429 protein-coding genes, 6 tRNA genes and 2 pseudogenes (2 of these 437 only partly in view) are annotated in these 461,373 nt (G+C 36.2%); 165 read left to right on the plus strand and 272 right to left on the minus strand.

The features are described from left to right. Positions 1–76: the 3' portion of a helix-turn-helix transcriptional regulator gene (locus DYR29_RS05440; RefSeq protein ID WP_213279630.1), read on the plus strand. It extends 461 nt beyond the left edge of the window; only the last 76 of its 537 coding nucleotides appear in the window; the start codon falls outside the window, past its left edge; its stop codon occupies positions 74–76. A 483-nt stretch (positions 77–559) separates the two neighbouring features. On the opposite strand, the gene DYR29_RS05445 is transcribed toward DYR29_RS05440, so the two are convergent. From DYR29_RS05445 to DYR29_RS05595, 31 genes are all read right to left on the minus strand, one after another. Continuing rightward, complete coding sequence (locus DYR29_RS05445) at positions 560–1,726, minus strand: proline dehydrogenase family protein (RefSeq protein WP_213279631.1); 1,167 nt, start codon at positions 1,724–1,726, stop codon at positions 560–562. Positions 1,727–1,789: 63 nt separating this feature from the next. Then, positions 1,790–2,719, minus strand: coding sequence for a UbiA family prenyltransferase (locus DYR29_RS05450; RefSeq protein ID WP_213279632.1), 930 nt, complete (start codon positions 2,717–2,719; stop codon positions 1,790–1,792). Between the two features lie 10 nt (positions 2,720–2,729). Further along, entirely contained in the window at positions 2,730–3,656 is a 927-nt protein-coding gene (locus DYR29_RS05455; RefSeq protein WP_213279633.1) for a mevalonate kinase family protein, read from the minus strand. 134 nt (positions 3,657–3,790) lie between these two features. Then, positions 3,791–5,869, minus strand: coding sequence for a M12 family metallo-peptidase (locus tag DYR29_RS05460; RefSeq protein WP_249413623.1), 2,079 nt, complete (start codon positions 5,867–5,869; stop codon positions 3,791–3,793). A 261-nt stretch (positions 5,870–6,130) separates the two neighbouring features. Beyond that, entirely contained in the window at positions 6,131–7,621 is a 1,491-nt protein-coding gene (locus DYR29_RS05465; RefSeq protein ID WP_213279634.1) for an MFS transporter, read from the minus strand. A 488-nt stretch (positions 7,622–8,109) separates the two neighbouring features. Then, positions 8,110–9,288: an acetyl-CoA C-acyltransferase gene (locus tag DYR29_RS05470; RefSeq protein ID WP_213279635.1), complete on the minus strand. Its 1,179-nt coding sequence runs from the start codon at positions 9,286–9,288 to the stop codon at positions 8,110–8,112. Between the two features lie 58 nt (positions 9,289–9,346). Further along, the gene (locus DYR29_RS05475; RefSeq protein ID WP_213279636.1) at positions 9,347–9,757 is read right to left on the minus strand and encodes a hypothetical protein; all 411 of its coding nucleotides are present in this window, start codon (positions 9,755–9,757) and stop codon (positions 9,347–9,349) included. A gap of 2 nt (positions 9,758–9,759) precedes the next feature. Continuing rightward, entirely contained in the window at positions 9,760–10,164 is a 405-nt protein-coding gene (locus tag DYR29_RS05480; protein ID WP_142717992.1) for a hypothetical protein, read from the minus strand. 319 nt (positions 10,165–10,483) lie between these two features. Then, positions 10,484–11,866 carry a nucleoside permease gene (locus DYR29_RS05485; protein WP_213279637.1) on the minus strand — a complete coding sequence of 461 codons (1,383 nt, stop codon included), beginning with the start codon at positions 11,864–11,866 and terminating at the stop codon, positions 10,484–10,486. 21 nt (positions 11,867–11,887) lie between these two features. Further along, entirely contained in the window at positions 11,888–12,487 is a 600-nt protein-coding gene (locus tag DYR29_RS05490) for a bifunctional nuclease family protein (RefSeq protein ID WP_213279638.1), read from the minus strand. Between the two features lie 189 nt (positions 12,488–12,676). After that, a complete protein-coding gene (locus DYR29_RS05495; RefSeq protein ID WP_047425435.1) occupies positions 12,677–13,624 on the minus strand; it encodes an electron transfer flavoprotein subunit alpha/FixB family protein in 948 nt (315 codons plus the stop codon). Between the two features lie 85 nt (positions 13,625–13,709). Continuing rightward, positions 13,710–14,456 (minus strand): electron transfer flavoprotein subunit beta/FixA family protein, encoded by a 747-nt coding sequence (locus DYR29_RS05500; RefSeq protein WP_047425433.1) that lies wholly within the window; start codon positions 14,454–14,456, stop codon positions 13,710–13,712. Between the two features lie 200 nt (positions 14,457–14,656). Further along, positions 14,657–15,673 (minus strand): T9SS type A sorting domain-containing protein, encoded by a 1,017-nt coding sequence (locus DYR29_RS05505; protein ID WP_213279639.1) that lies wholly within the window; start codon positions 15,671–15,673, stop codon positions 14,657–14,659. Between the two features lie 227 nt (positions 15,674–15,900). Beyond that, positions 15,901–16,605, minus strand: a complete 705-nt coding sequence (locus DYR29_RS05510; RefSeq protein ID WP_213279640.1) for an SDR family oxidoreductase — start codon at positions 16,603–16,605, stop codon at positions 15,901–15,903. 80 nt (positions 16,606–16,685) lie between these two features. Continuing rightward, positions 16,686–17,609: a T9SS type A sorting domain-containing protein gene (locus DYR29_RS05515; RefSeq protein ID WP_213279641.1), complete on the minus strand. Its 924-nt coding sequence runs from the start codon at positions 17,607–17,609 to the stop codon at positions 16,686–16,688. A 211-nt stretch (positions 17,610–17,820) separates the two neighbouring features. Continuing rightward, positions 17,821–18,741: a T9SS type A sorting domain-containing protein gene (locus tag DYR29_RS05520; RefSeq protein ID WP_213279642.1), complete on the minus strand. Its 921-nt coding sequence runs from the start codon at positions 18,739–18,741 to the stop codon at positions 17,821–17,823. Between the two features lie 210 nt (positions 18,742–18,951). Next, entirely contained in the window at positions 18,952–20,331 is a 1,380-nt protein-coding gene (locus DYR29_RS05525) for a dipeptidase (RefSeq protein WP_213279643.1), read from the minus strand. A 157-nt stretch (positions 20,332–20,488) separates the two neighbouring features. Then, entirely contained in the window at positions 20,489–20,758 is a 270-nt protein-coding gene (locus DYR29_RS05530; RefSeq protein WP_047425552.1) for a hypothetical protein, read from the minus strand. A 136-nt stretch (positions 20,759–20,894) separates the two neighbouring features. Then, complete coding sequence (locus tag DYR29_RS05535; protein WP_213279644.1) at positions 20,895–22,043, minus strand: class I SAM-dependent methyltransferase; 1,149 nt, start codon at positions 22,041–22,043, stop codon at positions 20,895–20,897. Between the two features lie 164 nt (positions 22,044–22,207). Continuing rightward, positions 22,208–23,371: a methylmalonyl-CoA mutase family protein gene (locus DYR29_RS05540; protein WP_213279645.1), complete on the minus strand. Its 1,164-nt coding sequence runs from the start codon at positions 23,369–23,371 to the stop codon at positions 22,208–22,210. A gap of 103 nt (positions 23,372–23,474) precedes the next feature. After that, positions 23,475–23,831: an FtsB family cell division protein gene (locus DYR29_RS05545; RefSeq protein WP_213279646.1), complete on the minus strand. Its 357-nt coding sequence runs from the start codon at positions 23,829–23,831 to the stop codon at positions 23,475–23,477. 4 nt (positions 23,832–23,835) lie between these two features. Then, a complete protein-coding gene (gene udk / locus DYR29_RS05550) occupies positions 23,836–24,450 on the minus strand; it encodes a uridine kinase (protein WP_129057369.1) in 615 nt (204 codons plus the stop codon). A gap of 209 nt (positions 24,451–24,659) precedes the next feature. Next, the gene (locus DYR29_RS05555; protein ID WP_213279647.1) at positions 24,660–24,965 is read right to left on the minus strand and encodes an ATP-dependent Clp protease adaptor ClpS; all 306 of its coding nucleotides are present in this window, start codon (positions 24,963–24,965) and stop codon (positions 24,660–24,662) included. A 14-nt stretch (positions 24,966–24,979) separates the two neighbouring features. Beyond that, positions 24,980–26,338: a hemolysin family protein gene (locus DYR29_RS05560; RefSeq protein ID WP_213279648.1), complete on the minus strand. Its 1,359-nt coding sequence runs from the start codon at positions 26,336–26,338 to the stop codon at positions 24,980–24,982. 269 nt (positions 26,339–26,607) lie between these two features. Beyond that, positions 26,608–27,471: an ATP synthase F1 subunit gamma gene (gene atpG / locus DYR29_RS05565; protein WP_142718005.1), complete on the minus strand. Its 864-nt coding sequence runs from the start codon at positions 27,469–27,471 to the stop codon at positions 26,608–26,610. A 76-nt stretch (positions 27,472–27,547) separates the two neighbouring features. Then, positions 27,548–29,125 carry a F0F1 ATP synthase subunit alpha gene (gene atpA, locus DYR29_RS05570; protein ID WP_047425404.1) on the minus strand — a complete coding sequence of 526 codons (1,578 nt, stop codon included), beginning with the start codon at positions 29,123–29,125 and terminating at the stop codon, positions 27,548–27,550. A gap of 16 nt (positions 29,126–29,141) precedes the next feature. After that, entirely contained in the window at positions 29,142–29,681 is a 540-nt protein-coding gene (atpH, locus tag DYR29_RS05575; RefSeq protein ID WP_213279649.1) for an ATP synthase F1 subunit delta, read from the minus strand. Positions 29,682–29,683: 2 nt separating this feature from the next. After that, on the minus strand, positions 29,684–30,181 hold the full coding sequence (locus tag DYR29_RS05580) for a F0F1 ATP synthase subunit B (RefSeq protein WP_047374409.1): 498 nt from the start codon (positions 30,179–30,181) through the stop codon (positions 29,684–29,686). Positions 30,182–30,265: 84 nt separating this feature from the next. Beyond that, complete coding sequence (gene atpE, locus DYR29_RS05585) at positions 30,266–30,460, minus strand: ATP synthase F0 subunit C (RefSeq protein ID WP_002979108.1); 195 nt, start codon at positions 30,458–30,460, stop codon at positions 30,266–30,268. Positions 30,461–30,507: 47 nt separating this feature from the next. Continuing rightward, positions 30,508–31,605: a F0F1 ATP synthase subunit A gene (gene atpB, locus DYR29_RS05590; RefSeq protein ID WP_047425399.1), complete on the minus strand. Its 1,098-nt coding sequence runs from the start codon at positions 31,603–31,605 to the stop codon at positions 30,508–30,510. 59 nt (positions 31,606–31,664) lie between these two features. Continuing rightward, positions 31,665–32,036 (minus strand): hypothetical protein, encoded by a 372-nt coding sequence (locus DYR29_RS05595; RefSeq protein WP_047374405.1) that lies wholly within the window; start codon positions 32,034–32,036, stop codon positions 31,665–31,667. 157 nt (positions 32,037–32,193) lie between these two features. Between DYR29_RS05595 and ffh the strand changes: the two genes are divergently transcribed. Next, positions 32,194–33,555, plus strand: a complete 1,362-nt coding sequence (gene ffh, locus DYR29_RS05600) for a signal recognition particle protein (protein ID WP_047425397.1) — start codon at positions 32,194–32,196, stop codon at positions 33,553–33,555. A 69-nt stretch (positions 33,556–33,624) separates the two neighbouring features. Here the strand turns inward: ffh and DYR29_RS05605 are convergent, their stop codons facing one another. The 7 genes from DYR29_RS05605 to DYR29_RS05635 all read right to left on the minus strand — a co-directional run bounded on the left by DYR29_RS05605 (position 33,625) and on the right by DYR29_RS05635 (position 39,373). After that, a complete protein-coding gene (locus DYR29_RS05605; RefSeq protein ID WP_213279650.1) occupies positions 33,625–34,287 on the minus strand; it encodes a porin family protein in 663 nt (220 codons plus the stop codon). Positions 34,288–34,366: 79 nt separating this feature from the next. Then, positions 34,367–35,029, minus strand: coding sequence for an outer membrane beta-barrel protein (locus tag DYR29_RS05610; RefSeq protein ID WP_213279651.1), 663 nt, complete (start codon positions 35,027–35,029; stop codon positions 34,367–34,369). 73 nt (positions 35,030–35,102) lie between these two features. Continuing rightward, on the minus strand, positions 35,103–35,771 hold the full coding sequence (locus DYR29_RS05615; RefSeq protein ID WP_213279652.1) for an outer membrane beta-barrel protein: 669 nt from the start codon (positions 35,769–35,771) through the stop codon (positions 35,103–35,105). A gap of 451 nt (positions 35,772–36,222) precedes the next feature. Then, entirely contained in the window at positions 36,223–36,720 is a 498-nt protein-coding gene (locus tag DYR29_RS05620) for a hypothetical protein (protein WP_213279653.1), read from the minus strand. Between the two features lie 134 nt (positions 36,721–36,854). Further along, complete coding sequence (locus tag DYR29_RS05625; protein ID WP_213279654.1) at positions 36,855–37,517, minus strand: porin family protein; 663 nt, start codon at positions 37,515–37,517, stop codon at positions 36,855–36,857. A 118-nt stretch (positions 37,518–37,635) separates the two neighbouring features. Beyond that, complete coding sequence (locus DYR29_RS05630) at positions 37,636–38,313, minus strand: porin family protein (RefSeq protein ID WP_213279655.1); 678 nt, start codon at positions 38,311–38,313, stop codon at positions 37,636–37,638. A gap of 100 nt (positions 38,314–38,413) precedes the next feature. After that, on the minus strand, positions 38,414–39,373 hold the full coding sequence (locus DYR29_RS05635) for a PhoH family protein (protein WP_047425385.1): 960 nt from the start codon (positions 39,371–39,373) through the stop codon (positions 38,414–38,416). Between the two features lie 133 nt (positions 39,374–39,506). Here DYR29_RS05635 and DYR29_RS05640 point away from each other — a divergent pair, with 133 nt between their 5' ends. The 7 genes from DYR29_RS05640 (at position 39,507) to rplI (ending at position 45,483) form a co-directional block, all read left to right on the plus strand. Continuing rightward, complete coding sequence (locus DYR29_RS05640) at positions 39,507–40,334, plus strand: SAM hydrolase/SAM-dependent halogenase family protein (RefSeq protein WP_213279656.1); 828 nt, start codon at positions 39,507–39,509, stop codon at positions 40,332–40,334. 63 nt (positions 40,335–40,397) lie between these two features. Further along, positions 40,398–41,705 carry a dihydrolipoamide acetyltransferase family protein gene (locus DYR29_RS05645; protein WP_213279657.1) on the plus strand — a complete coding sequence of 436 codons (1,308 nt, stop codon included), beginning with the start codon at positions 40,398–40,400 and terminating at the stop codon, positions 41,703–41,705. A gap of 264 nt (positions 41,706–41,969) precedes the next feature. Next, complete coding sequence (locus DYR29_RS05650; protein WP_213279658.1) at positions 41,970–42,593, plus strand: hypothetical protein; 624 nt, start codon at positions 41,970–41,972, stop codon at positions 42,591–42,593. 42 nt (positions 42,594–42,635) lie between these two features. Then, positions 42,636–43,988, plus strand: a complete 1,353-nt coding sequence (locus DYR29_RS05655) for a chloride channel protein (RefSeq protein WP_213279659.1) — start codon at positions 42,636–42,638, stop codon at positions 43,986–43,988. Positions 43,989–44,192: 204 nt separating this feature from the next. Then, positions 44,193–44,534, plus strand: coding sequence for a 30S ribosomal protein S6 (rpsF, locus tag DYR29_RS05660; RefSeq protein WP_047425376.1), 342 nt, complete (start codon positions 44,193–44,195; stop codon positions 44,532–44,534). A 32-nt stretch (positions 44,535–44,566) separates the two neighbouring features. After that, entirely contained in the window at positions 44,567–44,869 is a 303-nt protein-coding gene (gene rpsR / locus DYR29_RS05665) for a 30S ribosomal protein S18 (RefSeq protein WP_002979091.1), read from the plus strand. A 110-nt stretch (positions 44,870–44,979) separates the two neighbouring features. Continuing rightward, positions 44,980–45,483, plus strand: a complete 504-nt coding sequence (gene rplI, locus DYR29_RS05670) for a 50S ribosomal protein L9 (RefSeq protein WP_047425374.1) — start codon at positions 44,980–44,982, stop codon at positions 45,481–45,483. A 275-nt stretch (positions 45,484–45,758) separates the two neighbouring features. On the opposite strand, the gene DYR29_RS05675 is transcribed toward rplI, so the two are convergent. Beyond that, on the minus strand, positions 45,759–46,562 hold the full coding sequence (locus DYR29_RS05675; RefSeq protein ID WP_213279660.1) for a helix-turn-helix domain-containing protein: 804 nt from the start codon (positions 46,560–46,562) through the stop codon (positions 45,759–45,761). 136 nt (positions 46,563–46,698) lie between these two features. Here DYR29_RS05675 and DYR29_RS05680 point away from each other — a divergent pair, with 136 nt between their 5' ends. From DYR29_RS05680 to DYR29_RS05690, 3 genes are all read left to right on the plus strand, one after another. Further along, complete coding sequence (locus DYR29_RS05680; RefSeq protein ID WP_249413624.1) at positions 46,699–48,033, plus strand: TolC family protein; 1,335 nt, start codon at positions 46,699–46,701, stop codon at positions 48,031–48,033. Between the two features lie 5 nt (positions 48,034–48,038). Then, complete coding sequence (locus tag DYR29_RS05685) at positions 48,039–49,085, plus strand: HlyD family secretion protein (RefSeq protein WP_213279661.1); 1,047 nt, start codon at positions 48,039–48,041, stop codon at positions 49,083–49,085. A 287-nt stretch (positions 49,086–49,372) separates the two neighbouring features. Then, complete coding sequence (locus DYR29_RS05690) at positions 49,373–50,935, plus strand: MFS transporter (protein ID WP_213279662.1); 1,563 nt, start codon at positions 49,373–49,375, stop codon at positions 50,933–50,935. A 2-nt stretch (positions 50,936–50,937) separates the two neighbouring features. Here the strand turns inward: DYR29_RS05690 and DYR29_RS05695 are convergent, their stop codons facing one another. After that, entirely contained in the window at positions 50,938–51,447 is a 510-nt protein-coding gene (locus DYR29_RS05695; protein ID WP_213279663.1) for a hypothetical protein, read from the minus strand. Positions 51,448–51,465: 18 nt separating this feature from the next. Continuing rightward, a complete protein-coding gene (locus tag DYR29_RS05700) occupies positions 51,466–53,145 on the minus strand; it encodes a hypothetical protein (protein ID WP_213279664.1) in 1,680 nt (559 codons plus the stop codon). A gap of 191 nt (positions 53,146–53,336) precedes the next feature. On the opposite strand from DYR29_RS05700, the gene DYR29_RS05705 reads away from it, so the two are divergent. Next, complete coding sequence (locus tag DYR29_RS05705; RefSeq protein WP_213279665.1) at positions 53,337–54,698, plus strand: aldehyde dehydrogenase; 1,362 nt, start codon at positions 53,337–53,339, stop codon at positions 54,696–54,698. A gap of 46 nt (positions 54,699–54,744) precedes the next feature. Here DYR29_RS05705 and DYR29_RS05710 read toward each other — a convergent pair whose 3' ends face one another. Beyond that, positions 54,745–55,317, minus strand: coding sequence for a thioredoxin family protein (locus DYR29_RS05710; protein ID WP_213279666.1), 573 nt, complete (start codon positions 55,315–55,317; stop codon positions 54,745–54,747). A gap of 81 nt (positions 55,318–55,398) precedes the next feature. Between DYR29_RS05710 and DYR29_RS05715 the strand changes: the two genes are divergently transcribed. The 3 genes from DYR29_RS05715 (at position 55,399) to DYR29_RS05725 (ending at position 57,955) form a co-directional block, all read left to right on the plus strand. Then, complete coding sequence (locus DYR29_RS05715) at positions 55,399–56,283, plus strand: lysophospholipid acyltransferase family protein (RefSeq protein ID WP_213279667.1); 885 nt, start codon at positions 55,399–55,401, stop codon at positions 56,281–56,283. Between the two features lie 6 nt (positions 56,284–56,289). Continuing rightward, positions 56,290–57,267, plus strand: a complete 978-nt coding sequence (locus DYR29_RS05720; RefSeq protein ID WP_213279668.1) for a glycosyltransferase family 2 protein — start codon at positions 56,290–56,292, stop codon at positions 57,265–57,267. 133 nt (positions 57,268–57,400) lie between these two features. Then, positions 57,401–57,955, plus strand: a complete 555-nt coding sequence (locus DYR29_RS05725) for a 3'-5' exonuclease (protein ID WP_142718024.1) — start codon at positions 57,401–57,403, stop codon at positions 57,953–57,955. Between the two features lie 80 nt (positions 57,956–58,035). Here the strand turns inward: DYR29_RS05725 and apaG are convergent, their stop codons facing one another. The 7 genes from apaG to glgB form a co-directional block, all read right to left on the minus strand. Continuing rightward, positions 58,036–58,425: a Co2+/Mg2+ efflux protein ApaG gene (gene apaG / locus DYR29_RS05730; protein WP_002979078.1), complete on the minus strand. Its 390-nt coding sequence runs from the start codon at positions 58,423–58,425 to the stop codon at positions 58,036–58,038. A gap of 79 nt (positions 58,426–58,504) precedes the next feature. Beyond that, positions 58,505–59,758 (minus strand): 2-oxoglutarate dehydrogenase complex dihydrolipoyllysine-residue succinyltransferase, encoded by a 1,254-nt coding sequence (odhB, locus tag DYR29_RS05735; RefSeq protein ID WP_213279669.1) that lies wholly within the window; start codon positions 59,756–59,758, stop codon positions 58,505–58,507. Between the two features lie 40 nt (positions 59,759–59,798). Beyond that, positions 59,799–62,615, minus strand: coding sequence for a 2-oxoglutarate dehydrogenase E1 component (locus DYR29_RS05740; protein ID WP_213279670.1), 2,817 nt, complete (start codon positions 62,613–62,615; stop codon positions 59,799–59,801). 125 nt (positions 62,616–62,740) lie between these two features. After that, positions 62,741–63,781, minus strand: a complete 1,041-nt coding sequence (locus tag DYR29_RS05745) for an SRPBCC domain-containing protein (protein ID WP_213279671.1) — start codon at positions 63,779–63,781, stop codon at positions 62,741–62,743. A gap of 243 nt (positions 63,782–64,024) precedes the next feature. Then, on the minus strand, positions 64,025–65,293 hold the full coding sequence (locus DYR29_RS05750) for a glucose-1-phosphate adenylyltransferase (RefSeq protein ID WP_047425348.1): 1,269 nt from the start codon (positions 65,291–65,293) through the stop codon (positions 64,025–64,027). Between the two features lie 86 nt (positions 65,294–65,379). Continuing rightward, a complete protein-coding gene (locus DYR29_RS05755; protein ID WP_213279672.1) occupies positions 65,380–66,786 on the minus strand; it encodes a glycogen synthase in 1,407 nt (468 codons plus the stop codon). Between the two features lie 3 nt (positions 66,787–66,789). After that, positions 66,790–68,736, minus strand: a complete 1,947-nt coding sequence (gene glgB / locus DYR29_RS05760; RefSeq protein ID WP_213279673.1) for a 1,4-alpha-glucan branching protein GlgB — start codon at positions 68,734–68,736, stop codon at positions 66,790–66,792. Between the two features lie 199 nt (positions 68,737–68,935). Between glgB and DYR29_RS05765 the strand changes: the two genes are divergently transcribed. From DYR29_RS05765 to DYR29_RS05810, 10 genes are all read left to right on the plus strand, one after another. Then, positions 68,936–70,057, plus strand: coding sequence for an alpha/beta hydrolase (locus DYR29_RS05765; protein WP_213279674.1), 1,122 nt, complete (start codon positions 68,936–68,938; stop codon positions 70,055–70,057). An 86-nt stretch (positions 70,058–70,143) separates the two neighbouring features. Next, positions 70,144–71,559, plus strand: a complete 1,416-nt coding sequence (locus tag DYR29_RS05770) for a leucyl aminopeptidase family protein (RefSeq protein WP_213279675.1) — start codon at positions 70,144–70,146, stop codon at positions 71,557–71,559. Between the two features lie 141 nt (positions 71,560–71,700). Beyond that, positions 71,701–72,915, plus strand: coding sequence for an ATP-grasp domain-containing protein (locus DYR29_RS05775; protein WP_213279676.1), 1,215 nt, complete (start codon positions 71,701–71,703; stop codon positions 72,913–72,915). Between the two features lie 3 nt (positions 72,916–72,918). Next, complete coding sequence (locus DYR29_RS05780) at positions 72,919–73,173, plus strand: hypothetical protein (RefSeq protein WP_213279677.1); 255 nt, start codon at positions 72,919–72,921, stop codon at positions 73,171–73,173. Between the two features lie 46 nt (positions 73,174–73,219). Then, positions 73,220–73,933: an alpha/beta hydrolase-fold protein gene (locus DYR29_RS05785; protein ID WP_213279678.1), complete on the plus strand. Its 714-nt coding sequence runs from the start codon at positions 73,220–73,222 to the stop codon at positions 73,931–73,933. Between the two features lie 55 nt (positions 73,934–73,988). Continuing rightward, positions 73,989–74,942 carry an ATP-grasp domain-containing protein gene (locus DYR29_RS05790; RefSeq protein ID WP_047425335.1) on the plus strand — a complete coding sequence of 318 codons (954 nt, stop codon included), beginning with the start codon at positions 73,989–73,991 and terminating at the stop codon, positions 74,940–74,942. A gap of 30 nt (positions 74,943–74,972) precedes the next feature. Beyond that, positions 74,973–76,094, plus strand: a complete 1,122-nt coding sequence (locus DYR29_RS05795) for a carboxylate-amine ligase (RefSeq protein ID WP_213279679.1) — start codon at positions 74,973–74,975, stop codon at positions 76,092–76,094. A gap of 33 nt (positions 76,095–76,127) precedes the next feature. Further along, the gene (locus DYR29_RS05800; protein ID WP_213279680.1) at positions 76,128–76,961 is read left to right on the plus strand and encodes a type 1 glutamine amidotransferase; all 834 of its coding nucleotides are present in this window, start codon (positions 76,128–76,130) and stop codon (positions 76,959–76,961) included. Positions 76,962–77,160: 199 nt separating this feature from the next. Further along, positions 77,161–78,339 carry a hypothetical protein gene (locus DYR29_RS05805; RefSeq protein WP_213279681.1) on the plus strand — a complete coding sequence of 393 codons (1,179 nt, stop codon included), beginning with the start codon at positions 77,161–77,163 and terminating at the stop codon, positions 78,337–78,339. 158 nt (positions 78,340–78,497) lie between these two features. Beyond that, complete coding sequence (locus tag DYR29_RS05810; RefSeq protein WP_213279682.1) at positions 78,498–78,821, plus strand: hypothetical protein; 324 nt, start codon at positions 78,498–78,500, stop codon at positions 78,819–78,821. Positions 78,822–78,859: 38 nt separating this feature from the next. Here DYR29_RS05810 and cphA read toward each other — a convergent pair whose 3' ends face one another. Next, a complete protein-coding gene (cphA, locus tag DYR29_RS05815; protein ID WP_213279683.1) occupies positions 78,860–81,490 on the minus strand; it encodes a cyanophycin synthetase in 2,631 nt (876 codons plus the stop codon). Positions 81,491–81,691: 201 nt separating this feature from the next. Between cphA and DYR29_RS05820 the strand changes: the two genes are divergently transcribed. From DYR29_RS05820 to DYR29_RS05830, 3 genes are all read left to right on the plus strand, one after another. Next, positions 81,692–82,579 (plus strand): cyanophycinase, encoded by an 888-nt coding sequence (locus DYR29_RS05820; RefSeq protein ID WP_047425547.1) that lies wholly within the window; start codon positions 81,692–81,694, stop codon positions 82,577–82,579. A 181-nt stretch (positions 82,580–82,760) separates the two neighbouring features. Then, positions 82,761–83,603, plus strand: a complete 843-nt coding sequence (locus DYR29_RS05825; RefSeq protein ID WP_213279684.1) for an isoaspartyl peptidase/L-asparaginase — start codon at positions 82,761–82,763, stop codon at positions 83,601–83,603. Positions 83,604–83,702: 99 nt separating this feature from the next. Continuing rightward, positions 83,703–83,939, plus strand: a complete 237-nt coding sequence (locus DYR29_RS05830; RefSeq protein WP_047425322.1) for a YtxH domain-containing protein — start codon at positions 83,703–83,705, stop codon at positions 83,937–83,939. A gap of 95 nt (positions 83,940–84,034) precedes the next feature. Here the strand turns inward: DYR29_RS05830 and DYR29_RS05835 are convergent, their stop codons facing one another. From DYR29_RS05835 to DYR29_RS05870, 8 genes are all read right to left on the minus strand, one after another. Continuing rightward, positions 84,035–84,826 carry a class I SAM-dependent methyltransferase gene (locus tag DYR29_RS05835; RefSeq protein WP_213279685.1) on the minus strand — a complete coding sequence of 264 codons (792 nt, stop codon included), beginning with the start codon at positions 84,824–84,826 and terminating at the stop codon, positions 84,035–84,037. A gap of 57 nt (positions 84,827–84,883) precedes the next feature. Then, on the minus strand, positions 84,884–85,420 hold the full coding sequence (locus tag DYR29_RS05840; protein WP_213279686.1) for a PH domain-containing protein: 537 nt from the start codon (positions 85,418–85,420) through the stop codon (positions 84,884–84,886). Between the two features lie 64 nt (positions 85,421–85,484). Continuing rightward, the gene (locus tag DYR29_RS05845) at positions 85,485–86,132 is read right to left on the minus strand and encodes a GNAT family N-acetyltransferase (RefSeq protein ID WP_213279687.1); all 648 of its coding nucleotides are present in this window, start codon (positions 86,130–86,132) and stop codon (positions 85,485–85,487) included. A gap of 17 nt (positions 86,133–86,149) precedes the next feature. Then, complete coding sequence (locus tag DYR29_RS05850) at positions 86,150–86,995, minus strand: PH domain-containing protein (RefSeq protein ID WP_213279688.1); 846 nt, start codon at positions 86,993–86,995, stop codon at positions 86,150–86,152. Positions 86,996–87,004: 9 nt separating this feature from the next. Continuing rightward, a complete protein-coding gene (locus DYR29_RS05855) occupies positions 87,005–87,862 on the minus strand; it encodes a PH domain-containing protein (RefSeq protein WP_213279689.1) in 858 nt (285 codons plus the stop codon). Between the two features lie 220 nt (positions 87,863–88,082). Continuing rightward, positions 88,083–89,432: a histidine--tRNA ligase gene (hisS, locus tag DYR29_RS05860; RefSeq protein WP_213279690.1), complete on the minus strand. Its 1,350-nt coding sequence runs from the start codon at positions 89,430–89,432 to the stop codon at positions 88,083–88,085. 124 nt (positions 89,433–89,556) lie between these two features. Further along, positions 89,557–90,012 (minus strand): HRDC domain-containing protein, encoded by a 456-nt coding sequence (locus tag DYR29_RS05865; RefSeq protein WP_249413625.1) that lies wholly within the window; start codon positions 90,010–90,012, stop codon positions 89,557–89,559. Positions 90,013–90,026: 14 nt separating this feature from the next. Next, positions 90,027–90,359 (minus strand): single-stranded DNA-binding protein, encoded by a 333-nt coding sequence (locus DYR29_RS05870; RefSeq protein WP_047425301.1) that lies wholly within the window; start codon positions 90,357–90,359, stop codon positions 90,027–90,029. Between the two features lie 349 nt (positions 90,360–90,708). Between DYR29_RS05870 and DYR29_RS05875 the strand changes: the two genes are divergently transcribed. Then, positions 90,709–91,083 (plus strand): helix-turn-helix domain-containing protein, encoded by a 375-nt coding sequence (locus tag DYR29_RS05875; protein WP_213279691.1) that lies wholly within the window; start codon positions 90,709–90,711, stop codon positions 91,081–91,083. Between the two features lie 171 nt (positions 91,084–91,254). Beyond that, a complete protein-coding gene (locus DYR29_RS05880; protein ID WP_213279692.1) occupies positions 91,255–91,980 on the plus strand; it encodes a polysaccharide lyase family 7 protein in 726 nt (241 codons plus the stop codon). Positions 91,981–92,095: 115 nt separating this feature from the next. On the opposite strand, the gene DYR29_RS05885 is transcribed toward DYR29_RS05880, so the two are convergent. Further along, positions 92,096–92,887: a hypothetical protein gene (locus tag DYR29_RS05885; RefSeq protein WP_213279693.1), complete on the minus strand. Its 792-nt coding sequence runs from the start codon at positions 92,885–92,887 to the stop codon at positions 92,096–92,098. A 424-nt stretch (positions 92,888–93,311) separates the two neighbouring features. Between DYR29_RS05885 and DYR29_RS05890 the strand changes: the two genes are divergently transcribed. The 14 genes from DYR29_RS05890 to DYR29_RS05950 all read left to right on the plus strand — a co-directional run bounded on the left by DYR29_RS05890 (position 93,312) and on the right by DYR29_RS05950 (position 102,378). Beyond that, on the plus strand, positions 93,312–94,217 hold the full coding sequence (locus tag DYR29_RS05890; RefSeq protein WP_213279694.1) for an arginase family protein: 906 nt from the start codon (positions 93,312–93,314) through the stop codon (positions 94,215–94,217). Continuing rightward, positions 94,218–94,820: an HPP family protein gene (locus tag DYR29_RS05895; RefSeq protein WP_213279695.1), complete on the plus strand. Its 603-nt coding sequence runs from the start codon at positions 94,218–94,220 to the stop codon at positions 94,818–94,820. It abuts the gene before it with no gap. Positions 94,821–94,824: 4 nt separating this feature from the next. Then, positions 94,825–95,169 (plus strand): hypothetical protein, encoded by a 345-nt coding sequence (locus DYR29_RS05900; RefSeq protein ID WP_047374313.1) that lies wholly within the window; start codon positions 94,825–94,827, stop codon positions 95,167–95,169. Positions 95,170–95,193: 24 nt separating this feature from the next. Continuing rightward, entirely contained in the window at positions 95,194–96,102 is a 909-nt protein-coding gene (locus DYR29_RS05905) for a TIGR01777 family oxidoreductase (RefSeq protein ID WP_213279696.1), read from the plus strand. Between the two features lie 4 nt (positions 96,103–96,106). Then, positions 96,107–96,697: a Crp/Fnr family transcriptional regulator gene (locus DYR29_RS05910; protein WP_213279697.1), complete on the plus strand. Its 591-nt coding sequence runs from the start codon at positions 96,107–96,109 to the stop codon at positions 96,695–96,697. 53 nt (positions 96,698–96,750) lie between these two features. Further along, positions 96,751–97,110: a DUF4406 domain-containing protein gene (locus DYR29_RS05915; RefSeq protein ID WP_213279698.1), complete on the plus strand. Its 360-nt coding sequence runs from the start codon at positions 96,751–96,753 to the stop codon at positions 97,108–97,110. Beyond that, positions 97,097–97,678, plus strand: coding sequence for a GDP-mannose pyrophosphatase NudK (gene nudK, locus DYR29_RS05920; protein WP_213279699.1), 582 nt, complete (start codon positions 97,097–97,099; stop codon positions 97,676–97,678). The genes DYR29_RS05915 and nudK overlap by 14 nt, the downstream gene beginning before the upstream one ends. A gap of 95 nt (positions 97,679–97,773) precedes the next feature. Further along, positions 97,774–97,968, plus strand: coding sequence for a hypothetical protein (locus DYR29_RS22780; protein WP_249413626.1), 195 nt, complete (start codon positions 97,774–97,776; stop codon positions 97,966–97,968). A gap of 41 nt (positions 97,969–98,009) precedes the next feature. Beyond that, a complete protein-coding gene (locus DYR29_RS22785; protein WP_249413627.1) occupies positions 98,010–98,150 on the plus strand; it encodes a hypothetical protein in 141 nt (46 codons plus the stop codon). A 68-nt stretch (positions 98,151–98,218) separates the two neighbouring features. After that, positions 98,219–98,677, plus strand: coding sequence for a DUF2750 domain-containing protein (locus DYR29_RS05930; protein WP_213279700.1), 459 nt, complete (start codon positions 98,219–98,221; stop codon positions 98,675–98,677). A 35-nt stretch (positions 98,678–98,712) separates the two neighbouring features. Continuing rightward, the gene (locus DYR29_RS05935; protein ID WP_213279701.1) at positions 98,713–99,393 is read left to right on the plus strand and encodes a DUF2306 domain-containing protein; all 681 of its coding nucleotides are present in this window, start codon (positions 98,713–98,715) and stop codon (positions 99,391–99,393) included. Between the two features lie 560 nt (positions 99,394–99,953). After that, on the plus strand, positions 99,954–100,709 hold the full coding sequence (locus DYR29_RS05940) for a hypothetical protein (protein ID WP_249413628.1): 756 nt from the start codon (positions 99,954–99,956) through the stop codon (positions 100,707–100,709). A 189-nt stretch (positions 100,710–100,898) separates the two neighbouring features. Then, positions 100,899–101,795: a retropepsin-like aspartic protease gene (locus DYR29_RS05945; protein ID WP_213279703.1), complete on the plus strand. Its 897-nt coding sequence runs from the start codon at positions 100,899–100,901 to the stop codon at positions 101,793–101,795. A gap of 136 nt (positions 101,796–101,931) precedes the next feature. Beyond that, complete coding sequence (locus DYR29_RS05950) at positions 101,932–102,378, plus strand: KTSC domain-containing protein (RefSeq protein WP_213279704.1); 447 nt, start codon at positions 101,932–101,934, stop codon at positions 102,376–102,378. 405 nt (positions 102,379–102,783) lie between these two features. Here DYR29_RS05950 and DYR29_RS05955 read toward each other — a convergent pair whose 3' ends face one another. From DYR29_RS05955 to DYR29_RS05970, 4 genes are all read right to left on the minus strand, one after another. Continuing rightward, positions 102,784–105,972 carry an efflux RND transporter permease subunit gene (locus tag DYR29_RS05955; RefSeq protein ID WP_213279705.1) on the minus strand — a complete coding sequence of 1,063 codons (3,189 nt, stop codon included), beginning with the start codon at positions 105,970–105,972 and terminating at the stop codon, positions 102,784–102,786. A gap of 7 nt (positions 105,973–105,979) precedes the next feature. Next, positions 105,980–107,041: an efflux RND transporter periplasmic adaptor subunit gene (locus tag DYR29_RS05960; protein WP_213279706.1), complete on the minus strand. Its 1,062-nt coding sequence runs from the start codon at positions 107,039–107,041 to the stop codon at positions 105,980–105,982. A gap of 9 nt (positions 107,042–107,050) precedes the next feature. Beyond that, positions 107,051–108,403, minus strand: coding sequence for a TolC family protein (locus tag DYR29_RS05965; protein ID WP_213279707.1), 1,353 nt, complete (start codon positions 108,401–108,403; stop codon positions 107,051–107,053). 89 nt (positions 108,404–108,492) lie between these two features. Beyond that, positions 108,493–109,086: a TetR/AcrR family transcriptional regulator gene (locus DYR29_RS05970; RefSeq protein WP_047425269.1), complete on the minus strand. Its 594-nt coding sequence runs from the start codon at positions 109,084–109,086 to the stop codon at positions 108,493–108,495. Between the two features lie 179 nt (positions 109,087–109,265). On the opposite strand from DYR29_RS05970, the gene DYR29_RS05975 reads away from it, so the two are divergent. After that, positions 109,266–113,174, plus strand: a complete 3,909-nt coding sequence (locus tag DYR29_RS05975; RefSeq protein ID WP_213279708.1) for a T9SS type B sorting domain-containing protein — start codon at positions 109,266–109,268, stop codon at positions 113,172–113,174. Between the two features lie 36 nt (positions 113,175–113,210). On the opposite strand, the gene DYR29_RS05980 is transcribed toward DYR29_RS05975, so the two are convergent. Further along, complete coding sequence (locus DYR29_RS05980) at positions 113,211–114,035, minus strand: CvfB family protein (protein WP_213279709.1); 825 nt, start codon at positions 114,033–114,035, stop codon at positions 113,211–113,213. A gap of 136 nt (positions 114,036–114,171) precedes the next feature. Here DYR29_RS05980 and DYR29_RS22790 point away from each other — a divergent pair, with 136 nt between their 5' ends. Further along, positions 114,172–114,396 (plus strand): hypothetical protein, encoded by a 225-nt coding sequence (locus DYR29_RS22790; RefSeq protein WP_249413629.1) that lies wholly within the window; start codon positions 114,172–114,174, stop codon positions 114,394–114,396. Positions 114,397–114,746: 350 nt separating this feature from the next. Here DYR29_RS22790 and lpdA read toward each other — a convergent pair whose 3' ends face one another. The 5 genes from lpdA to recQ form a co-directional block, all read right to left on the minus strand. Continuing rightward, positions 114,747–116,150: a dihydrolipoyl dehydrogenase gene (lpdA, locus tag DYR29_RS05990; RefSeq protein ID WP_047374277.1), complete on the minus strand. Its 1,404-nt coding sequence runs from the start codon at positions 116,148–116,150 to the stop codon at positions 114,747–114,749. Positions 116,151–116,280: 130 nt separating this feature from the next. Further along, the gene (locus DYR29_RS05995; RefSeq protein WP_213279710.1) at positions 116,281–116,667 is read right to left on the minus strand and encodes a cupin domain-containing protein; all 387 of its coding nucleotides are present in this window, start codon (positions 116,665–116,667) and stop codon (positions 116,281–116,283) included. Between the two features lie 48 nt (positions 116,668–116,715). Further along, positions 116,716–117,066 (minus strand): hypothetical protein, encoded by a 351-nt coding sequence (locus DYR29_RS06000; protein ID WP_213279711.1) that lies wholly within the window; start codon positions 117,064–117,066, stop codon positions 116,716–116,718. Between the two features lie 69 nt (positions 117,067–117,135). Then, positions 117,136–118,215, minus strand: a complete 1,080-nt coding sequence (locus tag DYR29_RS06005; RefSeq protein WP_213279712.1) for a glycosyltransferase — start codon at positions 118,213–118,215, stop codon at positions 117,136–117,138. A gap of 213 nt (positions 118,216–118,428) precedes the next feature. Next, positions 118,429–120,633, minus strand: a complete 2,205-nt coding sequence (gene recQ, locus DYR29_RS06010) for a DNA helicase RecQ (protein ID WP_213279713.1) — start codon at positions 120,631–120,633, stop codon at positions 118,429–118,431. Between the two features lie 158 nt (positions 120,634–120,791). Here recQ and DYR29_RS06015 point away from each other — a divergent pair, with 158 nt between their 5' ends. From DYR29_RS06015 to DYR29_RS06035, 5 genes are all read left to right on the plus strand, one after another. After that, positions 120,792–121,751: a KpsF/GutQ family sugar-phosphate isomerase gene (locus DYR29_RS06015; RefSeq protein WP_213279714.1), complete on the plus strand. Its 960-nt coding sequence runs from the start codon at positions 120,792–120,794 to the stop codon at positions 121,749–121,751. Between the two features lie 134 nt (positions 121,752–121,885). Next, positions 121,886–122,713 carry a twin-arginine translocase subunit TatC gene (tatC, locus tag DYR29_RS06020; protein ID WP_213279715.1) on the plus strand — a complete coding sequence of 276 codons (828 nt, stop codon included), beginning with the start codon at positions 121,886–121,888 and terminating at the stop codon, positions 122,711–122,713. A 226-nt stretch (positions 122,714–122,939) separates the two neighbouring features. Continuing rightward, on the plus strand, positions 122,940–125,900 hold the full coding sequence (locus DYR29_RS06025; protein WP_213279716.1) for a reprolysin-like metallopeptidase: 2,961 nt from the start codon (positions 122,940–122,942) through the stop codon (positions 125,898–125,900). Between the two features lie 137 nt (positions 125,901–126,037). Beyond that, positions 126,038–127,669 carry a M1 family metallopeptidase gene (locus DYR29_RS06030; RefSeq protein ID WP_213279717.1) on the plus strand — a complete coding sequence of 544 codons (1,632 nt, stop codon included), beginning with the start codon at positions 126,038–126,040 and terminating at the stop codon, positions 127,667–127,669. A 134-nt stretch (positions 127,670–127,803) separates the two neighbouring features. Further along, positions 127,804–129,660 (plus strand): PDZ domain-containing protein, encoded by a 1,857-nt coding sequence (locus DYR29_RS06035; protein WP_213279718.1) that lies wholly within the window; start codon positions 127,804–127,806, stop codon positions 129,658–129,660. Between the two features lie 136 nt (positions 129,661–129,796). Here the strand turns inward: DYR29_RS06035 and DYR29_RS06040 are convergent, their stop codons facing one another. The 4 genes from DYR29_RS06040 to pepE are packed head-to-tail and all read right to left on the minus strand — an operon-like array spanning position 129,797 to position 133,944. Beyond that, positions 129,797–130,966 carry a sensor histidine kinase gene (locus DYR29_RS06040; protein ID WP_249413630.1) on the minus strand — a complete coding sequence of 390 codons (1,170 nt, stop codon included), beginning with the start codon at positions 130,964–130,966 and terminating at the stop codon, positions 129,797–129,799. Positions 130,967–130,973: 7 nt separating this feature from the next. Then, entirely contained in the window at positions 130,974–132,347 is a 1,374-nt protein-coding gene (gene dacB / locus DYR29_RS06045) for a D-alanyl-D-alanine carboxypeptidase/D-alanyl-D-alanine endopeptidase (RefSeq protein ID WP_213279719.1), read from the minus strand. Positions 132,348–132,388: 41 nt separating this feature from the next. Further along, complete coding sequence (locus DYR29_RS06050) at positions 132,389–133,252, minus strand: hypothetical protein (RefSeq protein ID WP_213279720.1); 864 nt, start codon at positions 133,250–133,252, stop codon at positions 132,389–132,391. Next, on the minus strand, positions 133,252–133,944 hold the full coding sequence (pepE, locus tag DYR29_RS06055) for a dipeptidase PepE (RefSeq protein ID WP_213279721.1): 693 nt from the start codon (positions 133,942–133,944) through the stop codon (positions 133,252–133,254). The genes DYR29_RS06050 and pepE overlap by 1 nt, the downstream gene beginning before the upstream one ends. Before the next feature lie 189 nt (positions 133,945–134,133). Here pepE and DYR29_RS06060 point away from each other — a divergent pair, with 189 nt between their 5' ends. After that, on the plus strand, positions 134,134–134,676 hold the full coding sequence (locus DYR29_RS06060) for a tetratricopeptide repeat protein (RefSeq protein ID WP_047425221.1): 543 nt from the start codon (positions 134,134–134,136) through the stop codon (positions 134,674–134,676). Between the two features lie 171 nt (positions 134,677–134,847). On the opposite strand, the gene DYR29_RS06065 is transcribed toward DYR29_RS06060, so the two are convergent. After that, on the minus strand, positions 134,848–135,336 hold the full coding sequence (locus DYR29_RS06065) for a YdeI/OmpD-associated family protein (protein ID WP_213279722.1): 489 nt from the start codon (positions 135,334–135,336) through the stop codon (positions 134,848–134,850). A 277-nt stretch (positions 135,337–135,613) separates the two neighbouring features. Between DYR29_RS06065 and fsa the strand changes: the two genes are divergently transcribed. Then, positions 135,614–136,267 carry a fructose-6-phosphate aldolase gene (gene fsa, locus DYR29_RS06070; RefSeq protein WP_047374243.1) on the plus strand — a complete coding sequence of 218 codons (654 nt, stop codon included), beginning with the start codon at positions 135,614–135,616 and terminating at the stop codon, positions 136,265–136,267. A 126-nt stretch (positions 136,268–136,393) separates the two neighbouring features. On the opposite strand, the gene DYR29_RS06075 is transcribed toward fsa, so the two are convergent. From DYR29_RS06075 to DYR29_RS06090, 4 genes are all read right to left on the minus strand, one after another. Next, positions 136,394–136,960, minus strand: a complete 567-nt coding sequence (locus tag DYR29_RS06075) for a sugar O-acetyltransferase (protein ID WP_213279723.1) — start codon at positions 136,958–136,960, stop codon at positions 136,394–136,396. A gap of 87 nt (positions 136,961–137,047) precedes the next feature. Next, the gene (locus DYR29_RS06080; RefSeq protein ID WP_213279724.1) at positions 137,048–137,938 is read right to left on the minus strand and encodes a GLPGLI family protein; all 891 of its coding nucleotides are present in this window, start codon (positions 137,936–137,938) and stop codon (positions 137,048–137,050) included. A 66-nt stretch (positions 137,939–138,004) separates the two neighbouring features. Beyond that, entirely contained in the window at positions 138,005–139,927 is a 1,923-nt protein-coding gene (locus DYR29_RS06085) for a M56 family metallopeptidase (protein ID WP_213279725.1), read from the minus strand. A 5-nt stretch (positions 139,928–139,932) separates the two neighbouring features. After that, positions 139,933–140,298, minus strand: a complete 366-nt coding sequence (locus DYR29_RS06090; protein WP_047385363.1) for a BlaI/MecI/CopY family transcriptional regulator — start codon at positions 140,296–140,298, stop codon at positions 139,933–139,935. A gap of 335 nt (positions 140,299–140,633) precedes the next feature. On the opposite strand from DYR29_RS06090, the gene DYR29_RS06095 reads away from it, so the two are divergent. Next, positions 140,634–141,215, plus strand: a complete 582-nt coding sequence (locus tag DYR29_RS06095) for a hypothetical protein (protein WP_213279726.1) — start codon at positions 140,634–140,636, stop codon at positions 141,213–141,215. Between the two features lie 421 nt (positions 141,216–141,636). On the opposite strand, the gene DYR29_RS06100 is transcribed toward DYR29_RS06095, so the two are convergent. Then, positions 141,637–142,083, minus strand: coding sequence for a GNAT family N-acetyltransferase (locus DYR29_RS06100; RefSeq protein WP_213279727.1), 447 nt, complete (start codon positions 142,081–142,083; stop codon positions 141,637–141,639). Between the two features lie 171 nt (positions 142,084–142,254). Between DYR29_RS06100 and DYR29_RS06105 the strand changes: the two genes are divergently transcribed. From DYR29_RS06105 to DYR29_RS06120, 4 genes are all read left to right on the plus strand, one after another. Beyond that, a complete protein-coding gene (locus DYR29_RS06105) occupies positions 142,255–142,968 on the plus strand; it encodes a 2OG-Fe(II) oxygenase (RefSeq protein ID WP_213279728.1) in 714 nt (237 codons plus the stop codon). A 52-nt stretch (positions 142,969–143,020) separates the two neighbouring features. Then, the gene (locus tag DYR29_RS06110; protein ID WP_213279729.1) at positions 143,021–143,266 is read left to right on the plus strand and encodes an Ada metal-binding domain-containing protein; all 246 of its coding nucleotides are present in this window, start codon (positions 143,021–143,023) and stop codon (positions 143,264–143,266) included. 485 nt (positions 143,267–143,751) lie between these two features. Then, entirely contained in the window at positions 143,752–144,765 is a 1,014-nt protein-coding gene (locus tag DYR29_RS06115) for a terpene synthase family protein (RefSeq protein ID WP_213279730.1), read from the plus strand. A 32-nt stretch (positions 144,766–144,797) separates the two neighbouring features. Continuing rightward, positions 144,798–145,826, plus strand: coding sequence for a terpene synthase family protein (locus DYR29_RS06120; protein ID WP_213279731.1), 1,029 nt, complete (start codon positions 144,798–144,800; stop codon positions 145,824–145,826). A gap of 182 nt (positions 145,827–146,008) precedes the next feature. Here DYR29_RS06120 and DYR29_RS06125 read toward each other — a convergent pair. The 4 genes from DYR29_RS06125 to DYR29_RS06140 all read right to left on the minus strand — a co-directional run bounded on the left by DYR29_RS06125 (position 146,009) and on the right by DYR29_RS06140 (position 146,414). Further along, a tRNA-Met gene (locus DYR29_RS06125) sits at positions 146,009–146,081 on the minus strand. A 38-nt stretch (positions 146,082–146,119) separates the two neighbouring features. Continuing rightward, positions 146,120–146,192 (minus strand) — tRNA-Met (locus DYR29_RS06130). Positions 146,193–146,230: 38 nt separating this feature from the next. Continuing rightward, positions 146,231–146,303: transfer RNA gene (locus DYR29_RS06135), tRNA-Met, on the minus strand. Between the two features lie 38 nt (positions 146,304–146,341). Beyond that, positions 146,342–146,414 (minus strand) — tRNA-Met (locus tag DYR29_RS06140). A 101-nt stretch (positions 146,415–146,515) separates the two neighbouring features. On the opposite strand from DYR29_RS06140, the gene DYR29_RS06145 reads away from it, so the two are divergent. From DYR29_RS06145 to DYR29_RS06180, 8 genes are all read left to right on the plus strand, one after another. Then, positions 146,516–147,127 (plus strand): L-threonylcarbamoyladenylate synthase, encoded by a 612-nt coding sequence (locus DYR29_RS06145; RefSeq protein ID WP_047421778.1) that lies wholly within the window; start codon positions 146,516–146,518, stop codon positions 147,125–147,127. Between the two features lie 30 nt (positions 147,128–147,157). After that, positions 147,158–147,859, plus strand: a complete 702-nt coding sequence (locus DYR29_RS06150) for a CPBP family intramembrane glutamic endopeptidase (RefSeq protein WP_213279732.1) — start codon at positions 147,158–147,160, stop codon at positions 147,857–147,859. 4 nt (positions 147,860–147,863) lie between these two features. Then, positions 147,864–148,622 (plus strand): peroxide stress protein YaaA, encoded by a 759-nt coding sequence (yaaA, locus tag DYR29_RS06155; protein ID WP_213279733.1) that lies wholly within the window; start codon positions 147,864–147,866, stop codon positions 148,620–148,622. Next, complete coding sequence (gene prmC, locus DYR29_RS06160; protein WP_213279734.1) at positions 148,623–149,471, plus strand: peptide chain release factor N(5)-glutamine methyltransferase; 849 nt, start codon at positions 148,623–148,625, stop codon at positions 149,469–149,471. It abuts the gene before it with no gap. Between the two features lie 27 nt (positions 149,472–149,498). Continuing rightward, positions 149,499–150,521, plus strand: coding sequence for a serine hydrolase domain-containing protein (locus tag DYR29_RS06165; protein WP_213279735.1), 1,023 nt, complete (start codon positions 149,499–149,501; stop codon positions 150,519–150,521). A 5-nt stretch (positions 150,522–150,526) separates the two neighbouring features. Further along, positions 150,527–150,886, plus strand: coding sequence for a DUF4180 domain-containing protein (locus DYR29_RS06170; protein ID WP_213279736.1), 360 nt, complete (start codon positions 150,527–150,529; stop codon positions 150,884–150,886). Between the two features lie 544 nt (positions 150,887–151,430). Next, on the plus strand, positions 151,431–152,003 hold the full coding sequence (locus tag DYR29_RS06175) for a hypothetical protein (protein WP_213279737.1): 573 nt from the start codon (positions 151,431–151,433) through the stop codon (positions 152,001–152,003). A gap of 6 nt (positions 152,004–152,009) precedes the next feature. Further along, positions 152,010–153,542 (plus strand): lectin-like domain-containing protein, encoded by a 1,533-nt coding sequence (locus DYR29_RS06180; RefSeq protein ID WP_249413631.1) that lies wholly within the window; start codon positions 152,010–152,012, stop codon positions 153,540–153,542. A 52-nt stretch (positions 153,543–153,594) separates the two neighbouring features. Here the strand turns inward: DYR29_RS06180 and DYR29_RS06185 are convergent, their stop codons facing one another. From DYR29_RS06185 to DYR29_RS06220, 8 genes are all read right to left on the minus strand, one after another. Further along, positions 153,595–154,614, minus strand: coding sequence for an NAD-dependent epimerase/dehydratase family protein (locus DYR29_RS06185; RefSeq protein WP_249413632.1), 1,020 nt, complete (start codon positions 154,612–154,614; stop codon positions 153,595–153,597). Continuing rightward, positions 154,560–155,345 (minus strand): SDR family NAD(P)-dependent oxidoreductase, encoded by a 786-nt coding sequence (locus DYR29_RS06190; RefSeq protein WP_213279738.1) that lies wholly within the window; start codon positions 155,343–155,345, stop codon positions 154,560–154,562. Before DYR29_RS06190 ends, DYR29_RS06185 begins: the two co-directional genes overlap by 55 nt. A gap of 145 nt (positions 155,346–155,490) precedes the next feature. After that, positions 155,491–156,594 (minus strand): helix-turn-helix domain-containing protein, encoded by a 1,104-nt coding sequence (locus DYR29_RS06195; protein WP_213279739.1) that lies wholly within the window; start codon positions 156,592–156,594, stop codon positions 155,491–155,493. 32 nt (positions 156,595–156,626) lie between these two features. Next, positions 156,627–157,280, minus strand: a complete 654-nt coding sequence (locus DYR29_RS06200) for a rhomboid family intramembrane serine protease (protein WP_213279740.1) — start codon at positions 157,278–157,280, stop codon at positions 156,627–156,629. A 6-nt stretch (positions 157,281–157,286) separates the two neighbouring features. Next, complete coding sequence (locus tag DYR29_RS06205) at positions 157,287–159,872, minus strand: DNA gyrase/topoisomerase IV subunit A (RefSeq protein ID WP_213279741.1); 2,586 nt, start codon at positions 159,870–159,872, stop codon at positions 157,287–157,289. Further along, on the minus strand, positions 159,847–160,356 hold the full coding sequence (locus DYR29_RS06210; protein WP_213279742.1) for a hypothetical protein: 510 nt from the start codon (positions 160,354–160,356) through the stop codon (positions 159,847–159,849). The genes DYR29_RS06205 and DYR29_RS06210 overlap by 26 nt, the downstream gene beginning before the upstream one ends. A 97-nt stretch (positions 160,357–160,453) precedes the next feature. Continuing rightward, complete coding sequence (locus tag DYR29_RS06215; RefSeq protein ID WP_213279743.1) at positions 160,454–162,340, minus strand: DNA topoisomerase IV subunit B; 1,887 nt, start codon at positions 162,338–162,340, stop codon at positions 160,454–160,456. Positions 162,341–162,570: 230 nt separating this feature from the next. Further along, on the minus strand, positions 162,571–163,110 hold the full coding sequence (locus DYR29_RS06220; RefSeq protein ID WP_213279744.1) for a DUF2867 domain-containing protein: 540 nt from the start codon (positions 163,108–163,110) through the stop codon (positions 162,571–162,573). A 230-nt stretch (positions 163,111–163,340) separates the two neighbouring features. Here DYR29_RS06220 and DYR29_RS06225 point away from each other — a divergent pair, with 230 nt between their 5' ends. Then, complete coding sequence (locus DYR29_RS06225) at positions 163,341–164,495, plus strand: methionine aminotransferase (RefSeq protein WP_213279745.1); 1,155 nt, start codon at positions 163,341–163,343, stop codon at positions 164,493–164,495. A gap of 309 nt (positions 164,496–164,804) precedes the next feature. Beyond that, the gene (locus tag DYR29_RS06230) at positions 164,805–164,981 is read left to right on the plus strand and encodes a bacteriocin (RefSeq protein ID WP_213279746.1); all 177 of its coding nucleotides are present in this window, start codon (positions 164,805–164,807) and stop codon (positions 164,979–164,981) included. Positions 164,982–165,066: 85 nt separating this feature from the next. Here the strand turns inward: DYR29_RS06230 and DYR29_RS06235 are convergent, their stop codons facing one another. Continuing rightward, positions 165,067–165,831, minus strand: coding sequence for an SDR family NAD(P)-dependent oxidoreductase (locus DYR29_RS06235; RefSeq protein ID WP_213279747.1), 765 nt, complete (start codon positions 165,829–165,831; stop codon positions 165,067–165,069). A gap of 89 nt (positions 165,832–165,920) precedes the next feature. After that, positions 165,921–166,859, minus strand: a complete 939-nt coding sequence (locus DYR29_RS06240) for a helix-turn-helix domain-containing protein (protein WP_213279748.1) — start codon at positions 166,857–166,859, stop codon at positions 165,921–165,923. A gap of 141 nt (positions 166,860–167,000) precedes the next feature. On the opposite strand from DYR29_RS06240, the gene DYR29_RS06245 reads away from it, so the two are divergent. After that, positions 167,001–167,159, plus strand: a complete 159-nt coding sequence (locus DYR29_RS06245; RefSeq protein ID WP_213279749.1) for a hypothetical protein — start codon at positions 167,001–167,003, stop codon at positions 167,157–167,159. Positions 167,160–167,389: 230 nt separating this feature from the next. Here the strand turns inward: DYR29_RS06245 and ychF are convergent, their stop codons facing one another. From ychF to DYR29_RS06275, 6 genes are all read right to left on the minus strand, one after another. Beyond that, complete coding sequence (gene ychF / locus DYR29_RS06250) at positions 167,390–168,481, minus strand: redox-regulated ATPase YchF (protein ID WP_213279750.1); 1,092 nt, start codon at positions 168,479–168,481, stop codon at positions 167,390–167,392. 125 nt (positions 168,482–168,606) lie between these two features. Next, positions 168,607–170,565, minus strand: a complete 1,959-nt coding sequence (locus DYR29_RS06255) for an AAA family ATPase (protein ID WP_213279751.1) — start codon at positions 170,563–170,565, stop codon at positions 168,607–168,609. 97 nt (positions 170,566–170,662) lie between these two features. Then, positions 170,663–171,214 (minus strand): ferritin, encoded by a 552-nt coding sequence (locus DYR29_RS06260; RefSeq protein WP_213279752.1) that lies wholly within the window; start codon positions 171,212–171,214, stop codon positions 170,663–170,665. A 266-nt stretch (positions 171,215–171,480) separates the two neighbouring features. Beyond that, the gene (locus DYR29_RS06265; protein ID WP_213279753.1) at positions 171,481–173,097 is read right to left on the minus strand and encodes a glycoside hydrolase family 10 protein; all 1,617 of its coding nucleotides are present in this window, start codon (positions 173,095–173,097) and stop codon (positions 171,481–171,483) included. Positions 173,098–173,226: 129 nt separating this feature from the next. Then, the gene (gene typA, locus DYR29_RS06270; protein ID WP_213279754.1) at positions 173,227–175,032 is read right to left on the minus strand and encodes a translational GTPase TypA; all 1,806 of its coding nucleotides are present in this window, start codon (positions 175,030–175,032) and stop codon (positions 173,227–173,229) included. A 265-nt stretch (positions 175,033–175,297) separates the two neighbouring features. After that, the gene (locus tag DYR29_RS06275) at positions 175,298–175,549 is read right to left on the minus strand and encodes a DUF1294 domain-containing protein (RefSeq protein ID WP_213279755.1); all 252 of its coding nucleotides are present in this window, start codon (positions 175,547–175,549) and stop codon (positions 175,298–175,300) included. 135 nt (positions 175,550–175,684) lie between these two features. Between DYR29_RS06275 and DYR29_RS06280 the strand changes: the two genes are divergently transcribed. Beyond that, positions 175,685–176,041 (plus strand): hypothetical protein, encoded by a 357-nt coding sequence (locus DYR29_RS06280; RefSeq protein WP_213279756.1) that lies wholly within the window; start codon positions 175,685–175,687, stop codon positions 176,039–176,041. 87 nt (positions 176,042–176,128) lie between these two features. Here the strand turns inward: DYR29_RS06280 and DYR29_RS06285 are convergent, their stop codons facing one another. Beyond that, complete coding sequence (locus DYR29_RS06285) at positions 176,129–176,806, minus strand: YceI family protein (RefSeq protein WP_213279757.1); 678 nt, start codon at positions 176,804–176,806, stop codon at positions 176,129–176,131. 270 nt (positions 176,807–177,076) lie between these two features. Between DYR29_RS06285 and DYR29_RS06290 the strand changes: the two genes are divergently transcribed. Beyond that, positions 177,077–179,200: a Tex family protein gene (locus tag DYR29_RS06290; RefSeq protein ID WP_213279758.1), complete on the plus strand. Its 2,124-nt coding sequence runs from the start codon at positions 177,077–177,079 to the stop codon at positions 179,198–179,200. A gap of 42 nt (positions 179,201–179,242) precedes the next feature. Further along, positions 179,243–179,878 (plus strand): HAD family hydrolase, encoded by a 636-nt coding sequence (locus DYR29_RS06295; RefSeq protein WP_213279759.1) that lies wholly within the window; start codon positions 179,243–179,245, stop codon positions 179,876–179,878. A 147-nt stretch (positions 179,879–180,025) separates the two neighbouring features. Here the strand turns inward: DYR29_RS06295 and DYR29_RS06300 are convergent, their stop codons facing one another. Then, positions 180,026–181,612 carry a right-handed parallel beta-helix repeat-containing protein gene (locus tag DYR29_RS06300; protein ID WP_213279760.1) on the minus strand — a complete coding sequence of 529 codons (1,587 nt, stop codon included), beginning with the start codon at positions 181,610–181,612 and terminating at the stop codon, positions 180,026–180,028. Between the two features lie 127 nt (positions 181,613–181,739). On the opposite strand from DYR29_RS06300, the gene DYR29_RS06305 reads away from it, so the two are divergent. Then, positions 181,740–182,336, plus strand: coding sequence for an RDD family protein (locus DYR29_RS06305; RefSeq protein ID WP_213279761.1), 597 nt, complete (start codon positions 181,740–181,742; stop codon positions 182,334–182,336). Positions 182,337–182,371: 35 nt separating this feature from the next. Here the strand turns inward: DYR29_RS06305 and DYR29_RS06310 are convergent, their stop codons facing one another. The 3 genes from DYR29_RS06310 to DYR29_RS06320 form a co-directional block, all read right to left on the minus strand. Then, complete coding sequence (locus DYR29_RS06310; RefSeq protein WP_213279762.1) at positions 182,372–183,943, minus strand: M28 family peptidase; 1,572 nt, start codon at positions 183,941–183,943, stop codon at positions 182,372–182,374. Between the two features lie 324 nt (positions 183,944–184,267). Beyond that, complete coding sequence (locus DYR29_RS06315; RefSeq protein WP_047377485.1) at positions 184,268–184,444, minus strand: histone H1; 177 nt, start codon at positions 184,442–184,444, stop codon at positions 184,268–184,270. Positions 184,445–184,739: 295 nt separating this feature from the next. After that, positions 184,740–186,155, minus strand: coding sequence for a PLP-dependent aminotransferase family protein (locus DYR29_RS06320; RefSeq protein ID WP_213279763.1), 1,416 nt, complete (start codon positions 186,153–186,155; stop codon positions 184,740–184,742). A gap of 114 nt (positions 186,156–186,269) precedes the next feature. Between DYR29_RS06320 and DYR29_RS06325 the strand changes: the two genes are divergently transcribed. The 5 genes from DYR29_RS06325 (at position 186,270) to DYR29_RS06345 (ending at position 190,773) form a co-directional block, all read left to right on the plus strand. Further along, positions 186,270–186,785, plus strand: coding sequence for a hypothetical protein (locus DYR29_RS06325; RefSeq protein WP_213279764.1), 516 nt, complete (start codon positions 186,270–186,272; stop codon positions 186,783–186,785). Positions 186,786–186,898: 113 nt separating this feature from the next. Next, positions 186,899–187,813, plus strand: a complete 915-nt coding sequence (locus tag DYR29_RS06330; protein WP_213279765.1) for a helix-turn-helix domain-containing protein — start codon at positions 186,899–186,901, stop codon at positions 187,811–187,813. An 88-nt stretch (positions 187,814–187,901) separates the two neighbouring features. Beyond that, positions 187,902–189,107, plus strand: a complete 1,206-nt coding sequence (locus DYR29_RS06335; protein ID WP_213279766.1) for an MFS transporter — start codon at positions 187,902–187,904, stop codon at positions 189,105–189,107. 350 nt (positions 189,108–189,457) lie between these two features. Continuing rightward, entirely contained in the window at positions 189,458–189,934 is a 477-nt protein-coding gene (locus DYR29_RS06340) for a MarR family winged helix-turn-helix transcriptional regulator (protein ID WP_213279767.1), read from the plus strand. Continuing rightward, complete coding sequence (locus DYR29_RS06345) at positions 189,931–190,773, plus strand: universal stress protein (protein WP_213279768.1); 843 nt, start codon at positions 189,931–189,933, stop codon at positions 190,771–190,773. The genes DYR29_RS06340 and DYR29_RS06345 overlap by 4 nt, the downstream gene beginning before the upstream one ends. A gap of 25 nt (positions 190,774–190,798) precedes the next feature. Here DYR29_RS06345 and DYR29_RS06350 read toward each other — a convergent pair whose 3' ends face one another. Both DYR29_RS06350 and DYR29_RS06355 read right to left on the minus strand, forming a co-directional pair. After that, positions 190,799–191,395, minus strand: a complete 597-nt coding sequence (locus DYR29_RS06350) for a Crp/Fnr family transcriptional regulator (protein WP_213279769.1) — start codon at positions 191,393–191,395, stop codon at positions 190,799–190,801. Positions 191,396–191,494: 99 nt separating this feature from the next. Next, on the minus strand, positions 191,495–191,851 hold the full coding sequence (locus tag DYR29_RS06355) for a winged helix-turn-helix transcriptional regulator (protein WP_213279770.1): 357 nt from the start codon (positions 191,849–191,851) through the stop codon (positions 191,495–191,497). A gap of 117 nt (positions 191,852–191,968) precedes the next feature. On the opposite strand from DYR29_RS06355, the gene DYR29_RS06360 reads away from it, so the two are divergent. Next, on the plus strand, positions 191,969–192,571 hold the full coding sequence (locus tag DYR29_RS06360; RefSeq protein WP_213279771.1) for an FMN-dependent NADH-azoreductase: 603 nt from the start codon (positions 191,969–191,971) through the stop codon (positions 192,569–192,571). Positions 192,572–192,727: 156 nt separating this feature from the next. Continuing rightward, the gene (locus tag DYR29_RS06365; protein ID WP_213279772.1) at positions 192,728–193,144 is read left to right on the plus strand and encodes a RidA family protein; all 417 of its coding nucleotides are present in this window, start codon (positions 192,728–192,730) and stop codon (positions 193,142–193,144) included. Here the strand turns inward: DYR29_RS06365 and DYR29_RS06370 are convergent. From DYR29_RS06370 to gndA, 6 genes are all read right to left on the minus strand, one after another. Then, positions 193,141–194,442, minus strand: a complete 1,302-nt coding sequence (locus DYR29_RS06370; protein WP_213279773.1) for a M20 metallopeptidase family protein — start codon at positions 194,440–194,442, stop codon at positions 193,141–193,143. The two genes, DYR29_RS06365 and DYR29_RS06370, sit on opposite strands and share 4 nt — an antisense overlap. A 559-nt stretch (positions 194,443–195,001) precedes the next feature. After that, entirely contained in the window at positions 195,002–195,640 is a 639-nt protein-coding gene (locus DYR29_RS06375; RefSeq protein WP_213279774.1) for a TetR/AcrR family transcriptional regulator, read from the minus strand. A gap of 606 nt (positions 195,641–196,246) precedes the next feature. Then, complete coding sequence (locus DYR29_RS06380) at positions 196,247–196,885, minus strand: TetR/AcrR family transcriptional regulator (protein ID WP_213279775.1); 639 nt, start codon at positions 196,883–196,885, stop codon at positions 196,247–196,249. A gap of 680 nt (positions 196,886–197,565) precedes the next feature. Beyond that, on the minus strand, positions 197,566–198,276 hold the full coding sequence (gene pgl / locus DYR29_RS06385; protein WP_213279776.1) for a 6-phosphogluconolactonase: 711 nt from the start codon (positions 198,274–198,276) through the stop codon (positions 197,566–197,568). A 27-nt stretch (positions 198,277–198,303) separates the two neighbouring features. Continuing rightward, positions 198,304–199,785 carry a glucose-6-phosphate dehydrogenase gene (gene zwf, locus DYR29_RS06390; RefSeq protein ID WP_213279777.1) on the minus strand — a complete coding sequence of 494 codons (1,482 nt, stop codon included), beginning with the start codon at positions 199,783–199,785 and terminating at the stop codon, positions 198,304–198,306. Between the two features lie 11 nt (positions 199,786–199,796). Beyond that, positions 199,797–201,215 (minus strand): NADP-dependent phosphogluconate dehydrogenase, encoded by a 1,419-nt coding sequence (gene gndA / locus DYR29_RS06395; RefSeq protein ID WP_213279778.1) that lies wholly within the window; start codon positions 201,213–201,215, stop codon positions 199,797–199,799. 251 nt (positions 201,216–201,466) lie between these two features. On the opposite strand from gndA, the gene DYR29_RS06400 reads away from it, so the two are divergent. Continuing rightward, positions 201,467–201,826 (plus strand): hypothetical protein, encoded by a 360-nt coding sequence (locus DYR29_RS06400; protein ID WP_047377503.1) that lies wholly within the window; start codon positions 201,467–201,469, stop codon positions 201,824–201,826. 166 nt (positions 201,827–201,992) lie between these two features. Here the strand turns inward: DYR29_RS06400 and DYR29_RS06405 are convergent, their stop codons facing one another. Then, the gene (locus DYR29_RS06405) at positions 201,993–202,814 is read right to left on the minus strand and encodes a response regulator transcription factor (protein ID WP_213279779.1); all 822 of its coding nucleotides are present in this window, start codon (positions 202,812–202,814) and stop codon (positions 201,993–201,995) included. Between the two features lie 626 nt (positions 202,815–203,440). On the opposite strand from DYR29_RS06405, the gene DYR29_RS06410 reads away from it, so the two are divergent. Further along, entirely contained in the window at positions 203,441–206,263 is a 2,823-nt protein-coding gene (locus DYR29_RS06410; RefSeq protein WP_213279780.1) for a T9SS type B sorting domain-containing protein, read from the plus strand. A gap of 50 nt (positions 206,264–206,313) precedes the next feature. Further along, positions 206,314–206,751, plus strand: coding sequence for a hypothetical protein (locus DYR29_RS06415; RefSeq protein WP_213279781.1), 438 nt, complete (start codon positions 206,314–206,316; stop codon positions 206,749–206,751). An 85-nt stretch (positions 206,752–206,836) separates the two neighbouring features. Here DYR29_RS06415 and DYR29_RS06420 read toward each other — a convergent pair whose 3' ends face one another. Next, positions 206,837–208,273: a helix-turn-helix transcriptional regulator gene (locus tag DYR29_RS06420; RefSeq protein WP_213279782.1), complete on the minus strand. Its 1,437-nt coding sequence runs from the start codon at positions 208,271–208,273 to the stop codon at positions 206,837–206,839. A gap of 194 nt (positions 208,274–208,467) precedes the next feature. Here DYR29_RS06420 and DYR29_RS06425 point away from each other — a divergent pair, with 194 nt between their 5' ends. From DYR29_RS06425 to DYR29_RS06435, 3 genes are all read left to right on the plus strand, one after another. Next, positions 208,468–208,686, plus strand: coding sequence for a hypothetical protein (locus tag DYR29_RS06425; protein ID WP_213280674.1), 219 nt, complete (start codon positions 208,468–208,470; stop codon positions 208,684–208,686). After that, positions 208,668–208,808, plus strand: coding sequence for a hypothetical protein (locus DYR29_RS23015; RefSeq protein ID WP_425394633.1), 141 nt, complete (start codon positions 208,668–208,670; stop codon positions 208,806–208,808). The genes DYR29_RS06425 and DYR29_RS23015 overlap by 19 nt, the downstream gene beginning before the upstream one ends. Before the next feature lie 118 nt (positions 208,809–208,926). Continuing rightward, positions 208,927–210,162, plus strand: coding sequence for a PKD domain-containing protein (locus DYR29_RS06435; protein WP_213279784.1), 1,236 nt, complete (start codon positions 208,927–208,929; stop codon positions 210,160–210,162). Between the two features lie 56 nt (positions 210,163–210,218). Here DYR29_RS06435 and DYR29_RS06440 read toward each other — a convergent pair whose 3' ends face one another. The 3 genes from DYR29_RS06440 to DYR29_RS06450 form a co-directional block, all read right to left on the minus strand. Further along, on the minus strand, positions 210,219–211,292 hold the full coding sequence (locus DYR29_RS06440) for an alpha/beta hydrolase-fold protein (RefSeq protein ID WP_213279785.1): 1,074 nt from the start codon (positions 211,290–211,292) through the stop codon (positions 210,219–210,221). Between the two features lie 301 nt (positions 211,293–211,593). Continuing rightward, positions 211,594–212,760, minus strand: a complete 1,167-nt coding sequence (locus DYR29_RS06445) for an iron-containing alcohol dehydrogenase (RefSeq protein WP_213279786.1) — start codon at positions 212,758–212,760, stop codon at positions 211,594–211,596. A gap of 65 nt (positions 212,761–212,825) precedes the next feature. Next, positions 212,826–213,701, minus strand: a complete 876-nt coding sequence (locus DYR29_RS06450; protein ID WP_213279787.1) for an AraC family transcriptional regulator — start codon at positions 213,699–213,701, stop codon at positions 212,826–212,828. A 272-nt stretch (positions 213,702–213,973) separates the two neighbouring features. On the opposite strand from DYR29_RS06450, the gene DYR29_RS06455 reads away from it, so the two are divergent. The 4 genes from DYR29_RS06455 to DYR29_RS06470 all read left to right on the plus strand — a co-directional run bounded on the left by DYR29_RS06455 (position 213,974) and on the right by DYR29_RS06470 (position 217,521). Beyond that, positions 213,974–214,561, plus strand: a complete 588-nt coding sequence (locus tag DYR29_RS06455) for a TetR/AcrR family transcriptional regulator (protein ID WP_213279788.1) — start codon at positions 213,974–213,976, stop codon at positions 214,559–214,561. A gap of 95 nt (positions 214,562–214,656) precedes the next feature. Then, positions 214,657–215,463 carry an SDR family NAD(P)-dependent oxidoreductase gene (locus DYR29_RS06460; RefSeq protein WP_213279789.1) on the plus strand — a complete coding sequence of 269 codons (807 nt, stop codon included), beginning with the start codon at positions 214,657–214,659 and terminating at the stop codon, positions 215,461–215,463. 263 nt (positions 215,464–215,726) lie between these two features. Then, entirely contained in the window at positions 215,727–217,025 is a 1,299-nt protein-coding gene (locus DYR29_RS06465; RefSeq protein WP_213279790.1) for an epoxide hydrolase family protein, read from the plus strand. A gap of 37 nt (positions 217,026–217,062) precedes the next feature. Next, entirely contained in the window at positions 217,063–217,521 is a 459-nt protein-coding gene (locus DYR29_RS06470; protein WP_213279791.1) for an organic hydroperoxide resistance protein, read from the plus strand. A 427-nt stretch (positions 217,522–217,948) separates the two neighbouring features. On the opposite strand, the gene DYR29_RS06475 is transcribed toward DYR29_RS06470, so the two are convergent. The 4 genes from DYR29_RS06475 to DYR29_RS06490 form a co-directional block, all read right to left on the minus strand. Then, positions 217,949–218,281: a helix-turn-helix domain-containing protein gene (locus DYR29_RS06475; protein ID WP_213279792.1), complete on the minus strand. Its 333-nt coding sequence runs from the start codon at positions 218,279–218,281 to the stop codon at positions 217,949–217,951. Continuing rightward, the gene (locus DYR29_RS06480; RefSeq protein WP_213279793.1) at positions 218,257–218,676 is read right to left on the minus strand and encodes a transposase; all 420 of its coding nucleotides are present in this window, start codon (positions 218,674–218,676) and stop codon (positions 218,257–218,259) included. Before DYR29_RS06480 ends, DYR29_RS06475 begins: the two co-directional genes overlap by 25 nt. Positions 218,677–218,709: 33 nt before the next feature. Continuing rightward, entirely contained in the window at positions 218,710–219,180 is a 471-nt protein-coding gene (locus tag DYR29_RS06485) for a hypothetical protein (protein WP_213279794.1), read from the minus strand. A gap of 115 nt (positions 219,181–219,295) precedes the next feature. Next, positions 219,296–220,183 (minus strand): hypothetical protein, encoded by an 888-nt coding sequence (locus tag DYR29_RS06490; protein ID WP_213279795.1) that lies wholly within the window; start codon positions 220,181–220,183, stop codon positions 219,296–219,298. Positions 220,184–220,542: 359 nt separating this feature from the next. On the opposite strand from DYR29_RS06490, the gene DYR29_RS06495 reads away from it, so the two are divergent. Further along, on the plus strand, positions 220,543–223,533 hold the full coding sequence (locus DYR29_RS06495) for a ligand-binding sensor domain-containing protein (RefSeq protein WP_213279796.1): 2,991 nt from the start codon (positions 220,543–220,545) through the stop codon (positions 223,531–223,533). Continuing rightward, a complete protein-coding gene (locus DYR29_RS06500) occupies positions 223,526–224,164 on the plus strand; it encodes a response regulator (RefSeq protein ID WP_213279797.1) in 639 nt (212 codons plus the stop codon). The genes DYR29_RS06495 and DYR29_RS06500 overlap by 8 nt, the downstream gene beginning before the upstream one ends. Before the next feature lie 103 nt (positions 224,165–224,267). Here the strand turns inward: DYR29_RS06500 and DYR29_RS06505 are convergent, their stop codons facing one another. Together DYR29_RS06505 and DYR29_RS06510 are read right to left on the minus strand one after the other, a co-directional pair. After that, positions 224,268–224,789, minus strand: a complete 522-nt coding sequence (locus DYR29_RS06505; RefSeq protein WP_213279798.1) for an ankyrin repeat domain-containing protein — start codon at positions 224,787–224,789, stop codon at positions 224,268–224,270. A gap of 5 nt (positions 224,790–224,794) precedes the next feature. Beyond that, a complete protein-coding gene (locus DYR29_RS06510) occupies positions 224,795–226,318 on the minus strand; it encodes a catalase (protein ID WP_213279799.1) in 1,524 nt (507 codons plus the stop codon). A gap of 284 nt (positions 226,319–226,602) precedes the next feature. Here DYR29_RS06510 and DYR29_RS06515 point away from each other — a divergent pair, with 284 nt between their 5' ends. After that, positions 226,603–227,103: a TlpA family protein disulfide reductase gene (locus DYR29_RS06515; protein WP_213279800.1), complete on the plus strand. Its 501-nt coding sequence runs from the start codon at positions 226,603–226,605 to the stop codon at positions 227,101–227,103. Positions 227,104–227,605: 502 nt separating this feature from the next. On the opposite strand, the gene DYR29_RS06520 is transcribed toward DYR29_RS06515, so the two are convergent. The 4 genes from DYR29_RS06520 to msrB form a co-directional block, all read right to left on the minus strand. Next, the gene (locus DYR29_RS06520; RefSeq protein ID WP_213279801.1) at positions 227,606–228,421 is read right to left on the minus strand and encodes a ferritin-like domain-containing protein; all 816 of its coding nucleotides are present in this window, start codon (positions 228,419–228,421) and stop codon (positions 227,606–227,608) included. Positions 228,422–228,445: 24 nt separating this feature from the next. Further along, the gene (locus tag DYR29_RS06525) at positions 228,446–229,156 is read right to left on the minus strand and encodes a ferritin-like domain-containing protein (RefSeq protein ID WP_142718147.1); all 711 of its coding nucleotides are present in this window, start codon (positions 229,154–229,156) and stop codon (positions 228,446–228,448) included. Between the two features lie 82 nt (positions 229,157–229,238). Continuing rightward, the gene (locus tag DYR29_RS06530) at positions 229,239–229,808 is read right to left on the minus strand and encodes a fasciclin domain-containing protein (RefSeq protein ID WP_213279802.1); all 570 of its coding nucleotides are present in this window, start codon (positions 229,806–229,808) and stop codon (positions 229,239–229,241) included. Between the two features lie 116 nt (positions 229,809–229,924). Next, positions 229,925–230,440 carry a peptide-methionine (R)-S-oxide reductase MsrB gene (gene msrB, locus DYR29_RS06535; RefSeq protein WP_213279803.1) on the minus strand — a complete coding sequence of 172 codons (516 nt, stop codon included), beginning with the start codon at positions 230,438–230,440 and terminating at the stop codon, positions 229,925–229,927. A 90-nt stretch (positions 230,441–230,530) separates the two neighbouring features. Here msrB and DYR29_RS06540 point away from each other — a divergent pair, with 90 nt between their 5' ends. Beyond that, the gene (locus tag DYR29_RS06540; protein ID WP_249413633.1) at positions 230,531–231,100 is read left to right on the plus strand and encodes an RNA polymerase sigma factor; all 570 of its coding nucleotides are present in this window, start codon (positions 230,531–230,533) and stop codon (positions 231,098–231,100) included. A 6-nt stretch (positions 231,101–231,106) separates the two neighbouring features. Next, entirely contained in the window at positions 231,107–231,928 is an 822-nt protein-coding gene (locus DYR29_RS06545) for an anti-sigma factor (RefSeq protein WP_213279804.1), read from the plus strand. Between the two features lie 9 nt (positions 231,929–231,937). On the opposite strand, the gene DYR29_RS06550 is transcribed toward DYR29_RS06545, so the two are convergent. Beyond that, on the minus strand, positions 231,938–233,737 hold the full coding sequence (locus tag DYR29_RS06550) for a hypothetical protein (RefSeq protein ID WP_213279805.1): 1,800 nt from the start codon (positions 233,735–233,737) through the stop codon (positions 231,938–231,940). Positions 233,738–233,994: 257 nt separating this feature from the next. Here DYR29_RS06550 and DYR29_RS06555 point away from each other — a divergent pair, with 257 nt between their 5' ends. Both DYR29_RS06555 and DYR29_RS06560 read left to right on the plus strand, forming a co-directional pair. Next, positions 233,995–234,387 (plus strand): hypothetical protein, encoded by a 393-nt coding sequence (locus tag DYR29_RS06555; protein ID WP_213279806.1) that lies wholly within the window; start codon positions 233,995–233,997, stop codon positions 234,385–234,387. 186 nt (positions 234,388–234,573) lie between these two features. Continuing rightward, positions 234,574–235,059, plus strand: a complete 486-nt coding sequence (locus DYR29_RS06560) for a hypothetical protein (protein WP_213279807.1) — start codon at positions 234,574–234,576, stop codon at positions 235,057–235,059. 391 nt (positions 235,060–235,450) lie between these two features. Here the strand turns inward: DYR29_RS06560 and DYR29_RS06565 are convergent, their stop codons facing one another. The 9 genes from DYR29_RS06565 to DYR29_RS06605 form a co-directional block, all read right to left on the minus strand. Next, on the minus strand, positions 235,451–236,365 hold the full coding sequence (locus DYR29_RS06565) for a terpene synthase family protein (RefSeq protein WP_213279808.1): 915 nt from the start codon (positions 236,363–236,365) through the stop codon (positions 235,451–235,453). Positions 236,366–236,528: 163 nt separating this feature from the next. Next, positions 236,529–237,551, minus strand: coding sequence for a terpene synthase family protein (locus DYR29_RS06570; RefSeq protein ID WP_213279809.1), 1,023 nt, complete (start codon positions 237,549–237,551; stop codon positions 236,529–236,531). 356 nt (positions 237,552–237,907) lie between these two features. After that, entirely contained in the window at positions 237,908–238,372 is a 465-nt protein-coding gene (locus DYR29_RS06575) for a hypothetical protein (RefSeq protein ID WP_213279810.1), read from the minus strand. 16 nt (positions 238,373–238,388) lie between these two features. Further along, on the minus strand, positions 238,389–239,693 hold the full coding sequence (locus DYR29_RS06580; RefSeq protein ID WP_213279811.1) for an NAD(P)/FAD-dependent oxidoreductase: 1,305 nt from the start codon (positions 239,691–239,693) through the stop codon (positions 238,389–238,391). A 17-nt stretch (positions 239,694–239,710) separates the two neighbouring features. Then, positions 239,711–240,982 (minus strand): TolC family protein, encoded by a 1,272-nt coding sequence (locus tag DYR29_RS06585; protein WP_213279812.1) that lies wholly within the window; start codon positions 240,980–240,982, stop codon positions 239,711–239,713. A 103-nt stretch (positions 240,983–241,085) separates the two neighbouring features. Then, positions 241,086–244,226 (minus strand): efflux RND transporter permease subunit, encoded by a 3,141-nt coding sequence (locus tag DYR29_RS06590; protein ID WP_213279813.1) that lies wholly within the window; start codon positions 244,224–244,226, stop codon positions 241,086–241,088. Between the two features lie 21 nt (positions 244,227–244,247). Beyond that, a complete protein-coding gene (locus tag DYR29_RS06595) occupies positions 244,248–245,285 on the minus strand; it encodes an efflux RND transporter periplasmic adaptor subunit (protein ID WP_213279814.1) in 1,038 nt (345 codons plus the stop codon). Positions 245,286–245,442: 157 nt separating this feature from the next. After that, positions 245,443–246,339: a helix-turn-helix domain-containing protein gene (locus DYR29_RS06600; RefSeq protein ID WP_213279815.1), complete on the minus strand. Its 897-nt coding sequence runs from the start codon at positions 246,337–246,339 to the stop codon at positions 245,443–245,445. A 237-nt stretch (positions 246,340–246,576) separates the two neighbouring features. Then, the gene (locus DYR29_RS06605; RefSeq protein ID WP_213279816.1) at positions 246,577–248,286 is read right to left on the minus strand and encodes a hypothetical protein; all 1,710 of its coding nucleotides are present in this window, start codon (positions 248,284–248,286) and stop codon (positions 246,577–246,579) included. A 514-nt stretch (positions 248,287–248,800) separates the two neighbouring features. On the opposite strand from DYR29_RS06605, the gene DYR29_RS06610 reads away from it, so the two are divergent. From DYR29_RS06610 to DYR29_RS06640, 7 genes are all read left to right on the plus strand, one after another. Further along, on the plus strand, positions 248,801–249,631 hold the full coding sequence (locus tag DYR29_RS06610) for a helix-turn-helix domain-containing protein (protein WP_213279817.1): 831 nt from the start codon (positions 248,801–248,803) through the stop codon (positions 249,629–249,631). 55 nt (positions 249,632–249,686) lie between these two features. Continuing rightward, positions 249,687–250,052, plus strand: coding sequence for a hypothetical protein (locus tag DYR29_RS06615; protein ID WP_213279818.1), 366 nt, complete (start codon positions 249,687–249,689; stop codon positions 250,050–250,052). Between the two features lie 300 nt (positions 250,053–250,352). Further along, the gene (locus tag DYR29_RS06620; RefSeq protein ID WP_213279819.1) at positions 250,353–250,877 is read left to right on the plus strand and encodes a hypothetical protein; all 525 of its coding nucleotides are present in this window, start codon (positions 250,353–250,355) and stop codon (positions 250,875–250,877) included. An 85-nt stretch (positions 250,878–250,962) separates the two neighbouring features. Further along, on the plus strand, positions 250,963–251,766 hold the full coding sequence (locus DYR29_RS06625; RefSeq protein WP_213279820.1) for a fimbrial biogenesis chaperone: 804 nt from the start codon (positions 250,963–250,965) through the stop codon (positions 251,764–251,766). Next, the gene (locus DYR29_RS06630; protein ID WP_213279821.1) at positions 251,759–252,784 is read left to right on the plus strand and encodes a hypothetical protein; all 1,026 of its coding nucleotides are present in this window, start codon (positions 251,759–251,761) and stop codon (positions 252,782–252,784) included. The genes DYR29_RS06625 and DYR29_RS06630 overlap by 8 nt, the downstream gene beginning before the upstream one ends. 36 nt (positions 252,785–252,820) lie before the next feature. Further along, positions 252,821–255,589 (plus strand): hypothetical protein, encoded by a 2,769-nt coding sequence (locus DYR29_RS06635; RefSeq protein ID WP_213279822.1) that lies wholly within the window; start codon positions 252,821–252,823, stop codon positions 255,587–255,589. Between the two features lie 112 nt (positions 255,590–255,701). Continuing rightward, positions 255,702–255,935: a hypothetical protein gene (locus DYR29_RS06640; RefSeq protein WP_213279823.1), complete on the plus strand. Its 234-nt coding sequence runs from the start codon at positions 255,702–255,704 to the stop codon at positions 255,933–255,935. Between the two features lie 101 nt (positions 255,936–256,036). Here DYR29_RS06640 and DYR29_RS06645 read toward each other — a convergent pair. The 4 genes from DYR29_RS06645 to DYR29_RS06660 all read right to left on the minus strand — a co-directional run bounded on the left by DYR29_RS06645 (position 256,037) and on the right by DYR29_RS06660 (position 261,432). After that, positions 256,037–256,108, minus strand: a tRNA-Arg gene (locus DYR29_RS06645). A gap of 67 nt (positions 256,109–256,175) precedes the next feature. Further along, positions 256,176–257,939 (minus strand): TonB-dependent receptor, encoded by a 1,764-nt coding sequence (locus DYR29_RS06650; protein WP_213279824.1) that lies wholly within the window; start codon positions 257,937–257,939, stop codon positions 256,176–256,178. 34 nt (positions 257,940–257,973) lie between these two features. Then, entirely contained in the window at positions 257,974–258,465 is a 492-nt protein-coding gene (locus tag DYR29_RS06655; protein WP_213279825.1) for a hypothetical protein, read from the minus strand. Between the two features lie 3 nt (positions 258,466–258,468). Continuing rightward, positions 258,469–261,432, minus strand: a complete 2,964-nt coding sequence (locus DYR29_RS06660; RefSeq protein ID WP_213279826.1) for a tetratricopeptide repeat protein — start codon at positions 261,430–261,432, stop codon at positions 258,469–258,471. Between the two features lie 258 nt (positions 261,433–261,690). On the opposite strand from DYR29_RS06660, the gene DYR29_RS06665 reads away from it, so the two are divergent. The 3 genes from DYR29_RS06665 to DYR29_RS06675 all read left to right on the plus strand — a co-directional run bounded on the left by DYR29_RS06665 (position 261,691) and on the right by DYR29_RS06675 (position 266,208). Further along, positions 261,691–263,931, plus strand: coding sequence for a CocE/NonD family hydrolase (locus tag DYR29_RS06665; RefSeq protein WP_213279827.1), 2,241 nt, complete (start codon positions 261,691–261,693; stop codon positions 263,929–263,931). Positions 263,932–264,035: 104 nt separating this feature from the next. After that, the gene (locus DYR29_RS06670; protein ID WP_213279828.1) at positions 264,036–265,718 is read left to right on the plus strand and encodes an APC family permease; all 1,683 of its coding nucleotides are present in this window, start codon (positions 264,036–264,038) and stop codon (positions 265,716–265,718) included. 151 nt (positions 265,719–265,869) lie between these two features. Further along, complete coding sequence (locus DYR29_RS06675; RefSeq protein ID WP_213279829.1) at positions 265,870–266,208, plus strand: DUF962 domain-containing protein; 339 nt, start codon at positions 265,870–265,872, stop codon at positions 266,206–266,208. A gap of 285 nt (positions 266,209–266,493) precedes the next feature. Here the strand turns inward: DYR29_RS06675 and DYR29_RS06680 are convergent, their stop codons facing one another. The 3 genes from DYR29_RS06680 to DYR29_RS06690 form a co-directional block, all read right to left on the minus strand. After that, positions 266,494–266,958 (minus strand): hypothetical protein, encoded by a 465-nt coding sequence (locus DYR29_RS06680; RefSeq protein ID WP_213279830.1) that lies wholly within the window; start codon positions 266,956–266,958, stop codon positions 266,494–266,496. Positions 266,959–266,982: 24 nt separating this feature from the next. Then, entirely contained in the window at positions 266,983–267,438 is a 456-nt protein-coding gene (locus DYR29_RS06685) for a lipocalin family protein (RefSeq protein ID WP_213279831.1), read from the minus strand. 122 nt (positions 267,439–267,560) lie between these two features. Further along, entirely contained in the window at positions 267,561–269,582 is a 2,022-nt protein-coding gene (locus DYR29_RS06690) for a hypothetical protein (protein ID WP_213279832.1), read from the minus strand. A gap of 149 nt (positions 269,583–269,731) precedes the next feature. Between DYR29_RS06690 and DYR29_RS22795 the strand changes: the two genes are divergently transcribed. After that, positions 269,732–270,346: a DUF4377 domain-containing protein gene (locus tag DYR29_RS22795; protein WP_249413634.1), complete on the plus strand. Its 615-nt coding sequence runs from the start codon at positions 269,732–269,734 to the stop codon at positions 270,344–270,346. A 155-nt stretch (positions 270,347–270,501) separates the two neighbouring features. Here DYR29_RS22795 and DYR29_RS06705 read toward each other — a convergent pair whose 3' ends face one another. Beyond that, positions 270,502–271,440, minus strand: a complete 939-nt coding sequence (locus DYR29_RS06705; RefSeq protein WP_213279833.1) for an SPFH domain-containing protein — start codon at positions 271,438–271,440, stop codon at positions 270,502–270,504. A gap of 193 nt (positions 271,441–271,633) precedes the next feature. On the opposite strand from DYR29_RS06705, the gene DYR29_RS06710 reads away from it, so the two are divergent. From DYR29_RS06710 to DYR29_RS06735, 6 genes are all read left to right on the plus strand, one after another. After that, entirely contained in the window at positions 271,634–272,206 is a 573-nt protein-coding gene (locus tag DYR29_RS06710; RefSeq protein WP_213279834.1) for a Crp/Fnr family transcriptional regulator, read from the plus strand. Positions 272,207–272,311: 105 nt separating this feature from the next. After that, on the plus strand, positions 272,312–272,845 hold the full coding sequence (locus DYR29_RS06715; RefSeq protein ID WP_213279835.1) for a YceI family protein: 534 nt from the start codon (positions 272,312–272,314) through the stop codon (positions 272,843–272,845). 39 nt (positions 272,846–272,884) lie between these two features. Next, positions 272,885–273,103 carry a tautomerase family protein gene (locus DYR29_RS06720; RefSeq protein ID WP_047421685.1) on the plus strand — a complete coding sequence of 73 codons (219 nt, stop codon included), beginning with the start codon at positions 272,885–272,887 and terminating at the stop codon, positions 273,101–273,103. A 7-nt stretch (positions 273,104–273,110) separates the two neighbouring features. Next, positions 273,111–273,845, plus strand: coding sequence for an SDR family NAD(P)-dependent oxidoreductase (locus DYR29_RS06725; RefSeq protein WP_213279836.1), 735 nt, complete (start codon positions 273,111–273,113; stop codon positions 273,843–273,845). Beyond that, positions 273,842–274,294 carry a nuclear transport factor 2 family protein gene (locus tag DYR29_RS06730; RefSeq protein ID WP_213279837.1) on the plus strand — a complete coding sequence of 151 codons (453 nt, stop codon included), beginning with the start codon at positions 273,842–273,844 and terminating at the stop codon, positions 274,292–274,294. Before DYR29_RS06725 ends, DYR29_RS06730 begins: the two co-directional genes overlap by 4 nt. A gap of 30 nt (positions 274,295–274,324) precedes the next feature. After that, positions 274,325–275,401: an NAD(P)H-dependent flavin oxidoreductase gene (locus DYR29_RS06735; protein WP_213279838.1), complete on the plus strand. Its 1,077-nt coding sequence runs from the start codon at positions 274,325–274,327 to the stop codon at positions 275,399–275,401. 3 nt (positions 275,402–275,404) lie between these two features. Here the strand turns inward: DYR29_RS06735 and DYR29_RS06740 are convergent, their stop codons facing one another. Further along, a complete protein-coding gene (locus DYR29_RS06740; protein WP_213280591.1) occupies positions 275,405–276,760 on the minus strand; it encodes a deoxyguanosinetriphosphate triphosphohydrolase in 1,356 nt (451 codons plus the stop codon). Positions 276,761–276,964: 204 nt separating this feature from the next. Here DYR29_RS06740 and DYR29_RS06745 point away from each other — a divergent pair, with 204 nt between their 5' ends. After that, complete coding sequence (locus DYR29_RS06745) at positions 276,965–277,594, plus strand: class I SAM-dependent methyltransferase (protein WP_213279839.1); 630 nt, start codon at positions 276,965–276,967, stop codon at positions 277,592–277,594. A 91-nt stretch (positions 277,595–277,685) separates the two neighbouring features. Beyond that, positions 277,686–278,420, plus strand: coding sequence for a DNA-formamidopyrimidine glycosylase family protein (locus tag DYR29_RS06750; RefSeq protein WP_213279840.1), 735 nt, complete (start codon positions 277,686–277,688; stop codon positions 278,418–278,420). A gap of 259 nt (positions 278,421–278,679) precedes the next feature. Here the strand turns inward: DYR29_RS06750 and DYR29_RS06755 are convergent, their stop codons facing one another. Both DYR29_RS06755 and DYR29_RS06760 read right to left on the minus strand, forming a co-directional pair. Beyond that, positions 278,680–279,402 carry a LytR/AlgR family response regulator transcription factor gene (locus DYR29_RS06755; RefSeq protein WP_213279841.1) on the minus strand — a complete coding sequence of 241 codons (723 nt, stop codon included), beginning with the start codon at positions 279,400–279,402 and terminating at the stop codon, positions 278,680–278,682. Then, positions 279,402–280,478 carry a sensor histidine kinase gene (locus DYR29_RS06760; RefSeq protein WP_213279842.1) on the minus strand — a complete coding sequence of 359 codons (1,077 nt, stop codon included), beginning with the start codon at positions 280,476–280,478 and terminating at the stop codon, positions 279,402–279,404. Before DYR29_RS06760 ends, DYR29_RS06755 begins: the two co-directional genes overlap by 1 nt. A gap of 194 nt (positions 280,479–280,672) precedes the next feature. Between DYR29_RS06760 and DYR29_RS06765 the strand changes: the two genes are divergently transcribed. From DYR29_RS06765 to DYR29_RS06775, 3 genes are all read left to right on the plus strand, one after another. Beyond that, entirely contained in the window at positions 280,673–281,101 is a 429-nt protein-coding gene (locus DYR29_RS06765) for a hypothetical protein (RefSeq protein ID WP_213279843.1), read from the plus strand. Positions 281,102–281,108: 7 nt separating this feature from the next. Further along, positions 281,109–282,080 (plus strand): DUF6268 family outer membrane beta-barrel protein, encoded by a 972-nt coding sequence (locus DYR29_RS06770; RefSeq protein WP_213279844.1) that lies wholly within the window; start codon positions 281,109–281,111, stop codon positions 282,078–282,080. Between the two features lie 264 nt (positions 282,081–282,344). Next, a complete protein-coding gene (locus tag DYR29_RS06775; RefSeq protein ID WP_213279845.1) occupies positions 282,345–283,001 on the plus strand; it encodes a glycosyltransferase family 32 protein in 657 nt (218 codons plus the stop codon). Here the strand turns inward: DYR29_RS06775 and DYR29_RS06780 are convergent. Next, entirely contained in the window at positions 282,998–283,333 is a 336-nt protein-coding gene (locus DYR29_RS06780) for a DMT family transporter (protein WP_047385461.1), read from the minus strand. The genes DYR29_RS06775 and DYR29_RS06780 overlap by 4 nt on opposite strands. Positions 283,334–284,491: 1,158 nt before the next feature. Here DYR29_RS06780 and DYR29_RS06785 point away from each other — a divergent pair. Genes DYR29_RS06785 through DYR29_RS06795 form a run of 3 tightly spaced genes read left to right on the plus strand, consistent with a single transcriptional unit; the run spans position 284,492 to position 286,383 of the window. Next, positions 284,492–285,211, plus strand: a complete 720-nt coding sequence (locus tag DYR29_RS06785; RefSeq protein ID WP_213279846.1) for an AAA family ATPase — start codon at positions 284,492–284,494, stop codon at positions 285,209–285,211. Further along, positions 285,208–285,954, plus strand: a complete 747-nt coding sequence (locus tag DYR29_RS06790) for a YggS family pyridoxal phosphate-dependent enzyme (RefSeq protein ID WP_213279847.1) — start codon at positions 285,208–285,210, stop codon at positions 285,952–285,954. Before DYR29_RS06785 ends, DYR29_RS06790 begins: the two co-directional genes overlap by 4 nt. Positions 285,955–285,960: 6 nt before the next feature. Next, a complete protein-coding gene (locus tag DYR29_RS06795) occupies positions 285,961–286,383 on the plus strand; it encodes a hypothetical protein (protein WP_213279848.1) in 423 nt (140 codons plus the stop codon). Between the two features lie 475 nt (positions 286,384–286,858). Here DYR29_RS06795 and gcvP read toward each other — a convergent pair whose 3' ends face one another. The 29 genes and pseudogenes from gcvP to tpx (DYR29_RS06940) form a co-directional block, all read right to left on the minus strand. Next, positions 286,859–289,717 carry an aminomethyl-transferring glycine dehydrogenase gene (gene gcvP, locus DYR29_RS06800; RefSeq protein ID WP_213279849.1) on the minus strand — a complete coding sequence of 953 codons (2,859 nt, stop codon included), beginning with the start codon at positions 289,715–289,717 and terminating at the stop codon, positions 286,859–286,861. Positions 289,718–290,354: 637 nt separating this feature from the next. Next, positions 290,355–291,002 (minus strand): J domain-containing protein, encoded by a 648-nt coding sequence (locus DYR29_RS06805; RefSeq protein WP_213279850.1) that lies wholly within the window; start codon positions 291,000–291,002, stop codon positions 290,355–290,357. Positions 291,003–291,379: 377 nt separating this feature from the next. Next, on the minus strand, positions 291,380–292,024 hold the full coding sequence (locus DYR29_RS06810; protein WP_213279851.1) for an alpha/beta hydrolase: 645 nt from the start codon (positions 292,022–292,024) through the stop codon (positions 291,380–291,382). Positions 292,025–292,160: 136 nt separating this feature from the next. Continuing rightward, positions 292,161–292,421, minus strand: coding sequence for a hypothetical protein (locus tag DYR29_RS06815; protein ID WP_213279852.1), 261 nt, complete (start codon positions 292,419–292,421; stop codon positions 292,161–292,163). Positions 292,422–292,512: 91 nt separating this feature from the next. Further along, on the minus strand, positions 292,513–292,845 hold the full coding sequence (locus DYR29_RS06820; protein ID WP_213279853.1) for a hypothetical protein: 333 nt from the start codon (positions 292,843–292,845) through the stop codon (positions 292,513–292,515). Between the two features lie 11 nt (positions 292,846–292,856). Then, a complete protein-coding gene (locus DYR29_RS06825) occupies positions 292,857–293,411 on the minus strand; it encodes an RNA polymerase sigma factor (RefSeq protein WP_228451546.1) in 555 nt (184 codons plus the stop codon). 790 nt (positions 293,412–294,201) lie between these two features. Further along, a complete protein-coding gene (locus DYR29_RS06830) occupies positions 294,202–296,205 on the minus strand; it encodes a S9 family peptidase (RefSeq protein ID WP_213279854.1) in 2,004 nt (667 codons plus the stop codon). A 174-nt stretch (positions 296,206–296,379) separates the two neighbouring features. Beyond that, the gene (locus DYR29_RS06835; protein WP_213279855.1) at positions 296,380–296,838 is read right to left on the minus strand and encodes a DoxX family protein; all 459 of its coding nucleotides are present in this window, start codon (positions 296,836–296,838) and stop codon (positions 296,380–296,382) included. A 99-nt stretch (positions 296,839–296,937) separates the two neighbouring features. Beyond that, positions 296,938–297,396 (minus strand): SRPBCC family protein, encoded by a 459-nt coding sequence (locus DYR29_RS06840; RefSeq protein ID WP_213279856.1) that lies wholly within the window; start codon positions 297,394–297,396, stop codon positions 296,938–296,940. Positions 297,397–297,466: 70 nt separating this feature from the next. After that, positions 297,467–297,895, minus strand: coding sequence for an SRPBCC domain-containing protein (locus tag DYR29_RS06845; RefSeq protein ID WP_213279857.1), 429 nt, complete (start codon positions 297,893–297,895; stop codon positions 297,467–297,469). A 123-nt stretch (positions 297,896–298,018) separates the two neighbouring features. Further along, a complete protein-coding gene (locus DYR29_RS06850; RefSeq protein WP_213279858.1) occupies positions 298,019–298,852 on the minus strand; it encodes an SDR family oxidoreductase in 834 nt (277 codons plus the stop codon). Positions 298,853–298,899: 47 nt separating this feature from the next. After that, positions 298,900–299,766, minus strand: a complete 867-nt coding sequence (locus DYR29_RS06855; RefSeq protein WP_213279859.1) for a VOC family protein — start codon at positions 299,764–299,766, stop codon at positions 298,900–298,902. A gap of 160 nt (positions 299,767–299,926) precedes the next feature. Further along, positions 299,927–300,166, minus strand: a complete 240-nt coding sequence (locus DYR29_RS06860) for a hypothetical protein (RefSeq protein WP_228451547.1) — start codon at positions 300,164–300,166, stop codon at positions 299,927–299,929. A 35-nt stretch (positions 300,167–300,201) separates the two neighbouring features. Next, the gene (locus DYR29_RS06865) at positions 300,202–300,615 is read right to left on the minus strand and encodes an SRPBCC family protein (RefSeq protein ID WP_047421660.1); all 414 of its coding nucleotides are present in this window, start codon (positions 300,613–300,615) and stop codon (positions 300,202–300,204) included. A gap of 79 nt (positions 300,616–300,694) precedes the next feature. Beyond that, positions 300,695–301,126: a VOC family protein gene (locus DYR29_RS06870; RefSeq protein WP_034697309.1), complete on the minus strand. Its 432-nt coding sequence runs from the start codon at positions 301,124–301,126 to the stop codon at positions 300,695–300,697. 147 nt (positions 301,127–301,273) lie between these two features. Further along, entirely contained in the window at positions 301,274–302,050 is a 777-nt protein-coding gene (locus DYR29_RS06875) for an alpha/beta fold hydrolase (protein ID WP_213279860.1), read from the minus strand. Between the two features lie 2 nt (positions 302,051–302,052). After that, positions 302,053–302,553 carry a DinB family protein gene (locus DYR29_RS06880; protein ID WP_249413636.1) on the minus strand — a complete coding sequence of 167 codons (501 nt, stop codon included), beginning with the start codon at positions 302,551–302,553 and terminating at the stop codon, positions 302,053–302,055. A gap of 282 nt (positions 302,554–302,835) precedes the next feature. Beyond that, positions 302,836–303,297: a hypothetical protein gene (locus DYR29_RS06885; RefSeq protein WP_213279862.1), complete on the minus strand. Its 462-nt coding sequence runs from the start codon at positions 303,295–303,297 to the stop codon at positions 302,836–302,838. A gap of 31 nt (positions 303,298–303,328) precedes the next feature. Beyond that, a complete protein-coding gene (locus DYR29_RS06890) occupies positions 303,329–303,739 on the minus strand; it encodes a VOC family protein (RefSeq protein ID WP_213279863.1) in 411 nt (136 codons plus the stop codon). A gap of 95 nt (positions 303,740–303,834) precedes the next feature. Further along, positions 303,835–304,242, minus strand: a complete 408-nt coding sequence (locus DYR29_RS06895; protein WP_213279864.1) for a VOC family protein — start codon at positions 304,240–304,242, stop codon at positions 303,835–303,837. Positions 304,243–304,319: 77 nt separating this feature from the next. Then, complete coding sequence (locus tag DYR29_RS06900) at positions 304,320–304,910, minus strand: Crp/Fnr family transcriptional regulator (protein WP_052186321.1); 591 nt, start codon at positions 304,908–304,910, stop codon at positions 304,320–304,322. A gap of 274 nt (positions 304,911–305,184) precedes the next feature. After that, positions 305,185–306,395: pseudogene (locus DYR29_RS23020) on the minus strand (DUF763 domain-containing protein). A gap of 74 nt (positions 306,396–306,469) precedes the next feature. Then, positions 306,470–307,600 (minus strand): FAD-dependent oxidoreductase, encoded by a 1,131-nt coding sequence (locus DYR29_RS06910; RefSeq protein ID WP_213279865.1) that lies wholly within the window; start codon positions 307,598–307,600, stop codon positions 306,470–306,472. 48 nt (positions 307,601–307,648) lie between these two features. After that, positions 307,649–308,482 carry a helix-turn-helix domain-containing protein gene (locus DYR29_RS06915; RefSeq protein WP_213279866.1) on the minus strand — a complete coding sequence of 278 codons (834 nt, stop codon included), beginning with the start codon at positions 308,480–308,482 and terminating at the stop codon, positions 307,649–307,651. Between the two features lie 28 nt (positions 308,483–308,510). Then, positions 308,511–308,840 (minus strand): glyoxalase superfamily protein, encoded by a 330-nt coding sequence (locus DYR29_RS06920; RefSeq protein ID WP_342213467.1) that lies wholly within the window; start codon positions 308,838–308,840, stop codon positions 308,511–308,513. Positions 308,841–308,925: 85 nt separating this feature from the next. After that, positions 308,926–309,273, minus strand: coding sequence for a VOC family protein (locus tag DYR29_RS06925; protein ID WP_213279867.1), 348 nt, complete (start codon positions 309,271–309,273; stop codon positions 308,926–308,928). An 86-nt stretch (positions 309,274–309,359) separates the two neighbouring features. Then, on the minus strand, positions 309,360–310,049 hold the full coding sequence (locus tag DYR29_RS06930; RefSeq protein WP_142718215.1) for an alpha/beta hydrolase: 690 nt from the start codon (positions 310,047–310,049) through the stop codon (positions 309,360–309,362). A 68-nt stretch (positions 310,050–310,117) separates the two neighbouring features. Continuing rightward, positions 310,118–310,690 carry a Crp/Fnr family transcriptional regulator gene (locus tag DYR29_RS06935; RefSeq protein WP_249413639.1) on the minus strand — a complete coding sequence of 191 codons (573 nt, stop codon included), beginning with the start codon at positions 310,688–310,690 and terminating at the stop codon, positions 310,118–310,120. Positions 310,691–310,774: 84 nt separating this feature from the next. Next, entirely contained in the window at positions 310,775–311,275 is a 501-nt protein-coding gene (tpx, locus tag DYR29_RS06940; RefSeq protein ID WP_213279869.1) for a thiol peroxidase, read from the minus strand. A gap of 357 nt (positions 311,276–311,632) precedes the next feature. On the opposite strand from tpx (DYR29_RS06940), the gene DYR29_RS06945 reads away from it, so the two are divergent. Both DYR29_RS06945 and DYR29_RS06950 read left to right on the plus strand, forming a co-directional pair. Beyond that, positions 311,633–313,852: an NADP-dependent isocitrate dehydrogenase gene (locus DYR29_RS06945; protein WP_213279870.1), complete on the plus strand. Its 2,220-nt coding sequence runs from the start codon at positions 311,633–311,635 to the stop codon at positions 313,850–313,852. A 6-nt stretch (positions 313,853–313,858) separates the two neighbouring features. Next, a complete protein-coding gene (locus DYR29_RS06950; RefSeq protein WP_213279871.1) occupies positions 313,859–315,166 on the plus strand; it encodes a hypothetical protein in 1,308 nt (435 codons plus the stop codon). A 36-nt stretch (positions 315,167–315,202) separates the two neighbouring features. Here DYR29_RS06950 and DYR29_RS06955 read toward each other — a convergent pair whose 3' ends face one another. Beyond that, on the minus strand, positions 315,203–315,541 hold the full coding sequence (locus DYR29_RS06955) for a winged helix-turn-helix transcriptional regulator (RefSeq protein ID WP_213279872.1): 339 nt from the start codon (positions 315,539–315,541) through the stop codon (positions 315,203–315,205). A 100-nt stretch (positions 315,542–315,641) separates the two neighbouring features. Here DYR29_RS06955 and DYR29_RS06960 point away from each other — a divergent pair, with 100 nt between their 5' ends. The 7 genes from DYR29_RS06960 to DYR29_RS06990 all read left to right on the plus strand — a co-directional run bounded on the left by DYR29_RS06960 (position 315,642) and on the right by DYR29_RS06990 (position 321,422). Further along, complete coding sequence (locus tag DYR29_RS06960; RefSeq protein ID WP_213279873.1) at positions 315,642–316,388, plus strand: SDR family oxidoreductase; 747 nt, start codon at positions 315,642–315,644, stop codon at positions 316,386–316,388. Between the two features lie 171 nt (positions 316,389–316,559). Further along, a complete protein-coding gene (locus DYR29_RS06965; protein WP_213279874.1) occupies positions 316,560–317,540 on the plus strand; it encodes a heme-binding domain-containing protein in 981 nt (326 codons plus the stop codon). Continuing rightward, positions 317,537–317,980 carry a hypothetical protein gene (locus DYR29_RS06970; RefSeq protein ID WP_213279875.1) on the plus strand — a complete coding sequence of 148 codons (444 nt, stop codon included), beginning with the start codon at positions 317,537–317,539 and terminating at the stop codon, positions 317,978–317,980. Before DYR29_RS06965 ends, DYR29_RS06970 begins: the two co-directional genes overlap by 4 nt. Before the next feature lie 148 nt (positions 317,981–318,128). Continuing rightward, on the plus strand, positions 318,129–319,142 hold the full coding sequence (locus tag DYR29_RS06975; RefSeq protein WP_213279876.1) for a sensor histidine kinase: 1,014 nt from the start codon (positions 318,129–318,131) through the stop codon (positions 319,140–319,142). Further along, positions 319,123–319,887, plus strand: a complete 765-nt coding sequence (locus DYR29_RS06980) for a LytR/AlgR family response regulator transcription factor (protein WP_213279877.1) — start codon at positions 319,123–319,125, stop codon at positions 319,885–319,887. The genes DYR29_RS06975 and DYR29_RS06980 overlap by 20 nt, the downstream gene beginning before the upstream one ends. Before the next feature lie 323 nt (positions 319,888–320,210). Next, a complete protein-coding gene (locus tag DYR29_RS06985; RefSeq protein WP_213279878.1) occupies positions 320,211–320,984 on the plus strand; it encodes a DUF1223 domain-containing protein in 774 nt (257 codons plus the stop codon). A 45-nt stretch (positions 320,985–321,029) separates the two neighbouring features. After that, the gene (locus DYR29_RS06990; RefSeq protein WP_213279879.1) at positions 321,030–321,422 is read left to right on the plus strand and encodes a DoxX family protein; all 393 of its coding nucleotides are present in this window, start codon (positions 321,030–321,032) and stop codon (positions 321,420–321,422) included. A 298-nt stretch (positions 321,423–321,720) separates the two neighbouring features. Here the strand turns inward: DYR29_RS06990 and DYR29_RS06995 are convergent, their stop codons facing one another. The 4 genes from DYR29_RS06995 to DYR29_RS07010 all read right to left on the minus strand — a co-directional run bounded on the left by DYR29_RS06995 (position 321,721) and on the right by DYR29_RS07010 (position 325,376). Further along, positions 321,721–322,713 carry an MBL fold metallo-hydrolase gene (locus DYR29_RS06995; protein ID WP_213279880.1) on the minus strand — a complete coding sequence of 331 codons (993 nt, stop codon included), beginning with the start codon at positions 322,711–322,713 and terminating at the stop codon, positions 321,721–321,723. 100 nt (positions 322,714–322,813) lie between these two features. Further along, the gene (locus DYR29_RS07000) at positions 322,814–323,815 is read right to left on the minus strand and encodes an aldo/keto reductase (protein ID WP_213279881.1); all 1,002 of its coding nucleotides are present in this window, start codon (positions 323,813–323,815) and stop codon (positions 322,814–322,816) included. An 86-nt stretch (positions 323,816–323,901) separates the two neighbouring features. Continuing rightward, the gene (locus DYR29_RS07005; protein ID WP_213279882.1) at positions 323,902–324,807 is read right to left on the minus strand and encodes a helix-turn-helix domain-containing protein; all 906 of its coding nucleotides are present in this window, start codon (positions 324,805–324,807) and stop codon (positions 323,902–323,904) included. 110 nt (positions 324,808–324,917) lie between these two features. Then, complete coding sequence (locus DYR29_RS07010; protein WP_047421866.1) at positions 324,918–325,376, minus strand: hypothetical protein; 459 nt, start codon at positions 325,374–325,376, stop codon at positions 324,918–324,920. Between the two features lie 572 nt (positions 325,377–325,948). Here DYR29_RS07010 and DYR29_RS07015 point away from each other — a divergent pair. Next, on the plus strand, positions 325,949–326,236 hold the full coding sequence (locus DYR29_RS07015; RefSeq protein ID WP_047385514.1) for a GNAT family N-acetyltransferase: 288 nt from the start codon (positions 325,949–325,951) through the stop codon (positions 326,234–326,236). On the opposite strand, the gene DYR29_RS07020 is transcribed toward DYR29_RS07015, so the two are convergent. Further along, positions 326,237–327,403, minus strand: a complete 1,167-nt coding sequence (locus DYR29_RS07020) for an MBL fold metallo-hydrolase (protein WP_249413640.1) — start codon at positions 327,401–327,403, stop codon at positions 326,237–326,239. Between the two features lie 104 nt (positions 327,404–327,507). On the opposite strand from DYR29_RS07020, the gene DYR29_RS07025 reads away from it, so the two are divergent. Beyond that, positions 327,508–329,046 carry a S41 family peptidase gene (locus tag DYR29_RS07025; RefSeq protein ID WP_213279883.1) on the plus strand — a complete coding sequence of 513 codons (1,539 nt, stop codon included), beginning with the start codon at positions 327,508–327,510 and terminating at the stop codon, positions 329,044–329,046. Positions 329,047–329,089: 43 nt separating this feature from the next. On the opposite strand, the gene DYR29_RS07030 is transcribed toward DYR29_RS07025, so the two are convergent. The 5 genes from DYR29_RS07030 to DYR29_RS07050 form a co-directional block, all read right to left on the minus strand. Further along, on the minus strand, positions 329,090–329,680 hold the full coding sequence (locus DYR29_RS07030) for a hypothetical protein (RefSeq protein WP_047385521.1): 591 nt from the start codon (positions 329,678–329,680) through the stop codon (positions 329,090–329,092). A gap of 13 nt (positions 329,681–329,693) precedes the next feature. After that, positions 329,694–330,203 (minus strand): RNA polymerase sigma factor, encoded by a 510-nt coding sequence (locus DYR29_RS07035; RefSeq protein WP_213279884.1) that lies wholly within the window; start codon positions 330,201–330,203, stop codon positions 329,694–329,696. Positions 330,204–330,315: 112 nt separating this feature from the next. Further along, on the minus strand, positions 330,316–331,131 hold the full coding sequence (locus DYR29_RS07040) for a hypothetical protein (RefSeq protein ID WP_213279885.1): 816 nt from the start codon (positions 331,129–331,131) through the stop codon (positions 330,316–330,318). Between the two features lie 11 nt (positions 331,132–331,142). Beyond that, positions 331,143–331,652: an RNA polymerase sigma factor gene (locus DYR29_RS07045; protein WP_213279886.1), complete on the minus strand. Its 510-nt coding sequence runs from the start codon at positions 331,650–331,652 to the stop codon at positions 331,143–331,145. A 147-nt stretch (positions 331,653–331,799) separates the two neighbouring features. Next, a complete protein-coding gene (locus tag DYR29_RS07050) occupies positions 331,800–333,428 on the minus strand; it encodes an NADP-dependent glyceraldehyde-3-phosphate dehydrogenase (protein ID WP_213279887.1) in 1,629 nt (542 codons plus the stop codon). Between the two features lie 292 nt (positions 333,429–333,720). Between DYR29_RS07050 and tpx (DYR29_RS07055) the strand changes: the two genes are divergently transcribed. Beyond that, positions 333,721–334,290: a thiol peroxidase gene (tpx, locus tag DYR29_RS07055; protein WP_185114221.1), complete on the plus strand. Its 570-nt coding sequence runs from the start codon at positions 333,721–333,723 to the stop codon at positions 334,288–334,290. Positions 334,291–335,239: 949 nt separating this feature from the next. Here tpx (DYR29_RS07055) and DYR29_RS07060 read toward each other — a convergent pair. The 3 genes from DYR29_RS07060 to DYR29_RS07070 form a co-directional block, all read right to left on the minus strand. Continuing rightward, positions 335,240–336,001 carry an MBL fold metallo-hydrolase gene (locus tag DYR29_RS07060; RefSeq protein WP_213279888.1) on the minus strand — a complete coding sequence of 254 codons (762 nt, stop codon included), beginning with the start codon at positions 335,999–336,001 and terminating at the stop codon, positions 335,240–335,242. A gap of 242 nt (positions 336,002–336,243) precedes the next feature. Further along, entirely contained in the window at positions 336,244–336,786 is a 543-nt protein-coding gene (locus tag DYR29_RS07065; protein WP_213279889.1) for a Crp/Fnr family transcriptional regulator, read from the minus strand. Positions 336,787–336,802: 16 nt separating this feature from the next. Then, positions 336,803–338,788, minus strand: coding sequence for a urocanate hydratase (locus DYR29_RS07070; RefSeq protein ID WP_213279890.1), 1,986 nt, complete (start codon positions 338,786–338,788; stop codon positions 336,803–336,805). Positions 338,789–339,073: 285 nt separating this feature from the next. On the opposite strand from DYR29_RS07070, the gene DYR29_RS07075 reads away from it, so the two are divergent. Further along, a complete protein-coding gene (locus DYR29_RS07075) occupies positions 339,074–339,511 on the plus strand; it encodes an endonuclease domain-containing protein (protein ID WP_213279891.1) in 438 nt (145 codons plus the stop codon). A 115-nt stretch (positions 339,512–339,626) separates the two neighbouring features. Here DYR29_RS07075 and DYR29_RS07080 read toward each other — a convergent pair whose 3' ends face one another. From DYR29_RS07080 to DYR29_RS07090, 3 genes are all read right to left on the minus strand, one after another. Then, positions 339,627–339,920, minus strand: coding sequence for a hypothetical protein (locus DYR29_RS07080; protein WP_047421624.1), 294 nt, complete (start codon positions 339,918–339,920; stop codon positions 339,627–339,629). A 49-nt stretch (positions 339,921–339,969) separates the two neighbouring features. Continuing rightward, complete coding sequence (locus DYR29_RS07085; protein WP_213279892.1) at positions 339,970–340,956, minus strand: 2-hydroxyacid dehydrogenase; 987 nt, start codon at positions 340,954–340,956, stop codon at positions 339,970–339,972. Between the two features lie 362 nt (positions 340,957–341,318). Next, entirely contained in the window at positions 341,319–341,969 is a 651-nt protein-coding gene (locus DYR29_RS07090; protein WP_213279893.1) for a protein-L-isoaspartate(D-aspartate) O-methyltransferase, read from the minus strand. A 116-nt stretch (positions 341,970–342,085) separates the two neighbouring features. Here DYR29_RS07090 and DYR29_RS07095 point away from each other — a divergent pair, with 116 nt between their 5' ends. The 6 genes from DYR29_RS07095 (at position 342,086) to DYR29_RS07120 (ending at position 347,811) form a co-directional block, all read left to right on the plus strand. Continuing rightward, positions 342,086–343,048 (plus strand): Gfo/Idh/MocA family protein, encoded by a 963-nt coding sequence (locus DYR29_RS07095; protein ID WP_047421619.1) that lies wholly within the window; start codon positions 342,086–342,088, stop codon positions 343,046–343,048. Positions 343,049–343,501: 453 nt separating this feature from the next. Then, on the plus strand, positions 343,502–345,232 hold the full coding sequence (locus DYR29_RS07100) for a cellulase family glycosylhydrolase (protein WP_213279894.1): 1,731 nt from the start codon (positions 343,502–343,504) through the stop codon (positions 345,230–345,232). A 65-nt stretch (positions 345,233–345,297) separates the two neighbouring features. Then, positions 345,298–346,176 carry a CGA/CIA family class A beta-lactamase gene (gene bla-A, locus DYR29_RS07105; protein ID WP_213279895.1) on the plus strand — a complete coding sequence of 293 codons (879 nt, stop codon included), beginning with the start codon at positions 345,298–345,300 and terminating at the stop codon, positions 346,174–346,176. Between the two features lie 32 nt (positions 346,177–346,208). Next, complete coding sequence (locus DYR29_RS07110; protein WP_213279896.1) at positions 346,209–346,619, plus strand: hypothetical protein; 411 nt, start codon at positions 346,209–346,211, stop codon at positions 346,617–346,619. Positions 346,620–346,628: 9 nt separating this feature from the next. Beyond that, positions 346,629–347,519 (plus strand): 3-hydroxybutyryl-CoA dehydrogenase, encoded by an 891-nt coding sequence (locus DYR29_RS07115; RefSeq protein WP_213280593.1) that lies wholly within the window; start codon positions 346,629–346,631, stop codon positions 347,517–347,519. Between the two features lie 52 nt (positions 347,520–347,571). Beyond that, complete coding sequence (locus DYR29_RS07120; protein WP_002977986.1) at positions 347,572–347,811, plus strand: hypothetical protein; 240 nt, start codon at positions 347,572–347,574, stop codon at positions 347,809–347,811. Positions 347,812–347,862: 51 nt separating this feature from the next. On the opposite strand, the gene DYR29_RS07125 is transcribed toward DYR29_RS07120, so the two are convergent. The 7 genes from DYR29_RS07125 to dnaN form a co-directional block, all read right to left on the minus strand. Continuing rightward, positions 347,863–348,273 (minus strand): META domain-containing protein, encoded by a 411-nt coding sequence (locus DYR29_RS07125; RefSeq protein WP_213279897.1) that lies wholly within the window; start codon positions 348,271–348,273, stop codon positions 347,863–347,865. A 504-nt stretch (positions 348,274–348,777) separates the two neighbouring features. Next, positions 348,778–351,180 (minus strand): phenylalanine--tRNA ligase subunit beta, encoded by a 2,403-nt coding sequence (pheT, locus tag DYR29_RS07130; protein ID WP_213279898.1) that lies wholly within the window; start codon positions 351,178–351,180, stop codon positions 348,778–348,780. Positions 351,181–351,387: 207 nt separating this feature from the next. After that, a complete protein-coding gene (locus DYR29_RS07135; RefSeq protein WP_213279899.1) occupies positions 351,388–352,005 on the minus strand; it encodes a DUF417 family protein in 618 nt (205 codons plus the stop codon). Between the two features lie 64 nt (positions 352,006–352,069). Next, positions 352,070–352,900 carry an AraC family transcriptional regulator gene (locus DYR29_RS07140; protein ID WP_213279900.1) on the minus strand — a complete coding sequence of 277 codons (831 nt, stop codon included), beginning with the start codon at positions 352,898–352,900 and terminating at the stop codon, positions 352,070–352,072. A gap of 62 nt (positions 352,901–352,962) precedes the next feature. Then, entirely contained in the window at positions 352,963–353,352 is a 390-nt protein-coding gene (locus DYR29_RS22810; RefSeq protein WP_249413641.1) for a M23 family metallopeptidase, read from the minus strand. 24 nt (positions 353,353–353,376) lie between these two features. Continuing rightward, on the minus strand, positions 353,377–353,796 hold the full coding sequence (locus tag DYR29_RS22815) for a hypothetical protein (RefSeq protein WP_249413642.1): 420 nt from the start codon (positions 353,794–353,796) through the stop codon (positions 353,377–353,379). Between the two features lie 203 nt (positions 353,797–353,999). Next, positions 354,000–355,130 (minus strand): DNA polymerase III subunit beta, encoded by a 1,131-nt coding sequence (gene dnaN, locus DYR29_RS07150; RefSeq protein WP_034699704.1) that lies wholly within the window; start codon positions 355,128–355,130, stop codon positions 354,000–354,002. A gap of 333 nt (positions 355,131–355,463) precedes the next feature. Here dnaN and DYR29_RS07155 point away from each other — a divergent pair, with 333 nt between their 5' ends. Next, positions 355,464–355,850, plus strand: coding sequence for a diacylglycerol kinase family protein (locus DYR29_RS07155; RefSeq protein ID WP_213279901.1), 387 nt, complete (start codon positions 355,464–355,466; stop codon positions 355,848–355,850). A gap of 105 nt (positions 355,851–355,955) precedes the next feature. Here DYR29_RS07155 and DYR29_RS07160 read toward each other — a convergent pair whose 3' ends face one another. From DYR29_RS07160 to DYR29_RS07260, 21 genes are all read right to left on the minus strand, one after another. Next, the gene (locus DYR29_RS07160) at positions 355,956–356,414 is read right to left on the minus strand and encodes a GyrI-like domain-containing protein (RefSeq protein WP_213279902.1); all 459 of its coding nucleotides are present in this window, start codon (positions 356,412–356,414) and stop codon (positions 355,956–355,958) included. 339 nt (positions 356,415–356,753) lie between these two features. After that, the gene (locus DYR29_RS07165; protein ID WP_213279903.1) at positions 356,754–357,086 is read right to left on the minus strand and encodes a gamma-glutamylcyclotransferase family protein; all 333 of its coding nucleotides are present in this window, start codon (positions 357,084–357,086) and stop codon (positions 356,754–356,756) included. Further along, complete coding sequence (locus DYR29_RS07170) at positions 357,086–357,715, minus strand: SGNH/GDSL hydrolase family protein (RefSeq protein ID WP_213279904.1); 630 nt, start codon at positions 357,713–357,715, stop codon at positions 357,086–357,088. The genes DYR29_RS07165 and DYR29_RS07170 overlap by 1 nt, the downstream gene beginning before the upstream one ends. Positions 357,716–358,061: 346 nt before the next feature. Continuing rightward, positions 358,062–358,475: a ribonuclease inhibitor gene (locus tag DYR29_RS07175; RefSeq protein WP_213279905.1), complete on the minus strand. Its 414-nt coding sequence runs from the start codon at positions 358,473–358,475 to the stop codon at positions 358,062–358,064. Continuing rightward, positions 358,456–362,151, minus strand: a complete 3,696-nt coding sequence (locus DYR29_RS07180) for a phosphoribosylformylglycinamidine synthase (RefSeq protein ID WP_213279906.1) — start codon at positions 362,149–362,151, stop codon at positions 358,456–358,458. Before DYR29_RS07180 ends, DYR29_RS07175 begins: the two co-directional genes overlap by 20 nt. Positions 362,152–362,177: 26 nt before the next feature. Beyond that, the gene (locus DYR29_RS07185; RefSeq protein ID WP_213279907.1) at positions 362,178–363,209 is read right to left on the minus strand and encodes a PDDEXK nuclease domain-containing protein; all 1,032 of its coding nucleotides are present in this window, start codon (positions 363,207–363,209) and stop codon (positions 362,178–362,180) included. Positions 363,210–363,381: 172 nt separating this feature from the next. Next, complete coding sequence (locus DYR29_RS07190) at positions 363,382–364,809, minus strand: serine hydrolase (protein WP_213279908.1); 1,428 nt, start codon at positions 364,807–364,809, stop codon at positions 363,382–363,384. Positions 364,810–364,826: 17 nt separating this feature from the next. Beyond that, positions 364,827–365,798 carry a WG repeat-containing protein gene (locus DYR29_RS07195; RefSeq protein ID WP_249413643.1) on the minus strand — a complete coding sequence of 324 codons (972 nt, stop codon included), beginning with the start codon at positions 365,796–365,798 and terminating at the stop codon, positions 364,827–364,829. Between the two features lie 51 nt (positions 365,799–365,849). After that, entirely contained in the window at positions 365,850–367,277 is a 1,428-nt protein-coding gene (purB, locus tag DYR29_RS07200) for an adenylosuccinate lyase (RefSeq protein ID WP_213279910.1), read from the minus strand. 1,270 nt (positions 367,278–368,547) lie between these two features. Next, complete coding sequence (locus DYR29_RS07205; protein WP_156120973.1) at positions 368,548–368,688, minus strand: bacteriocin-like protein; 141 nt, start codon at positions 368,686–368,688, stop codon at positions 368,548–368,550. Positions 368,689–368,948: 260 nt separating this feature from the next. Next, positions 368,949–369,344, minus strand: coding sequence for a hypothetical protein (locus DYR29_RS07210; protein WP_213279911.1), 396 nt, complete (start codon positions 369,342–369,344; stop codon positions 368,949–368,951). Next, on the minus strand, positions 369,341–372,766 hold the full coding sequence (locus DYR29_RS07215; protein WP_213279912.1) for a DUF6443 domain-containing protein: 3,426 nt from the start codon (positions 372,764–372,766) through the stop codon (positions 369,341–369,343). Before DYR29_RS07215 ends, DYR29_RS07210 begins: the two co-directional genes overlap by 4 nt. A gap of 5 nt (positions 372,767–372,771) precedes the next feature. Then, entirely contained in the window at positions 372,772–375,618 is a 2,847-nt protein-coding gene (locus tag DYR29_RS07220) for an RHS repeat protein (protein WP_213279913.1), read from the minus strand. A gap of 5 nt (positions 375,619–375,623) precedes the next feature. Then, positions 375,624–377,252, minus strand: coding sequence for a T9SS type A sorting domain-containing protein (locus tag DYR29_RS07225; protein ID WP_213279914.1), 1,629 nt, complete (start codon positions 377,250–377,252; stop codon positions 375,624–375,626). Between the two features lie 267 nt (positions 377,253–377,519). After that, entirely contained in the window at positions 377,520–377,930 is a 411-nt protein-coding gene (locus DYR29_RS07230) for a hypothetical protein (RefSeq protein ID WP_213279915.1), read from the minus strand. Between the two features lie 117 nt (positions 377,931–378,047). Further along, positions 378,048–378,446, minus strand: a complete 399-nt coding sequence (locus tag DYR29_RS07235) for a hypothetical protein (protein WP_213279916.1) — start codon at positions 378,444–378,446, stop codon at positions 378,048–378,050. Between the two features lie 94 nt (positions 378,447–378,540). Next, the gene (bglX, locus tag DYR29_RS07240) at positions 378,541–380,868 is read right to left on the minus strand and encodes a beta-glucosidase BglX (RefSeq protein ID WP_213279917.1); all 2,328 of its coding nucleotides are present in this window, start codon (positions 380,866–380,868) and stop codon (positions 378,541–378,543) included. A gap of 79 nt (positions 380,869–380,947) precedes the next feature. Then, the gene (locus DYR29_RS07245) at positions 380,948–381,655 is read right to left on the minus strand and encodes a prolyl oligopeptidase family serine peptidase (RefSeq protein ID WP_213279918.1); all 708 of its coding nucleotides are present in this window, start codon (positions 381,653–381,655) and stop codon (positions 380,948–380,950) included. Between the two features lie 41 nt (positions 381,656–381,696). Continuing rightward, positions 381,697–383,088, minus strand: coding sequence for a glucoamylase family protein (locus DYR29_RS07250; protein ID WP_213279919.1), 1,392 nt, complete (start codon positions 383,086–383,088; stop codon positions 381,697–381,699). A 75-nt stretch (positions 383,089–383,163) separates the two neighbouring features. Beyond that, a complete protein-coding gene (locus DYR29_RS07255; protein ID WP_213279920.1) occupies positions 383,164–384,582 on the minus strand; it encodes a RagB/SusD family nutrient uptake outer membrane protein in 1,419 nt (472 codons plus the stop codon). A gap of 10 nt (positions 384,583–384,592) precedes the next feature. Beyond that, complete coding sequence (locus DYR29_RS07260; protein WP_213279921.1) at positions 384,593–387,409, minus strand: SusC/RagA family TonB-linked outer membrane protein; 2,817 nt, start codon at positions 387,407–387,409, stop codon at positions 384,593–384,595. Between the two features lie 366 nt (positions 387,410–387,775). Here DYR29_RS07260 and DYR29_RS07265 point away from each other — a divergent pair, with 366 nt between their 5' ends. The 3 genes from DYR29_RS07265 to DYR29_RS07275 all read left to right on the plus strand — a co-directional run bounded on the left by DYR29_RS07265 (position 387,776) and on the right by DYR29_RS07275 (position 389,321). Then, positions 387,776–388,447 (plus strand): DUF4197 family protein, encoded by a 672-nt coding sequence (locus tag DYR29_RS07265; RefSeq protein WP_047421596.1) that lies wholly within the window; start codon positions 387,776–387,778, stop codon positions 388,445–388,447. A 40-nt stretch (positions 388,448–388,487) separates the two neighbouring features. After that, positions 388,488–388,793: a DUF493 family protein gene (locus DYR29_RS07270; protein ID WP_047378055.1), complete on the plus strand. Its 306-nt coding sequence runs from the start codon at positions 388,488–388,490 to the stop codon at positions 388,791–388,793. Positions 388,794–388,856: 63 nt separating this feature from the next. After that, positions 388,857–389,321 carry a hypothetical protein gene (locus DYR29_RS07275; RefSeq protein WP_213279922.1) on the plus strand — a complete coding sequence of 155 codons (465 nt, stop codon included), beginning with the start codon at positions 388,857–388,859 and terminating at the stop codon, positions 389,319–389,321. A 49-nt stretch (positions 389,322–389,370) separates the two neighbouring features. Here DYR29_RS07275 and DYR29_RS07280 read toward each other — a convergent pair whose 3' ends face one another. The 20 genes from DYR29_RS07280 to DYR29_RS07375 form a co-directional block, all read right to left on the minus strand. Continuing rightward, positions 389,371–389,721 (minus strand): ArsC/Spx/MgsR family protein, encoded by a 351-nt coding sequence (locus DYR29_RS07280; RefSeq protein ID WP_047421593.1) that lies wholly within the window; start codon positions 389,719–389,721, stop codon positions 389,371–389,373. Between the two features lie 87 nt (positions 389,722–389,808). Continuing rightward, complete coding sequence (locus DYR29_RS07285; protein ID WP_002977952.1) at positions 389,809–390,423, minus strand: deoxynucleoside kinase; 615 nt, start codon at positions 390,421–390,423, stop codon at positions 389,809–389,811. A gap of 24 nt (positions 390,424–390,447) precedes the next feature. Continuing rightward, positions 390,448–391,410 (minus strand): hypothetical protein, encoded by a 963-nt coding sequence (locus DYR29_RS07290; protein WP_249413644.1) that lies wholly within the window; start codon positions 391,408–391,410, stop codon positions 390,448–390,450. A gap of 92 nt (positions 391,411–391,502) precedes the next feature. After that, entirely contained in the window at positions 391,503–392,525 is a 1,023-nt protein-coding gene (locus DYR29_RS07295; protein ID WP_142719817.1) for a glutaminyl-peptide cyclotransferase, read from the minus strand. Between the two features lie 35 nt (positions 392,526–392,560). Beyond that, complete coding sequence (locus DYR29_RS07300; RefSeq protein WP_213279923.1) at positions 392,561–392,944, minus strand: VOC family protein; 384 nt, start codon at positions 392,942–392,944, stop codon at positions 392,561–392,563. Continuing rightward, on the minus strand, positions 392,941–393,447 hold the full coding sequence (locus DYR29_RS07305) for a GNAT family N-acetyltransferase (protein ID WP_213279924.1): 507 nt from the start codon (positions 393,445–393,447) through the stop codon (positions 392,941–392,943). The genes DYR29_RS07300 and DYR29_RS07305 overlap by 4 nt, the downstream gene beginning before the upstream one ends. 3 nt (positions 393,448–393,450) lie before the next feature. Continuing rightward, the gene (locus DYR29_RS07310) at positions 393,451–393,876 is read right to left on the minus strand and encodes an SRPBCC family protein (RefSeq protein ID WP_213279925.1); all 426 of its coding nucleotides are present in this window, start codon (positions 393,874–393,876) and stop codon (positions 393,451–393,453) included. Between the two features lie 11 nt (positions 393,877–393,887). Next, positions 393,888–394,520, minus strand: coding sequence for a hypothetical protein (locus tag DYR29_RS07315; RefSeq protein WP_213279926.1), 633 nt, complete (start codon positions 394,518–394,520; stop codon positions 393,888–393,890). Positions 394,521–394,536: 16 nt separating this feature from the next. Then, positions 394,537–396,150, minus strand: coding sequence for a Na+/H+ antiporter (locus DYR29_RS07320; RefSeq protein WP_213279927.1), 1,614 nt, complete (start codon positions 396,148–396,150; stop codon positions 394,537–394,539). 86 nt (positions 396,151–396,236) lie between these two features. Next, a complete protein-coding gene (locus tag DYR29_RS07325) occupies positions 396,237–397,241 on the minus strand; it encodes a bestrophin family protein (protein ID WP_213279928.1) in 1,005 nt (334 codons plus the stop codon). A gap of 76 nt (positions 397,242–397,317) precedes the next feature. Further along, positions 397,318–397,995 carry a DUF2490 domain-containing protein gene (locus tag DYR29_RS07330; protein ID WP_213279929.1) on the minus strand — a complete coding sequence of 226 codons (678 nt, stop codon included), beginning with the start codon at positions 397,993–397,995 and terminating at the stop codon, positions 397,318–397,320. Between the two features lie 191 nt (positions 397,996–398,186). Beyond that, positions 398,187–398,636 carry a VOC family protein gene (locus tag DYR29_RS07335; RefSeq protein ID WP_213279930.1) on the minus strand — a complete coding sequence of 150 codons (450 nt, stop codon included), beginning with the start codon at positions 398,634–398,636 and terminating at the stop codon, positions 398,187–398,189. Positions 398,637–398,693: 57 nt separating this feature from the next. Beyond that, the gene (locus tag DYR29_RS07340) at positions 398,694–399,065 is read right to left on the minus strand and encodes a VOC family protein (protein ID WP_213279931.1); all 372 of its coding nucleotides are present in this window, start codon (positions 399,063–399,065) and stop codon (positions 398,694–398,696) included. Positions 399,066–399,130: 65 nt separating this feature from the next. After that, positions 399,131–399,601 (minus strand): hypothetical protein, encoded by a 471-nt coding sequence (locus tag DYR29_RS07345; protein ID WP_213279932.1) that lies wholly within the window; start codon positions 399,599–399,601, stop codon positions 399,131–399,133. A 10-nt stretch (positions 399,602–399,611) separates the two neighbouring features. After that, positions 399,612–400,067: a DUF1569 domain-containing protein gene (locus DYR29_RS07350; RefSeq protein WP_149832696.1), complete on the minus strand. Its 456-nt coding sequence runs from the start codon at positions 400,065–400,067 to the stop codon at positions 399,612–399,614. 326 nt (positions 400,068–400,393) lie between these two features. Further along, entirely contained in the window at positions 400,394–401,602 is a 1,209-nt protein-coding gene (locus DYR29_RS07355; protein ID WP_213279933.1) for an ABC transporter permease, read from the minus strand. Between the two features lie 61 nt (positions 401,603–401,663). Continuing rightward, positions 401,664–402,620, minus strand: coding sequence for an HlyD family secretion protein (locus DYR29_RS07360; RefSeq protein WP_213279934.1), 957 nt, complete (start codon positions 402,618–402,620; stop codon positions 401,664–401,666). A gap of 11 nt (positions 402,621–402,631) precedes the next feature. Then, on the minus strand, positions 402,632–404,050 hold the full coding sequence (locus DYR29_RS07365; protein WP_213279935.1) for a TolC family protein: 1,419 nt from the start codon (positions 404,048–404,050) through the stop codon (positions 402,632–402,634). A 758-nt stretch (positions 404,051–404,808) separates the two neighbouring features. Continuing rightward, the gene (gene eco / locus DYR29_RS07370) at positions 404,809–405,297 is read right to left on the minus strand and encodes a serine protease inhibitor ecotin (protein ID WP_213279936.1); all 489 of its coding nucleotides are present in this window, start codon (positions 405,295–405,297) and stop codon (positions 404,809–404,811) included. A gap of 146 nt (positions 405,298–405,443) precedes the next feature. After that, positions 405,444–411,359 carry an alpha-2-macroglobulin family protein gene (locus DYR29_RS07375; RefSeq protein ID WP_213279937.1) on the minus strand — a complete coding sequence of 1,972 codons (5,916 nt, stop codon included), beginning with the start codon at positions 411,357–411,359 and terminating at the stop codon, positions 405,444–405,446. Positions 411,360–411,377: 18 nt separating this feature from the next. Here DYR29_RS07375 and DYR29_RS07380 point away from each other — a divergent pair, with 18 nt between their 5' ends. The 3 genes from DYR29_RS07380 to DYR29_RS07390 all read left to right on the plus strand — a co-directional run bounded on the left by DYR29_RS07380 (position 411,378) and on the right by DYR29_RS07390 (position 413,662). Beyond that, positions 411,378–412,133 (plus strand): hypothetical protein, encoded by a 756-nt coding sequence (locus tag DYR29_RS07380; protein WP_213279938.1) that lies wholly within the window; start codon positions 411,378–411,380, stop codon positions 412,131–412,133. Between the two features lie 3 nt (positions 412,134–412,136). After that, complete coding sequence (gene recF / locus DYR29_RS07385) at positions 412,137–413,216, plus strand: DNA replication/repair protein RecF (protein WP_047421575.1); 1,080 nt, start codon at positions 412,137–412,139, stop codon at positions 413,214–413,216. A 152-nt stretch (positions 413,217–413,368) separates the two neighbouring features. After that, the gene (locus DYR29_RS07390) at positions 413,369–413,662 is read left to right on the plus strand and encodes a hypothetical protein (RefSeq protein ID WP_213279939.1); all 294 of its coding nucleotides are present in this window, start codon (positions 413,369–413,371) and stop codon (positions 413,660–413,662) included. A gap of 58 nt (positions 413,663–413,720) precedes the next feature. On the opposite strand, the gene DYR29_RS07395 is transcribed toward DYR29_RS07390, so the two are convergent. From DYR29_RS07395 to DYR29_RS07405, 3 genes are read right to left on the minus strand one after another with little or no spacing between them, the layout of a single operon-like run. After that, positions 413,721–415,751: a recombinase gene (locus DYR29_RS07395; protein ID WP_213279940.1), complete on the minus strand. Its 2,031-nt coding sequence runs from the start codon at positions 415,749–415,751 to the stop codon at positions 413,721–413,723. A 13-nt stretch (positions 415,752–415,764) separates the two neighbouring features. Further along, positions 415,765–416,409 (minus strand): monofunctional biosynthetic peptidoglycan transglycosylase, encoded by a 645-nt coding sequence (mtgA, locus tag DYR29_RS07400; RefSeq protein ID WP_213279941.1) that lies wholly within the window; start codon positions 416,407–416,409, stop codon positions 415,765–415,767. A gap of 43 nt (positions 416,410–416,452) precedes the next feature. Continuing rightward, positions 416,453–417,499, minus strand: a complete 1,047-nt coding sequence (locus tag DYR29_RS07405; RefSeq protein WP_249413645.1) for an ABC transporter substrate-binding protein — start codon at positions 417,497–417,499, stop codon at positions 416,453–416,455. Between the two features lie 59 nt (positions 417,500–417,558). Between DYR29_RS07405 and DYR29_RS07410 the strand changes: the two genes are divergently transcribed. The 3 genes and pseudogenes from DYR29_RS07410 to DYR29_RS07420 all read left to right on the plus strand — a co-directional run bounded on the left by DYR29_RS07410 (position 417,559) and on the right by DYR29_RS07420 (position 418,370). Beyond that, positions 417,559–417,632 (plus strand) — tRNA-Arg (locus DYR29_RS07410). 230 nt (positions 417,633–417,862) lie between these two features. Then, positions 417,863–418,168, plus strand: a pseudogene (locus tag DYR29_RS07415) (transposase); the annotation flags it as partial. Between the two features lie 34 nt (positions 418,169–418,202). Further along, positions 418,203–418,370 (plus strand): winged helix-turn-helix transcriptional regulator, encoded by a 168-nt coding sequence (locus tag DYR29_RS07420; RefSeq protein WP_249413646.1) that lies wholly within the window; start codon positions 418,203–418,205, stop codon positions 418,368–418,370. 206 nt (positions 418,371–418,576) lie between these two features. Here the strand turns inward: DYR29_RS07420 and DYR29_RS07425 are convergent, their stop codons facing one another. The 3 genes from DYR29_RS07425 to DYR29_RS07435 form a co-directional block, all read right to left on the minus strand. After that, on the minus strand, positions 418,577–419,329 hold the full coding sequence (locus tag DYR29_RS07425; RefSeq protein WP_056015209.1) for an SDR family oxidoreductase: 753 nt from the start codon (positions 419,327–419,329) through the stop codon (positions 418,577–418,579). 29 nt (positions 419,330–419,358) lie between these two features. Then, the gene (locus tag DYR29_RS07430; protein WP_213279942.1) at positions 419,359–419,784 is read right to left on the minus strand and encodes a YybH family protein; all 426 of its coding nucleotides are present in this window, start codon (positions 419,782–419,784) and stop codon (positions 419,359–419,361) included. Positions 419,785–419,896: 112 nt separating this feature from the next. Further along, on the minus strand, positions 419,897–420,772 hold the full coding sequence (locus tag DYR29_RS07435; protein WP_056015211.1) for an AraC family transcriptional regulator: 876 nt from the start codon (positions 420,770–420,772) through the stop codon (positions 419,897–419,899). Positions 420,773–421,135: 363 nt separating this feature from the next. Between DYR29_RS07435 and DYR29_RS07440 the strand changes: the two genes are divergently transcribed. After that, a complete protein-coding gene (locus tag DYR29_RS07440) occupies positions 421,136–422,437 on the plus strand; it encodes a chloride channel protein (RefSeq protein WP_062672582.1) in 1,302 nt (433 codons plus the stop codon). 360 nt (positions 422,438–422,797) lie between these two features. Here DYR29_RS07440 and DYR29_RS07445 read toward each other — a convergent pair whose 3' ends face one another. The 7 genes from DYR29_RS07445 to DYR29_RS07475 all read right to left on the minus strand — a co-directional run bounded on the left by DYR29_RS07445 (position 422,798) and on the right by DYR29_RS07475 (position 429,665). Continuing rightward, on the minus strand, positions 422,798–423,556 hold the full coding sequence (locus tag DYR29_RS07445; protein ID WP_213279943.1) for an SDR family NAD(P)-dependent oxidoreductase: 759 nt from the start codon (positions 423,554–423,556) through the stop codon (positions 422,798–422,800). Positions 423,557–423,819: 263 nt separating this feature from the next. After that, positions 423,820–425,136: an NtaA/DmoA family FMN-dependent monooxygenase gene (locus DYR29_RS07450; protein ID WP_213279944.1), complete on the minus strand. Its 1,317-nt coding sequence runs from the start codon at positions 425,134–425,136 to the stop codon at positions 423,820–423,822. A gap of 213 nt (positions 425,137–425,349) precedes the next feature. Continuing rightward, positions 425,350–426,246: a helix-turn-helix domain-containing protein gene (locus DYR29_RS07455; RefSeq protein ID WP_056015215.1), complete on the minus strand. Its 897-nt coding sequence runs from the start codon at positions 426,244–426,246 to the stop codon at positions 425,350–425,352. A 64-nt stretch (positions 426,247–426,310) separates the two neighbouring features. Next, positions 426,311–427,129, minus strand: coding sequence for an SDR family NAD(P)-dependent oxidoreductase (locus DYR29_RS07460; protein ID WP_056015216.1), 819 nt, complete (start codon positions 427,127–427,129; stop codon positions 426,311–426,313). Positions 427,130–427,315: 186 nt separating this feature from the next. Next, entirely contained in the window at positions 427,316–428,071 is a 756-nt protein-coding gene (locus tag DYR29_RS07465) for an NADPH-dependent F420 reductase (RefSeq protein ID WP_213279945.1), read from the minus strand. Positions 428,072–428,097: 26 nt separating this feature from the next. Beyond that, a complete protein-coding gene (locus DYR29_RS07470) occupies positions 428,098–428,901 on the minus strand; it encodes an NADPH-dependent F420 reductase (protein WP_213279946.1) in 804 nt (267 codons plus the stop codon). Positions 428,902–428,921: 20 nt separating this feature from the next. After that, entirely contained in the window at positions 428,922–429,665 is a 744-nt protein-coding gene (locus DYR29_RS07475; protein WP_056015219.1) for a glucose 1-dehydrogenase, read from the minus strand. 516 nt (positions 429,666–430,181) lie between these two features. Between DYR29_RS07475 and DYR29_RS07480 the strand changes: the two genes are divergently transcribed. Both DYR29_RS07480 and DYR29_RS07485 read left to right on the plus strand, forming a co-directional pair. Further along, positions 430,182–431,204 carry an LLM class flavin-dependent oxidoreductase gene (locus DYR29_RS07480; protein WP_425394617.1) on the plus strand — a complete coding sequence of 341 codons (1,023 nt, stop codon included), beginning with the start codon at positions 430,182–430,184 and terminating at the stop codon, positions 431,202–431,204. Between the two features lie 31 nt (positions 431,205–431,235). Then, positions 431,236–431,580: a winged helix-turn-helix transcriptional regulator gene (locus DYR29_RS07485; protein WP_056015221.1), complete on the plus strand. Its 345-nt coding sequence runs from the start codon at positions 431,236–431,238 to the stop codon at positions 431,578–431,580. Positions 431,581–431,737: 157 nt separating this feature from the next. Here DYR29_RS07485 and DYR29_RS07490 read toward each other — a convergent pair whose 3' ends face one another. After that, positions 431,738–432,139 (minus strand): hypothetical protein, encoded by a 402-nt coding sequence (locus DYR29_RS07490; protein ID WP_213279947.1) that lies wholly within the window; start codon positions 432,137–432,139, stop codon positions 431,738–431,740. 181 nt (positions 432,140–432,320) lie between these two features. After that, positions 432,321–433,289 carry a GlxA family transcriptional regulator gene (locus DYR29_RS07495; RefSeq protein WP_213279948.1) on the minus strand — a complete coding sequence of 323 codons (969 nt, stop codon included), beginning with the start codon at positions 433,287–433,289 and terminating at the stop codon, positions 432,321–432,323. A 133-nt stretch (positions 433,290–433,422) separates the two neighbouring features. On the opposite strand from DYR29_RS07495, the gene DYR29_RS07500 reads away from it, so the two are divergent. Genes DYR29_RS07500 through DYR29_RS07510 form a run of 3 tightly spaced genes read left to right on the plus strand, consistent with a single transcriptional unit; the run spans position 433,423 to position 434,793 of the window. After that, on the plus strand, positions 433,423–433,851 hold the full coding sequence (locus tag DYR29_RS07500) for an SRPBCC family protein (RefSeq protein WP_213279949.1): 429 nt from the start codon (positions 433,423–433,425) through the stop codon (positions 433,849–433,851). 10 nt (positions 433,852–433,861) lie between these two features. Beyond that, on the plus strand, positions 433,862–434,287 hold the full coding sequence (locus tag DYR29_RS07505; RefSeq protein ID WP_213279950.1) for a DoxX family protein: 426 nt from the start codon (positions 433,862–433,864) through the stop codon (positions 434,285–434,287). 56 nt (positions 434,288–434,343) lie between these two features. Then, positions 434,344–434,793, plus strand: a complete 450-nt coding sequence (locus DYR29_RS07510; protein WP_213279951.1) for an SRPBCC family protein — start codon at positions 434,344–434,346, stop codon at positions 434,791–434,793. A 257-nt stretch (positions 434,794–435,050) separates the two neighbouring features. Here the strand turns inward: DYR29_RS07510 and DYR29_RS07515 are convergent, their stop codons facing one another. The 5 genes from DYR29_RS07515 to DYR29_RS07535 all read right to left on the minus strand — a co-directional run bounded on the left by DYR29_RS07515 (position 435,051) and on the right by DYR29_RS07535 (position 444,471). After that, the gene (locus DYR29_RS07515) at positions 435,051–437,513 is read right to left on the minus strand and encodes a glycoside hydrolase family 3 N-terminal domain-containing protein (RefSeq protein ID WP_213279952.1); all 2,463 of its coding nucleotides are present in this window, start codon (positions 437,511–437,513) and stop codon (positions 435,051–435,053) included. 130 nt (positions 437,514–437,643) lie between these two features. Continuing rightward, on the minus strand, positions 437,644–438,522 hold the full coding sequence (locus tag DYR29_RS07520) for an alpha/beta hydrolase (RefSeq protein ID WP_213279953.1): 879 nt from the start codon (positions 438,520–438,522) through the stop codon (positions 437,644–437,646). A gap of 11 nt (positions 438,523–438,533) precedes the next feature. After that, positions 438,534–439,700, minus strand: a complete 1,167-nt coding sequence (locus DYR29_RS07525; RefSeq protein ID WP_213279954.1) for an esterase — start codon at positions 439,698–439,700, stop codon at positions 438,534–438,536. A 246-nt stretch (positions 439,701–439,946) separates the two neighbouring features. Then, positions 439,947–442,238 (minus strand): glycoside hydrolase family 3 protein, encoded by a 2,292-nt coding sequence (locus DYR29_RS07530; protein WP_213279955.1) that lies wholly within the window; start codon positions 442,236–442,238, stop codon positions 439,947–439,949. A gap of 10 nt (positions 442,239–442,248) precedes the next feature. Continuing rightward, positions 442,249–444,471 (minus strand): TonB-dependent receptor, encoded by a 2,223-nt coding sequence (locus tag DYR29_RS07535; protein ID WP_249413647.1) that lies wholly within the window; start codon positions 444,469–444,471, stop codon positions 442,249–442,251. Between the two features lie 398 nt (positions 444,472–444,869). Here DYR29_RS07535 and DYR29_RS07540 point away from each other — a divergent pair, with 398 nt between their 5' ends. Then, positions 444,870–445,619: an NUDIX hydrolase gene (locus DYR29_RS07540; protein WP_213279957.1), complete on the plus strand. Its 750-nt coding sequence runs from the start codon at positions 444,870–444,872 to the stop codon at positions 445,617–445,619. 91 nt (positions 445,620–445,710) lie between these two features. Here DYR29_RS07540 and DYR29_RS07545 read toward each other — a convergent pair whose 3' ends face one another. Continuing rightward, positions 445,711–446,079 carry a winged helix-turn-helix transcriptional regulator gene (locus tag DYR29_RS07545; protein ID WP_213279958.1) on the minus strand — a complete coding sequence of 123 codons (369 nt, stop codon included), beginning with the start codon at positions 446,077–446,079 and terminating at the stop codon, positions 445,711–445,713. A 123-nt stretch (positions 446,080–446,202) separates the two neighbouring features. Between DYR29_RS07545 and DYR29_RS07550 the strand changes: the two genes are divergently transcribed. Together DYR29_RS07550 and DYR29_RS07555 are read left to right on the plus strand one after the other, a co-directional pair. Continuing rightward, positions 446,203–446,997 (plus strand): SDR family oxidoreductase, encoded by a 795-nt coding sequence (locus tag DYR29_RS07550; RefSeq protein WP_213279959.1) that lies wholly within the window; start codon positions 446,203–446,205, stop codon positions 446,995–446,997. A 19-nt stretch (positions 446,998–447,016) separates the two neighbouring features. Further along, complete coding sequence (locus DYR29_RS07555) at positions 447,017–447,334, plus strand: nuclear transport factor 2 family protein (protein ID WP_213279960.1); 318 nt, start codon at positions 447,017–447,019, stop codon at positions 447,332–447,334. Between the two features lie 118 nt (positions 447,335–447,452). Here the strand turns inward: DYR29_RS07555 and DYR29_RS07560 are convergent, their stop codons facing one another. The 5 genes from DYR29_RS07560 to DYR29_RS07580 all read right to left on the minus strand — a co-directional run bounded on the left by DYR29_RS07560 (position 447,453) and on the right by DYR29_RS07580 (position 455,446). Then, entirely contained in the window at positions 447,453–449,201 is a 1,749-nt protein-coding gene (locus DYR29_RS07560; protein ID WP_213279961.1) for a CocE/NonD family hydrolase, read from the minus strand. Between the two features lie 316 nt (positions 449,202–449,517). Further along, positions 449,518–450,036, minus strand: a complete 519-nt coding sequence (locus tag DYR29_RS07565; protein WP_213279962.1) for a DUF2911 domain-containing protein — start codon at positions 450,034–450,036, stop codon at positions 449,518–449,520. A 35-nt stretch (positions 450,037–450,071) separates the two neighbouring features. Beyond that, positions 450,072–451,763 carry a sodium:solute symporter gene (locus DYR29_RS07570; protein ID WP_213279963.1) on the minus strand — a complete coding sequence of 564 codons (1,692 nt, stop codon included), beginning with the start codon at positions 451,761–451,763 and terminating at the stop codon, positions 450,072–450,074. A 100-nt stretch (positions 451,764–451,863) separates the two neighbouring features. Then, positions 451,864–454,368 (minus strand): PIG-L family deacetylase, encoded by a 2,505-nt coding sequence (locus DYR29_RS07575; RefSeq protein WP_213279964.1) that lies wholly within the window; start codon positions 454,366–454,368, stop codon positions 451,864–451,866. 406 nt (positions 454,369–454,774) lie between these two features. Continuing rightward, positions 454,775–455,446 (minus strand): hypothetical protein, encoded by a 672-nt coding sequence (locus DYR29_RS07580; RefSeq protein ID WP_213279965.1) that lies wholly within the window; start codon positions 455,444–455,446, stop codon positions 454,775–454,777. 149 nt (positions 455,447–455,595) lie between these two features. Here DYR29_RS07580 and DYR29_RS07585 point away from each other — a divergent pair, with 149 nt between their 5' ends. Further along, positions 455,596–456,108 (plus strand): AAA family ATPase, encoded by a 513-nt coding sequence (locus DYR29_RS07585; RefSeq protein WP_213279966.1) that lies wholly within the window; start codon positions 455,596–455,598, stop codon positions 456,106–456,108. Between the two features lie 74 nt (positions 456,109–456,182). On the opposite strand, the gene DYR29_RS07590 is transcribed toward DYR29_RS07585, so the two are convergent. Continuing rightward, the gene (locus DYR29_RS07590; protein WP_213279967.1) at positions 456,183–456,728 is read right to left on the minus strand and encodes a hypothetical protein; all 546 of its coding nucleotides are present in this window, start codon (positions 456,726–456,728) and stop codon (positions 456,183–456,185) included. Positions 456,729–456,820: 92 nt separating this feature from the next. Between DYR29_RS07590 and DYR29_RS07595 the strand changes: the two genes are divergently transcribed. From DYR29_RS07595 to DYR29_RS07600, 3 genes are all read left to right on the plus strand, one after another. After that, positions 456,821–457,129 (plus strand): helix-turn-helix domain-containing protein, encoded by a 309-nt coding sequence (locus DYR29_RS07595; protein WP_213279968.1) that lies wholly within the window; start codon positions 456,821–456,823, stop codon positions 457,127–457,129. A gap of 171 nt (positions 457,130–457,300) precedes the next feature. Further along, positions 457,301–457,432, plus strand: coding sequence for a hypothetical protein (locus tag DYR29_RS22915; RefSeq protein WP_274608425.1), 132 nt, complete (start codon positions 457,301–457,303; stop codon positions 457,430–457,432). A 283-nt stretch (positions 457,433–457,715) separates the two neighbouring features. Next, positions 457,716–458,618 carry a hypothetical protein gene (locus tag DYR29_RS07600; RefSeq protein ID WP_213279969.1) on the plus strand — a complete coding sequence of 301 codons (903 nt, stop codon included), beginning with the start codon at positions 457,716–457,718 and terminating at the stop codon, positions 458,616–458,618. 396 nt (positions 458,619–459,014) lie between these two features. Here DYR29_RS07600 and DYR29_RS07605 read toward each other — a convergent pair whose 3' ends face one another. Together DYR29_RS07605 and DYR29_RS07610 are read right to left on the minus strand one after the other, a co-directional pair. Continuing rightward, entirely contained in the window at positions 459,015–459,791 is a 777-nt protein-coding gene (locus tag DYR29_RS07605; protein ID WP_213279970.1) for an SDR family NAD(P)-dependent oxidoreductase, read from the minus strand. Between the two features lie 12 nt (positions 459,792–459,803). Next, positions 459,804–461,373: the 3' portion of an efflux RND transporter permease subunit gene (locus tag DYR29_RS07610; RefSeq protein ID WP_213279971.1), read on the minus strand. It continues 1,496 nt past the right edge of the window; the window shows 1,570 of its 3,066 coding nt (coding positions 1,497–3,066); its start codon lies off the right edge, out of view; its stop codon occupies positions 459,804–459,806.

A 461,373-nucleotide genomic window follows, 5' to 3' on the forward strand; every position in this document is an offset into this window, starting at 1 on the left:
TGGTAATCAGACTAATAAGATAAAACGTATTGTTTTGTTCTATGAAAACGGAAAATTTGAGAGTTTTGAGCCTTAAAAATAAAAACCTGATCAAAGAAAATGATCAGGTTAAAAAATATTTGAAGAAGAAAACTAAAGCTATTGCTTTATTTTTTTTTGAATTGGATGGGATCTCCAGCTGATGGAATTTTTATCTTATGATGATTATCTATCCCACAATATGTTTTTATAATTTCGGCTGTTTATTAGGGTAATACTTTGCTTATGTATTTGGAGAAATTTTATCACAGGACAGTATCCTGATGGTAAATGAAAATATTTTCATGCATTGGTTTTTTATGGCTCTATCAAATATAAAAATTTAAAATCAAATCAGCAATGAAAATAATATTATTTTAACATATAATTAATGTAAGTAATAATTACGTCGATTATTATTAATTTGATTCAAATTCAAAAATATGATCCTCAGGAACAGCTTAGCTTCTGTATTGAAGTTGATTGCAATAAAAAAGGCCCGCAAATCTGCAGGCCTGGCAGGTATAGTAAAACAATATTATTATTTCTTTCTTCTTTCCAGTTCTTTTTTGATAAGTCCCAGCTCTCTTCCGGTTTGTCCGGCTACAGAAGTGTTTTCTCTGGCTCTTCTCGTCAGATATGGTACAACATCCTTCACAGGTCCATATGGAAGATATTTAGCCACATTATAGCCTTTATCAGATAAATAGAAGGTAATATTATCACTCATTCCGTAAAGCTGCCCGAAATAAACATGTGGATTGTCAGTGTCCAAAGATTTTGCTTTCATTTTATTCATAATCAGTTCTGAAGAGATTTCGTTATGGGTTCCAAAGAAGGCAGAAACTTTATCCAGATGATTCATAACAAAATCGATTCCTGCATTGTAATTCTTATCTGAAGCATCTTTGCTTGGCTGGATAGGATCTGCATATCCTTTTTCTGCTGCTCTGGCTCTTTCTTTTTCCATGTAAGCACCACGAACAATTTTGTACCCGATGAAGTAATTTTTCTCTCTTGCTCTCTGAAGATTAGCTTCCATATATTCCAGTCTTCCTGTTCTGTACATCTGGATGGTATTCCAAACGATAGGCTTTTGCTGGTTATACTTCTCCATCATTTCTTCGCAAAGGTGGTCTGCTGCATCCTGCATCCAGGTTTCTTCAGCATCTACCATTACTTTTTTATCATTTTCGTGGCAAAGACTGCATACCTCATCAAACCTCTTTACCACCCTTTCCCATTCTTCTTTCTGGCTGGTAGTAAGCTCCGCTCCTTTTCCAACGGCTTCATAAAGATCAATTCTTCCGAAAGCCGTAGGTTTGAATACGATAAAAGGAATGGCCGGATTTCCCACTGAGAATCTAACAATATCCTTAATTTCTTTGCAAACCGCATCAAAAGTTTCTTCATCTTCCTTCCCTTCAATAGAGTAATCGAAAATACTTCCAACTCCTCTTTTGAACAGCTGTTTCACAGCTTTCATACTTTCTTCACGGGTTTCACCACCACAGAATTGCTCAAATAAGGTATTTTTTACAATTCCGTTAACGAAAGGAAAATTGTTGTGTACTGTAAAATTCAGGATAGATGTTCCAAGGCTTGTAAGAGCGGGCTGTTCAATCATTTTAAACATCCAGTAAGCCTTTCTCAATTGTGCATCAGACTTGTCTGCAAATGCAACTTTAGTATCATTAAAAATGGGCATTCCTATTTATTAAATTTAGTTATGCAAAGGTAATAATAACCTCAGTTTATTTAAAGATTTTTTTTATAATTTATGCTCTATCCCGTTTAAAAGCATTGCAATAATTCCTACGAAAACCCAGAACCGTAATATATTCAAAGTAAAGAAGTTACTTCTCCGGGAATCATTAATAAGAAGATAAATACATAATATCATGATAAAAAGTCCTCCGGCAAAATAATAGGCCATGAATCCGGTAACCCCTGTTTTGGTAATAAGTTTCATAGAAACGGCCATGGTAACCATGAGTAAAGACGTAAGGATAAGTTTTGTATTTCTGCTTTTAAAATAATTAGGAATTGTAGTATATCCAAATGTTTTGTCCACACTTTTGGTAAGGGTATCTTTCACAATATCAATGCAAAGTAAGATAAGGAAAAGAAAGACCGCCATCAGGAATACTTTTTTTGAAAAAGTTTCGTAGTACACCATCATTCCAAAGAACGGATATAAGGTAAGGCTGACGAAGGTAAGATTGTTTACAATGAGTATTCTGCTCAATTTGTGGCTGTAAAACCACATAAAGAACTGATAAACAACAAAAAAAACAAAAACATTATGGGAAATCATCCAGGCCACTCCCAAAGAAATAGCGCTGAGTGCGAGGTAGGCGTATAGAAAATATTTCTGCTTGATAAAGCTCTGAACCCTTGTTCTGAAAGGTTTTACAATGTGGTCCTTTTCCAGATCATAAAACTGATTGATGATGCCACCAGCGAGAATGGTTAGAACCGTACAGAAAATAATACCATGTACTTTGAAATCAAACACAAATTTTCTGAAAGATTCATCCTGATTGAACAGGAAAAAAGTTGAAACATAAAGGGCAAATGTCAACAGAGCTGCTACAAAAAAACGAGCTCCGAGCATAAAGCCCACGAATTGTGAAAATCTGTACAGTAAAGATTTTGATACGTAATTTTTAGATTGGAAAGTTTCTTTTTCAGAATTCATTCCAACCTGTTTAAAATCTGTAAATCACTTCTTTTTGGAAGCCTTCAAGCATTTTTTCTGCTTTTGCATAGTCTTTAGTAAATCCTAAGATATAGCCGCCTCCACCGCTTCCGCAGAGTTTAAGATAATAAGCGTTAGAATCCAGACCTTTTTTCCAGATATTAAAAATACTTTCAGGAATCATTGGACGGAAATGTTCATACGCCCAGTGAGAAAGTTTTTTCAGGTTTCTGAAGAAAGGATTCATATCTTTTTTAAGGAAAGATTCAATACATGCGTTGTTGTAACGGATAAATTCTTCTTTCAGGGTTTTGCGGAAACCTTCAGTCTTCATTTTTTCAAAGAAAATCTGAATCATAGGACCTGTTTCCCCTGTTATCCCGGAATCAATAAGGAAAATAGCTCCTTTCCCTTTTTCTCCTTCCGGAATATTTACCCTGTCTAAATTTTCTTTATTTTCGATAAGAATTGGCAGGTTCATGTAACAGATCAAAGGATCCATTCCTGAACTTTTCCCGTGGAAATAGCTTTCCATTTCACCGAAAACAGCTTTTAATTTTTTAAGATTATCTTTTGAGATATTCTCAGGATTGAGTTTGCTGATTGAATATTTTTCAAAAATAGCTGCAACCAAAGCTCCGGAACTTCCCACTCCATATCCCTGAGGAATATTGGAATCAAAGAAAAGTCCGTTAGAAATATCATTTTTGAAGCTCCCGATATCCAACTTAAAATCGTCGGAAAGATCAAGTGCTGTAAGAAATTCAGAATATTTCTGCAGATGCCTGTTGGAATTCAGTTCAAATTCTGAACTCAAATCTGAAAATTTCAAAGTTCCTTTATAGAAGCTGTAAGGTACTACAAGCCCCTGGGAATCTTCAATCATTCCGTATTCTCCAAACAGGATTATTTTTGCATAAAATAAAGGGTTGGTCATATTGACAATAAATCTTTTTGCAAAGTTAAAAATTATTCCGCTGAATATAAGCAAAACTCAGGCCGAATTTTTTCTATATAAATATACGAAAAAAGCCTGATAATATCAGGCTTTTACAAAGTTTTATTTAAAAATTACTGTTTGATCAGTTTTTTATTAATGGTCTGCTTCTCTGTTTCTACAGTAATCACATAGTTTCCTGTCTGAATTGAGGAAAGGTTTATTTCCTGTTTATTCCCTTTTAAAGAAGAATCGGAAGCAACCAGCCTTCCTGCTTCATCATAGATTTTATATCCTTTTAATCTTTCTTTTGAAGAGAGAGTTATCATGTTTTTGGCTGGATTCGGATAAATATCTATTGAATTATTTTTGATATTGATATCTTCTACTGCTAAAACATTGCAAGAGAAATTCGCATTCCAGCCGTTTCCTGTAACGCCTCCATCTGAAACAAATCTTACTGTTATAGCACCTGAAGGATCTGTTGATGTAAACGGACCGGGTACAGTACTTCCACTCAGATTATTTCCATTGGCGAATAATGGTGAAGCCGTAGAAGGGCCATTATACACATACATAAAATCATAGCCTTGTTCAAGATCGAATGTTGTAAATGTCATTGTCATAGATGAGCCCGGAGTAGGATAAAATGTTTTTATAAGGTCTTCATTATCTTTATACTGCCCCGTGGAACCTCCTGTATCTAAAAACTGAGTTCCATCACACCATGCTCCGTCAGTCAGGAAAAGTTTTGATAACTGGAATGCATTTGGTCCGCTGCAATCTGTTCCTACACTTAGTCTGTAATAAGATGCCGGTTGTAGATTTGAAAAATTAAAAGACTGTGTATTAACATTTCCTGAAGATACTGCTGCTCCGTTTGCTGTTGTCAGCTTATATTTCCATGCTGTTGAAAGAACGTCTGTAAAAGTGGCATTTGCAGAAGTCTGTGTGATATTGTTAATGTTAAAATTCGTGATGGATGTAGGGCAAGATGCGGTACAGTTAGTGCCAAGACATCCTTTTGAATCTATTATATTTCTGATCAATGTTCCAGGCTGTACACCAAAACCATTCGCAAAATTAATCCCTACGCTGCTTACCAAATGGCAGTAACTCATAATAGTTCCTCCGCCTGCAGCAGGAAGTGCAGCCGTACAACCTTCGTTATTTCCTGAAGCAGGCCCACAGCCATCAATAGCTGTATTATTTCCGTTCCAGAAGCATGAGTGAGTATGGGGTGAACCTAAATTATGCCCAAGTTCATGCGTCATAGCTTCTATATTCCATGAATAGGTTGGCACATTTTGATAGGTGAAATTCGTACCACAATAAGAATATCTGTAATCAGTACATAATGAATTTACATAGGCGATACTTGTTGTAGCAGGGTTTCTTAATAATTGAGCCACATCACCGTTAAAAGAGGTTCTGGTGGTTCTAAACTGGCTCAAAATTGTGCTTGGTGAGCCTGCATAGGGATCAGTGGTTGTCCAAACAAAAACTTCGCTTAAAGCCACATTAATATTCTCATTTGCATACAGTGTTGAAACATTATTATGCATAGCAGTTACCCAATTGGTTGTAGTGGTGGTATTGCTTCCATTTTGGGTATATGGACCGAAACCTGCTTCATAGTATATTCTTACGCAGTTGTCTGTTTTCTTTTTGCTGGTATTATTAGGGTTGAAAACCGGTCTCTGAACCTGATTTTCTTTCAATCCGTCTACATCACAGGCAAATGGATTAGAGCCTGTTAATTTAGAATCTGAATAGCTTACAAAATCTTCAGAATTTTTAGCTTTCCCTACCACTATATTTCCTAATTCAAGGGTAGAAGCAACTCCTACAATATCGTTATTGAAGAAACTAAAAGCCACGATAGAAGCATTATCCCCTTTCACAATTCCCTGATAATACACACCTGGTGTATACTGTACTTCTATCCCTTTATCTGTAACTACTTTAAAATCGTTGGTTAAGATCTGATGTCTGTACATTTCAACAGTGATCTGTCTGCCGCCATCAAAGGGAAAAGAGATTTCAAGAAAATCAGGTTTATCTCGGATTAATCTTTTTAGTTCTGCAGGCTTCAAAGACATCACGGTAATATCTGTTGCTGCTTTTTTGTATTCAGCTATTTTATCTGCAGATTTATCTGTATCAAATAAGGCATAGGTTTTAAGTTCTGATTTCCGATTGTGAAATTCCAAAACTTTTTGAGCAACGGGCTTTAAATTTTGAGAAAAACAAAGAATAAAACATTGCAAAAAACAAATTAATAGAAACTTTTTCATGATTTTGATAATTTTTTCATTTTCACAAATAAACAAAAAATATCAACACATAGTGAAAAAACATAGCCGTATTCTAGTATTAATGGTAATTCTATAAATAAATCAAATCAATTAATCAAATAAATGTTTTTTATTCTTTAAAATAAAAAAAGACGTTAAAAATAACGTCTTCCAATTTTATAAAGTTTCTCTGTCGGTTCTCATTTTAACCTTCAGGAATCGTATTAAAATTAATCCTGCTGCAAAGAATAACGTCATGGACAATGCCGCGATACGCATATTATTAAAATGCTCAATCAATGTTGCAAAGATGAATGTCCCGATGATGATGGCAATTTTCTCCAATACGTCATAGAAACTGAAATACGTTGTATTTTCCATTGAGTTTTCAGGAAGCAGTTTTGAGTATGTAGATCTGGACATCGCCTGAAGACCTCCCATTACCAAACCTACTACTGCAGCAACTCCATAAAACTGGTATTCTACTGTAGGGTTTTCCTTATTCAGGAAATAAGCCCATAAACAAGCTATAATCCATAGTATGATGGCAATTGAAATAACATTTTTGTTCCCGATTCTCTTAGATAGTCTTGAGAAAATAACAGCTCCGATAATGGCTTCGATCTGAATGACCAAAAGGGTTCCGATCAGCTTATCCTGTGCCAGGTTAATTTCACTTTTCCCAAATAAAGTAGCCATAAGGAAAATCGTCTGCATTCCTACACTATAAAAGAAGAAACTTGACAGGAAGAATTTCAGGTTTTTATCTTTGAAAAGCTCTCCTCCTACTTTAAACAGTTCATGGAAACTTTCTTTTGCAATGTCCTTGTAGAAACTCAGGTTATCTTTTAATACTTCAAAAAAACCTCCCTGCTCTTTATGTTTTTTGAAGATATTCTTGTAGTTCAATAATACAAGATCTTTAGGAAGTTTATCTTTCACATCCCCAAACTGAGGAAGGTGTTTGAACGTATACTGAGAGAAACCAAACCACCAGGCTCCCGTCAATAAGAAGCTGATTCTTGTAAATAATAACTGCTGTGCTGCTCCTTTAGCAAAAACCTGAATAAGGACTAAACAGATCACCACTAAAACGACAGAACCGATATATCCGTAAACATATCCTCTTGCAGAAAGTGCATCCTGCCTGTCCGGTGTGGCAATATCCGGAAGAAAGGAGTTATAAAACACCAGACTTCCCCAAAAACCTACACTGGCGGTAATGCTGAAGAGAAGCCCAAGAAATACATTATGCATTCCTGTAAACATCGCTAATCCCATACATGATGTTGCTCCCAGGTAGCAGAAAAACTGCAGGAATGATTTTTTGTTTCCGATTGTATCCGCTAATGAAGATAAAAACGGAGACAGTAATACTACAATAAAGAATGATATTGTAAGTGAATATCCGTATACAGCATCCGGCTGATATCCTTCTCCAAAAATTTTGATTGTATGTCTTACCGGGACATCAATCCATGTTTTGGTTTCTGCTACATATTCCTTTTTCTCATACGCTGTAGTAAGAATAGAGTAATAAATGGGGAAAATAGTAGAGGTAATCACCAGGGAATACACGGAGTTTGCCCAGTCATATACAGCCCAGGCTTTCATAATCTTCGGATTATTCTTTATGTTTTTAGGCTGTCGATTCTCAGTTTCAGACATTTCAAATATATATTAGTAGCACAAAAATAAAAAAACCATTAACAAATGGATAAGTTTTTAAAAAAATTATCCATTTGTTAATGGTAATATATTCTTAAACAGAATATTAGATATTGATAAATGTATTTTGTTGTTGGGTTACTATTCTTTTTATGGTGCCAGTTATGAACAAATCTGCCGAAATCAGCATATTTATATCCTGTGGATCTTCATCATATCTTCATAAAGACTATTTAATCTGGTTTTACAGACATATCATAAGGTTATGTAAGCCCTCTTTATCAGTCCGAAACACTTCTATCAAGGTTCTGAACACCTCTGCATATGTCATCGATACTGTCTGTAGAGTTATATAACCGGAAATTTTACTATAATAACCTAAAGAGCATGGTAAATAACCGTAAGAAAACACTTTGTAACCAAAAAAGCGGGGTTATAAAACCCCGCTTTTTGACTTTGAAACCATATATTATGGCTTTATCTGTGTATTAGATATTTTCAATAACGATAGCAGAAGCTCCGCCACCTCCGTTACAGATTGCTGCTGCACCGTATTTAGCATTATTTTGCTTCAATACGTTAATCAATGTAACGATGATTCTTGAACCTGAACTTCCCAGTGGGTGTCCTAATGCTACAGCTCCTCCGTTTACGTTTACTTTAGCAGCATCCAATCCTAAGATTTTGTTGTTAGCCAATCCTACTACTGAAAAAGCTTCGTTGAATTCGAAGAAATCAATATCAGAAACTTCTAATCCTGCTTTTTTAAGAGCAATAGGTAATGCTTTTGCAGGAGCAGTTGTAAAGTTTTCAGGCTCATGTGCTGCATCAGCGTAAGAAACGATTTTTGCAAGAGGCTTCAAACCAAGTTCTTCCATTTTTTCTTTGGAAACCAGGATCAATGCAGAAGCACCGTCATTCAAAGTAGATGCATTAGCTGCGGTTACTGTTCCTTCTTCTTTTTTGAATACGGTAGGAAGAGTTGAAATTCTGTCGAAGTTTACTGCTTTGTATTCTTCATCTTCAGCAAAAATTACAGGCTCTCCTTTTCTCTGAGGAATAGAAACCGGTACAACTTCTTCAGTGAATTTCCCTTCGCTCCAAGCTTTTGCAGATCTTTTGTAAGATTCTACAGCGAAGTTATCCTGATCTTCTCTTGTGATATTATAGTCTGCCGCACATTTTTCTGCACATACTCCCATATGCACTTTGTTGTATACGTCTGTAAGACCGTCAAGCACCATCCCATCAAGCATTTTGATATCGCCTAATTTTGTAGCTACTCTTGCATTGTAATAGTGAGGAACTAAAGACATATTTTCCATACCTCCGGCAACAATTACGTCTGCATCACCAGCTTTGATTGCCTGAGCAGCCATTGTTACAGCTTTCATTCCTGAAGCACAAACTTTATTAACTGTAGTAGAAGGTGTATTGATTGAAAGACCTGCTCCTAAAGCTACCTGACGAGCCGGTGCCTGGCCTTCTCCTGCCTGCAGAACATTCCCCATATAAATTTCCTGAACAGCATTAGGATCTAAACCAATTTTATCCAGTGCTCCTTTTACAGCAATTGCTCCCAGTTTTGTAGCCGGAACTGTTGACAAGCTTCCCATAAAACTCCCCATAGGTGTTCTTACTGCGGAAACGATGAATACTTCTTTCATGTATATAATTTTTATTTTTAGCTAAATGGAACAAAGATTCCATTTTATTAGGTTGAATTTATTTCACTTTTACATAAACCACATCAAACTGAGTTCCTTCAATTTTGGTATTAACTTTCAGAAGGTTATCCTGAGTTGCTATAATTTTATTATTGAATACATCTCCTACCTGTACGGGATTATCTTTATCAGATTTCTCCATAATGATTGCTTTGTAGTTGCAGTCATCCACAAAAACCAATGTTGATTTGATATAGTCTTTTCCATTATTGAAATATTCAGTCTGAACATTATCTTTAATGGTCATATGCCATATTCCTTCCGGGTAATTGGGTCTTACAAATTTACCTTCTTTTATATTGGCACATTTAGGCGGATTATCCGGTTTCTTCTGATTTGCAGTCTGCGCATTAATCTGTGTAGCTGCCACCAGCAAAATTCCTGCGGAAAATATTTTTAAGAAGTTCATCTTTATAGTTGTGTTCGATTATTTACTTTTTTGCTTCCTCCTGCAAAAACCAAAAGGAAAGCTCCTAAAAATTCTACAGCCCAGCCCCATTTCAGCTTAACGATTCCGGCAAAAGTTTCCTGCCATGATTTGAATGGTAAAAAGCTAAAGTATTGCAAAGACTGCATCTTTACAGCGAATAAGGTAAATGCAAATAAAAGGATAAGCAGAATACCAAAAAATCTTACGATTTTTACGCTGTTATTGACAATTCCAAAAACTGCACATGCAGCAAATATCCAACATGCAATAGCCAGATAATGATCAAGTTTCCAATAGTTCCAGTTCCCAATGACAGGTACATGCACCAAGGGTAAAAAACTACCTGCTACGACTAGCAGTAATCCTAATAACTGAATATTTTTCATATTTACTAAAGTGCCAAAATACAAAAAAAAACACACTTTTAAATAATGTGTTTTAAAAATAGGATTTCTTTACCCGAACACTTGTTAGTTATAAAAAAGTCTCAATATTATTATTTATTATACAAAGAAAAAGGTTATTTATTATTAAATTAAAAATTAAAATTTACGATCTTTATCCCGATCTGAAGTCCATATTTTTTCTTCAGCAAAGCATTGTCATTGAAAGCGGGTGTAAAGTCTTCCGGAAAGCAACATTCTTAAGATATTAAATTGCATTTTTTTAAAATGCAATTTAATATCTTAAGAATGTTAATTTTAATTAATGCTTTACTGATGAAACATCTTCCGGGTTGTGTTTATGTTTAAACAATACAGCAAAGAATATAGCCAGCACCAGTGAATAAATGGCAAATGAAAGCCATATCTGCTGCCAGTCTTTTACCATTACCACAGATGAAAGAGTTCCGTCTGAATTAACCGCCGCATTGAAACTATTTTTCAGAATTTCAAGGAAAGTAGGATTATCAGGTGTAGTTTCCAGATAAGTGGATAAATCTGAAGCGGTTGTAAATTTGTGGGTAAAGAATTTATCAATAGCCCAGCCTGCAATATAACTTCCAAAAACAGCTCCGAAACCGTTGGTCATCATCATAAATAACCCCTGAGCTGAAGAACGTATTTTTTTATCTGTAGTTGTTTCTACAAAAAGTGATCCTGAAATATTAAAGAAATCAAATGCCATTCCGTATACAATACATGAAAGGATGATCAGAGAAAGTCCAAATCCGTCCGGAACACCATAGGCAAAGAACCCGAATCTTAAAACCCAAGCCAGCATAGACATCAGCATTACTTTTTTAATTCCGAATTTCTTCAGAAAGAAAGGAATCGCCAGAATAAACAAAGTTTCTGACACCTGAGAAATAGACATGATAATAGTAGATCTCTGTACTACAAATGAGTCCGCGTATTTAGGAAAATGTGCAAATTCACTTAAGAAAACATCTCCATACGCATTGGTAAGCTGAAGTGCAGCTCCTAAAAGCATTGAAAATAAAAAGAACAAAGCCATTTTATAATTTCCAAAAAGCTTGAATGCATTCAATCCTAATTGTTCAGACAGCGGCGAATTTTTATCAATCAGCTTTTGTGGCGGACATTTTGGTAAAGTAAGAGCATAAATTCCTAAGAATATAGCTACAGCACCTCCAATATAAAACTGCCCTTCCGTAGCTTTATTTCCACTAAGGTTAGTGATCCACATGGCTACAATAAAACCAATGGTACCCCATACACGAATAGGCGGAAAATCTTTCACGACATCCATGTTGTTATTTTTCAGGATCGTATAAGAAATAGAGTTCGCCAATGCAATGGTAGGCATATAAAAACACATCGCCACAAGCATCACCGAAAAGAAAGAATTCGGGTCTGCAGAATGAGGCAACACGAAAAGAATAACCCCATAAAGGATGTGTAATACTGAAAATATACGCTCCGCATTGACCCAGCGGTCAGCAATAATTCCAGTAATGGTTGGCATAAAGATGGAAGCAATTCCCATGGTTCCGAACACAGCTCCAAACTGAGTCCCTTCCCAATGTTTTGTGCCAAACCAGAAGTTTGCCATCGTAATCAGCCATGCTCCCCAAACAAAAAATTGGAGGAAACTGAGGATGGTCAGTCGTAATTTTAAATTCATAGTTTATATAAAAAGTATCTCTTAGTCAATTGTCTTTTTCCTTCTCTTGATTTCTTCCTGGATTTCAAGAGCAGTATCATAGTCTTCTTCTTTAACGGCATCCTCCAGTAATTTCTGAAGTTCTTCCATAGAAAGAGATTTTAAGTTGTCTTCTGTCTGTACAGTTTCTGAGAAAGACTGGTCTTCTTTGGCAACATCTTCCAGTTCTAATAAAATCCCGGCTTCATTCAGAACCTGCTGTGTGGTAAATATAGGTGCATCAAATCTTACCGCCATTGCAACAGCGTCGGAAGTTCTGGCATCGAGGATTAGTTCTTCATCATTCACTTTATTTCTAAAGTTAATATTGGAGAAGAATACACCATCTACGATCTGATAAATGATCACAGAGATCAGTTCATAGTTGGCAGAGACTATAAATTTTGTGAATAAATCATGAGTAAGAGGACGCGGTGGATGAATATCTTTTTCCAGTCCGAGTGAGATAGACTGGGCTTCGAAATTTCCTATAACAACAGGTAATTTTATGTGTGTTTCTTCATGCTCCAGTAACAATGCGTACGCCCCTGATTGTGTCTGGCTGTACGATATTCCGCGAATAATTAGCTGCTTATAATCCATAGCTACAAATATAGATTAATTTTTCATTGTGATTTTACTTTTTTACGCAAAAATAAAAGCCCGGAAAGCCGAGCTTTTATCTGTATTGTTGATGATTGTCAAACGTCAATAGTGAATTTTGCTTCGCAAGTGGATTATTTAATTAAAAATTGACGAGCAAAGCGAATTGACTATTCACAATTCACTTTCTTATCCTTTTATTGCTTTAATTTTCTCTGTTAATGCAGGAATAATCTGGAAAGCATCTCCTACTACTCCGTAATCAGCAGACTTGAAGAATGGTGCTTCAGGATCACTGTTGATTACTACTATAGTTTTTGAAGAGTTTACTCCGGCAAGGTGCTGAATTGCCCCTGAAATCCCTACAGCAATGTAAAGATTCGGAGAAATTGCCTTACCTGTTTGTCCTACGTGCTCTGTGTGAGGTCTCCATCCGATATCAGAAACTGGTTTAGAACATGCTGTAGCTGCTCCTAAAACGTTTGCTAAATCTTCAATCATTCCCCAGTTTTCAGGTCCTTTCATCCCTCTACCGGCAGAAACAACAACTTCAGCTTCTTTAAGGTCTAATTTACCTGAACTCTGCTCGTGAGAAATCACTTTAGTATCTTCATTAGCTACTGAGAGATTTTTCACTTCTTCTGAACCTGATACTGCATTTTCTTTAACACCGAAAGCGTTTTGAGAAACCGTAACGATTACTCCGTTTCCTTCAGCTTTTGCATGCATAAAACCTTTTCCGGAGAATGCTCTTCTCTTTACCTGGAAAGGAGAAAGGCTTTCAGGAGCTTCCAAAGCATTAGTAATTAAAGAATAGTTCTTCATTACAGAAAGCATCGGAGCAATTGAAGAAGCATCAGTTGTGTGAGGGAAAACGATGATGTTTCCGTCAGCTACTTCACTTACAGCCTGTGCGAATGCTTTTGCTGAGAAATTTTTAAGACCTTCGTCTTTGATATTTATAACGTTTGATGCTCCATATTTGTATAATAAATCTGAAGAATCTGTTGGGTTTACAGAGATTGCCGTAACGGTATCTCCTGCTTTATCAGCAATAGCTTTAGCGTAAGAAACTGCTTCAAAAGCTGCTTTTTTGTAAACTCCGTTTATATTTTCTGCGTATACGAATACTGCCATTTGAAATTTGTTTAGGGTTTAATGTTTAAGATTCAGGATTGCCCAATGCGTCGTCTGAATCTTTTTACTTTTTACTTGGTTCTTATTAAATTACTTTAGCTTCTTCGTGAAGTAATCTTACCAATTCATCCAGGTTGTCAGGAGAAACCATTTTCACAGCTGCTCTTGGTGGAACGCTGTCATAAGATACTCCCTGAACTTTTACCTCTGAAGAAGCAGGCTCTACTACCTGTAGAGGTTTTGTTCTTGCAGACATAATTCCTCTCATATTCGGGATGATAAGGTCTTTTTCATCTACCAATCCTTTCTGACCAGCAATGATAGCCGGTAATTTTACAGAAATAGTTTCTTTTCCTCCTTCAATTTCTCTTACTGCAGTAGCTTCGCTTCCGTTTACATCTAATCCTACTGAAGCGTTTACGAAAGGTTGGTTCAATAGCTGAGCCACCATTCCCGGAACAGATCCTCCGTTATAATCGATAGATTCTTTTCCGCAAAGAATAAGATCATATCCTCCGTTTTGAGCTACAGCTGCAATTTCTTTTGCTGTAGAATAGCTGTCTTTAGGATCAAGATTTACTCTTACTGCATCATTGGCACCAATTGCTAATGCTTTTCTGATTACAGGTTCTGTACCAGCATCTCCTACGTTGATTACTGTTACTGTTGCTCCCTGAGATTCCTGAAGTTTAACCGCTTTTGTCAATGCAAATTCGTCTAGCGGGTTGATTACCCACTGAATTCCGTTTTTGTCGAAAGCAGATTTATCTGCTGTAAAGTTAATTTTGGAAGTAGTATCCGGAACACTACTAATACAAACTAATATTTTCATGTGTACTATTTTATTTTTTCCCTTTAATGCATCAACCCATGATGATTTCTGCAGAGATTTTGTTTGAATTAATTTTTGCTAATATAAGCAAAAAATATATTATGCATGCATAATATATATTGATTTGTTATTCAGAGCATTAAAATTAACAAAACGCCCTATTACAGAGCGTTTTCGTGTTATCAGAAGTAAGATTCAGATTATTTTTTTATGATTTTTTTAGAAAATTTGTTTCCCTTTATTTCAACGTTGACAGTATAAATTCCCGGGGTAAGATTGCGGATATCTATTTTGTTGTGATCTAACTGAACCTGCATTTTTCTTCCTGCCATATTGGTAACTTCAACTTGAGTGACTGGTGCTTCTGATTGTATATTCAGGAATTCAGTTGCAGGATTCGGGTAGACTGAAATCATGTTTTTTTCTGCAACCGCTTCTTTAGTTCCCAATGTTGCAGCATTTGTAGCTGTTACCGTATAATCATCAAAAGAAGTAATATTGGCTACGGTATTTCCTGCGCCGGCTACTGAAACGAAATCCATTTCGAAAGGATCTACGCCTGCCGCTGCAGGAGTATGCGTTGATGCAGGGCTATAATTGCCGCCACCAGGGGTTGTCCATGTAACTACTCCTGTCGTTTTATTGAATGTACAGCTCAAAGTAATCCATGTATTGGGTGGATATGTAGTCGTAGCAGGCTCCAGGTAAAATAAGTAATTCCCGGTTACTCCTGATGATATTTTGGTGTAGTATGCGATTCCGACAATTCGCTGTGTATTGTATTCATATCCGGCTCCGAGTAGTGTTTTATGAGTTGTTCCATCATAAATCAGTACAGTTCCCCGTCCTACACCTCCTGTAGAACTTCCTGTATAAAGATTAAAACTCAGTTTAAGAATATCATTTCCGGAGGTTCTTCCTGCCCAGGCTGTTACCAGTCCATTTTTCCACATATATTTTGTCACCGGACCACCAGCACTTCCTGTAAACTGTAAAGATTTTCCATGGGAAGCATCTATATTTACAATCTGTGCTTCCGAATTGGATCCTCCTGCAAAATCTGTATAAAACCCGCCTTGTCCGGGAGTAGCTGCAGTAATGTCTGTTCCCACATTTCCTACAGTATACGTATTAAAGTTGTCACTTTCCAGGGTCTGGGCATTCAATGTTTGAAATAAAATCAACAAAAATGCATTAATTGATAGAAAATTTTTCATATTTTTATTTTAATTCGAAACCAAACTTACTTCAGTTTAAAAATAAAATCAATACCAGTTATTAGGTAGATTTTAACTACTATTTATTAGTGATTAAATGAAGAAAGAACGGTTTCTGCTTATAAGACAACAAAAGCTTTAAAGAGTTGTCTGTGAAATAAAAACATCTATCAATTAATGTATTCTTATTGAATCAGTTATCTTAAAAAGTTATTGAGGGTCAAACATTATGATGGTTTAGTAGCCCTAAACTCTATTTTACTTGGCAAAACTCTTGGATTCATCTTTAAAATATCCAATATAAGGTTCCCCATATCTTCAGGCTGAATTTTCCAACTGTCTTTTTCTGACGGAATGTTTCCATTAAAATGAGTGGCCACCGACCCCGGCATAATTACCGTAGACTTGATATTATATTTCCTTAAATCAATCATTGCAGCCTGTGTGAAACCCACCACTCCGAATTTTGAGGCATTGTATCCTGTTCCGTTTTCAAAAAAGTTGGCACCTGCGAGACTTGAGATGGTAATATAATATCCTTCTGTCTTTTTTAATTCTTCTACAGAAGCTTTTAAAGTATAGAAAACACCTGTAAGATTGGTTTCGATCATATCATTCCACTCTTCCGCGGTGAGTTCGTCTACAGGCTTAAAAATCCCTAATCCTGCATTAGCAATGATATAATCCAGTCTTCCGAACTTTTCAACGGTATATTTTACCGCTTCCTGCTCGCTTTCCAGGCTTCTTACGTCAGAAACAATCCCCAAAACATCTTCTGAGTATTGTTTAAGTTCTTCTTCCGCCTTCATGACATCTTCTCTTTTTCTTCCTGAAAATGCTACTGATATTCCATTTTCAAGTAGAATTTTAGCAATTCCGAAACCAATACCTTTGGTTCCTCCTGTTATATAAGCTGTTTTATTTTCTGCCATTGTTTCCCGAATTTTAATTCTCTAAAATAACAAAAACGCTCCAATTGGAGCGTTTTACTGATACTAAGATTTATCAGAAATTATTTTTTTATAAATTTCTCTGTGAAGTTTTTCCCCTCCGTCTCTACATTCAGTAAATAGGCTCCGGAAGATAGGTTTCTTACATTCACCTGATCACCGTTCAATGTTACCTCTATTCTTTTTCCTGACATATCATATACTTCAACATGTTTTATCTTATTAGGAGTTGTAATTTTTATCACATCAGTAGCAGGATTTGGATAAATGGATAGCTTCACATCGTTTTTAACGGCATCTCTTGTAGACAGTGATGCTTCATTATTGATTTTGATGTTATCGATATAGGCAGAACCTCCATAATTATCATGCACAAAATCCATTCTGTTAATATTATTGTTACTGAATGGCTGTCCTGTGTAGATAAGAGCATCATTCACGAAATATTGGATACCTGTAGCAGTAGACACTATTTTCACTCTGTACCATGTGTTGGCATTCCAGGTCTGGTTAGTATCTACTAAATTATTGGACCCGGCTGTTGCAATTAAAATTTTCCCGTCGTAAGAAAAGTCAATATAAGTAACAATTCCTCCAGCACCAGTTGTACTCACTGTTCTGAACACAAAATCTGAGCTTGATGAATTTTTTTGGGTAAGTCTTACATCAAATGACTGTGTAAAGCTATTATAGGTTAATGGTGTTGCAAAAGTATAAAATCCACCCATAACAGGACTTTGCTGTGGACCATAAGGCAGGTCTGGAGTTATTTTAAAGCTATTTGAACCCTGGCTTGCCATTTCAGCTGATACCAATTGACTTGTCAAATATACTGGCGGTACAGCTCCATTATTGGTAGTCACCCAACCTTGCTGCCCATTAATGTTTCCTGCTGTATATCCTTCACTGGCTTCAAAAGAGATGGTCTGCTGGGCAAAAGATGATATGGAAATCAACGAAATTGCGAAAATGTAAAGTTTCTTCATGATATTTTTTAGTTTTGAGCAAATATATGTATTTTAATCAAAAAGGCAAAATCAACGAATATTTTAAACACAATCAATAATTTAACATAATATATTTCAACTAAAACAAATAAAGATATTAAACCTAAAGAAAAGTAACATTTCAAAAAAATCATCCATAAATATGACAACAGACTTAAAAGATTACAGGTTTTGGAAATCAATGAATAATTTATCTGATGAGTACTTTTTCTGTAAAATTCTTTTTTTCAGTTGTGATATTAACCATATATACACCTGAAGGCAGCCCTTTTACATCCATTTTACTACTGTTTGTTTCGGTTTTTATTATCCTTCCTGATTTGTCATAGATCTCAATCTTTTTTACTGTACCGGGAAAATTAATATGTATAAAATCACTTGCAGGATTAGGATAAACTGATACTTCTTTTGCAGTAAACCCAGAATCTTGAATCCCTAAAACCAATAGTTCACTATTCACTTTAATATTATCAATATAGGCTGTTCCCAACGCATTATTATGCACAAAACGCAGCTGATCTATATTCACTGAACTTGCGGCAGTACCAGTGTAAATAAGAATATTATTAAGGTAATATCTGACATCTGTGGCAGTTCCTACGACTTTTATTCTATACCAGATATTAGGCAGCCAGTTTGAAGATATTGGAATCAAATCCTGTATACCGGATACTGTATTAAGGATCTTGAACAGTCCGGTTTTATCAAAATCCAATCTCACTACAAACTGATCATCAACACTATTTACTCCCTGAAAACCAAAGTCAGAGCCATTGAGCTGCGACATATTGATATCAAATGATACGGAGAAATTGTTGTAAGCAAGAGGAGCCGGCAGGTTATAAAAACCTCCGATAATAGGATCAGACTGGGTTCCGTAGGTGGTTTCTTTGACAATTTTGAGGGAACTGCTTCCATCGCTGGCTTTATCTGCACTGATGCTTTGATGGATTACATTTGCAGGAACTCCTCCTGTGGGAGTGCTGATCCATCCTGCCTGGCCATGGATATTTCCAAGGTTGAATCCTTCATTGGACTCAAAGGATACAGTCTGCTGTGCAAAAATACACACTGATGATAGTAAAAATGCAATTGAGTAGTATTTTTTCATAGTAAATCAAGTTTTGTATTAAAAATATAAACTTTCCACGAATAGTGAAATAACTTATTGCAAATAAAAAATAACCCTTTTATTCTCAGTGAATTTAATTTTTAAAGCTATTAAAAATATCTTTCCAGACAGATAAAACAGCTCAATTCTGAGCAAAAAAATAAGGTATCTCTTTTCAGAAACACCTTACCTTATCTTATTTTCATTGAATTACTTTGAATAATTTTCAAAGAACAACGGAATACTTTCAATTCCTTTATAGAAATTAAATAATCCATAATGCTCGTTTGGAGAGTGGATCGCATCAGAATCCAACCCGAAGCCCATCAATACGGACTTAGCTCCTAAAACCTGCTCAAACATCGCTGTAATAGGAATACTACCTCCTCCTCTGTATGGAAGAACTTCTTTCCCAAATGCAGATTCCATCGCCTGTTTTGCCGCTGCAAATTCTTTGGTATTGGTTGGTAAAACATAAGGCATTCCTCCATGGTGAGGCGTTACTTTAATTTTTACAGTATCCGGAGCGATTTTTTCAAAATATTTCGTGAATTTTTCCGTGATTTCCTGAGGAGTCTGGTAAGGAACCAAACGCATTGAAATTTTAGCAAAAGCCTTAGAAGGAATAACAGTTTTTGCACCTTCTCCTGTATAGCCACCCCAGATTCCGTTGCAGTCTAAAGTAGGACGGATAGATGTTCTTTCTAAAGTTGTATATCCTTTTTCTCCTTCTATATTGCTTAATCCAATTGATTTTTTGAATTCTTCAGGATTGTCTTTCAATTTGTTCATATCAGCTCTGTCTGCATCTGAAACCGTTTCTACGTTGTCATAGAATCCGTCAATTGTAATATGACCGTTTTCATCAATCAGATTAGCAATCATTCTTGAAAGAACGTGAATAGGGTTTGGAACCGCCCCACCGTAAAGACCTGAGTGCAAATCTCTGTTTGGACCCTCCACTTCTACTTCTACATAGCTTAAACCTCTTAATCCTGTTGTAACCGTTGGTTGTTCGTTGCTGTAAATATGAGTATCGGAAATTAAGATACAGTCGCAAGCTAATTTCTCTTTATTTTCATTTACCCAGTCTCCTAAGCTTACAGAACCCACTTCTTCTTCTCCTTCTAAAATAAATTTAACGTTACAAGGAAGAGCATTGGTTTTCATCATAGCTTCAAAAGCTTTCAGGTGCATGAAGAACTGTCCTTTATCATCCGCAGAACCTCTTGCAAAAATAGCTCCTTCAGGATGTAGTTCCGTTTTTTCAATATAAGGTTCAAAAGGTGGTTTTGTCCATAGTTCCAATGGATCTGCCGGCTGAACATCATAATGTCCATATACCAATACTGTAGGTAAACTTTTATCTAAAATTTTCTCTCCGAAAACAATTGGATAACCTTTAGTCTGGCAAACTTCAACATTATCAGCTCCTGCATTTTTAAGGTGTGCCGCCACAACATCTGCACATTTCAAAACGTCATCTTTATACGCCGGATCTGCAGAAATAGAAGGAATTCTCAATAACTCAAATAATTCATCCACGAAACGTTGTTTGTTTTCGTTAATGTAATTTAATGTCTCTTGCATTGTAAAAATTTATTTTGTTAAAATTAAAAAAAATGCCCGGCAGGGACAAACAAAAACGCAGGATTTTCCCAACCTTATGCTAATGAGCTTTATAGCCCTCTTTTTTAATAAAAAATGCCCTGCAAAAACAGGGCACTTGTATATTTTGTACTTCTAATTAGTGTTCAGCTTTTGGAGCCTTTTCAGCTTCAGCAGGTTTTGCAGCAGCAGTACTGTCTGTTTTAGGAGCTTCAGCTTCTGGTTTTGCTGCAACTTCTTCTTTATGTTCTGCAGCAGCTGCATGTCCGTGACCCTCTCCCTGTGCAGCATCAGAATATCTTTCTACTCCTTCTTCCAGTTTCAAAGTCCCTTTATTTCCACCAGCTGATACTTTCTTACAACTTACCGCTACTGTTGCAATTGCTAAACATATAACTAATTTTTTCATATGTAAAATTATTTTTTTAAGATCATATGAAACCGCACTGTTTTAGTCTATTCTGATGTATCCAAACATCGGCGATTTCATGTTTAAATTTTTGATTGCCCAAAAGTAAGAAATCCTGCTTTTTTCGGCAACATTTTTATACTGATTTTAATATTATTTTCCCTTTTTTGGATTGTGTAAAAATAAGGTAATGATCTCCCCCGTCTTTCAAGCCATATTTTTTCTTGATTTCTTCAGGTTTTAAAGGATAATTTTTTGAAATAATATTAAACTGTTCTTTTTTCTTAATATTTTTAGAGTCAACCGGTTTCATTTCCAGAATTCTCCCGGGAAAGTCTTGCTTTTTTTCACCTGAGGTATAAAAATGGCTGTTAGGATGAAGTTTTTTCAATCCGAATTTTTGCGAAATTAAATTAAAGATTCCGGCTTTCAAAATAGAGTTATTAGGGATGTAAATGTATTTTTCAGGCTCAGAATATTCTGATTCTGCCCTTTCTTCTTCTCCAAATATGAAGGTGAAGCCAGATTCTCCACTCTCAAGGTTCACACAATTGCAGATAATCTCACCTGCATTTTCATTGGATAAAATAATAACAACTTCTTTTACATCATTTTTAAGGGCAATAATTTCTATCCTTAAAATACCCGGCAGTACTGACACAAGATACTTAAGATCAATAAGTGGAGAGAGTTTAATGACTACCTGATCAGAAATAGACAGCAATTTTCCTTGAATTTCAAGAATATCAGGAGAAAGGTCTTCTAAAAGAAAAACTTTGTTTTTTTGCTGATCTCTTCTGGCCGGATCAAGATAAATGGTATCAAAATGTTCCTGATTCTCGTTCAGGAAATCTTCAAGCTTTCTGTTGATAAAATTTGCCTGGCGTCCCAAAGTATTCCAATTATGGGCTACAATTTCCAAAAGCTCTGTATTCTGCTCTACCAAAGTGATATGCTCAAAGTTTTGAGACAGATAATAGGCATCAATACCAAAACCGCTCGTAAGATCGATAAATTGATTCCCTTTCATCATTTCGGACTTATAAAGGGCAGTTTTTTCAGATGATGACTGCTCCAGATTAAGCTGTGGCGGGAAAATGATACCTTCTTTCAAAAGAAAAGGAAATTTTCTTTCTGCAACCTGTTTTCCTTTGATCTGCTGTACAATTTCCTGCATAGAAACTTCCGGAAAAGGTGATTTTTTCAGAAGTAATGCATGTAAATCTGCATTCAGATTTGCATTGATATAGTTTTGAATGTCTTTGTTTATTAATTTATTTTCCACAGATTGCACCACTTTTTACATTCATTGGGTTAAAATGCTTCGACTCCGCTCAGCATGACAACGCTAATACTAAGTACTTAATTTATAATGAAAAAATTAAGTAGTATATTTAACAGTGTCATACTAAGCGGAGCCGAAATATCTCAGTTTATTTTAAAGAGGTCTTATTCAAACATTTCAGCCCAACGGACGGCTTTTATTTCATTTTCGTTATATAGATCTCCGATAGACTTTTTAACGTCTAATTTAGGGTATAAATTCACTCCAATCAGCTTTATTTTCCCTTCTTCAATCCATTGTTGTTCTTCAATAGCGTGATCATAGATCTTCTTCTGAATAACGCCTTGTTTTAACAATTCAAGATACCCTCCTGCGTCTTCAGTTTCAACAAATAATGCCCAGGATTTTTCTGCAAACTGCTTCGTAATATCTTCAATATAATAACTTCCGTTTGCTGCATCTTCAAATACATTGATGATACTCTCGTAAGCCAGCACAATCTGTTGTTTGAAGGAAATTTCTTCCGAATTATCCGTACTTCTGCTGACAAGATAATTATTGGTAAAAACAGCGTCTGCCCCTCCGATCATGGCGGAAGCAAGTTCTAATGTAGAACGGATCAGGTTATTTTCATTGTCAGAAACGGCCTTATTTCTCATTGAAGTTTCTGCAAAGATGTATGGAACTTCGTCCATTCCATATTCTTTGGAAAACTGGTTGAAAACGATTTTAAAGGCTCTCAGTTTTGCCATTTCAAAGAAATAATTTCCTCCCACTGCTATTCTGAAGATCAGTTTATTCAAAATTTCTGCACCATAAGCTTCTACCAGCTCCTTAGTTTTTGCGAGCGCAATACCAAGCTGTTGATAAATAGCTGCTCCGGCATTCTGATGCAGTGAAATATCAACACAGATATTTCTTTTAAAGTCTTTAGCCAGTAATTCTTTAGCCAGCTGATCGTCTATATTTCCTTCTTTTTCATTAAAAATGTCAATCAGTGAAAAATACTGGTCTTCTTCTTTAGGACTTATATGTCCTGCAAGTTCTTTGTTGTTGACAAAAAGAGTCTTCTGATTAAGATTTTCAACATTATGATCAAGGATAAATGCAAATACTTCTTCTTCTAAACTTTCATGGTATTTTGCTACCAAATGGGTACTTTCTTCAACTCTGGGCAGATTTACCAAAGGCTTCTGAACCTCTGTGTAAAAAGGCTTCACCTCTATTCCTTCCAAATTCGGCTTTTCTAAAATAGGGTAAATATCCTCTGTCTTAAGTTGTTTTTTGACTAAATTTTCCCAGTTTGAAAATATATCTGTATTTGACATTAGTTTTTTTATTTGTGAATGGTCAATGGTGAATTCTGCTTCGCAAGTGAATTTTAAAAACTAAAAATTCATTCATCATTAACGTAATTCTATTCAACTTTTATTACTTTTTAGCAACTTTTGTACTGTCCACCACCAGAATGAAGATCTCTTCATTTGGTTTTTTCATAAAATAATTTTCTCTTGCGTATTTTTCTTTCTCTGATTTGTTGTTCATCAGTTTTTTATAAAAAGCATCATTTTTTTCGTATTCTTTTTTGTAAAAGTCCAGCTGCTCTTCATATTTTCTGATCTCACCATTGAGTTCATTAATTACAAGAAATGACGTTTTATCGAAAAAAACCATCCATACCAAAAACAGACAAATCGTAATGGTATACTTGTTCAAAACATATTTCTGTATAAGTTTGAATGTTTCAGATTTCGGCTGAATGTCTTTGATAAGGTTGTTTTCTTCCATTTTTTTAATGTTTTTTCAACGAGTTTTTAATAACGGTAGTTAAAAAATCAATCGCTACGGAATTCTGCTTCATATTAGGGATAATAAGATCGGCATCATTTTTAGATGGTTCTATGAATTCCTGGTGCATTGGTTTCAATGTAGTCTGATAACGGTGTAAAACTTCGCTCAGATCTCTCCCCCTTTCCTGGGTATCTCTCCTGATCCTCCTGATCAGTCTTTCGTCAGAATCTGCATGAACGAATACTTTCAAATCAAATTCTTTCAGTAATTCTTTGTTGGTAAGAACCAGAATTCCTTCTACTACCAATACGTTTTTAGGTTCTACAGTCACATGATCTCCTGTTCTGGAATGAGTAACAAAGCTGTAAATGGGCTGTTCAATAGGCTCATTATTTTTCAAAGCTTTTACATGTTTTATCAGTAGGTCAAAGTCTATTGATTTCGGGTGGTCATAATTAAGAGCTTCTCTTTCTGTCAATGTAAGACCTTGGTTGTCGTGATAATAATTATCCTGAGAAAGGATATTCATTCCCTCAATATCAAGCTGCTGAAGTATCTTGTCAACAACTGTAGTTTTGCCGGATCCTGTACCACCGGCAATTCCTATTACAAGCATTATTTTTTTGTTTCTTTATAGTTGGTACAAATATACTATTTTAGATAAAATATGACAATGTAAGAGTATTGAGAAATTAAAAGATTAAAGTATTTAAAGGTTATAAGATTTTTCTGAAACCTGCTACTTCTTGCCATTTATTGCTATTCCTCAACTTTCCCATTCGGATTCAATAAAAAAAACCGGCAATAAACTTGCCGGTTTTTATTTTATACGATTTCGCTTGTTAATTCGCGCGAAATTAATTTTTCATGCATAGGCTTTAAAACATCCATTGAGCCTGTTTTTACGCTACATTTGCCCTTGTAGTGAACAAGGATTGTACATTGCTCAGCCTGCTCCAGTGTATGTTTGCATATTTCGATCAGACAGTCTATGACATAATCAAATGTATGAACATCGTCGTTATGCAGTACCAGTTTATAGACTTCATCCGTATCATCCAGAACGAGAACTTCTTCCTCATACTGCCGTTTTGGGTCTTCGTAATCTTTTATACTGTTATAAAAATTCATTCTAACTGTTTGTTTTAAACTTCTCCAATTTTATCTGCCAAATGATCTATAGCATTAGGTTCTTCATAGACCAATTCTACAAGTTCCACACTTTTATTATTCATTTTCAGAATTTTAAAGTGATAATCTTCAAGATCAAACTCCTGGTTTTCTTCCGGAATGTCTTCCAACTCATAAAGAATGAATCCGGCTAATGAATTGTACTCACTTTCCTCTGAAAGCGGAAGTTTTTTAGGCAGGAATTCATTGATTTCATCTAAAGGCTGTGTAGCCTGTACCCAATAGGTATTATCCGATATTTTATCAACGATTTTTTCTTCATCGTCTTCTTCATCCTGAATTTCCCCTACCAGTTCTTCCAGAATATCTTCTAATGTAATAATTCCTTCAGTTCCACCAAACTCGTCGATAACGACAGCAATATGTTGCTTTTTAAGCTGGAACGTTTTCAGTAAGTCCGAAACTTTTTTACTTTCTACGACGAAAAAGGCATCCCGCATTAAATCTTTAAGATCTTCATGATCCAGATTTCCTTTTCTTTTGACAAATTCTCTGATGATTTCTTTTGTATAGAAAATCCCGATAATATTATCAATAGAGTCGATGTATACAGGAATACGGGAATATCCGCTGTCCATAATCTTATTGATGATATCATTCACATCTTCTTCAAAATCGATAGAAGTAATATTTTGTCTTGGAACCATGATCTGCTTAGCAGAATGATCGGTAAAATCAAATGCATTTTTGATGATCTCATAGTTCTCTTCTTCAATCTCTCCGCTGTCAGCACTTTGTTTTACCAAAAGCTGAAGTTCTTCTGTAGAGTGAATTTCCTGTTCGGAAGCCGGGTGAATTTTAACCAATCTAAGAAAACCATTTGACATTGAGTTCATCAACCAGATAAACGGTTTAAAAATCGTGTAAAAAACTCTTAGCGGAACAGCAGTTGCCATTGTAGTTGCTTCAGATTTTCTGATCGCAATAGATTTTGGGATAAGCTCACCAAATACAATGTGCATGATTGTAATCAATACAAAACTGGTCACTACTGAAATTGTAGTAATTGTTGTCTGAGTAAGATCAATACTCAAAGAGGTGAAAATATTTTCAACAATATGATGCAGGGCACTTTCTCCTACCCAACCAAGGGCAAGGGACGCCAATGTAATTCCTAATTGTGTAGCGGAAAGATATTCATCAAGATGCTTGATGATATGTTCTGCCTGTTTAGCCATAGAATTACCTTCTGCGGCTTTTAACTGAATTTGTGAATAACGAACTTTAACAATTGAAAATTCTGCGGCTACGAAGAAGCCATTTAGTAAAACAAGAAATAAGGCCAGCAAAAGCCTGACTATGTCCGAGTCCATTTAGAGATTGTATATATTTTATTAAGTACAAAGATATGTAAAATAAAAATAACCTGAATCCGGGATAGATTTTTTTGATTGAGGATTTTTTGAAAGAAAATATGACCCGATACAACACCGTTGATTTTCAATAAAAAAAATAATTGAGGGGATTCTTCCATTCATCTATAAAAAGAAGATTTTTGGGCATCAAACAACAGTTTCAGCATGATATAAACAAAAAAGCACCGATAATTTCGGTGCTTTTAATTGTATCTTAAAATAATTCTTTATGAATTTTTCAAAGCTTCTGCTCCGGAAACAATTTCCAAAATTTCGTTGGTAATTGCAGCCTGTCTTGCTTTGTTGTAGAAGATCTTCAGATCATTTCTCAACGCCTCTGCATTGTCTGTAGCTTTGTGCATTGCAGTCATTCTCGCTCCGTGCTCAGATGCTACTGAATCCAGGATTGATTTGAAAACCTGAGTTTTGATCGATTTTGGAATCAAATTATCCAGGATCTCAGCTCTGTTAGGTTCAAAGATATAATCTGTTTCAACCTGCGGCTCAGTGTTTTCAGGCATTGAAATCGGAAGAAGTTTTTCTGTAGTTACTTCCTGAGTTGCCGCATTCACGAATTTGTTATAAATAACATATACTTCGTCAAATTTACCTTCTCTGAAACTTGTCATTACACCTTCAGTGATATGAGCAACTGTATCAAAGTTAAGGTTATCATAAACAGAACTTCCGTTAGTATATACTGAACGGTTTCTTCTTACAGCATCATATACTTTTTTACCTATTGGTAAAACTTCAATCTCGTATTGAGAATTGTTCTGAAACTGAAGGTTAAGCTCTTTCACAATTGAAGAGTTAAAAGCTCCCGCAAGACCTCTGTTTGAAGTAACAGCGATGAAAAGTATTCTTTTAACCTCCCTTTTCTGAGCATATACAGAAATCTGATCAGGATCTGAGCTAGAATTTACATTCTGGATAAGCTCCTGTAATTTTTCAGAATAAGGTCTTAACATTACGATTGCATCCTGTGCTTTTTTAAGTTTCGCTGCGGAAACCATTTTCATAGCACGTGTAATCTGCATCGTAGATGAAATTGACGTAATTCTGCCTCGTATTTCTTTTAAGTTTGCCATTAATTTGGGTTCAAAGTTTAAGGTCTAAAGTTTAAGGCTTAAAACTCTATATTTTAAACCTTAAACATTGAATTTTTTAGTTGTATTTAGAAGCTAAATCGTTAGCTGCCTGCTTAAGAACTGCTGTAATATCATTATCGATTTTACCTGCTTTAATAGCTGCCATTGTATCAGGGTGCTTAGATCTCAGGAATGCGATATACTCTACCTGGAATTCTTTTACTTTTCTGATAGGAACATTTCTTAGCAAGTTCTCAGTTCCAGCGTAGATCATTGCAACCTGGCTGTCTACCGGAAGTGGAGAGTTTACCGGCTGCTTAAGAAGCTCTACGTTTCTTTCACCTTTAGAGATAACTGCTAAAGTAGAAGCATCAAGGTCAGAACCGAACTTAGCAAACGCTTCTAGTTCTTTATATTGCGCCTGGTCTAATTTCAAAGTACCAGATACTTTTTTCATTGATTTGATCTGAGCGTTACCACCTACTCTGGATACAGAGATACCTACGTTGATCGCAGGACGAACCCCTGAGTTGAATAGATCAGACTCCAAGAAGATCTGTCCGTCCGTAATAGAGATTACGTTGGTAGGGATGTACGCAGAAACGTCACCAGCCTGAGTTTCAATAATTGGAAGTGCCGTTAATGAACCACCACCTTTTACAATTGGCTTAAGAGATTCTGGCAAATCGTTCATTTGCTTAGCAATGTTATCATCAGCGATTACTTTTGCTGCTCTTTCCAATAGTCTTGAGTGAAGGTAGAAAACGTCTCCAGGATAAGCTTCACGGCCCGGTGGTCTTCTTAATAGTAGAGAAAGCTCACGGTAAGCAACAGCTTGTTTAGATAAGTCATCATAAACGATCAATGCTGGTCTACCTGTATCTCTGAAGAATTCACCGATAGCAGCACCTGCCATCGCAGAATATACCTGCATTGGAACTGGATCTGATGCGTTAGCCGCAACGATTACAGTATAAGCTAAAGCTCCTTTATCAGAAAGAGTTTTAACGATTTGTGCTACAGTAGAAGCTTTCTGACCGATAGCAACATATATACAATATACTGGCTGCCCAGCATCAAAGAATTCTTTTTGGTTGATGATCGTATCGATCGCAACAGTAGTTTTACCTGTCTGTCTGTCACCAATGATAAGCTCTCTCTGTCCTCTTCCTACAGGGATCATAGAGTCAATAGCAACGATACCTGACTGTAAAGGCTCAGTTACCGGCTGTCTGAAGATAACTCCAGGAGCTTTTCTTTCCAATGGCATTTCGTATAAATCCCCAGTAATAGGACCTTTACCATCGATAGGGTTACCAAGAGTATCTACTACTCTTCCTAACATACCTTCTCCTACTTTAATAGAAGAGATTCTGTTTGTTCTTCTTACTGTATCACCTTCTTTTACTAATTTACTTTCACCAAGTAGAGCAACACCTACGTTGTCTTCTTCAAGGTTAAGTACAATACCTTCTACATCACTAGAAAATTTCACCAACTCTCCGTATTGTACGTTTTCTAACCCGTATACACGAGCAATACCATCACCGATGGTTAAAACTGTACCTACTTCCTCAACGTTTGATTGAGTATCGAAGTTGGCCAATTGCTGTTTTAAGATCGCAGATACTTCTGCCGGATTTATTTCTGCCATTGTATGGTTGTTTTTCTTAATTTAATTGGAAATCTTTTTTAACTTGGTTCAATTTTGTCTTCACAGACGCGTCTACCTGCTGGTCACCTACTCTTAGAACATATCCTCCAAGAATTTCAGGCTTTACATTTACTTTCAGATCAAAGTTTGAATCAGCGTTTACAAGATTGGTAGATCTTAAAATCTGATCAAGGTTCTCTTTTGAAAGCGGAGTTGCTGTAGTAAGTGTTATTCTCTGTACACCACTAAGGTCTTCTACCTTGTTGATAAATTCCTGAGCGATATTTTTCAATTGGTTTTCACGTCCGTGTTTAATCACCAACTTGATTAAATTCTGAGAAGAAACAGATAAACCTTTGAAAATTTCGCTTGCTACTTCTATTTTCTTTTTAGAATCGATGTAAGGAGTCATAAAAAATTTATTTAAGTCCGCAGACTCTTTCATGATCTTTACTACATCTTTCATTTCAGAAAATACAGTAGCCGTTTGACCTGACTCATTTGTGAAATCAAGTAAACCTTGTGCGTATCTTTTAGCTACTTTAGATGTAAGCATTCTTAGTTAAGGTTTGATTTGTTTAAATAATTTTGAACTAATTCGTTTTGAGCTTCGCTGTTGTCTAATTTTTGTTTCAGGATAGACTCAGCAATGTTTACAGATAAAGTACCAATTTGAGTTTTGATGTCTGCCATAGCAGCATTTTTCTCAGCATTGATAGTCTGTTTAGCCGCTTCGATCATTCTGTCTCCTTCAGTTTTAGCAACATCTTTAGCTTCCCCTACGATTCTGTCTTTAATTTCTCTAGCTTCTTTAAGGATAGCGTCTCTTTCGATTTTAGCTTCACGAATGATTCTTTCGTTATCTTCTTTTAAAGTTTCCATTTCTTTTCTAGCTAATTTAGCTTGATTAAGGGCGTCAACAATAGAGGTTTCTCTGTCATTGATAGACTTTAAAATAGGTTTCCAAGCGAATTTACCTAACAAAAATAATAATGCTAGAAAAATAACAGACTGGATAATAAATAATCCTGACGAAAACTGATGAATTAATTCCATTATATAAATGTATAAATAATTATTACTTTTTTTTAAAGAACCATTACCTGTAACCAACCGTCACAGATAATGGTCTGATTTTAATTAGTTTACTGCGAATAGAGCAGCAAACGCAACACCTTCTACAAGTGCAGCTGCGATAAGCATAGCTGTTTGGATTTTTCCAGATTGCTCAGGTTGTCTAGCGATAGCTTCAAGAGCAGCAGCTCCGATTTTACCAAGACCGATACCTACACCTAGTACTACGATACCAGCACCTACAATTTTAGGGATTTCCATAATATATAATTTTAAAAAATTTGTTTTACTTTAATTTATAATTTCAATTAGTGAGCTGCATGATGTTCGTGCTCGTGCTCTTCTACTGCCATTCCGATAAACAGAGCTGATAACATTGTAAAGATATAAGCCTGTAGGAATGCTACCAATACCTCTAGTAAGTAAATTACCAATGTAAGGAACGGGAATGCAACACCTGCGATAAAATTCTTAAATACGTAGATCAATCCGATCAAACTCATTACTACGATGTGACCTGCAGTCATGTTTGCAAAAAGTCGGATCATCAAAGCAAATGGTTTAGTGATTGTTCCTAATAGTTCGATAGGAAGCATGATCAGTTTCATTGGAACTGGTACTCCCGGCATCCAGAAGATGTGTTTCCAGTAATCTTTGTTAGCTGAGAATGTTGTAATCAGATAAGTAAGGATTGCAAGGAAGAATGTCATTGTAATATTACCTGTAACATTGATTCCGAAAGGCATTAATCCTAAAACGTTAAGGAAAAGAATAAAGAAGAATACCGTTAATAAATAACCCATAAATCTTTTATACTTATGTCCGATGTTTGGAATAGCAACTTCATCTCTTACGAAAATGATTAACGGCTCTAAAAATCTTGCAGCACCTGTAGGAACCACTGATTTTTTATAAGACTTAGCCATACCACCGAATAACACTAACATAAAGATTGATACTAATAAAATAATCAGTACACTTTTCGTAATTGAAAGATCTAATGGCTTTTCGTTAGTTGGATGACCATCTTCACCAAGTGTTAAAGTTCCTGCTGCATCAGTTTTATAGATTTTCTCGTGGTGTAACACATAAAAAGAACCGTCTACTTCAGTAGGCTCTCCGTGCATGAACCCTTCTTTGTTACTCATAAAAGAGTGAAAACCGTTGTCATATACAATAACAGGAAGAGGGAAACCAATGTGATGACCTTCTTTATCAACCATCAATGTGAAATCATGTGCATCCAACAAGTGATGATCGATGAACTCTTTGTTTTCTTTGCTTACTTTGTCTTTCTCTGAAAGCTCTTGAGCAGGAGCTGCCCCAGCAGTAGCCTCACCGTGCTGTGCAGACACTAAGTTTAATACAAAAATACTGTAGAATAAAACTGCGAATTTCTTAAACATTGATAGGTTTTTTTCGTTGTGCAAAAATATGATATTTTTTCTAGTTTCAATAAATTATTTTACTGTTTTTTATCATGATTAATCAGCTTGATCGCATAGTATGTAAGCAGGGCTGTCAGGACAAAATAAGGTATAATAAAATGGAATTTATAGCCTGGAATCACTTCAAAGTTCAGTTTTTTTCTGATTAAGTACATTAAACCGAATTTTAAAAGAATCAAACCAATGACAGACAATCCTAAAAATTCCGGCGCTACTCTATTGATTAAGATAATAAGAGTGATCATCATCATAAACATGACGCTTAAAAAAAGATAAAATTTAATGATCACAATTTCATCCAGGTGAAAAACAAATTTCCAAAGGGAAAAGTGCACCAGGAACGTCAGAAAGAATAAAATGACAACAAGAATATTGGGATTGATTTTCATTCTAAATTTTAATTGACCGCAAAAATAGACTTTTTCTATTGTATTATGATAAGATTTGATATATATCATTTTTTCTTATCTATATAATATTACGTCCCGGACACTTTAGATATCCCAAAAATTCCTTATTTTTGCAAACCTATAATTTACAATCAATATGTTTAATAGTTTACAGGATAAATTAGACAAGGCTTTACATAATATTTCCGGTAGAGGAAAAATTACCGAAATCAATGTAGCGGAAACCGTAAAGGAGATCCGTAGAGCATTGGTAGATGCCGACGTTAACTATAAAGTTGCAAAAGATCTTACTAAAAGAGTTCAGGATAAGGCATTAGGAGAGAACGTTCTTACTTCGCTTACACCTGGACAACTTATGACGAAAATCGTTCATGATGAATTGGTAGACCTTATGGGAGGTTCTCAGGAAGGAATCAATCTTTCAGGAAAGCCATCTGTAATCCTTATTGCAGGTCTTCAGGGTTCTGGTAAGACTACATTCTCAGGGAAGCTTGCTAATTATTTACAAACAAAAAGAAATAAAAAACCTTTATTGGTAGCATGTGACGTTTACCGTCCTGCTGCAATTGACCAGCTAAAAGTTTTAGGTGGGCAAATCGGGGTTCCTGTTTTCACAGAAGAAGGTTCCACAAATCCTTCTACGATTGCTGAAAACGCAATTAATTTTGCAAAATCAAACGGTCATGATGTTGTGATCGTGGATACGGCAGGTCGTTTGGCAATTGATGAGCAGATGATGAACGAGATTAAATCTGTTCATTACTTCATTAAACCCAATGAAACGCTATTCGTTGTTGACTCAATGACAGGTCAGGATGCTGTGAATACGGCAAAAGCATTCAACGATGCTTTGAATTTTGACGGAGTCGTTTTGACTAAATTAGATGGTGATACCCGTGGTGGAGCCGCTTTAACGATTCGTTCTGTTGTTGAAAAACCAATCAAGTTCATCTCTACAGGAGAAAAAATGGAAGCTCTGGATCTTTTCTACCCGGAAAGAATGGCAGACAGAATTCTGGGAATGGGAGACGTTGTTTCCTTAGTAGAAAGAGCTCAGGAGCAGTTTGATGAAGAAGAAGCTAAAAAACTTCACAAAAAAATCGCTAAAAACGAATTCGGTTTTGATGATTTCCTAAAACAGATCAACCAGATCAAGAAAATGGGTAACATGAAAGACTTGATGGGAATGATTCCTGGGGTTGGAAAAGCGATCAAGGATGTAGAGATCAGTGATGATGCATTTAAACACATTGAAGCAATCATCTACTCTATGACGCCTGAAGAAAGAAGAAGACCTTCTATCATCAACACCCAGAGAAAAGGAAGAATTGCCAAAGGTGCCGGAAGAAAGATCGAAGATGTAAATCAATTGATGAAACAATTCGAGCAAATGGGTAAAATGATGAAGATGATGCAAGGCCCTCAAGGAAAGCAGATGATGCAGATGATGAGCAAAATGCCAAACATGCCTGGAATGGGTGGAATGTTTGGAAAATAAGAAAGACAAAATTATTCATAAAAAAACTCTCAGAAATTCTGAGAGTTTTTTGTTTTTATAACGATCTGTTTATTTAAACTTATATCCTAATCCTAGCTGGAAGAAATTCATTTTCAGTTTTTCACCATCTACTGGATTTTTGATCATATTGGTAAGACCAAAGCTGTAACGGGCATCTATAAACAATCCTTTATACACTTTGTAATCCGCTCCAAAGAACAATCCGAAATCTGTAGATTTTAAAGAGTCATCCAAAAATTTTTCTACATATCTCTCTCCTTCTCTGATTCCGGCAGGATTTGTCATCACTGCATTAGGACCGCTCATTTCAAATTTCACTTTGTTATTGGTCTTAAAACTCACATATGGACCTGCATAAATTCCCAGTTCAGGTGTTGCATAATATCTTGCAGATAAAGGAATTACAATTCTATTCAGGTTCATCTTTTCAGTTACTGTAATGCCAGGTAATGCAACCTCTGCCTTTCCTCCAAGATTAGCATATTCCAGCTCTCCCTGAATAGCAAACTTATTATTGAATTTATGCTCAACCAAACCACCGATATAAAATCCTGACTTCGATTTTAAACTTCCTTCAATTCCTCCAAACTCAACATCATTTTCATTAGAATTCAGTTTTGACAAAGCATACCCTGCTTTTACTCCGAATGTAGTTTGTGCATTTAAGCCTGCAAATAAAGCGATTGCAGATACTAATAAGATTTTTTTCATGATTATATTATATTTAATTAGTTTAAGACTAAAAACAGTCCAAAGAAACCTCTCTGAACTGTTTATATATATCTATTTTTTATTTTGCAAATACATATTTAACTCCAAAAGTCACGGAAGTTAAACTGATGCCGAATTTGTAATCATCAGCTCTTCTGGCACCGTCAATATCTCTTTTGTAAGTATTGTATCCGAATTCACCTATTGTTGCTTCAATTGACCAGTTCTTCGTTATGAAATAATCCAGACCTGGTTTGATATTCACTCCAATATTGGTATAGTTATTTTCTCTATTTAAAGCAGCTGTAAGCAAAGGATCTGCATCGTTAATATTACTGTTTGCATTCATTTTTTCCTTACCGAACTCCAATGGAACCTGTAACTGTCCGAAGATGTATAATTTATCAGATAAAGTCCAGTATTTTCTCACGAATGGAGCTACTACAAAAGCATTATCTGTATCTTTAATTTCCATTACATTGCTAATCGCTGCATTCCCCACTTTGTATTTTGTAATAGCACTTTTATAGCCTACACTAAGTCCCACGGCTAAGTTAGTAGTAACGAAATACCCCGCTGTAGGAAGGATTCTGATCACATCATCCTTTCTTGTAGTGTTGAATTCGTCCTTTTCACTGTGATAATATCCTACCTGTCCTGAAAGATAAGAAGTTCCTTTTGCAATCTGTGCGTTAGATAAACCGAAAAGCGCAACAGCGCCCATCAATACAATTTTTTTCATGATTATTATATTAGTTTGTATAGAAAAAAGCCCTAAGAGTTTCTCAGGGCTTTCTTGTTATATGCTTTGTTTATTACTTTGCAAATACATATTTAACTCCGAAAGTTACAGAAGATAAATTCAATCCGAAGTTATAGTTGTTTGTAGCATCACCATCTTTTGGCTTGTAGTTGCTATAACCGAACTCACCGATAGTAGCTTCGATAGACCAGTTCTTGTTTAAGAAATAATCTAAACCTGGCTTCACAGTAACACCAATTTTAGTGTATTTAGCTTCAGTAGAAGTAGAGTTAGAAGAAACAGTAGTTCCTGAACCTGTTGTAGTTGTAGCTACAGAGTTGTTTTCAGTTTCAGTTTTTCCAAACTGCATTGGCACTGCTAATTGTCCGAAGAAATATAGCTTGTCAGATAAAGTCCAGTATTTTCTTACAAATGGAGCAACAACAAAAGCTGGAGTTTTAACTATTTTTTCGTTTACGACTGTAGTGTTTCCTAAAGTTGTAGTAGTAGACACAGTGTTCTTTTCAGTTTGGTAACCAACTCCTAATCCGATTGCCAAGTTAGTGTTTACGAAATATCCAACTGTAGGTAATACGTTGAAGTTTTCTGTTTTAATGTTTCCGTTGTTAGTTTCTACTTGAGAATAACCAACAGATCCTGATAAATATGTAGTTCCTTTAGCAATCTGAGCGTTTGATAAACCAAAAAGTGCAACAGCACCCGCTAATAATATTTTTTTCATTTTAAAAAATTTTAATACTTTCTGAGGGCAAATTTACAGTGGTCCCCACTAATATTAAAATTTGTTAATGTGATTAATATCATTGTTAAAATTTAGGGTTTTATAATAATAAATCCTACTTATGAGAATACGTTGAGTTTTTCACAATATTATGAATAAAAAAACTACATTTTATTAACGAGAGGAGAATATGTTTACTTTTTTGAATTTTCATATTTTTTCTAAAACCCCATGAATTCTGGAAAAACGCTAAAATACATTAACCTAAAATACTAATTTTTAAGTTATTAACTCTTAAAATTTAAACAAAAGTTTATAATTTAAGGTTATTTTGTCTTTCCCTAATCGCTGTAGGACCTTTATTTCAAAAATTTCTGATAAAAGAGTCTGCTTATAGTATATCAAAAAAACTCCAGCCTTCGGCCGGAGTTCAGGTATTTTTCAACTGTCTTTATTTGATAAAGAAATTAAATCCTAAGTTTACAGCGCCTACACTCCAGTTGTCTCTGTACCAGCCATAATCACGTCTGTTACTGATAGACTGATATCCGATGTACAACTCTCCTTTAGACATCTGGTATCCAAATTTAGGCTGTGCATAGAAACCACCGTCTACCCCATCCTTTGTAGAAATACCATATCCAAGGTCTAATCCTACAAAGATAGGAGCTCCTTTAAATTTATATTTCCCGGAAACAGCTACAGGCACAAATCCGAAATCATCAAAGTGATCTTTTCCGAAGAAGTGAGAATATCCTGTGGTTACCCCAAGGTCAAAACCTTTAGCAATATTCCACATATAAGCTGCATCCACTCCTAATGTAAATGAAGATACATCACTTGCATCAGATACAGGAACACCAATATGTCCACCAAGTTTAAAACCTTCCTGCGCTTGAGCAGCACCTCCTAAAAGTGCAAAAGCACCTAGTAATAATAGTTTTTTCATTTTTTTAGTAGCTTTGAATTATTCTGCAAAAGTAATAATTATTTTCATTATTTAGAATAAACTGCCCTGCAACGAAAAAAAGCGGGATAAAATTATCCCGCTGTATATCATGATCTGATACTAAAATTTTAGAATTAGTTTCCTCCGAATTTGAAACCTACACCCACCTGAGCAAAGCTATTCTTTACAGTACCTCCGCTGTTGTCATTAGATAGGTTTGATACTCCTAAGCTGTATCTTGCATCAAAGAAAAGTCCGTTTTCCAACATATATTCAACGCCTAAGAACGGAGCAAGGTTTAATGATTTGATATCTTTTTTAATATCTACATCACCACCTTCACCTTCCACTTCCACATCAAGGAAATCTGAACCAATTACAGACTTTTGTTTAGCCGTAAGAATGATTCCCACGTTAAGACCTGCAGCTACAGAGAAATTTTCTGTAATGAAGTATTTTGCAGAAACCGGAACTAAAAGAGTTCCAAAAGTCACTTTTGTTGATTCACCAAAATACATCCCTCCGGCATTTACTCCATCAATCTTTTCTTTAGCTCCAAGTGGCGAATACAAAACCTCCCCCTGAACAGCAAAGTTATCATTGAATTTGTACTCAGCCATCCCACCGATATAAAAGGTATATTTAGGAGACATTTTTCTTCCATCAAGATCATCCTGCTTATCATCCAGTTTAATCGTTGACATTGCGAAACCAGCTTTTGGACCAAAACGAAATTCTTGTGCGTTTGCAGAAATTCCCATAACAGCGACCGCTGCAATAAGTAGAAGTTTTTTCATTGTTAATTAGTTTTTAAATTTTAATAAGTGGCAAAAATAGTCTTTTTTTTCAAATATGAAAATTATACCGTTTTTTATTACTGGAATTAAGAAAAATATGATATTTAATTCTTTAAACTTAAAAACTTAATTTATTAAATTTAAAACCTATCCCAATCTGAAGTGAGCTGCTTTTAAGCATATTATAACCTTCTCCATTACTGTTTTTTGCAATATCAGATACTCCGAAGATATAACGTCCGTCAATAAATATTTTTTTATTCAAATGAAATTCTACTCCCAAGAAAGGATTTATTTCAAAGGATTTTATTTTTTTCTTAATATCCTCAGCCTCTCTCAATAAGTTTAGATATAATTCAAATCCGTATTTACCACTGGTTTTGTATTTACTTTCTGCTGCTACAACAAAAGCCATATTGGCACCTGCATTAATATTAAATTTTTCATTAAAATAATATTTAGCCATTAAAGGAACATTTAGTTTTCCAAGAGAAATAGCATTTATAATAGTATAATCATGAAATTCATCTTCCTGGTAATCCCAACTATTTCTTCCGCCGGCTCTCGCAAATCCCAACTCGGTCTGTAAAGCAAAATTCTGATTTAATTTATGTTCGAGGAAGATAGCAACATGTGCTGTTATCATTCCTTTAGATGAAAAATCGAAATCAGAATCGGCATAGTCCGTCTTTAAAGTAGAACGTCCAATGCCGGCTCTGATCCCGACTGTATTTTTTTGAGCACTTAAGCTTATTCCTATTAAAGAAATTAATGTGAACGATAAAAGTTTTTTCATGGTTAAGTTTAAAATTCCTTACGAATATATTCCCAATTTTTCAGGATTGATCGGATATATTTTAAATTTCACCTAAATGTAACTTTCTGGCAACAAAAAATTAATCGTTTCTCAGTCTTTTCTCTTCATCATTATAAGCAAGAATAATCTTTCTTACAACAGGGTGTCTTACCACATCCTCTTCTGTAAGATGTACAAACCCGATTTCTTTTACTCCGCTTAGAATCCTCATAGCTTCTTTCAGCCCGGATTGTTGTTTTGGTGGCAAATCGACCTGGGTAGGATCTCCTGTGATAATAAATTTCGCATTCATTCCCATTCTGGTTAAAAACATCTTCATCTGAGAGTGGGTCGTATTCTGGGCTTCATCTAAAATTACAAAAGCATCATCCAGTGTTCTTCCTCTCATGAAAGCCAATGGCGCCACTTCAATCACTTTTTTCTCAATAAAACCTTCCAGTTTTTCATGAGGAATCATATCTCGAAGTGCATCATATAAAGGTTGTAAATAGGGATCCAGTTTTTCTTTAAGATCTCCCGGCAAGAATCCAAGACTTTCTCCCGCTTCTACAGCCGGCCTTGTTAGAATGATTCTTTTCACTTCTTTATCTCTTAAAGCTCTTGCTGCCAGCGCTACACTGGTATACGTTTTTCCGGTTCCGGCAGGACCAATGGCGAAAACCATATCCTTTTTCTCCGTTTCTTTTACCAGCTTTTTAAGATTGGTTGTTTTAGCCTTAATGACTTTTCCGTTTACTCCTTTTACAATAATATCCTGATCGAAAACCAGTTGTTTCTCGTTTTCGTCTTTAATATTCAATATATTTTCAACGTCTTTCAGCCCAATTGAATTGTTTTTAGAAATAAAACCGACAATATCATTCAGTTTTTGCTTCAGTATGTCTAATGCTTCCTGATTACCCATCGCAAAGATATAATGATCTCTTCCTGTGATTTTAATGGTTGGAAAGCTTGATTTTATTAAGTTGAAATATTGGTTATTAACTCCATAGAAGATTTTCGCATCGATATCTTCCAAATCATATGTTAATTCAAACATGCAGTATTTTTATTTTTAGATTTTAAAATTAAAGCTTTTTTTCAAATTTATATCAAATTCTTTTCAACAATCTTTCGGGCTTTCTTTTTATTTTAAATAACTTTGCAATACTACACTATTCTATAAATTGCTCATGTCAATTATTACCCTTACTTCGGATTTCGGAAATTTAGATTACAGAGTTGCCGCTGTGAAAGGCAAAATTCTGTCTCTAAACCCTGAGGTTAATATTGTTGATATAACCCACGATATCCAGGCATTTAACCTTATACAGACTTCGTATATTGTAAGAAATGCTTATAAATATTTTCCAAAAGGAAGCATACACATTATTTCCGTAGACAGTTTTTACAACAGATCTAGAAAAAATATTATTTACAAAGCCGACGGATCCTACTTTTTGGCGGCAGATAACGGCCTCTTAAGTCTTATATTTTTTGATATCAAACCGGAAGCGATCTATGAACTCACCCTGAACAATCGTTTTGATGACATCATCAACTTTACCTCTACAGACATTTTTGTGCCTGCAGCAGTACATCTTGCCAATGGCGGACTTCCTGAGGTAATAGGACGAAAAATACATTCGGCCAAGCAACTGATGTTCCCAAGAGCGGTTTATAATGAATCGGAAGGCATGATTATCGGTGAAGTGACCTATATTGATAATTTCGGAAATATAATCTCAAATATCAACAAAGATTTTTTCGAAAATATCAGCAAAGGCTATGATAATTTTACCATAAAATTCAGAAATTTAAGTCTTTCAAGGATATTTTCCAGCCATACGGAGGTTGTTTCAGACTGGGAAAGGGAAACAGAATTCCACGGGCAGTCTGCTGCTATTTTCAATGATAGTCAATTATTGGAGCTTACCATCTACAAAGGAAGTAAGAAAAACGGCGCCAAAAGCCTGTTTGGACTGAATGTAGGCGAAAATATTTATATTGAATTCAGCTAAGATTATATATTTCATAAAAAAACCGATTTTTTTTATATATTTGTCAAAATCTAAAAATCAAAAATGGCAGAATACAAATTATTGCTTCCTTCCATGGGAGAAGGTGTTATGGAAGCGACAATTATCACTTGGTTATTCAATGAAGGTGATAACGTAAAGGAGGATGACTCCGTAGTAGAAATTGCAACAGATAAAGTAGATTCAGACGTTCCGACACCAGTTTCGGGGAAAATCGTAAAAATTTTAAAGCAAAAAGATGAAGTTGCAAAAGTAGGCGAAGCCATTGCTATTTTAGAAATTGAAGGAGAAGGCGCAGCTTCAGAAGAAGTAAAAACTGAAACTCCGGCGGCTACTCCGGATGCTGACACTTTAAAAGCGATTGAAGAGCCTTTACAAGCAACAATTGCTTCAAACGTAGAATTCTCAGGGGATCTTTATTTATCTCCACTCGTAAAATCTATCGCACAACAGGAAAACATTTCTGAAACTGAACTGAAGTCTATCAAAGGAAGCGGTTTGGAAGGAAGAATTACAAAAGAAGATATATTAGGATATGTCGCCAACAGAGGAGACCAGCCAGTTCAGCAGGCGGCTCCGGTACAGGCAGCAACCACTCCGAAACCAGCAGCATCTGCTCCGGCAGCTACAGTTCCGGTAAGTGCAGGTGATGAGATCATTCCAATGGACAGAATGAGAAAGATCATCGCTGAAAACATGGTAAAAGCAAAACAAATTGCTCCACACGTTACTTCTTTCATCGAAACAGACGTTACCAACGTTGTAAAATGGAGAAATAAAAACAAAGCAGTATTTGAAAAACGCGAAGGTGAAAAACTGACTTTCATGCCGATTTTCGTAAAAGCTGTAGTGAAAGCAATCCAGGATTTCCCAATGATCAATGTTTCTATCAATGGTGAAAACATCATCAAAAAGAAAAACATCAACATTGGTATGGCTACTGCCCTTCCGGACGGAAACCTTATTGTTCCTGTTATCAAGAATGCTGACCAGCTATCACTTTCAGGTCTTGCAAAAGCAATCAACGACCTGGCTTACAGAGCAAGAAACAAGAAATTAAGACCTGAAGATACTCAGGGTGCAACTTATACTATTTCAAACGTAGGAAGCTTCGGAAACCTTATGGGAACTCCTATCATTCCTCAGCCTCAGGTAGCTATTTTAGCCATCGGAGCTATCGTTAAAAAGCCTGCAGTTCTTGAAACAGCTGATGGTGATGTAATCGCAATCAGAAACCTAATGTTCATGTCTCACTCTTATGACCACAGAGTAGTAGACGGTTCTCTAGGTGGAATGATGCTGAAGCATGTTCACGACTACCTTGAAAACTGGGATCTGAATACAGAAATATAAGTAATGAATAATCAGCAATAGGTAATTTTTGCTGATTTTAAATATTAAACCTTCGATTTTAATCGGAGGTTTTTTTTGTTTCTAGTAGTCAAACTTAATAAAATATCAAAAGATTAAACAATAGAAAACAAAAATAACGAATATTCAATATAAAGCGCTTTTATTTGTAAAATAATCAATAAAATAATTACAATTCTATATTATCACAACTCACTTGGAAATTAGATTTATTAGCATTATTTTTAAACAAATAAATATTCAATAATGGATCTGGATTACAGAAAGTATGACATGACAAAATTTTCTGCCTTCACTGAGCAGGATGAAAAGCTCATTACTGAAGTTTACGATCAGCTTTCTATGGATTATGATATTTCAGTGATTGATATTGAAGATTCTCCTTATGAGCAATTCAGCTCACATGATATGTATCCATTATTCATCCCTCAAATCTGTTACTGGGTAAAAGACAGAAATAGCAACAGTTCATTCTACCTTTTTATTGTCAGTAAAGTTGGAATTACATCAAGAGGAGGTCGTTTAGGCCGTAAATTTGACACCATTCAACTTTGGGGATTAAAAAAACTTGAAGAAGATTTTGGATATATTTCCATTAACAAGAAAAGATTGATGGATAAGATTGCAGGAATCTTCAGTAGTTTTAATATCAATTTTAAAGATCATGATTTTAAAGATTTCTATGTTTTAGGAAGTGATCAATTTAAAGCCATGAATTTTTTAACTCCAAAGAGAAAAGAAACAATAAAAGCCTTTCCAAATGAAAATTTTAAACTTGAAGTCAGAAATACTATTTTGAGTTTCGGCATACCTGACATCCTTACGATGGAAAGCGCTAAAATAATCTCAAAGTTTTTAGACGACATATAAAATCTGTAAAATTCACCTACTTTTACACCTCTAAATTAACAAATGCTGAAAATTTTCGCTCTTATAAAAAAATCCGTCAAAAACTCTTTTGACAATATCCGGAACGAACAGCTGAAGCACAACCTTCTTCAGGCTATTCCTTTTTGGATAGGATCTGTTATTACAGGTTTTTTTGCCGTAATGTATGCACAGATATTTGCCTGGGGTGAACATCTTATGAATTTTATCTTTGACTGGCATGCATGGATGATTTTCATTATTGCTCCCATAGGATTTGTGCTTTCCTGGTGGCTGGTGAAAGAATTTGCTCCCAATGCCAAAGGAAGCGGTATTCCACAGGTAATGGCTGCAGTAGAGCTCGCCAATCCCAAAGAACACCGGAAGATCAGAAATCTTCTGAGTATTAAGATCATTTTTTTCAAAATTTTATCATCAGTCATTCTGGTAATCGGAGGAGGTGCGGTAGGACGTGAAGGACCAACCATTCAGATTGCAGGTTCTGTTTTCAGAAAAGTCAACGAGTATCTTCCTGAATGGTGGCCGAAGATTTCCAAGAAAAACATGATTATGACAGGAGCCGCAGCCGGACTTGCCGCAGCTTTCAACACTCCGCTGGGAGGAATTGTTTTTGCAGTTGAAGAACTTTCCAAAACCCATATCAATTATTTTAAAACCGCTCTATTTACGGCTGTCATTATTGCAGGTTTAACGGCCCAGACTTTGGCAGGATCTTATTTATACCTGGGATATCCGAAGACCAATGATGTTTCATTAATGGTAATGTTTCCCATTGTACTTGTTGCTGCAGTTGCGGGTATTCTCGCCAGTCAGCTTTCTGTTGCTATGCTCAAAATCAACAGCTGGAAAAAGAACAAATTAAAAACGGATAAGGCTAATGTGATATTCCTGATTATTTGTGCTTTAATTATTGCTTCAATCGCTTATTTCATCAACAGGGAAATTCTTGGTTCTGGGAAAGAGATTATGGAGCGTGTCCTTTTTACAAAGGATAAACATGAAGATTGGTACGTTCCGGTTCTAAGGATGCTTGGCCCTGCCCTTTCTTTTACTTCTGGTGGCGCGGGTGGAATTTTTGCTCCTGCTCTCACTGCCGGGGCGAGTATAGGCTCTGTTATTTCAGGTGCTATTCATTTAACCCCCAACGAAACCAACGTTGTTGTTCTGGCCGGAATGGTGGCTTTTCTCACAGGAATTACCCGTGCTCCGTTTACTTCAGCAATTATTGTTTTGGAGATGACTGACAGACATTCCTTGATTTTCCATCTGATGCTGGCAGGAATGGTTTCTTCTATTGCCTCTATTTTAGTAAGCAGACATTCGTTGTATGATGTGTTGAAGGTAAATTTTCTTACGGAATTAAGGCAAAAAGATTAGTCAGGATTTTTCAATTGAAAGTTGACTGCCTGTAAAATATGTTATTGAAATCAGCTTTTAAATATAATATGAAGCAATGTCCAAAAACATTAAACTTTAAACTCCCAACCCTGAACACTCAACTATTTCACGAATCTTCTTGCATATAAGAAATATATTCTCTACTTTTGCACCTCGAAATAATTAACAAATTCATTTAACATTATGAACAATTACGAAACTGTTTTCATTTTAACTCCCGTTCTATCTGAGGCACAGGTAGAGGAAGCAGTGAACAAGTATGTAGATCTTATCAAAGAAAAGAACTGCGAAATCGTTGCTAAAGAAAACTGGGGATTAAAAAAATTAGCTTATCCTATCCAATTGAAAAAGAACGGGTTCTATACTCTAATCGAATTCAAAGGAGAAGGTAGTGTAGTAGCTGATCTAGAATTAGCATTCAAGCGTGACGAGAGAGTAATCCGTTACCTTACTACGAAACTTGACAAACATGCTGTTGAGTACGCTGTAACTAGAAGAACTAAAGTAAAAGCAGCTAAAGCTTAATTATTAACCCTATTTTTTAAAAAAGACAAGACATGGCAATAGATGAAATGGCTAAACAAGCCTCAGCTGGAGGAGAATCAGAAGTAAAATTCCTTACTCCGCTTGATATCAATACAAAATCTGAAAAGAAATATTGTAGATTCAAAAAATACGGAATTAAGCACGTTGATTACAAAGATGCTGATTTCTTATTACAATTTGTAAACGAGCAAGGTAAAATCTTACCAAGAAGATACACTGGAACTTCTTTAAAATACCAAAGAAAAGTTTCTGCTGCTATCAAAAGAGCAAGACACCTTGCATTACTACCATACGTAGCTGACTTATTGAAATAAGACAAAAAATAAATAAAAGAAGAGGGCAACCTCTTCTTTTGTTGCTGAATAAATAATTAATTCTAACTTGATTTTAGATCACTCTAAAATCTAAAAAAAGGACAACAACAATGGATATCATCCTAAAACAAGACGTAGAAAACTTAGGACTTGAGTTTGATACAGTAAGCGTAAAGCCAGGTTATGCTAGAAACTTCTTAATTCCTCAAGGAATTGCTCTTTTAGCTACCCCTAAAAACAAAGCAGCTCTAGAAGCTACTTTAGAAGCTAGAAAAGAAGAAGAAGCTAAATTAATCGCTGCTGCTAACGCTGTAGTAGATCAATTGAAGAAAACTTCTATCACTATCCCTGCAAAAGTAGGTTCTGGTGATAAATTATTCGGATCTATCAACAATGCTGATCTATCTGCTGCTTTAGAAAAAGCTGGAGTTTCTGTAGAGAAGAAATACATCAAAATCCCAGGGAACACTATTAAGAGAACTGGTAAAGTAACAGCAAACATCAGATTACACAGAAACGTTGAGTACAATTTCGAATTCGATATCGTATCTGACGCTCCAGTTGTAGCTGCTCCTGCTGCTAAAAAGGAAGAAGTTAAATCTGAAGAAGCTTAATTTAAGCAACTGAGATTTTCTCACCATACAAACCACTTCATTTATTTGAGGTGGTTTTTTGTTTGTAAACATGGAACATGTAGATTATTGATTAGCCTGATTCTTAACTACCCCGTCTTTTTGCTTTGCAAAAATCCACCCCTTCATAGAAGGGGAATTCAGGGAATCCTGATTTATATTATTCCTGATATGCCTGTATTTAAACTCAGATAGCAGCAATTCGTACCACAAATCCCGAATCTCGCATCGCGAAACCCTCAAACAACTTTCACTCATTACTTATCCCCTCTCAGTTTCTGCTGATATTCCGTAGGAGCAATCCCAATTACTTTTTTGAAAATATTACTGAAAGACGACAGGCTATTGTACCCTACCATCATCGCTATTTCATACATATTGTATTTTCCTTCCAGCATCAGTTCAAGGGAACGGGTAATCCGTAACGCCCGTAGAAAACGGACGTAATTCATCCCCAGAATCTCTTTAAATTTCCTCGAAAGGGTTCTGGTACTCATCCCAAATTCTTTTGCCGTAGATTCTATGCTAAGAGGCTTCTCAAGATTCGCATGAATGTATCTTGCAATCTTGAGCAATGTTTCATCTTTTGGGAAAGGATGCTGTATCGGGAATGCCAGATGTTTATTCTTTTTTTCCTGTAAAACTCCTTTAAGAGCTTTGAGAAAATAATATTTAGAGCCATCATTTTTTGTAATTTTCCCATCCCAGTCTTTGGTGTGAAAAATCATCTCCCGAAGCAAGTTATTGACGGAATAAATATTAATTTCATCAAAAAAGCCATTTTCATTTTCTTCTTTTTTAAAATAAAAGTTATATAAATCAACTTTCGGGCTGGTAGAAAAAATGTAGTGAGGTGTCCCGGCCGGAATCCACATAAAGCATCTTGCAGGAAGATACCAATGTTTCTGATCGGTAAAAACATGCACAATACCTCCTTCTGCATACACTAATTGTGCAGAACTGTGATAATGAATCTCTGTGGTTACATTTCCTGTGAGGACGTGATAGACATAAAACTCAGCGTCTTCCTCTTCTACTGCTTCAAAATGGCTGTCATTCATGAAATAAAGATAAGAAGAATTTTCAAATTGGCGTAAATGAGCAAATCTTTTTCTGTTTTCACAAATCAGGTACTATGCCTGTCGTCGTAACTTTGCTGCATCAAAATCATTTTAGCAAAAATCCTTTAATTAATTTATGAATATCATATTTAACGCATGCCGGTATCTGTGCATCGCGTTGTGCTTATTATTGAGCAGCTTTTTACATTCACAGATGATCGACTACCAGAACCTAAGCTTACAGCAAGCTCTAGAGATTGGTTTGAAAAACAATAAAAACATACAGATAAGTCATCTAAAACAGGAAATGTCCGCTACCAAAGAGAAAGATCTCAAAATGGAAAAGCTTCCGGACATTGAATTTCATACCAGCTATACGCAGGTTACCAATTTGTATCAGCACCAGAATGGCGTATTTAACAAAGCAACAAAGTATGATGTCATCAATGGCATGTATGATTTTACCTTATCTGCTTCAATTCCGGTGTATATGGGTGGCAAAATAAAAAATACGGAAAAGAAAGCAGCTATTGACACTGAAATTTCAGCTTTAAAAACGCATCTGGATGAGAGACAACTTACCATGGAAATCATTACGGCTTTTCTGCAGATCCATCATTTAAAGGAACAGCAGAGTCTCATTAATGATAAAATGAAGGAAGATTCTGTCAATATCAAACAGGTAAAAGCTCTTAAAGCCAACGGTGTTGTAACCGTGAATGAAGTATTGAGAACCTCACTGCAGCTTTCCAATCATAAAATGAACTGGACAGAGCTGGATAACGATATTCAGATTGCAGAGCATAAGCTGAAAACAATTCTTTCTCTTCCGGAAGCTCAGGAAATGCATGTGAATACGGAAGATCTTATTTCGGACAATGCAGCAATTCCTTATGTTGATGAATTGACTGAAACGGCTTTAAATAAAAATGAATCCGTTGAAATCAGCCACAAAAATCTTTCACTGAAAGAGCTGGATCAAAAAATCACCAAAGCGAATTATTTACCCAAAATTACAGCAGGTGGAGAATATTTTTTAAAATATCCGAATATGATGTTCTTTCCACCTGAACCTTATGCCTATCGCTTGGGAATGGTTGGGGTAAATCTTACCTATCCTATTGAAAGCCTGTACAAGAATAAGTATAAAATGCAGGAAGCGAGGGAAAATATTGATCTTGCCAAGCTTCAGATTGAGGAGAATGAAGAAAAAATCAGACACAACGTGTACGAAGCCTACAAAAAGTTTGAGGAAACAGACCAGAAAGTAAAAATTGCTGAAGAAGCGATTAATCAGGCAAAAGAAAACTATCGCATTGTAAGAACAAAATACGCGAACAAACTAAGTCTTATCACTGAACTGATAGATGCCGATAATACTTATCTGGAGGCAGAATCCAACCTTATTTCCGTAAAAATAAACAGACAACTTAAATATTACCAACTCCAATATACGATTGGAAACTTATAAAAACTATGGCACAGAAACAACTGACACAAAAGGAAAAAAGAATCAACAAGTCCATTACTCTACTGGCCTGGATCCTGATCATCAGCGGAATTACAGGAATGGTCAGTTTTTATCTTTTTTCAAGGAAGAATGTCACGACCAACGATGCACAGATCGAACAATATATCACGCCTGTATCCAGCAAGGTTTCCGGGTTTATCAAAACAATAAAGTTTAATGAAAATCAGTTTGTCCATAAAGGTGATACTCTAATCATCATAGACAACAGAGAGTTTGTGAATCAGGTACAAATGGCAGAAGCCAATCTTCACGCCAATACAGCAACCATCAGCACTATTGAAAGCGGTGTCAATACCAAAGAAAGCGACACAAAGATCGTTGATGCCAAAATTGCTTCTGCAAGAATTGATATCTGGAGAACAGAACAGGATTATAAAAGATATAAAAACTTACTGAACGAAGATGCTGCTACCGAACAGGAATTTGAGAATGTAAAGGCTTCTTACGAACAGTCAAAAGCCAATCTTCTGGCATTGGAACAGCAAAAAAATGCAGTAAGAGCCGGAGCCAGTGAACAGCAGACAAAGGTGGCTCCTGTTAAAAGCCAGATTCAACAGAGTTCTGCGAATCTGAACAATGCGAAACTTTATCTTTCTTATACAGTGATTACCGCTCCTTATGACGGATGGGTCGGAAAAAAGACCATTCAGGAAGGTCAGCTGATTAAGGAAGGTCAGGCTTTAGTACAGATCGTCAGCAAAGAAAAATGGATCATTGCCAATTACAAAGAAACACAGCTTGGACAGATTGATCAGAACCAGGAAGTCATCATTACTGCAGATGCGTATCCCGATGTGGAATTTAAAGGAAAAATACTTTCCGTTTCTCCTGCGTCAGGCTCCCAGTTTTCTTTGGTAAAACCAGATAATGCCACCGGAAACTTTGTGAAAATTGAACAGAGATTTCCTGTGAAAATTATTCTTGATAACAATAAAAACAACGAAAAACTGCTTTCCGGAATGAATGTTCTGGTGAGCGCGAAGAAGATATGAGTTTGAGTGTGGGAGGATTTTAGAGTTTTAGAGTTTTAGAGTTTTAGAGTTCAAAATTACCTTCCAATCAATACATTTTCAGACTTTACAATTAAATTATTTTTTTAGCGAAAAGACAGGACTGCAAAATAGCGAATCTGCAAATTTTTTCTTACGCATATTTGCCATTTTACCTTTTACTTTTACACCTTGCTCTTTTGTCTTTTCGCATTTTTTAACTCAGCACAGCTGCGAAATTTCTTATCTGCCTTTTCAGCATTCTTCGTTTAATGCTTTCAAAAAAAATTATGCAACACAATACAGTTTATCATAAATGGGTACCACAATGGCTGAAACTGCCGCTTCTTATACTGGCATTGTTTCCCCACCTGATGTTGTTGTCGCTTTTACACTCAAACAGCGCCTTCACATCTTCTTTTATGGATGTCGACTCTGATGACATTCAGTATTTAATGATTTTGATGTATGGGACATTTGTGGTTACCCTTTTAGTTTTACAGCGGTTTATGGCGTATTTCAGCGTCAAATATTATGTTTTGCTGATGGCCTCCGTTTCTGTTATTATTCTTTACGTTTTATCGGTTACCCACGACTATCATGTTATTCTGGTGATCAGGTTTTTAGAAGGAATTTTCGGACTGCTGGAAGGGGCTATTTTCCTTCCTCTGATTATTGCTGAATTAAAGACGAAACACGCTAAGGTCTTAGCTTACCTTTTCATGTATACCATCATGCTCACCGGAGGGACAATAACCACTTCCCTGTTGAAGTCAAGCATTGAGAATTATGATTTCCAGCATATGATCCTGATGATGGTTTATTTCCATGTATTTGTACTGATCATCGGTATTGCTCTGTTCAACAGAAACAGATTCTTTCCTAAGAAACCTTTATACCAATTGGATATTACCAGCTGGTTTTTACTTTGGGTATGTCTGCAGGCTGGCGGCTATGCCATTATCTACGGTAAAAGACTGATGTGGTTAGAATCCGATACCATTATCATGTGTCTGTTTATATTCCTGCTTTCAGGAGGATTATTTATGCTTAAACAAAGAAATTCCAAAAGACCGTTATTTCATTTTGAAGTTTTCAGCTCAAAAAATGTGATCGCCGGAATGATCCTGTTTTTCATTTTTTATCTTATCCGATCCGGACTGAATAATGTATACAGTATTATGGCTACCGTATGGAAATGGCCCTGGGATTATATTGTCAATATCCAATACTGGAACGTAGCAGGAACTCTTCTTGGTATATTATTATCAGGAATCTGCCTGGTTCGGGGAGTTTCCTCAAGAATTGTTTTCTTTACCGGATTTCTGTTGCTTGCAGTAGATTGTGCATGGTTTACGTATACTTTTTATCCGGACACTACCCTTTCCACGATTTGTCCTCCCTTATTTTTACAGGGAGTTGCCCAGGGATTATTATTTACTCCGCTTGTTTTCTTTTTGATTTCAGGAACTCCGGAAGAATATGTTGCCAATGCTACAGCTTTAGGAACAACAACCCGTTTCTGGACAACAGCTATCGGCTATGCTCTTATGCAGAATCTCATGCTGTTTTTAACCTTAAAACATTCTGATACACTCAGCGCCAATTTTACAGACACCAATCCCGTTTTCTACAGTCAGTGGACTCAGCTTTTCGGGGCCAATATTTCAAAACTGTCAGTAAATGATTCTTTATCCATGACAGCAGGAGCGTTTAAGACTAAAATTACAGCACAATCCATTCTACTCTCAAATATGGAAATTTTTACGGGACTGTTCTGGCTGGCACTTATTACAGCAATTGGTCTGCTCCTCTACCATCCTGTAAAAATAGCTGTAAGAAACATCATGTAGCATTATTCTCCCCAAAAAGACCACACAGTTCCGTTGAAAACAGCAAGCTGTTTTTTTTGGGTATCATAAACTATCATTCCGGCGGCAGGAGAAATAATATTGAGATGGGGAAAAGCTACTTTCGGTAAAACCATGGCCTTCGTGCTGTCTTCAAGAACCAGAATTCCGTTTACAGATGATGATGTTCCTATGGAAACTTTTGCGTTGATATTATCGGGTAAATTATCCTGCAAACTTGTATCAGCAGTGCCCGTTGCATCTACGGAGAGGTCTTTCCAAAGGTTGTTCTGATAGACTTTTACCTTCATATCTGAGGTATCAAATACCAATGTTCCGTTCACCACATTCTGAATTCCGGAGGTGTCTGCTACCCAAGGGAGAACGAGACCGCGGTTTTCGTTTCCAAATTCAACGGATGATGATGCGGATTCTAAGGTTGTTTTTCCCAAAGCAATTTGAGCATCAAGGCTTGCGGAAACTGCTATTATAAGGATTGAGGCTATTTTTTTCATAAGTATTCAGGTTTTCTGTTAATCCGGGCAGGTCTGGGTATTAAAGCACTTCCAGCCTGTGACAGTTCCATCAATATTGACCTGCAGGCAGTTTTGCGTCACATTATAAACAATCATTCCTTCCTTAAGATCGGCCTGGGGAATTGCCGCCAGCTGAGCATCCGTAAGCCTGTTAAGAACAAACCCTTTATTCTTAGACTCCAATACAGCCCACGCTCCTTTTCTTATCCCAGGCCAGTTGTTTCCACCGCTATCTGCCCTGCTCAATGAAGTGATTCCAAAATTTGCAGAAAGCACTGTTCCCGAAGTTACTGCGGGTTTATAACACGGTATAACCCCTTGGATCGTAACCGTAACTGTTGCTGTATCACAGTTTGACGGAGAAGCAGTCTGACAAATCTGATACACCAAAGTGTAAGTGCCCGGAGGTGTTCCCGAAGCCGCAAGAATATGTCCATCAGCTGTATTCAGTGATATATTGGGGTTTAAGGTGGATATCTGAGATAAAATGACATTGGAGAGGCTAGCCTGTGTTCCGCCATATGTTTCAAAATCGTTATCTAAAACAATTCCTGCAGAAGACCCTCCGGCCAGAATTGTATAGGCATCATCTACCGCCATTGGTGGCAGATCTCCGTTAATCGCAGGACAAAATCCAGGATTGATGATCAAAGGCGCACTACAGCTGTTTGTGGAAGCGCAGTCATAGGTAACATTCGGCAGGAAACTCGGATTACTGTTCATAAACACCGTACTTTGATCAGACACACCTGTAGTCCTTCTGAAATCGAGATTTGGGCCAATCACCACATTTCCTGCCTGAATTGCGTTCTGCAATACAACATAACCTTTTTTGGCAGAAGAAGACGGCCCCTGAATAGCAGCATTTCCTCCCTGAAAATGATTCAATGACAATTCTCCCTCATTATAAATAACAGCATCTGCAGGCGCATTATTCATATTTCCAGTGGAGGTAAAAAGTCCGAAATTGTAAATTTCACTGCTGCTTCCTGATAAATTAATATCTCCTCCCGCCGAAAAGATTCCGGTATTAATAATCTTGCCCCCATTAATATTAAACCCACTCTGAGATATAATTGTACCACAATTCACATATACACTCTGTTCGGTATTTCCATAATTCCCACTGAGTGATATCAGCCCGCCTCCTTCATTTTTGAACAAGGTAGTTGCAGAGCTGCTCATATTGAGGTTTCCATTAATATTCAGATTTCCGTAATTATCAATCGTATTGGAGGTATTATCACCTATCTGTAAAACACCGAGGTCTATAGTGCCCTCATTAACAATTGTATTCATCTGGCCATTTACTGTCAGATTTCCGTTTCCTCCTCCTACTGCTATATTTCCTGTATTGTAAACATGTATATCAAGATCAGCAATACTTGTCAGCGTCTGGTTAAAATTAAGAGTTCCGTGTACTTCAAAGCTAAGCGGAGCGTTGGTAACCCCGCTTATGTTATTCTGAAACTGTACGGTAACACCAGAAGCTACACAAATCTTAGAGTTTATCCCAAAAGTAGGATTATTGAAAGTCATATCCGAAGTAAAGCACACGGTAGTATTATCCGGAAAATGATAATTAGGGTCTGTAGGGTCTTGAATGCCACAGCCTGTACATTGTGCATAACTGAAATAACAAAAAAATAATGGGAACAGACAGAATAATTTTTTCATTATCAAATTTTAAGTAAAATAAAACTACAATATTTTTTATCACCAACCAATGAATTTAATAAAAGTTGATATTCTATTCATTAAAATATAATCATATCTAATTTTTAATTAAATTAATATTTCATTATTATTAATAATTTTCCAGTCAATACGATTCAGAAAATATGAACGTTTAATATAAAAGCCACCCCATGGAAATTGAAAATATTTTATTGAAGCAACGGGATTTTTTTAAAACACAACAAACCAAAAGCCTTGCTTTCCGGAAAATGTATCTTGAAAAGCTTAAAAATCTTATTATTTCTAATGAGAATATGCTGTATGAAGCAATTAACAAGGATTTTGGAAAATCAAAGTTTGATACTTTCACCACCGAGTTATCTTTCATTCTGAATGATATTAATTACTATATCAAAAACTTAAAATCTCTTTCAAAACCGAAAAAAGTAATGACCAATCTTGTCAATCAGCTCGGAAAAAGTAAAGTTTATGCTGATCCTCTTGGTTGTGTTCTGGTAATCGGAGCCTGGAATTATCCTTATCAACTATCACTTTCTCCCATTATTGTGGCAATGGCTGCCGGGAACTGCTGTATTCTTAAACCCAGTGAAATAGCTGACAATACGATGAAAGCGATGGCATCCATTATCAATAAAAATTTCCCGCCTGAATATTTATATGTTTATGAAGGAGGTATTGAAGAAACAACTTCTCTCTTACAATTAAGATTTGACAAAATATTTTTTACAGGGAGTACAAAGGTCGGAAAGATTGTTTATAAAGCGGCAGCAGAGCATCTTACCCCCGTAACCCTTGAACTGGGCGGAAAATCTCCGGCTATCGTCACCAAAAATGCCAATCTTGAAATAGCTGCAAAAAGAATTGTGTGGGGAAAATTCCTCAATGCCGGACAAACCTGCGTAGCTCCCGATTACTTGCTGGTGGAAGAAACCATTCAGGAGCAGTTTTTGGAAATGCTTAGAAAATATATTAAAGAATTCAAATACGATCAGGATTCTGAACAATATACAAGAATTATTAACCAGAGAAATTTTCAGCGCCTGATACATCTTATCAATAAAGAAAAAATTTATTCGGGAGGAAATTTTGATGAAGAAAAACTCTATATCGAACCCACTATTCTGAATCATATAGACTGGAATAATGACATTATGCAGGAAGAAATTTTTGGACCTCTACTTCCGGTCATCAGTTTTCAAAATTACAATGCTGCGTTGAATTCCATTTTAGAACTTGAAAAACCACTGGCAGCTTATCTTTTTACCAATGATTCAGAGGAAAAAGAAAACTTTACCCGGAAACTTTCTTTTGGAGGTGGCTGCATCAATGATACAGTGATGCATTTAAGTAATGACCATCTGCCATTTGGAGGTGTGGGAAGCTCAGGAATAGGAAATTACCACGGAAAATATGGCTTTGAAACCTTCTCGCATCAAAAAGCCGTTCTTGAAAAAACCACTTGGGGTGAACCGAACATCAAATATCCACCTTATTCAGAGAAAAAATTAAGCTGGATCAAGAAATTAATGTAACACTCATAGAAATAAAAACTGCCTCATTTCTGAAGCAGTTTTTATTTTATCCTTTTTTAGGAGCCCAGGTAGTAAAGAACTCTTTTACTTTTTCTTTGCTGTACCCTTTTCCTTCTTCTAAAACATCACTTTGCTGAACCTTGATCATTTTCCCGTCTTTATCTAAAATAATAAAAACCGGATAACCAAATTTCTCTCCCGGATTCCCATACTGGGCAAAAACCTTTTCATTCTTATTGTCCGGAGAAAAGTTCAGGTGATAATAGACATAGTTCTTATCTACTATTTCCTTCAATTCAGGAGTAGTCTGTACATAATTATTAAAACGAAGGCACCAGATACACCAGTTTCCACCAGCCTGGATCATTACATTCTTACCTTCTTTCTTAGCCTGAGCTACCAATTTTTTAATATCTGCCTCTGCATCCGCTTTTGGGTCATAGGGCTTGGGAAGCTTAGCTTTTTCTTCAGCTGCTTTTTTCTTTGCTTCTAGCTCTTTCTGTTCAGTAGGCACTATAAGAGCTGTTTTTTCCTTTCCTGTATCTGGAGAGTTCTTTACTTCCTGTGAAAAAGCAAATGCACTTAATCCCACAGAAGCAAAAATTATCAATTTTTTCATAATATAAAAGTAAAAAAAATACTACATATCCCTCTGCAAAAATAGAACCATAATTTTATTATCACTAAATTTGCGTGTTTTATGAATTTCTTAATCAAAATATTATACTTAGTCTCTAAGCTTCCGCTTAAAATATTATATATTTTTTCGGATGTCATCTTCTTCCTGAATTATTATCTGGTAGGATACAGAAAAGAGGTAATCACCCAAAATCTGAGAAAATCCTTCCCTGATAAATCGGAAGAAGAAATTAAAGAGATCCGAAAAAAATTCTACCTTAATTTTTCAGATTATCTGGTAGAAACCATCAAATCTTTCAGCATTTCTGAGACAGAGGCCAGGGTGAGAATGCAGCACATCAATCAGGAACTGTTTCATGAAGCTAAGAAGGAAGGTAAAAATATTATCCTTCTGGCAGGGCATGTCTTCAACTGGGAATGGATCAATGCATTGGCAAAGATTGTTCCCCAGGCACATTGCCACCCTGTATATAGAAAAGTAAATAATGATTTCTGGGAAAATCAGATGAAAAAGGTCCGAAACAAATTCGGAAATGAAGCATTGGAAGCCAATGAAGTAATCCTGAATATTTTCAGATCCAGAAATAACGGCGATTCTGCTTATATGTTCGTAGCTGATCAGACCCCTCACCACGCACATGTCACCTATGGATTAGAATTTTTGAATCAGCGTACTCCCGCTTTTATAGGATATGATAAGCTTGCCACAAGGATGGATCTTGTCTTTATCTATTGTGAAATGAAGAAGGTGAAACGCGGTTATTATCAGGTAAATTATCACAGAATCTATCCTGATGGCGAAAAGTTTACGGAAAATGAAGTCGTAAGAAAGTTCCATAAATTACTGGAAAATACATTACACAAAAATCCGGACAACTACCTTTGGTCACACAGAAAATGGAAATATCAGGACTCGATCAAAAATTTTGATTCCGAAAAAAAATAGATTGACATGCAGAAAAAACTGGCAGTTGCCATCTTAAACTGGAACGGGAAAAATTGGCTTGAAAAATTTCTTCCGGGTGTGGTTCAATTTTCTCAGAATGCAGATATTTTTGTTATTGACAATCTTTCTACGGATGATTCTATTGAATTTCTGCAAAAGAATTTTCCTACAGTAAAAGTTATTAAGAACAATAAAAACTATGGATTTGCAGGTGGTTATAATGAAGGATTGAAAGCTATCCCGAATGAATATTACTGCCTTCTCAATTCTGATGTAGAAGTTACCGAAAACTGGATAGAACCTGCTTTGGAAATATTGGAAAAAAATCCTTCCATTTCAGCTGTACAACCTAAAATCTTATCTTACCATCATAGAAACTATTTCGAATTTGCGGGAGCTGCCGGCGGATTGATAGACAATCTTGGATATCCTTATTGCAGAGGAAGGGTTTTTGATGATCTGGAAGAAGATAAAGGCCAGTATAATGATGAAACAGAAATTTTCTGGGCATCAGGGTGCTGTTTTTTCATCCGTTCAAAAGACTTCTGGGATCAGAATGGTTTTGATGCAAGATTTTTTGCGCATCAGGAAGAAATCGACCTTTGCTGGAGACTCATTAATTCCGGGAAAAAGATTTATTATACCGGAAAAGCCAGTGTCTATCATGTAGGTGGCGGGACACTTAACAAACAAAGTGCACAAAAAACTTTTTTAAACATCAGGAATAACCTTTCTATGATGCTTAAGAATCTTCCCTTTCCTCAATTGATCTGGCTGATATTTTTCAGATTATGTCTGGATAGTGTTGCCGGAATCTATTTCGGATTAAAGCATGGCTTTCCGCACCTTTGGGCTGTTGTAAGAGCTCATTTTGGTTTCTATGGACAGCTTCCGGGAACATGGAAACTTCGTAAGAAAAATCAAAAGAAAGAGTTCTACCAATCAAAATGGTTGATTTTCAGACATTTTTTGGGAGGCAGGTAGCAGGTGGCAGATTATAGGCTGCAGGGATTAGGGAAAACCAATTTTTCTTAGATAAGCCTAAAACTTTAAACCTAAAACATTAAACTAAAAACCTGGAAACTAGAGAATCAGCAATTAATTTAATTACAAAACAATGGATTTCTGCGCAATAGATTTTGAAACAGCCACTCACGAGAAAAGTTCAGCTTGTGAAATGGGAATATGTGTGGTACAGGACTCTAAAATTGTTGAAACAAAGACCTGGCTGATCAAACCTCCAAGTTTTCCTTATTTCAATAAATTCAATATTGCGGTACATGGGATTCAACCGGAAGATGTGAAGGATGCACCTACTTTTGATGAGATATGGTATGAAGCTCAGGATATGATGTACGGAAGCCTAATGATTGCTCATAATGCAGGATTTGACGCTTCTGTTTTGAGAGGTTGTCTGCAGCATTACGGAATGTTTACTCCCCAGCTCAACTATCTGTGCAGCATACAGCTTGCAAAGAAGTCATGGAACTACCTTCCAAAGTATGGTTTGAAACCATTGGCGGAATATCATAAAATTGATTTCACCCACCACAGAGCAGGGGCAGATGCTGAAGTATGTGCAAAGATCTCTCTATTGGCTTTTGAGAAACTCTTCCTCACCAGTAATGATGAAGTAAATGAATATTTGAAAGCGAAAATCAAAAAGCTTTAATAGAACAGAGTATTGAACCCGGGTTCTTATTCTGCAGTCTATTAATCATTACTATTGTACTTTTAGGGTACAAAAAAGTTTTAATTACTCAACACTTCTGATAACAGATTGAATTTCGGAATATCAATTTCGAAAGTCTCCTGTGTTTCCATGTTTTTCACCAGATATTTTCCACTCATATTACCTACGCCAGAACGAAGCATTACATTGGAAAAATAAGCGAAATTTTCACTTGTTCCTATTTCAGGAGTCAGGCCGATTACGCCATCTCCTATAATCTCTGTGTATCCAAATCCGACATCAAAGATCAACCATTTTCTTTTCAATACTTTGATAGGAAAGCTTCCGTCATTTTCTATCGTGATATTGTATTTAAAAACGTAACGGTTTTCGGATGGATAACTGTTCTTACTATCATATTCAGGTATTACTGAAACTTTGATATTGGAAGTCATTTTTGAAAACATCATTGTAGCATTTTCTTAATAAATACAAAAATCTCGCCTTTTTAAGGCGAGATTGTATATTTATATTATAATTTCATTAAAACTATAATCCAAGGCCTTTTCTTTCGTCACCTCCCATTAGTATTTCAACAGGATTGTCGATACCTTCTTTTACCGCTACAAGGAATCCTACAGACTCTTTTCCGTCGATAATTCTGTGGTCATAAGACATTGCAACGTACATCATTGGTCTGATTACTACCTGTCCGTCAACAGCAACCGGTCTCTGGATAATGTTGTGCATTCCTAAGATTGCAGATTGTGGAGGGTTGATGATTGGTGTAGACATCATAGATCCGAAAGTACCACCGTTTGTAATCGTGAAAGTACCACCAGTCATTTCATCAACAGTAATTTTACCGTCTCTTACTTTGATTGCAAGATCTTTAATGTTTGCTTCAACAGTACTGAAAGTCATGTTTTCTGCATTTCTCAATACAGGAACCATTAATCCTTTAGGACCTGAAACTGCAATTGAAATATCGCAGAAATCGTAGTTTACTTTGAAGTCTCCGTCAATAGATGCATTAACATCCGGGTACATTTGTAATGCTCTCGTAACTGCTTTTGTGAAGAAAGACATGAAACCAAGTCCAACTCCGTGTTTTTGAGCAAATTCTTCTTTATATTGCTTTCTTAATCTGAAGATTTCAGACATGTCAACTTCATTAAAAGTCGTTAACATAGCTGTTTCATTCTTCACAGAAACTAATCTCTGAGCGATTTTTCTTCTTAGAACTGAAAGTTTAGTTGTTGTTGTTGTTCTAGCCCCTGTTGCAGTAAGAGGGCTTCCTCCCAATGCAGGAACAGCCGCCAATTCAGCATCAGTCTTAGTAATTCTTCCGTCTCTTCCTGTTCCTGAAACCTGAGCAGCATCCATTCCTTTTTCGTCAAGGATTTTCTTAGCAGCCGGAGATGGAGCTCCTGTTGCATAAGTTTGTGGAGCAGCTACCGGAGCAGCAGGTTTTGGAGCTTCTTGTTTCGCAGGCTCAGCAGCTTTCGGAGCTTCTTCCTGTTTTGGAGCTTCAGCAGCAGGTGCAGCACCTTCTGGTTTTTTAGCATCCATATCAATTAAACAAACTACCTGACCTACCTGTACTACATCACCTTCTTCTGCCTTTAAAGTGATAATACCACTTTGTTCTGCCGGCAATTCAAGAGTTGCTTTATCTGAATCCACTTCGGCGATAGGTTGATCTTTTTCTACATAATCACCATCTTTTACAAGCCAAGTTGCAATTTCAACTTCTGTAATTGATTCGCCCGGTGAAGGAACTTTCATTTCTAAAACTGACATATCGAGTATTTTTTATTTTTTAATTGATTATTATTTAAAATTAAGCTGTAACTGGTCTTTTTGCAGGAGCATCATCTCTGTCGAAAACTCTATTGATCACTGCATTCTGGTTTTTCTCAAACATTTTGTGGCTACCCGGAGCAGGAGCACCGCTTGGTACCGGAGCAACTACCTGGATTCCTGTATCTCTGAAGTTTCTCAGGATATAAGACCAAGCTCCCATGTTTTCAGGTTCTTCCTGAGCCCAAACCAATTGTTTTTTGTTTTCGTATTTGTTGAAGATCGCTTCAATACCATCCGTCTGAAGCGGATATAACTGCTCGAATCTTACCAATGCAATATTTTCACAGTTAAGTTCTTCTTTCTTCGCCAATAATTCAAAGTACAGTTTACCTGAACAAAGAACTAGTTTTTCAACTTTTTTAGGATCTGCAGTTGGATCGTCCAAAATAGGCTGGAATACACCGTTTGCAAAATCTTCAATTGGAGAAACTACTTTAGGATGTCTCAGTAAAGATTTAGGGCTCATTACGATCAATGGTTTTCTGAATCCCCATTTCAGCTGTCTTCTCAATAAGTGGAAGTAGTTGGCAGGTGAAGTAATATTAGCCACTACCATGTTTTCATTAGCACAAAGGGTAAGGAATCTCTCCAATCTTGCTGAAGAGTGCTCTGCTCCCTGTCCTTCTGAACCGTGAGGTAATAACATCACCAATCCGTTCTGGATTTTCCATTTTTCTTCTGCTGCTGCAAGATACTGGTCAACGATGATCTGAGCACCGTTCACGAAATCTCCGAACTGAGCTTCCCAGATTGTCAATGTATTTGGAGAAGCCATTGCATATCCGTAATCGAAACCTAAAACTCCATATTCTGAAAGGTGAGAGTTGAATACATCAAATCTGCTTTCTGATACGTGTCTTAACGGGATATATTCTTCTTCTGTATCTTCTGTTTTTACTACTGCATGTCTGTGAGAGAATGTACCTCTTTCCACATCTTCTCCTGAGATTCTTACGTTGTGACCTTCCACAAGTAGTGTTGCATAAGCTAACCACTCTCCTAATGCCCAGTCTAATGAATTACCTTCAATCGCCTTGATACGGTTTTCGAAAAGTCTTGTAATTTTATTGATGAATTTTTTATCCGCAGGAAGTGTTGACATTTTCAGCGCTAATTCTTTTAGCTTTGCTGCATCATATTTTGTATCAACCGGCAACTGAACTGCACCTCTCTTTCCGATTGGGTAGTTAGTCCAGTCTTCAGCCATGAACAGATCCATTACGTTCTTTTCAATTTCTTTTGAAGCATCAAAATCTTTATCTAAAAGAGCTTTGAATTCCGTTTCCATTTTAGCAATTACATCATTGGAAGTAACGCTGTCTTTAAGTAATTTATCTTTATAAATTTCTCTTGGGTTCGGGTGTTTTGAAATTGTTTTATATAAGTTAGGCTGAGTGAATCTTGGTTCATCACCTTCATTGTGCCCGTATTTTCTATATCCTAAAAGGTCAATATAAACATCTTTTCCGAATTTCGCTCTGAAATCAGCAGCAAAATGGATAGCGTGAACTACAGCTTCTGCATCATCAGCATTCACGTGCATTACAGGAGATTCTGTAACTTTTGCGATGTCTGTACAGTATGTTGAAGATCTTGCATCCATATAGTTGGTTGTAAATGAAACCTGGTTATTTACAACGATATGAACAGTACCTCCTGTTCTGTATCCTTCCAAAGTCATCATCTGAGCCACTTCGTAAGCAATACCCTGACCAGCAATAGCACCATCACCGTGGATGATGATTGGCAATACTTTAGAATAATCTTTGTATTTGTCATCTACTTTTGCACGGCAGATACCTTCTACCAAAGCAGCTACTGTCTCCAGGTGAGACGGGTTCGGAGTAAGGTTGATACATACTTCTTCTCCTGAAGCTGTTTTGATCTTTTTAGATGATCCTAAGTGATATTTAACATCACCTGAGAATACATCTTCCTCAAATTCTTTTCCTTCAAATTCTGAGAAGATCTGCTTGTAAGATTTTCCGAAAATATTGGTCAGTACATTCAGTCTACCTCTGTGAGCCATTCCTAATACCACTTCGTCTACTCCTAACTGAGAAGATCTTGAGATCAACTGATCTAAAGCCGGGATTAAGGTTTCACCTCCTTCTAATGAGAATCTTTTTTGTCCTACAAATTTTGTGTGAAGGTAGTTTTCAAAAGCAACCGCCTGATTTAATTTTAATAAAATTTCTGTTTTTTCGTTTGCAGAAAGATTTGGGTGGTTTTCATTTACCTGAAGCCATCTTTTAATAAAATCTTTTTCTTCAACGTTGTTGATGTGCATATACTCTACTCCGATAGAATCACAGTAGATGTTTTCAAGGTGCTTGATAAGGTCTGCCAAAGTAGCAGGCTCTTTCATTCCTGTTTCAACAGCACAGTTGAATTTTGTATTTAAATCTTCTTTAGAAAGACCAAAGTTCTCGATATCTAAAGTAGGCGTGTAATGTCTTCTTTCTCTAACTGGGTTAGTCTTCGTAAAAAGGTGCCCTCTTGTTCTGTAAGCCTCAATAAGGTTTACTACTTTAAATTCTTTCTTGATATGCTCAGGAACCTCTCCGTTTGATACTGCCTGAGAAATCTGTTGTTGTACTGCCGGGGCAGCGTTGGCCGGAGCCTGAATAAACTGGGTGTTATCGTCATCTCCATAGTTCTCTAAAGCAAAATCGAAGCCTTGAAAGAAAGCTTTCCATGATGGTTCTAGGGAGTCTGGGAATTTTAAGTACTGTTGGTATAAATCCTCAATTAACTGAGAATGAGCTGCGTTTAGGAATGAAAATCTGTCCATTATTACAGTTTATCTATTTATTAAAATTTATTTGTAGAATTAATCTTCAAATTTAATAAAAAAAACCGAGTTAGAACAGTCTCAAACCGTTAAAAAAACTTAAGAAAAAAATAAATAAAAAAAAATCACTTATACACTGATAATGAGAGCTTCATGTTCACATCCTGTCCTTCCATCGGACGTTCAATAAAGGTCTGACGGATATCTCCGAAGCGCATCTCGTCTTTTTTGGCTTTCTGAATCAGCTGCTGAATTGCCCGAATTCGCCCCTCATAGTTCCCTTTGTAGTAAATGACATAGTTTTGAGATGGATTTACGGATCTAAAATTGAAATTATTGTCTGATACTCCAATTTTCTTAGAAAGCGGAATTCCCAGGAAATAAGAAACTTCTTTATCCTTATAATTGTCCGCATCAGTGATCAGGATAGGATATCCGAATTCATCATCTCTTTTTCCCATATCCATCGTCACAAAGTTATAAGCTTTGTTATAATTCATCACGATATTTTTATAGAGCGCATCCTTTTTATTTGATGTACTTACATTGATCCCAAGCAGCAATTTGTCTTCTTCATTTTCCACCATCAGACTATCGTATTTGATGGCTGCCATCTGGTTATCTTTTTCGACTTTATTTCCTAAAGAATTTTTAAGATTCGTCATGCTTTTGTTGATATTTTCAGCAAACCGGTCTTCAGTCCAGAAGTTTTCTACTCTTTTCCAGACAGACAGTTTAGGTGTATGTACGTACCAAATGATTTTTGTTTTTTCTGCAGAAACAGGCTTAAATTTAACATCAACCAGCGTTGGATTTTCATTTTCATCCTCAAAAAGCTGATATTTCAAAGTCTTATTAAGGTTCTCATACCGGATGAACATTTCTCCATCGGTATTATTTTTAGGATCCACATAACTGATAGCACTTCCCTGTCCTTCGTAAGGCGTATAATAATCGATATCGATAGATTGTGAACTGGTAAAAAAATTATTCCATCTTGTAAAATTCTGAAGATTATTAAACTGGGCAAAAACCTTATCTACCGGATAATCAATTTCTTTTTCAATGGTAAAGTTTTTACTTTCGTCTACAAAATAGTACATGGAAGCAGCATAAGCTCCCCCCAACAAAACAATGATAAAAGTTAATATCTTAAAAATACGCATCGCACAAAAATAATACAAATAAAAAGAGTGAACAATATGCTGATCACTCTGATTGTATGTTTAACAATAATTAACCTGGTTATGGCTGGAAGCTGGATGAGGGAAGCTGGAAGTTTCTATTCAGCAGATATTGCAATATAGACTTCTGATTGAAAACACTCCTGCTTGCCAAATAATCCTATAAGATCTGGTTATTCCACGACTTCAATAACTTCCATCTTCCAGGATCCTGCTTCCTTTCTATTATCCAATATGTGTTCCCGGAGTAATGACAGCGCCTTTCTTCACTACCACAATACCATCCTGTACGGAATAGGTTCCATAATCGCCATCCGGGATATGTTTTCCTCCAATGATTTTAACATTGTCACCGATGTAACAGTTCTTATCCAGGATTGCTTTTTCTATATAACAGTACTTACCGATTCCCATATTAGGGCGGCCAGCTCTGTCATTCAATACAATTTCTGTGGTATTCTGATAAAAATCGGCTCCCATCACATAGGAATTTACGATTGTGCTTCCTTTATCAATTCTTGTTCTGTTTCCGATCACGGAATTTTCAATTTTATCGGCCATAATAATACATCCGTCCCCAAAAACTGCCTTACTTACATAAGAACCATTGATTTTTGACGGTGGAAGCATCCTAGCTCTTGTATAAATGGGCGAAGAAGAGAAAAGGTTAAACTGCGGCAGATCCAGACAAAGATCAAGATTGGCTTCGTAGAAAGATTCTATAGTTCCTATATCCGTCCAGTATCCTTCATACTGGTAGCTTAATGTCTTGTATTTACCAATAGAACTTGGAATGATGTCTTTCCCGAAATCATCACCAGCCCCTTCGTCAAACATCTTTTTAAGGATTGTCTTGGTGAAGATATAGATTCCCATAGAAGCAAGAAACTCTTTTCCCGTATTCTTGTTTTCTGCTGAAACTTCAGATTTCATACCTTCCAGCATATCATAATCAGGCTTTTCATAAAAAGACGTAATATTTCCTTCATCGTCAGATTTTAAGATTCCAAAACCGGTGGCATCTTTTGCATTGACCGGAATGGTAGCAATGGTAAGGTCACCTCCGTTTTCAATGTGAAAATCCAGCATTTCTCTGAAATCCATCTGATACAGCTGATCTCCTGAAAGAATAAGGATATAGTCATAATCATACTTTTCAAGGTGTTTCATCGACTGTCGTACAGCATCTGCTGTTCCCTGATACCAGCTTTCATTTTCTACATTCTGTTCAGCTGCCAGAATATCAACAAAGCCTTTGCTGAAAATATCAAAGTGATAAGAGTTTTTAATATGTGAATTGAGGGAAGCGGAATTAAACTGCGTTAAAACCAGAATCTTATTTAATCCTGAATTCAGGCAGTTTGAAATAGGAATATCTACCAACCTGTATTTTCCTGCAATCGGAACAGCTGGTTTTGATCTGGAATACGTTAACGGGAATAATCTTGTTCCTCTGCCTCCTCCTAAAACAATAGAGATTACATTTCGATTCATAAATATCTTGCGTTTTATTTTATTAAGTTTACTGTTCTGTTCTTAGTGTTTACTGCTACTTTAAAGCACTCTTTGTTTTTCTCATATCAGCTATTATATAAAGCTATGTATTTTTCTGCAGATTTCTCCCATGCAAAATCAAAATTCATGTTGGCATGAATAAGATCTTCCATCACCCCTTTCTGGTTATAAATGCCCAGCGCCCTGTTCATAGCATGTACAATATCATCTACGCCCGGATAAGTAAAGTTCAGTCCAGCACCTCCGGTTGAGATATCTTCTACAGTATCTCTTAGCCCTCCCGTATATCTTACTACAGGGACCGTGCCATATCTCATGGAATACATTTGATTCAAACCGCAGGGCTCTACTCTTGAAGGCATCAGAAGGAAATCTGCGGATGCGTAGATCTTATGGGAAAGATGTTCTTTATAACCAAGATCCAACGCAAAATTGGTATAGGTATAATCGTATTCCTTCAGCTTATTCTCAATATAGGTATTTCCGGAACCGAGAATCATAATATTTAAAGCTCCGTAACTTTGTTTAATACTTTTCCATACTACATCCGGCAAAAGATCAGCTCCTTTTTCCGTGGCAAATCTTCCAATAAAAGCAAATAAAGGAAGTTCAGGTTTCAATCCATATTCTTTGCAGAGTTGTTCTTTATTTTTCTTCTTCTGGGCAACTGCGTTTTTAATGTTAAAATTAAAGTCCAGCATCGGGTCGGTTTCCGGGTTCCAGACTTCAGTATCAATACCATTGATAATTCCGTATGCCTTTCCGAATTCCTGACGAACAAGGCTTTCCAATCCGCGGAAGCTTATAAAAAGTTCTTCCAGATACCCTTCGGAAACAGTGGTAAAGGCATCGGCACATTTAATCATACTGGCCAGAGGGTTTATGAATCCGTTCCAATCCATCAATCCCCATTTATAAGAATCAAAAGACGGCATATAATGTGCCATTCCCCAGCCCATCATTCCCTGATATTCTCCGTTGTGGATGGTTCCTATTGTTTTTACTCCTTTTAAGAATTGAAATTCCAGGCAGTGTTCTACCATAAAAGGGACCAATCCGGTGTGATAATCATGACAGTGTAAAACATCAGGACGGATTTCCATAGCACACAGCCAGTGTAACAACCCATGCTGGAAGGCCATAAACTGGAAACTTTCATCCTGATAACCATACGGATTGTCTCTGTCTAATAATCCGGGAATTCTCACCATGTACAGCTCAAATCCCAATGCGTTTGTCTTTTCTTTCAATACCTGAACCTGCAGCATATTGGTTCCCTGATGAATAAACCCATCAAAAACCAGTTCAAATTCATGATCATATATAAAAGGTTTGTTATACCATGGCATTACTACTTTGGCATCTATTCCTTTTATTTTATTCTGATATTTTGGCAGCGCTCCTACTACATCCGCAAGACCACCTACTTTTGCTACAGGATAACATTCTGTACTTAAATGATAAATAACCATTCTTTATCTCTTGTGTTTAATTCTGTGTAATTTATACTTTTTATCTTTCTTCTGTCTTAAAATAATTCCGGCCAATGGTGGTAATTTTACAGTCATTGATTTCGGATATCCCCGCCATTCTTCATTTTTCTCTTCCAGTATTTCGGGTTCTACTCCGCTTCCGCTGTATTTTTCATCATCGGAATTTAAAACGACTTCCCAATGAGTTCCTGCCGGAATCCCGATTTTATAATCCAGTACTTTTGGAGCAAGATTTAAGGCTACCATAGCAACATCATCTTTTTTCTTTCCTTTTCTAAGGTATACATATACTGAGTTTTCCAAATCATCTGCTTCTACCCATTCAAAACCGTGTTTATCAAACTGATTTTCATAAAAAGCGGAGTCTGAGGCGTACAGGTGATTCAGTTCTTTAACGATTTCCTGCATTCCTTTATGAACAGGATATTTCAGCAAATGCCAGTCGAGACTTCTGGTAAAGTTCCATTCGCTGGTCTGCCCGAATTCATCCCCCATAAAAAGCAGTTTGGCTCCCGGATGAGTATACATGTATACATATAAGGTCCGGAGGTTTGCAAACTTCTGCCATTCATCCCCTTTCATTTTATAGATGAGACTTGCTTTTCCGTGTACCACTTCATCGTGGGACAAAGGCATCATATAATTTTCATTGTACATGTACATCGAAGCAAATGTCAGTTTATGGTGATGGAACTTCCGATTAGCAAAATCTTCTTTGAAATAATCTAACGTATCATGCATCCAGCCCATCATCCATTTCATTCCAAAGCCAACACCTCCGTCATGAACAGGTTTTGTAAGCATGGGGAAATCTGAGCTTTCTTCCGCAATGGTCATAATATTATTCCCGAATTCCTTGTATACAGCTGTATTGAACTCCTGCAGAAAAGTTTTAGCTTCCAGATTCACATTGGTTCCATAGATATTAGGTTCCCATTCACCCTCATTTCTTGAATAATCAAGATGAAGCATTGAAGTTACAGCATCTACACGCAATCCGTCAGCATGGTAGCGGTCCAGCCAGAACATGGCATTGGAGATCAGAAAAGATTTCACTTCGTTTCTTCCGTAATTGAAAATATGGGACTTCCAATCGGGATGAAAACCTTTTCTCGGATCTTCATGTTCATAAAGATATGACCCGTCGAAACGGTGAAGACCATTAGCATCTCCCGGAAAATGAGAAGGAACCCAATCCAGGATAACGCCTATATTATTTTGATGAAGTTCATCAATAAGAAACATCAGATCCTGTGGTGAACCGAAGCGTGAAGTCGCCGCATAAAAACCGGTAATCTGATATCCCCAGCTTGGATCATACGGATACTCCATCACAGGCATGAATTCTACGTGAGTAAAACCCATTTCCCTGATATAAGGCACAAGCTTTTTGGCAATATCCCGGTAATTCAGAAAGCGGTCAGGATAATCCCCGTCTCTTACCCACGAACCCAGATGCAGTTCATATACGGATATAGGAGCTTCCAGTCTGTTTTTTTCCCAGCGCTTATCCATCCATTCCTGATCATTCCATTCATACCATGTAGTAGAAACCAGAGAAGCAGCCTGAATATTTTGTTCCCAGCTCAATGCATATGGATCACTTTTTTCCAGAATTTCACCACCCTGGGTTTCAATAGCATATTTGTATAATGTTCCCCAGGTTAAGCCATCAATAAATCCTTCCCAAATTCCAGACCCATCCCATCTCGGAAACAGAATATGATCTTTATGATTCCAGTTATTAAAATTTCCGATAACGGAAACTTTCTTTGCATTCGGCGCCCATACTGAAAAGTACACTCCCTTTACACCCTCTTTTTCTGCAGAATGTGCTCCAAATTTACCATACAGCTTATAATGTCTACCTTCTTTAAAAAGGTACACATCATGATCGGTGAAAAGCGTATAGGTTTTAACAGAATTCATCAAGACCGGTTTGTATTTATATTTTCTTTGAAACTACGAAAAATACTGACAATAGCGATGAATTATTCATCAAATAATTGTCAACTTCATTTCGGTTTTCGTCTATCTATCAAATATATCATTTTTTAACTCAAATTTTTATGATTTCAAAACAATCTTTTTTTATACATTTAACATTAATATTTATTAAACACACACGATGAGGTTTGAACTTTATACTGAAGAAAAAGATGACAGACCGGTATTTATCACCGGAAATTTTAACGGCTGGAATCCCAAAGATTACAATTTTCAGCTTAAACAAACTGATCCTTCCCACTATTTTATAGAAATTGATGATCAGACTCTTCCAGAAGAAATTGACTACAAATTCACAAAAGGAGGCTGGGAAAATGTGGAGCTGGACCAATATGGAAATATCACGCCCAACCGAAAAGTAAAAAAATCCATTGGCAAAACTTCCGATACTATTGAAAAATGGAGATTAAACTGGGGTCCGTTCAAGGAAGAATATTATCCCATTGCTGAAGTGATTTCCGAAAATTTTTATATCCCGCAGCTTGACCGCCACCGTAAAGTCTGGGCACTGCTTCCCTACGATTATCATACAACGGATAAGCGATATCCTGTTTTATACCTTCAGGACGCTCAGAACCTCTTCAATGAAGGTAGCGGCTTCGGAAACTGGGAAATTGACAAGAAACTCTCTATCCTAGCAGAATATGGGCGTGGTGACCTTATCATTATTGCCATAGAACATGGAAGCGAGGAAAGGATTAAAGAATATATTTTCGATAATGATCATGTCGCCAACGGTTCTGAGGGGAAAAAATATATCCGTTTTATTGCAGATACTTTAAAGCCTTTTGTAGATGAAAATTACAGAACAAAAAAAGACCGTGACAATACCGGAATCGGGGGCAGTTCATTAGGGGCACTCATCAGCATTTACAGTGGATTTCTTTATCCTGAGGTCTATTCTAAATTATTGATATTCTCTCCTTCTCTTTGGGTTGAGCCTAATAATAACTTTCCAATGATGAATTTCCGGGTTCCTTTTAAAACAAAAATTTATCTTTATGGAGGCGGTCAGGAAGGGTCTAAAATGGTTAAAAGAATTCATATTTTTGAAGAATATCTGAAGAGATGGGAAGAAAAAAAGCTGTTTGATTTTGAGTTTAAGACCAATATCAATCCCGAAGGCACTCATAATGAATTTTACTGGTCACAGGAGTTTCCAAGGGCTATTGAATGGCTGTTCTATGACAACACAGAAAATCCTGTAGAAGTAAAACCACAACAACAAAGCATTAAAAACTAAATCTATAAACCGTTGCAGAAAATTCAGGCAATCAGGAACAAATGAAGGTAGCGGTAGAATGAATTTAGACAATATAACATCTATTTATGAAACTAATCAATAAAAAAAACAAAAATTACACCCAAGTCTTCCACCTGTTTACAGAGGAAGAATGGACAAAATCCAGTAAAAATTTCAACAAAAATATTTCAACTTTTTTTACGGGAAAGAAATATGAAGTTTTCATCAATGCTCATGAAGAAGGAGTTACCTATTTCATTGGATTAGGAAAATCCACATTACAAAATTTTGAAATCCAGCAGGTGGCAGTCAAATTCTCACAGACACAGAAAGAAAAACTGCAGGCAGTGCCTACGCTTGCTCTGGCAGATTTTATGAATGAAAAACAATTTGAAGAATTTACAAAAGGATTATTGATTGGGACTTACAACTACCCTTTTGAGAAAAAACATGCTTTCTGGAATGTAAAATTTGAATTACATTTTGAGAATTTAAGTCAGAAAAAACTAGATCATATCAGCCAGAAAGCGGAAGCATTGGTAAACGGACAAACTGCCTGCCAGGACTGGCTCAACAAACCGGCCAATCTTAAAAAACCGGATATCTTAAGTGCATATCTTAAAAATCTGGCCAAAAAATATGAATTAAAATACACGGTTTTCAACAGGAAAAAATGTGAAGAGCTTGGATTGGGTGCTTATCTTTCAGTCAATCAGGGAAGTGCTTACGATGCAGCATTCACTATTTTAGAATATAAAACTACGGTTAAAAATGCCAAAACTTTCGGACTGGTTGGAAAATGTGTATTGTTTGATACCGGAGGAATATCCATAAAAAGCTCTGCCAATCTTCATTATATGAAATCTGATATGGGCGGTGCTACAGCTGTTTTGGGAACGTTAATTTATGCTGCAGAAATGCATCTTCCTGTGAACATTATTGCTGTTCTTCCTATCACAGACAATGCTGTTTCTGAAAAAGCCCTGCTTCCAAGTGATGTGATCACAGCATACAACGGAAAAACCATTGAAGTACTTGATACCGATGCCGAAGGCCGTTTGATCCTTGCAGACGGATTATCTTATCTTTCTAAAAACTACAAAACAGATTTTCTGATTGATCTGGCTACTCTCACAGGGAGTTCTGTAAGAATGTTTGGTGACACCTGTGCTGCGATGTTTTCCAATAATGAAGAATTGAAAAACAGCCTGATCAAAACAGGAGATCAAACCAATCAGAGAGTGTGGAATCTTCCTTTATGGGATGTCTGGAAAGACGATATTCAGTCTGATGTAGCCGATATGAAAAACATCTCTCTGAAGCCTGTAGGAGACTGCATTATTGCCGCAAAATTTTTAGAGCAATTCACTGAAAATCATCCTAGTTGGGCTCATTTGGATATTGCCGGAGTAGCATTTGGAAACGTAGGATATGCCAAGGAGAAAGCAGCAACAGGATTTGGGGTTCAACTCCTCGTGAATTTAATTGAAAATTATCATTAAAAATTAGTTTTTTACAAAAAAACTCTGTATAATTGATTAGTGGATTTTCAAAACCGCACGATATTACATTTTATGATATTGATAAAACAACAAATAAATGCTTTTATTTTTGAAAATTCACTAAATCTTAAAAAACATTATATGGAGAAGAAAACTATTGTATGTATTTCGTGCTATTATAAAGGCTACGATTTTATGGACGAAATGAAGAATCTCGGCAATAAAATCATCTTAGTAACCTCTGAAAACCTTAAAGAAAAAAACTGGCCCTGGCATGCAATTGATGAGGTATTTTACATGCCGGAACTCAAGCCGTCCGTATGGAATCTGGAGCATCTGATCCAGGGATTTTCCCACCTGATGAAAACCAGAAAAGTAGATGCTGTAGTGGCATTGGATGATTATGATGTAGAAAAAGCAGCATTAATCAGGGAGACATTCCGTATTCCGGGAATGGGACAGACCACCCACCGATATTTCAGGGATAAACTGGCTATGCGGCAGAAAGCAAAAGATTCAGAGATCAGCGTTCCTGAATTTACAGCTGTATTCAATGATAATGAAGTCAACGAGTTTACAGACCGCGTTCCTGCACCATGGGTATTGAAACCCCGCTCTGAAGCTTCAGCATCAGGAATCAAGAAAATAACCTCCAAAGAACAGCTTTATGAGGCATTAGAAACACTGGGAGAAGAACGTCATCTTTTTTTACTGGAAAGCTTTAAACCCGGAGACGTTTACCATGTGGACAGCCTTACTTTTAATAAAAAAATTGTATTCACTTCCGCCTCAAAATACCTCGCTCCTCCTATGCAGGTTTCCCATGAAGGCGGAGTATTCCGGTCCAAGACTTTAGGCCGGTATTCCGAAGAGTTCAAAGCACTTGAGGAAATTAATGCCAAAGTACTTTCCAATTTCGGATTGATCAATGGGGCTACCCATACAGAATTTATCCGTGGAAAAGAAGATGGCAAATGGTATTTCCTTGAAACCTCATCAAGGGTTGGCGGTGCTCATATCCCGGATCTGGTAGAAGCTTCAAGCGGTATCAATATCTGGAGAGAATGGGCTAAAATTGAAGATGCTCTCCTGAGAGGCAGTGATTACAGTGTTTCACCACCCACAGGATATTACTCAGGGCTGATTGTAGCGCTGATTAAAGATAAAGAACCTGATTACAGCAGTTTTGAATGTGAAGAAGTTGTAAAGTTTCTTCCGATAGATTATCATGTCGGGATTGTTTACAAATCCGGTGACGCCTCCGTGGTACAGGAGAGACTGGACTCTGCAGCAGAAATGATTCACGCAGATATGCTGAATATTCTCCCTCCCAAAAGCAATAAGCTCAGTTCATAAATCATGAAGCCTGAGATTCAAAATGTTATTAAATTCATAATATACAGTCTGCCAGAAGATTCCATCGGAAAATGTAATTTAGAGAACATCAATCCCGGAAAATGTCAAAGCCAGGCTTATTATCAGTTTGTAAATTCAACTCATTCGAATAGGCCTGGATCAAAATGGGTTTTTAAAGAAAATATTATTCTGGAGCATCCAAAATCAGAAACAATTGTACCGGATATTTTAGAAAAAAGATCAACTGGGAGGAATTGAATTTATCAACTTAATATAGCACAGTATTAAAATTAAACAAAGAAAAATGCCTCATATAGAACATACAGAGTATTATTCAAATATATTGGGAATCAGCCTCAAGATAGAAGTGACCGGACATTACGGTCATCCTATCATTATGTTTCCTACTTCTCAGGGACAATATACCCAGAATCATGATTTCCACCTTAACGGAAGCATCAATTGGTTTATAGAACAGGGAAAAGTAAAGCTTTACAATGTTCAGACCATCGACAGCTGGAGCTTTTATGATGATAAAATATCTCCCCAGCAAAGAATAAGAAACTATGAACGATATGTACAGTTTCTGATCCAGGAATTCGTTCCCTATATCCAGAAACTCCATAAAACCCATCGCATAGCAGTGGCCGGAGCCAGTTTTGGAGGATATCACGCTGCCAATTTTGCATTCAGATTTCCTGATGTGGTTTCTCATCTGTTCTGCCTTTCCGGAGCGTTCAGTATAAGAAATTTTATGGACGGCTATTCTGATGAAACGGTTTACTTTAACTGTCCGAGGGAATTTGTAAGAAATGACGAAGCCTGGAAATATAAACACATGCATATTGTGCTCAGCACTTCTGATCAGGATATCTGTAAAGATAAAAATGTTGAAATGGCCGAAATTTTAAGACTGAAAGGAATAGACTTCTGGTATGACGAAAGAAAATGGATAGGTCACGACTGGCCGCTGTGGAGAATGGTCTTCCCAACCTTCATAGGAAACTTTTTCTCTTAAAAACAATAGAAAGACAAATAGAAAAAAATATACACCCATCTTAAAAACAAAAATTATGACAAAAAAAGTAGGAATTCTTTTCGGTATGGAAGACACGTTTCCCTGGGCATTTATAGACAAAGTGAATGAACTGGGAGGTGGAGAAATCATAGCTGAACCCGTTACTATCGACAAATTAGAACAGGGTGCAGACTATGGTTATGCGGTAATCATCGACAGAATTTCGCAGGACGTTCCCTTTTACAGAGCTTACCTGAAAAATGCCGCACTTAATGGCACTTATGTAATCAACAATCCATTCTGGTGGAGTGCTGATGAAAAATTTTTCAATAATGCCCTGATGTCTAAACTTGGTATCCCTCTTCCTAAGACTGTTCTGCTTCCGTCACACGAAAGACCGGACAATACTTCTGAAACTTCATTCAGAAATCTGAAATTTCCACATGACTGGGAATATATCTTTAATTATGTAGGATTTCCGGCATACATGAAGCCTCACGACGGCGGTGGCTGGAAAAATGTTTACAGAGTGGAAAATCCGGATGACCTTTGGAACAAATTAGGTGAAACAGAACAGCTGGTGATGATGGTACAGGAAGAAATAATCTTTGATGATTATTACAGAGTTTACTGTCTGGGCAGAAAATATGTTCACATCATGCCTTACGAACCAAGAAACGCACCTCATCTGAGATATGCTACTACGCACCAGACAGAAGGTAAAGAACTTGAAAAACTGCTGAAAACCATCCATGATTATACCATTACCATGAATGAGGCGTTGGGATATGACTTCAACACGGTAGAATTTGCCGTAAGAGATGGTATTCCTTATGCAATTGACTTCTGCAACCCGGCTCCGGATGCGGACAGAAATTCTGTAGGAGAAGAAAATTTTGCATGGATTATAGAACACGCAGCAAAGCTGGCTGTAGAAAAAGCTAAAGAATATGTTCCAGGGAAACCTAATATTACCTGGGGAACCTTTGTGAAAGATTCCATTAAATAACATTCAAAAAGAATTAAAAAACACAAGAAAATGCATCATCAGTTTACTATTGGAATTGAAGAAGAATATCAGATCATCGATGTCGAAAGCAGAGATCTGGTTTCTCACGTTTCAAAAATCATTGAAGGCGGCAAGGCGGTTTTAAGTGAAAATTTAAAGCACGAAATGCACGAATCCATGATTGAAATGGAAACAGGAATCTGCCAGAATATTCAGGAAGCAAGAGCAGAATTGACGAATTTAAGACGTCATCTTATCAATATTGCCCACGAGCAGGGACTGCGTGTTTCCGGAGGAGGCACCCATCCTTTTTCACATTGGTCAGAAAACAATATCACCCAGGGAGAAAGATACATCAAAATCGTGGATGATATGGGAGATGTAGCCCGTGAAAATCTTATTTTTGGTCTGCACGTCCACATTGGAATTCCTAATCGTGAAGAAGGGGTGAGAATTCAGAATGTAATGCGTTACTTTCTTCCTCATGTGTATGCCCTTTCTACCAATTCACCATTCTGGATCGGAAGATATACAGGCTTTAAATCGTACAGACAGGAAATCTTCGTGAAATTCCCGAGAACCGGTATTCCAAGTTATTTCAACTCTCTGGCAGAATTCGACAGCTATGTAGATCTTCTGGTAAAAACGGGAACTATCGACAATGCCAAGAAAATCTGGTGGGATTTACGGGTACATCCGTTCTACCCTACGATTGAATTCAGAATCTGTGATATGCCGCTAAGAATTGACGAAACAGTATGTCTTGCAGCTATCATGCAAAGTCTTGTTGCTAAAATCTATAAACTTCACCAGCAGAATCTGAGTTTCAGAAGCTACAGAAGACTCCTGTTGAACGAAAATAAATGGCGCGCCTCCAAAAGTGGTATTGAAGCCCATCTGATCGATTTTGGAAAAGAAGAATCTGTTCCATATCCTCATTTATTAAAGGAACTTCTGGAGTTTATTGATGATGTGGTAGATGATCTGGGATGCCGTCACGAAGTGGAATATGCCTGGAAAATTCTTGAAAACGGAACCGGCGCAGACAGGCAGCTTCAGATCTTTAAAGAAACAGGTGATCTCACGAAAGTCGTTGATTATATGATCTCTGAAACGGAGTATGGCATAACACATGGTGAACCTGCTTCATAATTTTTTTGGTAACTTTACAAAAAATATGATGTAATGAAAGATATTCGAATTGCTCTGCTGGACATGAACAACAATCATGTAAATCAAGGTTTTAGAAACATTAAAGAAATTTCTGAAACATTTCAGCAGAACTCTGAAGAAAATGTAGTAATCAAGACATTTGATGTGAGGTTTAAAGATGAAATGCCGGAAATCGGAGATTTTGATATTTTCATTTCTTCAGGCGGTCCGGGAAACCCACATCGTGAAGGCTTTGCCTGGGAAGACAGATTTGCTAATTTTTTAAACTCTGTTTTTGAGCATAATAAACAAAAAGAAGATAAAAAATACCTTTTCCTGATCTGCCATTCATTTCAGTTGGCAAGTATTCACTGGAATCTGGGTAATATCTGCAAAAGAAAGTCTTATTCCTTTGGAGTAATGCCTGTTCATAAAACAGATGAAGGTAAAGAGGAATTCCTGTTCAAAAATCTTCAGGATCCTTTTTATGCAGTAGATTCCAGAGCTTATCAGTTTATTGAGCCGGATCATGACCGTTTTGAAGAACTTGGAATGACTGTTATGGCCATTGAAAAATTCCGTCCTCATATCAATCTGGAAAGAGCGGTAATGGCCGTTCGTTTTTCGGAAGAAATATTCGGAACACAGTTTCACCCTGAAGCCAATCCTGAATCTTTGATCGAAAATCTGAAAGATGAAAAAAACAGAGAAGCCATGATCGAAAATTTCGGTATGGAAAAATATCTTGAAACGATTGACAGAATAGACGATGAAGATAAAATCATTCTGACCAGACATCAGATCCTTCCGAGATTTCTTCAGTTTGCAAAAAAAAACATTTTGAAAGAAGCTGAATCTTTGGCTTAAAAGGCTGGAAGCTGGAAGAAGGATGCCGGAAGTTATTATCGGTTAAGATTATTGATTATTGATTATTCTTTTATTTATAAACGAATAATTTAAATTTCAGAATTAAAAACTTCCCTCTCCCAGCTTCCAACTTCCAGCAGCTTACTATAACAATCGGGCAGCAACGCTCGATTTTTTTAACATCACAAAGAAAAAAAATATGATTCCAAAATACAGAAAACAGTACAATCAGGAGTTTTCGGATGAAAAGTATAATCAATTAAAAAATATACTGGCAGAAAAAGGAGGTACTGCACCTACTTTCAGGGTTTCAGAAAGCCCTATTTTTTTGACCAAAGAGTTTGAAAGTAAACTTATCGATGCCAGCGAAAGTATCATCAGCCAGATCAAGGCTATGCCCACAGAAGTACTTCAGAAAGCCATACCTGACAACTGCAGGGTTCCCAATGATACGGACCAGCCTCATTTTTTCACCATAGATTTCGGAGTCTGCAAAAGTGAAAATGGAGAAATAGAACCTCAACTGATAGAACTTCAGGCGTTTCCTTCTTTATATGCTTTTCAGAAAGTGTATGAGGAAACCTACTGCGAAGTCTACCCTTTTCTTTCGGAAATCAGAAATCCTATGACTCATGAAACCTTTAAAAATTATTTGAAGGAACTGATTGTAGGTGATGAAAATCCTGAAAATGTAATCCTCCTTGAAATATTCCCGGAAAAACAGAAAACAGCGATTGATTTTGCTTTAACAGAAAAATTATTGGGAATAAAAACCGTATGTCTGACGAAAGTAAAAAAAGAAGGCAAGAAACTGTATTATGAAAATAATGGAAAGCTTACCGAAATCAAGAGAATTTACAACCGTGTTATATTTGATGAACTGGACAGCATCCCAGATCTTACTACAGAGTTTGATTTCCGTGAAGAGGTGGACGTCAAATGGATTACTCATCCAAACTGGTTCTTTAAAATCTCAAAATTCCTTTTACCATTATTAAAACATCAGTTTGTTCCAAAAAGCTATTTCCTTCATGAATTTCCGGAAAATGAAAACCTTGAAGACTTTGTATTGAAACCTTTATTTTCATTTGCAGGGAGTGGAGTTAATTTGAATCCTACAAAAGAAGTTACAGACTCTATTCAGGATAAAGAAAACTATATTTTGCAGAGAAAAGTATACTATGAACCAATTTTTGAAGATATCAACGGAGAATTTTCAAAAGCAGAGATCCGTTTGTTGTATATTTGGCGGGAAAATGACGAACGCCCTATCCTATTGGAAAATTTGGGAAGAATGACCAAAGCTGCGATGGTAAATGTGGATTTCAATAAAAAAGATGCCATCTGGATTGGAAGTTCGAATGCTTTTTTTGGATAAATAATTTATAAAACTAATAATACATGGAAGAAAAGTCAACAGCTTTTGCAGAATTTGACAATAACATTTTAACGCGAAGAAGAAATCTATTACCCACCTAGATTAAAGTTTTCTTATGGATATTTTTAATCGGAGGCGCATTATCTGCTATTTTTTTAATGGCAGGCTCACTGATGACTCATATCTCTTTATCGATATACGGAATAAGTGCTAACCATCCCTATTCAATGACAGGACTTTTGATCTGCTTTTTGTTTTTGTTTAAAGGTATTGTTGCGTATGGACTTTGGTTTGAGCAAAAATGGGCAGTACAGGCTGCAATAGTTGATGCTATTATAGGAATTGCTATTTGCCTCATTATGATGGCCATTATCCCATTTGTCAATCCAACAATCAGTTTTACACTCAGATTAGAACTCATTCCTTTGTATTTTTATCTTAAAAAAATGCAGAGTATAAAGAAAACCTGGGAAAGCTTATAAAAAAACAAAACCTCCGAAATTCCGGAGGTTTATTTTTTTTAAATATTCTTATCGTCTTCCAACAGCTCCTTGGCCTGATATTCCTGAACCAGGTCAATAGCATTAGAAATAACATCACTTAAGGCAGTGATAAATGTTCCTTCTTCTGCCATTCCCATCGCATGTTTTAATGCTTCAATTTCTTTAGGAATAATCTCATAACTTACATCTCTGCCCGCCGAGTTAATCCCGTCAATAATCAACCCGTTGATTTCCTCTTCGGTTCTTCCGCGAAGGTGCTTCTCATTTCGGATGATAATATAGTCAAACATTCTCCCGGCAATCTTTCCACACTCTCTAATATCATTATCTCTTCTGTCTCCAACACCGGAAATAATTCCGATTTTCTTTGTTGACTCAACATTTTTCAGATAATCTTCAATAGCTTCGTATCCTGAAGGATTATGAGCGAAATCGATTAGTACTTTAAAGTTTTTGAATTTAAAGACATTCAATCTTCCCGGTGTAAGCTGAGCACTTGGAATAAATGTTCTTAAAGAATTGGAAATATCTTCAATTCCGAACCCATAAAGATAACTTGCCAAACTGGCTGCCAACACATTTTCAATCATGAACCGGGCTTTCCCTTCCATAGTGATCGGGAAATCTTTGGCTTTTCCTATTCTGATTTTCCAGTCTCCTTTTTTAATGGTTACAAAACCCTCTTCATACACGCAGGTGATTTTTCCTTCTTTGGCAAATTTTACGATATGCGGGTTGTTTTCATCCATACTGAAAATGGCCACATTGGAATCAAGATCATTCACGATCTTCATGGAATATTGATTATCCGCGTTCAGCACGCTCCAGCCATTTTTTTTAACACTATCGAGGACGACACGTTTTACTTTGGTAAGATCCTTCAAACTGTGAATGTCATTCATTCCCAGATGATCTTCCTCAATATTGGTCAAAACTCCGATATCACATTGTGAAAAACCAAGCCCGGAACGTAAAATTCCTCCTCTAGCAGTTTCCAGCACTGCAAATTCTACCGTTGGATCTTTTAAGATAAATTCTGCTGAAAGCGGTCCTGTAGTATCGCCTTTTGACAACATTGTATTTTGAATGTAAATTCCATCCGAAGTCGTGAACCCCACTCTGTAACCGTTACTTTTTACAATATGGGAAATAAGTCTTGTAGTCGTAGTTTTCCCATTGGTTCCCGTCACTGCAATAATTGGAATGGTAAAAGGTTTTCCTTGCGGATAAAGCATATCTACAACTGGTGCAGCCACATTTCTTGGAAGCCCTTCGCTTGGCGCCAGGTGCATTCTGAATCCCGGAGCAGCATTCACTTCAATAATAGCTCCGCCACTTTCTTTTAAAGGCTGGGTCAAATTCTCCGCCATCACATCAATACCACAGACATCCAATCCTATAATTTTAGAGATTCTTTCTGCCATTGTGATGTTTTCCGGGTGTACCATATCTGTTACATCAATGGATGTTCCTCCGGTGGAAAGATTCGCTGTTGATTTCAGGTAGACCACTTCTCCTCTTTGAGGAATGGTTTCCAACGTATATTGAAGCTTTTCAAGAAGTTCCAATGTATCTTTATCTACTTCAATCTCAGTAAGGACATTTTCATGGCCATAACCTCTTCTCGGGTCTTTATTTTCTTTTTCAATAAGCTGTTGAAGATTCAGTTCGCCGTCTCCTACAACATGGGCAGGCACTCTTCTTGCTGCCGCCACCATCTTATTATTAATGACCAAAATACGGAAATCATATCCTGTGATATATTTCTCAACAATTACTTTTCTTGAATATTTCTGAGCATGTTCAAGACCTACCTTAGCAGCATCCCAGTCGTTGACATTAATGGAAGAACCTTTTCCGTGATTTCCATCCAAAGGCTTTAAAACAATCGGATACCCAATTTTTCTGATCACAGTATTTAATCCTTCTTCGTCTGCAACCAAATCACCAATCGGTACCGGAATCGCTGCATCATGAAGCATTCTTTTGGTTAATTCTTTATTACATGCGATATCAACGGCAATAGAACTTGTTTTTCCGGTAATCGTAGCCTGAAATCTTTGCTGATTTACCCCGTAGCCCAATTGCACCAGAGAATTTGTTCCCAGTCTGATCCAGGGTATTCTTCGGGAAGCAGCTTCTTCTACAATACTTCCTGTAGAAGGCCCAAGGCGGACACGCTCTCTGATTTCTTTTAATCTATGAATACAGGCATTTAAATCATAATCCTTGCCTTCTACCAGGGCTTCTGCAATTTTTACAGATTCTTCTGCGGCAAAGATCCCTGCATTTTCTTCGATATAATTAAATACTACGTTATATACTCCCGGAGTTTTTGTCTCCCGGGTTCTTCCAAACCCTACATCCATTCCTGCAAGGGTCTGTATTTCCAAAGCGATATGCTCAATGACATGCCCCATCCAGGTTCCTGTTTCCACTCTATGGAAAAAGCCTCCTTCCACTCCTTCTGAACATCGGTGGGTAATCAATGAGGGTATTAATTTTTCAATCCTTTCCCGGAAACCTTCTATTTTATTGGTAGGATAATCCTCCATTTCTTCTAAGTCTAACCTCATCTGTATCAGCTTCTTTCTTCTGATGCTCCAGATATTTGGACCTCTTAGTGCCTGAATCTTTTCGATTTTCATAGTCTATTGGCATTTTAACAGTTAACAATAACTCCTTTCATAGCCAAAGATAATGTAAAACCCTAAACGAAACTATACCAGAATTAAAGATTTGTTAAAAAAGAATTAATTTTAATTAACATTCCTAAAACATTAAAAATCAACTAAAGATGGCACGAAATTAGCGAATGAATGTGAATTATTTTTTAATTTTGTACAATGATGAAACCTGTTGGAAAATTAATAGTTATCGGAGGCGCTGTAAACAAAGGCAGTTTTGCTGAGACCGATTATGATCAGAATATTGAAAAAAATCTTAATTTTTTTGAGCGTGGGATCTTAAGAAAGATCATCAACGAATCAAAGCTTAAGGAAAACTCTGTCATTGAAATTGTTACAACCGCCTCTCAAATCCCTCAGATTGTAGGCACTGAATATAAAAAAGCATTTGAATTCCTTGGTGCTAAAAATGTAAACGTTCTCGACATCCATAATCGTGAAGAAGCCAATTCTGATGCAATGGTGGCAAGAGCCAATGCTGCCGATGTGATGATGTTCACCGGAGGAGACCAGCTGAGACTGACTTCTATTCTTGGAGGAACAAGATTTCATGATACGATTTTATTAAAATACCAGGAGCAGGATTTTATTTATTCCGGAACTTCTGCGGGAGCTGCAGCAGCATCTGAAAATATGATCTACCAGGGAAGCAGTTCTGAAGCATTGTTGAAAGGAGAAATTAAAACTACACAAGGATTAGGTTTGATTGATAATGTCATCATTGATACACACTTTGTGCAGCGTGGCAGAATCGGACGTCTTTTCCAGGCTGTAGTCAACAATCCGAGAACGCTGGGAATAGGACTAGGAGAAGATACCGGACTCTTCATCCATAATGATGTAATGACCGCTGTAGGTTCTGGTCTTGTCATTCTGGTAGACGGAAGATTTATTAAAGATACCAACCTTACCAATATCAATCTTGGAGAACCTATTTCTATTGATAATTTAACGGTACATGTCATGTCTATGAATGATCATTATGATCTTACCACAAAGACATTAACGATTGAGAATTCTCAGTTTAATCCGATACCGCAGGATAAGTAGTACGGGTTGCGGGGTTTTGAGATTCGGTTTTCAAAAGACAATAAGCTCGAAATCCCGGAACACGAAACTCGTACAGGATATGAATAAATTTCTTATCTTTTCTTCCTATTTAATGACCGGGGCCTTGTAATAATTGACAGCAATATACCCGAAGCCACGGAACACGAAACCCTTATCTATTATGAAAATCATTATCCACGGAGGTTTTTTCTCAGAAAGCGATCAAAGCCATGAAGTAAAAACCGCAAAACAGGATTCTTTAAAAGACATTGCCCAAAAAGCATTTGAATATCTTACAACCCATTCAGCTTTTGATACCGTTGCTTATGTCGTTTCATTGCTCGAAGACGATCCGTTATACAATGCGGGAATCGGTTCTCAGATCCAGAGTGATGGTATTATCCGTATGAGTGCTGCTATTATGAATGGAGAAACTCAAAAGCTAAGCGGAGTTATCAATATCCAGGATGTAAAGAACCCTATTTTCGTTGCCAAAGCTCTTATTGAAGAGGATGACCGCGTTTTGGGAGGTTACGGTGCAAAAATCTACGCTACGGAACATGGTTTTGAGAATTTTTCAACAGAAATTCCTCAGAGAAGAAGTGAATATGAAGCCAAATTGGCTAACGGAGGCAAAGGAACGGTAGGTTGTGTAGCGATTGATCAGGAAGGAAAGCTTGCTGTTGCAACCTCTACAGGTGGAAAAGGTTTTGAGATCCCTGGAAGAATTTCAGATTCTGCCACCGTGGCTGGAAATTATGCCAATGCCTTCTGTGCTGTAAGCTGTACCGGTGTGGGGGAAGATATTGTGAGCAATGCTACTGCCACAAAAATTGTAACGAGGGTTACAGATGGGATGAGCCTTGAGCAGGCTTTCAGCAAGACATTTGATGAACTAAAAACCATTGATGGATTCGCAGGAGCTATTGCCATTGATAAAGACGGAAATCTTTACCATCAGGATTCTTATCCTACTATGGTTTTCGCCAGTTTTGATGGCAAAAATTTTGAAGTCTTCTCTTAATTTTAACATTTTTTTATAAGTCGATTTATTTTTTTGGCACGTATTTTACATTATTAGTAATAACAAATTTTAATATTAATACATAAAAAAATAGAAATCATGGGAAACAAAACAAAAGGTATATTAGCTTTATTAGGTTTAGGTGCATTAGCTTATTGGAAATATAAGAATTCAAGCCCTGAAGATCAACAGGCCGTAAAAGACAAAATCAATACTGCAAAAGACAATCTTAACAAATGGGGAAATGACCTTAAAACAAAAGCCAATGACGTTGCTTCCCAGGTTCAGAATAAAGTGGACGAAGTAAAGACAAAAGCTGAAGATTCTCTAAGCTAGACAAAAGCAGTTTTTTTTAACATTCATATATAGGAAAAGTCATCGTAATCAATATTACGATGACTTTTTATTTTAGAAAAATTCCAATTCAATTTCTATTTTTTCTGTGCTGCCAAAGCAAAAACCAATGGTATTTTATTTCCAAACTGTGGAATTCTCCATTTCCCTTTTTCAAATTCATCTACATGTCTGAAGCAAGGATATGGCGACCAGTCAAATTCCTGAAAAGTGTCCAGTTTTAAATCTTTTTTAACCAGATTATCGAGAACTTCTGATAAAGAGTGATTCCACATGACATATTCCTGTACGATGGGTGCAGACTGGTCTGCATAAGTTCCTTCATAAGTCTCTACTATCGGCTTTTCATTAAAATAGTTGTAAGCCACTTTTGTAAAATCATCATCAAACATCCAGACAACCGGATGAAACTCTGCCATAATAAATTGTCCGTCAGGTTTTAAAAAATGACTGATAACACCCGCCCATTTTTCAAGATCAGGAAGCCAGCCTATTGTGCCATAACTTGTATACACGATATCAAATTTCTGATCCAGCACATTGGGCAGATCGTATACGTCTGAACAGATAAATTCTGTATCTGTACCACATTTCTGAGCAAGATCTTTGGCTGCATCAATAGCTTGGTCAGAAAGATCTATTCCGGTCACTTTTGCCCCCATTCTTGACAGCGAAATAGAATCCTGTCCAAAATGACACTGCAAATGCAGAATACTTTTTCCTTTTATATCTCTCAGAAGATCTAGTTCTATTGAATTGAGTGAAGTTCTTCCTTTCAGAAATTCATCTACAAAATAAAAATCCGACTTCAGGTGCGGTTCCACCTTAGCATTCCATGATTTTTTATTTATTTCTAAGTAATTTTCCATTGTTCTAGTTTAAAATAGTGTTATTTCTGCTTTTTATTAAAGCTTCTTACGTACTGATTATAATTTATCCATGAGCTTTTTCTTTTGATCAAGAAATTCTTCCTCACTTAAAACTCCGGATTCTTTTAATCTTCCCAATTGTTCGAGCTGGTCTAAAACACTGGGTTCAGGTTTATTCTGAATGGATTCTTCAGGACGGGACATAAAATCTCTTACCTTTTCACAAAAAAGCTCAGCATGATACCTTCCTACTCCATTTATCTCTACGATGTCATCAGTAACCTGAATATCTATGGAAGCCAGCAATACTGCCGTTTCATATTGTATTGAGCTTATTTTGCTGTAGGAAAAGTCCTCTACTTTCAATCCGTACATGAATTCTTTATCTACAAAGATCAATCTTCTGTCCGTAGCTACCAGAATGATATGATGATTGTTTGTTTTGTTTCTGCCTTCAACGAGATAGACAATTTTTTCGTCTGCTGAAAGAATATCCGGCAGCGCATGAATTTCTTTTCTGGCAAATATGGTAGGACTGATATCCAACTTTTTAAGTTCCTCTCTTATCTCGTCAAGTCTTGATTTCTCACTCATAGTAACAGTTTATTAGCCTAAATTACTACTTATTGGTGATTAAATATTTAATTTGGCTAAAATATTACGTTTCGGACGGAATTACGATAGAAGTGTGCAGGCAATACATTTTCCAACCTAACGTTTCATACAACCGCTTTCCTTCTTCTGTTGCTACTAAAAGGTTATTTGAAAATCCCTTTGATAAAGCGATCTTCTCAAGTTCTTTCAATAAAAAAGAAGCGAGCCCTTTTCTTTGATGATTTTTCTCGGTAATAATCCTGTCATATATAGCAGTATCATTGACAAGGGAAACACGGCCTATAGAAGCCTGTTCGCCATTCTCTGCTACAATCCTGACAACAAAAGTGGTGTTATAGTTAGAAAATTCTAATTGATATCCTTCTGCAAGGCTGATTTCCGGGAAGTTCATCGGGTGAAAACAGGTCATCATATATCCTTGTGGCTGCAGTTTCCATCTTTCCGGGATTTTCTCTATAAATGCTTCAGGAGAAGTAGATACTTTGAGATAAATCCAGGGTTCATCAATTGAATCTGCAAGTTGGAAAAAATCATCATTAAGTTCAGGAAATACAAAACGTTCTTTTTGTTTTTCATCTCCTACCATCACATGGAATCCGGATTTATACTGTACAGGAAAAGGCACTTCTCTTGATAAACACCATCCTTTTAGCCAGTTTTCTACTATTTCTGCCGATACTTTGTCCTTCATGATTTGGTATTAAAAGTTTATTTCAATTGCTCCAGCAGCTTTTTTTTCTGTTCTGCAAATTCGGAATCGGTCAAAATTCCGTTTTCTCTCAGTTTTCCTAATTTCTCAAGCTGATTAAAAATTTCTTCTGATGAAACTGAAATACTTTTGCCTGCAGTATCAATTTGTTTCGGAGGCTGTTCATTAGGATTATTATAAATGGCTTTTATAGTATCATAGAACTTTTCAGCATCTTCCTTATCCATATAGCATTCAAATTCAACTACTCTTTCGTCCAAATGCAGTTTAATGATGGGAGATCTCGAATGTGTCACAAAGCTTACCGACTTTATGGTCTCATTAAGGTAATCATTAATCTTTGCTGCACCAAACATTCCTTTTGATACAGAAATCATCCTTTTTGGGGTTGCCACCAATACTCCAGCATCTAATGTATTGACAAACTGAGCATCTGTAATGGCAATTATCTGTTCCTCCTCAGAAATCAGATAAGGAAGTTCTTTGATTTCTCCTTTGGTGAACATCGAAAGATTGGCATTCAGCTTTTCCAGTTCAAATTTTATTTTGCGGTGTCTCCGTTTGTAAACTTCTTTTGAAATTTGGGTTGAATCAGAATCTATCGTTACAGGAAGAATTTCGTTTGCCACTGTTGGCAGAACAGGTTCTGCTTTCTCTGTTTTCAGCATTTCATTAATATCATCAATACTGAATTTATTAAGATTGTACAGCAATTCTTCATTGATATTGCTCGTTTCATTCAAACATTTATTGCATAAAACGTTGCCATCTGAAAGCGTATTAGCACCCAAAAGCGTATCCATAGAGGTTAATTCTGTTTTACACAATGCACAGTTATTACTCATCTCTTCTTTTTATAATTTATCAAGTAATTTTTTCTTTTGTTCGGCAAATTCAGCCTCTGTAAGCACTCCACTCTCTCTGAGTTTACCCAGTTTTTCTAGATGCTCAAAGATAGATCCGGAATCTCCTTTATCCGTAGAATATACATTTTCCTGAACCAAATCAGGAATCGTTTGGGAAAATGCCTGCAATGGACTTGAATTCCTTCTCTCATTTTCATAATAGTTTGTACTTCTTTTGACATTGGAAAATGCCCTTCCATCATTTTTATTGTGCAGTTTAAACTGTGCATCACCTCTATAAGTATTGATTTTCAGAATTGAATACAAGAGATTTTCAATATGATCAATGGACGAGATATCCTGAAGCGGAAATTCATTTTTTACAACGCCGCCCAGAAATTTTTTATCAATGAAAACTACCCTTTTCTGTGTTGAAAATATAATTCCTTCCCTGTTACTTTGAAGGTCAATTCCTTCTGCAATAGCCAGCAGTTTTTCATCTTTGTCCAGAATATTTGCCAATTCTTTCACCTCTTCATTGGCAAGAACACTCAGTCTTGCATTCAGAGCAACAATCTGATCTTTTATTTCATCCAGCCTAGTTGGTGCATCATATTCGTAATGGTTATTTGCTGTATATTGGGATCCTCCGGCACTCTGGCTTGCATCAATTTTACTTTTCAGAATCATTCCTGTAATTTCTGCAAAATAAAACTGATCAAGATTATGAATAAGGTCTCTGTTGATAGTAACGGCTTTAGTAAAACATCCTGCACACAAATAACCACCGTCAGCAAGTTTATTTTTGCCTACAGACATATCCGTTGTCGTTAGTGTTGTTCCGCACAATGCGCAAATAGTGTTCATCTGGTTTTATGTTTAATAGTTTTAATGAATACAGAGCATTATTTTCCCCTGTCTATATACTTTGATCCAAATTACAAATTCTGAATCGATTGTAAGGATCAAAAATATTCAAATCTTAACATCAATCAAAAAAAACAACCACAAAAAAGCTTTTGTGGTTGTTTTTCTTTTACATAACCTAAAAATCAATTGATAAATTTATTGGGTAGTATTGGCCATATTATCCTAAGAATTCTTCCAGAGAAACCGTTTTCTTTTCTCCTGCTTCAAGATCTTTATAGGTAACTGTATTATTTTTAATTTCTTCTTCACCCAGGAAAACCACATTTTTGATACCTTTCTTTTCTGCGTAAGTAAACTGCTTATTAATCTTTGCATTTTCAGGGTATAATTCTGCTGAAATTCCTTTTGCTCTTAGCTGCATGATCAATTTTAAAGCTTCTATTGTTTCTTCTCCTCCAGAATTAGCAAACAAATATTCGATTTTGGATGATGCTTCTTCAGGGAAAAGATTAAGTTCTTCCATTACCAGATAGATTCTGTCTAATCCGAATGAAATTCCTATTCCCGGAATATTTTTAACTCCAAAAACTTCTGTAAGGTTATCATATCTTCCACCGCCGCCGATGGATCCCATAGCAACCTCATCTGCTTTCACTTCAAAGATAGCCCCTGTATAATAATCCAATCCTCTTGCCAGGGTAATATTGAATACAAGATTTTGCATATCAACACCAAGGCTCAGAGACTGTGTAAGAACATATTCAAGTTCTTCTACTCCTTTCAGGCCGATTTCATTTCCTGCAAATTTTTCTTTCAGCTGAAGAAGGTTTTCCAATGCATCGTCAGACTGGATGAATAAGAAATCCAGCTTATCAATAGATTCCTGAGAAATTTCTCTTTCCAGTAATTCTTTTACAACACCTTCTTTACCAATTTTATCCAGCTTATCTAGTGCTACCGTGAAGTCAATCAGCTTATCTGTAATTCCTGCATATTCTGCCAATCCTGAAAGAATTTTTCTGTTGTTCATATGAATGGTTACAGGAACTTTCAGATCAGCAAATGATTTTAAATACAACTGAACCAGCTCTACCTCCTGTAATAAGCTTTCACTTCCTACCACATCCGCATCACACTGATAAAACTCTCTGTATCTTCCTTTTTGAGGTCTGTCTGCTCTCCAAACCGGCTGGATTTGGGAACGTTTGAATGGAAATGTAAGTTTCCCATGATTCATAGCCACAAATCTTGCAAAGGGTACAGTAAGGTCATAACGAAGAGCTTTTTCTGAAATTTGAGAAACAAGTTTCTGATGGTTTTTATGATCCCAGTCTTCCTGATTAACATCAGAAGTATAATCTCCCGAATTTAAAATCTTAAAAATCAAACGGTCTCCTTCTTCTCCGTATTTCCCCGTAAGTGTAGAAAGATTTTCAAAGCTTGGAGTTTCCAATGGCTGAAACCCGAATAATTCAAAATTATTCTGTAAAATATTGATGATATATTTTCTTCTGGAAACTTCCTGTGCCGTAAAATCTCTCGTCCCTTTTGCTAAACTTGGCTTCATTTTTTGTATGTCATTTTGATAAATGCAAAAGTACGGAATTGCATGGACTTTACACAGCATAAAAAGCTGAAGAAAGAATCTTCCCCAGCTTTTTTGCTGTTGTGTTATCAATTATTCTGAAAAATCAAACGCTTTCAAGAATCTCAAGGATCTCTTCACCATAATTTTCAATCTTATGCTTTCCAAACCCTTTGATCTCCAGCAATTCTTCTTTTCTGGCAGGCTTATACTTGGCTACAGATATCAGCTCTTTATTGCTGGCGATGAAATAAGTGGGAAGATTCTGTTCCCGGGCTTTTTCTGACCGCCAAAACTTCAGTGCATCCAGTATCTTTTCTTCATCAGTATTCAGGAAATCATTCTCTGCAGAATATTTAACTGCTTTTGGTTCTTTAACTGTATTTTTTGTCAGTTTCAGATCTTCAAAATACAATATTACAGACCAATACCGTTCTTCGCTTACAAAAGCTGTTTCTACTTTCATAATCTCATGGGCTTCCAGAAAATCATCCAGCATTTTCTGATCTCTGTACAGAAATTCTTCCGGAAGTCTTATTTTAAAAACTTTTACTTTCATCATTTGTGTTTTTAGAATTATTTTCCTCCTAATAATAAGATCTCATCCACACGAATTTCTGTGACATACCGCTTCACCCCATCTTTATCATCATATGATCTGTAGGTAAGCTTGCCCTCTACGGCAATTTCTTTTCCCTTAGAAACATATTTCTCAAAAATTTCAGCCGTTTTCCCAAAAGCAATAAGATTGTGCCATTGCGTTTCTTCTACTTTTTCTCCTTTGGCATTGGTGTAATGATCACTTGTTGCTAAGGATACACTTGCTTTTACATTTCCATTATCGAAGTTTACCATTTCAACTTCTTTTCCTGTGTAACCAATTAATGTTACTTTGTTTCTTAGTGACATAACTTTTAGATTTTAAAGATTAATAATTCAGATAAGAGACGTTCACTGTTTTTCTCAAATCTCTGTTGCAAAGATTGCGATGTTATCAATCCTCAGTCGGTTATAAACTATTTAAATCCGTTTGTAGTCGTTTGAAAACGGATAATAAAATAAATAGAATTCAGTTTAAAACAACAATTATTAAGCTTAAAAAACACTAATCATCACTTTTAAAGTAAAAATTGAATGATAAAAAACTGTATCCTAAAATATTTTCTCCTTCAAAAAACATTGAAAAATAGATGTATTACCAAGGATTTTTTTTCTATTTAATTTAATTTTTTTTTGCAAATTTGTAAAAATGTCTGATATGCAAAAAGAAAAACTCCGTACAGTAAGAAAGATGAAAGGCTTCACCCAGCAACAAATGGCTGAGGTAATCCCAACTGACGTTTCCAACTATAGCAGAAAAGAAAGTGGTGCTGTATTTATAACACAGACAGAATGGTCCAAACTTGCCAAATTTTTAGAGGTTCCTGTTGAGGAAATTTATGAAGAAGAGGAAGCTAAAATTATTATTGAAAACCCTGTTTTTAATGACAGTCCTGGAGCAAACATTGGAAACAGTACTTCTTCCGGTAACAATATTGGATATATTAATAATGAGTTAAGCATAGAAATTATAAAAACAATGCAGGAATATATTGGTCTGCTGAAAGAGGAAATCGAAAGACTGAAAAAATAAAAATTATTGCTAAAAATATATTGAGGTCAGAATGGGTTATTACTTATTCTGACTTTCTTTTTTCAGACATCTGGTAAAGTAATTTTTAATATTTTCTTAATTATTTATCCGGAATATTATTCAACAAAAGTTCTAAATTCGTTTAGATTATTCCGGCATAATTTCCTTTGTATGAAAGATCATTTTAAAACTCTCGCAGCATACACCGTATTTTTATTTTTTCCCGTGCTCTCTTCAGCACAGAAAAATACTTATGCAAAAGTTCCTCACCAATTTGATCTCAGTAGATTTGATCTGCAGCTGCCTATTCCTAAAAATAATTCCATTGCGATTATTAAAGGATCTGATATTGAACAATTCTCCTCCGATAACTTTTATTTTTCTCCTCAGGATAGCAGCATACGTTTCTTTTGTTCTTCTAATGGCAAAACGACTCAAGGTTCACATTTTCCACGAACAGAATTGCGCCAGATCAAAGAATGGAATTTTGAAAATCAGCATAGTTTACGTGTAAAAATGGCTGTTTTGCAGCAACCTGGAACCGGGAAAATTATTATTGGGCAGATTCATGGGCATTCCAAAGGCACCGAAGCTTTAAAAATCTGGTGGAATAATGGTGAAATTCAGGCTGGCTTCAAAAAAGAAGTTAATGATAAAGAAGAAAGAATTACGCTCCTGAAAAATGTTTCTTTAGGTCAAACATTTGATTACAGTATTCAACAAAACAATACTGATGTCTTAGTGACGGTAAACCAGCAGACTGTTTCTTTTCATTTTGGTGACAGCTGGAAGACAGAATCTGTTTATTTCAAGGCAGGAAATTATCTGCAGGACAACAACCAATCTCCTGTAACTTCTGGCCTGACTGCTATTTACGATATCAGAATATCAGAATAAAAAAGGCACTCAAGCAACTATTGAGTACCTTTCATTTAATCATGTAACTTAGAATTGGAATTTCATGAGTTTCTCATTCAATGATCAGTTGGTTAATAAGCTTTAAATAATGAGATTAATCTTTGGCTTGAGAAATCCTTGTTATACTATCAATAGTGGCATCCAATGAGGTGTCAGATTTTATTTTAATGAGATATCCGCTTCCTATCGATAAAGGGTCTGCAACACTCACCAGATAAAAAACAAGATTTCCGGATGTTACCCCATTGGGTGCAACGGCGGTCTGATCTATGGAGAATGTTGAAGGAGGAACCGGGTTGGAGAGGTTTACTGTCACAAATGCAACGGAACCGTTATTCTTATTGGTATAGCTTACAATGACTCTCCACATGTGAATCTGACCTGCAATAGGATTTTCCAGAAACCGCCCTGTGGCAGGATCATATATATCCCCAGGCACCGGATTGATAATATTTTCCGGCCATGTGGTGGTAGGAGGTGCAGCAAAGTCTGTCACAATATTCATTGGAGTTTGGTAAACAATGTTTTGATAAGTCATTAAAGGAACTCCTCCTGAAGATTTGAATGCAAATGAGGGTTTCACTCCTGCCCCGCTATTGAGCTTAACAACTCCTTCATTAGCGGTTGTTAAGGTTTGCGAAGAAATTACTGTACTCCATTGGGTTCCATTATAATACCTTAAAGTCTTGTTCGTGGAATCATAGATAATCATTCCTGCTGTGGGTGTGGTTACATTGGCCGGAGGATTGGCATTTCTCGTTAACACAACTGCTGAATTTGCTGAGGTAACGTCTAGAACACCTTGTGGGGAAGTTGTATTTATCCCTACCTGTGCAATTGAGAAAGAAGAGCATAAAATACTCATCAATAAATTGGATTTTTTCATGGTTTGCTTTTTTGAATGTTGATATCAAATTTACAAAAAAACACCATTAAGTGAAATAAAAATTTAATTTATTTACTGAAAACAAGCTAGTTATACATAATAATAAAACTTTATGAATAAAAATTTCATTTAAAAAATTGATAAAATACTACTTTTTTCAAACAAAAGGGAATTAAATAAAATACAGTCTTAGAATTCAATTTCAAGAATAAATTAGGTGATTTTATAAAACATATTGCTATAACAAACAGAGATTAATAAAATCAGTTTAGTCTTTTTCAGCTTTCCAAAGCATAATTTATTGTATTTCATAGTTAATTAAACATTTGATTCTAAGAAAAAGTTTGTTTTAGTAAAATAACTGTCTGTCTCACGGTTATCCATTTACAAACGGATAATTCCGTATCTTTGTGAAAATTCATCTATGAAAAGGAACATCAATATTTTTGAGTTTCCTCTCAATTTGGGACTTACAAAAAAGGAACATGAGACGGAACCCGGGGTTCGAAAACTTCCGGACTGGCTCAGGAAATTTGATTTTCATCGTAGAATTGCTCCTAAAAAAGTTTTCAGACTTGATGCTCCGGAATATTCCATGGATTTTGATGAGGAATCTAATGTAAGAAATGCAGATCTCATTATTGAATACGCCAAAAAACAGACTGAATATATTCTTAAGAATTACGAAAAAAATACATTCAATATTATCCTGGGCGGTGACTGCAGCATTCTGATTGGAAATGCTGTCGCCTTGAAAAAACTGGGAAACTTCGGACTCTTTTATCTTGACGGCCACACAGATTTTATCCCACCGGAACTTTCAGAAACCGGAGGTGCTGCAGGAATGGATCTCGCCATCATTACCGGAACCGGACACGAGAAACTGACCAATATTGATGGTTTAAAGCCCTATTTATCTGAAGAAAATATTTTCTGCTGCGGAAATGCAGAAACAGATGATGAAGAATATGTTAATCAAATTATCAATTCCAATATTCATTATTATGATCTTTACCGTCTCAGAGAGAATGGCTTCAGAAAAACCGCTGAAAACTTTCTGAAAATGGTGAATGATAAAGATCTGGACGGTTTTTTCATTCATTTTGACGTGGATATTCTGAAAGATGAGATAATGTCGGCCGTAGACAGCAGAATGGAAGACGGAATCAGCTATGATGACCTCAGGGAAATGCTAGAACCTTTATTTGATAGTCCATTGTGCTTTGGGATAGAGATTACTATTTTAGATCCTGATTATGATGAAAACGGAACGTATACCCAGCCATTTGTAGAGAATTTAATTCAAATTATAAAAAATAAAGAAGAGTAAATGAAGAAGAGTATAAGAAGAACATTCAGAGTTTCCAAATATGTGATTTATAAAGAAACGCTTGTTGATTACAAAGAACATTTCTGGTCATTTTTGGGTGCATTTTTCGGGATTGGAATCATTGCATTTATCCAGTCTCATTCGTTAGCGGAAACTGAGAATATATTCCTGATTGGTTCTTTTGGGGCTTCAAGTGTTCTTATTTATGGAGCCATACAGAGTCCGCTGGCACAGCCCAGAAACCTTGTAGGCGGACATGTGTTGTCTGCATTAGTAGGGGTTACAGTCTATCAGTTTGTTCCGCATATTATCTGGCTTTCGGCTCCTTTGGCAGTAGCTTTTTCTATTGTATTGATGCAGTATACCAAAACGCTGCATCCACCAGGTGGTGCTACAGCTTTGATTGCTGTAAGTTCTACCGGGAAAATTCCGGAATTGGGATATTGGTATGTCATCTCCCCTGTTCTTTCCGGATGTATCATTCTGCTGTTGGTAGCTTTATTTTTTAATAATATTACTCCTAACAGAAGCTATCCTACCCACAGCAGATTCATGAGGCTGTTAAGAAAAAGACATGCACATCCCCACAAAATAAAAAAATAAAAAGATGAATTGTCTGGAATGTGGCGAGAAAATCATCGGGAGGTCTGATAAAAAGTTTTGCAACGATGCCTGCCGGAACGCCTATAACAATAAGCAAAATAAGGATTCTAACAACCTGATGCGGAATGTGAACAACAAACTCCGCAAAAACTACCGAATCCTGATGGAAATTAATACTGACGGTAAAACAAAAGTGGCCAGGTCCAGACTGGATGGCTTAGGTTTTGATTTTGATTATTTCACCAACCTGAAAGTTTATAAAAACGGTTCTGAATACAAGTTTATTTATGATTACGGCTATAAACTTCTGGAAGATGATTTTGTACTGATTGTAAAGAATCAGGCATAACCCACACACCTTAAATAAAGTATTATGAAAGAAATTGTTCTGATCACCGGAGCCAGTGGTATGATCGCCAAAGAACTGGCCAAAAAGATAGGCAAAGAATATGAAATCAGATTTCTGACCCGAAAAAAAGAACATGATCATGAATATGAATGGGATATCAGAAAAGGAAATATAGATGAAGCTGCTCTGGAGAATGTTTCTCATATCATTCATCTTGCGGGTGCCAATATTTCAGAAAAACGCTGGACACCGGAAAGAAAGAGAGAACTGATCTCGAGCCGTGTTGATTCAGCAGAATTACTTCGAAATGCTTTAAGAAAAAATAAAATAAAGCTTAAGTCATTTATTTCAGCTTCAGGAATTAATTTTTACGGTACTGAAACTTCGGAAAAGATTTATAATGAAAATGATCCTCCCGGGAATGATTTTCTAAGTGAAGTTGTGGTTTTATGGGAACGTGCTGCAGACGATTTTAAAGAACAGGATCTGGCAGAAAGAGTGGTCAAAATACGAACTGCTGTTGTACTCTCCGAAAAAGATGGAGCTTTAAAGAAAATGATTCCTCCCATTCAATATTATATTGGATCACCTTTAGGAAACGGCCAACAATATATGCCATGGATTCATGTTGAAGATATTTGTTCTGTTTATGAGCTTGCTTTAAAAAATCCAGCAATGGACGGAGCTTATAATGCTGTTTCTCCACAACATATTACTAATAAAGATCTCACAAAAAAGATTGCCAAAGTACTTGAAAAACCTTTATTCATGCCCAATGTTCCGGGATTTGTCTTGAAGTTAATCTTCGGAGAGCTGGCTACGGCTATACTGGAAGGTTCCAGAGCTTCTTCACAGAAGCTTCAGGATGCAGGCTTTCACTTTAAGTTTCCGGATCTGAATGAGGCTTTAGAAGATCTATTAAAGAAGCAATAACAGAATGGGGGAAGAACTTTTAATTCTAAAAAATATTTCCAGGCATATTTCACTTACCAATCAGGAGAAATCTTATTTTCTCTCTCTATTAAAGGAAAAAAAGGTTGTTAAGAAAGAATTGATTTTACAACAGCAACAAGCCTGTAAAGAGATCAATTTTGTTCAGACAGGAATTTTGAGGGCTTTTCATATGGATACCACGGGAAAAGAATCTACGATCATGTTTGCGGTTTCTGACTGGTGGATCACTGATATGTATTGTTTCATCAATCAGAAACCCGCCATGCTGAATATTGAAGCATTGGAAGACAGCTCTATTTTGCAACTTCAAAAAGATCATCTGGATGACCTTTATCACAAGATCCCGAAATTTGAACGGTTTTTCCGTATCATGATGCAGAACGCTTACATCAGAGAACAGCTCCGAACGATTGAAAATCTTTCTTTACCGGCAGAAGAACGCTATTATAACTTTTTACAGAAATATCCTGAAGCGGTAAAACGTATCAGACAAAAACAAATTGCTTCTTATTTAGGGATCACTCCTGAATTTTTAAGCCTTATAAAATCCAAACAAAAAAACAGTTTCTCTTAAGCTATATTATTTTTTTTACTCTGAAAGTTCTGTTACTTTACTCAAAAAAAATTATGTTTATACTTATTGCAGGCCCTTACCGCAGTGGAACGAATGATGATCCGCAGCTTATTCAGCAGAATCTTTACAATCTTGAATCTGTTGCTCTTCCTATTTTCAGAAAGGGACACATCCCAATTATCGGAGAATGGGTTGCATTGCCATTGATCAACCTTGCCGGATCTACCCAAATAGGTGATGAAGCATGGCAGGAAATACAATATCCCGTAGCTCATGCCCTACTTGAAAAATGTGATGCAGTGCTGCGTATAGAAGGTGCATCAAAGGGAGCTGATGAAGATGTAAGAATAGCCAAAGAAAGAGGTCTTACCATTTATTATACCATAGAAGATATTCCTTATGCAAAATCCTGATATAACCATCCTTCACACAGAGGTCCTTTCAGACAACTGGTATACTTTAAACAAAGTCACCTACTCTGTTTTGAAAAAGGATGGAACCACAGAAACTCAGAGCAGAGAAGCTTACGACCGCGGAAACGGAGCGGTTATTCTCCTTTACAATCAACTTTCAAACACGGTTATTCTGACCAGACAATTCCGGCTGCCCACTTATATCAACGGAAATGAGACAGGAATGCTTATTGAAGCCTGTGCAGGACTTTTGGATAATGATAATCCGGAAGATTGTATAAAACGGGAAACTGAAGAAGAAACCGGGTATAAAATCTCCAGAGTTGAAAAGATATTTGAAGCTTATATGTCGCCGGGATCTGTTACGGAAATCCTTCACTTCTTTATCGCAGAATATTCAAATGAAATGAAAATTACAGACGGCGGCGGATTGGAAGAGGAAGGTGAAAATATAGAAGTTCTGGAACTTTCTTTTGAGGAAGCTCTGAAAATGATTGATACAGGAGAAATCAAAGATGCGAAAACGATTATGCTTTTGCAGCATTTACGAATCAAAGGAATTATGTAGATCAAGATATAAATTGATGATTGATTAATGATGTGTAAAAGCCTGTATATTAAATAAAAATATTAACTTATCACTCTTATTTTAAATTACTAACCATGATTGAACATGTCAAGCTTGCGATTAATCCTAAATTTCAGGATTGGGTTCTTTTTGAAAATAGTACTTATATTATTTTTGACGACATCAGCACTGTCCAGGACGTAAAAGAGGAAGCAATAAAATTAATGAAAGAATTCGGTCCGGTATATTCTGGCGGGCCAGCGCAGGGGATTTTAATATTATACATTTAAATCTAACAGAAGGCTGGCTGGTTTCCGGACATGGGTACGGTATGTATACGTATGTACATCCGTCAGAACTGGATAGTGAATCTCCAAACGATCTTGAAATAGGACTATATGGAAGATCCAAAAGAGATTCAGATGGTCAGAATCCCGAAATAATACATATCAACAGTGGTGAAACTTCATAGGCATCTACTTACTATCCACTGATACAACCAATTCATCATTCATACCTAATAATTCATAATTAAATAAAATGCTTCAAGACCATATTACGGTTCTGAACCGCCATAAAGAGTTTATAAAAAAAATTACAGATACAGAAATCGTATACGCTTTACAAAACGACAAAGGCTATGCTACCTCCTACTCCAGCGAAGCAGAATACGAAGATGGTGAACCGGTCCAGATGATCTGCTTCTGGTCTGAGGCTGCAAGAGCAAAATCATGTATAGAAAATGAATGGAATTATTATGAGCCCTCTCCTGTCTCTCTTACCGAATTTGTAGAAAACTGGTGCCTGGGCATGAATAGTGATGGATTATTGGTGGGGACAAATTTCGACAGTCATATGTTTGGCTATGAAGCTGAGCCTTTAGAATTGATTCTTGATATTATAGAAGAACTTAGAAATTCCGGAAAATCTCTGGAATTGAGAAAGTTTGAGAGTCTTGATGATATGGAGAAACAGATCAGGGAAGTTTTGGAAGATTAAAACAATCCTCGAGAGTTTATCTGTTAAATCCATAAATGATGAAGGTATTGGGAACAAAAATTATTAAAGTAATCGCTTTATTTTCAGTTTTAATTTTCAGTATTCTCATGCTGAAAACAATTTCCCAATATACTTCTTTTGATAAAAATATCGGATTTCTGGCCTTTAAGCAGCAGGTAGTCGGTAATCCATATTGGATGGCTTTTTTCTACATTCATATTTTTTCTATTACGTTTTGTCTTCTGGCCGGTCTTACGCAATTTTCAAATCGGTTTTTATCTGAAAACAGAGATCTTCATAGGATCATTGGGAAAATATATGTTTACAATATTCTGATCATCAATGTTCCGGCATGCTTTGTACTGGGACTTTTTTCAAATGGCGGTCTTATCGGGATTACAGGATTTCTGATTCAGGATGTTCTCTGGTCCTATTTCACCATTGTGGCTATACTTTCTATTAAAAAAGGAAATATCAACAAGCATAGAAATTATATGATTTTGAGCTATGCGGTGACTACAACAGCCATTACTTTCAGAATCGTTAAGCATCTGCTATATAATGAAACACAGCATGATTATCAACTTTTTTATGGACTGAATGTTTGGGCTGCCCTTTTGATCAACCTGACCATTGCTTATGTAATTCTCAAAAAAGATCGTTTATTAACGGGAAAAATCCAGACTGGAAAGGAAAATATAGATACCGACAAATGATACCAGAAAAAAAGATGCAATAAATATTAAGGTGTTAAAAAGAACTTCATACTTATTATTTTTTGTCCATTTGTTGAAAAAACGCATTATAAGATAAGCGATTCCTCCAAAAACAACGATAATAAAAAGAAGAAAAAAATAATATATCATGGTTTCGTGTTAATTCATGTAAAGCTATTATTTTAAATCTGAAAAAGCAATCATCACAATCACGAAAAGGAACTATCAATAATCTGATCTTTGAATTTTCATTCTAAACCTATTGAGTTTGAACTGAAATCCACATAGAAGTTTGTCGAAGTCCATGCAAATTACCAGCAATATCAACTTCCATAATTTTTATTTATATTCTCTGTATACCTTACTGTGAAAGGCTTTCTATATAAATTACATGGATAATATAAGAGCAAAATGAAACCTGCAGTATAAAATCCATATAAAATTTGCAAAATCAATTGAGAAAATCTATTTAATCCTTTATATTTTGAATTTAAAGCGTTAATTTTGCACTGAAATTCAGAAAATTCGGATTCTTTCAACAGGTTATGTACATGAAAAAAATGATGATCGGGCTTGCTTTGGCCTTATCCATTACTATTTGGAGTCAAAAAACTCCTGCAAAAGCAACCAATCTGACACCTTACAGCTATCAGACTTTCAATTGTGATAATAAGGGGTATTTTGATTCGGCTAAATACAAAAAAGAAGAAATAGACGGAGTCAATAAGCTTTTGTACCAGTTCAATGGAGTTGTATTTGATACCCGACCTGTTTTTAAACTTTCCCAGCTTGAAGAAATCCGCCAAAACAGAGAAGCATATTTACAGGAACTGGAGAAACAGTATGAAGAAAAGAAAAAGGAACTGTACAGCCTTAAAGTCATTGATCTTCCAAGATGGAAAAAATTAATGGAAGAAACCATTGATTCTTTTGAAAATGAATATCAGCTGAATAAAGAAGAAATCCTGGCTTATTCTGATCCTTCCACGCTTAGAAACAGTAAATATTACAACACCTGCAGAGAACAGATTGACGCCATATCCTCTCCGGACCGAGAAAAAATGTTTATTGCATGGAAAAATTATACTGAGCTTAAGAGTAAAAATAATGCTGATCCGAAAAGCGTTATGGCAAGATTTGATGCCAAAATGAATGATCCGCAGAAAGAAGACTATGCGCTGATAGACCTTATTGGTCTTGGCTTTCATAACTGTGCCAACAGCAGTTTCAGACAGAAACGTGAAGATGAGGTAACTTCTTACAAGGATTTTGACAAGATCTTTACAAAGCTGAAAAGAACCTGTGATGAACCATAATGTTGATTCAGAAATCAAAAAAATTTATTTATTAAAATATAATGACAGTACTCAGATTGGGTACTGTTTTTTTATTGGCAGATATTTTATAGAGAATGGTTAAGAAACGGTTAAGGGAGCGTTAATAACCTGTTATTTCTTTGTACAAGCGACGATTACAATTATTTTCGTTCATATAAAACTAATTCCATGAAACTCATTGTTATTATTCTGATCTTGTTATTTTCTATAACAGTATCAGCTCAAAAGAAACCTGTTATCCTACCCTTTTCTCTGGAAAACAATTCCGTTTATGTGTACTGCAAAGTCAATACAACAGACAGCATAAAGTTCATGTTTGATACAGGTGCCGATGGTTCTGTCATCAATATCAATGCAAAGAAAAAAGTACCGCTTACCATTGATGGAAAGTCTGAAAATAAGGGCTCAAACGGGGTAAACACAGTCGATTACAGCAGCCATAATACGGTGCAGTTTGGAAGCATTCAGAAAAATGATATCCGGTTTACTCTTATTCCTTATGGTTCCGCAGATTTTGACGGAGTTTTCGGAACAGATCTGATGAAAGGAAAAGTTATTGAAATTGATTATCATAAAAATGAAATCCGTTTTTATGAAGAAAATGACCTCTCCATGGACCTAACAGGATATGAGAAAATAAAGCTTCATACGATCGACAACTACCCTGCCGTAGAAAGCAGTATGATAGTAAATGGTAAAGAATATTCAGGGTTTTTCGGACTTGACAGCGGAGCGGATGATGTGCTTACCATAGCTTCTCCTTTTGCTAAAAGTAATGGGTTGATAAAAGTTATGAAAACCATCGGCAAGGCTACAGCAAGAGGTTCTGATGGTTCTGTCTATGAAATGCCTGTAGTTCTTTGTCCAACTATAAAATTTGTCCAAAAATATCTTTATGACCTACCGATTACTCTTTCCGGCTCTACAGAAGGCATTGATGCTACGGAAAAAATGGCGGGATTTTTTGGTAATCAGTTTTTAAAAAAATTCAATACTGTGATTGATTTTAAGAACGGGTTTATTTATTTTAAGTTAAATAAAAACCTGTACTCGGAATTTAATTAGCTGTAAAAGTTAACTATACAAATTAATCATTATCATCCAACTCTTTAAAATTTTCCAAATAAATTAATAATGAATAAGTTATGGTTTTTTGAATTTAATTGCTTAATTTTGCACCCCGAAAATAAGGGTTAGAGATATGAAAAAAATTGGTGAACACAGAACACTTCTTGGAGTAGATAAAAATGTTACTTTAAAAGAATTAAAGACCATTTACAGAAATGTGATGAAAGATACACATCCTGATAAATTCATTAATGATGAAGCCGGAAAAATTGAAGCTGAAGAAAAAAGCAAGTCTGTAATTGAGGCGTATCACTTTTTGGTAAGCATTAATTCTGAAACACAGGATAAATACAAGGAAGAATATACAGAAACCATTACGAAATCTAACATCCAGGATTTTTATCTTGAAAAATCGATTTTAACGGTTCAGCACCTGAACGGAAATATGTATGAGTATATGGGAGTTCCAAGAAATACTTATATCAAAATGGTTAATGCTGATTCACCAAGCCGTTTTGCAAGGAGACACATCTATGGAAACTTTATCTACAGAAAGTCCGGAGAGGCTATGGCAGATTAATTTTTTTCGTTACAATATAGGAGAGCTTTCAGTTTTACTGGAAGCTTTTTTTATGGTTCGGCTAAAGCCAGCTCTTATTGATGTCTTATAGTACAACTAGTGTCATTCTGAACGAAATAAAATACAGTGAAGAATCTCATGGGTTTAACTATAAATGAGATTCTTCCTTCGTCAGAATGACAAAATCAATAATTTAACTGTAAAACAACCTCTTTTTCTTAGTAATAGCATTTAACAGAAAGATTTCCATGACGTTTTGATTAATCATCAATAGAAATGGGCCTTCCCATTTACCCTAATAAGTTCCTTCCAACGCCCATAACCTATCAAAACATAATCAACTATATCAACGAAAAAGCCGTATCATTTTTGATGCGGCTTTTAGGTTAATTAAAGGTTTAATTTTTATTTATCTAAATGTTTCGGAGTAAATCCGTCTTCATTCAGCTCTCTGTGTACATAATCCGCTTTCATTTCAGCTTCGTAGTCTACTTTGTTATCTTTACCCATTCTTCGTAGAACAGAGTCAAATAGAGAGTATACTACCGGTACAATGATCAGGGTAAGGAATAGAGACGATGTCAAACCACCGATTACTACCCATGCAAGACCTTTATTCATCTCAGCTCCGGCACCTGTTGCCAATGCGATCGGTAACATACCAAAAATCATCGCAATTGTGGTCATCAGGATCGGACGAAGACGAGCGTGGTTGGCTTGTACCAAGGCGTCATGCGTATTAGCTCCTGCTGCCTTTCTGGCATTCGTAAAGTCTACGATAAGGATCGCATTCTTCGCTACCAGACCAATCAACATGATCATCCCTAACATGGTGAAAATGTTCAGTGAGTTGGCAGTTAATGCAAGAATTACCATTACTCCGATCATCGCTAACGGGATTGAGAACAATACCACGAAAGGATATACGAAACTGTCATATAGTGAAACCATTACCAGATATACCAATACGATAGCTGCTAATAAAGCAATACCCAACGTACCGAAACCTTCCTGCTGGTTCTCCATATCTCCACTCCAGATGTAATCTACTCCAATAGGTTTTTTGTTGCTGTTCATGAATTGGTTTGCCCACTCATTAGCTACGTCTCCTACCGGTCTACCTACTGCTTTTGCTCTTACTTTTACAGAAGGAGATTTATCTCTACGTTCAAGTAAGCTTGGTCCTGAACCCATTTTTACTTCAGCAAACTGGCTTAAACGAACCTGCTGTCCCTGAGGGTTTGTAAACATAAGGTTTTTAACATCATCAATGGATTGTCTGTTGACATCTCCAAAACGGATATTAATATCATATTCATATTCTCCGGCTCTGAATTTTCCATCTGTATTTCCGTTAAATGCAGTCTGCATCGTCTGTCCTACACTTGAAAGATTTAACCCAAGAGAAGACATTTTATCTCTGTCGATACTTACCTGAACTTCCGGGCTACCAGTATCTGTAGATAATTCAGCATCTACAGCTCCAGGAACTTTTTTCAATAGTTCCAGAATTCTTGTTGCTTCTTTTACAGCGGTTTCGTTATCAGGTCCTGTTACTACCATTTCAATAGGAGCATTTTCAGCACCCATGATACCAATCGGAGCTGTTTTAAATTCAACTCCTGTGAATTTCTCTTCTAACTGTCTTTTTATTTTCGCAGCTTTGATGTTGGTACTTTCAGAACGTTCAGACTTATCTGTTAAGTTTACCTGAACCTCAGACTGGTAAGTCGTTGCCTGAGCTCCACCAAAACCTGTAGACTGCTGTCCAACGGTTGTAATAAGGTCTACAACATCTTTATCATTTCTTAAAAACTTCTCAACCTCTAGTGTTAATTGGTTTGTTTTTTCAACGGTTGCATCTTTTGACAACTCCATTTGTACCAGGAACTGACCACGGTCAATCGGCGGGAAGAATTCACCTCCAATGAATCCGAATGCTACCAGCATGAATGAACTGATTAAGACAATGAATGTGATCACTACTGTTGAAATTCTTCTTAATGTCGTTTTCAGACACCATTCAAGGATTCCAGTGATCCAGTGTGTAAACTTGTCAATTAATCCTTCAAACCAAAGAATGAATTTCTCAAACCAGTTTTTACCTGTTAAATGTTCCAGTTTACCGAATCTTGATGATAACCAAGGAATGATGGTAAATGAAGCCAGCAATGACAATAAGGTTGCGATAACTACGGTGACGCAGAACTGAGCAAGAATGTTCGCTACAAGACCTGAACTCATCGCAATCGGTAAGAATACCACCACAATTACCAATGTAATCGCAGCAACGGTAAATCCGATCTCTGAAGCTCCGTCATAAGCTGCTCTGATCTTACTTTTACCCATCTCCATGTGACGGTAAATGTTTTCCAGTACTACGATCGCGTCATCCACCAGGATACCTACCACAAGCGACAGTCCCAGTAAACTCATAAGGTTCAAGGTATACCCCATTAAGTTCATTCCGATGAACGCTGCCACCAATGAAGCCGGGATAGAAACCATTACGATAAATGCGTTTCTGATACTGTGAAGGAATAATAGCATCACAATCGCCACAAGGATAATCGCTAAGAATAAGTCGAAAATAACGTGGTTGGCCGATTCAAGGGTAAATTCTGTAGTATCGTTTACGATTTTTACTTTTACCCCCTGAACTTTGTATGCTTCTTCTACTGTTTTAATGGTTTTCTGAATACTTTCAGATACTGCAACCGCGTTGGCATCAGATTGTTTTTTAACCTGCATCAAAATGGTTGGGAACTGGTTAAATCTCGCTACTTTTTCAACATCTTTCTGAGAGTCAAAAACTGTTGCGATATCAGACAAACGTACCTGAGCTCCGTTTTTATTGGAAACTACAAGGTTGTTCATTTCCTCAGTGGACTTATATTTTCCTGAAAGTCTGATCGTAGATTTTGTAGTTCTCGTTTTCAAACTTCCTGTTGGGAAATCAAGGTTTGATGAAAGAATTGCCTGTTGTACGTCTCCAATTGAAAGTCCGTATCCCTGCAGTTTTTTCTCATCAAGATTTACCTGAATTTCTCTTTCCTGTCCACCCACAAGATCTACTTGTGCTACACCATTTACACGGGAGAAAATAGGTTCAATCTTTTTATCTAGTAAGTCATAAAGGTCTTTGCTGTTCAGCTTATCAGATGAAATACTCATCGTGATAATCGGTAAGTCATCTAATGAGAACTTATTCAGCGAAGGCGCTTTTACATCTTCCGGAAGGTCTGCAAGAATGGCATTTACCTTTCTTTGGGCATCGTTCAAAGCATAGTCTACATCGGCCCCATCGTTCAGCTGAACCATGATAACGGATAAACTTTCGTATGAAGAAGATTCTACCTTTTTAACGTTTTCCAGGGAACCTACGGCATCTTCAATCTTTCGGGTCACGGATGTTTCCACCTCTGCAGGGGAAGCTCCGGGATACACCGTAGATATTGTTACCATGTTGGTTTCAAACTTCGGAATCAATTCGTATCCCATGAGTGTATAACTCAGGATACCTCCCAACGTCAGAATTGTAAATAATACAATTACCAGCGAGGGTCTTTTAATGGATATTTCTGCTAACTTCATCGATCTGCTACTTTATAATATTCACTTTAGATCCATTATCCAGGTTAATCTGTCCGCTAGTTACTACCTGCTCTCCTCCATTCAATCCGCTTAATACCTGAACTTTATCGCCGTAAACTTTTCCGATGGTTACTTTAATCAATTTGGCAACTCCATTCTGAACAACAAACAATTGTCCTGAGCTTACTCCGTTTACAAACGCTTCTGCAGGAACTGTAAGCATATTCTGCGTTTCTGCACCATTATTTGTACTGAATTTAGCGGTTGCATACATACCTGCTTTCAGGTTTCCTCTGTTCTGAACTTCAATTTCAACAGGGAAATTCAAAGAAGCATCACTTTTAGGAGCGATAAAGGTAATTCTGCCTACGAAAGAATCTTCAGGTAAAACGTTTACTTTAATCGGAACTTCCTGACCTAACTGGATTTTCCCGATCTGGCTTTCATCTACTAAAACAGAAAGTTTTAAGCTGTTGATATTAACGATTTCAAACATAGATGTTCCTACCGAAACAACTGTTCCAGGTTCTACCAGCTTTTTATTGATTGTTCCGCTAATACCTGCACGGATACTTGTGTCATTGACTCTTACTCCCTGAGCTTTTACAGCTGCCTGAGCATTTTTCAGCTGAAGTCTTGAATTATCAACCTGTTGTTTTGTAACACCTCCCGTTTTAAAGGCATTTTCATAACGCTGATTGTCGATAATAGCATTTTGCAAATTATTCTGAGCCTGTGTAACATCCACTTCGATAGCATCTCTCTTGATAGTTGCCAAAACCTGACCTGCACTTACTCTTGAACCTTCTTTTACCAGAACGCTTACAATACGTCCTGCAATTTCAGAAGACTGGTTCATTTCCTGCTTAGGAATGAATGTTCCGTTAGCTGAATAGTCTGTATCAATATTTTCTCTTGTAACGGTTACAATATTAACGTTGATTTTATCTACCTGCTTGGCAACTTCTTTTACTTCTTTAGTCTGCTTTTCTTTGTTCCCGGCAATCTTGTAAGCGGCTAGACCTACAAGTACAGCTGCTACGATGATATATATTAAAGTTTTTTTCATTTTAGTTTATTATAAGTTTTGTAGTGTGTTTAGTTCACCCTTAGCTTTTATAAGCTTGATCTCTGCCTGTTTGTAATCCAGCAATGCATTAGAATAGTTCTGTTTTGCCTGTGTCAGAGCATTTTCAGAATCCAGTACCTCCGTAAGGGTTGCTAACCCGTATTGATAATTTGACTGGGTATTTTTCTGAACTCTTTCTGCCAATCCTACATTATCTTTCATGCTTTCGATATTAATCAATGCATTTTCCATATTGGTGACTGCATTTTTATAATCTAAACTTAAGTTCAGCTGAGTGTTTTCAATGTCAACATCAAGACTCTGAATATCAATTTCTGCCTGATTGATCTTCGCTTTTGTAGCTCCTCCTGTGAAAATAGGAATATTTACATTCAAACCAATTGCTGAATAATCACTCCAAAGAACGCCTTTACTAAGACCATTTGTCAGCGGGAATTTTGCTCCGTTTGCTCCCCATCCGTAGTTCGCAGTAAGATTTACTGATGGATAAAGATAAGCTTCCGTCGCTTTTTTATTGAAAACCAAAAGTTCCCTGTTCTTATTTAAAACTTTAATCTCTGTACGATTATTAAGATTTACGCTGCTCGCAATCAGCTCAGGCTTTGGTTCAATCTCTTTTTCTTCAAGCTCGATGTCTGTAGAGATAGGGACTCCCATATAAAACTTCAGCGCATTTTTTGAAAGTTCAACAGAGTTGATTAAAGTCTGTTTATTGGAACCAATATTCGTAAGCTGAACATTTGTTCTGTCTAAATCGATTGATTTTGCCAAACCGTTATCCACCAGACTTTTAATAACATTTCTTACTTTTTCAGTGTTGGCATAGCTGGCAGTTACCGTTTTAAGATTTTCCTCCTGTACAAACACCTGATAATAAGCTGTTGCTACATTTTCAATAATCTGTTCATTGGTCAACTGAGCATTCAGCACATAAAATTCTCTTGTTGATTTTGCAGCTTTAAGCCCTGTAAATACTCTTTGATCAAAAATCGCCTGCTGAAGTTGTACAGAAGCTGTTGAACCCCAAGGCTGCCCAAACTGAGCTCTGATTTTCTCCCCTCCGAATTCCAGCAAAGATTCCTGGATAATCGGGTTATAGGTTAAACCCGCCGTCGCACTGACCTGCGGAAGAGCACCAGCTCTGGCCTCATCAATCTTATATTCGGCTTTTTTTATCTGTAAAGCAGCTTTTTTTGCTTCTGCCTTATTCTGAAGTGCCTGTTTTATTGCTTCCTGCAGGGAAACCTGCTGCTGGGCAGACATCAATGTAGAGCCGAAAATCATAAATGCTGAAGCTATCCCAATTTTTAGCTTTGTAGCAGTTATACGTTTTCTATTCATAATTTTATACTTCGTTTATTTTTTTATTTAATTTTCAGTCATTATTTATTTCTAAATGACGAACCATTTTCAGAAATACTTTAGTTTTTTTAGTTTTTGAACAACATATTGATAATAATCTCTTTTCGTTCAGAAATAATCTTATCATATTCTTCATCATTGATTAATAAATTTTCCATAAATAATGGTCTTATGGCACTTGGGAATACCAACAACGAAACCATATTCAGAATAAACTGAACCGGAGCCATTTTTTCTATATTTCCCAATTCCATTTCTTTTTCGATATCACTATACATTTCGTTCAGGATATCTTCCTCAATTTCTCTGTGATGGCAGGTTCCTTTATTGATCTGTGACACGATATACGTTTCCAGATACGGATACTGAAGACTCGTAGAAAGACTGCTTTCTATGAATTTGCTCATCTTCTCTTTAAAAGGAAGAGCAGAATTCTGAATGATCTTCGATTTTTCCTGTTCTACTCTTTGAGCCTCATCAAAGATGATCTGGATAAGCTTATCCCTTGAACGAAAATAGTAATTAATAAGGGTCCTGTTCACTCCTGCTTCATCTGCAATCTCCTGCGTAGTAGCATCAAATTTTCCTTTCACAAAGAACAAATTCTTCGCTGTCTCCTTGATCAATTCCTGTGTTTGGTCTTTTTTTGCTTGATTTGACATTTTTGTTAAACAAATTTGTGCAAATTTATAGTAAAATTTATTTTTGACAAAATTGTTAAATAAAAAAATTAAACATAATTGTCATGACATCCATCATGTTTCTGTATTAAAGTTTGCGATTAGTTAATGTTTAATGAGAAAGCTATTTTTATATCTTTGCCGCAAAAATTAATAACCTGATGAAGAAAATTCTTTCGCTGTTTGCGGTTTTGAGCACAGTACTTCTATTTTCACAGAAAAAAAAACCTGAAAACAACTCTTACTATTTTTATGAAAACAAGGGCCAAATTATTGATCAGGACGGAAAAGAAAATAAGGATGTCAAATATCTTTTCCATTCTAATGGTCTGAATGTACAGCTGCGTTCTAATGGATTTTCTTATGATATTTACGAAATAAAAAAAACAATAAATCCTGATTTTTCAAAAAAAATAGAAAACACACTTCCAACTCCAAAACAGTATGATACCAATGAATACATCTATGAAAAGTTGATTCACAGAGTAGATATTGAACTTGTTAATTCTAATAAAGCAACCATTACTGCAGAGGGAAAGTCTCAAGATTACGACAATTACTATAACCTGCCTAATAACCTAAAAGGTATTAGTAATGTTCACCGCTATCAAAAAATCCGCTACAAAAACATATATCCTCATATAGATTTAGTATTCTTTAAGCCTAATGATACTTTAAAACCTATCGAGTATAATTTCATCATCAATCCGGGTGGAAAAATTTCAGATATTAAAATGAAATTTAATGGCACTCCTACCTTGATAAAAGGTGGAAAACTGACCATGAATGTACGTTTTGGGCAAATCTATGAAAACATTCCTAACAGCTGGATTACGGGAAATTCAAAAACAAGTATTGATGTTTCTTTTAAAGATCTTGGTGATCAGACTTTTGGATTCAATGCCCCTGTTAATTCTTCTGATAAAACGATTATTATAGATCCTGTACCAACAAGAATATGGGGAAGCTATGCCGGAGGATATGGAGAAGATTATGGCAGAATCAAAACGGACTCCGAAAGCACTGGATATTTATATGGAGCAACCAACAGTACTACTAATTTTGCTACTTCCGGAACCTATCAGCAAAACGTTGCTGGTGGGTTTGATGCATTCCTGATGAAGCTCACCAAAAATGGCCAGAAACTTTGGGGAACTTATTACGGCTTTGGAATGACTGATGTATTTGCAGATGTCGATTTTGATGAAAACTTTAATATTTATGCTGGTGGAACCGTTCAAAGAGGGCAATACAATGAAAATATTGTTTTAGTAAAATTTAATAATAACGGGAGTTTCGCTTTTCAAAAAGAATTTGTTTCAAGCAGACAAAACAAACTTTATACTGTTTCTTATAATCAAAATCATATCTATATTGGTGGTGATTCTTTTAGCTCTGACTTCCCTACAGTCAATGCAATGCAACCCGTAAAGTCAACGCCTATAGGATATACAGATGGTATTTTAGCATCTTTAAATTCAACGACCGGGAATGTTGATTGGGCAACATATTTTGGACGAAGCGATGGTTCTACTTCTATTTTTCAGATTCTCTCCTCGAACTTTGATCTTGAAATAATTGGAGCAACACAATCCTCAACAATTCCTATGGTTAATGCTTTCCAGCCTTTAAAAGGAGGCGAGTCAGACGGAATATATCTGAAAATTTCAAAATCAGGAAATAATATTCTCAAATCAAGCTATTATGGAAACACCGGATCAGAACAAATATGGAAAGCGGGAATTGTAAATAATACTTTAATTCTTCCAGGAAGATATACTACAACCGCTTTTCCTTTGGGACAGCCTGGAATATGGCGGGTAAACTTAACCAATAATACTATTACAAAAAATTATTTCGATTTTACAGGTTCTTTTCAATTATTAGCATATCCAGACACTTCCGGAAACGTTTTTTTTACAGGACTACATTCAAGTGGCCAACCGGACATCTCTACTCCCGGAGCTTATATGGGTATGCCAGCAATGTACATTTCTACATTTTTAATTAAATACAGTCAAAATGATATAAAAGAATGGGGCACTTACTATACAGGAAATGGTGCTACACAACAAGGCGAAGTTACAAAAGACAATGATGGAGCTATTTATTTAACTGGAATGTCTAGTGGAAATACTGCTGGCATTGCAACACCCGGAACATTCCAGCAGTTACCTGGAGGTGGAAATGATATTTTTATAGCTAAATTCCAAGATTGCACCTCTTCTGCTGTTGTTACTTCTAATTCTCCCGTATGTCCCAATGGTACAATCCAACTCAACGCTACCGGAGGAACAACATATAACTGGAGCGGGCCAAATGGCTTCACATCCAATCAACAAAATCCTGTTATTTCAAATGCTGTTGCTGCTCATGCTGGAATATATACATGTCAGGTTTCAGGATCGGGAGCCTGTGATGGAACTTTTACCGTAACCGTTGTCGTGGGTGATAATACCCCTCCTGTTCCTAATGTTGCCGCTCTATCAGACATTACAGGTGACTGTCATACAACAATTACGATTGCTCCTACTGCTACCGATAACTGTACCGGAACAATTACTGCAACCACCACAGATCCGCTATCTTACTCAATCCCTGGAAACTATATTATTCATTGGACTTATAACGATGGAAACGGAAATACTGCAACTCAAAATCAGAATGTAATTGTATCATCACCTGCTCTTCCAACAACTACAAATACTCAACAAACCTTCTGTGCAACGAACAATCCAAAGATTTCTGACCTTCAGATTACAGGTCAGAATATCAAATGGTATGATGCTGCAGGAAATATTTTACCAACAACGACTGCTCTTATCAATGGACAAACTTATTATGCTTCTCAGACCATTAATGGTTGTGAAAGTAATAAAACAGCGGTTCAGGTAACAGTAAATACAACTCCTAAACCGACTGCAAATAGTAATCAGGATTTCTGTGCTTCTGCAAATCCTACACTGGAAAAGCTTGTGGTATCAGGAACAGCTCTTAAGTTCTATAATGCTGCAGGAAATGTAATCCCAATGTCAACTCTTCTGGCAAACGGACAAATCTATTATGTAACACAAACTTTAAATAACTGTGAATCTGAAAAACTGGCAATAACAGTAACCTTATCCACCGATAATGTACCCGCAAAAGATATTACACAGGTACAATGTAATACTACTACAGCCAATTCAATGACTGTCAACCTTCATTCTTATGAAGCCAGTATTATTAATAACCCTGCTGGTTATATTTTCACCTACACTGATAATGCAGGAAATCCTATTGCCAATCCTTCAGCTTATGTGTTAAATATCGGAACAACGCTTATTCATGTAAAAGTAGCGACTCCTGACGGATGTTTTAAAGTAGTCAGATTAAACCTTACTTTAAATCCTAAGCCTTTTGTTCAGCTTCCTGATAAGCTTGATTTTTGTGAAGGAAAGTCTGTTATTCTGGATGCAGGATTAGGATTTAAATCTTATGAATGGAATACCGGTGCAACTACACAAACAATCACCGTAACGACTCCAGGAACGTACACCGTGAAAGTAACCAATGTCTTCGGATGTGAAAATACAAGTGCTACCCAGGTGAGCTACTCTGTTTTGGCTCATATTGTTTCCGTGAATATTACAAACAATACTGCCACAGTTATTCTTTCTCAGAGTGGAAATTATGAGTTTTCTTTAAACAATTTCACATGGCAGGATTCCAATATCTTCACTAATTTGAATATGGGAGAGTATACTGTATATGTAAGAACAAAATCCGGATGTATCATCGGGCAGAAGAATTTCTCAATATTCAATATTCCCAATGCCATCAGTCCTAATGGTGACGGAATCAATGATACGTGGAGAATTGCAGGATTGGAAAATTATCCGGGAACAGAAGTTTATTTATATGATAGAAAAGGAGTGATAATCTATAAAGAGATCATTAAAAAGAAACCTTTCCAATGGGACGGAAAATATGAATCACATTCCATCTCAACAGGAAACTACTGGTATACCATAAAAGTTTCTGACGGAAGGATCTATAACGGATGGCTTCTGATCAAAAACAGAGAGTAACAAAAAACGAGCAGAAATTTCTGCTCGTTTTTTTATTTATAATAATTTGATCTTATCTTCCAGAATATCGATGATCTTGTCCTTATAAAGTCCTCCGATTGCTTTCTTAAAATTCTTCTTACTCATCTGAAGTACATCCTTGATTTCTTCCGGAGAAGATTTATCTGACACATACAAAAGTCCGTAATTTTCTTCCAGGCTATTAAGAATCTTCTGCTTGAACTCATCGATATTTTCAAAACCATCCGGCTGTAGGGAAACATCTATTTTCCCGTCTTCACGAATCATTTTAATATATCCTTTTTCTTCAGACAGCGGATACAGTTTTTTGAAAACATCGGAAGCATATATCAAACCTATGTATTTTTTATTGATAACCACGTTCCAGCCCAGTTCACTTTCGTTCATCATAAGCAGATCTACTTTGTCTCCTTTCAGAAATGGCAGATCATCATACTGAGGGTTTCTTTTGAACTTTGTTGTCCCTGTAATCAGCTCCATATCTTCGTCTACATAGATATAAACCAGATATCTTTTACCTTCGATAATTTTGGTTTTCTGTTGTTTGTAAGGGATAAATAAATCTTTAATGATTCCCCAATCCATAAACGCTCCGCTAGGAAGACTCTGTACGCAGCTCATCACCGCAAATTCACCTACTTCAGCTAATGGAATTTCAGTAGTTGCCTTTAATTTATCGTCATCCTGGTATACAAAAACTTCAACCTCATCGCCTGTTTCTTTTTCATCCTGAATAAAGATTTTAGGCAGAAAAGCTTTTTCTCCGGATTCGTCTACAAGGATCCATCCTGAATTAATTTGTTCTGAAATTGTTAAAGTTTGAGTTTTTCCGAGTTGCATTGATGATAAAATTAGCTGACAAAGGTACGGAAATTTGAAGATGCCAACCTAGTCAATCCCGTTATAATCTTTTGATACCTCATCTTCACCTTTCATAAAGCTTGTGAAACCTGTATATTTGAATAAAAAACGAAACATGAAAAAATATTTTATCCTGCCTCTGATTCTTTCCGCTATCTTTTCAAAAGCTCAGTTATTGGAGAAAACAGCATTGAATGTTTCTTACCGATATACGGGAAGAAATGTTCTGCAGGCAGGATTAGAATATAGATTCGGAAATAGCTATGATGGTTCCATTATCCTGGCCCTTCTTTACTTTATACCCATGTTAATGATACGGATAAACTTATTCCGGAGATAAATATCAATCTTCTCCGCGCCGGCTTTTTGATTGGAGTATCCGGCAATCCCTATTCATTGGAACCAAGAATAGGAGTCTCATTATTTAATGCAATATTTCTCAATACCGGATATGCCTTTCCCATTCATAGAGAAAAATATTTTAAAGGAATGACCTTTGGAATACAGTTAAATATTGCACCGAAACATTCAAAGTTTTACGATAATCTGAAAATAATGTAAAACCGTTATTATTTAAATTATTAATAGATGAAATCTTAAAAACTTAACTCGATTTTTATACAAAAAAAAGGAGAAACCGAATTGATTTCTCCTTTTTATATTTAAATGATTAAATCTTTTAATCAATTATTACATATGGATTGGTCTTTTCCCTGTAGCATCCAATGCAGCTTCTTTAATTGCTTCTGCATACGTTGGGTGAGCATGAGAACTTCTTGCGATATCTTCAGCACTTGCACGGAATTCCATAGCAATTACCCCTTCAGCAATAAGGTCAGCAGCTCTTGCTCCGATGATGTGCATTCCTAAAACCTCATCTGTTTTTTCGTCTGCAATAATCTTCACAAGACCATCAACATCACCACTTGCACGGCTTCTACCTAATGCTCTCATTGGGAAAGATCCTACTTTGTAAGCTACCCCTTCTTCTTTCAGCTGCTCTTCAGTTTTACCAACTCCTGCAACTTCCGGCCAAGTATAAACAACACCAGGAATCAGGTTATAGTTGATGTGAGGCTTTTGTCCTGCTAATGTTTCAGCAACAAAAACTCCCTCTTCTTCAGCTTTGTGAGCAAGCATCGCACCTTTGATAACGTCACCGATTGCATAGATATTAGCTACGTTAGTTTGCAGGTGGTCGTTTACTTTTACTCTTCCTCTTTCGTCAAGTTCTACCCCTGCTTTTTCAAGTCCAAGACCGTCTGTATAAGGTTTTCTACCTACAGAAACTAAACAGTAATCTCCTTCTACTACTACTTCCTCTCCTTTTTTATCTTTAGCGGTGATCTTTACAGTATCTCCGTTTCTTTCAACCGCAGAAACCGCAGTAGAAAGCATAAACTTCATTCCTTGTTTTTTAAGAACTTTAGTCAATTCTTTGCTTAAAGCTCCATCCATTCCAGGGATGATTTTATCCATAAATTCTACAACTGTTACCTGAGCTCCTAATCTTAGGTATACAGAACCCAGTTCCAGACCGATTACTCCTCCTCCGATAACTACTAAATGTTTAGGAATTTCTTTAAGGTTTAAAGCTTCCGTAGAAGTAATCACTCTTTCTTTGTCTAAAGAGATGAAAGGCAATGCAGATGGTTTAGAACCTGTTGCAATGATTGTATATTTAGATTCGATAGTTTCAGAAGAACCATCGTTTTTTGTCACTTTAATCTGAGTAGCAGATTCAAAGCTTCCTACGCCTTCAAAAACAGTAATTTTGTTTTTGTTCATCAGGTAGCTGATTCCATCTGTATTTTGCTTGATCACTTCGTTTTTACGTTCGATCATTCTTGCAATATCCGCTTGCGGCTCATTGATGATAATTCCGTGACCTGCAAAATTGTGTTTTGCATTTTCGAAATGTTCAGAGCTGTCAAGAAGCGCTTTTGACGGAATACATCCAACGTTAAGACAAGTTCCGCCTAAAGTTGAATATTTTTCAATAATTGCTGTTTTGAAACCTAACTGTGCTGCACGGATAGCAGCAACATAACCACCGGGACCAGAACCTATTACGGTAACATCGAATTGACTCATGTTATTCTATGAATTTGTTTATTATTATCTATCTTAATTCTCACAAATTTACATATAAATTACCAAGCACCAAAGTGAGTTTTATCAATTTTAAAAATGATAATTATATGCTTTAGTTTTATGAAAAATGTTATTTTATGAATTTTATATTTTCCTCATTTCCCTCCTTCAGATAAATGGCTGTAAAGATCAGCGGTTTTTCTGCTGAGGCATTATCAAAATGGAGAATTGTAGTATTTTTAGGCTCATAAAAAGCATCACCTTCACGAAGAAGAACACTTTCCTGACCTTCTATCTGAAAAACAGCTTTACCAGACTTTATGATTCCTACTACAGGGCATGGATGCACATGTTGGGGAGCGGCCAGTCCTGCGGCCATTGTTATTTCTTGAATTTCCGCCGATTTGACACTTTGATCAATAGCTGTTTTCAATAATTCTTTTCTGGAAATGGTCTTCTGCTGAGCTATCATTGCAATAGAATTCAGCATTAAAATAACAATTATAAATGGTTTCATCAATCTGATATTTAATGGAACTACTTTTTCTTAAACCAGCAGAAAATATTACAAACTTACATTCAACTTTCCTTGTCCAAACTCCCCTGTACTTTCAAAAAAAGAACCACCATATACATACCATTCCAGGCTTTCCAGATACTCTACTGCATTTTCCGGAGTGATTTGAGGGCGGTCTTTTTTCGAAACAATTCCTTTATACCATCTTCCTGATTTGGAATAATGCTCATATTCCACAAAATAATGAATCCATATTCTCTGGCACAATTTGCACTGTTGAATAGAAACTTCTCCATATCTTCCGTTCGTATGATCTATACCTAATTCTGAACTTCTGAATTCAGTATAATTAAAATCAGGTTTTTCACAGGCACATCCTAATTTTTGGATTTTACTCATTGACATTTATTTTATCAGATCCCAAATCTAAGAAAATTAAAGCCCATAAGACAAATCGCAGGGGCAATATTACTTCATTAAATCCAGCAATACCTTTTCATATTTATCCAGGATAATATTCTTTGAAAACCTTGATTTAATAGAGTTTCTTATAGCATCTCTATTGTAATTATTCTGCAGCACTTTTACAATCTGTTGGGCAAAACCATCGTAGTTTTCAATATTGGCAACTTCTCCGTTTACATTATGCTGGATAATTTCATTAATTCCCCCGGGACAGTTGTTGGCCAGTGAATAAGTTCCGCAGGCACCTGCTTCAAGAAGAACATTCGGGAATCCTTCGTATCTTGAAGAAAGTACAAATAGATCTGCATATTTCAGGTATTGATAGGGATTATCCTGTCTGCCATGAAAGATCACTTTTTTTAACCCTAAGAGTTCTTTGGTCTGGTATAAGAGCTCCTTATCTTTTCCATCACCCAGAATGTGAAGCATAATGTTTTCATTCTTCAGTCTGGAAAAAACCTTCAACAGGTTATCAAAGCCTTTTCTGGATGATAAGTTGCCGATAGCCACTACATTTTTATAATTGTATTTAAAGCATTCCGGTTTTAAAGACAGGGCCATTTTATCTTCAATAAAATCAAAGTCTACAGGATTATTGATCTTGACAATCTTTTTCTTTTTAATATTGAAATTATCAACAAGATCTTTCATCATATCATCACTCTGAGCAATGATTTTCTGATAGTTATTGTAAAAATTATAGAAAAATTTAATCTCCTTACGGGTTACATGCTGGGTCACTACATTAGTTTCCCGGGCAATGAATTTAGTTCTTGGAAAAAGTTTGATAAACAGGGATAAGTAAGCATTTACCTCTCCGAAACCTGAGAAAACAATATCAGGCTTTCTTCTGTAAATTTCTCCTAAAATAGGCTTTAAAGAATGTCTTATTCTTTCGGTATTGATATCGATAATTTCGACATCCTTTTTGAGAAAATTCAAATATCCGCCTTGTTTACGTAACAGCAAAATCTTGGGATCAAACCGATCTCTGGAGAGATGATTCGCTATAGTAGTAACAATCCTTTCCGCTCCCCCGGTTTCCAAGTCCGGCAGAATAAATATGACAGATATCTTTTTCATCAGTGTAAAGTTACTAAAAAGTTTGGTTATCTTTCAAGAGTTGGAAGGATGAAAATTGTTGTTTTGGTGCTTATTAACAGAAATTAACTAAGCTTTAAAAGCTGATTGTATATTGCAGTTTACTACTGGCTTTACTCGATATAAAAATAAGCAAGCTCTTCTACCGAAAAGCTTGCTTTATTTAATTTATATTCTAAAAAATATATTATTTTTCTAATTCGCTACGTCACTGATAAATTTAATTCTCAGCATTCTTACTTCTTCATCAGACAATTCATCTCCGAATTCATCCAGCAACACTTTCATGCTGTCACTTTCAGATTCGTTCATGAACTCCATAAATCCGTCTACGATGTCTTCGTCAAAATTGTCTTCAATATAATAGTCGATATTCAGCTTTGTACCTTGATATACAATTCTTTCCATTTCTTTCAGAAGTTCATCCATAGAAAGGTTTTTAGCTCTTGCAATATCTTCCAGATCAATCTTTTTATCAGTGCTCTGGATAATGAAAACTTTATGGCTCGATTTATTGGCCACCTGTTTCAATACCATATCCTGAGTACGTTCTATATTATTGTCTTCTACATATGTTTTGATGTAATCAGCGAATTCTTTACCATACTTTTTAGCTTTTCCTTCGCCTACTCCATAGATTTTGGTAATTTCATCCACTGTAATCGGATACTGAACGGTCATATCCTCCAAACTCGGATCCATAAACACGGTGTAAGGTGGAATACCATGTTTTTTGGCAACTTTCTTTCTAAGTTCTTTCAACAGATTAAAAAGGTTCTGATCCATACCTCCGCCGGCCTGCTGCTGTACCTGATCACTCTCAGCTTTTGCCTGGGTAAGGTCAAATTCTCTGTCTTCAGCAATTAAAAACACGTCTTTAGAAGTACCATTCAGTACTGTTTTCCCTTTTTCTGTAATCTTTAAGACCCCGTAAGTTTCAATATCTTTTTGTAAAAAGTTCTGAACAGTGGCCTGTCTCAGGATTGTTTTCCAATAATTATCTTTTTCTTCTTTTCCAAAGCCAAAATGAGCGCTTTGCTCAAGCTTATAAGATTTTGTCACTGCAGTTTCTTTCCCTGCGATAACGGAAATCAAATCTTTGGATTTGAACTTTTCTCCTGTATCACTGATGAGTTTTAGCGATTTTTTTAAATCTTCGGTAGCATCTTTTACTTTTGGCGGATTGGATGAGTTGTCACACATATTAGCTCCGTCTCCATTTACAGGATCGAAACTTTCTCCAAAATAATACAGGATATATTGTCTTCTGCTCATTGAAGTTTCAGCATAGCCTACCACTTCATTTAAAAGCTGTAATCCGATTTCTCTTTCTGAAACGGGTTTTTGAGCCAGGAATTTTTCCAGTTTTTCAATATCTTTAGGATCATAGAATGCCAAACAGTGGCCTTCTCCTCCATCTCTTCCTGCTCTTCCTGTTTCCTGATAGTAGCTTTCCAATGATTTTGGGAAGTCATAGTGAATCACAAAACGTACATCCGGTTTATCAATTCCCATCCCAAAAGCAATGGTTGCAACAATCACATCCACTTCTTCCATCAGGAATTTATCCTGGTTGGCCACTCTCACCTTCTGGTCAAGACCTGCGTGGTAAGGAAGTGCATTGATTCCGTTTACCTGCAGAAGCTGGGCAAATTCTTCAACTTTTCTTCGGCTTAGGCAGTATACAATTCCTGATTTTCCTTTATGCTGATTGATAAACTTAACGATTTCCTTATCTATATTGATTTTAGGACATACTTCGTAATATAGATTGGGACGGTTGAAACTTTCTTTGAACACCAAAGCATTAGTCATTCCTAAAGTTTTCTGGATATCATCCTGAACCTTAGGAGTTGCAGTAGCCGTTAAAGCAATCACCGGTACATTGGCGATTCTGTCTATAATCTGTTTCAGGTTCCTGTATTCCGGTCTGAAATCATGTCCCCACTCTGAAATACAGTGAGCCTCGTCGATAGCAAAGAAAGAAATTTTCACATCTTTCAAAAAATCCAGGTAATCATCTTTTATTAATGATTCAGGAGCTACATACAGAAGTTTGGTTTTTCCGCTTTTGATATCGTCAAAAACCTGCTTGGTCTGCGTTTTGTTTAATGAGGAATTCAATACATGTGCTACCCCATCATCAGATGAAAGGCCGTTCACTGCATCTACCTGATTCTTCATCAACGCTATCAAGGGCGAAACGACAATTGCCGTACCTTCCGAAATAAGTGCCGGAAGCTGATAACATAATGATTTCCCACCACCTGTAGGCATTAAAACAAATATATCCTTCCCATTCAATAGGTTGTCTATGATTTGTTCCTGCTGGCCCTTAAATGTAGAAAACCCAAAATACTTTTTCAATTCGCCTGATAAATTGGCTTTTTTTGCGCTCATCTAATTTTCTATTGCTAAATTTGCATCACACCCAAAGTTATAAAAATTCTGCTTAAAATAAAAGCGAACGAATTTATAAAAAATAAAATTTATATTAAATATTCTTTTTAAAATATAACGTTTTTGAAGAACTTTTTTGTATACATTATCATCATAAAATGGATAGAACCAACATTATATCAATTGCAAAAACTACTTTAGAAATAGAGATTTCTGAACTCGAAAAATTAAAAAACAGAATTGATGACCAATTTGCGCAGGCAGTAGAGATCATCAATTCGGCAAAAGGAAAGCTTATTGTCGTAGGAATTGGGAAATCAGCCCATGTAGGAAATAAAATTGTAGCTACCTTAAACTCAACCGGAACCCCTTCACAGTTCCTGCATGCTTCAGAGGCTATTCATGGAGATCTAGGAGTGATTCAGAAACAGGATGTTGTTTTATGCATCTCAAATTCCGGAAATTCTCCTGAAATCGCCAATCTGGTTCCTTATTTAAAAGATTATTCTTCTGCTTTAATCGGAATGACAGGAAATAAAAAGAGTAAACTGGCTGAGTTTTCTGACGTTATTTTAGATACTCACGTTGATGTAGAAGCCTGTCCGAATAAACTGGCTCCTACCAGTTCTACTACAATTCAGATGGCTTTGGGAGATGCGTTGGCAGTTGCCTTAATGGAACTGAATGATTTCAAAGCTAATGATTTTGCCAAATTCCATCCGGGAGGAAGCTTAGGTAAAAACCTGACTTCAAAAGTGGAACAGTTTCTTTCTTCTCAAAAACCCCAGGTTTCAGAAGATTCATCCATAAGAGATGTCATTATTTCGATCAGTGCATCAAGCCACGGTATTACAGTGGTCACTAACTCAGATCAGATCATTGGTGTCATCACAGACGGAGATTTGAGGAGGATGCTGATGAAAGGAGAAGATATTAGCAAGGTATTGGCTAAAGATATTATGTCTTCCCATCCAAGAACTATTGAGAAGGATGCGTTGGCCAAAGAAGCCATGAAAACGCTGAAAGAAAACAATATCGGCCAGCTTATTGTAACGGAAAACGGAAAGTATTTCGGGATTATAGATCTGCATAAACTGCTGGACGAGGGAATTAATTAGAAGATAGAAATTCAGAAGTTAGAGATTAATAAATAAAAGATATTTTGCAGATTAAAAGTAAAATTTAACTAATAACCTGCAGACTCTTACTTCTGTCATTTTTTTTATAAATTTGCGCTTTAAAATTTTATTCTGTGAGTGATAGTAAAGACATGTCCTTTCTTGGGCATATAGGAGAATTAAGAGGGCATCTGATCCGTTCGATTATTGCTATCATAATTGCGGCATTTGTCGTTGGTTTCAATATCAACTGGATTATGGACCATATCTTTTTTGGGCCTACCCGAAATGATTTCCCGACCTTTAGAATTGTCAATCATTTTTCAAGAATGATTTTGGGGGAAGACAGTATTCATCTTCCAAAAGATTTCCCTGTCCGTGTACAGAGATTGTATCAGCAGTTCAATGTAATGATGGCTGTTTCTATTTTTGGAGGAATGGTAGCGGCGTTTCCTTATATTGTATGGGAATTGTGGCGTTTTATCGGGCCGGCTTTACATCCGAAAGAGAGAAAGAATTCTATTTATATTATTAATGCAGTATGGATGCTTTTCATGACCGGAGTATTATGCGGTTATTTTTTAATCCTTCCGTTTGCCGTTAATTTTGGGGTTATTTTTAAAATTTCAGACATTATTGTTCCGCTGTATGACTTAAGTGATTATACCACTTTATTTTTACAGGTCGTGTTGGGTATGGGGGTTATTTTCCTTTTCCCGATTCTGATCTATTTCCTTACCAGCATCGGAATTCTTACGCCTACGTTCATGAAAACTTACCGCCGCCACGCTATAGTTTTGATTATGGTGGTAGCTGCAATCATTACACCTGCAGATGTTTTGAGCATGATAATGGCTGCTTTACCATTGCTAATTCTATATGAATTCAGTATTATCATGTGTACCTATACTTATAAGAAGGTACAGAAAAGCAACGGAAATCTTCCGGCAGTACAGAAATAACAGTATTTTTACTAATAAAAACCTAAGCGCTACTATTCACCCGAATGGTAGCGCTTATTTTATATAAAAATATTAACCTTAATTATACTTATTCTTAATTTAATTTAAAACAACGATAAAATTTAACTAATAATATAAAGTTGGGGATAATTAACACCGTATTATCAATATTTTTTTAAAAAAAATACACTATCTTTAAAAAATTCAATTACAATCAATAAAAAATATGAAAAAGAAAATTATTTTTGTGTGTGCATTAGCTTTAAGCCTAAGCGGGTTACAGGCACAACGATGGGAGCCGGTCTCGGAAAAAATTACACCGGTAAGAAAAGAAGTAAAGGTAGAATATGCCTATAAGTTTGATCTTTCGGCATTGAGAGAACAGCTTAAGAATGCTCCTGAAGCAGGAAAGGGAGGAAATCCTGTTACTGTTTCTATTCCAACAGCAGATGGAAGAATTGAAAGATTTTCAGTGTACAGCTCGCCTGTAGTAGAAAAGTCTATGGCAGACAGATATGAATTGGGAGCCTATTCCGGTATCGGATTGGATAATCCTCATAAACAAATCAGGTTCAGTACTGCACCTAACGATTTCCAATCTATGACATTCGACTCTGATACAGGGAAATACGAATTCATAGAGCCCATCAACAAAGAAAAAGATGTATTCGGAGTCTTTTTCAAATCTAACAAATCTCATGAAGATCCTTTTGAATGCAGAACTGCTGAGCCTGAGAAGGCAAAGAAAGAAATGAATAAGCTTCTTAAATCAAAAAATGTCTTAAACGGGCTCGGTAATGTTAATAAAAGTAATGAACAAAAATACAGAACCTATAGAATCGCAATCTCCGTAAACGGTGAATACACACAACTCGCCGGAGGTGTTCCCGGAGCAGCAGCCCGTATTAATGCTACAATGAACCGTGTAAATGGTGTTTTTGAAAAAGATTTTGGAATCCATATGATTGTACAGGATCTTCCACAGCTTATATTCGCAGATCCTGCGACGGACCCATATTCTAATGTAATCGTAAATCCTAATGGCAGCTACAGCGCTCCGGGTGCATGGAATCTGCAACTTCAGCAAACTCTTTCCAATACCGCTGGTGTAGGTAACGCTGCATATGATATAGGACATTTCTTTGGCCACAGAGGTGGTGGTGGAAGTGCCGGAGATGTAGGAAATGTCTGCAGAAATCCTGCAAGCAATAATGATGCGACTTCTAAAGGTGCGGGAATCACATCACCGTCTACTCCGGATCAGCCTTTCGGAGATAATTATGATATAGATTTTGTAGCTCATGAAATTGGTCACCAGTTCGGTGCTGCGCATACAATGTCTATTGCTTTGCACGGTGCCCACATGGAGCCGGGATCGGGATCTACTATTATGGGATATGCCGGTATTACCAACTATAATGTTCAGATGCATTCTGATGCTTATTTTCATACTAAAAATATTGAAGAAGTAGGAGCCTATGTGAATGGTCAGGATTGTGGTACTATTACACCAGTAGCCAATACACCTCCTTCGATACAGCCATTGGCTAATAAAATGATTCCTAAAGGAACTGCTTTTGTACTGACAGCTTCTGCTGCAGATGCACAAAATGATCCAATGACTTACACATGGGAACAGTATGATCTGGCTACTTCGGCTTTTGGACCAGTAAATGCAACCAGAAATAATGGTGCGAATTTCAGATCTCTAATGCCTACAAACTCACCTACCCGTTATTTCCCTAAATTGGCAAATGTTCTTAATGGTACGCTTACCAGCGCTGTAGATTGGGAAACAGTATCTAACATACCAAGAACTATGAATTTCAAGGTAACGGTAAGAGACAATAACCCGAATGCTGCACAACAACAGACCCAAAGCAGTCTGATGAAAGTGGATATAGGAAATGAAGGACCATTTAAAGTAACTTCAACTACGGTTTACAATAATACACCTGGAGCTGTTACCTGGGATGTCGTAAATACTAATAATGCGCCGTATAATGTACAGAACGTTAAGTTAGATTATACTACAGACAATGGAACGACATGGACGGTAATTACTCCCTCCACACCTAATGACGGAGCCGAGCCGTTTTCGTTCTCTTCTTTGGCAACGGGTGCCAGTGTAAAGATAAGAGTAAGCGCCATTGATAATGTATTCTACGCAGTTGGAAATGCCACAGTTTCCGCATCTGCAAGTGCCTGTACAACATCTGCTCCGGCAGGAATTACCGTAACGGGTATTACAAGAACTTCAGCATCTGTAACCTGGACAGCGTTAGTAGGAGCAACATATTCTGTAATGTACAGAAAAGTAGGAACGGCAACATGGACTACGGTTCCCGTTTCAACAAACTCTTATAACATTTCAGGACTTACAGAAGCAACTCAATATGAAGTTCAGATCGCCAATGTGTGCGGATCTTCAGTCGGTTCTTATTCCGCTTCAACGAATTTCACAACGGCATCATTTACTAAATGTTCTATAACCGGAACAAATGCAGCTGACGAGTATATTTCCAATGTGACGGTAACTCCTTCAGGAATGAACCCTGTCTCAAACAGCAGTGCTAACACACCATACACAGACTACACTACGGATCCTACAAAACTGATCACCCTTATGGCTGGATCTTCAGGTAACAATGTAAGTATCACCAAAGCATGGACAAGTTCACAATATAATGATGGGGTAACAGCATGGATAGATTTCAATAAAGACGGAGTATTCTCTTCATCTGAAGTAATCTACACCAGCGCACCTAGCACAGCAACTCCTGTTTCAGGTTCATTCTCAGTACCTGCAGATGCTTATACCGGAGGAAACGTGATCATGAGAGTGGTATTGGGATATGAAAGCCAGCCAAGCAGCGGATGCAGCAATCAGCAATATGGTGAGGTAGAGGATTATCCGGTACTTATCCAACAGCAGCTTTCTACCAGTGAGACCGTAAAAGATAAGAGCTCCATTCAGATCTACCCTAACCCGGCAAGTGATGTATTAAATGTAACTCAGATTTCATCTAAAGCTCAGTTTATCATTACCAATATGGCAGGTCAGAAAGTAATGAACGGTCAGATAAATGATAATAAAATCCAGGTTTCAAAATTAAGTACTGGAGCTTATATTATTTCAATTGAAGATAAAGGAACCACAACAAACCTTAAATTCATCAAAAAATAAAAATCTAATAAATTTTTACAGCCCGGCATTGACCGGGCTTTTTTTATGCCTTGCCAAAATCTATATTTTATTGCATTTCCGGTATGTGCTATTGATTTAATTTTATACTTTTGAAAAGATTATTAATAAAAGTTTAAATGAAAAAGTTGTCATATACCCTGTTATTTGCCTCAGGACTTGTTTTCGGACAGTTCTTTGAAAAAGGTAAGGTTTTCACCAAACAGGATACTTTAAAGGGCTCCAATACTGAATTCAGGAATTTTTGGGACGTCAAAAAATATGATCTTTCCGTAGAACCGGATTTTGAGCAGAAAAGCATTAAAGGAAATAATATAATCAGCTTTGAGATAATCAAAGATGTTACGAACCCTGTTTTCCAGATCGACCTTCAACAGCCGATGAAAGCTGATAAAGTGGAAGGAAGTTTTCCTATTGCCAATTATAAGCAGGACGGAGACTTCATTTTCATTACTACGAATAAAAAATTCAAAAAAGGCGAAAAATATACCATCAACGTTACGTATTCCGGAAAACCTACAATTGCTAAAAACGCCCCTTGGGACGGCGGATGGGTTTTCACTAAAGATGAAAAAGGAAATCCGTGGATGACTGCTGCCGACGAGGGAATAGGAGCTTCCATATGGCTCCCTACCAAAGATATCTGGAGCGATGAACCTGATAACGGAATCATTATGAAAATTATAACTCCTAATGATCTGGTAGGTGTAGGGAATGGCAGATTGACTGATAAAAAAACAACCGGTAGTAAAACTACTTATACCTGGGAGGTTAAAAATCCTATCAACGCCTACTCCATTATCCCGAGTATAGGAAAATATGTAAATTTTAAAGATGTATTTGAGGGTGAAAAAGGAAAGCTGGACCTTGATTATTGGGTTATTGACTATAATCTGGATAAGGCAAAAAAACAGTTTCAACAGGTAAAACCTATGCTCTCAGCGTTTGAATACTGGTTTGGTCCGTATCCGTTTTATGAAGATTCATACAAGCTTGTAGAGTCACCTCATCTTGGTATGGAGCATCAGAGTAATGTAGCCTATGGAAACAAATATCAGAACGGCTATCTGGGAAGAGATCTTTCAGGGACAGGCGTTGGATTAAAATGGGATTTCATTATTATTCATGAAAGCGGCCACGAATGGTTCGCCAATAATATTACAGCAAAAGACCAGGCTGATATGTGGATCCATGAAAGTTTCACCAACTATTCCGAGACTCTTTTTACGGAAAAATATATGGACAAAAAATCTGCTGAAATCTATGTGCAGGGGATCAGGAAAGGGATAGACAATGACGTTCCTATTATCGGCCAATATGGAGTAAGAAATGAAGGCAGCGGAGATATGTATCCGAAGGGTGCCAACATGATTCATACAATAAGACAGGTGATTAACAATGATGATAAGTTCAGACAGATTTTAAGAGGTTTGAATAAAGATTTTTATCATCAGACGGTTACCACCCAGCAGATTGAAAATTATATTTCATCAAAATCCGGAATTGATTTCTCAAGTGTTTTTGATCAATACCTGAGAACGATAAAAATACCAACTCTTGAATACACTCAAAATGGTGATACTTTAAAGTTCCGTTATACAGATGTGGTAAAAAACCTGAAATTACCTATAATCATCAATGGTGATCAGACTATAAACCCTACGGAAGAATGGCAGACTGTAAAGCTTAAAAAGAATGGTCCGGTTGAATTAAACCCCAACTATTATATCAATTATTACAATAATAAATAAAGGAGAAAGGCGAATTTGCAGACCAGCAGATTTGCCTTTTCACTTTTTACATTAAAAACTTTAAGAAAAGTTTAATACTTCTTTAGTAACAAAATGACAAAAAGAGCAACTATTTAACTATTAATGTAAATCTAATGAGAAAAACAGTACTTAGTCTCGGTATTTTCGCTTCTTTTTTAGCAAATGCTCAGTCTATAAAAACAACCATTGATCTTGTCAATGTAAAAGATGATAAAGTAGCCGTTACCATGGAATTTCCGAAAATGAAATCCGGGGATATAAAATTCCATTTCCCAAAAACAGTTCCGGGTACTTATTCTGTAGATGACTATGGAAGATTCATCGAAGGGATCAAATTTTACGATAATAAAGGAAAAGAACTTACTTTCACTAAAGTAAATGACAATACCTATTCATTAAAAAATGCGCAGGGTCTTTCCAAAATCTCTTATCTTGTGAATGACAGTTTTGATGATGAATTAGATACATCAAAGCATAAAGCAGTATTTTCTCCGTCAGGAACAGATATTGAAGCGGGGAAGGTATATATGATCAATACTCACGGATTTATCGGATATATTGATAATATGCAGGATGTTCCTTATCAGTTGATCATTCAGAAACCAACAGATTTCTACGGAACAACAGCATTGGTAGACCAGGATAAGTCTGATGCTACAGATACCTATACTCTTGCGAACTATGCTAAGGTAACAGATTCTCCGCTTATGTATACAAAACCGGATTACATCACCTTCAATGCAGGAGGAATGGATCTGGTACTGGGAGTATATTCTCCAACAGGAAAATATAAAGCTGCCGATTTCAAAGAAAATCTGGAAAAAATGGTGGTTGCCCAGAAGAAATTTCTGGGTGATATGAATACCAATAAAAAGTATGCAATCATGCTTTATCTTTCAGGAGGTGACGGACCTAGTGTGAAAGGTTTCGGAGCACTGGAACACCACGAATCTACAAGTGTGGTACTTCCGGAAGCAATGCCGAAAGATGCTATTGACAATACCATTACAGATGTGGTTTCCCACGAGTTTTTCCATACTGTAAACCCTCTTAAAACGCATTCTGAAGAGATTCACTATTTTGATTATGCAGACCCGAAAATGTCTCAGCATTTGTGGATGTATGAAGGTGGAACGGAATATTTTGCCAACTTATTCCAGATCCAGGAAGGTTTGATCAATAAAGATCAGTTCCTTCAAAGAATTGGTGAGAAGATTGCCAACTCCAAGAGCTATGATGATACGATGCCATTTACGGTAATGAGTAAAAATGTATTGGTTGAGCCTTACAAAGATCAGTACAGAAATGTGTATGAAAAAGGAGCTCTTTTGGCAATGTGTCTTGATATTGAGCTTAGAAAACTTTCCAACGGAGAGATGGGATATCGTGATATGATCAGGAAACTGTCTCAAAGATTTGGAGAAAACAAGCCTTTCAAAGATGATAAGCTGATTGACGAGCTGGTAACAGTAACCGGATATCCTCAGGTAAAAGATTTCTATAATAAATATATTGCAGGAAACCAGCCGACTCCTTATGCAGAATATCTGAAAATGGTTGGGATAGACATCCAAAAGCAGGAAAGTCATCCTCTTTTCTGGTTTATCAAAGACCCGAACCAAACAGGTTTTGATGAGAAGACCAATGCTTTTGCTTTTGATGATCATTCTGCTTTATCTCCGTTTGCGAAAAGTATCGGATTTAAAATCACAGACCAGGTACTTGCTCTGGATGGAAAAACGGTAGACATCAAAAAAGTACAGGACTTTATTGGCTATACGAGAACCATCAAAGACGGACAGGACGTTACGGTAACTATTTTAAGGGATAATGCCGGTAAGAAAGAGAAAATGACCCTGAAAGGAAAGGCTATTCTGGATAAAATGATCATTGAAACTCCTACATTCAAGGCGAATCCGACTCCGGAAGAACTGAAACTACAGACCCAATGGCTCACCGGTAAAAAATAATAAGAAAAGCGGGGAAGTTTCCCCGCTTTTTGCTTTCTTCAAGTTGAGCTTTTATACAAGTCTAATATTACTGGTACAAACCTAACAGGTTTTGAAAACCTGTTAGGTTTCCCATTTGCCTTAATTTCAAAGAGAATCAGTCCCCCTTTCTGATAGTTATTCTAAAGGTACTTCCCTTCCCTACTTCAGTCTGAGAAATCTTGATATCTCCGTTATGGTATTCATGAATTACTCTTCTTGCCAATGACAATCCCAATCCCCAGCCTCTTTTTTTAGTAGAATACCCGGGATTGAAAGCATTTCTTGCCTGCTGCTTTGTCATTCCGCTTCCATTGTCTTTTACTTCAATCAGAATATTTTTATTTCTTTCAAAAATGGACATTGTAATAGCTCCTTCCCCTTTCATAGCATCTACAGCATTTTTCACCAGATTTTCAATCACCCAGCTCATCAGAATTTTATTGTGGGGAACCAACACAGTATAGGTAGGAAGATTCAATGTAAAATTGATTTTTTTCGAGATTCTGGTTTTCAGATAATCATAATTCTCCTGAATGGTTTCATTGAAATTCCTGTCATTCAGTTCAGGAACAGAACCAATCTTTGAGAATCGTTCTGAGATCGTTCTGAGTCTTTCAATGTCTTTTTCTATCTCGTGTACTCCTTCCGATTCAGGATTATCCAACTTCATAATCTCCATCCAACCAATCATGGAAGATAATGGTGTTCCGATCTGATGAGCTGTTTCTTTAGCCAGACCTGCCCAGAGATAACCCTCATCCGTCTTTTTGATCGTCCTGAAAAACCAGAATGAAAAACCGAAATATAACAAAATAAACAGTCCTAAAATATAAGGCGAATACCGAAGATTATTAAGCATACGCGAGTTGTCATAGTATACAAACTGGTTATTTCCATCCGGGACTTTGATCTCAATAGGATCATAATTCTTTTCCATATTCCTGATCAGGTCCTGAAGTTTCTCAGGATTCTTTATGGTAGCTTCAGGGATATTTCTGTAATATCCGAGATCGAGAATAGGATTTTTGTACTTATCGGTTACAATAAACGGAATGGTATTGTTGATATTAAGGATATCCGGCAGCAGATCCAGAACATCCGTATCCGGAGTCTTTACTTCCTGCTGTATTCTTATCGCTTTGGAAAGAAGACTGATCCTTTTGATCTCCTCTTTTCTGAGAAAATTAATGAGCGATGTTGAAGCCACTACAATAGCAATCACCAAAGTAGTCATGACAACAAAAATGATCCAGTTATTCAGTCTGGTAAGTATGGATTTTCTCAAAGTTATTTTATTTTAAAACATTCAGAATTTTCTGCAGTTCTACATTTCCACTTCCCTGGTAGTTATTAATGATAATCGAAAACACATATTTTTTACCATCTTTTGCCGTGTGATATCCGGCAAAAGATTTAGTATCTCTCATCGTTCCGCTTTTCATCTTCATTCCATTCTCCTGAACCGGGAAACCATCATAGTACGCTTCAAACCATGATTGCTTTTTAGCATATAAAAGTGCCTGTACTTCTGCTTTTGCTGCTACATAATTCTGTGGTGAAAGTCCGCTTCCGTCTGCAAAATTGATCATATTAGGATTGATTCCTTTTGATTTCCAGAATTCTTTCAGATAAGAAACTCCGCTTTTAAAACTTGAATTTCCTTTTTTCTCTTTTCCTAAGGTTTTAATCAGTGTTTCTCCATACAGATTGATACTTTTCCTTAGAAACCAATAAACAATTTTATCCAGAGTCGGAGATTGGTAAGTTAAAAGAATATTGTTTTTAGGAGCTTCCAATGCCTTCTTTCCTTCTATTTCAAGCTGAGAATTCGTTACTGTTTTTCCTGAAATCTCAATTCCGGATTCTTTCAGCCATTGTTTTACTTCTGCTGCCAGCTGTAAGGGCGGATTAGGAGTAGAACCGGAAACTGTCACTGTTTTTCCTGCCGGAAGCATCCCGTTAATAAGTGCTACATCAGAATGAGGTGCCGTAAAAATAAGACTCTGGTCAGAACTTCCTCCGGCTTTCAGATCATTCAGCCATTTCACTCCCTCCAAGGGATAAGAAAAGCTTTTAAAATCTGTTCCGTTAATATTGATATCAAACTGGTTTTCTTTCCAGTTGATTCCCCATACACCGGCTCCGTAATAATTTCCAAGGTCATCCCAGGGCCAGCCTCCGGGAATCGTCTGATGGTCAAAATAAGAATCATCAATCACCAGATCTCCTGATATTTTTGTAATTCCTGAGTTTTTAATGGCCTCAATCAGTTTCTTTTTAAAATTTTCAGGTTTATAGGCATCATATCTCCAGCTTCCTAATGTAGGATCACCATTGGAAGTAATGAAAAGGTTTCCATTCAGTGTTCCTCCGGATATATTCCCGGAATAACTTGATGTGGTTGTAAAAGTATAATTTTTGCCTAACGTTTCCAGTGCGGCACCAGCGGTAAAAATTTTCTGTGTAGAAGCAGTAGAAAGTCCTTTACTTCCCTGATATTCATATATAAAGTTGCCATTTTCATCCGAAACATAAAATGATAGGCTGGAAGAAACCGCTCCTGAAGAATCCATGAGATCCTTGGTTACTTTATCCAGTTTCTGAGCAATATTCTGCGCGGCAACCATCTGTACAGAGAGTGTGAGAACAGCAAGTGTTTTTTTCATTACATTGTTATTTGGATCTGAATAATTCTAATCAAATATAGTTAAAATAAAAGCTTTTCATACTCCCTGAGATCATCAGAGCTGAAAAGAATCTGATGGTCAGGCGATTTTTCAAATGACCGATCATGGGTGAAATATTTCTCGTAATCATCTTCATCTATAAAAATATCCATCTGGCATTCTTTTATATAGTTTGATTTTTCTCCGTAATCTTCTATAAAATATCCGGATTCATTCCATTGTTCATGATGACAGCGCAGACAGTTTTTTTGATGTACTGCTTTATGGCCGCATATCTCACAATCCTGCAAGCTTTGGAATAATGTTGAAATTTCACTTCGTCTGTCTTCCGGGAAAAGCGAGAGAGGAATTGTTTTTAAAAGCAGATAATAATTAGGTTCCTGCCATGAAAAATAAAACGTTTCTTCTGGATTGCCAAACGATTTTGTATGAATCCACATTCTTTGAAGATCATATTCCAGATCGGCTTTTACGATATTTTTAATATTCAGAAGGGTTTTATGATCTCTTCTGACGTTCTGTTGGGTATCGATTTCAATAATAGGCTGCTGTTCAAGAAAATGATTCAGGCATAATGTTGTCTGCCATGAGCCCATGGTTCTCATTTTACCTTCACTGCCACAGATTTCACAAGTCTTTACCGACAATTCTGAATATTTGTCTTTGATAATTGTAAGCTTGTTATTAAGTGTTTCATCTTCAGAATACGTGTAGCACCTCAACCCACCGAATTTTTCCTTTCCAAAAACACGGTGTTCCATATTCCAGCCTGCAATGGCAAATTCAAAGAGCAGTTTCCGGATCAGTTGCTCCCATCCGGTACTGTTTACTGAAAAATTGGTCAGATTACGCTCTATAAAAAGGCTGATCTCTTCTTTATTCATTAAAGTCTGCTTCCTGCTTCTATTTCGTAAGGTTCTTTACCTTTCTCAAAAATTCTTGTCAGCTCGCTTCCTTCTACTGTAATGGAATCTGCTGTTCTTCTGATCCAGTTTCCTTCTCTAAGGCCTACTACTTTGATATCATTTTGGGTAAGGAATTCCTGAATACGGGTTTCTCTGGTTTCTCCATTATGTTTCAAATCCGGGTTAGGATCAAGATAATGCGGGTTAATATTGAAAGGAACCAGTCCCATACAGTCAAAACTTGGCGGATATACAATCGGCATATCATTCGTGGTTTTCATATTCTGGCCTCCGATATTGCTTCCTGCGCTGCATCCAAGATATGCTTTTCCTCCTGAAACATTTTCTTTTAAGACAGACATCAATCCTTCTTCATGTAATGTTTTAACCAATAAAAAGGTATTTCCACCTCCGGTAAAGTATCCCTTTGCCTGATTCAGGGCTTCTTTTTTATCTTCAAATTCATGAAGGCCTTTTACTTTTATGTTGATTGTTTCAAAGAAAGAACGTGCTTTTGCGGTATAGTCGTCATGGGAAATTCCGCCTGGCCTTGCGAAAGGAATAAACACGATTTCGTCAATTCCATTATAGAGTTGGATTAATTCTTCTCTTAAGTATTCCAGATATTCTCCGCCAAAAAGGGTGGATGTTGAAGCTAATATGATATTCATATGACGAAATTATATGTATTAATAAAAAAATGAATGACAAAGATAGCTTCAAACATTAACGAATCAAAAATTAAACTAAAAAAAACACGTTTCCCGTTAATATTTTCTAAAAAAACTTAAAGCTTCTAAAATTTAAGATTTTGTGGAATTATTATTGAATTTTAGATTTTGAATTTAAAATATAAGATTATGAAAATGAGTACAATTAATAGTAGAAACCTATTTTTAGGTTTGATACTGGCAGGAAGTGTAAGTCTTGTAAACGCGCAAACGACTCAACCGGAAACTTCGGCAGCAACGAGTCAAACAACTAATCCAACGATTGATGGTCTTAAAAAACAGATTGAGGCCAATCCAAAGGATACAGAATCTTTAGCAAAATTAGCAGCAGCTTACCAGGAAGCTTCAGACTGGCCGAATGCCATTGATACCTGGAAGAAAATCTCTGCTTTATTACCGGACTGGGCTCCATCTTATTATAGTCAGGCTTATGCCTATCAATCTGCAAAAGATGATGCCAATGCAAAACTGGCTTATGAAAAGTATATTGCAACCGTAAAACCGGAAGAAGTAGAGCAAAATAAGAAAAATCTGGCGTATGCCTATTTCTATATTGCCTTTGCAGAACAGCAAACAGATCCTAATAAGGCAAAAGAGCACATTGCCAAATCTTTACAGTATGATCCTAGCAATCAGGACGCTGTGAAGCTTAGCAAAGCTTTAAATTCTTAATAGAATGAAAATGCCGGAAAGTTTTTCCGGTATTTTTTGTTTGTGTCTAGCTTTAATGTACGCAAAGGTTTATTTTATTTACCGTTTATTTTTAGGGAATAAAGAGATGCGACATTGTCGTTGAAGAAGCTTTATGGAATATGTGCACTTTATATTCTCCACTTCCAACTCTTATTCAATCATTTTTCCAAAAAAATCTGTTTCACCGTGTAAATGGCGGATGATTTTCTCGATATTCCGCTGGATACTGGCTTCGGTTTTTAAATTGTTGATATAACGAACAAGTTCAAGTCGTCTTGAAGGAATCAGATTTTCAAAATTTTCTGTTGCCAGAGGACTTTCCTTAATTGCTTTTTCCAAATGAGGATGAATAGAAATACTTCTGTCAGAATCATCATATTCCAATACTACTTCAATGACTTCTCCGATTCTCTTTGGGGAGTTTTTCAGCATGGTCAGGTTCACATACAGTCTCCATTCACCCAGATATTTCATGAGGTTTTGTTTAAACTCCTGTCCGTTTACTGTTCCTTTCACGGGAATCGGGCTTTTATTCTTTCCTGACTCCTCAAAAATCCTGTCCAGAATCTCTTCCGGAACAAATACAAAAGGATTAATCCCTATGATTTCCAATGTGGCTGTGAAACTGTTGTTTTTCATAGATAACAAATTTTGACTGATCAGGCTGGAAGCAATAAGCAATAAGCAAAAATAACCATTTGGCTTAAGATCAGAATAAATTATTTTTTTACTTTGTATAATTCCTTCCATTCTCAAACCCGAAACTCTCAAACCCGAAACTCTCAAACCCTCCAACTCTATGTATACCCAAAATCCCGAACCTCGTAACTCGAAATCCCCAACCCCGTAACTCAAAATTCATACCTCAGAACCCAATTAATTCCCTATCTTTGTATCAATAAATCTATTTAACAAAATGAAATTTTTTATTGACACAGCTAATTTAGAGCAAATCAAGGAAGCTAGAGATCTTGGAATTTTGGATGGTGTAACGACCAACCCTTCATTAATGGCTAAGGAAGGAATTCAAGGTGCTGAAGCAATCAAAAACCACTACAAAACGATCTGCGAACTTGTAGACGGAGATATTTCTGCGGAAGTTCTTTCTACAACGTATGAAGAAATGATTAAGGAAGGAGACGAATTGGCTGCTATTCACCCAAATATCGTTGTAAAGATTCCAATGATCAAAGACGGAATCAAAGCTTTAAAATATTTTTCTGATAAAGGAATCAAGACTAACTGTACATTGATCTTCTCTGCAGGACAGGCTCTTTTGGCAGCAAAAGCAGGAGCTACTTATGTATCTCCATTCTTAGGAAGATTAGATGATATTTCTACAGACGGTCTGAACCTAATCCAGGAAATCAGATTGATTTTCGATAACTATATGTTCGAAACTGAAATCTTAGCAGCTTCTATCCGTCACTCAATGCACATCATCGACTGTGCTAAAATTGGAGCAGATGTTATCACTTCACCACTTCCTCCGATCTTGAGCTTATTGAAGCACCCATTAACAGACAGCGGATTGGCTCAGTTCATTGCAGATTCTCAGAAATTAGCATAATAACTGATTCTTATTCAGATATAAAAAACCCGGAATGATCTTCCGGGGTTTTATTTTATAATGATTATTTTATTTCAGCAGATCCAGCTCAAGAATATTATTTTTCTTTTTCAGATCAATAGTTTTTTAATTCTGTTCTGTAATTTTTTTAACGACTTTACAGGGATTTCCCACGGCAACTACATCATCCGGAATATCTTTCGTGACAACACTTCCCGCACCAATCACTGAGTTATTTCCAATAGAAACTCCGGGAAGCACAACAACATTTCCGCCCAGCCAAACATTATCTCCCACTTTAATAGGATGTGCATATTCAAGACCTTCATTTCTTTGTTTAGCATCAAGCGGATGACCTGCTGTATAAAAGCTGCAATTGGGTCCTATAAATACATTATCACCAAACTCTACTTTGGCACAATCTAAGATAACAAGGTTATGATTGGCATAGAAATTCTCTCCTGCTTTTATATTGTATCCGTAATCACACCAGAAATTAGGCTCTATGCAGATATTTTCTTTTATGCTTCCGATTATTCTCCCGAGCAGTTCATACCTTCTTTCTGTATCTGAGTTTTTCAATCCATTATATTCCTGACACAGATCTTTGCAGGCAACACGTTCCTGAATCAGTTCTTTATCGTAGTTAGCATTGTATAAAAGTCCTGCTGCACATTTTTCCTTTTCTGTCATGATGTGGAATTTTAAGTCCTGAGATAAAGATAAAAAAAAACAGTAAGATTATGATAACCTTACTGTTTTTATTCCAATATAAACCGCTTATTTATAAAGCTCCGGTTCTATTTTATTGTTATTTTTTAATTGGTCTTCTTTTGCTCTTTTTTCGATATTTCTGTACATTTCATTGACATCAATATTTTTCCCGTCCTGATTTTTCATCTGTACCACAGCTCCAGCCGGAAGAGTACTCATGGTTTGTTTCATATCTTTTGTAGGATCTGTAAGATAATCTTTCCAGGCTTTTTTAAATTGTTTTTTGTTGATCTCTATTTCCTTCCCTCCTATGCCAATTGTAGTAAGCCCCGGTATTTGAACATCTTCTTCTGATGCAGCCTCCGTTTTCTTATTACCTATTAAAGTCATGATATGGGATCCTGTTTTATCTTCAACTTTAACGATAAGTCCCGGCAGTCCATAGAATTTATAGGGACCGTCCTGGAATGGGATATCGGTAGAAAACCATGCAGTCCAGCTTCTTCCTCCAAAATTTGTGGTTGCCTTTTGCGTATTATACTCTCCGATTTTTTGTTTTTCAGGAAGGATTTTCCATTCAGGTTTTTGGTCTTCCGGCATTTTATACGTTGTATTTCCAATATTTTCAGAGAACGAAACACTATAATCCGGGTACTTTTTTGTAACCGTTGAATAAGTTGTTCCCGGCTTCATATTTCTCTTGATATTGATGCTTCCCCCGAAGCCTCCTTTCATCTGCTTGGCGATATCAGCTTTCATGGTTGAATCAGCAACAAACTTTTCGCGGCTGTAGTATTTGGAACCATTTTTATCAATATCCAAAAGCATAACATCGCTTTTCACTTCTGCTCTATTGGTAGAGTCAGAGATATATTTGTAGTCATAAAAGAATCTGTTCACCTGTGCGTTCACAACTACACTCAAAAATGCCAGTAAAATGAAATAACTTTTTTTCATAGTTTATGTATTATTCAGATCGTAAAAAAGCTCTGCCAATTGAATACTGACAAAGCTTTTGGAACTTTATTTCTTTGTCTCAATTCTTACTTCTCCATTCTTTACTTCTCCATTCTTCTGAGTGTTAACCATTACTTTTGAAATATTAGCAGAACTCAAAGCGTTAACATCATCTTTAGATACTTCTCTTCCATCAATGTAATACTTGTATTTATGATCATCATTACCGTTAATGCTAAACTTTTTCACACCATTCATGGCAATGTTTCCGTTACCGTCTTTTTTGATGAAATCAGCATGCATTACCATCACATTAGGAGCAGAAGTTGTCATGGTAAAGTTACCAGCTCTGAAACTTTGTGCTGCTTTTTCAGCTTCTATACGTATTTTTTCGCTCTCTTTTCTTATCCTATCCCCTTCTATTCTGGCTTTTTCTCCTTTGATAAGAAATACAGCACTTTCAGCTCTTGCTCTGTCTCCTTCTAAGCGGGCTTTTTCACCCTCTATTCTGGCCTTCTCTCCTTCCACTCTGGCTTTTGCAGCTTCTTTCATGGCTTTTTTTGCTTCTGCCATTGCCTTACGTACTTCCTCTTTTTCTTTAGGGCCCAGATCCTTATAGTAAACGGTATTATTATTTTTAAAATAAACTACTTTCGGAGCTTTTGGAGACTGAGGTTCAGCTGGTTCACTAGGTGGTGCGGGAGGAACGATGTGGCTTACGGCTTTTTCAGCCGCTCTTCCCGCTTTTTTAGCCGCTCTTTCTATTTTACGAAGTGCTTTTTTATCAAGAGGATCCATATTTTCAAGTTCCTTCATCTGATTTTTCCATTCAGCAGAATTGAAATATTCATCAACTTCAACTTTGGAAGCCATCTCTCCTATCTCTGATGCCAGATTACTTATTTCTTCAATTTTATCACTGAAGGCATCACTTTCCGGATCCAATCCATCCAGCTCTTTCTCTTTTTCTTTTATCTTTTTTTCAAGCTCGGTCAATTTTGTATGATCTTCCGGTGATACAGATTTTAATCCTGTAATATTTCCCTGAACAGATTTTTCAGGTCTTACTGTATCTTTTTTGATTTCTGAAACTGCTTTTTTTATAGAAAGATTGGTTTCTTCAATTTCTCTGTTCTTTGCATTTACCAGATAAGCAAAAGCTACAGTAAATAACACCGGCAATGCAAGAATTCTTCGCGCATATCCGAACTTGGTTTTTGGTTTTTGTAACATTTTAAGTCTTTTTTTAAGGTTTGAACTTAGAAACGGACTGGCAGCAGGCAACTGTGTTCCGGAAAAGTGGCTTGCTAAAAGCATCTGCGCAAATGCTTTGGTGTCCGATTGCTGTACGGCTTTTTTATCAGCCAGGTACTCGTGGATGAGATTAATTTCTTTTTTGATGATATGAAAAAACGGATTGAACCAGAAAACAGAAGTAATAATCTCGATAAAAATCTTATCAAAGGAATGTTTCTGCTCAATATGTACCATCTCATGCTTTAAAATCTGTTTTCCTATATCAGAATGCAGTGTGATTGCATTCTTCCAGAAAAGGTTCTTAAAGTATGAAAACGGGGCTTCGCTAAGATCTGTACGGTAAAAGTTGATCCCGTCAAAACTTTCTTTCTGAAACTCTTTTTTAAACTGCTGGATTTTGAAAATCCCATAGATCAGCTTCCCTAAAAAATAGAAAGAAACCAGTCCCAGAGCTGAAAAAATAATGTTAAAATAAAGGTTACCATTGTCTATGTTTTTATGTGTGTTAAAATTCTGAATCTTGTCAAGAAGCATATACATATCATTATTTACCTCTATCGTAAAATCGTCTACTCTGATGAGTGGCAGCAGCAGTGATATCACGATTGCAGCCAACAGATAAAATCTGTTATAATGATGGAATGTCTTGTCTTTTAAAGACAACTGATAGTACAAGAATGTTACACCCGAACATAAAATTGTTTTCCCAAAGTATAAAAGTATTGCTTCCATAGGTACTAGTCTTTATTTTTGAGTTCATCCAATAGCATCTCAAGATCTTCTACAGTCATTTCGTTTTTTTCTACCAGAAACGAAACGGCACTTTTGTAGGAGCCTTTAAAATAGTTTTTCACAAGACTTTTCATGGTCTTTCCGGAATACTGTTCTTTTGAAACAAGCGGAAAATACTCATGCTGTCTTCCGTGTACACGATAGTCTACGAATTCTTTGTCTTTCAATACTTTTAAAATGGTAGAGACCGTATTGGTATGCGGTTTTGGATCCGGAAAAAGATCAAGAACATCCTTTAGGAATCCTTTTTCTATTTTCCATAAATACTGCATTACCTGCTCTTCTGCTTTTGTTAAAGTCTGAATTTTCATATCCTGTTCATTTATCAATTATCGTGATATAAAGTCATCCAATTCTATATCACTAAGAAATTAGTTATACAAATGTAGAAATAAAAATGAACCAAACAACTATTTTTTTAGTGATAGAAATAAGATTTAATTTAACTAATTGAAAATCAATTTAATAAAATTAACTGAAATATATTAATTTTTTAAAGGAGTGAAATTTTCACCTGTTTAATCCACAGAAAAAGAGTGATTTCAGGGATAAATTCTTAAAACTTGTTAAATTTTATTAAATAAAATTAAAATGAATTTGTTTTAACCGGGAAATTATATTTATTTTAGTGCTTTAAAAATTTCTCATGAAAAGATATAATTTATTGATTGTACTATTACTGCTTATTTTTAACGTTACTACAGCACAAAAGAAGGGTTCTCCTGCTGCTGATCTCAGCATATTAAAGGATACAAAATCCAAAATCGAAGCTACCGTTCCATTAGTTATCCAGCATCTTCAGACCATTGCTACAAAAGAAGGGGATAATAACATTGTGAATAACGGGAAGATTGCTGTGGGTAAAGAATATGGTATTGTAGAATCTGAGTGGTTTTTATACAGAAACAATATGAAAAACTGTATCCTGAACAACTCTTCCAAAAAGGCAAAGAAATGTATGGAATACCATAACAATATGTTTAGAGGTACAATGATCAATTATAATAATTATATTACCAACCTTACAAGAAAAAACGGATATCTTGGAGTTGAAGGTGATACAAAATTTGATTTCAAACCTGCTGATATCGCTACAAAATTAAGCGAAGCTTACTTCAATGCCAACGATGCTGCAGGAAGAATGAAAGCGGATCAGAAAAGAGAATTTTTGGGACAGACCATGTCTGATGAGAACAAACTTACTCCTTACGCTCAATTGGCTCAATAATATCTAAGTCTATTTAAAAATAAAAAAAGAGAACTGCAATTGCAGTTCTTTTTTTTTATAAAAGCAAAAAATCTCCGCCGGAAAAAGCAGTTTTGTGGTACTAATCATAAAACTTGGGGAAAAAGTAGAAAATTCGGCAGAGATTTTTTTGCATACACTCTACAGATCAACTGTCCTACCCATGATCTGTAAGAGCTTTACAAAAATAGGATTATGCCTTCTACCGGCGACAGAATGCCTTGTAGAATTAAATGTTCAGAATTGTAGAACTAATACTACTAAAAAGGAAAAATGGAAGTGGGAAAAATTTACACCCGAAAATAACATCATTTAATATATTATCTAAAGCTTTATTCCCCTGCGGCAGATTTTCCTTTCCCACTTTCGATTTTCACCTAAAAACTATTCTCCGCTCTGATATCTATTTCCACCAATGGTAGTAATTGTGCGCCCCGTCATATTCAAATCCGCAACGCGGATATAATGTATTTCCGATATCATTTGTTTTTTCTGTTTCAAGCATCAGTCCACATGCTCCTGTTTCTTCACACCATTGTTTACTACGGTCAATTAATGCTACAGAAAGGCCTTTTCCTCTGTAATCCGGATGAACGAACAAATCACTCAACAGCCATTGCTTCTGTAATTTGGTATAATGAAATAACTTGTAAAGCTGTACAAATCCTACGGCTTTTCCTTCAGCCATCACAAGAAAGATATCCGACTCACTGTTTAAAAACCGTTCTTTGAGAAAAACTTTTCCTTTTTCAACATCTGATTCCTGTCTGTAAAAAACACGGTAAAGATTGAATAATTCTGCCGTTTCATCAAGATCTTCAAGACTGGCTTTTTTAATCATGTAATTCATCGTTATTTATTTTTATTAACAGGACAAAAATAGCCTTAAACAGGACCATTATTATCGTCCAGATTAATAATTAAACTGATGGTCCAGGAGATTCATCTAAAGACAATACCGCACGTTTCGGATTTTCTTATTCCGGACAACTTCAGATTTTTGCAGTATAAAATCAAACCAATGAAAGATATTATTCATAAAATTAAAAATACAGACTGGCAGCAACTTACGGAAACAATGCATGAAAATGGATATGCAGTAATTTCCAATCTACTATCAGATCAGGAATGTGAAATAGTAAAGTCAAATTATCACAATCCCGATCTTTATCGTAAAACAGTGATTATGGCAAGACACCGTTTCGGTCTTGGTGAGTATAAATATTTTGATTATCCGCTTCCTGAAATTATTCAGTCCATACGAACGGCCATATATCCGTATCTGGCTCCTATTGCCAATTCATGGTTTAAAGCGCTACATATTGATACTCAATTTCCTTTAGATCATCAGGAATTTTTGCAGCAATGTCATACTAATGGCCAGCAGAAAGCTACTATTTTAATTTTGAAATATAAAGAAGGAGGTTTTAATACTTTACACCAGGATTTATATGGCGATGTGTACTTTCCTATTCAAATCGTGTTAATGCTCAGCGAACCTGACAAAGATTTTGCGGGTGGTGAATTTGTACTTACCCAACAGATCCCGAGAGCTCAGTCAAAAGCTATTGTTTTAAAACCTAAAAAAGGAGATGTACTCATTTTCACGACTCAGTTTAAGCCCGAAAAAGGGACCAAAGGCTATTACAGAGTCAACATGAAACATGGAATAAGTGAAGTTAAGGAAGGCAGCCGCTATGCTTTGGGAATTATTTTCCATGATGCAATCAGCTAATTTGAGCTGCTGCTGCTAACTGTATTAAATTTCAACTTTAAAATCAATTATAATGTTCTCACATTCTCAAATATCAGCCAAAAGTCTGAGAAGTAAAATTCATAGCAGAGAAGTTTGTTTTGGAGGAAATAAAAAGCTTAAAATTTACGGACTACTCCAATGTAAGTCAGGCAAAAGAATGAAAAGAGAAAACAGGGTATTTTTTGCAACGCTGCAGGAAGCATTACAACATAATTTTCGCCCTTGCGGACGTTGCATGAAAGAACAGTATAAAAGATGGAAAAGTAATTCCTCCTGAATAATATCAGATTACTAAAACTGTACAAAATCTCAACATATTATTTGAAGATTTATTACCATTCATCACATTTCATTCAAAATTGGAATGTGATGAATGTGCTTATTTTATATCCGCTATGCTAACAGATTAATATTAATCAGAGGTATCTTATTCTTAATTATTTCAATAAGACATCCCTCTACTCCTTTATCGATGAAATCATTAAACACCTATAATTGATTCTAAATTTTCATATAGTTTTTTATTTTTTTGTTTTCTTAAGGGTTCTGTCATCAAAAAAAGAGAAAAAAAACACAAAAAATATTCAAAATAAATTGAGATATCTTCAATTTCATAATATAATTCAATACCTCCCTACTCTTCATTTACTATTACCACTATCATATCAGAATACACTCAATAAAATATCAATATTATGTGAAATAAATAAATATTATGTTAAATAAAATTATATATTAGTATCAATACCAAAACTTAATACCATGCACAATGAAAATTTTAACACCCTTGAACTCCTTCACAAGCAATTCAGGTATCCTTTCCCAACACTGAAAAACCCGAATGCAGAACAACTGCAGGAGATCACTGAGAATCAATGGATAGACGGTGATTATCTATGGCTTTATGAGCAGAATCCTAATCTTCGCAAAAAGTATAAAAAAACTAAAACGGCTCATATTGCAGCTCAATGGTTTCCTACTGCACCACCTGAACGGTTCAAACCGATTTGCAGACTAATGCTTTGGACCTTGTACAATGATGATCTTTATGAGGAAAGCAAACCCGAAGACATTGAATATGTACATATTCAATCCGTTGCAATATTAAATGGCGAGATAAGTGCTGAAGACTCACGAATACCGTTAGGGAAAATGTTAGCTTCTTTAAGACAGGAATTACTACAATTTATCCCAGAAGAATCAATTTTTCGCTTTACACAAATGATAAGCAGATATTTCACAGGATTGGAAACGGAATTAAAATACAAGAAACACAAAGTTTATCCCAGTGTGACTGAATGTATTGCTCTTCGTGAGAACTCTATTTGTCTCTATCCTTTTCTACAGCTTACAGAAATAGAAACGGGAATCACTTTACCTCCGGAAATACATGAGCACCCCGTAATCATTCGTTTACAAACATTGGCCTGTCATCTGGTTACTTTTTTTAATGAAGTACAGTCTGTCCTGAAAGACGAGGCAACCGACAGTATTTATTACAATATCGTAAAGGTTATTCAACATGAACATCAAATGTCACTGAAGGAGGCCTGCCTTGAAGATTTACGGCTTCACAATGAAGACCTGAAGGAATTCTTAGAATTACAAGCTTCTCTTCCCGATTTTGGAATATGGCATGATGCAGTAGTAAACTGGGTACATTATATGGGTATGGTACTTAGTGGTTGGAAAAACATATCTACAAAACTGGATCGTTACAATGCGATGGAGTTTCCGGAGGCAAGAGAATTGAAAGAAAAACTAAATCAGCTATAATAGTATCAATAATTTTATTAAAAGTCAAATCCATGAGAGAAGAATTAATAGTGCCTCAATGCCATTACCCATGGTCAACAGTCAATAGTCCTATTGCCAATGCCTTTGATGAGGAAGAAAAAAAATGGTATGATAATGATTATACTTTTATTTCTGAAGAAGGAATAAAAAGATGCAAACCTCAGTTCTTATCCAGAGTAGCTACTTATATGAACCCAACTTGTGACAGCATAGAACGGATGCGCCCCTGTGCCAGACTCATGATCTATATCACAATTTTTGATGATTTTTTTGGACTGACACCTGCAAAAGAGCTAAAAATAATGGCTGACCGAGTCTATGAAGTCATGATGGGTGATGAGCCTCGCCCTGACGAAATCGGAATTTTGCGACAAATGGCACAGGCAAGAAAAGAATGGATTACAAATGGAATGCCTCAATTCTGGATAGATCGTGTTTCTATCAATTTTTATGAATTTATCATGTATGGAATGGCAGAAGAGATCCCTTTCAAACAATCTGAAACCAGAAGCTATCCTCTACTTCCGCATTATCTTAGTTTTCGGAAATATTCAATCGGAATGTGGCCATACGGTGACCTGATAGATCCTGCCACTAATTTTGCACTGCCTGTTCATATTTACAACCATCCTATTATACAACGGTGCAGAGAACTGCTGTCCTTAATTATTGTGATTCAGAATGATTTCGCCTCTCTAAAAAAAGAACTCGAAATAGAAACTGAAAGTCTGAATATTATATTTATTCTCCGTCACCAGTATAAACTATCTTATCAGGAAGCCTGCACAGAAGCCATGAAATTACATGATGCATATGGTCAGGAGTTGAATGATCTACATCAATCTCTTCCTGATTTTGGAGAGTTTCAAGAAGCCGCATATGATCACATCTATCACATTAAATTACAGATAAGTGGCTGTGCAAATTGGTATTATAATTCTGGTACCAACCGATATGAACCTAAAGGATTTATTGTACCACAGTATGGTAGAGAAGGGGATGATATTCTTATTCCACACAGTATTTTTGTACAAAAATAGATCTGAAATGATCTGATTTCTCTTTGCTGTTAATAGAACTATGGCTAACTGAAATTAAGGCACTATAAAAACTCTCTTAAGAAGATCGTTTTTATAATTGTGCAAGTTCATGGAAAGAGTATATCAACAGACTTCCCCAAAATAAAAAAGAGAAGCAATACTACATTGCTTCTCTCGTTTAGTAGCGGGAACCGGACTCGAACCGATGACCTTCGGGTTATGAGCCCGACGAGCTACCTACTGCTCCATCCCGCGGTGTATTTTTAGAGTGCCTACCGAAAGCACTTGCTTAGTAGCGGGAACCGGACTCGAACCGATGACCTTCGGGTTATGAGCCCGACGAGCTACCTACTGCTCCATCCCGCGGTGTATTTTTAGAGTGTCTACCGAAAACACTTGCTTAGTAGCGGGAACCGGACTCGAACCGATGACCTTCGGGTTATGAGCCCGACGAGCTACCTACTGCTCCATCCCGCGGTGTATTTTTAGAGTGCCTACCGAAAGCACTTACTTAGTAGCGGGAACCGGACTCGAACCGATGACCTTCGGGTTATGAGCCCGACGAGCTACCTACTGCTCCATCCCGCGATATTGGATTGCAAAGGTACGAATATTTTTTACAAATCCTAATTTTTCTTTTAAATAAAGGACTTTTATGAAAACTATTTTATTATTTGTATCTTTGTTTTATGGCAAAAATATTAAAAATTTACCCAGACAACCCACAGGAAAATCTTGTGAATGAGGTTATTAAAACTTTAAATAATGGCGGGCTGATTATCTATCCTTCTGATACGATATATGCTTTAGGCTGTAATATTTTTGATATAAAAGCCATGGAAAAACTGGCTCAGCTCAAAAAGATGAAGCTTGAGAAGTCGAAATTCTCCATTATCTGTAATGATCTCAGCCATCTTTCCGATTTTACAAGACCTATTGACACCTCAATTTTCAGATTTCTGAAAAGTCATCTTCCCGGACCTTTCACTTTTATCCTTGAAGCGAACAAAAATTTGCCCTTAGCATATAAAGGTCATAAAACAATTGGTATCCGTGTTCCGGATCATCCGATCCCGCAGCTGATCGTTGAAAAACTGGGACACCCTATTGCTTCCACTTCTATTAAGGATGATGACGAAATCATTGAATATTCTACCGATCCTGAACTGATTGCCGAGAAATATGATCATCTGGTAGATATCGTTATTGATTCAGGATATGGAGACAACGTGGCTTCCACTATTGTAGACCTTACTTCCGGAGAACCGGAGATTATCCGTCAGGGAAAAGGAATTATTTAATTCAAATGTAAGGTTTAGGGTTATTGGATTATGGGGTTTAATGGGAAATATTCTATAGGAATTTTACTCACTTTTGTGCTTTTGGTTGCAGCAATGCTTTATTCTTTCCCGGTTATCGCTATGATTACAGGAATAAGAGGAATTACTGCAGACAGCTTTTTTCTCAGCAGAATTGTGATCTGGGCCGTTTTGATCATTGTATTTCTGTACAATAGGGTCATTGAAAAAGATTCATTCTTATTAAAAAAAGAATCTTCCTATTCTATCTTATTTTATATTAAAGCAGTTCTGAGCCTTTACTTGATCTGCATTATTGGCGGAGCAGCTCTGAATGCAATAATACAGTTTTTTATCCCTGAAAAAATAAGTGATAAGCTTATTAACCTTGTCCCTGTTTTTAAGAACAATTATTTGTTAATCATTTTCATGTGCCTTACCGCTGCTATTGCAGAAGAATTCCTGATGCGGGGTTATATACAGCCAAGGATTGAAAAAATCTATAATAATCCGACTGCCGGAGTGATTATTTCATCCGTTTTATTTGGAATTCTGCACAGCACATATGGTACTCTAGGTCAGGTTCTCGGACCTTTCTTTATTGGACTTGTTTTTGCCCTGTTTTATAAACACTATTCAAATATTAAAATTCTGATCATCTGCCATTTTATGATTGACTTTATCTCTCTGATGGCCCTGAATTTTATTAATATTAAACATTTATCTGTATTTTAACATTATGAAAATTATAACATCTCCTGCTAAATTAATGAATGTAGAAAACTCAACAGATCTGTTGAAATCTTCTACTCCAAAATTCATTGAAGAAGCAGCATTTATACAGTCTTATTTAAAAGAAAAATCACCAAAATATCTTTCCGAACTGATGGAAATATCGCCCAAACTGGCTGATGAAAACTGGGAAAGAAATCAAAAATGGAAATCAAAACCTACTGCAAAAGAATCTGCTCCGGCTATGTTTGCTTTTACAGGGGAGGTTTACAGAGGGCTGGATGCCAAGACCCTGGATAAAAATGCAGTAGACTATCTGCAGAAAAACTACAGAATGCTTTCCGGGCTGTATGGTCTGCTGAAACCTTCTGATAAAGTAATGCTTTACAGACTTGAAATGGGTCGTCCTTTTGAGTTTGAACAATACAAAAACCTGTATGAGTTCTGGAGAGAAAAGATTACGGAGCAATTGAATTCTGAAATGAAAAAAGGAGAAATTCTTCTTCATCTTGCCAGCAATGAATATGGAAAAGTAGTTGACAGAAAAAAGCTGAACCATAAAGTAATCGATTTCGATTTTTATGAATTAAAAGAGGGAAAACTGAAAACCATCGTTGTATACACCAAGCACGCAAGAGGTCTTGTGGTAAGATTTTGTGCTGAAACAAATGCCAAAACTCTGGAAGATGTAAAAGCTTTCAATTATGAGGGGTACAGAATTGATGAAGAGAAGTCTACAGATACTAAACTGGTTTTTACAAGATAAATGACAATTTCAGCATTTAAAAAATATTTCAAAACAGAACTTTCCGGTCTTTATACTGAATCGGAAAGTGTTTTTTTATCCTCCCTGTTCATTCATCAGATTGTAGGTTTCGATCATTTTCAGCAAAGAAGATTTTCTGAGCAGGAACTTCTGATAGACGATGAAGAAAAGCTTTCTCATTTAGTTTCAGAACTTAAAACAGGAAGACCTTATCAGCAGATTCTGGGAGAAACTGAGTTTTATGGAATGAAGTTCTTTGTGGATGAAAATGTACTGATTCCCCGCCCTGAAACGGAAGAACTGCTTGAGATTGCTATCAGAGAGACTCAACGTTTAAAGTTTAATGTTCAAAGTTTAAAAATTCTAGATATCGGAACCGGAAGTGGAGTGATTCCTTTGGTTTTAAAGAAACATTTTCCTGAAGCTGTAGTTTCATCAATAGATTTTTCTGAAAAAGCATTGCAGACTGCTAAAAAAAATGCAGATTATCATCAACTGGAAATACAATTCATCCATGCTGATTATCTGAATTTTGAGCCGGTGGAAAGTTTTGATATTATTATTTCCAATCCTCCATATATAGGTATTGAGGAAGAAATTGAAATTTCAGACTCTGTGAAAGAATTTGAGCCTAAAATGGCCCTTTTCTCTCCTACTTCTGATGCTTTGATTTTCTATAAAAAGATAGCGGAAGATGCTAAAAAGTACCTGAATGAAGACGGACTTTTATTCCTGGAAATTAATCAGAAATTAGGACCGGAAACCCTGGAACTGTATCAATATTTTTCTAACGCTCAATTATTAAAGGATTTATCTGAAAATGACAGGTTTATTTATGGAAGGAAATAAGTAATTTTGCTTCCAGACATTTAACCTATGAAAACTTTACTATGGAATGCCTTCATTGGTATTTTTCTGATTCTGCAACTCACCTCCTGCAAACAGCAGCCTCAGGATGTTGTGAATGCGTATTATAAGAAAGGAGAATTCAATGGTTCTGTTCTGATCGTGAAAAATGGCAAAGTGGTATGTGATACTGCTTTGGGATTTCGTAATATTGAAAAAGAGCTCCGATCAGATAAAAATACTTCTTTTTATATTGCCTCTCTCAGCAAACCTTTTACTGCTGCAGCGATTATGATTCTACAGCAAAAAGGTTTATTGAAGCTGGATGATAAGGCATCTCAGTTCATTGAACTTCCTGAATATGCTAAGAATATCACGATCAGGCAGCTTTTGCATCATACATCGGGAATCAGTGACTATGAGAATTTGTTTTCGAAAAAAGGTTTGACCAACAAGGATGTGATGGACTGGCTGTTTAGCCTTAAAAATCTTGATTTCATTCCTGACAGTAAGTTTAAATACAGCAACAGCGGATATATTATTCTTTCTCAGATTATCGAAAAGGTATCCGGAAAATCTTATCATACTTTGATCAATGAACAGATCATCACGCCTTTGAAGATGAACGATACGTATGTGTATGAACCTTCCACGATTATTCAAAATAAAGCATTGGGATATAATCAACAGAAGAAACCTGATGATTATTCCATCTTAACAACCGGTGACGGCGGAATTTATTCTACTCCTGAAGATCTGTATAAATTTGATCAGACCTTGAGGAATTATACTTTGATCAGTAAAGAAAATACAGCGCTTATGTACACTCCTGCAAAACTCTCCGGCGGCCAGGTTTCAAATTACGGGTTTGCCTGGTTTATAGAACATGAAAGGGGTGAAAAAACCGCAATGCATACAGGGGGGCTCAATGGTTTCAAAGCTTTATTCTGGAGAGATCTGGAGCACAACAGCTGTATTATAGCACTTACCAATCAGGGAGATGCATTCCCTTTGGGTAACTTTTTAAATGATATTAAAAAAACTATTCAATAAATAAAATGATTATTCAATCTCACGAAATTAATACGATAAAAATTGCAGAAGTTATTTCTGATAATATAATCATCCAATCTGCACAGGACGGGCTGGATCTTATGGGAAATATCTATTATCAGGGTTTTGATAAAGTTATCCTTTATGAAAAAAACATCACTCCTGAATTCTTCGATTTAAAAACAAAAATTGCGGGTGAAATTCTTCAAAAATTCTCAAACTATCGTATCGGACTGGCTATTGTAGGTAATTTCGATCAATATGAGAGTAAAAGCCTGAAAGACTTTATTTTTGAAAGCAATAAAACAAAACAGGTGAATTTCCTCAAATCATTGGCGGAAGCGTTAGATAGTTTATCACAATAAATTCTTTTCAGACAATTCGCACAAAACATACCACCTATCGCATTTTTAAGGATCAGGATTTTTTATAAAACCAGATATTACAAAGGATGCTGAAATTTGAAGTTAAAAATAATCTACTTATTTTACCATATTAGTAAAAATTTAAATCAATAGTCAATAATTTAACTAACAAATAAAGTTAAATTAAATTTAATCTCCTGAAAACCAAATATTAAGTAGTTTATTCGTATATTTGCAAAAACACAAGGATTATGAATTTTACTATTCTAAAGGCTTATATTGTATAAATAGGGCTACTTAAACTCAATTCTCTTTTTTGACTCTTTCAGATAAGACATAGATGTTTCTATGACACATTCTTGTTGTATCTGTTCCTTTGGAAACTAAGGTCTCCTCATACTATTGTATGGGTATAATTCATTGACTTAAATGAATGAAGGCGTATTGATTTCCAATATGAATTAAGCTGGCAGGAAAGTATCTTTCATAAAAACACAACACAAAAAAACATATAATACACAGATAAAAAATTATTAAAGACATCATGATTAAAAAATTATTTCTACCAATCGTTTTAGTAAGTTCTTTTTCTTATGCCCAGATAGGGATTAACACACCCACGCCTGATGGAAGTGCAATTCTGGATGTGTACAGTCAAAATAAAGGGATGCTTATTCCAAGACTTACTACTGCAAAAAGAGATGCGATTTCTAATCCGGCCAACTCACTTCTTATTTATGATACGGATAAAAAATGTTTAAGCCAGAATATTGGAACACCTACCAAACCGGATTGGTTATGTATCAGTAATAATGCTGTAAAAATGTTTTACATGCCTAGTGTTTCTTTTGATACTTCTACCACTGCAACTGGCAGAACTAAAGATTTATATACTTTGTATAAAACTCAGTTCGGATCTCCAAAGGCAAAGAGCACCAGCGCTCCCGCATCTATTCCTTTTTTCCCGTCAAGCAAAGACCTTTACTATTATGTGACAGATGCTGATCCTAATGTATTCAGCAATATTTCTATTTCTGATGACGGGGTAATGACCTATGATGTAAAAGCAGCTGCTACAGACTGCTCTTTTATTAATATTGTTTTTGTTGTTAAATAATGAGTTATGATAAAAAATACTCGAATTAACAGACACAAAAGACTTTTGTTTATTTTCTCATCGCTTATTTTCTCCCAAGGTATTCAGGCACAGAACCAACAGGGAACCGGATATCCGTATTTTGTTAACTTTACTCAGGGGTTACAGCCTCAGGAAGCTTATAAAGTAGCAACCAGCGGAGTTCAGAATGATGCCACCTTTACCACAGACGGATTGCGGCTTACGCGAAGTGTGAATAACATTTCCGGAGGGATTATACTCGCTGATAAAATATTCAATAGTGACCAGGGAATTAAGTTTGAATTTGAATTTGCTATTTATGGAGGAAATACTAACGGAGGAGATGGAATTTCTATATTCCTGGTTGATGGGTCTATTCCTAAAAACCAACTTAATCTAGGATACTTTGGAGGAGGATTAGGCTATAGTTTTGTACGTGGAGGTGAGTCTACAGAAGGACTGAGAGGTGCCTATCTGGGAATAGGACTGGATGAATTCGGAAACTTCAAAACAAGCTTTAACCAAGGTGAAAGAGTCAGAAACGGAATTTTTGGCGTAACCTTAGCTGACGGACGAAGTAATGTTTCTTTAAGAGGTAAACGTGGAAATCAATATCTTTCGTCATCGGAACCAGCTGGATACAATGGATATCCGTTACTTTACAGCACAGCAACCAATGCATCGCCTTCCAGCAGCAACCGATCTGCTTATCTGGATACCCAGACAGGAAAGTTTATTGGCATAAAAAACACGAATCTTCAGCAGTTCAGCATTGAAAGCGGCGGAACCACTATTCCTCAGAATGAAAATGACATCAGATTCCGTAAAGCCTATGTTACATTGATTCCCAATCCTGCCGGAGGTTACAACATAACCCTGGAAATACAACACGGAACTGTGAAAGAAACAGTAATTGATAATTATTACTATCCAACATCCTTAAAGTATACAGAGACTACAATATCCAACAGTACGGTAAGAAATCTGGACACTTCACCTCCTGCTACTTTCAGAATTGGTTTTGCTGCTTCTACCGGAGCCGCTAAAAATATACATTTATTGAAAAATTTAGGAGTAACCAGACCTTATGCAGCGGAGGTAACAGATGATCTGTTTGCAGGATGTCCGGGCATAAAATCTACGTATTCTCCTTTACTTAATGATGCGGCATACAGCGGTCAGAATCCGCGAACGCTTTCTTATAATAATCTGGATTTTAATTCATTCCGTTTTTTAGACATCAATGGCAGTGTAATTCCGAATATTGTAAATGGCACCTATACAAGTAATGAAGGTACATGGGTATATTCTTACTCTACAGGAAGACTTTCTTTCAAGCCTGCAACCGGATTTACCGGAACTGCGCAAATAAAATATGATATTAAAGGTGGAGGAAGCGATGGAACTGAAGCCCCTTACAATCTTGAAGAATACAGATCAATGCCCGCGTTGATACAAGTGAATATTTCAAGTTCAAACAACTGCAGCAAAGCCTGTGTGATTTCTAATAAAAATGTCACTCAGAAAATAACAAGATAATTTGAAAAACCAGCTTCTAAAAAGCTGGTTTTTTATTTACAGTATTGAATTACTATTTATTATTTTGATCAAAATACTGAATCGCATCTTCAATCGCTTTATCCACAGGCTGGTAATGAAGTCCTAATTCATTTACCGATTTCTGATTAGAATAATAATTACAAATCTGCAGTGCTTTCATATTGGAAGTACTGAGATTTGTTTTTATCTTTAATTTTCTTAACACCTCTCCTATTAATCCCAGGAAACTCAACAGTCCATTGGGAATGGCTATCATGACCGGATTTTGGTGGGTAATTCTATTTATTTTCTTAAAAAATTCATTATAGCTTAAGTTTTCGTTGGCTAAAAGATATTTTTCACCATTCCTTCCCTTTTCAATCGCATTTAATACTCCGTTGGCTGCGTCTTCTGCATGTACAAAGTTTTTCCCTCCTTTCGGGTAGAAAACAAGTTTCTTTTTCCAGGCCCAGAAGATGATTTTCCCGGAACTCGGTTTGCTGTCATAGGCTCCGATCATAAAAGTAGGATTTACAATAACTACTTCTGTATTTTTACGGTTCTTTAAAAGGTACTCTTCAGCTTCCAGCTTACTTTGAGCGTACATCGAATGGGTAAAAGGATAAAGCTGCGGTGCCTGTTCATTTCCCCGGAACGCTGTATTTCCATATCCTAAAGTATTTGCTGTGCTTACAAACAAAAACTTTTTTACATTCATTGATTCTGCATGGGTAAACAGATTTACGGTTGTTTCAAAATTCACTTTTCTATATTCATCATAGCTTATGAGATTCTGACGTGTTTCCGCAGCAATATGAATGATAAGATCAATTTCTTTGAGCAATAATGAAAGATCAGAGGAAAGGTCAACTTCCACCAGTTTCAGATTTTCGTTCTCTCCACCCAGCCAGCTGCTTTTCTTGCGCACCAGAGCAATAACAGAATAACCATTTTGTAATAATTTAATAATAACATTAGTTCCCAGAAGCCCTGTCGCTCCGGTTACACACACTTTTTTCATGCTTCGATCTCTCTTTTTATAGCCTGGGTCATCAACGGGAGTTTGATCCATATGGGTAAAATTTTCATCATCAGCCAGCTGATTGGGTTCACCATAATTACGGAATCTTTTTTAAATAATTGGCGAATACAGTATGATGCTACTTTATCAGGATTTAAAAGGGTCAGTTTTCCAATAAAACCTTGTCTTTCTATCCTTTTACAGACATCTGTATTGGTTTTCATAGCACCTGGATTCACCACGCTTACAAAAACATTGGTATCTTTCAGTTCTTCATGCAGCCCTCTTGAAAATGAATGGATAAAGCTTTTGGAAGCAGGATATACGGTTTTAAAACCAATGGGAGAAAAAGCGGCCATACTGGAAACATTCAAAATATAGGCTTTTGGCTGTTTTAAAAGGTTAGGAAGTAACTGATGGGTGATCAATGAAGTTGCCGTTACATTGACCTGCAGAATGGTATTGATATAATCCGGAGTGGCTTCTGTGAATTTTTTAGTTCCTCCAAGTCCTGCATTGTTAATGAGGATATGAATATCAAAAGAACGGTTAAGCCATTCTGTAAGTTTCATGACATTGTCATTAACAGAGAGATCTGTCTCGTAATAATGAACTTTTATATTATACAGCTCCTTCAGTTCCTTGGAAAATTCTTTAAGATTCTGATCCGGAAGACTGACCAGAATGACATTGATCTTTTTCTTTGCCAGGTGTTCAGCGAATGATTTGCCAAGCCCCTGACTTGCTCCTGTGACAACAGCATATGACTCTTTGGTATCCATATGTTTAAATTTTATGGTACAAAGCTATCGTGAAAAGAGGGTTTGAATGTTCCGGGTTATCAGACCGAACTGATTTTCAATCAAAAAAACAAAAACATGCAAATGCATAAAAGTCAATGCTTTAAATAAATAAAAAAATAAAACTTTATAAACCTGAACTTATTTTTTTGAATTCGGAAGGGGTCTGTCCGGTCACTTTTTTAAAGGTAGTATTAAAAGATGTTTTGGAATTGAATCCCGACTCGTAAGCAATCCCGAGAATTGATAATTTACTATTTGATTCTTTCAGAAGTTTTTGGGCATATTCTACTCTGAATTCGTTCACATATTGGAAAAAATTCTTCCCAAAACCTGTATTGATAACATACGACAGGTGATGGGTAGAAACGGACAGCATTTCAGCCAGTTTGATCAGGTTAAGTTCACTGTCAAGATAAGGTTTCTCTGTTTCCATCAGTCCTTCAAGTGAGGTTTTGATCTTCACTAATTCTTCATCAGAGATTAGTTTTCTCTTTATTTCTTCTGAGCCGGAATCTTCACTGATAGAGATCAGCTCTTCTCTCTGTTTTTCTTCTAAAGGATAGATTTCCCTCTGTTTCAGGGAATAATATCCCACCCAGTAGATCACAAATAAAAAGACAGTATTGATAAAGAAATTCAGTGATTTGGGATCATAGAAGAGATTGTAGATCACATAGATGATATTCACGATAAGAAGTACCAGAATAATATATTCAAGCCAATTCAGATTGATTCCTTCGGTATTGGAAGAAAACTGCTGGATCTTGCGCTGGTGCTTTCTGATGGTAATATAAGAAAGTCCGGTATAGAACAATGCCTGAATCAGAATCAGAATAACACTCAGGTATTCAAACGGGACAGCGTATCCTAATTTGATCAATATCAGACACAACAGAAAAGCTACCGGAAGTAATAAAAACTTCAGATCAGTGATTTTGAAGGTAAAAGAAGGATTGGTAAAGAACAGCACACTAAAGTAAAAAACAATAGGTGTAAAAAACTGAATAAACCTTACCCAAAACAGAGAATGAAATTCAACCGTAGTTCCTGTGATGAGAAACAAAACCTCATCCAGCCAGAAGGTAGACCACAGAAACAGAAATATCCCAAACCAGAAATTGGCTTTACGGTTTACTTTCAAAGGATTGGCCAGCTTCAGCAGAGAAAGCAAAACCAATGAACCATAGATAAGTATCACGATGAAACTGTTTAACTCTGATGTGTTCATTGGTTTTGATATTTTAATTAAAAATAGTCTTTTTATCCTATTCGTTTCCTTACAAAAATTTCATATGCCAGATAAATTAACGGAAGCGACATAATTCCTATATAAATTCCGTTTTGCACGGCATGTTCTGGAGCATTTATCACAGCATATATTAATCCCAGAAAAGCTCCTCCCAAATGAGCAGCGTGCCCGATATTATCATATGCTCTCGGATTCAGCATCATATACACAGAATAACCAAAATAGACCAGCCCGAAAATATATCCGGGAATACCGATCGGAATAAAGAAAAGATAGATTTTGAGATCAGGAATCAATGCTATGGAAGCAAAAAGGATTCCTGAAACGCCACCACTCGCTCCAACAGCAGAATACCAGGGTTGCTTTTGATAAATGTATAATGATAGGAAGTTGCCCAGCAATATAGCTCCCAGATATACAATGATAAATCCTATATTCCCGAAACCCTGAATAACAATAGGCGCAAAGAAATATAATGTAAGCATATTGAATACCAAATGCATGATATCAGCATGTAAAAATCCTGATGAAAGCAAACGAATATATTCTTTTTTATGAAGAATAGCGCCAACACTAAATTTATATTTTTCAGTAATGGCAGGATTATTAAAAGCTATGAAGCTTATAATAGCCGTAATTGCAATAAATAATATTAAAATATTCATTTTTTTTTAATTTTCAGGTTCGTCACCTTGAAACAGATCACCAATAACTCCTCCGTCTTCATCTGCATCACCTATAGATTCAGGTTCTTCATAGACTTCAGGTTCTTCTTCTACGGGTTCAGGAATGGTAATATTGATTGCTTTTACTTTAAACTTTGTAAACTGATTTCCGATTGCTTTTATTCCTTTTACGGCAATAAATTCATCAATGTTGATCGTTTCAACTTCACGTTCTTTCCCTTTATCTTTTGCGAAAATGATTTCTGCAGTGGCGTCATTGGCAACGATTACATTTTCAATGAATGATTTCGGGTGTTCGGATGGCATGAAAGTCTGAACGTTAACCGTATTTTCCAGTAAGAATCTCTTGATGAAATAAATATCTTTTTCTCCATCATAGTAAATACAGGTAATAGGCTGTGCAGGTCTCCATTTTTCCAATACCAGATATTCATCATCAAAACGGTTACCAAGATCAAAGGACACCAGTTTAACTTCTCCGTTTGTGTTGATGGTCAAAATCTTGTCATCTCCTTTAAAGCTTCCCAGTAATGTTCCTCTTGCATCGGCATTCAGTCTTCTTACGGTATCGTCAAACCAGATCTTTCTAGGTGCCAGGGTAGAAACTCCTTCTTCCTTCATATCTACCTTCTTTACCGCATATTTTGTTACCAGATTTCCCTTGGAATCACGCCCTTTGATGGCAAGTTCGGAGAAATTGATCTCCATTTTGTTCTTTCTGATTCTTGGATTTGGTTTTAAAAGCACAGTTACGGTTTCTGCTTCACCATTAGGGTTTGCTGAAAAATACAGTGTTTCGGAACCTTTTTTATCTGAAGCTAACGGATAATCTGTATTTCTTGTCACTCCGGTTACAGAGAAACGTTTCATATAATATGGCCCTTCTCTTCCTTCGCGGTAGATCATATTATACACTGTTCTTTTATCGTTTTTCTTCCAGATAGCAACATGCAGGATATCTTTACCAACAAACGTTTTTGCCTCTACTTTTACCACTTTCATGCTTCCGTCTTTTCTGAAAATGATGATATCATCAATGTCAGAACAGTCGAAGAGATACTGGTCTTTCTTCAGGGATGTTCCGATAAAGCCTTCTTCAAAATTAGCATAGAACTTTTCATTAGCCACGGCAACTTTTGTAGCATCAATGGTATCAAAAATTCTAAGTTCTGTCTTTCTCTGCTTGTCTTTACCGTACTTTTTCTGAATATTTAAGTAATAATCGATGGCATAAGCGATCAGATTGGCCAGATGGTGTTTTACCTGTTCTATTTTGCCTTCCAGCGATGCAATATTTTCTTTAAATTTATCTAAATCGAATCTTGAAATTCTCTTGATTCGGATTTCGGTCAGTTTTAGAATATCTTCTTCTGTGACAGCTCTTAAAAGGTGTTTGGTATGTGGTTTTAATCCTGCATCAATAGTCTTTAGCACATCTTCCCAGGTTTTCACCTCTTCGATATCGTGGTAGATTCTATTTTCAATAAAAATTCTTTCCAGTGAAGAGAAATGCCAGCTTTCCTGAAGTTCGTGAAGTTCAATTTCAAGTTCTTTCTTCAATAATGACACCGTATGATCTGTATTCATTTTCAGAATATCGGAAACATTCATGAACATAGGTTTGTCACCTACAATCACACAGGCATTCGGAGAAATTGTCACCTGGCAGTCTGTGAATGCATACAAAGCGTCAATTGTCTTATCCGGAGAAACATCATTATGAATATGGATCAGGATTTCTACTTTGTCTGAAGTATTGTCCTCAATCTTTTTAATTTTGATCTTCCCTTTCTCATTGGCTTTTAAAATCGAATCAATAAGATCAGTGGTCGTTTTCGAGTAAGGAAGTTCGGAAATCACCAATGTATGCTTATCCGTTTGGGTAATTTTGGCTCTGGCTCTTACTTTTCCTCCTCTGTGGCCGTCATTGTATTCTGAAACATCCAGATAACCGGCTGTTAAAAAGTCCGGATACAGCTCAAATCTCTTTCCTTTCAGGTAAGCTACCGATGCATTGATAAGCTCATTGAAATTATGCGGAAGTATTTTTGTGGAAAGTCCTACCCCAATACCTTCTACTCCCTGTGCAAGAAGCAAAGGAAATTTTACCGGCAGGTCGACAGGTTCATTATTTCTTCCGTCGTAGGATTTGGTCCATTCTGTCGTTTTAGGATTAAAGACTACCTCCAATGCGAAAGGGGTCAGTCTTGCTTCAATATACCTTGCAGCAGCTGCAGAGTCTCCTGTATAAATATTCCCCCAGTTTCCCTGAGTATCTATCAGTAATTCCTTCTGCCCTATCTGCACCATGGCATCTGTAATGGAAGCATCTCCATGTGGGTGATACTTCATGGTATTTCCCACGATGTTCGCTACTTTATTGTAACGGCCATCTTCCAGTTCCCGCATAGAGTGCATAATTCTTCGCTGAACGGGTTTCAAACCATCATACACCGAAGGGATAGCTCTGTCCAAAATTACATAGGAAGCATAATCCAGAAACCAGTCTTTGTACAGACCGGAAACCTTCTTTAAACTTTCACCCTCATGCGAATATTCTTCTGTCGTCATCTGTTTTTTTGTCTTTTTTCTCTTTATTAGCTTTTACTACTTTGTTCAGAGAGAGTTTTAAATCGTTTACTTCTTTTCTGTTCAAATAAGAAATGTGATACTTCAGTATAGTAGATCCGTTATTCTTACTTGAAACAGTGATGTATAATCTTTTGATAAATAAAATACTGACTACATCATATTTTATCAGCTTATATTTTGGAAATTCATCGTGAAGAGGCTTCTCTAAAAAAGGAATAATATTCCTGTTTTTAAAGTTCAGAGCTTCTCCATCGCTGTCATATTCAAAAATCTGCCGTCCGCAAATATAAAAGATGATCAGCATTATAATAGGAACAATAATCAGTAAATAACTTTCATCATCCAGCGCATTAAATCTATATTTATTAGCGATAAATGCAATTACTCCAAGTACCATTATCATAAGAAGAAGGGTGCTTAAAAAGTTATAAACTGATGCTTTATTACGGTTACTTAGTCTCATTTGATTTCTTTGTTGTAAGTTTCCTAATTTCTTACTTCAAAATGTGTTTTTTTAAGCCTCAGCATTGTTGTCAAGGAAAGTTTTTAATATATAATTTTTAGTTTTCTACTTCATCCAGAATTTCTTTTTTAGCAATATCAGTATCATCCTCCACAACCAGGTTTTCCAGAATAAAAGTCTGTCTGTCCGGAGTATTTTTTCCCATATAAAACTCCAGAAGCTGTTCAATGGTCTGGTCTTTTCCTAACACTACAGGTTCCAATCTGATATCCTGACCTATAAAGTGCTTGAATTCATCCGGAGAAATTTCTCCTAATCCTTTAAATCGTGTGATTTCAGGATTTTTCCCCAGATCATTTAATGCTTTTACTCTTTCAGCTTCAGAATAACAGTATCTTGTTTCTTTCTTGTTTCTTACTCTGAATAAAGGAGTCTGAAGAATATAAAGGTGCCCGTTTTTAATCAGATCAGGGAAGAATTGCAGGAAGAATGTAATCATCAGCAAACGAATGTGCATTCCATCCACATCGGCATCGGTTGCAATAATCACCTGGTTGTATCTCAGGTCTTCCAGACTTTCTTCAATATTTAAGGCAGCCTGCAGAAGGTTAAATTCTTCATTTTCATATACCACTTTCTTGGTAAGACCATAGCAGTTCAATGGTTTACCTTTCAGTGAGAATACAGCTTGCGTTTCCACATCTCTGGATTTTGTGATAGATCCTGATGCAGAATCTCCCTCGGTAATGAAGATCTGAGTATCTCCTTTTCTTTCGGCTTTCTGATCGTTATAATGCTGTCTGCAGTCACGAAGTTTTTTGTTGTGAAGAGATACTTTTTTAGCTCTTTCCCTAGCCAGTTTCTGAATTCCGGAAAGTTCTTTTCTTTCTCTCTCGGAAATTAGTATTTTTCTTTGGACCGCCTCCGCAATTTCCGGGTTCTTATGTAAAAAGTTGTCCAGTTTGCTTTTTAGGAAATCAATAATGAATGTTCTTACGGTAGGACCATTCGGCCCCATATCATTAGATCCTAATTTTGTTTTGGTCTGGGATTCGAAAACCGGTTCTTCTACATTGATTGAGATAGCGGCAATGATAGACTTTCTGATATCAGAAGCTTCAAAATTCTTATTAAAAAACTCACGGATCGTCTTCACATAAGCTTCACGGAATGCATTAAGGTGAGTTCCACCCTGTGTGGTATTCTGTCCGTTTACGAATGAGAAATAGGTTTCCATCTGAGATTTGTCAGTATGAGTGATAGCCACTTCAATATCATCATCTTTCAAATGAACGATAGGATAAAGTGTCTCACTTTCCAGTTCTTCTTCAAGGAGATCTTTAAGACCGTTTTCAGAAAAATAGGTTTCTCCGTTGAAAAGAATTTTCAATCCCGGATTCAGGTATGCATAATTGCGGAGCATTCTTTCGATATACTCTTTTCTGTATTTGAAATGCAGGAATATATCCCCATCAGGAATGAAAGAAATTTCAGTACCATTTCTGTCTGAAGTATCCTTTTCTTCAAAGTTTTCTTTGATAAGTCCCTGGGAGAATTCTGCAGCTTTCATTTTTCCGTCGCGGAAAGAACGTACTCTGAAATACTCAGAGAGTGCATTTACCGCTTTGGTACCTACCCCATTTAACCCTACAGATTTTTTAAACGCCTTACTGTCGTATTTACCTCCGGTGTTCATTTTGGAAACAGCATCTACTACTTTTCCCAATGGGATTCCACGTCCAAAGTCACGAATTGTAACTTTACCGTCATCTACTTTTATTTCGATTCTTTTCCCTGATTTCATCCTGAACTCATCAATAGAGTTATCCAGGATTTCTTTAAGCAGAATATAAATACCATCATCGGCGGAAGACCCATCTCCAAGCTTCCCGATGTACATGCCGGGGCGCAGACGGATGTGTTCCTGCCAATCGAGGGTTCTGATATTATCTTCTGAATAGGTTGGATTTATTTCTTGTGACATATATGATTTCAGCAAACATACAAAAATACGAAATTGTATAAAATTATCCGAATTTTAAAAGTCATTTTTTCCTAACTTTTATTGTTCAATGAGAAGAATAGTCATTGATTTTTAAGCCTTTTAAATTTGTTGATAGACAAAAGCAAACAAAATTCATTATAACTCTGAAAATTTTCATTAATATATTTAAAACTATAGAACTTTTACTTTTGCATTCGTAGATGGATATTTTATTTTTTATTTTCCAGCTGCCCGATCATATTTTTCAGCATAGCAGGCACAATTAACTTATGAAAAGGACGAACAGGAAGAAAATATAATACACCCAGCCAATTATGGAACTTTACCGTAGTGGATATGGTAAGAGATTTTTCATCAAAATGATTTTTATTTTCATCAAATAAAAGGGAAACTCTGAAATCCAGATGCTTATCATTTTCCCCGATAACAATTTCATTATCCGTTTTATCAAACACTGTAAAAATACCCATGCGCTCTCCCACTTCACATTTAAAATCCTGTTCCAACTGCTGCTTTTCTGTTTCAGATCCTGTTTTCAGTCCAAATAATCCTACTATTTTATTTCTGAAAGCAAACATTTTCTTTCCCCATTTCGGTCCACTTGTAAAGAATACATTTCCGATTTCTGTAATATCAATATTCCGGCTGCCATGTTTCAATTCTCCTTCAAAACTATCAACATAATCAAAATCTTTTTTTCCCTGGGATAAAACTGATTTTTCCGGAAACTCCGTCTTCTTAATCTTCATTGTTATTGGTTTTTAATAGTTGTGTGTCTAACAAATGTAGGTATCTTTCTATAGATTTAAAAGAAAAAAAATCAAACATATGTTTAAAATCATATTTCCTCATTAAATTCATCATTCAAACCATTAACTTCCTCAACATCAGCCTTCAACCTAGCTCTATTTAATTTTTATTTTTATAAGTGAAGTCTGTTTTAAATATTTCATTAAATTCGATCAACAAAACTGTTTTTATGATACAACTTCCTTTATCAAAACTTTCCAATGTAGGAACTACTATTTTCAGTCAGATGACTCAACTTGCCAACGAAAATGAAGCGATCAATCTTTCTCAGGGATTTCCGGATTTCATGCCTGACCTGGAGCTATTGAATCATGTAGATCATTTTATTAAAAAAGGCTTTAACCAATATGCTCCATTAGGTGGAATGGTTGGTCTGAAGGAAGAAATTGCCAGAAAAATTGAGAACAGCCATCAGGCAACCTATCATCCCGATTCGGAAATAACAATTACTGCAGGGGGAACTCAGGCGATTTTCACTGCCATTGCTTCTTTTATCAAAAAGGAGGATGAAGTGATTATTTTTGAACCGGCCTATGACTGTTATGAACCTACTGTAGAACTTTTCGGAGGGATTGTAAAACGTTTTGAAATGAAAGCTCCTGATTATAACATCGACTGGACTGCTGTAAAAAATCTTGTCAGTGACAAAACCAGAATGATTATCCTGAATAATCCCAACAACCCATCCGGAAAAATACTGACAGAAAATGATATACAGGAGCTTATTCAACTGGTAAAAGGGACTTCTATTCTTATTTTAAGTGATGAAGTGTATGAAAATATTGTTTTTGACGGAAAGCAGCATTTAAGCATTTGTAAATATCCGGAATTGAAAGAAAGGAGTCTTCTTGTTGCTTCTTTCGGGAAACTCTTTCACGTTACCGGCTGGAAAGTAGGATATTGTGCAGCTCCCAAAATCTTAACGGATGAGTTCAGAAAAGTACACCAGTTCAATGTTTTCTGTGTCAACACTCCTATTCAGCTTGCATTGGCAGAGTACATGAAAAATGATGAACATTATACCCAACTGAATCAGTTTTTTCAGGAAAAAAGAGATTTTCTGAGAAAAGGTCTTGAAGGAACATCTTTTGAGCTGCTGAATTGTGAGGGAACTTATTTTCAGGCAGTAAAGTATGATAAGATTTCGGATAAAAATGATTTCGATTTCGCATCTGAACTGACAATCAATCACAAGGTGGCGAGTGTTCCTTTTTCTTCGTTCTATAAAAATAAACTGAATGAGAATGTCATCAGGTTATGTTTTGCAAAAAAACAGGAAACATTGGAGAAAGCTATTGAGAATTTATCAAGAGTATCATCATAATTTTTTGTGCTTTTGTGAGATCTTAGAGACAAGACCTTTACTCCAACTGTCATTGCGAGCAAAGCGAAGCAATCTCATTAAAATTAATGAATTTTGTATTGGAAAACCCTAAGACGCGAAGAAATTTTATAAGCAAACGTTTTAAGGCGCAAAGATTTTATCTCCGATGAATTGTATTGTTCTAAAATGACATAGATATTTCAGAGGTCATTTTTGGACGATGAGTTTATATTTTTCTTTAAAAGGTGACTTATAATCATTGATTTTCATATATTTATGAAATAACTAATCCATTAAATAATTAAAATCATGAAAAAAGGAATCATCTCACAAGGTAAAAAATTAAACAAAAAAGAATTAAGTACAATCAATGGAGGATTCGGTAATGTAAGATGCACCAATTCTTCAGGGTATTGCGTATACATCGGCCCTGGATGCAGTGAGCTCAAATGCCAGCTGCCGGAACCTCTTGAAGCTGTTGAGTAATTCAGCTTCAAAGAAATGATAAAATAATACCACGGGCGGCTCAAGATGAGCCGCCCGTGGTATTATAATGATGATCTATCAGATATTATAAAAACATTCCTCCTGAAACTTCAATTCTTTGTCCGTTGATCCATCCTGCATCTTCTGTACACAAGAATGCTACCACACCACCGATATCATCGGGAAGTCCTACTCTTCCTAAGGCTGTAGCACCCGCTACTGCAGCATTGATCTCTTCATTATCTCTTACTCTTCCTCCCCCAAAGTCTGTTTCAATAGCTCCCGGAGCCACAACATTAGCTTTGATTTTTCTTGATCCTAATTCTTTGGCCATATATTTTGTAAGCATTTCTACTCCAGCTTTTATAGATCCATAAACAGAAGATCCCGGTGTTGCAAATCTTGCCAATCCTGAAGATATATTGATAATTCCTCCCCCATCATTCATGAATGGCAAAAATTTTTGAGTCAGGAAAAATACTCCTTTGAAATGGATGTCTACCACATCATCCAATTGCTCTTCTGTAACTTCCGTAATCGGTGAATATAAAGCTGTTCCTGCATTATTGATCAGGTAATCAATATGAGCACTTCCTGTATTTTCCTGCAAGTGTTCTGTAACGTCTTTTACAAAAGCGTCAAAACTTTTAATGTCTTTTGTATCCAGCTGGAAAGCAGCGGCATTTCGTCCCATTGCTTTTATTTCATTCACAACAGCTTCAGCCTCTTCCTTGTTGCTTCTGTAAGTAATAATAACGTCTAATCCTTTTTGAGCAATCTTTAGTGCTGAGTTCTTTCCCAATCCACGGCTTCCTCCGGTTACCAGTGCGATATTTGTTTTTGTGTTCATTTTATTTTGATTATTTTGATGGTACAAAGTTGAGACATTTCCCGGCTGAAGCATTTGCTTGAATCAATCTGAAATTTGCAAAATTCAAATCAGGAACGAAATTCTAATGGGGTAAAGGAAGTTTTCCTTTTAAAGAAATTAGAAAAATGGGCAATTTCTTCGAAACCTAAGGCATAGGATATTTCTGAAACGTTCCATCTGGTCTGCTTTAAGAGTATTTTTGCTTCCTGGGTGATTCGGTCAGAAATAAATTCCGTAGTCGTTTTTCCAGTGCTTTCTTTTAATCTTTTGTTTAAATAATTGACATGAACCGCCAATCTGTCAGCATAATCTTTCGCGGTTTTCAACTGCAGTCTCTGGTCCCAGGATTCAATGGGAAACTGTCTTTCCAACAGTTCTATAAACAGAGAAACCACTCTCATAGAAGCATCATTTGATGCGGATATTTTGGTAGCCGGCTGTAGTTTCTGCCCATAATGAATCAATTCCAGAACATAGTTTCTGATCAGATCATATTTAAAAACATAATCTGAATCTATCTCTTTTTTTATTTTTTTAAAAAGGCTTTCTATCTCTTCTGCAAGTTCATCGTCAATTTCGAATACAGGTACCCCGCCAGGTTGAAAAATAGGAAGATCTTCAAGGTTATAATAGGATTTATCTTTAATGAAAAAGTCTTCTGTAAATACACAGAAACTCCCCGACTGATCAGGATCTTCAGGGACCCAATGATAGGGAACTTTTGGGGTAGCAAATAATAAAGCGTTCTGTTTTATTGAGATTACTTTGTCAGCATATTCTGCCCTGTTTCGTCCTCTTATAAAACTTATTTTATAGTATTTCCTTCTGTTATAGGGCATTTCGGAAGTAGCCTTTGCCCTTTCGAGCGTCTGAGCAATATCGAAAACATTAAAGTGCCCGATATCTTTATGAAGTCCTTTGGGAAAAATACTTTCGAGATCTTTGCCTAATTTGGCGGCCATCTCTCTGTAAAAATCTTCGAGTGAGGTATGTGCTACTTTTTCCATGACAGATGATTTGTAAAATTCAAATATACGAAGTTCTACCTATTAAAAATTTCAAATTAAACCATGTTTTTTCCATATATCGTGATATAATTCATTTATTTTTCTTACATTCGTTAAACTAACCTACTAAAAATCAAAACTATGAAAAATCAAAACTTAACTAACGGAAAAAAATTGAACAAAAAACAATTAAGAGTAGTTACCGGAGGAAAAGAAATGTGTCTTCTTCCAGACCTTACTTGTAAGAAGTTTTCTTTTGCCTGTGCAGAAATTCAATGCCAACCAGGTATTGAATTGTAATACTTATAAAAGACAATATTATAATAACGAATCGCTTCCCTACAAGGAAGCGATTTTTATTTTAAAATAAATTCATAATATGCAGAATAACCATTTTTTAACCACTTATAAAGATTTTGAACAGGAAAAAAAAGAACTTCAAAATATAGAATTCTCATCATGAAAGTTTAGCAAAAACGCTTCCAAATACATGGAAGCGTTTTTTATTATAAACGAACTTTAATATTTTCTTATACATTGAATCTGAAGTGCATGATGTCACCATCCTGTACTATGTATTCTTTACCTTCTACAGACAGTTTTCCGGCTTCTTTGATCTTTACTTCAGAACCATAATGGATATAATCATTATATTTGATTACTTCTGCACGGATAAATCCTTTCTCAAAGTCAGTGTGGATTACTCCTGCAGCCTGTGGAGCCGTCCATCCCTGCCCGATAGTCCACGCTCTTACTTCTTTCACTCCAGCTGTAAAATATGTCTGAAGTTTCAACAGGTCATAAGCTTTTCTGATCAAACGATTAACTCCAGGTTCTGTAAGTCCTAACTCATCAAGGAAAATTTCTCTCTCTTCAAAAGTTTCAAGCTCATTGATATCAGCTTCTATCTGTGCGGCTAATACAACTACTTCTGCACCTTCATTCTTAGCCATCTCTTCAATCTTACCAATCCAGTCATTTCCGTTTTTGATAGAGTTTTCATCTACGTTGCAAACGTAAAGTACAGGCTTATTGGTCAGCAACTGAACTTCCCCAATAATTGATTTTGTAAAATCATCTACAGCAAATTCTCTTGCATTTTTACCATCCTCAAGGAATTTCTGTAAGTTCTGAAGGGTTTCGTAAGTAAGAATATCTTCTTTCTTCCCTGACTTGATGAATTTTTTAGCTTTTTCAACTGCTTTCCCTACTGTTTCAAGGTCTTTCAATTGCAGCTCGATATCAATAATTTCTTTATCTCTTAAAGGATCTACTGAACCTTCTACGTGAACGATATTTCCATTATCAAAGCATCTTAAAACGTGAATAATTGCTTCACATTCACGGATATTAGCCAAGAACTGGTTCCCCAATCCTTCTCCTTTGCTGGCTCCTTTTACAAGACCTGCAATATCAACAATCTCAACTACCGCTGGTAAAACTCTCTCAGGTTTTACGATTTTCTCCAGTTCAAACAATCTCTGATCCGGTACAGAAACCGTTCCAAGGTTCGGTTCAATAGTACAGAAAGGATAGTTTGCTGATTGAGCTTTTGCATTACTCAAACAGTTAAAAAGAGTTGATTTACCTACATTCGGCAGGCCTACGATTCCACATTTCATATTGTAAAATTCAAAGTTTAAGGTTTAGGGGTAACCCAAGGTTTCTCCAACTTTAAACATTGAACTCTGAACCTTGAATTACGAGTGTGCAAAGATAGTGAAGTTTAATCGTAATAAAAAATGATTTACCTATAATTAGATTTTTGAATAAAATCATATAGATTCTGTACTATAGAAACTAGTTTAGGATTTGTCCTAAAATCATCCCAAGTTATTAATCCTTGTTCAGTTAATTCTAAAACTTTAAAGCTTACTTCAGATTTATTCATTAAAGTTCCTTCTGTTTTATCCCAAATTTTATTCAATTCAGGCACGTTTGCTTTAATATTGTTTAATAATTTTCCAATATACGCTGTTTTATAAGCTTCCATTTTTTTTCTTTTTAGAGATATTGAAATTTCTGCCTGCACTCTTTCAAAATCTTCTTCTGTTTTCACTTTTCTCTTATCACAAAAGTTAATTAAAACTTTATCCCAAACGCTAAATGGTAATAAGTTCTCTATTTCTCTATAGTCCTTAGTTGTCTGATATTTAAAATTATTATTTTCTTTTTTTATTTCTTCGTAAATAGCATGTTTTTCATTTTTATATGGCCCATCATAATCAGAGATTAAGAATATTTTATTATTAATTGAAAAAGCATTTATTTTTTCTTTTAATTCTATTTCATTAAAATTATAATGATCAATATTACTGCCAGCATATTCAATGAATGCAAACTCAATATCTTCCTTAGGGTATATTTTATTTGAATTAGCTTTACAATATGCTTTTAAAAATGCTTTTAAATAGTTTCTGTCAGAAATTCCCTCAACCCATATAGAACAATTGGCTAGAAATACAGAAGAATTAGTTACTCCAAGGTATTGTAAGGCAGAATTATCTCCATGATTAACATTCTTTACAATAAATTTATCTTTGTTTACTTTATTAAATAGAAAAATAGAAATATCATCTTTTTCAATTGTCAAATCTAAGAAATGGTTTGAATGTGTAGAAATGAAATACGTTATCTCCTTTTCTTTTAGAAATTTATTATTTGTAATCTGTTCTAAAAATAGCCTTTGCATTCCAGGATGCAAGTTAATCTCAGGTTCATCAATAAAAATAACACTTTTATTATCACAAGTGTAAATCTTGTACATTAAAATAAATAAGGCTTGAATGCCATCACCCAATTCATGCAAATCTTTACTTTCCTCTTCAATAAAAACATTTATTATTTCAGAATCATCTTTCCCATTGTGTTTATCATAAATATTAAATTTCGCAACAATTTCAACACGTTTACTCTGGAAGAAATTTTGAGATAAAAATTCTTCAAATTTTTCAAATCCCTCTCTTTTATCTTTTATATCATTTCTTACATTCACAATCTGATAATACAAATCCATTCCAGTAAAAATTTCGATCTTTTCATCATTTAAATTATAACTTTTTACAATTGTTTCTTTTAAAATATCAGTTGAGATTTTTGAAAAGCTTTTGTCGGTTTTCTTTTGAAAAATAGAATGAGCCGTTCTAAGTGTTGGAATAAATATTTTTTTCTTTTCTTCAAAAAAATCCTGATGTAGCATTTTTTTTATTTGCATTAACAAAAAACTAATTCTTTCTTTATCCTCTCCTTGCAATTGGATAAAGCCATTACTTCCAAAATAATTAAGAGAAAGTCTATGAGAGTTTTCTGTTAAAAGCTTAAAAATATTTAAGTTAAAATCAACCACACTTAACATATCAATCTGTAAATCAGAGTAACTTAAGATTTTAAACACTACTTCACCTCGGTCATTTTGATATGAATTAAAAAGTACATTATTATGACTATTAACACCACCAAATTTTTTAGTAGTAATTAATTCATTAAATTCTTTAAGATATTCTTTTAATAAAGATTTATATTCATAAAGAATAGTATTAGAATCTAGAAAAGTTCTTATAAGTCTACTTTTACCACTGTTATTAGCACCAGTAAATATATTAATTAAAGAAAGATCATATAGCTTTACTAACTCGTCTTCATTTTCATTATAATATGAATAGAAAGCATTAGCATTAGGAAAAATTAAATCAAATTTATCACTCATATTTATTAGTTTATTCAAAAATAGATAAAGTTGGTCTACAAAAAAAATCTGCCAATATTCTGACAGATTTTCTAAAGGTTTAGATTCACCGGCTGTTTTATGGATTATCCCCCGTAGCATTCTGAGCCAGCGGAACATCATTCGGTGCTTCCTGTAAAGTTTTATCTAAAGTAAATAAAGACTCATCAGTAGCTCTGTCACCACCAGCGATTTTTAATTTATCAATTAAGTTTTGAGCTAATGTTTCTTCTTCAATCTGTTCCTGTACAAACCACTGCATAAAATTCCATGTTGCCCAGTCTTTTTCTTCCATGGAAAGATCTACAATTCTGTAAATAGCAGTTGTATTTTCAACTTCATGTTTAAAAACGCCATCAAAACAGGCTGTAAGGCTGTCCGGATCTGCCGGAGGAGCTGGAATAGCATCTACTTTTGGCTTTCCGCCTCTGTTTAAAATGTATTCCATGAATTTGATTGAATGATTTCGCTCTTCCTGAGCATGACGGTAAAGAAAGTTGGCAATTCCCTGATAGCCTTTATCATCGGCCCAAATTCCATAAGATAAAAAAACATGAGATGCATGAATCTCCTTATTCATCTGGTCACTAAGTGCTTTTTCCATGTTAGTGGAAAGTCTGTTAGTATTCATAATATTATATTTTGGTGATTATGGGATGAATCATGCAAAAATGATTCCGATGCAATTTATGTTTTAAACATAATCATTTATTTGCGTTTTTTATTTAATTGAAAATCACTATTTTAATGTGATAATTTATAGTTATTCTAAAATAAAAACCCAACTCTATTGGAGAGCTGGGTTTTAAACTTATAATTGAGATTGCTTCACCTTTTGCAATGACTAATACTAGATGGAAGTTTGCAAATTAGCCTTTTTGCTTTTTATAAAAAAATCTATTTAATTTTTCTGGCGATATAGTCACTTTCATTTCCTAATCTGTCAATAGCTTTTATGGCAACTGCGCTCAGCTTTTTACCGTCTTTAAATCTAGGAAGGTCTTTTGAAAGGGTATCCAGTGTTAAAATTTCGGTTTGCCATATTCCATTATATTGAGTAAAAAGAACCCATTGGAAGACATCAGCAGCATTTTTTGTACTCCAGCTGGTCTGTACGAAACTTCCGTTGTCTGCAATAAACAATGTAGGAGTCTGCAATGGAACAGCTTTTATCCATGGAGATTTTGGTACTAATGCTTTTTCACTGTACGGTCCGTTTTTCAAAGCAGGCAGCATATTCGGATTTTTAGTAAGTCCGGCAATGCTCCAGTGAATTTCTCCGGCATCATTTTTCAGGATATTTCTGGAGATTGCAATCTGGTTTTTAATTTCTGTTGGACGGTCTGATACTTTAACCTCAACAGTGTTCAATCCCGGCCATAAGTGACGGTTCATTGTGTTTTCAGATTGCCACCAGCTTAACAACGCTTCAAAACTTTGCCCTTTGGAATCAATTGGCCAGTAAAGCTGTGGTGAAAAGTAATCTACCCAGCCTTTATTTAACCATAATTTAGCATCTGCATATAGCTCGTCAAATTGTGAAGATCCTACTACTCCTGCAGGGTATCCGGGTTTCCAGATTCCGAATGGGCTGATTCCGAATCTTACGTTATTTTTTTCAGCATGGATCTCTTTATAAATACGCTCTACAAATTTGTTAACGTTATCCCTTCTCCAGTCTGCTCTGGATAGCGTACCACCACTGCTTACATAAGCATTCCATGTTGCATTATCTGGAAAATCGGCTCCTCTGTTATAGGTTGCGTAAGGATAGAAATAATCATCAAAATGCACGGCATCAATGTCATATCTTTTCACAATGTCCTTTACTACATTGGATACATGGCCTTGTGTTTTCGGATTGGCGGGATCAAACCAGTACATTCCGTTTTTTAATCTTAAAACAATATCGGACAGTTTATTAGCCATTGATAGATTATTCACGGCACCGCCGTTGGTATGGTGTGCACGGTAAGGGTTTAACCAGACATGCAGTTCCAAGCCTCTTTTATGGGCTTCTTCTATCCAAAACTGGAGTGGATCATAGTTCGGAAAAGGAGCCTTTCCTGTTTCGCCGGTCAGAAAGTAAGACCAGGGTTCAATATTACTTGTATAGAGGGCATCTGCGGAAGGTCTGATCTGAAAAATAGCAGCATTAAAATTGTTATCTCTCAACATATCAAGCATACTGATTGCTTCTGCTTTCTGCTGTTCTACCGTAAGATCATTTCTTGAAGGCCAGTTGATATTGGCTACACTCGCGATCCATGCTCCACGGAACTCTCTTTTGATTTCCGGAAGATTCGTCCTGAAATTTTCTTCAGTTGAAACTGTAGTTCCTGTAGCAGGTTTTGTTGTTACAACAGGTACTTTTGGCGGGGTTGTATTGTTGGTTGGTTTTGTCGGATTCTTCGTTGAAGGTGTTTTTACAACATTGTTCTGAACGGAACATGAGGTAGTGTAAGATGCAAAAACGCCCAATAAAACGATAAGTTTTAATTTATTCATTCTCATAGTCACAAAACTACTTTAAAATTTATTTTTACTTTCAGAGATTATTATGCCAAAATAAGCATTTTAATGGGTTGACATAGAAAAAAAGCCCCGAAAATCGAGGCTTTATTATATTTTAAGAATTTCGGATTATGCTTTCGCTCCTCTTTCTACTCTTTTTCTTTCTTCTTCTGAAAGGATTTTCTTTCTCATTCTGATGAAGTTTGGAGTTACCTCAATAGCTTCATCTCCCTGGATATATTCCATACATTCTTCAAGAGAGAATAAGATTTTCGGAGCAACACCAGTATCTTTATCTTTTCCAGAAGCTCTCATGTTGTTCAACTGTTTTGCTTCTACGATGTTTACTACCAAATCTCCCGGCTTGTTTTGCTCACCGATGATCATTCCTGTGTAGATTTCCTCACCCGGATCAACGAAGAACTTACCTCTATCCTGTAATTTAGCAATAGAATATTCTGTAGCCGGACCTGTAGTTTTGCTGATCAGAACACCATTGTTTCTTCCAGGAATATTTCCTTTGAAAGGCTTATATTCTGTAAAACGGTGTGCCATAATAGCTTCCCCTGCAGTAGCTGTCAGCATCTGAGAACGTAGTCCGATCAAACCTCTTGAAGGAATTTCAAACTCCATGTGCTGCATTTCACCTTTAGTTTCCATGATGTGAAGGTCACCTTTTCTCTGAGTCGCCAAATCGATTACTCTTGAAGCAAATTCTTCAGGAACGTCAACAACTAAAGATTCATAAGGCTCACATTTTTCACCATCAATTTCTTTGAAGATAACCTGTGGCTGACCAATTGTCATTTCATATCCTTCTCTTCTCATTGTTTCGATCAAAACTGATAAGTGAAGAATACCTCTACCGAAAACAAGGAATGTGTTAGCATCGTCTGTCTGCTGAACTCTTAATGCCAAGTTCTTTTCTAATTCTTTTGTTAATCTTTCTTTCAGGTGATTAGAAGTAACATATTTACCATCTTTACCGAAGAAAGGCGAATTGTTGATAGAGAACGTCATGTTCAGCGTAGGCTCGTCAATAGCAGTTCTTTCCAATGGTTCAGGGTTTTCCAGATCAACGAATGAATCACCAATCTGGAAAGCATCAAAACCTACTACAGCACAGATATCCCCTGCTTTTACTTCAGTTACTTTTTTCTTTCCTAATCCTTCGAAAACGTAAAGTTCTTTTACTTTTCCTTTTACAATTTTACCTTCTGCCTGAGCAAGGCCAATCCACTGAGATTCTTTGATCTCACCTCTTGTCACTTTTCCGATTGCAATTCTTCCTAAGAAAGAAGAGAAGTCAAGAGAAGTAATCTGCATTTGAAGATTTCCTTCTGTTACTTTCGGTTCAGGAACATATTGTAAAATACCATCTAATAGTGGTAAAATGTCTTCAGTCTGCTCTAATGAAGTGTTGAACCAACCTTGTTTTGAAGATCCGTAGAATGTAGGGAAATCCAATTGCTCTTCTGTAGCTTCAAGGTTGAAGAACAAGTCAAATACCTTATCATGAACTTCGTCAGGACGGCAGTTTGGCTTATCAACTTTATTGATCACCACTAATGGTCTCAATCCTAATTCCAATGCTTTCTGTAGTACGAATCTTGTTTGTGGCATTGGTCCTTCGAACGCATCTACCAACAAAATAACTCCATCAGCCATTTTCAATACTCTTTCTACTTCTCCACCAAAATCGGCGTGACCAGGAGTATCAATTACGTTAATTTTTGTGTCTTTATAAGTAACAGAAATATTCTTGGATAAGATAGTGATCCCTCTTTCTCTTTCAAGATCGTTGTTATCCATAATTAACTCCCCACTCTCCTGATTTTCTCTGAAAATGTTGGTAGCGTGAATGATCTTGTCAACCAAAGTCGTCTTTCCGTGGTCAACGTGTGCGATAATCGCAATATTTCTAATGTTTTGCATAAAAGATTTTTACGGGTGCAAAAGTAGTGATTTTTAATGAAAAAATATTTACTTATGCAAATATTTAATATTATGTTTAAAATACTTATTTACAAGACAATAAAAAAAGAGTGTTAAAAAACTCTGTTTAAATTATCTATATGCGTACCATTTCCACACATGAATCTATTACAAGTGGTTCTTATCAAATTCAGATTCCTCCTAATGATTATTTATTTGTCATTAGCAAATTTAACATAAAAAAAACAAATCAACTTTCTTTATATCAATATCTTATCAATCGGTAAAAAAGTACCAGATCAATTAAAACCACAATAAAAAATTTCACAAGAAATGATTTTTTGGAAACTTTATGATTGAAGATAATCATTCCGGAAGCAGCTCCTACAACGCCTATAAGAGAAATTCCTAAAAGCGTATTTTCTGAAATTCTCCATTGCTGTTTTCTGGCTTGCCATTTATCAAAACCAAAGACACCAAATGTAATCAGATTAGCGATCAATAGAAAAGGAATCATTTTAAAATTAATTTAAAGCAAAAATAAAGTTTAATTTATATATAAGAAGAAACGGAAATTTAAATTCAATACAAAACGAGATTTGTACTGCAGTCAGAATTATTTAATTTTGCCCTCTGTTAAAATAACAAATCAATGACAGTACATGATCTTGAAGGAAGCTATGCTATTGAAGGAAGTAATCAGGAAGAATCATCCCAGGCTTCTTATCATGGTATATTAACCTTATCTATTGATGAAAATAACCGTATTATTGCTCAGTGGGTTATTGGTGATCATCTGCAACATGGTACAGGGTTTTATAAAGACCATATTTTAGTGATCAACTTCAACTATGAGGGTGAAGATCATAAAATCTATAAAGGAGTTGCAGTATACCGTTGTCTAAGTAAGGATATACTGGATGGTTTCTGGTCTGAAAAACATGGTAATCCGTTGTATCTCGGAAGTGAATATTGTGTAAGGATTCAGAATTTAAGGATTTTGAATTGATTTTGTCACCAGGTCAAATAAAGTTTATAAAAATAAAAAGGGCTGCCTTTATCAAGACAGCCCAGTAGTTATTACAATTTCAATAACTTATTTTTTAGCTTTTACATCGATAGCAATCTCGATATCTTTGCTGATCATCCATTCTGCCGGATCTGCTTCTGAAGTCCCGAATTTAAGTCCCCAATCTGCTCTGTTTACTGTAAATTTAGCCTGAATAGCAGCTGAATTATCTGCTACATCTACTTTAGCAGGGAAAGTAACATTCATTGTTTTTCCTGATAATGTAAGGTTTCCGCTTACTGTTTTATTAGCTCCTGCTACAGCATCTTTTGGTGCTTCTTTCAGATCTGTAACGCTTGTAATTTTAAAATCTGAAGTTGGGTTTTTCGCTGTATCAAAGAAGTCAGCGCTTTTCAAGTGAGTTTCAAGTTCTGCAGGTTTTTTATCTTTTTCTGTAACTGAAGCCGGATCTACTTTGATAGAGTTCATATCAATAACAAAGTTTCCTGCTGAAACCTGACCAGCATCAACACTAAGGTCTCCAGACTTTATAGTAAGTGTTCCCCAACGTGGAGCCATACCTCCTTTGTGGGTAGCTTTCCAGTTTACTACTGAACCTACTGTATCTACTGCCAGTGTTTCACCTTTGCTCTCTGCTACGGCTTGTTCCTGAGTGGTAGCTGCAGTATCTGCCGTTTTTCCTTTATCACATGATGCTAAAAGCAATCCTACTCCTACTAATGCAATTACGCTAATTTTTTTCATATTGAACTGTTTAAAAAGTTTGTTGAAATTTTGTTGTTTTCGGGTACAAAAATAGAAAAACCTATTCGGAGGTACCTTATCATACATCAAGAAATACAATATTTATATTATTTTTAGTTGACACCTCTGTTCTATATTGTGAATCATAACTGATCGGGTAATTCTGATTCTTTACTGTTTCATTACATTTTGTAGTAATCAGGCTTTTTTATAGTTGTATTTCTATTTTTTCATCCCAAAACCCTATTTTAGCTATCCGAAAACAGAACAATGACGACCATAGAATTTATACAGAAGCAGCTCAATATTTCTGAGAAGAGCATCAACAATACTTTACAATTATTAGCAGAAGACTGCACCATTCCTTTTATTTCCCGTTACCGAAAAGATAAAACCGGAAATCTAGATGAAATACAGATTGAACAGATCTCAAAGATCAGCAAACAGTTCGAAGATATTGTCAAGAGAAAAGAATCTATCTTAAAATCTATAGAAGAACAAAACGCTCTAAGTCCTGAGCTTCAACAGAGAATTGAAGAAAGCTTTGATATTCAGGAGCTGGAAGATCTATATCTGCCTTTCAAAAAACGTAAAAAAACAAAAGCTGATACCGCCAAGGAAAAAGGATTGGAACCTTTAGCAAGGATCATTATGAGTCAGAAAAATAATGACATCCTGTTTCTGGCTTCAAAGTATCTGAACGATGACGTTTCATCTGAAGAGGAAGCATTACAGGGTGCAAGAGACATCATGGCAGAATGGATCAATGAAAATATGTATGTCCGCAAGAATCTCCGCAGACTGTTTCAGCGTAAGGCAGTTATTACCTCCAAGGTTGTAAAAGCTAAAAAAGATGAGGAAGATGCCCAAAAATTCTCCCAATATTTTGAATGGGAAGAAAGCCTTAGCAGAACTCCTTCTCACAGGCTTTTGGCTATGTTACGAGCAGAAGCGGAAGGCTTTGTAAAAACAAATGTAGGAATAGATAAGGAAGAAGCCATTGATTTTATTGAAAAAGCCATTATCAAATCTAATAATGAAAGCTCAGACCAAATTGCGCTGGCCATAAAAGACAGTTATAAAAGGCTTCTTGAACCTGCCATCTCCAATGAAGCGCTACAGGAAGCCAAAGAAAAAGCAGACAAAAAAGCGATTGAAATATTCTCTGAAAATTTAAGCCAGCTTTTGCTTGCTCCTCCTTTGGGAGAGAAAAGAATCCTAGCAATAGATCCGGGATACAGAAGCGGGTGCAAAGTGGTATGTCTGGATGAAAAAGGAGACTTATTACACAATGAAACTCTTTACCCTCATGCTCCGCAGAATGAAAGCGGAATGGCTATGAAAAAGATCCGTTCTATGGTAAATGCTTATAATATTGAAGCCATCTCTATTGGGAACGGAACAGCAAGCCGTGAAACAGAATTTTTCATCAAAAAGATTGCTTTCGATAAGCCGCTGCAGGTTTTTGTAGTTTCGGAAGCCGGAGCTTCAGTGTATTCTGCCAGTAAAATTGCGAGAGAAGAGTTCCCAACGTATGATGTAACGGTGCGTGGAGCAGTTTCTATCGGAAGAAGACTCTCTGATCCGTTAGCAGAATTGGTAAAGATTGATGCCAAATCTATTGGAGTTGGCCAATACCAACACGATGTAGATCAGACCCAACTGAAAAATGAACTGGATTCTACGGTGATGAAATGCGTAAATTCTGTGGGAATTAATTTAAATACAGCCAGTAAATCGCTTCTAAGCTATGTTTCCGGAATCGGCGAAAAAATGGCGGAAAACATTGTGAATTACCGTGCTGAAAACGGAGCATTTGAAGATAGAAAACAGCTTAAAAAAGTGCCAAGACTTGGAGAAAAAGCATTCCAACAGGCAGCCGCATTTGTAAGAATTGCGAATGGTAAAAACCCACTGGATAATTCCGCTGTACATCCGGAAGCTTATGGAATTGTAGAAAAAATAGCCAAAGATTTAGGCATTAAAACCAATGAGTTGATCGCCAATAAAGAGAAAATAGCTCTGGTAAAACCGGAAAGTTATATCACAGATGAGATCGGGATCTTAGGAATCAAAGATATTTTAAAAGAGCTGGAAAAACCGGGACTGGATCCGAGAAAGGCTGCCAAAGTATTTGAATTTGATCCTACCGTTAAAAGCATTAAAGACTTAAAAGCAGGCATGATTCTTCCGGGAATTGTCAATAATATTACTGCGTTTGGATGTTTTGTGGATCTTGGAATCAAAGAAAGCGGATTGGTTCATATTTCTCAGCTGAAAGATGGGTTTGTATCAGATGTAAATGAAGTGGTAAAGCTTCACCAGCATGTTCGTGTAAAGGTAACGGAAGTAGATGAAGCACGAAAAAGAGTACAGCTGAGTATGATTTTGTAATTTTTTAATTATAGATTAAATATAAACCATAAAATATTTATTTTGAACACAAAGAATTTAATTTTCGATCTTGACGGAACATTATGGGATTCCAGAGCGACCATCATTAAAATATGGAATGAAGTACTGGGCAGACATCAGTTAATCCAAAGAGAACTTAAGCCTGAAGATATGAATCAATATATGGGATTATTGGCTCATGATATTATAAAAGATATTATTCCGGGGATTTCAGACCTGCAGGCTCAGGAACTTCTTTCTGAAATTGTAGCCGAAGAAAATAAAATACTGCACATACAGGGTGGAATTTTATATGAGGGTGTAGAAGAAACTTTAAAGAATCTTGCCAACACCCACTCTCTTTTCATTGTAAGCAATTGCCAGGACGGTTATATAGAATCATTTTTAGACTATTATCAGTTCAATGATCTGTTTGTTGATTTTGAATCTCATGGACGAACTCAAAAACCAAAATCTGAAAATATACAGCTCCTCATGGAAAGAAATCAGCTATCCATCGAAGATTCTGTTTATATTGGTGACACTCAAACTGATTATAATTCAGCAGGTTCTACGGGATTACCGTTTATTTTCTGTAAATACGGATTTGGAAAATTGAATAATGCAGAGCATAAACCTTCGGTTTCAAAATTTCATGAACTTAAAAAGTTTATTTAGATAAAGGGATAATTATCATGGATGATGTTTTTAGCAACGTGAAAGTTAGACGCTGGAAAAATAATATTTGACTAAAAATAGAAATCCGTCTCACAATACATTTTGTGAGACGAATTCTTTTTCGTCTAAAATAATTAGATTTTAAAATTATGATTCCTGTACAGGAACTGTCAATAAATTTTTGTAATTATTATTAAGAAGTCTCAATTTTACAGTAGTGTTTAAAAATCTGTATGGAGTAATGGCCTTTAATACTGTATTCCCTACAATTTCATATGTTTCCTGAAAAGTCTGCTGTTCAGGATTTTTTTCTGAAACATCTATGAATTCTACAAAAATACCATATTTCATATCGATTCCGTTTCCTATCAACTTATTGTTTCTTAACGAGATCTCTTTGTTTTTCGTCCCACGTAGAGTAATCCCCGTTAATAAATCCTCCAAACCAGAATTTCTCATTCCTGGATTTTCAACAGTATTAAAGTTGGCAGACAACAGATAATTATACGCTTCAATTATAATTCCGTTTTCCTGTGTTGTTTTAATGTTATTATGATATACTTCCACTCCTTTCGTATGCGATATATAGATTCCGGCAAAGGCTATGTCATTCACCACATTATTGGAAATAACACCCAGGTCTACAAATCTTATATTAATTCCGTGCTGACCTGCATTTCTGACCACATTTCCAGAAACAACTACATTTTTTGCATAAAGCAAAGGAATCCCCGGGCTTGTATTATTGATCAAAATACCATCTCCGCCTGCGCCTGTATTTTCAACAATATTATTAGAGATCACAACATTATTGCTTACATAGTTTGCATGATCACTGTTTTGAAGTTTAATACCTATTTTAAGGGTATTCCGTACTCTGTTTCCGATTACTGTAAGATTTGAAATCCCTGAATCAAGATACATTCCATGCTCCAGAATAGTATTTGCAATATCATTATCTGAAATACTAATGAAATTAGAATTTTCAGTGATATAAATTCCCTGTGATGAATTTTCAAAATAATTTTTAAAAATGGTAATATTTTTACCCCCTACAACAATACCCATATTATCCTTTCTATAACCGGATTCCTGCGTTGCCCAGCTGTAGTCAAATGAATTTTTAACCTTATTGAATCTGAAAATCAGGTGTTCCATTTCACCTAATCCTGAAACTGGAGAGTAAGTAAAATTTTTAAACACATTTTTCTCAATAATAAGATTTTTTGCACCATAACAAAGAATTCCTACATTTCTGGAACTGGCATTCACAACATAATCAATCCCTTCTCCCTCAAAAGTAAATCCTGTAATAGAAATATTTTCCTTTTGTTCACAGTTAAAAATTTCTGCTTTGGCTGCATTTTGTTTTATAGTACATTTATTGGACAGAACTTTTTGATTATTCTGAAGGTAAAGCGTTCCATTAATTTCAATTGACACTTCATCAAAAAAAGTATTATATCCCAAGGCAAGAGCTTTGTTAATACGTTCCGTAACCATTGATGCTGTGATGCCTGCTTCTTTAATATTCCACCACAATACATTGATATATCCTAACCATTGTCTTTCATAAAAATCATTATCCTTTTTTCTGTAAATAACTCCATCTTCAACAGCAGCACCAATTTTTTTATAAACAACAGCCTCGTGAGTATAATTGTCTATCAACTGCACAACATCTTCGTTAGGATAGCTATTACTGGATGTGAAAAAAGCATTTGCGTAAATCATAATTTTTTGTTTTTTGGTTTAAATTAAATAGTAAAATATTCTTTCATTAACTTTACTGTACAAATATAACCGACCACTGCGACAGAACTTGACGTGTTTTATCAAGCTTCTATTTTATTTTTGAATGATGGAAAAAACTAAAACTACAAGAACACAATTGAAAATATCAACACTTAAAATAAAGAAGATAATTCACAGACCTACCCGATCCTTTGATGAATGGGGAAACAGAATCTATAAAGAATTTGAATATGAGCTCCCTTATAATCCTACTCATAAAGGAAATGAAACAGAACGTCTTTTTGCCAAGGTGATTGATATGATTCCGTTTTTCATGGTATTCATCTTCATATTCCATTTACCTGCTATTCTTGGTATTATATTTTCTATTCCCTGTGTGATTATTTCCGGAACCTTTTGTGAGTGGTATTTCGGAACTACCTTAGGTAAGAAAATTTTTAAGCTTAAAATCCTCGATGACAATGGAAATCAACCAAGTTTTATCAAATCATTGCAAAGAAATATTTTAGTTCTGACTAACTTCTGTCCAATTTTTACAGAGTATACCTCAAAAACAGTTGCAATGGGAACACAAACTGGTACAAAGATGAATTTCAGTATGCATCTAAATAATAAGATCTGCAAAACTTATATCGTGAAAGAAAGTAAATTAATAGAAATCAAAGAACTATTAGCACAGGAAAATAAAAAGGCTGTCCATTGAGACAGCCTTTTTACTCTTTATATAATAGAAAACTTTTACTTATAATCCTTAGAACTTCTTCTAGGCTCTTTTACTTCCGGCCATTTTACCGTTTCCCCTTTCTCATCCTGAGGCATTGCTCTCTTTTCTCTGTTCGTGAATTCCGGGTCTTCAGAAGCCATATAAGCTAATGCTGCCGTTAAGATCACATTGTTTTTCACCTCATCAAAAACAATTTTGTCATAGGTATCTTTTGTCGTGTGCCATGTATATCCAAAATACCCCCAGTTCAGAGAACCTAAAGAAAATCCTGGTACTCCGGCTGCCACAAATGAAGCATGATCAGAACCGCCACCGCCAGGCATTCCAGGGAAATCAGTTTTAATGTGGCTTTTTACAGCTTTTGGAACACCGTCAAGCCATTTTCCGATATAATCATAAGCTTTTACAAACCCCTGACCACTGATATTCACAACACGGCCAGTTCCGTTATCCTGATTAAAAGCAGCCTGCACTCCTTTTATAATCTCAGGATTATCCATCACAAAACCTCTGGAACCGTTTAATCCCTGCTCTTCACTTCCCCAAAGTCCTATAACGATAGTTCTTTTGTTATTAGGATAATATTTTTTCAGGATTCGCATGGTTTCCAGCATTGTGATTGTCCCCGTTCCGTTATCCGTAGCGCCCTGAGCTCCGTCCCATGAATCAAGGTGAGCTGAAAGAATCACATATTCATCCGGTTTTTCCTTTCCTTTGATCATGCCAATAGTATTGAAACTTTTGGCTTCAGGAAGTATTTTAGACTGGGCATCAATTCTTATTTTAGGAAGCGTTCCTTTTTCTGCCATTCTGTAAAGCATTCCATAATCTTCCACATCAATATCAATCATGGGAATTTTGGTTGTTTTTGCTCCGAAAATTCTGTTAGCTCCCATAATTCCGGTCCAGTTGGAAATGGCAATTCCAGCCGCTCCTGCTTTTTCCAGAGCCTCTGGAAGACTGTTGTTATCATATCCGATATTCTTCACATAAGCAGTGAAATCTTTAGCAGCCTGCTCTTTTTCTGCTTTAAGCTTCTCATACAGCTCAGGAGTAGCAAATTCTTTGATCTGCTCATCAGAACGTCCGATTTTCTGGTACTGTGCCATCAGCACTATTTTCCCTTTTGCAGAAGGAAGCCATTGATCAAACTCTGCTTTGGAAGATACTTTTGGAAGAATTACTACTTCTGCCTCAATTGCTTTTTTAGTAGCAGGACTCCATGCAAGCTGTGTAGCTGCCAGAGATTTTACACGCGGAAACGTCATATCCACATGAGTAGTCCCTCTCTGCCATCCTTTCCAGGTTCCAAACTGCTGAAGATTGGCATCTACTCCCCATGAACGAAGTTTACCTGCGCTCCATTCATTAGCGGCAAGCATTTCGGGAGTTCCTACAAGACGCGGTCCGATACCGTCCAACAGCTCATATGCTAGGTTTTCCAGTTGGGAATTATTATTTACTTCATCTACAAAACTTTTTACGATAGGGTTGAGCTTTTCTTTTGGGTCAACCTTCACCTGAGCCCAGGAAAACTGAGCAGCCAGCACTACTGCAGGCACTGCAAAAAATCTATTTATCCTCATAATATATATTGATTGGTTTAAAGATAAAGGAAATTGAGGAGATGGTGAAAAATTAAGCCTAGAAAAGAGGGTTTACAGTAATATTATCAATATTTCCACATGAAAATAATAACAAAAATCCGCTAATAACTATAATTTATAAAAAAGTATCAATATGAAAGTTTAGATTACCATAATGATGTAGTATAAAGAAAATAACACTTGATTATATTGAATTACCCTAAAACAAGCCAAAACGGAAGGTTTTCGCCCTATTTCAGATCCTAAAATATATGAATTAAGGGAGATAAAAAAAGCCGGCTTCAAAAGCCGGCTAAAAGTAAATTATTTTTTAGCTTCTTCTACAGAAACTTTTCTGAAGTCTTTGAACAATTTGCTTAGTTCTAAAGCTGCTTTACGAGCTCTTGTACCAGCAGCCTTGTTTCCTTTTTCTGCTTGTTGGTTTGCCTCAGTTGTGAACGCTTCAAATTCTGCGTTGATTTTTTCAATTAGTTCTTTCATTTATTTAAAAATTTAGGCTGCAAATATAGGTTTTATGGTGATTCCAGCCTAATTGTGTTGAAAAAAAATAGTGGATTTAATTATTTTTTTTGAGTCTTTCCACAATTCAATTTCATTTTTAAAATAAAATCGAAATATTACCGGAAATCAGCCATCTGTTTGAATCTGAAATGCTTTATACATCAAGATATCAATAACCCCTTAAGAATCAACACGAATTGAAAAAAAACGAAGGCTTTATTTGAAACTCATCTGATCTCAACCTTTCCATAATAACTTCATTGTTATTAATAATTTAAAACATTAATTCCTGAGCTTTATTTCCTGCTTTCTGTAACAAAATAATGCTTTCAGAAGTAATCCGCTCTGCAAAAACAATCCGGAAATGAAATTGATATTTATCTGTAAAAGAAAAGGTGTCTCCGGGAGTAAATAAAACCTTCCGCTTTTCACAATACTCATAGAATCTTTTCATATCAACATTCTCCGGAAGCTGTCCCCAAATACTATATCCACCCTGAGGCCTGTGAAAATAAGAACCTTCGGGAAAAGAATTTCTTAAAGCATCCAATACCTGAACAGCCTGCTGGTTGAGCTTTTTCCGAAATGAATGCAAATGTCTTTCATAGCTGTTTCCCTGCAACAGTTTTAAAACCAATTCCTGATAAACAGGAGAAACCGACCGGCCTAAAGAAAACCTTACTCTTTCGGATTTTGCATAAAAATTACCTGCATAAAGCCAGCCTAAACGGATTCCCGGCGCCAATGTTTTTGAAAATGATGAATAGGTCATGACCAATCCTTTGGTATCAAAACTTTTTATACATCGGGGCCTTTGTTCATTGAAATAGAGATCGGAATACATATCATTTTCAATGATATACACCTGATGTTGTTCTGCAATACTCAACAATACTGCTTTAACCTCATCACTCATGAGTACACCTGTAGGATTATGAAAATTCGGAGTTACAACCAAGGCTCGAATATCGTTTTCAGCGCAGACTGTTCTGAAATATCCCGTATCAAAACCACTTCTGTAATGAACAGGAATTTCGATTACTTTAAGATCGAGATTAGTGATAACCTCCAATACAGAGAATACACAAGGGCTTTCAACAGCGATCACATCTCCGGCTTTTGTAACCGATTTCAAAGCGATCGTGAGTGCTTGTAATGCACCGTCAGTAATGATTATTTCATCAGGGTTTAAAGTACAGCCGTAAGTTCCCATTTGTTTTGCAATCTGTTTCCTTAATGTCTCCAGACCATTTAACGGGTAATACCTGAGCAATGCTGCTCCTTTTTCACGAATCACTTCCTGCATCGTTTTGAGGATGAGTTTCTGCGGAATCAGCAAATCTCCGGGCACAGCAGTATTGAAAGAACTGGATTCTGAGGTCCTTTTGGAAGTCAGCATCATATTCTTCATAAATTTGGCATCTCTTACTACGACAGGCAGTTTTGTTCTGATTTCCGGAATATTCTCTTCCTGAATTTCTGCAACAAAATATCCAGATCTCGGATGGCTCTTAATCAAACCTTTAATCATAAGATATTCAAATCCGCTTTGTACAGAACTTGTACTGAGTTTGTATTTTTCTTTAATTTCACGAACGGACGGAAGTCTGTCTTTTTCCTGCAAAACTCCACTGCGGATCTGTTTCTCTATTACTGCTGTAAAAATTTCGTATTTATAAGATTTTGCCATAATACACTGTACCGAACAAATTTATAAAATTATCTTTCTGTACCGATTATATTTTAGCAAACTGTATCCTTTTTAAATTGATTAATCTTATAATTTTGAATAAAAAAAGATCCCATGGATATCATTTCAAAATTTACAGTAGGTTCTGAAGAGGGAATTTCTGATCTTATAGCCATTATTGATTCGTCCGTTTACGCCTTACACAAAGAGTTTGTTACAGAAGATGAGATTAAAAAATATATTCATAATGAAATAGATCCGAGAAAAATGATCAATGACCTTAATGATCTCTCCAACCAACTGATCATGACGTATGCAGGTCAGAAACCTGTCGGATACAGTATTATCAAAAGCGGTTCTCTTCATCCTGGCATACCGGAGGGGAAAAGAGCAACAGAAATCAGTTTTGTAATTCTCTCAGAGTTTGATTTTCCTGAAACAAGGCAGTCACTTTGGAAAAAGTGCAGATCAGCAGTGAGCTTCACGGATATTGTATGGACAAATATGCTGGATCATGATCCTCTTTCGGAGTTTTTAAAAGAATCTGGTTTTGTATCTGCTATCAGTTCAAAAGCCGGCCCATTCCTGCTTCCGTCACATATTTTAGAATTGGAGATTAATAAAGGTTAGTAAACCAAAGAAATATTATTGAGAGGAGCTATCATTCCCATTTTTTTATTTCACTTAAAATTATTTTGAGTGAGCAGTGGTTTTATTATCTTTGATTTTTATAATTTTTACTTATGAGCGATCAACTGGAAACTATAGAGGATTATTACAAACGCATCCGTAAGAACCAAATCAAAATGTTTGATTCTGAGGATTTTGAAATGGGTAAATCTCATTTCAATATTTCGATGCGAAAATACTGCAGTTTTAAGAGTCCTTACAACCGCCGTGATTATTATAAAATCAGTTTTATCATTGGAAAAGGGACCATTCATTATGGCACCCATCAGCTGTATATTGACCGGCCGGCATTATTCTTTCCTTCTCCAAGCATTCCCTACTCATGGGAGTGCGAAAGTGATTTACAGGAAGGATATTTCTGTCTATTCAACCAGGAATTTTTTAACGGAAATTCAGAATTTAATCTGTTTAAAAAGACTTCAATGTTCAAAGAATGGAGCAAGCCTGTCGTTTTCCTGACAGAGGAGCAGACTCAGCTGGCTACTCTTTATTTTGATCAGATTTACAGAATGAATAATTCTGGCTATCCCTTCCGTTGCAGCAGTATCAAAAGTAATCTTGCATCCGTCATGCATCTGGCAATGGAAAACCGTGTGGAAGACATCAATCCTAATGAACTTCCTGCAAATGTGCGTTTATACAGATTATTTGATGAACTGCTCAACAAACAGTTTCCCCTGGACTCCCCGGCCTATCCGCTTGCATTAAAAACTCCTTCGGATTTTGCCGAACACCTTAATGTACATGTGAATCATTTGAATTCTTCAGTAAAATCTGTCACCCATCTCACAACAACACAAATCATTAAAGAAAAAATGTTTGAAGAGTCTAAAAATCTTCTGAAGTATACCAATTGGGACATTGCTCAGATCGGTTATACGTTAGGTTTTGATCAGCCTGCTCATTTCAATAATTTCTTTAAAAAACATGCCCGGACTTCACCATTAAAATTTAAGAATTTAGCTTAATATTTGATTTTTGTAATTTTTACTTTGTCTTTTAAAATTCACTTTTCTATTTCTTGACTTATTTTTGCATTGTAAAAAATGAATGAACATGTTGAGAGAAGCATCTGAAAAAAGAATCAGATTAATTACCATTATGGCTTTCGTGTCTATCCCGCTTTCGGGGTTTGTCACGGATATATATTTACCGTCGTTCCCTTCCATGGCCAAAGAAATGATGGTTTCAGAAAAAGATATCCAGATCACTCTGACCTCATATCTTCTTAGCTACGGAATTTCGCAGTTATTTGTGGGAGGAATTCTGGACAGTATCGGCCGCTACCGTCCCAAACTGATCGCATTGTTTATGTTGATCCTGACCAGTATTTTAATTACAATGACCAACAGTATTTTGCTGATCTGTCTGCTTCGTATTCTTCAGGGAGCCGCTGTTTCAGTACTTGTAGTGGCTACGCGGGCTATTTTTGTAGATATTTATGATTCTGAGAAAGTGAAGCACTATTTGAGTTACTTCACAATTGTATGGTCGTGTGGGCCTATCCTGGCACCTTTTCTGGGTGGTTATCTTGAGAAAATCTTTAACTGGCATGCTAATTTTTATTTCCTAGCTCTATACGCCGGATTCCTTTTCCTGTTTGAATGGTTCTTTAGTGGCGAGAGTCTTCCTCAGAAAAAGAAACTTGACCTGTCAGAAAACATCAGCCTATACAAAATGATGCTTAAGAACAGGATTTTCATGCTGGGAATTTTCATATTAGGACTGAGCTACTCTATCGTTATGCTATTCAATATTACCGGGCCGTTTATTATTGAAAACACATTCCATTTCACTCCGGTTATTATTGGATACTGTACATTGATCCTTGGTTTTTCCTGGATGATCGGCGGTTTCATTGGGAAACGCAGGCTGACTCTTGATTTCAAGCCAAGAATTCTACAGCCTATCCTTTTACAGCTGATTCTGATTGCAGGATTGATTATCACCAGCTATTTCGCAGAAAGCCTTTTCATTATGATTCCTTTTGCTTTTTTGATTCATATCTGTTCCGGAATTTTATTTACCTCATTCTTTACGACAAGTATGCTTTACTTTCCTAAAAATGCAGGAACTGCCGGAGGACTGATGGGAGGATTGGTCTATGTAATCACTTCTGTGACAAGCTTTATCATTTCGGTAAGCGGAAATGTAAGTGAGCAAAAAGATCTGTCCTGGCGTTATCTGATCATTGCCTGTCTGCTTTTAGGGATTATCCTTATTATGCATCAGGCCGTAAAAAAAGAAAAAGCAGAGAACTAGTCTCTGCTTTTTTATTATTTTATACTTTAAAGATATTTTTTCAGAAAAATCCAGCCATAATTCAGGAACTAGATGACACTACTTCTTAAACTCTGTAGAAGTTGCAAGATCTTTATTCCATTCATCAAGATCAGTATTTTATTTCGAAAGTCCTATAGTTCTGAATTTTATAGATATCAGGCATCAAAATTTGTTTCTGCAAAATCGTTTTCAATTTATTGATCATCTATCTCATACTATTTCACATTCAATTAGTTTTAATTAAAACTAATTTCACGTATATTTGTTAAGGTAACGGTGCTTATTTTTTTTAAAGCATTCCTTTGCCCACCATATCATTTTTATACAACATGCGTGAAAAACAGAATAATATATCAGAACTGGCTCTGGAGCTTGGCCTGGCAATGAGTGAAATGAAAAGCCGGCTTCGACAGAAGATTCAGACCAGGATTAATGAATATGATCCGGATCTTTCTTTTGAACTGATTGAGATTCTGGGACTGCTTTCACGCAATAATGGTATTAACCAGCAGGAAATAGGAAATAAAGTAAGTAAAGACAAATCAAGCATTACTTACCTCATCAACAATCTTGTAAAACGGGATTTTGTTGAACGGATCGCTGATAAAAAAGACAGGAGAAACAAGCAGATCTTTTTGACTCCTAAAGGTAAACAGATCGTTGAAACCGTTTATCCATGGGCATTGGATCTTTACAAAAAGGCGGTTGGTAATATTGATATTGAGGAGATCAGCAAAGCTTTGCTCTTAGTAAAAAAAATGACAGCAAACCTGGAAAAAACAGGATCAAAATATGATACATTATGAGAACAATCCTTGTACCCATTGATTTTACATCAACTACGGAAAATGCAGTAAGAGTAGCCGCAGACTGGGCAAAAACCTACGAATATCAAAATATTATCTTACTAAAAACAGCAGGAGAATCTGAATTTGATTATCTGCATATTGCAGAAGGGCATTCATTTGTCAACGAAGAAAGTGTCAACAATCTGTTGCAGAGAACAGAATTATTATTCGATCAGTTAACAGACATCATAACAGAAAAATCACCTGAAATAAAAGTTTCCAGGATATTAAGTGATTGGGCGCTTACCAGAAGCATCAATGAGCTTTTAAAAAATCAACCATCTGTAGAACTGATTATTTTGGGAAGTGACGATCAAACCTCTACCACTGAGAGCTTTGTTTCCGACAATATCATTAGCATTGCAAGAACGAGTCCTGTGAAAACCTTAATTGTTCCTAACAGCTATCACTACTCTCCTATCAAAAATATATTTATTCCTTGTGATATAAAGGGAATTAAGAGACTGGAAAGATTGTTTCATCACAAATCTGTTATCCATAAACAGGATGTACGTCTGATGTTTTTGAATATCAATACCCGTGAGAAAGAGGATGAGGACAAAAAAAGAGAGCTGGAAGAGTATATTCGTGAACATCTGACAGAAATCCCAAGCAGCATTCATTATTCTCATGATGAAAATGTCATTAAGGGCATTCTCACCTTTGCAACCTCTAATAAAGCGGATCTTATTATTGCTTTGCCAGGCCAGCACAGCTTCCTCTATTACCTGGCAAGCAGAAGTATTTCTGAAGGAATTTACCAGAACACCCAACAACCGGTATTGATTTTAAAATAATAAATTATAAAGTGAATGTTGAACGCTAATAATAAATTTTGGCGCTTTCAATCTTGACAAGCTTCAGTTCCTGCATTTTTTTAACATATCTGATTACAGTCTCTACCCGAAGCCCGGTAAGAGTAGCGATCTGTTGTCTGGTATAGGGAATAAGAAACGAATAGGCTTCCTCAAATCCAAAATATTTTTTAAGATGATCAAAAAGCTTCATAAGCTTGACTATAGGATCGGAAATCGCCAGAAAACTGGAAATCATGTACCTGAAATGCAGTCTGTCGGCTGTATATTTATTAATCTCGAGCATTAGTTCAGGTTTTTCCAAGAGCATCTGCAGAAACTTAGTCCTGGAAATCTTAATAATCTCGCAGCTGGTAACTGCAATAGCATTGATGGCATAATGATGATTGGTAAATAAATAGCTTTCACCAATGCAGTGACCATCAAAAGGAAGCCCGTGAACAAATTCTTTTCCGTCTTCTAAAAAAGTATTCAGTTTCACAGTACCATGCCTGATCTGGAAATAATATTTAGCCGCCGTTCCTTCTTTAAAAATAGAATCTGCCGCATCATATTTTTCCAGAATGGCTCCCCGGGAAAATAATAGGTCTTCACATATGATCATCTTGCATTATTTTTGAGTAAAAATACTTAAAGTATATGCTATATTGCAACTTATCAAATACCACAAAACACTGTATTTACTGATATCAACACTCGTTTATTAAGCTGTAATTTTCTTTTTATGTTTTGCTCCCCATTCAGCAAGCGCTGCAATAACGTCTTTCAGTGACTCACTGTATTCTGTATGAATATATTCTACCAAGACCGGTTTCTGATCAGTAAGAACGGTTCTTTCAACTAAATGGTTGACCTCCAGTTTTTTCAATTCACTGGAAAGGACTCTTGCTGAAATCCCATTAATCGTTCGCTGCAACTCGTTGAACCGTGTATGTCCGCCCAAAATAGCAATCATTACCCGGATGGTCCACCTGCCTCCTAAAACGTACAAAGCATCCTCAGTAGCAGACAGATGCGTGCTACATTGCGGCCTTGAATACACTATTTTTTCTTCTTCCATTGTCTTTGTTTTATCTGATTACTAACCTAAATGTTATTACTAACCTTTTGGTAACTACTATCTTTTAATTAGTAAATATAGATAATTTTGAAACATCAATTTTAAAAAAAATAAAAAATGAAACGAGTACTTCATATTATCTCCAGCCCAAGAAGCGAATCATCAATCAGTAAAAAACTGGGAAATGCTGTTGTGGAAAAAATCACGGCAAAATATCCTGACAGTGTTTTTAAAAAACGTGATCTGGCCAACCCGCTTTTTCCTCATTTAGAAGAAGCCCATATCAATGCTTTTTTCACTCCGGAGGAAAACCGTACGCCAGAACAGCTGGAAACTGTAAAACTTTCAGATACGGTAATTGCTGAACTGCATGAGTCTGATATTATCATTATTGAAGCTCCATTGTATAATTTCAGTATCACGTCTACCCTTAAATCATGGCTTGATCATATTGCAAGAGCGGGAAAAACGTTCAGCTACAGCGAAAACGGTCCTGAAGGCCTGGTAAAAAACAAGAAAGTATACCTTGCTTTTTCAAGTGGCGGTGTATATTCTGAAGGGGAAAGACAGGCGTATGATTTTGTAGTTCCTTATCTAAAACAAACTCTCGGATTTATGGGAATGACAGATATTTCTGTGGTCCGTGCTGAAGGTCTTTCTGTTCCGGTGATTCAGGAAACAGCTCTGCAAAAAGGGATTGAGAGTATTGTTGTTGAGTAAAAATTTAAAAGTGCTGCTCCTCTGGAGCAGCATTTTTTATATCGATTTTCAAATAGATAAAGAATGTTTACATCATAAAAACAACAATTCCCTCAACATATGTAAAAGCTTTTCTTGTTTTTATCTCTCATTTTTACATCATTAAAAAGAAAGATTATGGAAAATAATAAACAACACCAACTGGTCAATCCTGCAGCATTATTTAATCCGGAGCCTTATGGTTTTTCACACAGCATTTCTGTGCAATCTCCTTTCCAGATGTGTTTTATATCCGGACAGAGCGGCGGTGTAGGAGAAAATCACGTATTGGCTGATGATTTTAAAACGCAGGTTCAGGATGCTTTGAAAAATTTAAAAGTCGTTTTACAGAGCCACTCTATGACGTTTGAGAATGTTGTTAAAATCACGCTTCTTATCATTGATCATAATCATGAGAAACTTGAAATTTGGGCAGAAGAAGCTAAAAAAGTATGGAACCCATCATTTTTACCAACAAGCACGCTCATTCCTGTGAGCCAGCTGGCATTACCTGGAATGTTGTTTGAGATTGACGCAATTGCGGTGAAAAATTAGTTTCTGTTAAGACGTTCAATAAGTAATGATGAAAAGCTTTTCACACCCGTTCTGATGCTCTCTTCATCCACCTGAAAATTAGGAGAATGATTCATGGCAATCACTCCTTTTTCGAAATTGGAACCTCCCAGGAAAAAGTAAACGCCTGGTATTTTCTGTTGAAAAAAAGAGAAATCATCATTGAAAAACGGAACCTGTCCATAATCTTTGGCAACCGTATTTTTTCCATAAAGATTCTGAAGGATTTCCGTGGCTGATATTGTCAGCTTTTCATCATTCATAACCGTTGGATTTCCCTGTATAAATGAAACGGAAAGAAGTTTGTCTTTATACCCGCTGTCTTCTATAATTTTCTGAACTACCGGAATTATTTTATCTAAATTAGAAGAATTCGTTTCATACAGATAGGTTTCTAGAAAGGACTCATTATTTTTAGAGTAGGTCGTAAATTTTCCATCCGTGAACAGATAATCTTTAAAAATAGTATCAGGATTTGTCAATCCGATTTTAGGATCAACTATAGATTGTAATTCCCATGGCTTTGTTCCGGGCTGAATACGGGACAAAAAATCACTGATCCTTTTCGTTAGCCCTTTTGTTTCTACTTCAGATAATCCATTTTTTAACTGAACTCTTATTCTCTTCTGATAGGCAAACATTTCATTAGGCTTCACCATAATCTGCCCTACAGGTATTGCCGTCACATGCAATCCATATATTTCATCAGGATTGATTATAGAAAGCAAGCCTTTGTTCAGCATTTCTTTTGCCCCTTTGAATGTTTCTTCTTCAGGTTGAAATATGAAATAGACTGTTCCTTTTAAAGATTTTTTATGTTTTGAAAGTACTTCAGCTATTCCTAATCCAACCGCCATATGGATATCATGACCGCAGCCATGCTGAATGCCTTTTATTTTCGATCTGAAAGTTTCAGGATCAGGATAATCGTTGGGTAATGCATCCATATCTGATCGCCAAGCTATTTTTTTACCATTCTGATCTCCTTTCAGAATTCCTATAACGCTGTAACCATACCCATCTGTCTTAACTTCCAATCCGAGATCAAGCAGATATTGCTTAATTTTTTCCTGAGTTTGCTTTTCATGACCTGCCAATTCCGGATTTTCATGAAACTCTCTTCTGATAGTAACCAATTTATCAAATATCCGGTCTGTTTCAAGCTGAACAGATTGATGAATATTTTTGAAAGATTGAGTATCTGCCTTCTTCTTGTTCGATCCTTGTGCAGACAATGTCAGAGAAATTAAACATAATACGCTAAAAGCAAGTTTTTTCATGGTTATAATTAATAAGTTTACCAGGTATATTTCAATAAACAAATGTAGACTATCTTTTATTACATTCTAGAGCAATATATTCCCTGGTGTCTAAAGGTAAGATTATTTCGTATTTAAGTTAAGAGAATAATTACATCTTTCACAATTTCAGTATTTATTTTCACAAATGAAACTTCCAATACGTTTTTAAGGTAATAAATCCTCTTGTTTTGTACGGCCTGATCTGAGACTTAGAGATACATTAAGAGGTCAGAAGGCCAGCAATTATGTACATGTAAGAATGTCTTCCAAGATGAAAACCGGAGCACATGGAGGAGTTTTAAATGTTCGGTTTGTCAACCGTTTGTTCCGACAGTTGAAGTGGATATGTGGATTGAAACAATTATTGAAGACGGGAAAGAGATTCTTCAATTACAATACGAGCAAATTGTATTTTTGAATTTGATTTCGGAAATGATGGAGGAACTACAAGCTGGCCTTACTATGAAGGATAGGATCTTCATCAACAGTATACAAAAAAGAGGCAATAATCTGCCTCTTTTTTTATGTTTTTAGGATATTAAAGATTATCGTAAGTCTGATCCACCATAAAAGATATTGCTTTTTTGATTTTTTCACGCCCTTCAGGAGTATTGGTATCTATCCCGCAGAAAATACTGCCATTCAGAGAAGAGAACATATTCAGGTAATAAAGCCCTGAAACCATAATCGCCATGATAGAACGATAGGTATCCATTTTATCTTTGAAATGGGATTCCATCAATAATTTGAAGATATATTCTCCATTTTCTTCCTGGGTATCAATCAGTTTTTTCAATGATTTTCTGGGTTCAGAAATGGTCCACAACAATAGTTTTTGAGCCTCTTTGTTGGTATATACATAATCAAATTGTGAAAGCAGCATATGCTGAATAAATTCTCTTCCTCCATCTTCCAGATTCGGTTTCATTTTTTCTACTTCTTCACTGGTTACCTTTACCCAAAAATCCTGTGTACGAAGATATTCGTCCATCAGACCATCCATACCGCCAAAATAAGTGTAGATCATTTTCTTATCTACTCCGGCGGTTGCAGCGATATCATTGATCTTCAATCCTGCATATCCCTTCGTTTTCAGAATTTTTCCAACTGCATCTAAAAACTTTTTCTTACTGCGTTCCTTATTTCTAATACTCCCTGATGCTGACTTTCTTTCCATGACTAAACATTCAATATACAAGTTTAAGAAAATTTTTTATCATTTTAGACACCTATAGGTGTCTAATTTCAACTATTTATATATATTTGCACTAACTAAAACTATTGATTATACATTTGGTTTCCTCAGTTTAAAATATTTCAAACATAAACGACTGAGTAAAAGACATAACCGAATAACATCATTTTTGACTTGTTCTTTTCAATTACTTAAATGCATGTCTTTAGTTTGAAAGGATTTTCTGCTTTTATTTTATGATTAAACTGCAATATCAGCATTATTCAAAGAGTAATTTCATTTTATTATTAAAATTAATGTACTGAAATTCAAAACATTAAATCAAATCAAGATTTTTTTTATTATTTTAAACACTTTGTAGTGTCTTATTTTATATATTTGTACAAACTAAAACCATCTATATATTTTAAAACACTTTTAGGTTGAAAAATAAGACAATTCAGACTGTTTTATTTAGGTTCCCTTACTTTAAGACAATTTCGAACGCGAAACAACTAAGGTAGAAACACAACAACACAATTGACCATTAGAAATTTCTAATGGTTTTGTTTTTTACCGGAATAATCTCCGAATCTATTACAACTAATATTACAGATGCTCATAGGTTTGATTCAATAAAAATGAGATTGCCTTTTTTATTCTTTCACGCCCTTTAGATGTGTCAATGTCTATACCACAAAAAATACTTCCGTTCATAGCAGCATACATATTTAGATAATAAAGCCCGGAAACCAGGATAGCCATTATTGAACGTACTTCTTCAGCATGTTCTTTGAAATGAGGATCTACCAGGAATTTAAAAATATGTTCTCCGTTTTCTTCCTGGGTATTGGTAAGTTTTCTTAGCGATTTTCTGGGTTCTGAAATGCGCCATAGAAGTAGTTTTTGCACTTCTTTGCTCTTGTAAACATAGTCAAATTGAGACAGAAGCATTTTTTCGATGAAAGACTGTCCTCCGTCCTCCGGTTTTGATTTTATTTTGTCTACTTCATCAATGGCCACTTTACTCCAGTAGTCCTGAGACCGGATATATTCATCTATAAGCCCGTCTATCCCGCCAAAATAATTATAGATCATCTTTTTATCTACGCCGGCTGTAGCAGCAATATCGGTCACTTTCAAAGCAGTATGCCCTTTTGTTCTAAGTATTTTTCCAACCGCGTCCAAAAACTTTTTTTTACTGCGTTCTGTGTTCCGGATACTTCCTGCTGCCGACTTTCTTTCCATGATAAACTTTTCAATCGTACAAGTTTATGATTTTTTTTTCATTTTAGACACTTTTTAGTGTCTAAATGTATATATTTGCATCAACTAATAACCATTTTATATAAAACGAAAAATCAGAGTTGTGAGATTGAGAGAGATCAGATTGTATCGTTAGTTCCCTCAGTTTGAATGTTTTTAATTCCATAACTGAGGGAAAACATTACTTACAGCACCATTTTTTGGTGCTGTTTTTATTTGAAAGAGGTAAATTCCTTCATTTATCAGTCAAAATTACTATTCTGTTTGATTTTTTTTAAATTTCATTTATGGCTTTAAATGCCTTCTATCAATTGGTTTTCCCTGATTCAATTAAACACTGAATAAAAATAATTTAATTTTTTTTTCATTTTAGACACTCACAAGTGTCTTATTTTGTATATTTGCTTCAAACTAATAACCATTTTACATAGAAACACTATTGAGTTGGAAAAAATTAAAAAGTTTCGAACACAAGCAACTAAGGTAAAAACACTAAATGAAACAGTATCATTAGCTCTTTAATGATGCTGTTTTTAAATTTAAAGTTCAGATTTTTGATTTTGAAGTACAGAAAATTGTATATACCGGTTTCGGTATAGAATAGTTGATATGAAGAGAGACTGTCATGGGACAGTCTCTTATTTTTAAAGGTTAGAATTTTGCTATCCTTTTGCTTTTTCATCTGTAAAAAAATGATATCCATCCTTTTTCTCAATGAGCTGTAATGGATATAATGAAGGATTATACTCACCGTTCAGCACTTCATTCAATGCATGTTTCTTCGATTCACCAAATGCTATTACCAGAATATTTTCAGCATTATTGATTACAGGTGCAGTTAAAGTAATCCTGAACATTTCCTGAGATTTCAGATAGTAGGCAGAAACCCACTTTTCTTTTTCATTTAAAACCTCCTCACCAGGAAATAGAGAAGCGGTATGACCGTCGTCTCCCATCCCTAAAAGGATAAAATCAAAAACACCATCATTGCCAAGCATGCTTCTGATCTGCTCTTCGTAAGTCTTTGCATAATCCTCAGGAGTTTTACCTTCAACATACATAGGAAAAATATGGCTCATATCAACAGGAACATGGCTGAGAAGAGCTTCATCCGTCATTCTGAAGTTGCTCTTATCATCATCTAAAGGAACCCATCTTTCATCTACCCAAAAAAAGTAAACTTTATTCCATTCAATCTGTTCTGCATATTTTTGGGTCGCCAATAGTTTAAAAATAGCTTTGGGAGAAGATCCTCCACTCAACGCAACTACAAAACGGTCATTCTTCAGAATAGCTTTTTTTGAGAGATCAACAAACGCATCCGCAGCCTCTGTGTACAGTTTTTCCAGATCGTCAAATACTGTAATATTCATTTTTTGTCTGTTTAAATTTTATATTGTTTATACCCAGTTGTGTCCTTGTCTTTCCACCAAAGCATTAACGTCTTCGGGCCCCCAGCTTCCTGCTTTATAATTAGGGAATGATAAATCTTTATTATTTTCCCAGGCTTCCTGTATTGTTGTAACAACATCCCATGCTTCTTCCACCTGATCAGAACGCATAAATAAAGTAAGATCTCCTAAAAGAGCATCCTGTAATAGCGTTTCATAGGCTTCCGGGGTATCTTCCTGGCAGGCAAAATTATCAAAAATCATTTCTGCAGGCTTCAAATCCAAGGTCAGTCCCGGCTTTTTCGTCATAAACTGCAATCTGATATCCATCATCGGCTGAATATTAATAATCAACCTGTTAGCAGACAAAAGGTGCGGACTGTCTGAGAATGTGGAATGAGGAAGCGGTTTAAACTGAATAGTAATATAAGAATGCTTTTCTTTCATTTTCTTTCCGGTACGAACATAGAAAGGTACATCCTGCCATCTTTCATTATCAAGATAGAATTTTATTGCAGCAAAGGTCTCTGTATTGGAATCCCCCGCAATGCCGTCCTCCTGGCGGTATCCTTTTACTTCAACACCGTTTATTGTTGCTTTTCCATACTGGCCTCTTACCGCATAATGATCAACCTGATCGGGTGATATTCTACGGATTGATTTCAGTACATCTACTTTACGATCCCTGATCTCACCAGACTGCAATGAAGCCGGCGGTTCCATAGCGACCATACACAGGATCTGCAGCAGGTGATTCTGAATCATATCCCTCAATGCTCCTGTCTGTTCATAAAAAGCACCTCTTGTCTCCACTCCTACTTCTTCTGCTACGGTAATCTGTACTGATTCTATATATTTGTGATCCCATAAAGGTTCAAAAATTGAATTTCCAAATCTGAATGCCAGTATATTCTGTACCGTTTCCTTTCCAAGATAATGATCAATACGATAGATCTGTTCTTCTTCAAATGTTTTTGCCAGAAGACTGTTCAGCTCAATCGCCGACTGTTTATTATGACCAAAAGGCTTTTCAATAATAATACGGTCTTTTTTCGGATCGGCAGCTAATGCTGTCGTTTTGATATGATTGGAAATGGTAGAAATGAAATTAGGCCCTATTGACAGATAAAATAACCTGTTGGCCCTCATTCCGTAAACAGCATCGAAATCCTGCAATTTCTGCTGCAAATTCTGATAAGAACTTTCTTCATCCAATTGATGCTGGAAATAAGTAATATGAGCCTGAAAACCAGCCCAGTCTTCGGAAGTTATCTTTTTTCTGGAGAAACTCTCCAGGTTTTCTTTGATATAATTTCTAAAGAGTTCATCTGTATTTTCGGCTCTTCCCAATGCCACAATATTGAAGCCTTTGGGCATTCTGCCGTCGATGTATAAGTTATAAAATGCCGGAAAAAGTTTTCTTTTTGCCAGATCTCCTGTAGCACCAAAAATAACGATAGTTGTTGGCTGCAAGATTCTATTTTGATTCATTTTTCCGAGTTTTAATTGTTTGCTGTTTGCCAAGAAGTATGGAATACTCCTTCCCTGTCAGTACGCTGATAGGTATGAGCTCCGAAATAATCACGCTGAGCCTGGATCAGATTCACAGGAAGAGATTCTGTAGTGTAAGCATCAAAATATCCTAAAGCGGTTTGGATACCCAAACTTGAAATACCGTTTGCAGCAGCATATCCGGCAGTTTTTCTTAAAGATTTTATTTTTGATTTTACCAATTCAGAAATATCGTGATCAAGTAGAATATTAGAAAGATCAGGATTTTGAGTATAGGCAGAATAGAATTTTTCCAGTAATACGGAACGAATGATACATCCTCCTCTCCAGATTTTCACAACATCTTTCAGTGGAATTTCAAAACCGTATTCCGTGGACGCTTTTACCAGTAAAGACAAACCTTGTGCATAGCTGATTAATGTTGAAAGAAAAAGAGCATCACCCACTTCCTTGATAAACAATTCTGTATTTTCCGGCTTTGTGATTTCTTTTTCAGCATATATTTTAGAAGCCTGAACTCTCTCATCCTTATAGGCGGATAAAATTCTTGACGTTACCGCAATATCAATGGTAGGAATAGAAACACCGATTTCCATAGCCTGCTCAGAAGTCCATTTTCCGGTTCCTTTCGCTCCTGCTTTATCTAAAATCTGATCAACAAGATAATTTTCCGTGAATGAATCCTTTTGGGTAAAAATATCTCTGGTAATTTCAATAAGGAATGAATTCATTTCTCCGTTATTCCAGTCTCTGAAAACTTCATAGAGCTGTTCGTTATTCAGACCGGCTCCTCTTTTAAGCAGATCATAAGCTTCACTGATAAGCTGCATAATGGCATATTCAATACCGTTGTGCACCATTTTCACATAGTTTCCGGCAGATCCTTTCCCCATATACGCTGTACATGCTTCGTTGTCTACTTTTGCAGCAATAGCTTCAAGCATAGGCTTAAGAAGTTTGAAAGCTTCCAGATCACCTCCAGGCATTATACTGGGACCTCTTCTGGCTCCTTTTTCTCCTCCTGAAACTCCCATTCCCATAAAATGCAGTTTTTTTGATGCCAGATCAGCAACACGCCTGTTGGTATCTTCAAAATAAGAATTCCCTGCATCAATTACGATATCACCTTCATTCAGAAGCGGGGTAATGTTTTCCAGCACTGCATCTACAGGTTTTCCTGCAGGAACCATAAGAATAATTTTTCTTGGAACTTCTAAGGCAGATACAAAATCTTCTAAAGAGCCTGTACCTTTTACTTTCATTTCTGAAGTGGCACCGTTCTCTAATTCTTTTACTTTCTCCTGATCAAGATCAAATCCTGCGATTGAAAATCCGTTGTCAGCAATATTGTAAAGAAGATTCCGCCCCATCACTCCAAGGCCAACTATCCCATAACTATATCTTTCCATTATATTGGTATTAATATGAATTTTTAATTACAGAGAATAAAATTACGTAAATGCCTATAAGGAAAAAAATAAAGGACGAAAAAAATTCATAAGACTTCCGTTTTTTCCTCATTTATAAGCTACTAATATTCACATTTTCATACAGTTTTCTTTTTATAGAATAAAATTCAATCATTATTATGGTAATCATCTATTAAAACAGTCTGTTTTTTGGTATAATTAAACTTATATTTGCCAAAATTTATAAAGTAATGAACTATAAACTTGAACTCAACACTCAGGAACCTAATTCTAAAATCGTTTTTAATACCATCAAATTTGATTCGTTCAAGATTAATATAGTTGAAAGATATATCGGGTCAATGAAGGCTCGTCCTACATTATGTGAAGTTTTATTTAAGGTAAGAACTTTGGATGATGTAATTATCAACAGAAGAGATGGTAATATAAGAGTAAAGATTAAAGGTGATGATTTCGAAACGTATCAGAAATTATCCAGAGACCTGAATTCTTATGAGTATAAAAACAAATTGATCAACAGAAAAGAGGTAGAAGAGAATTATGTTCATTTCATCCTGAGTTTAGTGATCACAAATTATCAGCTTAATTAAACTGTTTTTGGGGATTGTCTCTTTATGTTTGTGGAGAGACAATTTTCAAAAATATAATGCATAGGAAGCAGAGATTTTTATTATTCTGAAAACTGCAAAATTACCCGGAAAAGAATATTTGTTTTTCAGCACTTTCTGCCTGAAATACTTTTAGGCGAAATAAGGTTTAAATTAAATTATTCGTTATTACGTAGGATATTGCTTCGATAATATTCTTCACGCCAATTCTTTCAAATAATTTACTTCTGTGAAATTTTATGGTGCTGGGTGACACATACAATTGTTCTGCAATTTCTTCTATTTTTAATCCCTGAAGATAAAGTCTTATAATTTCAATTTCCCTTGTTTTTAAGGTGATTTTACATTCTTCCGTCCATTTTCCTGTAAAGAGATTATATTTCCAATACGTTTCTGAGGTATTGGATATGATCCGGATATTTCCTGCAGTCCGATTAAGGGAATAGGATACTACACAGGCTATTTTAGAAATTTCTCCATTATTATTAAGTTCTATAGGTGTAATTCTTTGATTGACAAGCACATCTATGCTATTTTCATTTTTAAGATGAAAATCATAAGTCATGGTGTGTACCTTTTTCTCTTCAGGTGAAAGGCATTCAAAGAATTTAAGGCCAGTAGTTCTCACTCTCCGTAGTATTTCAAGATCTTCTTTCTTGGCATATTTCCAAAAAAAATTATAACCCATTTTTTCAATCTCAGCAGCCCGAAAGCCCGAGAAAAGAAGAGGATTCTCTGAAATAAATACTAGTTTTCTGGTATTAAAATCTTCAATATAAACAGAGCCCACACTGGTTCCCAATACTGCTTTGAGCACATTAAAATATTCGTTTGTACTCTCTTTTTCAAAAATTGTTGCACCAGACGTGTTCCTGGGATACAATAAATTTATTTTATCACTCATATTCTTGACATAATAATAAGGGTGAAAAACTATTTTTCTATTGATTACTTTTGCAAACATATTCATAATTAAATTAAATAAAAAAAACCATCAAAAACTAATTATAATTAAACGTAAGTTTGCAAAACATTTATTTCAATAACAAAAAAAACATTAAATTAACTAATTTTATTACATTTTTCACATTTAAAAAGAAATTTTTATGTATTATGCACGTAAAGAAACAGGATTAAGTTTAAAAAATTAAAAAAAAAAATTTATTATTAAAAGAAAATTTTGAATATTCTCTTTACTAAAGCACTTCAACAAAAGATCATTTTAAATTAATTCATTAAACTTTGATTTAAAAACTATACGAAAGTATAGCCATTTTATATTTTAATTAAATTATTTTTACCCTACCATAAAATAGAGATTAATCTAAGAAACATATAAGAATGAAAAAATCCAGACGTATTATAACTACTTAACTAACGAACATATATGTGGACGTTTTATAGTAAACCAACACAAATATGCCTTTGAAGCCATTTCATCTATTTTATATCCTGTTATTTTTCTGTTAATCTATTGATTATTTTTTTCATAGAAATAACACATGGAAACATATAATTCACAAAAAATTAATAACGGAATCATAATCATTTTTTAAAAAAGAATTCGTAATTTTTAGAATCAAAATTCAGCAATGCATGAAAAGATTTATATTTAGTTTATTGTTCCTGATATTGGGTATCTTTATCTCTGCTCAAAGAGATACAGACCACTGGATTGCACCTTATTACGCCTCTGTAAATTATACCCAGGCATTATATCTTTCTACCGATTCTATAACTCCTTTTGTTGTTACAATTAACAGTAATAACGTCCCGATTGGTAATGTAACCATCAGCAAAGGAGCTCCTCAGACTTTTGTTGTACCCGTTGGCAATATAGCCGCAAATGTTAAATCAGATGCTTTTACTACTATCAACAAAGGTTTATATGTACAAGGAACAAAGCCATTCTATTGTTCATTAAGAATGGTAAGCAATACCACACACGCTGAAATTATAACAAGTAAAGGAAAAGCCGGGATTGGCAAAGAATTTTATGTAGCCGGAACTCCTACTACCGCATCATCAACCATATATAACTTCACTGCCGGTATATTGGCAACAGAAAACAATACAGTTATCACTACTACTTGGAACGGAAATGTAACATTTTTTGGAGGAATACCGGCAACCCACTCACAAACAATTACTCTTAACAAAGGACAATCTTTTATTTTTGCAGGAGGTCCGGGAGTGGGAGGTCAAAACCTATCGGCTTTTATTGGAGCTAAAATTGTTTCTGATAAACCAATTACCCTTACCAATGGAAATGTCAATGGAAATTTTGGAAGTAACACCAGTATGGGGTCAGATGCGATTCTTGATCAATCGGTACCTACAGAAAGACTCGGAAGTACTTTTGCTATGGTAAGAACCAGATCTACCAATGCCGATTTGGAAGGAGGTATCATTATAGGCACAGAAAACAACACCCAAATATTTATCAATGGTTCCAACACTCCTATTGCAACCATCAACAGTGGGGAATTTTATAGAGTTTCAGGAAGCAACTATGTTCAGCAGGGAACTTCCGGACACTTTAATATGTTTATTACAACTTCAAAAAATGTATATTTATATCAGTTGGTTTCTGTAAATAACAGCAGTGCAACCTGTGGTTTCAACTACATCCCGCCATTAAACTGCTTTCTGCCCCGAAAAATTGAAGAAATCGGGAAGATCAATGAAATGCCAACGGGACCGGGAGTAACAAGCACTGTCCCAACCGGAGCAATTGTAAAACTGAATATTTTAACGGAAACCGGAGCTAATGTAACTGTAAACGGAAATACACCTACAGCTGCAGAAGGACCTTTTGCATTGACAGGAAATAGCAGTTGGGTGACCTATGCCATCCCATCTATCACCGGAAATATAACAGTGGTTTCTGATAAAGCTGTAACAGCAGGTATTAATGGTGGTTACAGCACATCCGGATACGGAGGTTATTTTGCCGGTTTCTCTTCTATCCCTCTAATTTCAAAAAAAACAGGGGATTGTATTCCGGGTATTGTACTGGAAGTCAATGATAGCTACGACACCTACCAATGGTTCCTGAACGGAAACCCTATTAACGGAGCCAATACCAATACTTATACTCCGTTGATTTCTGGGAATTATACAGTGAAAATTGCAGTAAGCACTTGCCCTCCGGCAACTACCCCGGTTTATAAAGTATATACATGTCTTGTGGAATCTACAAAAGCGATTACTGTTTGTGAAGGACAACAGGCTATCGTACCAGAATTTACCAATTCTACCCAAACTTATGTTCCAAGTACGGTGACTATCATTACTCCTCCGGCAAACGGTACAGCTACCATTGATGCCGCAGGAGTGATTAATTATGTTCCCAATTTCGGCTATCTGGGTACCGATACTATAGTTTATAAGTTTTGTGGAAACGATCCGGATTTTACTGATTGTGAGCAAATAACTGTAACATTAAAAGTTTCTGAAAGCCCAATCGTCAAAGATGCAGCTTTAAGGTCATGCTTCCAACCGTCTAATCCTGTGCTTGGAGTATTTAATTTAACAACAGCAGGAGTTAATGTACAACCAGGAACGATTAAGCATTATTATCCGTCTCCTACCGATGCGCATAATGGGACAAATGAAATTCTGAATCCAGCCAATTACATTGCTCCTAACGGTGTGGTTTACATCAAGGTAAGTAATACCGACGGATGTTACAAAATTGCAGAAGTAACCCTTACTGTTATTCCTCCTACCTACTCAGAAGTATTAAAGGATAAAATTATCTGTATGGAAAATACGACAACATTAGATGCGGGACCAGGCTACACTTCTTACGAATGGAGTACGGGAGCAACAACACAGTCTATCAAGAATGTAGGGGTTGGAACCTATTGGGTAGATCTTAAAACCAGAGAATGTACCACCAGACAAACAGTAAAGATATACGCTTCTGAAAATCCTGTTATTTCAGATATTAACATCAACAATAATACGGTTACTTTAAACGTAATTGCAGGAACAGCACCTTATCAGTATTCTATGGACAATATCAACTGGCAGGATGAAAATATATTTACCAATATATCTCGTGGAAGCCATACTTTCTATGTAAGGGATTCATACAAATGTGTTCCTCTGCAGGTAGAGATTACGGTTCCTAATCTAATCAATATTATCACTCCTAACGGTGACGGAATTAATGACGTCCTTGATTATTCTGCTCTGGCAAATAAAAATAATTTCACATTCAGCATCTATGACAGATATGGAAGTAAGCTTCATGTAGGAAGTAAATTAAACGGATTTAAATGGGACGGAGCTATGGATGGTAAAAAAGTACCTACCGGAACTTACTGGTTTGATATGGGCTGGAATGAGAACAACACAAAACAAACTCCAATAAAATACACGGGATGGGTTGTAGTAAAAAACAGGAATTAGTTCCAACCTTGCACAGTAAATCATTGGATATTTAAACCTCTATTTTTATTATGAAAAAGTTATTATATATATTCTTAATCATCACTTCAGGCTTACTTTGGAGCCAGAAAAACAGCAATGTACAATTTGCGGTTTACAATGATGCCATCGGAACTGCCAGCATGTTCGATCTTTACAAAAGCAGTATTGAAAAAGTAAACGTTTATAAAACCAAGACCAGCCTGCCCTCTCATTTAAAGAAATTCGATTATCTTGCGGATAATGGCTTAATAGAGATCAGGTTTAAAAAAAATGAAGGTTATCCTGATAGTTTGTCGTTGGAAATGCTGAATGAGCAGAGCAATCTTCCTAAAGACAGTCCTGTGTTTATTGAAGGATATCAGTTTAATGACACCGCTACCAGAATCTACAGTGAAATGATCGCCAATATTGAACTTTCAGATTTTAATGGACAAAAATGTATCCATATTTCCACGATAAGAAATTAATGACTGTATTGACAGGGTATTAATATAAAAAGCAAGAGACTATTTCTAAATGAAATAGTCTCTTTTATTTTGATATCTATATTCTTTATTTCAATAATCTGGAAAACCAAACATAAATATCCATATCACCGGGAATATTCAGTTTTTTCCTGATATTATATTTTTTGGTCTGTACAGTCCTCACTGAGATAAATGTATAGTCTGCAATTTCTTTGGTAGAAAAATTCAGATAGATGTAAGCACAGAATCTTATTTCCGATATTTTTAAAGGAGAAACTTTTAACAGCTCTTCTGAAAAACGGGGACAATATTCATGGAAACGGGTCATAAACTCAGGATTGTTTTCTTTGGCAAGCTGTATCACTTCCTTAAAGATACTCTCCTGTACCGGTAACTGATGAGGTACATCAATTTTGTCCAGGTTTTTACTTTTATGTTTTCTATAGTAATACAGAAAAAGCAAGATAAAGAGAATACATGCCGCAATACTTATGGATAAGATGAAAAAGAGTCCTTTTGTTTCGTTCTTTATATTAGTATTTTCTAGTTCATTCTGTTTGTCTACATTATCATTCAGCGTTTGATTTTGTTCCCGGTTTACGGCCTCTATTTCCACCAGCCAGTTAGAATAGTAGCCAATACTATCTTTCTGACCAATACTCTTATATAAAGCATTAAGCTCATCTCCCACTGCAATTTGATAATTCTCACTTTTAAAATAATTTTTCGCGATATTTTTGGAAATCCATAAATAGTGTTGTGCCTGTTCAACATTCTTAACCTCTCTAAAATATCTCCCCGCAAACAGAGAAGTAACATATTTCAAACCAATATCATCTACTTTTTTTTCATTCCGAATGGCTTCTTCAATATAGATCCTGGCAGAATCCAATTTATTAAGGTCAGTATATATTCCTCCCAGATACGCAGAGGTCTTGTAACTATTACATAACCTGTTTTTATCTATCCGGTAGCGGTTACCTTTATTTTCTCTGTAGATTTTTGAAAATGTATAAGCAATTTTGCTATACTTCAATGAGAGTTCCTTATCGGTCTCACGATATTTATCGGCATACTGCCTGTTGATCAGATAAATGAAATAAGCATTGTCCGTCTTCATTGCTTTATCATAGATTTCATCCAATTGCTTATAAGCAGCAACCCTTTCACCTAATTTCTGGTATAGAAAAGATTTTTGCATATGAAGATAAAAGATAACTTCAAAGTCAGTATCTGAATTGATGAGATTTTCTTTTTCTACTTGATTGATATAATAAAAAGACTTCTTTGTATCATTCATTTTATCATAGATATTGGCAATCTTAAGATACCCTAATGCGACACAATCATTGTATGAGTCTTTTTTGCAAACCTTAATAAGACTGTCAATCTTTTCTATTTCTTTGGGTCCGGCAATCGAGAAGTCTATATCAAACAGAACATTCTTCAATTCTTCTTCTGTATGTTGTGAATAGAAAAAGGAAGAAATTAAAAAGAATAAAACAGTTAGTTTTTTCATCATAACACGATCAAATAAAAATGCAATATTAATACTACATCACTGCCACATCAGCCGGAACACATACGTATCACATACACAATATACCGAAACAGCAAGAGAACATCACTTATAATACAAAATTAGCAATTACTTTTGAATACCCGAATATTATATTCATTCTCTAAAATCCATTGTTAGATACCTAATTTTTAAAAATGAGAAAAATTCTATTATCATTATTTTTGATATCAGGCTTCTGTCTTTCCAATGCCCAAAATTGGGAACCGGCTTCACAGAAAGTATCTGAAATCCGAAGAGAGGTGAAAAACCTGAAAGGTAAAGCTGATTACAAAATCTACAGTGCAGGTAGGAAGTGGACGGCGAGAGAATCAATATTACTTCGCTCATCAAAGGAATGTATGTCATCACCATAAAGGATGATAAGACGACTTATAATACAAAATTAATCAAGAATGTAATTAGTGTACCGTGTACCTACGGAAGATTATTACTGTCTGCGGGTACTTTTTACAAGAATTACCATTCAAAAAGATAAAATGTATATCATCTATATTTTTTAAAAAAATTTTTAATCATCGTTTGTATTGTGTACCTGCAAAATAAGTGGTTTTCTGCAGGTACCTTTTTTAAAATTACATTTAAAAAAATAAAATATGATAAAAAAACTACTCTTTTTAATATGTATCGGATTCTCAGTCTTATCTTTCTCCCAATCCGATGAGGTTCTGTTTATAGGAAACAGTGTTACTTATTTTAATGACATGCCGGAAATTTTTAAAAACATTGCTGCTTCAAAAGGAAAAAATCTTTCCATAACAACGCATACTCCGGGAGGAACCGGTTTTGTGAATCACGTAGATGATCCGTCGCTGTATCAGAAAATAAGATCTAAAAATTATAAGTATGTCATCATGCAGCCCGGAACTGCGGAATCTGCCGGTCATTCCTATCCTGTTGCCATTACAGCTGAGCGTGGACGCAAGATCAGGGATTCTATCCGAAAATATAGTCCGTGTTCTAAAATATTTCTTTATGAAATTCCCTATGGAGTTCCTTCTGCCAATGAATACAACACCTATTTTACTTTTCAGCAAAAAATAAAGGACTCCATTACTAAGATGTCTAATCTAATGCAGGTGGAAATAGTTCCCGCCGGTGAATCTGCAAGGAATTATTACAATTCTTCCCCAGATCTTGCCCTTCACGGATCATACAATGACATTCATCCGGGACCGAAAGGAAGTTATCTTGTGGCAGCTTCTATGTATTCAGCAATTTTCCAGGATCATGTTTTTCCATCCGCTTTTTATAACGGATTACCACAGAACACGGCCGAAAATTTTCAGAATATTGCAGATCAGGTTTTTTTCAATAATCCTGTACAGTGGAACAGCAATGCATTCCATCTTCATGCAGATTTTACCGCAGTAATCAATGGAACAACGGTAAACTTCACCAATCAATCTGCCAATCAGACTTCTGTATTATGGAATTTCGGAGACGGCCATACAGACCCTTCCCTGAACCCTGTTCATCAGTATATTTCTCCGGGAAATTACACGGTTACCCTTACCGTCAATAAAAATTCCTGCTCAGAAACCTTTACGAAAATAATCAGTATTGCTTCTCTCGGAACGATGAATTCTAACATAAAGCCTGAGCTTACATTTTATCCCAATCCTGTTACAGATTTTTGTTATATCAGTAGTAAAGAAAAAATGAAAGACGTTATTATTTGTGATATGGCACAAAGAAAAATCGCCGATTGGAAAAACCGTCATGTTCATGATATGAAAATAGATTTTTCAGGTTACAGTAAAGGAGCTTACGTAATCAGTATTCTTTATGAAAATAAGCAGAAAGAAAGCATTAAGATTATGATTAAATAACTAAAAAAGAGCAGAAACATCAAAAGTTTCTGCTTTTAATGCAAAGTCCGGGAAGATTATTTCCTTTTCAATTCCTGCAAAATCTTCACAGCATTATCGTTTTGTGGATTTAACTGAACTGACTTTTCATAATTTTCAATAGCCAGCCTATTGTTACCGCTTTTCATATAAGCTTCTCCTAAACTATCATATGCGTTAGCAGACTTGGGATTTTCCTTCACATTTTCTGTGAAAATTTCTATTGCATGTTGAAAATCCCCATTATTTAACCTTTGGTATCCTGAATCATTGATAAAATCTTCATCAGGAACAATAGTATATCCAAATTCCCTGGAAAGAAAATCATAATGTGTTTTAATATCAGAAAATGATCGTATTGCAGAGGAATCTCTTGGATTAATAAACCATTTTGAATAGATAAACCTAAGCCCGTCATACATACTTTGGTATCCAACTGAAAAATGATCTTCATTCATGTAGGTTTTAAAATCCCATTTTAAAGACTTTGGCGCATATTTTTTTAGCTGCTTATGCAAAGTATTTACAGGTTCTCTCCCATCGGGCTCATTGCCTATAGAAAGCTGCAGATAGCTGACTTTGTTATTGTTATTTTTATTCAATGCATCAGGAAACTGTTTTAGTATTTCTGAATTTCCATCGTATATTGCAGGACTTATAATGATATATGACTGAAAAAGCTCAGGGTCTTCTTTTTTACAGTAAAGCGCAAACAAACCTCCCAGTGAGTGACCTTCCAGAATATAATAGGGAGCAACCCGAAAATTATTCTTTATCAACGGAATAGCTTCCGTTTTCAGAAAGTTCAGAAATTTTTTTGCGCCTCCGGTAGTACTCAGGCTATTGTCGACTTTGCCATGAAATGTAACCGAATGTATAGGAGTAAAATCTCTTACCCGATCTGTATTTACAATTCCTACCACAATTGATTTAGGAATTCTGTAGCGGTCAGAAAGAAACTTTTCCAGTTCGCTTACATAAGCAAAATTCAGGTCCGGATCCAACAGATAAATCACTGGATATACCCGATCACTTTCAGTATAATCGGACGGAAGATTAATCCATAATGTCCTGTCTTCATTTAGTATTTCAGAATGAATAATCTTTTTCAATTGTGTTCTTACAGGAAGATTCTCCTGTGCACTTAACAATTGAATCTGAATCAGGCCGCATATTGTTATAAGAAAAATTCTACTTATTATAAGCACTTTCAAGTTCATGGTTCCTGGATTTACTCAATTACAATATCATATTGATTAACAATATAATAAAACTAATATACGGCAAATTACTCACAAGTAAGCAGTGATATTTTCTTCTAACATTAAATAAAAAAGAGAACTCAAATTGAGCTCTCTTTTCACTATATCCTTACTACCACTAGGGTATTACAATATTATTGAATGATAAAGACTATCCTGCAACAACTTCTTCTGTATACACAACACCTTCATAACAAGCATTGTAAATAGCTTTCAATTCTTCCAAAACAGGAACTCTCGGGTTGAAGCCTGTACAAGGATCTGCCAAAGCATTGGCTGCAATATAATCAAGGTTTTTATCCCAATCTTCTCTTGAAATTCCGAAATCTTTGATCGCTGACTGATTGTTGACTTCGGAACGTAATGTTTCAATAGCCTGAGCCAGTTCTTCAGTAGTTTCTTTCCCGATTACTGTCGCCAGATCCGGATAGCGTTCTGTAGCCAGAGCATTGTAACGGATCACATTCGGAAGAAAAATAGCGTTTGAAGCTCCATGAGGTATTCCATACAAGGCTCCTACTTGATGAGACAAAGAGTGTACAATTCCCAGCCATGCATTGTTGAAAGCTAAACCAGCCATAAATGATGCGTCATGCATATTCTGACGGGCCTGAATATTTCCCGGATTTTCTACTGCTTCTTTTAAATTATCAAAAACAATCTCTAAACCACCTTTGGACAGGGCATCAGCAATATTATTATCAATATTTGAAACATAAGCTTCCACACAGTGTGTTAAAGCATCCAGTCCTGTATTGGACGTCACATGCGCTGGCATTGAAGCACAGATTTCTCCATCGATAATTGCAATATCCGGTGTCAATTCGTAAGAAACAACAGGATATTTTACTCCTTTCTCTCTGTCAGTAATTACCGCAAGACCTGTAGTTTCAGTTCCCGTTCCACTTGTAGAAGGAATCGCAATAAACTTGGCTTTATTTCTCAGAACCGGTACTGTGAAAGGCTTGATCAAAGCATCAAATTCCACCTCAGGATATTCGTAAAACACCCACATGATTTTTGCTGCATCAATTGCTGAACATCCTCCTAAACCGATAATCCAGTCAGGCTGAAACGTATTCATTACCTCCGCACCTTTCAGACATGTTGCTGAGGAAGGATCTTCTTCTACCCCTTCAAAAATCTGTGTTTCGATTCCTGCTTCATTAAGATACGCTACCGCTTTGTCAAGAGTTCCGCTTTTTCTCATGGAACTTCCACCCGTTACAATAACTGCTTTTTTACCTTGGATATTTTTCAATTCGTCAAGGCTTCCCGCACCATGGAAGACTTCGCCTGCAATAAATAATTTGCTCATTTTCTTATCTGATTTAATGAGACAAAATTAGACTAGTCATCACAAGCCCTGTTATACAAACGGGACTATGCGTTATACATTTGCGCCAGTTCCTGCTGAAGTTCAGTGGGAGTTTCTTTAAGTTTTGCTTTTACAAATTTATTGAGCGCAGAAGGAGAATTAAAACCAAGATCAAAAGCAATTTCTTTATGGGAAAGATCTGAAAACATCAGCTGCCTTTTAATTTCCGTCAAAATCCGGTTGTGTATTGCCTGAATGGCGGTCTCTCCGCAATGTTTTTTAGTAATAGAGTTTAACTTTTTGGTTGTAATAGCCAGTTTTTCTGCATAATACTGAACCGTTCTGTATTGTTTGTAATGCTCATTCAACAGCTTTTTAAACTTCACATACATAGGTTGGTCCGTTGTTTTTTCATGCAAAACCGGATGTAAGCCGTGAATGGACTCAATAAACCCAAGAAGGATAATTTTGATATAAAACCTGGCCTGTTCTTTCTTTATCAGGGTTGGTTGTTCATAAATTTCTTTAATGATTGAAGTGTTTCGTAAGCTTTGTTCAAAATCCTCACGGGAAAGTATCGTGCAGTTGAGATGTGTAGAAAGATTGACATTATAGGTACTCAGTTCATTCTTCAGAATATCGGAACAAAACAGTATTTCCTCAAACAGAATAATCTTCCCGATCAGATCTTCACTTGAATCGGCAACACAATGTACCTGTTCAGGAAATATCACAGAGATTTTCCCTGCTTGTATCCAATGAACCTTATCTTCAATATAAACCTGAAGTTTTCCCTGTTCTACAATGAAAATGCAAAAGTGATCCTTTTTGTGGGGTTTTGCATAGTGATCCAAATGATCTTTATTCAAATCAAAAACCCGGAAAGACAGATTTTTATCTTCCTGCTTCTGAATATTTTTTTTGATCTCCAGTTTCTTCATAATTCCTTTTACCAGAGCAAATTTATAATTAAAAAAAAGAATATAAACCATTATCTGCAATGGTATCTCTCTGAATAAACTGGCATCTCAGGTTTTATCGTAAGAACAATGTCATTGAATTTTCACATGAAATTTACTTTTGACTGCCAAGTTTTTAATTGTATTTATAGCATTGATTTACAGTATTTTAAAATTAAAATATTAAAAAAAATAAAAATGTATTGTTTTTATGACCAATCGGTCATATATTTGCATCGTTATTTAGTCTCATTATGGCAAAAGGAGAAGAAACCAGACAGTTCATTATAGAAAAAGCAGCACCTATTTTTAATACAAAAGGGATTGCCGCTACTTCTATGAGTGATATTATGGAAGCGACGAAGTTGTCTAAAGGCAGTATGTATGTTCATTTTGAAAATAAGGACGTTCTTGCCTGTGCTGCCGTTGAGCATAATATGAAGCTATTAAGTGACAGACTTCAAAGAGTTTTGAGCGGTCATAAAACTGCTGAAGCGCAATTATTAGCTTATATCGATTTTTTCAGTGATCCTAATCATCCACCCGTTGCAGGAGGTTGTCCTCTATTAAATTTTGGAACGGAGGCTGATGACACCAATCCTATAGTCAAAGAAAAGGTAAACCGTGCGATTAAACAGGGTCAGGAATTGCTTTCCGGTATTATCAAGAAGGGAATTGCCAATAAAGAATTCAGAGCAGACTGGAACCCGTCTGATTTTGCAACTGTTTTGTTTGCAATGCTTGAAGGAGGTCATCTGATCTCCAGAATGTCTGGCAACAATGACAGAATGAAGGTTATTGGAAACAGTCTGAAAAAAATGATAGAGGAAAACAAAGTGTAATTTTTTTACCAAAAATATGACCGATCGGTCATTTAAATTAAATAGAAAGCTTTAGAAAAAAGTATAATCATAACAATTAATTAAAAAACAAAACAATGTCAAAAACAGTTTTAATTACAGGAGCATCAAAAGGTTTCGGAAAAGCGTGGGCAGAAGCATTTTTAGCACAAGGATACAATGTGGCAGCAACAGCCAGAAACGTTGAAACCCTTAATGATTTAAAAGAAAAGTATGGAGATTCTGTATTGCCTTTAACTTTAGATGTAGACAAGCGTGAAGAATCTTTGGCTGTAGCTCAGAAAGTACAACAGCACTTTGGCAGCATTGATATCCTGATCAATAATGCAGGATATGCATTAACGGGTGCTATTGAAGAAACGAATGAGCAGGAAGCAAGAGCACAGTTCGAAACGAATTTCTTTGGAACGCTGTGGCTTACACAGGCAGTACTTCCTATCATGAGAGATCAGAAAAGCGGTCATATCATTCAGGTATCTTCTATTCTGGGATTAGCCACTTTACCAACGATGGGACTATACAATGCGTCTAAATTTGCATTAGAAGGGTTAAGCGAAACGTTAGCTACGGAAGTGAAAGAATTCGGAATTCATGTAACTTTGGTAGAACCTAATGGCTATGCTTCCAATATCTGGCACACAGGAATTAATACTCAAAGCAATCCTGTTTACGATGGTCTTAAAAAAGCCTTTTCGGAAGCTGAGACCTCTTTCGGAAGTGTAGAAGCTACTGCACCGGCGCTTATTAAATTAGCGGAAACTGAAAACCCTCCATTGCGCTTATTGCTTGGGAAAGTAGCTCTTCCTTTTGTAAAACAGAATTATGAACAGCGATTAAAAGTCTGGGAAGAATGGAATGAAGTATCCGTAGAAGCTCACGGATAATTTTTCAAAAGAATACAACCATAAAATAAGCTCCGTTTTTATAAGAACGGAGCTTATTTTTATCCTTTTTTGGATTGAAAACCCCAATTAATTTACTCAGATTTACTTTTCCATATCTCATTTTCCTGTTCACCATCTGTAATGTCTATTTCGCTGCAAAATATGACTGCTTGAACAAATTCCCCGTTTACCAGCCGCTTTTCAGGACCTAATTTTGTCTCATCAAAAAGAAAAACAGATTTAAAATTTAAAAAAATAAAGCAATGAAAACAACAATTTCAACCATCCTGTTAGCAGCAACTTTTATTCTAAGTACTCCTTCAATTTTGAAAGCGCAAGCTAATAATCTCCAGACGGCTTCGTCAAAATCTGACACCAGTATCCGTCCTTTTCACATTAATATTCCACAGTATCAACTGGATGACCTAAAAAGAAGAATTTCGGAGACCCGTTTTCCTGATAAAGAAACGGTAAAAGATGCTTCTCAGGGAATTCAGCTCGCTCAGTTACAGGAACTGATTACCTATTGGGGCAACGGTTATGACTGGCGAAAAGTGGAAAATAAGCTGAATGCCCTTCCGCAATTTGTAACAAAGATTGACGGTCTTGATATTCAGTTTATTCATGTACGTTCAAAAGAGCCTAATGCGATGCCTGTGATCCTTACTCATGGCTGGCCGGGTTCTCCGTTAGAATTTATTGATGCCATAGGTCCTCTGACCGATCCGGTACAATATGGTGGAAAATCAAGTGATGCTTTTGATGTGATCATCCCAGCGATTCCTGGATATGGTTTTTCAGAAATCCCTACTGAATTAGGCTGGAATCCAGATCGTGTTGCCCGCGCCTGGGACGTACTGATGAAAAGACTTGGTTACAAAAAATATGTTTCTGAAGGTGGAGACCACGGTTCTGTAGTATCTGATGCTTTGGCGAAACAAGCGCCTTCTGGTCTTTTGGGTATTCACCTTACCATGCCGGCCACTATTCCTGCTGAACTTGCAAAGCCTATTAATGCAGGTGATCCTGCTCCTGCCGGACTTTCCGCTCCAGAAGCAAAGGCGTATAATGCGATGAGTACTTTCTTCGGAAGAAATGCAGCGTATGGAGGAATGATGGTAACACGTCCACAGACGACAGGATATTTACTTTCCGATTCTCCGGGTGCTCTAGCGGCATTCCTTTACGAGAAGATCGCTGAATGGAGTGAAAGTGACCTGCATCCTGAAAATGTAATCGGCCGTGATGCAATTCTGGATGATATTACGCTTTACTGGCTTACCAACACAGGAGCATCGTCTTCGCGTTTCTATTGGGAAAACAATAAAAATAACTTCAGCGCTGATGCACAGAAAACAAAAGATATTAAAGTTCCTGTAGCGATCTCTGTATTTCCTCACGAGATTTATCAGGCTCCGGAAAGCTGGTCAAAACGTGCCTACCCAACATTATACTATTATCATAAAGCCCCAAAAGGAGGGCATTTTGCCGCCTGGGAGCAACCTCAGGTCTTTACGGAAGAACTTAGAGCAGCTTTCAAAGATTTAAGAAAAAAACTTTAGTCAAATCAACAATATTGTTCAATCTAATAATAAAAATATGGAACTAAATACCATTCAGGAAGTAGAAAACACAACAGTAGTAAACATTAATAAAGTGTTGTATTCCGGTAACGTTGTAGTAACCGGAGGACGTAACGGAGAGGCTAAAAGCAGTGACGAAAAACTGAACATTGAGTTGACGTCTCCCGGTGCGAAAGGAAACGGAACGAATCCGGAACAGTTATTAGCAGCAGGATGGTCGGCATGTTTTATCGGAGCTATGCATCTGGGTGCTGTTAAGATGGGAGTTACTCTTCCCTCAGACCTGTCTGTCAACACTTCAATAGATCTGGCGACTAATGATGACGGATTTTTTCTGCAGGCTCATTTACAGATCATTTTACCGGGTCTTCCCGTAGATGAAGCCAGAAGAGTTGTGGAAACAGCACATGCTACATGTCCTTATTCAAAAGCAACCCGTGGAAATATCAATGTGAAGATAGATGTTGTGGTGTAGTTATCAGAATGTTCTTATAACGTTTTGATTGAAGATCTTCCTTGCTTTTTGGTAAGGAAGGCTTTTTATTTTTAATGAAAAGGAAGATATTCAAAACACAAATGAAATACCTAGAAAGAAATGATCTCTCCAGATATTTCATCCTTAGTCTTTAGAACCGATAATAATTAAATGCAATCAGGGATTTAATTTTAATCTTTAGTGTGTCTCCAAAGGTCTGATAATTAAGAAAAAAGACAAAACAGATTTTGTAAATATTCTAAGCTTATTATGTAAAAAGAAATCTCAGGTATTGTAGATAAAATACTACTCAATATTACCATAAAAAAGAGCATATCTGCAATAAGATATACTCTAAAACTTAGAAAAAAACAAAATTATAAACAACATTGCTTTAGTGGGAATGTGTTCTTCTCTTTATATTAAATTATATTAAAAATGTACGTTTCCATTTGGTCACCGTATTTCTGCTCAGCTTAAAGTGACTGGCCAATTGGGTGTTATTTAATCTGTGTGCTTTTTGATAGTCGAGGATTTCGAAAATAGCCTGTTTATCATAGGATTTGAATTTCTGGCTTTCGGATGATCCATCAAAAAAAATAATATTATTAATTTTCAGTACATCGGATACAGACAAAGTGTCCTTCGATAAAAACCCTTTGACAAATTTTCTTTTATCAGGACATTTTGCTTCTATAAAATCATGGTAAATCTGTTTATAATTGGGTCCTATATTTATGATCTGTATTTGCTTATCCATTTATTGAGCGTTGATTTTGGAATTCTGTATTGATTCATAATTTCTGAAGTTGTCATCTGCTTATTCTCCAGAAGTTCCAGCATAAAATCTATAATCTCTTTGGTGTATAAATTTTTCCTGAATTGAGGCAGCTGGGACTGTTTCTTTCTTTTATTGGGACTGGAAGCCGGAGCGTATAAAATCAAGTGATTGGAGTACAGCCGGAAAAAATCATATTCAAGCAGTTTACACCATTTTAAAAGTATATCTGCACCTACAGACTTCTGAGAATACATTTCTGTAACTTCCTTTTCTGTTTTCTGCAGAAATTTGCAGATTCTGTTTATTTCTACTTCTTCTTCTTTTACTCTTTTACACAGCAGATCTCCGATATGAATATCTTTTAAATTTTCCATCCTATATTAATTTATTTACTGTTCAAAACACCATTATCTCCTGTCGGAAATAAGCTCATCATCTTTCATGGTCATATTTTTCGTGATATCTTTGAAAAGTAAATTCACCTGATTTTCATTACAAAAGGTAATATCAATATCCGTTCTTAAAACCTTTCCTGAAGAACCCGAGAACAGAATAACCAGGTATTTTTTTAAAATGCCTTCCTTGATTTCAATATTTAAGATTTTCCTGTGTGGCATTTCAAAACGAGGTTTTTTACATCTTGAAAGCCATTGATAACTTTTTATGGAAAGGATCTCTCCTGAGTTTTCATATTCGAAGACAAACCTGTTTTTTAGTTTCCCGTATAGCAATACCAAAAGAGTAATAAAAACAAACAATATTGAAAGTAAATAATAATCAAAGAACCTAAGCACAATAATGGTTCCTAAGAGTAACACAAATACCGTCAGCTGAAAAATCATATGATTCATTACTTTTTTCTTATTGCTTATTTTCATTGAACTCTCAAATTGTGAAGATTGCTATGTTAATATATTGCTTTTTATAAAAAATAATCTGAATTCAAATGGCGGAATATTGCTACTCCGCTCATTCTAAAATGTAATTAAAAATTTAATTCTTGTAAAAACTATATCCTGTAGACTGTACTCCCCAGTTCTGTAAGAAAGAAGCATCTGTAATAGTAGCACGTGAAGACAGGTTTTCAATTCCGTATAGCAATTCTACTTTGTACTCAGAATCCGGATCAATACTAATCCCTGTTCCGTCCCCTACACTGTAATTGGCATATAGAAAATATCTAAAATTGGCATTCGTGGCACCCCCGATAGCATATGGATTACCTGCACTATCTAAATTAGCAGCATCAAAGAAATACGGTGAAATCTGTGATGTCTGCATCACTACGGTTACTGTATTTTGTTCTGTCCAATCATTCACTCCAGGCCCTGTTTTTTTATAGAGTCTTGCATACGCTCTGCTATTGAACATTACAGGAACTTTAATCTTTCCTGTTCCGCCTTCAATGGAAGTTTGGGAAAACGGACCTAAATCAGCGTAATTCATCTCAAACCATAATCCCCAGGATACAGTACCTCTTCGTATAGAGCTTGCAGGAAATTTCAACCCGATTGTAGAATTGGGAACTACCCAGCAATTATTGGCGTCAATCTGAGGAGAACCTCCGTTTTGTGCATTATTTCTTATCGAAGTCAAAGCTACATTCCTGGAATCATTTTGTCTGATATTACTATCCAAATTATATACAATAAAATCATTGGGATTTACCGGCTTGAATATTCCTATATTTCCGTTTGCATCAGCAACTACAGGAGTTCCTCCCGGAATGATAGGTAATGTCCGGGTACGCAACTCTCCGTTGATATCTAATGTTTTTGTAGGAGAAGTCGTATTGATTCCTACATTTCCGGTTTGTCCGGACACGGTAATGGATAGTCCAAGCATTACCATTGCTAAGGATGTAATTTTTCTATTTTTCATAACCTTTGGTTTATTTTTTCTGACATTCATTTGCTTATTGACTACCTGAATTTTAACAGAGGAGATCTGAGTCTCCCCTGTATAAACTACCCTGAAATTTTACTTAAAATACGTGGGAACATATTTAACATTCATTGCTGAATCAGGTAATAAATTGTTGGGACAAAGATCAGATAACCCATACGGATGGTAAAATAATTATTGTAAAAATAGATGGTCATGATTGTAATTTTAAATTTAATAGTGTGTAGTTTAAAAATGACATTGTATACTTTTGCTGGCCGTTAATTTTTCCTAACTTTATAATAATAATTCACTATATCTATTAAAAAAACACACATAATTATCAATACACAATGATGTCTTATAAAATCCCTCTTTTTATTCTATTATTCTGTATACCACTCTGTTATAGCCAGCAGATAGCCTCTGTTTGGTATGATACAGACAACGGACTTCCGCAGAACAGTGTAAAGGATATTACTAAAGATAAATATGGATTTATCTGGCTGAGTACAGAGAACGGACTTGTGCGTTATGACGGATATAATTTTGTAACCTTTAATCATCTTAATCTTAAGAATAACAGGTTTACCTTCTTTTTTGGAAATGCTGAAAAAGATTCTATTTATAACTTAACGGCTTACAGTGAAAACACTATTTTGCTTTCCAAAAGAAATATAACTGTACTTCAAAAACAAACCAACTGTATCCGAAAAGTTTTGAGTGAAAGCAGGGCACATTCCATCTTTGTAAAAAACAGAGTATTGGACGAAGTTGAACATAGAAAATACTTTATTTATTTAGACAGAAACAACTACTATCACCTTGCCAATGATGGTACAATTCAGTATAAACACGAAAATATAACTCCCGTCAAAGGCCTGCAAAAGAACTATATATTGGATACTTTCTGTTTTGGACAGAACATTTTTATCACTTCAAGGACATTAAAAAAGATCATCAAAATATCCTCCAGAAAAGTAACTTACCTGGACGCACCTGATGTTTTTTTTCAAAAGAACGCCAAAATATACTGGAGCCAGATCAACAATCAGTCTTTTATCATTCATGACCGCATATTGTATAAGGTTCTATATGATCAAAATGCCATCAATGTAAAGAAAATTGCGGTTTATGATCTGAATAAAAACTCCTTGTCCTCCATTTATCATGATGAGATCAATAATAAGCTCTATCTTGGAACCTTATCGGACGGCTTGAATGTCATTAAATTCAATAACTTTCATGTAGTCAACAAATTGGAAAAGTCTTATGATAATATTTTTTATTCCCCGCTTCCTTTCGGAAAAGACAAAGTAATCACCTCATCAGGGGACGTTTACAATGAAAATGGTTTGCTAAAACAATATCATTTCAATACTACCAGCAGGTATTTTTTATTGTATGATAACAACAAAAACATCATCGTACAAAAGGACAAATCTCTGCTGCGCTATCTCAATGACACCGATTACTCTAAAAAAGAACAGCAGGATTTCGGGAAAACGGTATCTTATGTATGGAATATCAAAGATTATTATGCAGTGGTATTTCACCAGCCTTCGTTAAGATCTGAACTTGTTTTTTATAAGGATGCCAGCTTTAAAAAGTCCTTTCTGCAATTTTCCATCTCCAATATTGTGACCTCCGTGCAGGAATATGGTCATAATAAATGGCTGGTAGGAACCAGAGATGCCTTATATTCCATAGAAGCCCCCTCTTTTACACCAAAAAAAATATCTTCAAAACCTTTGAATGTAAGGGAAATTGTAAAAACAAATGATGGTAATTTTTGGATTATGACCCAGGGAAACGGCATTTTTCTTTACAAAAACAAGGAATTAATAAAAATGCCTGACGACAAAGATGGCTATCTTTTATTTTCGCACACAATTCTGGAAGATAAAAAAGGATTTTTCTGGATTAGTACCAATAACGGGCTATTCCAGGTGCTGAAAAACAACCTTCTGAATTATTCCAGGGATAGAAAATCTTCGGTGTACTATTACAGGTACAGCAAGGAAGATGGTTTCAATACGAATGAATTCAACGGAGGATGCTCTCCCAGCGCTGCAGTGCTGCAAAACGGAAGCTTTGTGCTGCCTTCGATAAAGGGACTCGTGTTTTTTGATCCCAACAAAATCAGAAGTTATTATCCGAAGAACTTCTTTATGGAACGGGTCGTATTTTATGATTCCAAAAGCAGCATAAAAGAGAATACCATCAGTCTGGAAAACAATTTTTATAAAGCTTTGATATTGGTAGATGTACCCTATTATGCCAACCGCGTAAACCTTGTCATTGAAGCCAGGCTGAAAGGTTCTAAAAATGAAAAATGGGAGAAAGTAAGCAGCGACGGGAAATATTACATCACGAATCTCGATCCCGGAAAATACCAGCTTATCGTAAGGGTATTAGCTTCTCCAAAAGGAAAATACATTTATAAAACATTAAATATTGATGTAAAATATTTATTCTATCAAACATTGCTTTTTAAGTTTTTCATCATTTTAATTCTATCACTCATCTTATTAAAATTGGTCAAACTACGGATAAGAAGACAGGAATTAAAAAAAAGAGAACTGGAAAAAATCATTGAAATAAGAACCCAGAAATTATTAAAAACAGTTTCTAAATTGGAATATACAAAGGAACAGCTCCGAAAAGAAAGTGTTCAGCAGAAAAAATTACTGGAAACGATAAGCCATGACATTATCACTCCTATCAAATACCTGTCTATTGCGGCAAAGAAATTGTATGAAACAGATGAACACGATCATTATATACAAAAAAAGCATTTTGAAAGCTTTTATAAATCTTCCATAGAGTTCTACAACTTTGTAAAAACCCTGAAGGAATACGCTGAGATTTATAACATTTCCGAAAAAAAGGAAACTTATAATATTTACGAAGTTATTGAATCCAAAAAGACTCTTTTTGAAGGAGCTGCCAGAGAACAAAGGACGCAGATTATTAACAATGTTAAAAACCCTACTTACTCCCAGATCAATCAGAATGTAGTAGCAGTTATTATTCATAATCTAATAGATAATGCGATAAAAAATACAACAAACGGAACCATAGAACTGTCCACCATTGAAGATGACAGCATCTTTTTTCTGGAAGTAAGAGATACAGGAAAAGGAATGAGTCCGGAACAGATGAAGTATTATGAAAAGCTTCAGAATAATATTGAAAATGAAAAACTCATTTTACAAAAGTACAGTCTGGGGCTGCATCTTATTCTGCAATTACTCATGATGATCAACGGTAAAATAGACTTTAAAAACAATATCCCCCATGGAACAATAGTATCAATTAAAATAAAAAAACAAAAATATGGATAGAAAAATTATTATTGCGGATGATCATTTTGTGGTGAGATTGGGAACCACCCTTATTTTGGAATCCCACTACAAAGATGTGAAGATTTCTTACGCGGAATCTTATACAGATCTGACAGATCAGTTACTCATTGAGAAATTCGACTTATTGATCCTGGATATCAATATGCCGGAGAGTAAGTATCTGAGCATGATTGGTGAAGTAAAAAAAATACAGCCGGATCTTAAGATTCTTGTGTTTTCCGTGTATGACAATGATATTGCAGTACAGTATATCATTGAAGGGGCCGACGGATATATTAATAAATTATGTGATGAAAATAATATCCTGGAAGCTGTGGAAAGCATTTTTGAAACCGGAACTTATTATTCCCCGGATATTGTAAAAAAACTGGTTTCTTCCGCTAAAAAAGACACTCCTGTCAACCCGATAGAAGCTTTATCCGAAAGAGAAAAAGAAATATTTGATTTACTGATAAAAGGTTACGGCAATATTGAAATCTCGAATGAACTGAACCTGCACCTTTCCACAGTAAGCACCTACAAAGCAAGGGTCTACAAAAAACTGAACATCAAAAACACAGTAGATCTTGTACGGTTAGGAGACAAAAACCAGGCACACAAATACAAATAATCACGGACATTTTAATAAACACTAAGATGTAATACCAAAATAAAATCCCCATCATCAGGTTGATGATGGGGATTTTTTATTTTTAATCAGCAGATCAAAATTATTATTTAATTGCTGATTCTCCCTGAAGCAATTTCACGGCTTCATCATTATTCTGCATTAGAGCATGCTGCAGAGCGGTGTTTCCTCTGTTATCCTTTATACTCTTATCAGCTCCTTTTTCTAAGAGCACTTTCAGGATTTCTGTTCTGCCAAAAACTGTGGCATAGATCAGAGCTGTTGCACCATTGTAATTTCTGGCATTTATATCCGCTTTAAAGGAAATGAGTAATGAAACCATTTCTTTGTATCCTTTAAAAGCAGCACCCATTAATGCTGTGTTACCGCTTTGATCCTGTAAATCAGGATTAGCTCCGTTCTCAAGCAGCCACTGAGCCGCTTTGTAATGGTTATGATATACAGCTAAAATTAAGGGAGTATAGCCTTCTGTGTTTTTAGAATCAATATCTTTTTTATATTGAGACAGGGCTTCTGCATTGCCTGTCTTTGCATACGAAAAGATGTCTTGTGCGTTCATTCTGTCAATCGCAAAAAACAGAATGACAGCGGAAATAAGATATTTCATTATTCTTATTTTGAAGATAATAAAGATTCCAGCTGCTGGCGGTCCATTTTAACATATTGTGCCAAACGTTTTCCATATTCTGAATCTGCCTGATAGAAGTAAGAGATCATTTTAGCCACTACCTTTTTATTGGTAACGCTGTTCAAAGCATCTCCAAGGTTTTTAATCAGGTTATCCTGATCCTTTTTAGAGAAAGACCTGTACAGTTCTCCGGCCTGTTTAAAGTTATTTTCCTTATCTATTTTCGCCTGTACCGATGATGTACCTGCAGGAAAAACAGTCTGAGAATATTTGAATTTTTTGTTATCGGTCACTTCCGGTTTACCTGCTGAAGGCTGATAATTGACTTCACCACTTTGAGGTCTCACAGACATGTACCCGTTTTGATTATATGTTGTCACTTCATTCTTTGATGCATTAACCGGCAATTGCTGAAAATTTCCTCCGATCCTGTGTCTCTGCGTGTCAAAATAAGAGAACAACCTTCCCTGTAGCAGTTTATCTTCTGACGGTTCTATTCCCGGCACAAGAGTTCCCGGAGAAAAAGCAGCCTGCTCTACCTGCTGAAAATAGTTCATCGGATTCTGATTAAGAGTCATGGTTCCTGCTTTCACCGATTTTGCAATAGATTCCGGCCAAATTTTGGTCACATCTACCGGATTGAAATCAAGCTTTTCAAAGTCCTCTTTCTTCAGCATCTGTACGTACAAATCCCACTTCGGAAAATTTTTGTTCTGGATAGCATTGTACAAATCTCTCGTAGCATGTTCTATCTGTGTAGATTGAATTTTATTGGCTTCTTCCTGGGTAAGATTTTTTTCACCTTGCTGAGGAACCCATTTATACTTCACATATGTTAATTCTCCTTTGGCATTGACCCATTTGAAGGCATGTACTCCATTTCCCTGCATTTCCCTGTAGTTGGCAGGAATTCCGTAATCTGAAAATAACCAGGTCAGCATGTGTGTAGCTTCCGGAATATTAACCATAAAATCAAAAACTCTGTTATTATCAGAAGCGTTATTGGTAACCGGAGAGGGTTTAAAAGCATGAACCATATCAGGGAATTTCATGGCATCCCTGATGAAGAATACTGGTAGATTATTACCCACTAAATCATAATTTCCCTGATCAGTATAAAATTTAACCGCGAACCCTCTTGGATCTCTGAAGGTTTCCGGAGATCCCTGCTGATGTACCACTGTAGAAAACCTTACCAATACGGGCGTTTTCTTTCCTGCCTTTGATAAAAAATCAGCCACGGTAACCTCTGAAAAATCAGCATCTGCAACAAATTCACCAATAGCCCCAGCTCCTCTTGCATGCACTACCCTTTCAGGAATTCTTTCTCTGTCAAAAGCTGCCAACTTCTCAATTAAATGAATATCTTCCAGTAAAACCGGTCCGTTATTTCCTGCTGTTTTAGAATTCTGGTTATCTCCTACAGGGCTTCCCGTATTAGTTGTCAGTTGTTGAGAATACAGTGTAGACGTGATAAGAATCCCGGCTAAAAGCACATTTTTTTTCATAATTTTCTTATTTATTGTGGGGCAAATATAGACCGTTGATCTCCTGAAACCTTCTCAATAAATTCAATTCTGAAAATTTACAAAATCTATTAAATCAAACAAAATCAATAGATTTAATCTACTTTATTATAAAAAAAATAAGACTTATAAAATGATAATTAGATCTGATCTGTGACAATTTAATTTGCTGTTCCTGTAGTTTAATATCTACAACTTTGATTATTTATCAGATTAAAGAATTACCTAGTTTTGCAAAAAAACAAATGATAAAAAAAATAATACTAATGGTAATTATCCCAGCAGCAGCTATTTTTCTGGGATTAAAATTCATCAAAATAAGTACTGTTGATCCTCCTATAGTCAATCAGCTTAAAACAAAATTCTCCGGAAATATTGCAGACAGCCCTTTCCAAAAAGAATATCTGAATAAAGACGGAATCGTTGTGTTGAATGTTTGGGCCACATGGTGTAAACCCTGTATCCAGGAAATTCCTACTTTCAAAAAGATAAGTAAAGAGCATCCAAACATAAAGTTTGTTTTTTTATCTATTGATGAAGACCCTGAAAAATTAAAAACTTTTCTCGCTAAGAATACAATAAATGATATTACCCTTCAGAATATGGAATATATGGATGCCATCAAAACCTTTTTAGGTGGAAATGGTCTGTTGGGATATAGTGCCATCCCATTAACTTTTATCATAAAAGACGGAAAAGTAATTGATAAAAATGTAGGCAGCATAGATTACACGGAGTTTACCACTCAACTGAAAGAACTACAATAAAACTCATCATTTAATCTAAAAATATAACATTCATATTAACTAACCGCTGGAAACCTGAGGATTACGGATGTTGAACAGCGGTTATATAAGATAGGTGTACAGCTTATCTTTTTTAAGATCCCATCCACAATTAAAAATATCTTATTTTTTTTGAGATGCTTCCGGGCGGCAAATATTGAGACTTTTCATAATTTTTTTTAAAAAAATAGAAAAAAATAATTCAAAATAATGGGACTTTGAATCTTTTTTCAATACATTTGCGGCTTGATTATCTCATTAATTTGAGTTTCATGGTTATTAGTTTTTATCCCCAGGACTTACTGGGGATTTTTTATTTAAACCAATGCCTGCCCAACTCTGCTCCAGCAGCGCTCCAAAGACCTGATTAAGGAAAACCAATTTCTCACATTAAACCATTCATTTGCAATCTGATAGAATATAAAAAAATCCATTTCCGGAAAATTCCGGAAATGGACACCACTTATCATCATCCAAATCACAACTAAACTATGAACAGGGAAGCAATAGTTTGTGCATCGCTGCCACTTAATATTTCATCATAAGCCGCAGAACCGGCTGCCACTCCAAATAGAGTTCCTGTATTATAACCTGCCTGGTTTACATTGTCTTCTCCGGCATACACAGGATTGGTTGCGGATGGCATACTTCCTCCGTCTGCAAGCTCAATCCACCCTTTATTGGCTCTCATTCTTCTTACCTGTGAAGCATGTCTGGCTTCAACAGAGTGAATCTGTAATGCTGCCTGAAGCACTACTTTATTGGACATTACATTTCCCGCCTGCCCTTTATAAGCTCTTACTCCCGTATCTTCAAAAGCCTGGGCAAGAATAAGAAACTGGCTATAATCTGTAAAAGGTGAAAAATTTCCGCTGGCTGTAAAGTCAAAGGTTGGTTTATTTCCCGGCGTTGTTCCCAGAGAAGTCAGTGTACTTTTCAGAAAGCTGACATGAGCTGATTCGTGTTTTGAGATCTGCATAAAAACAGTTCTGTCTCCGGTGGGAATCAATCCTGGTGTGGATAATCCTATACTGTAGTATTCATTTTCAAGATATTCCAGAACCAATGCCAGTTGTAAGGCATCGGTCAGGGTACTTTTTAAAGCATAACCGGTTAAATTCGTTTTCGTAGTTTCCGCTTTGGCAGAAGTGGCCATTAAAGTTCCCAATCCAAGCGGTATAGCTGCAGTAGCTGCCTTTTTCCCGAATAATGACATATTCGTAATGGTCTCCAGTCTTGAAGCTTCTGTAGTGAAAAATTTATCATGAGAAAGCTTATCCAGTAATCTAAGAATATTCATAATGTAATTTTTTAAGGTGAATGATTAGTTAATGCCTCTTTCCTTCCAGGTAAAAGGTGTTTTGATAAACGCTCCGGCAGCCATTACGATATCTTTAGGCTCTTTTGCCAGGTCAAGTCCGTTGGCATCTATCACATCATCTCCTGAAAAATCAGCAGATCCCGGATTGATTAAATTTCTGATGGCAGAAGCATGTCTGGCTTCCACCGAAACTATTTTACCGGCAATCACCAGATAAGCAGGATTGGAAATATATTTTCCGGCTCCATTATAAGCTGCCACACCAGTGTCTTCCAGTGCTTTTGCTGTAGCTAAAACTGAATTACGGTCGTTAAAATTCACATTAGGATACTGGAATTCAAGCTTAGGAAGCACATGGTCTGTAGCACCGCTGATGGCTGCTTTAAAGAAATCCCTGTGAATGACTTCATGATGGTAGAGGTCTGTAAAAACCTGTTTTTCAATACTGGAAATTCCTGTATAGAAATTGTTTACCACTTTGGTATAGAAGTCAGCTTCCAGCTGTTCGAGTGCATAGGCGTAATTTAATACTCCTACATCACCTGTTCCCAAATCATATTTGGATTCCTCCATGATCTGAAAATCATCATTGTCATCACAGCCAATTATAGTAAGGCCTGCGATGGCTAATCCTACTCCACTTAATTTTAAAAAGTTTCGTCTGCTGGTATCAAGGGTAGCACCCTGATTAGAAACCTGAATTGTCTTTTTCATACTATTAATTTTTTTAGTGTTCGGATAAATAAAAAGAAAGAAAACAGCATACTGAATATGCTGTTGGAAATCTTACAATTTGTTATGGCATTAAAACCGTATCTATTACATGAATTACTCCGTTAGACTGGTTCACGTCTGCAATAGTCACTTTAGCACTATTCCCTTTTGCATCTTTTATGTAAAGGTCTTTTCCTTTAGTCCAGAAAGTAAGTTCTTCTCCCTGCACCGTTTTCATCATGCTTTTTCCGTTACCGGCTTTTACAGCAGCCCAGATTTCTTTTGCACTGTATTTTCCCGGCAAAACATGGTAAGTCAAAATGCTGGTAAGCGTAGCTTTGTTTTCAGGTTTTACAAGATTTTCCACTGTTCCTTTCGGAAGTTTTGCAAAGGCAGCATCTGTGGGTGCCAATACAGTAAAGGGTCCTGCTCCCTGTAATGTTTCTACCAGGCCGGCAGCTTTCACTGCAGCAACCAGGGTTTTGTGATCTTTGGAGTTGACTGCGTTTTCAATAATGTTTTTGGATGGATACATCGGTGCTCCTCCCACCATTACTGTTTTTTCTTTCATCGTTTGTGCTGTTACCTTCCCGCTAAAAGCAAATGATAAAACGACCATTGCCAAGACTGTGATTTTCGATTGTGTGTTCATTGCGTTATTTTTTAATTAATTATAAATAATTGTGTGTTTAATGTCATTTACGAGGTTGGTTTTATTTTAGATTGAAAAAAGCAAAATTTATTTTCAACTTACTGCAAATCAGTTTATTATTTTTTAATTGGAATAAATTCAAGACATACAGAGTTCATACAGAACCGTTTTCCTGTAGGTTTCGGGCCATCATCAAAGACGTGTCCCAGATGAGAATCGCATCTTCCGCACAGTACTTCTGTACGTTCCATGTGATAAGAGGTATCTTTTCTGTATTTAACGCTGTTTTTACGGATAGGCTGATAAAAAGACGGCCATCCGCAGGTGGTAGCAAATTTTGAAGTTGAAATAAAAAGAGGATTCCCACATACTGCACAATAGTAAGTTCCTTTTTCATCAAATTCATAATACTTTCCGGTAAAAGCGGTTTCTGTAGCTCCCTCTCTGGCCACCTGATAGAGTTCGGGTTTTAAAATCTTTTTCCATTCATTATTGCTTACTTTCAGTATGTTTTGTGCAGTGTGTGAGTAATATGGATTTTTACTTTTAAAAAGAGTGCTTTGTGCGTGATAAGTCCCGAAAGATAAGGCAATGCAAAAAGCAAGTATTGTTTTTGAAAATTGTGTTTTCATATTGACTATTTTTAAATTATTTTCTTATTATCATGTACGAAATAAAAGTTGTTGTAGATTTTGTTGGGAATTTGTTTTATTTTATTACATTTGACTAGAAAAATAAACGCTATTAAAACAACCTATTCGGAAGAGGAACTTATCGTTTTATTAAAAGAAAAAAACGAAACCGGTTTTCATTATCTGTATGACCACTATTCCGGTGCGCTGTACGGAATCATTCTCCGGATCGTTCAGTCTAAAGAATACACTGAAGAAGTGATTCAGGATGTTTTTGTTAAAATATGGAACTCTATCCATCAGTACGACGCTTCCAAAGGGAGGTTTTATACCTGGATCATCAATATTGCAAGGAATACGGCTATTGATTATTTAAAATCCAAAGGATTCCAGAACGAGCTTAAAAACCAACCACTTCCGGATTTCGTATATAATACTACAGAACTTTCAACGGTTAATAATTCCTCTGATTATATTGGATTTACCAATGTGCTTGAAGGGCTGGAAACGGACAAGCAGGAACTTATAAATCTTGCTTATTATCAAGGATATACCCAGCATGAAATCTCCGAAAAGCTGAAGATACCGCTGGGAACCGTGAAAACGAAAATGCGTAATGCACTGATGAAATTAAGAGATTTGCTAAAAGATTATCAATAAAATAAATTGAACACAAAAGAATACATATCATCCGGAATTATAGAATCTTATATTCTAGGCCATGCTTCTCCTGAGGAAGCGGGGATTTTGGAGTGTGTGATGAAGAATAATGCTGAAGTAAAAGCTGCTTTTGAAGAAGCACAAAAAACTTTGGAACATCTTGCTACCGCTCAGGCTGTAACACCTCCAAGTGATTTGAAATCTAAGATCTGGAATAAAATTCAGCAGGAACAGACTGTTGAAGAGGTAATTCCTTCTGTTTCTACAAATATTCCTGAAACAAAAGATCACAGAGAAGCTACAGAAAGAGTAATTATTAAGGAAAATACACAATGGAAAACGTATGCAATAGCGGCTTCTGTATTATTCCTGATCAGTGTTGCCGGAAATTTGTTTATGGTGAATACACAGTCATCTGATAAAAAGGAAATGGCTTTGCTGGCTGCAGAAAAGCAAGCTCAGGATCAGGCAATGGAAAAAATGAACCGTAAAATTGATATGTTCTCCAATCCTGATATGCAGATGGTAATGCTGAATGGGGTTGAAAAGCATACGGATTCTAAAGCAATGGTCTTCTGGGATAAGAAAACAAAAGAAGTCTATCTGAATGCGGAAAAACTTCCTAAAGCTCCTGCAGGAATGCAATATCAGCTTTGGGCTATCGAAGACGGACAACCTGTAAGTGCAGGAATGTATACCGAAGATAAGGACAGCAGAATTGCACTGGCCAATATTCCCAATGCTCAGGCTTTTGCCATTACCCTTGAAAAAGAAGGCGGAAGTAAAGTGCCTACCATGGAGAATATGTTTGTAATGGGTAAAATTTAAAATACTTCATCAATTCCCAAAGTTTACAAAATGAGGAACATCTGTTGCAAAATTATTCATTGGTAACAGATTATTTCTATTACTGTTAAAATCAAAAACCGAGTTATTATCAAACGGAACCCGTGGGTAATACATGAAAGAAATCTGAATTCTGTTGAAAACCAGGTACGGATTATTAATCAATACCCCAATCCCAATTTTTGTATTTGCTTTTGTTTTCAATAGTCTATCATCAGGCATTCCCAGCCATCCCACTGCAGTGGTTAAGTAAGGACTGAAGTGGAAATTCTTCCAAGTTTTATTAATAAACAATTGAAGCTGATATCTTAAAACCAGTTTTTTAGTCCCGATATAATCTGAATTGTAAACAGGAAACTCATCTGTGGAAGAAAGATTGATCCTGTCTTTATAAGAATAATTATGCTGTGGATTTCCTAAGGCAATCGTCGGAGAAAAGAAGTGTCTTACTTTGGCAAATTTCCAATCCATAAGATTCGTAAAGTATGTTCCATCCACACGGAAAGACTCGCGATTTTGGCTGTCTTCATTAAAAAACCTTCCAAACTGTCCTTTCACAGTAAAGTACCCCAATTTTGTAAAGGTACCATAAGAAGCAGAAATTCCCATATACGGGTTCACTTCTTTATTTCTAGATAAGCCTCCCGCAATAATGTTCACCGAATTACCATACGCAACATCTTCCGGCAAATCATATTGAAAAATATTTCTCTGAACCGAAAAGTTTCTGTGGATAAACCCAACAGACATCAGAAAACTGTTGTATGAACTAAAATATTTATACTGGTCTATCCCCGGACTGTCTTTATACTGATAATTCTGAAATCGTCCTATTATCGCAATATTACTGGATACTCTTTCGCTGGGATCCGCTGAAACGGGAATCTGATAACCACCCCACAAATCCTGGCTGTACACTTTGATCTGAACTTCCGGAAATGCAGTATCGGTTTCTGTGGGAAGTAAAACCTTCCGCTTAAAATATTCAAATGTAAAACCACCCGCCCATCTCGTTAAAGGTGAGAAAAAGTCTCTTCTTAAGCTGAAATTAATTCTTTCATTTTTTGAAAAATCCCTTTCCCCAAGAAGCTGGGCATTGATATATGTCCCTAAAAGGTTATAGGTTGTATAGCTTCCCAAAAGATAATCCTGCTTTTCTTTGGAATCGTTTCTGTAAAGGAAATCAAGGGTATGGCCTAATCCCAGTACATTTTCTTCGGTAACTCCGAGACCGATTTTACTTCCGGAATAGCTGATTCTCGGTTTCAGACTCCAGGAATCCAGAACTTTTACCACAACATCAATAGAATCTTTGCTGGAAGTACTGTCGGAAACACTGATATTCACCCTGTTGACAAATGGCATTGCTCTAAGCAAACGCTCGGATTCATAAAGTTTCTGGGCATTATATTCTTCCCCTTCTTCAAAAAGTAAATAATTATTAACGGTAGAATTTCTTGTATTGGCATGAAGATGATCTGCCACCCAATCATACCATCTGGCTTTTTCTTTAGTATCTTTAGAGCCGTATCCAAAAGGATCAATGGTTTCGATCCTGATTTTTCTGATGTACTTTTTGTTGTAAGCTTCCTGCGACAGTTTTTCTGTCCTGGATTTCACGGAAGTAGAATCCGGCTCTCTACGAAATATAAGGCGGTGAATGAATTTGGTAACCTTTCTCTTATCCGAAAATTCTTCTATTTTGTAATACAGCGAGTCTTTCTTCTCCTGTGCATGTAAAAAGAAAAAACCACTTAAAAAGAAAATCAGAGTTACAGCGATTCTAGTCATTAGTCATCAAAATTCAGTTCAGTTTGTAGTATCAATTTATACGCCAACAGGTCTTTAAAACAGGCAAAAATTAAGATTTTTATTTAATATTTAAATCTAAGTCAAGATTATCATTTCAATTTTTCAATTAAAATTGATGAATATAATTCAGCACTGAAAATTTTTTCCTTTTTTTGAATCGTATCAGCCTTAGCACATGTTACGGAATACCGTAATTGTATAGACGATAAAATGATTTTATTTGCAAAAAAAAATTTATGAAAAAAATACTATTAATTCTATTCTGTAGTCTTTATTGTTTTATCTATTCACAAGAAACCCCAAAGTATGTTTATGCAGAAATTGTTGGAACCTCTAAATTTTTGAGTAAAAAAGTAACTGTAGAAATCGATTACGGTCAGGCAACAAGCTTTTGGGAAAGCAATAGAATGAAAAATCAAGATGGATCTAATAAAGAATTCAACTCTATGGTTGATGCTATGAATTATATGGGATCTTTGGGATGGGATTTTGAGCAAGCATATGTGGTAACAATCGGCCAGCAAAATGTCTACCATTGGCTAATGAGAAAAGAGTATGCTGAGCTTGATGCCGATATTAAAGAAGAGTTAAAAAAATCTTTTCCTACAAAACGTGACCTAAAAAATTAAGTTTGAAATAATCGCTAACAAGCACCAAAATACAATAACGAAAAGCCTCTCAAAGAGAATGCTAAAACCAAGATCGTTTTATTTGTGTCCAGGATGTCGGCTGAAAAGCTAACTTAAATCATGAAAACAAAAGGATTTTAATACATTTTTTTTGTTATTTTTACTCATTATAAATAAAAATAAGATATGAGAAAAGTTATATTCTCGGGAATAGCGGTTATTGGAGGTTTCCTAACAACAAGTGCACAGTGTAAACCGGTAGCAACCCTTGCAGAAAATTTTGACAGCTGGAAAGATATTAATAAATGCTGGACTGCCCAGCCAGGAAAAGCCATGTTGTATGCGAGTGATAAAAGAGTTATTTTTTACTCAATGAACAACCCGGGAGAAAATATGTATCTGGTAACTCCGGAAATAAAAGCCGGAACCTATACCCTTTCTGTTGATCTTTCAGATAACGGAGGGGAAACAACATTAGAACTTTTCTCAATAAACAGTCCTTCTGATGCAAAATCTTATGTTTCCATCACTAAGCCCTCAAAGATAACAGGAGATAAAAAAACATATACCATTTCTTTGAAAAAAGACTCACACCTGGGGCTGAAAGTTCTACTGAATGGGGTACATCAGGCTGTTTATATGGATAATCTATCTTTAACTCCAAAGAAATAAACCGGTATTATCACGAATTATTTAACTTTTGTTTCCGCTCTACAAAATCTTCAGATTTAAATTAGAATACAAAGGTTAGATGAACAAAAAAAGAAGCTGCCTCCAACATTTGACAATAGGAGGCAGCCTCTAAAAGTGATTGCTGAAGTAAATTCAAACGCGTTACTAAACACAGATGAACAGAATTGGTGTAATTTGTTCCTTAATGAAGGTTATTGCGTAATTATTCCGTATTCTGGTTTAGGAAATTCACCTGGAGTTTTTGTATCTGGTGGAATTGCCTTATGATACCATGCTGCCAATCCTGAGATAATCATGGGCAGGGATATTGTAAAACAGGAACTTCTTGTTTCATCTTTAAAATTTAAAAGTTATTTTAAATTAATATTATTTACAGACTTTTATTTGCTGCATGATCTTCAGGCCAGGCAAAACCGACTCCTCCATGCTTATATCTGTTTGTTTCCAGATAAAAAGTGTTAACTCCCTGCAGCCCAACACCGGCATAATAAACAAACTTGTCAACGTGTTCCTGATATTCACCGAATTCCCGATATTCTTTATGCAAGCCATTCAGACTGGCAAGTTCTTCATTATGAATACGCAAAGCCTCTGCACAAGCATCTTCCAAAGAAAGATGATACTCCTGCTGCAATACAAAAACCAGATTAAAGACCTCTGTTCCTTTCGCCATTTCTTTTGGCAGGGAGTGAAGATCATTTTGCCAGGCAACTACCAGAGTCATATGGGAAATCATTTTTTGTACTACTATATGCTCAAATATGTGTTCCGGCAGGACAAGCCCTGATTCAATCTCACCAAAGATCAGATAAGGACGCATCAGAACAGAATATTCTCTAATGGTTTTGTAAAGATTCAGTGATGGTGGGCGATGGGCTATTTTGTATGGATACTCCAATTCTATTCCGTATCTGAAAGATTGATAAAAATAGTAAACAAACCGTTCAAACCATAAATCTGGCATCAAAGCACGAAATTCATCCCGGATCATGGCCATATGATGATAGAGAGCATTTTCCTCTGGCATGGCGTGAGCGCCCCTGAGAATATCTGTACAGCGGATTCTTAGCTTCTGGATCTCTTCAAGGGACGAATGCTCCACCTGGTCATCGAGAGCAACATATTGAAGCATGAATCTATTGCATGGAATAGCCTGCTCATAAGTTAAGTGCGGCCACATACGTGCTGTACACATATGAAGTTCCATTTTTTTATAAATTTTCCGTTGTTTTTCTGTCAGAAAAGTATAATCATTATCAATCCAGCCATCCATATCTTTCCCCATTTGTTCGGCATGTGGATTTATAAGATCGGGCCATGGGTAACATCCCCGTGGTAAGTAATCTGCACTATTAAATTGTTCTGGTGTCATTTTATCTGTATTTTAAAATTATTGTACTTAAATAAACATCATCTGTTTAATGAAATGTCATAGTACTTGTTCAATTTTATTGAAATTGGTTGTGTCCCAATGTTTCTTTTAATTCAGAAACACTTGGAAAGTCTGTTTTGTTATAACGGTCAAGCTTAGTGGATATATTTTTCCAGCCGCTCAGTACCATACTCATATAGTGTACCCAATTGACCACAGCCTCATGCCACACACCAAAGTCAGGAAGTGAGGACTGGAGGGTTACAAATTCTTTCAGATCTTCATTATGGAGGCGCAGATCTTCCAGGCAGGCTTCCTCTAGTGAGACCCTGCGCTCATTCTGGATAACCTTCACAATGTTATAATAGATACTATCCGTAGCTTCATCTTTTACGACTGACTGAACTTCATTGAAAAAAGTTACCAGATGACAGGCAAGTGCCTGAAGACGACGGATCACCGGATGGTCATGAATTTCCGGAGGCAGCGTAATACCGGTTTCAACCTCAGTAAGCTGCAGGAAAGGATACAGGCAGATTGAATCTTCCCTTAAGACAATGCACTCCTCTGTTGTAGGGAATATCTTATTCTTTTTGTATTCCTGTTCTTTTTTAAGGCCGTTAAAATATCTGCTGATCATCCGTGTGAAACGATGCATTGATTCCTCAGGGATAAACTGAAGCAATTCCTGTCTTAATGAGCCCAGCATAGAAGCCAAAGGTATCGTAGACTGAGAAGCAGAGATTCCACCATTCAATATAGCAATTGATTGAGCATGCACATCATCAATATCATCAGGCTTACTTTCTTCATACAGATCATCATTGTAGAGTGTCCAAAGCATCAGCCTGCAGATAGGCCGGAAACGTTCAGCAGAAGCAGTAGGAAACCATTGAGCAGCAATGTGGGCCGTTTTGGTTTTTTTGTACTTTTTACGCAGATCAGGATTATTCTGATACAGCCACATATATTCCCCATCAATCCATTGATTTTCGGTGATGTCCTGCAACTGATCTGCATGAGGATTCTTTAAGGTTGGGAACGGATACCTGAACTTCGTACGAAGAAGCTCAAGAGGGTTAAAATTTTCATTACTCATGATTGTATGTTTTAATGGTTTTTACCTTTTACAGTATAATAGTTTTATTAAAATATATGGTACTTCATAAAGAAAGCAACCCTACTTTAAAAACATATCATACTAAATCCCAATAAGATACATTCATGAACAAGGAAATAAATGTACAAATTAATTTTATTAAATCATATAGAATTTTACCAGATGGCTTAACAAATCATAACCAATTGAAAATCAATAAAATAAAAACAAATTCCAATGATAACTCAAATTCATAATACAGATTACCAGACATTTAACGTTAAAAAAAATGAAGATTGTTGATCCGTTTTATCTACAATAATGAAATTACTCATCACCTTTTATAGTGTAAACAACTAAATAGCAGGGCTATCAATCAAATTGCTTTTATATTTCCTGATCTTCGTCTCATCAATCAGCATTTTAATATCTTCAGGAAAATTTTTTGCGATAGCCCTACCATAAATCAAATACCAGAAAGGAGATAAAATACCATGCATAGAAAGGGTAACAATAATTTCCACATCATCTTCCAGTTTTACATGATAATAAGAAATAAACAAATTGCTTAATGGAAATACCAGCAGATAAACCATTTTTTTCCCCATGTCATCTTTGTTAAAAACAACCATACCAGATTGTGGAAGTATTTTGCTTCTGTTCTTCATGTTAATTCCATTTCCGGAGGAAAAGCAACCATCTTTTGAGGAATATTCTATATTGAAATCCCAATGATCCCACTTCCCTATTTCCATGATAAGCTGCCACATGTCATCAAGGGAAATTTTATTGGAAAATGATGAATACACGTTATCATCCATTTGCATTGATTTTTGTTTAAAATATAATTTCTGCCTGCCGCGAACTTATTTTTCGGGATGGCCGGATAATAAGCCTCAGCGGCTGATCTTTTGTAAAATAGGCTACACTCCAGTTGTAAAAGGTCTTAAGACGGTTTCTGTAATTGATGAGTGACATCAGATGCACAAATATCCATAAGAACCATGCGGTAAATCCTTTAAAATGTCTGTCTGAAGGTAAATCTGCAACGGCTTTATTCCTTCCTATAATCGCCATTGATCCTTTATCATTGTAGGTGAAAGGAATTCCGGGTAATCCAAGAGTCATTCTTTTAAAATTTTCTCCAAGGTTTTTCGCTTGCTGTATAGCAGGCTGGGCCATTTGAGGATGCCCGCCAGGAAAGTTTTGATCCTGCTGATATAAACAGATATCACCAATAGCATAAACTTCATTTAAACCCGTTACAGCATTCAGTTCATTTACCAAAAGTCTGTTTCCTCTTCCGTATGACGTTTTGGGAATTCCTTCGATTATACTTCCTTGTACTCCTGCTGCCCAGATCAGGTTCTTACTTGATATTGAAGTTCCGTCTTTTAATTTAACTTCTTCTCCGTCAAAATCTGTTATCTGTGCATTTAACTTAATTTTTACGCCTAATTTTTCCAGCGATTGATAAGTATAGGTTTGGGATTTTTCACTCATAGGAGCAAGAAGTGATTTTCCGCCATCAACCAGATAAATGTCCTGAAGCTTTTCAAATTGCTTTAATTCCGGGTATTCTTTTTTAAACAAAAACTGCCTTACTTCTGCCAGCATTCCTGCAATTTCCACTCCTGTTGGTCCACCACCGGCAACCACTATGGATAACATTCTTTTTTGCTCTTCTTCATCTTTTAATTTTACTGCATTTTCCAATCTTTGAAGGATAATATTTCTCATATTAAGAGCATCATCTAAGGTTTTCATGGGGATTGCATTTTTTTCAATATTTTCCATTCCAAAATAATTGACCACGGTTCCAGTAGCAAAAACCAGATAGTCATAGCTAAGCTCACCATTGGATAAGAGAATCTTCTTTTCATCTGAAATCAATTCCCGGAATTCTCCCATCCAGAAACTAAAGTTATGGTATACGCTAAACAGTTTTCTAAAAGGAAAGCTTATACTGGAAGGCTCCAGAACCGAAGTGGCAACCTGATAAATCAAAGGAGGGAAGAAGTTATAATTATTCTTATCCACCAGTGTTATATGATAATCGGGATGATTGGCAAGAGATCTGATGAGATTGATCCCTGCAAATCCACCACCAATGATTACGATATGTTTACTTCTTTTCGTCATGTAAAATTTCTTTTCAATTAATACTCTCCTATTGCTTTTTTATAAGCGGCTTCATTGATCCTGTATTCTGTCTGTGCATCAATAATATCAGTATTCGCCTGCTGCCAGAGAACCTGAGCTTTTAAAACTTCTTCTCCGATAACCGTACCTGCATCAAAACGATCCTGATTCAGCCTTAGGTTTTCTTCTGCCTGTTTTTTTGATTTTTCTGCCAATTCAATTTTTTTCACAGATTGATTGAGGGACAACCATGCGCTTTGTGCCTCCAGTTCAAGCATTTCTTTGGTTTCTTCCAATTCGTTTTTCTGCGCCTGGGTTTTATAATATTGTTCTTTTACTTTCTGTTTTCTGGCTCCCCAGTCGTAGATAGGAACGTTTACAGAAAGAACTCCCACAAAACCTTTTACATGATCTTTTCCGTTGACCGGGTTGGCATGTTTACCCAATCCGGCAAAACCATATCCTGAGAGCGCAACTGTCGGTTTACGGTCTCCTTCCAGTAGCTTTTCCTGAATCTCATTCACCGATACTGATTTTGATAAAATTGAGACTTCCGGTCTCTTTTCAATTGAATTTTTAATATCAGCCTGACCAACCAAACCAAAATTACCATCAAGGGTATTGTCTATATCAAAATCCGGGTCTGTACTTCCGATAAGCTGGGCAAGATTTAATTTAGCCAGCGTTAATCCGTCATTGGCCTTGGTAAGATTAAGCTCAGCTTCATTAAGCTGGACTTCCACCTTCAACAGATCGTTTTTATACGTAAGGCCGGCATCATATACATTTTTCAGGTCTTTTCTCAATGAGTTCAGCAGGCGGATGTATTCTTTTGCCAGCGCTACTTTATTTTTCACATTAATAATCTGCCAGTAAGCGGTTTCAGCCTTTAGCAATACCTCATCTTCCGTAAGGTTTTTCTGATCTTTCTGAATATCCACTAAAACAGATCTCAATGCATTTGCATTTTTAACTTTTCCACCTGCATACAATACCTGAGTAACCGATAATGAGGCATTTCCCATTACTTCAGGAAAAAAAGCAGTGAGAGGTTCTGTAAAATAAGTTCCCATAACACTTCCTTCCAGCGTAGGTTTATTGGCAGCCTCTGCAGCAGCTTTTGCAGCCAACGCTGATTCTATATTATTCTGTGCTTTTTTAAGCTTTTTATTGTTTTGAATAACTAAAGATTTGATTTCTTCTAATCTTAGTTTTCTTTCTTGTGCCTTTACTGCTATAATTTGTCCAGAAACTATCAGAAAGACGAGCAAGATTTTTTTTATATTCATTGGTTTAAATTTAATTTTGAAAATCTGCCCCACACCTGTTGTATCCGGCTATTTTCCAACAGGAAATGAGGCAGACTGAAAATAAAAGGAATCTTTAAAGCATTTAATGAGCCGGCTTTGGTTTATACAGAATTTCATCTTCTCCGGGCTGATCTTCCGGAGCTTCTTCTTCTACTAAGGGAGCCTTAAGCAGTTTATAATACATGACCGGCACTACAAAAAGAGTCAGGATCATTGAGAATATCAATCCGAAGGCTAAAACACTTCCTAACGGTGCCCACATCGGAGATTTGCTGATAATCATGGGTACCACTCCCACTGCTGCGGCTGCTGAAGTAAGGAAAATAGGACGCATTCTTCTTTTTGCGGCGGCAATAGCTGCTGCTTTGTGCCTGTATCCATGTTCCCTGATCAGTTCGTCAGCGTAGTCAACCAGAATGATTCCATTACGTACCACAATCCCTATCAGACTGATAATTCCCATAAATCCGGTCATTCCTAAAGGGTTTCCTGTAATGTATAATCCGAAGAAGGCTCCGAACAGACTCAAAAGGAATGTACATAAGATGATCAATGATTTCCCAAGACTTCTGAACTGGAATAAAAGGGTCAAAAAGATCAGTATCAGACTGACACTTAACGACAAGCCCATTCCCGGTGCATTTTCTTCACTTGATTCCGCATCTCCTCCGTATTGAAGGGTTGTTCCTTCCGGAAGCTGTAAGGCATCAATTTTGGGCTGTATATTTTTTAAGATTCTTGAAGGTTTTATTCCCATTTGAGCTTCTGAATAAACACTCAATAACTTTAGCCCGTTTCTTCTGATCAAAAGACCTGTATGCCATTCCGGTTCCAGGGAAGCGACTTCTTTGATTGGGATTTTAGTTCCATAGACAGAGGTGATGTGTAAATTCTGAACAGCATCCAGATCTCTTCTGCTGATAGAGTCATATCTTACAAAAATATCAACAGGTTTGTCTCCTTCCCACATGGTGGATACGGAATATCCTTTCAATCCTGCTCCTAACGTCTGGGTAATCATTTGACTTGTGATCCCCAATCTATTGGCCTTTACATCGTCAATATTCAGTTTTACTCCCATATAATCAGACTCATTACTCAACCTTACATAGTTCGTCCCTTCTGCCTCTTCAAGAATTTTCTTTACATGAAGAGCCGTTCTTTTCTGGTCAGCTTCATTATCACTTATAATCCTTATGTCAATCGGAGCGCCTTCCTGAAAACTCAGTTGTTTTAATTTAACAGCTCCATCCGGTACGAAATTTTTGAGTTTTACCAGATATTCTTTTACCATCTCATCGGCTTCTTTACTTCCGGAAGTCGTGATGAAAACCTGTGCAAAATATTTTTTGGGAGTTTCAGGAGCATATGACGTATGGAATCTTGGAGAACTCATTCCTACAAAGCTTGTCATATTAACAACCCTTTTATCTTTCTTCAGAAGTTCTTCCAGCTTCTTTACCTGTGCTTCTGTTTTATCCAGTGAAGAACCGTTAGGCATCCAGACCTCCATATTAAACTGATTTCTTTCACTGATTGGGAAAAACTCACTGTCTACCTTATTTCCTGCTAAAAAGAATGCCGAAAGAACAGATAAAACACCTATAGCCATCGTTACTTTAGGCCATTTGAATGCCTTCTCCACTCCTTTATCAAAGATGGTTTGAAGATGATCCAAAAGGCTTTTCTTTAAAGGCCTGTCACTCATTTTATGCTTCAATCCCTTTTTAATAAAAATATAGCATGTATAAGGAGTGAAAAGAAGGGCAATAAACATAGAGGTTAATAATGCAATTGCTACTGTCAAAGGCAGCGAAACCATAAAATCTTTGGCAATTCCTTCCATAAAGAAAGCCAATGGCGCAAAGGCGAAAATAATAGCCATTGTTGCCGAGAAGATAGGAATAGAAAGCTGTTGCGCAGCCTGCCAGGCCGCAGTCCATGGCGTTACTCCTTCGTCAAGTTTTTCTATATAATTATCTACCACTACAATGGCATTATCCACCACCATTCCAAGGACAATAATCAATGCAGCCAATGTTACCTGATGAAGCTCCAGGCCTACAATCTGCATGATCCCAAATGTAATGATGATTGAAATGGGGGCGGCAGCAGAAGCCACCGCAGCAACCCTGAACGGCAGCAGAAGCATAACTACAAGAACCACAGAACCAATTGCCATCCCAAATTCCACCATAAAATGGCTGATGCTTTCTCCTACAACTTCCGGCTGATTAACAATGGTATTCATCTTAATATCAGGAGGAAAAGCTTTCTGTATTTCAGCAATCCTCTCATCAACCTCTTTCCCGAAAGCTACAATATTGTTGCCCGGCTTCATATCAATGGTTAAAACCATTGCATTTTCATCTCCTACTTTTACAAATGACGATTTTTCTTCAAAACGTCTTTCTAATTCAGCAACATCTTTAAGACGTACTACAGCCCCAGCAGGAGTAGTATAAACAATCTGATTCCCTATTTCTGTTTCATTTTTATACCTGCTGTTGGTATAAACAGGAACAATATTGTTGGATCCCATTGAAAGTTCACCGGAATATCCTGTAACATTCTGTTGCTGCAGGGCTCTCATTAAGGTTGAAACATCAAAACCATACTGCTGAAGCTTCTGATCATTGATTTTAACATAGACCTGCTGTCTCTGTCCCCCGGACCTGTTAATTTTGGAAACGGTTGGAATCACTTTTAATCCGTCTTCCAGCTTATCAATATATTTTTCTATTTCAGCATAAGATCTTTCTTTAGAAGATACCGAAACAATCATGGCTGTTACATCAGCAAAGTTGCTATTGATAAAAGGCCCGATAACGCCTGCCGGCAATTTGGAGCGAAGGTTCGCATCCATATCCAGCTGCAGGGTATGCCAGAATTTCTTACGGTCTTTGACTTCTGCAAAAATTTCTACTGTCAGAAAAACCTGACCTTCTTTAACTTCTGTTTTTACCTTCTTCTTTTTGATCTCCTCAAAGGAAAAAAGATACTGTTCTATTTTTTTAGCTACTTCCTCTTCAGCCTGATGCTCATCAGCTCCCGGATAAAAAGCATATACCATGGCTGTTGGCATTTCTATTCTGGGATTCTCACTTCTTGGCATATTTTTTAATGAAAATATCCCCATTATCATCAGCAGTACAACCAATACGATCACTACCTGCTTATGTTTCATAGCAGCTTCCAGAAAATGCATTTTTCTTTTGGTCATTTCTTCTATATTTTCGGTTAATTAGAATGCTATTCTGCTGCCGTCTGTTAATTTGGTCTGTCCTTCAACAATAAGTTTATCACCTTGCTGCAAACCATTTGCGATGACTACTTCATTAGAACCGGCAGTTCCCGTTACCTCTACTCTTTTCTTAAAGGCTGTATGGTTTTCCTTAGCCAGATATACGTAGCTTACATTATCCGAATCCCGTACAACAGCTTGGGCCGGAATAATAATGGAGGGCATATTTTCTCCGGTGTTGAGATTCAGATCGGCAATCATTCCCGGCATCAGCTGTCCGCCGGGATTTGAAAGCCTTATTTTCACCTTATAAGTCTTGGAAAGATTATCTGCCTGGGGATTAATAATGGTAACTGTTCCGTTCAGCTTTTTATTTAAAGCAGGAACTGTAATTTCTGCTGGTGTTCCAACCTTCAGGGTTCCTATTTCATTCTCGGTTACAGATGCTGTAGCATATACATTGTCTGTTTTTACAATATTAAAAATGGGAACTCCCGGGGCAGCATATCCTCCGGCTTCGGTCAATTTCTGGGATATTATTCCGGAGAATGAGGCATACAGTTTGGTATCCTGTAAATTTTTAATGGCAGATTCTCTGTTTGCTTTTGCCTGGGCAAGTGCGGTTTTAGCGGAGATATAATCCCTTTCAGGAAGACTTTTTTTCTTATAAAGCTGATCCAGTCGTTTAAAATTGTCCTGTGCCTGTTCCAGACTGGCATTGGCAATGGCAAAAGCATTTGAATAGGTATTCTGCTCAATAACAGCCAGGAGTTGTCCTTTGTTGATCCGCTGTCCTTCCTGTACATTAATACTTACCACCCGTCCGGGAACGTTAAAGCCTATAGAAACAGAATTATCTGCCTCTATGTTCCCACTGTATGTTAAATTTTGAAGTTGGTTTGTTAATTGAACGGTTTGTATGGAAACCTGTTGTGAAGATGCTTTTTTATCAGTCTTTGTTTTGTCACTGCTTTCGCAGGAGTATAACATCAATACAGAAAACATACTTAGTGAAATACTTCTTAAATTGATCACCATAATTTTTTTGAAATTTTATATTTACAAGTCAGCACAACTCTATTGGCTGATACTGCAAATATCCATCAGTAAAAAATCAAAAAAAAGGTTGCTTTTCTGCCAAAACTGGTCTATTTCGACACTAAAAGAATACATAATAATCGGGAAATAATCAGGCTTACAAAGTAGAATTTTGCTGTTTTCGAAATTCTTTGGGTGAGATTTTCATTTTCTTTTTAAAAAATTTACCGAAAAACGACTGATCACTGAAATGAAGCTGATCTGCAATCTGAGCGACCGTCCATTCTGAGTTCTGAAGCAGATTCCGGGCTTCTATAATCACAGCTTCTTCAATAATATTACTCGCTGTCTGTCCTGAAACTTCTTTTAAAACTTTGGAAAGGTATCCCGGAGTAACAGCTAACTGATCTGCATAGAACTGTACGGAACGTTCTTTCTTGCAATGCGAAGAAAGCAGGCTCATGAAGTTTTGAATCAGGGATTTTTGTCTGCTTGTTTTTGGTTGATAGTTTTCTTCCGCCAGACTGTGCAGCACCCTCAGCTCCAAAGCAAGTGAATTAAAATAATGATAAATTCTTTCCATGGCATGAAGCTGCTCACGGTCAGAATTCATTTTGTACAGATTATCCGTGAGGGTTACGATATTTCTGCTTTCATCCGGAGATAAAGAGATTACAAGTGTCCTGTTGTCCGAAAGCAAGCGTACAATATTGATATCATTATAATTTTTTAGGTTCGAAAAGGCAAAATCATCCGAAAAAGCTATCGCTACACATTTTATATGCTGCGAAATATTTATAATGTGGGTATAGGACTGTGAAGGCAGGAAAATAATGCTGTTATTACGGATCTGATGTGTTTCCAGATTAACATTAATTTTCATTTCACCCTCCAGCAAAAGCAAAAGAGCTGAGTTATCAGTTTTATAAGGATATGAAATAGGGTTTTCTTCAAAGTACCGATCTATATAATGAACATGAAAATCACTGTGAGGATCATGTTCACCCAAAATTTCAAGAATTTCCTTGTGGCTGCGAAAGGTTGCTTTATCCAAAATATTTCTTTGATACAAAATTAAATATTACAGCCATTATTCACTATCATTTGCCATTTATATTTTGTACTATATCCTATACGGAAAAGAGTTTCTCCGATATTCACCGGAAAGATTTCCTCCCATTGGAAAAAACAAAAGTCAAACTTCAATAGGTACACTCCATAAAAAGAACTCCTGTAGATTTTTTCAACAGGAGTTCTTTTAATTATTTTTATTTTATATTCATTATGAATTTTAATCAATAACCGGAAGTGACCCCAGCGTAAATTGCACGGTTTTTTCCTGATAAATATTTGGATTCATTGCATTGGGCACTACTAAAGTTAAATCGGTTCTTTCACCGGGCTCGTAGTTTTTTAAAGCATCTGTAAATGTTTGGGCATCATATACGGAATAAGAGCCCACTTTTTTAACAAGGGTACCAGCCAGTATATTATTAAGATGTAAAGCTCCGCCTACAGTTGTTGGACCTATTAATACTCCTTTTACATTCTGAAGAACGGTATTATATCCATTATAAACATACAGCTGTACATCCCATGGAATAACATCTATAACTCCTACAGAAGCTCTGAACTTCACGTCTTCTTTGGCAATGACAGGTTGAGTAACCGCATGCTGCACCGATATTGTTTTCGTATGACTGTAGTCTTCCACCGTTTTAGTCATTTCAGTACTGTTCAACACCCTTTTAAAGGAAGTGTTACCGCGGGCTGTATTATTCCCCCACCTTACTCCATTGGCTATAAATCCGATATAATCTTTTCTGCCAAGAGCGGCTACAGCAGCTTCGATATTGGGAGTGAGATTAGGATCATTTTTTTGCAATGACTCTGCAAACTGTAAATGTAAATTCTGCAATTTTTCATTTCCCTCCGCTTTTGCTTTTTCGGCTGCCTGAAGGTGATTTTTAAGGGCTTCTTCCTGAGAGATATCAGGAAAGAATTTTTCTTCAAATTGATAAATCATATCATCATCCGCATCATACATTTCGATTCTTGTATTATTAATGTTTTCAGCATTATACTGGCTGTCAACCTGCTGATTGAATGAAGACTTCATCGATTTTCTACTGCTTCCTAATCCAAGAAATGCCCATCCGCTTGATTTCTGGCTCACGCTGCTCTTTTGGGCATCACTTAAAAATTGGTTAACAATCGTACTGCCATCTATATGGGCATTAATATAACTGTTTTTAGAATTCTTAAATTTGTAACTGACAGAGATATCACCATTTCCGTTGGCCAACAGATTCTTAACATATTCCGTAGGATTTTCAATACTTATATTTTTAAAGCTTTTATTTCCAACAAGTGTTCCTGGGATGCGCTTGCTGTAAACGGTCTCCCCTCCTGCTTCTACAATGAATTCTACCTCGGTAGGTGAAATGATCTGGCTTTGAAAATTTGTATTATAATCTTTTATCAATTGGTCCTGAGGGGCCAGCATGGTTGTTTCATATTGCTTGGCTAAGGAAAAGAAATGATTGGTCAATCCCGGATTGGTCATCATGTAAGGCGTCAGCATTGGCTGTCCGTTCGTATTTTTTAAAATTGGCGGGTAAAAAGCGGCTATTGTTGTACTTCTTATGGCAGCACAAATAGATGCTTTCTGGCTTTCATTGGGTAATGCCAGCTCCTGTGTTACCGGAATAATCAAAGTCCGGATCTGATCTGAACCCTTATAAGTTTCATTTCCTTTATTATCTATATATTTAATATTATTGACATCAAATTTAAGAATAGGCAATATAAACACCTTAGCAACAGTACCCTTAGCAACATTCTCATAAAAGCCGTGGGTATTGTAAAGCGCATATTTTCCTTTACTATCTATGGCTACATAATTCTCGACTGAAAATTTGTTGGAATTCGGTGTCACTTGCGACCAGATAACTCCGGTATTGGCAAGCAGCAATACAATGGTTACATAAAAGTTTTTCATGGTTTTATATTTTAAGATTGAGAATAAACCTGTTATTGATGATTCCATGGTAAAATTACATGTAAATCAGACCCGTGTCCATGGCACTTTTGTGTAATATTTCAGCTGAAGGACTTCTTCATATGCCGTTGGATAATCGTTTATAATCATAGTGGCATCAATCTTACATCATTCTTTAAAAGAGTATTGAATGGCTTTTCAGGGAATTATACATACTATAAATAAAATAATGGGCAAGCAAGTAAAAGACGACGCACTAATATTGGGAAAATGGAAAGCACTAAAATCTCAAGACCGGGATATTTGTTATTATTAAAGCTAAAAACTTAATAATAACTCAAAATTAATGATAAAAACATAGTTATTTTTATATACATTTATATTAGTCTAATCAGGCTTCAAAATAAGTACCTAAATATCCTAATTATATCATATAGTTTGATCTTTAGGCTCATTTTAGCTGTATAATCCGCCATTATAGAAAAACTTTATCATTTTATTGAAGCTTATTAATATGTACGTTATCACAGACCAATTGAAGAATTTAGGATTCAGCATCAACACATTAAATAACATTATACAGAGAAATAATAATAAAAGAAGTTTTAATACACTTGAGTATTTTTGCATCTACATCATTATAGAGGACATTACTTTGGAAGTTGAAAATATTCCACATCCCATAAAAGGTGGTCATATCGCATTTGTAGGCCCTCAAAAACAAATTGTATTTGGGGAAACCAAACGGGGCGAGGTTTATATCATTGCATTTTCTTCAAGCTTTTATGAAAGATCAGGAAAAGACAGCATGTTTATCAATTCAAGGCTTTTTTTCAATTATGATTCTGATATTTTTATAGCACCTTTTGAAAATATTAAAGAGATGAACGTTGTCTTTATGGGAAGAATGCACAATTTTCAGCATAAGGATGAAAGTCTGTATGTTTCCGCTGCCCATAATGCTATTGAAAGATTAATTCTGGACGCATTTTTACATATCCCGGCTGAAACACTGAAAAAAGATATCAAATTTGATTATCTCCACTACGTCAATAGATTCAAAGTGCTTTTGCAGAGAGACTATAAAAAGGCTAAAAAGGTCTCCCACTACGCTAATGAACTCAATATCACGCCAAGAAAGCTCACTGAAATGACCGAGTATGTTTTGGGAAAGACGGCCAAACATATTATCATTGAAAAACTGATCAATGAATGCAAAAAATCCCTTAGCTTCTCAGGCAACAATATTTCTGAAATTGCTTATGATCTGGGATTCAGTGATGAAGGAAATTTCAGTAATTTTATTAAAAAACATACAGGAAAAAATCCCTCAGAAATGAAATAATGTAAAAATAATATTGTATTTTTGGATAAATAACAGATCAGTGAAAAATTAATATATGTTAAAAAGATATATTTTTTCAGTAATTTTTCTTTTCGTTTCCATGAGTATCTATGCGCAGACAGATGATGTTCAGGTGAACGTAAGACTTTATCCTACCCAAATGCTGGCGGTTGGAGGTGACAGCGAAATGGTTGATGATACTGATGAGAGTATCCAGCCGGAAATAAACTCTGTTATCATTTCAAGTCCATCAGGCTTTCAGCTGGGAATTCAACAGGATGATAAGGATGAGTATAATCTTATTAAAAGTCATGATGGAGTTATCGAAAAAAAATTCATGATAAATCAAAAAATAGATAAAATTATAAAACAGTTTAAAGATAAGTCTACTTTTATGATGTTAACTTTAATCTCTCAATAAGCTGGTCTGAAGCTTATTTACTATGCATTTTATATTATTTTTTTAAATTTCCAACCTTTTGTTTTTGGTAAATTGATAATAATATAACATTGATTTAACAATATTAACAATATTTTTAATTTTTAATTAACTTAAAAGTTTATTTCCCTTCATAAAATACTATTTTTCAGCAAGATTATTTCCAAAACCAAATTTACAAATCTTTAGTACTTTTTCACAAAACAAGTACCTATACCTCTTTCTAAATTTGCACCTGAAAAAAAACAAGAAGTAATATACTATTAAAACTCCAGTTATTTTATGAAGAAATATATTGTAGCCTCAATGTCGCTATTTGGTTTTGTTGCTTTAAAGGCTCAGCAAAATGTAACTCTAAATGTTAGATTAAAACCTATCCAGACTCTTATCGTTAATCCTGCTCAAAAGGTTGTCAATTTAGACTATAAAACCAAAGATGACTATGCCAACGGAGTATCCTCTGTAAATGCTGATCATTTAAGCATCTATAGCACAGGAGGTTTCCAGGTTAAAGTAAAAGCTGCCAATGCAGTATTGCAAAGCGGAGCAAAGAATATCCAGGCTAATACTATTCAAATTAAGGCCAGTGCAGGAACTGAAGTTCTTAACGGAGCTCAGTATGCACAGAATGTACAGCTTTCTAATAACGATGCAATATTAGTCACCTCTGCAAACGGTGGTGTAGACAAAAAAATTAATATTGAATATAAAGGAGCAGGAGCTAATGCTTACCTTGACAATTATATTGCAGGTCAGGATCCTACCGTTTATACAACAGAGTTAACGTATACTATTATTTCTCAATAAGTAATTTAAGTATTATATAAACTACTCCAGATAAAGTGTTACAATTTGTAGCACTTTATCTGTACTTTAATAGCAAAGTATAATAATGAACCGATCTTATATCTTCATTTTATTCTCTTTATTCCTTTTCTGTTCTCAAATTAATGCTCAAACAGGTGTATCGGTGTCTCCACCCAGGCTTTATTTTGAATCTGATGCAGGAAAAAGCATTACCCAGAAGGTAACTGTAACCAATGTAAGTGCAAAAAATTCTCTGGACATGGCTGTCAGTTTAGGTGACTGGGAATATAATGAAACAGGAGAAAACAAAATGTCTCCTGCCAATACGCTGCCAACATCCTGCGCCAGCTGGATATCAATAAAAAATGAAGATACCTATTTTACCTTAGCTCCGGGGGAAAGAAAGGATATTGATGTCACCATTACTCCTCCCGCTACATTATCAGATCAGATGTTGGCTCATACTGGTGTACTGTATGTGAGTCAGATGAATCCTGTGAATGATGTAGATAACAAAGGTGCCAATATAAAAGTAAGTATCCGTTCAGGAATTAAACTCTTTCATAAGCTAACTGCCAAAGCCACCAAAAAAATTGAGATTCATAATCTTACTTTAGCTCAATCCAAAAAAGATCTTACCATCTTATTTGAAAATCAGGGCAATATATGGACCGATGGAAAAATACAAACGGAACTTGTCAATACAGAAAATGGCAATAAAGTATCGCTTGATCAGATTATTTTCTATACCATGCCCGGAAATAAAAGAGAATTGAACATCCCTCTTCCTGCAACACTTTTAAAAGGAAAGTATACTGCATCAGTAGTGATTGATTATGGAGACAACAATAATCTGGAGCTAGCAGAACTGAATTTTACACATGAATAAAAAACTGTGTCTTATCCTGCTATTGATCTCCGTGAGCTGCTTTTCACAAATTTCATACAGCTCATGGGTAAACAGCTATCTGCAGATTAATTCTTATAACGGCAATACAAATCCTGACGCATACACGCTTACTTTAGCGGGGAACGGGAATATCAACATGCCTTATTGGAGAGTTTCGGTAAGATTGAAGCAGCCTATAATGTCCAATCAGGGGAATTATATTTTACCTGCGAATAAAATTTCTTTTCAGCCGGTTTCATCATCAGGAAAGGCCTACCCTAACCCGGTTCCGTCTATCCCGCAAATCGGGATGCCGCTTAATGTGATTTTGAAAGAAAGTCAGGAGGTTTTCTTAATTCCTCAGTCAAATGCTGCATTATATAATCAGCCAGCACAACCGAATGGTTATTATAGCCTTCAGATTAAATACAGCATGAATCTGGCTGGAGGAACCTATCTCGGAGCCTATCCAGCCTGGATTACTTTTACAGCGCCATTACAGTTTACGGCCTATGATCAGTATAACAATATTATCGGTACTGTAGATCATAATTTCCAGTTTCAGATCGGCACGCTTTCAGGAACTCCTACGGATATTCCGGAGATGTCTATGAAATTTGGAGCTGCAGCCATGAACGGTAACCTGGAATTTAAAAACATGCAGGATTACGCAAATGGAGCCAGCGTAACTTATTCCAATGCTCTTATTGTAAAAAGCAATACAAAGTATCAGATCAAATTGAAATCCCTTCAGACCCAGTTCAGTTCTTCTTCCGGCAACTTTCTGCCTCTTGATGCTGTACAGCTTAATCTGATTCCTATTTCAGGCAACATGGGAACGGCGTATACTGTTTTACTAAGTACGGTGCCACAGCTTGTCGCTGCCGGTAATTCTACACAGAATGCTGATGTTTATTATGACATGAAGTATTCCACCAAACCTAATGATGAAAGATTTATCAATGCCAAAGCAGAGGATTATACAACAACCCTTCAATTCGAGATTACGCCTCAATAATTTATAATGCTTCATAACAGGCTGTTCAGGAAAATAATGTTTTTTATTCTGATCCCGTTTTCCGTTTGGATTTCGGCTCAAACTGGTACAGCTATAAGTATGGAGATCCGCAATGAACCCAATCGGGTTAATCCTAATATTGTAGAGATTCTGCTTGTTCTGAAAAACAATGAAAGCAAACATTTTAAAGGCAAAGTTGAAGTTAAGACACCCAAAGGTTTCAGAACAATTTCTGACAATAATGCTGAGATCGAACTGAACCCCGGCCAGAACCTGTTTATTCCCATCAAAATACTGACCAGCAACACGATCGTTTCCGGTAAAGCAGATCTCATATTTACCATTACTGATGAGAAAAATCAACAGGTCATAAAAAAGAGTCTCTCCTATGTGGTGACGGAGAATAACAATATGAAGGTGACAGCTGAAAATCCTGTTGTCTATATGGGAACATCTAAAGATTCTCTGGAAGTCCGGGCAAGGGTTTCCAATTTAGGAAACAAAAGGCAGCATGTTACCATTGTATTTAAAATTCCGGAAGCTACCCAAAAGAACCTTTTTATCGAAAAAAAAGGAACTATCGACGTGCAGAAAGATTCTGTATTTGTTTTTCGCTTCCTGCCTTCCGGAAATCTGCTTAAGAGCTCTCAGTTTACGGTTAATATTGCAGGTTTCAGAGAACCGGACAAGGAAATTTTCGGTAATACTTCTATATCGGTACAAAATGTTTCTTCTACCCAGCGTTATCAGGATATGGAGTTCGATCTGTTTTCAAATTACAGTAAAAATACCATTACTGCCAGTTACAGGCGGGTCGGCAACAACACAGATATGTATCAGCTGATAGGATCAGGCGGCTTTAACCTTCCTTCGGGCTACATGTTTATCCGCGGTAATATTTATACGCTGAACAATCAAAGTGACCCTGTTGTGAGCAATACCTATGTGTCTTATCATAGGGAACAAAATGAGTTCACCTTAGGGAATATCAGTAAAATTATGGAAGTTTCGTTATTTGGAAGAGGAGCAGAATATGCATACACTTCTCCGGATAAAGACAAGAAAATAGAAGTAGGTTTTGTAGATCAGAGTTTCAGCCTTATTGAAAGGAATTCTTTTTTGAAATACGGATACGGGTTTTATGCCAGGGGAATAATGGGTGCTCAAAATGCCTCTAAAAATTTCTCAGCAACCTATGTTTTTAAAAATGACCCTTTTGAGAAAGCGGATCATCATGTATTCGGTACGGATATTCAGTATTCTTTCAACAAGGATTGGAAAATGAATTCCAAAGTATACAGCGGTCTGAGTTATTACGAAAATACACACCTTACCAAGCCTTCCCTGGCTTTGGAAACACAATATTCAGGAACCATTAAAAAAGTCAATCTGAATGGAAACTACTTTTACAGCAGTGACTATTATCCCGGGAACAGAAGAGGAATGCTGCAAATACAACAGAATTTTTCAACCCCCATTTTTGAAAATCATTATTTGTATGCGAATGTAATGGTCTCTAACTTTTCACCAAAATTTTACTCTTATATCAATGATTTCAAATCCAATACGATAAGAGGAGATATTGGAATCAACTTCGCGAAAAGGAAAAATTTCGGATTTGCTGTCGGCACACAATATCAGGAGGAAAACTCTAACAGCTACAATAACTTTTTTGATACCTCAGGAAATCAGGAATTACAAACACTGAAAGCCCTTAGGATCAGCCAGAATACAACATGGATCAGTAATAACAGAAAACACTCTACATTGCTTGCAATGGAAGCAGGAGCAGTTAATTATCCGGATGGCCACAATGCAGAATATCAGATGAAGATCACCGGAAACTACGGTTATAAATGGTTCAACATCAACGGAATATATCAGCATGGAAGCTATTATCTCTCCGAATTTGCTTCATCCAGAAATTTCAATGGAAACATCCTGTATAAGAAATTTTCAGTATCCGCCTTTGTTAACAAAAACCTGTTAAGCGAAAAGCTCAATATTACTTCGGGATTATCTTATACTGATGATATTTTATATGGAAAGTCTCCTTCAGGATTTGTCAACCTGAAATATACAAAGGAAAGATATGGAGTATTCCTGAATTCTTCCTGGTTCAATTATTCTTCCAACAATTTCAGCAACAATTTTTTCACTGTTGAAGCAGGCGTCACACTGAATCTTCAGCCTAACAGACTTATTGCCAGTAAAAAGGGAGAAATAACGGCATTTGTATTTTATGACAACAACAATAACAATGTATATGATGAGGGCGACCAAAGCGCTGAAAATTATATCATTATGATCAATAATATTTCTTTCAAAACCAATCAGAGTGGTAAAATTGTATACAAAGCAATTCCGTATGGTAACTATATGCTCAAGCAGGTAATCCAGCAGGGATGGTATTACAACGAACTGGAGTTTGAAGTGAAAAAAAGCAGTTATTCTCTTCAGGTCCCACTCCATCAAAACGGAACCATGCTGGGAAAAATCGCGTATGAATTTGATCCTAAAAAAGCATTGGAATTTGAGCCTAAAACAGCGGGAATTATCTTCAACATCTATGATAAAGATAAGTTTTTACAGCATGTAGTTACCGACGACAATGGAGAAATCGGGTCTTTCCTTGGATCTGGAAATTACAGAATTGAACTTGTAGAAAGTTCATTACCTGCCAACACCTATTCCGAGAAAACAAACCAGGAATTCACAGTTCAGGCAGGAAAAATAATACATCTTGAACCGTTTGTCATCAAGGTTTCAGAGAAAAGGGTGCATGTTAAGAAGTTTGGAAATTAGATCAAGAGAGATTCTTTTTTCATTCTAAAAAGATTTAAAAATAGTTTATATTGCCTGATTGTTGATTGAGAATTTAAGATTTTGTATTTTAACTAAATTAAAAGATAAAACTATGTTTGACCATGTAGAACTAACAAACACAAAGCCAGCAGAAAGCGGATACTATTTTGTTAAATGGAGTAAAAATGAAGAAATGCTCCTATTATACATCGATTATTTAATGAAGAATGGTGAAGAATTTTGGTGCTGGAGATACACAAAAAGTGATAATGACCCAAATGATATACATTTTGATATTCAAAACCCAGAGTATCCTCTGTTTTCAGAAAGAATTCCAGAAAAATAATAATAGCTCCAGATGTTGGAGCTATATTTTTTCACAATTTCTATTGGGGGTAATATTGGAGGAGGTATGAAAACAAAAAAGCCCCTAAAAAAGGAGCTTTGTGACCGCAGAAGGATTCGAACCCTCACTGTCGGAGCCGAAATCCGAAGTTCTATCCATTAAACTATGCAGCCGTATTCATAAGTAATGAATGATAAGTAATGTTGAATTACAGGATTACTTATCACTCATACTGATCATTTAGAAAGTAATTTTCACACCTCCCAGAATCTGTGCACCCAGGACTTTATATCCTTTGTACGTCTGGTATTTTGAGCTCAGAAGATTATTTCCGAGTGCGAAAATACTGAAATTTTTGTGAATTTTATACTCTGCAGAAAGATTTAAATCAGCGTAACCACCAACTTTGTCGTTTGTATTCTCCGTAGACTGGAAGATTACATTTGGAGCTCCTACTCCTTCGATGGCATAAGAGTTTGTTGTTCTGTCACTTGCAAAGATTCCTTTAAATCCTAACAATAACTTTTTGTCAAGCATTGTATATTTTGCCCCGATACTCGCATTGAACAATGGAACGTTATAAATATTGTCGTAATTCTTAAGATCATACTTGGTGAACCTTAATTCTGCATCTAAAATCAGGTTTGCTAACGGGAAATACTGTACGCTACCTTTGATATCGCTTACATTACCATCGTCATACACTGCAGAGAATGTATTGGCAAAATTGTAGGCAGAGCGATTAACAGAGGTATTATCAAAAAGACCGTTAGCCTTAAAGAACATAATATCTCTCATCTTTCCGTAACCTGCAGAGAAGTCGTATTTCAACGTTTCGTCAATATCTCCTCTCAATCCTACATAAAAATGATATTTAGTCTCTGTAGGCTTTAAAAACTGGTCAGAAAGGATGAATGGATTCGTCTGCAACATATCTCCATAAGTATTCAGTTTAAGACCTCCGTCTACCCCTCCATAGAATTTGAATTCTTTGGCTGCAGCAAACTGAAATTCTGCCTGCGGGAACCAATAGGTTTTGTTATTTTTCTGCTGTTCCAGCTGATCATTAGAGTTTTTAGCATTCAGGAAAGAGAATGAAGAACCTAATGTCAGATAAGAATCTCCTTTTCTGAACGTCACTTTCGGAGTCAGGCTGGTATTGAAGAAATTGGAAGAATTTTTATCTCTGATCGCAAAATCAGTCTTCACAGCATCTAATCCTACACCCAGATCAGCATTCAGATTGATTCCTGATTTTCCTAATTCCACGGCATGCTTGGAAAAGTTCGCAAGAATGGAAACCTGGTTTTCCTGAGCATCAAAATGATCTTTCAGGAATGATGATTTCACCCTTACATCATTTAAGATTTCATTGGAATAAAAATCATAGTATCCGTTTACTTTAAACTGATTAACCTTTTGTTTCAGATCAAGTTCACCAGTCGGCTGCATCGCATAGATCCCGTAATAATTATAGTTATCTAAGCCATATTCAGCGTTGATATTGAATTTTCCTTTTTCTCCGTAAGAGTTCAGGAAAGCACCGATATTCGCCGAAGTCTGCCCGGATTTCCAGTCGTACTCTTTTTTAAGACCATTGGTAGAAAGCACATGAACATCTGCTCCTACTTCAAACTTATTCTCAAGGGTTTTGGATATGTTTCCATCTACTAAGACTTTACCGTAATTCCCCATTCCGAACTGGAAGTAATTATTCTGAGCGGTTCCATCAAATTTCGGAGCAACATCTTCCCCCTGAATCGTTGAAGTTTTGAAATCAGAAACTGCCGGAACATCCGTGATCGTATATTTCACAGGCGTCTGCGATTTCTCTTCCGGCGGATAGTTTTTAATGGTTTCCACAGAAGTCTTCTTCTTCTCGATCTTCTTCACCTCCGGCTCTCTCTTTTTGTTAAGAACCAGTTTTTCCTCCTTGATCTGGGAAAACGCCACTGACGAAATTCCTAAAAATAATATGGATAATATTTGAATTTTCTTGTTCATATTTTCTTTATTTGAAAAAAATATATACCGGGTTTTATTTATTGGAAGCAATATAATTGCCTAATAAAGCTTTCCCTGACTGTTTTGAAAAAGTTCTTCCTAGTCTGAATATATTAAACAGCCAAAGGCTTTGATAAACTTGTAATTTGTATTGATAATTTTTCGTTGTACTGTTCTCCGCTACATCATAACTGTAAGAAATATCATACGGAAATCCTGAAGGCAACAACCCCACTGTAAGCATACTTCCTATCATAGGATTTCCACAAGGAGGTGTACGGGTCAGCATCGGATGCAGTGTGATTTTAGCTGCATGGGTACTGTCTTCCACGATTTCATAAATATCAGAATGTTTTAAAATTTCAAACTCTCTCTTAAGGTCTTTATTCACTACAAAAGCCTTTTGCTTAGGAAAATCAGCTTTCGCTCGGTTATACTCTTTAGGATATGCAGTGTACGATGGAATGCAGCTCCAGAGTGAAGCCGAAATTAAGAAAGAATAGATAGCAATTTTAAAACCCTTCATGTACTATTTCTTAATCTGTTTTTTAACTTCTTTTGCTTCTGCAACAATTTCAGGGAAATCCTTATAGTTTGCAATGATCTGATCACAGGTATAACTCGCCTGGTAATTATCCTTCAGACCGATATAGTTTTTCGCCATCAATACCAACGCTTTTGCTCCCCAGAATTCTTCTGATGCATAGTTATTGGCTAGCTTAAAGATCGTCTCATTAGAAGACTTGAATGCTTTCCCTTTGTTCTGATAGTATGCTTTTGCATATAAAGCTTCCGCAGCTACAGAAGTGTTGGATGATTTTTCAAGAGCAACATAGGCAGACTGTGCGTCTTTATCTTTTCCTGAATTCATCAGACTTCTTGCTTTGATCACTTTTGCAGTTTCAATAACAGCTGCTGAGTTTTTAGAATTGGCGATTACTGCATTGGCTAATTTTTCAGCTTCGGAGAAGTTATTTTCTTCTGCATACAGCTTCATTAATTCAACATTTGCATAATTTTTAATGCTGATATTGGAAGAATTCTTAATGCCTTCAAGGTACTTTTTAGCTTCCGCTGTATTCCCTTGTGCAATAAAGATCTGAGCTAAACGAGTTTGTGCATCATCCTGGTAATCGTTCTGAATTCCAGCAACTTCCTGAAGCACAAGTAAAGCTTTAGTTGAATTATTGGTTTGGTAATAACTTTCTCCCAATTCATACTTCGCCTGGTACAATCCTTCTCCTGTCGGGTTCTGTGTAAGATACTTTTCGTAGTAAGAAATTGCGTTTTTATAATCTTTCTTTGCAAACAATTGTTTACCTGTTGACAGATTGATTTCATCAATTTCTGCAGTATCCACATTCACCCCAATATTTCTTGCAAAAGTTTCATATCCTGAAACATCCCCGTTTTTCGTGAAGATAGGTTTTGCAGCCTGAACAACTTTCTGAGCATAGGCTGTATTTTTATACTGCTCACCCAGAGATTTCAGTTCAGAAAGCGCTTTGTCATTCTGGTTCTGATCGATGTAGTTCTGTGCTCTGTAAATTGAAGCATTAGCAATTAAATCTTTATCAGCAGATCCTTTAATCACTTTTCCGAAATAATCATTGGAGTTCGTAAAATCATCCTGAGCGGCATAAGCTGTTCCAATTTCGTATTGAGCATCATCGTAATATTCAGAATCCGGATATTTTGATAAAAGGTTTTTAAGGTTGTTAATCTTCGCCTGAGTATCTCCTTTGAATCCTAAAGCCATTGCTTTCTGGTACAAAGTATAATCCGTTGCATCTTCGTTCTTATCATAGATGGCAATCGCTTCGTTCAGATCATTATTGGCATAATGAATATCTGCAAGACGAAGTTCTGCATCATTTTTAAACTCCGGTTTCGGATTGGTAAGATATTGTTTGAAATAAGTAGCAGCCTGGTCAAATTTCTTGGATTTAAAATAAGCATATCCTAAATCATATGGCAGCTGCTGCTTTTCAGGGAAGTTTTCGGTAAGAAGCTTTTCATAACGGGTGATGGCAGACGGGTAATTTCCTTTCTGGTAATACACCTGTGCCAGCCAGTATAAAGCTCTGCTGTTAAATTCTTTATTAATATTGAAACCAAGACTTCTTAAGAAATATTTCTCAGCTTCATCATAGTTTCCTTTGTTGAACTCTTCAGTCCCCAATAAATAAGAAACCTCCTGGTCTACCTTGTTGATCTCAGGAGTGGAACTCTGCAATCTGTCAATAGCGTTCAGAGTTTCTTTATAGTTTCCGGAATACAGATAAGATTTTACCAATAATGATCTCATTTCTGAATCATTGGCACCATTCTGATTTTCGTTGATATAACTTTGAATAACCGCAGAAGGGCTTTCAAACGGGTTTCCGATATCGTAACTTAATTTAGCATACTGCTCATGAGCCAGCTTTTTCACTTTTGCATCATAATCCATCTGATAAGAAGAACGGAATGCAGAAAGAGCTTCCTGTTTTTTACCTACTGCCAGATAAGCATTTCCCAACTGGTAGTAAGCATTCTGTGCCAGGGCTGAATTGCTGTTCAGAAGCTGGTTGTAATAAGAAACCGCTTCATCATATTTTTTCAGCTGTGCAGCCACAAATCCCATCTCATACAAATCATTTTCAGAAGGATTCTGCTGAACACTCAGATAGTCTTTCAAATGTGGATAGGCAGAAGTATAATCATTCTTCATGAAGTAACTCTCACCAATGATCTTATGAACTTCCGCTTTATAAGAATCTGAAATATTTTCGTTCAGTAGAGCAGTTCCTTCCGTAATTGCCTGATCGTATTTCTTATCATTATAATACATCTGTACATAATAAGGACGTACCAGCTTAGAGAACTTATCCTGATCCTTTATAGAATCAAAATACTGGAAAGCTTTATCATTTTGTCTGTTGCTGTAATATAAATGCCCCAGCATATACGCGATATCTCCTTTTTGAGACTGATCCGCTGTTTTGTAGGCTTCTTCCAGAGCATCAGTAGCTCCTTTAGAATCACCCGTCATGAATTTTGCATATCCAAGCTTCAGAATATAATGTGTATTCTCTTCTTTTGAAAGCTGATACTGGTTTACTTTTTTCAAAGTCTCCAAAGCTTTATCAAAATCTTTTTTTGCCAGGTAGTAATCTGCCAATGGAAGATTAGCCTGTGCAAAATAAGCAGAATTCGGATATTCTTTCATGAAAGCTGTTAACCCTTCTTCAGCATGATTTTTCTGAAGAATCACGCCAATTACATTATCAAAAAATTGTGCGCCTTCCTTTTTTGAACGGGACAAATTCTGATTGTAGAAATATTGTCTTGCATATTCGTATTGAGAAGCGTTGTATATTTTGGTCTGATAAAGATTTTCGGCTAGATTAAACCTGTAATTTTCTTTCTGGGTAAAATATTGGGACTGTTGAGCATCGGAGATTCCGAAGTAAATGACCGCAGCCGCTAAAAGTATTTTTTTTGATTTCATTCTTCTTGATATAAGAAAATTAGTCTAAATAAGTTAACGAAAATATTAAAAACTTATTGTTTAAGCAAGTTTTAACAGAATTATCAGGCTTAAATAGCAAATTAACAACGATGAAAATTTTCTCACCATTCAATGATAAAATTTACTACTTTCGTCTGATAAAATGTAAACAATTTTAATAATAAGTTATCAAAAACGTATTTTAAGTTGAATACTTTTTCAACAGCAGCTAAAAACATACCATAAACACCCCATCACATGAAATTTAAGATACTTTTAGCATTAATTTTTGTCAACCTCATGCAGGCACAAAAATTTTACTTTCCAAAGACCGCTGTAACTGACTCTCTTATACTGGAAAAACAGATGCCGGAACTTGCACAGCAAGTGATCCCCCAACTTCAATCCGAAAAAAATAAACCGGAAAACAAGGTCGACCTTCTGGATAATCTTTTCCGTTTACAGATGATAGCTCAGGATTATAAAAATTCTTTGGCTTCTCTGTCGGAAAACCGTAATCTCTTTGCTGATCACCATATGGGAGATTATAGGTACATTGGGTTTGAATTGTACAGCATGGCTAAACTGGCACAAAAGGAAAACAATATCTCTTTTTCCAATGCTTTTGAGAAAGTATTTAACCAAAAATATGAAAGCCTTCCGGAAAAACTGATTCCCAGACTGCCTCTTGCGGTTGACGGCAATGTAAGAGAATCCAGAAAACAAATGAAGGTAATACTGGACGCGCAAAAGAACAAAGACAGTATTGATTACAAAACCGCTCTATCATTATGTAAAAGTTATCTGAACTATAAAACCTATTCCAGCATCAAACCTCAGGTGATGAAGCTGCTGGCGTCAAGGGATAAGGAAAAATTCATTATTGAAACCAGAGATCTTAAGATAAAAAATGGGAATACCCTGACGATTACCATTGTCCGAAAAAAAGGAAACACTTCCCCGCTTCCAGTAATTCTTACCAATAATATTTATGCAGGTCTATTTGATGAATTCTTTGGAAAGAGAGCAGCTACTTATAATTATGTAGGAGCTGTTGTCAATACCCGCGGCAAGAGAAACAGTAATAATGTAAATGATCCCTTTGAGCATGAATCAGAAGATATCTATGAAGTGATAGACTGGGTAAGCAAACAGCCATGGTGCAACGGAAAGGTAGGAATGATCGGTGGAAGTTATTTAGGTTTCAGCCAATGGGCAGCTGTCAAAAAACTGCATCCTGCATTAAAGACAATCGTTCCGCAGGTTGCTGTAGGAATCGGGATCGATTATCCTGCTCAGAATAATATTTTTATGAGCTATATGCTTCAGTGGATACAGTATGTCACCAACAACAAACTTACGGATGAAGTAGACTTTGGTAATTTCGCAAAATGGAATTTAATCAATACAGAATGGTATAAAAGTGGAAAATCATTCAGAGCCTTGGACACGATAAGCGGGAAAACCAGCAAAATCTTCCAGCGATGGCTGGATCATCCGGCATATGATGAGTACTGGCAGAAAATGGTTCCTTACAAAGAGGATTTTTCTAAAATAAACATTCCTATTCTGACAACAACCGGATATTATGATGATGATCAGATAGGCGCACTGTATTATTTTAAGCAGCACCATCTATACAATAAAAATGCAGACCATTATCTGGTAATAGGTCCTTACAATCATGGAGGGGCACAGAGTTTCGGTTTTACTTACGTGAACGGCAGCCCTATTGATCCGGTGGCCAGAATAAGCATTGATGACCTTGCTTTTTCATGGTTTGATTATATTTTGAAAGAAGGCAAAAAACCTGAAATTTTAAAAGACAGAATTAATTTTCAGGTGATGAATACCAATACGTGGAAACATGTTGCTGATCTGGATAAAATGCATACCTCAACTGTAAAATTCTACCTTCAGGACAAGAAAAATACAGCTTCAGTGTTTAATAAGCCGGAAACCCAAAGTTTCACAAAACAAATTATTGATTTCAAAAACAGAGATCAGAAGGACACCTATTACAAAGTCAGCAAAAAAGACAGTATAAAAACAACGACTTCCATTATTTTTGAAAGTGAAGTACTGGATAAGGATATGATCATCAGCGGAAATCTGTCCGGATTCTTCAATGTTTCCATCAACAAAAAAGATTTTGATACGGATACTTATCTGTACCAGATTCAGCCGGATGGAAAATCTTCACTACTGTCCACTCATATTGTAAGAGCCAGCTATGCAAAGAACAATGAAGTAAGACAGCTTCTTGAGCCCAATAAAATGGAACAGATTCCGATTAACAACTCGTATGTTATGAGTAGAAAGATAGAAAAAGGAAGTAAACTGTTATTATTAGTCGGCGTTAATAAAAATCCTAACTGGCAGATCAATTACGGGACTGGCAAAGATGTAAGTGATGAAACGATAAAAGATTCCGGGGAACCACTGGAAGTAAAATGGTATAACGACAGCTATGTGGAAATACCTGTTTATAAAGACTAAAACCTTTTGTTTGAGCATTTTTGCCTAAATGTTCTTAACAACTGTTAACATCAAAATAAAAAATCATTACATTTGCTTTTTTTCAAATCAAATATAGTTATTGAATGAGTCAACTTTTTAGAAGAAAAATCTATTCAGATACAGACACTTCAACGGGGCTTTTAAGAGTCTTGGGAGTATGGGACATTGTATTTTTTGGTATTGCGGCTATTATTGGAGCTGGAAGTTTCAGCAGTTTGGGAGAAGCCGTTTTCAGAGGGGGTCCCGGTGTCATCCTTTTATATTTGATTTGTGGTTTTGCCTGTGGGTTTACTGCTTTATGCTATGCTGAATTTGCCAGCAGAATACCTACCGCAGGTTCTGCCTACACGTATGCCTACGCCAGTTTTGGTGAACTGATTGCCTGGATAATCGGCTGGGCTCTGATCATGGAATATTCTTTCGGAAATATTTATGTAGCATTTTCGTGGTCAGATTACTTCACGAGTTTCTTAGGTCGCCTCGGAATGCATATCCCTGATTATCTGACCTGCAGCTATACAGAAGCAAGGAAAGCCGTTCAATATGGTTCAGAAAACAAAGAACTGTTAAATGCATGGAAAACAGCACCATTGATAGGAAGCTTAAAATTTATTGTAGACATTCCCGCATTGGTAATCAACGGTTTAATCACATGGCTTTGTTATGTAGGAGTAAAAGAAAGTAAAAACTTCAACAACTCTCTGGTAATCTTAAAACTGGCAGTGATCATATTGGTAATTCTTGTAGGCTGTGCCTATGTAAACACTGAAAACTGGACCCCAATAAGCCCAGCTACCGGAACACCTTCCTTTATGCCGAACGGTTTTGCCGGGGTAATGAGTGCAGTATCCGGAGTATTCTTTGCTTATATTGGATTTGATGCCTTGAGTGTACTTTCCGAAGAAACTAAAGATCCACAAAAAACCTTACCAAAAGGGATGATCATCTCTCTTGTATTATGTACGGTAATTTATATTGCATTAACACTCGTACTTACAGGAATGGTAGATTATAAAAAGTTTGACGGCGTGGGAGATCCACTTTCATTCATCTTTGAAAAAACAAATGCTAATGTAGCCTGGATGGAGCTTGTTGTTTCCTTTGTTGCTATTGTTGCTATTACCACAGTATTATTGGTTTTCCAGATGGGACAGCCAAGAATCTGGTATGCGATGAGCCGTGACGGACTGATGCCCCAGAGATTCCAGAAGGTACATCCAAAATATAAAACCCCTTCTTACGCAACTGTTGTTACCGGAATTGTAGTAGGTATTCCAATTCTATTCACAGATAAAACATTTATCCTGGATTTTACGAGTATCGGAACTATTTTCGCATTCGTATTGGTATGTGCGGGAGTACTTATGCTTCCTGCGAAAGAGAAAATCAAAGGCAGATTTCACCTTCCGTATGTGAATGGTAAAATTATTTTCCCTGTTGTTTTCATCGGTGGCTTACTAGCCTTCTACAAATGGCAGCCGGAATTTTTTGACAACCTGATGAACTGGTCAGATCCTAGCGAAGGAGAATTCAGAGCTTCTATTTTCTTCTTTATCATCATCAACCTTATCTTATGTGTGGTAGCTTTTATCAAGAACTTATCATTGATTCCATTGGTTGGGTTAAGCTCATGCCTGTATCTTCTAACGGGAATGAGCCATGAAAACTGGTTCTGGTTCGGAATGTGGTTCCTGATCGGTATGGTTATTTATTTCTGCTACGGATACAAAAACAGTAAACTTGGAAAAGAATTAAAGAATAGCTAAAAAATAGTAGCAAACTGCGAAAAGGCAAAATGGCAAAAAAGTTGAACATCTGAAGAGACTGATTTGCGATTTTGCCTTTTTTGTTTTTACGCTCTAAAAAATCGGCCGAATTATTGCTTTAACTTCAATAGAATCAATAAACTAACCTACCATGGCTGAAAGAATTAAAACCTACAGAGAATTTTACCAGTTTTACCTTACCGAACACAGTAAAACAGGAACCCGGATTTTTCATTTTATCGGAACACTGCTCGTATTTTTCGTTATAGGATATGTGATCAGTTCCGGAAAGGAAAGGTTTCTCTGGTATATTCCGATTTTCGGATATGGATTTGCCTGGTTCAGTCATGCTGTGATTGAGAGAAACAAACCTGCCACTTTCAAGTATCCGTTGTGGTCTTTAATTTCGGATTTCAGATTGTTTTTTGAACTGCTGATTGGTAAGCAGAAATTCATAATGCCTAATAATAAACCTCAGAATCAGGAATAATTTTACATTTTTTCCTTTATTTTTTTGCTCAAAATTATTGAGTGTTGGGAAACGCAAAGGCGCAAGAGTTTATGTGTTGCGTATATTTTAAGACGCAAGAACATTTCTACTTCGCTCAATATTAGATTTTCAGCAAAATTATACGAGATCAATTTTATCGAAGATAAAATCCTTGCGTCTTACATGCACATGCTTGTAAGAATCTTAGCGGCTTTGCGTTTTCCAACCTTCTATGTTGAGATTGCTTCACCTTCGGTTCGCAATGACTATAATGGTTCGCAATGACTATAATTCCGTGGGATTTTGTTTATTTGGATAAAGCTTCTTCCCTATCAGATATCCCAATGAGGGCAGAATAAAAGACAATATCACAGGAAATAATAATGACAGACCGGAACCCTCAAGAATAATCGTTAGAGGAAAAAGATATCCATTATAAACAATGAGTGCCAATGTAAAAAGAAAACTGTCACTATTCCCGGTAGAAAGAATATTGAAATCGCTTCCAAACTGATCGAATAGGCCGGAACAAACTAATAAGAATACATTCACAAAAAACACCCACAGTACCGTTCTGTAGATCATTCCCTTTCTTGCATTCAGATATCCGGCAAAGATCAGAAGCAGAGATAAAATTCCTGAAACAAAAAAGTCTATACCAGAAACATCCGTCTCACCGCCAATTCTTCCAAAGAAATACATCGCATAGAGAACAATATTAAGGAGATAGGTTATCGTTACATAATTCATACATCAAAAGTTTACTATTGGCCGTTAGTATTTTTTCTCAAGGATATCGTAGTGGATGGTGTTTACCATTTTTTCAGCAACAGCATTTCCTTTAACTTTAATTGGGTTGGGAATATAACTTGAAAAAGTCATTGTGCTATCTTTATTCAGGATTACTTCCACTTCTTCAAGAATATTCTGCTCATCTACATAAAACTGAATTCTGTTTTCTATGATTCTCCAAAAAGAAAGTCTTGGCTCAGATGGACTGCAGTCGCCTGTTTTCCCTTCTATATAATTATAAATGGCATATCCGTCTTCCCTGATGGCATAATTTCTCATCAAGCGGCAGTTATCAAATTCTTTTACCACTTTCTTTTTATTTTCATAAAACCCGGCTTCCTTCAGTTTCCAAAACCCAGTAACGTCTTCTTTCTTTAATTTCTGGGCATTAATACAAGAAACTGCCATAAGAAAAGCAAGAGAAAATATCTTTTGCATAGATAAATTTGTATGTGTTTTTTTATATGATTTTAAACGAATATACAATAATTAGAATAAAGCAAAGAGTTTCAGCGGGCGGCTTCGCCGCCCGCTGAAACTCTTTGCTTTGAATCCAGTTTTTATTTAAATTTCTTCTTAAAACTAAATTTAAGCCTGTTCATCAGCCCCCGTTCTATGATGTCAATTCCAATTCCGAAATTGCTGTCTGCAACAGTATGATGGTCTGTTCTGAACTTTTCAAACTCACTTTGCGGAATTTCAAGATTGATCAGAGGATTGTATTCAATGTATACACTTGCTCCGTTCTTGCTTACTTTTTTACGGCTTTTATAATCAAAATACGGATTGGCAATGGTGCATTCCTGAACCGTATATTTTTCTTCGGTATCAATTTTCTGATCTGTATAGAGATTAATCTCATACTTTTCGGTATCGAAATTATGCCAGAACGATAAATCTTTATGCATAAAATCCCTTGCGCTGGCCTTTATAACATTTCTGTCAAAATACATAAGGAAGCGGTTGTTCTGCGGATCTACATAGTAAGGATTCTCAATGATAGCGGTATATTGAATCTTCACTTCATTTAGTTTTTTATCGTCGCTTACTACATCAATGGCTGCATCTTTGAATACATTTCGTACATCTGTACCATTTCTGTCGCCTGAGTAATTCAGAGCATAGAAAAGGAAATTATTCCAGCTGTCTATAATTTCTCTTTTGTTGGTACTTTTAAAATACCTTCTCATGGCATTGGCCCTGCTTCCTTTGTAGGTTGTTGACAAAGTAAACCTCCCAACATTTCCCTGTGCATTAAAATCTACTTTTTCATCAATACAGAAATAAGGGAATCGATAGGGTTTTCTTACCTGAAGCTCCTGATCTTTTTTCACTTCCAGATAATGCATAAAATACATAAATCCTCTGTTTTCGATCAATCCGAATTCATCACGGATCGTAGCATCAATAAAGTATTCCTGACCTTTGTAATTCACTTTTACAACAACATGATTGAAGCTCAGCAGTGACGGAAGATAATATTTGATATAATAATCTGTATTAAAATTCACCAGTACAACAGAAGCATCCACACCAATATAATCAAGGATCACTTTTAATAAAACGGATTTCGCTTTACAGTCTCCCTGCTTGTTTTCATAGGTTACAGAAGGTGCCTGAGGCTTGTGCCCATTCATTTCATCCGCATTGAAGATATAATAGATATGGTTCTGAACATATTCTATGGCAAACTGAAGTTTTTCACCCTGATCCGTAATAGCATCCAGCTTTTCAATCAGATTCGGAGCAAAATCCTTCAAGGAAGAGCTATTGAAAACCTCATCATAAAGAGGCACAATATAATTGGAAAGATCTTTCCAGCTGCTTTCTGTAGCAAAATCCACATAAGGGAAAATTTCTCTTCCGGAATCTACAGGATTAATATAATTCTGCTCTTCTATTACAAATCTTTCTCCTTTTTTCAAATGATTCGTTTCCGGCTCCAGAACATTTCCCTGCTCGTCTCTGAAGAATGTCTTTTTATAGGCAATCGTCTGTTCACGTTCATTGATAAAAGTGAATTTAAAACTACCATACGCCCAGTAATTATCCGGGCTTACCCACACATATTTTGAGAATTCCTTTCTCAGGAAATCCCGGTCTGTAAATTCTTTAATCCTGGAATCTTCCAAGATCAATACATCATACAGCCTGAGATCTTTGATAGTAATATTGATTTTTTTATTACTGCTCAAAACACCTCCGCTGCTCTGGTTTTCGCTGTCAAGAACTTTAATATTCGTATCCGGAATTTTATCGATCAGCACCCCGTCTCTCAAAACACTGATCCTGTGAATCTGATAGACTTCATTTTCTTCCACAATGACATCAGACACGGAAGCTCTCTCCAGATTTCCCGGCTCGTTCAGTGTATACGCCATGCAGACATATTCACTGTTTTCCGTATTGCTGGTATAGTATTGTTTCTCTAAAAAGTAGCAGTAGTCCCGGCCTTCATCAATTTGTTTTTTGGCAAATTCGGAGTCTTTGATTCTGTTTTTTATTTCCTCATCCCCAATATTTCCTGCCCACATTTCAGGTTTTTGAATCCTGTAATTTTCAACTTGCATTTGATTTTCCATATTTATTGTAAGAATTATGTTTTGTGGTTAGTGTTTAAAAACTTCAAATTAAATGATTAAAAAAATAAAAAGCAATAGCAGAAGTACTACAAATCCAGAAAAGCCAGTTCGGCATGGTAATTGCGAGGTATGGGAAAAAAATCAAGTTTATGAAAAGTATCGCAACAATTCTAAAAGGGGCAGCACCCGCATTAGCATTATTCGCAATGACGCAATGTACAACAGCAGCAAGTGCATCGGCAGGAGATGAAACAACTTTCATCGTAGGACCACAAACCGCAGACTGTACTGGCGTAGCTCCTATGAAATGTCTGCAGGTAAAAGAAAACGTTTCCGGAGACTGGACCAATTTCTACAGCAATATTGAAGGGTTTACCTATGAACCAGGTTACGAATATGTTTTAAAAGTAAAAACAGAAAAAATAGCCAATCCACCCGCTGACGGATCCTCTATAAAATACACTTTGGTAAAGCAGGTTTCTAAAACAAAAAAGAAAGAAATGGCATCCAATGAAAAAACACTTATTGTAGGCGCACAAACTGTAGACTGTTCTGCAGGAGCAGGGCGAATGAAGTGTCTGCAGGTAAAAGAGAATGCTTCTGAAAGCTGGACCAATTTCTACAGCAACATTGAAGGGTTTACCTATGAACCGGGTTACGAATATGTTTTAAAAGTAAAAACAGAAAAAATTGCGAATCCTCCAGCTGATGCTTCTTCCATTAAATATACATTGATAGAACAGGTTTCTAAAACGAAAAAATAACAAAAAAAGCTTCTGAAAATTTCAGAAGCTTTTTTATTATTTAGAATGGAAGCAGGAAGAATGAAGCTCGAAGTTACTTTTGATCAACTAGGAAAAGTCAACAAATGATTCACCTTTACGCTTTTATTTCGCTCTTACTTACAACTTCTCTTTGTTTAAAATCCAGATTCTTTTTGAGGTGGATCCGGATATTTACCTTTACTGGCCTCTCCTACTGTATTTGCAGTAGTCATAGCTACTACAAGATCATTCAGCATGCTGCTGGCTGCCGTTGGTGAATTGGGAAGAAGAACCAGATTGCTTCTGTTACTTGCCCCTATGGAATGTAATGTGTCATAATGCTGTGTCACAACGATAAGTGCTGATGCTTCGTGTGAATTGATCTCTACATTATTCAGCATTCTTACAGACTCTTCAAGTCCTTTTGCAATCTCTCTTCTCTGGTCGGCAATCCCCTGTCCCTGCAGTTTTTTAGATTCAGCTTCTGCTTTTGCAACGGCTACAATTCTGATTCTTTGTGCTTCTGATTCATATTCTGCTGCAGTTTTTTCTCTTTCCGCGGCATTAATTCTGTTCATGGCATGTTTTACCTGTTCATCAGGATCAATATCGGTAACCAAAGCTTTGATAATATCATACCCATAGCTGTTCATAGCCTCCTGAAGTTCACTTTTTACAGCAATCGCCACATCATCTTTTCTTACAAAAACGTCATCCAGTTTTAGTTTCGGAACCTCAGCTCTTACCACATCAAAAACAAATGAAGTAATTTGATTTTCAGGATTTTCCAGGCGATAATAAGCATCTCCTACCTGACTTCTGATAACCTGATACTGAACGGAAATTTTCATTTTGATGAAAACATTGTCTAATGTTTTGGTATCAATCATTACATCCAGCTGTTGAATTCTAAGATTCAATCTTTTAGCAATCTGATCTATGATAGGCAGCTTAAGATGAAGCCCGGAATGCTTTACAGCCTTGAATTTCCCAAAACGTTCAATAATCGCTGCGGTTTCCTGCTTAACGACAAAGAACGAAGCGAATAAAATGATTAGCCCGAAGAAAATAACGGGCGCTAAATATATTCCCATAGTTTTTAATTTTTTGATAGGTCGTAACAAATCATGTTTTGTTAAACATCTTTATTGGTATCTGCTTAAATATATGAAAAATAAATGTAATATTTAATCATTATCCTCCAATAATAAAGCTTGCGAATGAGTCAAAATTTTTAAATTAAAATTATTCCGAAAAAGACTTACTTTTGAATATTCATTACACATTATGGCTGATTCCAAAGAAATATTAAAAGATCATATCTCAAAATTTGCTACTCTTACAGAAGAGCAGTTTGATTATGTTTTTGGGCATTTTAATCTGATTAGTTTAAAGAAAGGACAAAGTCTGATCTCGGAAGGTGATTTTGTAAATCATGAATATTTCGTTCTGGAAGGCTGCCTGAAAGCTTTTTATCTTAATGACAGCATGAAAATGTTTATTCTTCAGTTTGCTATGCCTACCTGGTGGGTGACAGATTTTGATTCGCTTTACAGTAAAACAAGGGCTACCATTAATGTAGACTGCATTACCAACGCCATTATTCTTTCTATTTCCAACGAAGACAGGGAAAAAATCTGCAGTGAAATTCATGAAGTTGAACATTTTTTCAGATGGAGAACCAACAAAGGTTATGTAGCAGCACAGAAACGTTTGCTTTCTTTTATGAATAATGATGCTAAATTCCGGTATGAGGAACTTTTAGCCATGTATCCCCAACTGTACAATCTGGTTCCTAAACACCTGATCGCTTCTTATCTTGGAGTAACCCGGGAAACCCTGAGCAGGCTTCATCAATAATCAACATCTTACAGCCGTTTATCTCCATCCTATTTTGTGAGGTACATCACGTAACTTTTTCTTTCGATCGGCTGAACTTTGTGTCATTAATTAAACCCAATAAAAATGGACACAAAAAATTTTAAAGTCAATAATGAAAAAAGTACGATCGACTGGATTGGAAGAAAAATAACCGGAGCCCACAACGGAACAATCGGTATAAAAGAAGGAAACTTCAGATTTGAAGACGGAAAACCAGTATCCGGAAAATTCATCATTGATACCCGCGCCATCAAAATCCTTGATATTGAGGATGCTGAAACCAATGCCCAGTTTGCAAGTCACCTAACTTCAGACGATTTCTTTAATTCTGATCAGTTTCCTGAAGCTGTTTTCGAAATCACTCATGCTGAACCAGGTGATCAGAATCTGTATTACGTCACTGGAGATCTTACCATAAAAGGTATTACTCATTCTATCAGCACAAGCCTGCATATTGTAACAACGGATGATACCGCTGTTTTAGAGGCTAAAATTGTAGTCGACAGAACGAAATTCAATATCAAATTCAGATCTTCCAATTTCTTTACCAATCTTGGTGATACGTTGATCTACAACAATTTTGATTTAAATATTCATCTTGTTGCAGAAGCAAACTAATGAAACTCAAAAATCAGTTAACCCTAAAAATTTACCATCATGCCATTCATAAAAGTAGATGTGCTTCGCGAAGATCTTAACCGCGAAAAAAAACAACAATTAATCAGAAAAATAAGTGAAGCTGTAACTTCAGTTTTGAATAAGGATCCTCATTTGACCCATATCGTAATCAACGAAATCGAAGATGATAACTGGGGATATGCCGGAGAACAGGTTTCAGTGTTAAAAGAACAAGGATTTTCAACAGAAAAAAAATAAACAGACAATGAAAAAACAAACCGTAATCGTAACAGGAGCCTCGTCAGGAATAGGATTAGAAACAGCACGCTATTTCTTAGACAGAGGTGATAATGTCATCATCAATTCACAAACGGTATCAAAACTAGAGGATGTTTACAATGAACTCGGAGCCGGCGAAAATCTGGCGATGGTTCCCGGAAATGTATCAGAGAAAGCAACGGGAGAAGCTTTGGTAAAGACAGCACTTGAAAGGTTCGGGTCAATTGACGTTCTGGTCAACAATGCCGGAATTTACGAAAACAAACCATTCCTGGACGTTACCGAAGATTACCTTGACCATTTTTTAACAACGAATTTAAAAGGAACATTCTTTACAACCCAGGCGGTGATCCCTCAAATGATCAAACAAAATGACGGTGTGGTAATCAATGTAGGAACGCCATTGGTGTATCATGCTATTGCGCAATCTCCTTCTACAGCACCTATTTCAAGCAAAGGAGCGATCCATGCTCTGACATTGCAATTGGCTGCTGAGTTTGGAAAAGATAATATCAGAGTCAATACGATTGCCCCTGGATTGATCAGAACTCCGATGCATGGTGCCGGTCTTGATAACAATGCAGGAATGCACCTCCTCAACCGTATCGGGGAGCCTGAAGAGGTTGCTCAGATGATTCATGCTGTTGCTAAAAATAAATTAATTTCCGGAGCCATCATCAATGTCGACGGCGGAATGGGCGCCGGGCATTCTTTATCATGAAACTATTATTAATCTTTGCATGGCTGTTCAGTTTTCCATTGAACGGCCATGCACAAAATAAAAAGGATATGAAAACCAGCCCAACATCAGAGACTGAAATAAGAAACGTCATTGAAAATTATTATTTCAAAGGAATTTATGAAGGAAATACAGAACTTCTTAAAAAAGCTTTTTATAAAGGAGCTTTGCTTTTCGGAGATGTAGATGGAGTTCCCTATTTCAAAACGGCAGATCAATATATTGAAGGAGTTGGAAACCGTATAAGTCCCGACAAATCCGGAAAAGATTTTAAAGCAGTGATTCTTTCTGTTGATATCATTAACTCGATTGCTACAGCGAAATTAAATGTAAGAATGTATGATTTTAATTACTATAATTTCATAACTTTCAATAACATCGACGGAGAATGGCTCATCGTGAACAAGACATTGACCAACGTACACCCTTAATTCAAATTTTAATTAAAAATCAACAAAATCATGTGGAATAAAAATAGAATTACAGAATTACTGGGTATAAAATATCCTATTCTGCAAGGTCCTTTTGGCGGAGATCTTTCTACGGTTGAACTGACCTCAACAGTGAGCAATCTTGGCGGATTAGGCGGATTTGGGGCTTATACTTTGTCACCGCAGGAAATTTATGACCTTCATAAAGAAATACAAACGAAAACAGATAAACCTTACAATCTTAATCTCTGGGTCAGCGATCACGATATTATTGATGAAGAGCATACAAAAGAACAATATCAGAAGGCAATTGAAACTTTCAGGCCTTATTTTGATCTTTTAGACACAGATATTCCTGCCCTTCCACCCTCTTTTGAATCAAGATTCCAGAATCAGTTGAATGTTATTTTTGATATTAAGCCTAAAGTTTTCAGCTTTATGTTTGGATTGATGGACGAAAGTATCATTGAAGATCTTCACCAGCAGGGAACTATTGTTTTGGGAAATGCAACCACCTTGAATGAAGCAATTGCGCTGGAAAAAACCGGAGTGGATATCATTGTAGCTTCCGGCTTTGAAAGTGGCGGCCACCGACCTTCATTTCTGGATCAGGCTGAACTTTCTACAACGGGAACTTTTGCTTTGATCCAACTGATAAAAGATCGTGTAAAAATTCCTGTAATTGCGGCTGGCGGTATTGCTAACGGCCGTGGAATTGCCGGTGCTTTTCAACTGGGCGCAGAAGCAGTACAGATTGGGACAGCATTTCTGGCTACTGAAGAATCCGGAGCTTTACCAATACATAAAGAGTTTTTATTTTCCGATGCTGCAAGATCCACCACGCTTACCAGAGCGTATACCGGAAGATTAGGACGCGGAATTACCACAACAATATCACGAGATGTATTGGCTGCCACCGACAAAACATTACCATTTCCGTTGCAGACTCATTTTATGGGTGCACTGAGAAAGGCAGCTTTAGAACAGAAAAAGAATGATCTGGTATTTTTCTGGGCAGGTCAGATTGCTCCGCTTTTAAAGCATAAAAAAGCCTCCACTTTAATGAAATCATTAATCGAAGAGGCTTCTGAATTATTGAATAAATAGAATTTACACCGTCATTCCGATGTCTATTCCTTTAATTTTTCTATATAAATCGGTAGCATAATTATCCGTCATCCCTGAAACGAAATCAATGACTCCGAGAACTTTCTGGTAATCGGTACCGTCATCGTAAATAAATTGCTTTGGAATTAATTTCAAAGCTTTTTCATCATAGGATTTTCTCTTATCTTCCGGTTTCAGAATGGAAGGAATAAAATGATCCAGCAATTCATACATTACATTATATCCTGCATTTTCAATTTCTACAACCGCTTTGTGATTATAGATTTTTTCTACGGAGAAACTTGCAATATCCTGTAATGCTTTATTTTCTTTTTTATAGATATCCAATAGACCGTTGCCAAGATTTCCTTCAAGAATTGTCTCAAAGTTGTATTTGTACATCTCAAGCGATTTATTAATTAAAGCATTGATTACTTTTGCTCTTAAGTAAGAAATCTGTTCGTTTTCGTTGGAAATAGAATTTAGCTTCGTTTCAATTCTCTGAACATCGTCTGTCTCAGATTTTACCAGTTCAAAAAATAAGTTTTTGCAGTCCGCGGTAGAAACAATTCCCAATCTGTGGGCATCTTCCATATCAATGATATTGTAGCAGATATCATCTGCCGCTTCTACCAGCCATACAAACGGATGTCTTTTGAAAATATGAGGTTCTTCACTTTCAGAAATAAGATGGGTTCCTTTAGCAATTTCCAGGAAAATATCTTTTTCATTCTGGAAAAAACCGAATTTCTTTCTGTGAATAATTCCTTTTTTCTTGGCTACAGCCTCACACGGATATTTTGCAATACTTGCCAATGTGGAGAAAGTAAGCTGAATACCTCCCGCATCTTTCCCTTGCTGCTGCTGTGCCAGAACTCTGATCGCATTGGCATTTCCTTCAAAGTTGACCAGATCCGCCCACTCCTTTTCATTGAATTTTGACTTCAGGTCTTTTTCATTCCTTTCAAAATAGCTTGCAATGGCATCTTCTCCGGAATGTCCGAAAGCCGGGTTTCCCACATCATGACATAAACATGCTGCGGCAATTACGTTCCCTAAATTATAGAGATAAAAATTCTTTGAATCTTCAGTAAGCTCATTTTTAAAATCTTCAGCAATGAATTCACCGATAATACTTCCTAAACTTCTTCCTACAGATGATACTTCCAGAGAATGCGTAAGCCTGTTGTGTACAAAAACACTTCCGGGAAGAGGAAAAACCTGCGTTTTATTCTGCAGTCTTCTGAAAGCAGAAGAGAAGATAATTCTGTCGAAATCCCTTTGAAAATCAGTTCGTGAAGCCTTAGTCTGTGGATTGTTTCCTGTACGTTGATTGGTGAAAATCTGGTTTAAATTCATCATTTTTCAAAATTACTCCAAATTTTAATTGTACGGAATAGTATTTAGATTTTTATTAAACAGATCTGTCATTCAAAAAATCTATTATAGTAAACGTTTTTTAGGGATCGGAAAGATTAAAGAAATATTCTACATTTGACGCAACTAATACAACCGAAGAATACTTATCATTCTTCTTTATCCAAATTTTAAAATTCTTTTACAATGACGGACAACACATGGCTCAACAGATGGGACGAAAGGTATAGCAGCGAAGAGTTTGCCTACGGGACAGAACCCAACAATTACCTGAGAGAACAACTTAGTAAATTACAACCAGGCAAAATACTGTTTCCTGCAGAAGGAGAAGGCCGGAATGCGGTTTTCGCAGCAACACAGGGATGGCAGGTCTCCGCTTTTGATATCAGCGCCAATGGCAGAAATAAAGCGTTACAGCTTGCGGAACAACTGGGAACCACAATTGATTATCAGGTTGGAGAACTTTCAACGTTGAATTATCAGAAACAACAGTTTGATGCTATTGCTCTTATTTACGCTCATTTTCCGGGAGATATTAAATCTTCCATCCATCAAATGCTGAATCAATATCTGCGTAGAGGCGGTTTTGTTATTTTTGAAGCTTTCAGTAAAAATCACCTTGAATATATTGCGAAGAATGAAAAGGTAGGCGGCCCAAAAGATATTGAATCTCTATTCTCTATTGAAGAAATCAAGGCAGATTTTCCTGATTATGATCGTATTGAATTAACAGAAACAGAAATCGAGCTCAATGAAGGATTGTTTCATAATGGAACGGGCTCTGTGATTCGTTTTGTAGGACAGAAATTGGTCTAAAGATATTTAAAACAGGTTTGTTTTGGGATAAAAAATTAAGATTTCAGATAGCTATGGAATATTATTTGAATCTTTATCCCAAAACAAACGTATGCCTGAAGGTCCATCCATCATATTAATGAAAGAAAACCTGCAGCCATTTGCAGGTCAGCAAGTGACAGAAGTTTCAGGAAATGCCAAATTCGAGAAAGAAATTTTCATTGGCCAATCCCTTCTGGAAATCCGAACTTTTGGAAAACAAACTTATCTGGTTTTTGAAAAAGCAGCGATCCGGATTCATTTATTAATGTTTGGTTCTTACAGCATTGATGAACAGACCAAGCCGGATAAAAGTTTACGTTTAGCATTATTTTTTTCCACCGGAAGCATCTATTTTTACACCTGTTCTGTAAAATCCGTAGACCTTGAATTTCTCTCCACAATTGATTGGGAAGCCGATGTAATGAGTGATCAGTGGGATCCAAAAAAAGCAGAGAAAAAATTGAAATCGAATCCAAAAATGATGGTTTGTGATGCATTGATGAATCAGGATATTTTTTCCGGTGTCGGCAATATTATTAAAAACGAAGTACTTTTCAGAATCGGAGTGCAGCCGGAAAGTTTGTTGGGGAATCTTCCTGCCAAAAAAAGAAAAGAGCTTATTGCTGAAGCCAGGAATTACAGTTTTGATTTTCTGAGATGGAAAAGAGAATTTATATTAAAAAAGCATTGGCTTGTTCATACTAAATCTATATGTCCGGTTTGTGGACAGAAATTGATCAAAAAACAAACGGGTGTAGGGAAAAGGAGGAGCTTCTATTGTGAAAAAGATCAGAAGCTTTATTAGATCCATATTATTTTAAGTTTTGGCTAAAGCCGTTGAAGGGTTTATTTATCTAAAGACCATTTTTTGTCATTCTGACGAAGGAAGAATCTTACTGATGGTAAAACATGAGATTCTTCACTACATTTCATTTCGTTCAGAATGACAATTCTGATCTATTTTCTTACAGATTTTCACAGTTGACAATATCTACTTTTTTGCATCACGAATCCTGCAAAAACTATTACTTATTACTCATTGCTCATTACCTATTACTTACATTCTAATCTGAATTCAGGAGTCCTCCTGCAAATCTTGTAAAGAATTCAGCGCGGTATACTTCTCCAAGAGGAATCTCAGAGTCTTCAATGTATATATTATGATTATCAAATGAATCAATATAATTCATATTGACAACGTAGGATTTACTTACTCTGATAAAGGTTTCTCCGGAAATTTTCTGATGAATGGTTTTCAGATTCATTGCAGTAATAAGCTTTTGCTGCTTTGTATGAATGACTACATAATCTTTAAGCCCTTCTATGAATTTAATATCTGAAAAACTGATTTTATAGAATCTTCGTTCTGCTTTGATAAATAAAAAGTCTGCAGTATTGGTTTCTACCGTATTTTTCACGGTGTCTTTAGACAAGAGTTCGGTATAAAGTATGGCTTTCTCAACAGCCTTTTTCAGTCTCTGGGGGTCAATAGGCTTCAACAGATAATCTACTGCTTCCAATTCATAGCTCTTCAACGCATATTGAGAATAGGCTGTGGTAAAGATGATCAGTGATTTTTTGGGAAATATTTCTGCAAACTCAAGGCCTGTCACCATAGGCATTTCTATATCGAGAAAAATAAGGTCTACATCATTATCTTTAAGAAAATCAAGAGCAGATGGTGCATTGGAAAATTCGCCAAGGATATCAATATTGGAAATTTCAGCGATCAGTGATCTCATTTCGGACCTTGCCAAAGGTTCATCATCAACTATAATACAATTCATCACACGGGAATTTTTAAATTTACAATATATTCTTTTTCACCTGATTCTATTTGCAGATCAAAAGTGTTGTTATAGAGAAGCTCCAGCCTTCTGGTGATATTGGCAAGCCCAAGCCCACTGTTTTTTTTGTCCGAGACAATATAACCCACACTCCTTGAATTGACACACATAAAGTGAAGTTGCTTATTCTCAATATTGATCTCAATTTTCACATAAGATTCTCCCCCACTGAGATCTACACTGTGTTTGACCGCATTTTCAACGAAAGTAGTAAACAAATTCGGTGGAATAAATGTACTGCTGCTGATTCTTTTATCAACATCAGTTTGAATATCAAAAGAGAAATTATCACGTCTTATTTTTTCAAGGTTTAAAAAATTGGACAGGAAATCAATTTCTGAAGCCAGTAGCGTTTTCTCTTCACTGTTTTCATACAGCTGATATCTGAGAAATTCTGAAAGCTTTACAATCACTACTGAAGCTTTTGCGGGATCTGTTCTGATCAATGCTTTTACATTATTCAGCATATTAAACAGAAAATGTGGATTGATCTGATTCCGAAGCTCATTCAGTTCCATATTCAGGGTAAGATTGCTCAGTTCACTGATCCTTTTATTATCACTGATCCATTTTTGGAGAAGTTTTATGGTGGTAGTCGTAAGAATAATCGGGATACACATCAGAATACCTTCATAGATTCCTCCTCTTTCGTTATCCTTAGGAATATATTGTGTTCTGAAATCCTCAAAAAGATGTCTGAAACTATAGCCAATGAAATTAAGCCCTACAACTCCCATCAGAACAAGCAATACAAGATAGGTAAGGTATTTTGTTTTAAAGAAAAACCGGGGAACCAATACATATATATTAATGTAAACCATTGCGATCAGAATAATATACACAAAGAATAAGACATAGTATTGATATATTCCCGAATACCAATGCCAGAATCTCGCACTGTACAGCAGAAAGAAAAAGAAGATGAGAAACAGCAGATGCCTTCGGAACCCATACTTCGCTTCCACCAAAAAATCCATTACAAAGGTTTCTTCAAATTTCTGCGGACTGTATTTCATACGATAGGCTCATTTTTATCATTAACAAAAATAGACAATAACGGAATTTACAACTATTTTATTATACGAAACCTGTATTTTATTATACCAATTATTACACTCCCGGTTTTTGTATAAAATCCCGGCCATTTTGTATAAAAACAAATTCACGCTCTGTTTTTCTCTATTCCTTTGTGCCTGTAAAATGAACACATATGGAATTAACAGCTTTTCACGAATTGACTCAGGAAATATCATTGGAATGTTTCTTTATGACAGAATCTCAGCAGGAAGAAAAAGTAATACAGCTTATTGATTTACACCATTTTGTAGAATGTTTTGATCCGGAAATTAAAATCCTCAGCTATCTCCACCATCCTATTAATATTATAGAACATCAGGGAGATACAATTGGAATTCTGTTTTGTGACCTGAAACATTCTGCTGTGCCTGACAGCAATGCTTCAGAAGAATTCAGAAAGAGATATAAGCTTTCGGAACTCTGGTTTGTTTTTGTAGAGGAAACTTATATTCCGGATGCAGCCGGCTATGCAGACGCAATTATTGAAAACAGCCTGGATATCTTCTATGAGAGGATTTTTACATTCAATTTTTTCCAATCCATCATTCAGCCTTTAAAATAAACTGCCCATGAAAACATTGAGAAGAGTACTTGTCCCATTGACAATACTTCCTTTAAAGAACATTACCTATGCCCAGAAAAAGGATAGTATTCCTTTGAAGGTGCGCGCTTTTTTTGCTGATAAAATTCCGCAGGCACGAAACTTCAATGTCGAATACACCTTTGTCACCCCATCCTCTTTCTCTTCGCAGCTCCAGGGTCAGGATCTGCCGGATAATAAGGTAAAAAGCTTTCAGCAGATGAAGGCAGATGCCAACATTTATTTTATCAAGAAAAGAAACTGGCTTTTAAGCACTACACTGAACTACCGTTACACTTCAATCAGCAACGAAAATCCTGTCATTCCGGGAATTGAATCCGAAGAGAACTTTCACTATCATTCTGAAGCGATGAATCTGAGCTATTTTTCAAGGTTATTCAAAAAGACAGCGATATATTCGGCCAGCATTTCTACTGATGGCAGTGATCAGCATTTTGAACGGATCAGAGGATTGGCAACTGCTTCATTGATTTTAAAAGCAACTCCAAAAACAAAAATGACTCTTGGACTGGCCGGTATTATTGACCCAAGTGCCCAAATACCCATACTTCCTATTTTTACGTATGAAAACAGATTCAATAACGGATGGGTGCTGGATATTCTGCTTCCGAAAAAAGTGCTGATCCGAAAAGATATTTCTTCCAACGGAAGACTTTCTCTGGGAACGGAAATGGATAATACATCATTTTATACCTACCGTAATAACAATACTTATGAATTCCGGCAGGTTGCTCTCAATTCAGGGGCAATGTATGAGCATAATCTTGGAGGAAACTTTATCGGAACTTTTAAAACAGGGCTCAGAGCAAATATCAACTCCAGGGCTTTTAATAAACAAGATTCCTTTAATGATTATATATGGAAAGGAACCTACAAACCTTCACTCTATTTCAATGTTGGAATTTCTTATAATCCATTTGAAAGAAAAAGGATAAAATAACACCGAAAAGCCGTTCCTGTAAACACAGGATTTTGATTTTTACAATATCCGAATAGATTGCTGAAGTTTCCTAATCAAGAAGATTAAAAAAAAATTAAAATTTTCTTCTTTCAGCGTTTAACCATTCTTACAAATTACAATCAAAACTACAGAAAAAATACACGTTCGGAGATTCTCTTTCATGAAAAATCTTATTGCCTCCTATGCAAATGACTTGTGAAAATGATTTCGGGATTTTAAATATAAGAATTTACCAAAAAGAATATGCCTGTACCCAAACAAATATTTCAGACTTTTATAACTAAAAAACTTCCTCTGATTACGCGTTATCATATCTGGAATATGAAAAGAAAGAATCCGGAATATAAGTATTACTTTTATGATGATCAGGATATAGAAAATTTTCTTGAAGAAGAATTCCCCCCACACTATATTGAAACGTATCGCAAGCTGAGAATCGGTGCTGCAAAAGCTGATTTTTTCAGATATGCCGTTTTATATAAGAAAGGAGGTGTATATCTGGATATAGACAGCAGTATTATCAAGCCATTCAAAAAGTTGATAAAAGATAATGATGAAGCTGTAATCAGTGTAGAAAGACATGAAAACCTATATGTTCAATGGGCCCTTATTTTCAATAAAAATCATCCTTTTCTAAAGAAAACACTGGAATTGATGATGGATAATATAAACACTCATCGCTATCCACATGATATACATTCTACTACAGGACCTACTGTATTCAGTAATGGAATCAGACAGTCACTAGAAGAAAATCCTACTATTCCCTTTACATTATTTGAAGGTATTGAGTTCCGCGGATATTTAAAGTTTAAATATAAACTGGGAAAATTTTTCTTATACAAAACAAGATCCAAACATTGGAAACAGATGCAAAAGCATGAGGAGATTATTTTTTAATGCGTTCCCATTTTTGAAAATACGTTAATAATAATTACCCCGATTACAATCAGGGCAATACCAATAATAGCCGGAAGATCCGGAATCTGTTTGAAGGCAATAACTCCAATCATCGTTATAAAGACAATTCCTACTCCGGACCAAATGGCGTAGGTAATCCCAACAGGAATCTGCCGAAGCGTGAGACTTAGAAAATAAAAAGCACAGGCATATCCTATGACGGTCACTACGGATGGCCATAGTTTGGAGAACTCCTCGGATTTTTTCAGAAAACTCGTAGCGATGATCTCAAATACAATAGCCAAAGCAAGAAAAATATAACTGCGTCCCATAAGTTTATTCTTTGTACAAAAGTAACAAAAGCACTCCGGTAATTCCAAAAATGAATAATGGGAAAATTCTCTGTTGTCCAAACACTGCAAGTATTTCTCTGCCCTTTATTATGGTATAAAAAAATTCTATTTTCGAATCATTAATCCTACAACAATACTGGTATCAACCACTTAATTTATCTTAAGTGCCTTATTTTTAGGTCCATTCAATAATTTAAAAGTTTTGAAAAAGTATGCCATTGCGCAAAGATATTTTCAGATCTGGCACAAAAAAAATATTTCTCTATGTCATGAAATCTGACAGATGACAAAAATTCCGAATGAAAAACGTGGCTAAAAATAAATTTTCTTAACATGAAAATCCTTTTCGCGTGAAAAATTTACATTCAAAAAAAACGGTTTAAAACAATATTATGCCACGCATTATTTATTATTTGTTTTATCAACTCCAATATAGAAGTCGAGAAACGATTAACGTTTTCACATAATTTTACAGAGAGAATAATAAAAGTGTTAATAAATTCTCAATAATGCATTAATTTAATGTAAACAAAATCTCACTAATAAATGAACATAAACCTCGTAAAACACTGATATACATCATAAGTATTTATTTTGGCACGTGATTTGAAAGTAGTAATATTGCAATTGAAAGATTGATAAAAAAAAGTCAAATAATTAAAAATAATACAAAATGGTAACTTATATCGGTATCGTAACAGGTTTAGTCGTAATCACTTCATATTTCATGACAGTAAGAAGAGAAAGAAACTAATTTTAAATAAAGCAAGCCTATAGAAATATCTATACTAATTATATTGTTTTATGTTTTTAGTCTGAGAGATCGGATTGCTCTTTTACTCATCGGGTAAAAGGGCCCAAAACATAAACCACAAAATCTTAGTTTCATAACAAATTTTAATATCCAAATGAATAAAGCCAGTCGCAAGTCTGGCTTTATTTTTTTATGTCCGGAAGAACTCTTTATTTACTCACAGGTTACGTAATTTTTTTGGTATTTTATTTATAACTCATAATTTATAATTCACAATTTCTGACCTTCTTTCTTCTGGCCTATCTGTTTATTATGATTCAGGATTTCTTACGGCATTTAATAAAGCTTTATCTTTGTTTATTCAATAATCATTTACCGTCACTATGAGTCTATACAATCTTATTATCCAAGATAAAGAACAAGTAAACCTTAACGGAGTATTTCTCGATAAAAATAACAAGGAGCATCTGGTTCAGCTTATCAAGGAACACCACTACATCAAAGAACTGCAGGAATATGGCCTTCCGGTTAATAATAAGATTTTACTTCAGGGAAGTTCGGGATGCGGAAAAACAATGACTGCAAAGGCTGTTGCCAATGCTTTGGGAAAAAATATTATGATCCTTAATCTGAGTAACATCGTTTCATCCCGTATCGGCGAAACCTCCCAGAATATTAAAATGATCTTTGATAAAGCAGCAAGAGAAAGATCAGTTCTTTTTCTTGACGAGCTGGATCAGATCGGGAAAGCCAGAGGCAGTGATGATAAAGATGTAGGGGAAATGAGAAGACTGGTGAATACATTGATTCAATTAATTGATTATTATCCTGAACATTCACTTTTGCTTTGTGCCACCAATCATCCTGAGATTATTGACACCGCTTTGCTAAGACGTTTCCAGCTAAAGATCAATTACGAAATACCCTCTGCAGAAATCCTAGATACCTTCTACGACCAATTACTGGATCAATTCCCTGAAGATATGAGAACAGTTGACAGAAAGTACTCGGTTTCTTTTGCTGAAGCTAAGGATTATGCTTTAACATCGGTAAAAGCTGCATTGATTAAAAAACTGGAAGCCAAAGAAACCATCCCATCATGAAAGAAGATATTCTCCACAATCTCACCATCATCAATAGCCGGGTAAAAAGCGCTTGTGAACAATCCGGAAGAAATATTGATGAAGTTAAATTATTATTGGCCACTAAAACAGTTTCCGCAGAACGAATTAAAGTTGCACTGGAGCATGGGCAAACCTTAATTGCAGAAAACAAGGTGCAGGAATTGAAGGAGAAGTACGATGATTTAAAAGACATACCTCATAACAATCACTTTATAGGACATCTTCAGACCAATAAAATCAAAGATATTCTCAAATATGATGTTACGTGCGTTCAATCCCTGGATCGCCTGGAACTGGCCGAAAAACTTCACCAAAGGCTTTTGGCCGAAAACAAAACAATAGATGTTTTAATTCAGGTGAATACTTCAAATGAGGAGAGCAAATTCGGAGTTGGTCCCAGTGAGGCAGTTGAACTTACCCGAAAAATTTCCGGTTTCTCTACATTGAAAATAAAAGGATTGATGACCATCGGTCTATTCAGTGCAGAAACAGAGAAAGTAAGAGCTTGTTTCAAAATTCTTAAAAATCTTCAGCAGGAAATCATCCATGAACATATTCCGAATGTGGAAATGAAAGAACTTTCCATGGGAATGAGCGGAGACCTGGAAACAGCCATTGAGGAAGGAGCCACCATTATACGGGTGGGAACTGCAGTTTTTGGAGCGAGAATCTATCCGGACAGCTATTATTGGAACGAAGGAAAAACGAATAAAAAAGCATAAAATTATATGTTCCCATTTACTTATACTTTTGAAAAAGAAATCACAAAAGATAAAACTTCTGATAACGTAATTTATACAGCATGTGATATACTTAGAGAGAAAAAAGTCCAAAACATTCTTTACGGGCCGGGATTTGTTTCTTTTAATGAGGGTTTTCTTAAAGAAAGATCCAATTGGGATTACTTATCTTTAATTGATGACGGAAAATTTACCTATAATGAAGAAAGTAAAATACTAACTTACAAAGTTAAGCTATGGAAATTAAACTTATTTGCTCTCGCATTTCTTATCATTACATTGATTTATTTTGAAGGTTTCTTTGGAAAGCTCCTTCCTCTTTTTGGCCTTATCATCAATCATTTGTTTTGCTACTTCGGAAGCCAGGGATTAATTGAAGAAGTTGCTCATAAAATTAATTATCTTTCATAACCACGCTCCTAATTTATTTGTCAGCAGCTTCTAAAAGTAATCAAAAGCCCTAAAACATTACGTTTTTTAAGTCTACAAATTCGGTATACTTTTTGATGTAAAACTTTAAGAACCAAACAAATACATGTATGACAAAAAAATTACTCTCGGGCTGTCTATTTATAGCAGTATTATTCTTTTTTTCATGTGAAAAAGAAAACACACAGATGAAAAGTGGAATCTCCATTGAAACTATTTCAATTATAACCTGCGTTACTATGGGTGCAGCCATTTTACTCGCCTATAGCTTTAAAAGAAGGTAAAGGAATATGACAGAAAACAAAATAGAACACCTCTCAGTTTTGGGAGGTGGTTTTGTTTTAAAAACAAGAACATAACTGATTGCACCAACCTAGAGATTGCTTCGCTCGCAATGACAAAAACAAAAATCCCTCTCATTACTGAAAGGGATTTTTTTATAGTTAAAAAACTAAGATTACATATAAGCTTCAATCGGCTCACAAGTACATACCAAGTTTCTGTCTCCATAAGCTTCATCTACTCTTGATACAGAAGCGAAGAATTTGTGGTCTCTTACCCACTCTAACGGATAAGCTGCCTTTTCTCTGCTGTATGGTTTATCCCAGGAATCAGAGATGACCAATTGTTCTGTGTGAGGAGCGTTTTTCAATACGTTGTTTGTTGCATCTGCTTCACCATTAGCAATTTCATCGATTTCTTTTTTGATAGAGATCAATGCTTCTGCAAAACGGTCAATTTCAGACTTACTTTCAGATTCTGTAGGCTCAATCATCAAAGTACCTGCAACCGGGAAAGAAACGGTAGGAGCATGGAAACCATAATCCATCAATCTCTTCGCCACATCAGCCACTTCAATTCCTAAAGATTTAAACTGACGGAAATCTACGATACATTCGTGAGCTACTCTTCCGTTTTCGTTTGAATATAAAATCGGGAAATGCTCTGCTAAAATTTCTTTCAGGTAGTTAGCGTTCATGATAGCGTGACCTGTAGCCTTTTTAAGACCTTCAGTTCCCAACATCTTGATGTAAGAATAAGAAATATTAAGAATCAATCCTGAACCGTAAGGTGCAGCAGAAATACCTTCAATAGCTTCTTTAGACCCTATTCTGATATTCGCGTTAGAAGGAAGGAAAGGTACTAGGTGTTTAGCAACACAGATTGGACCTACTCCAGGACCTCCACCTCCGTGAGGAATTGCGAAAGTTTTATGAAGATTAAGGTGGCAAACGTCAGCTCCGATGTTTCCAGGACTTGTAAATCCTACCTGAGCGTTCATGTTCGCGCCATCCATATATACTTGTCCTCCGTGCTCGTGGATAAGATTGGTAATTTCTTTAATGTTAGCATCAAAGAATCCGTAAGTTGAAGGATAAGTGATCATTACAGCAGATAAGTTTGCTGAATGAAGTTCTGTTTTAGCTTTAAGATCTTCGAAGTCGATTTCACCGTTCTCAAGGTTTTTCACAACTACGATTTTCATTCCTGCCATTGCAGCAGAAGCCGGGTTGGTTCCGTGTGCAGACTGAGGGATCAATACTACATTTCTGTGGTGGTCTCCTCTTGAGATATGATATTCTCTGATTACCATTAATCCTGCGTACTCACCCTGAGCTCCAGAGTTTGGCTGAAGAGAAGTTCCTGCAAAACCTGTAATTTCTGCTAGGTCTTTCTCCAGTTCGCGGATCATTTCCTGGTAACCTTCCGCCTGATTTACAGGTACAAATGGGTGAACTGCACCCCAGTTTTCCCATGAAAGTGGTAACATCTGAGTTGCTGCGTTCAGTTTCATCGTACAAGATCCTAAAGAAATCATTGAATGAGTCAATGATAAATCTTTTCTCTCAAGACGCTTAATGTAACGCATCAATTCTGTTTCCGTGTGGTATTTGTTGAATACTGATTCTGTAAGAATTTCGTCTTTTCTTAAGTTTTCTTCAGGAATGCTGTATCCTTCTTTGATTTCTAATTTGAAAGTCTGCTTGTCTTTAAACTGAGCGAAAGAAGCCATCAGATAGTTCAATTTCTCTAATGTTGTACTTTCATTGATTGCAATACTTACTACACCTTCTGTGAAATAGTTAAGGTTAAGTTTGTGATCAAGCATCAGTCTTACTAATCTTCCTTTTTCATCTTCAGCCATTGTGATTTTCACAGTATCGAAGATTGGTTCTTCCACTACCTGATATCCTAATGCTTTAAGACCTCCTTTCAAAGCATTTGCTTTAAAGTGGATCTGATCAGCGATATAATTTAATCCTTTCGGACCGTGATAAACAGCATACATCCCTGCCATTACTGCCAAAAGAACCTGAGCTGTACAGATATTTGAAGTAGCTTTCTCTCTTTTGATGTGCTGCTCTCTTGTCTGTAACGCCATTCTTAATGCACGTCTTCCGTACATATCCTGAGAAACTCCGATGATTCTTCCAGGGATATCTCTTTTATAATCTTCTCTACAAGCAAAGAAAGCTGCGTGAGGACCTCCGTACCCTAATGGAATACCGAATCTCTGTGTAGTTCCTACCGCACAGTCAGCGCCCATTTCTGCCGGAGACTTTAGTTTTACCAAAGCCATAGGATCACAAGCAACAGCTACCTGAAGGTCAAGTTTTTTGTATTCTACGATATCTTCTGTATAATCTAAAACGATTCCGTTTTTACCAGGATATTGTAATAAAACTCCATAATAAGAACCATCAAACTGGTGTGTTTTATGATCTCCTACTACGATTTCTATTTCTAATCCTTCAGCTTTTGTTTTTAATACAGAAACTGTTTGAGGAAGAACAAGGTCAGAAATGAAGAACTTATTAGCTCCTGCTTTTTTCTGGTCTTTTGTTCTGTTGTTGAAGAACATATGCATTGCTTCAGCTGCAGCAGTAGATTCATCCAGCAAAGATGCATTAGCTAATGCAAAACCTGTAAGATCACATACTACAGTCTGGAAATTAAGAAGAGCTTCAAGTCTTCCCTGTGCAATTTCTGCCTGATATGGAGTGTAGGCCGTATACCAGCTAGGGTTTTCAAAAATATTTCTCTGGATTGCTGAAGGCAAAAGTGTATTGTGGTATCCAAATCCGATGTAACTCGTATAATCTGTATTTTTAGATGCCAATTCTTTTGAGTGGTTCAACATTTCGTATTCAGAAAGCGGTTCCGAGATCTCAAGATCTTTCTCTAAACGGATAGAAGATGGAATGGTCTGAGAAATTAACTCTTCAATACTAGAAACGCCAAGTTTCTCCAACATCGCCTGTTTATCGGCTTCATTAAGGGAAATGTGACGGCTCACAAACTGTTCTGTATTCATTTTTATTTATTAGATTTTGTTTGTAAAAAGATGGGTAAAATTACAATTTTTTGGACGATTTCACAAGAGTACTACCGAGGTGATAATTCACACCTCTATTTGTGACTTTTTCTAATAATTCACATTTCGTAATTTATGATAAGGTTTGCAATAATTTCATTAATAATAACCACTATTCTATACATAATATATAAGGAAAAATATTAATTAACATATAATTAAGTACATTATGTATTGCTAAAATAATGGATTTAATCAATGGATTTTAACCTATTAATTAAACTTATATTAAAAAGAGTCGGTAAAACTTATTTTTTTCAAAGTGTAAGCTTAAACCTAGTTTATGGTGAATGTAAGAAATTATCCGGTATGAAATTTAAGCCCATTAATCCGGAAAAAAGCACGCTATAACTGCTATACATCAGGTTTAAAGAATTTTATGAAATTTTATTAATTATATTTATTCTAAATTAATATATTTGCAGCATGAATATGATTGTCCCTTTTAAAGTTCCGCCTTTGGCACCTTACTCATTCAATAACGAAGAGATGTTCTGTGAAAAGAAATCGTGTTGTAAAAAGTTCAAGAAAGGAAAAAGATGCAAAAAATGCCCGGGAAGAAAGAAAATGGCTTAGGCTAGGCCAACGTTTTTATCAAAAAGTATAAGGCAATTGCCAGTACGATAATTCCCCAAAACAGCATTATAATTTTAGGCTGTCCATACCTGTTCATTACCGTTCTGGGTTGTGGCTTAAACATTTCTTCTACTGAATTTTTGAATTTTTCAGTATCATTTTCAAAAACTTCTGTGATGGTGATTCCCTGAACTACGGTTTTATGCAAAAGAGAATTCGTTGCATGAAGCAGAAGCTGGAATTTCCCATCTTTAAATTCTGTGATCTTAAAGATCCTCTCTCCATAAGGCTTTTCTAACCCGAAAGGCAATACTTTCACCACATCAGCATTACTCGTCTGCCAGTTGATGATAATCTCCTCCCCTTTTTTCGCATGAATTTTATTCGCTGTAAAAGTTTTGATCGCAGGTGGAATATTATACCTGAAACTTTTCTGATGATTTTCTAAATTCTGATCATAAGCACGTCTTCTGACAGAATCACTCAACGTCTCATAAGCTTCCTGAATTTCGCGAAAACGGTCAGCAAAAAAGTCGTCGTTATCATTTTTATCGGGGTGATATTTTAAAGACAGTTTCCGATAGGCTTTTTTGACGTCTTCTTCTGAAGCATCCTGTGATATACCGAGAAAATAGTAGTAATCTTTCATTGAGAAATACAAAAATAAGAATTTATTTTTCTTTGTGTTTGATGTTTATGGTAAAATTTTGATAGAAAAAAGGATCTAAAAGTCATTGTGAATCGAAGATGAAGCAATCTCAATATCATTTATTATTTTAAGGTTGGAAAACGCAAAGACGCTAGTTCTTTTTCAAACTGCATATTTTAAGACGCAAAGATTTTATCTCCGATAAAATTGTACTTCTCAACAAATACTGCGAATTAAATGAGTTCAACAACCCCTTTGTCATTCCGAGCAAAGCGAGGAATCTCAATATCATATTAAAGGTATTTCTCGCAGATTTCACAGATCATTTCGCAGCAACTTCAATCATAAGAACTAAACGGTAATACACCGACCAGCATCTATTTATGGGAAACCCAATCCTTAGCCGGAACAATCCAATCATTGAGGGCTTTGAAAAGGAAACCATGATTAAGTCCTGTATTAAGCTCTATTTCTTTAAAATCCTTAATACCGGATCTGATCAACCTTTGTTCCTTCGATAACGACACATGCCCATCATCTGACTTCTCCGTAATAGAAAGAATCCTTCCATAAAGCTTAAAGTTCTTATCTTTTTCCAGAGAATCATCTTTGAAACTCGCTCCAATGATCACAAATTTCAATTTCGGATTCTTTTCATAATAAGACACATATTGTGCAATATAACCTCCCTGAGAAGTTCCTATCACGGTTATCCTCCCAGCCGGAATTCCTTTTTTCATAAGACTGTCAATCTGCTTTCTCACCTTTCCTGCATAAGCTACTGGATCGGTATCTGCTTTTCTTTTCTCAGAAATAACAACCGTATTTTGATCCTTTAGTTTATTAAGTATTTCTTCATATTCTGCAACCCCATATTTTGGATGTTTCTCCTCCAAAGAATGCCCTTCTAAAAATTTATTATGTAAGAAGAAAATATACTGTTTTTGTTGGGACTTTTGACCCAATATAATGATTGAGAAAAACGAAAATACCACAAAGAAAATATTCTTACACTTCATCATAGCCGGAAATAACATTTAGTAATAACAAATATAGTATTAAAAGCCTTTACAGGAAGTATTTTTAAATAAAAATTCCGGCGCGGGAAGCTCTGCTTCCCGCGCCGGAATGTAACAATTTCAATTTAGTCTTTGCGTATTATGCTTCGAAGGTATTATCCTTTTTTTTGCAGCATCTTGAATGGAATTCTTTTTTGAATTTCCCTTTCAGTTCCTGATAGTCTTCATCATTCATTTCTCTGATCTTATCTGCCAGTCCGAAAGGTGATTTTTCCTTGATTCCATATTCATCAAAAATACCTTTGATAAATCTTTTTCTTTGTATTGCTTTTTTAGCGATTAAGGCGACACCTACAACGGCTAATGCTCCCAGAGCTCCTTTTAATGCTGAATTTTTCATTTTTTTCAAAATTTTAAGTTTTACTACTTCTTGTTTTTTATAGAGACGAATGAATTTTAATTTTACTTTACTACTTCTTAAAATTTTCAAATTATTCGTTGTTTCTGTTGAAGAATCCGCCTGAACATTTATTTCTCCAGACTTCTTTGAATTTTTCCCTTTCTTCAGGAGACCAGCCTTCCATTTTTTCACTCATTTTTCTTTCCTTGAAGTCTTTCATTCCTTTCCCGAAATGGAAACCTCCGAAAAGAATTTTACTTAGGATCAGTATTCCCATTGCCTGCCAGAATGTAATGGCTTTTACTCCTAAAATCTCCGGGAGAAGGCAATTCCAAAGCAGCATTACAATCCATGTAACAGCGGCTAAAATTAATGGCGGACATAACAATAAAAAAATCCAACCCTTTTTGTGTTTATGATTCATAATTTCTTTTTCTAACTTTTTAAATCTTCGTACAGTTTTCTCAATCTGTTTCTCAAATGCTTCACAGCATAGTTTTTTCTACTGATGATGGTTTTGATGTTTTCTCCCTGTTCATCGGCAATCTCCTGGAGGGTTTTGTCGTTCAGTTCATTTTCTACGTAGACCAGTCTTTGTTTTTCGGGAAGTTCGTCCAGTGCTTCAAACAGTTTTTTCCAGATCTCATCCTGAAACATCTTCACCTCAGGACCGGCGCTGTCATCCATCAATAAGATATCCTTGATAGAAAACGTACCGTCTTCATCCTCATATACGAAATCTTCAAGATTTTCTGTTTTCTTTTTACGGTAACGGTCTGTAATTTTATTTGCCGTTACCCTATACAACCACCCACCAACATTTACGATCTCCGAAATATTCGTAAGGCTACTGAACTGATACCACACCTCCTGCAGAATATCTTCCGCATCCTCCGTGTTTTTCACTTTCGGACGAATATAGGACATCAGCTTCCCTCCGTAGTTGGAAACGGTCTGTGAGATGATGCTTTCTTTCTCCTTCTGTGGCATTGTTATTTTTTCGACAACCTCCATATTGCTATGACGGCCAGCCTTTTGGTTTTACTTTAATAAATTTAAAATATTTTTCTTACATTTCAATTTTTCTTTTATTCATCAACATTTTTATCTTCTCAATTATTACAAAATTACTCGTTGCTTATTATTCATTAATCATTTCTTTAGGAGCTTATTCCCGCTATCCGCTCATACTCCTCACGCCAAACTATCCCCCAACCTTACCCTCCGACGCTCCCATTCATGCTCCGGGGTAACCGCTGCTATCGGGGCTAAAGTAATCAATGATAAATAATAAGTAATGAATGATAAAATCTTTGTATTTCCATATATATTTTTTTTGGTTGGAAAACGCAAGGGCGCAAAGTTTTTATCATTATTATGTATAATTGTAAGGCGCAAGAAAATCAAAGATTTTCAGCAAATGAGATTCTTTTTATTTTCTTGTATATCAGTGTAAATCAAGGGTTATTAAACATTTTTTTATCAATACCTGTATAATTAACAAGAAGAGCTATTTTCAACACGAAGCCTGAATTTCTCGCTTCGCCCGGAATAACAAATTGCCGTTGAAATATCCGTAAAATCTTTAGGACTGTACAATTTTATCGGAGATAAAATCTTTGCGCCTTAAAGCATACCGCTTGTAAAACCTTGGCGACTTTGCGCTTTTCCAACTCCATTTATTAAACTTATCATGAGATTGCTTCGCTTTGCTCGCAATGACTTTGTCATAAAAAGAAACGGAAGACCTAAGTCCTCCGTTCAAATATTATTTAATAGTTTATTTATTAAAATTTTCTGCAAAGAATCCTAACATTGATTTGTAAAGCTCAATTCTGTTCGGTTCTTTTCCAAATCCATGTCCTTCATCATATTTTACCAGGTAAGGAACTTCGAAACCTTTGGCACGCATTGCTTTTACAATCTGATCAGATTCATTGATGTTTACCCTTGGATCATTAGCTCCCTGAACTACAAATAGGGGCTTTTTAATCTTATCAATCTGATACACCGGTGAAACTTCCTTGGCAATCTTTGCTTCTTCAGGATTATCCAGATCATACCAGATTTGTTTTACCATTTCTTTATAAGGCTTCCAGTATTCCGGGAATGAATCAAAGAAGGTAAAGATATTGGATACTCCTACATAGTCTACCCCGCAAGTATACAGGTCTGGAGTTTTAATCAATCCCATTAGCGTAGCATATCCACCATGGCTTCCTCCGTAAATGGCTACTTTATCCTGATCTACCCATTCCTGACTGATCGCATATTTTACCCCGTCTTCCACATCATCCATCGCTTTTCTTCCGATCTGTTTGTAGCCTGCTTTCTGGAATGATTTTCCATAGCCTCCGGAAATCCTGAAGTTGACCTGAAGGGTGGCATATCCCCTGCTTGCAAACAACTGTGCTTCCGGATTGAATCCCCAACTGTCTCTGATTCCCTGCGGACCACCGTGAGGATTCACTATCATTGGAACTTTTTTACCTTCGAGCGCTGCTTTAGGCAATGTGATATATCCATGAATAGTCATTCCATCCCTGCTTTTAAATTCGATAGGTCTCATTTCAGCCATCTCTTCTTCCTTCAGCTGAGGCATCAGGTTGTACAGAAGTTTGGTCTGCTTGGTTTTGGTATCGTATTCATAATAGGTTCCATAGAGCTTATCACTTCCTACAACCACCAGAAGTTTATCATTATTATCATCAGAAGAAGCAATTCCAAATTCCTTGTCTCCAAACTGAGATTTTAATTTGTCATGTATTTCTTTATAAAATTTACTTACCGGAACTGTTTCTCCTTTTGTGCCTTCATAGCTGATATAGTCAAGTTCATAGTTTCTGTTTTTACCTGCTGTGCTTATTGAGCTTACATCATATACCGGATTGGAATAAATTTCTTTAATCACTGCATTTTTTTTCAGATCATACAGTACAATTCTCGCTTTATCACTATCAAGATTCGTTACTACATATGCTTCATCTTTATTTTTAGAATTTTCATTAAACTCTATAATACTGAAGGTATCAGACCAGTCTGCGGATTTGATCAGGTTGAATTTTCCTGTCTGCAGATCTTTATAATAGGTCTTTGTTGTTAATCCGTTTTCAAGGACGCTATAGCCTCTCAGATTCCCATCTTTATCGAAAAGATAGTCGTCGATAGGGCTGTTGACATCTTTATTTTCATACAGCTGGGTCATTTCCCCTGTAACGAAATTGATTTTAAAAGGTTCAAAGATCTGCTTGTTGTTTTTATTCATAGTAACCACAACGAAATCAGTATCTTTTATAGGAATAATAGACTGCACTTTTACACCGTCAAATGGCGTTAAATCCTTCTGATTTCCACCATCTGTATCGGTAGCATACAGGTGGATGTTTTCATTTCCTCCTCTATCCTGTGTATAAAAAAGACGTTTTTTGTTCAGCCATCCGTAAGCTTTGATCAGGTCATCTTTTTCAACAATGGCTTTAGTGATCTTTCCTGTACTCAGGTCTTTAACATATACATGATTTTTTTTATCCTGATCTTTTTCTTTGTAAGAAAGGTATTTTCCGTCAGGAGAGATTTTAAATACGGAAGCTTTTGGTCTTGCAAAGTAATCTTCAACTTTGTATTTGAAATTTCCTTTATCATAAGAGATAAGTTTCTCAAGATTAGCCTTGGAAGATGGCAAAGTAGGATCTCCCGGCAGTTTGGCAGTAGAGCTTTGTGCGTTGATCATCATAGTGGATAGTACAATAATGGCTGTACCGAAAATTTTGTGATTTAAATTCATAACTTCTGTTTTTAGGGTTAAAGTTATAGAATGCGCTTATTTTCAAAACAATAAAAACAAATGCATTTATACAATAAGACATACTATCCCTATAAAACGTTACACTATAGTATCAATTAATTAAAAAAAACATCAATTATATGAAAAAGACAGCCTCAATGACTGTCTTTTTATTTAGTGTAAATATATTCCGAAATACCAGGTCCAGACTATTAAAATAATCTGCATGGGAATCCTTTGCGTGTAAAGGTATTTCATTCCCGGACCGGTGTAATCTGCTTTAAAAATATTAACCCTTTTCCTGGAAGAATTGATATTGGCAATAAAAACCAATACATAAAAAATGATCAGTAAAACAGCTGTCGTTTCACGAATGCCGGGAATCATAAGTCCGATTCCTGCAGCAATTTCTAAAACTCCTGTAAAGTATACCCAAAACATTCTGGCGGGAATAAACTCGGGAATCATCATGGCCATTCCTTTCTGGAATTTAAAGTGGGAAAAGCCTGTAAATAAGACAAATACAGCCATTCCCAGGTTTCCTGAAAATATAAAATCCGGCTTTCCCTGAACTAAAAAAGTTCCCAGCAAAGCCAGAATAAATGTTGCGAAAAGTATTACGAGTAGTTTCATATTTTAGATGGTAGGTAATAGGTAATAGGTAATAGGTAGCAGATGATAGGTGGCGGGGATTAGGGACCTTGAACTTGAAATTTTAAATTTTGAATTCCTTTACACTGAATCAAGGCTTACTCCTTCTGCGAGGCTCTTCACAACCATCAGACCTTTTGTAAAGCCTGTGTTCATGTGATCTTCCCATTGTTTTTCAACCTGAACTTCAGCATGGAGTTTTGTTTTTCCTCCAAAGTCGATCAGGAAATATTTTTCAAAACTTCCGTTCCATTCCATTACTTCTTTGCTTTGGGTGTCTTCTACTCCATTTTTATCTACCATTCCCAGATGTTTAAAAACAATCTGATGGGGTTCTTCCATACTGTCTATGGTTGAAACCATTCCTTCTCCCTCAGCATTAAGAAAATAGGTCTTTCCACCTATCTTCCAATCGGATTTCATGACAGATCCCGCACCGAAAAACCGGGTCCATTCACTATATGTTTCAGGGTTCCAGAGAATGTCCCATACTTTCTGTAAAGGGGCATCAATTACTGTTTCGTATGATAAGGTTTCCATTTTTATATTTTTTACAGTGATTTGGCTATTGAATTACTTTCAATCTCAGGTATATTAACACCTGAGATATTTACAACTGATTTTCTGAAAGGTGCTTAACGATGTTCATCGCTTTTGGAAATTTCTCTTCAAAAAATTCTTTGAATTCCGCAGGAGTCTGTATTTCTGTTTTCAGCAGTGTTCCTTCTTCATTTTCTTCAAGGAAATAAGCTTCTGTTGCTTCTCCCCAGTCCTGAGGAACTTCAATACCTTCATAAATTTCTCCCAGATGCAGAAATCTTATTTCTTCATTAGGAATAACCTTTTCTACCCTGCTGTACATTCCGTTGTTTTTGGGGTCAAGAAATTTAACAATATTGTTCTCTTCGAGTGTTCCTTCATAGAAAGAACCTTCTGTAAATGCCGTTGTCCACTGCCTGTATGTGATATCTGCCCACAGGACACTCCATACTTTTTCAGGTTCGGCATTGATTTCTATTTCATATGATAATTTTTCCATTTTATTTTAGGTATTAGGTTGTAGATAATAGGTTGCAGGTGATTGTGTCTGAAGGTTTTAGAGTTTTAGAGTAAGAATGTATTGATCTGTGATTTTCTAACTTCTGGCATCCAGCATTTCATTCTATCCTCCTACAAAGTCACCTCCATTGATATGAATGATTTCTCCTGTGATGTAACTTGCGTCTTTTGAAGCAAGAAAAACATAAGCCGGTGCTACTTCTGACGGCTGTCCCGCACGTTTCAGCGGGGTATCTTTTCCAAATTTGGAAAGATCATCAAAGGCTTCTTTCACCAGTGGAGTCCAGATAGGTCCGGGGGCAATTCCATTCACGAGAATTCCTTTTTCGGCAAGATTATCTGCCAATGAGCGAATAAAAGACAGTACGGCGCCTTTTGTGGCGGCATAGTCAAGTAAATGATCGCTTCCGCGGTATGCTGTGACAGAAGTTGTGCAGATGATTCTTCCTCCCTTCCCAATCAGCGGAAGAAAATTTCTGGTGAAAGAAATCATAGAAATGATATTGGTATCAAATGTTTCCTGAATCTGTTCATCAGAGATTTTTTCCAGACTGCTTTTGGAAGTATGAATTCCTGCATTATTTACAAGAATATCAAGCTTCTTCCACTCTTTTTTAATCTTGTCTGCACACTTGGTCCTGAATATTTTCCGGGTAAGATCTCCTTTGATGAGAATGCATTTCTGTCCTTCTTTTTCAACCAGTTTTTGGGTCTCTCTGGCATCATCGTCACTTTCTTTGTAGATGATAGCAACATCTGCTCCTTCTCTGGCAAAATGAACGGCTACAGCCTGTCCTATGCCGCTGTCTCCGCCGGAAATAACTGCTTTTTTACCTTTCAGCTTCCGGCTTCCCTGATAATCGTTCCGGATAATTTCCGGGAACAGCCCTTCTTTAGGGACTTTCGACTTAGAGTCTGATTTGTTCTGTGTTTTCATATGCAAATCTTTTCTCTAAATCATATCAAACAATACGCCGAAATAGATTAAGAATTATAAGCATCCTCCAAATCCTGGATGATAATTTTCTGCATTTTCATCATAGCCTGAACTACTTTATAGGCTTTTTCCTGATTGGAATCATTCATTAACTGAATAAGTCTTTTAGGCACAATCTGCCAGCTCAGCCCGTATTTATCTTTCAGCCAACCGCACATGCTTTCTCTGCCGCCGTCTGCTGTCAGCGCATTCCAGTATTTATCAGTCTGCTGCTGGTCGTCCGTCATGATCACCAATGATATTCCTTCATTGAAATCAAACGGGTGATCATAAGAATTATCCATACAGAATATACTGTAATTGTCTATCACAAAATGAGCATGCTGAACATTTTCTGCCGGTTCCGGGATATCGTGCCCTTCACTTCCTGCTCCATAGGTCAATATGTTTCCTATGCTTGAGTTAGGGAATGTTTTGGTGTAAAGTTCCATTGCTTCTTTTGCTTTTCCATTATTTCCATGAATGAACATCAAAGTAGGAATTATTTTCTGTTCGCTTGCTTTTTCACCCAAAAACAACTGCCATGTTACTCCATATTTATCCTTAACCCATCCGTATTTCGGGCTCCATGAGTAAGATCCCAGCTCCATCAAAGCCATCCCGCCAACAAGTAACTGATCCCAATATTTTTGAACCTCATCTTCTGTTTCACAGATCACCATGAAAGAGATGGAAGCATTTTTTTTGAACTGCGGACCGCCATTCAGAAGCATCACTCTTTGTCCAAACAAATCAATATTCATCACCACAGGAGTATCTGCCGTGATCTCGCCTCCAAAAACTTTACAATAAAATTCTGCAGACTGCTTGGCATCTCCGTCATACCAGAGACATGGGAAAATATCGTTATTCATAATTTTATATTTAAATGGATTGATTTATCTTGTTTTACTTTTTTCTTAGGAATAGTATTCGTCTGCTGATTAATTCACAGCAAAAGAAAACCTTATGTCTTCGCATTTAAAGTAGGTTACTTTATCTGCAATGACACTGAGAAATGTCCAGTTATACTTTTTATACTTCTTTAAAGCACACCTGATTTTCTTTCATATAATTCTTCAGTTTCACCATCGTATTTTTTCCGAAACCATGAAGCTGCATAATTTCTTTCTCGGAATAATCTGAAAGTTTTTCCAAAGAATTTATTTTTTCTTTTTCTAAGGCTTTTCTTGCAGGTATTGCAATAACTCCATGAAGGAATTCTTCTTTAGAGTCATAATTAAAAGCATAAATGGAATTTAAACTCTTGGACATGATAACTAAATTGATCATGGCTACAAAAAATATTGTTAATGATTCTCAACATACTTGTGGAAATTGTTCAGAATAGCATACCAGCCATCCCTCTGCATTTCCACAGAATTTTGTTTTTCCGGATCGAAAATTTCAATAACTTTCGTTGTGTTTTCATCTATTTTATCGAAAACAACTTCTACTTTCCGTCCGTCTTCCATATGATATTTGATAACCTCATGGGGAATAATTTCGTCATAAACTCCTTCAAAATCAAATCCGAAACTTTTGTCTTTAGCTTCCATTCTGTTTTTGAATCTGCCTCCTACCTTCAGGTCATTTTCAGAACTAGGACATTGCCAGCTTTCGTGGGCAAAATTCCATTTTGTGATGTGCTTTGGCTCATTGAAATAATTCCAGACTTTCTCAACAGGTGCTAAAATTGTAATGTCTATTTTAATTGGATCCATAGTTCTAATTTTTTTATAGTTTGAATAAAGAGCTGCCCAAAAAATGGGCATCTCTTTTTATAATTAGTTAAATATAGGATTATTTTGCGTATTCATCATTATAGTTCACCATCCAATGAACACCATATTTATCCTGAAAGCATCCGAAATAGTCTCCCCAAAACTGATCTTCAATCGGCATTTCCACGTTTCCTCCGTCAGAAAGTTCTTTAAAGATTCTGTCGGCTTCGCTTTTGGAATCAGGGAAAATAGATACATAATTATTATTTCCTACGGTAAGAGTCTGCCCAAAACCAGGTACGATATCTGATGCCATTAAGAGGTCTCCTCCAATAGGCAAAGCAATGTGCATTACCCTGTTTTTTTCTTCTTCTGAAAGGTTTTCTGTACCGGGAGCATTTCCCATCTTATGAATTCCACCTACGAATTCACCACCAAAAACAGTTTTGTAAAAATTGAACGCTTCTTCAGCTGTTCCATCGAAATTTAGGTATGGATTTAATTTAGCCATGATTTTAAATTTTAAAGTTATTATTATAAGTTATAAGGTTCTGTTATTGATCCATTAAGGAATTATTAATTGAGTATGAATAGTAAATACAGCTCTGTTTTGAATCATTACAATTCATTTAATTTAACTCACTATTTTTCAAAGTTCTTAATGGTTTATAAATTTTTCTACTTCTCTCACCGTAAAGTCTATTAAGTTTACATCAATACTTCCGTCAAAGTCAGGCATCATATAAACACCATGAGTTGCGGGAAGTATCATTAACCGGGAACCTTTCACCAGCCGCCACATCGCTGCAGCGTGCTCCGGTTTCATCACATCCTGATCACCACTGATGAATAATGTAGGTGATTTGATAGAAGTCAGCACTTCATCATCCCAGTCTTCAAACGTCTGCATTCTTTTGCAGTCTTTCTCAAAAAGGTTTTCCAGTTTTGAAAAATCCGGATTGAGATTTAAAAAATTAATTTTAAAAGGTTCCGGCATCGATTCAAAAGTGGCTTCCTGCATTCCTTCAAAAAAGCCGTCTATCATTCCGCTTCTTTTATAAAATGCTGAGGCAACGACCAATTTTTCTACGATTTCGGGATGACGATGACCAATTTGCATTACCGTACTACCACCATTGCTGAATCCCCAGAAGGAAGCTTTTCCAATGTTTAGTTCTGCTAAAAGTCCGGCAATATCATCAGCATCCTGCTCAAATGTTTCAGGAATATCACGGTGTTCACTGCGTCCGTGGTTTTGCAGATCGATCCCTATGAGCTGGAATTTATCTTCCAGCCTGGCTATGACTTCTTTAAAATCGTACAGAATGGAAGAACCTCCTCCATGAATCAGAACCAATGGTTTTCCGGATCCATAGATCTCATAATACAATTGGATTCCATTGACTTTCTTATAGCCTTTTTCTACCGGATTCATGATTAGTATTTAAGATTTTCGTCTACATCATACTTCATTCCGGGGTAATCGAGAATTCTGCGCATCAGGCCTATCTGCCCGCAGAGATAGTCTTCACGGCCGATACACATTCCTACAAAATTGAGCTTTGTTTCTTTAATAAAAGGAATATTCATTCCTATTTCAAATATCTCATCCAGTTCTTCATCAGTTACTTCATGAAGTCTTTGGAATACTTTAGAGGAAATTTTATGAAAGTTTTCTTTTAATTCAGCTAAAGTTGGATATTTAAAGCTTTCATCCAATGCTTTTCCCTGGAAAAACAGGTCACTGTAAGGGTCTTCTTCCTGTACCCCAAGCACCCAGCCCAGGCCATAGCGCATGTTGACAAAATTCCCTGCCATCCATACGATATGATTGGTTTTATTTTCAATTCTTTTCAATGCATCTTCTTCCGAAATGCCTTCCAAAACATTCATAAAGCTTTGGGAATGCATTCTGTAAGCCGGAATAACGAGTTCCATTTTTTTTGATTTTGGTGTGTCCATTTTAATTAGAAATTAGAAGTTAGAATGTTGGAAAAAACGCAAAGTCACTAAGTATTTTATAAACTATACGTTTTTAAGGCGCGGGGATTTTATCTTCGATAAAATTGTACTCTTTTAAAAATAATATGGAAGATTTCAACAGCTAGTTTGTCATTCCGGGCAAAGCACGGAATCTAAACTTCTATATTAGAGATAATTCTCTTAGATTTTGCGCCTGATTATGTCATATGATCTGCAAAATTGTGTTAAAAACCGTAATTATTTTATGGCGCCCGGTTTTCCTAAAATTCTGCGGAGATAACCCAGCTGTCCGCTGTGGTAAATTTCATGAAGACTTAGGGTTGATATATCTTTAACCATTTCAGGATTAAAACTGTTCAGGGTATTGAGTTTCGCTTCCAGCCCGTCCTGAGATTGTTTCAAATAAGATTTTAAATCTTCAAAGTTGACTAATTCATCTTTCCGGTTCAAAGGAATTTCACCTCTGTTGTAGCAGGAAAACTTTTCACTGTCCCACACGGATTCTTCACCTAAAATATTCAGAAAGGGATTCCTGATATGGATTAAATGTCCAAGAATCCAATTCATACAGTTAGCTTCACCATTAGGAAAAATCATAGACTCTTCATGGGTAATACCGTCAATATTCAAAGAAATCACCTGATAGTTGCTGACAACCTGATTCTTTATTAATTCTATATCGTTTGATATTGCTTCCATTGGATATGTATTTAATAAGTGAATGATAATATTATTCTGCAGGCATCTGGGATACATCTCCATGCATCACTTCCCACTGATGGCCATTGATATCAGCAAAACTGCTTTGATACATCCATCCGTAATCTACAGGCTCGGCATATTTTGAACCTCCGTTTCCGATAGCTGTTTTTACCATCTGATCTACTCCTTCGCGGCTGTTTGCCCCAATGGCAAGAAGCACCTGTGTAGTATCTCCTTTAGCGAAAGGTCTGTTTGTAAAGGTCTGGAAGAACTCTTCTTTTAAGAACATGGTGTAAATATGATTTTCCTTCATGACCACACATATTGCTTTATCGTTTGAAAACTGTTCATTGATAGAAAAACCTAACTCTGTCCAGAATTCTCTGGTTTTTTGTACGTCTTTTACGGGTAAATTGACGTAAATATCAGTAATATTCATTTTGTAAATTTTAGTGGTGAATTTTATCCAAAATTACCAAGGTATGGTAAGAATGTGCTTGTCATAGGACAAGATTTAATTTTTATTTGGACTAACTATTCTGCAGGCATTTGCGACATATCTGCAAACGTCATGTTCCAGCCGTGTCCGTCAAGATCCCAGAAAGAGTTCTGATACATCCATCCGTAATCCTGGGGTTCTTCATGCTGCGACGCGCCGTTTTTTACAGCGGTATTCACTATTTTATCTACGTCTTCACGACTGTCCAGACCTACTGCTACAAGAACCTGACTGGTATTTTCCTTGGCAACAGGCTTATTGGTAAAGGTCATAAAGTAATCTTCCTGCAGAAACATGACATAGATGGTATCATTCAAAGCAACGCAGGCTGCTTTATCATCTGAGAACTGTTCATTAATCGAAAAACCAACCTTGGTCCAGAATTCTTTTGTTTTCTGTACATCTTTTACCGGAAGGTTCACATAAATTTGATTGACTTTCATTTTTTGTAATTTTAGTGTTAATCTGTTATCCAAAATTACCAAGGTGCAATGAAAATCAACTTGTCATAGGGCAAGATTTAATTTTTCTTAGGATGGGAAACTATTTCTTTGCGGATACGGCTTAAAGAAGTGTCTGTAACTCCCAGATAGGAAGCAATCTGCTTCAATGGTGCAAATTGTATGACTTTAGATTTTTGTTCCAGCAGATTAAGGTATCTTCTGGTTGCTGAAAGCGTGAACATTTCTACGGAGCGCTGTTTGTAGGCAAAAAGCTCCTGAGACATCCATGATCTTCCCCATTCTCTAAGGTTTGGAATTTTATGGAATAATTCCTGAAACGTATCATAATCCATCCTCCAGCATTCACAATCTGTAATACAAACGATATTTTCCTGAGAGGGAACCCGCTGAAACATTGACAAAACCTCAATAATAACTTCATTTTCTACGAAAAAGTGAGTGGTTACTTCATTTCCGTTAAAATCATTAACATAGGAACGCGCCAATCCGCTTTCAAGAATATAATATTCATTGGCCGTTTTTCCTTCCTCAAGGATGAAATCACCTTTCTGGAAAGATGTTTTCTCATGAGCCTGAAATATCTCAGCAAGCTCTTCGGGAAAAAAGAAAGGGAAATCATAGCAGATTTCTAAAGCTTGATTGGTCATTGGTGTCAATTTTTTTAAGTCTTTAAAAATAAAATTTTTAATTGAATTAAGAGCAAAAAACATTAAACAAAGAATTGAATGTTTTCATCAAAAGCACATACTTTATTGAAATTAAAGGTATTTTAAAATTTATTATTCTTAAACAGTTATTTAAAACATACTATCTCTAACCATCCCGTCAAAAATTCTTTGAATTTTTGCCACCCCTCCGGAAGGATGGGAATGACTATCTGCCGGTGATAGTAATTGTAAGCTTTTTACAGGAAATATTTTTTTAAAACAGGGAAAGCTGTATTGATTTCGGAGTACCGGGTTTCTGGGCATCTCCGAACACGGTCTTGCCACCAAAACGCCAGGAATTTTGTATTTCTTCTTCAATCACCTGTTGAATATCAAAATCCGGAGTAAAGTCTTTTTCGGCATTGGCAACGATCTGATGAAGTTTATTTAAGGAATTTAATTTATCAGAATTTCCCAGTCTGGATTTTTCAATCCCTTTTCTGATAATGCTGATACTTTCATCATACGTATTGACAGGGACAGGGAAAGGATGTCCGTCTTTACCTCCATGAGCAAAGGAAAATCTTGCAGGATCAGCAAATATCGATGGCGCTCCATGAATGACTTCACTTACCAAAGCCAATGATTGCATGGTTCTTGGTCCTACTCCTTCCAGCATCAGTAAATCTTCAAAATTCTGAGGCTGCTGTTCTCTGGTAACATACAGAAGTGCTCCTAAACGCTTCAGATCTACATCAGAGGCCTGCACGTCATGGTGAGCAGGAAGAATCAATGTTGCAAAATCCTTCATTACTTCTGCTGAATCGGTATGGGAGATATCTAAAATTCCTTTTCTGTTCTCTGAAGCTTCGCATCGGTAAGGTTAAGTATCTTTCCTCTTGAAATTCCGTTGATCCCCGTATGAGGCTGCTCTACAAATGATGTGATATTTTCGGAATGCCAGTGATACCGCCTTGCTGTTCCATCTGACTCATGCATTCCCTGTTGAATAACGCTCCAGTTTCCATTATCTGAAAGAATGAAATTATGCAGATACAGTTGATAGCCATCCTGAATTGCCGTATTATCCACTTTTGCAGAAAGCTTGCTCGCCCTCACCAAATCTGTTCCGTTGAGACCTGTTTTATCCGCAATTCTGATTAACTCTGATGGAGTTTCCCGTGAAAACTTTCCTTTACCACCACAGATATAAAGTCCCAGAGACTGAGAATTGGGATTAATAGATCGTTTCAGTGCTCCCATGACAGAAGTGGTAATTCCTGAAGAATGCCAGTCCATTCCCATCACAGCTCCAAAACTCTGAAACCAGAACGGATCTGCCAATCGGCGCAATACCTCATCTTTACCGTAATCCATAAGAATTACTTCAATAATGGAAAGTCCAAGCACAGACATACGTTCATACAGCCACGGCGGTACTTTGCCATAGTGAAGGGGTAAATCTGCTGTTCCTGAACGTTTCATTATTTTAAAATGTAAAGGTAAGTTTTATTACCCTTACTATTTAATGACCCGGATCATTAATTCTATTATTACGGTTATCGGATAAGACTTGTAAAAGAGAAGCCGGGGTCACGCATTTCCAGTTCGTTTTTACCGGATTCCTCTTGTGCTTGTTTGGCGTAGATAAACATTTTCTGTTCGTAAGCATCAATAGCTTCCTCCATGCTTTGATATTTCTCTTCTGTCAGATTTTCTGATAAAATTAAAGCATCTATCAACCCGCTATTGACTCCCTGTCCTGCAAAAGGCGGCATCAGATGAGCAGCATCTCCAATAAGTGTTACAGGCAAAGATCGGTTGTTTTTCCAGGATTTGTTTAATGAAATTCTCCTTGTTGGCAATCCTACAAAAAAGGAAGTTGATAGGAATAACTGCTGATACAGCTCATTCCATGCAGAAAATCTTCGGACAAGAAATTGACGAACCTGTTCTGTGTTCTGAAAGTCCAAACCAGGGTCATTTTTCCATTCATCAGGCTTTTTGAATATGACTCCATACGTCAAAGCTCCGTTATTATAAGGATTGGCGACCAACAGATTACCTTCAAAAGCGGCCATTGGTCTTTTTCCGTCGCACCATTTAAAAAATTCGGGACACGCTTTCTCAGGCTGTGAAATATCTCCCTGAATGATAAATGTTCCGGTTTCTTCCACTTCGGCTTCCGTGACGTATTTTCTTACTTTGGACATTCCTCCATTGGCTCCGATAACAAGATCAGCTGTCACATGAGGTTTATCTTTAAAGTGAAGCTGCCATTGATCATCATTCTCTTCCATTTCAGTGAAGTTCATATCCCAGATTACCGTATCATCCGCCAGACTCCCAAGGAGCATTTCTCTCAGATGATTTCTGTTGATTTCAGGATTGTCATATTGATTTTCAGAAGTGATTTCCTTTGTAAACAGAATATTGCAATGTTCATCAGCGATTTTGATTCCCATAGGCAAGGCAATCTCGTAATATTTATCCAACAATCCAGCCTTTTTCATAGCTTTCTGCCCTGATTCCCGATGAAGATCTAAGGTTCCGCCCCAAACTCTTGTCTGTGCGTTCTTATCTCTTTCATATACATTTACTTCAACGCCTTTCTGCTGTAATAAAATTGCCATTGTTAATCCCACTGGGCCTGCGCCAATGATGGCTACTTTTTTATGTTTCAATACCATAATTTTTAATGTATTTATTATGGTACAAAATTCCGGAACGCCATTCTATCATGCTTGTACAAATGCGACAAAATCATTGCTTAAGACTTGTTTCCTTTTTTTGGCTTCTCTTGCAAAAACGGCAGGTGTTGTGCCGCTGTACCGTTTAAATTCTCTGCTTAAATGAGATTGATCTGTATATCCGAATTCCTGTGCGAGTGCTGCAATAGAGGTCTTGGGAGCATGCCACAGACGATTCCTTATCTGTTCAAAACGCATCACTCCGGAGACATCTTTTACGGTCTGGCCAGAGGACTGTTTAAACTTTCTTTCTAATGTCCGGACTGTTGTATAAGCTGAATCAGCCACCTGATTGACAGGAATAGTCCCATTATTTTTTCTCATGGCAGCTCCGGCTTTGAAAAGTAGGCTATCTGCTGTAATGAGTGAATGTAATTTTAGAAAATACTGTTCTACTTCAGAAACTGCTGCTTGTATTTTCTCCTTGACAATAAGATCATTTAATGTAGTTTGAAGCTTTGCAACGGGATGTTCAAAAATATGAACTCCGTTTTCAGTTTTTTCTGATGATAATCCCAGCAAATCAAAAACAACCCATGGAAAACATCTTATTCCAATAATTTCCAATTGATTTTGAGCATAAAAAAGAGCAGGCTGATTGAGCAGCCCCATGATAAACGGGGAAGGCAAAGCCTGTAAAGTTCCGTGATGAGAAATACTGCAGCCACTTCCAAAATGGAAAATAATTTCAGCATAGCCATCCGGCATCACCGTAAATCCTGACTGTTTTTCGCCATAATCCCTTTTGTTATACCAAAAACATTTTATGGTATCCTTAAGTTCTTCCGGAACCTCAAACTCCTGATGTATATTTGAAAACATGACAATAAGCTATACAGTTTTTATAGGATTAATCGTGGGAATAGAATTCAAGATCTTTATGCTTTTCTTCATTATATTCTTCTTCAAATGTAATTTTATTTCCAAAAGGATCGATTACTGTAAAAGATACAGCTCCGTAAAACGTTTTTTCAAGTCCGGGACGGTTGTATTTGTATTTTTTGTCAATTAATTCTTTATGATATTGAGAAACGCCTTCTCCCCAGGCAGCAACTCTTGTTCCCGGTGTTCCGTCTCCATGGTGTTCGCTTAAATGGAAAATGACATTTTCTCTTTTTACTTCCATATAAACAGGAGTATTTTCATCAAAATAATGTTCCCATACGATCTCAAATCCCAGCCAGTCTACATAGAATTCTTTTGTTTTCTGTAATCAAAAATTCTTAAAATAGGAATAATACGTTCTGCTTTCATTGTAAGGTAGTTTATTGGTGAGACAGTATATTGATCAGCTTTTGAAATGGATCTTTAACAAAAAATCTGCGGACTCCCCATTCTTCATTGGTCAGCTCGTAAGTGATTTCAAAGCCTGCATTTTTCATTTTATCATAAATTTCATCTACATTATCTACTTCAATGGAAAGGTCCGGAACTTCAGTATCATTTCCTCCCTGTTTGGCAAAGCTCATCTGAATTTTTGCCTCTTCATCGTTCCCCAATGTTTTAATCCAGCCATGATCCATCAAAACATCCAGTTCCAGAATGTCCTGATAAAAATGATTGGCTTTGGAAAGATCATCCGTTTTGATATTGGCCACAATTCTTTTTACCATTTTGCAGTATTTTTTTCATTAAAAAAGCCTTGTGAAATTACATAAAATTTCACAAGGCTTAATAAATTATTGTATTATATCTTGTATTAAACGGAAGCTGCAGCTTCTAAAATCAGCTGAGTAACTTCTTCAGGATGTGACGCCAATGAAGCGTGCCCCGCGTCTAAAGAGATTATTTTCTTAGGTTCAAGGCGCTCTGCCATTTCTTTTTCTGTTTCTGCAGGGATCATGCGGTCCTGCAATGAGATCTGATACCAACTTGGGAGTTTTTTCCATGCCGGTTCACCCGCTACGTCACCAAAACACTGACCGTGAATAGGTTTTTGTGATAATGACATTACCAACGCTTTTTCATCATCCAAATCCTGACAGAAAGCAGATTTGAATTCATCATATTTGATCCATAAAAAGCCTTTATCATCCGGATAAATACTTGCTCCACCCGGTGATTCTCTTCTTCCCAAAAGCGATCCCAGACTGTCTCCGGCATCAGGTGCAAATGCAGCAATATAAACAAGTCCGGCTACTTTATCATGATTTCCGGCTCCAGAGATGACAGCGCCTCCATAGGAATGCCCTACTAAAAGCACTTTCCCATCCTGTGCATCAATAAGGTCTTTTGTCTTATTAATATCATCCTGCAGCGAAGTTAATGGGTTCTGAACACTTCTTACTTTATATCCCGCTTTTGTCAATGAAGGGATAACGTACTGCCAGTGTGACCCGTCTCCCCATGCTCCGTGTACCAAAATAATGGTTAAATCTTTTTGTTCCATAATGATTGTGTTAAAATTTGATCATGGTAAAGCTACGGTATAAAACTATCTGCAGACGTTAACTTAAGTTAATTAACTATCCGGCTTCTTATCCGGCTGAGTGATTGTTCTGTTACGCCCAAATAACTGGCAATATGTTTCTGAGCTATTTTCTGAAAGAGTGCAGGTTGTTTTTTGACAAGATTGAGATATCTGTTTTCGGGGGAAAAACACAGCAGATCGTCGATCCGTTTTTTGGCATCCAGATAAATTTTTTCACTCATCACTCTCCCAAATTGCTGCCAGTAAGCTTCTTTTTTGTATAAAGCCCGCAGATGGTCTTTACTCAGCAGTAAAATCTCACAGTTTTCCAGGGCCTGGATATTCATATTGGAAACGGTATCACAAAGTATACTTTCGTAATCGGTAAAAAATTCATTTTCAAAATAGAACCCAAAATTGATTTCACGACCTTGGTCATTGATATAAAAACATCTGATAGTCCCTTTTTTAATAAAGCCCAGATATTTGCATTTTTCTCCCTGCTTCAGAAAAAAGTCAGATTTTAAAAGCTTTGTATCATGAAGGAGAGCATAAAATTCTTCAAAGTGTTCTGAGTCTACCTGAAAAAGTTCTCCGTATTTCTTGTAATTGTCTTGCATCATTTGGTGTTTTTGAGGTTTTATATTCAAAAAAAGCCTTGCAAAAATTACATTCACAAGGCTTTTCTACAAAAATTATTTCTATTATTTCAATGCTGCAAGAGCGGCATCGTAATTAGGTTCGTTTGCAATTTCCGGAACCTGCTCAGTATAAATTACTTTATTGTTTTCGTCTGTAACGATCACGGCACGGCTCAATAAACCTTTCATAGGAGAATCTGCGATTGTCACTTCATAATCATCTCCGAAGCTGCTTCTGAAATCTGAAAGTGTTTCCACATTATTCAAGCCTTCAGCCGCACAGAATCTTCCCAGAGCAAACGGAAGGTCTTTTGAAACGTTGATGATTACTGTATTATCAAGTTTTGAAGCCTCTTCATTGAATTTTCTGGAAGAAGCAGCACAAGTTGGGGTATCAATACTTGGGAAGATATTGAATACTTTTTTCTTTCCGTCAAACGTTTCAAGTGTTTTCACATTTAATCCTGAATCTACCAATGCAAAATCCTTTACAGTGGTTCCTACAGATGGTAATGCTCCTATTGTGTGTACTTCGTTTCCTTTTAAAGTGATTGTCGTGGACATAATTTTATTTTTTTAGTTTTTCAAATTTAATCAAAAAAAGAAAATTTTTCCCGACTTATTATGGTTAAATTAATCTTAAAGTGAAAATAAAACTTTTCCACCTGCTCAACAATTTTTCAAACAAAATTACCTGCATGCCTGTGAGCCTAAAAAAACAAGCTTTAGACCGCAAAAGTTCAATACCTGAAATATCCAATCATTTTTAGAATTAATGACAGCATATCCCGGAGCAATACAATTACACCGATATAAAATTAAAGATACAAAAGCTACTTTTTTATGGAAATATCTCAAATAAAACAAGGATATTTACTAAATTTGTGGGACTTAAAATTTCAAATAAAAAATAACAGTATAATGTCAGAAAAATCAAAAATCTATTACACTCTTACTGATGAAGCTCCAATGCTGGCTACTCACTCGTTTTTACCAATTGTAAAAGCTTTCACAAAATCAGCAGATATCGAAATCGCGGTTCCGGATATTTCTTTGTCAGGAAGAATTCTTGCAAATTTTCCTGAGTTTTTAAAAGATGATCAGAAAATAAGCGATGCTTTATCAGAACTTGGCCAACTGGCTACTCAACCTGACGCTAATATCATTAAGTTACCTAACATTTCTGCTTCTGTACCTCAGTTGGACGCAGCAATCGCTGAATTACAAGGTAAAGGTTTCGCCGTTCCAAATTATCCTGCAGAGCCTAAAAATGATGAAGAAAAAGCAATCAAAGCCAAGTACGCTAAAGTATTAGGAAGTGCTGTAAACCCTGTTTTAAGAGAAGGAAACTCTGACAGACGTGCTCCAAAAGCTGTTAAAAACTATGCAAAAGCAAACCCACACAGAATGGGTAACTGGGCATCTGACAGCAAAACTGACGTAGCTCACATGAACAATGGTGATTTCTACGGTACAGAAACTTCTACAACATTAGAAAACGCTACAAAATATAGAATCGTATTCAAAGGAAACGACGGTTCTGAGTCTGTATTAAAAGACTTCGCAGGTCTTCAGGCTGGTGAAGTAATTGATTCTTCAGTAATGAACTTAAATGCATTGAAAGCATTTGTTCAGGAAGCAATTGAGGAAGCTAAGAACAGAAATGTACTTCTTTCTGCTCACCTTAAAGCTACGATGATGAAAATCTCTGACCCAATCATTTTCGGGGCTATCGTTGAGACTTTCTTCAAGGAAGTATTTACTAAATATGCTGAGACTTTCAAATCTTTAGACATCAATCCAAATAACGGTCTTGCTGATCTTTTTGAAAAGATTAAAGGAAATGCTCAGGAAGCTGACATCAAAGCTGACATTGAAGCTGCTTTGGCAAACGGACCTAGAGTGGCAATGGTAAATTCTGATAAAGGAATTACTAACTTCCACGTACCTTCTGATATCATCGTTGATGCATCTATGGCTGCTCTTGTAAGAGGCGGAGGTAAAATGTGGAACAAAGACGGAAACGAAGAAGATACCGTTTGTATCATCCCGGACCGTTCTTACGCAGGTTTCTATCAGTCTGTAATTGACGATATGAAAGCGCACGGAAAATTAGACCCTACAACCATGGGATCTGTTCCAAACGTAGGTTTGATGGCTCAGAAAGCTGAAGAATATGGTTCTCACGATAAAACTTTCCAATTATCAGCTGACGGAACTGTAGAAGTTCAGGATGAAGCTGGAAACGTTCTTCTTTCTCAGAAAGTAGAAAAAGATGATATCTTCAGAATGTGTCAGACAAAAGATGCTCCTATTCAGGACTGGGTAAAATTAGCGGTAAACAGATCAAGATTATCTGATACTCCTGCCATCTTCTGGTTAGATAAAGGAAGAGCTCATGACAGAGAAATCATCAAAAAAGTAGAGAAATATCTTGCTGACCACGATACAACAGGTCTTGATATCAGAATTCTTGATGTAAAAGATGCTATGACTGAAACTCTGAAAAGAGCTAGAGAAGGTAAAGACACGATCTCTGTTTCCGGAAACGTATTGAGAGATTATTTAACTGACCTTTTCCCAATCCTTGAGCTTGGTACTTCTGCAAAAATGCTTTCTATCGTTCCATTGATGAATGGTGGTGGTTTATTTGAAACAGGTGCCGGAGGTTCTGCTCCTAAACACGTTGAGCAGTTCTTAGAAGAAGGATATTTAAGATGGGATTCTCTAGGTGAATTCTTGGCGCTTCAGGCTTCTTTAGAGCATTTGGCACAAACTCAGGGGAATACAAAATCTCAGGTTTTAGCTGATGCATTGGATGAAGCTAATGCTAAATTCTTAGCTACAGATAAATCTCCTGCAAGAAAAGTAGGACAGATCGATAACAGAGGTTCTCACTTCTATTTAGCAATGTACTGGGCTGATGCACTGGCTAACCAAACTGCTGATGCTGAGTTGGCTAAACAATTTGCGCCGATTGCACAGGCAATGCAGGAAAATGAAGAAGTAATCAATGCAGAATTAATTGGTGCTCAGGGTAAACCTCAAAACATTGAAGGATACTACAAAACTGATACATATAAAACGTATGCAGCAATGAGACCTAGCACTGTTTTAAATGAAATTATTGACGGAATCTAAGAGTTTATGAAAAAAACTATAACCATATTATTTGCTTATTTATCAATATTTTCATGCAGCAGTTCAAACGATGATATTACGGAGGTGGTAACAGTAACACCTCCTGTTATTGAAAATAAGATCAATTTAACTTCAACTTACAGTGATACCACTGAAACAGTAAGCTTAAAATGGACGCTCAGTGGAGAGGCCACTTATAATCATTATAAAATTGTAAGAAGTGATTCTCAAAACGGGGTACAATCCGAAATTGGTAATAGCTATCCGAATCAGTTTACATTTACTTCAGCCGTACCATTTAACCCTTATGTAGAATATCAGGTTATTGGTATTAAGGCTAATGGTGAAGAGGTTAAAAGTAACATTATAAAAATTGAAAGACCTGAGATTAAATTGATTAATCTTAAAACTTTTGATGCTCAATTTGATAAAAATTCCGGAAAATTATATCTTTTAGATACAGATGGAAAAATTACTCTTTATGATGTGAATACTGGCTCAATTACCCATCAGGTCAGTACTAATGCTACTTTAGGATATTCTGATCTTGGGATTTATAATGGTAATGTAGAATTATATGTTCCCAGAAATGATGGCTGGGTAGATATTTATGACGGTAACGACTTGACATTAAAAGATCAGATAAGCTTCGGAATGCCTCTTATAAGTACTATTTATCACAATGGTAAGCTTTATGGCTCTCCGAATTCCAACAGTTCTAGTAGTTCCAACGTTATTAAATCAATAGACAGAACGACTAAGGTTCTAGTTTCTCAATCACCTAACAATTATTATTATACGGGAAGGATGAAAAAAGCTGTAGTGGGGAATTCTTTACAATTATATACCATAACACAGAATATTTCACCTGTAGATATGAACCTTTATACTTTTGATCTTAACGGTAATTATATCAGCCATCAAAGTGATTCTTATCATGGAGACCACCCTCTTAATTATAGAATATTTGAAGCATTTCCTGATGGAAGAACTATTACTGCAAGTTCTGGTTCAGTATATAATTCGCAAATGATTTACCAGAATGATCTGCCTTCTGGAAACTCTAAACTTTCAAGTTTTGATTTTGATAGCAACAGTATTATTGCAGGAAGTGGAAATAGAACTATTGAGTTTTACAACATCAATTCTTACACAAAAACCAAGACAATCAATACAAAGAAATACCCTTATAAAGTATTTAACTACAATAACAAGGTTGTTTGCGTAAGCTCAGTTACTCAGCTTAATCTTCAATATTATGATTATTCGGGAATCATTCCTGACAATATAATGATCGAAATTTTTGACAAATAGTTATAAACCTCTCCTTAGTGAGAGGTTTTTTATTTATTATTTTCCATCCTGCACAATTACTCTTCTATGCTCCCTACCCCATTTAATCATTTCCATAATAATGTTTCCAAAGGTTCTGCAGTATTCCGTGGGTTCATATTCTATTAAAACGGGAGTGTCGGGGTAAACGGTGCGTTTTAACAACTTGTTCAGTTCCATATCTTTCAGTTCTTTTGAAAGCATTCTGGTGGTAATTCCGGGAATACTCCGTTCAATTTCCCTGAACCGTCTATTCCCGTTACAAAGCGAATTGATCACAGGAATTCTCCATTTTCCTCCGATAAAGTAAAGGGTATCCTGTAAAGCTCTAAGTTCTTCTGTCTGATCTCTTTCCATAATTGCAAAGTTAAGTGATATCACGAATGATACTGGTATACTCTGTGATACTGATTACAAAAGTATATCATTTTGAAATAACTTTGTCAAAAATTTTACAATGAAAAAATTCAGTAACAAACTGGCTATTGTGACAGGAGGAAACAGCGGAATAGGATTCGCTGCAGCAAAAGAACTTATTTCAGAAGGAGCAACGGTCATTATCACCGGAAGACGAAAAGAAGCTGTAGAAAAAGCAGCTCAGGAGCTCGGAGCAATCCCGTTCACCGCAGACCAGGCAAACCTTAATGATATTGATCTTTTAAAAGAAAAAGTAGAAAAACAGTTCGGGAAAATAGATATCCTATTTATCAATGCAGGAATTACAGGAACCCTGACCTCCATTGAGAATATGGATGTTGAAAATTTTGATCAGGTGATGAACATCAATTTCAGGGGTGCATATTTTACATTAAGCAAATTCATTCCATTATTGAATGATGGTGCTTCTGTCATCTTTTTATCTTCTATTGTGGCTTCTACGTACAAACCTAACAGTTCTGCTTATCAGGCAAGCAAAGCTGCATTGAACTCAATTGCAAAAACAGCAGCGGCAGAATTAGCTCCAAGAAAAATCAGAGTGAATATGATCAGTCCCGGTCCGATAAAAACTGAGATTATGAGTAAGGCCGGACTTGATGAAGAGACATTGAAAAATATTCAAAACCATCTCGTTGATCAGATTCCATTGAAAAAAATGGGAACAGCTGAAGAAGTTGCCAAATTGGTTACTTATTTATCAGATGATCAGGTTTCAAGCTATGTCACCGGAACCGAAATTGTGATAGACGGCGGTATAACTTTATAAGCAATAGATTTGATCAGATCCCGGTAACCCAATTACCGGGATTTTTCTTGTGTATTTTCGGGGCTCAAAATTCCGGATCCACCTTTTGATTTGTCCGGTTCGACCTGTTTTCCGTTTTACAGCATAGACTATCCATCTACTTTTGATCTAGAAATAAAAACAATACTCATTATGGATACCGTAAAGAAAAAAAGAAACTTCGTTGCTATAGCATTTCTGGTGATATCAGGAGTCTTTGGTGGATTGCAGCTCTTCAGCAAACCATTGGAAGGAAAACCTGTTACAGGAAAGATTGAAGCGCCAAGGGAAGTGATCAGTATTCTTGAAAACTCATGTTTCAACTGCCATTCCAACCAGCAAAATCTAAGTTGGTATGATAAAATTGCTCCTGTTTCGTGGACTGTGAATAAAGACATCAAAAGAGCCAGAGAAGTTCTGAATTTCTCAGAATGGGAAAAACTCTCTCCGGCTGAACATCAGGGGAAAATGTATGCTATCCTCAATATGATGCAGAGCGGGAAAATGCCTCTTCATGAATACACCCTTCTGCATCCATCTGCTAAGATTACAGAAAAAGATATTGAAACCATCAAAAAATACACGCTTTCATTATCTTCAGTAAATCCGGCAGCACAGCATAAAAATGAACCTCATCCAGTTCCCGCGGCATCTGTTGCAGCTCCGGCAAAATTTCCGGTTTCTCCCAATGGAGTTCAGTATACTCCTGATTTCAAAAACTGGAAAGTGATCAGTATGAGTACTCTTTTTGACAATTCTATCCGGGTTATTTATGGAAATGATATTGCAGTAAAAGCTGTGGAAACAGAGAACTTTCATCCATGGCCAGACGGAAGTATTGTTGTAAAATCTGTATGGAAACAGGACGAGTTTCCCGGCGGAGAGATCAGACCAGGAAAATTCATCAATGCTCAGTTCATGGTAAAAGATTCTAAACAGTATAAAGATACTGAAGGCTGGGGATTTGCAAAATTCTCCGGAGATGACCTTCATCCTACAGGAAAAACGGCATCATTCGCCAAAGAATCATGTATCGCCTGCCACAGACAGCTCGCAGAAAAAACAGGATATCTTTTTGATGTTCCCATGAAAGTAAATACTCAAAGATTAATCCAAAATTTACAGAAAAAATGAAAAATACAATCCTGATTTCACTGGTAAGCCTTATTGCTCTTACCGCTTGCAGTAAAGAAAATAAAGATACAGATAATGGACTTAAGAGGGTTGTTTTTGACCCTGGTCATTTAAAATTCATCTCCAATTCTTTAAATCCCAAGAAAGAAACAATGTCCGCTTTATATGGTAATGAAAAGGCTTTGGAATCTTTATCAGAGGAAAATAAGACACCGGGAGCAGGTACTATTATGAAACTGGTTACCTGGAAATATCATAATAATCCTCAATATATTGGCGGAACTATTACCGGAGAATTGGTCAGTATCGAAACGGTACAGGCTGATAATACTGGAAATATCTCTTATGATATTAAAAATGATCTTACAAAAACAACCTCTCCCAACAAAGAAGAAAGAATACAATATTTTATGAGTTACCGCCCTGTCAGCAGACCGTAAAAAGGCAAACTCGGTATTCCTTTTTTATAAAATGTTTAATCTGATAAATCCGGCGAATAGGGAATGAAAATAAAACTCCCATTTCACTATTTATCATAATATTTTCAATAAAAAGCATTAATTTAACCTTTTCAAACCAGCAGATTTCATGCAACAGCAAAAAATAAAAATTTCACAAGCCATTATCTGGATAAGCTCCATTTTTCTGGGTATTTTATCCTCTGTTCCTCAGCTTGCTTCTCATGAATTCAACTGGAAAGAAGCGATAGTGAACGCAGCCATTACAGCAGCATTTTCCATCATCATGTGGTATATTAATATTTATATGTTAAATCGTACCGCAAAACGAAGACAGCATATCTCCTACTCAAGATTGATGATAGTACTGGTTTTCGGGATGCTGATTATGTTTGGACTTGCCTGGATTCAGCAGCTTATTTTATCTCATATCAATTTCGGTCCGGTAATGCTGATGGTTGAAGTAAGAGGAATTTTAATCAATCTGGTTTGTTATATGTTTTTGACACTGCTTCAGAATAATTATACGGGCCAGCAGATACAGCTTGAACTGGAGAAGGTAAAAAGTGATAATTTAGGGGCTCAATACGAATTGCTGAAGCAACAGATCAACCCGCATTTTCTCTTCAACAGTTTGAATACATTGAAATTAATGGCAGAAACGCATGATGAAGAAACGGTTGATTTCATTGTTAAACTTTCTGATTTTTACCGATTTACACTTGAAAGCAGAAAACTGGACCTGATCAGTGTTCAGGAAGAAATGAAGATAGTAGACGCTTATCTTTTTCTTCAGAAAGCACGTTTTGGTGAAGGGATTAAGTTTACCAACGATCTCGGAAAAGAGACGGATCAAACGCTTATTCCTCCTTTTACGCTTCAGCTTTTGGTGGAAAACTGTATCAAGCACAATATTATTTCACAAAGTAAGCCGCTGCACATTAAAATATACAGTGCTGATGGCCAAATTGTGATTGAAAATCCTATACAGCGAAAGATGAATACCGAAGACTCTCTGGGAGTAGGGCTTGACAATATTAAAATGCGTTACAAACACTTGCTGGAAAAGGAAATTACTATTAACTCAGATGAAAACAATTTTCAGATAAAACTACCATTAATTCATGAATATCATCATTATTGAAGACGAATTCAGGGCTGCAAAATCCCTTCAGAATTTAATTTCAGATTTAAAACCGGATTCTAAGATCCTGGGCGTTTACGACAGTATCGAAACAAGTATTGAAGGCTTGAAAGACGTGAAACCCGATCTTATTTTTATGGATATCCACCTTTCGGACGGACTTTCATTCGAGATTTTCAAATCGGTGGACATTACATGCCCGGTGGTTTTCTGTACGGCATTTGATCAGTATATGCTGGATGCTTTTAAGAGCAAGGGCGTTGATTATGTTTTAAAACCATTTTCAAAAGAAGATATTGCTGAAGCATTGAGAAAGGTTGACGAACTGAAAAAATTCTTTCAGAAAAATGATCTTCCTGACCTGGAATTGTTGATCCAAAAAATTAACCAGCCTGCTTCTACCGGTAAGAGTAATTTTCTGGTTTTTAAAAATCAAAAATACACTACGATTCCTACGGAAGACATTGCCTATTTTTATATTCATAATGAAATAACCCATCTGGTAACATTTGGTAAAGAGCAGTTTTCTCTTAGTCAGCCTTTGGGGCAAGTCGCGGAACAGGTCTCTGATAAACAATTCTTCAGGGTTAACAGGCAATATCTCGTGAATTTCAAAGCGATTAAGGAGATGGAACATTATTTTCAGCGTAAAATATTGGTAAAACTCACTGTTGAAACTCCCGAAAAACTTCTTATTAATAAAGAGAAAACCCATAGTTTCTTTACCTGGCTGGAAGACAGATAAAGAGTAAAGAAGTTGGAGGCTGGAAGCAGGAAGTACTTGCAGTCATTCTAAGATATAGAACTCTTTTTGAAATAAATCATTGCCCTGATTGTTATGATCAGGGTTTTCTTTTTTATTCCTTATTTGATTGTATCAATTTCTTAAGCTTCTTGCTGCTTATATTAAAAAAATAAAACACTATTCCTTTTCACTCTCCAAAAACTCCCAGCCTTAAAATCCTTCCCCTCGTAATTTCCGGATTCACCCTTTGATTTGTCCGGTTGAACCATTTTTGTATTCTTTCGCCTTTCCAGAGTATCTACTTTTGAATCAAATTAAAAGACATGATACTAAAAAACTTAATCACAGTAAGCGCTTTCACCGCGTTATTATTTGCTACTTCAGCATTTATTTATCAAGATAAAGTAGAAAAAACAGCACAACAATCAACCACAGAAAATGGTTTTGCAGTTTTGGAACTTTTCACTTCAGAAGGCTGCTCCAGCTGTCCTCCGGCAGATGAACTGATGGGGAAAATTGAAAATGAATACAAAGATGAGCCTGTTTATCTTCTCTCCTACCATGTTGATTACTGGAACCGGCTTGGATGGAAGGACCGATTCAGTAGTGCTGAGAACTCGCAGCGACAACAGCAATACAGCCGTATTTTGAATTCGCAGGTTTATACACCACAGTTGGTTGTCAATGGAAAAACGGAATTTGTGGGCTCTGATGAAACCAATATCAAAAATACAATCAGGGAAGCCTTATTCTCCTCTAAGAAAGCAAATGTATCACTATCGGCAAACGTTTCTCAGAAGGAAATCAATGTACAGTATAAAACCTCTGCCACTGATCCTAAGAATATGCTTCTCGTTAATCTGGTCGAAAAACATTCTTCTACTCAGGTAGGAAAAGGTGAAAATGAAGGCCGTCATCTGCATCATTGGCAGATTGTTCACAAGCAAAATCAGATCTCATTGAATAAGCAACAGGAAGGGACAACCACATTTAAACTTCCGGAAGGTTTTTCTCCTGAAAACTGGGAAGTTATAGCTTTTATTCAAAATCCAAAAACGGGAGAGATATCAGGATCAGCAAAAACAATTTTCAAATAATTGTTACATAATACATTAATAATAACAACTAAAAATAATACTACAATGAAAACAAAAACAACAAAAATCATCTATTGGACAGGAGCTATTTTTATGTCATTATGGTTCGGAGCCAGCGGTTTCTTTGAGCTTACAAAAAATCCTGTCGTATGGGACATTACTCAACAACTTGGCTATCCGCCTCATTTTATTTATATACTGGGTGTCTTTAAAATTTCAGGCGTTATTGTTCTTCTCCTTCCCAACAGATTAATGAGATTGAAAGAATGGGTATTTGCAGGAATGTTTTTCGATATTATTTTTGCTTTCTTCTCAAAAATTGCGGTATTGGGTTTTCCAGCTACAATAGATGCAATAGTTGCTTTCTCTATACTTACAATGACTTATCTGATGTTCAGAAAGCTGTATTCTACCGAGCTGGTATTTGGAGAAGCTTAATGATTTTAAACTCTAATTTTTTCTTATGTATAAAAACAGATCCTCTCGTTGCCCGGGAGGATTTGTTGTGTGAATTGATGATTATTAAATCTTGGCTAAAGCTGAATGGTAAATTTTTATTGAAAAAGCGGACTAAAGTCCGCTTCTATTGATTGAATTGCCTTTTATAATTAACCACCCCGTCAAAAATTCTTTGAATTTTGCCACCCCTCCAGAGGATGGGAATGCCAAGCACTTAAGATGACTGGTTTCTATTTTTCACCCCAATCCCTGCAACCTATTATCTGCCACCTATTACCTAATTCATAAAACTTTCCGGGAACCATTGAAATGCTCCGGATGTTGTTTTTGTAAAGCCCAGACCCGGCCAGGGTAAATGACAGGCCAATGCTCTGGTTTTAGTATCTGCCAATTGCTTCAGGAGATCTTTCCTTGAAGCGGTGGCAAGATCAAGATCGGTATCACCAAAGTAGCCCCATTCAGGATGTTGGAAAAGAATTATATCGGAATGAACCAAATCTGCAATGTAGATCAGCTTTTCATTTCCAGAAGAAATGGTTGTCACCGTTAAACCAGGAGTATGACCGGGCGCCAGCTGAAAACCGAAATTGTCATAGAGCGGATCATTAAGGTCATAAAACTTAAGTTTCGGCTGAATTGTTTTAAGAATATTTTGAACAGCAGGAATAATCTGATTGAGTAATTCAGGTTGCTTTTTCAAAGCGCTATTATTAAAATCTTTGATAGTAGCTTTCGCCCAAAAGTCGTGTTCAATTTCTGAAATGAAAATATTGGCGTTTGGAAAAACCAGATTCTGCTTTTTGTCAACCACCCCGCCAATATGATCAGGGTGCGCATGAGAGATAAAAACATCTGTAATATCTTTTGGTGAAAAGCCAGCTTTTTGGAGACTTTTTAATAAAAACCCGGTTCTTTCATCAGCAAAAATACCCATTCCGGTATCTAACAGGATGAGCTTATTCTTTGTTTTAACCAATAGAATATTCATCGCCAGATCAATATAATTCTCCGGTCTGAAATTATTTTTAAGGATTGATTTCAACTCAGAAACAGTTCCTCTGGGAGCAAATGCATTGAGATTTTCTTCATGAATATATCCGTCTGTAAGAACAAACAATTCCAACTCTCCAAGCTTCAGTTTTTTAAAGCCAGAAAGATCATCACCGGTTTTTTCAGAGATTTTTGGAGTTTCTGCCAGTACACTGGAAAAAGGGATCATGCTTAATGTTCCTGCCAATAAGCCATTCTTTAATAGTTCTCTTCTATTCATAATTTAGTTTTTTCCATTATTTATACATTCTCAGTGAGAATAATAACAAAAAAACTGAGCTCCCATCATAAGCAGGAACTCAGTTTTTGTAGCGTAGTTTTTAGTTGTTTACCAGTTTCATTGAACCTTCGGTATATCTTTCCCCTACATTCGGGTATTTTTTCAGAATGGCATCAATGGTATCCAGATCTGATTGCGAAAGGTCTATATTGACGGCTGCAATATTTTCTTCCAGGTATTTGATTCGTTTGGTACCCGGAATCGGGATGATGTCGTCTCCCTGATTCAATACCCAGGCCAATGCAAGCTGGGTTCCTTTTACCCCTTTGGAAGCTGCAAATTCATTGATTTCATTAGCCAGTTTTGTGTTATTTTCAAGATATTCCTGCTGATAACGCGGCAGTGATTTTCTGAAGTCATCATCACCAAGATTCTGCGCATCATAAATATTGGTAAAAAGGCCTCTTGCCAGCGGTGAATAAGGCACTAAAGAAATTCCCAATTCTCTGATAGTTGGTAAAATTTCTTTTTCAACATCTTTCGTAAGGATAGAATATTCTGACTGTAAAGCTGCAATTGGGTGAATTTTATTGGCTTTTCTGATAGATTCTGCTGAAGCTTCGGATAATCCGATATATTTCACTTTTCCTGCTTTCACCAGCTCTGCCATTGCTCCTACGGTTTCTTCTACCGGAACATTAGGATCTACTCTGTGAGCGTAATACAAATCAATAGTGTCTATTTTTAATCTTTGAAGGCTTAAATCTACTGCTTTTCTGATCCATTCCGGAGAACCGTCAAAATACGTTCCCGGAGCTCCGCTGTGGCTTGCTTTACCATCTTTAAACCTGAATCCGAATTTGGTTGCAATAAAAATCTTATCCCTGTTCGGAACCAAAACCTTGGAGATCAGTTTTTCGTTTTCTCCATTGGCATACATATCTGCTGTATCCCAGAAGTTTATCCCTAAATCCAAAGCTCTGTGTAAAGTACTGATACTTTCCTGTTCATCTGCAGGGCCATAAGCAAAGCTCATTCCCATACATCCTAAACCAATTGCTGATAACTGTTCTTCTGTGTTTCCTAATTTTTTAAATTTCATGATAGGTATGATTTAATTTTACAAGACAAAATTAGAACATGGAAAGATCAACTGCCGTATAGAATTCAAACTAAGAATTATAAAATTCAAACAAGGTTCGTTCTTAAAGCATTTGGAGTAATTCCTGTCTGCTTTTTAAAATAGTTGGTAAAATAAGCAGGTTCTTCAAAACCCAATCCGTAAGCAATTTCAGAAATATTCCAATCTGTATAAGTGAGCAAAGCATGAGCTTCCTGAATAATTTTTGCAGTGATCTGCTGACTGGTTGTTTTTCCTGTAATTTCTTTTACCGAACGGTTTAAAGAATTCACATGTATCGAAAGACTCTGCGCATAATCGTTGGGAGTTTTTAATTTTAGAAATGCCGCAGGGCTGTCGATCGGAAATTGTCTTTCCAGCAATTCCATAAATAAGGCAGCAACTCTCTGTGAAGCATTCTGATAGGGCTCAAAACTTTCTGCCGGCTGCATTCTGATGGTTTCATGAATCATCAGATGCAGATACGCTCTCAGCATATCATATTTATGAATATATTCAGACTGAATTTCAGTCATCATTTTCGCATAAATATCCGAAAGTATTTTCTGCTGTTCCTCATCCAAAAAGAAAACCGGAGTTCCACCAATCTTGAAAAGCGGAGAATCCTGAAGGTTTCCCATACGGCTTCCATTATGCAGAAACTGATCGGTAAACAAACAAAACCAGCCTTTCTGATTAGCATCATCCGCTTCCCAGGAATAAGGAATGTTAGGATTTGAGAACAATAACGCAGGGCGGTCCACTTTAATCCATTTATCAGCATAATGGAGTTTTCCCTTTCCTATGATCAGTGAAACCTTATAATAATATCTCCTGCTATAAGGGGTCAGTAGAGAGCAATGTTCCCGGGAAAAAACATTGAAGTGCCCCATCTTATTGATGCCAATACATGATGACATCAGGTTGGGAGCATTTCTTTCATAAAAATCGTTGAGTGATTCGTGTAATTCCATAACTCAAAGTTATAAAATTCAAACAAATTAAAATAATACTTGAAATGTAAAAAATAAAATGACTGACAAAGATGCCAGTCATTTAAGAGTGAATATATAGTTGATAATGATTAATCCCAATCATCGTCGTGACCATGACCACGATGTTTGTTCTGTTTTTTATAGTATTTTTCCTGATTTTTATAATACTTCTCTTGTTCTTTACGATATTTTTTATAATCGTTTTTATTTCTGCCATAAACAATCACTGGGTTTTGACCTCTGTAATATCTCTTTTTAAAGATGATATACTTTTCTCTACCCATGATTCTTTCCAGCTCCGAGTAACGGTCATTTCTCCATCTTCCCGGCTCTACCACATACACCCTGTTCCATGTGTCGTAATCACGATACCTATCATTAAGTACATAAATCTGATTGGCCTGTGTTGTAGACAACAACAGATCGGCAACAACTCTTTGCCAGTTAACATCAGAAATACTCCTTCTATAATCGTTATAATAGTCTGACTGGGCATAACTCAAACTGAATGTACCAATCAAAAATGCTGTTAATAGTAACTTTTTCATTTCATTCCACTTTAAAATTAAACATGATGGCATACTCAATTAAAGTGCCAAATCTTAATTACAAATACTAATATTTGTTAAGAAAAACCATAAACAACTGATTATCTTTGAAATATTTAATACATTTTTATGAAATTATTGCATGTTAATCATCTTAAAATTTATAATCAGAAGACAATTAATTTTATTAAACAGAAGTTTTTAATAAGCAAATGAAAATCAGCAAATTGGGATTAAATTAGAATATTAAAGAGTAAATATTGTAAGTTTTGGCTAAAGCCAATAGATGGGAAATTTATTGTCAGGTGGGTTAAAACCCACCTCTATTGAAATTTAACAACAAGATCTTTTATCTTTTATCTTTTATCTTTTATCTTTTATCTTTTATCTTTTATCTTTTATCTTTTATCTTTTATCTTTTATCTTTTATCTTTTATCTTTTATCTTATAAATTTCGTTAAGATTCCCGAAAACTATTATTTCATATTGTTTAATTTCGTAATTTTAGTGAAGAGAATGTTTTTCGGAAAGTTCTCTAAATTATTTTTTTACCAACCAAATCTTACATTATCATGGAAAATATAAAGTTTCAGGTATCGCCATATCAGGATGAATTGCAGCTCCTTATTGATGGGAAAAAGGCTGGTTATATGTCCATAGAGGTTGACGGAAGACTGCTTATTGTGTATTATACGAAACTTGATGAAGAACGTGAAGGAAAAGGATACGCCAAACTATTGCTGGATGAGCTGGTACGCTACGCAGAAGAAAAAGATTTGCTTGTAGACCCGGAATGTGATTTTGTTCGTCAACAGTTTGAAAACCATCCTGTAAGATATAAAGACATCTGGCATGCCTGATCAATCTTCCCACCAGGCTGTAAATTGCTGTTCATGCTGATTCATGTCTACTACCTCTCCAATCATTGGAGTGAGGATATTCAGTTTTTTTTCTTTTCCCAAAGCAGTTATCTTTTGTAAAGGTTCATTCCATGGATGAAGAGCGAGTGCAAATTTGGCTGCATGAACAGGAATAATACGCTCCGCTTTGAGATCAATACCAACCTGAATAACATCTTCCGGCAACGTGTGAATATACCTCCATGCTTCTCCATATTGTCCGTTCTCAAGAATAGCATAATCGAAAGGGCCATATTGCTCACCAATTGTTTTAAAATGGCTGTCATAACCACTGTCTCCCCCCAAGAAAATTTTCTTTGTTGGCGTTATCAAAACATAGGAACTCCATAGGGTATCATTCTGCCTTATTCTTCTGCCGGAAAAATGTCTGGCAGGAGTAAACACAATTTTCATATCATTTTTCAGATTCACTTCAGTTCCCCATTCTTCTTCAATAAGCGAATTTTCAGCATATCCCCATCTCTCTAAATGCGCTCCCACTCCCAAAGGCAAAATAGCCATTCCCGTTCTGTCTCTGATAGATGCTACAGTCGGGTAATCCAGATGGTCAAAATGATCGTGGGTGATTACCAGATAATCAATAGCAGGAATATCTTCAGGTTTAAAGATATCTGACCCTTTGAATGCCTTGTTAAAATATTTAAAAGGAGAACCATATAAACTCAATACAGGATCAATCAGGAAAGAAATACCGTCTGTCTGCAAATAATAAGATGAATGTCCCAGCCAGATAAATATATCCTGATTTTTGGCTATGCTTTTTAAATTGGTATGAATGGATGGAATTTCTTTTAAAGGTTTCAGAAGTGGATCTTTTTTTCCTAAAAAGAAATCATAAGTCACTTTCGACATTTTATAGCCTTCTGTAATAGATGGGGTATGGCTGATATTCTGAAACTGTCTTTTTTTATAGAGTTTTGACTGTTTGATCCGCTTCAGCCTCTTCCCTTTTGGCACCCCGCCAAACGCCTTCATATTGATCACTATAAAAAAGGTAACTGTAAGAACAGCTACTGTCGTAATAATCCAATAAATCATCTGTAGAAAATAAATATCAAATGTATTGACTTTTGTCTTTACATGAAAATTTATTCCGTTTAAGTGCATTTTTTAACTAAATTTATCATGTATTTTGGAAAATTTATTACTCATTTGAGTCGTGATTAATTTTAAACTTTCTATATTTAGCACCTTAAAAAAACTCAGATATCTTGAAAAATTATTCGGTAATATTTCTTCTCGCAATACTTTCGTCTTGTGCGTCTATAAGAAAGCACAACGAACAGCGGGCTTCATGTATTCCACCGGAGCAACTCAAAGAAGATGTGGACTTTGCTTATTCAAAATTACAGCAAATGCATCCTCAATTATACTGGTACATTCCCAAGAAGGAATTGGAACATAAATTTGACAGTCTTAAGCAGACGATCACCGAATCTCTTACTCCTCTTCAGTTTTATTTTAAACTTCAGCCAGTCATTGCGGGAATCCGTGAAGGACATCTTTCATTGAGAATTCCCAGAAAGAAATTTACCAAAAGAGAGTTTAAAAGACTGGAACATCAGAAAGGAATGTTCAGCCGTTTTGAGTATTATATTTCAGGCGATCAAATGTATATTATTCAAAACAGAGATTCCATTGAGCATATACAACCCGGAACTGAGATTTTATCCATCAACCATGTTCCTGTCTCGGATTATATAAAGAAGTACAGAAGTCTCATCAGCAGTGATGGTGACAATACTACTTTCCATCCTTATTTTTTAAAAGATCTTTTCTTTAATTTTTATACAGCAGAGAACGGATTTGGGAATAAAGCAACTCTGGAAACGCTTTATCAGGGAGAAAAAAGAACTTATACTTTAAGCAGAGAAATAAAATCTGATTCTGATCTTGAGAAGGATAAGGAAATGAAGAAAAAGACGCTTGAAAAGAAACTGAATGATTATGTAGCTTCAAGTAATTCTTATAACAGAAGTTTTAAATTCCTGGACAAGGACAGCACTATAGCTTATATAAAAGTTCAGAGTTTCTCCAGAGATTATTCTGATAAGTTTTATAAAAATACCTTTGCCAAGATCAATGAAGCCAAGGCACCTTACCTCATCATAGATGTGCGAAATAACTATGGAGGTTCTCTCTATGAGATTAATAATCTGTATTCCTATTTGGCGGAAGCTCCTTTTACCCTGATCAAACCTTCTCAGGTAACATCAAGAAATACTCCACTGCGCACCAATTATTTCAGAAAAAGCAATCCATTAGAATATGCTCTTAAAAGCATTGCTTATCCGAGTTATTTCTTCGCACAGGCTTTCAGCACCTATAAAAAAGACGGAAAAGTTTTCTATAAAATGAAAGCTGATAAATCTACAAAACCCAATAAGCAAGCTTTCCATGGAAAAGTTTTCGTATTGATCAACGGAGGAAGCTTCTCAGCATCTTCTATTATTACTGCCAAGCTTAAAAATGATAAAAGGGCAACTCTTGTAGGTGAAGAAACAGGTGGTGCCAATGACGGAACAGTTGCAGGTTTCTATTCTTATCAGAAACTTCCTAATTCTAAAATCAGGTTCCCAATAGGATTACTTCTGGTGCAGCCTAATATCAAATTCTCAGATTCACGGAAAGGTGTTGTTCCTGACGTAGTAGTTACTGAAAGCATGCAGGATATTATTGACAAAAAAGATCCACAACTGGATTGGATAAAAAATGAAATTGCTAAAGAAAAAGAGAATAAAGGACAATAATTTATAAAGTTTCGGCGGGCTTTCAGCCCGCCGAAACTTATTTCTATCTTTTCAATTCTTCCAAAAGATTTTCAATATGCTGCATATATCTTCCGTAATAACGGTGAAACCAGAACTTTCCGGCCAGGTAGAGTAAAAACAATCCTCCGATCACAGATCCTATTAAGATCACTGCAATTTTAAGTTCACTCAAAGGTTTTGGCCACGGGATAAATTCCAGGACAATAAGGATCTCACATACCAGAAACGGGGCAAAACTGATATAGTATGACAGATAATATTGTTTATTCAGATTCAGCTGCATCACAAGATCTTTCAGAGAATCGTAGGTTTTGGGTGCAGGATTACTGATTTCGTTATACAGTTTAAAGAACTTACTGAAAAAGAAAACGGTAACAATAAGCATGGAAGCAATTAAAACCGTGATATATAATTGCAATTTAAACGGTCTGCAGACTGAGCAAACCAAAAATGCAAAAACAAAAATCCCTATCACCCACCAGAATTCCACACGCATGTTTTTACGTATTTTTTCAAGGGGAAGATTCAGTTTATTTCTTTGTTCTATGCTTATTTCAGGAGTTTCCTCCATAATATCTTCATTCCAGGTATTTTTCAATTCATCGATATTCATTGGATTACTGATTTTAATGTTTGTTGGTTTTTATTTGGCTTAAGATATCTTTAAGTTTGTTTTTTGCGCGGTTCATTTTCACTCTTACATTTCCTTCAGAAATTCCTATCTGCTCTGCAATCTGCTTTCCTGAAAAATCTTCCAGATAATAGAATATAAAGGCTTTATCAATAGGATTAAGTTGATGAATGGCCTTATACATTTCAGCCAGGCGCTCTTCTTTGCGATAATCATAGTCTTCCTGTACAATGATATGATTGGAAAAATCTTCATTGGCAATAAAGCTTTTTCTTTTTTCTGATTTAAGGAAAATAATAGCCGTATTCAAAGCGATCCTGTACAGCCATGTTGAAAATTCGCTTTCACCTCTGAAACCAGGAAATGCTTTCCAGAGCTGATAGGTAATCTCCTGAAAAAGATCATCACGGTCATCCTTTTCAGTCATGTACATTTTAGAAATCTTAAATAGGATTCCTTTATGCTGTTCAATTTGACTTATAAACTCTTGTTCTAATGAGGTCATGATTTGTTACTCTATAGAGTTAGTTTTCATTTAAAAAAATTGTTACAGTTTTTACAAAAGAAATAAAAAAACCTGACAGCTTATCTATCAGGTTCTTATTTATATTAAAATTCTAATTCAGTTTATTTAAGGCTCTTTGCAAGGATCCTATATCAAGAAGGTTCAGCTTGGCACCGGCTATTATGACAATCAAAAAAACGAGTGTCAAAAATAAAATGATAAAAATATACATTGAAACAAACCATATCACGGTATTCAGAATATTTCCTTTGATCCCCATTTTATTCATGAAAAATTTCTGAGAACGCTCAAACCATGTTCTTTTCTTTTGCGGTGTGGGACTTACTTCCATTTCGTTAAGTTCATCCACCAAACGTACTACATCATCAATATACCTTCCATACATATAATAGATCCAGTATTTTATAATAAAAGCAATCAGAAGCAAAGTGATAAGAAGGCTGCTCCCGAAGATCACCAGATTATATTCCATTTCAAAATGGAAATTAATTCTGATTAGAGAGAGAAGAAATCCAAGAGGAATATAGGACACATAATAAGCAATATAAATTTCTTTCGATATGAGAAGCTGGGTTTTAAGATTAAACAAATCATAATTTGTATTGATACTATTCTTTTGAAGCAGCTTATACAATTTCAGAAAACGGGAATAAAAATAGACGATAATAACAATGGTCAGGATTGTTACAAATGCGGATATGATCTTGATATTAGCATCAGCAGAGGCAAACGGGAAATTTGTTAAAAGTAAAGGCAGCGTTACAATCATCAGCCAGAACTCTGTTTCCATATTTACTTTCAGCATCTGTAACGGGGAATGTATTTCCTTCTGTTTTTCCAGAGAAATTTCAGGAGATTCCTGTCCTGTATCTTTATTCCAAAGTTCTTTAAAGTTTTCTAGCTCCATTGTTTTATCTTTTAATGAGAACCTGCTCCCTGTTTGGTAATGATCTCTTTCAGCTTTTCTTTTGCCCTTTTCAGCTTTACTCTTGTATTCACTTCAGTAATTCCCAGCTGAACGGCAATTTCTTTTCCTGAGAAACCCTCCAAAAAGAAAAATATAAGCGCTTTGTCAATAGGACTCAGCTGATGAATTGCTTCATACATCAGCTTCATATTCACATCATCCGTATCATTATAAGGTTCCTGCCGGGCCCCCAGCCCATCTATATTCTGGTTCTGTATAAAACTACGTTTTTTTTCACTTCGCAGGAAAACAATTGCAGTGTTTAGTGCAGTTCTGTAAAGCCATGTAGAGAAATCACTTCTCTTTTGAAAATCGCCGTATGATTTCCAGGCCTGGTAGATGATCTCCTGATAGAGGTCATTCTGATCGTCCTTATTATCCATGTACATTTTAGAGATCTTGAAAACAACACCTTTGTGCTTTTCAATTTTCTCTAAAAATTCTTTTTCCGGTGAAGACATGATTTACACACTGATCCTTTAGATAATATTTATTGAAACATTATCTTATTATAACACAAAACTCCAATTTCCGGCATTAAGTTAAAAAAATCCTCAACAAACAAAGAAGTTTATTGAGGATTTTTAATTATGTTAAATACAACAGGATCAGAAAATATAATCTGTACTTAAAAAATTGGAATCATGTTCTCTGACAATGGTATTGAGTAATTCTTTATTGGAATCTGTAAGTTTTGCCGCTACTAGAGATCTTATTGAGAATGAACGGAGTGCATCAAAAACAGAAAGCGTACCTTCCGCACTGTCTTTTCTTCCGGTAAACGGAAATACATCCGGACCTCTTTGCGCCTGGCAGTTGATATTGACACGGCTTACAAGATTTACAAACGGGTCAATAAGCTTTGCAACTTCCTGAGGATCTTCACTGAAAATACTCACCTGCATCCCGTGCGAAGCGTTCACCTGATACTCTATAGGCTCTTCTATGTCTTCAAACGGAACAACAGGAATCACCGGGCCAAACTGTTCTTCATGATACAGTTTCATCTCACTGTTTACCGGATAAACTACTGCCGGAAAAACAAAAGACTCATCCGTATAGCCTCCATCTTTATTCAAAACAGCTGCTCCTTTCTGTAAGGCATCATCAATGCATTCTTTCAAATAAGGAGGTTTATTCACTTCCGGAAGCGGAGTTACTTTTACGTCTTTTTCCCACGGTAATCCTGGTTTCAGGGCAGAAACCGCTGCACTTAGTTTTTCTGTAAATTCTAAAGCAATCTCTTTCTGAACAAATATAAGCTTCAGTGCTGTACATCTTTGTCCGTTGAAAGAAAGTGCACCTAAAATACATTCGCTCACCGCTACATCAAGATTCGCATTTTTAGTCACGATGGCTGCATTCTTAGCATCAAGGCTCAGAATAGCTCTTAAACGATTTACTTTCGGATGCAGCTTTTTCAAGCCGTTAGCTACTTTACTGGAACCGATGAAGGCCAGAACATTCACTTTTCCGCTTTCCATGATTGGAGTGATGATTTCTGATCCTTTTCCGTATAATGTATTCACAGTTCCTTTCGGGAATGCTTCTTTAAAAGCGTTTAATAAAGGATAATGAGCCAGTACCCCATGTTTCGGAAGTTTAAACAGGATAGTATTTCCCATAATCAAAGCGGGAATCAGGGTGGTAAAAATCTCATTCAGAGGATAGTTGAATGGTCCCATACTTAAAACCACTCCCAGCGGAGCTCTTCTGATCTGCGCAATGGTTCCTTCTGCCTGTTGAAAACGGGAAGATTCTCTGTCCAGATCTTTCAGAGCATCAATGGTCTGGTTGATATAATCTACGGTACGGTCAAATTCTTTGGTGGAGTCTGCAAGCGTTTTTCCAATTTCCCACATCAGTAATTTAATGATCAGATCTCTTTGCTGGATCATCAGGTAGACGAATTTCTGCATGCATTTGATACGTCCTTCCACAGACATGGTAGGCCATTCACCAAGACCATTGTCATAGGCTTTTACACAAGCTTCAAGGACATCCATAGCTTCCTTCGGGCCAATATTCGGGATACTTCCCAACAGTTTTCTTTCTAACCCGTTTTCTGTAGGAATGCACACCGGGGAATAGATTTCGGTAACATCTCCGTCCCACTCTACCAGTTCGCCGTTCAGGAGATAAGTTCTCTGGTGGATGACCGGAACTTTATATTCTTCCGGAATTTCATTTTCACTCTTAAAAATGTGATGGAATGATGCAGTGTTTTCTGAACTCATAAATCTTTCTATTTTTTTATGTGATAAGACTGAGACTATCTCAAAAGTGTCATTCTGAACACAGACTAAAGGTCTGCGAATGTAGTTCTGATATCCAGACATCAATAAGATTCTTCCTTCGTCAGAATGACAAAAGCCAAACTATTTGACTCTTGAGACGGCCTCGTTTAATAATATAAAGGTAGAAGTAAAATGTTTTGAAAAAAACAATCTGACAATAGATTTGATCTATTTGAATTAAAATTAATCTCAGCTCCTGAAAAAAGAATAATTTAGCCTAAAAATAAATTGCATGTTTTCAAAATTAGTTTTCAGTACACTATTATTCTTTTCCGCAATGGGCTTTGCACAAAAATCTAAAGCAACCAATACGGTTCTGATGGGAGGAAAAGAAGTACATACCTATGCAAAATTACCGGCGCTGAATAAGCCAGCCCCAAAATTTACCCTTACAGATGTGAATATGAATGATCAGACGCTGGAATCTTACAGAGGGAAGAATGTGATCTTAAATATCTTTCCTAGTGTAGATACAGGTGTATGCTCAGCTTCTGTACACCATTTCAATGAAGAGGCAGGAAACCTTCCCAATACGGTGGTACTTTGCATTTCCAAAGATCTTCCGTTTGCACAGAAAAGATTCTGCGGTGCTGAGGGAATCAAAAATGTAGTAATGCTTTCAGATTTCCGTTCAGATTTTGGATGGAACTATGGGGTGGAACTGGTAGATTCTGCAATGAAAGGCCTTCTGAGCAGAGCTGTAGTGGTAATAGATCCATCAGGAAAGATTATCTACGAAGAGCAGGTTGCGGATATTTCTCACGAACCGAATTATGAAGCAGCGATTGCAGCGGTGAAATAATAAGCTTTTATTTTAAAATAAATATAAATTCCGGCGATCTTCGATCGCCGGAATTTTTTCATTAATTATATAAAAAATGCAATGTTTTTTTAAAGCACCTGATTCCGTTTAGATTCCTGCGGAATAACAGACTGTATGAATAATCTAAGCGGATAGCTTCTATTAAGATCTGAACAAATAAATGTTTACATAGTCTTCCTAAGCGTTCACCTTGTCATTCCGGAGGAATCTAAACTCTTATTTTTTTCATCAATCTAAAAGCTTTCACTGCATAGATTCCTACGGAATGACAGACTGTATGAATAGTCTAAGCGGGTAGTTTCTATTAATATCTGAACAAATAAATGTTTACATAGTCTTCCTACGCGTTCACCTTGTCATTCCGGAGGAATCTAAACTCTTATTTTTTTAATCAATCTAAAAGCTTTTACTGCATAGATTCCTGCGGAATGACAGACTGTATGAATAGTCTAAGCGGGTAGTTTCTATTAAGATCTGAACAAATAAATGTCTACATAGTCTTCCTACGCGTTCACCTTGTCATTCCGTAGGAATCTAAACTCTTATTTTTTCCATCAATCTAAAAGCTTTTGCATAGATTCCTGCGGAATGACTGACTGTATGAATAATCTAAGCGGATAGCTTCTATTAAGATCTGAACAAATAAATGTCTACATAGTCTTCCTACGCGTTCACGTTGTCATTCCGAAGGAATCTAAACTCTTATTTTTTCATCAATCTAAAGCTCACTGCATACATTCCTGTGTAATGATAAAAAGGGCACGGGAAACTCTACTTATGGCAAAAGATCGTGGAGACAATTGAGTGTATTGACAATGAGATGCAGAAATAATCCTAAAAAACGGACTAAAGCCCGTTTCTATTGATGTTGAGATTCTTCACTACATTTCATTTCATTCAGAATGACAGTTGTCCTTACGAATACCATTTAAGATTTTAACAACACTGCTCCATCCTTCAAAACCATATACTCCTGTCCTACTTCCTCTGAAATACGCTTCATATCATTATCATCAAACACCTGAGGGATGTAAAATTTTTCATGAGCAAACAATCCGTAGTGGATGGGCACCAGTTTTTTAGCATGTAAAAGATGGGCTGCGGCAAAGGCTTCTTTCAGACTGAGAGAAGCAGGAACAGGGCTGTATTCCAATCCGATGATTTCAAAATTAACAACTACTCCGTTTACGGGTAAAAATGCGTAATCTATATTGGGATTTTCTTTTCCGAGCTTCCAGAACTGGTTGTGCCAGATGGTATCTCCACCGTGAAATATCTTTGTTTCTCCGTCATCCACAATCCAGGAAGACTGTATTTCTCCCAATCCATCCATAGCAAATACGGGTTTGAAGGTGATGTTGTTTTCTGTAAAGGTTTCATCCAGGTCAAGAATAATGATCTCTGCGTCAATTACAATTTTTCTTACCACGGCTTCAAGCCCTTTATATACTAACAGTTTTCCGTCTTCCTTTAGACATTTTCTGATGACTCCTTTATCAAAATGGTCAAGGTGCATATGGGTAAACAGGATATAATCAGCCTTTACATGGTCTGAAAATTCTATAAGATTCTCTACAGCATTTCCCAAAACGGGTTTATAATAAGTGTAATCTTCTACAGCGTCTATTAAGATGGTTTTGTTGTGTGAAGTGAGCTGAATGCCTGCCCAGTTTAGCTTTTGTATTTCCATATTCTTTTTTTCAGCAAAGGAAGAGACTTAGGGAGGGCCAGTCAATAAACAAAAGATAATTAATGCCCTTGTGTGGAAGTTAAAACGCTAGGGGCACTAAGAATTTAATAATGAAAATATTTTTTCGCTCGCAAGGGCATTTCATTCAGCAAAGAATATAACCATTGCTAAGTGATAGCAGCGGCTTTGCGGACATAAAAATAAAATTAAAATCTTTGTGAACATCGCGTTAAAAAACAATGCTAATGAATACGCTTTCTGATTCTGCTTAAAGAGATAGGCGTAATGCCAATGTAAGAGGCAAGATATTTTAAAGGAATATTCTGGATGTAATGAGGTTTGTTCTTCAGAAGGTATTCATACAAATCCTGAGGTGTATTTTTCAACAGCAGCATTTCCCTTTTCATAGCAGCATTAAGCTTTCTGCTGAGATAATAATTCTGAACGAAACGGCAGTGTGGATTTAAAACAAACATATCTTTCACCTCATCAAGGGTGATTTCCCATGCCAGCCCGTCGTTAATAGATTCATAAACAGCATCGGATTCTTTTTCGTCAACGGTAAAAATATCTCCGGGAAAGTAAAATTCTGCACAGATTTCAGTATCAATATCAGTTGTGCTGCTGATATAATATTTACGAACAAGCCCATCTTCTAAAAGATAGGCTTTATTGTTCGTAAACAGAGTTTTTTTTGAAAATTCAACCTCAGCAAATTTCTCCCATACAGGATCACAATCCTCTACGTTCAGGTGTGAAAACAGTTTTTTGTTGATTGTTGCCAATGCTGAATATTATATTTTACAGTAAATTTTCGTCTACAAGGTTCGGAAGAGTTACTTTCAGATTAGGTTCTGCTTCCATCGCTCTTTTAATAGCGAAAACAGCGCCTTCGTTTCTTGCCCAGCTTCTTCTTGAGATTCCGTTGTTTACGTCCCAGAAAAGCATAGACTTCAATCTTCTGTCGGCATCATCGCTTCCGTCCAACAGCATTCCGAAACCACCGTTGATCACTTCGCCCCAGCCTACTCCACCACCATTGTGAATGGAAACCCAGGTAGCCCCACGGAAACTGTCACCAATCACATTGTGAATGGCCATATCTGCGGTAAATCTTGATCCGTCATAGATATTGGAAGTCTCTCTGTAAGGAGAATCTGTTCCTGAAACATCATGATGGTCTCTTCCTAATACCACAGGCCCGATTTCTCCGTTTTTAATGGCTTTATTGAAGGCTTCTGCAATTTTCATTCTTCCTTCTGCATCTGCATATAGGATTCTCGCCTGAGAACCTACCACCAGTTTATTTTCCTGTGCTCCTTTGATCCATTGGATATTGTCTTTCATCTGCTGCTGAATCTCTTCAGGAGAGTTTTTCACCATTTCTTCTAATACAGCACACGCAATATCATCGGTTTTCTGAAGATCTTCCGGATTTCCGCTGGAACATACCCAACGGAATGGCCCGAAACCGTAATCAAAACACATAGGTCCCATAATATCCTGTACATAACTCGGATATTTGAATTCTCTTCCTAATGTCGGATTTTCTGCCATCACATCAGCTCCGGCTCTGGAAGCTTCCAATAAAAAGGCATTTCCATAATCAAAGAAATAGGTTCCTTTTGCTGTATGTTTGTTGATAGCTGCAGCATGTCTTCTCAATGTTTCCTGAACTTTTTCTTTAAATAACTCAGGATTTTCAGCCATCATTGTATTAGATTCTTCAAACGTCTGTCCTACCGGATAGTAACCTCCAGCCCAGGGATTGTGAAGCGAAGTCTGATCTGAACCGATATCAATCCTTAAGTCTTCCTGATCGAACTTCTCCCAGACATCAACAACATTTCCAAGGTAAGCTAAAGAAACAGTTTCTTTATTAGCCTGCGCTTCTCTTACTCTTTTTACCAGTTCGTCAAGGTTTTCATAGATCTCATTTACCCACTTCTGATCGTGACGGATCTTTGTAATCTTCGGATTTACTTCTGCACATACAGTAACGCAGCCTGCAATATTACCGGCTTTTGGCTGAGCTCCGCTCATTCCTCCTAATCCTGAAGTCACGAAAAGTCCTCCTTTCGGTTCTTTTTTTATTTTTCTGAAAGCATTTAATGCTGTAATAGTTGTTCCGTGAACAATTCCCTGCGGGCCAATATACATATAACTTCCCGCCGTCATCTGTCCGTATTGGGTAACACCTAATGCATTGAACTTTTCCCAATCATCCGGCTTTGAATAGTTCGGAATCATCATTCCGTTTGTAACAACAACTCTTGGTGCATCTTTATGAGACGGGAACAATCCCATCGGATGTCCTGAATACATCACCAATGTCTGTTCATTGTTCATTTCCGACAAATATTTCATTGTCAGCAGATACTGTGCCCAGTTGGAGAATACGGCTCCGTTTCCACCATAAGTAATCAATTCATGAGGATGCTGTGCTACTGCATAATCCAGATTATTCTGAATCATCAGCATAATAGCTTTCGCCTGCTCAGACTGTCCCGGATAATCTGTAATAGGTCTCGCTTTCATTTCGTAATCCGGACGGAAACGGTACATATAAATCCTTCCGTAATCTTCCAGTTCCTGCTTAAATTCAGGAATCAGTTCTGCGTGAAACTGAGGATCAAAATAACGTAATGCATTCTTCAATGCCAGTTTTTTCTCTTCTTCTCCTAAAATTTCTTTACGCTTCGGAGCATGATTGATATTGGTCTCGTATGGTTTTGGTTGTGGCAGCTGATCAGGAATCCCCTGCTGTATCTGTTCTTGAAATGTCATATTGCTATTTAAAGGTCTATGTTGAAACAATGTTTGAAGTTTTAAAGATATTCAAATTAGGAAATATAGGCAAGTGAAAGGATGAAAATGGCTTTGGGTTTAAGGTTTAAGGTTTAAGGTTTAAGGTTTAAGGTTTAAGGTTTAAGCAAAATTATTGAATCCGGATCTTTCACAATTTGATATTAATACTATATTTGAATATACACACCTCAATTCCCCTCCCTGATGGGTGGATTTCAAAGTTATTAACTTTGAAAGACGGGGTGGTTAAAAATAAACACAATCATGAAAGAAATTCTCACCACTATCACCGGAATTCTGATCTATAGGAATTTCGTTGAAAATCTGCCCTACAATCCCCATTTAAAAGTATTATTAAAAGAAAAACGCAAAGCCCGTATTATGGGTGAAGTAATATTCTGGAAGAAAGTTCGGGCAAAAAATTTTCATAAGATTGATTTTGACAGACAAAGGATTATTGGAAACTATATTGTTGATTTTTATGTAAAAAATTTGGGATTAATTATAGAAATAGATGGTTCAAGTCATGATGAGAAAGAAGTTTATGATGGAATAAGACAGGAGTATCTGGAATCTTTAGGACTGTTAGTTTTCAGAATAAGTGATTTTGATGTGAGGAATAATCTGAATGTGGTGATGAGGGAGTTGGAGGATTTTATTGTATTGCATTATGGAACCACCCCGTCTTCAAAAATTCTTTGATTTTTTGAATCCACCCCTCCGAGGGAGGGGAATTGCCCTTACTAATATTAGTGGTTATTCAATATAAAAAAACCTCACTGAAATACAGTAAGGTCGATTGATATATCGTTAAAGTTTAGGTTAAAACATCATCATTTTCCTCTTCATGGTCGTCTTCATTATCGCTGAGACTCCAGTAGTTGTTCTCTTCATCTTCTTCTCCTATTTCTTCCATTTCATCATCGTCATCGGCTCCTGGGATATCTAAGCCTTTATCTATTTTATCTTCGTCTAGGTCCTCATCTAAGATAGGATTCCCATCTCCGTCAAGTGGAATGTGTTTTTCTCTCTTAAATATATCTTCGTTTGGGTTATAATCCATCTGTTCTAACCTCTTGTTTTGTTGATTAATATTTTTCTCTGGTGCCATAATATTTAAGATTTTAGGTTTATATAATCAGAACAAAAATAATTCCAAGTTATGATGAGTGAGCAGAATAAACATCAGGATTTGCACAATTCGGCATTTTTTCATTTTTTGAAAAAGCGATGATATTTCCTGCTGCCAGTCTTGCCATCCCGTTCCTGGCTTCAATAGTAGCAGAACCAATATGTGGCAGGATACAAACACTTGAAAGTTCTAGAATAGGATCGTCTGGAGACATAGGTTCCGGGTTGGTAACATCCAGACCGGCTCCCCATATTTTCTGATCAACCAATGCATGATACAAATCTTTTTGATTGTGAAATCCACCTCTGGCAGTATTGATGAAAATAGCATCAGGTTTCATCTGTTCAAAGATGGATTCATTGAACAATTCTTTTTGATCAGGGGTGAAATTGGCATGAACACTCAATACATCTGAGTTTTTGATCAGCTCTTCAAAAGAAACATATGTTGCTCCCAATTCCTGTTCAGCTTCTTCGTTATGATGACGGTTGTGATAAATGATATTCATTCCAAAAGCCTTCCTTGATTTTTCAGCCATTTCATAACCAATGCGCCCGAGTCCGAAAATCCCCAAGGTTTTCCCATAAAGCTCCTGCCCTAAAGCATGCAAAGGATCAAATGCACCCCAGCTTCCGTCTTTTACTTTCCGGAAATTGTAGCTCGCCCTTCTTGCCACGGACTGCATGAGTAAAAAAGCAACATCTGAAGTCGCTCTGCTCAAAACATCAGGAGTATTACCCACCGGAATATTTCTTTGGGTAGCTTCTTTGATATCTACATGATCGAATCCTACAGAATACAAAGCAATGGCTTTCACATTCGGGCAGGCTTCAAAGAAGTTTTTGTCATATTTAAATTCTGCCCCGATACTTAAAATTGCATCGGTATCTTTACAGTAATTCAGCCATTCTTCATAAGAAAGGTTTTCTTTTTCCGGAATGGTAATTTCCAGTCCTGCTTCTTTCAGCATTTTCATTCCTGTTTCGGGAATTCTTTTATTGATAAAGACTTTCATTGTTATGGATTAATGATTGTAAATAAAAAACCTCACTCGCAAAAAGTAAGGTTCCTGAACTTTAATATTAAAAATTATTTCTTTTCATCTGAATGTTTGATTCAAAATCTATTTATTTTCTGTGATGGTGATTTTATACTGAGGGTTTTAATTCCATCAATTTTCATTCCGAAATGGAGTAAAAATATTTTAAATTTTGGCTAAATCCAAATGAATCTTATTGATAAAAAGAGGTTCTCTAAAAGTCAAATTATCTGGCTTTTGCCGTTCTGACTGAGAAAGAATCTTATTGACGAAACTGTATGAGATTCTTCACTATATTTCATTTCATTCAGAATGATACACTCTTTAGAGATATGTTACTATTGATTGGTATTTCCAAGCATCGGAACAAATTTATACGCTCCGAATTCCTCTTTTTCAAATTCTGTAGGACCTATTTTGGTAAATCTGAATAAAACCTGCTCATCAGTAGGTCCTAACGGAATCACCATAATTCCTCCGATGTTTAATTGTTTTAAAAGCTCTGTTGGTAAAGTAGAAGCACCACAGGTTACTATAATTTTATCAAAAGGAGCAAAAGTAGGAAGCCCGGCAAAGCCATCTCCAAAGCTCTGAAATTTTGGAAACAGGTGAAGTTCTCTGAGTTTCTTTTTGGAAAAATCAAAAAGGTCTTTCTGTCTTTCAACCGTATATACATGAGCTTTCATTGCTATTAAGACAGCCGTCTGATATCCGCATCCGGTACCAATTTCCAGGACTTTTTCACCTGGTTTTACCTGCAGCAGCTCAGACTGTTCTGCTACCGTTGAAGGATGGGAGATAGTCTGATGCGCTAAGATGGGGAATGCCCTGTCTTCATAGGCAAAATCTTCAAAAATACTTTCGATAAAAAGATGTCTTGGAACTTCACTCATTGCCGAAAGTACATTTTCGTCTGAAATTCCAATTCTGTGCCGAAGGTAATCTACTAAAATCTTTCTTTTTCCTTTATGTACAAACGAATCCTGCATTTGACAAAAGTAAGAAATTAGAAATTAGATTTCATAAATTGGAGGAAAGAATTATCCACAAAAACTGCTTCTACAATGTAACTTCTTTCTTATCTTTACAAAAATTTAATACAGCTATGTTAAAAGCAGGTTTGGTAGGTGCCGGACACTTGGGGAAAATACATTTAAAACTTCTTAATCAATCAGATAGATATGAATTTGTAGGTTTCCATGATAAAGATGTTGAAAACGGAAAGAAATTAGAAGCCGAATTCGGATATAAATATTTTGAAAACTTTGATGAATTGCTTGAGCAGATTGACATGCTTGATATTGTTACTCCTACAGTTTATCATTACGATTATGCTTTAAAAGCCATTGAAAAAGGCCTTCATTTCTTTATTGAAAAACCGGTAACCCAGACTCTTGAGCAGGCAGAAGAAATTTTACGTTTATGCCAGGAAAAAGGAATCAAAGCACAGGTAGGACACGTTGAGAGATATAATCCGGCTTTTATTGCCACTAAGGAATATATCAGCAATCCGATGTTCATTGAAATCCACAGGCTGGCAGAATTTAATCCCCGCGGGACAGATGTTTCTGTAGTATTGGACCTTATGATCCATGATTTGGATATACTATTGAGTATGGCTAAATCTAAGGTTAAAAATATCCATGCAAGCGGTGTTTGTGTAGTAAGCAAAACTCCGGATATTGCCAATGCAAGAATAGAATTTGAAAACGGCTGTGTAGCTAACCTTACCACTTCCAGAATTTCTATGAAAGCCATGAGAAAAAGCAGATTCTTCCAGAAAGATGCTTATATTTCTGTAGACTTCCTTGAGAAAAAGGCTGAAGTGATCAGAATGAAAGATGCTCCTGAAAACCCTACTCCATTTGATATGATTATTGAAAATGCGGATGGGGAAAAGAATCAGATCCTGTTTGAATACCCTAATATTCAGTCGAACAATGCTATTTTGGATGAGCTGAACTCTTTCGCAGATGCTATCACAGACGATAAAAATGTAGAGGTTTCTCTTGAAGACGGAACTGAAGCATTGAAAGTTGCTTTGGAAATCATGAGACTGATCAGCTAAAAATAAAAATATGCTGTTTTTATGACAGTACTACAAAAGTGCTACCTTACAATCAAAAGAATGATTATGAGGTAGCATTTTTAATTTCTAAGGTTATTCTTAATTTTAAATGCAAAAGTTTCATTTTTAGTTATGTATTATTTTAAGTAAGCAAAGGTTAAATCGATCTTTCATCGATTTGATGAAGCTGTAGACTTATTTAGCTAATTCCGGCTTTACTTATTTAATGAAATAAAAAATTTTCGTTAAAAATTACTGATTTGTCAATTAAAAATCCTTTTCAAAACAAAAAAACAATATATTTGGAGAACAATTCAATAAAGTATTGAAAGATTTTGTTTTACATATATGGATATCTGACGCAATAAATGATGTGAATAGAGCATCATCTTACCCTGTCATCATTCATTATAATCTTTAATTTCCCTACTATTTTAAACCATTGAAACTACTATGAAAAGAGCTATTCTATTATCCGCACTTTTATTGTCTCAATTTGGGACATCACAATTATTGAAGACTTCGGGACAGAAAATCGTTAATGATAAAGGAGAAAATATTCAACTGAGAGGGCTTGGCCTTGGCGGCTGGATGCTTCAGGAAGGTTATATGCTGAAAACTGCTGATTTTGCAGGACCTCAGTATAAGATTAAGGAGAAAATTGCTGAGTTAATTGGTGAAGATGGCATGAATGAGTTTTACAAAGCTTATCTGAAAAACGGAATCACCAAACAGGATATTGATTTTCTTGCGAAATCAAGATTCAACTCGATACGGCTTCCCATGCATTACAATCTTTACACACTTCCTATTGAAAAAGAACCTGTAAAAGGAAAAGATACATGGCTGGAAGAAGGTTTTAAAATGACCGATGACCTGCTTCAATGGTGTGCCGATAATAAAATTTATCTCATCCTTGACCTTCACGCTGCACCGGGCGGGCAGGGAAATGATATCAATATTTCTGATAATGACAAGTCAAAACCGTCGCTTTGGACCAATGAAGAGAATCAGAGAAAAACTATAGCATTCTGGAAAAAACTGGCCGAACGATATAAAGACAGTCCATGGATTGGCGGCTACGACCTGATCAATGAGCCTAATATCAATTTCACAGGCAAAAACCCAAATGGTACCGATGAAATGTCTAATGCTCCGCTTTGGAAACTTCAGAAGGATATCACTGCTGCTATCAGAGAGGTTGATAAGAAGCATATTATTTTCATTGAAGGAAACGGCTGGGGAAATAATTATAACGGACTGCCGGCTATCTGGGACAACAATATGGCTTTCAGCTTTCATAAATACTGGAATTACAATGATGACCAAACCCTTCAGTTTGCACTGGATCTGAGAAAAAAAAATAATATGCCGATCTGGCTTGGTGAGACAGGAGAAAATTCCAATGTCTGGTTTACTGAGCTTATTCAGCTTTTGGATCAACATAATATCGGGTATGCATTCTGGCCGATGAAAAAGATTGATAATATTGCAGGAATCACCAATGTCAAGATCACGCCTGAATATGAAAAGTTATTGGATTACTGGAAAAACGGAGGTGAAAAACCTTCAAAAGAGTATGCAAAAAAAGCTTTGATGCAGATTGCTGATAACTATAAACTGAGCAATACGGAAATCAAAAAAGATGTTATTGATGCAATGTTCAGACAGACAACGGATGCTTCAACAAAGCCATTTAAAAATCATCAGGTTCCGGGAAGGATATTTGCTTCGGAATATGATCTGGGAAGAATGGGTTCTGCATATCTGGATAAAGATTTCATCAATCTATGGGTAAGTGATCCTGCAAAAAGATCAGAATGGAACTCAGGACAGCAGATGAGAAATGATGGTGTAGATATTTATAAGTGCAATGATAAGATTACCAATCAGTATTATGTAGGAAAAACAGAATCCGGGGAATGGCTCCAGTATACTGTTCAGTCAAAAGGAGACAAAAATTATACGTTTGACATCCGGTATGCATCAGCCACTGATTCAAAAATAAGGATTGAAACAGCTTCCGGAAAAGTGTTGGCGACGGTATCATTAGCTTCCAGTGGAGGAAATGAGAACTGGAAAACAGTTTCAGTCAAAAATATAAGCCTTCAGAAAGGAGAAAACAGCATCAGAATATTCTTTGAAAATGATGATGTCAATCTGAATTATTTTGAAGTAAAATAGTAATAATTATCTTAAATTGCAGCTCTCTTTTGGTCTTCAAAGGAGAGCTTTTTAATTTCGGTATTATGAAAAAAACAGCATTCTTTTTTCTTCTGATTTCGGCATTTACTTTTGCCCAGACTTCTTTATTGGAACAAAAAATAAACTCAATTCTTAAAAACAAAAAAGCAACTGTTGGTGTTTCTGTCCTAGGGTTTGAGAACAGTTTTAAATATGATAAAAACGCAGATAAAAAGCTTCCGATGCAAAGTGTCTTCAAATTTCATATTGCCGCTGCAATTCTGAATGCTGTAGATCAGGGAAAGCTTTCATTGGATCAGAAAGTTGCACTCAACAAATCAAATTTACTTGAAAATACATGGTCCCCGCTACGCGATCAATATCCGGCAGGGAACGTTGAAGTTCCGTTAAGTGAAGTTATTGAATATACGGTCGCTAAAAGTGATAATAATGGCTGCGATATTCTTCTCAGCCTATTGGGAGGAACTCAGCCTGTTCAGAAATTCATGGATTCCAAAGGAGTAAAGGGTTTTCAGATCAAATATAATGAAGAGGCAATGCATAAAGACTGGAAAGTTCAGTATGAAAATTACAGTACTACCCAATCTGCAGTTGACGTCCTTAAAAAGTTTTATGACGGAAAATTATTATCCAAAAAGTCAACAGATTATCTGATGCAGGTCATGTTATCTACTTCAACAGGATTAAACAAAATGGTAGAGCAGCTTCCAAAAAACACTCCTGTGGCCAGAAAAACGGGAGCATCAGGAAAAAATAAGGCAGGTTTAACAGGGGCAGAAAATGAAATCGGCATCGTTACTTTACCCAATGGAAAACATTATGCATTAGCTGTATTTGTCAGTAATTCAATGGAAACAGATGCGGTAAACTGCAGGATGATTTCTGATATTTCCAAGGAGGTTTGGGAATATTTTAATAAATAAAATTTTAAGCTTATTTTTAAGCGATTTTTAACATGAAAAAAATAATAGTAACAACGGCTCTGCTGGCTTTCACATTCTTTTACTCACAAAAGAATCAGAATTATCTGGAGATCAGCTATGGAAGTGTATGCTGCGGCCCGCCTTCAGACAAACCCGTTATCAGCTTTCTGAAGGAATTCAAGAATAAAAGCAGGGTAAGAAGCCTGGAAATTCTGCAACAAAAAGGAAGAGGCAGAGAAGGTGAATTCACATTATATGTTGGTACTGACTATCTTACAAAAAATCAGAAAAGCCGTCTTATAAGGGGATTAACGGCTACCGTTTCTAATCAGAACAACAGCAAGAAAAACCAAAGTACAGGAACCGTTTTCTTTGACTCGGCAACGGTTGTTTCTCAATCGGATCTTAGTGACGTAAAAAATTTAACTATCTATAAAAAATAAAGGAAAATGATCAAAAACATTGTCGTTATCGGAGCGGGAACCATGGGAAATGGTATTGCACATACTTTCGCACAAAGCGGTTTTAAAGTAAATCTTGTAGATGTATCTCAGGAAGCTCTGGACAGAGGTTTGAAAACCATTACTACCAATCTTGACAGAATCATTGCAAAAGGAAATCTTACAGAGGAACAAAAAGCTGAAACGCTTGGCAATATCACTACTTTCACAGCACTGAATGATGCAGCAGGTGCTGCAGACCTTATTGTAGAGGCTGCTACAGAAAATATGGATCTTAAACTGAAGATCTTTGGACAAATGGATGAACTGGCTCCTGAAGGCTGTATCCTTGCCACCAATACCTCATCTATATCTATTACAAAAATTGCTGCAGCTACAAAAAGAGCTGATAAAGTGATCGGAATGCACTTCATGAATCCGGTTCCAATCATGAAACTTGTAGAAATCATCAAAGGATATTCTACTTCTAAAGAGACTTTTGATGCAATTTACGAAATGAGCAAAACGTTAGGTAAAGTTCCTGTAGAAGTGAATGATTATCCAGGTTTTGTGGCTAACAGAATTTTGATGCCGATGATCAATGAGTCTATCGAAACGCTTTATAACGGAGTGGCTGGTGTAGAGGAAATTGATACGGTAATGAAATTGGGAATGGCACATCCGATGGGCCCGCTTCAGCTGGCAGACTTTATTGGTCTTGATGTATGTCTTGCCATTCTGAATGTAATGTTTGACGGTTTCAAAAATCCAAAGTATGCGCCTAACCCATTGCTTGTAAATATGGTAACAGCAGGGAAACTTGGTGTAAAATCAGGGGAAGGATTCTATGATTATTCTGAAAGCAAAAAAGCTGAAAAAGTTTCAAAAATGTTTTTGAAGTAATTTTAAAGTCAATAATTTTATTTATCTTTGAGAAAGTTAAAACATTAAAAAAATGAAATTACCAAAGTTTTTATTAGCAGATAATTCGGAGTTTCCAGAGGATCTATTTGTAGTTCATACAGAATACCCAAGATTTATCTTAAACGTTGAGGAAGAAGAAGTTGAGTGGTTAGATGATCTTGAAGGTGATGATGAAGAAACTATGGCAGACGAAGCTACTAAAGTAGTAGAAGCAGCATTTAAATGGTGCGACGAAGAGTTGGCTAAGTACGACGAAGAAGAGGAAGATTAATAACACTCTAAAACATAAAAAAGGAACTCAATTGAGTTCCTTTTGTTTTTTTTATTCAGATTTAGTGAATTTCAATAATAAAAGATTGTCTTTATACAATTCTAAAGTATTTCCGGAAATCACATATTTATTTGCTTTTCCCATCATATCCATAAAGTTCTGCTCTACTCCGATGTTGTTACACATCATTTTTGTAGATCCCATTTGTCCTGCTGTAAATCCTCCTGTAGACGGATCTATGCTAGCCGTTCCGAAATAGTTATTACATCCGGCATTTCCTGTGATTTTCTCTCCTTCAATATTCAATGTCGGAACTTTTCCTTTTACCGTTTCAGCCAGTGTCCATTTTGTGTTGGCAAGAGCAGGCTGAGCTTTTCCTACTTTAGAAGCAGACGGGCTTGTCATAGATCCACATGAAGCCAATACTGCAGCTGTACATATGCTTAAAAAAAGATTTTTCATTTTTTTCTTTTTGAATTAATCCAAATTTACGGAAATTATATTATTTAAACGGGCTGCGGTGAATTTTATTATTCTTTAACATCTTGTATTTTGAATAATTTTAGGCTTATTTTTAATGATGAAGAGTTGGAAATCGCAAAGACGCAAATGCTTTACAAGGTGCAGTTTTAGGGCACAAAGAGTTTATCTACGATGAAATAATTGATACTTCTGTCTTTGTCATTCCGAAGGAATCTCTATTACAATTAGCTTATAAAGAGTTCTGAGACTCCTACGGAGTGACAAAGATTGTGGATAAACTGAAGCAGGAAAAACATCACTGAATAAAATTCAATAGAACGGATGTAATCCTGAGCTTAGTCGAAGGGAGCCCGTTTACTTAAAAATCAATATCCAGATGGCTTTAGCCGAAACCTATTAATACAGATATATTTTTAAGATTAAAAACAAAAAAACGGACTTTAAAAAGTCCGTTTCTGTTATATTGAAATATATTTTCAAGTATTAAGATCTCAACTCAGCGTTGAATTCTTTCTGGAAAGCTTTGATCAGAGAATCCATTACTTCTGTGATTTCCTTTTCTTCCAGTGTTTTTTCTTCGTTTAACAGCTCGAAGCTCATTGCATAGGACTTCTTACCTTCAGGAAGATTTTTACCTTCATACACATCGAATAAGTTAACACTCTTAATAAATGGAGATTTATTCTTTTTAGCGGTCTGATATAGATCCTGATAGTTTACATTTTTATCAATCAATAAAGCTAAGTCTCTTCTGATCTTGTTGAATTTCGGAATGTCTTTGAATTTCAGTTCGTTTTTAGAACGTAGTTCCTGAGCATATTCCAGTTCAATTTCTGCATAGAAACAATCCTGATCAATATCAAAATCTTTTAATAAAGCAGGAGATACTTTTCCGATTCTTACCAACGCTTTACCGTCAACTTCATATACCAATGCATCAGAGAATCTTTCGTCAGACAGAGCTGCTTCTTTATAATCAACAGAAAGTCTTTCTAATAAAACCTTTACATAAGCTTTAAGATTATAGAAACTTACAGCAGACTTAGGCTGAAGCCAGTTTTCCGCAACATCTCTTCCGGAAACCAACAAAGCCAATTGTTTTCTTTCTTCGTATTTTTCTTTTTTGTGGTAAATTTTTCCTAATTCGAAGAATTTAATATCCTGATTCTTTCTGTTGATGTTATATACGGCATTCTGAAGAAGTCCTTCCAATAAAGACTTTCTCATAAATGCTAAATCTCCGCTTAAAGGATTCAACAGTTTTACGGCATCAGTTTCATCTTTTACAGAAGTCAATGAGTTATTCATTACTTCGTTGAAGCCAATGCTCTGTAAAGCTCTTGCCCAGCTGTTTTCCAGTTCATCCTGATCGTTAGCACTAAGCTTAACAGGGGTAAACGAAATTTTCTGTGGAGCATCAATTTTATTATATCCGTAGATTCTTAGAATCTCTTCAATTACATCAATTTCTCTTGTTACATCTGCTCTGTAAGCAGGAACAGAGATTTCAAAACCATTTGGAATTTCATTTAAAACCTGAATTTCCAATGCTTTTAAGATTTCCTTTACTTTTTCTCTGTGGATTTTTGTTCCTAAAATCTGCTCAATTTTAGAAAATCTCAGGATCACATAGCTGTCTTCAATTTTCTTAGGATATTCTTCCAACAGGTCTCCTACTAATTTCCCTTCAGCAATTTCCTGAATCATTTTAATAGCGTGAGTGATTGCCGTTCTTGTAAGATTCGGGTCTACTCCTCTTTCAAATCTGAAAGAAGCATCCGTATTCAGGCTGTGAGCTTTTGCTCCTTTTCTGATCGCAATTGGATTGAAATAAGCACTTTCAAGGAATATCGTTTTTGTAGTTTCTGATACTCCGGAATTTTTACCCCCGAATACTCCGGCGATACACATTGGATTATCTTTACCGTCCTTGATCATGATTTCAGAACCGTTCAATGTTCTTTCAACTCCGTCTAAAGTGGTAAACTTCGTTCCCGGTTTTACAACCCCTACTTTCACTTTTTTATCTGCAATTTTATCTGCATCAAATGCGTGAAGCGGCTGTCCGTATCCGTGAAGAATATAGTTGGTAATATCTACAATATTGTTAATCGGGCTTAGTCCGATCGCTTTTAATCTGTCTTTTAACCAGGATGGAGATTCTGCTACTTTTACGTCTTCAATAACCGCTCCGATATATCTTGGGCACAGTTCAGCATCTTCAATTTCAAGTTTGAAATCATGAGTTCCCTCACTATTCAAAGCTTCGGAAGCTACTTTATTAAATTGAGACTTCAGTTGGTTGGTAGAAAGATAAGCATGAAGATCTCTTGCAACCCCATAGTGAGACATTGCATCAGTTCTGTTCGGTGTTAATCCGATTTCAAAAACCTCATCATTAGTAAGCTCAAAATAGTCTGCAAAGTTTTTCCCAACTTCATATTTGGTTTCATCCAGCACCATGATTCCTCCGTGATCTTCGCTAAGACCTAATTCATCTTCTGCGCAGATCATTCCCTGAGAAACCTCTCCTCTGATTTTGGCTTCTTTAATTTCAAAAAAGTTTCCTGTTTTGTCATAGATTTTTGTTCCGACAACGGCTACAGGAACAGTCTGCCCTGCGTCCACGTTAGGAGCTCCGCAAACAATATTCAGTATTTTTCCGTTTCCTACGTCTACTGTTGTCTTCTTCAGTTTGTCAGCATTCGGATGCTTTTCGCAGGTTAATACTTTACCTACAACAATTCCTTCCAGACTGCCTCTTACACTTTCAAATTTATCTATCCCTTCAACCTCAAGACCTATATCTGTAAGGAATTCACCGATTCTTTCAGTTTTTGATTCCGTTTTTACAAAGTCCTTCAGCCAGTTGTTTGATATTTTCATTTGTTAATCTATCTACTTATTTAATTCGTCAAATGAGCCTTTCGGTTTCATCTGCTCTATTTTGAAATTTTTATTTGAAATTCCACACCATATTCAAGTGTGATTTTTCGAGCTACAAATGTCGTGTTTTTTTGAGAAATAGAGAAATTTAGAAGCGATTTTAAGATAATTAATTTTCATTAATACTTCTGCTTCTTATTGAGGAATCTACTGATCAGATGGTCTCACAACTTTCTTAAGGCTATCAGAAAATAATACCAATCCGCCGGCCATCATGATAATATCTTTCAGAACCAAACGCCCTGCTCCGGACAGATAGGGAAATCCAAACTGTGGTGTTGGATAATCTCCACCCAGATTTGGCACGTATACTTCTGGAGTAGTTCCTAAAAATAAAAGGATAACCAAAGACATTAAAAACGTTAAAGCCCCTCCTACTGCTCCTATTTTAGGAAACCAGATCCCCAACATTAGCAAAGCTCCGATTACTATGATCATTGTCCCCAAACCATAAGAAAATGTGTATGTTCCATTTTCTTTATGCCAATCAATATTTTTCTGGATAACCTTTCCTTCCGGATTTTTATACAGGGTATATTCTGCAACAGGCTTCTTGTCTTCATTAAGAACTTTATTCCCTGCTTTTTTATAAAAAAAACTCATGAAGGGGCTATTGGCGACAAAGGGTACAATTCCTTCAGCTTCGTAATGAAACGCCTTCAAGCCTCCAATCCAGGCCATAACGATAAAAATTGAAATTCTGAGAAAATTGAAAAACCAGGTATCCAATCGTAATAAACGGTGGTAAAGTCTGTTGTCTTGCATGTGATTTATTTTTTTAACAAAGGTATTCACATGCCTATAGCGCCAACATAGATATTTGAGGACATTACATGGACATTTTCGCCACCACGGAGATTCCCACCTGTTCTCTGTATTTTTTGGGGGAACATCCTACCGATTTTTTAAAATACCTGCTGAAATAAAATTCATCGGCATATCCCAGTTCTGAAGCAATTTCCTTTACTGATCTATAAGTTAAATGCAGCAATTTTTTAGATTCCAGAATGATTCTTTCATTAATAAGCTGAGTGGGTGTTTTCGCAAACTCTTTCTTTACCGCTTTGCTTAAAGTATTATTGGTGATGCTCAGTTTGTCACTGTAAAACGACAGCTCTTTTTCATTTTTAAAATGGGTCTCCAACAGTTTCTGAAATTCTGCAGCATTTTTATTGGGCAGTTTATCGTGAGAAAATACACTATTCTCAATACTGCTTTTCTGTTTACTGCCAATGGCAAGGATAAGCTGTATATAAGTTTTGATAATAGATTCTGAAAACTGATGCTTTTCGGATTCTTCTTTTTTGATGTGACTGAAAAGTTCGAGAATATAGTTATAGTTTTCTTCTGAGAGTTCAACTCCCGGATTCAGGTAAATATTATTGAAAAGAAGGCCGTTACAAGCTACTTCTTCTTTGTGATATTCTATACAGTAATAATCGCCATGAAATAAAAGCATATCAGTATTTTCATCAGATTCCGAAGCCAGTCTCAGTTTTTGATAAGGGGAAAGAAACAGAATATTGTATCCCCTGTAAGAATAATTAATATCATCCACAGAGAAAATACCGGAGCCATTCCATAGAACCACACTGTAGTTTTCAGTGGTAAATTCTGAGGGAAAACCGGAAGTGCGGTAAGACTGTATTTTTATTTTCATGATTAGCCCTTTTAAAACATTAAAAACTCTAATGATTCACAAATGGCACGGTTTGACGCTGTTTAATATTCTTTTGAATACGTTTTCTTTTCTGTCAAATATTCGGTTTTAGTTCCGTTACCGGTTCTGAAAAGCGTTTTGAGGGTATTCTTTTGTTTAGGCTTTGAAGGATCGGGAAGAAAACATTGGAAATGTAAATGCGGGCCATTTGTCCAGCCTGTATTGCCGCTCAATCCTATTAAATCACCTTTTTTAACCTCATCACCTATGTTAACTTTAACCCCATTTTGTTTCAGGTGAAAATACTGTGCAATGGTTCCATCCGAATGTAAAATTGAAATATAATTAGCCTGATTAGCACAACTTGATGTAGGACATCCTGTATTATTATTCTGAACTGCATCAATCACTTTACCTTCTCTTGCCGCTGTAATTTCGGTTCCTTCAGGCATTACAAAATCTAAAGAGTTTTCATTCTAGTGAGAAAATATTCCATTGTAACCCTGATAAACATTAAAAGATTTCCCTTTTTGAAAAGGAAGATCATAAGTATAATCAGCATCATAGGTCTTTATCGTTGCATCTCCAGCCAATGTATAGTAAGCAGGCATTTTCTTGATTTTCCACCCTTTTTTATTATCGTTGACAACAAAATAAGCAATTTTGTTTTTCATTGATTTCGGAGGCAGTACTCTGATCATTTTAAATGCTTCGGGACTCTTCAGATTTTCTGTTTCCGGCAGTTCAGAGAACGTTATTGAAATTGGATAGATTTCAATATTATCAGCATAGTAAGTGATCATATCTTTTGTATGCTCATAGTACATTTTTACACTCTTCTGTGAAAAAGCCCATAGAGAGCAAATAAGTGATCCGAGAATTGTTATTTTTTTCATGATTAATGTTTTATTCTTTTAGCATCTTCTTACTATAAGGCTGCATAACTTTACAAAACCACAAAAGCCTCAAAAGTTTTTAAACACTTGATTTTTAAAGTTAAAGGCATTCAACAGTTTGCATTGAGTTTTCTTTACGCTTCCAGCAAGATTACAAAAAAAGCTGGAAAAATTCCAGCTTTCTTTTATTTATATGGTTAATGTTATAATCCGATTACCGGCATTGATAGCATTAAGATATTTTCATTTTCTTCAAGACCATCAAGAGGTTCAATGATCCCTGGTCTGTTAGGTTGAGACATTTTCATAGTGATATCATCTGATCCTAAGATCGTCAGCATTTCAGTTAAGAATTTAGAACTGAATCCGATATTGATATCTTCTCCGTTATAGTCACAAGGAATCTGCATGTCTGCTTTGTTTGCATATTCAGTATCTTCTGCATGAAGGTGAAGAATATTACCGGAAAGCTTGAATCTTACCTGGTTGGTTGATTTGTTAGACATGATAGATGCTCTTTTGATCGCTCCTAATAAAAGGTTTCTGTTGATCGTCAATACATTTGGATTTTCCTTTGGAATTACCGCTGTATAGTTTGGATATTTACCATCAATCAGTCTACAGATCCAGATATGCTTACCAAAAGTAAACTTGGCCATATTCTCATTGAAGTCGATCGTAACGTCTTCGTTGGAACTCGCCAGGATATTTTTGAAAATGTTCAGAGGTTTTTTAGGCATGATAAACTCCATCGGCTCAGCATTCATAAGGTCTGCTCTTTTATACACCACCAATCTGTGGGAGTCTGTAGATACGAAATTGGTTTCGTTTTCTCCAAACTGGAAAAGCACTCCTGTCATTACCGGACGAAGAGAATCATTACTTGTAGCGAATAGAGTGTTTGTCAAAGCTTCAGACAAAACTCCAGCCGGCATTGTAACACTTTGTGAAGCGTCAAATTCCGGTAATTCAGGATAGTCATCAGCATTGTCTAATGCTACTGCGAAATTATCTTTTTCATCTAAAATCTCAAGCTGGCTTCCTGTACCTTCGGCATTGTCTTTTACAACAAATGTCAGAGGCTGTTCACCGTAGGTCTTGATAAAATCCTGAAAAATTTTAGCAGGAACAGCAAATTTACCTGTATCATCAGACTTTACTTCCAGAGAAGTAACAAGAGTTGTCTCGCCGTCAGATGCTGTAATGGTAACATTATTTCCGTCTAATTCAAAAAGATAGTTTTCTAAAATCGGTCTCGATTGAGAGCTTGATATTACGCCACTTACAGTTTGCAACGCCTTCTGCAGTTCACCACTTGAAATAATAAATTTCATAGATTTATAAAATAAGTTTCTACAAATATAATAAATAGATACAATAAAGAAAAGAATAATATGGAGGAGTTTTTCACAAATATCCTTAATTTGTTTTGAGCCTTGATATTATGGTTAAATTTCTTTTGATCTTATAATTTTCATCAAAACATTCACTTTATTCGGATTTCTATTTGCACATTTTTTCTTCAAAATACATTAAAACATGAGTATTGGAAGCAAAAGAGGATTAATATTGATCATTTTCTCCTATAGTACCACATTTTGAATATAAAAAGATAATTCACAACAATCAAAATACAAAGCCTATCTTTGTGTGAAAAGTTCAGAATTATGCAAAAACCTCCCCTTCATAAAAGTTTTCTCAATGCTTTCCGGGGTGTTTTTATGATGATAAAGACGGAAAGAAATTTCCAGATTGAGCTTCTGGCATTCTTTGTAAATCTTTTCCTTATTTTTTATTTCAGACTGAACAACACAGATGCAGCATTGGTTTTTATCGCTTCGGTTACTGTTTTAAGTGCTGAAATTTTCAATACTGCTATTGAAAAGATCTGCGATATCATCCAACCTGATTTCGACAAAAGAATTGGCTTTATTAAAGATATTGCCGCAGGAGCTGTTGTTTTGACGGCCATTGCATCGGTGATTGTTGGGGTTTTGGTGTATGGAAAATATATTTTAAGATTTATAAAGACAATAAAACAGCTGTTTTTGTAGATTAAAACCACCCGTCAAAAATCCTCTGGATTTTTGCCACCCCTCCGTCGGAGGGGAGTTTCACGTCTTCAGTTCATAAGTTGTGAAGGCAAGAAGTCTTTTTTCTTATTTGACGGCAATTAAGATATCGACTTCGGCATCTGAAGGGTTCTGTGCTTTTTCCCCATAGATTTCAAAATCGGCAGTAAATATTCTTCCGAGGTCCATTTCCCAGATTTTCAACCATTCATTGATAACCAACCCTTTTGAAAGATCTCCTTTTGTAGTAAATTTCAGATAGTCTCCACCATCAAAAGAATAACTGACCATTCCTTCAGGAATATTATCAAGGCTTTCCACTTTACATCCAAGAACTGTTGTATAGGGCTTTGTATGGTCTTTTTCGTAATCTGTATAGATGGAATAAATGGTATTGTCTATCTTATTTGGAATTGCATTAAGAATATCCTCATTGATCAATTTTTCCCATAAGACCGGAATATCTTTTGCTGCCTGCCCATTTTCATTGGTTGTTCTTACTGAGATTCCGATGACCTTAAAAGGTTCTACTTTCATGTTATTCATTTCTTGATTTTTTTGTTGCGACAAAAGTAAGGACAGGTTGTGACAAGGGTATGTCAGGAGTTTTTTTAAATGATTGAATAGGATATTTTTTTTAAGTTTAGCTAAAGCTATTTGAATGTTGACGTTTTAGATAAACGGACTAAAGCACGTTCCTATTGAATTAAATTTCTGCGGCTATTCTCTTTTTGCTTAGTCTATTCCAATTTTGTCACTCCGTAGGAGTCTCTACATATTTTATAAACCAATTATAGTATAGATTCCTTGCTCTGCTCGGAATGACAAAGATCCCGTTGAAATTCTATAGGAACTAGTGATATTGCTTCGCTTTGCTCGCAATGACTATTTTCCGACATAAATAAACCCTTTCTTCCCGGATTTAAAAACGGTTTCAATTCTTTTATAGTCATCTACTTCATATTCATCTGCCTGAAGGATTTCTGCTTCTTTTACTTCAAAAAGAACCCCTTCAATCTGATCATTATCATTTCCTGAAAATTCCAGTACGGGATGGTATTTCTCACCGCTTTTCCGCAGTACTTCAGGGTCTGTAATTTCAAGCATTTTTAATTTATACCCTGATAAGATGTCTTTTTCACCTTGTAAAAGTCTTCCAAAGGTTTCCATTTGAACCTGCTCTTTCTGTAAGGTTCCGTAAGAAAATAAATTTGGCATTATAAATATTTTTCAATAATTGGTATAGCAACTTCAGCCATCATTCCATAGCCTTTTTCATTAGGATGAACTCCGTCTGCAGATAGTAAAATCTCTTTATCTTCACTGAAAGCAGAATAAAAATCAATATACTCCAGTGAATGTTCTGCTGCAAGATCTTTAAGGATCTGATTATAGACAACAACATCCCGGTTGATTCTTTTTTTCCCGGAGCTTACTACTGCTCCATCTATTTTTTGAGAGAAAGGAAGGATGCTTACGAGATAAATTTCTTTGGAAAATTCTTTGGCGTGTGCGATGGCAATACTCATATTGTTTTTAAATTTTTCCGGATCTACAATCTGTATCCCGTCTTTTATCGCAAGGTCGTTGGCTCCGTAACTTAAAAAAACAAGGTTTCCATCAGTTGAATTTCTGGCACTGAGTTCGTGGGGAATTCTTTTCAGTAATCCTTCTGTAGTTTCTCCTCCGATTCCTAAATTGAATAAAATCAGTTCATCACCATTTCCTTCGTGGAATTGCTGCAAGGCATATCTTTTCAGAATATCTACCCAGCCACCAAAAACACCGTCATATTCTCCGTAAGTAATGCTGTCACCGAAGAACAGCCCGTAAATAATTTTCTTCATTCAATTCTTATTGTTTCCTTTTTGTTAAAGTAAAAATAGTGAGAAAAATTATTAATATCTTTCAACTTGCGTAGTTTTTAACGCAAAAGGTGCTAAGTATTTATATTTAATTCTTATGTTTTCGTTCGCAAAGGCGTTTCACTCAGCAATAGACCAATTTGTGCCCTAGTTGAATAAACTTTTTTGAACCATTAAGATTTTTGAAGGGGTGAAGAATAATTAAGGCAACAGCTAAAGCTATTATTAAGTAGCCTGCTTCATTCATCATTGATGAATCTTAACTTTCCTTAAGATCTTTATTATTCTTAATGGTTTAAGATTCTAATTACTCATTGCTCATTACTTATCATTCCAGCTTCAATGCAATATTACTATGTGACTGTATAATTTCTACCAGGATTTCAAAAAGAGTCTGCCCTTTTCCTTCGGTCAAATCATCTAATTTCTGCTGAATCAATTCTATGTTGAATGGTTTTCCCTGTTTGATTTTATTGTTGTAGAATTCACAAGTGGCATCAAAACCAAGGTCTTTTTCTGATTTCTCTGATTCTTTCCAGATAATTTCAATTTCTTCTTTGCCTTCTATTACTCCGAAGCCTCCGTAGAGAATATCATCAAAGCCATCAAGCGTTCCGACTTTCCAATCTGCATCTTTCATCAGCACATGGGAAGCTTCATCGTAGAAACCGGCTAAAGACGAAAAATGACCGCCATGGATGACGATCATTTTTCTTGTATTGTTATTTGAAGTATTCAACACCGTTTTTGAATATGTTGTGATAATTCGCGGTTGGTATATTTTTCATGAGACCTTCAGCAAATCGTTCCGGGTGTCCCATTCTTCCGTAGATCTTTCCACATGGGCTGGTAACTCCTTCAATTCCGAATAATGAGTTATTCGGGTTAAACGGCATCCCGTGAGCGATGTTTCCATCAAAATCTATGTATTGGGTAGCAATTTGTCCGTTTTCATACAACTTTTTGATTTCTTCTTCTGAAGCCATGAAACGTCCTTCTCCGTGGGAAATCGGAATAGTGAAAGTCTGATCTTTCATTCCTTTTAACCATGGGCTTTCGTCATTCACTACTTTTACAGTAACCATCTGAGAGATGTGTCTTCTGATCGCGTTGTGAGCTAACGTTGGAGAGTTTTCATCCAAATCTTTGATTCTTCCGTAAGGCAGCAATCCAGATTTCACAAGAGCCTGGAATCCGTTACAGATACCGATGATCATACCATCTCTGTCTAATAATTCATGAACTACATTTTTCATTTTCTCGTTTTTCAGAACGTTAACAATGAATTTTGCAGAACCGTCCGGCTCATCACCAGCAGAGAAACCTCCTGAGAATGCCAGAATCTGAGAGGTTCTGATCTCTTCAACCCAAGCATCAATACTTTCCTCCAATAATTGGTGATTGATATTGATCAAAGGCAAGCTGCTCACTACAGCACCTTCTTTCTGGAATGCATTCAGCGTGTCATACTCACAGTTGGTTCCCGGGAATACCGGAGCGAATACTTTTGGCTGAGCAATTCCGTGTTTTTTAATGATGATATTTCTTGGGTGGATTGAATTTGATTTTTCATCAATTTCAACCGTAATCTTTTCTTTTTCTACTGTCGGGAAAAGGTTTTCGAATGTATTTGTATTAGCGGATACAAGGTCTACGATATTGGATTCAAGACCGTTGATCTTTACAATACCTGAATCTTTTACTTCTCCGATAAGCTGAAGAGCTGCTGAGCTTAATTCTTCTTTCGCTTCAATAACTAGGCTTCCGATATTTTTAGCCAATAAAACATTTTCATCAGCATTGATATCAGCTCCTAATCTGTTTCCAAAGCTCATTTTTGCTAAAGCTACGGCAAGACCTCCTTCTTTCACTGTTTTCACAGAAACGATTTTTCCTGCTTTGATATTTTCGAAAATGAATTCAAAAACTTCTTTTAAGGCATCATAGTTTGGAAGTCCGCTTTCCTGAGCAATATGATTAAAGAAATACAGTTTGTTTCCTGCGCTTTTCAGTTCAGGAGAGATGATATTTTCTTTATCCCCATTGGCACATGCAAAAGAAATCAAGGTTGGCGGAACATTCAGGTCCTGGTAAGTTCCACTCATGGAGTCTTTTCCTCCGATAGCAGCAAGACCTAAATTGATCTGTGCATCATAAGCTCCTAAAAGTGAAGCTAAAGGTTTACCCCATTTTTCAGGGTTTTGACCTAGTTTTTCAAAGTATTCCTGGAAGCTTAGCCTGATGTTTTTGTAATCACCACCCATCGCTGCAATTTTCGCAACACTTTCTACTACAGCATAAGATGCTCCAAGTAATGAGTTTTGTTTTGAAATTTCAGCATCAAATCCCCAGCTTGCCAAAGAAACTGTTTTAATATCTTTTGCTCCTAAAATAGGGAGTGCCTGCACACTTCCTTCCATCAGAGTCTGCTGATATTTTCCACCTAAAGGCATTGCTACTGTTGTGGCTCCAATTGAAGAGTCAAACATTTCAAGCAACCCTTTCTGGGAAGCTACGTTTTTGTCTTTTAAGATGTTCAGGAAGTTTTCTGCCGTGAAAGCTTTGGTTTCTTCTTTTACTTCTTCAAGGTGAGTGATTTTCACTTCCTGAGATTTTGAACATCCATTGGTATCTAAGAAAGCTCTTGAAAGGTCTACAATTTTATCTCCCTTCCAGAACATCTGCATTCTTCCTGAATCTGTCACTTTTGCTACTTCTACAGCAACAATGTTTTCAGCTTCACAGAATTTAATGAATTTTTCTTTATCCTGAGGATCTACAACCACAGCCATTCTTTCCTGAGATTCAGAAATCGCCAGTTCGGTTCCGTTTAATCCTTCATATTTTAATGGTAATACATCAAGGTTTACTTCTAAAGAGTCTGCAATTTCACCAATTGCCACAGAAACACCTCCTGCTCCGAAGTCATTTGATTTTTTGATCAGCTTCGTTACTTCAGGATTTCTGAATAATCTTTGAATTTTACGTTCTTCTACAGCATTTCCTTTCTGAACTTCGGAACTCATGGTATGGATAGAAGTCTCGTCCTGTTCTTTTGAACTTCCGCTTGCTCCACCTACTCCGTCACGACCTGTTGCACCTCCTAAAATAATGATGGAGTCACCATTTTCAGGCTTCTCACGTCTTACCCAATCTACTGGAACAGCTCCGGTAACGAAACCTACTTCCATTCTCTTGGCTTTGTATCCTTCGTCATAGATTTCGGAAACCATTGTAGTCGCAAGACCAATCTGGTTACCATAAGATGAATATCCGTTGGCAGCCTGTTTTGTAATGGTTTTCTGAGGTAATTTTCCTGGTAATGTTTTATCAACTGATTCCAAAACATCTGCAGCACCTGTTAATCTCATCGCCTGGAATACAAAAGATCTTCCGGATAACGGGTCTCTGATCGCACCTCCTAAACAAGTTGATGCACCACCAAACGGCTCAATTTCTGTAGGGTGATTGTGTGTTTCGTTTTTGAATAATAAATACCAGGGTTCTTTTTTACCATCATATTCTGCTTCGATCTGGATCGTACACGCATTTATCTCGTCTGAAATAACAAGATTATCCAGGTTACCTGTTTTATGGAAATATTTACCGCATACTGTTGCGAGATCCATTAGGGAAATTGGCTTCAGCTCACGGCCTAAGAATTTTCTTTTTTCGATATAATCATTGAAAATAGTTTCCAATGTGTGTTTGAACTGACCTTCAAACTGAATGTCTGACAATTCCGTTTCAAAAGTCGTGTGACGACAGTGGTCACTCCAGTATGTGTCTAATACTTTTAATTCTGTTTCCGTAGGATTTCTCTCTTCAGTTTTGAAGTATTCCTGAATGAATTTCAGGTCATCCAATCCTAAAGCAAAACCATGATTATTGTAGAAGTTTTCAAGTTCTGCATCATTGAAATTGATAAAGTTTTCGTGGATAATCACTTTTGATGGCGTTTCATCTGCAGGAATATCCAGAATTGACAAGTCTTTCTCCTGAGATTCTACTTTGTTGATCAGAAGGTCTTTGATTTTCACCAAATCTGCTTCAGAAACTCCTTCAAATTCGATCAGTTTTCCACTTCTTACTTTTGATTTTTCATTTTCTGTAAGCAATGCAATACACTGCTGTGCAGAATCTGCTCTCTGATCATACTGACCTGGCAAAAATTCCATTCCGAAATGAATAGCTTTTGCAGGGTTTTCTGTATGCAAAATATCAGTAACAGGGTCTACGAAAGTGTTGTTCACTACTTTTTCAAATTCTCCGTCGTTCAGATTGAAAATATCGTACACGTTGTATACTTTCACACTTTGAACTGCCGGAACCACCGCTTTTACTTCATCAAAAATTTTTGGACTTTCAACATCGAAAATTCCTCTTTTTTCTACGAAAATTCTTTTGTTATTAGACATTAGATGTCAGATTTTTAATATTAGATTTATTTTTTATTTTCAAATTTATTTCTTGCTATCTCTATTGAACGATGCAATTTTTCAAGCAAAACTTTTTCAGAAGGTAAGATAAGTAAATATTCTGCAACTTTTATATTATCCCCTCCCAGATTCATAAGTTCAATATGTTCGGAATTTTTTCCTGAACAAAGAATTAAACCAATAGGTGGATTTTCACCTTCTACTTTTTCATATTTATTAAGATAGGAAAGATAAAGTTCCATCTGACCTTTATGGCTGGCTTCAAATTCACCTAATTTCAGTTCGATAACCACTAAAGATTTTAGTTTTCTATGATAGAAAAGTAAATCCAGATAGTAATCTCTGTTATCTATTGTGATTCTTTTTTGTCTTGAAAGAAAAGCGAAATCAGTTCCTAACTCAGAAATGAATTTTTGAAGTTCTACAATAATGGCTTCTTCTAAATCTTTTTCAGAAAAGGTATCTTTCAATTCTAAAAAATCAAGAAAATAAGGGTCTTTAAAAACCAAATCAGGATTAAGGATATTATTTTCAGACCAATTTTTAAGTTCTCTATCTATTATCTCTTCAGGTTTTTTACTGATGGCTGTTCGCTCAAAAAGCAAAGAATTAATCTTGTCTCTTAGAACTCTCACACTCCAGTTTTCAATCTTACAGACTTCAAGATAAAAGTTTCGCTTAGTATCTTCAGAAATAGGAATAAGGAGTAAAAAATGGGTCCATGATAATTGTCGCATCGCTGATGCGACAATTTCAAAATCATCAAAAACAGAGGCAAACTGTATCATTTTTCTGATGTTTTTTTCAGAAAATGAATTTCCAAATTCTAAAATAAGCTGCTGAGAAATTTGAAAAATGATCTCTTTACCATACTCCGCTCTTTTATTCCCTAAAATATCTTCATTTATTCTTTGTCCGATTTTCCAGTACAAAACCACCATTGCTGAGTTTACCTGAGCCGCAACCTGATACTTAGTCTTATCAACCAGTTCTTTCAGATCGGTAATTAATTGTTGATGGTTCTGATTTTGTAACATCATTTAAAAATTAAATATCAGATTTTTAATATTAGATTTATTTTTCTTTTACTTTTTCTGAGTTAAGAGCATCCCTATCAGATTGTTGATTTCCGTACTGATAGTTTATCATCCACCCTCTATTATTGAGTACAAATTTACTCTTTTACTTTCTTTTTCTTCTATCTTTTTCTTATAATACCAATGTCAGATTATTATCTTTGGTACCATCATTATTAGATGCGTTTTTTGAAGCTCCAATCCATTCTTCTTTATTCAATACAAATTTAAAAGAATAGGGCTTTCCTTTTTCAAATCGAGAGACAGGAATCTCCAATTCATAGAGGTTTTTATCCCTTTTTATCATTTGATATTCTTTATTTTCAGCATCCCAGTTATTGAAACTTCCTGCTACATTGATGTTATTGATAAGGTTTCCATTCATATTTTTCGGATGTATGTAAGAAAAAACGATTTTATCTTTCTTTATGGAATATCCATACATCTGTTTTTTATCTGAAGTGGAAACAAGATCAGCTACTAAGCTTGTCGTACCATTATAAAGCGAGGAAAATGTTTCAGGTCCATTGATGTTTACAATGATGCAGACTCCAATATTTAATTCAGGAAACACTGTAAACAGGCTATTTATCCCATAAGATCCACCGTGCTTAAAACCTCTTTTACCATGTTCTGTTATCCAATATCTGTCCCAAAAATATCCATACCAGGCTTCTTTGCTATTTTCAATATTTCTTTGAGATTCCTGTACGATTTTGTTTTGTGAATCGAGCTCTTCTTTTAAAAACTTCATCATATCTCCCATCGTAGATTCAGTTTTCGAGCCACCTGATCCCCACAGAAGGCTATGTGAAACGGGCATCAGACGATAATTTTCATGATATCCATTGGCCTGAGCTTCATTTTTGCCAAGTTCCAGTTTGGTATGGTTCATCCCGGTTTTTGAAAAAATATTTTCTTTTAAAATGGTTTCATAGCTCTTTCCGTAAATATTTTCCAACATGAGACCAGTTAATTCAAGGCTTAAATTACTGTATTTATATTCTTTACCTGGCTCCATGTTTAATTTAACCGTTCCCAGATCTTTTTTAAAGTCTTCTTTTGTATATCCATCATTAAGCTTCTCGTATAGAAAAGCTGTTTCATCTGTCATGTTTTTTCTCAGCTCATCATCAATAGGAAGATTTCTGGGTAAAGCGGTTTCATAAGAAATTAAATTCCTAACTTTTATGGGAACACCATTATATTCTAAGTTTGGATAAGGTTCTTTCAGATATTTACGTACATCATCATCAAGGCTTATTTTCCCTTCCATAACTGCCTGCGCCAATAACTGGCCTGTAAAAAGCTTGGTAATGGAAGCTATAGCAAAATATGTATTATCATCTGCTTTATTTCCTTTTCCTTTGTCTATTTCCCCAAAGTGTCTGGTATAGATTTTTCCATCTTTTATAATCCCTACAGAAACAGAATATGCTTTTGATTCTTCTGCAACTTTCTGAGCAGCTGCATCTATGACTGAGTAAACTGCTTTATCTGTTTGCGCATAATTTTTCACAAATCCCAAAGCCAAAATGAATACTAGTATATGTTTTTTCATCTGCTGAGTAAATTATGCTATTTGTTTATGAATTTGTTAGGATTATCCTTATGTTCTTTCTGAAAATCCTCTGCATTTTTTATTTCTTCTTTCAACCAGTTTTCGAAAGGAACTTTCTTTTCATTAAAGTCCTCAATGGCATAAAATGTTTTGCCATCTTCTGAAACCAGAAACTTGAAGCGGTAAAGCATATCTAAATCTTTTTTCCTATCATTATAAGTATTCACCTGATAATAGGGAAAATTTTCTTTTGGCCTTTCTATGATTTCAAAAAACAGATTCTTTTCATTTTCAGACAGTTTATTGTAAAAGTTTACATAATAAAGATCTGAAAGCTTTTTCTTCTGCTTTTGAAAGAACTGAAGAATACTTTTTTCTTTTTCATTGTATTGAAATGGATTCGGATAATATTTCCCATCTATTTCAACATCCTGATCTGTTTGTTTTGCTAATGGCTGAACGACTTGTCCTTTAACATTCATCATTCCCCATTTTCCACCTACAATGGATCTGTGCTCGTCATTTGTTTTTTCCCAATCACAGCCGTCACAAAATGCAGCGTATCCGTAATTAAAGGGTGATACAAAATCATGCTCAGCTTCAATAACGATCTTACCGTTACGGTCTGCAAATCCTACTTTACCATTTTTAACCAATCTTCTCAGTCCTTCAGAGAAATAATCTGCTCCATTGTCAAAAAGGAAAGGCTGATACAGGAATTTCCCATTTCTATCATACACATAACCCCATGAATTTTTCTCCGGTTTTTCACCTTCTTTACTTCCGTCAAAAAGAATGGTTTCTCCTTCTACAGGATCTCCATCTTTAAGAAATGAAAAGACTTTGAACTGTGCCGGAACAATTATTTTTCCGGCCTTATCTTTTACTCCTACTAAAGAATCTTTGGATTTGAAATAATGTAAATCCTCTTTACTCTGAGAAAAAGAAATGATGGGTGTCAATAAAATGGTTACCAGTAGTTTTTTCATATTGATCGGGGTTGGAAATAAAATATGCAGCCGAAAAGACTGCATATTGTTTTATACTTTAAGATCAGCTTCCAATCCTATTAAGTCTTTATTTTGATCTATAATCGGCTGTACTTCATTTTTGATGAATTCCTCCGTCTGAATCGGTGCGAAACCAATAAAGTTTTTAGGATCTAAAACTTCTTTCAGTTTTGATTTATCCAGTTTTAAAGAATCATCGTTTAAGATTCTCTCAATAAGGTCATTTTCTTTTCCTTCTTCTTTCACTTTCTTGGAAGCTTCCATAGAATGAACTCTGATCACTTCGTGGATTTCCTGACGGTCACCACCAGCTTTTACTTCTTCCATGATAATGTATTCTGTCGCCATGAAAGGAAGTTCTTCCATAATATGTTTGTTGATTCTGTTTGGATATACAACGATTCCGTTTAGAATGTTGTTCCAGATCAATAGAATAGCATCAACAGCTAAGAATGCCTGAGGAATGGTTAATCTCTTGTTCGCAGAGTCGTCCAATGTTCTTTCAAACCATTGTGTAGAAGCTACCATTGCAGAACTTGTTGTCAGAGACATTACATATTTTGCCAATGCTCCGATTCTTTCGCTTCTCATCGGGTTACGTTTGTAAGCCATTGCAGATGAACCGATCTGGTTTTTCTCGAATGGTTCTTCAATTTCCTTAAGGTTTTGAAGTAAACGTAAATCGTTTGTGAATTTGTGTGCTGATTGTGCGATATTTCCTAATAAAGCAACTACTTTCGCGTCAATTTTTCTGTCGTAAGTCTGTCCGGAAACTCCGAAAACTTTATCGAAACCGAATTTTTTTGAAAGTTCTTTATCTAAGTGTTTTACTTTAGAATAATCTCCGTTGAAAAGTTCAAGGAAACTTGCAGCCGTTCCTGTAGTTCCTTTTACTCCTCTGAAACGAAGTGTTTCAAGGAAGAAATCCAATTCTTCGATGTCAAGAACCAAACTCTGTAACCAAAGTGTAGCTCTTTTTCCAACTGTTGTCAACTGAGCTGGCTGGAAGTGTGTGAATCCTAAAGTCGGAAGGTCTTTATACTGAATAGCAAAATCTGCTAAGTTTTTCATTACGTTAACCAACTTTTTCTTTAAGATTAAAAGTCCGTCACGAATCTGAATTAAGTCTGTATTGTCTCCTACAAAAGCCGAAGTAGCTCCCAGGTGAATAATTCCTTTTGCTGAAGGCGCCACATCACCGTAAGCGTGAACATGAGCCATTACATCATGACGGAATTTTTTCTCATACTCTGCTGCTTTCTCATAATCGATGTTTTCAGCATTAGCTTTTAACTCAGCAATCTGCTCGTCTGTAATTTCAAGTCCAAGGTCTTTTTCGATTTCAGCAAGAGCTATCCAAAGCTTTCTCCAATTCTGGAATTTGTTATTATGTGAGAAGTTAAATAACATTTCTTCACTGGAGTAGCGCTCTTCCAATGGATTTTTGTAGGAATTCATTCGTTCTTTTACTTTTTAGATGTACAAAAATACGGTTTTTCGGTGAGAGATAAAAATCCTGCTTTTATGATTTTTCAACCCTATTGCGAATCAGATAAAGATTTCATTTATACTTTTACCTTGAAGCAAAAGTATACAAAAGTTCAAGACGGGAATCATCCACTAAAAATTTAAATGTACTCCTAAGATTTCCAAACTCGCATGGATCATCTGGTTCTGCTTCGGTTCTGAATAAGTCCCATGCTCAGACAGTAGAAATTTTTTAACGGATTACATTCAAAATTTCTTAACGCTACTGATTCCTAAGTCAGACATTAATAAGTAACATACTACTTTTTAATACTATAAAATAATACGTTAAACTTTAATGAAAAAGAATAATTAGTTGCTGAATCTTTTCTTTTTAATATATCTCAGACAAAAATATAAAACCATAGAAATTAAAATTGCAATTATGATCTTAAAGTATATGTGAAGAGAAATGTTATGACTGCTGGCTAATACCATTAATAAATAAAAGACACAGATTAAAAAAGAAGTAAAACAAATAATTTGTAAAATATTTAATATAATTTTCATTTATACTTTTGTCTTGAAACAAAAGTATACAAAAATTCAAGACTGGAATCATCCGCTAAAAATTTAAATCTACTCCTAAAATTTCCAAACTCCCATGGATCATTTGATTCTGCTTCGGTTCTGAATAAGTCGCATGCTCAGACAGTGGAAATTTTTTAACGGATTACATTCAAATTTTCTTAACGCTACTGATTCCTAAGTCGATTGATAAACTGCATATCATATTCAACCTTATTCCAACTCTAGCATTGAATTGTTATCATTATAAAAGCCAGAAAAGTTCCTAAAACAGTTATACCTATTCCCAATATATTCAATAATAACATTATGAATTTGTCACTTAAGTTAAAAAAAAATGTTGCAACTGCGGGAATGATAAAAATATTTGAAATCATTAGCAGGATAGAAAAATTTAATCCTCCTTGAAACGGAGAAAATCCTTTTTTAATAATGTATATATTGGTTAACAGTGTCAGTATATTTAAAATAATGATACTAACAGCTAGTATATAATTTATTCTTGATCGCACAAAAGTTCTATAATTAGGACTACAAAATAACATTTTTTCACTTATAGTTCTGCCTTAAAACAAAAGTATACAAAAGTAGTTCAAGTAGATTAATGAAGAAGACATAAAATAGGCTATCCCATTTCTAAGACAGCCTGTTTACATTATTTTCATGAATTAAATTAATCGATAAGTCCGCAAGGTGATCCTACAGGGATACATTTTTTTTCAAATGAGCACCAGAAGTATCCTGCAAGACACATTGGAATACCTCCCTGAACTGTTTTTAATTCTCTTTTTGAAAGTTTTCTTAGATTTTTCATAGTAACGTTTTTGATTTTTCTCCTACTCTATATGCTTTTCGGATTACGCTTTAATTTGGTAGATCCAATATACAGATTTTTTGCATACAAAAACATAACCTGTTCATTTTATATAATTTACAAAGACAATTGTTTATTAACTTTTGATGATCATTATATACATCAATAGACTTAAGACAAAATAAATCAAAACCTCCGCTGTTGCAGAGGTTTTAATTTATTTGTAGGCACGAGCGAGACGCTCGTGCCAGCGGGGGATGTTATTTTTTGAAAATTTTCTTGTAAAAAATATTTTCATCAGCATTTACTTCCATAATAATATCATCTTTTTGTTCATAGACAGGAAAAGAAGTAATCATCAAAAACTTTTTAGCATCCTCATTTGATAATGGCTCTTCTAATTCATTATCCTCATTATTATAAAATTTCAATAGTGTAATTCTATTGTTTTCTAAAGTCCACTGACCTTCCTCTTCGTATTTTAGTTGCAAATTTTTATCATAAATCTTATGTATAAAAATATGATTTTTAATGATTAGCGTATCAATTACATATTCTCCTTTAAAAGAATAGCTCCCTAATATTTTTTTTTTGTTTATAGTACAGCTCATCATAATTATTAAGCTGAATATAGAAAATACTGCTATTTTTTTCATTTCATCTCATTTTTCTCAACCCATAATAAATACGTTTGTTTAGTCGTGCTTTGCGGAACACCTACACCATTTGTTCTAGGAATATTTCTTGACTCATCTTTATTAAATGGATTAAGAGAATAAGATGATACAGATTTAGAATCAAAAGCCATTATAACAACTTTATTTCCAACAGGATAAAAGCTAAAATTAGTTTTACCCATAAATTGTCCTTGCATATTAGTGTTTTCTAGACCTACACCCAGAAGTCCAAACATTCCTGAAAAAGAAGTTTTTTCGTTCATAGATGTTCCCTTAAAATAATCTACAGCAGTTTCATACATATCTGTTTCCATAAGTTCTTTTACTGCTGCATTTTCTTTTCCAACAAGTAGACTGTTTTCAGGTCCCCCACCACTAAGAAACTCATCAAATAAATTTGCCCAATTAGTAGTATTCATTCTTCGTGTATAACCTTTTAAATTTTTTGATGAATTCATCCATTGGTCATCGCCAGTTGCTCTATCAACTATTCTAGTTCTTCTATTAAATTTAGCACCACCCCCTACATAATGATAAAAGTCTATTTCATCTCCTCCTAAATCGCTAATCTGTCTAGTTTTACCTGTTTTTAAATCAACTTCGTATTCATTAGGAGGAGTAAAGTTTCTTCTAACTTCTTTTGAAATTTCACTGTCTTGTTGAATTGAAGCTTGGTTTCTAATAACTTCCTCACTCTGTCTTCCATCCGGATCAACAAATCTTATAGGATTATTATAAGCGTAAGTATATGGAGACCATCGACGAGAGTTCTCCGCCAACGGATCTACAACGCCCCAACGTCCAATGTCTGCCATATAGAACCTTGCTCCATAATCATACATGCCTGTCTCCTGCAATTCCTTGCCATTGTACTTATATTGATACGAGGGATTTCCTGTCAATACATTATATCCTTCATGTTTCAATCCTAACGGGTAATAATTACTCTCTTCAATAATCTCTAATCCTGCTCCATTCTTAGCATAACTTAATCTTGTATTTCCCAGATGGTCCGTATAATTATACACATACTTTCCGGTTTCAACATTAAAATATCCTTCTGCTGTCGGGAAGAACTTTAATACTGAATTCATATACTGGAAGCCATCCAGATAATCAGTGGTTTCTGTTCCGAAAACCTTTCTTACCTTCACTCCGTCTGCTCTGTAAATATAATCAGTTGCTTTGGAGTTTTGGGTAATCTTACCCGGTAAATTTAGATAATTATATTGGATGGAGGAAATTCCTTTATCCAATTGAGTGGTCATATTTCCGTTGAGATCATAAGTAATGGTGCTTCCTGTACTTCCTGATGCTAATGGATATCCACTGATGGCATTTCCGGTTCCGATTTCTTTAAGGTAAGATAATTTATTACTTTGTTCCCCATTTTCATAATGGTATTCAAGATTGTCCATTACTTCGGGTGCGGTATATCCCGGGAGTTGTCTTCCTCTTCTTAAAAGCGTTTTTATGTTTCCGTTAAGATCGTAAGTCAGCTGCTCATGATATTCTCCTCTTTCCAAATTCATAGCATCCCAGAAACGTCCTTCCTTAAGACGGTTAAGAGCATCATATTCATAAGAATAATTTCTCAGCACCGCGTCATTTTGGGTAATCCATGACATTTGGGAAATGTTTCCATTATATCTTGCTGAACCTGAAAACTGGTTGTTGGGCTTATTATAACGCAGTTCGTACGCAAAAAGTTTATTCTGCAAATTGGCAGGATCGTTAATTTTTGTCATCCAGCCCCGGATATTATATTGGTAAGCAATGGTCTGTAATGGAGAGACCGCAGCTATTCCTCCTACTTTTTTAGATTCCAGCTGGGAAAGTTCATTGTATTTATTCTGAGACAGGTATTCAACAGGATTGCTGTCGATCTGATGGGTATGAGTCAGAAGCCTGTTCTGGGAATCATAGGTAAACTTTTCTACAATGATTTTTTCAGGATCTGTACCAAACCTTCTATGATAAGTATTAGTCTGAAGGATAACCCCGGCAAAGTCAAGCTTATTATTAATTACAGTATAGCCTCCAAGATAATTACGACTTCTTGATCCGATATTTCTTCCCTTGGTATCATACCAGATAAAATTTCTTGTCCAATTGTCATCTTCTATATTCTTTACATAAGAAGCTGTAAGAAATCCTTTAGTGGTTTGTGCATTAGCAGGATTATCTGTAAGAAGAGGTTGGGCAAAGACATTGGTTACCGCAGGGGAGCCTGTCGGATAAGTATCATAATAATTAACCGTTAACAGCGTAGTGACAGAACCAGGATAACTGGCTGAACCATTATCATAATATACTCCTACCCCGCTGTTGGTAAATCCTACGGTAGAGGACCTGGTTACATTATTACTCCCCTTAGCATCTGCTGATATTTGCTCTGCAGCTCTTCCTGCTGTACCATACACCTGGGTACTGGTATATAGGCCTGTATATGCTGTTCTTCCGAATTGGTCATACTTGGTAAAAAGCCACTGTTTTAATGCTCCCATGACAGCATCCTGGGTCATGATCAGCCTGTCCTGTTTGTCATACACCATATATTCCCAGCCTTTTCCGGGAAGTTTCTTTTCTACCAGACGGTTCCTTCCGTCATATTTATACTGGTAACATAAATCACTAAGTACGGTATTGGGATCTGCTTCTACGGAAGCTTTGGGAGGAATCACAAAAGCCAGCTGGTTATAATCATTGTAAACATAATAGGTATCTGCACTTTCTGAAGCACTGATTACTTTTCTGACCAATACCACCTGCCCCTGGCCGTTTTTAAACTCAATGGTTGAGTTGCCGTCTTCATCGGTGACTGTATTTTTATACAGCTGTCCTACTGCATAGGAACCGGATGGGATGAGTTGGGAAGTAAAAGTGGTATAGGTAAAAGTGGCTGTATATTTTTTAACCTCGCCATCTGAATTGGCATCATACCCAAATTTTATAGGCTTGTTATCCCAGGCATTTCCCACTTGTTTCTGCTCCAGAATTCTGTCTAAAGGTGAGTTTTCCAAAACCTTTTCTGAATAGATCTTTTCATTGCCATAGGTGTTAGGATAAACACCCAAAGGCCCTGAATAATAGTTCCCGTTACTTGTGGAAAGTTGGGGAACAGGAAGATAGTCCTTAACCTGTCTTCCGAAAGGGTCATATTCAATATGGGTCACAACATCTTTTCCCAAAGGTGAAGCTTGTAAGTTGATAATTTGCTTAGGTCTTCCCAATCCGTCAAAATACTGTACCGTTTCTAAGGATTTGGTAGCAGCTGTTCCATTATAATCTAAATATGTTTTGGTCTGAATATAATTTTCATTGCTTGAAATCGTGGAAAGCTGGGCATAGGCTATATTAGATAAGAGCAAGGCTCCTATTGGTATTATAAGTTTTTTCATCAGTTTTAGTTTTTATAATTGTATTTCATCTCCTTCAACACTTTGCCATTCACATCAATCACTTTTTCAAGCCTGTTAGCCGAATCATAAACATAGCTTTCTCTAATTCCGGATGGTGAAGTGATGCTTCTTACTCCTACTAAAGGATCATAGGTATAAGTAGTGATCTGATAACCGGATAATGAAGTATTAGCTCTGAATGAACTCAATGCTGATAAAAACGCAGTCTCATCATTACCAGAAGCTGCTAGAGCATCTGTATCGGAGGCATTAACAATAGAATCAATTAAGGACTGCTGGATATCTGTTAATTTAGCTCCTTCTATCTTAGCAATCGGCTGAGTCTGATTATACCCCCAGATAATTACGGTAGAAATACCATCTTTCGTGGTATACTGCTGTAAGTTTCCTTTTAAATCATATTGGTCATAAGTAACTTCTGTAGAAGTAACATTTTGTAGATCTGTAGATAGGACAGAACTTGGGAGTAAGTTTAATGGGTTATCGTATTTTGTTTCGGTTTTTGAAAGTATTTTTGTGACAGTTCCAATAGTTTGTGTTGTTTCGGTTTCTAAAGGGATACCAATCATATTGGCTGTAATTAATTTTTGGTTATTTTTATCTAATGCATATTTATATTTTACTTCTTGGATATTTCCATCAAATGAAGTCACTTTTTCTAAGTTAGGTCTGTAATTATTCGTGTTATTAAAGACCGCTTTCTTTGTTTCAGTAATACCTGAATTAAAATAATTACGTGATATCGAAGTATGGTCTTTTATCCAAACTGTTTTTATATAGAAATTTCCTACTACACCACTGGGAACGGGTAAATATTCAGGAGCATCATATTCCATAAAAGTATAATCAAACGCTTCGTCTGATACTTTTCCATTTAAAGCATTATAAATTTCTTTTTTAGTAAGCAGCCCACTACGCATAATACTGAAATTAGGCCAAAAAGGGAGAGAATTAAGTTGCGTAAGGGTGTAATCGTAAGGTGTTTTGAAATAATATTTTGTATAACCATCAGTTCCTCCTGAGATTTTTACATTTTGATATAATATGACAGGGTTAAGGGCTGTTAAACCATCCTCAGCGTTACCTCCTGCTACATAGAGACCACTAGATTCTGTGGGATTATCAAACTTATTATAATTATATTCCTCTACTTTTGCAGGAATAGTTCCTGTTTGGATAGAAGATGATACTTCATTATAATATTTTATGGTTGCTATTCTCGCTTGTCCGGTTGAAGAAGGCTTACGAACAATCGTTTCAACTGGCTCTCCCAGATGTTTTGCTTCAAAATAAACTTCACCAAAAGGTATGGTAATACCTGGTTCTGCACTCAACAAAGAAACATAATAATCCCCGGCATCTGTATTATAAAAAGGAAAAAGCTGTCTGGTAGGGTAGTCCGGATCAGGTTCTACAGCAGGTCCTAATGATATCGGTACAGGTTGATAAGAACTACCTACTTTTTTATAAAATGCCAGAGACCAATAATTATTGGCAAGTTGCCCCGCATTAATATCGATCGCAACATAATAAGGTTTATTAGGAAATGGAGTGCCACCATTGTTGACTGGTACAGTAAAAAATTTTTTTTTGGCAATACTATTAATTGTTGTGAATGAAACATTTCCTAAATTTTCTTCCGGTACAATTATTTTAGGTTCTTCTATATAATTAAAAGGAATAAAATCATATGCATATTTAATTGTTCCACCAGAAGGTAACTGAACTTCTCCTAAAGTTGTTGGAATAACAAGTTCAGGATTCGGATCTGTATTAGGCTCCTGAATAAAAGTAATACCTCCGTATTTAAATTTCGTTTTTTCTATTTCGTTATTATTGACATCAACTTTAGCAAAAGACTCAAGGCCTGTCTGAAAAGTATATTTAGAAATAAATTGATCCGTAACTGTTTTTAATGAAGCGCTTTTTAACCTGAATTTATCTGCTTTTATATTTCCCAAATCTGTTTCATTTATCTTATCATATTCAAGTTTAATGAGTCCTTGACTTTTCACTTCAATATCTGTAAGTTTATATTCTTCAGATTCAACTACATCAGGTTCTCCAATAGGATGGGTAACATCCTTTAAGTAATTATAAGCAGCCAGAATATTTCCGCTTTCATCCTCAACAGACGTCAGAAAGAATGCACTGCGATAATTTTGATTACCATACAATATTCCTCCATTAGGATATTGATGTACCATTACTCTTGCTCTAGAAAGTCCGTAAATTTCGAATTTATACTTTATACCTTTGTCTGTGATAATGGTAAAAGAATCTACAACCAGAGTAGAGGTATTACTTACTGATCGCTGATAATTAATTGTTGAAGAGGTTGAGGTAAGTTTTACTAATTTAAATGTATTGTTCGAAGTATCTCTTATAAACCTGAATTTTCCTGATTCTCCAGGAATAGTATAATTATAAACATCATCAAAATAATTCTTTAAATAACTATCCCCAAGTGTAAAGTGCTCATCAAACTCACCTATTATTTCTCTGGAAATTACTCCCTGGCCAAATAAAGACCAACCTCGTCCTAAATCACCAATCCACTCATCAGTTGCATTTACCGGATGGTAGCTGATTCCCATATCAATACCAAAGCTTTTACTGTTTGAAGGAACACTGAATAAGTTGTAGGATATATCAGGTATTCCTGTTTGTATCGAAACTGGGACATTATTATAGGTTGCAAGGGAAGAAATAGTAGGAACCGGTCGTGTTACACCTGTATTAGGAGCTGAATTTGAAGCTTGTCCATAGTACATTAAGCTGATGAATAGCAAACCTAAAACTATGAATTTTTTTAGTATATCTTTTTTCATTTCAATTATTTCTTAATCAGTTTTGCATTCGCCGTTTTATTGTTATCAGTTTTTACCGTCATCAAATAAGCTCCTTGCACCAAAGCTTGGGTATTAATCTTAGTCACTTTATTCTTTGTTTTTATACTCTGAAGTTGTCTTCCAGACATATCATACAAAAGAATATCAGCATCTTTAAAATCAAAACCGATTTCTACATAAGCATAATCTGAGACAGGATTTGGATAAATTTTGATGTCATATTTTTCAATTAACTGATCAACCTGTTTGTCTCCCAGCTTTATAATCTTCCAGTTTTCTTTACCCAATTCTTCTGCACTGGTTCCTGCCAGAACAATAGAACCATCTCTATTAAGTTTTAAATCAGAAAGTCTTTCTTCCTTTTTTCTGGATTCTCCTTTGACATGTTTTCTCCACTGCTCATTGCCATTCTGATCTAAATACAGTATCCAGAAGGTTTCATCATCAGTTTCTACTCTTCCTTCAGCCTGAGTATAGCCTCCCAATAAAATTCCTTTGGAAGATTTATCATCTACAGAATGAATTACGCTTATTCCCATCAAAATATCCCTATTTTTGAAGTTGTAAGATTTCTGCCACTGCTCCTCTCCTCTTTCATTTAAAGAAATCAGCCAAAGATCCGTTCCTTCTTCCAGATCTACCCTTTTATTGCCTGATCTTTCGGATCTTGATTCTCCACCGATAACAAAGCCATTTGAAGTTAAAGCTAGCGTTCTGATGTGATCATCACCTTTCCCTCCGAAGTTCTTTTCCCATTCTAATTTTCCGTTTTTGTCTAACTTGACAATCCAGTAATCGCCCTCACCAAAGTTTTCAGTTTGTTTCGAGTTTCGGGATACGGGATTCGAGTTTTGAACGTTTGACACAGAACCCGAATCTCGCATCTCGGAACCCTTTTCAGATCCCGAAACACGAACCTCGGAACTCCTGGAATAAATTCCCAATAATGCTCCGCCATCTCTCGTTGGAATTATCTTCTCCACTTCGTCTAAGCCTTTTCCGCCTAAAATTAACTGTGAGAGTTCCTTTCCGTTTTTGTCCAGTTTTGTGATTAAAACATCCTTGGAGCCGTAACCTTTTGAAGAACCCTGTACATTTCCTGCAACAAAGAATCCTAAGTCTGTAGTTTGAATTACAGCTCTTGCTTCTTCATCTGAAGAACTTCCTAACGTCTTTTGCCACAATTCATCGCCAAATTCATTAATTCTGATAAGCCAGATATCCGATCCTCCTTTAGAATCCTCTTTTTTATCCAAACCTTTTCCTGAATAAGAAGTTCCGGCTAAAAGAAATCCGCCATCCTGTGTTGTGACTGTAGCTGATAAATAATCATGATTGGATCCCGAGAAATATTTTTCCCATGCTTCTTCTCCCTGCTGGTTCAATTTTACCAGATGAAAATCGTAACCATTATTTTGCTTGCTGCCTGAGGCTTGCTGCTTATCGCTTTGGATAGAGCTTCCCGTTATAAGATACTGCTGATCGATTGTTGTAGTAACCTGGCTAAGAAAATCCTGGGTAGAGGATTTAATGTCTTTCTGCCATACTACTTCCTGAGCAGATATGCCCAGAATAGCGCATAGAGTTAGCGCTCCGAGATAGATTTTTTTCATTCCCGTGTTGTTGTTTTTTTGAGTTAGTAATTAGTTTCTTAAAACTTCGCGAATTTAACACTTTTTAAGACATGAAAATTATTTTAATGTGGTATGCTGTAAATCATACTATTTATAATCAAATTCTATCTATTTATATCTATTTCCATTCTATTATGATGTAAAAATATCTATCAACAACGACAAAACTTGTCGTATACAATTTGTCAATTCATTTTAATACAAAAAGCCACTCTTTCGAGTGGCTTTCTATTTTTTTATCTAATCTTACTGATAAATTACTTCATCATTCTTCTTGATCTTGTAGCTTTTTTTATAAGGAGTTAAAACATAACTGTCTTTAATATGAGATCCGCTTTTCCAGATTTTCTCTTTTCCCTCTTTATTCAGGATAATACTTTTTGCAGCTCCATCCGGAATAAAAACTTCAGCTTTTTTCATGTCTTTCGTGAAAATTATTGCCGTCATTGAAGTGTAGCTTTTATCTGTGTTTACTTCTTTTAGCTTTATTTTCTGGTTGAAAGTTTGTATGCAACTATTTTTTAACTGTGAATACGTATATCCTGCAGAACCAATACAGCCGTGAACATCTCTATCACCTCCCAGAACAGGAGCTTGTTTTTGTGCAAATAGTAAGGATCCAAGGAACATTGTGCTGAGTAAAATTGTTTTTTTCATATGTTAAATTTTTGTTTTCTGGTTAGTATAACTATATCCCTGAACAGAGTATTAGTTAATTTCTCTAAGGTACAAAAAAAACCACTCTTCAGAATGGTTTTTCATTTGAATCTGATCTTATTGGTAGATCACAATATTATCCTTTTTAAGCTGGTATCCGTTTTTTTTGTAAGGAACCAATACATATCCATCTTTTTTCCATGCTTTGGCTTTACCGCCTGCTCTGGTAAGAATAATACTTCCTGTATCAGCATCTTTAATGAAAACCTCAGCTTTTTTCATGTCTTTGCTGAAAATAACTGCAGCTATTGAAGTATAACTTTCTTTTGGAGCTACTTCTGTCAGCTTAATTTTCTGTTCAAAAGTTCTTACACAGTCTTTCTTAATCTGAGAGTAAGTATACCCAGCAGAACCAATACATCCGTGTGCATCTCTGTCGCCACCTTTTATTTGCATTTCTTGCGCGAATGCTAAAGAACCTAAGAACATTGTACTCAATAAAATTGTTTTTTTCATGTCGATTTGCATATAATAATAATTACCGTGGTATTATTAAAAATCATGCCAAAAAAGACATAATACACATTTCTGTGAATACTTTATCTTTTTATTATTTAGTCCAATTGATCTTTGAATGCTTCACGTCAGTAGAGTTGGTTCCGATCATGATATCAAATTCACCTGATTCCCAGTCATATTTCAAATCTCCGTTGTAGAACTTCAGATTTTCAGGAGTGATATCGAAGGTTACTTTTCTGGATTCTCCTTTTTTCAAAAATATTTTCTGGAAACCTTTCAATTCTTTTACAGGTCTGGTAATACTTCCCACTATATCTCTGATATACAGCTGTACCACCTCAGCACCATCATAATTTCCATTGTTGGTTACTGTAACAGACGCCTGAATCGACTGATCTCCTTTCGGATTGGTATTGGATACAGTAATATCAGAGTAATTGAACTTTGTATAACTTAATCCATAACCAAAAGAATACAACGGTGTATTACACTCATCCATATAGTTGGAACGGAATCTTTCGTAAGTACATTTATCTACTTTATCCTGGCTCAGCGGGCGGCCTGTATTTTTAGCATTATAATAAATTGGAACCTGTCCAAGGCTTCTTGGGAAAGTCATTGGAAGTTTTCCTGATGGATTTACTTTTCCGAACAGAACATCTGCAATTGCATTTCCTGCTTCAGATCCTGCAAACCATGCATTCAAAATAGAATCCGGAGTATCTTTTACATTGGTTAAAGCTAATGGACGGCCTGTGAAAAGAACCATCGCAATAGGTTTCCCGGTTTTCTTTAATTCATTTAATAAATCAACCTGAGACTGAGGAATGGTAATTTCTGTTCTTGAGGAAGATTCTCCGCTCATTTCCGCAGATTCTCCAATCGCAAGAACAATAACATCAGCTTTGTTGGCAACGTCCACAGCTTCTTTTAAAAGTTCTTCTTTGGAACGGTTGTCTCTGTCTGTTTTCTTGCCGTGAGCAGCATAGATTTCTTCTAATTTAGCATCATAGTCTATATTCGCTCCTTTTGCTGATAAGAACTTAACTTCTTTTCCGTAGTTGGATTGTAATCCCTGCATTAAAGAAACTGAAGAGGCATGTTTTGTAGCAACACTCCATGTTCCGGCCATATTCATAGAATTGTTTACCAATGGTCCGATTACCGCTACCGTTCCGGATTTTTTTAAAGGCAATACCTGATTTTCATTTTTCAATAACACCATTGATTGGGCAGCTGCACTTCTTGCTATATTACGGTTTTCCATATTATAGACTTCTTTTGCTGCTAATTTGGCATCTCCATGTTTGTATGGATTATCAAATAAACCCAGGTCATATTTTGCTTCAAGAATTCTTCTTGCTGCCATATCAATTTCAGCCTGTGTAACTTTTCCTTCTGCCAGAGATTTTTTTAATGTTGTTAAAAAACCTTCTCCAACCATATCCATGTCAACGCCTGCTTTTAAAGCTAAAGCGGAAACCTGCTGAAGGTCTCCCATCCCATGGTCTACCATTTCATTGATACCGGTATAATCTGTTACCACAAAGCCTTTAAACTTCCATAAATTTCTCAATACTTCAGTCTGAAGCCATCTGTTTCCCGTTGCAGGAACACCATCCACTTCATTGAAAGAAGCCATCACAGAAGCTACGCCTGCGTCTACCGCGGCTTTGTAAGGAGGAAAATATTCGTTGAACATTCTTACATGGCTCATATCAACCGTATTGTAATCTCTTCCCGCTTCTCCGGCTCCGTATAGTGCAAAGTGTTTTACACATGCTAAGATATTGGTTCCATTGGCAAGGTCTTTCCCTTGGTAGCCATATACCATATTTTTAGAAATTTCACTTCCTAAATATGGATCTTCACCGGAACCTTCTGATACTCTTCCCCATCTTGGTTCGCGGGAGATATCTACCATGGGAGAGAATGTCCAGTTGATCCCATCAGAAGCAGCTTCTCTGGCAGCTACTTTTGCGGACTGCTGGATAAGGTTCATATCCCATGAAGCAGCCAACCCTAATGGAATTGGGAAAGTAGTTTCATACCCGTGGATCACATCCATCCCGAAAATCATTGGAATTTTCAGACGGCTTTTTTCTACAGCTACTTTCTGAACAGCTTTAATCTTATCTGCTCCTTTTATATTGAATAATCCTCCAACTAACCCTTGTTCTACTTTCTTTCCAATATCAGAACTCTGTGCCTGTCCTGTAGTAAAATCTCCGGAAGTCGGCAGGTTCATCTGGCCAATTTTTTCGTCTAATGTCATTTTAGCTAAAAGATTGTCTACAAAAGCTTTCTTTTTAGCCTGATATTGAGCCGTCTGATAAGACTGAACGGGCTTCGTTACCATTTCCTGCGCGGAAAATACAGGTGCCAATGCTAGGGTGGCGATTACAATTAACTTTTTCATAAATCTATCTTCTTAAATTATTGTTTATATTTTTTTGCTTTAATTCGATGGGTTTATCTTTCTATCATTGTGTGTCAGATTATTTTTCTTTCTTTTTAGACAGCATCCATTCATAGAGCTGTGGGTTTGAATAGGCCGAGTCCCACGAATTGTGATTGTCATTCGGGAAGATAACCAATTCTGCGGTTGGATTTACCGGATGCAGTTTTTGATAAAAATTAAAGGCATTGGCAGGTAATACGATATCATCCATTCCGCCATGAAATATTTTCATATTCAAATCTTTAAATTGATGAATATTAGCGGTCATTACCTGATCTGTAGGAGCACAAACTGAAGCCACAGCTGCAAACATTTCCGGATGTTCCATGGCAAGCTTCAAAGTTCCCCATCCTCCCATAGAAAGTCCGGTAAGATAGATTCGGGAAGCATCAATTTTATACTTCTTCTGAATTTCTTTGATCAGATTATACACGGTAACGGTATCCCACCATGTTCCTTCCGGACATTGGGGTGCAAGAATAGCCACCGGTTCTTTGATCAGGTTTTTATAGGTAAATGGACTGTGAGCTTTTACTAAATCAAGATTAGTTCCGCGTTCTCCTGAACCGTGCAGAAAGACTATTAATGGTACATTTCCTTTTGTATTCTTAGGATAATCCAGAATATAGGATATTTTCTCCTGCCTTTTAATTTCTTTATTGAGTTCTGCTTTTATCTCCTGCGCATTCACTTGCAATGAAAACGGCAGAAGTAAAAGAGGAATATGTTTCAGTTTTAATTTCATATTATTATTTAGGTTTTGGCTAAAGCCCATTTCTACTGAATTTATTTTATTCCGTATTTGGCTGACTGAAAGCTTAGTTTTTTTAATCCCTGTTGAATTTCAGGAGCATTCATAAATAATTTCCAAAGGAATCCTGACCTGTAGTTTTCAACCATTGGTGCTATTGTTCCCTGATCTATCGCCAGATATCTTGGAGTGAACCAATTGTTGTAATTGATAGACGTAGCATCATAAGGACCTGCGGATCCTATAAATTCAGGTTTTTGAGTATAAATGAATCTCAGGAAAGCCATTGATTCTTTCGGGGTATATGGGAAACTGCTCAATGCAGCTGTAGGAGTTATCACTCCGTTATCATTAGTAGGCATGTGAGCCGTGTATCCTGTGCTTCCGTCCTCATTTCTGGTATAACCTGCTGTCAGCCCCCAATAGTTAGGTCCGTAACCTTTCCATTGTTTTGGGTTTTCAACACAGTATTTATAGTCGATAAGGGTTTGATTTTTATTGATATCAAAATAGTTTTTGACAAGTTTATCAGACAATCCCGTAGGATCCAGTCCGATATATGAATATTGCGCCCAGAAAAGCGGTCCGCCATATTCTTCAGCGTAATTGTGTTTTACATACAGAGGCAATCCGTATTTTGTTTTGTCTGTAAGGTAGGTTCCGTTTCTCGTCCAGCCTTTGTAATAGGTTTCGGCATCAATGGAATACGTAGGTGAAGATGCGGCCAGAATATAGGTAATAAGGCATTCATTATATCCTTCAAGAGGAAAGTTCATTTCCCATTGGTATTCCGGTGACCAGTGCCAATAGAGAACTTTTTCGCCTCCTTTTGTATACCAGTTCCACTGAATTCCTTTCCATAGCTCATCGCATTTTGCGGCGAGTACTTTTTCTTCTGCGTTTCCGTTTTTAAAGTACTCACGGACCATCAGTATTCCCGAAGTAAGGAATGCGGTTTCCACAAGATCCCCGCCATTATCTTTTTTGCCAAAAGGAACCGTCTTTCCGGTTTTCCCATTGATCCAGTGTGGCCACGCACCTTTATGACGGTCTGCCTTAGCCAGGAAATCCATAATATGAGTAAGTCTTTTTACAGCTTCTTTTCTCGGAACAAACCCTCTTTCTGTCCCCACAAGAATGGTTGCCAGCCCAAAGCCTGAACCTCCTGTAGTGATAACATGTTTATCGTTATCCGGATAGATATTATCTTCGTGATAACGCTCTCTTCCTAACATTGAATTAGGTTCTGCATAATCCCAGAAATACTTCAAAGCATCTTTCTGTACTCTATCCATAAGCTGTTCATCAGTAATAGTACTTTTTACAACTTCGATTTTTCCAGCTTCCTGTTTTGATACAGGAGAATTTTTACAGGAATACACAAAAAATAAAGAGGTTATAGCCATTGATAATACGTTCCTTTTCATGAGATCTCTTTTTATAGGGTTTCTAACTAAAAGAAGAGGAGAACTTTCATTCTCCTCTAATGTTTATGGTTTATTTTAATAGCCAGGATTCTGTGTAAACAATCCTAAACTTGCATTCATTGCATCCAGTGGAATCGGGAATAATTCATTCTTCCCTGCTTTGAATCCATAAGAAGAAAGTACAGTAGCTGCCTGCCCCGTTCTTACAAGGTCTACGAAACGGTCACCTTCCATAGCAAGTTCCACTCGTCTTTCATGCCAGATTGCAGTTCTTAGAGCAGCTTGTGTTGATGCTGTTGTACCTCCTAACTGAGCTCTGGTTCTTACTTTGTTGAGATTAGCAATTGCTGTAGCGGTATTACCCAACTCGTTAGCTGCCTCTGCATTAATTAAAAGGATTTCTGCAAATCTTAAAATTCTGATATTCTGTTTTGATCCGTAAGCACAAGCACTGTTATTCAAAGCTTTAGGAACATATACCTTTTGGTTGAATGTCGTTACAGAGTTAGGATCTCCCATTGCAATAAGGTCTCCTTCCGGAGTAGTTTCCCCGTTTCTAAGAATGGTAAGTTCTTTTCTGATATCTCCCGGCTCAAATGCATTTTCCAATGCCTGAGAAGGTGTAAAGAATCCCCATCCAAATTGGTTTCTCACTCCCTGTACTTCTGCATATTGACTTCCTCCGAATTGAGTAGAACATTCACAGTTTACTTCAAATACAGATTCTTTTCCAAATTCACCACCAATTCTGAATACATGGTTAAAGTCAGGATCTAAATCATATCCCATAGACATCACCTGATTAGAAGTATCATAAGCCTTCTGCCAGTCTTTTTTATAAAGATAAACCTTCGAAAGTAATCCTAAGGCAGCCCCCTTGGTAACTCTTCCAAGATCAGCAGCAGCATAAGTCTGAGGAAGAATCTCTGCTGCACTGGTAAGATCCGAAATAATAAAGTTATACACTTCTTCCGCAGAGTTTCTAGGAACTGTATAAGTAGAAGGAATTCCGTCAAAGATTGGAACACCACCGTAGATTCTCAGTAAGTTAAAGTAAAAATAAGCTCTCAGCATTTTTGCTTCTGCAATCAATCTTGTTTTTAAGGTGGCATCCATATCAATTTTCGGAACATTTGTAATCACCTGGTTACATCTGTTCACCGCCTGCCATTGTCCGATCCAATATCCTCTAACTCCATCATCACTTACGGTATAAGTAAATTGGTCATACGCATTAATAAAAGAAGCGTCTCCAGGATTAGATCCTTTTACCACATCATCTGCTGGTACACCAAATACAAACTGATAAGGAAATGCAGAATTTTCCCAGCTTCTTAAAAACACATAAATTGCATTTGTAGCCTGCATAGCATCATCCTGAGTTTTGAAAAAGGAATCTGCTTCTGTTACTCCTTCCTGTTTTATATCCAGATAATCGTCTTTACAACTTATTACAAGTGAAAATAAAGCGATTGATAAAAATATTTTTTTCATGTTCTTCTAATTAAAATGTTAAGTTCATACCGATTGTATAAATGGCTGAAATTGGATAAATATTATTATCAACCCCCATTTGCACTCTGTCCGTATTTACAATCTCTGGCGAGAATCCATTATATTTAAAGCTTGTCCAAGGGTTCTGAGCACTTAAATACAATCTAAATTTAGTAAGCAATAAAGATTTTGCAAAGTCTTTAGGCAGGTTATATCCTACTGTAATATTTCTGATTCTGAAATAGCTTCCATCTTCCACAAAGAAACTGCTTGGAAGAATAATGGACTGGTTGTTGGTAGTCATCGGATACGCATTGGAAGTTCCTGCCCCATGCCATCTGTTGTTGTAGAAATCAAGATCCCAGTTTTCATTTCCATAACGCTGTTCACGGTTATAGTTATAAATTTTGTTACCGAATACCCCTTGGAAGTCTACAGCAATATCAAAATCATGAACACTTAAATTAACTCCGAATCCATAAGTTCCTTTTGGAATCGGGCTTCCTAAGAATGTTTTATCTCTGGTGTCAATAACTCCGTTTCCGTCTACATCAGCAAATTTTAGCCATCCCGCTTTTGCTCCGGTTTGACCGGAAGCAGCAGCTTCTGCATCAGTCTGGAATACCCCAGTTACCTCATATCCATAATATGCTCCTACAGACTGTCCGTTTTGCAGTCTTACAATAGAATTCCCAAATAAACTTGCTCCTGTTTCAAGGTATGAACCTTGGTATACAGATGTAATTTTATTTTTAAGAGTAGTAAGGTTACCATATACTCCTAATTTCACTTTTTCAGAAATTTTGGTGTCATAATTTACTGAAACTTCAAAACCTTTGTTATTGAATGAATAGGCATTAGTAACAAAATTTCTCCAGTTACTTGCTCCCGAAACCGTTCCTTGTGTAACACCATATACTACATCTTTAGTATCTTTATCAAAATAGGTTGCATCAATTTTCAATTTGTTATTGAATAATCCCATTTCTAAACCGATATCTCTACCCGTTGTAGTTTCCCACCCTATGCTTGGGTCAATCACCTGATCTATAGTCTGTGCAGGCGCTCCTGAATCTCCATAATATGCACCTTCTTTAAGAATTGTAGTTCTTAAAGTATAAGCTCTTGTTACATCGGGATTACCCAATTTACCCCAGCTTGCTCTTAACTTCAAAAGACTGAATACATTCTGATTACTCATAAAGTTCTCCTTGGAAATAACCCATCCGGCACTTACCGCTGGGAATACCCTGTGTCTGTCTCCTGAAGAATATTTTGAAGTACCGTCTCTACGAACCGATCCATTGATCAGATATTTTCCTTTATAATCATAATTCACTCTGGCAAACATAGATTCAATTCTATCCTGATAAGGGACTACATCAAATCCTACTCTGTCATAATCAACCATAATAATATTGGTCCCGTTAAAAATATTCATCGAAGCATTGGTTCCGTCATAATTAACATTAAGTGCTTCTAAATACGTTTGGGAATAAGAATTTCTTGTTCTGGAAAAACCGGCAAGAATTTCCAGGTTATGATCTCCTAATGATTTTTTCCAGCTTAACGTATTGTCCCAGATATAATTTCTATTTCTTGAATCTCTTGTAATCAGCTTATTAGGCTTCTGATCAGAAACAGGAACATAATTAAATGTAGGAGTATATTCGTAAAGATTTGTATTATAATTGTCCGTTGTATAGCTTACTCTTAAAGTAAAGTCCTGCAAGAATTTATATTCAGCCCATACATTATTCAATAACCTCTCCTGTCTGTTTTGAGAACGGTATAGATCTAAAACAGCACGTGGGTTAGGAATAGAATACCCGTTAAAGAACTGATAGTCTCCTGTCCCCGGATTCATCACAGAGAAAATAGGAGGTGCATTATAAGCGTTCAGTAAAGGGTTTTTTGCCTGATCGGTACGCATTTTAGAGAATGTGAAATTATTCCCGATAGTAAGGTTATCCGTAATCTTATAACTAAGATTTAATTTTGTATTAAGTCTGTTAAATCCTGAACCTGAATTAATACCCTGTCCCGCAGCAATATTTCCTTCATCCTGTAGATTTCCTATGCTTGCATAATAATTAAGCTTTCCTAAGCTTCCGGAAGCGGAGAAATCATTAGAATTAATGATACTTGTTCTGAAAATCTCATTAAACCAATCTGTATCAGCAGGGAAATTAGCTCTGGAAATCGCACCATTAAGATTCCCGTTATCATTCATCAGCTTTTCGTTATAAAGCTCAATATACTGATCAGAATTAGTCATTTTAGGAACATTGGTAACTTTCTTGATTCCTAAATAAGAATTGAAATTGAATATCGGCTTCCCTCTCCCTGTTTTTGTTTTAATAATTACAGCTCCATTAGCGGCTCTTGCTCCGAAGATTGCTAAACTGGAAGGGTCTTTCAGTACACTCATAGATTCGATATCCTGAGGACCAAGGAAAGAGATGTCATCAGTGATCATTCCATCAACAATAAATACTGTTTTACCAGTCAGCGAACCTACCCCTCTGATATCTACTCTCGGGGAACTTCCCGGCGTACCAGAATTCAGAACCTGTACACCAGATAATTTACCTTGTATTGAGCTTATTGGGTTAGCGTTAGGTTTATCGGCAAGGTCCTTTGCAGAAACCATTCCGATACTTCCGGTAACGTTTTCTTTTTTCTGAGATCCATATCCGATCAAAACTACCTCCTCGATCTTCTGCTCTTTGGCAGTAGTATCTTTTGGAGTAGTCTGAGCATTGACGTTCATACCGAAGTACAAAGCAGCAATGAGACATGAATACTTTAAATTACTTTGTTTCATATAGTTTCAATTTTATTCAAATAAATTCAAATTTGTACCTGTCTCTAAATAGTGGAGTTATTTAAAATCTCAAAAAAAGACATTAGCCAAAAATAGAAAAAATATTGAACAATGTTAAACTATCTTAAATATTTAAACATTATTTATTTTTATTATGTAAAAAATAGCAACCAATCAAATTTTATAATTTTATACTCAAAATAATTATCAATTAAATATCATATTATTAATGATAAATTAACGTTTTCAACTCAGAAATTCACCAAATATTCATGTGAACTTAATATTTTGTTAAATAGAGAATAGTAATTACCTTTGGTGCAGTTTTTGACAAAAAAGCATTTAGAAATAAATAATAAAAGATCAATGAAAAAATATATCATTGCAGCCGCTCTTATCATAGGAACCGGTGCTGTTATTACCACCAGTGTGCAATCTTGCACATCACTAGCCACATCCGATATGGGGCTTTCTATTATAAAAAGGATTCTGCTTAATGGTATTGATAAAGGAATGGGCATTTACGGGAACAAAGAAGCTTTTCTGCAGAATAATATGGTAGATAAGGCACTTCCCAAAGAGCTGAGAGATATCAATTCTACGCTGGAAAAGATTGCTCCTTCACTGGTAGCCAAAGAAAGAGATTATATAGCACAGGCAGCAGCTTATACTGTGAATACTTCAAAACCCATTTTACAGGATGCTGTTAACAGTCTGAATGCTCAGGATGTCACCAGAATTATGCAGGGAACTACCGCAACACAGGTTCTGAAAGAGAAAACATCCCAACAGCTTATCGCAGCAATCGCTCCCAAAGTGGATGAGAAACTGAATGAATATGGAATTGTAAAAACCATCAATACAGCGTTATCAGGAAGCAATTTCCTGGGCAGTCTTTTAGGAGGAAATAAAAACACGGTCAATTCCGGTGGATTGAGCCAGCTGGCTTCTGAACAACTGGTGAATGGGTTATTCAATATCATTGAAGATTATGAGCATCAGAACTCTAAATCTCTCTTGGGACCATTTGGAAAATAGGAGAAATTTCGTTATATTTATATTATATTAATAATTGCAGATGGATATATTACAAGGAAATCAACACGCAAATCCCGAAGATTTTTACAAATCTTTGAAGGATAAACTGGAGGGTCATCATGATTTTCCGGAAGATTATTTATTTAAATTTATTATTCCTACAGACCAGTCAAAGCTTACTGAAATATACAGAGTTTTTGACGGCATTAAATTTACACTGGGAAACCGCGAAAGTAAAAATGGAAAATACACGGCCTGCAATATCAATGCATTTGTTTTGGATGCAGATCAGGTTGTGAATATTTATAAAGAAGTAGCAAAAATAGAAGGCGTTATTCTATTGTAAAAAACAGAAACCGTTTCATAGTGATGAAGCGGTTTTTTACTATTTAAAACATAAAAAAACACTATGAACATCCAATTGATCCTATTTAATATCCTTTTAATCACATCTGCAACAAGCTGTGTTCACAAAAACAGCAATGAAAAAAGCACAACTAACATCAACACTACAGTACAGCAGCAAAAGATTGAACAAATCCAGTTGGCGGAAAGAACGAGGGGGTTTAGTAAAAGTATTGTTTTTACACCTTCATTAAAAACAACAAATAACAACGAAGATATTGTTAATACTAAGGTATCTCCTGCTGAATGGCAAACTGTTTCAAAACTGGCTGAAAACCTTGATTTATCTAAGATATCAGATCTTCAATCCCCCACGACGGGCAGACATTCTGACCGTGCCATGGCAGCTTCTATTACTATTACTTCCAATGGGAAAGAATATACTTCTTCAAGTTTTGATGCCGGCCATCCCCCAAAAGAACTGGAAGCGTTATACAATGCGATCAACGGAACTGAGAAAACGAAATAAAATAAAAATCCGCTCTTCTACAGAACGGATTTTTTTATTTAGATATTTATTATTTTTCAATAAAGAATTTTACATTTTCAATGGGTCTTCCCAACATGGCAACTGAGCCTTTTACCAGAATTGGCCTTTGTATCAGAGAAGGATTTTCGGACAGAATTTTCAGCCATTCTTCTTCTGAATAATTTTTATCAGCATAATTCTCAATATACAGCTTATCAGTCTTACGGATGATATGAAAAACACTTTGATTAAGCTTTTTCAACACAGTTTTAATCTCAAGGATGCTCAATGGATCTTCAATAATATTAATGATCTCAAAAGGCACTCCGTTCTCGTCAAGATACTCCAGTACGGCATTTGACTTTGAACAGTTCCCGTTATGTAAAACTTTAACTACCATGATATTATTATTCAAAAAATTACATTCTCTTTATCAAATTTAGGAAGAATCTCACTAAAGATGTCTTAATATTCTAATAAAAGTATGTTAAAACAATCCGTGAAGTTCTGCTTCAATTTTCTCCAGGATAAACCCGAAATCTTCCGGTTTTTCAACAAAATCAAGATCATCCACTTCTACAATCAGAAGTTTTCCTTCAGTATAATTGGAGATCCATTTTTCATATTTCTGATTCAGTTTTGAAAGGTATTCAATACTGATAGAAGCTTCGTATTCACGACCTCTTTTATAGATTTTTTTAACCAGATTGGGAACATCTGATTTCAGATAGATCAGCAAATCCGGAGCCGATACAAAAGACTTCATCAGATCAAAAACGGATGAATAATTATTGAAATCTCTGTCCGAAAGAAGATTCATATCATTTAAGTTTTCTGCAAAAATATGAGCATCTTCATAAATGGTACGATCCTGAATGATGTTTTTACCGCTTTCTCTGATTTCCTTCACCTGACGGAATCTGCTTCCCAGGAAATAAACCTGCAGTGCGAAACTCCATTTGCTCATATCTGAATAAAAATCCTCCAAATAAGGATTGTGATCTACGTCTTCAAATTGTGCATCCCATCCGTAATGCTTGGAAAGCATTGTCGTCAAAGTTGTTTTTCCTGCTCCAATGTTTCCTGTAACTGCAATATGCATATTCTTTTTCCTTGTATTTACTGATTAATTGATAAGCTTTTCGATTCCCTCAGTCTGAACTTTGGAAGTGTCTTCAAGCAATTTCTGCAGTGTATTGTCTGAAGGCTTCTCCTCTTTATTCTCAACGGGTTTTTCTTCAGTTTTTTCTATGGGCTTTTCTGTAGATTGCTGTAGAGACTCCGGCTGAGCTTCAAGCTGTTTCTGCTGTTTGGCTTTCTTTACTTTTTCAAGGCTGTAAAGATAGAGTTTGTTCCCCTTGATTTCAAAATAAGAAAGGATGTTTTTATCCACAATTTGCGCTTCAGGATCTTCAAAAACCGTCACCATTCCTTTTTCAGGAACGTATTGTGAAATAAAATTACTGGCCACAACCAGAATTGCATCATTTTCTCTTCTAAAGCGTTTTCCGTTTTCTAAAGGAGCTTCAAAAAGTTTTTCAAATTTCAGGCTGTAAATTCTGATATGTTTTCTTGTTAAAATATAGACCTTGTTTTCGTAGACCAGCATATCCATCAGATCTTCAAAACTGATATCAAATGGATAGGAATTGATCGTAGTGTCATTCCGGAAATTGTACTGTATCAAGCGTTTTGTACTGTCATCCAAAAGCCACAGCTGCTGCAGATCTTCGGCATAAGCCATTCTGATGAACCCAAATTTCTGCTTAAAATCAAGTCTCTGAATTTCATTCATATTCTGATCCACAAATTTCATTTCCTGGGCATTTTCAGAGAATAAAGGCACATTCAGCGGATTTTGTACATTCTGCACTTTGTAAGGAACAGTAAGCATCATTTTTCCAATCTGCTTTCCCAAAGAATCGTATTTGGTAAAACTAAAATCTTTATTTTTATAGATGTACAGACTTCCGTAGTCATCGGCAAGCATATCTTTAGCTTCCTTCAATTTTAAAGTATCTAAAGGGAGAATATTCTGCGCAGAAAATGTGCAGAAAGCAAAAGTCAATATCAGATATACTAATCTCAAAATTCTTTTTTACTAAAGATAGCGCTCCTCATGGAACGCTACCAATTTACATACTTTATTTTATTCAGATAGAAATTGTTATTAAACTTTTATTATTTAATTACAACTTCATAAATCTTCGGCCAGTTCTTTCCTGTTACCAACATATTATCGCCTTTGAAAGCAATTCCGTTCAATACGTCATCACTTCCTTTTGTATTCTGTTTGGCAATTTCTGTGAAATCAAAAGTTCCCACTACTTCACCGTTGGCCGGATTAATTTTTAGAATAATTGGTTTCTGCCATACATTGGCGTAGATAAATCCGTTGTGGTATTCCAGCTCGTTTAATTGATCGTAAGCCTGAGAACTACCTGCAACAGCAATATATTTAATCAGTTTTGATGGGTTATTGACATCAAGGAAATATAAAAGTTTACTTCCGTCAGAAGCAATCAGGTTTTTTCCGTCATACGTCAGCCCCCAACCTTCACCCAATACATTTGGATAAGCAAATTCCGAAAGCAGTTTTAAAGAGCTCTTATCATAGATATACCCTTTTTTGCTCTGCCATGTCAGTTGATATACTTTATCTCCTACAATGGTACTTCCTTCAGAAAAGTCTTCCTGAGCCTGTTTGGTAGAAGCAAGCGGCGTTGTAGTTCCCAATGTATATTTTAAAATCTGGGAAGCTCCGTTCTGTCCGTCACTTTCATAAATGGTATTTCCTTCCACCTGGAAACCTTGTACAAAGTTTTTAGGGTCGTGAGGATATTCTGCTACAATCTGGTAAGGAATATTTTTTTCAGGATTTTTTGCAAATACATTAATCGTTGCATCCTGATTCAGAACTTCTCCTCCTTTTGTTTTAACGTTGAAGGTAACAGCATTATCACCTAATGTGAAAAACTTAGGATCAACGGTTAAATCTGTTGTTTCTTTATCTCCAAAGCTGATGGTTACACTTTCTGCATTTTCCGTTACCTCTTTCGGAAGCTCAAGCTTATCTCCGAAATGGTATCCTTTCGCCTCCATTGAATTATTATAAGTATTCAGTGTATCAAGAATTTCTTTATTCTTGTTACAAGATGCCAGTAATAAAATCGCTGCGAAACCCGCTATTATATTTTTTTTCATTGAATTTCTAAATATTTCCCCAAAAATAGCAAATTTTATTCCGTATTGCCAATATTATCTATGGGTTCCCCAAATTGTAGGATATAACCATTGTTGTCATAGATCGCAAATTCCCTCATTCCCCACTCAAAAGATTCAATCCCATAGCAGACTTTTGCCTTTGTTTTAAGGTCTTCCCAAAGCTCGTCAACTTTATTTACATTGAAATACAATGATCCGGAAAAACCAATTGAAGTATTTTTTTCATGTTGGTTAGGCTGAGAAAGCATGATGTATATTTCATCCTTACGAAGGGAAGCCCATTGCCAATAATCATTTCTCCCCATCAGGGTAAAACCGAGAACGTGCATATAAAACCCTATGGTCTCATCAAGATTTTCTGTCCAGAGAACAGGACGGAGTGCAGTAAACTGTGTCATGATTTCTGTAATTCAAAAGTATTTTTGTGAATTTTCATATTCAGGGAAGCCCAGGTTTCTGTATCAATCTTCGCTTCACTTTTGACTTCAGGGTCAAAGGCAAAACCTACTTTCCGGTAACATTCAATAGCTCCGGTATTCCAGTCGTAAACATTAAGCTCTGCAGTTTCTCTATCAAAATGACTGAAACCATATTTAAGAAGTTCCTGCATTACTTTTTTACCATATCCTTTTCCTCTGTTGTTTGCATCCCAGATCAGAATCCTGCCCAGCAGAAATGTCTTTTCTTTTAAAAAAATCTGAGCATGGCCAATTGTTGTTCCTGTATGATCTGCAATGGTAAATAAAGTTCTTTTTTCATCGGACAAATCGGTCTCCAGCTGTTCTGCTGTAAGCGGAAAACGGTATACGGGCCCGGCAAACTGAAGAAGCATTCTTTCATCAACTATCTTTGAAATCAGCAACGGTGCATCCTGAATGGTAAAGGGCTGTAATGTAATCATGGTCTACTTTTCTAAATATTCTTTTAAACTCTGTCCCAAAATGGTGTTCCAGCCTTCTGTAAAATTATCTCTTGAAAAACCATCTCCCAAGTCTTTGAAGTTTTCAATATTTTCATGGGTAAGTTTTACTAGAGTTTTTCCGTCTTCTGCCAACAATTCCCACGTCACAATAGTTTTTAATGCTGAAAAATCAGGATATGACCATGTATGTTTCAGTTTTTGATTAGGTATAATTTCTAAAATTTCTCCCTGATGATGGTATTTATTTTCACCTCCGGGTTCGAAGAAATTAAATTCTTTTCCTATTTCTAATGCAAAATCCTGGATATCAAAATACCAGGATTTCATTTCATTTTTATCGGTCAATGCTTTCCAGACTTTTTCAGCCGGAGCATTTATTTTGTACTGAACAGTGATGGGTGTGATCATATTTCTTTACTTTAGATACTTTCTTTAAGTTTTTTCAAAACCTCATCGTTATTCATTTTCCATAAGCCGGACAATTCAGTAACCAGTTGTTCTGAAAAAGCAATTTCTTGGGGAGCTTTTCCTCCAAAACGTTCTTCGCTTTTTTTAAAAGAGGCAATAGATTCTTCTAATGAAACATCATGTACCACCTCAACCAGGCAATCCTCTACCTCCAGAAACTTTCCGGCAAATTCAGCAACTGCTCTTTCAATGGTTTGAATGCCTATTCCTTCATCAGGATGCCAGATGTCTATCCAGGAAGGTTTTATTCCTTCCTTATTTCTGGGTGCTTCATAGGGAACTTCAAAAAAATGCCCGTCATCTTTCTGGTCATAATAAAACCAATAATGACATTCATTCCCTTCCAGATAATTTTGAAGAGTATTATAAAATTCTATTTCATCAGCATCAATATCATTCTGGATCTTAAAGCTATCAAGAGAATATCTTAAATATTTTTTTGTATTCAAACAAACGAAACCTATTCTCTCTCCTGATGCGTAAAAAAGTTCAAGATCTTCCCATCCCGCTTTTTCTGTCAGACCATGTATGCCCCACCATAGGTCCGAGGACTCCGTTTTTACAATAATCTTTTGCTGAGCCATGATAGTTTTCAATTATTTACCCATGTGAAAATCCAGTGATCTTTGCTTCATCAAAATCCAGCTGCATTTCAATGGTCCTCATCACATGGTCGTCAAATATCTTTTCTCTTTTCATTCTGTGCAATTCATTTCTTTGTGCCTGAATGATCTGTCGCAAGACATCTTTATTTTGATTGATTGCGGATACATAGTCTCCTGTGGAGGCCATACATTGGGCTTTGTCTGCCATCAGCATCATTTCATTTTCCAGTTTATGCTTCTGATGACGAACTAAGCTGTTTGTGACTGCCAGCTCAGAAAAATCATTATCCAGCTTGTGCAATGCTGTTTCTTTCAGTTTACGCATCAGGATCACTTCCTGTTTCTCTTCCGGCAATTCACTTCCGGCATCCTGAATATTCAATAATTTCAGGATCGGGCTCAACAATAATCCTTGCCCTACAAGGGTAATCAATATAATAACGAAAGTTACAAATAAAATAATATTTCTGTGCGGAAATGCATCTCCGTTCGGTAAAAAAGCAGGAATAGACAGCGCTGCAGCCAGTGAAACTACTCCTCTCATCGCGGCAAAACTGATGATGAATGGTTCTCTCCAATCTGGTTTGGGAACTTTTAATCTTAATTCTTTGGAACAAATTCTTGGAAAATACATCAATGCATAGCTGTACAGAATTCTTGTCCCGATGATGGCTCCACCAATCACCACACTGTAGAAAATACCTTCAGAAATGGTATATTCTTTCATGCCTTCCACTACAATAGGAAGTTCAAGACCAATCAGAATAAAAATGATCGTATTCATCAGGAATATCAATACACTCCACACATTTCCGGACTGTATTCTTGAGGTATGACTCAGATAACAATGCGAATTGTAAGACATAAGCAAACCTCCAGCCACTACTGCCAGTACTCCTGAAAAATGGAAATGCTCTGCTCCCACATACATAATGTACGGAACAATAAGGGTAATAATGGTATCGATATTAGAATTGGTAGGAATAATTCTAAGCAAAGCCCCAAATAAAAAGCCTGTTGCCACTCCCACCGCAATTCCTCCGATCGCCATCGTAAAGAAATCCTGTACAGCATCTCTCCAGATAAACTGTCCTGAAATAACGGCTGCCAGAGCAAATTTAAATACAATTAAACTGGATGCATCATTAATAAGGCTCTCTCCTTCCAGAATATTGGTTATTTTTTTAGGAATCTTCATATGTTTCAAAACCGAAGTCGCCGCTACTGCATCTGGTGGAGAATTTACGCCTCCCAGCAAAAATCCCATTGCTACTGTAAGCCCCGGAATAATTGAAGAAGAAAGGTAAGCCACAACGATAGATGTTAAAAACACCAATCCGAAAGCCATTGAAAATATTTGTTTTCTCCATTTATGAAAGTCCTGCCATGAGGTAAACCAGGCCGCTTCAAACAAAATGGGCGGCAGGAAAATAAGGAAAACAAGGTCAGGTTCTATTTCTATACGCGGCATTCCCGGCACAAAGCTTATGAGCAATCCTGCAATCACAAGAAAAATCGGGTAAGCGACTTTTAATTTCTGGCCGATCATTACCAATATCATCACAGACAGCAGTACTGCAATAGATATTATAACATAGCTGTGAATCATTTTAAGTTGTTTTTTTAAGTGTTATTTTTTGTTTTGATTAATAAGTTTTCAGATTTTACAGAAATATCTTAATCTTTAATTTTCAGTTAGAGTACGATGTTGTTTTTCGGAGTGATTGCCGGCGGAAGATCAGATTCATCCAGCATATCTCTCATATCAATTTCTATGGTACGGCTGATCTGGGTGATTGGAACATCGTTAGGACTTCCTTCAAATGGATTTACGGAAGCCTCCCCAACACTATCCAAAGTATGAAAGCACCATGTCACCAATAAAGAAAACGGAATATTAAACCATAATGTCCAGCCTTCCACTATTGTTCCGTCTCCTAATTTATCGAGTTCTTTCAACAATCCGAAAGGCACAAAAACAATGAACAACAGCAAAAGATAAGTGGTGATTGAAGAGAAGTTTCTTGGATACGGAAAGTTTTTAATTCTTTCAGCTTTTCCCTGATTGTCTGTAAACTTTACCAGCTGTTGGTTGATCTGCGTCCATTGAAAATCGTTGAGTTCTCCTTTTTCATAGGCTTCGGACAGCGCTTTGCTCTGTTTCGCCATCAATTGTGTCGCCCTGTTTTTTTTGCTTAAAATATACTGAAGTTCGGGTTCAGAAAGATATTTTTTCAATTCTTCATCCAGTTTGGAAAGCCTCTCCGGAATGTCATACTTTTTAGCATATTCATCAAACTGGTCTGTGCCCATGTTTTCCCATGCTCTCGGCTCACGAAGCTGAAATCTCAGTGCAGTAAGCCATGCATAATGACGGAGAAACATTTCTTTTACTTTACCTGCATCTTTGGAAAGCAGTGCATCTCTCAGAATATATCCGAAACTACGGCTGTCGTTAATGATCGCGCCGTAAATCTGCCTTGCTTCCCAGAGTCTGCTGTAGCTGGCATTGTTTTTAAAACCAACAATAAAAGCAACTGCTGTTCCCATGATAGCAATCGGCTGCCACGGAACTGAGAGAAATTTCCAGCCTAAAAAGTACAGAACTGTAGGGATAGCTGATAATACAACCAGAGCATAAATGCTGCGTCTGGTCCAGATAATGAACTCACGGGCTCCAAATCTTTTTCCTGAATGCATAGGTGTTTATTTTTTGTGTTTATTATTTTTTATTTTCAAATAATGGTCTTCATCAAGCATTCGGCAGCGGTTACAATCAGTTTTTGGTAAATGGAATATTATTATAAAAACCAATCTGAATCTGGCCGCGGTTTCTGTTTTCCTGAATCTGATTCATATATCCTGCTTCAATCCTCATATTTTTATTGATGACATATCCTAAAGCACCATAGACTCTGTTTCTGTCGAAAACCGGATTGTTGAAATGAAGGAAAATCTCATTGTATACTGATGCATAAAGGGTTTTCGGCAGCATTTCTTTTTGGGTAATCGGAATATTGATTCCCAACATGTATCGGAACCTCATCCTGAAATCATCTTCCAGAAAACGTTCTTCCAAACGGTAACGGTGCTGAAGGTAAAAACGCCCGAATTTCTGTTTGGTAATATACTGCTGGAAAATTCGGTGTTCTATATTTTCTTTTTTCTCACCGTTTACATAAGGTTGGCTCAGAATGAAACCATATCCCAACAAAACATTGTTATTGTTTTCTGTAAGATCATAACCAATCCCGGTACGGATCAGCAGCTGTTCCAGATCTCCAACCGCATCAAAATTACGGTACTGAATCTCATTATGCCAGTTTAGTTTCTTACTGATTTTGTTATTTCCAAAATACATATACCACGCTCCCAGATCACTTTTTTGAGCAAATGTCAATATGGATCCCAAACCTAATACCGTGAATGCCAACTTCGTAAAAACCTTTCTCATACCTACTGATTACTATTATCTATCGTTTTTAACAAAATTAATATTTTAAATCAATAATAGCAAATACTATTTCACAACATAAAAGATTATTCCGGAACCTGTTCTGTTAGTACATGATGTAGAGCAAATAAAAAACCGGCAATGTGGCTGCCGGTAAGTTCTAACTATATTTCAAATACAAAATATTAATTTTATGGATGCTGCTGCATTTTCGCAGGATCATCATAGTTGACCATCCAATTGATTCCGAACTTATCGCTAAACATTCCGAAATAAGCTCCCCAGAAAGTATCTGCCATTGACATTGTTACTTGTCCTCCCGCAGAAAGACCACCGAATAATTTATCAGCTTCCTCTTTAGACTCTGCGTTGATAGAAATAGAGAAATTGTTCCCGGCCTTGAAATTGGAAGACCACTCTCCTCCTGTATCGCTTCCCATCAATATAGTTTCCTTAGAAATCGGAAGTGAAACGTGCATGATTTTGTCTTTGTCTTCCTCGGGAGTTTCTTTACCTTCCATTGGAGGCATTTCTCCAAATGTTCCGATGTAAGGATATTCTCCTCCGAAAACAGATTTATAGAAATCGAATGCTTCTTTACAATTTCCATTGAAGGTTAAATAAACGTTTACTGTTGCCATAGTTGTTTTTTTATTAGTTAAGTTTTTTAAGTAGTTTTTGTACAGTTTTCCAGATGGTTACCTGTGCTGATCTATAAGAATCATATTTCCATCGGGATCTTTCAGGTAGATATGTTCAGGACCTGAAGTTGTTTCATCAGCTTCTTTTCCGATTTCTATTCCGCTTTCCTTCAATCTTTTCTGAATTTCACGCACATCGTCAAAGGATTCAAGATTCTGCGCATTTTCATCCCATCCAGGATTGAAAGTAAGCATATTTCCGTCAAACATAGCCTGAAAAAGTCCTATGAGTGTAGAACCGTTTTTCATGATCAGATAGTTACTTTCTGTAGTTCCTGCCATTGTTGTAAAGCCCAGCTTCTCATAAAAATCCCTGGATTTATGAAGGTCTTTTACGCTTAAACTGATTGAAAATGCTCCTAATTTCATAATGTTAGTGGTGTTTAAAGTGTGAATTCGAGATATAGGCTTCGGATGTGAAGTTTAGCGTATTTTTATTGGTTTTTTAAACGGGTCTTAAACTCCAGGGTATTATCATAGCTTTTCCAGTCCCCTATAAGCTCAATATATTGTCCTTCAATCTTTTCTGTTTTCTTATTCCATTTAAAATTGTAAACAAATTTCCCCTTAAAAAGCCCTGAATGTTTTCCTTTATTCTCTTCTGCCAGTTCATATTCCCCAAACACAGTTCCCTGCTTTCTGGAATCTTTATATTTTGAAATGGTCATCTTACCTTCAAATTTTGTGTAGTTGGTATCCACAAGAGAATATCCTGAAACAAAATACTCCTGATCATTTTTTTTATTCTGTTCAGAAATATTGATCTTCAGTTTCAGTTCCTGGCCTTTGTTTCCGATAGTTCCCAGATAAGGTTTACTGTTGTTCAGCCATGTATTTGAAATATCCGGCATCTGCCCCAATACAAAATTGGCCGCCAGAAGGAAGAGTAATAAAGTTTTTTTCATACAGTGAGTTTTAAACGCCAAATTGTGACAGATGGTGGTTCAGATGTTTAGCAAACATATTGTTCCACTCCTGAGCTTTTAATTTTCCGAAAGAAAAAGATTCTTTCCCATCAAAAGCGTCTGCCCCCAATTGCTGTGTTTTCTGAATAAAACCAATCAGTCTTGTTTTTTCTTCGTGAAAGTTTTTTCTGGTGGTCACCAAAAACTGTGGAGCCGTCGGGGAATCTCTTGGATATGCTTTCTCTCCCACTACCTTAGGTTTCACAAAGGTTTTTAATATAAATTTTGCAATAGATCCCGGTTTTTTATGTTTTTCCGGCTCATAAATCATTTCATAGGTTATACAGCAGTGTGCCAGCATCTGGTCCACCGTCATTTTCCCCCACAAACCATGGGTGTCTTCCACTAACTTATTTATCCTATCAATATAATTTTGAGCATCTTTTGCATCAAATACATTTTCCATATAATTTCTATTTTACTACAGACAAATATATCAGTTTTTTTGTTTGATTTTATAGTCGGTGGAAAAAATTGAGAGTTGTTGGTTACGGGATTCGGGTTGCGGGTTTAATGGTTAAGTGTGGAGATAAAGGTTAAGAAGTGATATGGAATGTATGATGCCGATTTTCGAGTTTATAGGTCTCGGGTGATAGAATATAGAGTTAAGCGATGTGGTTATTTCTTACTGCTATTTTAAATCATTTAACTTAATGAAAACCAACCATCTAAATAATCATCATTTACTAACCAGAAACTAAAAACCAGCAGCCAGCAACTAAAAAAACAAAACTATTCAACATCTTCCTGAGAAGTATTCTCAACCGCAATTTCCTGTGGTGCTGCTTTTCTGAAAATAAACCAAAGTTTGATCTTTAAAGCAATCCAGCCTATCACAGCGTATACCACTAAAAGGATACTCAAATGTTTCAGGTAAGGGAATGTAAGCTCTACCGAACCTTTTTGAATTAATAATATTTTGAAAGCCTGTAAAAAAGGGGTCAGCGGAATAATATTAGCGATAAACTGAACGAAAGCAGGCATCGCATTCAAAGGCCATGTAAAACCACTGATAATGAAAGCCGGTGAGGCAATAACCATAAGGATTTGTGTAGCCTTCAATGCATCAGGAATCAGAATACTGATAAATACTCCCAAAAATGAGACCGATCCTACAAAAACGGCTGTCAGCAAAATAAAATTGAGTATTCCTTCCGGCATCGGAACATGGAAAATCATGTGCATAAAGTAGTAAATACCTACAATGAGAATAGAAAATACCCAGATAGGAATTACTTTTATGAGCATGGTTGGAAAGGCCCATTTTTTCATTTTCAGGTATTCTTTCACAAAAGAACCTCTTTCAAATTCGGCGGCAAAACTTACGGCCATAGCTAACAGGATCACCTGCTGTAATACTACTGCCAGCATTGCCGGCCACATGAAAATCAGGTAGTTTCCGGTAGTATTGAAGAGGGTAATATAATTGGCTTTGAAAGGCTCATATTGTGTCGCTGCCTTTACTGCGGGCATTCCTGCCTTTTGAAGAGCTTTGATGGAGGCTCCGGCAGAGAAGGTTCCTATGGTCAACTGAAGTGCTTTGGAGGCAAAATTTGCCGTTAAGACGTTTCCGGTATTGATATAAACATTCAGTTCAGGATATTTTTTCTGAAGCATATCTCCTTCAAACCTTGAGGGAATAATCACTACAGCTGCTGCTTCATGCCTGATCACCTCATCTTTGATGCTCAGAGGCTCCTGCAGATATCTGATAATTTTGATGCTTTTATTGTCATCCAGCATTTCCGTCAATTGGTTAGACAAAGGAGTATTATCCCTGTCTACAACCAGTACGGGAGTATTTTCAACTTTTCCGCTTTTGTAGACAAACCCCAGCAAGGTTGCATAGAAGACCGGTGCCAAAAAGAACACCGTCCTTAAGGTAGAATTGCCGATAAAAAGTTTGAACTCACGTTTCAAAAGACGGAAAAATTCTTTCATCTCTATATTTTTATATTTTGAAGAATGAAATTCAAGAGAAACTTCATCCGTTCTTTTCAGTTTATTTCAGAATTACGTTAGCATTGACTAAAATACTTTTAGCCTTATTCATGTCTTTGGGTTTTACTTTGATCTCATAGATTGCATCCTGCAACTGGTAATCAGGGTAAGCCGTTGTAATATCCGCATACTTTGTCAGCTGCTTGATGTATACAATATTTCCTGTCAGGTTTTCTTTGTTATAAACTACCTGCATGGTTACCTCCTGCCCTTTTTTATATTTTGAAATAGCACTTTCCGGGATCGTAAATCTGAAATAAGTACTTTCAGGGATATATCCGTTGAATAGGGCAAAACCAGCTGTTGCAAGCTCTCCTGTGTTTAAACTGATGGTTTCTATTTCCATATCATTGGTGGCAATGATGTATCTTTCAGAATAGGCCACATTGGCTTCCTGCAAAGCGCCTTTGGCCTGTGATGCCTGTCCTGCCGCCATTTCTATTTTTTCAAAACGGGTTCCTCTGTTGACGTCATCCAGCTCTGCCACTACAGCATCATATTGTGCTTTTGCTCCCTGCAGTTTTGCATAGATTTCGTCATGAGCCTGCGGAGACATTAAACTATCACGGAACATATTGTTGGCTCTTTTGTAAGATTTCTGGGCAAATTCATATTGTTCTTTCAAACCTTTATATTTGGCCTGAAGCTGTCTCAACTGATCGGATGTAGCTCCGTTTTTTGCCATTTGCTCCTGGGCTGATGCAGCATTTACTGCGCCCTGTGCCTGCGCTATTTTTGCAGAAACTTCAGGTACATCAAGCTGAGCCAAAGTATCTCCTTTTTTCACTGTCTGGCCTTCGGAAACATATATTTTCAAGATCCTCCCGGTAACTTTAGGAGCAAAAGAGATCACATCTTTTTTAGTTTTCCCTTCAGGTTCTTTGATTTTTTCATTTTTTTTGTCACAGCTCCCCAGCAAAAACAGAGCAGCGAAGAGTATAGATATATTTTTATGCATCATTTAAATTTTTAAGGGATTAAATAAAATTTGGTGATATCCAGTTCCTGGGTAGATCTCATCAGTTCTATTCCCGCTCTTCTCTGGTTGAAAATGGCATTCTGGTATTCCAGTTCGGAAGTTTCAAGATCGTTTTCTGCATCAATAAGCTGGGAAGATTTGCTCATTCCGTATCTGAATTCTTTTTCTGCCTGTACGAGGGCATTTTTTGCCAGTTCTTTTTCTTTGGCTTTTAGTGTGATCTGCGCAGAAGCAATATCATAATTCGTCTGATTATTAGCCAAGTTCAGTGTCAGTTTTTTCAGGGCATCTTCTTTCTGGTTCTGCAATACTTCTTTCCCTACTTTGGCGGTTTCTTCAGCATGTTTTCCTTCTTTACCATCGAAAATCTCCCATTTAAAGCCTACTCCGGCAGTGATCAATGGAAATACGTTGATATTATTGGGTCTCCAGTCCAGTTTTTTTCCTTCATATCCAAGTATTGGAACTGCCGGGATTACATTTTCCGAAGATTTGATCCTGTTTCCGTACAAGCCGATATAGTAAGCAGAAGCCATCAGCTGTACTTTAGGAATCATCCATGTTCTTTCCGCTTTTATTTTATAGTCTGCAGCACTGATACCATGTTCCAGCGCACGGATTTCCGCTCTCTGTTCTATTCCTTTTTCAGCAGCCAGCAGTTCTACAGGAGATAATACAGGATCTATCATTCTGAGCCTCTCTCTGTTGATTCCTGTTAAAATATAAAGCTGGGTAAGAAGTAATTCCTTTTTCCCTTCATATTCTACCATTTTCGCATCTAAAGTAGCCTGAGCAAGTTCGATTTTCTTATGGTCATAAGGAGTGATCAAACCGTAACCAAGCGCTTTATCGGCTGTTTTTCTGTTGATATCAAGTCTTTTTTTGCTTTCATCCAGTACTTTTTTAGACTGATGAATAAGAGCCAGCTGATCGTATGCTTTAGAAATAGTGGCAATCACCTCATCTTTTGTTTTTTCCAAAAGAATATCTTCAGACTTTTTCTTTTCTTCAACCGCTTTTTTCATGTATTTGACCTTCCCTCCGGAATACAGAAGCATTTTAGCATCTGCCTTGGCGATACCTGAAAATCCTGATACATTAAAATTATTGTTGAAAGTCCCTTCAGGAATATTAATAAAGGGAGCAAGATTGAATTCAGGGGACGTCAGTCTTGCTGTTCCGTTGAGATAGCCGGCTTTACCACTCAATTCCAGGGTAGGAAGAAAGATGTCTTTCAGTTTATGTTCATCAAGATCGGTAAGTTTGTTTTGGGTCACCTGCATTTTGAAGTTCGAGTCCCGAACCATAGCACTATCCAGAAGTTCTTTAAAATCCGGCGCAGACTGTGCCCAGCCAAAAGCGGGGAAAGCAAAAAAACTAAACGTAAAAATCAATAAATTGTTTTTCATGGTTTATGTTTACAACAAATATAATGCAAAAAAAAGTAAAATCCTTTAAGATAATTCTACAATATGGTGAATTTAAAGTAAGTTTAAAATCTGTTTAAGTTTAAAGCCTTATAAAATAAAGTTTTGCTCGGTGCGTTTAAATGTTAATTAAAAACTAAAAAATTTCGAAAAAATATTTAACTCTACTTTTCGCACTTCCTTTTTGTTATGTTTTTTCTCAGAAAACAAAGGAATAAAAGGATTTTCAATCTAAAAAAGCACCCTTAACTTTTTATTCTGATTCTGAATATTGTAAGTTAGATTCCTGCGGAATGACAAAGTGGGTGGATAGACTTTGGGAATAATAATCAGTAAAATTTGCAAGAATGATTATTCAATAGGAACGGACCATTATCCTGAGCTTAGTCGAAGGCAGCCCGTTTGATAAAAGGTTAAAATTTCAACTGGCTTTAGCCAAAACCTATAATACAACGCGATGTTCGCAAAAGCATTATTTATTTTTTCGTTTGCAAGGCGTTTCACTCAGCGAAAATAATGAGGAAATATTTACTTGAAATCATTCAATAAAAATTGGTTTTAAATAAAATTTAAGGTTAATGGAAACAGAATTAATAATAAGGCGATTCTGAATTTTCGAACCTGGATTCCTGCGGAATGACAAACGACACGTTCAATTAATTCCAAATTGATACTAATAAAAAAACGAAAACTCCCCACATCGCTGTGAGGAGTTTTCTATATAATTATAATAAGCTGATTTATCTTTGAACTGCTTTTTTCATGCCAGCATCGGGACGTAAAATTCTGTAACGTACTTCGATGTCTTTCGGTACGTAGAATACCAATGGAAGTTTACTGTTATATCTTACCGTTTCTGGCTTTAGGGTAACAAACTTTTTAGTCAGTTTTTTATCCATGCAGCCCATCAGGGTTCCGGCAGTTTCACCTTTAGACTCTACTTCATAATAATTGTAGCCCCATCCCTGAAGATCCTGAGTTTTCATTTCTCCCATCAGGAAATAGTTGTTACAGTCTAACATTTTTTCAGCACCTACAAAAAGTTCAACTTTTAAATCGTTTTCGTTTTTTGCTACGGGAAGCTGAATGTATACCTGCTTGTATCCTTCTTTAGCTTTTGGGAACATTTCAATCTGTAGTTTTTCAAACTTTTCTGCTTTCTTTTGCGCGAAAGCATTTACTCCAGCCATCAATACTAATCCAGTAATTAAAGTTTTAGAAAATTTCATCTTTATAATTTTTTAATTTGTACTAAGCTAATTCCAAAAACTATTCCAAAATTAAACAATTGTTTGAATTTTCGATTTAATTCTATTTTCATTGAAAGTCCAGAAACAAAATACTGCAGTAAAAATTACTGCAGTCTTTTTAAAAGTTATTCTGAAATTGCGACATTACTTCCTTTTGTATGCGCATTCATCTGTGGTGCGTAATAATTCTGCATCGTTGTAATTCCGTTGGAGAATTTTCCAGATGCATTGGCAATCACATCATATTCAAAAACATATTTTCCTTTTGGCATGTACTGAATATAGAAGTTGGTAGAGGCATCTTTGGTTGACTGATAGTACCCAAGATTATTTTTCCACTGATATCCAGATAATACATCTACAGGTTCAAATCCTGCCGCACGCATATCTTTAATATGGATAAACTCCATGGCTCTATCTGTATTCAGAATCATTCTTACCGTTACTTTATCTCCTACTTTCAACGGGGTTTCAGAAGAGATTTTCTGAAGTTCTTCTCCGTTTACGGTTTTCACTTTTTTGTACAATTCTTTTGTTACGGAAATATAATTTTCGGAAGATTTGATTTTATCGAGATCTTCGTAATACTGCCAGAACAATCCACCCTGAACAATTCCGGGACCAGGTTTTGTAACGGTTACAGTGGCTAGGTTTTTATCTACGGCGTCTGTTTTCACTGTTGATTTTACATAGCCTGTTGCCTGAGTCTGAGGAGCCAATTCTTTTCCACCCCAAACGATAGTAGCTTTATCGCTTTCCGCTCCGGTCCATGATTTTCCTGAATTCAGAATAGTAAAGATTACTTCAGCTGTTCCCCTTGAGCTTCCCCATGAGTTGACTTCCTTCTGAGTTACCAGCCAGATCTTCATATCCTCAATAAAGTTTTGGTCGTTGGATTTTAATTTATTGAATGCTTCCAATGCTCCTGCATGGTTTACCACTTTGGAACCAAACCATCCCCAGTCGTTCAGGTTTTGCTTCCAGTATACTCCTTGTGTTTTTGTATCTGTAGATGTTTCTTTAAGGTAAGTCATCAATTTATCAGATACCTCTTTCAGACCATAATCATTCATTAGTAAGGCCGCGCGGTGAAGTCCGAAAAATGTGAAATCTGTGATCTTCGCTGTTTTTGCTTTTTGTTTTACTAATGTTTTCAGAGTAGCTCCTTTTCCTTTTAAAGGATACTGTTTTTCCCAATAGTTTCTGGTATCAAGATAATCCATAGCCCAGTTGTTCCAGACATTGCCTTTTTTCACGTCAAAATATTTATTCACCTCATTGTCTACATACTGAATCAATTTAGCTGTAATAGCATTCTGGTCGGCACTTTGATAGTCTTTCACATTGTCTTTTAACCAGGAGTTGATTTTTCCTAAGTTTTTAAGGATATACAATGAAGTACCATAAGAACTTGGATAACCCGGATACCATGAGAATCCACCATCAGGGTTTTGCAGTTTTTTGAAATCCTCCCAATCTTGATTAATCGAATTTTTCATTGTATTGACATCGAATAATAATGCCAGTTTCTGCATCTGCTCCGTTTCATTTTTGCTTTCCAGCACCCAAGGGGTTTCTTCCAGCAAGAGTTGTTTCAGCTCCTGATTTTTTTCAAGATTTGAATGTAATAATCCTTTGTTCTGGTATTCTTCAAAAACCGTTTTCATTTTCGGATTTGCTTTGAATATTTCTGAAGCTAAAACGTCAGCAAACCATTTATTAAAGATTACGTCCGCAGAATTATTCTGATCATTTTTCAGACTTGGAAGGGCAAACATGATCTCCCAGATCGGATTGGTTGTCAGTTCTAGAGTATTGGAAACATTAGAAGCCGTTGTGGATGTATTATTTTTAAGGTTATCTAACACAAATGTTTTGGTTTCGCCTTCTTTCACAAAAACAGGAACCGCATCAGTCACAAGCATTTTGTTTGGTAATACAGCAATGGCCTGCTGTTCACCATCGGAATAAGCACCTGCTTTAGCAACCACTTTAAAAATAACAGAGGAAACATTGTCCGGAACTTTTAATTTCCATGTTAATGCATTGCTTCCGTTTTCAGTTAAGTTAAAGTTTTGTACCCCTGAATCCACTCCAAATTTTGAAGAAATATTTTCATTGGTAAAGGCATCCAGGATTTGTAACTCGGCAGAACCGTTCAGTTTTTTATCGGTAAGATTTGAAAGTTTTGACTGTAGGTTCAATTCATCCCCTTCTCTCAGGAATCTTGGATAGTTTGGCGTCACAGAGAATTCTTTCTGAGTCACCACTTCTTTTTCCAGGGTAGCAGCTCTTGCATCTTTTGTATGGGCAAGGAACATCAGTTTCCACTTGGTCAATGCTTCAGGAGATGTGAACTCGAAGTTTACATTTCCTTCGGCATCTGTTTTAAGATCCGGATAGAAAAAAGCCGTTTCGTTCAGATTTTGACGTACAGCGACTTTTTCCAAAGCTTCCTCATTTGATGCAGCTTTTCCAGCATCCATATTCGGAGCTTTTGAAGCTTCAGGAACTACATTCTGAATAACCTCAATTCTATCTTCTGCAACGGCAGCTCTTGCTGTTTTAAATTTTGCACCTGCAATTGGTGATGGCGGCAGTGCATAAGCCGGAGCTTTTACTCCTTCTCTATTTTGAAGTCCTGCAACTTCTCCTTGTAATATATATGAAAAGTCACCATCAAACCAATTAAACTGAGGAACAGTTATATATCTGTCTTCGAAATATCTTAATCTTTTCTGATAGTTTTGCTGTTGCAGGTAATTGTTGATACCATATGAAGTAACGATCACAAATGAGGTATACAATTTTCTCCAAGTAAAGCTGTTTGCAGCAAACTGATCCAGAGACATATCATACATATTGGCTAATACCTCAGCATTGATCTTTTCATTATCATTTCCGGTTACTTTTACCGTCCATTTTTCCTTAGCATTCGGTTCCAGTTTATCTCTGAAGGTTACCGTTTCAATTTTCAACGGTTTTTCTGTATCTTTTATATTTAAAGCTACAGATTCTGTTTTCACATCATTAAATGCTACCAGTTGGAACTGCAGATTCAATGTGGATACATTTTTGTCTTTTGGAATTTCAGCAGTATACTCCAATATTCCTTTTTTGATCTGATGAACTTCTGAAACCGTTTTCCCTGATCCATCTTGTACAAAAACATTGACCAATGCATCAGGAATTGCTGAGAAAACATATACTTTAGCTTTTTCTCCTCTTGATAATTCTTCTTTCGGAGCAATAACCGTCAGGAACGTTTTTTGAGAAGGCTTTAAAGAAGTCTTATCCCAAACACTGAAATACTGAGCACTTTTTATCGTGTCCTTTCCTTCAATATTGAAAAGTTCCAGCTGGTAATCCCCTGCTTCTAATTTTCCTAAATCAAGATTCGTTTTTAGTTGAGCATTATCTGCAGATGGCTGCTGTTGCTTTTCTATCAATACTTTTTCTGTTTTCCAATTCTTAATTTCATCTTTTTCATCAAAAAGATCATGTGGAAATTTGCTGATGAATTCTTCTTTTGAATATTTCGGAAGATTCTGCACATCAGATTTAAAATTATCTCTGAAAATTCTATCCGGAGCCGTCAGCTTTGATAACTTAACCTGATATGATTTTTTAAGATTCTGATCGTTATAGTTCTTGGTTTCCACCTTTATTTTTACATTTTCATCTGCAAAAGTATTGGCGATATTTTCTGCCTGAATGTAATGAGAAACGGATGCTACTTTCAATTGTGTATTTGCAGTTTGTGTTTCTCCATTGATGTCTGTAACGGATGCATTGATGGCATAGTTATCAATTTGTATTCCTTCCAGCTTTTCATCTTTTTTAAGCTCTAAACGGATAATAAATTCTCCTTTTTCATTGGTTTTTGCTTCACCCAAAATTGAGTTTTCATTATCATCATCCTGTGGATACCAGCTGAAATATCTCCATCTGATATTCTGTTTCTTAATTTCATAGTTTACTGTGGTATTATTCAGTGGAACACCGGAGAACATTACTGCTTTTCCTTTCAGTTCTATGGTCTGTCCGTATTTGTATTCATCTTTTACCGGATCAAATGTGACTTCAAACTTAGGTCTTTTGTATTCTTCTACTTTGAAATTTTTATATCCCTGGCTTTCTCCGTCTATTCTCAGGTAAAAATTACCGTTCAGTTTTCCTTTCGGAAGAATGAAGCTTCCATGATAAGAACCAAACTCATTGGTGGTAAATTCCTGCGACGAAACCTCTTCGCTATTGGTATTTAATAAAGTTATTTTTTGTTTTAATCCTGAAAGAACAGATTCAACTTCTTTATTGATATTCGTATTGATAACTTTGAAATAGACCGTCTGTCCGGGGCGGTAAATTCCTCTGTCTATGAAGATCTGAGCCGTTGAACGGGTTTGTTTGTTAGGATTATAATCTTCAGCAGACCCTCTGTTTCCATAGACCTGCATGATCTGGAAATCATTGGTTTTAGGCTGCTGGATCAGGAAAGTCCGGTAGTAGTCTTTACTTTCAGTAGAAGGGAATTTAAATACTCCATTTTCATTGGTTTTACCCTCAATTTTATTTAATGTTTTATTGGAAACAAATTCATAAAAACGAAGTCCTTCATTCGTCAGTGGTTTTCCGTTTTCACTATTTACCAGCTTTAATTCATCTGAAAGAGGATTTCTGTCTGTTTTAGACTGATAAATAATTCTGTTTGCGGATACCAGAAAGTAAAAATTTTGTCTGGAGTCTGAATCTTTCATGTCAGCTCCTGCAACCGTAAATTCTGTAACATATACTCCTGAAGGAAGCGGTTTCACTTCCAGTGAAGTTTTATGATTCTGATAATCTTTAGGATCAGGAAGCTGAAATGTTTCTTTCCTTACCAGATTCTTTTTCAGTTTTCCAAAAGTATTGGAATAAGAGTTCTGAACGTATTGAAGCAGTGATGTAAAGTCATCTTTTACTTCATAAATGTTCAGGGTAAATTCTGACACATTCTGATATTGGGCAACAAAATGAATCGGAAGGTTATTCTGGGTCTGAGCTTCATATTTTAAAGTCAGATATGGATTTACAATCTGCTCTTCTTTACTTTTGATATTCTCAATGAATGGAGATTTCGGATATTCATTTTTAGCCTGCGCAGCCAGTGCAAGAGCTTCTTTAGGTTTCTTTTTACCCACAAGCTCATCCATGATCTCACCCATGATCATCACTTTATAATCTCCTTCTACATTAGATTTTAAAAGACTCTGAAGCTGTTCAAGTTTATCTTTACAGTGGTTGAAGTTACAATTCTCTGTAATCTTTTCTTTCATGAAGTACAGCTTTGCATTACCTGTATTCTGAGCGATCAGTTCATCATAAATTGCATTGATTGCAGTACGGTTGGCTGTCAGTTCATTTTTTGTAAAAATATTGTTTTCAGATAAAAACTCTACTTTCTTTATGGCATACCAATCAGACAATGTTGGGAAATAGGCGATATCACCCGTTCCGGAAAATATATTCTTATACTTTTCCAGAGAAATCTTTTTCATTTCAGGTTTTTCCTGATCAAGTTCCTGAAAGCTTTTTGTCAAATAATTTTTAAAATCGAGCTTGCTCCAGGTCTCAATCTGTGCAACATCCTGAGAATTGATATTGGTTCTTCCGTTTATTTTCCATGAGTTCTGATTGTAATGATCCATGAAAAAACCATTCAGTAAAACTTTGTATACCAGTTTGCCTTCCCCACTTAATTTGCCTTCTGCATCTTTAAGTTTTTTAAAAAATCGGGAAGCGGAATCATTCTGATCATCGTCCACCGTTTGGTTTACAATACTGAACTCCGCTTTCAGAGAACGGATCAGCTCAAAGGCATTATTTTCTTTCATGGCTTGTTTTTGTATGTCTAAAATAATGGGAAGATTAGATTTATAAGCTCCTTTCGTACTGTTTTCAGCAATTTTTTTCCATTGGGTATCGTAATATTTTTGTGCGGATACCATTGAAAAGCTTAGCATTACAAGCAAAAGCATAAAAATCTTGGAAAATCTTTTCATATATATTAATTTTGATAAATGAACATTTTAAAAATACTGAAAAAAACTGTCATAGACAGCCAATTTTATGTCTCTCTTATGGGAACTCTTTTTGCAGTATTTTTCATGAAAGAGCAAAACACATTCCGTTTCCCTACCTTTGCATTAATTTTCATCACTTATTTCAGTGGTTATCTGTACACTAAATACCAGTATACCAAATATTTTTTCAAAATAGTGGTCATCAATGCTGTTGCAGGAATTATCTGTGCCTTGTTAATCATTCATAACCACAATGAAATAAGGCTTTTGAAATGGTTCATTATTGTAGTATTGGGACTGCTCTATAACAGCTTTTTTCTTGATGTTTATATTCGGAAAATCCCATTACTTAAAGTTTTTTATGTTGGATTGGTTTGGGCACTGGTCAACTGCTGGCTCACTCTTCCTGAGTTCAGTATTCCTATTTTCCTGATCAGCTTTTTCTTTATTACTGCTCTTGTGCTTCCCTTTGATATCCGGGATATGAATAGTGACACCGTAAAGACCTTTCCTATGCTGATAGGGGTTCAGAATACCAAATATATTGCTTATGCACTTGTTTTCATCAGCAGTATGATCTCAGTTTTCTACCTTGAATTAGCATATGCGCTTGCTTTTTTTATGTCAAGCATCATAACTTATATTTTCATCTATTTCTCTGAAAACAAAAGAGATGACACCTATTATTCATTCGGGGTTGAAACTTGTTCAGCACTTCCTTTTTTATTTTTACTAATAATGGAGTATTTTTGACGAATGATTATCAAGAAACTTTCCCTCTATAATTTCAAAAACCACTCTGAGAAAAAATTTGAATTTTCCCCGCAGATCAATTGTTTTGTGGGCAATAACGGTGTGGGAAAGACCAATATTCTTGACGCATTGCATTATTTATCCGTAGGAAAAAGTTTCCTGGGAAATACAGATGTGAACAATATTAAAAGAGAAGAAGACTTCTTTACTCTTGATGCTGAAATTCAGAATGAGGACAGCGAAGATATTATCAGAATTACCCAGCCCAAAGAGGCTAAAAAGGTGATCAAAAAGAATGATAAGAGCTATGACAGGCTTGCAGACCATATCGGTTACCTTCCGAGTGTCATGATTTCTCCGTATGATTCCAATCTTATTTCAGATTCCGGGGAAAGCCGACGAAAGTTTCTGGATTCTATGATCTCTCAAACGGATTCAGAATATCTTTTTGACCTCATCCAATATCAGAAAACAATTCAGCAGCGAAATGCTTTATTGAAATATTTTGCCAAGAACAGAACGTGGGATAAGGATTCGCTGGAAATCTATGATGATCCGATCACCCGATTCGGGACTAAAATTTTTAAGAAAAGAAAAGAATTTGTAGAACAGCTCAACCCTATTGTTCAGAATTTCTATCAGATTATTTCCGGTGGGAAAGAAACTGTGTCTGTTATTTATGAATCTCATTTGCTGGAAGATTCTTTTGAAAACCTTTTAAAAGAAAGCATTGAAAGAGACCGTATGCTCACCTATACCTCAAAAGGAATCCATAAGGATGATCTTCTTTTTGAAATGGACCACGTTTTAATCAAAAAAATAGGATCTCAGGGCCAGCAAAAGTCATTTCTTATTTCTTTAAAACTGGCTCAGATGAGTCTTGTGAAAGAACTTACCAAAAAGACCCCTATTCTCTTACTGGATGATATTTTTGATAAGCTTGATGATACGAGAGTTTCCCAGTTGATTGAGCTTGTAAATCGTGAAAATTTCGGACAGATCTTTATTACAGATACTCATAGGGAAAGAACTGAAAGCGTGGTAAAGAAAATCAACGAAGAAAGTATTATTTTTGAGGTCTAATCACTTAAGATAGGTAAACCCCGAATTTAGAATCAAAAAAAGAAACATTTAAATTTGATTCTCCATTTTATAGTATTTTTTATCTTAACTTATCATTCCCAAATCACGGAACTCTAAAACCCGAATCACGCCTCCAACCCCGCACCACGACAATGAAGAAGAAAAAACGTGAATATCAATCCTCCGAACTGGTAAAATCTTTTGCCAGAATTTATGGTTTTGAAGATAAACTTGTAGCTTTTGATATTAAAGATTTCCTCGAGGATTATCTTGATGAAAGCCTTTTCAATGAAATAAGAAGTGTGAATATAGAAAATCAAATTATTATTATTAAAATTGATTCTCCCTTGCTGAAGCATGATTTTAAAATGCGAAAAAGCTTTTATCTGAAAAAGTTCCAGGATAAATTTGGAGAAGATAAATTTCGTGACCTTCAGATATTATGAGGACAAAATATATGCCTATAAAAAATGCTACCCTGAGATAGCATTTTTTATATTTTATTTAATGTTCTTCAGATTTATTGGAAATGGTACTATTCATAAGATCATCGGCTTTTTTATCCAGTCGGGAGCTTAATGGTATGAAGAATTTCAGTGGATGCTTCATAAAGTATCTGAAAATCTCTTTATAGATCTCACTTACCTGTCCGAAATTCATCTTTCTTGATCGGAATGCCAGGAACATGGATAGGCTGAAACTTACCAGGAAGTTGAAAAAACCAATCAGGAAAACCGTTACAAAAGACATCCAGAATGTATAGGAATCTACTGAAAAATCTTTTCCATAGAGTCCCAATGCAAAGTTACCGGCTGCAAAAGTAATGTGTCTGATATCTAAATCAAGGCCGAAAAACATTCCTACCGGAGCTGTTGCTCCAAGAAACACACCGAACCAAAAGTTGGAAACAATTCCAGGCCAGTTTTTAGCGTAATATTTTGAAAGTCCTTTCGCGAATTTCTTCCCAAAAAAGCTTTTGATCGAAAGGTTTTTAGCAATTCTTTCCGGAATCTGGTAAAACACTGAGTTATTCCCGATATTCCCTGAAATAATTCCTGAAATAAAAAGATAAAACCCGGCAATACTTGCATGGAGAATCGCTTTGGATTTAAAAGGATCAAGGTCTTTTAATAATTTATCTGATCTTTCTACGGCAAGGTTCTGAGAGAAGAATACATCCAGGCCATAAATAATAGCTAGTGCCACTGGAAAAGCAAGCAATACATTTCCTACAAAAGCAATAAACTGGCTTCGGAATAATTTGGATACCAAATGGGCAAACTCAGTATTATTTCTTTGGGCATTCCCTTCTTCAGACAACACTTTTGTCATGGTAGCAGCAGTCATTGCCGGCTGTTTTGTAGCAAGGGTAAAGCCCATCAGATAGATCATCACGAATCCCATTGCATAGTTCATCGAATACAGAAAAGCGTGTGAAAAGTCACTTCCCGGGATATATCCGTACAGCATTTTCAGAACACAAAGTGCTCCTACAATGATTCCACCACCACTCGCTTTGTAGAACATCGTCATATATTCTTTACGGGTAGAAGTAATATAATGTGTCCCGGTTTCTGCGGTGTGATTAGTAATAAGATGTGAAATCAGCCTTGTGCTGTCGTTGATCAGATCTGAGATATTATTTTTATGAGATTTGTAGCTCAGAATATTAAAGATCAGCTGCTTAGATTTTATCAGAACATCTTCATCGGTATCAATAACCAATAGCTGCACAATATCATAAATCCGTTCAGTCTGCTGACGGATCTTAAGCAGGGATTGGTTAATCTTCCCTGAAATACCATATTTGGCGGAATTTTTAAAAGCAATATTCACAAACTCCAGGCATTGTTCTGCATAGATTTTAATCTGCTTATATCTGCTGTCTTTGGAGTGAAGCTGAAGTCCGGGGTCTTTTACCAGATCATCTGCTAATGTTTCCAGCTCATTCTGAAGGGCCAGAAACGGATTGTCCAGATTTCTGTACTGCGGAGCCATTCTCACCACTTCCACCTCCATAGCCATGCCTGTAACCCTCCAGGAAAGGATATTCATAGAGAAAATGAGCTCTTTTTTTACATTGGGTTTCAGAATAAAATCTGAAGCGCCCAGCATATTTAAAAATTCGTCAATCTCATTTTCAGGAAGATTATGTATATATCTCAGATCTTTCTTAGGTCTCAGACTCACATTATCAATCATAAACCACACTGTCTTTTCATTTTCAACGGGTGGTAGAACCTTGTTCAGAATTCTTTTTTTAAGCTCCGGAAAAAAAGCATTTTCCGAAAGAATATTAGCCTCCGTCAACGAAAGATTGAAAGGTCTTCCTCTAAAAATATTGTGGATATAATGTTTAAAGTTCTCAGCAAATTTAGGATTGCTTCTGAAAAAATTGAGCACATCTGTAAAGTCTGCCTCTTTAATCGTCTCTAAAAACTCTGCAAAGGGTTCTAAAGAAAGGGTTTCATTCTTAAAAGAAAAATATTTTTTAAGAACTGACTCAAAGTTTGTGCTGGAATTAAAGAATTTCATTAGTACAAAGATACTATTTCAAACTCACATTCCTCATCTGTCTCATGATCCAATTATGTTTCTTTCTTAAATAAGGAGATGGATTTTTAGGATCATATTTTTTGGGATTAGGCAATACCGCGGCAATCCAGGCTGCATCTGAAGCACTTAAGTCCCTGGATGATTTTCCAAAATAATACTGTGCGGCAGCTTCTACCCCAAATACGCCCTGCCCCATTTCAATGGAATTCAGGTATCTTTCAAGAATAATATCTTTGCTCCACACTTTTTCAATAATGAAAGTGTAGACTGCTTCCAATCCCTTTCTCACCCAGCTTCTTCCCTGCCAAAGAAACACATTTTTTGCCGTCTGCTGGGAAATGGTACTTCCTCCTCTTATTTTTTTGCCTTTCTCATTATATTTCATCGCTTTTTCAATCGCTGTATAATCGAAACCGTCATGATCAAAGAATTTCTGGTCTTCAGACGCAATTACGGCTTTTTTCACATTACTTCCCATTTCATCATAGGAAATATAATCCCTGTGTAGTTTTCCGTATTCAAAAAGGCCTCCGATCTGGGTAAGGGTAATCGGCGGATTAAAGAATCTGCCCCAGATAATAAAAACTACATTCAGAACAAGAATGATGAAGATAAGCTGTTTAATTTTTTTCCACATAACTTGATAAAAAGGAAAGGCAAAAATAAGCAAATAGTACGAGTTACTGCAATTCTTTCATATAAGTAAGCTGATAATCCGGTAAAAGTTCAGGATGGAAGATCTTAATGTAATCTTTAAGGATCAAATCTGCCCTTACCACCCCACTTTCAAAGAAATCATTAGCTTTTACTTTTTCTTTTCCTGCAATAGTGTAGATTTTCCCTTTATTGAACACATCCAGTTTCCCATAGAAAGGATTCATGCCCAGCATTTCTTTTTTTGAAGTGTGACTTCCGGCATTTACCCAATACTGAACGCTTCCGGCTTTTGCATATACTTCTTCAAAACTCATTGTCAATGCTTTTTCGTCTTTATTATCTTTCATAATATAATTAGCATTGGCATCTGAAATATAATGTGCTACGGAAGTATTTCCTCCCGGAAGATACCAAACATCTCCATACATCTCATTGGCAAGTACTACAGGTTTTTCTTTTGCTTTTGACGCAAGCTGTTTCAGATCATTATAGTTTTTCTCTACTTCCTGATATTTAGCTTCAGCTTCTTTCTCTTTTCCTAAAAATTCTCCGAAAAGCTTGATGTAGGCCGTTTTTTCCAAAGGTTTCTGTTCCATGTATTCATCCAGAAATATTACCTGAATACCATTGTTTTTTAAAAGTTCATAGGTATTGTCAAAACTGGCAATGTGATTGGTAAAAATAGCATCCGGTTTCATAGAGATGATCTTTTCCACATCATATTTCTGTTCATTTCCTACATTCTGGATTTTTCCTTCTTTGATAAGATTCTGAATTTTATCTGAATAAATATACTCCGGACTGGAAACACCTATGATTAAATTTTCTGCCCCAAGCTCCGAAATATAGCCCGCCATACTTGCATTCAGCAGGATTATTTTCTTGAAAGGTGTTTGATTTTGCTTAAAATTGTAAGTAAAATTACCCGATTTTAGTTCCAGGATACCATCATGCTCCTTAAACTGGGTACGCGCGGAGATATTTGTCCAGTCTGTGGACGAAATTTTTGATTCTCTTTTACAGGCAATTAGCGAAAAGACCGTAAATAAAAGTAAAATTTTCTGTTTCATGTTTCAAAGAACGGAAAAAAGTGGTATATTTGCAACCGTTAAACAACAAGATAACAAAAGGCCTCGTGGCGCAACTGAATAGCGCATCTGATTACGGCTCAGAAGGTTACAGGTTTGAATCCTGTCGAGGTCACAAACGCCCAAATGGCTCTAATTTAATCCAAATTGAGCCATTTTTTTGTTCTTAATTTCAGAATAATCCAGAATAATATTTGTTTAAAGCTGTAACTGACCTATTTAAAAATTCTTAATGTGGCAATTCATTACAAAATATAGCTCATTATTTACCTATTTTAGGTTTCCTATATTGTCGAAAATTAACTTGTATGAGTGATCAGAAATTTTTGGAAGAGGAAATAAAAAATGTTAATACCGGAACAAAAAACGCACAACATCATTAAATGTTTGGAGAATATTATTATCTCATTATACGCCAAAGGTATGATTGTGAGCGATATCGATGAGAAGGTTAAAGAACTATACGACTTTGAAATATCTTCCTCTGCTATTTCCATAATTACCAATGCCGTTGCTACCGAAATGGTGAGCTGCCAAAACCGCCCCTTAGAAGATTTGTATTTAATCGGAATCGTATTCGATGTTCGTGAAAACTCCAAGGTCATTAACAAAACCATCTATTTGGCAGTAGGATTACATCGGAAAGTAAAATTACCACTAGAATGCTTTCAAAGAACTAAAAGATATGGAGCTGAATAAATTGGTAAAATGCATCGTTTGTCCCGAAACACCTGTTTTAATCGAATATGAACCGACAGAATGCTGCCCAACTTTCGGCAAAATTATCAATGAAATGATTAATTGGGGAAGAGAACACAGAAAAATTATTATTCTTGATAAGAAAATTAATTAAATTAAAAGAAATTATCATCTTCAATTAAAACGTTTTTACTGCTTTTCACAATAAATAATTTTTTCCCTTTCCATATTAAAAATCAATTCATTATTAATTTCCATCTTCTTAATAAGTTGAAAAAAAGAACATAAATAGTGATAAAGAAGTACTTAACTGCACTCAAATTTTAGAACTGCTTTAAGCGAAAGGATAAATTTAGAAGATTAAATTTTATGTGTTTCAAGTGCCCAGTTCTCAAAAAGTATTTTGCCTGTATTGTATTGCCCAGTGGGAACTAAAAGTGAAGTAGGAACAACAAAATGCATATACTTATTTTCATTGTCTATAATCACTTTTTTATCCTGACCGGTAATTTGAATATACTCAGAGACAAAAGCCTCCATTTTGCCACGTCTTGGTCCTGCAATTTCAATGGTGTTATTTTTAGGTTCTTCCAAAGAAAATTGTACTATGAACTCGGCAACATCATCAAGTGCAATTGGTTGATAGTCTAAGTTCGAAACAAAAACTTTATCCCCTTCTCCCTGAACTTGGATGATGGCTTCCACATGTTCGTGAAATTGTGTTGACCTAATTATAGTGTAAGGTATACCTGAGTTTTTAATAGTATCCTCTTGAAGTTTTTTTGCTCTAAGATAACCGATTTCCAATGCATCATCTGTTCCTACAATTGATAGAACGATATGATGCTTAACACTAGCATTCAATTCTGCTTTGACAAGATTCTTTCCCGCAGTCTCAAAAAATCGAAATGCATTTTCTCCTTCGGGAGAAGATGAATTTGATAGATCTATTACTATTTCAGTTCCGGTCAAGGCTTCCTGAAGCCCTTCACCAGTAAGGATATCAACACCTTGTGATGGCGAGCCAATCACCACTTTATGACCAAGTTTTTCCAATTTGTTAGTTACAAGCCTCCCTGTTAGACCTGTACCTCCTACTACTAAAATTTTCATATCTGATTTATTTAATATTGTAAAGTTTTTTAAAATAAACTGCGCACTTGAACACCAAAGGGATTTTCAAACCAATATCTCCAATATCCATCGGCTCCTCTTTTAGCATAATCATTAGATGTTCCTCGCATACATATTTTTTCACCATTATTCGCAATACCCGCTATACTCCAGTCCAAGATTAGTGATGCTAGATTGCCATTTACATAAACATTCCTTGTTGTAATTTTGATTGGCAATCCGAATTTAAAGAAGCAGTCCAATTCTCGCGCAATCTCCAATCTTCCTCTCCGAGGCTCACCGTTATCATTAATAAAGATTGCATCCTCCTCATAGAAACGAAGCATAGTCTCCGAATGGAAAGAATTCATATGAGCAAGAAAAGAGTCGACTATTCCCTCGGGAGTTTTTGACAATGAGAATACTGAGCTTTCAACAAAATTCTGTCCAATCATAAGACTTAAATTTTCTTTAGAAGTAATTTTTTTGTCTTACAAAATTGAGCAATTGGCATATGCAACGCCACTCACAAATTAAGGTAAAAGGTGGACAAAATAAGGAACAATTTTAATGATCTAAGATTTGGTCTGAGTTTTTAGCGTATTTCTTCCGATATTCACTTGGCGAACAACCTGCTTTTTTACTGAACAGTCTAATGAAATATTTTGTGTCTTGATATCCCAGCTGATAGGAAATTTCCTTGATACTTACCTCCGTATAGTATAGCAATCTTAACGCTTCGTTCATCACTTCCTTTTGAATCAGTTCCGAAGCTGATGATCCAGTCACTTTTTTTACTGTATCGCTTAGATGTCCAACAGTAATATTAAGCTTTTCTGCATATTCAAATGGACGCTTAATACTCCGGAAATGTGATTTTACAAGATTCCTGAATTCCTTTGTGAGACTGATAGAACGTAGACTGATACTTTCGGGATTAATGAATAATTGACGTTCGTAGCACAAAACTGCCTGTTCAATAAAAGCTGAAAGCAATGGTTCTTCAACTTGCCTGTAAGCGATATCGTTCAGATCTTGTAATTTCATCATTGAATCAAAGATTGTTCTAAACCAATCCCGCTCATTATTAGAGAGAGCGATAATCAAGGTTTCCTCTAACAAATTATCCAAACTGGTTTGTGCCGTTCTACCGATATGACGGCTTTCAAAAGACAGATAACAACCGGTTGCGCTAAGAGTCTCTAGAATCTGATGAACTTGTCCAGGAGGAGAGATAAAAAGTGTCCCCACCGGCATTGTTAAATGCTTAAAATCAAATACAACTTCAAGCTGATCAGCTTCAATTAGCATGCAAGTATAATGGTCGTGCCTGTGGGGTGAAAGTGCTTTTATAATACCTGGTGTAGATCCGTTCCAAATACCAACAGCAATCCCACTGCTGTAATCCATTCTATTTAATGTAATTGAATCGTTTTTAGGCATAACAATTTCTTTGCACAACTAATTTAGTTTTTCTTTATTTAATAGTGTATATTATTCAATACTAAAATTAAAGAAGCTGACGAAATCTGCAATTTTTTCATCCGTCACAAAATTAAAAAACATCTATTTTTAACAGTTATCTAAAATTCCAACGTTGCAAAAAGACAGAATTTATAAGTAAAACAAAAAAATTAAGTATATCGTTGCCTTTTATCAGTTGGACTTTCAGTTTATGAATCAATGAATTATTTAAACTTCATTTGAATTGTTTAAATAAAAACAGGTAGTATAAAGTAACAAGCAACTTTTACTATTTCAAAAAATAACTGTTACCTTTACATCTTCTTTAAAACTAAAATAGTTATGCAAGGCAATACAGCGTACAGAAAGAAAATAATCAGATCCAGCTATGTCAAATTAACCGGGATATCTATTATCGTTAGTATTATCTGTTGTCTTATATCTTATACTTTAAAACATTTAACAGGACAGGTACAAGAATACCTCTTTGAACAAATTATAGCCACGGAAAACAAATTGTTAATCTTTTTACCAAGTGTAGGTATTACAACAATCTACTTCCTACGTAAATATTTCTTTCAGAACAGAAAAAATAAAGGAATTAAAGAAATATATACTACCCTGGAAACAAGAAAAGATCATCTTCCTTTTTTTAAAATACCTTCTCATTGTGTTAATGGCTTTTTAACAGTGATTTTCGGAGGATCTACAGGAGTAGAAGTATCAACAGTAGTTGCCACCGCAACAGTTGGTAATCAGGCCTACAAACATTTGCATAGTGCTTGGGCCTACAAGACGGAACTGATATGTGCAGGTATTATAGCGGGTGTAACCGTACTCTTTGGAAGTGCGCTGGGCGGTTTTTTATTTGCATTTGAAGTTATTGCACGTAAATACAATAAAACCTTACTGATCAGTGGAATTAGTTCGATGATTGTAGCTCATCTATTTGTACATTTTTATGACTCAAATCCACTATTTACATTTAAGGTACAGGACTGGCGTTGGCAATCCATACCTTTTGCTATGATACTAAGTTTAATCGGAGGTATATTTGCGCTTTATTTTACGAAAATTGTCATCTACGCAAAAACATTTTTTGGTGGGATTAACAACAATTTCATCCGTGTAAATTTAGGTGCTATAACTGTTGGGGTATTTATCTTTTTTCTTCCGGCTTTATATGGTGATAGTTATCACGGACTTGGTAAAATCCTCGAATGTAGTTCGTACGACATCGTTAATCTCGCATATTTAATTCCTCTGGTTTTGCTTATCTTCATAAAGCCATTGGCGGCTTCCCTCACTCTCGGTGCAGGCGGTGACGGCGGTGTATTTGCCCCTAGTATTGTTACAGGAGCGTTTTTAGGGGTATTTTTTGCCCAATTCTGCAACCATTATTTAGGTACCAATCTTGTGATTATTAATTTTGCGTTATTTGGAGCAGCTGCCATGCTTTCCGCAGCTATTCACGCCCCTCTTACTGCCATGTTTATTATTTCCAGTATAGTACCGTCTGGATATCTATTGCTGTTTCCTTTGTTCATCAGTAGTGTTATTTCTAAAATTCTGGCAAAGAAAATCTATCCTTACAATGTGTATACTTACAAAGAATTTTCAAGCAGCCGGAACGTAATAAATTGATTAAAAGTACCGTACGATATTTAAATACAACAATCATATCAATAACATCTTCTTTGTTTATATTGGATTATTACATTTACTAAAAAATTAATTTGCAAAAACTCTACAACTACAAGTGATTAAATATTAAAATCGGGGTTACTAATTCCTTTTTGATTTGGCTCAAACGAAGTAAATCATCGATAAAAGTGTTTGAAGATACGCTCGTCTTGGTCACACACATCCAAATGGCGCCACTTTAAGACAAGTGGCGCCATTTATTTTAAGATTATAAATTCATTGATAAATCACTTTTTTCCTCAAAAGATTTAGTGATAAAGAATATTTTATTTCAAATCTGATTAATTTTAATTCAATCTACTATATTCGATATCCTCCAGAAACTTCTATTCGCTGTGCGTTAATCCATTTTGAATCATCAGAGCATAAAAATGCTATAACACTTCCAATATCATCCGGCAGACCAACTCTTCCCAAAGCTGTTTCAGCAGTTAAGTAGTTATTGACATCTGAAATATCACGAACGGCACCGCCATCAAAATCAGTCTCGATTGCACCCGGAGCAAGGGCATTGACTCTAATTTTTCTGCTTCCCAATTCTAAAGCCTGATATCTTGATAAAGATTCTATTGCAGCTTTCATAGCACCATATGCCGAGTAGCCGGGAGATGAGAATCTTGCTAAACCTGACGACACATTAACGATACTGCTTCCATCATTTAATAATGGTAAAAGTTTTTGAGTTATAAAATAAGGCCCTTTAAAATGAATATTTGTCATTAAATCTACGATATCTTCAGTTGTTAGGTCGAAAGGTTTATTGATACCAATTCCTGCATTGTTTACTAATGCATCCAACTTTGCAGAAGGATATTGAGTATCTAAAATATTCCTTACTTCATTTACAAATTGATCAAAACCATCTGTTGTTGAGATATCAAGGGATAACGCAAATGCTTTTTGTCCGACAGCTTCAATTTCTAAGACCACCTGATCTGCAAATTCTTTTTTTGTTTGATAGGTTAAAATGATATCAAAGCCTTTTTTAGCTAATTGTATAGCTGAATCTTTACCTAATCCACGGCTTGCGCCTGTAACTAATGCGATTTTATTTGCCATTTTTTTTGTTTTTTGTTTTTTGTTTTAAAATTATTTTTTTTATTCTTGTAGAGTGAACCTCTTATTTCCGATTGCAATTGCAGTATTGATTCTAAGATTCCAACTTCTACCAATCCTTTCCATTGCAAACCAAACATTATCCAAAAGACTTTCGTCTTCGAAGACGATTACATAATTGGTTTGCTTTTCTTTGATATCTGACATAAGAATTGAGTCGTTAAATATTTTTTTATCGTTGGAGCATTCATCCTGTAATAGAGTTCCTAAACACGAGGATCTACTCCGTATTGATCTGGTATTCCCAGATTTTCCCTCAGGGTCTTTCCTTCATAGTCCTGATGAAACAATCCCCGTTGTTGCAATATTGGGACAACCTCATTAACAAATGCATCGATTCCGTCAAAATTTACATCTGGTGAAATCCAGAATCCGTCAGCAGCGCCTGCTTCGAACCATCTCTGCATATGGTCTGCTGCCTCAATGCCCGGACCAGCAATGACAGGATGATAATCTATCACACCATGAGCAATAATGTCACGCAGGCTCCAACCCTCTTTTGCAATTTTAAGGGCATGAGATGATCTGGGATCATAAGGAGATGGACGGGCTGCATTTAATAAAGTCTGAGACAACGGAGAATCCAGGTCTTTATCGTTCAGTGGTATTCCAAGCATCTGCTGGAGATATGAAACTCTTTGAGGAAAGAGGTGCTGTGTCAAAATGATTCTCCTATCTAAACCTTCACGCCTGTTCCCTGCTATTGAGGTCATAAGCCCTGCAATATATTTTATCTCGTCAGGATTTCTCCCATGACGCTCTGCTGATTCCCTGAATGCATTACGTTGTGCACGTGCATCTTCAATAGTAAAAGCTGCACCAATTACAACGTTTGCAAATCGACCGGCAAGTTCGTGTGCATTAGGACTTCCACCGGCGTGAAATATCACCGGTTGTCCCTGTTCGGAAGGTGGAATATACAGCGGACCCCTTGACCCTACAAATTTGCCTTGAAGATTGATGGGCACAATCTGATCTTTATCTGCAAAATATCCGGTTTTCTGATCGTGTATCCACGCATCCTTACCCCAGCTGCCCCACAGTGCCTGTATCAATTGTATTGACTCGTGTGCACGACCATAACGCTCTGCACTGGTAGGTATTATTTTTCCGTAATTAGCTGCGACATCATTGCCGCTTGATGTAATGGCGTTCCAGCCTGCTCTACCATGACTCATGATGTCAAGTGCTTTGTATTGCCTTGCCAAATTAAAAGGCTCGTTAAAAGTAGTAGACCCGGTTGCAACAAGTCCAATATATTCTGTTTCTCTGGCAACTGCAGCCAACGTCATCATGACATCAAGGTTAAAGTTTGGAGCTTCGCTTTCTATATCTGCCATGATAGCGCCCGGACCATCGGGTAAAAATATAAACTGGAACTTTCCCCGCTCAGCCGCTTGGGCTTGCTGAACCCTCGCATCATAACTGGTATAACTTTGAGGATTAACTCCAGAAAATCTCCATGCTCCCGGTGAAGAGCCGTATCCGTTTCCTAAATGTAATCCTATTAACATTTTTTTCATATTATAAAAATTTGTTCACTCTTCTTAAATAATTTAAATCACCATTGTTTCTAACCTGCACGAAGAACTCCAATTTCTAAAATTTAATGTGCTTGAATTAATTTTCATTTATTATACATTTCAGAATTTACTGTACCAGCAACCCTACCCTATAAAGCAATACCTTGTAATAAATTGTTTAAGGGTTATCTCTGTTTTGAAGAATTTTCTGTTTTAATTTAGAAGACTTCCTCTGAATTTTCTAGGCGTAATTCCGACCTCCTTTCTAAAAAGACGTGAAAAATAGGTGGTATTTTCAAAACCCAGATGGTGAGAGATTTCTGATATGTTCAACTCTCCTTCGGTTAATAAATTTTTCGCTTCGCCAATCAAAAAAAGATGAATAAGCTCCAGGGCTGTTTTACCCGTCTCTTCTTTTAGCAAATCGGTCAAATACCGTGACGATATGTTCAATTTTTCCGCCATCAGTGCTACCGTTGGCAATCCAATATCCTTAATTTTTCTTTCTTCAAAATTCGCAACAAGCAATGAATTGAACTTTGTTACCATTGAGCCCGTCAGCGGCTTTCTGTTGATAAACTGTCTCTTATAGAAGCGTTGCGAATATTTCAGTAAAGAATCCAGATGGCTTATAATAATTGATTTGCTTAGCTCGTCGGTATTATTATTATATTCTTTTTCGATGTTGAAATATAAATTCCAGATGATATCTTCTTCAGAAGGTGAAAGATGCAAAGCTTCATTCACTTCATAATCGAAATAGCTGTATTTCTTAATTTCTTTGTAAAGTGCTGTTCCAGGTAGATAATCTTCATGAATAATAATTAAAAAACCCTTTTCCTCCAGCATCACATTTTGGAATGCCACTTTCTGCTGTGGTTTTATGAATGACAAGGAACCCAGGTCGTGATCATATTTAGTTTTGCCATATGACATACTACCAGATTTCAATTTTTTAAATCCAATGATATAAAATCCGGAAGAAAATTCAAGCTTATTATTCCCCTTGCACATATCCTGTTCCCCAAAAACCACACTAAAAAGAGGGTTTTCTGGTGGCTTAATGCCAAAAGCCGTATGAAGGTCGCTGATTTTCGTAAAATGTTCCATCTTTTTTATGAGATATTAAAAACAGATTTCTGAAAAGTCAGATTCTGCTCATATTAAATTTCAATTAACCGTGTGCTGCCACAGAAACATCTTCCCAGGATTCCCAGGTTTTAAGACGTTCCGAATAGATGTGTTTCACCCAAGAGAAAGTATTTTTGCCCAAAAGCAGTCTTAACGGTGGATTATCAGAATCTACCAGGCTCAGGATAGCAGTAGCGGTAGCCATTGGATTACCAGAATCCTGATCTTCTGCGTGCTCATAAAAATCTTTTCTTATAGCATCATAATCAGAAACTATTGAACTCAGCGCCAGAGAATTATTTCCGAAGAAATCTGTGGAGAATCCGCCCGGTTCTACAATGGTCACTTTTATGCCGAAACCGCTCACTTCGCTTGCCAGGGTTTCGGTAAGACCTTCCACTGCAAATTTTGTAGCACTGTAAAGTCCCATCAATGGAACTGTGTTCAGTCCCAAAGCACTTGAAAGCTGAATGATCTGACCCGATTTTTGCTCACGTATCACAGGTAATATTGCCTGAACCATCCACAATGACCCCAATACATTAGTTTCAAACTGAGCCCTGACATCTGATTCGCTAAGCTCTTCGACAGCTCCTACATGTCCGAACCCTGCATTATTGATTAAAACATCGATTCTTCCAAAGTGACCTACTGCATTTTCAACTGCTTCAAAACTTCCTATTCTGTCTCTAACATCATGCTTAACAACCAAGAGCGTTGATGAAAATTCCTGCTTTAAATCTGCTAACGATTCAGGAGTACGAACAGCAGCAACTACATTATCGCCACGTCGTAAAAATGCTTCCGTCCAAATTCTTCCGAATCCTCGGGATGCTCCTGTTATAAAAATTGTTTTTGCCATTAGATTATTTTAAATATTTGACATGACAAAGTTCCTTCAAATAACACCTTCGAAAATGATACAAAAGTGGGTAATTATGAAACGTTTTAACGAAAAGTACAGTGTAAAACTTTAATCTATTGATAAGATACAAACTGGAAATCTTTTCAATACTCATTAGCACATTTCAGTTCAATTGAGCACTTATTATTTTGTCTTTGGATTTTTTTCAAACAATGCTCTGTTAAATTTTACAACATCAGGATGAGAAGGATAGCTAGACATTGCTGAAAGTTCAGCGATCGCTTGATCTCTTTTAACAGGCGCTTCTTCTTTCACTGCATCCTTCAAAGCTTGTTTTAATTCTTCTGCTTCCAATTCCGTGCAGTAGGCTGGTGTCCCCGGTTGATGTCTCCATGATTCTGAAAGACTACCTGAATCAACAACATCATAACCGGCATCATTAACTAATCCTGCTATAACTTTTTTAGCGTCGTCATTGTCTCCGGCTACTGCCATTGCAATTCTGTTTTCTGCATCAGGATTTTTCCCACCGCTGATAAGTGTTTCTGCCAATAAGTTGTTGAAAGCTTTGATCACGGGTCTGCCTAATTGCTCGGATACCCATACACTTTCCACTTTACCGTTTTTTATTTCTTCAATATCAGCATCACGGAACGGATAATAATTGGAAGTATCGACTACAATTACATTTTCCGGAACTTCAGCAAAAAGATTTTTAGGTAAAGTTGGGATGGCAATCGTTGGCAAAGACAAAATGATAACATCGACATCCTTTACAACATCTTTCTGATTCGCAGGCGATACACCCAACTCTTTAGCACGGGCATTTAATTTTTCTGCGTCATCTGAATTATTGATTTTTACAGTATGACCAGCTTCAGCCATTTTTTTTGCAATGGTACCACCTATAGCACCGGTACCTATTATCCCTATTTTCATATTTAAATTATTAAAAATTATTGTTATTAAAGTTTATTTCCATTGACTCTTGGCGGTAAACCGTTGATTGAACGATTGATATCTACTGCATGATCTACAAATCCTTCCGGGTATTGTCCTGAAACCAGAATATCAAAAAATTCCTGACCAAGATCTTTCATCGTCTCAAAAGACAGGGTTTGCTTATCTACCAGGGTTTCCCTGATTGCAGATTCTCTTGCATCCTTAAGTTCATTCAGTGAAAGATCTGTACAATATGCTGGTCCGCAAGCTTGTTGTCTCCAGGAATCTTCAAGTGGTCCAGAATCAAGTGCATCAAATCCTACATCATCTACCAATCCCATCACTACATCTATTTCTTTCTGAACGTCTCCCGAAACGGCTACAGCAATTCTACCATCGCTATTTTTGGGTTTTCCTTCCGCCAATAGACTGTAAGCTCCGATATTACTGAAAGCTTTTACTACAGTTCTACCTAATTGTTGCTGTACCCAAACACTGTTGACCATTCCATTTTCAATAGCATCAATGCGTCCATCACGATGAGGCCAGTAATTAGTTGTTTCTACAACTACAACGCTATCATCTAATTTAGACTTTAAGGTTTGTGCTAATTCCGGAATTCTTAATAATGGGATCGCTAAAATTAAAACATCTATATCAGTAGAAACATCCTCTACATCAACCGCTTTGGCGCCAGCATTATTTGCTATCTGTCGTATTTCATTTACACCTTTGGCATCAGCCAAAGAAACCGTATGTCCAGAATCACTGAATTTTTTCGCCAATGTTTTGCCGATCAGTCCGGCCCCTATTACTCCTATTTTCATTACGTTATATTTATTAAATTTTACTTTGCCGTCATACCACCATCTACTTTATACTCAGCAGCGGTCAGGTATGATGCCTCATCTGATGCTAGAAATAATGAAACGAAAGCCACTTCAAGAGGTGTAGCTAATCTTCCCAGTGGAGTTGGTTCTAAAATTTTGGGATCGTCAAATAATTTAGGATCTACGATGCCGGTTTTAACGCCTCCCGGATGTACCGAATTTACTCTGATATTGCGGGTAGCATATTCCAATGCGGCCATCTTTGTCAGACCTGTAACGGCAAATTTGCTTCCCACATAAGCAGCATTTGGAGATCCAGGTGCTACCTGTAATCCTGAAACTGATGAAATGTTGACAATCGAACCTTGACCTGCCTTAAGCATCGAAGGTATCACTGACTTCATTCCTAAAAACACACCATCACTATTGACGGACATCACTTTTTTGTATTCAGCGAAATCAAGATCCGCAACATTACCAAATTTGCCTGCAATACCTGCGTTATTGACCAAAACAGTAATGTTACCAAATTGCTTTTCAGCAGTTTCCACTACTTCTCTCCATTGATCCTCGCTGGTAACATCGTGTTTTATAAAAATAGCATCCTCTCCTAAAGATTCTGCCAAAGCAGAGCCTTCATCTTCCAGAACATCAGTAATGACCACTTTCGCTCCGTGCTCAACAAACAATTTTGCGTGAGCCTCGCCCATTCCTCTTGCGCCACCTGTGATGATTGCAACTTTACCTTCTAATCTTTTCATTTTAAAAATTTTAATTGAATTAGTATTATCTCTACATCACTTTTCGATCAAATTTTTTAATCGGTGTTTTGTAGAACTCTGTAATTGATGATGCAAAGTTAGAGAGATTTTACTATCAATTGTATAGTCCTTTCCTAAAGGAAAGTGTATTTTTTAAATCATTGGTAGCAGAAATATTAAAGTATAAACTTTGGAATTACATCACTTTCTTTTAGGAAACTACTATCTTATAGTTAGTATTTTTTATGTAATTTTGTGAGGTGTAAAGTGTGCGGTAAACACTTTATATTAGGATAAAACATTTAGGTAAAACATGGGAACTGTTGATACTTAGTTCAGACCGTATTTTTTAAACTAACAGATTAATAGGTATTTCACAAATCCTTTGTATTTTACTTTCTGCTTGTTAATTGCTATCATAAATGAAGTTACATCTATTAATTTTGCATTGATTTATTGGTTAATAGGTTATTGCAAACGATTAAATATTATTAATAAAATCAAAATTCCAAAATAATGAAAAAACATATCGAATATTCAATCTTAGAGCTTGCTATTGTGTCAGAAGGCAGTACTTTCAGAGAGACATTACATAATTCATTAGCATTGGCAAAAGTTGCTGAAGCAAATGACTACAAACGATATTGGTTCGCTGAACACCATAATTCAGCTTCGGTCGGGAGCAGTGCAACTTCTATATTGATCGGTTATGTTGCTGAAAACACCAATAAGATAAGAGTAGGATCCGGCGGAATTATGCTACCCAATCATTCTCCACTGATCATAGCAGAACAATTTGGCACACTTGCTCACCTCTACCCTGACCGTATTGATTTAGGCTTGGGAAGAGCTCCAGGCACAGATACGCTGACAGCACAGGCAATCCGATCGGACTTTATGAAAGCAGCACACTCTTTCCCATCAGAAATTGAAAAGATTGAAAATTATTTCTCATCAGCCAATAGCAACGGAAAAGTGAGAGCACCTATAGCTGAGGATGCCAATGTGCCGATCTACATTTTAGGGTCAAGCACTGACAGTGCACATTTAGCGGCTCAAAAGGGATTGCCGTATGCATTTGCAAGCCACTTTGCCTCAAACCATTTATTGCACGCTTTAGAGATCTATCGGGAAGAATTTCAACCTTCAGAAATGTTGGCAAAACCCTATACAATTGCGGGCGTCAATGTGGTTGTTGCTGATACCGATGAAGAAGCACAAAGGATATTCACATCACTCATCAGAATGTTTTTCGGAGTTTTAACCGGAAATTCTCAACCTTTGCAACCACCTACAGAAATGACCGATGATCTGAAAGATATTTTAAATCATCCAAGTTTACATCAAATGCTTAAATATTCTTTTGTAGGAACCAAAGAAAAGGTAAAAGAACAAACGAAAGCATTTCTTGAAGAAACTCAAGTTGATGAACTGATTATGGTATCGACAATTTATGATATCAATGACAGGGTTAAGTCTGCAAAACTTTTTGCTGAAGTGGTGAAAGAAATTAATGGTGTAGAAGTGACCTATCATTAAATTTAAAAGCTAATCTGATAAAATAAAAAAAATGGCACAAAAAAAAGTACACTGTGACTGCCTGGACACTATAAAACCAGTAAGAGATACACTTGACGTCATTAATGGAAAGTGGAAAGTACCCATCATCATTTCAGTAGGCGTTGGAAATGATCGTTTTACGGATATACAGGAAAGTATTCCAGGAATTACACCTAAAGTTTTAGCAAAAGAACTAAAGGATCTGGAGCAGCATAAACTGCTGAAAAGAATTATTATCGACGAATATCCAATAAAAATCTCGTACAAACTGGAGCCTTATGCAGATACCTTGACGCCACTCATTTATGCACTTAAGGACTGGGGAGTTAATCATAAAAGAAAAGTTACGGAATAGACAGTTTGATAAATCGCCGGGATTCATTCCATATCTTCCACCAAATAGTTCGATATTTCTTCGGTTATGGGTACAAGGCAATTACTGCCAACTTAAGACATACTATTCCAATACTGATTGTTATTAATTTTTTAAATTAAATTGTATTAGAAACAAACTAAAAGAAATTTTTTGTTAAAAATGAGTTTTGTAATTCTTGTCTAATTTGGCTCAAACGAACCAAATCATCTATAAAAGTGTTTGAAGATACGCTCGTCAAGGTCACAAGACCGACATTTGAAGATTTCACTCTTCGATGTCGGTTTTTTTTATTTCCTAATCCGTTGTTATACTGGTAGATACACTGAGCAACAATATTCATTTTAGGTGTTTGAAAACTTTTTCCGTCAAATTCGATTTTTTGGGGAAATATCAAACACCCAATCGTCCTTTTTGTTTGAAGATCTCCCTGCCGATAAAGGTTTGCAAGGTTTTCCATCCCGTCAAGTGCATTTTCTATTTTTGTTCTAATGTCAAGCTCCTTGCTATCCGAAACCATTTGCTGAAGTTCCTGTTCCAATTGTTCAATTTGGGTTTTTGTGATCCTTTTGATCTCTTTATAATCCTCTTCATCTAATTTATCGACAAGATATTTATCTCTAGCATTAGCAACCTTTTCATTAAGTAAATTGATCTCTTTTGAAATTGTGTTTATTCCTTGACGCTGCCGGATTATTATAAAAAAAACTTACTGTTATAACTTAATAAACCTTGGCAAACCTATTCCGGTATTCAATAGGTGTAATTCCTGTGATTTTTCTGAAAATATCCCGAAATGCTTTCGTGTCCGTATAACCTACATTATACATTACTTCCGAAACGTTTTTCCGTGATGCTTCAAAAAACTTTTTAGCAGCTTCAATGCGTACCCGCTGCATGTATTCTAAAGGAGTATTGTTTGTTGCATCTTTAAACCTTCTTTCAAATGTACGGCGTCCCATACCTGCATATGTTGCAAGATCTTCAACTGTTATTTTCTCTTCATAATGATCTTCTATAAAATCCTGAACATTTTTAATCTGTTCATCTGTATGGCTTCTCTGGCCACGGAAAATGGCAAATTGTGACTGGTTATCCCGGCTTATATCCAGTGCAAAATATTTTGAGATCATGATAGCTGTTTCCCTGTCTGAATATTTTTCTACAAGGTATAGGATCAGGTTCCATAAGCTGCTGGCTCCCCCACTGCTGTAAATATTATCGTGTTCTGTTATAATAGCACCGTCTTCTACTTCTATCTGCGGATATCTGTTTTTAAACTCGTTAATATAAGCCCAATGGGTGGAGCATTTACTGCCGTCTAGAAGACCTGTTTCTGCAAGAAGGAAGGCACCGACACATAAACTGGCAAGGCTTGCTCCTTCGAAATAAAGTTTCCTGAAATAAGGAATTGCATCTGCATTAGCCGCTATGCCTTCATCCATGTCCCCAAAGGTAGGAGGAATTATAAGGAGATCCGTATGGGTAACATTCTGAAGGAGCCTGTTTGTCTTTATCGTATACTCTCCGCTATTAGCCGGAACATATTCATTTAATCCTACGTATTCTACTTTAAAGATTGGCTTTTTTCCAAACACGGAAAGAAACTCATTGGCAGTATGAAAAGTCCTGAATGCCGGGGTTATAGCCTCTATGGTACCATACTGAGGAACAAAAACTGATATCTGCATACCTTTTATTTTGTTATAAAGATACTTATAATTTCTGTCGTAATTTACCCCTTAGGTTGTCGTTTATGCAACCGCCATATTTTTATGATGTGTGCGATCTTTGTCATAACAATAACAACAAAAAATTAAAACAATGAAAAAACAACAAAAAATTAAGATACAAGCTGAAATTAATGCTCCTGTGGAAAAAGTATGGAAAATGTGGAATTCACCGAAAGATATTATGAACTGGAATTCAGCAGACCCAAGCTGGCATTGTCCCAGTAGCCATAATGATCTCAGGGAAGGAGGTACATTTACAAACAGAATGGAAGCCAGGGATGGAAGTTTCGGTTTCGATTTCTCCGGTACGTACGATAAGGTTGACCCAAACAGGGAAATAACTTATACAATGTCTGACGGAAGAACAGCCTCTACCATCTTCGATATGCAGAACGACAAAACATTGGTAACAACAAGCTTTGACCCTGAAACCGAGAATGATCCTGAATTTCAGAAACAAGGCTGGCAGGCTATCCTTGATAATTTTGTAAAATATGCAGAATCAACTAATAATTACTAAACCCTAAAACATGAAAAAGAATAAAATAATTTTCTGGGCTGCTACCATCGTACTGATCCTGTGGGAAGGCGTTATGCCTGCTGCAACTTTATTGTTTGCACCGGAATATGTAAATGCAGGAACAAAAGCCCTGGGTTATCCGGATTATTTTGCTTACGCATTAATTATCTGTAAGATATTAGGAATTGTGGCAATATCACTTAATAAAATACCCAATAACATAAAAGAATGGGCCTACGCAGGCCTGGCATTTAACCTGATATTTGCCTTTATAAGCCACGCATGTGTAAGTGGGAATCCGGGATTTATGCTTATGCCACTACTATTTTTAGCAGTACTGGTAATTTCTTATCGCTTCCGGAATTGGAATGCCCGAAAAGAAAATTTCAATGCTTCCGGAGCTGCTTCCTATGATGAAATATCCTCAGTACAATAAGGTAGTGGATCATTATAAAAAACGAAAACATATTCAAACATTTAAAAATCAAAAAAATGAAAAACAACAGCGTTTCATTACACCGAATATTCCAGGCTGCTCCGGAAAAAGTTTTCCGTGCATTTGCTGATGTGACAGCTTATGCTTCCTGGATTCCGCCCTATGGATTTATATGTACTGTGCAGCAGTCAGATTTTAAAGAAGGCGGACAATTTAAAATGACTTTCATTAATTTCAGTACTGGTAACGGACATTCCTTCGGTGGTACCTATACTGAGATCAGAGAAGGGCAGTTTCTTAAATATATTGAGCACTTTGATAATCCGGCTTTGCAGGGAGAAATGACTACTACAGTCTCATTCGGCAAAGTATCGTGCGGAACAGAGATCAGAATTGAGCAAACCGGTATTCCGGAGCAAATACCTGCAGAAATGTGCTATCTTGGCTGGCAGGAATCTCTTGACAAATTAAAAAGGCTTGTGGAGCCTGAAATTCCGGATGCTTAAAGGATATCAACGAATAACATGGCAATTCATTTTTCCTTTATAAACCCAATCATCGACAAAAGTCTTTGAAGATACGCTCGTCAAGGCCGCAAACAGCAAAATATCGCCAACTGTCTTAGTTGGCGATATTTTTATAATAAAACAAATTATTTGTTTCCATTTAGGGACTAATATCGGCAAACCTTAAAAAATAATCCTCAACAGAACTTCTACTGATGATTTTACTTGTCACTAAGTAAAACCTAATTTTATCTTTATTATTGTTGGGCCTTTAAATCTTCAAATTGCTTATCAGCCGGGAGAATATGCTCTACCTTTTCAATTACCAATTCTTTCGCTACATCAACTTCTGACTTCTGCCTGATATCTAACGATGAAGCACCTACCAGAATTTTATATCTTCCGGCTTCAACCACCCATGCTGATTTTTCCGTTTCAAACGAAGCTAAATCTTTCTTGTTTAAAGTTAAAATCACAGTCTGTGATTCCCCGGGATTTAATTCTTTTGTCTTTGCATAAGCTTTTAATTCGGAATTTGGTTTGTCAATGGTCTTTCCAGGTGCAGAAAGATACAATTCAACAACCTCTTTTCCTGGTACTTTTCCTTTGTTTTTAATATTGACACTTACTTCTAAATGATCATTAAAGGTCTTAGAATTTGTTTTAATATTTGAATACTCAAAATCAGTGTACGACTTTCCATACCCGAATTCAAACGAAGGTTTTATTCTAAAAGTATTAAAATAGCGGTATCCTACATAAATACCTTCCTTATAAGTCACATCTGCAGGGTTATCCAATGGTTCTCCCGGAAAATTATTTGCTGATGCGTGGTCTGCATAATTTACAGGGAAAGTCATCGTCAGTTTTCCGGAAGGATTTACTTTTCCGGAAATTACATCTGCTACAGAATGCCCTCCTTCCTGGCCGGGTTGCCAGGCCAATAAAACAGCATCCACCTTATCTTTCCACGAAGCTGTCTCAATAACTCCGCCGATATTCAGTATGACCACCACTTTTTTTCCTTTTGCGTGGAAAGCTTTGGAAATTTTATCAAGCATTTCTATTTCTTCCGTTGCCAGATTAAAGTCATTGTTCACTACTCTATCACCTCCTTCCCCGGAATTCCTTCCCAGTGTTACAAAAGCAATTTCAGAAGTTTCCGCTTTTTTAGCGATGAAGGTATCATCCATTTCCATTTCAGGCAGCCTCTCCGGCAAAGCTAAAATTCCCCGGGCTTTTCTTCTTTCCTTTTCTGCTGCAGCTTCTTTTTCAGCATGCGGTTTATATAATTCTACCAGCTCCTTGTCTAATTTATACCCTGCAGCATTCAGTCCTTCCAAAAGTGAAACCGTATGTTTGTTGTTGACACTGCCGCTTCCTGTACCTCCTGTAATCCATGCATAAGAGGTCACACCGAACAAGGAAACTTCTTTCTGCTTGTCTGCAAAAGGTAAAGCATTGTTTTCATTTTTAAGCAAAACCATTCCTTCCGCCGCAGCACTTCTTGTTACCGCAGCATGTGCGTTCAGATCTGGTTTGTCACTGTATTTATAATGTGCAAATGTTGGTGTTCTGAAAATATATTCCAAAATTCTTTTCACGTTGAGATCTGCCACTTCCTGTGGTAATCGGCCTGAATCCAAAGCTTCCAGCAACACTTTTTTCTGTGCCGGAATTCCAGGCATCAAAAGGTCATTTCCTGCATTCATCTGTTTCACAACATCAGAAATCCCTCCCGTTCTGATGGATTCAAATCCGGGAAATCCACCGAACCAGTCAGTCATTACGATTCCTTTGAATCCCCATTCATTTCTTAAAACCTGAGTCAGTAAATCTCTGGAATCTGAAGTATACACCCCATTCACTTTGTTATAAGATGACATTACAGTCCAAGGCTGAGATTCTTTCACGGTGATTTCAAAATTTCTCAGATATAATTCTCTCAATGCTCTTTCAGATACATGGGCATTGATTGTTAAACGATTGGTCTCCTCATTATTCGCAGCAAAATGTTTGACAGAAGTTCCCACTCCCTGGGACTGGATTCCGTTGACAATCGCTGCGGCAGTCTTTCCGGAAATGACAGGGTCCTCAGAATAATACTCAAAGTTCCTTCCATTTAACGGATTTCTTTGAATATTCAAGGCAGGCGCCAGCAAAACATCAACGCCGTATTCTTTCACTTCATTCCCCATTGCTTTTCCTACTTCTTCCAATAGCGTTTTGTTCCAGGTTGAAGCTAAAGCTGTTCCTACAGGAAATGCCGTTGCATAGTACGTTTTGGAATCTTTTTCCCTTGTTGGTGCAATTCTTAAGCCTGCAGGCCCATCCGCAACAACAGTAGCCGGAATCCCGAATCTGTCCAGATTAGCTGTTCCGCCTGCAGCTCCGGGAACAAGTCCCTGCTTTGAATCACCTACAGGTCCGGTTAAGACTTCAATTCCGGGCATTCCTGTTCCAATCAGCAGATCAACCTTTTCTTTATTGGTCATTTGGCTGATAATGGCATCAATTCTTTTATCGACCGGAAGTCTTATATCTTCCCAGATGTCCAGTTTACCGTTTTTGTTGAGATCTTTGAATGTTTTTCCTTCAACAGTAATAGTTGAGTTATTTTGAGCTTTTGTAAGAGATGACACACCCATTAAAGCCAAAAACAATACTGAATATTTGTTACCGGAAAAAAGCCCGATCAGTGTTGATTTATTCTTATTCATATTTAGATTTAGTTTTTATTAAACAGAGTATAAGCTTGAAATATGCTTTCCAGAAACCACAGCATATTCTGCCCGGGATAGAAAATGCCATGTAAGAAACTATATAAAAAGTATTAAATTGATTAAATAACTACAAGAAGTTATGGAACCTCAACCAGTCAAGGTACACATCAGACCATTTGTCGACGGGAAGATTTTGTTTCCCCATACCAAAGCCATGACCTCCTTTTTCATAGATATGGAGTTCAGCAGGCTGCCCTGCTTCCAGCCATTTGTTATATAATAAAACTGATTTTGGTGCCAGTTTCAGTTGATCATCACTTGCGGCACAGATAAACATAGGAAGAAAAGATTTAGAAACCTCGGTTTTTAGGATTTCCTGACTTGGTCCGCCATAAATCGAGGCGGCAAAGTTTGGTAACGTTGAAGCATCTTTACTATGCAGGACACTCTCTAAAATTACACTGGCACCTGCAGAAAATCCAATCACTCCTAATTTTTCAGGATTGATCTTCAGTTCTTTCGCATGCGTTCTGATATATGAAATTGCTGTTCTGATATCCTCTCCGGCCATCACTTTAACAGGAGCTGTTTTGGCATCAAAAGCATTTCTGTCTTTGATATTCTCCATCATTTCTTTGGCAGGATCATTGGATTTCGTTTCCAGCAATCTGTATTTTAAAACGACTGCTGTAATTCCGTTTTCTGCGAGTTTTTTTGCCATATCAACTCCTTCGCGGTTGATCGATAGGCTTTGAAAACCACCACCGGGAGCAATAACAACAACTGTTCCGTTGGCCTTGGTTTTATCTGCCTCGAAAACCAGTATTGAAGGCTGTGACACATTGAAAACCACTTCCGTTTTGAACAGCTCACTGAATTGCTGGGCTTCTTTCTGCTTCCAATTTTCTGTTCCCGGTGCCTTTCCCTGATATAAAGGAATAGATTTTTGTGTATATGCATTGTATGTTCCTGTTATAAATAATGCGGTTATGAGTATTCTTTTCATTTTCAATTTGTTTATTTAAATAACTGAGGAAGAAAATCATTCAGATAGGTTCTCCAATTGCTCCACGTATGACCGCCTTCGGATTCTACATATTGGTATTTGAAGTTCATTCTGTTGAGTTTTTCACGATATTCTGTCACGTTTTTGTAGAGAAAATCTGTTTTTCCGATGGCAATCCAGTACAACTTGTACGAATTGGTTTGCTGGGCTTTCAGTTTTTGATCTAAATTCTGATAAACGGGACTTTTCTTTTCATCAGGCGGAAGAATTGCCGGAGAAAACAGTCCTACATAATCAAACATTTTTGGCTGATTGGCAGAAATATACAATGAATGGAATCCTCCCATGGAAAGTCCGGCAATCGCTCTGTTTACTGCGTCTGATTTTACCCGGTAATTGTGCTCTGTAAATTCCATGATTTCCTTGAAATAAGTCTCCATATCACCACTGAAAATATCCGGTGTTCTCATATCGATCTTATAAAAACCTTTAGAAGATTCGCCCGGCGCTGCGGAATTGCTTGTATGACCGTTTGGCATTATAACAATCATAGGTTTTGCTTTTCCCTGAGCGATCAGATTATCCAGGATCTGCGAGGCTCTTCCCAAAGTCATCCATGCTTCTTCATCACCACCCATTCCGTGTAAAAGGTATAAAACAGGGAATTTTTCTTTCGAATTTTCATATCCCGGAGGGGTGTAAACGGTTAATCTTCTGTCTTCTTTCAATCCGCTTGATTGGTACCATCTTTTGGAAACTGTTCCGTGCGGAACGTTCTGAACTTTGTAATTTTCAGATTGTTTTCCATCAATCAAAATCATACTCATCACTGATGAAACATCACGGACCTGATAAGAATTGTTCGGGTCATTGGCTTTTACACCATCCACAATAAAAGAATAGGTATAGATATCAGGAGCCAGATCATCTTCAGAGAAAGACCAGATTCCATCTGCATCTTTTTTTAATTCTGCTGTTCCCGGTTCCCAACCTTTTCCCGGCATCCAGTTTCCTTGTAGTTTTACTGTTTTTGCCTCCGGTGCACGAAGTCGGAATGTTACGCTTTTACCTTTGATTTCGGGTGAAACTATTTCTTTCTTCCCACTGAAATCGAGGTTTTCCTGGGCAAACATCAATGAACCCAGCATTAATGAATAGATTGTGAATTTGATTTTCATATTAAATTGTTTTTTACCACAAAGGGCACAAAAGTTTTTGATTTCAACCCATTAGTCACTTTAAATTTAAGTTTAAAATGCTGAGAATATTAGAACACATAAGTTTTGAAAACCTTTGATTTTCCATTCTGTGGACTTTTAAAATTATTATTTCAGGCTTGAAGCTTTTGTGACTGTTGTGGTTAAACAGTTTTTACTTCAAAAATAAAATTCTGAGCCTGTAAAATACAGACCCGGAATTATCAATTACTTTTTGTATTTCTCTGTTCTTGCATCTTTAATCACACCTAACCAATTCATTCCGTATCCGAAATCATAGTTGTGACCTTCGGAATCTTTATGGGTTTCCATATCGTAAGGAACGTCTTCTTTTTGCTTTTCAACAGTCGCCATATTCGCAGGCATCTGAAGCGGAAGTAATCCGGATGGCTCGTATTTTCCGGTTACGATATCCACAACTGCCTGATTGGAAACATTGAAGTTCATCAGAATGGCATCAGCATGTTTTTCAAATTCGTTGAAAATCATCGGTTTTGAAGCTGTTACAGAAACAATGACAGGTTTTCCGTTCATTGCCTTGTACGTGTTTTCAATGGTCAGCAGATCTGTAAAGTTGGTAACGGTTGATGTTTTATTTTTAAATGTTCTGTCGTGTACATTCGGGGCTACAACCGGATCACCTGCAGCAATACTTTTTTCACGAGCCTCAGTTGCCGTATAGGTTTTATATTGAAGAGAAATCGGAAGATATCCGTTTCCGCCTTCTGCAGCATCAATATCGCTGTAACCGCCTTCTTCACTGTGCGGACTTTTCACAAAAACCAATGCGAAATCAGCTTTAGCGGGATCTTCAGTTACATTATAATGCTTTTTGATTTTTTCTAGGTCAACAGGATAATCCAGAGAAGGAGCCGTGTAAATTCCCCACCAATTAAATGTTGCCGGAGAATATCTCTTCGGAATATAAACCGTTTTTCTTTCCTTGATGGGAAGAATATTGGATTTATTTTTCAACATCACTATGGATTTTACCTGAGCCTCATACCCTGCTTTCATAAACTCAGGATTACCAACTATTTTTTTGGTTTCTTCAATGTTGACGTAAGGATTTTCAAACAATCCTGTTCTGAAGAAATTTCTTAACAAACGAACTGCAGACTGCTCAAATTTTGCACGATATGCTTTTTCACCATGTTCTTTCACTCCCATCTGATACGCTTCCAGAACAGGTCCTTTATCATTATTCCCCCCAAATTGGTCAATGCCGGCTTCCAGCACTTTGTAGTGACGTTCGGCAATGGATAATTTCTCAGCTCCCCAGGGTTTTCCTGCAAATCCTCCCGGAGTTTTGGGTTCATCAGCAGTAATCAGCCAGTCGGTACACACAACACCATCGTATTTGTATTTTCCACGAAGTAAATCTGTGATCAGATATTTACTGTAGCCGTTCCCGACATTTTCTCCGTTTTTCGTATCCTGATTAAAGCTGATCGTATAATAAGGCATTACTGCAGAAGCTTCTTTTGTTCCGCCATTTAATTTGAAAGCACCTTCCGTAAAAGGTTTTACATGATTCTGGAAGTTATTCCCCGGATAAACCGCGAATTTCCCCATTGCCCAATGACCGTCACGACCTCCTTCTTCAGGGCCGCCTCCCGGCCAGTGCTTTACCATGGCATTTACACTTTTATTACCCCAGCCGTTTTTGTTTCCGATGGTGGTCTGGAAACCGTCAATATAACCTCTTCCTAAATCTGCTGTCAGTTCCGGACTTTCAGAAAAAACGTAAGCGATTCTGTACCAGCGAGGCTCTGTCCCCAGGTCAATTTGAGGCGATAAAGCAGTTGAAATTCCCAATGCCCTGTATTCCTGAGCCGCAATATTTCCAAATTTTCTGACCAATTCCGGGTCGAAAGTCGCGCCCATTGCCAGACCATCCGGCCAAAGTGATATCTGTCCGCCTGCTCCTTCATTAAATTCAGCCGTTACAGTTGCAGAATGTCTCGGGTCTGTACTGTTATTGGCTGGAATTCCCAATCCCAAACCTTCAATATAAGCCTGGATGTTGTTGCTCCATTGGGCTGCAATTTCGGGAGATTCAACAGTTGTTACCAAAACATGACGAAGGTTATCATCTTTTAAAAATTTCTTTTGCTGATCTGTTAAATCCGAGGCTTTTGCCCCGCTTTCTTTATACAGCATTCCATTGTATTTACCTGCCCGGAAACCGTCTGCAGGTGCAGGAACAGATTGATGGCCACTGTACAGCATTAACCCTGCAATCTGTTCGACCGTCATTTTTGAAGCTAAATCCTTCGCTCTTTCGTCAACGGGAAGTCTCCAGTCTTCGTATTGATCAAGCTTTCCGTTTTTGTTTAAATCTTTGAATTTATTTCCACCAACTGTCAGAATTTTAACCCCTGAGTTTTCGGAATACCCTAAAACAGGACCTTTGGAATTCGTGACCATCTGAATATTCTGTGAAAATGCTATTACTCCTAAAAATAATGCTGCAATATTTAAAACCGTTCTTTTCATTGTTTATATTTTAGAAATTAAAGTTTACCGATAATTGGCCTGTCAATGGCATAATGTACGTTCCTGTCAATAGTTTTCCGTAATATGGACTTGCATCTGTAATCAATTCAGCACCATTGATGGTTCCACTCGCTCCTCTTTGGTTCAGGAAGTTGATCACTGTTGCACCTACGTTAATGTTTTTGTTAACGGTATAGCTTACTCCCCCGAAAGTTTCCCATCTTGGTGCAAAGTATAAAGCATTGGTAAGATTCGCATATTGTTTTGAGAAATATCTGAAACTCGCCCAGAATCTCCATTTGTCAATAGAATAGCTTGGATCGATTTCCATTAAAACTTTAGCAACCCCCAATACATTGTTGTCGTTATAGTCATAATCCTTCCCGAAAGCATTGAAATTAAATTTCTTATACACAGGATTCTGGAAAGTAACCAGATAATGTAAATTGAATCCTTTGAATGGTTTTAAAACAAAATCCGTAGTCCAGCCCAGCGTCTGAATATCATAATAAACGGTTGTGGTTTGCGCCTGTGAACTATTTGCAGGATTTACCAGATTATATCTGTTAAGGTTGTTATTTTTCTTCAGATAGGTAGCCTGAGAAATCAACTGAATCCAGTTGGTATTCCAGAAAACTCCGAATGCTCCCAATGGGCTTTTAATTTTATTGGTGTTGGGTTCAAAAGCCTGGGAATAACTTTCCAATCTTCTGTTTTCTTCTGTGTATAGGAAGTTGGCTAAAACCCCGAAGTTTTTGGTAATATTATAGGTCGCATTAAGGCTTCCGGCCACATGGAACCAATTTTCATTGATATTTTTAAAATCATCAGGTCCAAAAGTAAATCCCGGTGCTCTTGGAGTCATAGAGAATGTGCCGTTAACCGCATGATGTCTTAAATGCAGGCCATAGCTAAGGTTAAAGTTATCAGACACTTTCCATTCATCAGTTGCATACAATGATATCTTGTTTTCAGTACCGCTGTGGAATTCTCCGCCCACATTGTAATTATAGAATCCGTCAGCATCTGTATTGGGACCAATCAGCCTTTGAGGCTGTGCACCTACCGTTTGAAAGAAGAATGAACGGTTGGATGTGAAATCGTCAACTTTATAATACTGTTCCAAAAGCCCTATGGTCAGGTTATGAGCTCCCAGCTGTTTGTTTAATGAAAAACGTCCCGAAAGACTTGTTACCGGTGTTTCAGGAGTGTGCATCGCCAGCTGGGTACCGACAGCTCCGGAGTAAGGTTGCCCATTGGATGCCAGTGTATAACCATTTGACGCATTTGCCTGGAAAATACTCAAAGGAATAATTGTGGAAATTTTTACTTTGGAAAAATGTGCCCGCGTTGAAAATTTAAAATTCCAGCCATTATCAAGAAGATAGTTACCAAAGATGTCGATATTATGGGATTTCGACCTGTTGTCATTTCCGCTCATGGAAGCCCAGTACTCTTTACCGGACAGGATATCTTTCATCTTTATCTTCCCGTCATTCACCACGTAAGAGTCTCTGCCTATCCTGAAATCGTCCAGCTCTGTCACTTTACCGTTTTCCCCATATTGAAATACGGCATAATTACCAACATTATAAGAGTCTGCATATTTGTAAAGCGCGGTAATCTGTCCTTTATTGTCGTTAAAATACTTGGTTACCCCTGCTCTGAAAATTTTTGTTTCATCAACATTTCTTGCAAAACCTAGCTTAAAGGTACTGGGATCATAATTCAAAAATGCTCCTGCGGTATATGTCCAGCCATTTTTAGAAATAGGGCCCGAGACATTGGCATCAGCCTGTAACCAGCCAAAATTACTGGTGGTAAATTTGCCTTTGATCTTAAGGTCTTTAGTTCCTGTCTGCGCATATGAATTGACTGCAAAACCAAGATCTCCCATTGTATTGGCCAACTGATCCATTTTTAAAAGTCCTGTTCTTTCCAGTCCAACACTTTGTCTCCATGTTTTATTGGGGAGCTCGGGCCAGAAAAAGTAAACAACCGGAAGATCATTTTCAAGGATCGTGATTCCTCCAACAGTAGAAGGAAGTCCGATATTGACATCGCGGGGGCTGGTATTATTGGCAGCATTGAGCATCACATTCCTGTTGTTGTCCTCTTTGGAAGAAGTTATTACTTTTTTCTTCAAAGCTAAGCTATCGGTTTGCTGACCAAATGCTGCTCCACAAGAAAACATGAGCAACAAAGTGGAAATTCGGAGTCTTGAGTTTTTCATAATTATCAATTAATCTGTTTTTTGTTTGGATCGTGTAATGAAATGTTGAATTTCAGAGGGTAACTAATTTTAAATTAAACAAATAGCTAACAGGATTTTATCCATGTAATTTTTTATATTCCTTATTATTTTTTAGTTGCTTCATTATGAAGCGACTCAATATTACATTCTTTTTTCCATACAACCAAATGAATGTTAAAAAAACATTAACACAATAACAAATTACTGAATAACAATAAATTACATTTAATAAAAACAAAATGAAATGGTGAAAAAAGCATTTATTTACCCGGAAATGTAAATTCTATGTTACCAAAAAGTAATGCTAAAAAGCCTGAATGTTTGTTCTTTCCTTAATATCCCCTTAACTTTGTTGAGCACGAACAATTAAAATAAATATGAACCCTCATCAACAGATTTTAGAAAAATCAGCAGAAGCCTATCAGTTATATCTTCCCCATATTTCTATTGACACGGTTATCTTTGGATTCAGTGAAAATGAGCTTAAAGTCCTTGCTATTAAGATGAAGTTCAACAATCAATGGTTTTTACCAGGTGGCTACCTTAAGAAAGAAGAGCATATTGATGATGCAGCAGTAAGAATTTTAAGTGAGCGCGCTGGTGTAACAGATCTCTTTTTGGAAGAATTTTCAGTTTTTGGGAAAAATGGCCGAAGTGAGGAGGTTTTTAGGGATTATGATGATACTTTGTGGCATAAGCAAAGGTTTATTTCTATCGGCTATTATGCGCTTGTGAACTACCATGACGTTTCTCCAAAAGCTGATGAATTAAGCAACGAATTTGAATGGCTGGACGTGAATAACCTGGATGAGTATTCCATCACAATGGATCATAAGCAAATCATCTTAAAAGCGCTATTGACACTCAGGGAAAGAATCACTTATAAACCTATAGGCTACAACCTGCTGCCTGAAAAATTTACGATGACAGAATTGCAGCGGTTATATGAAACAATATTAGACAGGACTCTGAACAGGGGTAATTTCTATAGAAAAATAAAAAATTTAGGAATTCTAACTAAATTGGATGAACTGCGAACGGGTGGTGCTCATAAGGCACAAGATCTCTATTCCTTTAATAAAGAAAATTATGAAAAGGCACTTCAAAATGGAGTAAATAGCTGGTAACTGGCTGAAAATTAATTAAGAAATATTTTTTAATTCTATCTCTTTATGCTGAAGTATAAAAGTTTTGGTAATTGATTTTTAAATCTAATGACTATTGATCATTCCCTGACATTCTTCTTAAAATTACTTTTCTCAGCCGGTCTTCATTCTCATCAGCCCAATATCCCAATGTAGAAATTACAGGAATTAAGGTCTTACCAAAATCTGTGAGGTAATATTCAACTTTTGGCGGAACCTGGGCATAGATTTTCTTTGTAACAAGTTCGTGCTCTTCAAGTTCTTTCAACTGGATATTTAAAACCCGTCTTGAAGCATCCGGAATTTTACGCTGCAGTTCACTTGGACGCAGATGACCTTGATTGATAAACCACAGCAGACGGATTTTCCATTTGCCGTAAAGGACTTCACCAATAAGGTCAAGACCACAGTTTAAATTCAAAGGTATTTTTCTTTCGTGCATACACAAATTTAATCCAATGTACCAAATTGCACAATAGGGGAATAAATTATCCCTATGCAATTCGATTTTCCGTTATTGCCTGAAAAAGTGATACTTCGGAAATTTGTATCAAAGAATTGAACAATGGAAAATCTATTTAATTACAACAACGAACTTCAAGGTAAAATTGTCTTAGTAACAGGCGGAACAAAAGGAACCGGCAAAGCAATAGCAGAAAGACTGTTACAAGCTGGTGCAATAGTTATTATTACCGCAAGAAACGCACCTGAAGAAGAAAACAGCAATCTGCATTTCATTCCTGCCGATCTGAGTAAGGCAGAAGGAACCCAAAAAGTAATCAGCGAAGTGCTGTCAAATTATGGAAGGCTGGACATTCTTGTGAACAACCTGGGTTCTTCATCAACGCCCGCTGGTGGATTTACTGCATTAACTGATGAAGATTGGGAATCAACTCTACAGGCTAATTTGCTTGCTCCGGTTCGGCTGGACAGAGGATTTTTACCACAAATGATTGAGCGAAAAAGTGGTGTAATTATTCACATCGCTTCAATTCAGGGAAAATTGCCTTTATACGATTCTACTTTGCCATATGCCGCTGCAAAAGCAGGACTTAGAAACTATAGTAAAAGCTTATCGAATGAAGTTACTCCCAAAGGTATTCGGGTACTGACTGTTTCTCCAGGGTGGATCAATACAACAGCTTCGGAAGCCTGGCTGGGTGAAATTGCGAGAAACGCAAATAGTACTGTAGAAGAGGCGCAAAACAGCGTTATGGATGCATTGGGCGGAATTCCTTATGGAAGACCTGCCGAGCCGGAAGAAGTAGCTGAATTAGTCGGTTTTCTAGTTTCACCGAGAGCCCATTATTTAACAGGAACTGAATTTATAATCGATGGCGGTACAGTACCAACAATTTAATATTTTAAAATACAATAAAATGAATTTACCAAACATTGTCACAGAATTAGTGAAAGCCCAAAACGAATTTAACAGTACAGCCTATGCAAATTGTTTTATCGAAAATGCAGAAGTATTTGATGAAGGCAAAACCCACAACGGAAAAGCAGAAATTGAAAGCTGGATTGACAAAGCCAACAAAGAATACAAAGCCAGCATGAAGCCATTAGATTATAACGAAAATGAGAACATCTTATCAGCGGAAGCTTTGGGAACATTTCCGGGCAGCCCTATTGTTTTGAAATATCATTTTCAATTCTCTGATGGGCTCATTCAATCCCTGAAAATAACGGGTTAATATTTTTTCTGAGAACAATATATTTATAGGATATAATTAAAATAATAGAGCGGTAATAAGTTTTCCGCTCTATTTCTAACAGAAGATGTAATTAAAATCCATGAATCGGAAGTATTGATTATTTCAAAACAGGGACCTCAACAAAACTATCATTAAACCAATGGATAATCAAGGGTTCTTTTGCATCGGCAATGGTTTCGGCGGTTACTGTTTTGCCGCTTCCGTAATTCAGTTCTGAGAAAGAATTTTTGTTGACATTCAGCACAACTACCAGCCGGCTTTCTTTCTGCAGTTGTTTGCTGATCAGATGTGTATTTTCAAATGTGATGGTTTCTTTTCTGTCAGGGGTCAGCAATTGTCTTTTAGTATTGTCTTTAGCATAGCTTGCACGACCGATATAATAGGAAAGATGAACATATTTGCCTTCGCATGTGAGTTCGTAAAGGGTTACTCCCAGATCTACGTCTTTTTTATTGATGCTCAGTTTTATATTTCCAAGAAATGATCCGTTTACGAGCAAAGCATCCAGAGGCTCGCTTATAAAAACGTAGCCGTTACCGGATACACTTTCCCGGATAATAGGATCCGGATAATAATCATTATTACTGATTGTACGGTCCGCAAAATCTACTTTCTGAACCAAATATTTATTGGGCTCAGGTTTATTTTGGTTCAGCAAATACTCTTTATCACTGATTTTAGTAGGACTTAAATAAAATTTCAAATAACTGTTATGCATAGCCTCTAGTGAAGCAGCACTTCGCCATTCATCTGTCCCCATGACCTGATAGTTTATTTTATCTTTTAGAAAAGCAGGTTTTTCTGCACCTTTCAGAATATAATCCAGCCATTGATAAGTATATTCCTTGATTGGAAATAAAGCATTTTTACTCACTGTATATCCGTTGATGACCTCCTGCCCTCCCATTTGTGTCCCGAAATGACCATACGGACCAATTACCAGATAAGCCGGCGTCTCAGGACTGTACTTGTTAAGTTCACGCAGATAGTAAATTCCTGAATTTTGGGAATCATTATAATAACCGTCAAATGCCAGTACGGGAATAGTAATCCGGGTAAAATCCTCTTTATACGGAGCCATATTCTGCCAATAAGAATCAAAGGCGGGATGACTTATCCAACGCTGGAAAAGGCGGTTCGGTGTACCATCAATACTATCCATTTTATTATAGGCGGCTCCGACATCCCACCATCTGAACATCATATCACGGAATCTCTTTCTGTCATCACCCGTTTTATTATCCAGATATTTATTGTTGCCTACGTAAAAAGACCATTCGTAATTGGGATTGATAAAAATATTATTTTCCATGGGAAGTCCCATTCCTGGGCGGTTGGCAACATAAGGAACAATCGTTTTCAGTGCAGGATGAAGATTTTTAGCTGCTGCCCATTGTGTGAAGCCATTGTAGCTTCCGCCATACATTCCTATTTTACTGTTACACCATGGCTGTCTGCTGATCCAGTCAATCACATCATAGGCATCTTTTCCATCAGTTTCATAAGGATAAATCTCAGATTTACTGAAGCGCTTCCCTCTTGTATATGCCATAACACCTACATATCCTCTATCTGCAGCTTCTTTAAGTGACTGTATATCCCGTCCCTGATCCCGCACATAGATTGTAAATTGCAATACGACAGGTCTTGGCATATTGTCATTTTTTTTGCGTACCACCATTGCAGAAATCTCCTCTCCATCTCTTGTACGGATCATCACACTATCCTGAATACTGTATATACTTCCCTTTTCCTGCTGGCTACCCCATAATGTTTGTTGAGCCTGTACTGTTGGCATCGGTAGAAAATTCAATAGAATCAGAATAAGTGTATAGACTACTTTCATAAGGTTATTTTTAAAAACTTAATAATGCTTTTCGTAAAAATCAGGAACTAATGAGTAAGATGCTGGTTAACCGCTTCGTATTAATTTCTATCAACCATTCCATTAATTCAATACTTTCCGGCCAACATAAGATCAATCATATTGTTTTTACTATATGTAAGACAATTATCATTTCAGAACTGTTACATTTCTGATTTTTATAAGGTGATAATAATCTGATTTTTCAGTATTCGATATTTTAATCATGAAATTCTTTAGGTTGTTTTAAACAAAAAAAATCCCGTATTAACGGGATTTTAACTTCTTATATTCAAATTTATTTTATCTCTACAGGAACTGAGATTTTATCCCAATCCATGGTGAATCCATTATTGTTTATTTTATATACTAAAGTTTCCTGTGTTGCTGGTAAAGCTTTGGTTTTTACATCAACACGCAAAGCATCTTTTGATTCTTCGTATTTATAAGCACCCCATTGCTTTGGCTCTTTATTAAAAATCGCAGTCCATGTTCCGCTTTCTTTAGGAATTAAGAAAAAGCTGTATTTACCAGCAGCCAGTTTTTTACCCTGAACGGTAATATCTTTATCCGTTTCAAAAGTAGTTGCCTCATTAGCTCCCGCACGCCAGACTTTATTATAAGCTTCTAAGCCACCCCAGATGGTACGCCCTTTTACAGAAGGACTGCTATAAGCTATGGTAATGTTTGCATCTTTAATTTTTCCCGTAGCCGTAGCCGGAGGGCTGGCAGGTTTTTTAGTGTCCTGCGCAAAGGCATTCACTGAAAGTGTCATGGCAGCAACAAGTACAGTTGCAGATTTAAGAATCGTTTTCATAATATTTTTATTTGTTTGTTTTTGTTATTGTACGTTTACGAATTTACTATTTTCTGCTTATAAAACAACAATCCGATTGCTGAAAATATAATGACCGCTGCTGCGCCTATTACATTAAGCCAAAGGAAAGAAACAATATCGAACTGATACACGGCAATCACCACAATTTCTGATAAAATTGCAGCAATAAATACATTCGCACCGTTGATCTTTTTATAGTAGAATGCGACCAGAAAAATCCCTAATATCGGACCGTAGAAAAGAGAACCCAGCACATTGACCGCTTCAATAAGGGAACCCATTTGAGTGGCAAACATGGCTACACCGATTGAGAAAATGCCCCAGACTAACGTATGCAGACGGCTATACTTCAATTCGGTTTTTTCATCAGGAATTTCTTTGCTGAATATTAAATGAACATCTTTTAATGAGCAGGCAGCAAGGGAATTCAGTGCTGCCGAAATGGAACCCCAGCTAGCTAGAAAAATAACGGCAAAGAGTAACCCGATCATTCCTACAGGCAAGGTATTTTTTACGAAATACAGGAAAATATAATTGGTATCCGTTTTCTCCGCATTATAGTTTGAATTATTAATCGCTTCCTCTACTCTGCCGTGCAGTGCTTTTACCTGCGTTTGCGTATCTTTAAAATCCTGAATTGTTTTGTTGAGTTCTGGAGAATGAATTTCTTTCAGCTTTAGAATTTCTTTTGATTCTGCATTAAATTTTATTTGCAAATCCTGATGTTCTTTTTCAAAAACCGCAGCCTGTTCAGGTTGTGTATCCTTTAAATACTGATAAGAGCGTTCGTTAAAATAAATCGGAGCCGGTTTCAGAGAAAAGAATGCGAAAAGTAAAGCCCCGATCAGGAGAATAGCAAACTGCATCGGAATTTTAACCAATCCGTTCAGCAGTAAGCCCATTTTTGCATTGGTATTATCCTTTGCAGTAATATACCTTCCGACCTGACTCTGGTCTGTCCCGAAGTAAGAAAGGGCCAGAAAAAAACCACCAATTAACCCGCTCCAAATGTTGTACTTGTCTTTCCAATCGAATTCTGTGGTGATTACATTGAGCTTTCCTGATTTCCCCGCCAGGTAAAGCGCATCCTTAAACCCAATTCCATTCGGCATATTCTGAATAAGCAGAAAACCTGCAAAAGCCATTGTTCCCAAAATAATGAGAAACTGTAATTTCTGAGTGTGAGCAATCGCTTTTGCACCGCCAACATAGGTATAAATCAACAGAATACCTCCTGTCAAAACATTGGTTAAATAAATATTCCAGTTTAAAACGCTTGATAAGATGATACTCGGGGCGTAAATACTGATTCCCGTTGATAAACCTCTGGAAAAAAGAAAAAGCAGTGAAGTAAGCACTCTTGTTTTTTTATCAAAACGGTTTTCTAAATATTCGTAGGCGGTGTAGACATTTAAACGCTGAAAAATCGGGATAAAAGTAATACAGATCACAATCATCGCCAAAGGCAGACCAAAGTAATACTGCACGAAACGCATCCCGTCTGTATAAGCCTGGCCCGGTGCTGAAAGAAATGTAATAGCGCTTGCCTGCGTCGCCATAATACCGATAAGCACAATGTACCAGGGCATTTTATTATCTGCTTTCAGGTAAGATGCGTTGCTTTTCTGGCCACGACCAATGAATACGCCGTAAACCACCACTACAACAAGTGTAAAAATAAGAACTGTCCAATCTATAGTACTCATGCCCAAAATTTAGTAAACCAATAATAAAATGCGATCTGTAATACTAATGCAACCGCTAATAGTAGGTACCAGATATTCCAATTTTTAAGTGGCTTGTTCATCAGTTTTTCTGTGCAGATAAAAAGTTAAAAAATAAACGTGCCGCACCAGCATTTCCTGCAGGCAGCTGTCTGAAAAATGCCAGCGGTGTATAAATAAAATTTCCTTTTCCGTATTTTGCATATAAAGTGGATCCCTTCAGCGGTTCTTCATCTGTATCGTGCATTTCAAAAAGCGGCTCATATGCTGCGTCCCATTGAGCAGGGAAATAGGCACCACGCTCCTGAACCCAGCCTTTAAAATCATCCGCAGTAATTTTATTCGGGAAGTTCAGTAATTTATGATTTGGATTTAAAAACTTAACCTCAGCATTTTCTTCGGTAACACGCTTATTGGCAATACTGAAATTATACATTCCCAATTGGCCAACGGTTGTATCCTGGTTAGTGTTATACTGCATCACCAGATTGCCTCCAGCTTTTGCATAAGACCATAAAAAAGGCATCCAGCGACCCAGCTTCTTCTCTGTGTTATTGGCACGAACACCAAGTACAATGGCATCATATTGCGACAGTTTATTCTGACTGCCGTTTCCGCCGGATTCATCTGTGTTGCCATAAAAATCTTCGTCTTTCAACACATCTACCTGAACGCCTGCAATGCGTAGAAACTCAGGAATGAAATCGCCTGCACCTTCTATGTATCCCACTTTTTTAACTGTTGCCTGAATACCCCCTTTCATTACGGCTGCAGTGGCAGGCGCAAAATATTGTAAGGAAGGTAAATGCGGATATTGAATTAATACCTGTTTTTTATTGTAAGTGACTCCATCTGCAAGAAAATTAGCATCCAATTGCAAACGGGAGGAGTTTATTGAGGCAAGTTTAGCTTTTGGAATAACGTAATCAACGGTAAAATCTTTTCCATTGAAAGAATTGACATCAGCGCCACCTAACCGTTCTCCGTTATACATAAGGTTTAGGTTACCTTTACTTAACGGTTTGTTAGAATTAACCTTAATATTTAAACTCAAATGTAAATCTTCATTTTCTTTAACGAGATAAAGTGGTTGTGTAAATTTCAGTTCCAAAGCAGGAACAATACGCAAAGCTTCAACCACATCACCACGCACCGGATCTAATTTCTTGAAAGATAAAGGAAGTTTAACCTGAAACTTTTCTGAACCGATTTTTAAACCAAGCAAAACATTGAGTGGTGATTCTGCTTCAGGCAAACCAACTAAGGTATCATTCGGAACCGAGAAAGTAGCTGAGTTCGCGGGAGGTTTTGCCAACCAGTAAGGTTCTGTGAGTGCTGCATCTGCAGGAATCTGAATATCATGCTGAATGGTAATTAAAGAATCTTTTGATAGTTTTCTATTGAAGTTTTCTGCTTGACTTAGCCATTGTACATTTTCTAAAATCACAGGATTTGCAGCTCTTGAAATCAAATTTAACCTGAAATTGTAATGATCCCCGGCTACCGCTTCAGCCTGATTGGTGACTACCTCTCCCATAAATCCGGCACAGCTTAAAATGATATTGTCAAGGGATTTAATTTTATCCTTTTTCAGGTCTGAATCATTGAGCGCCATAACCTTTTTTCGCAAAGTAAGCAACGCAGGCAAGCTCTGATCCGGATTATTGAAATTGAAAGCGGAAATAATTTTATTTAATGATTGATCAATATCAGCATTTCCCTGTGAAGTCCAGGTTTTCGTTACTCCGTCAAAAAGTGTTGTTTTTGCAGGATCGCCAATAACGTGTGAAAAATATTCAGTTCTGATGCCGGCCACGGACTGTGTTCCCGCACCCTGGCTTTTATGTAAGCTTCTGCTTAATCCTGCCAGTTCACCATAGCCCATTCCCAATTGTGCATTATATTGTCCAACGGTAACTTTCAGTTGATTTTCGGCTGTTGTATTGACCCCGCCAAAGCGGAAAGTATTCCACAATACGCGTTTTGGCTGCCATACATTAACATATTTCAGTTGATCCGGGAAAGCAGTTTTATCTCCTGCCAGCTTAAAAGCTTTTTCCGCCACTACAGCCGAAGCTGCATGTTGTCCGTGGCCTGCCGCAGCAGTAGGAGGAAAACGGCAAATGATAACATCCGGACGGAATTGACGGATTACCCAAACTACATCCGCTGTAATGCTGTCTGCATCCCATTGTTTAAAGGTATCAGTCGTATTTTTAGAGAACCCGAAATCAATCGCCCGGGTAAAAAACTGTTGGGCGCCGTCTAACTTTCTTGCCTCTAAAAGCTCATGTGTTCTGATTAAACCCAATGCAGCACCCTGCTCTGTGCCTAATAAATTCTGACCGCCATCACCTCTGGTTAAAGACAGATAGCCTGTTTCTACATTTTGATCGTTGATTAACCAGGAGAGTAGTCCTGTATTTTCATCATCGGGGTGAGCCGCAAGGTATAAAACTTTAGGCAGATGTTTAAGGGTTTTGAGTTCACGGTAAATTTCAGATGATTTTGAAGGCCGGACCTGCTGGGCCGAACAAAAAACCGTATAAAATCCAAGGATAAATACAGTGCTTACTTTTTTAAACATTTAATTTTACTTTGCAGAGCAAATATAAGTAAATCATCTTTCTTTCAACCTTAAAAGAATTAAACTGTGAATTTCATAAAAAAAGCTGTTTATTTTTTTTATGAAACCACAAATCGAAGATTATCTCCTTTCAGTCGATGAATGTTATTTCGATGGAGTCAAAAGTCACAAAATATTTTTAAACACTTAAGCTATTTTAAGTTATATACTTTGTGTATGAGAAGTACACGTAAGTTTTGTTGAAAATCAAAGATTTTCATCTTATGTGAACTTAATTATGCGGTATTCCTTTAAACTTTCTAAAGTGTACTAAAGTGTTTAAAAAAATAAAATCTTTTGTGACTTTTGTGGTTAGATTTAAACACTCTTATTTATTAATCAGAGTTTCAAAGAAAATAAAAACTCCTTATGTTTTTCTAATTGTGTTCCGCGTAAGATAAATATAATTAAACATACAAAACGTCGCTATCGCCCCAAACGTATGCCACAAAAAGTGGGTTCCGAAGCTGAACCATTCCCATTTATCAGCGATACGGAAGGTTAATGCAAAAACAAAGGACAATACAGCAAAGCCTACCCATTTGCCAGCTTTCCATTGGGTATACAACAAATACCTTAGTACCGAGAAAACTACAAATGAAGCCATGATTGCATAATTGACGTTGATAAAAAGAGAAGGGTTATCTGCCAAAATCCAGTTTCTCAAAGCGAACATCAGTACTGCATATCCCAGAACCATTACAGCAGCATAGTACCATCTGGTACTCTGCGCTATAAAATAAAATCCGGCAGAGAGGCATAATACCATAATGGGCAGCCAATCCATCATAATAAATACCGGCCATTGTCTGAATGAATGGTAAACCGTTCCTCCTATGGCACCAATATATAATAACACCAGGCAGTAGGTTAAAAAAGGATATTTTTTGAAATTACCCTTCAGTTTAAGGGTCCAGAAAATGGCTATGGCTAAAAATAATATAGCAGTTACTGCATTTAATGGCTCGGGGAAAAACTGAGCCATATCTGTTTCTTTATATAACATGCCTCCATCCGGAGGTAGTGGGTTTATTGGCATTGTCTTTTTTTATATTATATTTATATACTTGTTCTAAATATAGAAAAATTATGTGTTAAATAGATTGACAAAACGTTATATAATGGACGCTCAAAAAACAGGCACGAAAATTTCGTATTAGACTTTTGGATTACAATATAAACTGAAATATGAGAATTGCAATAATCGGTGCTCACAAAGTCGGTAAAACTACACTGGCAGAAGAACTTTTGGAGAACCTTCCCGGGTACACCCTTGAAATAGAACCCTACTACCAGATGGAGTCTTCAGGGTATGAATTTTCAGAAGAACCTCATCCTGACGATTTTCTTGAACAATTTAATTATTCAGCCAAACTGGTCTTCAAAAGCGGAGATGATGTCATATTTGACAGATGTGTCATTGACATCTTAGCTTATCTTCATGTTCTTGATTCAGGTCGAAATATCCAGTTTCTCTTTGAAAAAGTTCAAACCATCATCGATGAAATTGATGTTTTTGTTTTTGTCCCTATTGAAGAACCCGATCTGATATCCAAACATCAAATAGAGCTGCCAAAACTCAGGCATAAGGTTAATGAGTTACTTTATGACTGGATTGAGGATCTTGGAATAAAGGTCATTAAAGTAAGCGGAACTTCATCGAACCGAAAAGATCAGGTGTTGACCGGAATTTTATCCTAGGATCTGAGGTGGGTAACTTCTGTAAGGCTTTAAAAAGGTTACAGGTTTGAATTCTGGCATTATGCTCAACTTTCTTATCCTGAATTGGTCTCAGCCATCTCCTTTTCTCTCCTTCTTTGAAGAATAAGGTGTGCGGCATCCAGCATTTTAACCGTATGAATGTAGGGCATAACGATATTCCTTTCCGGTAGATTTTCATAGACACCCATGGAGAAATAGACGATTCCGGACATAAAATAATCAAATTCTTTGACGCTGTATGCTCTAAATGCTTTTTTGAAAACCAGCAAAGGATTCCGGTATTCCTTCTCTGAAAGCAGGCCAAGAACCCACGGAGAAATCTTCTCCGACTGGTTATCGACAGCCCATTTCCTTTCTTTCAGCATCATAAGATATCCTGCCCGGATCAATGACCTCAGCGACTGATGAAACTGAAAGATAACCGCCGGATCTTCATTGATCCAGCTATTCCTCTTTACTGCATAATTCATAATATTGCTGAGCCTTTCTTTGGAAACATCCAGCTCATTGAACTGAAAGAAAGTTTCCATTAGCTGCAACCCGGAGCGCTTCCCTCCTGCCCAAAACTTGGTATCAAAATCTGTTTTTATCTTTTTCATGAGTTTGTATTTTTTTATAAATGTAAGAAAAAAATACAATAAAACACATATATGTGTTGATGAAAAATTTTAGAAAGCTCAAACTTTACTAAATGTATAAATGGCAAATAGAAGAATTAAAATTTCAAATTGGAAAGCTTATTCAATTATATAGGTTAAAAAGGGGACTTTCACAGTTTCAGCTTGGAAATGAGCTTAATATCTCAAGTAACCATGTTGGTAGAATTGAAAGAGCCGAAACGAATCCAACCATTGAAAGTCTTATCCTATTTTGTAATTTTCTTGAAATTGATCTATTACATTTATTTACAAAACTCAATGAAAAAGACTTAAAGAAGATTGAAAGTGAAATCGATCAGCTACAAAAAGAATTTAAAAATCAAAATAAGAGAAAATCCTGACGAAAGTTGGGATTTTTTTGTACGAAATTTTCGAAATCTTTAAGAAATTCCGTGAAAATACTGATTGAAAATTTTAAGAGGGTTTTTATTTTTGGAGTTTACGGGAGTCCGTAAAATAATATAAATCATCATTTATAAATTTGACTTAGTTAACAATAAAATATTAATATTATGGGACTTAAACCAGGGCCAAAAAGAACAGCGATATCAACTGGCAAACCAGATAAACGCCAGCGTGATAATAAAGAGACACCAGGAAATACACCTTCTTTAAAACCACCTAAGAAACAGCAAGGTAAATAAGCCATTATCTTGTACCAAATCCCAGCTTTTGTTGGGATTTCTTTATAAGAATTTATTCATCTAATTTTTTTAATAATTTTCCCTAAAAAATTTCTCAGTTTTCCGAGACCCCTTGACTTTATTTTTTATAAAAAACTGCAATTAAGTTTTTTATATTTAAACTCATCTACTCTTTCAATTAAAGAGTGATAATTTTTAAGATATGATAAAACATATATTATTACGCAAAAAGAATGCGCAGGATTTTATTTACTTTGCAATTAATCTTTTATAAAATAACTTAATGATGGATATAAAACAAGAGATTTACTCTATTGATTTTGCTAAAACCAAAGTCATTTGGTTTGCAGAGACACCGTTAATTGTTCCTGACACTTTCACTTTCGAGCAAGAAAAATATGTAAAAGCAGCATTAAGAACTCTATTTTATGGGAATACCTCTGTTGATAATATTTTAAAAAGTAGTTATTTTAAAAATAACGTTGAAATTATGTTAGCAAATAAAAGAGGTTACGAAAATAGTGAACTTAAAGAATATGATGATTTGAGAAATATATTCTTTCAATTTCAAGAAAAAATTTATCTTAAATATAAACAAGTTTTAGGTGATATAAATTTTGAAGGAAAAAGTACTGCTTATTCTCATTGTGGTATAATTTATAAAAAACTAGATAGTAATTTTAGCGCATTAAGAATGTTGATAAAATATGATTATATTTACGAATGCTATGCGATAATTCGACAAATAATAGAACAAATCGCATTTGCATACGACACACAATTCAGAAATGAAATTGAAGATTTCCAATCACCTACCAGGTCAATTTCCAAATTAAAAGAATTTTATCCAAGTATTGGTATTTTTTACGGAGAACTTAGTTCAAAAACACACATTGACTCTTCTCAATTTCCAAATCATTTCTATGTAAATCTTAAAAATAAAGAAGACGCTGGAGTTATTCTAAGATCTAGAGAAAAAACATTTTTGATATGTCATCGAGCTTTAATTATGCTTGATTTATATGCATGTGTTTTTGAACATATATTCTATACCGATATTAATGACTTTTCATGTATAAAAAAGAACAAAACTCTTTTAAAAAAGAGAGAAACAAGAAATTACATCAATGTCTTTGGAAAGAATTACAGTAGACTTATGAAAAAAAAGTTCGCAAAAGACGACTAACTTTGGACCAAGCTTAAAGGAAATAATCTTCTTTACCAGCTCAAATTCGGGAGACCTTCCACACCAGAACACAATATTTAAAAAATGATAACTAACAATCATTTCTCTTTATCACATATACCCTATTTTTGTAAAAAAAACTAATGGACAAATTAAGTTTTCTGGAAGTTATTGCTGCTTGCCGTATTTTTGTTAACGATAAAAACAGAAAGAAAACTGGAAAACAGATTATTTGCAGCGTTTCTTATCATTAATGCCATTGATATCAGCGGAATTTTTATGCGTCGAGATCACTAAAAGCCAAATGGGGCTACTTATTAAGACAAGTAGCCCTATTTTTATTTGTTTCGATAGCACTATTTACCGGATTAATATCTTTTTACAGTCTTTAAGAAATCACCCCTTTGCAGCCAGATTCTTTTTAATTTTCATCATCAAAAAATCCGGAGTTACGCGTGGAATATTAGACAGGAACCAGTTCATAAAACCGACAATTTTCTTACCTTTTCCATGTAAAAGAAGTTTTACACCTTCTTTTGCAACCACCTCGGGCTTAACGGGTTTATTGCTTTTCATCATATTGGCTTGGAGCATTTCTTCATTATAGAAGCCTGTATCGATCGGCCCGGGACATAATGCTGTTACAACTACGCCCGTTCCTTCCAGTTCGGAAGCGAGGGTTTCGGTAAAAGCCAGAACAAAAGTTTTCGTTGCAGAATACACCGAATAATAAGGGAATGGCAAGAATGCCATCAGAGATGAGATATTCATAATCCTGCCTGATTTTCTGGCCACCATATCTTTGACAAACAATTTGTTAAGTGCCACGAGACTGGAAATATTCAAATCGATCATTTTTAATTCTTCTTCCAATGATGTTTTTGTAAATTCCCCGTAAGTTCCTACACCAGCATTATTAACCAATCCGGTTACAAACAGATTTCTGTCCTGAACTTCACGGTATAGTGCAACGGCATTTTCAACAACAGACAAATCTTTGACAATATATTCCACGGAAATTCCGTATGTAGCAGTGAGTTCTGATGCAAGTTTTTTGAGCTTATCTTCGCTTCGGGCTACCAAAATCAGATCTTTTTTTAATTCAGCTAACTGAACGGCCATATGGTAACCTATCCCGGATGATGCGCCTGTTATTAAAATGTATTCTTTCATTTTTATTCAATTTTAATATTCTTCTTTGTTTTCAATGTCCAGACTTGGAGGAATCAGTTTGTACATTACCGGCGTAACAATTCTAGAGAGAATCGTCGAGCTGATAAGTCCGCCAATCAATACGATGGCTAATGGAGCGATCAAAGGATTGGAGTTTAAAGCCAAAGGAATTAAACCGCAGATCGCCGTGATGGAAGTTAAAACTACAGGAAGAAAACGCGTTTCACCCGCAATAGCAATAGCCTCATCAATCGAATGGCCTTCCAATCTCAACTGGTTGGTAAAATCCACCAGTAACAGAGAATTTTTAACCTGAATTCCGGACAGTCCGATAAATCCGATGATTGCCACTAATGACATCGGGCTTCCATCAATCAGTAACAAAATGACACCTCCCAAAATCCCCAATGGAATAATCGACAATACAATGATAATTCCTTTAAAAGTTTTAAACTGAAGCAACAGCACCGCAATGAAAAGAAAAGTGCTTAAGATAATGACAGAAATGAAATTTCCTCCTAATGCATCGCCTTCTGATTCCTTTTCTCCCGACAGTTTATAGTAATAGCCTTTTGGCATTTTCAGCTGATCCAATTGAGGAATAATGTCAACCAATAAATCATTGGCATAATATCCTTTTCCAGACATGGCCGAAACCTTTGCAAATCTTGATTTATTGAAATGGTTGATTGCCGTAGGAGATGTTTCAAATGAAACGGCAGCAATCTCATTGAGCGCAATTGGTACGCCTTGCACATTATTGACATACAGATTCTTCAGGGCGTCCAGATTAGAAAATTTTTCTCTCGGTAAAGTCAGCGTTACTGTTCTTGCATCGCCGCGGTCGTCGATGTAGTCTCCCACCGGCAATCCGGCTACGGCAAGACGAATGACTTTATCCACCTCACTCGTCATCACTCCTAGAGTTCTCGCTTTTTCCTTGTTGATTTTTACTTTAACATCGGTTTTGTAGGTGTTTAGTTCATTGTTGATGTACATCGTTCCTTCTTGTTTTCTCAAAATATTTTCTACCTGAGAAGAAAGTTGCCTCAAAACAGCAGGATCTTCCCCAAATAAGCGCACGACAATATTGGCTTCAATCGGAGTTCCCTGTTCAAAATCTTTTACCTCAACTTTGGCGTAAGGCATTGTTTTGAATTTTTCCCTTAAAGTTTCAATCAAAGCAGTCTTCGTTTCAGGTTTTGCTTCGTCATCCAACTGCACAAAGATCTGCGCAAAATCAGGCTTTCTGTCCTGTGGATGCACATTGTAGTAAATCTGTGGATTTCCTTTTCCAACATTGGAAGTGTAAAAGGTTATTTCTTGATGCTTTTTTAATTCTGATTCAACAATCCTGGCAACACGGTCACTCTCTGAAATATTAGACTGAAGCGGTGTTTTGATATTGATCAGAAACATCGGTTTTTCTGAAGTTGGGAATAATTTAAAACCTGTTAAACTGAATAATCCAAATGCCAAAACACTTAATGCGATTGAAATTCCGATTGTTATTTTGGGATATTTCAAGGCTTTCGGCATAATTCCTTTGTAACTGTTGGTCAGAAATTTCTGAAGATACTGT

Origin of the sequence: Chryseobacterium indologenes, assembly GCF_018362995.1 — a bacterium.
Taxonomy (GTDB): Bacteria; Bacteroidota; Bacteroidia; order Flavobacteriales; family Weeksellaceae; genus Chryseobacterium; species Chryseobacterium indologenes_G.

Bases quoted from the DNA above. Each gene is read 5' to 3' on its own strand.
- DYR29_RS06085 (WP_213279725.1), bottom strand. From the start codon at position 139,927: ATGGAAGCAATACTTTTATACTTTGGGAAAACAATTTTATGTTCGGGT.
- DYR29_RS07545 (WP_213279958.1), bottom strand. From the start codon at position 446,079: ATGCACGAAAGAAAAATACCTTTGAATTTAAACTGTGGTCTTGACCTT.
- DYR29_RS05530 (WP_047425552.1), bottom strand. From the start codon at position 20,758: ATGAAAAAATTAGTTATATGTTTAGCAATTGCAACAGTAGCGGTAAGT.
- DYR29_RS06670 (WP_213279828.1), top strand. From the start codon at position 264,036: ATGAGTCAACTTTTTAGAAGAAAAATCTATTCAGATACAGACACTTCA.
- lpdA (WP_047374277.1), bottom strand. From the start codon at position 116,150: ATGAGTCAATTCGATGTTACCGTAATAGGTTCTGGTCCCGGTGGTTAT.
- DYR29_RS05490 (WP_213279638.1), bottom strand. From the start codon at position 12,487: ATGGATTATAAGCAGCTAATTATTCGCGGAATATCGTACAGCCAGACA.
- DYR29_RS07390 (WP_213279939.1), top strand. From the start codon at position 413,369: ATGAAGAAGAAAAAACGTGAATATCAATCCTCCGAACTGGTAAAATCT.
- DYR29_RS06895 (WP_213279864.1), bottom strand. From the start codon at position 304,242: ATGAAAGTCAATCAAATTTATGTGAACCTTCCGGTAAAAGATGTACAG.
- DYR29_RS07435 (WP_056015211.1), bottom strand. From the start codon at position 420,772: ATGCCTAAAAACGATTCAATTACATTAAATAGAATGGATTACAGCAGT.
- DYR29_RS07575 (WP_213279964.1), bottom strand. From the start codon at position 454,368: ATGTTTAAAAAAGTAAGCACTGTATTTATCCTTGGATTTTATACGGTT.
- DYR29_RS05525 (WP_213279643.1), bottom strand. From the start codon at position 20,331: ATGCAAGAGACATTAAATTACATTAACGAAAACAAACAACGTTTCGTG.
- DYR29_RS06025 (WP_213279716.1), top strand. From the start codon at position 122,940: ATGAAAAAGAAAATTATTTTTGTGTGTGCATTAGCTTTAAGCCTAAGC.
- DYR29_RS06925 (WP_213279867.1), bottom strand. From the start codon at position 309,273: ATGGTAAAAAGAATTGTGGCCAATATCAAAACGGATGATCTTTCCAAA.
- DYR29_RS06655 (WP_213279825.1), bottom strand. From the start codon at position 258,465: ATGAAGGGTTTTAAAATTGCTATCTATTCTTTCTTAATTTCGGCTTCA.
- DYR29_RS06575 (WP_213279810.1), bottom strand. From the start codon at position 238,372: ATGGATGATAACGTGTATTCATCATTTTCCAATAAAATTTCCCTTGAT.
- atpH (WP_213279649.1), bottom strand. From the start codon at position 29,681: ATGCTTACATCTAAAGTAGCTAAAAGATACGCACAAGGTTTACTTGAT.
- DYR29_RS06955 (WP_213279872.1), bottom strand. From the start codon at position 315,541: ATGGAAAGAGATCAGACAGAAGAACTTAGAGCTTTACAGGATACCCTT.
- DYR29_RS05930 (WP_213279700.1), top strand. From the start codon at position 98,219: ATGCTTCAAGACCATATTACGGTTCTGAACCGCCATAAAGAGTTTATA.
- DYR29_RS07355 (WP_213279933.1), bottom strand. From the start codon at position 401,602: ATGAAAGAATTTTTCCGTCTTTTGAAACGTGAGTTCAAACTTTTTATC.
- yaaA (WP_213279733.1), top strand. From the start codon at position 147,864: ATGAAAATTATAACATCTCCTGCTAAATTAATGAATGTAGAAAACTCA.
- DYR29_RS05800 (WP_213279680.1), top strand. From the start codon at position 76,128: ATGAAAGATATTCGAATTGCTCTGCTGGACATGAACAACAATCATGTA.
- DYR29_RS07135 (WP_213279899.1), bottom strand. From the start codon at position 352,005: ATGCAAGACAACAGACTTTACCACCGTTTATTACGATTGGATACCTGG.
- DYR29_RS05935 (WP_213279701.1), top strand. From the start codon at position 98,713: ATGATGAAGGTATTGGGAACAAAAATTATTAAAGTAATCGCTTTATTT.
- DYR29_RS05545 (WP_213279646.1), bottom strand. From the start codon at position 23,831: ATGGAAGAAAACAACCTTATCAAAGACATTCAGCCGAAATCTGAAACA.
- DYR29_RS06315 (WP_047377485.1), bottom strand. From the start codon at position 184,444: ATGAAAGAACTAATTGAAAAAATCAACGCAGAATTTGAAGCGTTCACA.
- DYR29_RS05685 (WP_213279661.1), top strand. From the start codon at position 48,039: ATGGCACAGAAACAACTGACACAAAAGGAAAAAAGAATCAACAAGTCC.
- DYR29_RS07455 (WP_056015215.1), bottom strand. From the start codon at position 426,246: ATGGAACATTTTACGAAAATCAGCGACCTTCATACGGCTTTTGGCATT.
- DYR29_RS06730 (WP_213279837.1), top strand. From the start codon at position 273,842: ATGAAACTATTATTAATCTTTGCATGGCTGTTCAGTTTTCCATTGAAC.
- DYR29_RS06200 (WP_213279740.1), bottom strand. From the start codon at position 157,280: ATGAATATTTTAATATTATTTATTGCAATTACGGCTATTATAAGCTTC.
- DYR29_RS05505 (WP_213279639.1), bottom strand. From the start codon at position 15,673: ATGAAAAATTTTCTATCAATTAATGCATTTTTGTTGATTTTATTTCAA.
- DYR29_RS07080 (WP_047421624.1), bottom strand. From the start codon at position 339,920: ATGGCACCAGAGAAAAATATTAATCAACAAAACAAGAGGTTAGAACAG.
- DYR29_RS06720 (WP_047421685.1), top strand. From the start codon at position 272,885: ATGCCATTCATAAAAGTAGATGTGCTTCGCGAAGATCTTAACCGCGAA.
- DYR29_RS06065 (WP_213279722.1), bottom strand. From the start codon at position 135,336: ATGAAAAACAACAGTTTCACAGCCACATTGGAAATCATAGGGATTAAT.
- DYR29_RS07470 (WP_213279946.1), bottom strand. From the start codon at position 428,901: ATGAAAATAGGAGTAATAGGGGCCGGACTGATCGGCAAAACATTGGCG.
- DYR29_RS22915 (WP_274608425.1), top strand. From the start codon at position 457,301: ATGGGACTTAAACCAGGGCCAAAAAGAACAGCGATATCAACTGGCAAA.
- DYR29_RS06910 (WP_213279865.1), bottom strand. From the start codon at position 307,600: ATGGTATTGAAACATAAAAAAGTAGCCATCATTGGCGCAGGCCCAGTG.
- DYR29_RS06830 (WP_213279854.1), bottom strand. From the start codon at position 296,205: ATGAATTTAAATCACAAAATTTTCGGTACAGCCATTATTGTACTATCC.
- DYR29_RS05870 (WP_047425301.1), bottom strand. From the start codon at position 90,359: ATGTCACTAAGAAACAAAGTAACATTAATTGGTTACACAGGAAAAGAA.
- DYR29_RS06785 (WP_213279846.1), top strand. From the start codon at position 284,492: ATGAGTCTATACAATCTTATTATCCAAGATAAAGAACAAGTAAACCTT.
- DYR29_RS06290 (WP_213279758.1), top strand. From the start codon at position 177,077: ATGACGACCATAGAATTTATACAGAAGCAGCTCAATATTTCTGAGAAG.
- DYR29_RS07030 (WP_047385521.1), bottom strand. From the start codon at position 329,680: ATGAATATCGATGAATTGAAAAATACCTGGAATGAAGATATTATGGAG.
- DYR29_RS05960 (WP_213279706.1), bottom strand. From the start codon at position 107,041: ATGAAAAAAACTTTAATATATATCATCGTAGCAGCTGTACTTGTAGGT.
- DYR29_RS06970 (WP_213279875.1), top strand. From the start codon at position 317,537: ATGAAAAATACAATCCTGATTTCACTGGTAAGCCTTATTGCTCTTACC.
- DYR29_RS07485 (WP_056015221.1), top strand. From the start codon at position 431,236: ATGGCACAAAAAAAAGTACACTGTGACTGCCTGGACACTATAAAACCA.
- DYR29_RS07245 (WP_213279918.1), bottom strand. From the start codon at position 381,655: ATGAAATTAAAACTGAAACATATTCCTCTTTTACTTCTGCCGTTTTCA.
- DYR29_RS06840 (WP_213279856.1), bottom strand. From the start codon at position 297,396: ATGGAAACCTTATCATACGAAACAGTAATTGATGCCCCTTTACAGAAA.
- DYR29_RS07525 (WP_213279954.1), bottom strand. From the start codon at position 439,700: ATGAAAATCAAATTCACAATCTATTCATTAATGCTGGGTTCATTGATG.
- DYR29_RS07305 (WP_213279924.1), bottom strand. From the start codon at position 393,447: ATGATTACATTACAGCCCTTTACCATTCAGGATGCACCGTTGCTGATT.
- DYR29_RS06110 (WP_213279729.1), top strand. From the start codon at position 143,021: ATGTTCTCACATTCTCAAATATCAGCCAAAAGTCTGAGAAGTAAAATT.
- DYR29_RS06715 (WP_213279835.1), top strand. From the start codon at position 272,312: ATGGACACAAAAAATTTTAAAGTCAATAATGAAAAAAGTACGATCGAC.
- DYR29_RS06165 (WP_213279735.1), top strand. From the start codon at position 149,499: ATGAAAACTTTACTATGGAATGCCTTCATTGGTATTTTTCTGATTCTG.
- DYR29_RS06490 (WP_213279795.1), bottom strand. From the start codon at position 220,183: ATGAAAAATAGAAAAATTACATCCTTAGCAATGGTAATGCTTGGACTA.
- DYR29_RS07140 (WP_213279900.1), bottom strand. From the start codon at position 352,900: ATGAAAATAAAAATACAGTCTTACCGCACTTCCGGTTTTCCCTCAGAA.
- DYR29_RS05615 (WP_213279652.1), bottom strand. From the start codon at position 35,771: ATGAAAAAAATATTATTAGCGGGTGCTGTTGCACTTTTTGGTTTATCA.
- DYR29_RS06060 (WP_047425221.1), top strand. From the start codon at position 134,134: ATGAAAATGAGTACAATTAATAGTAGAAACCTATTTTTAGGTTTGATA.
- DYR29_RS06850 (WP_213279858.1), bottom strand. From the start codon at position 298,852: ATGAAAACACAGAACAAATCAGACTCTAAGTCGAAAGTCCCTAAAGAA.
- DYR29_RS07250 (WP_213279919.1), bottom strand. From the start codon at position 383,088: ATGAAAAGGAACGTATTATCAATGGCTATAACCTCTTTATTTTTTGTG.
- DYR29_RS07450 (WP_213279944.1), bottom strand. From the start codon at position 425,136: ATGAAAAAAATGTTAATAGGATTACATTTAGGAAACGGATACGGCTCT.
- DYR29_RS06880 (WP_249413636.1), bottom strand. From the start codon at position 302,553: ATGGAACTCGTTATTCCGGCTTACAGAATGCATTCCCAAAGCTTTATG.
- DYR29_RS05955 (WP_213279705.1), bottom strand. From the start codon at position 105,972: ATGAAGTTAGCAGAAATATCCATTAAAAGACCCTCGCTGGTAATTGTA.
- DYR29_RS07220 (WP_213279913.1), bottom strand. From the start codon at position 375,618: ATGAAAAAAGATATACTAAAAAAATTCATAGTTTTAGGTTTGCTATTC.
- DYR29_RS06075 (WP_213279723.1), bottom strand. From the start codon at position 136,960: ATGACAGAAAAGGAAAAATGTGCAGCAGGACTTTTATACAATGCTAAC.
- atpA (WP_047425404.1), bottom strand. From the start codon at position 29,125: ATGGCAGAAATAAATCCGGCAGAAGTATCTGCGATCTTAAAACAGCAA.
- DYR29_RS05720 (WP_213279668.1), top strand. From the start codon at position 56,290: ATGCAGAAAAAACTGGCAGTTGCCATCTTAAACTGGAACGGGAAAAAT.
- DYR29_RS06590 (WP_213279813.1), bottom strand. From the start codon at position 244,226: ATGACCAAAAGAAAAATGCATTTTCTGGAAGCTGCTATGAAACATAAG.
- DYR29_RS07515 (WP_213279952.1), bottom strand. From the start codon at position 437,513: ATGAATAAGAATAAATCAACACTGATCGGGCTTTTTTCCGGTAACAAA.
- DYR29_RS06445 (WP_213279786.1), bottom strand. From the start codon at position 212,760: ATGAGCAAATTATTTATTGCAGGCGAAGTCTTCCATGGTGCGGGAAGC.
- DYR29_RS06100 (WP_213279727.1), bottom strand. From the start codon at position 142,083: ATGAATTACATGATTAAAAAAGCCAGTCTTGAAGATCTTGATGAAACG.
- DYR29_RS06035 (WP_213279718.1), top strand. From the start codon at position 127,804: ATGAGAAAAACAGTACTTAGTCTCGGTATTTTCGCTTCTTTTTTAGCA.
- DYR29_RS06325 (WP_213279764.1), top strand. From the start codon at position 186,270: ATGGATATCATTTCAAAATTTACAGTAGGTTCTGAAGAGGGAATTTCT.
- DYR29_RS07495 (WP_213279948.1), bottom strand. From the start codon at position 433,289: ATGCAGATATCAGTTTTTGTTCCTCAGTATGGTACCATAGAGGCTATA.
- DYR29_RS07050 (WP_213279887.1), bottom strand. From the start codon at position 333,428: ATGAGTTCAGAAAACACTGCATCATTCCATCACATTTTTAAGAGTGAA.
- bla-A (WP_213279895.1), top strand. From the start codon at position 345,298: ATGAAAAAAACAGCATTCTTTTTTCTTCTGATTTCGGCATTTACTTTT.
- DYR29_RS05700 (WP_213279664.1), bottom strand. From the start codon at position 53,145: ATGAAAAAATTATTCTGTCTGTTCCCATTATTTTTTTGTTATTTCAGT.
- DYR29_RS07570 (WP_213279963.1), bottom strand. From the start codon at position 451,763: ATGAGTACTATAGATTGGACAGTTCTTATTTTTACACTTGTTGTAGTG.
- DYR29_RS06650 (WP_213279824.1), bottom strand. From the start codon at position 257,939: ATGAACAAGAAAATTCAAATATTATCCATATTATTTTTAGGAATTTCG.
- DYR29_RS05515 (WP_213279641.1), bottom strand. From the start codon at position 17,609: ATGAAGAAACTTTACATTTTCGCAATTTCGTTGATTTCCATATCATCT.
- DYR29_RS05750 (WP_047425348.1), bottom strand. From the start codon at position 65,293: ATGAATCGAAATGTAATCTCTATTGTTTTAGGAGGAGGCAGAGGAACA.
- msrB (WP_213279803.1), bottom strand. From the start codon at position 230,440: ATGAAAACACAATTTTCAAAAACAATACTTGCTTTTTGCATTGCCTTA.
- DYR29_RS06420 (WP_213279782.1), bottom strand. From the start codon at position 208,273: ATGATGAAAAAACTAACTGTTTTATTCTTTTTAATTTCTTCCTTTTTC.
- DYR29_RS07350 (WP_149832696.1), bottom strand. From the start codon at position 400,067: ATGGAAAATGTATTTGATGCAAAAGATGCTCAAAATTATATTGATAGG.
- DYR29_RS07170 (WP_213279904.1), bottom strand. From the start codon at position 357,715: ATGAAGAAAATTATTTACGGGCTGTTCTTCGGTGACAGCATTACTTAC.
- DYR29_RS06555 (WP_213279806.1), top strand. From the start codon at position 233,995: ATGAAAAAAATACTATTAATTCTATTCTGTAGTCTTTATTGTTTTATC.
- DYR29_RS07280 (WP_047421593.1), bottom strand. From the start codon at position 389,721: ATGGTAGTTAAAGTTTTACATAACGGGAACTGTTCAAAGTCAAATGCC.
- DYR29_RS22785 (WP_249413627.1), top strand. From the start codon at position 98,010: ATGTATACGTATGTACATCCGTCAGAACTGGATAGTGAATCTCCAAAC.
- DYR29_RS07120 (WP_002977986.1), top strand. From the start codon at position 347,572: ATGAAATTACCAAAGTTTTTATTAGCAGATAATTCGGAGTTTCCAGAG.
- DYR29_RS07510 (WP_213279951.1), top strand. From the start codon at position 434,344: ATGAAAAACAACAGCGTTTCATTACACCGAATATTCCAGGCTGCTCCG.
- tpx (WP_213279869.1), bottom strand. From the start codon at position 311,275: ATGTCCACGACAATCACTTTAAAAGGAAACGAAGTACACACAATAGGA.
- DYR29_RS05680 (WP_249413624.1), top strand. From the start codon at position 46,699: ATGAATATCATATTTAACGCATGCCGGTATCTGTGCATCGCGTTGTGC.
- DYR29_RS06405 (WP_213279779.1), bottom strand. From the start codon at position 202,814: ATGAATATGTTTGCAAAAGTAATCAATAGAAAAATAGTTTTTCACCCT.
- DYR29_RS06335 (WP_213279766.1), top strand. From the start codon at position 187,902: ATGTTGAGAGAAGCATCTGAAAAAAGAATCAGATTAATTACCATTATG.
- DYR29_RS05450 (WP_213279632.1), bottom strand. From the start codon at position 2,719: ATGAATTCTGAAAAAGAAACTTTCCAATCTAAAAATTACGTATCAAAA.
- DYR29_RS06930 (WP_142718215.1), bottom strand. From the start codon at position 310,049: ATGGAACAAAAAGATTTAACCATTATTTTGGTACACGGAGCATGGGGA.
- DYR29_RS06240 (WP_213279748.1), bottom strand. From the start codon at position 166,859: ATGGAAAAAGTAGCACATACCTCACTCGAAGATTTTTACAGAGAGATG.
- DYR29_RS06255 (WP_213279751.1), bottom strand. From the start codon at position 170,565: ATGAGTGATAAATTTGATTTAATTTTTCCTAATGCTAATGCTTTCTAT.
- DYR29_RS06230 (WP_213279746.1), top strand. From the start codon at position 164,805: ATGAAAAAAGGAATCATCTCACAAGGTAAAAAATTAAACAAAAAAGAA.
- DYR29_RS05620 (WP_213279653.1), bottom strand. From the start codon at position 36,720: ATGAAAAAACTATTATTACTAGGTGCTTTTGCACTTTTAGGAGGTGCT.
- DYR29_RS07360 (WP_213279934.1), bottom strand. From the start codon at position 402,620: ATGCATAAAAATATATCTATACTCTTCGCTGCTCTGTTTTTGCTGGGG.
- DYR29_RS06675 (WP_213279829.1), top strand. From the start codon at position 265,870: ATGGCTGAAAGAATTAAAACCTACAGAGAATTTTACCAGTTTTACCTT.
- DYR29_RS07155 (WP_213279901.1), top strand. From the start codon at position 355,464: ATGCAAAAACCTCCCCTTCATAAAAGTTTTCTCAATGCTTTCCGGGGT.
- DYR29_RS05635 (WP_047425385.1), bottom strand. From the start codon at position 39,373: ATGTTTGAATTAACATATGATTTGGAAGATATCGATGCGAAAATCTTC.
- DYR29_RS06500 (WP_213279797.1), top strand. From the start codon at position 223,526: ATGGATAGAAAAATTATTATTGCGGATGATCATTTTGTGGTGAGATTG.
- DYR29_RS06725 (WP_213279836.1), top strand. From the start codon at position 273,111: ATGAAAAAACAAACCGTAATCGTAACAGGAGCCTCGTCAGGAATAGGA.
- rpsR (WP_002979091.1), top strand. From the start codon at position 44,567: ATGGCAATAGATGAAATGGCTAAACAAGCCTCAGCTGGAGGAGAATCA.
- DYR29_RS06475 (WP_213279792.1), bottom strand. From the start codon at position 218,281: ATGGATAAGCAAATACAGATCATAAATATAGGACCCAATTATAAACAG.
- DYR29_RS06245 (WP_213279749.1), top strand. From the start codon at position 167,001: ATGAAAAATCAAAACTTAACTAACGGAAAAAAATTGAACAAAAAACAA.
- glgB (WP_213279673.1), bottom strand. From the start codon at position 68,736: ATGAATTCTGTTAAAACCTATACGCTTTTCACCGATCATGATGTGTAC.
- DYR29_RS07335 (WP_213279930.1), bottom strand. From the start codon at position 398,636: ATGGCAACAGTAAACGTTTATTTAACCTTCAATGGAAATTGTAAAGAA.
- DYR29_RS06460 (WP_213279789.1), top strand. From the start codon at position 214,657: ATGTCAAAAACAGTTTTAATTACAGGAGCATCAAAAGGTTTCGGAAAA.
- DYR29_RS05465 (WP_213279634.1), bottom strand. From the start codon at position 7,621: ATGTCTGAAACTGAGAATCGACAGCCTAAAAACATAAAGAATAATCCG.
- DYR29_RS06400 (WP_047377503.1), top strand. From the start codon at position 201,467: ATGAACTATAAACTTGAACTCAACACTCAGGAACCTAATTCTAAAATC.
- DYR29_RS07500 (WP_213279949.1), top strand. From the start codon at position 433,423: ATGAAAAAACAACAAAAAATTAAGATACAAGCTGAAATTAATGCTCCT.
- DYR29_RS06810 (WP_213279851.1), bottom strand. From the start codon at position 292,024: ATGATGAAGTGTAAGAATATTTTCTTTGTGGTATTTTCGTTTTTCTCA.
- DYR29_RS05845 (WP_213279687.1), bottom strand. From the start codon at position 86,132: ATGAAGGACAAAGTATCGGCAGAAATAGTAGAAAACTGGCTAAAAGGA.
- DYR29_RS06000 (WP_213279711.1), bottom strand. From the start codon at position 117,066: ATGAGTAAAATCCAAAAATTAGGATGTGCCTGTGAAAAACCTGATTTT.
- DYR29_RS06605 (WP_213279816.1), bottom strand. From the start codon at position 248,286: ATGAAAAACTTTTATGTAACCATTGTATTGCTGCTTGCCAATACCGGA.
- DYR29_RS06620 (WP_213279819.1), top strand. From the start codon at position 250,353: ATGAAGAAATATATTGTAGCCTCAATGTCGCTATTTGGTTTTGTTGCT.
- DYR29_RS07300 (WP_213279923.1), bottom strand. From the start codon at position 392,944: ATGACACAGTTTACTGCACTCCGTCCTGTTCTCTGGACAGAAAATCTT.
- DYR29_RS06550 (WP_213279805.1), bottom strand. From the start codon at position 233,737: ATGACTAGAATCGCTGTAACTCTGATTTTCTTTTTAAGTGGTTTTTTC.
- DYR29_RS06625 (WP_213279820.1), top strand. From the start codon at position 250,963: ATGAACCGATCTTATATCTTCATTTTATTCTCTTTATTCCTTTTCTGT.
- DYR29_RS06095 (WP_213279726.1), top strand. From the start codon at position 140,634: ATGAAAAGATATAATTTATTGATTGTACTATTACTGCTTATTTTTAAC.
- DYR29_RS06145 (WP_047421778.1), top strand. From the start codon at position 146,516: ATGGCAAAAATATTAAAAATTTACCCAGACAACCCACAGGAAAATCTT.
- DYR29_RS06635 (WP_213279822.1), top strand. From the start codon at position 252,821: ATGTTTTTTATTCTGATCCCGTTTTCCGTTTGGATTTCGGCTCAAACT.
- zwf (WP_213279777.1), bottom strand. From the start codon at position 199,785: ATGAATCAAAATAGAATCTTGCAGCCAACAACTATCGTTATTTTTGGT.
- DYR29_RS05675 (WP_213279660.1), bottom strand. From the start codon at position 46,562: ATGAATGACAGCCATTTTGAAGCAGTAGAAGAGGAAGACGCTGAGTTT.
- DYR29_RS05555 (WP_213279647.1), bottom strand. From the start codon at position 24,965: ATGAATTTTTATAACAGTATAAAAGATTACGAAGACCCAAAACGGCAG.
- DYR29_RS05705 (WP_213279665.1), top strand. From the start codon at position 53,337: ATGGAAATTGAAAATATTTTATTGAAGCAACGGGATTTTTTTAAAACA.
- DYR29_RS06450 (WP_213279787.1), bottom strand. From the start codon at position 213,701: ATGAAGAAACTGGAGATCAAAAAAAATATTCAGAAGCAGGAAGATAAA.
- rplI (WP_047425374.1), top strand. From the start codon at position 44,980: ATGGATATCATCCTAAAACAAGACGTAGAAAACTTAGGACTTGAGTTT.
- DYR29_RS07285 (WP_002977952.1), bottom strand. From the start codon at position 390,423: ATGCATATTGCAGTTACAGGAAACATTGGAGCAGGAAAAACAACTTTG.
- DYR29_RS06220 (WP_213279744.1), bottom strand. From the start codon at position 163,110: ATGAAGATTAAGAAGACGGAGTTTCCGGAAAAATCAGTTTTATCCCAG.
- DYR29_RS05480 (WP_142717992.1), bottom strand. From the start codon at position 10,164: ATGAAAAATATTCAGTTATTAGGATTACTGCTAGTCGTAGCAGGTAGT.
- DYR29_RS06740 (WP_213280591.1), bottom strand. From the start codon at position 276,760: ATGAATTTAAACCAGATTTTCACCAATCAACGTACAGGAAACAATCCA.
- DYR29_RS06530 (WP_213279802.1), bottom strand. From the start codon at position 229,808: ATGAACACACAATCGAAAATCACAGTCTTGGCAATGGTCGTTTTATCA.
- DYR29_RS06265 (WP_213279753.1), bottom strand. From the start codon at position 173,097: ATGAGAATGAATAAATTAAAACTTATCGTTTTATTGGGCGTTTTTGCA.
- DYR29_RS05890 (WP_213279694.1), top strand. From the start codon at position 93,312: ATGAAAAGGAACATCAATATTTTTGAGTTTCCTCTCAATTTGGGACTT.
- DYR29_RS06735 (WP_213279838.1), top strand. From the start codon at position 274,325: ATGTGGAATAAAAATAGAATTACAGAATTACTGGGTATAAAATATCCT.
- DYR29_RS05540 (WP_213279645.1), bottom strand. From the start codon at position 23,371: ATGTCAAATACAGATATATTTTCAAACTGGGAAAATTTAGTCAAAAAA.
- atpE (WP_002979108.1), bottom strand. From the start codon at position 30,460: ATGGAAATCCCTAAAATTGTAGGTGCTGGTATCGTAGTACTAGGTGTA.
- DYR29_RS07215 (WP_213279912.1), bottom strand. From the start codon at position 372,766: ATGAAAAAACTTATAATACCAATAGGAGCCTTGCTCTTATCTAATATA.
- DYR29_RS07330 (WP_213279929.1), bottom strand. From the start codon at position 397,995: ATGAGAAAGGTTTTTACGAAGTTGGCATTCACGGTATTAGGTTTGGGA.
- DYR29_RS07230 (WP_213279915.1), bottom strand. From the start codon at position 377,930: ATGAAAAAAACAATTTTACTCAGCACAATGTTCCTTGGATCCTTACTA.
- DYR29_RS06985 (WP_213279878.1), top strand. From the start codon at position 320,211: ATGATACTAAAAAACTTAATCACAGTAAGCGCTTTCACCGCGTTATTA.
- DYR29_RS22780 (WP_249413626.1), top strand. From the start codon at position 97,774: ATGATTGAACATGTCAAGCTTGCGATTAATCCTAAATTTCAGGATTGG.
- DYR29_RS07260 (WP_213279921.1), bottom strand. From the start codon at position 387,409: ATGAAACAAAGTAATTTAAAGTATTCATGTCTCATTGCTGCTTTGTAC.
- DYR29_RS07375 (WP_213279937.1), bottom strand. From the start codon at position 411,359: ATGAAAAGATTTTCCAAGATTTTTATGCTTTTGCTTGTAATGCTAAGC.
- DYR29_RS06950 (WP_213279871.1), top strand. From the start codon at position 313,859: ATGAAAAAAACTATAACCATATTATTTGCTTATTTATCAATATTTTCA.
- DYR29_RS06570 (WP_213279809.1), bottom strand. From the start codon at position 237,551: ATGAGTAATGAAAATTTTAACCCTCTTGAGCTTCTTCGTACGAAGTTC.
- DYR29_RS06435 (WP_213279784.1), top strand. From the start codon at position 208,927: ATGATAAAAAAACTACTCTTTTTAATATGTATCGGATTCTCAGTCTTA.
- DYR29_RS07520 (WP_213279953.1), bottom strand. From the start codon at position 438,522: ATGAAAAGAATACTCATAACCGCATTATTTATAACAGGAACATACAAT.
- DYR29_RS06310 (WP_213279762.1), bottom strand. From the start codon at position 183,943: ATGAGGATAAATAGATTTTTTGCAGTGCCTGCAGTAGTGCTGGCTGCT.
- recQ (WP_213279713.1), bottom strand. From the start codon at position 120,633: ATGAGCGCAAAAAAAGCCAATTTATCAGGCGAATTGAAAAAGTATTTT.
- DYR29_RS07600 (WP_213279969.1), top strand. From the start codon at position 457,716: ATGATGGATATAAAACAAGAGATTTACTCTATTGATTTTGCTAAAACC.
- DYR29_RS07550 (WP_213279959.1), top strand. From the start codon at position 446,203: ATGGAAAATCTATTTAATTACAACAACGAACTTCAAGGTAAAATTGTC.
- DYR29_RS06885 (WP_213279862.1), bottom strand. From the start codon at position 303,297: ATGGAAGCAATATCAAACGATATAGAATTAATAAAGAATCAGGTTGTC.
- DYR29_RS06795 (WP_213279848.1), top strand. From the start codon at position 285,961: ATGTTCCCATTTACTTATACTTTTGAAAAAGAAATCACAAAAGATAAA.
- DYR29_RS07380 (WP_213279938.1), top strand. From the start codon at position 411,378: ATGAACATTTTAAAAATACTGAAAAAAACTGTCATAGACAGCCAATTT.
- DYR29_RS05915 (WP_213279698.1), top strand. From the start codon at position 96,751: ATGTTTATACTTATTGCAGGCCCTTACCGCAGTGGAACGAATGATGAT.
- DYR29_RS06455 (WP_213279788.1), top strand. From the start codon at position 213,974: ATGGCAAAAGGAGAAGAAACCAGACAGTTCATTATAGAAAAAGCAGCA.
- DYR29_RS06300 (WP_213279760.1), bottom strand. From the start codon at position 181,612: ATGATTTACGCAAATGCTTTTTTCACATCCAGTAATAGCTATCCTAAC.
- DYR29_RS07090 (WP_213279893.1), bottom strand. From the start codon at position 341,969: ATGCAGGATTCGTTTGTACATAAAGGAAAAAGAAAGATTTTAGTAGAT.
- DYR29_RS05795 (WP_213279679.1), top strand. From the start codon at position 74,973: ATGCATCATCAGTTTACTATTGGAATTGAAGAAGAATATCAGATCATC.
- DYR29_RS06580 (WP_213279811.1), bottom strand. From the start codon at position 239,693: ATGACGAAAAGAAGTAAACATATCGTAATCATTGGTGGTGGATTTGCA.
- DYR29_RS05945 (WP_213279703.1), top strand. From the start codon at position 100,899: ATGAAACTCATTGTTATTATTCTGATCTTGTTATTTTCTATAACAGTA.
- DYR29_RS06890 (WP_213279863.1), bottom strand. From the start codon at position 303,739: ATGAATATTACTGATATTTACGTCAATTTACCCGTAAAAGACGTACAA.
- dnaN (WP_034699704.1), bottom strand. From the start codon at position 355,130: ATGAAATTTATTATTTCAAGTGGTGAACTGCAGAAGGCGTTGCAAACT.
- DYR29_RS07555 (WP_213279960.1), top strand. From the start codon at position 447,017: ATGAATTTACCAAACATTGTCACAGAATTAGTGAAAGCCCAAAACGAA.
- DYR29_RS06685 (WP_213279831.1), bottom strand. From the start codon at position 267,438: ATGCAAAAGATATTTTCTCTTGCTTTTCTTATGGCAGTTTCTTGTATT.
- DYR29_RS06470 (WP_213279791.1), top strand. From the start codon at position 217,063: ATGGAACTAAATACCATTCAGGAAGTAGAAAACACAACAGTAGTAAAC.
- DYR29_RS06415 (WP_213279781.1), top strand. From the start codon at position 206,314: ATGAAAAAGTTATTATATATATTCTTAATCATCACTTCAGGCTTACTT.
- DYR29_RS07590 (WP_213279967.1), bottom strand. From the start codon at position 456,728: ATGAAAAAGATAAAAACAGATTTTGATACCAAGTTTTGGGCAGGAGGG.
- DYR29_RS05785 (WP_213279678.1), top strand. From the start codon at position 73,220: ATGCCTCATATAGAACATACAGAGTATTATTCAAATATATTGGGAATC.
- DYR29_RS05485 (WP_213279637.1), bottom strand. From the start codon at position 11,866: ATGAATTTAAAATTACGACTGACCATCCTCAGTTTCCTCCAATTTTTT.
- DYR29_RS05470 (WP_213279635.1), bottom strand. From the start codon at position 9,288: ATGAAAGAAGTATTCATCGTTTCCGCAGTAAGAACACCTATGGGGAGT.
- DYR29_RS05605 (WP_213279650.1), bottom strand. From the start codon at position 34,287: ATGAAAAAAATCTTATTAGTATCTGCAATCGCTTTATTTGCAGGCTTA.
- DYR29_RS06210 (WP_213279742.1), bottom strand. From the start codon at position 160,356: ATGAGACTAAGTAACCGTAATAAAGCATCAGTTTATAACTTTTTAAGC.
- DYR29_RS22815 (WP_249413642.1), bottom strand. From the start codon at position 353,796: ATGAAAAAAATAACAATTCTCGGATCACTTATTTGCTCTCTATGGGCT.
- DYR29_RS06350 (WP_213279769.1), bottom strand. From the start codon at position 191,395: ATGATCATATGTGAAGACCTATTATTTTCCCGGGGAGCCATTCTGGAA.
- DYR29_RS07405 (WP_249413645.1), bottom strand. From the start codon at position 417,499: ATGAAACAGAAAATTTTACTTTTATTTACGGTCTTTTCGCTAATTGCC.
- DYR29_RS06875 (WP_213279860.1), bottom strand. From the start codon at position 302,050: ATGAATCCGGTAGAAAAAGGCTATAAGAAAGTCAATGGAATCCAATTG.
- DYR29_RS06320 (WP_213279763.1), bottom strand. From the start codon at position 186,155: ATGGCAAAATCTTATAAATACGAAATTTTTACAGCAGTAATAGAGAAA.
- DYR29_RS07295 (WP_142719817.1), bottom strand. From the start codon at position 392,525: ATGAAAAAAAATATAATAGCGGGTTTCGCAGCGATTTTATTACTGGCA.
- DYR29_RS05830 (WP_047425322.1), top strand. From the start codon at position 83,703: ATGGGAAACAAAACAAAAGGTATATTAGCTTTATTAGGTTTAGGTGCA.
- fsa (WP_047374243.1), top strand. From the start codon at position 135,614: ATGAAATTTTTTATTGACACAGCTAATTTAGAGCAAATCAAGGAAGCT.
- DYR29_RS07070 (WP_213279890.1), bottom strand. From the start codon at position 338,788: ATGACATTTCAAGAACAGATACAGCAGGGGATTCCTGATCAGCTGCCA.
- DYR29_RS06745 (WP_213279839.1), top strand. From the start codon at position 276,965: ATGACGGACAACACATGGCTCAACAGATGGGACGAAAGGTATAGCAGC.
- DYR29_RS06275 (WP_213279755.1), bottom strand. From the start codon at position 175,549: ATGATTCCTTTTCTATTGATCGCTAATCTGATTACATTTGGTGTCTTT.
- DYR29_RS07395 (WP_213279940.1), bottom strand. From the start codon at position 415,751: ATGAAATTCTTTAATTCCAGCACAAACTTTGAGTCAGTTCTTAAAAAA.
- DYR29_RS05745 (WP_213279671.1), bottom strand. From the start codon at position 63,781: ATGCGTATTTTTAAGATATTAACTTTTATCATTGTTTTGTTGGGGGGA.
- DYR29_RS07340 (WP_213279931.1), bottom strand. From the start codon at position 399,065: ATGAAATTAGGAGCATTTTCAATCAGTTTAAGCGTAAAAGACCTTCAT.
- DYR29_RS05580 (WP_047374409.1), bottom strand. From the start codon at position 30,181: ATGGAATTAATTCATCAGTTTTCGTCAGGATTATTTATTATCCAGTCT.
- DYR29_RS05655 (WP_213279659.1), top strand. From the start codon at position 42,636: ATGCTGAAAATTTTCGCTCTTATAAAAAAATCCGTCAAAAACTCTTTT.
- recF (WP_047421575.1), top strand. From the start codon at position 412,137: ATGATTATCAAGAAACTTTCCCTCTATAATTTCAAAAACCACTCTGAG.
- DYR29_RS06975 (WP_213279876.1), top strand. From the start codon at position 318,129: ATGCAACAGCAAAAAATAAAAATTTCACAAGCCATTATCTGGATAAGC.
- DYR29_RS07085 (WP_213279892.1), bottom strand. From the start codon at position 340,956: ATGAAAGTCTTTATCAATAAAAGAATTCCCGAAACAGGAATGAAAATG.
- DYR29_RS06595 (WP_213279814.1), bottom strand. From the start codon at position 245,285: ATGGTGATCAATTTAAGAAGTATTTCACTAAGTATGTTTTCTGTATTG.
- DYR29_RS07585 (WP_213279966.1), top strand. From the start codon at position 455,596: ATGAGAATTGCAATAATCGGTGCTCACAAAGTCGGTAAAACTACACTG.
- DYR29_RS07160 (WP_213279902.1), bottom strand. From the start codon at position 356,414: ATGAATAACATGAAAGTAGAACCTTTTAAGGTCATCGGAATCTCAGTA.
- DYR29_RS05980 (WP_213279709.1), bottom strand. From the start codon at position 114,035: ATGCAACTCGGAAAAACTCAAACTTTAACAATTTCAGAACAAATTAAT.
- DYR29_RS06775 (WP_213279845.1), top strand. From the start codon at position 282,345: ATGCCTGTACCCAAACAAATATTTCAGACTTTTATAACTAAAAAACTT.
- DYR29_RS05475 (WP_213279636.1), bottom strand. From the start codon at position 9,757: ATGAACTTCTTAAAAATATTTTCCGCAGGAATTTTGCTGGTGGCAGCT.
- DYR29_RS05560 (WP_213279648.1), bottom strand. From the start codon at position 26,338: ATGGACTCGGACATAGTCAGGCTTTTGCTGGCCTTATTTCTTGTTTTA.
- DYR29_RS06340 (WP_213279767.1), top strand. From the start codon at position 189,458: ATGCGTGAAAAACAGAATAATATATCAGAACTGGCTCTGGAGCTTGGC.
- DYR29_RS05520 (WP_213279642.1), bottom strand. From the start codon at position 18,741: ATGAAAAAATACTACTCAATTGCATTTTTACTATCATCAGTGTGTATT.
- DYR29_RS07605 (WP_213279970.1), bottom strand. From the start codon at position 459,791: ATGAAAGAATACATTTTAATAACAGGCGCATCATCCGGGATAGGTTAC.
- DYR29_RS07425 (WP_056015209.1), bottom strand. From the start codon at position 419,329: ATGAAAATTTTAGTAGTAGGAGGTACAGGTCTAACAGGGAGGCTTGTA.
- DYR29_RS06360 (WP_213279771.1), top strand. From the start codon at position 191,969: ATGAAACGAGTACTTCATATTATCTCCAGCCCAAGAAGCGAATCATCA.
- DYR29_RS05895 (WP_213279695.1), top strand. From the start codon at position 94,218: ATGAAGAAGAGTATAAGAAGAACATTCAGAGTTTCCAAATATGTGATT.
- bglX (WP_213279917.1), bottom strand. From the start codon at position 380,868: ATGAAAAAGTTAATTGTAATCGCCACCCTAGCATTGGCACCTGTATTT.
- DYR29_RS06770 (WP_213279844.1), top strand. From the start codon at position 281,109: ATGAAAACATTGAGAAGAGTACTTGTCCCATTGACAATACTTCCTTTA.
- DYR29_RS07075 (WP_213279891.1), top strand. From the start codon at position 339,074: ATGAAAGAAATTCTCACCACTATCACCGGAATTCTGATCTATAGGAAT.
- nudK (WP_213279699.1), top strand. From the start codon at position 97,097: ATGCAAAATCCTGATATAACCATCCTTCACACAGAGGTCCTTTCAGAC.
- DYR29_RS05650 (WP_213279658.1), top strand. From the start codon at position 41,970: ATGGATCTGGATTACAGAAAGTATGACATGACAAAATTTTCTGCCTTC.
- DYR29_RS06355 (WP_213279770.1), bottom strand. From the start codon at position 191,851: ATGGAAGAAGAAAAAATAGTGTATTCAAGGCCGCAATGTAGCACGCAT.
- DYR29_RS05630 (WP_213279655.1), bottom strand. From the start codon at position 38,313: ATGAAAAAACTTTTATCGTTCACATTAATTTCTTTAATAGGAATAAGC.
- DYR29_RS05975 (WP_213279708.1), top strand. From the start codon at position 109,266: ATGAAGAAAATTCTTTCGCTGTTTGCGGTTTTGAGCACAGTACTTCTA.
- DYR29_RS07270 (WP_047378055.1), top strand. From the start codon at position 388,488: ATGGATATATTACAAGGAAATCAACACGCAAATCCCGAAGATTTTTAC.
- DYR29_RS06660 (WP_213279826.1), bottom strand. From the start codon at position 261,432: ATGAAATCAAAAAAAATACTTTTAGCGGCTGCGGTCATTTACTTCGGA.
- DYR29_RS06215 (WP_213279743.1), bottom strand. From the start codon at position 162,340: ATGTCACAAGAAATAAATCCAACCTATTCAGAAGATAATATCAGAACC.
- DYR29_RS06980 (WP_213279877.1), top strand. From the start codon at position 319,123: ATGAATATCATCATTATTGAAGACGAATTCAGGGCTGCAAAATCCCTT.
- DYR29_RS05755 (WP_213279672.1), bottom strand. From the start codon at position 66,786: ATGGTTATTTATCATTTAAGTACAGAATGTTATCCTGTAGCAAAAGTA.
- DYR29_RS07015 (WP_047385514.1), top strand. From the start codon at position 325,949: ATGGAAAATATAAAGTTTCAGGTATCGCCATATCAGGATGAATTGCAG.
- DYR29_RS06870 (WP_034697309.1), bottom strand. From the start codon at position 301,126: ATGGCTAAATTAAATCCATACCTAAATTTCGATGGAACAGCTGAAGAA.
- DYR29_RS05900 (WP_047374313.1), top strand. From the start codon at position 94,825: ATGAATTGTCTGGAATGTGGCGAGAAAATCATCGGGAGGTCTGATAAA.
- hisS (WP_213279690.1), bottom strand. From the start codon at position 89,432: ATGAAGCCAAGTTTAGCAAAAGGGACGAGAGATTTTACGGCACAGGAA.
- DYR29_RS06760 (WP_213279842.1), bottom strand. From the start codon at position 280,478: ATGAAATACAGTCCGCAGAAATTTGAAGAAACCTTTGTAATGGATTTT.
- DYR29_RS06090 (WP_047385363.1), bottom strand. From the start codon at position 140,298: ATGAAAATTCAGACTTTAACAAAAGCAGAAGAGCAGGTAATGCAGTAT.
- pepE (WP_213279721.1), bottom strand. From the start codon at position 133,944: ATGAATATCATATTAGCTTCAACATCCACCCTTTTTGGCGGAGAATAT.
- DYR29_RS06855 (WP_213279859.1), bottom strand. From the start codon at position 299,766: ATGAATAACGATATTTTCCCATGTCTCTGGTATGACGGAGATGCCAAG.
- DYR29_RS06425 (WP_213280674.1), top strand. From the start codon at position 208,468: ATGAGAAAAATTCTATTATCATTATTTTTGATATCAGGCTTCTGTCTT.
- DYR29_RS06630 (WP_213279821.1), top strand. From the start codon at position 251,759: ATGAATAAAAAACTGTGTCTTATCCTGCTATTGATCTCCGTGAGCTGC.
- DYR29_RS07235 (WP_213279916.1), bottom strand. From the start codon at position 378,446: ATGAAAAAAACAATTTTATTGAGTACAATGTTCTTAGGTTCTTTAGCA.
- DYR29_RS05950 (WP_213279704.1), top strand. From the start codon at position 101,932: ATGAAAAAAATTGGTGAACACAGAACACTTCTTGGAGTAGATAAAAAT.
- DYR29_RS05875 (WP_213279691.1), top strand. From the start codon at position 90,709: ATGCAAAAAGAAAAACTCCGTACAGTAAGAAAGATGAAAGGCTTCACC.
- DYR29_RS07445 (WP_213279943.1), bottom strand. From the start codon at position 423,556: ATGGCAAATAAAATCGCATTAGTTACAGGCGCAAGCCGTGGATTAGGT.
- DYR29_RS06305 (WP_213279761.1), top strand. From the start codon at position 181,740: ATGGAAAAAACTAAAACTACAAGAACACAATTGAAAATATCAACACTT.
- DYR29_RS05725 (WP_142718024.1), top strand. From the start codon at position 57,401: ATGGATTTCTGCGCAATAGATTTTGAAACAGCCACTCACGAGAAAAGT.
- DYR29_RS05710 (WP_213279666.1), bottom strand. From the start codon at position 55,317: ATGAAAAAATTGATAATTTTTGCTTCTGTGGGATTAAGTGCATTTGCT.
- DYR29_RS06365 (WP_213279772.1), top strand. From the start codon at position 192,728: ATGGAAAATAATAAACAACACCAACTGGTCAATCCTGCAGCATTATTT.
- DYR29_RS06170 (WP_213279736.1), top strand. From the start codon at position 150,527: ATGATTATTCAATCTCACGAAATTAATACGATAAAAATTGCAGAAGTT.
- DYR29_RS07110 (WP_213279896.1), top strand. From the start codon at position 346,209: ATGAAAAAAATAATAGTAACAACGGCTCTGCTGGCTTTCACATTCTTT.
- DYR29_RS07165 (WP_213279903.1), bottom strand. From the start codon at position 357,086: ATGCCAAATTTATTTTCTTACGGAACCTTACAGAAAGAGCAGGTTCAA.
- DYR29_RS06345 (WP_213279768.1), top strand. From the start codon at position 189,931: ATGAGAACAATCCTTGTACCCATTGATTTTACATCAACTACGGAAAAT.
- DYR29_RS06610 (WP_213279817.1), top strand. From the start codon at position 248,801: ATGTACGTTATCACAGACCAATTGAAGAATTTAGGATTCAGCATCAAC.
- DYR29_RS06260 (WP_213279752.1), bottom strand. From the start codon at position 171,214: ATGAATACTAACAGACTTTCCACTAACATGGAAAAAGCACTTAGTGAC.
- DYR29_RS05690 (WP_213279662.1), top strand. From the start codon at position 49,373: ATGCAACACAATACAGTTTATCATAAATGGGTACCACAATGGCTGAAA.
- mtgA (WP_213279941.1), bottom strand. From the start codon at position 416,409: ATGTGGAAAAAAATTAAACAGCTTATCTTCATCATTCTTGTTCTGAAT.
- DYR29_RS07275 (WP_213279922.1), top strand. From the start codon at position 388,857: ATGAACATCCAATTGATCCTATTTAATATCCTTTTAATCACATCTGCA.
- apaG (WP_002979078.1), bottom strand. From the start codon at position 58,425: ATGATGTTTTCAAAAATGACTTCCAATATCAAAGTTTCAGTAATACCT.
- DYR29_RS05765 (WP_213279674.1), top strand. From the start codon at position 68,936: ATGAGGTTTGAACTTTATACTGAAGAAAAAGATGACAGACCGGTATTT.
- prmC (WP_213279734.1), top strand. From the start codon at position 148,623: ATGACAATTTCAGCATTTAAAAAATATTTCAAAACAGAACTTTCCGGT.
- DYR29_RS06835 (WP_213279855.1), bottom strand. From the start codon at position 296,838: ATGAAACTACTCGTAATACTTTTCGCAACATTTATTCTGGCTTTGCTG.
- DYR29_RS07210 (WP_213279911.1), bottom strand. From the start codon at position 369,344: ATGAAAAAAATAGCAGTATTTTCTATATTCAGCTTAATAATTATGATG.
- DYR29_RS05820 (WP_047425547.1), top strand. From the start codon at position 81,692: ATGAAACCTGTTGGAAAATTAATAGTTATCGGAGGCGCTGTAAACAAA.
- DYR29_RS06780 (WP_047385461.1), bottom strand. From the start codon at position 283,333: ATGGGACGCAGTTATATTTTTCTTGCTTTGGCTATTGTATTTGAGATC.
- DYR29_RS07565 (WP_213279962.1), bottom strand. From the start codon at position 450,036: ATGAAAACGATTCTTAAATCTGCAACTGTACTTGTTGCTGCCATGACA.
- DYR29_RS06615 (WP_213279818.1), top strand. From the start codon at position 249,687: ATGTTAAAAAGATATATTTTTTCAGTAATTTTTCTTTTCGTTTCCATG.
- DYR29_RS06280 (WP_213279756.1), top strand. From the start codon at position 175,685: ATGACAGTACATGATCTTGAAGGAAGCTATGCTATTGAAGGAAGTAAT.
- DYR29_RS06755 (WP_213279841.1), bottom strand. From the start codon at position 279,402: ATGAATTGTATTATAGTTGATGATGAACCTTTGGCAAGGTCCGAAATG.
- DYR29_RS05905 (WP_213279696.1), top strand. From the start codon at position 95,194: ATGAAAGAAATTGTTCTGATCACCGGAGCCAGTGGTATGATCGCCAAA.
- DYR29_RS07310 (WP_213279925.1), bottom strand. From the start codon at position 393,876: ATGATCACACCCATCACTGTTCAGTACAAAATAAATGCTCCGGCTGAA.
- DYR29_RS06175 (WP_213279737.1), top strand. From the start codon at position 151,431: ATGATTAAAAAATTATTTCTACCAATCGTTTTAGTAAGTTCTTTTTCT.
- DYR29_RS06565 (WP_213279808.1), bottom strand. From the start codon at position 236,365: ATGGGGAAAGATATGGATGGCTGGATTGATAATGATTATACTTTTCTG.
- DYR29_RS06480 (WP_213279793.1), bottom strand. From the start codon at position 218,676: ATGGAAAATTTAAAAGATATTCATATCGGAGATCTGCTGTGTAAAAGA.
- DYR29_RS06585 (WP_213279812.1), bottom strand. From the start codon at position 240,982: ATGAATATAAAAAAAATCTTGCTCGTCTTTCTGATAGTTTCTGGACAA.
- DYR29_RS06205 (WP_213279741.1), bottom strand. From the start codon at position 159,872: ATGACGACAGAAGAATATTCGCATGAGGGTGAAAGTTTAAAGAAGGTT.
- DYR29_RS05695 (WP_213279663.1), bottom strand. From the start codon at position 51,447: ATGAAAAAAATAGCCTCAATCCTTATAATAGCAGTTTCCGCAAGCCTT.
- DYR29_RS06185 (WP_249413632.1), bottom strand. From the start codon at position 154,614: ATGGATCAAACTCCCGTTGATGACCCAGGCTATAAAAAGAGAGATCGA.
- DYR29_RS05855 (WP_213279689.1), bottom strand. From the start codon at position 87,862: ATGAACACTATTTGCGCATTGTGCGGAACAACACTAACGACAACGGAT.
- DYR29_RS06515 (WP_213279800.1), top strand. From the start codon at position 226,603: ATGGTAATTATCCCAGCAGCAGCTATTTTTCTGGGATTAAAATTCATC.
- tpx (WP_185114221.1), top strand. From the start codon at position 333,721: ATGTTTTCAAAATTAGTTTTCAGTACACTATTATTCTTTTCCGCAATG.
- DYR29_RS06935 (WP_249413639.1), bottom strand. From the start codon at position 310,690: ATGCAAGACAATTACAAGAAATACGGAGAACTTTTTCAGGTAGACTCA.
- DYR29_RS06505 (WP_213279798.1), bottom strand. From the start codon at position 224,789: ATGAAATATCTTATTTCCGCTGTCATTCTGTTTTTTGCGATTGACAGA.
- DYR29_RS05445 (WP_213279631.1), bottom strand. From the start codon at position 1,726: ATGCCCATTTTTAATGATACTAAAGTTGCATTTGCAGACAAGTCTGAT.
- DYR29_RS07125 (WP_213279897.1), bottom strand. From the start codon at position 348,273: ATGAAAAATCTTTTTTTAAGCATATGTACAGCTGCAGTATTGGCTTCA.
- DYR29_RS06860 (WP_228451547.1), bottom strand. From the start codon at position 300,166: ATGTCCAAGAGTTTAAATTCCATTTATGCTTTTAATTATGACTCTAAA.
- DYR29_RS07595 (WP_213279968.1), top strand. From the start codon at position 456,821: ATGTATAAATGGCAAATAGAAGAATTAAAATTTCAAATTGGAAAGCTT.
- ychF (WP_213279750.1), bottom strand. From the start codon at position 168,481: ATGAAATGTGGAATCGTAGGCCTGCCGAATGTAGGTAAATCAACTCTT.
- DYR29_RS07505 (WP_213279950.1), top strand. From the start codon at position 433,862: ATGAAAAAGAATAAAATAATTTTCTGGGCTGCTACCATCGTACTGATC.
- DYR29_RS05825 (WP_213279684.1), top strand. From the start codon at position 82,761: ATGAAAATCATTATCCACGGAGGTTTTTTCTCAGAAAGCGATCAAAGC.
- odhB (WP_213279669.1), bottom strand. From the start codon at position 59,758: ATGTCAGTTTTAGAAATGAAAGTTCCTTCACCGGGCGAATCAATTACA.
- DYR29_RS06150 (WP_213279732.1), top strand. From the start codon at position 147,158: ATGGGGTTTAATGGGAAATATTCTATAGGAATTTTACTCACTTTTGTG.
- DYR29_RS06965 (WP_213279874.1), top strand. From the start codon at position 316,560: ATGGATACCGTAAAGAAAAAAAGAAACTTCGTTGCTATAGCATTTCTG.
- cphA (WP_213279683.1), bottom strand. From the start codon at position 81,490: ATGAAAATCGAAAAGATTCAGGCACTAAGAGGTCCAAATATCTGGAGC.
- DYR29_RS06640 (WP_213279823.1), top strand. From the start codon at position 255,702: ATGTTTGACCATGTAGAACTAACAAACACAAAGCCAGCAGAAAGCGGA.
- DYR29_RS05610 (WP_213279651.1), bottom strand. From the start codon at position 35,029: ATGAAAAAAATTGTATTGATGGGCGCTGTTGCGCTTTTCGGTTTATCT.
- DYR29_RS05965 (WP_213279707.1), bottom strand. From the start codon at position 108,403: ATGAATAGAAAACGTATAACTGCTACAAAGCTAAAAATTGGGATAGCT.
- DYR29_RS07430 (WP_213279942.1), bottom strand. From the start codon at position 419,784: ATGATTGGACAGAATTTTGTTGAAAGCTCAGTATTCTCATTGTCAAAA.
- DYR29_RS07580 (WP_213279965.1), bottom strand. From the start codon at position 455,446: ATGCCAATAAACCCACTACCTCCGGATGGAGGCATGTTATATAAAGAA.
- DYR29_RS05775 (WP_213279676.1), top strand. From the start codon at position 71,701: ATGGAGAAGAAAACTATTGTATGTATTTCGTGCTATTATAAAGGCTAC.
- DYR29_RS06015 (WP_213279714.1), top strand. From the start codon at position 120,792: ATGGATAGAACCAACATTATATCAATTGCAAAAACTACTTTAGAAATA.
- DYR29_RS07045 (WP_213279886.1), bottom strand. From the start codon at position 331,652: ATGTCTTCACCGGAAAAAGAATTTTTAGAGAAAATTGAAAAGCACAAA.
- pheT (WP_213279898.1), bottom strand. From the start codon at position 351,180: ATGAAAATATCAAACAACTGGCTGAAGGACTTTGTAAAAACGGAATCA.
- DYR29_RS07420 (WP_249413646.1), top strand. From the start codon at position 418,203: ATGGAGCTGAATAAATTGGTAAAATGCATCGTTTGTCCCGAAACACCT.
- pgl (WP_213279776.1), bottom strand. From the start codon at position 198,276: ATGAATATTACAGTATTTGACGATCTGGAAAAACTGTACACAGAGGCT.
- atpB (WP_047425399.1), bottom strand. From the start codon at position 31,605: ATGTTTAAGAAATTCGCAGTTTTATTCTACAGTATTTTTGTATTAAAC.
- DYR29_RS06865 (WP_047421660.1), bottom strand. From the start codon at position 300,615: ATGGATCCAATTAAAATAGACATTACAATTTTAGCACCTGTTGAGAAA.
- DYR29_RS05640 (WP_213279656.1), top strand. From the start codon at position 39,507: ATGTCAATTATTACCCTTACTTCGGATTTCGGAAATTTAGATTACAGA.
- DYR29_RS07475 (WP_056015219.1), bottom strand. From the start codon at position 429,665: ATGAAAAGATTAGAAGGTAAAGTTGCAATCATCACAGGTGGCGCAAGA.
- DYR29_RS05910 (WP_213279697.1), top strand. From the start codon at position 96,107: ATGGGGGAAGAACTTTTAATTCTAAAAAATATTTCCAGGCATATTTCA.
- DYR29_RS06235 (WP_213279747.1), bottom strand. From the start codon at position 165,831: ATGAACACAAAAACAAATATCGCACTGGTAACCGGAGGAAGCCGTGGA.
- DYR29_RS07325 (WP_213279928.1), bottom strand. From the start codon at position 397,241: ATGCATTCAGGAAAAAGATTTGGAGCCCGTGAGTTCATTATCTGGACC.
- DYR29_RS06995 (WP_213279880.1), bottom strand. From the start codon at position 322,713: ATGAATAGAAGAGAACTATTAAAGAATGGCTTATTGGCAGGAACATTA.
- DYR29_RS06495 (WP_213279796.1), top strand. From the start codon at position 220,543: ATGTCTTATAAAATCCCTCTTTTTATTCTATTATTCTGTATACCACTC.
- DYR29_RS06115 (WP_213279730.1), top strand. From the start codon at position 143,752: ATGCACAATGAAAATTTTAACACCCTTGAACTCCTTCACAAGCAATTC.
- DYR29_RS06945 (WP_213279870.1), top strand. From the start codon at position 311,633: ATGTCAGAAAAATCAAAAATCTATTACACTCTTACTGATGAAGCTCCA.
- DYR29_RS06560 (WP_213279807.1), top strand. From the start codon at position 234,574: ATGAGAAAAGTTATATTCTCGGGAATAGCGGTTATTGGAGGTTTCCTA.
- DYR29_RS05500 (WP_047425433.1), bottom strand. From the start codon at position 14,456: ATGAAAATATTAGTTTGTATTAGTAGTGTTCCGGATACTACTTCCAAA.
- DYR29_RS06050 (WP_213279720.1), bottom strand. From the start codon at position 133,252: ATGAATAAAGAAGAGATCAGCCTTTTTATAGAGCGTAATCTGACCAAT.
- gcvP (WP_213279849.1), bottom strand. From the start codon at position 289,717: ATGAATACAGAACAGTTTGTGAGCCGTCACATTTCCCTTAATGAAGCC.
- DYR29_RS07040 (WP_213279885.1), bottom strand. From the start codon at position 331,131: ATGGAGCTAGAAAACTTTAAAGAACTTTGGAATAAAGATACAGGACAG.
- DYR29_RS06380 (WP_213279775.1), bottom strand. From the start codon at position 196,885: ATGGAAAGAAAGTCGGCAGCAGGAAGTATCCGGAACACAGAACGCAGT.
- DYR29_RS07320 (WP_213279927.1), bottom strand. From the start codon at position 396,150: ATGATTCACAGCTATGTTATAATATCTATTGCAGTACTGCTGTCTGTG.
- DYR29_RS05780 (WP_213279677.1), top strand. From the start codon at position 72,919: ATGAAGCCTGAGATTCAAAATGTTATTAAATTCATAATATACAGTCTG.
- DYR29_RS07535 (WP_249413647.1), bottom strand. From the start codon at position 444,471: ATGAAAAACTCAAGACTCCGAATTTCCACTTTGTTGCTCATGTTTTCT.
- DYR29_RS06900 (WP_052186321.1), bottom strand. From the start codon at position 304,910: ATGACCAATCAAGCTTTAGAAATCTGCTATGATTTCCCTTTCTTTTTT.
- DYR29_RS07440 (WP_062672582.1), top strand. From the start codon at position 421,136: ATGCAAGGCAATACAGCGTACAGAAAGAAAATAATCAGATCCAGCTAT.
- DYR29_RS06005 (WP_213279712.1), bottom strand. From the start codon at position 118,215: ATGAAAAAGATATCTGTCATATTTATTCTGCCGGACTTGGAAACCGGG.
- DYR29_RS06790 (WP_213279847.1), top strand. From the start codon at position 285,208: ATGAAAGAAGATATTCTCCACAATCTCACCATCATCAATAGCCGGGTA.
- DYR29_RS06690 (WP_213279832.1), bottom strand. From the start codon at position 269,582: ATGGAAAATCAAATGCAAGTTGAAAATTACAGGATTCAAAAACCTGAA.
- DYR29_RS07190 (WP_213279908.1), bottom strand. From the start codon at position 364,809: ATGAAAAAACATATACTAGTATTCATTTTGGCTTTGGGATTTGTGAAA.
- DYR29_RS07540 (WP_213279957.1), top strand. From the start codon at position 444,870: ATGAACCCTCATCAACAGATTTTAGAAAAATCAGCAGAAGCCTATCAG.
- DYR29_RS07345 (WP_213279932.1), bottom strand. From the start codon at position 399,601: ATGAAAAAAACTTTATTACTCTTCCTTCTGGCGGCCAATTTTGTATTG.
- DYR29_RS07225 (WP_213279914.1), bottom strand. From the start codon at position 377,252: ATGAAAAAAATCTATCTCGGAGCGCTAACTCTATGCGCTATTCTGGGC.
- gndA (WP_213279778.1), bottom strand. From the start codon at position 201,215: ATGGAAAGATATAGTTATGGGATAGTTGGCCTTGGAGTGATGGGGCGG.
- DYR29_RS07365 (WP_213279935.1), bottom strand. From the start codon at position 404,050: ATGAAAAACAATTTATTGATTTTTACGTTTAGTTTTTTTGCTTTCCCC.
- DYR29_RS07255 (WP_213279920.1), bottom strand. From the start codon at position 384,582: ATGAAAAAAATATTTTTATCAATCGCTTTATTTTCACTTGTAATAAGT.
- atpG (WP_142718005.1), bottom strand. From the start codon at position 27,471: ATGGCAAACTTAAAAGAAATACGAGGCAGAATTACGTCAATTTCATCT.
- DYR29_RS06225 (WP_213279745.1), top strand. From the start codon at position 163,341: ATGATACAACTTCCTTTATCAAAACTTTCCAATGTAGGAACTACTATT.
- DYR29_RS05865 (WP_249413625.1), bottom strand. From the start codon at position 90,012: ATGATGAAAGTAAAAGTTTTTAAAATAAGACTTCCGGAAGAATTTCTG.
- DYR29_RS22790 (WP_249413629.1), top strand. From the start codon at position 114,172: ATGAAAAAATATTTTATCCTGCCTCTGATTCTTTCCGCTATCTTTTCA.
- DYR29_RS05880 (WP_213279692.1), top strand. From the start codon at position 91,255: ATGAAAGATCATTTTAAAACTCTCGCAGCATACACCGTATTTTTATTT.
- DYR29_RS07100 (WP_213279894.1), top strand. From the start codon at position 343,502: ATGAAAAGAGCTATTCTATTATCCGCACTTTTATTGTCTCAATTTGGG.
- DYR29_RS06820 (WP_213279853.1), bottom strand. From the start codon at position 292,845: ATGAATCATAAACACAAAAAGGGTTGGATTTTTTTATTGTTATGTCCG.
- DYR29_RS06525 (WP_142718147.1), bottom strand. From the start codon at position 229,156: ATGAAAAAGACAATTCAGGTTTCTAATCAGGGTGCTACCCTTGATACC.
- DYR29_RS06520 (WP_213279801.1), bottom strand. From the start codon at position 228,421: ATGAATATTCTTAGATTACTGGATAAGCTTTCTCATGATAAATTTTTC.
- DYR29_RS06665 (WP_213279827.1), top strand. From the start codon at position 261,691: ATGAAATTTAAGATACTTTTAGCATTAATTTTTGTCAACCTCATGCAG.
- DYR29_RS05835 (WP_213279685.1), bottom strand. From the start codon at position 84,826: ATGGAAAATTACTTAGAAATAAATAAAAAATCATGGAATGCTAAGGTG.
- ffh (WP_047425397.1), top strand. From the start codon at position 32,194: ATGTTTAATAGTTTACAGGATAAATTAGACAAGGCTTTACATAATATT.
- DYR29_RS05595 (WP_047374405.1), bottom strand. From the start codon at position 32,036: ATGAAAATCAATCCCAATATTCTTGTTGTCATTTTATTCTTTCTGACG.
- DYR29_RS05810 (WP_213279682.1), top strand. From the start codon at position 78,498: ATGGCAGGCTCACTGATGACTCATATCTCTTTATCGATATACGGAATA.
- DYR29_RS07095 (WP_047421619.1), top strand. From the start codon at position 342,086: ATGTTAAAAGCAGGTTTGGTAGGTGCCGGACACTTGGGGAAAATACAT.
- DYR29_RS22795 (WP_249413634.1), top strand. From the start codon at position 269,732: ATGAAAAGTATCGCAACAATTCTAAAAGGGGCAGCACCCGCATTAGCA.
- DYR29_RS06510 (WP_213279799.1), bottom strand. From the start codon at position 226,318: ATGAAAAAAAATGTGCTTTTAGCCGGGATTCTTATCACGTCTACACTG.
- DYR29_RS06190 (WP_213279738.1), bottom strand. From the start codon at position 155,345: ATGGATACCAAAGAGTCATATGCTGTTGTCACAGGAGCAAGTCAGGGG.
- DYR29_RS06410 (WP_213279780.1), top strand. From the start codon at position 203,441: ATGAAAAGATTTATATTTAGTTTATTGTTCCTGATATTGGGTATCTTT.
- DYR29_RS05790 (WP_047425335.1), top strand. From the start codon at position 73,989: ATGACAAAAAAAGTAGGAATTCTTTTCGGTATGGAAGACACGTTTCCC.
- DYR29_RS06805 (WP_213279850.1), bottom strand. From the start codon at position 291,002: ATGAAAGATTACTACTATTTTCTCGGTATATCACAGGATGCTTCAGAA.
- DYR29_RS06705 (WP_213279833.1), bottom strand. From the start codon at position 271,440: ATGGGAATATATTTAGCGCCCGTTATTTTCTTCGGGCTAATCATTTTA.
- DYR29_RS06370 (WP_213279773.1), bottom strand. From the start codon at position 194,442: ATGAAAAAACTTGCTTTTAGCGTATTATGTTTAATTTCTCTGACATTG.
- DYR29_RS06960 (WP_213279873.1), top strand. From the start codon at position 315,642: ATGAAAAAATTCAGTAACAAACTGGCTATTGTGACAGGAGGAAACAGC.
- dacB (WP_213279719.1), bottom strand. From the start codon at position 132,347: ATGAAAAAAACACTTGCTGTTCTCACACTCTCTGTACAGATGGTTGCC.
- DYR29_RS07460 (WP_056015216.1), bottom strand. From the start codon at position 427,129: ATGGCAAAAACAATTTTTATAACAGGAGCATCCCGAGGATTCGGAAGA.
- DYR29_RS06285 (WP_213279757.1), bottom strand. From the start codon at position 176,806: ATGAAAAAAATTAGCGTAATTGCATTAGTAGGAGTAGGATTGCTTTTA.
- DYR29_RS07000 (WP_213279881.1), bottom strand. From the start codon at position 323,815: ATGAAATTTAAAAAATTAGGAAACACAGAAGAACAGTTATCAGCAATT.
- DYR29_RS05970 (WP_047425269.1), bottom strand. From the start codon at position 109,086: ATGTCAAATCAAGCAAAAAAAGACCAAACACAGGAATTGATCAAGGAG.
- DYR29_RS05645 (WP_213279657.1), top strand. From the start codon at position 40,398: ATGGCAGAATACAAATTATTGCTTCCTTCCATGGGAGAAGGTGTTATG.
- DYR29_RS06105 (WP_213279728.1), top strand. From the start codon at position 142,255: ATGAAAGATATTATTCATAAAATTAAAAATACAGACTGGCAGCAACTT.
- DYR29_RS06815 (WP_213279852.1), bottom strand. From the start codon at position 292,421: ATGAAAAATTCAGCATTAAAAGGAGCTCTGGGAGCATTAGCCGTTGTA.
- rpsF (WP_047425376.1), top strand. From the start codon at position 44,193: ATGAACAATTACGAAACTGTTTTCATTTTAACTCCCGTTCTATCTGAG.
- typA (WP_213279754.1), bottom strand. From the start codon at position 175,032: ATGCAAAACATTAGAAATATTGCGATTATCGCACACGTTGACCACGGA.
- DYR29_RS06915 (WP_213279866.1), bottom strand. From the start codon at position 308,482: ATGTTTTCAAATATACATCAGGAGTTTGAGGTTCCGGAAGAACTTAAG.
- DYR29_RS05805 (WP_213279681.1), top strand. From the start codon at position 77,161: ATGATTCCAAAATACAGAAAACAGTACAATCAGGAGTTTTCGGATGAA.
- DYR29_RS05495 (WP_047425435.1), bottom strand. From the start codon at position 13,624: ATGGCAGTATTCGTATACGCAGAAAATATAAACGGAGTTTACAAAAAA.
- DYR29_RS05625 (WP_213279654.1), bottom strand. From the start codon at position 37,517: ATGAAAAAACTTCTACTTATTGCAGCGGTCGCTGTTATGGGAATTTCT.
- DYR29_RS06375 (WP_213279774.1), bottom strand. From the start codon at position 195,640: ATGGAAAGAAAGTCAGCATCAGGGAGTATTAGAAATAAGGAACGCAGT.
- DYR29_RS06845 (WP_213279857.1), bottom strand. From the start codon at position 297,895: ATGGAAAAATTATCATATGAAATAGAAATCAATGCCGAACCTGAAAAA.
- DYR29_RS06990 (WP_213279879.1), top strand. From the start codon at position 321,030: ATGAAAACAAAAACAACAAAAATCATCTATTGGACAGGAGCTATTTTT.
- DYR29_RS05850 (WP_213279688.1), bottom strand. From the start codon at position 86,995: ATGAGTAATAACTGTGCATTGTGTAAAACAGAATTAACCTCTATGGAT.
- DYR29_RS05455 (WP_213279633.1), bottom strand. From the start codon at position 3,656: ATGACCAACCCTTTATTTTATGCAAAAATAATCCTGTTTGGAGAATAC.
- DYR29_RS06120 (WP_213279731.1), top strand. From the start codon at position 144,798: ATGAGAGAAGAATTAATAGTGCCTCAATGCCATTACCCATGGTCAACA.
- DYR29_RS07185 (WP_213279907.1), bottom strand. From the start codon at position 363,209: ATGTTACAAAATCAGAACCATCAACAATTAATTACCGATCTGAAAGAA.
- DYR29_RS07020 (WP_249413640.1), bottom strand. From the start codon at position 327,403: ATGCACTTAAACGGAATAAATTTTCATGTAAAGACAAAAGTCAATACA.
- DYR29_RS07315 (WP_213279926.1), bottom strand. From the start codon at position 394,520: ATGGCTCAGCAAAAGATTATTGTAAAAACGGAGTCCTCGGACCTATGG.
- DYR29_RS06195 (WP_213279739.1), bottom strand. From the start codon at position 156,594: ATGAACACATCAGAGTTAAACAGTTTCATCGTGATACTTATCTATGGT.
- DYR29_RS06825 (WP_228451546.1), bottom strand. From the start codon at position 293,411: ATGCCACAGAAGGAGAAAGAAAGCATCATCTCACAGACCGTTTCCAAC.
- DYR29_RS06180 (WP_249413631.1), top strand. From the start codon at position 152,010: ATGATAAAAAATACTCGAATTAACAGACACAAAAGACTTTTGTTTATT.
- DYR29_RS07195 (WP_249413643.1), bottom strand. From the start codon at position 365,798: ATGAAAAAACTACTGGTAACCATTTTATTGACACCCATCATTTCTTTT.
- DYR29_RS05940 (WP_249413628.1), top strand. From the start codon at position 99,954: ATGATGATCGGGCTTGCTTTGGCCTTATCCATTACTATTTGGAGTCAA.
- DYR29_RS07530 (WP_213279955.1), bottom strand. From the start codon at position 442,238: ATGAAAAGAACGGTTTTAAATATTGCAGCATTATTTTTAGGAGTAATA.
- DYR29_RS06030 (WP_213279717.1), top strand. From the start codon at position 126,038: ATGAAAAAGTTGTCATATACCCTGTTATTTGCCTCAGGACTTGTTTTC.
- DYR29_RS07010 (WP_047421866.1), bottom strand. From the start codon at position 325,376: ATGAAAAAGTTACTATTAACAGCATTTTTGATTGGTACATTCAGTTTG.
- DYR29_RS07560 (WP_213279961.1), bottom strand. From the start codon at position 449,201: ATGAAAGTAGTCTATACACTTATTCTGATTCTATTGAATTTTCTACCG.
- DYR29_RS06765 (WP_213279843.1), top strand. From the start codon at position 280,673: ATGGAATTAACAGCTTTTCACGAATTGACTCAGGAAATATCATTGGAA.
- DYR29_RS23015 (WP_425394633.1), top strand. From the start codon at position 208,668: ATGTATGTCATCACCATAAAGGATGATAAGACGACTTATAATACAAAA.
- udk (WP_129057369.1), bottom strand. From the start codon at position 24,450: ATGCTTGTAATAGGAATTGCCGGTGGTACAGGATCCGGCAAAACTACA.
- DYR29_RS06710 (WP_213279834.1), top strand. From the start codon at position 271,634: ATGGCTGATTCCAAAGAAATATTAAAAGATCATATCTCAAAATTTGCT.
- DYR29_RS05510 (WP_213279640.1), bottom strand. From the start codon at position 16,605: ATGGCAGAAAATAAAACAGCTTATATAACAGGAGGAACCAAAGGTATT.
- DYR29_RS05715 (WP_213279667.1), top strand. From the start codon at position 55,399: ATGAATTTCTTAATCAAAATATTATACTTAGTCTCTAAGCTTCCGCTT.
- DYR29_RS07465 (WP_213279945.1), bottom strand. From the start codon at position 428,071: ATGAAAATAGGGATAATAGGTACCGGTGCTATAGGTGGTACCATTGCA.
- DYR29_RS05995 (WP_213279710.1), bottom strand. From the start codon at position 116,667: ATGAAACCATTTATAATTGTTATTTTAATGCTGAATTCTATTGCAATG.
- DYR29_RS06750 (WP_213279840.1), top strand. From the start codon at position 277,686: ATGCCTGAAGGTCCATCCATCATATTAATGAAAGAAAACCTGCAGCCA.
- eco (WP_213279936.1), bottom strand. From the start codon at position 405,297: ATGAAATTTTCTAAAACTTTAATTACTGGATTAGTATTGATGGCTGGA.
- purB (WP_213279910.1), bottom strand. From the start codon at position 367,277: ATGAATTCCTACAAAAATCCATTGGAAGAGCGCTACTCCAGTGAAGAA.
- DYR29_RS07180 (WP_213279906.1), bottom strand. From the start codon at position 362,151: ATGTCTAATAACAAAAGAATTTTCGTAGAAAAAAGAGGAATTTTCGAT.
- DYR29_RS05740 (WP_213279670.1), bottom strand. From the start codon at position 62,615: ATGGACAGATTTTCATTCCTAAACGCAGCTCATTCTCAGTTAATTGAG.
- DYR29_RS06330 (WP_213279765.1), top strand. From the start codon at position 186,899: ATGAGCGATCAACTGGAAACTATAGAGGATTATTACAAACGCATCCGT.
- DYR29_RS06485 (WP_213279794.1), bottom strand. From the start codon at position 219,180: ATGAAAATAAGCAATAAGAAAAAAGTAATGAATCATATGATTTTTCAG.
- DYR29_RS07265 (WP_047421596.1), top strand. From the start codon at position 387,776: ATGAAAAAATATATCATTGCAGCCGCTCTTATCATAGGAACCGGTGCT.
- DYR29_RS05840 (WP_213279686.1), bottom strand. From the start codon at position 85,420: ATGAGTGAGAAATCAAGACTTGACGAGATAAGAGAGGAACTTAAAAAG.
- DYR29_RS22810 (WP_249413641.1), bottom strand. From the start codon at position 353,352: ATGCCTGAAGGAACCGAAATTACAGCGGCAAGAGAAGGTAAAGTGATT.
- DYR29_RS07060 (WP_213279888.1), bottom strand. From the start codon at position 336,001: ATGGAAATACAAAAGCTAAACTGGGCAGGCATTCAGCTCACTTCACAC.
- DYR29_RS07005 (WP_213279882.1), bottom strand. From the start codon at position 324,807: ATGGAATTACACGAATCACTCAACGATTTTTATGAAAGAAATGCTCCC.
- DYR29_RS05770 (WP_213279675.1), top strand. From the start codon at position 70,144: ATGAAACTAATCAATAAAAAAAACAAAAATTACACCCAAGTCTTCCAC.
- DYR29_RS07480 (WP_425394617.1), top strand. From the start codon at position 430,182: ATGAAAAAACATATCGAATATTCAATCTTAGAGCTTGCTATTGTGTCA.
- DYR29_RS07035 (WP_213279884.1), bottom strand. From the start codon at position 330,203: ATGACCTCATTAGAACAAGAGTTTATAAGTCAAATTGAACAGCATAAA.
- DYR29_RS07205 (WP_156120973.1), bottom strand. From the start codon at position 368,688: ATGAAAAATCTAAGAAAACTTTCAAAAAGAGAATTAAAAACAGTTCAG.
- DYR29_RS06680 (WP_213279830.1), bottom strand. From the start codon at position 266,958: ATGAATTATGTAACGATAACCTATCTCCTTAATATTGTTCTCTATGCG.
- DYR29_RS06465 (WP_213279790.1), top strand. From the start codon at position 215,727: ATGAAAACAACAATTTCAACCATCCTGTTAGCAGCAACTTTTATTCTA.
- DYR29_RS06080 (WP_213279724.1), bottom strand. From the start codon at position 137,938: ATGAAAAAAAGTTATTTCATTTTACTGGCATTTTTGAGTGTAGTTGTG.
- DYR29_RS05885 (WP_213279693.1), bottom strand. From the start codon at position 92,887: ATGAAAAAATCCAATTTATTGATGAGTATTTTATGCTCTTCTTTCTCA.